The organism is Cupriavidus sp. 09_S30 (assembly GCF_056930435.1).
Map to the genome: position 1 here is coordinate 1,562,145 of NZ_JBXOWI010000001.1, position 449,155 is coordinate 2,011,299.

Here is a 449,155-nt window from a genome sequence, read left to right on the forward strand (position 1 = left end):
TCATGAATCGTGACAAGTCGTTCGAAGCGAACACGCAAACGCTTGAAGTTGTGCAGCCAGGCGATGGTTCGTTCGATGATTCAGCGAGTCTTGCCGAGGCCGTTGCCGCGCGGTTGATCTCGCCTTTTCCACCTGTCGTCCTATAGTTGGTGTAGCCCGGCGGCAGCGTCTATCCAACACGCGTCGACAAAGCGGAGAAAGCCATGATTGGAATAGTTCGAGGCATAGGCATCCCAGTCACGCTTGTCTCTGCCCTCTGCCTCATGGGATGCGCGCTCGGAACCCGACAGCCGACGCTGATTTATCCCCCCGCGAGCGACTCCGGTGAAACCTCCGTTGCTCACGCGGCGCCGAAACCTTCCTCGAAGAACATTCAAATCGTTCTCAATCCGTTTACCGACCAGCGTACAGACAAGAGGGTTGTGGGCACCGTGAGAAATACCTTCGGAATGCACACGGCTGATGTCATTCCGACAAATAGTGTTCCAGACTGGGTTCTGCAGGCCATTAAGATGGAGCTACAGAATAACGGCTACACGGTCAGCAGCGGAACATCTGAAGACAACTCGACAAGCCAGAGCGTAGTGGTTTCGGGTGAGATTTTGAACGTATATTGCGATATGTATTTCAGTTATACGGGCCAGGTTTCTCTCATTGCCAGGGTCAGCAAAGGCGGAAAAGAACTCTTCAACAAGCACTATGCAGGGGAGGGTTCGGCAGGATTAGCCATTGCGATGACTAGTGAATCCTACGCACAATCCTTGGCGCTAGCCTTATCCTCCGCTCTCAAGCACTTCGTTGCCGATTTGGACAAGAGCCTCTCAGCCGAATAGATTTGTCTAGGCTACCGTCACCTCCGATCCGGTCGCTCACCGCTTGTCTGCTGCCGCGTCCAGCGCGAAATCCTTGATCAGCATCTGCTGGCTCGCGCGCAGGATTTCTTCCGCGAGTTGGGGATCCGCGCTGGCCACGGAGCGCGACAGGATGACCGCGCCAACCATCTCGTTGTAGAACGCGATGGCCTCCCGGCGCGTTTCGTCGCCGTCGCCGTCGCCGCGCCCCGCGCGCTGTTCCGCAACGAGTGCCGTCAGGGTGTCGAACATTTCCCGCAGACCCTTCGCGAAGTGCACCTGCGCCTCATGGCCCAGCCGGCGCACGTCCGAAGTGAGGCCGGCAACGGCGCAACCATGCTCGATATCGCTGCAATGCGTTCCTGACAGGTAGTAGTCGATCTGTCGCCGCAAACGGTTGCCGTCCGGCCCGATTGGCGCGGCGATGGCTTCATTCAGGTCGTGATTGGCCTTGCTCATGGCCGTCGCCACGACTTCGGCCGCCAGCGCCTCCTTCGATTCGAAGTGGTTGTAGAAACCACCCTGGGTAAAGCCTGCCGCCTTCATCAGCGCGCTGAGGCCGACACCATCGATTCCGTGCGCGCGGAACAGCTTCTCCGACGCCGCAACGATGGCCTTGCGGTTCTCCACCGCCTGCTGCTTCGAAACGCCCATCGCCCAGTACTCCTTTGCCTTTGTGCGGTTGTCATCTCAAGTATAGCGCCTCCGATGAAAAGACAATGGTGATCGACCTTGACATTCCGGCATCGGTGGACAAAACTCAATGTTAATCACCATCGTGTTTCGACCTCACAGCGCGGGTACCTCTATGGACATCGAACGTCACCAGCCCTTGCTCAACCCGTTCCGACTCGGGGACCTGGAGTTGCCTAATCGTGTCGTCATGGCGCCGCTGACGCGGATGCGTGCGGCGAATCCTGATCTTGCCCCGACCGCTTTGCATGCCGACTACTACGCCCAACGGGCCTCGGCCGGGCTGATCGTCAGCGAAGGCGTATTTGTGAGCCCCGAGGCAGTCGGCTGGGCAGACGTGCCCGGACTCTGGAGCGACGTGCAGGTGCGTGGCTGGCGCGCGGTGACCAACGCCGTGCACCGCGCGGGCGGGCGGATCGTTGCGCAGCTCTGGCATGCCGGTTCACTGGGGCACCCGGATTTCCACCCGGGCAAGGCTCCGCTTTCGGCGTCAGCGGTCAACCCCGGGCAGCAGAGCGTGACGAAGACTGGCAAGAAGGACACCGTCGTCCCGCGGCCCATGAACAAGGACGACATCCGCCGCACGGTCGCCGATTTCGGGAGGGCAGCGCGCAACGCGATCGCGGCAGGGTTTGACGGCGTGCAGATCCAGGGTGGCTATCACTACCTGTTCAACCAGTTCCTCAATGTCCGTACCAATCTGCGCACGGACGCTTACGGTGGCTCGACGGAGAACCGGGCCCGTTTCCTGTTCGAGGTCGTGGAACGGTGGCCGAGGTTGCCGGGGCGCACCGGACCGGAATCAAGACGGGGCCGGCAACCTCAGAAACCGGGGCGTTCATCTCCACTGACGAAACGCTTGCCACCGCCGAATACGTGATTGGCCGGCTCAACGATTTCGGCCTCTCCCATCTGCTGCTGATGGGAGCGATGGCCGACGTGTCGGCAACGCCGCTGGCCTCGCTGGGCGGAGACGGAATGTTCCGCCATTTCCGCAAGCTCTATCGCGGCAACATCATCGCCAATGTCGGCATCGACCAGGAACGGGGCAACGCGCTGATCGGGGCCGGACTGGCCGATATGGTCGCCTTCGGCCGCCCGTTCATTGCCAATCCGGACCTGCCAATGCGCTTCGCCATTGACGCGCCGCTTGCCGACATCGACTGGACCAAGGTCTACGGCCCGACGGCCGAGGGCTATGTCGACTATCCCGCCATTCAGGCCGTGCCGGCATGAGCTGCCGACATGACGTGCCACCGCGCCCATACAGGCTCTCAGGAGAACCAGCATGACTACCACCGCCCAAGCCGCAAACAAGGCCCTCGTGCTCGAAGCGTTTGACACGCTGTTCAACCAACGCGACTACGCCGCCGCCGCGCAATTCTGGTCACCCGACTACATCCAGCACAGCGCGCATATCGAACCGGGCCGTGACGGCCTGTTCAACCTCATCAAGGCGTTGCCGCCGGCCTTGCGCTATGAGCCGGGCGTGATCGTGGCGGACGGCGACTACGTGATCATCCACGGCCGCTTTTCCGGCCACGGGCGTCCCGCCGCATGGATTGCCGCAGACATCCTGCGCATCGAGGACGGCGTGCTCGCCGAGCATTGGGACGTGCTGCAGGACGAGGCCACGGCGGCCGAATCGAAGAGTGGCCTGCCGATGTTCGGCAACAGTTTCCCGCACTGAGTCCCGCTGAGTCCAACCTTCATCGCCCAAGGAGGCATCATGAAACTCACAGGTAGCACCGTATTCATCACCGGCGGCGGCTCTGGCATCGGCCGCGGCCTTGCCGAAGCGCTCCACAAGCTCGGTAACCAGGTCATTATTTCCGGCCGGCGCGCGGAGCGTCTGCAGGCGACGATCGACGCGAACCCCGGCATGCAGGCGGTATCGCTCGATATTACCGATCCGGCGGACATCAAGAAGGTCGCTGGAAAACTGATCGTCGACCATCCCAGTTTGAACGTGCTGATCAACAACGCCGGCATCATGCTGCTCGATGATGCTGCCGGCCCGATCGATGATGACTTGCTGACGTCGACCGTTGAAACGAACCTGCTCGGGACGATTCGGATGACCTCGGCGCTGATCGAGCATCTGAAAACGAAAGAAAGTGCCGTCGTGGCCAACGTCAGCTCGGTGCTCGGCTTCGTACCCATGGCGTTTTCGGCGGTGTACAGCGCGACCAAGGCGGCATTGCATTCGTACACGCTTTCGCAGCGCTATCAGCTTCGCGACAGCAAGGTCTCGGTCATCGAGATCGCGCCACCCTGGGTCCGCACGGAACTGCTGAACAGCACCGAGGAACCGCGCGCGATGCCGCTTGACGAATTCATCGCCGGCGTGATCGGACAATTGAGTACCGATGCCAACGAAATACTGGTCGGCCCCGCGGTGGCCATGCGTGCCAAGCCGGGACCGAACGAGCACGCGTGGGTCAAGGAGTTCAATGACTCGCTGGTCGCTGGGTGAGCACAAGGTTGCCCGGCGGTAGCTGGGCCGATCTGCCGGAACCGTTGCGGGGGATCGTGCCGGCTGTTGCTACATTGAAGTTCTCTATCTACTGTGGTCACATGTGAGTCGTATCCGGATGGGAGATGCAATGATGACGACTAAGAAGAGAATTGCCATCCTCGACGACTACCAGGGGGTGGCCCTCAAGGTAGCCGACTGGTCGCCGGTGACCGAGCGAGCGGATGTGGTGGCTTTCAGCGATCACATCGAAGAGGAAGCGGCGCTTGTCGATCGACTCCGGGAGTTCGACGTGGTGTGCGTCATGCGGGAGCGCACGCCATTCAGGCGATCCCTGATGGAACAACTCCCCAAGCTGAAGCTCATTGCCTCGACTGGCATGAGGAACGCGGCCATTGACGTGGATGCCGCGCAGGCGCTGGGCATTGAAGTCGTTCATACGGGCTATACGTCGACGCCTACGATCGAATTCACGTGGGCCATGATTCTCGCAAGCATGCGGAATATCGCAAGTGAGAATGCGTCGTTGCGCAAAGGCGGGTGGCAAATCGGCGTGGGGGAAGACCTGAAGGGCAAGACGCTGGGTCTCGTCGGGCTTGGCAACATCGGTTCCGAGGTAGCCCGGATCGGCCTGGCGTTCGGCATGCGCGTGTTGGCATGGAGTCAGAACCTGACTTCCGAAAGAGCGGCCGCCAGCGGCGCCGAGTTTGTTTCCAAAGAGGCATTGTTCTCGTCCTCGGACATTGTCTCGATCCACTTGATCCTCAGCCACCGGACTCGCGGCCTGATCGGCGCGCACGAGCTGTCGCTGATGAAGCCGACTGCACGGCTGGTCAACACATCGCGGGGGCCAATCGTTGTGGAGACGGAACTGATCGACGCGCTCAGGCGCGGAGCGATTGCGGGTGCGGCCATTGATGTCTATGACCAGGAACCGCTGCCCGCGGATCATCCGTTCCGGATCCTGCCGAACGTTCTTGCTACCCCGCATATTGGCTACGTGAGCAGGGGGCTCTATGAAACGTTCTATCGGGATACGGTCGCAAACATCGTTGGCTGGCTCGAGGGTATTCATGCAGCGGAGAGGGCTGGCTAGCTATGACGGGGCGCAACGGATGCCTTGGAAAGCGCTCACTCAAATCGAGAACAAACGCGATACGAGATCAGGCTCTACGTCATGAAATATCGCGCTATGCCAAGTCCTCGGTCATGCCATCGAATGGACCGCGCTCTCGATGTTTGCTGCCGCGAATTTCCGAAGGTGTGAGCGCAAACCACTGGCGGCATGCGCGCGACAACGCAGATTGCGCGGGAAAGCCGAGCATCACCGAAATCTGGCCGATCGCCAGTTTGGTGTCTCGCAGGTAATGCAGCGCGAGGTTCTTGCGGACCTCTTCCTTAAGGGCCTCAAAACTTGTGTTCTCTTCCGCGAGGCGGCGTTGCAGCGTTCTTGGATGCAGCGCAAGCAGCGATGCGACACTGGCTTTGTCGCAACTCGAAGTGCTCATCGTCTGCCGCAGCACCTGGCGAACGCGATCGGAAATGCTGCCTTGGGCGGCGCCGAAATTCCGAAAATGTAATCTTCTGCGATTTGACGCAGCGTATCGTCCGATCGTCGGACGCCCCGGCGACGCGGCAGCGCTCACGAGTGCCGAGTGCTGGGAAGGCTACGCAAGCTTGCTTCCGGCGGGAGCAAAGTGGGAAAACAAGATGCTGTTCCCGAAGTGGTTTCCATCCAGAAGGTGAAATTCACCGTCCGGGAGGCGAATCGCTGCGCGATATGCCGCAGGGGCCGGCGTGACCGTGTCGCGTCGGCCGGCAACGATGAGCGGTGGCGCCTTTACGCGATGGGCGGCGCAAACCGGGCTATAGAACGGGATCTCCAGGAAGCACCTGGAAGACGAAGCAATCTGCCAGCAGAACATCGCGCTTCAGATCGCATTTTTAAGAAGGCATGTCTGCATCGACCGCTTTGTCCCGGTACGGTCTGCTCCGTTACCCCATGAGTGTCGATAGAGGCACAAAGCACCGCAACGGTAGCCCCTTATCCACTGAATTGGTCGTTCGCACGTGAGCTCACCTAGACTCAAAATCTTCGCCACGCAACATCCAAAGGAAGAGCCCATGGCCGCGATCGAAGTGAAAGTGCCTCAACTCTCTGAATCGGTTTCGGAAGCCACGCTGATTCAATGGAAAAGGAAGGCCGGTGAGACCGTCAAGCGCGACGAGATCCTGGTGGAACTGGAAACGGACAAGGTAACGCTCGAAGTGCCCTGCCCGGCAGATGGCGTGCTGGCGAAAATCGTGCAGCCAGACGGCGCCACGGTGCATGCCGACGACGTGATCGCGCTGGTCGATACCGAAGGCAAGGCCACCGCGGCGGCCCCGGCCGCTGCCGCACCTGCAGCAGCGCCTGCGCCGGCCACCGCACCGGCCACCGCGCCGGTCATCGCACCAATTGGTGGCGGCGCAACTGCTACGGCCAAGGCCGATTTCGACGTCATCGTGATCGGCTCGGGCCCGGGCGGCTATATTGCGGCGATCCGCGCGGCCCAGTTGGGCATGACCGTGGCCTGTATCGAGGAGTGGAAGAACGAAGCCGGCAAGCCACTGCTCGGCGGCACCTGCCTGAACGTCGGGTGCATCCCGAGCAAGGCGCTGCTGGCATCGTCCGAATACTTCGCGCATGCACAGCACGGGCTGGCCGAGCATGGGGTGCAGGTCAAGGGGGTGACGCTGGACCTGCCCCAGATGCTCAAGCGCAAGGCCGCCATCGTCGATAAATTCACGGGCGGCGTCGAGCTCCTGTTCCGCAAGAACAAGGTGACCTGGATCAAGGGTCACGGCAAGTTCAAGGGGCGTGGTGCCGACGGCGTCATCACCGTGGAAGCGACCGAAGGCGGCGAGGCCAAGGCATACACCGCACGCAACGTCATCATTGCCACGGGTTCCAAGGCCCGTCATCTGCCGACCGTTCCGGTCGACAACAAGATCGTGTCCGATAACGAAGGCGCACTGGCGTTCGACTCCGTGCCGAAGAAACTCGCGGTGATCGGCGCCGGCGTGATCGGCCTTGAGCTCGGTTCGGTCTGGCGGCGGCTCGGCGCCGAGGTGACTTTGCTCGAAGCGCTGCCGACCTTTCTTGGCGCCCTCGACGAAGCCGTGGCGAGGGAGGCGGCCAAGCAGTTCAAGAAACAGGGGCTGACGATCCATCTGGGCATTGATATCGGCAAGATTGATACCACGGCCACGGGCGTCAGCATCGCCTACAAGGACAAGGACGGCGCCGACCAGAAGCTTGAGGCGGACCGATTGATCGTGTCGATCGGCCGCGTGCCCAATACCGACAATCTCGGACTGGACGCCATTGGCCTCTCGCCCGATGCGCGCGGCTTCATTCCTGTCGATGACCATTGCCGCACGGCGGCGGCGGGCATCTATGCAATCGGCGATGTCGTACGCGGCCCGATGCTGGCCCACAAGGCCGAGGACGAAGGCGTCATGGCGGCTGAGATCATCGCCGGACAGAAGCCGCACATCGACTACAACTGCATTCCATGGGTGATCTACACCGAGCCCGAAATCGCCTGGGTCGGCAAATCGGAGGCCCAGTTAAAGGCCGAAGGCCGGGAGGTCCGAACGGGCCAGTTCCCGATGATGGCCAACGGCCGCGCACTCGGCATCGGCCGCCCGGACGGCTTCATCAAGATGATCGCTGATGCAAAGACCGACGAGCTGCTGGGGGTCCATATCATCTCGGCCAATGCCGCGGAGCTGATCGCCGAAGCCGTGGCTGCGCTCGAGTTCAAGGCAGCGTCGGAAGACATCGGCATGATCAGCCACCCGCACCCGTCGCTATCCGAAGTCATGCGCGAGGCTGCGCTTGCGGTGCAGAAGCGGGCGTTGAACATTTAGCGGTCCGTCGTCCGGGCGTGCGGTGATCACATAGGTGCCGCACGCGAGCGCCATCGCAAGCTTGCAGCAGGTGCCGCAATGGGGGAAGAGTGGAGCAATCGATATCAGAGGAAAGAGTGAGCAAGAAGTTGATGATCTACGGTGCGTATGGCTACACGGGCGAACTGGTCGTCCGTGAAGCGGTACGCCAGGGTATGCGGCCGATCATTGCCGGGAGAGATGGCAGGAAACTCAAGCCACTGGCCGACGCGTTCGGCCTGGAGGCGAGAGCGTTCGAGGTGACTCAGGCGAAAGGAAACCTGCAAGACATTGCGGTCGTCCTGAACTGCGCGGGGCCATTCTCCACGACCGCAACCGCCTTCGTGGCAGCCTGCATCGGTTCGGGTGTTCATTATGTGGACATCACGGGCGAAATCCCCGTCTTCCAGTTCTGTCATGCGCAGGACGCGCGCGCGGCCAAGGCGGGTGTCGTTCTCTGTCCAGGCGCGGGTTTCGACATTGTTCCCACCGACAGCCTTGCGGCCGCGCTCAAGGAGCACCTGCCTGACGCACGCCGGATCGATATCGCGTTTTCCTTCGGAACAAAGCCGAGCATCGGTACGGCGAAAACCATCCTGGAGTCCGCTGCGAGCGGGGGCCTTGTCCGACGGGATCACCATCTCGTTCAAGTCCCCAATGCCTATCGCATTCGACGCATTCCGTTTCCGGGAGGCGCGCGCTGGGGCGTCTCGATTCCGTGGGGCGATGTGTACACCGCGGGTGTGTCGACGGGCGTGCCGGACGGGCTCGTGTACTGCGCGTTGCCACTCTGGCTCGGATTGACGATGCGGGTCACCAACTTCATGCGCCGGCTCTTTGCCGTTCCATTCGTTTCCAGAGCGCTCGACCGGCTGGCGGAGCGGCTCTTCGCTGGGGGGCCGAATGCCGAAGCACGTGACACCCAGCGAACCGCGTTCTGGGCCGAGGCAGCCAATGCCCAGGGGAAGACGATCATGATGAAGTTGTCGGCACCCAATGTCTACGCGATGACGGCAGACACAGCGTTGGCAATCGCCAATCACTGCCTGACGGACCCTGGCCCCAGAGGTTACAAGACGCCTTCGATGCTGATGGGCAGCGCTTACTTTCTCGAGCGCCCGGGTTTTGATGTGTCACACGGTTGACTACAAGCGAAATCGAGCGCTTGACGTTCGACGCGCAGGTGCCTTCGTAGCCTAAGTTGCAAGCACGCGCATCGAACTCGAAAACGTGCTCGCCATCGCTGATCGCCGGCATTGCTCGGCGGACTGTAGTCGAGACCGACCAGCGGTTTGCAGGCAATGCAATCGGTCAACGTTGACCCCGACCAGTTTGCGCCCGCTCAGGCGGCTTGTTCGGTTGCGTTCGTACGACGTCGGCGAGTCCCCGCTGTCTTCGACACTACCTCGCCCGGCGCGACGGCTTTCGCCCGGCGCGCCTGATAGGACTCGCCCCATTCCCTGAGGCTAATCAGCACCGGTGCGAGCGTCTCGCCGAAGGGCGTTAGCTCGTATTCGACCTTGGGTGGGACTTGGGGGTAGACATGGCGCGCAACGATGCCGTCCGCCTCCAGTTCGCGCAATTGCAGGGTCAGCATGCGTTGCGTCGTGTTCGGCATCAGTCGTGTGAGTTCCATGAATCGCTTTTTCTCACGCAACAGATGAAAGAGGATCACCGGCTTCCATAAGCCGCCGATTACGGAGAGCGTGACTTCGACAGCGCAGCCGCTCTTGCTGTCCAGGCGCTTGGGTCGCATGGCATCTATACCTACATAATTGATAGTACCGGCTTTAATTGTACCTTCTTGCGATTATCGATGCACGATCGGACAATCACGGTGTGGTTGCGGACCTTCCGTGACCTCACGCACGGACCAATGGGCGCGATGGCGTTCGCGACGCCGATGCGACATCGCACATCATGCGTCCGTCAATCGACCATCAGGAGTTGCTTCGATGAAAGCCATCACCTTGCGCCGGCCCGCCGGATTGGAACACCTCGAACTCGTGAATCTCGCCGATCCCGGTGCGCCAGCGCCGGGCGAAATCCGCGTGCGCATCCACGCGAGCTCGCTCAACTTCCATGACTTGGGCGTCGTCATGGGACGCTTGATCACCGATGACGGTCGCATTCCGATGTCGGATGGCGCAGGCGTTGTCGAAGCGATCGGCGACGGTGTGACCGAATTCAAGGTCGGCGACGCAGTCGTATCGACGTTCTTCCCATATTGGCTCGATGGCGGCCCAACGCTCGCCGATTTTTCTACGACTCCGGGCGACGGTGTCGATGGGTACGCTCGCGAGATCGTCGTGCGCCCCGCGCAATGGTTCACGCACGCGCCGCGAGGCTACAGCCACGCAGAGGCTGCGACGTTGACCACGGCGGGCCTGACGGCGTGGCGTGCACTAGTTGTCGACGATGCGCTGAAGGCCGGCGATACCGTGCTCGTTCAGGGCACGGGTGGTGTCTCGATCTTTGCCCTGCAGTTCGCAAAGCAGATGGGTGCGACGGTGATTGCGACATCGTCGTCCGACGAGAAACTGGCGAAGGCGCGCGCGCTCGGGGCCGATCACTTGATCAACTATAAGCGCGATACCGACTGGGCCGCGAAGGTACTCGAGATCACGAACGGTCGCGGTGTCGACAACGTTGTCGAGGTCGGCGGTCCGGACACGCTCGGCCAGTCGATTCGGGCCTGCCGGATCGGTGGCCATATCGCGCTGATCGGCGTATTGACCGGCATTGCCGGGCAGGTGCCGACGGGTGAACTGATGCGTCGTCAGCAGAAACTGCAGGGGCTGATTGTCGGCAGTCGCAGGCATCAGGTTGACATGATCCGTGCGATCGACGCAAACGGGATCAAGCCTGTGATCGACCGCACGTATCCGCTTGAAGAGATTGCCGACGCGTTCCGCCACCAGGCGGCTGGCAAGCATTTCGGCAAAGTTTGCCTGTCGCTTTAAAAGGGGCGGCGTCGCGGCGATCAGACGAACGCCAGTGGATACCGCGGCCCACCGGAAAGAAGACCTGGCCGCTCCGGGGGAGCAGCACGGCGCGGGGAAAATGCGCCCACGATTCGCAGAATGAGGCGCTTCTGCTCCATCATGAGCGGCCTGGTGATCTGTTCGCGCTTTTGCGGATGGAGAGGAGAACAGAACAGTTGGCGTGCCAACTTGATCGCTCAGGAACCGTGATTCTGCTCGCGCAGCGTCTTCTTTACCAGCGTCACGAAAGCGGGATCGATGCCTCCCATCTTGTTCGTTCGGCCAACGATGCGCCCTTGCTCATCGAGCAGGATGAGCACTGTGCTGTGATTGAAATCCCCATCCGGTAACTGGCGATACTGAATTCCCAGGGACGCCGCCAGCTTTCTCACGCTGGATGCATCTGTTCGAGCGAGCGTCCAATGAGCGCCGTCCAGATTGCGCTTGTCCGCAATCCCCTTCAGTGCCGCGACGTTGTCATGTGCCGGATCGAAGGTGACCAGGAGCGTCTTCAACTGGGCGCGTTCCTCTGCCGTCAGCTTTTGGCCGATGAGCTGGACGGTTTCGATCAGCATTGGACACACGAACTGGCATGATGTGTAGAACATGCTGACGACCATCGGCTTGCCTCGCCGCGAGGCCAGGTCGAAGGTGTTGCCGTCCTGGTCAACGAAGGAGACCGGCAGATGGTAGATGGACTGGCTCGGAAGCGCATTCGCCGCGGTGGCCGGGCTGTCAGCTTTCGGGCTGGCGGCTTCGGCCGGATGCAACGAGGCAACGCCAAGGAGTGCCAGAAGAAGCGCCACCGAAGCATATCGTTTCATTGGCAACATCATTTGTTTGCTCCTGATATGGGGCGCGCGCAGCGGAACCCGAGGTTGTTGGTGGTGTCCACCGCGTTGAGCGAAGATAGCAGTGCAATGCGCATGAGCACCGCATAGTTCTCGCGGTCCTGGAGGCTGATCGCTCCTGCGCCGCAGAACTGCAGCTTGTCCGGATCGCCCTGATTGCGGCTATCTGCCGATACCATCAGGGCGTTGAAATCGTCGACCCATTCCCATACCAACCCGTGCATATCGCGCACGCCGTAGTAGTTTGCCGGGCCACCGACAGGGGGTAGCGGGGCGCTGGAGGACTGGGCGTACCAGGCGAGTATGCGAGCCCGCCATTCCGGATCCCGTCGGGCATCCGCATGGGTTTCATCAGCAGCCGCGACAAACTCCCATTCCTCCCAGGTTGGCAGACGTGCTCCTTCGCTTTCACAGAATGCCTGTGCCGCGAACCAACTGACACTGGTCACGGGCTGCTTACTGGCGAGGGCCGGTCCGGGGGAAGAGGGGGACTGCCACTGGTGAAGATAGCTGGGATCCACGAAAGCTGCCGGTGCGCGACCACGTTGCCATTCCGGATGGGCTGCGACAAAGGCACGGAATTCATCGTTGGTGACTGGCGTTTCTCGCAACGCGAATGACGCCACCCTTGTCTGCGGCAGGTTGGCGCCTTTGTCCAACACGCTGATGAACGCCCCCGCCGGAACTGGCACATAGCTGGCGGCTTGAGCATTGCCGATCGCTACGGAGAGCAGCAGCAATGCCGACGCCTTGATGCGGGGGACGTTCATATACTGGGTGCGTCCTATGTCAGTGGCCCACTGCAACCGCTGGCGCAGCCTTGGCGCGAGATGCCTTGACCTCTTCGGCCTTGATGCGGCCACCCTTGTTGTCCCAACTGTTCAGGACATAGGTCAGGATGTTGGCGACCTCGTCGTCATTGAGCTGGTTCATCGCCGGCATGACCGAGTTATATTCCGTGCCGTTGACAGCCACCTTGCCAGACAAGCCGCGCAACACGACGTCAATGGCGCGAGCGTGGTCAGCGTTCAGGAAGTCAGACTTGGCAAGTGGGGGAAATACACCCGGCAGACCTTCGCCATTGCCTTGGTGGCAGACCGAGCACGTGCCAAGGAACAGTGCCCCACCGGCCTTGACCTGTTCTGCAACTGTAAGCTCACCGGCGGCGGCAGCCTTTGCGGCGACTGCTACGGCGGCAAGGTTCGGTTGGGCGCGATCTCCCAGGTACACCGAGTCAAGCTCTTTGCCGGAATAGATCGCCTTGTCCTCCGGGCCGTCGACTTTCATGATCGCCAGTGCCCCCTTGTTGAAAGCACGGAAGATCGAGTGATCGACCAGCGGATAGCTGCCCGGCACCTTGGTCTTGAATTCGATGATGGCAGCGCCGCCGGCCGGGATGAGTGTGGTTTGCACATTCTCCTGCATATGCGTGCCGCCCTCGAAGCGCACCTTATCGAAGATGGCCCCGATCACATGGAAGCTGGATACCAGATTCGGGCCGCCATTGCCGACGAAAAGCCGGATCTTCTCATTGGTATTAGCCTTGAGGGCTTTATCGCCAGCGAGAGCGCCCTCCGCGCCATTGAAGACCACGTAGGTGGGCTTCTCATCGATCGCCTTTTCCATGTCGAACGGCTGGTTACCCTTTTCCCGGTACTTGCCCGTCGTATAGAAATCACCCTGCATGACGTAGTATTCGCGATCCACCTTTGGCAAGCCTTGCGGCGGCTCGACCAGGATCAGCCCGTACATGCCGTTGGCGACGTGCATGCCCACCGGCGCGGTGGCGCAGTGATAGACATACAGGCCCTCATTGAGCGCCTTGAAGGTGAACTGGGATTCGTGGCCAGGCGCGGTGAAGCTCGACGCGGCGCCGCCGCCCGGGCCGGTCACCCCGTGCAGGTCGATGTTGTGCGGCATCTTGCTGGTCGGATCGTTCTTCAGGTGGAACTCGACCGTATCGCCCTGACGCACCCGAATGAAGCTACCGGGTACAGTGCCGCCGAATGTCCAGAAGGTGTAGTTCACACCTTCCGATATCGGCATCACCTTTTCGACCACTTCAAGATCAACGATCACCTTCGCGGGATATTTACGGGTGATTGGGGGCGGAACGAAAGGTGGGCTGGTGAGTTGTGCCTTGATTGGTGCGCCCTGCGGCGGGCCGAGGTCACCGGCCGATTTTGCAGGCGCCCCCGCCGCGGAGAAGGCGGGCGCCGTCGGAAACGACACGCAGAGCATTAATCCAGCTACAGCCAGCAGTTTGACGGCAGCTTTGTATCTGGTTGCCATGATTGATCCTCCCGGGGTGCGATGGTGCCATTGATGCTCTGAGGATATGGTCTCGGCAAACCTTGGATTTTGTTTTGCGTCAAGTGATTGCGATGTTCGATCTGTGAAACGGTTTGGATCGGTCGGATTAGAGGACCAATATTGGGCAGCAAGCGGGACAGATTATTTAGGTCGCAACGCGCCAACGACGACCTCGCCCGGAAGGCGCTCGTCGGCCAACGTCCTGCGGCTCAAGCATCAGTGCAAACGGCGCGATGTTCTGTCGCTTCCGAGCAAGGTTGACGAAGATCTGCAGCGAATGGACAGTCTTGCTGACCTCTGCCACGCCGCTGCAGGCCATAAGCGGGGAAGTGGCTGCCGTGGTGGGCGCGCTGCAGCGGGGCAATGACAGGCATGACGTTCGTCTCAGGCACCCTGGGCTTCGCTCAGGGTCGGATAGTCTGTGTAGCCCTGCGCCGTACCGCCGTAGAAGGCGTTGCGGTCCGCCTCGTTCATCGGCGCGCTGCTCTTCAGGCGGGCGACGAAGTCCGGGTTCGCAAGGATCATCTGGCCATAGGCCTCCAGGTCGGCCAGCCCCGTCGCCAGGTCGGCCCCAACTTGCTCACGCGGGCGGCCCGGCCGGTTCAGAATCAGCGTGCCCTGCCAGAGCTTGCGGATGTCGGCCAGCAGCGCTTCGTTGCCTTGGTGCATGACGTGCAGGTAGGCCAGCCCCAGCTTGTCGAGTTCGGCGACCAGGTAGCGGTACAGGTCCGGCCCTTCGGCACCTTCGTCGATGCCCCAGATCGTCGTGCCCGGCGAGAGCCGGATTGCGGTGCGGTCCGCGCCGATCTCTTCAGCAATCGCGCTGGCGACTTCGATGGCGAAGCGGGCGCGGTTCTCGATCGAACCACCGTATTCATCGGTGCGTGCGTTCGCGCTCGGGGCGAAGAACTGATGGACCAGGTAGGCGTTGGCGCCATGGATTTCGACGCCATCGGCTCCGGCCTCGATCGCGCGGCGGGCCGCGTAGCGGAAATCCTGGACGGTCTGGCGCACCTCCTCGGTCGACAGGGCGCGTGGCGCGGGAATCTCCTGCATGCCCTTGGCCGTGAACATCGATGCGCCCGGCGCGATCGCCGACGGCGCGACGCCTTGGCGATGATGCGGTGTGTTGTCGGGGTGGAACATGCGCCCGGCATGCATGAACTGGATAAAGAGGCGGCCGCCCCTGGCATGCACGGCATCGGTAGTCTTCTTCCATCCGGCGACATGCGCGTCGGTGTAAATGCCAGGCGTGGTCAAGTAACCCTGCCCATCATCTGAGGGCTGGGCGCCTTCAGTAACAATCAGGCCAATGCTGGCGCGCTGAGCGTAGTACTCGGCGGCCAGTTCTCCCGGCGTGCCGTCGTGCTGGGCACGGCTGCGAGTCATTGGGGCCATCACCAGACGGTTCTGCAGGGTGTAGCGGCCGACGCGGATGGGATCGAACAGTTTGCTCACGATGAACTTCCTTGATTGGGAGGGACGAGAGCATCATCGCGCGATCCATGTGCGGGATAAATATGGTAATTTGGATAATATTGATCCCTTCATGGAGCAATTTGCATGGAACTGCTGAATGACATGGCCTTGTTCGTCGAGGTCGTCAAAGCCAAGGGCTTTCGCAGTGCCGCGGAGGCGATGGAAATGCCGAACTCGACACTGTCGCGTCGGATCAGCGGATTGGAGAAGGCGATCGGGCTGCGCTTGCTGCATCGCACGACACGGAAGATCGAACTGACCGAGGCGGGTCAGATTTATTTCGAGCGTTGCAAGCGCATCGTCGATGAAGCCCGGCTGGCACACGAGCAGCTCGGCGAAATGCTGGCCCAGCCGAGCGGCGTGCTGCGCGCATCGTTGCCGGTGGATTTCTCCGTGACCTACCTGGCGCCCTTGATCGCGGAGTTTGCCGGCCGCTATCCCGGCATCACCTTCGATTTCGACCTGGCGGCGCGACGGGTCGACCTGGTCAGCGAACCGTTTGACGTGGCGATCCGCATCGGGGAGTCCGACAGCTCGCAACTGATCGCACGCACGTTGGCCTCGCTCACGCCTTACCTCTATGCCTCGCCTGGCTACCTCGAACGCTCGGGCGAGCCAGCCAAGCCCTCCGACCTGGCAAGGCATGAGTGCTTGGGCATGCTGAAGGCGGGATCGTGGACGCTGCAGGACGGGAAACGGACCGTTACGGTGTCGGTGGGTGGCCGGTTCACGGCCAACAACGTTGGCATGATCCGCCGGCTGGCGACGCTCGATATGGGCGTGATCCTGATGCCTGAGGAAATCGCCGCCGATGATCTGGCCAGCGGGAAGCTGCGGCGCATCATGCCGGCATGGCACGGCACGCCGACGCCTGTCTATGCCATCACCGAAACCCGGTTGCTGCCGGCGAAAACGCAGCGCTTCATTGAGTTCCTGCGGGAGCGATTAGGGCGGTAGCTCGCATGGATGATAGGTTTGCCGGCGAGTTTGCATCGCAATGCAAACAGAGCCCACAAGGAGCTCTGTTGCAGTTTGGGGCAGGGCGCTTGTCGGTAGCCCAAGGTGCACTACTTTTCTGTGGCCGACGGTGTCCTCTTGTGGTTATGCGACGTCCCGCGTGCCTTCGGAGGGGCGCTTGTTTTTGAGCACAGGCCGAAGCACTGGAGAAAGGTCATCCCTTGGCAACGCGTGAGTATGTCGCCACTCGATGATTGATTTGCGCGGGTGCGTACGGCAACCGCAAACTAACAAGTGAGGTGTAGGATCGCATTGACATCGCGAGGTTGTTCCTCCAGCTTCGCGATGGCTTCGGCGGTCGGCAGGATGACAAGTTTGACGTGGCGATGCCGGGCTTCTTGCTTCACCTCGTCCATCACTGGCAAAGCTCCGGTACCGGTACCGATCACCAGCAGGCGGCAATCCCAAGGGATGTCCTCCTTGATCGACAGCGGTGTGTGGCCGAAGGCCTCGCGAAACGCCTTCGACGGCTTCTTCCTGCGCTTGCGGACCGTTCCGTGGTCGATTATCACGTCATGCGTATAAGTCACGCCATCAATGCAGATGTATCCAAAAGAAAAGGCTTCATAGCGCATAGGTACCTCCGCAGGAACATTGACAGCAACCTCCGAAATGTTGATTCCTGATTCATTAGAGTCAATGGACGGACATCGGTAAAGCCTCGGATCACGCCCCGCGATGTACTCGTGCAGCCACTGATGGTCGGGGTCGCGAAAGGGGCGTTCGGTCCGAAGCATCGCCGTCTCACACTTTTATACGAAGGGCGATTGAACTCCATGCTGACTGCGCACGACCCCGACTTGGCTGGCGCGTTGGAGCGTCATGTAAAGGTCCTTGCTGGAGACATCGGCGAACGCAACGTGTTTCGGCCGGACGCGCTGCATGCGGCAGCCGACTATATCGCACAGGAATGGGCCAAGCGTGGTTTTGCGGTGATGCGTCAGGAGTATCAAGTACGAGGCGTCTCCTGCGCCAATATCGAGGTTGCGCTCGCGGACTGCATTCAGGCAGACGAAATCATTGTGCTGGGCGCGCACTATGACACGGTGCGGAACAGCCCAGGGGCCGATGACAACGCCAGCGGTGTCGCCGCGCTGATCGAGATCGCGACCCTGCTTCAGGCCCTCTCGCCCCGGCACACTGTGCGCTGCGTTGCGTTCGTGAACGAGGAAGCGCCGTTTTTCTTCCACAAGGACATGGGCAGCCTGAGGTATGCAAGAGCCGCGCGGCTGCGCGGGGATCGCATTCACGTGATGCTTTCGCTTGAGATGCTGGGTTACTACCTGGACGAACCTGGCACCCAAAGCTATCCGCCGCTGCTACGCTATTTCTATCCAGGAAGTGGCAACTTTATCGCCTTCGTTTCCAATCTTCGCTCGTGGCGTCGCCTGCGATGGCTGGTCAATGCGTTCCAGGCCTCATCCAGTTTTCCGATCGAAGCAGCGGCGCTTCCGTGGTGGGTACCCGGTGTCGCCTCGAGCGATCACTCCTCCTTCTGGCGCCAAGGCTATCCGGCCATCATGGTGACGGACACCGCCTATCTGCGCAATCCGAACTACCATACCGCGCGAGATGTCCCCACCACGCTCGACTATGGTCGCATGGCCGCGGTGACGTTAGGGTTGGCCGCGAGCGTCGCGTCGCTGAGACCAAGGGGAATGAGTGCAGACAAGGCGTAGGCCGAACACATTTTCGCAACTCCGGGCAAAATGCGAAACCATTGGAGCACATGCGACCGTTCGTCCAGAAACCAGCCTGTCGTTAGGTCGGACCTTCAGGGGCGTTGCCTGTCTCCTAAAATATTATCAAGGTGTTGCGTAACCCGACTACGCTGCCAACGCGAACTTTTGGAGACCGTTAGAACCACGTCTCAATAACTGACGGGTGGTCTATGGTGCGATCACTTCGCTATTTGGGAGTCTTGGGAATCTGCGCTTTGTTCACTGCGTGCGGAGAGATTCCGACCAAGCATGCTGCGTGCAGAGTCTGATTCCTGTCGCCCTCGGCACGAGCACGAGATGTTGCAATCCGGCGAGGCGTCATGGTATTCGGCAACGTTCCAGGGGCGTCTTACCGCAAACGGAGAGCGCTACGATAGCGGCGCCTTGACTGCCGCCCATCGAACATTACCGCTCGGCAGCCATGTGCGCGTCAGATCGCTGGCTACTGGAAAGTCGGTTGTCGTTCGCATCAACGATCGCGGGCCATACGTCAAAGGTCGGATTATCGATCTCTCTTACGCTGCGGCGGAAGCCTTGGGTTTGCCAGACGCGCGGTCGATGCGCGTGCAGATTGAACGTTGATGGTCTGCTTTGGGCCGTCTTCTGCGCCAGTTGCTGCCGTTCGCTTTCGCGCCTCACCGTCATTCAAACGGCTGCTCCACTTGAAAACTGGTCACCTGCGTTTCTAGCGTGCTCGTTGGATTGCCGGCGTTCGGCGCCCCGGATTTGCTGCCTCTGAGTCCTCGTTGCAAGGAACGCCTTGCGGCAATAGTGCTAGCATCGGCATAAGCGAAAGTCATTTCGAAGTGGTCGGACCAGTGAGACATGCCATGCAAAAAGACAACCCGGAATACGCGTCGCAGGTCGCGGATATGGTCGCCGGACGCATAGAAAGCCTGATCGTCGACGGCGTCCTGAAGCCGGGGCAGCCGCTGCCTTCCGAGCGACGCCTGACCGTCAAACTGGGCGTGTCGCGGTCCGCCGTGCGGGAGGGGCTGCAGGTGTTGCGGACGCGCGGAATCATCGAAACCGCGCACGGACGCGGCTCATTCGTCGCGGCGCTTACGTCGCAACCGGCGCTCACGCCGATGATGCATCTCCTCGGCTCACAGCCGAGAACCCTATACGACATCTTCGAAGTACGCGAGATGCTCGAGGCCGAATCGGCGCGTCTTGCTGCGCTTCGGGGCACGCAGGCGGATTTCGCGCTGATTACCCGCCGCTACGAGGAGATGCTCGCCGCGAATGAAAGCGACGTCGGCGAGTCGACGCGCGCGCGGCTTGACTATGCCTTCCATCTTGCGATCTGCGAGGCATCGCACAATCCGGTGCTCGTGCATACGCTGAGTTCGCTCACCGATTTGTTGTTGAGTTCGGTCTTCGCCTCGGTCAACAACCTCTACCATCGCGAGGCGGAAAAGCGTGTGATCGACAGGCAGCACGCCCGTCTCTTCAAGGCCGTGATCGGCAAGCAGCCGGAGCAGGCGCGCAAGGCTGCCAGTACGCATATCGCCACCACGATCGCCAGTTTGAGAGAAATCGAAGCGGAGGAGCAGCGTCTGGTGCGGGCGACACTGCGGCTCAAGGGATGGGCATGACGCGAGCAGGAGCACGAGCATGCGTCCGTCCCGGACGCCCGCGTCGGCATTGATTTGCGCGGGAAACCGCGCCTGGCACGACAAAAATTACTGGTCGGACCAGTGCCATAACGTCTCGACAGTCTCCTACTGGCGCGGAACAATGCGCGCTAGCAAACTCAGTTGCGGTGGCAAGCCGCACACGAATCAGGAGACTCGCGATGACCCCGCACGACCCGACAGGCGCGTCCGCCCGGCCCGCCTCTGGCAGATCCCGTACCCACGCTCCAGTTGCAACGACCGCATTCGAAAATGCGACTTACGCGAAAGTGACTTGGCGTCTGCTGCCGTTTCTTTTCATCTGCTATGTCGCGGCCTATCTGGATCGCGTCAACGTCGGATTTGCCAAGCTGCAAATGCTCAGCGACCTGCGGTTCAGCGAGTCGGTGTATGGGCTTGGTGCGGGGATTTTCTTCATCGGCTATTTCGTTTTCGAGGTGCCGAGCAACATCTTGCTGCATCGCGTGGGTGCGCGCGTGTGGATCAGCCGCATCATGGTGACATGGGCGCTGGTGTCGGCAGCGTCGCTATTCGTGAAGACGCCGGCCATGTTCTATGCGCTGCGTTTTCTCCTCGGCGTCGCGGAGGCAGGGTTCTTTCCGGGTATTGTGCTGTATCTGACGTACTGGTATCCGTCGGCGCGCCGTGGCCGCATGAACGCGCTGTTCATGATCGGCATTCCTGTTGCGGGCGTGCTCGGCGGCCCGCTGTCAGGCTGGATCATGCAGGCATTCAACGGCGTGCGGGGTCTGTCGAACTGGCAATGGCTATTCCTGCTTGAAGCGATTCCGTCGCTGGTGCTGGGCATCGTCACGCTGTTCGTGCTGCCGAACGGCATCCGCGCCGCGGCGTGGCTCGACGAGCGGCAAAAGCAGCTTCTCGAGAACAACATCGCCCGCGACGGAGTTGTGGGCGCGGAGGCGTCGCTGCGCAGCATCGTGTCGAATGGGCGTGTCTGGCGGCTCGCGGCGATCTACTTCTGCTGCATGATGGGTCTCTACGGCGTGAGCTTCTACTTGCCCACGCTGATCAAGGCGGCGGGCGTCAAGGACACACTGGATGTCGGCTTGCTGACCGCGGTGCCTTATGCGGTCGCGATCGTGTCGATGATCCTGGTCGCGCGCAGTTCCGACCGTCGCAATGAGCGCCGCTGGCATCTCGCGATGGCGGGCGTCGTCGCCGCAGCGGGCTTTTACGCAAGCACACTCAATTCGGGGAATCTCGCGCTCGCATTGTTTACGCTGTCGCTCGGCACCGCTGGTGTGTTGTCGATGATGCCCGTCTTCTGGACGTATCCGAGCAGCGTGCTGACGGGCACGGCCGCCGCTGCCGGCATCGCGATGATTAATTCGATCGGCAATCTCGCCGGCTTCGTCAGCCCGTCGATCATCGGATGGATGAAGGACGTGACGCATAGCACGAACGCCGGTCTCGTCGTCGTCGCGGCGGCGCTGTTGGTCGGCGCGGCGCTGACGCTGACGCAGCGCGCGACGTCGGCATCGGCGGCGGCGTCGATGCCGAGCCGGGCTTGAAGCGGCGCTTGCGTTGATACGTGATCGAAGGTCGCCATGTCAGATACAGCTTATTCCGCCATTACCGCCATCCCCCTCGGGGATACGCGTAGAACGTTGCTCGCCTCACTCGGCGATATCGTTGGCGCGCGCAACGTGCTTACCAGCGATGCGAAAACGCGCCGCTACCGCACTGGCTACCGTTTCGGGGCGGGCCGCGTGCTGGCAGTCGTGCGCCCCGGCACGCTGGTCGAACAATGGCAGGTGCTCGCCGCATGCGTCGCCGCGCGCGCGATCGTCATCACACAGGCGTCGAATACCGGACTGACCGGGGGGTCGACGCCCGATGGCGACGACTACGACCGCGACGTTGTCATCGTCAGCACCACGCGCATCCGCCGCGTGCATCTGATCGGCAACGGGCATCAGGTGGTCTGCATCGGCGGCACGACGCTCGATCAACTCGAACGCACGCTGAAGCCGCTCGGACGGGAGCCGCATTCGGTGATCGGCTCGTCGTGCATCGGCGCGTCGGTACTGGGCGGCGTCAGCAACAATTCGGGCGGCTCGCTCGTGCATCGCGGACCGGCTTATACGGAGATGGCGATGTTCGCCGCCGTCGATGCATCGGGCACGCTGCGGCTCATCAACCATCTGGGTATCGAGCTCGGCAGCACGCCGGAAGAGATTCTGTCGCGCGTGGAAAACGGCACGTTCACCGACACGGACATTCGTAGCGGTGTGGCGGCTTCGGATCACGATTATGCGACCCATGTCCGCGATATCGATGCGCCCACGCCTGCGCGCTTCAACGCCGATCCACGGCGCCTGTTCGAAGCGTCCGGATGCGCCGGCAAGCTGATGGTATTCGCAGTGCGTCTCGACACGTTCGCGGCAGAGCAGGGCGCGAAGGTGTTCTACATCGGCACGAACGATTCGTCCGTGCTGACCGACATCCGACGTCACGCGCTCGCGAATTTCGCGCACCTGCCGATTGCGGGCGAATATCTGCATCGCGATGCGTTTGATGTTGCGCGCAAGTACGGCAAGGATCTGTTCGTCATCATCGACAAGTTCGGCACGAACCGGCTGCCGATGTTCTTCAATCTGAAAACGCGCTGCGATGCGTTGTTCGAGCGCCTCGGCTTCATGCCGAAGCATTTGTCCGATCGCGTACTGCAATGGATCAGCGAGCGTTTGCCGGATCATCTGCCTGCGCGGCTGAAGGCGTACCGCGATGAGTACGAGCATCATCTGATGCTGAAGGTGCCGGCGGCGGGCATCGACGAAGCGCGCGCTTTCCTGTCGAAACGTTTCGCGCAATCCGGCGGTGCGTATTTCGAATGCACCGAAGAAGAAGGCCGCAAGGCATTCCTGCACCGCTTCGCGGCAGCAAGCGCGGCCGTTCGATACCGCGCGGTCCATCATCGCGAGGTCGAGGATATCGTTGCGCTCGATATCGCGCTACGACGCAACGACCGCGACTGGTTCGAGCAGCTGCCGCACAAGATCGAACGTGCGATCGTGCTGAAGCTGTATTACGGGCACTTCCTCTGTCATGTCTTTCACCAGGACTACATCGTCGCCAAGGGCAACAACTGCCTCGCACTCGAACACGAGATGCTTGAGCTGCTCGAGACCCGCGGCGCCGAGTATCCCGCCGAGCACAACGTGGGACACCTGTACGAGGCCAAGCCGCAGCTCGCTGCGTTCTATGAGAGGCTGGACCCGTGCAATTGCTTCAATCCCGGCATCGGAAAGACTTCGAAGTTCGCTGCCTATCGCGACTTCAGCGACTGCACAGTTGAAGCATGATGGCAATCTCACCAGCAGCGCCACGCCCTCTTTGAGAAAAGTATCACCATAAATATTCATGACATCTGTGGTGAACTTTCTTTAATTGCCTTCCTGCGCGCGCCACCTAACCTTGCAGCACGTCGCGCCACTGCCGGCGCGCTGCTTTGCCTCGGGAGGGCGCCATGCAAATCAAGCTTGTGCTGTTTGGCGAGAACGTCGGCATCCCCAAGACCCCACTCACCATGGGCCTCGGTCTGGTGTCGCTGTGGGTTGACGGCCGTGGCTTCACGAGCGCCACCAACGATCTGGGCGGCCTCGGCTATGTGCTGCTCGAAACCAAGGACGTCGACATCGGCAACATCGACGCTGAGCGCCAGCAGGTCTTCACCAAGCTGCACGGCGGGCTGGTGCGCTTCCAGATCCAGACCAACAAGTTCATAAGGGATGGCGGCATCGCGCATATCCGCCTGACCGCGCAGCGCACGCAAGATGGAGGCGTGGCCGAATCGTCGCTCGAATTCATGGCCGAGAACTGCACCGGGATCTCCCTGACGGCCGGCCCGATCGAGTTCACTGCCGAGCTGCTGCAAATGGCGCAGGCGGTCGCCATGGATGCGCAGCTCGTGTCCGATTACGTAGTGCTCGCCGTGGCGGAAGCCGCCGGCGACGCGACCAACGCCTGACGCGCGCATCCGCGCGCCCTGCGGGAGGGGATCATGGCTTTACATCAGATCGAAGTGCCGTGGAAGCTGAGCTATGACGTCGGGGTCGGCGTGGACTTGGCCTCGGGCAGCCCGATGAACAAGGTCGTCGACGGGGTCGCCGATGGCGTCGACAACGCCCAAGGGGCGATGGTGGACCTGTTCGTGCAGCGCATCCAGTCCACCGAGGACCTTGAACGGTCGCTTGGCATCAGCGCGGAGGCCAGCTACGGCTGCGGCTGCTTCGGCGGCGTGTCGGCGCGCTTCAATTTCGCGCAGAGCTCCAAGATCCAGACAAACTCGCTCTTCATGACCATCACTGTCAAGGTGGAACTGGGCGCGCTGTCCATCGACAAGGTCAAGCTGGACGCGGAGGCGGACGCCACCGTCGGCAACTACGAGCTGTTTGCCACGCGCTACGGCAATATGTTCGTGCGTGGCCTGCGACGCGGGGGCCTGTTCATCGGTGTGGTCCAGATCAACACGCGCAATGAAGACGAGGCCACGCAGGTCTCGGCCGCGCTGGGCGGCAGCTATGGGCTCTTTTCCGCGCAGCTGGAGACCAGGCTCAGCGACGTCAAGAAGACCTACCAAGCCGAGGTGCGCGTGCGCATGTATCACGAGGGCGGCCCGGTGGACCTGACGCTGGACGATCCAACCGATCCGATGCAGCTGCTGCGCAATGCGAACCTGTTCCTGAAGAGCTTTCGCGACAATGGCAATGCCATGGCGGTGCCCCTCTCGGTGGCACTGGCGCCGATCTCGATCGCCAACGGCACGCCGCCGCCCAACGCCGCGCAGATCGAGCACGCGCAGGACATTCTCTTGTACTGCGCCAAGCGGCGCAGCGGCATCCTGGACCAGCTCAACCTGCTCGATTTCATCAACGACAACAAGCCCAAATACGACCTGAGCAATGGCGCCACGTGGGACGCGGTGCGCGCCGCGATCCAAGACTTCCAGGCCGATCTCGATACGGTCGCCGCGTGCGCGAGCCAGGCGATCAATCATCCGGATCAGGCCGTTATGCCGACCGACTATGCCGCGCAACACGGCAAGGTCTTCCCCAAGGCGAGCTTCCCCACGCCGATGCCGGTGCCGATCGGCGGCAAGCTGGTCGAGGTGCCCGACTTCAGCGAGTGCGCGACGGCCGATGCCTGTCGCACGCTGGCCAAGGCGAGCGGCCTCACCCTCGGGTTCGAGCAGCGCCAGCCCCCCGGGCCATTCCGCGTGCTGGACTTTCAGCCGCCCAAGGGGACCCCCTTGGCCGAGAATGGCACGGTGACCATCGCCTGCCCTGCGAGCGACCACAAGTTCGATCTCATCAAGGTCCGGGACTGGCAGTTCGCCCGCGTGGCGGACCAACTGGTCCTCAGGCCGCGCGGCTAAAACGCCGGTAAGGTTCGCGTGAGCGCGGCGCGGCCGGCGCGGCGTGGTGGCGGTCTCAGTGCGCCTCGTCCGCGTCGTCTTCGTCGTCATAGCACTCCGAGGCCCCCCGCAGCAATGTCCAGATCAGTACTCGTAGTGCCAGTTCGCCTGAGTGCCCGCTGCAGGGACCAAATCAGCCTCTCGAACTTGAGTCTTCTAAGTCAAACGTGGAAGCTGCCGTTGAGATCGCGTAGGGTCAATAGGGCCGAAGTGGGTCGCGAAGGGACAGCCGGGTAGGCAAAGCGGGCCGAGGTCTCCTACCGGCCATTTTGAGTCAGCCGGTCACGGATCGGTGAAGACCGAAACGGCCGACGGAACGGCCGCCCAAGATGATTCAGTCGCCCGTCGAGCCGGCAATTATTCCGCCAGCTTGCCGCCCGATTCCGCTTTGTCGACGAGGAAGCGAGCGGGTTCGATACCCATCGCGCGCAAGCCGATGACCACCTTTTGCAGACCTACGGTGTCGGCCCAGCACATCGGGCCACCAGTGAAGATCGGCCAGTTGTATCCCAGAATGCACGCGACGTCGATGTCACTGGCACGAAGCGCGATGCCTTCCTCGAGCAGCTTCGCGCCTTCGTTGACCACCGGGAACAACAGGCGACCAACGATTTCCTCATCGGACAGCGACGGACCGCCGCGCTTAATCCCCTTGTGTGCCGCGACCGCCGAGATGACTTCGGCTGCGACAGGACTCGGCGAGGCGTTTCGATTTTCATCATAGTCGTAGTAGCCGCCGTTCTTCTTCTGCCCCAGACGTCCCAGGGCGACCAGGTCGCCATTGACGGTCCGCTCAGTCGCACCGCGTCCGATAACATCGAGACCGACCAGGTCGACCATACGGAACGGCCCCATGGCGAACCCGTAGTCATACATGGCTCGATCAATATCCTGGGGACTCGGACCACGCAGCACGAGATCCGTTGCATGGACCCCGCGCTGCGCCATCACGCGATTGGCAATGAAGCCGTGGCAGACGCCCGCAAGGACGGGAACTTTGCCGATGGTCTTGCTAAGCGCCATCACAGTCGCGATCACCGTTTTGGAGGTCCTGGCACCCCGCACGACTTCGAGCAGGCGCATGACGTTCGCGGGCGAGAAAAAGTGCAGGCCAACGACCCACTCGGGTCGCGAGGTGGCAGAGGCAATCTCGTTCAAATCGAGGAAAGAGGTGTTGGAAGCCAGGATCGTTCCCGGTCTCGCGATCTTGTCAAGTTTGGTGAAGATATCCTTCTTGAGCGCCATCTCCTCGAACACGGCTTCGATCACCAAATCGACATTGGCCAGCGAGTTCATCTCCAGGGAGGGGGAAATCAGGCCCATGCGGTCTTCCACCTGCTGTGACGTCATGCGGCCCTTGGCTGCCGTTGCCTCGTAATTGCGGCGAATGATGCCAAGCCCGCGGTCAAGCGCTTCCTGGGAGGTCTCGACCAGCGTTACCGGGATACCGGCATTGAGGAAATTCATGGTGATGCCGCCACCCATGGTCCCCGCACCGATGACACCGACGCGCTTCAACGGCAGCGTGGCGGTAGTCGCCTCGATGTCCGGAATCTTGCTGGTCTGACGCTCTGCGAAGAAGTAGTAGCGCAAGGCTGCGCTTTGCGTTCCGCTAACCAGCTCCATAAACAGTTCGCGCTCGCGCTTGATGCCTTGATCAAAAGGCAAGTCTGCGGCAGCCTGGACTGCGCGTGCGATGTTGACCGGTGCCTTCAGGCCGCGGAACGCTTTGCCGTTGCGAGCGAGATACTCCTCGAAGAACTTAGCATTCCCGCGATGCAGTTCGACCTTGTCCTGCCGATCGCGGACCCGAACGAGCGGCTTGCCTTCCCCGACAAGCTTGAGCGCGAAGGCGATTGCGTCTTCGCGCAGTCGTCCTTCGGCTGCGATGGCATCGATCATCCCAAGTTCAAGCGCTTTGCCGGCACGCACCGGCTTACCGCCGGTCATGATGTCAAGCGCGGTCGGGACGCCAACGATTCGTGGCAGGCGTTGCGTGCCGCCCGCACCCGGCAGCAAGCCAAGATTCACTTCCGGCAAACCTACCTGGGCAGAGGGAACGGCGATCCTGTAATGGCAAACCAGAGCGAGTTCGTAACCACCGCCGAGTGCCGTTCCGTGAATGGCGGCGACCACAGGCTTTTTGATGTTTTCGATCAGGTCCAGCACCTGACGAAGGTCGGGATTCTGGGGCGGCTTGCCAAATTCGGAGATGTCCGCACCCGCAAAGAACGTGCGGCCGCCGCACATCAATACGATGCCGTTCACGTTATCGTCGATCGCAAATTTCCGAAAACCCTCGTCCAGGGCAACGCGCGCCTTGACTCCCAACGCATTCACGGGAGGGTTGTCGATGGTGATAACGCCAATGCCGTCGACGACGTCGAAAGTGCCAACTTCGTTCATTGCAGGTTCCCTTTAATTGTTGTCAGTGGTGATGGGCCGGTACACGACCGGCTGGTGTGCAGAATTTGTGCAGGCGGGCCCCAGGGAGATGCCATCGGCTATACATCCCCAGTGCCACGACCCTTAGGCGTAAGAACCGGGTACTGCCGCCGTGGCCGGGGGCGCTCGGCGGTAAGCCCATGCGAGGGTGATCCGGGAGACAAGAGCGCGCGGATTCATCCCGGTCAATGCGACAATCGGGCTTCCGTCGACGGTCATCAGTTTGGCCATCCACGTGATTCTGGAGATTTCGTCAGGGCCAGCATCGTCGGAAGCGACGAATGTGGGGCGCGACCGCGGCGCGACGATGTCATTCATGACGAGCCCCGGAGTTGCCGTGGGCGATACCTCCGAGACGGCAGCATTCCGCAAGGGGGGCAGGGAATGGCGGAAGACCAACTGCCCGGCCGCTGCTGCCGGCCACCGCCGTGGCCGAAGCTCGTCTGGTCCGCCTACCACGAGGCAGATTGCACTGGCACGTGCCGCCCGAGCTAGCGGCGCACGACGCTGCGCTGGGCCCCAAGCGCGCGGTGCAGATCGAGGTGCTGATGACGCTGCTGGGACTGAGCGCCGTGATCGGCATGGCGCCGGACCGCATCCTCTACTTCTGGCACTACGGCACGGCAGCGGCACCGCTGTGGAACGGCCCCTTCTTTCGCACCTGGCCAGCGGCCGGCTCGTAGACCTGCTCGCCGGCGTCCGAATCCGGCCAGAAGCGGCCCTTGGGGTAGTTGCCTGAATCCGTCACGCGCGCTGGCCGCTTACGTCAAGCACTCGGGTGGAAACGTAGGTGCGGGCCCCATCTGGCCATTCCACGCGTACCTCGGTCGGGCTCACGACGCGGGTAACGGTCAGGCGCTTGCCGCGAAATACCCAACTGGTGCCGGGCTTGTACAGGCTCGCGCGGCATGCCGCGCGGCGTTGTCTGCTGTTCATGGTTGGGGGTCCGGCCCGCCGTTCGGGCGGGCTGTGGTTTTCGTCAGGTGGGTGACGCGTCGGTCGCGCGCTCGACTCAGGGACGGCGCGTCACGCAGGCCAAAGCTTACACGACCCCGCCCGGGGGCCGGCCGGTGTCGGAGTCCGGCCATGAGCGGCCGTTGGCATTTCGTGAACGTAGTTGACGGCCCTGCGCTTGTGGGTTGTTCGCCCTGAAGGCGAGCACTATTATGAAAATTCTGCTTGCCGATACATCGAGAGCTGTCTTGGGAGGTGTCATGAATCCCCGACGCGTTCACGAACTTATGTGTCAACATTTTCCGCCTGTTAACGCAGCGTCAAGAGATTGGATACACATTGTTGGGCCCGAAGGCCTTCGAGAACAGGAACTACTGTCCCTACTGGACGAGTTCATTCCGGCCGAGCACGTCCTCATTGAAGTACATCGAAAGCTCGGCGACTACCTCTGCAAGAATGAAGCCGTTGCATTTTCTGCCGCGCACTGGGGCGAAGGCGAGATCCACATGGCCGATCGAGATTTTCGCGGTTTCGTTGTCATTGGTCATAATGGCGTCGCAACTGGATGGTCCAACTGATGCCTTTGCACTTGCGAAACCTACCACGAGTTGAGGCCCGCAGAAATCATCTCGCGACGATGACCCTATCTACTTTGGCTCACTTTTTCCTACCGACTTGGGCCCAGCCGACTGGCTCGGTCTCCAAATGCACTCTGCGGGTGCTACGCGGAGGCGACTTTGCGCCATCACCAGGGCTTTGCTCCGTGAATCCATTTTCGGAGATCACTCGTGATTGATCGCGAAATCCTACTCGGAAGGCTGACGGAAGGTGACATGATGTTTCCTGGCATTACCTGCTGGTAGCGGATCAAATGAAATTAAAACATCGGCCACGAAAACCAGTTTTGCTTGCTTCGCTGATGGCGTTTCTGATAGGTCTTCTTTTGTTCCTATTGCGACTATTTTTTTCACCAACCTCCCTACCCTTGGTGGAGGCGGGAGGCCTATTTTGGGTAGCGGCATATTATCTCGTTCTCGCGGATAATTATTTGAAGAAGATTCCAGTTCAGACTAGGGGCGGGCTAGTTCGATATGAGGAATGCCCGAGAAAGTATCGAAGGGTATTTATATTCATGGCCACCCTGGGTATTTTAGTTATTATTGGAATTCTGGGATCCATAATTGTGCACTGATACCTCCACCGCGGGCCGCTGCGTCGCAAAGTGCCGCCCATGCAGCCGTGCGACCTCTGCATGACCCGGACAGTGCCGAGGCGTGGCTGTTTCTGGCCGATTTCGGGCGTCGGCGGCCAGGCCCTCCGGACGTCCTAGATCGGCCATGAGGAGTCGTTCGGTCGCCCCTTTACTAGGACGTTCAGACGCCCGAAGTACACCCCAAAGCCGCCGTTTGAAGGCGACTACGCACTTCGCCTTGCGTATTAGATCACTCGCGGCATCCCACGGCCTGCATCGCCTGGTTATCTGTGTTTTCCAGCGCACGCACAAGCCGGCCGGCCATTGTTAATGTTTAGGACTATGAAGCGACGATGAACTGAGTGATTGAAGCACGATCCGTAGCTGACTGTCGCCCGATTTGTAGGCCGACCTCGCGGACGGACTAGCATACGGAATGGCTCTTGGCGCTCTTGCTCAGCTCACCCGTTTGTAATGGGTAGTCAAAATTCCCACGGATTACTCACAGGAGCCGGTGAATGGTAGAGCCAGATGAGTTGCTCGTAGGCCGAGTATATTTTGATATCTATTACGAAGACGAGAATCTTCGTTACCCTTTCATCCACACCTACGAATACTGCGGGCGCGCCGATTGCGGAAAGTACGAGTTCCGGCAGATCGGAACCAAAGACTATTGCCTCATGGGGGAAGAGGGCGTGAGGTCCATGGAGCGTGTTGATGAATTAGCGACGTCGCTCAGTGAATGGGGGCTTAAGAATCCCGATCTTTTGCCATAGGCCCGAACACGCCGAGACGCACTTACCATCAGCGTCCGCTTCGGTCGTTAGCGGACAACTGCCTCTTCAGCAGGAGGATGCGATGTATAGTAGTTCAGACATCCATAATTTTCGCTCACCATCGGCGGCCGAAAGAGACCTGATCTCCGAATTGACTGCTTCCGAGTTCCCCGGGCGAGCGGAAGTGGTCAAGCAACTTCAGCAGTGTGTCGTCCGACTGATCGATGAGGACGGTAGCCTTGAAATAGGCGTTCCTTCAGACCCGATCGCGGCACCAGTGTTACATCGTGTTCCAACTGAGTTATATGGTCCTGATGTTGATGGGGTTCAAATCAGCGTTCTCCTGCATGTCGCTGATGGAGTTTGCCGAGAAATCGAGATCTTCAAGGTAGACGGAACTACTATCCAACGAATGCCCGCAATTTGGCAGCGATTCGTCCCTGGACCAGACGAAACGGAATGACGTTATTTGGCGCATTGAATGACCGTTTTGGGAAAATGCGTCCGTCTGCTCAGGGTCGATCAGAGACTCTCACGCACCCTCGTGCCGGCCCACACGTGGGCGTGTAGGCTGCACCGCAAAGCCGCTCGGTTCAAAGTTAAGTGAACCGAGCCCCGGATGATTCAAGCTTAGAAGAACCGTGGGTTCAACGTCCGTTGAACGGGTTGCCCGCAAAGACTCAGATTGTTCGTGTGCGCTGTGCAGCGTTATTTGAACAGCGACACCTGAGCCATCGCGATGCCCTTTGCCGTGTGATGGCTCCTCGATTGCCGTGAGGCTTTCTGCACCTATACTCAGTCAGGTAATAGGCGTTTGTGCAATGAGTGGCGATGCCTTGGCCCCTGGCTTGATACGATGAGCGGTTACTCGCACGAGCGCAATGAGCCCGAGGAGGACATGATGTTCAAACATGTGCTGCTGGCGGTTGACGGCTCGCCTTTGGCCGAAGCGGCCTTTCATAAAGCGATCGCGCTTGCACGCGAGATGAATGCCCGCGTCACGGCGGTGCGGGTCTGGCCGAACTTCCACGTGGACGTGCGGGCCCGTGAAATCGAAATGCCGACCGAGAGCCGCGAGGAGTACGTGAAGGGGGCACGCGAAGAGGCGACCCGGTACCTGAGCGGGCTCGCAAGCGAGGCCAATGCCGCTGGGGTAAATTGTCAAACGACCTTCGCCGTCAACGACCACCCCTACGAAGCCATCATCAAGACGGCCGAAGACCAGGACTGCGACCTGATTGTGATGGCGTCGCACGGACGGCGCGGCGTGCAGGGGCTCCTCATCGGGAGCGAAACGCAGAAGGTCCTGACCCACAGCAAGATCCCCGTGTTGGTGTACCGGTAAAGCCATGGCATCCGTGCGGGTTCGCCGAACGCCCATCGGGAACGGCGTCTCCATCGAAAGCAACACGCCGGTGCAGGTGTCGAGGTTCACTTAACTCTGAACTTTGTTCGCTCAACTCTGAACCTGGTTCGTCAGCGATCCGGAGGGCGGGCGCCTCTTGCCGTCAAAGGCAGCGGCAATGTTGCCGCTCGCGTGGTTGTCGACCGGCTCAGTTCGGCCAGAAGCGGCCCTTGGGGTAGTTGCCTGAATCCGTCACGCGCGCTTGCCGCTTACGTCAAGCACTCGGGTGGAGACGTAGGTGCGGGCCCCGTCTGGCCATTCCACGCGTACCTCGGTCGGGCTCACGACGCGGGTAACGGTCAGGCGCTTGCCGCGAAATACCCAACTGGTGCCGGGCTTGTACAGGCTCGCGCGGCATGCCGCGCGGCGTTGTCTGCTGTTCATGGTTGGGGGTCCGGCCCGCCGTTCGGGCGGGCTGTGGTTTTCGTCAGGTGGGTGAGCGTCGGTCGCGCGCTCGATTCAGGGACGGCGCGTCAGGCAGGCCAAAGCTTACACGACCCCGCCCGGGAGCCGGCCGGTGTCGGAGTCCGGCCAGAAGCACTCATCGACACCCGCTTAAAATTCGTTGAAAATTTCCCGCTGCCGGACGGTCCGGTGCCACGGAGACGAGGGTGACGATCCCAGAGTTCGAGCAAATTGACGCAATACTTTCGGGGCGTGTGTGGAACCTAGTCCATCGTTACTGTGATGGCGCCTGGAGCCACCTGCCGACGTGTTGGACTGCTTTGTTTCCCGATATCGTTGCGGAAGCCCGGCGCCGAGGTTTGGACTGCTTTGTTACCGCAAAGCCAAGAGCTGAAGGCTATTGGTTGGTACAAACAGAATCTGGTTACGCCACCTTCTATTTGGAGCGGGGCATCCGGATGTACCACAAAGAATTCGACCAACTTGAGCAGACCTTTGAAGCATGGCTGGAGCAGGAAATGAACTCTCAGCAGCTTCCCATAAGGCGATAGCGTCCTGACGGCGTTCTAGCTAGCGCTGGCGGGAGTAGGGCGAACTGCGGTCCGCTACCCGGGCACTAGGGCCGGGTCCGGCCAGTTTGAGTCAGTCGGCCCCAGACCTTCGATGACCGCGATGGTCGATGAAAAGACTATCGCTCCTGCGTTCTGGATGGCCGCTCATGAGCGGACACCGGACCTTAGCCAATGCCGGGCTGTTCGCTCATTGGTCGACTCGGCAGTTGATCGCTCGTGGCCGGGGCGAGTGTCAGGAATTTTCCACACGGTCGCTAACCTGCGACTCTGCCACCGGGCAGCCTACTGAAGGCTCACTGGTGCGAGGATCGGCTCGCTCTTGTTCTCGCAACTCTTTAAAGGACACAAGGCGTCCGGCGATTGCACTTGCGGCGACCGTCGGCGGGCTTGCCAGCCACACTTGGCCGGGGCCGGAACGCCCCGGGAAATTGCGGTTGATGGAACTCACGGTTACCTGGCCATCGTTGGTCGATGATCCCGGTCCGCAGTTTGCGCACGCTCCGCAGGATGGCTGGAGTATCCTCGCGCCGACAGCCTCGAAGGCCGGCATATAGCCTTTCGCGATGCAATAGTCGCGCACGGCGGTCGTGCCGAACTGCAGGTAGAGTGTCACGTTCGGCGGGACCCTCATCCCGTGCTCCGCGGCCCAGCGGAGGACGGCGTGGTACTGGTCGAAATCCTCGCGCTTGCCTGCCGTGCACGAGCCGCCGTAGGCGATGTCCACGGTTGCGCGCTCGGCCAGCGCTGCCAGCGGCAGGCTGTTTCCGGGGTCGCCCGGCCGCGCGACCATCGGGCTCAGCGTGCAGCAGTCGATATCGAGCGTCAAGGCATAGCGGGCGTTGGCATCGCTTCGCATCCAGGGCTCGACCACAAAGCTGATGCCGCGCCGTTCCTTGAGGAAGCGCACCGTCTGCTCGTCCGGGGCGACAATGCCGGTAAAGCCGCCGAGTTCGGCACACATATTGGTCAGCGTCGCGCGCTCATCGATGGACATGGCGGCGATGACCGGCCCGGAGAATTCGAATACCTTGCCCACACCCGCCCCGGCGCGGATGTCATGGCGCGCGAGAATGTGCAGGACCACGTCCTTGGCCGTCACGCCCGCAGCCAGCGTGCCGTCCAGACGGACGAGGATGGACTCCGGCATCGTCATCCGCACGGCCCCCGTCACGAAGGCATTGGCCATGTCGGTGGTCCCGACGCCAAAGGCGACGCAACCCAGTGCGCCGCCATGCGGCGTATGCGAGTCGGTCCCCACCACGACCTGGCCCGGCAGTGCATAGTGCTCGGCCATCATTGCATGGGAGATGCCCGCGACGTTGCTGCCGTCATCGTTATGGGACTCTTCCTCGGTCAGGGTGCGATGAAAGCGCAGGCCATAGTCACCGACAAACTCGCGCTGGGCCCCGCGCATCGCCATCACGTTGCGCACCAGGCCACCACGCACGTGCGCCGGACTCTCAGTCACGTACGACGTGTGGTCTTCGAATACGACGATCCGGTCCGCATCCTTCAACGATACCGGCTTGCCGAACGCGGCATGCAGCATGTGGGCGCACATGCCGGTGTAGTACTCATGAATGAAGCGCCAGTCCGCACGTACGAAGATGCCGTCTCCGGCAGATGGATCTGACGGGGTCACCGGCGTGGCGAGGGTGTGGCGGGAGACGATCTTCTCGAAGATGGTGCGTGGCCGGTCGCCCAGGTCGGTGGGTGCCGCGCCGACCCCTTGCAGATGCGCCTGCCCGAACGCCAGCAGGCCGCCCGCCCGCAGGATCGACCCGGCAAGCACGTCCCGTCCGGCCATCAGCGTATCCAGAGGAATCTCCTCGCCCGCCATCAGCCGGGGGATCAGGCTGAAGTCTGTCGAGGTGAGCAGGCCGATGTTGTCCGCATTCTGCCGATAGATACGCTCGAAGCTCTTCGCGATGACCAGCCGGATGCCCGCAAGCTTTTCCGCCGCGGGGCTGTGCTCGCGGGACGAGCCCTTGCCATAGCGATTGCCGGCGACCGTGACGCTGAACCCGCCGCTGCGGATGGCATCCACGCCAATGGGCAAGTACCCATCGACCTTGAAGCCGGTGTAGGGATACTTTCCCAACGCCTCGTCATAGTGGGTCAGGATCGGCACTGGAGTGATCTCGTCGGTCGACACATCGTCCCGCAGCGGACCGGCCTCGTCCGCCTCAAGCCTTTCCCCCTTGAGCTGGCGTTCCATCAGCGCCATGGAATCGGTAAGGAACAGAATGCGGCCAGTCGGCCTGAACACGTTCATGCGCGTCTCCTGAACAATACCCCCCGACTCTATGGCCGCAAGCCGCGCCGGGCCAAGCGCTCATCCGGCAATCCGGCTATCGCCAGGCGGGATATCCGGGTATACCCCCATGCCACCAGCAGCGCTATTGTCCGGATGCAGAGTCCGGACGACACTCCGTCCATTCAGTCGACCGATACCGTCCCCCATGCCCCGCATCGATCCGATCAGTATCCAGTTGTTCCTGGCCGCAGCCCGCGAGGGATCCATCAAACGCGCCGCGGAAGTCGAGCATATCGCCCAATCCGCGTTGAGCCGGCGCATTGCGGAGCTGGAGCGCAGCCTGGGCGTGGCGCTGTTCATCCGCTCGCCGTCGGGGGTCGAGCTGACCGACGCCGGCGCCCGCGCAATGGAACTCGGCAGGAAGCTGAATGACGACATCGCCGCGTTCGCCCGTGAGGTGCAGGACTTCGGGGACAAGGTGGCCGGCGTGGTACGGCTGTCGGCGAGTCCGTCGGCCATCATCGGCTTTCTGCCGGAACGCCTGCATGCGTTTCAGAAAGCGCACCCGCGCGTGGAGATAGCGCTGTATGAACGGTCTACGGCAGAAACGCTGCGCGCGTGCCTGGACGATCGCGCCGATATCGGCATCGGCGTGGCGACACGGACGCCGGCCGGCCTGGAGTCATGGCATTTCGCCAGTGATCCGCTGAATGTCGTGCTGCCCTCGGCCCATCCGCTGGCCAGGCGCAAGCGGCTGCATTTTGCGGAAGTCCTGGCGCATCCACTGGTCGTGGTGCAATCGGGCGGCGCGCTGGACCAGGAGTTGCGCGAGCAGGCGGCGAACCTGCGGCTGCCGATCAACCAGTGCGTGGCCGTGTCCAGCTTTGAGGCCGGTTGCCGGATGGTCGAGGCAGGCCTGGGCATCGCGGTGCTGCCGGAGAGCGCGAGTGCGGCCTACGCCGGCACTCGGCGCTTCGTGCGCATCCCGCTGGACGAACCATGGCGGGAGCGCCAGCTCCTCGTCTACGCGCCGTACAAGTCGCCGCGGCTGCGGGCCATCTCGTCCTTGCTCGCCGCCTTGCGGACAAAGGAGGCTATGCCCGGCTGAGATACCGGGTCCGACGCATTAGCATGCTTCTCCGGTCGGCGGGCGGGTCTAGACTCGCTCGACAAGGCATTCGGCAGGCAATGCCCACACCAAGACTGGAGACAACGATATGCCAATCTCGCTGACCGCGCGGGCCCGGAACGCCCTGGGCGCACTGACACTCCTTGTTGCCGCCGGGGCCCTGCCCGTGCAGGCGCAGCCCATTGACGGAAGGCCGGTCCGGCTGATCGTCCCGACCCAATCAGGCTCGCAAGCCGATGCTGTCGCCCGCGTGATGAGCCAGACATTGGGCAGGAATCTCGGTCATCCCGTGGTGGTCGAGAACATCGCCGGGGCCGGCGGCGTGCCGGGCACGCAGCAGATCGTGCGGGCACCCAGGGACGGCTCCACGCTGGGCCTGATCTCGTCGAACCATGTCATCAATCCGTTCATCTACAAGCGCCTGCCGTATGACAGCCTGAAGGACATCACGCCCATCACGGTGATCGGAACCGTGCCACTCGTGCTGGTAGTGAATCCTTCGGTCCCCGCAAGCAATACGAAGGAGCTGATTGCGCTGCTCAGGAGCAAGCCAGGAGAGCTGAACTATGGCTCGTCGGGCAATGGCACGGTGCTGCACCTGGCTGGCCAGTTGTTCGTCAGCCAGGCGAAGGTGGACGTGCGGCATGTCCCGTACAAGGGCGCCGGAACCTACACGACGGACCTGCTTGGCGGGCAGGTGCAGATGGGATTCCTGACGGTCCCGGCCGTCCAGCCGCTGCTCAAGGCCGGCAAGCTCAAGGCGATTGCCGTCTCCACGCCCCAGCGTGTGCCCGGCCTGCCTGGCATCCCCACACTGGCCGAATCCGGACTGCCACAGTACAGCTTCGATGCGTGGCTGGCGATCATCGGTCCGGCGGGCATGCCCGCGCAAGACGTGGCGGACCTGCAAAAGAAGATCAAGGCCACGCTGGGAGAACCGGCGATCCGTGACAGTCTTGCCGCCCAGGGGGTGGTCATTCTCGGCAGCGGGCCGGAGGAAGCAGCGCCGTTCCTGAAGAGCGAGCTTGAAAAACATGCCCGCATCGTGAAGCAGGCCGGCGCCGCGCTGAACTGAACATCGGCTGGCGATCCACCACATTCCCCTGATCCATGATGCAAAACCGCACAAGCGATCTCGCCGACCGGCATCCTGGTCTGGTACGCGGTCATTCCAGTTCTCTCATCAGCTATGGGGGCCGCAAGGCCTTCGCCGGCGCCGTGGAAACCGTCCGTACCTTCGAAGATGCGCAGCTTATCCGGCTATGCCTGTCCCAGCCAGGCGCGGGCCGCGTCCTGGTTGTCGATGCCGGCGGATCGCGTCGCGTGGCCGTGCTGGGCGACAACATGGCGCGCCTGGGCATGCAGAACGGCTGGGCGGGCATCGTCCTGCATGGCGCGGTACGCGATTGCGACGCGCTGGCGGAACTGGATTTCGGCGTGCTTGCGCTGGGGGCTGTTCCGCTGCGCGGCAACCACGCAGGGACTGGCGAGCGGGGATGCCCGGTCGATTTTGCAGGAATGCAATTCCTCCCCGGCAACCATCTGTATTGCGATGCCGATGGCATCCTCCTGACTGACTGGCCGTTGCCGAACTAGCCGTCGCAGGCGTGAATCAGGAACTCCCGCAGTGCATCACGGTGCGGCTTTGGCCATGTGAGGCGGCCAGAGTGTACAGCGCGGCGACATGGCGCAAGGCGTTGCTGGCTCAATACCCTGAAGGCGCGCGCATGCCAGCTTCCGTCTACTGCGGATGACAGCTTCTGAGTGCTCACCCGCCGGTCGTCATGCAGAATCGAAAGACTGCAATTCGGCCAAGCCAGCCGTTCGGTCTAGTCAAGCTGCGAGATGTTGCTTCCATACCGGACGCAAAGCGGAAAATCACTTCGTGGCGCGCATCGACCCGGACAGCATAACTGTCTTGCCCGTAGCTCGAGGCACCGCAATCAGCAAAGCTTTTGCGACGTCAGCAGCCACGATTGGCTTGTAGTTCGAGGGAATGAGGAAGCCGACTGCTTTGCTGAACGCAAATCCAAGCTGCTCGCCCCGCCGATTCGGCTTCCCCACAATCGCCCGATCCCCAACAAGAAGAGATGGACGCGCAATAACCAGCCCTTCAAACGGCATTGGCGTCAACGCGTTCTCGAGATCCCCCTTCACGCGGCTATAGAAAACTTTCGAGTTGGAGTCGGCTCCCATCGCGCTCACCAAGCCCAATTTCCTGACGCCAGCGATCAATGCCGCCTTCGCCACCGCCAGATTGGCATCGTAGTCGATGGCGCGGAATTGAGCTTGGCTGCCGGCGACTTTGATTGTGGTCCCAAGCGCCAGGTACAACTCGTCTGCAGCCGGCAGGGAAGGTAGGGCGGCAAAGTCGACGACATGGGCTGTCAGTTTGGGATGTTGAATCCCTGGCGGCGTGCGGCCGAGGCTGTGTACCTTGGCCACCGTTTCGTCGGCCAACAAGCCATTAAGAATCTCTCTACCAACCAAGCCGGTGGCGCCTGCGATGATGACTGTTCGATTTGCCATGGGCAGATACTCCGTAATGATCGGAAATCCGGTCAAGCTGATGCTTGACCGGTGAGGTCGAAGGTATGTCGGACCGGCGCGTCAGGCAGGCTCTTCGGTCCGCGCACTCAGAGACGACCTTCCTTAAGCAGCATCTCTGCCTGCAGGATGATCTCCTCGACAAACCATCCATCCTCGGCCGCTTTGGCGAGCCGCTCAATTGACAAGGTGTCCTGCAGTGCGCGGTTGTCACTGCGCGTGAGGCGCACGGTAGCGCCGGACTTGTGAACTGCAGTCCGGGAGATGGGTTCGATCGTCCAATTGGACAGCCACACGGGCGGCTCGTTGCCGGTCATTGCTCGATCAGTGGTGGGATTTCTATCGCTGAGCGTGCCAAGGGCGTCGAAGACGACGGCGCGGATGGGTTGGATGACCGGTGTCATGGTTGGGTGCCGGTTGAGCCGGGTTTCTCCCTAGCGAGAGAATAATCCCACTTGTAGTGGGCGAGCTACCACCTAGGCTACCGTCCAATGTAGCAGGAGTGTCATTGCGACGCTCGGACCCATCGATGGCGGCCGCTTCCGGCCAGTTTGAGTCAATCGCCCGCAGATCCTAGATGACCAAGTTGACCGAAAAGCCGACAGCCACCTGAGCAGAACGAATGGCCGCTAGCGAGGCAAAAACCGCCTCCGCTGCGGTGGCAGCCCCCGTGCCCAGGTTCGGTCACAAGTCGTCCTACTCGCCGGCTAGAAGCGGTACGCGAGGCCGACCGAGCCGAACATGCTCGTGCGCCGCTCGACGATTGGGCTGTTCGCTGCGTCGCCCAGCAGGGAACCGACGCCGAGCGTGCTTCGCATCGACCAACTATTGTCGAAGCGGTGTTCCCAGGATGCCTTGGCGTTAATGCTGGTGAAACCTGCGGACGGGTGGTACTCGGGAAGGCCTTGCGTGCTGTTCGCGGCTTGCTGGCTGTTAATGCCGAAGTAAGTCTGCGCGGCCGACGAATTTGACCATTCGGTTCCGGCACCAATGGATACGCGATCCTTGCCCGTGTCGATGACCGCATAGGCCAGGTCCAGATGGACATGGCCGCCATAACCTCCATGCGCGGACTGCAAGAATTTGATGCTTGCGCTAGCAGGGCCTTCGTGCCAGCGCATAAAGGCTCCGTATTGGAGGTTTCTTGCGATGTCGCCTGTACCGCTCAAGCGGGCGGCATCGCCCTCCTTGCGACCGAGGCCGATCGCGATAATCGGCCCAACAGATATGTTCGACGTGAGCGGATAGGCGACACCCGCGCTGAGACCATCGACGAAGAAGATTCCCTGCGAAAGAGAGAGGTACGGTAGCGGTAGCGCTCGATACGCCTTTGCACCTCCGTACTTCGGTTGAAAGCCAGCGGCAAGACCGATGCTGTCTGCTTGGGACTGTTGGGCAGATGCCGTCGGGCCACAGATCGTAGCGGCACCTGCGACTGCCGCGGCGACGAGGAAACGACAACGGCGAATGGGACCGAAGGCTTCGGACGATGAGATTCTTTCCAGCATTTGATAATTGGCTCTATCGGTAACGCGGCGCACCGCAACGGCTTGCGCCGTTGCGCCTCTGGAGAGGACGGCCGACCAGATCAGCGGACCACCACGAAGGCGTGCCGCGGTATTGCCCTATAGCGGGCTCACATGGTCACGACGGCGGGCGGCGACGCCACGACATAAGCTGGCGGAGCGACAACGATGGGTGCTGCCACAAACGCGGGCGAGGCCACATAGGTTGGGGCTGCAGGGAGCGCGGGCACAGCCGGCGCCACGGCGACCGGAGCAGGCACGCTGACGCCAATAGCGACGCCAGCGAATGCGTTGGTTGTGGTGACGCCAAGCAGCATGCTGCTGGCGAAGCTCAAGAATAGGGACCGCAGTTTCAAGGGACGTCTCGATTGTTCGCATCACGCCGACCGTCGGAACGTGATGCGCGCAATGTAGAGGAGTGAACCGGCGCAGTCTGTTGGAAAGTTATGTCAGGTAATTTCAGCGCCCGGATCCGGCGGCGCTGGATTGCGATGACATAAGTTGAAATGAAGTGTTACAAACGGAAGGTGATCTCTCGCTTAGACTGGCGCCTCGCTGGCTCACCCGATTCGTGGCCCAGTACAGGCGCTAGAGCGCTCAGTCCAATCCTTTCCCCGCAAGTCGCTCAGTACTGGTTCATGTCGATACCCGCTCACACGCAAAAGGAAATCCAGGCGGGCCGGATCATTGTGCTCGACGATGAACCCGAAATTCGTGGAATGCTGCAGCGTTACCTTGTCGCGCAAGGTTTTGAAGTACGCGCCGTGGCGAACGGCGCACAACTCGATGCCCTCCTCGAACGCCAGCCACACGATTTGTTGATTCTCGACCTGATGATGCCCGGCGAAGACGGCTTATCGATTTGCCGGAGACTGCGCGCACACGGTCATGCAATACCGATCCTGATGCTTACCGCCCGTGGCGACGCTATCGACAAGGTGGTGGGCCTGGAAATGGGCGCGGACGACTATCTTTCCAAGCCTTTCCTGCCGAACGAGCTCGCCGCACGCGTTCGTGCAATGTTGCGTCGCCGGCAATTTCTTGTCCGTGACCAGACGTTGCGCGGTGAACTCTTGCCGCAATCGGAGGTTGGCGCGCTTCGCTTCGGCTCCTTGCGACTGGACCTGTGTCGTGAAGAATTGTCGCGAAATGGCGAGCCTGTCAGTCTCGGTTTTACGGAGATGCGGCTGCTATGCGCGCTCGCCGCGACGCCCAACCGGGCTGTCAGCCGGGCTCACCTGATAGAACGGGCGCATGGGCGGGGATACGAAGCGAATGAGCGCAGCGTTGACGTCCAGGTGCTGAGATTGAGACAGGCTGTGGAAGCAGATGCGTCAGAACCACGGCATATCCGTACCGTTTGGGGACTGGGCTATATGCTTGTCGCGGAGTTCGATCGGTGATGCGTGTGTGGCCTCGATCTCTGCTGGGACGAAACCTCGTCATATTGTTCACATTGGTAGCCGTCAGCCAGATCTGCACGATCGCGATCCTTGTGGTGTTCGTCCAAGATCCGAGGATAGAGGACGCGGCATCGCTCGAGGCAGCACAGATTATGCTCCTAGGCAACGTCCTGTCGGAACTGCCGAATTTGCAACGGCAAGAAAGGCTGACACAGATGGGGGCGATGCCGGGCGACGCGTTTCCGCCTGCAACCCATTCGGAGCTGCCGCGTAGCTATGTGGCACGCCGGTTCATGATGCGCTTGGCAGCCAAGCTGCCAGCGGACCTCCTGGTCCGTTGGGAAAAGTCGCCGCAACACCGATTCTGGGTCCGCATGAGTGTTGGCGGAGCGTATCGCTGGATAAGGCTCCCACCTATCCCAGTTGTGAATCACAGTGTCCCGTGGAGCACGATCGGGCTGCTACTGATGCTGGCGACAATCCCGGCGCTCGGGGCCTATCTCATTCACAGGAATATCGAAGGCCCGCTGCGGCGACTCACGAGAGCTGCGAGCAGCATTGAGCGTGGGGTCTGGCCGGACGCCGTATCGGTCAAAGGTCCGCTCGAGGTGGCTGTTGTCGCCGAGGCATTCAACCGGATGATCAGCGTGCTCAGCGAAATGGAGGCGACTCGGGCAGAGATGCTGGCGGGCATCTCACACGATCTCCGCACGCCGCTAACCAAGTTGCGGATGGCCATCGCCGCGCCAGAAGCATTCGACGCACCGATGATCAGCGCGGAACGTTTCGTCGAGGAAATCGACGTGATCATCCAGCAGTTTGTGGATTTTGCGCGCGGCGGCGATAGCGAAACGGCCGTCCCAGGCGACCTGAACGCACTGATCGAGCAGCTTGCCGCGGACTACGCCGGTCTTGGACATTCATTCAGTCTCTTGCTGGCTCCGTTGCCTCCGCTATCGTTTCGCCCGATCAGCATTCAGCGATTGCTGATGAATCTGATGCAGAACGCCGTGAACTATGGTCGCACTGGGTTGTCGGTGGAAACTCGGCACGAGGGTAGATGGATCGTTGTATCGGTCGAGGATCGCGGACCTGGCGTTCCGGAGGCGACTTTGCCACTGATAAAGCAGCCGTTTCGACGTGGTTCGAACGCCAAAGACAAACGGGGCACAGGCCTCGGGCTCGCAATTGCCGAGCGGATCGCGTTGCAGCATGGGGGCAGGCTCGATCTTCAGCTACGCGAGCAGGGAGGATTACGTGCATTGGTTTTCCTGCCCGCCACTTAAACAGTTCTGGCGCGTAGACGCCGCGCTTGGCACCGACAAGCCGTCCGCAACGCGCGGGCCAGACAGGTCCTTCGAGGCCGCAGTGGTGATCTGTCGTGAGGGACTGCATCCCCAAGGCGAGGAGGCACGCACCTACCGCCTCAATGCCGTACCATGGTAGAACGTGGGTGCGGCACGACGTGGTGCGCTTCGCTACGCAGAAGAGATTATCGACGGACTGGCCGCGGAGAAGTCCATAGTCCCGCTCCAGCAGCAATAGCCAGTTGTGCCAGGCCTGTCACATCTGTAGATTCCCCTCTGTGCCATCAAGGCCTCTGCGCCATCAAGGATGTGATGATCTCTCGGCTCAACGCTGCTCTGTTTGTCCTTATGCTCAAGGCCTTCGCGGCCTTCCCCTATGGATGGTCTGCACGATTCGGTGCGACACTTGGATCATTGCTCTACTGCATACCCAGCCGCAGGCGAGATATCGTGCATATCAATCTGTCCCTCTGTTTCCCGGAACTGGACGAGGTGGGCCGGCGTAATCTTGCCCGGACGCACTTCCAGCACGTGATGCGCGGCTACATCGAACGGGGCGTGCAATGGTTTGGCGATGGCCGCAAGCTCCATGATTTGACGGAGTTGGAATCCCAGATCGACCTGGCGTCCTGCGCCGAGACGCCGACCATCTTTCTAGGCTTCCATTTCGTGGCGATAGAGGCCGGATGCATGTTCTATTCTATGGGGCATCCCGTGACGTCGCTCTATACGCGGATGAAGAACCGGGCGCTCGAAGCCATCGCCAAGACGCAGCGCGAACGCTTTCATGCGGTCATGGTGCCGCGGAACAACAGTGCGAAGCAGGTTATCCAGTCTTTGCGCGGCGGCGTGCCCGTCATGTTGGCGGCTGACATGGACTTTGGCCTCAAGGACTCTGTCTTTGTACCGTTCTTCGGGACCCCGGCCTGCACACTGACGTCGGTATCGCGGCTCGCCAAGCTCACCGGGGCGCGGGTCGTGCCATTCACCACCGAAGTGCTACCCGACTACCGCGGATATAAGCTTCGCGTGTTTTCGCCCCTGCCCAGCTTCCCATCGGATTGCACGGAGACGGACGCACGGATGATGAATGCCTTCCTCGAAATGCAGATCCAGCGAATGCCCGAGCAGTACTACTGGGTACATCGCCGCTTCAAGAACCGGCCCGAGGGGGAGCCGGCGATCTACTGAGCGAGTGCGGCTGGGCGTCGGTAACCGGTTAGGATGGGCGCTCATGTTGCATCAGACATGTTCCATATCCGGCCTAGAGCGTCGGCTTTGGAGAACGGTGACCGTCTCATCTGGGCCGGGAGCGGGCGTCTGCGCCAGGCGGACTCCGTGAGGTCCTTGACGAAGCTCCGTGCCAACTCGTGACCAAGGTCGTGGCGGAAGTCGCCGCCAAGCAGCAGCGCAAGCCGTCGGAGATCTGGAACAGCCTGCTCAGGATGGAGCAGGCGCTGGCGGCCACGCGCGACTGTGGATTCAACCGGTGGATGCAACACCGGTCGACTCGCGCTAGCCCAATAGGAAAGGCAAGGCTTGCTTTAGATCCGGAAAGACAATAGCGCCACGCGCAATCAGGATGTCCGCTTTCGGAGGAGTGCCGACGCCAACGAATTCGAGACCGAGATACTCGGCGACTTCAAGGTCCCAACGCCCGTCTCCGATGGAAACCGTACGGCAAGCCGACCCAATGCCATAGCGCTGTCGCGCAAGCTTGACCGCAGCAGCGACAAGATCTGTCCGTGAAGGGTACTCCGACGCTGTAACAAGTAGATCGTCGTCGAACGGGATACTCACGGCCCGTAGTTTCCGTTCGCTGACGCGTCTCACGCCCCCAGTCCACGGATTCAAGCTTTCTGAAGTCGAGCCGGGTTGATCGTGCGAATGACACTTTCGCAAGCAGGCGCGCCCGTCTTCAGATGCGCGACGGGGTCATAAGTCGTCGATGGGCGTGTCAACATCAGGCAGGTGGCCTCCTGGTCCGCCACACGGGTCGCTTGCCGGATGTTCGGCCGCATGCATAGGCCCTTGCCGACGGGAATCTCGAACGCGCGCAACGTGTTCAGGTCCGGCTCGCCGCCTCGCGGGCGCACTCGCGCAGGAAGCCACGTACCAATGTGAACAGGCTGTCTTCGAAAGCCGCGCTGGCAAGCCATTGCTCGTCGTACGACAGCGCGCTGCCGATGGCACCCATGATGGAGCGGGTGAGCACGAAGGCCTGGATGGGGGAGAGCGCCACGACTCGCCCGCCGGCGTCGCGGATTCCTGCCGAGCTCAGGAAGGTCGACACATGCCCGGGCGTGACCAGCGGATTGCCTCCGCTCGCGATGGCCTGTTCGAGCACGATGCGGCGTACCCGGTGCCGTCCGCCGAATGCGCCAAGCAAGGTGCGGATGACCTGCCGGAGCCGTTGGTCCGGTGTCTGTACATCTGGCTCGGTCAGGACCGCCAGCAGTTCCGTCGTCAGGCGATCGCTTTCGCGCTGCGCCAGTTCATCCAGTACCTGCCGCTTGTTGGGGAAATACTGGTAGAGCGTGCCGATGCTGATGCCGGCCACCTCGGCAATACGGTTGGTCGTCAGGGCATCCAGTCCTTCCTGGTCGAGGATCTGCTGCGTCGCCTCCAAGATGAGTTCGACCTTCTCGCGCGAGCGGGCCTGGCGCGGCCGACGTCTGGCAAGTGACTGATCTGTATGGGGTTTTTCCTTCGATTGCGAGGCCATGGAACGCGAGTGGCAGGATGTGAGTAATGCTCATATTATCGGCACCAATCGAACTACAAAAGGAGGAGACCGATGTCACCCAGCCAGCGACGCCCCGCCTTGGCCAAACGCCTGCTTGCCTTCACCGCCGCATGCCTGAGCGCGAATCTTGCCGCCGCGGCCGCACCAGATTGGAGCCCGACGCCTGCCGCGCCGTCGCAGGAAGCCACGCTGCACCAGGCCTTCGACTATGCCTTTCCGCTGGTCGCCATGGGGCGCCTGCGCGCCCGCATGCTGGGCGCGGATGCCAAGCCTGGCGCCTCGCGGCTGAACACGTGGCTGCACCAACACAAGCTGTCTGGCCCGGATGACCGCTGGGTGACCACGCCCAACAACGACACGGCGTATTCCACGTTGTGGCTGGACCTGCGACAAGGGCCCGTGGCCCTGTCGGTTCCGGACATGGCCGGCCGCTACTACTCGCTCGCCTTCCTCGACATGGCGACGAACAATTTCGAGCTGCTCGGCCGGCGCGCCAACGGCACGCGCGGCGGCACCTTTGTCGTGGTCGGGCCGGACACGACGCAGCCGCTGCCGCCCAATGTTCAGGTGATCCGCGCGCCGGCCAACGACGTGCTCGTGCTGGCGCGCATTCTCGTCAACGGTGACGCCGACATGCCCGCCGTGACGGCTTTGCAAGACCAGTTCAAGGTGCAGCCGCTGGACGCGGGCAAGACGCCGCCCCTGTGGCAGGCGGCGCCGCCGGTCGAGCAGAGCCCGCAGGCCTTCGTCGACATGGCCAACCTGATGCTGGCGCGCAACCCCGCGCCGCGCTATGAAGACGCGTTGGTCCAGCGTCTGGCCTCGGTCGGCATCTGCGGTGCGGCTTGCCGTTGGGATGCGCTGTCGCCGGAGGTCAAGACGCTGTGGGCGCGGCAGTTGCCGGCCATGCTGGCCTCGCTCAAGGGCGGGCTGTCCGCCACCGGCGCCAAGAGCGAGGGCTGGTCCTATTCGAAGGACAACCTCGGCGATTTCGGCACCGACTATGCGTACCGCGCGCAAGTCGCCCTGGGCGGCCTGCTGGCGCTCAAGACCGTCGAAGCAATGTATCCGGTCAGCTTCGCCGATCAACAGCAGCAGAAGCTCTCCGGCGCCCATCGGTATCGCCTGCACCTGCCGGCGGGCGCGCTGCCGGTCAACGCGTTCTGGTCGCTGTCGATGTACGAGGTGGAGTCGGACGGCAAGCTGTTCTTCACGCCCAACCCGATCGGACGCTACGCCATCGGCGACCGCACCGCCGGCCTCAAGACCGGCCCGGATGGCGCGATCGATATCGTGATGCAGCGCGATGCGCCGGCCGACCCGGCCCAGCGCGCCAACTGGCTGCCCACCCCGGCCGGCGACTTCGCCCTGGTGCTGCGCGCCTACGAGCCCAAGGCCGAACTGCGCGATGGCCGCGCGCGCGTGCCGGCCGTCGAGCGGCTGGACTGAGCGCGCCGCCTCTCGGGCCACCACCGGCACGCCGTGCGGAACGCCGGTGGTGGAGGTTCGGGTAGCGCGGGCGCGTGTGGGCCAGGGCCGCATGCCCATGCGCATGCCCATGCGGCTTCTCACCGTGGGGCGGTGAAAGTGTGCGTCGATCCTGGCCGACGCTGAGCGACCACGCGGTGGAAATCGGAGCTGACAGCCAAGAATCCCTACGGTCGGGCACGCTCCGGCTTCATGCCTTATAGGCAATGGCCTCGATTTCTACCTTGCTCCCGACCATATTCTTCGTCTGCAGAGTCGAGCGCGATGGCTTGTGGTGAGGAAAAAAATCGCCGTAGACGCGATTGAATTCAGTGAAGTCATGGGCGTCTTCGAGCCAGACAGTTACCTTTACAACATCCTCAAGCACGCAACCTGCCAGCGCGAGCACCTGTGCGACGTTCTTCAAGGTCTGGCGGGCATGAGCCTCTATCCCCCCCGTGATGATGTGCCCGTCTTCGTCCCTGGCGACTTGACCGGACACAAACACAAAGCCGCCTGCCTTCGTTGCCAGCGAGCGCGGCAAGCCACATGTACCCGGGTTGATCTCGGCAAAGCACTCGATCGTCATTTTCGCCTCCTTCGGGAAGAGAACTTACGAGCCCGTGCAATCGACGATGATCGAGCAGGGCTCTTCACGGAAAGCATTGGTTTGTTCTACGCCTGCCACGCACAGCCGTTCAGCCACTGGGTCCGCTACGGAAACGGTCCGGCCCAGGCCAGGATCACGGCGGTCCTGTGAGATTCAGATGACTCGTTACTGTATGTTCTAGCTGTCATGGCGTGGTCCGGGTACTGCGCCGCGCGCGCTCCGAATGTGCGCCGGCCCACTGCGCGCCGCGCGGCATTTTGTAACCCCGGCTTAGGGTCACGTTATGGCGGCCGGTTTGAAGACGTCAAATCCGGCCGCCGTTCCGCACATGCTGCGCCGCGACAAATGACGCATTGCGGCGCGGCATTGTCAGATCGGTGCGCGATATGCACCTGCGCCGCCACTGCACCATCAATCCGCTGTAACAAAATTCGCTCGCCTTCCTGCCTCCATGGCGGCACACTGCGATCCAATTGCGCCGCGTCGCGGTACGGAACAGGCTCTCGGCCTCGCACGCTCCGCCTCGCCGCGCCGCGCTTCTACACTACTCGGGAAAACAACATGAAACGCTCACTGATCGCCCTTGCATTCGCCAGCGTTGGCCTCTCGCTGTCGGGCCTCGCCCATGCCGTGGACGTCAACGTGAACATCGGCGTGCCCGCGCCGGTCCTCGTCGCGCCTGCGCCCGTCGTGGTCGCACCCGCGCCGGTCGTGGTCGCGCCCGCCATCGTCATCGGCTGGCACGGCGACCGCTACTGGGACGGCCGCCGCTACTGGCAACGTCGCGAGTGGGAAGACGAGCAGCGTCATCACGGCCACGGCGGCTACCACTGCCCGCCGGGACACGCGAAGAAGGGCGAATGCTGAGCAACGCAACGCACTGACCGCCTGCCCACAGAAAGGCCGCCCCGAGACGTTTCACCGTTCGGGCGGCCTTGCCGTTCATACAAGCTGCGCGCCGGACTGGCTCCACCCGGGAAGCAGGGCGAGCGGTCTGCCCGGTCCCGCCAGCGAAGGAGCGCGCGTGGAATCCAGGGCGATGGAAGCTTGGATTCGGGTCTTCACATCGCCCGCACCTTGCGGCAACACCCCAGGCTACCGATATCAATCAGCGAGAGAACCATGAAATTCGATGAGGTGATTCAGCAACGCCGCAGTATCCGAGGCTACTTGAACAAGCCCGTTCCGAAAGAGTTGATTCGGGAGATTCTGACGTTGGCGATGCGCGCCCCCACGTCATACAACACGCAGCCTTGGAACTTCTACGTTGTCGCCGGCAATGTCCTGGACCGCATCCGCCAAGGCAATGTGGAGCGCAACCTTGCCGGCGTACCGGATTCACGGGAATTCCGCATCGGGCCGGGCTATGACAGCGTCCACAGGGAGCGTCAGATCGGCGTCGCCAAGCAACTGTTTGCTGCGATGGGCATTGCACGCGAAGATCAGGACGGGCGGCGCGAATGGGTGCTGCGTGGCTTTCGCCAGTTCGACGCGCCGGTCTCCATTATCGTGACCTATGACCGGTCTATCCACGGCAGCGATGTCGCGCCATTCGACTGCGGTGGCGTCGTCAACGCCATCGTCAATGTCGCCTGGTCCCGCGGCCTGGGGTGCGTCATCAATAGCCAGGGCATCATGCAATCCCCGGTGGTCCGCGCGGAAGCGGCCATCCCGGATGATCAAGTCATCCAGACCTGCATTGCAATGGGGTGGCCAGACGAGTCGTTTCCGGCCAATGCGGTGGTCTCGCACAGGAAATCCGTGGATGAGGCTGCGCGGTTCATGGGGTTTGATGACTGACGATTGTTCGGGCGGGACTGGGTTTCTCCACAGACTCGGCTGGCAGCAGCCATCGCCGTGAGCAACTGGCGTAGTCGAGGACGATGGGTCGGCTACGCCTCAGTTGAACGCGTCGAGGCCGGCATCAAGGCGGCCTCACCCCGGGGGGGTTATGAAGTGGCCGAGTCAACCTCGCACTGCGCCGCCAACTCCCAGCCCCATCGCAGTCCAACTTCTCCAGCGGGTTCTGCGGGATCCATTACGTCAGGGCAGCGGGGTCGTGGCAAACCACTTCGATGTTGTGCCCGTCAGGCCCAATGACGAACGCCGCATAGTAGCTCGCATGGTAGTGCGGGCGCAGACCTGGCGCACCATTGTCTATGCCGCCCGCCTCCAGGGCCGCGCGATAGAAAGCTTCGACCTGCTGGCGATTCTCAGCCCTGAACGCCAGGTGAAGATGCGCAGGCTTTTCCTTGGTTTGGAACAGGCAGAGCGAAGCCTTGCCTTTCGGGCTAAGCTCGACACCGTACGTCGGCGGCCCCTCCGAGACAAGCGCTACACCGAGCGGTTCGAGTGCCTTGAGGAAAAACGCCTTGCTCGCTGCGTAATCGCTGACTCCGAATTTGACGTGGTCAAACATGAGCGCTCCTGAAGCGTGTGGGCCTTCGGGATCCTACCTCTTGGACCTCGGGGATGTCCAAAAGCGGCCTTGGCCCGCTCGGCATGATTTACCGACGATTCCCAACCTCAGCCGAATGCGATTGACGTAGAAAGACCGGATTGCCCTTGCGACAAGCGCTCGCTGAGATGCGGAAAGCCGTACCGGCCAGCCGGCCTTGCGGCTTTGTCATCGCATCATTTTTTAGTGGAGAAGACATGACGACATTTGTTCTGGTTCATGGATCTTGGCACGATGGCTCAACATGGGACGCCGTCGTTCGCAGACTTGTAAGTCTGGGCCACACCGCACATGCGCCGACGATGGCGGGACATGGTATCGGCGTACCCAAAGACGTCAACCATGCGCAATGCACACTGTCCATGGTCGATTACGTAGTGAATAACGATCTACGCGACTTCGTGCTGGTTGGCCATAGTTTCGGCGGAACAGTCATTGCGAAGATAGCGGAAGCAATTCCCGACCGAATTCGCCGCTTAGTGTTCTGGAATGCCTTCGTTCCTCAGGACGGAAACGCACTTCTAGATGAGGCCCCTCCCAACTATAGAGACATGTTTAGCAGTCTCGCCGCAGCATCCGACGACAATACCGTTATGTTGCCGTGGCCCGTTTGGCGGGAGGCGTTTATGAACGATGCGACCGAAGAGCAAGCGCGTAGTGCATATGCGAGACTTTCCTCCGAGCCGTTCCAGCCGCTTGCCGACAAGCTGGATCTCAAGAAATTCTACGCTTTGCAAATTCCCAAGAGCTATTTGAATTGCACGGAAGATACGGCGCTACCGCACGGAGAATGGGGCTGGCATCCGCGTATGTCCAGTCGACTTGGCCTGTTCAGGTTGGTGCAAATGTCGGGCAGCCACGAAGTTATTTTCACCAATCCAGACGGACTTGCTGAGAAAATCATCGAAGCTGGTCGAGATTAGTCACAAGTTAATCAGGGCAACCCGAAGTGGCCACCTCTGGATGATCAGTCGGGTTGCTCGTCGTCCGTCGATTCGTTGAGCAAGTGCCCGTACGCGTCAATTTCCTTCTGCGTTCGCGCCTGGCTTTCCGAGATCTTTTCGGGCGTAACTTCACCGTCGATAAACTCGACCGATACCCGATACACGCGTGGATCCTTGTCCACGATCCCTTGCAAGACCTTGTCGAAGAATTTTTCACCGGCTCGCAGGCCCAGTGGCCGTGGTACCAGCACCTTAACCAGCAGGATTTCGTCGTCTCCGCTACCTTCCGCCACTTCAGCCAGGGCAGATCTCAGATAGCCCTTCAGTTTCAGGACACTCAGGTCACCGGGTATCCCAACATGCGATACGCGAATAGATTTCTTGGCCATGCCGATTGCTTGAGCGTGTTGTCGAAGAACTGAATATACCGCACGGTTGAGAAGTGCCGATTGCTGGCTGCTACGGACTCGACATGAAACAGTTCCAGGCCGTGCTCGACGCGGAACCGATGGCGAGCAATGTGTCGCGCGTGAAGGTCGGCAAGCTCGTGAGCGAGGATTTCAAGGTGCAGGCGTCGATCGTCGACGTGCTGAAGAACAACCGGCTTGCGGCCGAGGCTGCGCGCAACGCGAACCTCGCGTCGCGGCTGCTCGACGTGTGCGTAAACCTGTACACGGAGACGGTCAGGCTGGGCCACGGTAACAAGGACATGGCGGCCGTGGAGCGGGCGATAGAGGCGCGAAGCGCGCGTAGCGCCGCGCGTTGCGCGGCTCCCGCCTTATCTGGCGCGGGATCGCCGCGCCCGTGCCGGGATGGCTCCCTTCGACAAGACAGGCCGCCCGGAATCCGGGCTGCCTTCCTGAGCGTTACTTCTTCTCCGGCAAAAACCAGTTCATCACGAGCGCACAGATCCCGCCGGTCGCGACGCCCGATTCCAGCACGTTCTTCAGCGCATGCGGCAGGCTGTTGAGAATCTCCGGCACCTGCGATACGCCGAGCCCCAGCGCCAGCGACACCGCAATGATCAGCAGCGCGCGGCGGTCGAGCTGGATGCCCGAGAGAATGTTGATGCCCGACGCGGCCACCGCGCCGAACATCACCATCGCCGCGCCGCCCAGCACCGGCTCCGGCACGGCCTGCAGCGCGCCGGCCACGACCGGGAACAGGCCGAGCACCACGAGCATCCCGGCGATCCAGATGCCGACGTAGCGGCTGGCGACGCCGGTAATCTGGATCACGCCATTGTTCTGCGCGAACACGGAGCTCGGGAACGTGTTGAACACGCCGGCCAGCAGCGAGTTCGCGCCGTTGACGAGCACGCCGCCCTTGATCCGCTGCATCCACACCGGCCCTTCGACCGGCTCCTTCGAGATCTTGCTGGTGGCCGTGACGTCGCCGATCGCTTCGAGCGACGTGACGAGATAGATGATCAGCATCGGTACGAACAGCGACCACGAGAAGCCGATGCCGAAGTGCAGCGGCGTCGGAATCTGGAACAGCGCGGCCTGCTGCATGCCGGTGAAATCGAGGCGGCCGAGGAACGCGGCCGCGAGATAGCCGATCACGAGCGCAATGACGAGCGCGGTGCTGCGCACCCAGACGATCGGCACGCGATTCAGCAGGATGATCGTGCCGAGCACGAGGCATGACAGGGTCAGGTTCTCGGCGCTCGCGAACGTGTGGTTGGCCATCGCGCCAAAGCCGCCGCCCATGCTGATGAGGCCGACCTTAATCAACGTGAGGCCAATCAGCAGCACGACGATGCCGGTGACGAGCGGCGTAATCAGGCGCTTCACGAACGGCAGGATGCGCGATACGCCCATCTCGACAAACGAACCGGCGATGACGACGCCGAAGATCGCGGCCATCACGCTCTCGACCGGCGTGCCCTGCTTGACCATCAGGCTGCCGCCGGCAATCAGCGGGCCGACGAAGTTGAAGCTCGTGCCCTGAACGATCAGCAGCCCGGCGCCGAGCGGGCCGAAACGCTTGCACTGAAGGAAAGTCGCAATGCCGGAGATCACCAGCGACATCGACACAATCAGGGTCGTATCGCGGCTGGACACGCCCAGCGCCTGGCAGATCAGCAGGCCGGGCGTAACGATCGGCACGATGATAGCCAGCAGGTGTTGCAGCGCGGCGACGAAAGCGATCATCGGCGAGGGCCGGTCGTCGGGGCCGTAGACGAGGTCGCGGGACGCGTCTGCGTCATCGGCGCCGTGGGAGGCGGGTTGGGCGGGGGAGGCGAGTTGCATGGCGAGCGCGCCGGACGAGGTGGAAAGGGCGGCATTTTAGCGGAAGGGCCCACCGGTGGGCGGATGCCAGGCCGGTTTGCCCGGGGCGACGTACTAGGTTCGACGCCGTCGCTCATGGTTCCGGGTAATCCATGGCGCGTCACGCCTTCGCACGCTCGTCAGCTTGGCGAATCACTTGGCTTCGGATGTTCAAGTCAGCATGAATTTGTCCATTTTTGTCGTCTATACTTGACAAAAATGGGGGGCAAGATGAACGCAGCAACGCTCGGCGGCGTCATCCAGCGCAAGCGGGGTGATTTGGGGCTCACGCAACAGCAATTGGCGCTGATGGCCAATGTGTCGCGGCAGTCTCTAAACGGCATCGAGCATGGCCACGTCAACGCCACGCTCGATACCTTGGAGCGACTCCTGGACGTGCTTGGTCTCTCCCTGGAGATCGGTGACCCCGAAGCGGATCGGAAAGCCGAAGGTCGGCCGATACGTGCCCTGTGGATGGCTGCTAAAGGGGCCAGCGTCAGCTATGTGGGTGAATTGAAACCTGAAACGTTGGAACAGGCGCTGGTCTCGGGCGAGGCCCCGGCGGAATTCCGCCCCCATCTGGCCCAGGTCCTCGATGAGGCGCCGCTCCAGCTGGTAACCAAGGTCGTGGCCGAAGTGGCCGCCAGGCAGAACCGCAAGCCGTCTGAGATCTGGCGGAACCTGCGTAAGCTCGCGCAAACGCTGATGGCAACGCGGGGAGGGTTGTGGGCATGAAGGTGGAACTGAGGGGCGACATCTGGGAGACGAGCGTCCGCTCCACAGTCGGCATGAGACAGTGCTTTCGCTAAGGACGCGCTGCGAAATCGGCTGATCGACGCCGTGCTGGAAGTGCTTGATCGGCGTTGGCCCCGAATCCCGGCAAGCTCCTCATCTCGTGCTACGATCCGCGCCAATGAAAAAGCCCATCTACTACACCTGCCAGAACCAATCCTGTGGAACCCGCTGGGAGTCCACCGAAGTGGTTGTCGTCAACGAGGGCCAAGGCCCACTGTTCCGCTGCCCGATCTGCGGCGCGCGCAATGCGCTGGCCGCGCGCGAAGAGGACGGCGTGACCGTCTATCGTCAACGTCGGACGAAAGAATCCTGACGCAACTCCTGAACCTTGGCCTGAGCCTGCCGCCGGGCGCATAGGTTGAAGGGGGACCGACTGTTGTCGTAGGGTAAGCGCCCGGTCAACACGTCCTTGATGGCTGCAGCCGAATCCCGGCAGATGTGGGAAGGCGTTTTGGAGTCGAATTCACTGGGGCACTACAACAAGGGGCAGATCGTGCGGCACGGCTTGGAGCGGGGGTCACCGCATGAAACGGCATCAGGGTGTGGCATCCACGCCCGCTGCGCCGTCGGCGCTCTCGGGGGAGATCCGGGCGCCAGCATATATCGGCTAGCGCGGGGCGGCCGTTTCGTGGCGTTGCTGCATAGACCGACGGGGGCGAGGCAACGTCTCAAGCCTGATAAGGCACGTCCGTACTTCTTCCCATAAAATTCCGCAATCCCTTGTCCAGCAAGGCTATGTGGGAAATTTCATCTTCTTCCGGTACCCCGCAAAAGCGCGCTTTCTGGCACATATAATCGGCCGGCTCTCCCCGAGACTTCCCCCGCGGAATCCCCGCGGCCGACCATGGCATCCATCCAGAAAGTGGCGCCGACGCCGGCGAGTAGGGCGCCGTGCGAGATCTGCATCTGCTATATTTTGTGTAGGCAAAAAATGCTTGCGCTTGGCATTTAATGCCCATGCAATAATTGCATGGAAATCGAGTTCGACCCCGCCAAAGACGAGATCAACCAAGCCAAGCACGGCATGTCGTTGACGGCGGCCGAATCGTTCGAGATGGACACGGCCACAATCGTGGAGGATGACCGCTTCCCCTACGGCGAAGCGCGCTCAATCGCCACCGGCCTGATTGGCGAACGTGTCCATGTGCTGGTGTTCACAGCGAAGCGATGCGCGTCATCAGCCTGCGCAAGGCTAACCGCCGCGAGGTGCTGAAATATGTCGACGAAGCGTAAGATCCACATTCCCAACGACGACGAAGACCGGGCCCTGACCCGGGCCGCGGAGGCGGACCCTGACAATCCGCCGCTCACGGACGAGCAGTTCGCGCGGATGCGCCCGGCGCGCGACGCGCTGCCCGAGCTGGTCGGCGAGAAGGCGGCCAAGGCGTTGCTCAAGCCGCGCGGACGGCCCGCACTGCCGGCGGACCAGCGCAAGGTGACGCTCAACATGCGGGCCGACCGCGACGTGGTGGAAGCCTTCAGGGCGACCGGTGACGGCTGGCAGACGCGTATCAATGACGCGCTGCGCGCCTACGCGAAGTCTCACCGTATGCTGCCGAGGTGACCGGCTGACCTAGCCACTAGCGTGCAGCAGGACGAGCCCGGCGGCCGGCATGCCAACGTGGACGCGGAACTCTACAGAGATGGGCCGGGGGGCTAGCAGAAGAAGGCTGCACAGCGGGTACTGAGTCTGTTTGGGAAGAAGGGCCGCTCACGGCCGAGGCCGTGTGGAAACGCTCAGTGGGCCGCCGTGCGCGCGTCCATATATGTAGGTCGCGCTGGGCTTTCCACTTCTTCGGTCAATTCAGTGCCGATGCGACACCGAATGGCGGCAATGCCTTCCTAATTGGCTTTGAGGCACCCCACGCGAGCGTTAAAACATCGCCAAAAAGGCTTACGCCCCCGCTAGCTTCACCACCTTCATCATTCTGGCGATCCCGAGCACCCTAATTACCCGCTTGAGATTGTATGCAAGCACGTGCAGGCTCATTTCAGTGCTCACATGCTCTAGCTTCTTCGTCAGGAAGTGCGTCGAGCCCATCCAGTGTTTAAGCGTGCCAAACACGTGCTCAATGGTGCGTCTTCGCAGTGTCATGGCATCGGGCCTGCGGTCGAGCCGCTGCTGCATCCGCTCAAGCACCACCTCATGCTCCCATCGGCGAATGCGCCGGTAGTCCGTGATCGTGCATTGATCGCGCATTGGGCACCTGGGGCAGGCGCTGCTCCAGTACACATGCAGCTTTAGGTTGTGCTCGACCGTGGTGAACCTATGGATCGCTCTCTCGCCTGCCGGGCATTGGTATTCGTCATCCCTTGCCACGTAGATAAAGTCTGCTTTGCTAAACCGTCCGTCAGCCTTCGCGTTCGACGTCATCGGCTTCGGCACGAAGGGCGTGACGCCGGCGTCTTCACATGCTTTGATCTCCGGTCCATTGAAGTACCCACGATCAGCAAAGGCCTGCAGTCTCTTCCGGCCCATCGCTTCACGCGCAGCGTTGGCTATCTTGCTTAGTTGCGCACGGTCGCTGCCGATGTTTGTGACCTCATGCTCCACAATCAGGTGGTGCTTGGCATCAACGGCCGCCTGAACGTTGTACCCTACAACCCCCGTTCCCTTGGCTTGTGAGATCATCGAGCGCGCGTCAGGATCCGTGAGTGATAGCTGCTCATCGGGCTCACTCTTCAACTCTTCCTTGATGCGATCCAACTCCCGCATCTGCTGGCGCAGTTTCTTGATCTTTTCCTGCAGCCTCGTCGTCTTTGCTTCGACTTCAGCCGGCTGGGTTCGGTCGGCGGTCTCCAGGGCGTCGAGATAGCGCTGGATGCTCTGCTCAATTTGCTGCTGGCGCTTGTCGATCTTGCCCGACGTGAAATTGCGGTCCCGACTGTTGACTGCTTTGAACTTGCTGCTATCGATCGCCACGGTTGCCTGAGAGAACAGCTTCAAGTCCCGGCACAGTGCGACGAAGCGCCGGCAAACGTTCCGAATCCCCACGCCGTTGTCGTGACGGAAGTCCGCAATGGTTTTGAAATCCGGTGCAAGCCGTCCGGTCAACCACATCAATTCGACGTTGCGCTGAGTCTCGCGCTCCAGGCGGCGGCTCGACTGGATGCGATTGAGGTAGCCATAGATATAAATCTTCAGCAAGACCGACGGGTGATACGCCGGTCGACCGGTGGCCGCAGGAGCGGCGCCTTTAAAGCCAAGCCTATGCAGATCAAGCTCATCAACAAAGGCATCGATGACGCGAACAGGATTGTCTTCACCGATATAGTCATCAAGACACTCTGGTAGCAGAGTTACCTGCTGTCGATCTTCGCCTTCGATGAATCGCTTCATGGGCCGTCCCGCGCTGACAAGTTGCTTCAGTCTAGGCGATGCACTAGTGTTTTCACACAACCTCGGCCAGGAACGGTCGGTCGACGTGATAGATGAGCGCAGTGGTCACCTGCATTGCCGCGCTTCGTTAGAGCACGGAATTCCCTTTCATGTATTAAAAGTTTGCCACCAAGGGTCCAGGCTGGCGCCTGCTACTTTGATTTTCAGATATGGCCTTTGGAGAGGTCCCCAGGTGAGGATCTCTCCGATGCGAAGGCGAAGGCGAAGGAAGATTATTTAATCTTCACAACGGAGATAATTTCAATTTTGGTAGCGCTGCCGAAGGAGCGCTTGACCTTGTCCGCCGCCTCTGCCTCACTAAAGCACCCGGTTACGTTCTGCGTAGAGCTGCCGGAGTTGTTAATCCGATACTGGACACGATATACGGCGTTGGAGTATGCCATTTCTTAAAATTTCCTAAGCGGTTGATGGGGGCGCCGATTGATTCAATCGATCACTCTAGTACTTCGCGCATTTCTGCCAACTTCGCGGACATCTCTTTATGCTGCTTATAAAGAGCATTCACCAGATCTTGAATCTCTTTGGCATACGCGTCCTTTTCAGATTTCGAATTAGAGGCGGCCAGGCTTTTCAGCCGGTAGGTGATCTTCTTCTTGAGGCCGAGAGAACTGCCGTCCGTTTTCTCGTGGGCGGCGGAATAGATCTCGCTGTACGTGTATTTGGGGAAGTTGTCCCGTCGAATTTCCGAGATTTTCTTTCCCTCCTTTACGAGTTTTGCAATCTGTTTTTTGTCGTCAGCCGACAGTGCCATGGTTTTCTCCTGGATTTACAGCATGCCGCCACCGAGGACATGACCTCGGGAAGGGCTCTTCGAACAGCCGCCACCAGCACTAGCGGTAGCTGAGCAATAGATGCATTTCTTTGGGCCCGCGTCGACCATGTGAGTCTTGTGAGGGCTTTTTGTGCATCCTCCACCTGCGGTGGCAGTGGCGCCGCAATACACGCACTTCCCGGCCACGTAGACGACGTGCGTCTTGGTAGGGCTCTTCGAGCAACCGCCACCTGCGGTAGTGGTCGCTCCGCAGTATTTGCACTTGCCTGACATCTGAAACGCTCCCCTGTGAATGTCCGCGATCCGCATTAGGACACCTTGCCGAACGAGTTGCTGCCTCTACTACAGCGCCATTGGCTGGCAAATGCTTCGGCACCGCTACAAGCACTTACGGCATTGGTCTTGATTTGCTGTAGTCGGGTATCGAGAATGACCGTACCACGGAGAATAACATCGAATTGTGATGCTATCGTCTCCCGCGCCCACGCCGAGCTCAATTGTCGTTCCGCCCGCCATTCTGAAATGTCGGCACGGGCGTGCTTTTTGAGATGGGTGATTCTCTTGATGGGGTGCCGTAGGGCGGTGGCGTGGGCCTGTCCCGGCAGAGGCCAGCGCAGGGTGGGGGGGGTGAATCGGCCGGCATGGCGACCAAGTCCGCTTGGGGGCTCATTGCGACCGTCGCGCAACCGCCGGCGGCCAGACCGCTGCCGGACCCAAAGCGATGGTAGGCTCGTCAGTCGCCTTTCCACTCGCTCGTTTTGCGCAGCAGTTGTCTCAGCTGAACGCGTTGCGAATCCAACAAGCTCACGAGCCAGGATTCATTCTCTTTCTCGCCCTCTTCGAGCGCTCGGTCCAACTGCTGCATCAACGCAGGATCCTTCCAATGAAGCATACCGAAGGCGTAATGCTGCGCAAGCGAATCACAGCGTAGCCGTACAAGGCTCGCTCGCATTGCTTCCTGCCGCAACGGGGATGTCGCTTCGAAGTAGGTCCAGACGCCGGATCGAGACCGCTTGCGCAAACCATGCCAAGGCTTCAATGAATACGAATAGCTGTATCGGCAATCCACGTCCCGCCTCTTCGGGCTCGGGCGAAACCGCTTCCACATAGGTGCTCAGCATCGCCATAGCGTCATAGCTTCGACTATCAACCAGTTGGTCTATATACGCCTCGCTGTAGATGGCATTCATCGGCTCAATCAGAGTGTGGAACTGGGGGGATTATCGCAGCACGGACGCCTAGCGTAGCACTCGCGCTGCAGACGCTGAACAGTTGCTCCTTGTCGGGAGCGGGCCTCTGTGCCAGGCGGACTCCATGACTGCGTATGGGCCAAAGCGAACCTCGACAAGCGCGGCGCTGCGGATTCTTCGAACTCGGCGCTCTTGATCTCCAAGAGCATCGCGGCTCCGTGACTGTGCCGCCAACTCACTCGACGCCAGCACCACAAGCAACAGACCGGTGACCGGTGTGAGCACGCGGCTCAAGATCTCGGCGCTCAGGTCACAGAAGGCGCCCCACTCGGCGTGATTGCGAGCCGAGAAGGGATGCGAAGCGGGATCGGGTGGAAGGTGAGCAGTGGCTGCCTTCAGGATCGTACGTCAGCCCTTGGTGCCGGCATGCCGCTCGATGAACGCATTGGTGTGCCGTGGCTTGGTGATCTCGGTCCACTGGAGATGGGCGTACTTGGGATCATCGCGCAGGCTGGCGAACTTGAGGCGATTCTTGGCGAACGTCGTGTAGGACCACAGCAGAATCGAATCCCTGGAGCAAAATGCCATCCGCAGGGATTCGCGATTGCCATGAGAGAGTTCTGTCCGCATGACGCCGCGGCTGACCGTGCGCCAGAGCACGCGCGAGAACACCGTCCACCGGCCGAAGTTCAGCCAGACAATATGCGTTGCTCTAGACCACAGCACGTCCCGCACGGCGCTGTAGTTCCCGTCGGCCACCCAGCGGTCTCCCGCCGTGGCGGCAAGCACGGCCTTCTCGAAGTCTTCAGGCGGGACGGCCGCCCAGTTGGGGCCCCAATAGAACTGATCGAGTTCGATATACGGGCAGCCTGCAGATGCCGCCAGGGCGCTGGCGAAGCTGGATTTTCCTGATCCGCTGGTTCCGATGACGACGAAGCGCATGTGTTTTGCTGCGGTCAGAGGTTGGCAGCGCGTATTGTATGGCGCCTTGTGCTTCGCGTCGGCACCCGAAGCCGGCTGGCAAGCCAGTTGCATCTCAGTTACTAAAAAAGAAGAAAGAGCCGCATCTCAAGGCGAGAGGGCCTTGGCGATAATGTCCGACTAGGTTTCCTGGAAGTCGAGCCGCCTTAAAGAGTTGGGCGGAAAGCCTCATGGTTGTGCAGCAGGCAGTCATCAAGTACTGGAGCGCAGACGATGGAAATGGACGTCCTGGAGAGCGCCAGCGAGCGCAAGAGCGACACTTCGCGGGAAGTGCTGATTGCCCTCGGCCTTTCGACCGGGGCCGCTGTCGCCTTGGGCTTGTCCCGGTTTGCCTATGGATTGCTCCTGCCACCCATGCGCGCGGATTTGGGATGGAGCTATGTCGAAGCTGGTGCCCTGAACACCGCCAATGGCGCTGGCTATATCGCGGGCGCCTTGCTTGCGGCATGGGCCGCCAGGCAATGGCGCGCAGCACGGAGTTTCATCATCGCTTTCGCAGTGAGCGTGCTCGTACTCTTGCTTACGGCGACCACCGACCGCTTTTATCTGCTGATCGCCTTGCGTACCGTCGGCGGCGTATCGACAGCCATCACGTTCATCCTAGGCGCAGGCCTGACCTCTGCAATCTGCCCAGGCGCCACACCCAAGCGGCGCGGAGCGCTGGTCGGGATCTACGTTGCCGGCGTCAGTCTGGGCGTGTTGGTCGCAGGCGCTGCAATCCCCCTCTTGCTGGACGGAAACGTGCAGCATTGGCCAAAAGGCTGGATAGCCCTTGGCATCCTCGGCGCGGCAGGTCTGCCGGCTGCTTCGTGGGCGGCTCGCAATGTACCGGAACCTAGCGGCGCCAACTCGGCGACGCTGGATATGCGGGAACTCCGCCAATTGGCGCCGACCTTGCTGGGCTACGGCATCTTCGGGGCGGGCTACGTGGGGTACATGACCTTCATCATGGCGCTGCTTCAGAACCAGGGCGGAAGCAGCGAACAAATGATGTGGTTCTGGTTTGTCCTGGGGCTTGTGTCCACGGTGTCCAATCTGCTGTGGGGGAGAGCTCTCGGCGCATTCAGCGATGGCCGCGGCCCCGCCCTTGTGTTCGCGACGTCGATGATAGGCACGCTTCCGGTACTTCTCTATCCCGGCCCCGTATCCACGTTTCCGTCGGCGATCGTATTCGGCGGTAGTTTCATGGCCGGCCCGACCGCAATTACCATCGTGGCGCAGCGGCAGCTGAATCCGTCGTCATGGACGGCGGCCATTTCGCTCCTGACCGTGGGCTTTGCTTTCGGCCAGACAGTTGGACCGATCCTGGCAGGCGCCATTTCCGATGCGACAGGAAGTATCGCAGCCGGTTTCTGGGTATCGCCGGTTCTTCTGGGAGTCGCTGCCTGCGTCAATCTGCTTCAGCGGGCGCCAGCAAATGTCGGCTAGGGCGTGGCGGCGGTTCCGTGGCGTTGTTGCTGCGTAGGCCGCGGCCGACATTGCCCGAGCAAGGCTAACCGCCGCGAGGTGCTGAAATATGTCGGCGACGCGTAAGATCCTCATTCCCGACGACGAAGACCGGGCTCTAACCCGAGCCGCGGAGGCGGACCCTGACAATCCGCCGCTCACGGACGCTCAGCTCGCGCGGATGCGCCCGGCGCGCGAGGCGCTGCCTGAACAGGTCGGCAAGAAGGCGCCAAGGCGTTGTTCAAGCCGCGCGGCCGGCCCGCACTGCCGGCGGACCAGCGCAAGGTGACGCTCAACATGCGGGCCGACCGCGACGTGGTGGAAGCCTTCAAGGCGACCGGCGACGGCTGGCAGACGCGCATCAATGACGCGCTGCGCGCCTACGCGAGTCTCACTACATGCTGCCGAGGTGACCGGCTGAACTGGCCAGTAGCAGGTAGTAGGGCGAGCCCGGCGGCCGGCATGCCGAAGTGGACGAGGAACTCTTCAGACTTGGGCCGGGGGGGCTACAAGAAGAAAGCTGCACAGCGGTCGCTGAGTCTGTTCAGCGTCAGCTTCTTACCGTGGGCGCCCGATACGCATGGCATGTCATTTGGTAAGTCGTCGATCATAGCTGTCACCTCCTACCAACTGCCACTGACACTCTCGACGCTCTTGCAGGGTCTGCTCACCGCTAAATCACCGCGGATTGCCGCACATCCAGCAACTGCATATGGTTGCAGTCCAAATCCAGCGACCGAGCTCACGCTCATCTCGTGTGCCCTTATAGTACTGACGACGTTTTGCTTGCAACCTGGCAATCTGCGCCGGGCGATATCTCCATCCCTTTTTCATCTCAACACCTTTTTCGTAGGCCGGATGTGCTAAAGCCCGCTCTGGGCGGGCTCTTAGGCAGAGCGCAGACACCCTTCCGGGTGCCGTCTCGCTCAAGGCGGTATCAAATTGCTTACCCAATATAACGGAACACAAGGTCGCTTACAAAATCACAACTGATTCATGCCTTCATGACCGGATGGGCATACAACTTATCGAAGAATCCGTCGAGTGTCTTGCCATCTGCCATACCGTAGAAATATGAACTCAGACGATGTCCAGCGATAGCTTGCGTCGAATTCAGTTCCAATTTCGGGTCGGCTGCTCGCTTCGTTCGCAGGTGATGATGAAGACTGTTTACCAGTACATCGGCAGCCAGCGTAAGGCCGGAATCTTCGCAGGAAATGCGATAGGTGATTCCAGAAAAGTCACCCATTGCCTCCTCAGCCCCAGCGATTGACATCAGCCCCTTGAAACTTACAACTTTTTCTGCCTCCGTGTCGTAGCCACGTGACTCCAGGGCTTTAGGCTTTCCAGCATCCAAGAACTCGTCGGCGCCCGCCGAGAACTCCTTCAGTATTCCATCGTCTGTCGAGTCGGTAATGATGGTCATCGAAGTCCTACGACCAAAATAATCCACACAATACGCAGCAGACTTACCGAAAACGCCTTGGAACAGCGCTGACTGCAGCCGCTGTCGGTCCTGCCGGTAGGGGATCCTAATGCTCGAATCCCGTTCACTGTGAGCCTTTTTCGTCTGCGCATTTACCTCATCAAAGTAGTTCTTGAAGCCTTCGACGTAGATTGCTTCGTAGATGAGGCCCATCTCCCTATCATCAAAATACAAAAATATTTCGTTGCGCAATTCCTGCTGTCGATCATGCGGAAGGTCTGTGATATGAATCTTCCCTTCCACTCCGTACTTGCTGCGAATGGCGTCGAAGTCGATTCGAACCCTCTCCAGATGACGGGATCGGACAAAGTAGCCTCCCATAACGCCAAACTCGCCGGCTGACTGCTCTTGGTTGGTGGAGAATCCCTTTGCGCCGGACTCATCCAAAATCAATATGACCTCGCTCATGACTCCAAACTGCTCAGTTGTTTGGAGCAATACTACCCGATCATCAGACGTTGAGTTGCGGCGGCTGCAGTGACATTGCGCGATGGGTCTGGCCGACGCTCGCCAGCTTCGCGTGTGTCTGCGATCGACTTCAACAATCGACCGAACTCACGTTTGGCATGTGCAACTGCTCGTCGACTATATCGTGGAGCAAGTCGTGCTCGCCCGGCTCTCGGCCTTTGAATACTTCGATCTCCGGGCGGGCCAGTGGAAGCCGTCCAAGTAGGGGCTACGGCCCCTGGAACGAACAGCACTGGCTCACGCGAGCGGAAGATCAATCTGAAGAATGTTGATGGCTGCTTCGGTAGCCAGAAGCGGTCGCTTGCGATACCTGATGACATGCCTCGGGAGCGGGCGTCTGCACCAGGCGGACTCGGTGACTGCGGTATGGGCCAAAGAGAACCCAGACAAGCGCGACGCTGCGGTTTCTTCGAACTTGGCGCTCTTGATCTCCAATAGCATCGCGGCCCCGTGACTGTGCGCCAACTCACTCAACACCAGCACCAAAAGCGCCAGCCCAGCGGCCAGCGTGAGCACCGGCTCTGGATTCTCGCGTTCAGATTCCCGTAAGTGCCTGACTCCGCGCAGTCGCGGGCCAGGAAGAGCAGGGCATAGCGCTGCGCCGACTTCTCGGCGGCCAGGGTAAGCGGCGTTTCACAGCCCGAAGGCGATCTGATATGGGCCAAGATGGATGGGCATCTAGCGCCGACACAGCGTGTAATGACGTGCTATCGCCCATCACCGGCCGAACCACTCGCGCGGAATGAGCCCGTCTCCTTCGTTCTTCCACGCGGCAACCTGATTCATGTAGTCCACGCTGCCCCAAATCGACTTGTCGGCATGCTCAACGACGATAATTTGATACTTGAACTCCGCGCGTTCGATTCCACGTGCCAAGGCTCGAAAGATACGGCGCGTGTCCTCGATGTCGGCGTCTCTGGAGCCACGCAAACTCTTGGCCTGTTCGTCATGCTCGTCGAGGAGATTGTCGCCCGAGTCCGCGCTAGGGAAAAATACTTGGCTTGGCTGGTCAATCGCGAGGAAACTGAAAACAGGGCCATCTATACGCTCCGGCTTTACGAAGAATTCGTGCAATGACAGGAATGTTGATACGTGATACGCCATCCAATTGGCACCGCTGCCGATTTCCCACAGAAAGTCCTTATGCGCTCCGGCACCACTCGAAAAGCTCAAAGTCAACTCTTGCTGGTCCAATTCGACGGTTGCTCTCGACCGGAGGCCAAACCACTTTGCATATCCTCTGATGTACTCATCGAGCTTTTTGGCGACCGCCCTCTCTCGTTCCTCGCGACCGCACGTCAGGAAATATTTCTCGAGTTTTGCAAGTGCCCCCTCCGTCTCACGAATACGGTCGCCCAAGTCTCCCTCGCCTTCCAATGTCGCCAGGGCCATGAGAAGAGCCTGCAATCTTCCGAGAAGCACATACGCTCGCCCCAAGGATTCCATTGGCAGCGCCTCCTTGGACTCAAGACTCAGTCGGTACATCCGCGCCGCATGCAGCTTGTTTTGGGCTTCCGAAAGATCCTTCTCGAGTGCGGCCAGTTGCCTGTCGACAATCGGGCCTGCGAGAAGCGCATCCGATAGGCGAGTCACGTTGCCAAGCTTTTCCTCAAGACCATTTAATACATCATGGTTGTGATTGCTTGTTGAGACCGCAGACCACACATGTCTCATCTCGAACCAAGCTACGCTGGAGCCAGTCGAGGTTCACTACGCGAGTCCTCTCGCCTTCCACTGCTCCCGACAACTCTTTCGCGCGGTCTGACAGCCCCCGGTAGTCACGCAACTCCTGCACAAGGTCATCGACCTCTCTCTGGATGGCCTCCTCTTGCTCAGTCGCGTCCCTAAAGAGTCTGTTTGAAAACCCGTATTGCGGGGCTCGAAGGCGCTGCGCGAGGCGCCCTTCGATGTACGCGTTGTTCAACGCTTTCAGAGACAGAACGCAAGCTTCAAGGGACGTGCCATCATGCTCGTCGGCCAATCCCAATTCGACCGACTCGTTCCATAGTGTCCTGACCTCTGCTTGCCATGACGCGAACGCAGTCTCACGGGTTCGCCGTACTTTATGCAGCGAATCGAGAGCCTTCAGAAGACGCGTGCGCTCGCGAGAATTCTTCAGATATTCCGCATCGACAATACCGAGTGCGTACGGTAAGACGCGCTTTAGCTTGTCCTTATGTTCGTATGTGTCGGCCTTGTAGAACAGGACGTTCGGATTGGCGACGATATGCTGTGGAAGGAAGTTGAATGCAGCCAAGTCGCGATAGGATGGTCGATTCTCTGAATTTTCAGCGTCCTCATCGTCGACCAATGACATGTTGGTGACGCGTGCAATCCTGTTGAATGCGTCCTTATACTGGGTGCGTGTGTGCGTCGCTTCGACGCGGGTTGGTATGGGTGCGTCTCGTCCGTCCAATGTCAAAAAGAAGAACTCACCGCTCCCAAAACTACTTGATGGTGTACGACGCCCGATCAGAACCCATGTGCCACGGATTCGCACCTTGAGACCAAACCAATCAGTCTTCTGGCGGATTTCGCCGACGGGAATCGTGCATCGCTTGGCACCCAGACAATAGTCAATGATGGCAATAATGGACGACTTCCCCGTGCGACTTCGCCCGTGGATGACGTTGACCTTATCTTCCGCGAACTTTAGTGATTGAATCTTGAAGCGTTTATTTATAGGCCAGAGAATCAGCTCTGAAATGAAGAATTGCATATCAATGAAGGCCGAGAATTGCGAAGAGTTCTGCCGTGGTGACGTCTTTGAACCAGTTGGCTAGGCGTAGAACGGTTCCAGACATATCGCTATCGATGCTCGTTGGACGACTCCCGGTTGGCCACCTCGGAGGGCCAAATGCGAACTCTCTCTCGCCTCCATCGAAACGTTTGACGAGAAGGCCAGTTGCACACGCAATATTAAGACCTTGCGACGACACAGGCGCATGGGCTGCGACTCTTTCGGCCAAACGCTCCGTGATGCGAGGTTCATCGGCAATGACTGCGTGCATGGGCGTCGAGAAGTTTCGGTTCTCAATGCTACGACGGCTTGGGCCGTGCCAGACGAGTGGCAGGACGAGCAGCAGCTTCTCAAAGGACGGATGGCGAGTGTTCGCAGTGCGGGCCTGATATTCCTTGGTGAAGCTCGCTAGAAGGAAGCATGCCATCGCGCTATTGTGGATGAGTGAGCGGTCGGTGTAGCCTGCCATCAAGGCTTCTCCTCGTCGTCGGCGTCCTTCTCCGTGTCGTATACTGGATGCCAATATACAAAATAGCGGTCGTCTGGCTTATTCGCCATGTGATGGTAGTGCCCGTGCGTGAAGTACGAGTTGCCGGTTTCGTACCGTCCAAGCGCGGCCTTGAAATTCTCGTCCAAAGTCTTCGTGAGCGTTAGCACTCCAATTTTCTCTGGCGAGTTGTCGGCTCGCGTCATCAGTTCCATCTCTGCATTGTCGCGGCAGTCTTGCCATCGCTGGTGAAGCGTATCCTCGCGTGCCTCCCAGTCGACGTGATTAAAACCCTCCTTCTCGAGCCGTACGCGCTCGATATAGAAGGCCCAGTATTTGTCCAGATGTCTGTCGATGATTCTCGCTGGAATATCGAGGCGAGAGAGCTGCTTTAGAAAGAAAAAGTCCCGCCCACCCCGCTCAACAAGATGCTTGAAATCTATGTGTACCATCGGACGGTCGAGATACTTGTTGAGGAAACGACGGCCAAACTCTTTGTGCAAATGGTCTCTAAATGTCTGAGGCGATAGCCAGACACTTTCTCCATCAGACCACGCTTTGCGGCACGTATCGACGGCTATGCCGAGAAGGTATCGGTAGATTTCTTCGCCCTGGTCGACAAGCGCCGAAGGCAACTGGAAAATCTGGATTGTCGCTTCCTGCGGCGGCACACCTGAATCGGTCCCGCCTCGATCCAACAACTCCAGCCCACGTACGAGGTAGCTCAAATCAGCGTCATCGTGTTTGAGGACTGCTTCTGCCTCTGTCTTCGCCGAAGTTCCCTTCTTCGGAGTGGACTTCGCTTTGGTCGCGGACTTTGCCTTCGCTGCGGACTCTTCCTTTGAGGCGTTTTTTCCCTTCGCCGCGATGGCCTCAGCATGAGCGCGTAGCGCAGATACCGCGCCCTCTACTTGCTCATCCGACGTTGCATCGGCAAGCACGCGCGCCAAAGCGTTCGCGGGAACGCTCGCGTTCGTGACCAAACAAAAACGGACTTCAGCATACTTCTCTCGTAGCGCCTTGACATGGCTCAACCAGACGCGAAGCGTGTGCCACAGCTTGTAGCTGCTATCCTGAAAGGGTTGGCCTGTGGATTGGATCGTGTTCGCATCCTGCTCAAGCCGCGCATCCACTGTGCCATCGGCATTCCAAGTCAACTCCGCCACGTCGTCGAGCGTCTCGATGCCGACTTGCGTCCGTTTCGCATGGCCCGAGAACAGCGAATACAGTGCGCGTTCAAATTGGAACGTGAACGCAACGATGGTCGGTGCCGCGTTGGTATTGATTGGCTTATCTACTTCTGGTTTCTGGTCTCGCTCACTCATACGCTTCCCCGATGGGACACCATAGTCTCGCTGAAATTGGCGGGACCGGAAATACTGTATAAATCAACAGCACAACAAGTTGCTGATGCAAGCAGTTATTCGATTATGAGTGCTGGCCTCCAGAAGCCATACGAATTGCATACGACACCCAAGCAGACGCGTCGCACGGTGAGCCCGTTGGTAAGGTGCGTGACCGGATGTCGGAAAAACCCCAAAAGGCGCGAATCGAACTGCCGCCATACAGCGATCGAGCCTCTTTCGGAACGACAAATAGAAGAACGAGCTCAGAGACCACACATGTCAGCAATCAACGCCTACATCGGGGGTAACGCCGCTGTTGTTCGAAGCCGAAGAGGGGCAACGCAAGTCCAGTCTCGCTCGCCGAATTCGGTGGGTGATATCGCTAGCGAGAGGACTCTGTCGCCAATTTATGTCTCTGCGCTGAGTCATGGGCAGCATGGTAGCGGCAGCAGAGGCCGGACGACTCCGTGGCTCCATCAATCTAGAACAGTTCTTTGCGAGCAGAGAGGACATCCAGGTCTTCCGCATGCAGGTCCATGACGGTCCGAATGCCTATCAGCAGCAACAGAAGCAATGCTTCGCGAAGTGTCAGTAAGACGAAGAGTGGCCTCACACTGACCGCCAATTGGGGCAAAAAGACACGTAAGCGCGGGTCACGAAGGGTAGATCCTGGCCGGCAGCTTTCGTAGCTGCGATCAGTTGGGCTGGCTGCGAAGGATGGGTTGGTCGTGGCATTTGTGCACTGAGACCCGCCGAGGCCGGCATCAAGCCGGCCTCGCTTCGAAGGGTTACACAGTGGCCGAGTCGGTTTCGTCCTGCGCCACCAACTCACTCAAAACCAACGTATCATGCGCCAGTCCCGCGGCCAGCGTGAGCACGCGGTTCTGGATCTCCGCGTTCAAGTCGCCGAAGGTACCCGATTCCGCGCAGCCGCGGGCCAGGAAGAGCGGGGCAGAGAGCCACACCGATTTCTCGATGGCGATGTCAGCGGCGTGAGTATGGGCCTCTGGATCTCCGTGCAAGGCGCCTGGGCGCTACGGAGTCGAGTGCGAAGAAGGACCGGACATAGCCACGCGCCGATTCTGCGACGGGAGGTCACTTTGGTGTCGCATTTGACACTCGCTGAGTGTCTCGCACAAAGGATCGGACTGGTACAAATAGCGCCTTCGACCGAAACTGCCACAAAATCCCGCTTCGCTCCAATGGCAACTGCCAAGGTTCACCGATCATCCATACCTTCTCGATGGCCAGTAAGTCCTGCGCCGAAGTCGTCATTCGGATATCGGTATTGGCATGTCCGCTAGCCCTTCCGGATCATCGCTGGCCAATTCTTGCTTGATACAATGTACTCTGAGCGAAGGGTTTAATAGGGCTGCTGTCCTAATGGGTATCGGCAGGCGAGCTTGCGTGCATTTCTCCACGAGGCCAAATCGGCAATTGCACACCGCATCTGAAGTGCAGCTCCGGTGATGAATTTAGATGACGTCGCAGCCGAGTCACAAAGTACTCGTAATTACCCTCGGCCATCCCCGGAGCAAGCGTGCGAACGATGAACTCGCAAAGTTCGGGAGTCATTGAAAGGTCTTTCGCAATAGTCATGCGTATGGCACGCTTTGCTATTTGCTCGGGAAATGGATGATGGATGAGATTGATTCCCAAAACGCGCCGAGATAAATTTTCTTCGTAGTCTTGCGCTGCCGCCAAACTCCGCTCTTGCAGCCGAAAAATAGCTGCATCAAGGGAAAAAAATGTCGTTTTGCAAAGATCTTCGAGCTTGCGCCCTTGGACAATTCCTTCTCTGATTGCCCAAGTGTCAGCGAATGACCATACGTCGAAAAGCATCCCGGCTGCGGAAAAACGAAAGCCACCAAATTTGTTGCGGACGGGATCGAATGGTTTTATAAGCGCGTAGATCTCGTTCGCCGACGACATCGAAACAATATCTATATCCGAACGGAATGAGCGAGCATACCCCAATCCAAAGTCCCTAATCATGCCGCCGAAAATGGCGCTATCGGAGAGTTCGGTTGCAAGAGTTTGCAGGAACCGACGCAGCGGGGCGCGCCTCTCACCTCCATTGGTGAGATATTGCACTAGCCTGCTCCGGGTGTGAGTCACTGTCACGGTACTCTCTCAGTGCCTACTTTTGAATGAGATTAGCTCGGCGAGCAAATTGATGGCATAAGAGTCAGTCATGCCAGAAATCATGTCCGTCAATAGCAGGCACTGTCGATATCGGAGCGGAAGAGCTTTCACCTCTCTGGCTGGGTCATTATAAACCCGTCGATAGTTCTCTGAGATGCGCGTGTAGACATAGCGGTCGTATGGATTGTCCGGCAGCAACTTTCCTTCAACTGGATTGGTGTCTGCGATGGCATTCCAGAAAATATCCATTAGCCCACGAATCGTATTATAGCCTCGCAATTCGATCTCAAGTACCGAGCGATGCTGGAATGCGTATGTTCGAGCAAAACTGCCGAGCAGTTTTCGAAGAAGATGTGCGCGGGAGAGTTCGAGCAAAGCCTTCGGTTGCTCTCCAGAAATCAGCGAGGCCTGATGTTCAAAAAAAGCATCGGTTACAGCTTGCACCATGGCGCCGATCGCGAACACACGAAAACGCTGCATCGAGACGTCATTGAGCTCCGCTGGGGACAGGTTTGCTTCACGGTACTCCTTGTGCTTCTCCTCGCTTTGTTTAACCAGCTCCTTAACGACGACGTCTTCAGCCGCTTGGTGACTAAGATATGCCATCAAATCGGAGAACGATGCCAGCCCTTTCTTCACAGCATCTTCGATGTCGAGCACAGCATATGCAATATCGTCACACGCTTCCATGACGTACGCCATGGGATGGCGCGTGGCCAGGCGCAGTCCAACTTTTTTTAGAACGCTCTCTGCAATTTCTCGTTCAGATTCGAAGAAGCCATGTTTCTTTTTGCCAACGTGTGATTTAGCTTCTGTCTGCCCTGATCCGACGGGATATTTCATCATCGCGGCGAGCGTGGCATACGTCAAATCTAAGCCAAAGTTGTCATTCAGCAACTGCAAGCGTGTGACAAGACGGAAGGTCTGCGCGTTACCTTCAAACTTCAAAAAGTCTTGATATTGCGCTTTTGTAAGAATCCGATTATTTTTGTCTCCGGCGACATCTTCCTCGTTGTCTTTAAACCAACTCTGAATGGCCGCCTCGCCTTGGTGGCCGAAAGGGGGGTTACCTAGATCGTGAACAAGCCCGACAGCTGCGAGTAACGCGGGAATGTTCCGTGCAGCATCCCGTACGTCCGTCGCCACTTTGGAGCTATGCACCAAGACAACACCCAGACTCCGGGCTAGGTTTGACACTTCGTGGGAATGAGTGAGCCGGTTACGTACGCTATCGTTACGGTCGAGCGGAAAAACTTGCGTCTTGTCGGCCATGCGCCGGACTGGAGTGCAAAAAAGAATTCGGTCGTGATCTCGCTCGATCTCTGTTCGCAGTTCGCCAGTCTTGGGAGTCTTACCATCCGCATCCGTTGGCGAGACCTCTTTCGGAGCCGAAGTGCGCTCATCATGCTTTCGGCGCCCGTCGCATAGCAGCGCACCCCAACTATTGTGACTGTTAGTATTCATTTTTCCTGTCGGCGGTCGCGATCGAGCCCAACGGCTCGGAAATTGATGTCGTAGATTGTACTATCTGGCCTCGAAGGCGCCTTTCTTTCACGCTCGCAGCTGGCTGAGGTAGACACCGCGGAACGTTTGCATCTGCGAGTGGGCGACTGGCTCGGCTACGCCCCAATCAAGCCGGCCTCGCCTCAAGGGTTATGCAGTAGTCGAGTCAACTTCGTACTGCGCCGCCAACTCACTCAACACCAGCGTCTCATGCGCCAACCCAGCGGCCAACGTGAGCACGCGGGTCTGAATCTCCGCGTTCAGATCGCCGAACGTGCCCGACTCCGCGCAGTCACGGGCCAGGAAGAGCAGGGCATAGAGCTGCGCCGATTTCTCGGCGGCGAGGGTCAGCGGTGTCTCGCAGAGCGCGCGCGAGTGGAGATGGATATCCGCGTTGCGGTACTCGGCGGTGAGGCCGTAGCGGGTGTGCTGGCGGGGGTTATCCATTGGCGGCCTCCTTGTGCTTTGCGAGCGCTTGATAGCGGAGGTCAGATGGATTTGGGCGTGCTCGGCACGCCGATTGGAAGCCTGGACGGGCGAAGGCACAGAGGCGCATGACGCGGTCTCCTGTCAGATTGAGCGCCAACCGGTGGCGCGGTCCGCCTGGTTTTCGGGCTTCCAATCCCGGTTGCTGGGGTGGCAGCAACCGGAGGAGTATCGGTCGAATTCGGACTGTTCGTCTATTCCGACTGATACGAATGGCCACTTTCGAAAGCAGACCGTCAGCTCACGCAGTTGTGGCGATGTCGGATTGCTGCTCGTCGGTTCTCCATAAGCAGTTGCCGCTCAACTCTGCATTTCGTGCGCATACACAATAAACCCCTTGTGTTCCGCCACCTTGTCATACAGCGCCCGCCCAGCCGTATTCCCCACCTGCGTCTGCCAATAAACCCGCCGAGCCCCCGCCAGCTTGGCCTGCGCATAGACCCCTTCAATCAGCGCCCGCCCACAACCCCGCCCACGCGCGCCTTGATCCGTGAAGAGATCCTGCAGGTAGCAGACGGGTTCAATCCGGGTTGTGCTGCGATGGAAGAGATAGTGCACCAGGCCGATCAGCTTGCCGTCTTGCTCTGCGACCAGCGCAAATACCGGCTCGATGGGGTTGAAGAATCGTTGCCATGTCGCCTGGGTGATGTCATCAGGCAGGGCCGTGGAGCCGGAGCGCCCGTAGAAGGCGTTATAGCCGTCCCATAGGGGTTTCCACATGGCGTAGTCTTCGGGGCGGATCGGACGAATTTGCATGGCTTGTGTCGTGAAGTAGGAGATGGCCGCGGGCCGGTTTGGTGGTTGGGAGCGGCTTCGGCTGTGATGGTTTGCGGTGTCAGCGCTGCGAGGAAGCGAGCTGGTGTCTGCTGGAGTCAATCTCCGCTACGCTGATTTTGATGAGCGACGGGCGGGGGAGGCTGACTACAACCCACCCGCCCGGTCGCCTCGATTACCGCTGCGCCATCACCATATAGTCCACCGTCAAATTGGACAAAGCCCGCACCCCATTCACCAAGGCCGGCTCATCCACATAGAACTCCGGCGAATGGTTGGAGGCCGCCTTGGCCAGGTCCGTCCCCTTGGGCGTCACGCCCAGGTTGAAGAACAGCCCCGGCACCTTCTCCTGATAAAACGAGAAGTCCTCCGAAGCCGTAGCCTTCGGCACGATCATCCAGTTCCCATTGCCCGCCACGCGCATCAGCGTGGGCGCCATCTTCTCCGTCAGCGCAGGCTGGTTGACGGTGGCGTTGTACAGCTCCACCACCTTGAAGGTGGCTTCGGCCCCGGAGCTGGAGGCAATCGCTTCGGTGGTGCGCTTCATGCGGGCATGGATGTCTTTCTTCATGCCTTCGTCATAGGTGCGGATGGTGCCCATCATCTCTACCTTCTCGGGCACGATGTTCATGCGGTTGCCGCCGTGGATGGTGCCGACGGTGATGACCGAGGGTTCCAGCATGGCGTTGACCTGGCGGCTTTGGATGGTCTGCAGGCCGAGCACGATCTGGGAGGCGACGACGACGGGGTCGATGCCGGCCCAGGGGCGGGCGCCGTGGGTCTGGCGGCCTTTGACGTCGATCCAGAACTGGTCGGCGGCGGCCATGGAGGGGCCGCTACGCCAGCCGAGCTTGCCGGATTCGAGGCCGCTGCTGACGTGCAGGCCGAAGATGGCGTCTACCTTGGGGTTGTCCAGCACGCCTTCGGCGACCATCTGCTTGGCGCCCCACATATTGCTGCCGTTGGGTTCGAAGTCGGCGGGGCTTTCTTCGGCGGGCTGGAAGATGAACTTGACGCTGCCGGGGAGCTGGTCCTTCATGCCGGCCAGCACTTCGGCGGTGGCCATCAGGATGGCGACGTGGGTGTCGTGGCCGCAGGCGTGCATCACGTCCACTTCCTTGCCCAGGTATTGGCCCTTGGCCTTGGAGGCGAAGGGCACGTCCACGCGTTCCTTGACGGGCAGGGCGTCCATGTCGGCGCGCAGGGCGACAACGGGGCCGGGCTTTGCGCCCTTGAGCAGGCCGACCACGCCGGTCTTGGCCACGCCGGTCTTTACTTCCATACCGAGCTTGCGCAGGTGGTCTGCCACCAGCTTGGACGTGCGGACTTCGTAGTTGCCCAGTTCGGGGTGCTGGTGGATGTCGCGCCGCCAGGCGATCAGTTGGGCTTCGATGGCCTTGGCGCGGGTTTCGATCTGGGTGTGCAGGTCGGCGGCGGCTGGGGTGGCGGTGGCTGCTTGCGGCGCGGTGGCGGTCTGGGCCTGGGCGGCCGGTTGCATCAGCAGGCCAGCGGCCAGGGCGAGGGTGCCGAGGGCGAGGCGGGCGGAATGGTGGGAGCGTGCGGAACGGCGTGCTGCCATGGGATGGTTCTCCTCTGTTTGCGTCTTGTTGTGCCGATTGTTGTGTTGTTGGGGGGAGGCGCCCGGCACGGCGCCTTGAGAATGGATGCGGTCGGCGCTAGCGAATCCCCAACCGATCCCGCGTCCGCATCAGCGCAAACAAACTGATCACCGCACACGCGATCAAGTAAAAGCTAGGCGCCAGCTTGCTGCCAGTGGCCCCGATCAGCCACGTCAAGATAAACGGCGCAAAGCCGCCAAAGATGGTGACCGCGATGTTGTAGCTGAGCGAGAGCCCGGTGGTGCGCGTCTGCACCGGGAAGATCTCGGAGGCCAGCGCGGGCATGGCGCCGAAGTAGAGCGTCATCATCAGGCCCAGGACGATCTGCACGGCCAGCATCATGCCGAAGCTGGGGTAGGTGCTGAGCAGCCAGAACACGGGCCAGATGGTGGCCAGCAGCAGGGCGGCGGCGAGCTGCATCAGCGGGATGCGGCCGATGCGGTCGGACCAGTGGCCCACCAGCGGGGCGAACACCATCTGCACTACGCCGGTGGCGAGCGTGGCGGCGAAGGCGGCCGAGGGCGGCAGGCCGAGCTGCTTGACGGCATAGGTGGGCATGTACAGCACCAGATAGGTGGACACGGTGGCGACGATGACCACGCCCATGGCCAGCAGCAGCCGTTCTTTCTGGTGGCCGAGGGTGTCACGCAGCGGGGTCTGGGTGCCTTCGCTGTGCAGGAATTCGGGGGTTTCGTCGACGTGGCGGCGGATGTAGTAGGCCACCGGGCCGATGGCCAGGCCGAACAGGAAGGGCACGCGCCAGCCCCAGCTCTGCATCTGCTCGGGTGTGAGGGTGGCGGTGAGCACGGCGCCGAAGCCGGCGGCCAGCAACGTGGTGAGGCCCTGGCTGGCGACCTGGAAGCTGGCGTAGAAGCCGCGCCGGTGCGGTGCGTGCTCGGCCAGGAAGGCGGTGGCGCTGCCGAACTCGCCGCCGGCGGAGAAGCCCTGGATCATGCGCGCGACTACGATGCCCAGCGGTGCCAGCACGCCGATGGATGCGTAGGTGGGCAGCACGGCGATGATCAGCGTGCCGATCATCATCAGCAGGATGGACAGCGTGAGCGCGGCGCGGCGGCCGCGGCGGTCGGCGTAGACGCCGATGACGATGGCGCCAAGCGGCCGCATGAAGAAGGACACGCCGAAGGTGCCCAGCGTCAGCAGCAGCGAGGTGGTTTCGTCTTGGGTGGGGAAGAAAAGCTTGGAGATGGTGACGGCGAAGAAGCCGTAGACCACCAGGTCGAACCATTCCAGCGCGTTGCCGATGGAGGCGGAGATGACCGCGCGCCAGGGGTGGCGCGAGGCCGGGGCGATGGCGCTTGCGTGGGCCTCCGTGGCCTCGTTGGCCTGGGTATTGCCTGCCGATACTGCTGTCATGCTGTCTCCTCGTATTGTTGTGGGACATGACGCAAAGGCCGGGCCGCCGCTGGTGGCGGGCGGCCCGGGTACTACGGTAGACGGGGCTTACTGCATCGGGCTGGCGGGCCCTGCTTACTGCACGCGCAGGCTGTCGATCACCTTGCCGAGGAAGCGCTCGCATTCGGCGAGCTGCTCCAGCGTGACGAACTCGTCCGGCTTGTGGGCCTGCTGGATATCGCCGGGGCCGCAGACCACGGCGGGAATGCCTGCCCGCTGGAACAGGCCGGCCTCGGTGCCGTAGGCCACCTTGTTGACGTCGCGGTCGCCGGTGAGGGCGCGCACGAGCTGGGTGATGGCTTCCTGCTCGGCGGCGTCCAGCGAGGGCGCGGCGGCGATCTTGCTGATCACCATGTCGGCGTCCGGGTGCTCGGCGCGCATGCGCGGCAGCAGCACGTCATGGGCGTGCGACTGGATGCGCTGGAACAGGGCCTCCGGATCCACGCCGGGCAGGTTGCGGAATTCGAAGATGAATTCGCACAGCGCCGGAATGGTGTTGAGTGCGATGCCGCCCTGGATGGTGCCGGTCTGCGCGGTGGTATAGGGCACGTCGAAGGCCTGGTCGTAGGGGCCGTTGGCCTTGAACTCGTCGGCGATGTCGCGGATGAAGCAGATCAGGCGCGCCGCGTATTCGATGGCATTGACGCCGCGCGGCGTCAGCGAGGAGTGGGCGGCGAAGCCTTTGACGCAGCAGCGATAGGCGTTGATGCCCTTGTGCGCCACGATCACGCGCATGCTGGTGGGCTCGCCGACGATGCAGCCCGAGGGATGCACGCCGCGTTCGCGCAGCTCGGCCAGCAGGTAGGGCGCGCCCATGCAGCCGATCTCTTCGTCGAAGGAGAGGGCGTAGTGCACCGGCTCGCGCAGCTTGGCCTGCAGGATGGTGGGCAGCAGCGACAGGCTGGTGCCGATGAAGCCCTTCATGTCGCAGGTGCCGCGGCCGTACAGCTTGCCGTCGCGGATCACGGGCTTGAACGGGTCGGTGGTCCAGTTCTGGCCGTCCACCGGCACCACGTCGGTGTGGCCGGAGAGGACGATGCCGCCATCGGTGCTGCCGTCGGCGGCGGGCACGGTGACGAAGAGGTTGGCTTTGTCCTGCTGCGGGTTGTAGCTGAGGTGGGGGCGCAGGCCCTTGGCCAGGAAATGGTCGCGCACGGCCTCGATCAGGCCGAGATTGGAGTGGCGGCTGGTGGTGTCGTAGGAGACCAGGCGCTGGGTCCAGTCGAGCGCGCTGCCTTTGTGCGGTGCGGAATCGGCGGCGGGCTGTTTCGAGGTATCGGCTTGCATCGTTGACATGACTAACTAGTTAAGGAGCCGATGCTACACCTTAGGGGGCCGGGTGGTCCATGCGGGTGTGCTGTCGGTGGGGGCTTGGGGGGTGTCTCCTCTGCTGCCTCTTGGGGGATGCGAGGGTGATGGGTGCCTGGGGCAACGATAGCCTATTGGCGTGGCGGTGCGGTAGGGGGTTTGTGGTGGTCAAGTAATCTTGGACACTTTTTCAGGCAGCCCTTCGTTTGAAAGCCTCGTACTCGGCCGGCGGCATGTTCATCGCCGCCGAGTGCAATCGCTGCTGGTTGTAGAAGAACAGCACGTAGTCCGTGATGTCCGCCTGGGCCTGAGCATGGTCGCGGTAGGCCCGGTCCCGTATGCGTTCGCCCTTCAGTGAGCAGAAAAACCGCTCCACCACTGCGTTGACGCTCCTATGTCAAGTGGCGCAGGCTGAATCGGCTAGGTCGGCCAGAATGAGCGGGTACAGCTCCCTGACGATATAGCGTTTCAGACAGCGATGAATTTCCTTGTTCGACATGCCTTCCTTGGTCCGCCGCTCGACGTACGCCCGTGTTCGTGGATCGCTGCGCATGCGTACCATGGCAATGGTCCATAAGGCGTTGTTTGCAGCGCGGTCGCCACCACGATTCAGGCGATGCCGGACCGTTTTTCCAGAGGATGCCTGCAATGGGCTCGTGCCGCAAAGCGCCGCGAGCGCTGCCTCGCTTTTCAGGCGTTCGGGATTGTCGCCCGCAACGGCAACAAGTACTGCCGCCGTTTGAGGTCCAACGCCGAATCGGTCACGAAGCCGCCTGGCATGCTGGAGGGTTAGGCGTTCGAGCATGGTATCAAGCGTCTTGAGTTCTTCCACCAGCGCGAGATAGCGCTTTGCCAGCAAGCGCAGCGTGGTCGCCAGCGTTTGCAACATCGGTGTGTCGCCCAACGAGCGTAGCCGTGCACAGCTCGCAACGCATTCCGCCGTCTTCGTCTTCAGAAGACGTTCTCGGATGTCCTGCGGCGCGCTCACGAGCAATGCCCGCAACTGATTGATTGCCTGCGTCTTGGCTTTGACGGCGCTGCGACGAGCAACAGAGACCGCTCGCATCGCTTCGGCTGCTCCGGACTGCTCTTTGGGAATCGCCGATGCTTTCCCGGCGAGGACCGCTCGCGCGGCATTTTCCGCGTCGGTGGGATCAGACTTCCCGCGAGATCGGCGCGCCGCCCGGTCAGGACGATTGACTTCCAGTACCTCGATCTCATGATCGCGTAGCACGCGGGCCAGGCCAGCCCCATAGGTGCCGGTCCCTTCGACTCCAGCGCGGCACAAGCGTCCGAACGAGCTCGCCCAGGTGAGAAGATTGAGATAGCCATTGGTGTCGGCCGATACCGACTGCGTGCCGAGGAGCTTGCCCGTGCCGCTGATCACCGCCCCAACATGCTTATCCAAATGCGTGTCGACACCCAGAATCACTTCGTCTTGTTCCATGCGTGTTTTCCGTTGTAGTGGGCACATCGCCAACCCCACTCGCAGGACAGGACACTCACGGTGCAGGACAAGGCTCCTATCAGGTCACAAACGTTGGGCCCGGCAATGCTCGGGGAACGCCGGAACCCGATCGACAGGTCAACGCCAAGGCAGTTCGGCCAATCCCAGCACGGGTCAGATCGGTCCGACGTTCGAAGCGTATTTTGGATTGAGTATCCCAGCAGTTGCCGGCTCGGCTCATGCTGGGGGTAATGCCCTCGTCGTGCAGCATCGCCTGGAATGCGAGACTGGAGTACTGACTGCCCTGATCCGAGTGGAACATGAGCCCTTTGTCGGGGCGTCGGCTCTCCAGCGCCAGCCTCAGCGCCCGACTCACCAGGCGCGTGTCAGCCGAAGACGAAAAGGCCCAGCCCACCACGCGCCGTGAGTACAGGTCAATCACAACGGCAAGGTAGAGCCAGCCTTGCTGGGTCCAGATAAATGTCACATCCCCAGCCCAGACCCGATTGGGCCGAGCCACCTCGAACTGGCGATTGAGCCGGTTTGGCGCGATGGCCGACGATGTGCCGCCCTTGCTGTAGTAATGCCGGCGCCGAGCGCGTACGACGACCTCGGCTTCCTTCATCAGCCCGCGCGCCCGGTGCCGGCCGATGTCGTGGCCGCGTCGCCGCAGCTCCTGCGCCATCCGACGACTACCGTAGCTTTGCCCGCTGGCTTGATGGATCACCCTGACCTCGTGCACCAGCGCCTGACGCTGGGCACGCGGTCGATCCCTTCTGGCCTTCCACGCGTAGTAGCTGCTACGCGGCATTCCCAGCAGCGTGCACATCACTGCGACCGGCCACGCCTTCTCCATCAGCCAAATCACTTCGTATGGCGATCGAGTTCCTTGACGAAGAAGGCCGTGGACTTTTTTAGGATGTCACGCTCCCGCTCCAACTGCGCCACCTGCTGCTCCAACTCCCGGATGCGGCGCTGCTCCGGGGTCAGATCACTCGTGACCTGGCTCTGCGCCGGTTTGGCCTTGGCTTGCCGCTGGCCCAGCCAGCGGCGCAGTGCCGTCTCGCCAATGCCTAGCGCCTGCGCGGCCTTACTGACGCTGTAGCCCTGCTCCAAGACCAGATTGACCGCATCTGACTTGAACTCGTCCGAGAAATCTTTACGTCCCATTTACACCTCACTGGTTGACCGAAAGTCTACCTTTTGAGGTGTCCAAGATCATTGGACCACTACAGTTGCGGGTTGTGATGGTGCGTCGTGGCTGCGGATGCCGGCCCTCACCCCCGGCCCCTCTCCCGCAAGCGGGAGAGGGGAGCACACCGGCGGTGTCTTTTGGGGCAGCGCAGGGCCTTGGCACTTCAAAATGCGGAGGGTAGGGCTTGGGGGATTGACGATGCACCGCCACATGATCGACCACCGCCATGCTCCCCTCTCCCGCGTGCGGGAGAGGGGGAGAGGGCGGGCGCTTGCCAGCGGCGACGGGCTGGACATAGACCAATGGCTTCGTCTTTGCCTTGACGCGCTGGACAACACCGGTGGCTTCGTCTTTACGTGGCGCCTTGCTAGACCACCCCTCTCCCCAGCCCTCTCCCCATGAGGGGAGAGGGAGCCAAGACACTGTGCTTGGCCAACGGCATTGGCGCACCCGCCGACTTCGGCTGGCGCGACGGGTTTCGCGCCGCGCCGGTTTGCTCCCCTCTCCCACGTGCGGGAGAGGGGCTGGGGGAGAGGGCGGGCGCTTGCCAGCGGTGAAGGGCTGGACATGGACCAATGGCTTCGTTTTGCCTTGACGTGCTGGACAACACCGGCGGCTTCGTCATTGCGTGGCGCCTTGCTAGACCACCCCTCTCCCCAGCCCTCTCCCCATGAGGGGAGAGGGAGCCAAGACACTGTGCTTGGCCAACGGCATTGGCGCACCCGCCGACTTCGGCTGGCGCGACGGGTTTCGCGTCGCGCCGGTTTGCTCCCCTCTCCCGCGTGCGGGAGAGGGGACGGGGGAGAGGGCGGGCGCCCGCTGGAGCGAAGACCAGCCAAGCTGCCGCCAGCGCCCGCCCCGCCCCCCTCAAGCCCCCAATTGCCGCAACGTCTGCTTGATCTGCAACGCCCGCGCTGCCACGTCCGGCATCTTTGCCTCCACCCGCAGCTTGTCCTGCCCCGCCAGCTTGATGTGCCGGTTCTTCTGCACCAGGTCGATGATGCGCATGGCGTCAATGGGCGGGTTGGGCACGAACTGCAGCGCCAGCGAGGCTTCGCCGGCGTCGATCTTGCGCACGCCCAGCGGCACGGCGGCGATGCGCAGGCGGTGGGTTTCGATCAGGGCCAGCGCCTGCGGCGGCAGGCGGCCGAAGCGGTCGACCAGTTCTTCCTGGATGTTGTCCACGGCGTCCGCGGCTTCGCAGTTGGCCAGGCGCTTGTAGAGCGACAGCCGTTCGTGCACGTCGGCGCAGTAGTCGTTGGGCAGCAGGGCCGGGGTGCCGAGGTTGATCTCGGTGGTGGCCGACAGCGGGGCCATCAGGTCGGGCTCCTTGCCCGCCTTGAGGGATTTCACCGCGGCGTTGAGCATGTCGGTGTAGAGCTGGAAGCCGATCTCGTGGATCTCGCCCGACTGCTTGTCGCCCAGCACCTCACCCGCGCCGCGGATTTCCAGGTCGTGCATGGCCAGGTAGAAGCCCGAGCCCAGTTCCTCCATCTGCTGGATGGCTTCGAGGCGGCGGTTGGCCTGCTTGCTCAGGCCTTCCGGATCATGCACCAGCAGGTAGGCATAGGCCTGGTGGTGCGAGCGGCCGACGCGCCCGCGCAGCTGGTGCAGCTGGGCCAGGCCGAACTTGTCCGAGCGGTGGATCAGGATGGTGTTGGCGGTCGGCACGTCGATGCCGGTCTCGATGATGGTGGTGCACAGCAGGATGTTGTCGCGCCGCGCGACGAAGTCACGCATCACGCGTTCCAGCTCGCGCTCGTGCATCTGGCCGTGCGCCACCGCGATGCGCGCCTCGGGCACCAGCTCGGCCAGCTTGGCGCGCTTGTTCTCGATGGTCTCGACCTCGTTGTGCAGGAAGTAGACCTGGCCGCCGCGCTTGAGCTCTCGCAGGATGGCCTCGCGGATCACGCTGTCTTCCTCGCGCCGCACGAAGGTCTTGATGGCCAGGCGCTTCTGCGGCGCGGTGGCGATCACGGAGAAGTCGCGCAGGCCTTCCAGCGCCATGCCCAGCGTGCGCGGGATGGGGGTGGCGGTGAGCGTGAGCACGTCCACCTCGGCGCGCAGGGTCTTGAGCGCTTCCTTCTGGCGCACGCCGAAGCGGTGTTCCTCGTCGATGATGACCAGGCCCAGGCGCTGGAACTTGACGTCGTCGGACAGCATCTTGTGGGTGCCGATGACGATGTCGGCGGCGCCTTCGTTGATCTGCTTGACGGCGGCGTCGATCTCCTTCTTGGTCTTGAAGCGCGACAGCTCGACGATGCGCACCGGCCAGTCGGCGAAACGGTCCGACAGGTTCTGGAAGTGCTGCTCGGCCAAGAGCGTGGTGGGCGCCAGCATGGCCACCTGCTTGCCGCCCAGCACGGCGACGAAGGCGGCGCGCAGCGCCACCTCGGTCTTGCCGAAGCCGACGTCGCCGCAGACCAGGCGGTCCATCGGCTTGCCCGAGGTCATGTCGGCGATGACGGCGGCGATGGCCGCGGCCTGGTCGGGGGTTTCCTCGAAGCCGAAGCTCTCGGCGAAGGCCTCGTAGTCCTTGGGCGAGAGCGGGAAGGCGAAGCCTTCGCGCGCGGCGCGGCGGGCGTAGAGGTTGAGCAGCTCGGCGGCGGTGTCGCGGATCTGCTGCGCTGCCTTGCGCTTGGCGCGGTCCCACTGGCCGGAGCCAAGCTGGTGCAGCGGCGCGGTCTCCGGATCGGCGCCAGAGTAGCGCGAGATCACGTGGAGCTGGTGCACCGGCACGTAGAGCCGCGCGCCTTTCTCGTAGTCGAGGTGCAGGAATTCTTCCTCGCCGTTGCCCATGTCCATCGAGATCAGGCCCTGGTAGCGGCCGATGCCATGCTCGCTGTGCACGACCGGGTCGCCGATCTTCAGCTCGGCCAGGTCGCGCACCATGGAGTCGACGGCGCTGGCCTGTTCCTGCTTGCGCCGGCCGGCGCGGCGCGCGGTGCCGGCGTAGAGCTCGGCCTCGGTGACGAAGGCGGGCGCGCCGGCTGCGTCGGGCAGGGCGAAGCCGCTCTGCAGCGGTGCCACCACGATGGAGAAGTGGCTGTCGCCAGCCAGGAAGGCGGCGCAGTCGTCCACCGGCAGCGGGCGCAGGCCGCTTTCGGCAAAGAGTTGCAGCAGCGTCTCGCGCCGGCCGGCGGAGTCGGCGCACATCAGCACGCGGCGCTGCTTGTCCAGCAGCATCGCTTCCAGGTTGACCAGCGGGTCTTCGGCGCGGCGGTTGACCGAGACGTCGGGCAGGGCGGCGCTGAAGGCCTCGCCGCGGCCGTCGCCGGCTTGCAGCACCAGGCGCGCGTAGGGCTTGGCGGCGATGAAGAAGGCCTCGTCCGACAGGAACAGGTCGGCCGGCGGCAGCAGCGGGCGCTCGCGGTCGTGCCGCATGAAGTTGTAGCGCTGCGTGGTGTCGGCCCAGAAGCGGCGCACGGCCTCGTCGATCTCGCCGATGAAGGCGAGCTGGGAGTCGGCCGGCAGGTAGTCGAAGACGGTGGCGGTGTGCTCGAAGAACAGCGGCAGGTAGTACTCGATGCCGGCCGAGGGCACGCCGTTGCCGATGTCCTTGTAGATCGGCGACTTGGTCGGGTCGCCTTCGAAGATTTCGCGCCAGCGGCCGCGGAAGGCGGTGCGCGCGGCCTCGTCGAGCGGGAATTCGCGCCCGGGCAGCAGGCGCACGTCCTTGACCGGATAGAGGCTGCGCTGGGTGTCGGGGTCGAAGGCGCGGATGGTCTCGATCTCGTCACCGAACAGGTCGATGCGGTAGGGCAGGGCCGAACCCATCGGGTAGAGGTCGATCAGGCCGCCGCGCACGCTGTATTCGCCCGGGCGCATCACGGCGCTGACGTGCTCGTAGCCGGCCAGCGTGAACTGCGCCTTGAGCGCGGCCTCGTCCAGCCGCTCACCCTGCTTGAAGAAGAAAGTGTAGGCGGCCAGGAAGGACGGCGGCGCCAGGCGGTAGAGCGCGGTGGTGGCCGGCACGAGCATCACGTCGCACTGGCCGCCCTGGATGTCGTGCAGCGTGGCCAGGCGTTCGGAGACCAGGTCCTGGTGCGGCGAGAAGCTGTCGTAGGGCAGCGTTTCCCAGTCGGGCAGCAGGCGCACGCGCAGCTCCGGCGCGAACCAGGGGATCTCCTCGGCCAGGCGCTGGGCGTCGACCGCACTGGCGCAGACCACGGCCAGCATCGGCGCCTGCCCCCGCAACTGGCGGGCGTAGGCGGCCAGCGCCAGCGCGTCGGCGGAGCCGTGCAGGCCGGCCACGGTATGGCGCTGGCCGGGCTTGAGCAGCGGCAGGTTGACGGGGAGCGGAAGGGACGGTGCGTCGGGCATGGATGGTGGCGGAGGCGGCCGGGTCGTGGCGGGCGGCGGGCTTCGGCTGCGCGATGCGGGCGAAGGGCTGCGGCGTGACAGGAGGCGGCTAAGGTCGTTGTGACGGGCGGCGAACGGTGTGGCGCAAGGGAGACGGCGAATTCAACGCAAACACCCCGCCAACGGTCCGGGGCGGGGTGCGGCAACCGCACATGGCGTGCCACGGCGGCTTGCCAGGCGCGCGGGGCGTGCGTGGCAAGCCGGCGGGAGTCAGGCGGGTTCCGGCGCACGCCGGCGTAGCGGCAGGCAAGGGCCGTATTATAGAATGCGCGTCGACCCCGCGCTGGCCAAAGCAATCGCCGTCGTGCCGGGCCGGCAAGCCGGCGCCGCACATGCGGGGGCCGAATCCACCATCCTTTGCCACTCCGATAGCCCTGTTGTGTCCGACCGCCACTTTGCCCTGATTCCCTGTGCCGGTACCGGCAGCCGCGCCGGCGGTCCTCTGCCCAAGCAGTACCAGACCATCGCGGGTCATCCCATGCTCTGGTATGCCTTGGCCGCCTTCTCCGCCTGCGATGCCATCAGCGCTACCGCGCTGGTGCTGGCGCCGGATGATATGCCGCTGGAATCACGCTTCGGCGCCGCGGCGTTCGCCGGGCTGCGCTTCGATACCGCGTTCGTGGGCGGCGACTCGCGCCACGCCTCCGTGCTGGCGGGGCTGCACCATCTGGCCCAGCTCGGTGCCACCGACAGCGACTGGGTGCTGGTGCACGATGCGGCCCGGCCGGGGCTGACGCCCGCCATGATCCACACGCTGATCCGCGCGGTGGAGGAGGACGGCCCCACTGCGGCCATTGGCGGCATCCTGGCGGTGCCGGTGCCGGACACGCTCAAGCGGGCGGCCGACGATGCACGCATCGGCGCCACCGTGTCGCGCGAAGGCTTGTGGCAGGCACAGACGCCGCAGATGTTCCGCGTGGGTGTGCTGCGCCAGGCATTGGAGGAGGCACTGGCCGAGGGTGCGGTGGTGACCGACGAGGCCAGCGCCATCGAGCGGCTGGGGCTCAGGCCGCGGCTGGTCAATGGCTCGCTGCGCAATTTCAAAGTCACTTACCCCGAAGATTTCGCGCTGGCCGAGGTGCTGCTTGGCGGCCCGGCGGCTGGCGATTCCCGTGATTCTGATTCTCGTGATTCTCATCAAGGAGCGAGCGACGCATGACACCGTTCGACATTCGCGTAGGCCAGGGCTATGACGTGCACGCCCTGGTGCCCGGACGCAAGCTGATCCTGGGCGGCGTGGAGATTCCGCACGACCGCGGCCTGCTGGGCCATTCCGACGCCGACGCGCTGCTGCACGCCATCACCGATGCCCTGTTCGGCGCGGCCGGCCTGGGCGACATCGGCCGCCATTTCCCCGACACCGACCCGCAGTTCGCCGGCGCCGACAGCCGCGTGCTGCTGCGCGAGGCGGCGCGCCGCGTGCGTGCGGCCGGCTATGAGATCGGCAATGTGGATGCCACGGTGATTGCGCAGGCGCCCAAGCTCGCGCCGCACATCGGCGCGATGGTGGCCAACCTGGCGGCAGACCTGGACCTGGCGCCGGGGCGCTGCAACGTCAAGGCCAAGACCAACGAGAAGCTGGGCTTCGAAGGCAAGCAGGAAGGCATCGTGGCGCAGGCCGCGGTGCTGTTGTGGCGCGGCGCGCTGGCCACCGCACAGGACTGACGCCGGCACCGCAGGCAGCTTGTGCCGCCCCCGCGCGGGGCGGCCGGCCGCGTTGCTGAGCGCCTGCCGTCAGGGTGTGGCGGTGGCGGCGGATTTGGCCTGCGCCTGCTGCAGCGGATAGCTGAAATCGATCACACGCGCCAGCGCACCGCTGCGCGCGCCAGCCTCGTGGCGCCGCTCGAAGCCCATGCGCTCGCATAGCTGTATGGCCGAGCGCATCTCGGGCATGGCGCGTACCAGCAGCGACGGGGCGCCAATATCGCGTGCGCGCTGGATGCAGACCTGCATCAGCGTATGGCCGAGTCCCAGGCCGCGCGCCTCGCGGCTGACCGCCAATAAGCGTGCCTCCGGCAGGCTCAGCGTGACGGTGCTGCCGTCCAGCGCAGGCAGTGTCGCGCCCGGGTGACAGAACAGCACGGCGCCGCTGATGCCGTGGTCGGTCTCTGCCACCCACCATTCCATGTCCGCGCTCGATGCGGCCAGCACCGATTGCATGCCGCGCTGGAACGAGGCGCGGCAGTCCTCCATGATCTCTAGCTGGTATTGCGAATACGCCTGCTGCGTAATGGCCGCGATATCGCCCCAGTCCGTCACGGTGGCGAGTCGATAGCGGAAGCGGGGGGAGGTGTGTGAGGGCAGGATGCTCATGGCGGCAATCTCTATGTGGCGCCGGGCTGGCGCGGTCTCCTGCCATGGATTGTAGGCTTTCCAGTGCGCGAACGCAGGAAAGCCGTCCGCCGGCCCCCCCAGCATGTGTATGCCAGCGCGCTCCCGCAGAGGGAGCGCGCGCCAGGGACCGGCTCAGTGCGAGCGGCGCGGGCTTATTCCGCGGCGATCACATTGGCCGCCGCTGCGACCACGGCGGCGATGCGGCCGACGTCACGCAGCTGCTGGGCGGTCATGCCCTGCTCGTCCTTGAGCAGCTTGTAGTGCGACTGGATGCAGAAGTGGCACTTGCCGACGATGGAGGCGGCCAGCGCATACATCTCGAAACGGCGCTTGTCCACGCCGCCATGGGTGGCGTACGCGTTCATGCGCAGGCCGGCCGGCTGGCTCGACAGGTCCGGATCGTCAGCCATCTCGACGAAGGGGTACCAGACATTGTTCATGCCCATCAGCGCCGCGGCGGTCAGCGCGGCGTTGGTTTCCTCGGGCGACAGCACGCCGCCATTGCGGATGGCGTCCACGATGACCTTGCTCTTGGCCGCAAAGGCAGCCGCCAGCGCCACACCGGCCGCGTCGTTGCCTTCGAGCGAGGAACGGGCGATGGTGCCGTCCACGTTCAGGCGGATGTCCTTGGCGTAGTCGGGGATAAGGCTTTTGATCGTAGCGAGGAATTCCATAAAATTCTCCTATCGTTCGGGGCTCAAAAAACCCGCATTCGCGGGTTTGGCTGCGTGGGGCGGACCCCACGCAAGCGCTGCACGCAGCTGTCCGGGCCAGAGCGCCGGCAGCGTACGCGGCATCGCCGGGCTGATTACAGCGTGGCGCCGCCGACCGCGCGGTTGCACGGGCACAGCTCGTCGGTCTGCAGACCGTCCAGCAGGCGCAGGACTTCGTCCGGGTTGCGGCCGACGTTCAGGTTGTTCACCGAAACATGCTGGATGACGTTGTCGGGGTCGACGATGAAGGTGGCGCGCAGGGCAACGCCAGCAGCCTGGTCACGCACGCCCAGCTGGTCGATCAGCGAACCGGTCACGTCAGCGAACGACCACTGGTTCAGCTTGTTCAGGTCCTTGTGTTCGCGGCGCCATGCCAGCTTCACGAATTCGTTGTCGGTCGAGCCGCCCAGCACGATGGCGTCGCGGTCAGCGAAGTCTTCGTTCAGCTTGGCGAAGGCGACGATCTCGGTCGGGCACACGAAAGTGAAGTCCTTCGGGTAGAAGTAGATCACCTTCCACTTGCCTTCGAACGACTTCTCGGTGATGTCTTCGAAGGCCGACACACCATTTTCTTCATGGTTGTTGAAACCGGGCTTGACACCAACGACGTGGAAAGCTTCGAGCTTGTCACCAACGGTCTTCATAGACTTCTCCTGATTGGGTTGAAGAAACGCACGCAATGCGCAGCCTGGCGCGGACGAACCGCAGGATGCTGCATCGCAACGAAAGAACATTATCCGTCATCTGGGCTGACTGGGCTAATTGATATTCTCAACTAGGCCGATAGGCAGGCGTGTGACAGCGGGGGAATCCGGGGGAACTGCAGGGGGGAAAGCGGGCGAGGGAGCACGCAGGCCGCCGTTGAGGAGGTGAGGTGCGACAGGGGGATCTTAGCGCATTTGATGCGGTGACGTGGCTGCGGGTGCCTGCCCTCTCCCCCGGCCCCTCTCCCGCAAGCGGGAGAGGGGAGCAAACCGGCGCGGGTCGAAAGTCATGGCACTTGCCGAAGCCGACTGGATGCGCCAACGCCAATCGCCAAGCTTAGTGTCTTGGCTCCCTCTCCCCTCATGGGGAGAGGGTTGGGGAGAGGGGTGGTCTAGCAAGGCGCCACGAACAACGAAGCCGTCGGTGTTGTCCAGCACGCCAAGGCAAGACGAAACTGTCGGCGTTGTCCAGCCCGTCGCCGCCAGCAAGCGCCTGCCCTCACCCCCAGCCCCTCTCCCGCAAGCGGGAGAGTGGAGCAAACCAACGCGGCGCGAACGCTCCCATACGCGCCCCTCAGGCCGTCTGCAGCGCCGCAGGCTGGCGCCCGCGGCGGAAGATGACCACCGTGGCCACCAGCCCGCACAGCGCGGCAAACGTCAGCCACAGGCCGGGCGCGGCCTTGTTGCCGGTGGCGTGGATCAGGTAGGTCGAGATGGCCGGGGTGAAGCCGCCGAACAGCGCAGTGGCCAGGCTGTAGGCCAGCGAGAAGCCAGCGGTGCGCACGGCCGGGGGCATCACCTCGGTCAGCGTGACCACCATGGCGCCGTTATAGCTGCCGTACAGGAAGGACAGCCACAGTTGCACCATCAGCAGGTGGCTGAAGGAGGGCGCGCTGACCAGCCACGACATCGCGGGATAGGCGGTCAGCAGCGTGGCGGCCGTGAAGAAGACCAACAACGGCTTGCGGCCCACGCGGTCCGAGACCGCGCCCATCAGCGGCAGCCAGATGAAGTTGGACAGGCCCACGCACATCGTCACCAGCAGGTTGTCGACGTCGTCCAGCTTGAGCACGGTCTTGCCGAAGGTCGGCGTGTAGGCGGTGATCATGTAGAAGGACACCGTGGTCATCACCACCAGCATGCAGCCGGCCAGGATGATGCCCCAGTTCTCCATCATCGAGCGGTAGATCTCGCTCACGCTCGGACGGTGCTTGCGCTGCTTGAACTCTTCGGTTTCCTCCAGCGAGCGACGGATCAGGAAGAGGAAGGGCACGATCATGCAGCCGATCAGGAAGGGCACGCGCCAGCCCCAGTCGCTCATCTGCTCAGGCGCCAGCGTGGAATGCAGCAGCACGCCCAGCAGTCCGGCGAAGATCACCGCGACTTGCTGGCTGGCCGACTGCCAGGCCACGTAGAAGCCCTTCTGGCCCGGCTTGGCGATCTCGGACAGGTAGACCGAGACGCCGCCCAGCTCGACGCCGGCGGAGAAGCCTTGCAGCAGGCGGCCGAACAACACAAGCAGCGGCGCAGCGATGCCGATGGAGGCGTAGCCCGGCACCAGCGCGATCAGCAGCGTGCCCATGGCCATCAGCGCTAGCGTCACGATCAGGCCCTTGCGGCGGCCGTGGTGGTCGATGTAGGCGCCCAGCAGGATGGCACCCAGCGGGCGCATCAGGAAGCCGGCGCCGAAGGTGGCCAGCGACAGCATCAGCGAGGCGAACTCACTGTGGGTGGGGAAGAAGGCCTTGGCAATGGCGGCGGCATAGAAGCCGTACACCATGAAGTCGTACATTTCCAGGAAGTTGCCGCTGACGACGCGGAACACCGTGCGGAACCCGGATTGACTATGAGCGGGCGTAGCTGACATGTTTGTCTCTCTGACGCGGCCGGTGGGGTCCGGCTGCCTGTTTTGTGAGGCGCGCGGCGGGCCGCGCGAATCGTGCGGCGGGCGTGGTCAGGGCCGTTGGAGGCGTGCTTTCGGCGCCCGCTGCACAAGTGCGTCAAGTGTGCGCCGAGTCGCTGTCAAATCGCTGTCAAAGCCCTTTCAGATACCTATCATAGGCTGTCGAAAACCTGTCAGCCTGTGCGCCAAGCGATGCTTGGCGGCATGCTGCGCATTGCGGGTGCTTTCAGAGGCGCGCCGGTGCGTGCCGGCGCGTGGTGAAGGGGGAGAGGTGGTGTCGGGCCGGCAGCGCCGGATGCGCTGCCTCAGGCGCGCCGGAAGCAGGCGCTGACCACCAGCCCGGTTGCCGGCGGCGGCCGGTTCGCCAGCAGCAGCCGCCCACCGTTGCGCTGCAGGATGCGGTTGACGATGGACATGCCCAAGCCCGTTCCCTTGGCCTCGCTGCGCGCGCTGTCGAGCCGGTAGAAGGGGCGCGTTAGCAGTGCGAGCTGGGATTCGGGCACGCCGATGCCGTGGTCGGCCACGGTCAGCACGGCTTCCTTGTCATCGACGCGGGTGGTGATCTCCACCTCGGCCATGCCGCTGTCTTCGTCCTTGCCATAGCGGCGCGCGTTCTCCACCAGGTTGTCGAGAATGCGCTGGATCTCCATGCGGTTGGCCACCGCCATCACCGGTTCGTTCGCGCGCACGCGCACCCGCACGTCGTCATGCGCGGCATAGACGCTGATGGCGTCCTGCACCAGTGCCGACAGGTCGACGGGTTCGGACGTTTCCTGCGGCGGCCGCGCGTAGTTCAGGAACTGGCCGATGATGGCGTCCATCTGCTCGATGTCGGCGATCATGGCGTCGCGCGTGGCCTCGTCGGCGGGCGACAGCTCGGTCTCCAGGCGCAGTCGCGTGAGCGGCGTGCGCAGGTCGTGCGAGATGCCGGCCAGCATCACGGCGCGGTCATCGTCTAGCTGACGCAGGTCGCGCACCATCTGGTTGAAGCTGTGATTGGCCTGCGCGACCTCGCTGGCGCCGTGCTCGGGCAGCATCGGCGGGTCTCCTGCGGCGCCGATGGCGCGCGCGGCATCGGCCAGGCGCTTGAGCGGGTAGTTGACGCGCGCCGTGATGAAGGCCGCGCCGAAGATGGACAGCAGCAGCGCGGCCACGCTCCACCACAGCCACTGCACGCCGGTGACTCTCTCGAAGCGCTCGGGGCTGATGGCCACCCAGTAGTCGTCGCCCTCGATCTCGAAGCTGACCCAGATGCCGGGGATGTCGTTGACGGTGGTGGCGATGACGGTTTCCTCGCCCAGCCGGTTGCGGATCTCCTGCTGTACGAGCTGGGTCAGGAATGGGTTGGCCGTCGGCGCCTTGAAGTCATCTTCCCGCTCGCGCGGATAGACCTTGATGCCTTCGTTCTGCACCAGGTCGAGCAGCAGGAAGCGACGCCGCGCAGGGTCGGAATAGAGCAGTGCCGCGCGCGTGAGCTTGACCACGCTGACGACCTGCATGGCGACCTGCTGGGCGCGCGGTGCGCGTTCGAAGAGCCGATAGCTCTGGAACCAGATGCCCAGCGAGATCGCCAGCAGCAGGGCGATCAGCATGAAGGTCCGCCAGAACAGCGAACCGAAAAAGCGCGTGGCCGTGCGGCTGAGTGCAGTCGGCACGATCGAGGAGGCTGGGAAGGGTGCTTACTTGACGCCGTCGGGAATGAACACGTAACCCAGGCCCCAGACCGTCTGGATGAAGCGCGGGTTGCCCGGATCCGGCTCGATCAGCTTGCGCAGGCGCGAGATCTGCACGTCCAGGCTGCGGTCGAATACCTCGTACTCGCGGCCGCGCGCCATTTCCATCAGCTTCTCGCGCGACAGCGGCGCGCGCGGATGGCGGGCGAACACCTTGAGCACCGAGAACTCGCCGGTGGTCAGCGTGATTTCCTCGTCGTTCTTGGTCAGCGTGCGCGTGGCCAGGTTCAGCACGAAGTCGCCGAAGGCGAAGGTCTCCGGCGTTTCGGACGGCGCGCCCGGCACTTCGGCGGGGCCCTTGCGGCGCAGTACGGCGTGGATGCGCGCGATCAGCTCGCGCGGGTTGAACGGCTTGGGCAGGTAGTCGTCGGCGCCCATTTCCAGGCCGACGATGCGGTCGACGTCCTCGCCCTTGGCGGTCAGCATGATGATGGGCGTCTGGTCGTTGGCGCCGCGCAGGCGGCGGCAGATCGACAGGCCGTCCTCGCCCGGCATCATCAGGTCGAGCACCAGCAGGTCGAAGCGTTCGCGCAGCCAGAGCTTGTTCATGGCGGTGGCGTTTTCCGCCACCAGCACCGTGAAGCCCTGCTCGCCCAGGTAGCGGCGCAGCAGATCGCGCAGACGCGGATCGTCGTCCACGACAAGAATCTTGTGGCTGGTATTTTCCATGGCGGTATCTTAGCGACTATCGCTTTCGCTCAAAATGGCTTAACAAAACGTTACATACTTTACCCTGCGGTTTGGCAGCGTGCAGGCGCACCGCCTTTACACTGCGCATACCGCTCCCGCGCCCCTGGCGCGATGGTGCGCGCCATGCTGCATCGTGTTCACGCACCACGTGTCACTCGCGCGCAGGGGAGACGGGATTCCCGGCTTGCGGCGGCGATTATGCCTTCATTATGCCAAGCCAAAACCGCCATTATCGATGAAAGTGAACCGCATCCGGCCCGGGCATACCCTGTGTCGCGCCGCTGGCGCGCACTTGTGCCTCGTCCTGGCCGCGACGGCGCTGCTTGGCAGCCCCGCCGTGCAGGCGCAATCGGCCGGCATCGGGCGCCTGATGCACGGCGGCGAGTTCAGCGCCGAACGGTCCCGGCAGCATGACAGCAGGCGCCATGGCGACAGGGATCGGGAACGGCACCGCGCGGAGCGCGAAGGCAGCGAGCGTAGCGCGCACGGCGACCGGCTTTCGCCGGACGAGCGCCGTCGGTTGCGGCAGAGCCTCTACGACCTGGGCCGCGAGATGTACGGCGGCGGCTGAGCGCCGCCCTCCCCGCCGTTCGTCCTTACCCAGGCCACCCGCCGCCACGCCCCATGCCCCCGCAGGGCCGATCAGGCGCGCGGCTGGAAGTGGCGCAGGAAATCCACCAGCACTTCGGCAGCAAGCTGCGCGTCCTCGGCCGTGATGGTCTCCAGCGGGTTATGGCTGATGCCGCCATTGCCGCAGCGTACGAACAGCATGGCCACGTCGGTGATCCGCTGCATCATCATGGCGTCGTGGCCGGCACCCGAGGGCAGTTCGAAGGGCTCCAGCCCGCGCTTGGCCAGCACCGCGCGGAACCGGTCCATCAGCCAGCGCGCGCAAGGCGCGTTGTTGACCGGCGTCACGCGCTCGACCTGGGCCGTCACGCCGCGCCGCGCGGCGATGCGTTCGATGCCCGCCAGGATGTCGGCGATGGCCGCCTCGCGGATGCCGTCCTCGCCGGCGCGGATGTCCATCGAAAAGTTGCAGGCGCCCGGGATCACATTGCTCGACCCGTTGGGCACCTCGAGCTGGCCCACGGTGCCCACCAGCGTCGGCACCTCGCCGCAGCGCTGTTCCACCAGCAGCACCATTTCGGCGGCGGCGGCCGCGGCGTCGGTGCGCATGGTCATCGGCGTGGTACCGGCATGGCTGGCCACGCCGGTCAGGCGCACCTGGAAGCGGCTGCTGCCGGCGATCTGGGTCACCACGCCCAGCGGCAGGCCGTGGTGCAGCAGCACCGGACCCTGTTCGATGTGCACTTCGATGAAGCCCAGCAGGCTCGCGGCATCGACCGCCGCTGCGGCCAAGGCTGCTGCATCACCGCCGCCCGGCAGGCCGGAGGCGGCCAGCGCATCGCCCAGCGAGATGCCGTCGGCGTCGCGCCGTGCCAGCAGGGCGGGATCGAAGCGGCCCGCCAGGACGCTGCTGGCGAGGAAGCTGGTCTTGAAGCGCAGCCCTTCTTCCTCGGCGAAGGCGACCACGTCGAAGTGATACGGCAGGCGGATGCCGGCGCGGTTGAGCGCGTCGACCACGGCGATCGGCAGCAGGATGCCGAGGCGGCCGTCGTAGCGGCCGCCGTTGCGCACGGTGTCGAAGTGCGAGCCGGTCATCAGCACGCGCGCATCGGGGCCGGCGGCCTGCTCCGCCGCATAGCGTCCGATCACGTTGCCGATGGCATCGATGCGTACCTCCATGCCGGCCGCTTCCATCCACTGGGCAAGCTGGGCCTGGGCGGCGCGGTGGGCGGGGGTGAGGAAGGCGCAGGTGAGGCCGCCTTCCATGTCGGAGTGGCGGGCGAGATGGTCGGCGCGGTCGAGGATGGCTTGGCCCAGGGCGGGCGTGATCTGTTGCATGGCGGCTATCGCTATGTCAGGTGCGGAGGGAAGACATCAGGGCGGCTGGCCGGGGCCGGCGCGGAAGCGGCCATTTTGCCAGCGATGGCGTCCCGCGGGGCGCCATCAGCCCTGGTGGCGCAGGTTCAGCGGTTGCCCAGCCAGGTCTTCCAGGCGATCCACAGCTTGCGCAGCGGCGTCAGGCCGATGCGCTGGTTCAGCACCTGGAAGTCGCTGCCCTCGATCTCGTCGAGCAGGGTGTGGTAGATCGCCCCCATCACCAGGCCGGCGCGCTGGGCACGGCGATCGGCGTGGGGCAGCAGCTCCAGCGCCTCGCGGTACAGCGTGCGTGCGCGCTCAGTGTGGTAGCGCATCAGGGCGACGAAGCGGTCGGAGTCGGTGCCCTTCAGGATCTCGGCGGCCGGCACCTCGAAGCGCTGCAGCGTATTGACCGGCAGGTAGATGCGGCCGCGCCGCGCGTCTTCGCCCACATCGCGCAGGATATTGACGAGTTGCAGCGACTGGCCGAGCTTCTCGGCGAACTCCAGCGTGCGCGGGTCGCTGTAGCCGAAGATGCGCGCGCTCATCACGCCGACCACGCCAGCCACGCAGTGGCAATACCGCGTCAGGCCGATCTCGTCGAGGTAGCGCGTCTGCGTCAGGTCCATTTCCATGCCGTCCAGCACCTCGCCCAGCTCCGAGGCCTGCATGCCGCAGGCCGCCAGGTGCGGCTGCAGCGCCTGGGTGACGGGATGGGTGGGCTTGCCGTCGAACAGCCGTGCCAATTCCGCGCGCCACCAGTCCAGGCGCTGGTGGGCCAGGGCGGCATCATGGCTGTCATCAACCACATCGTCGACCTCGCGGCACCAGGCGTAGAGCGCGGTGATGGCGCGGCGCCGCTCGGGCGGCAGGAACAGGAAGCTGTAATAGAAGCTGGAGCCGCTCTGGGCGGCCTTGTCTTGGCAATACTGGTCGGGCGTCACGCCGTTCTCGTGTCGGTGGTGTGGGGGCGTCGGCGCAGGCCGGCGGAACGGGCGCTGGGGCAGCAGCTCCCCGCGGTGCCGGCGGCGCCTTGCGCGGGGCCGGGCCGGGCGCATGCAGCGAGCGCGCGGTGGCGCCAGCGGCGGGCCGGATTGTAGCATCGCCGGCACGCCGGCCGGGGAGGGGACGCAGGTCGCTTGGGTTGCGCTTCCGCCGCGCTTGCGTGGGCGGCGCCGCTGTGTGGCAGTCTGCCGCGCATCTGTCGTTTGACGCACCCGGCCGGGGTCGTTATATTGCTGACCAAAAAGTTATTTATGCAGGCCGGCCCCTTCGCCGGCCTTGTCCTGCGCGGCATTTGCCGTGGCCAACCGGGCCTTTGCAAGACGCCTTTGCAACACCCGTCTCGGATCTGAAGCTCACCCATGCCTGTGCCATGTCTCCGGCCGGAAGCCGCGGCCGCAGTCCAGTTTTGTCCCGATCGCCCCCTGCTGGCGGCGCCGGGCGCCGCCTCCCGCATCATCATGCGGCCATGGCCGCGGCTGGCCGCTGCGCTCGGCCTGGCGCTGCTGGCCGCCGGCTGCGGCAAGACGCCGGAGCCGGTCGAGATCGTGCGCCCGGTGCGCCTGATGCAGGTGCAGGCTGACGCGGGCGGCACGGCGCTGTCCTTCTCGGGCGAGGTACGGCCGCGTGTGGAATCCCGCCTCGGTTTCCGCGTCGGCGGCAAGATTGCGGCGAGGCTGGTCGATGCCGGCGCCACGGTGCGCCGCGGCCAGCCGCTGGCCAGGCTGGACGTGGCCGACCTGAGCCTGGCCGAGGCCGGCGCGCGGGCACAATACGACGCCGCCAAGACCGACCGCGACCTGGCCGCATCCGACATGAAGCGCTACGACGAACTGTTCGCCAAGGGCTTCATCAGCGCGGCCGAGCAGCACCGTCGCCGCGCCACCCTCGACGCGGCCGAATCCAAGCTGCGCCAGGCCGAGGCGAACCTGCGCGGCCAGGCCAACCAGACCGGCTACGGCGTGCTGCATGCCGACGCCGATGGCGTGGTCACTGCCGTCGACGCCGAGGTGGGGCAGGTGGTCAGCGCCGGCCAGTCGGTGATCCGCGTGGCGCAGACCGCCGAGAAAGAGGTGGCGATCGGCCTGCCGGAAGACCAGGTGGACGCGCTGCGCGGCATCACCGACGTCACCATCCACACCTGGGCCGAGCCGGGCCGGATCATGCCCGGCCGCGTGCGCGAGATCGCCGGCGCTGCCGATCCGGTCACGCGCACCTATGCCACCCGCGTCAGCATTCCCGCGCCGCCGCCCGGCCTGAAGATCGGCATGACGGCCGCCGTCACCTTCACGCGCGGCGGCTCGGCGCCGTCCATCCGCGTGCCCTTGAGCGCGCTGCACCAGGTGCGCGGGCGGGACCAGGTCTGGCTTTACGAGGCCGGCAAGGATGGCGCCGGCACCGTGCGGCCGGTGGCGGTGACGCTGGGCGCACCGGTGGGCAACGAGGTCGTGGTGAGCCAGGGCCTGTCGCCAGGCCAGCGCGTGGTCACGGCCGGCGTGCACCTGCTCAAGCCAGGCCAGAAGGTCAAGCCGCTGCAAGGCGCGGTGCCGGCCTCTGTGCCGGCCGCGGCCCGCGGCTGAGGGCGGCGCAATGGAACGAGCCCGCTTCAACCTGTCGCGCTGGGCGCTGGAGCACCAGCCGCTGACGCGCTACCTGCTGGTGGTGCTGCTGGTCGCCGGCGCGCTGGCCTTCTTCCGCCTGGGGCAGGACGAGGACCCGCCCTTCACCTTCCGCCTGATGGTGGTGCAAGCCTTCTGGCCGGGTGCCACCGCCGAGCAGATCGCGGTGCAGGTGACCGACAAGATCGAGCGCCAGCTGCAGGAAGTGCCCTACGCGGACAAGATTCGCAGCTTCTCCAAGCCGGGCGAGACCACCATCATCTTCCAGCTCAAGGACACCTCGCCGGCGGCCGATACCGCCCGCATCTGGTACACCGTGCGCAAGAAGGTGGGCGATATCGCCGCGACGCTGCCGGCCGGCGTGCGCGGGCCGTTCTTCAACGATGAGTTCGGCGATGTCTACGGCTCGATCTACGCGCTGTCGTCCGACGGCTTCAGCTACAAGGAGCTGCGCGAGTATGCCGACCTGGTGCGCCAGCAGCTGCTGCGCGTGCCTTCGGTGGCCAAGGTTTCCCTGTTGGGCCTGCAGGACGAGAAGGTCTACATCGAGTTCCACCAGGCGCGCATGGCGCAGCTCGGGCTGGACATCAACGCCATCGCCGACCAGATCGGCCAGCAGAACAACCTGAGCGGCAGCGGCGTGCTGGTGACGCCCACCGACAATCTGCAGGTGCGCGTCTCCGGCCAATTCGCCAACGTGGCCGACCTGGAAAAGCTGGTGCTGCGCGGCCCCGACGGCGTGGCCAACATCCGCCTGGGCGACATCGCGCGCGTCTACCGCGGCTATGTCGACCCGCCGCAGAGCAAGATGCGCTTCAACGGCAAGGAAGTCATCGGCCTGGGCATCTCGATGGCCAAGGGCGGTGACATCATCGCGCTGGGCAAGGACCTGCGCCGCACCATGGACACACTGCGCACCCAGCTGCCGGTGGGCGTGGAGATCAGCCAGGTGCAGGACCAGCCCGAGGCCGTGCAGCATTCGGTGGGCGAGTTCGTGCAGGTGCTGATCGAGGCCGTGGTGGTGGTGCTGGGCGTGAGCTTCCTGTCGCTGGGCCTGCATCGGCGCCCGCTGCGGCTGGATCCGCGCCCGGGCCTGGTGGTGGCGCTGACCATCCCGCTGGTGTTGGCCGTGACCTTCCTCTTCATGGCGATCTTCGGCATCGGCCTGCACAAGATCTCGCTCGGTGCGCTGATCGTCGCGCTGGGGCTGCTGGTGGACGACGCCATCATCGCGGTCGAGATGATGGTGCGCAAGCTGGAGGAGGGCCTGTCCAAGATGGACGCCGCCACCTATGCCTACACCTCCACCGCGATGCCGATGCTGACCGGCACGCTGATCACCGCCGCCGGCTTCCTGCCGGTGGGGCTGGCGCGTTCGACGGTAGGCGAATACACCTTCGCCATCTTCGCGGTGACCGCGCTGGCGCTGGTGCTGTCCTGGCTGGCGGCGGTGTACTTCACGCCTTACCTCGGCTATCTGCTGCTGAAAACGCGCGCGGAAGGCGCTGAAGGAGGGCAGGCGGCCGGGGGCGCGCACGAGGTCTTCGACACGCCGTTCTATGCGCGCTTCAGGCGCATGGTCGACTGGTGCGTCACCTGGCGCAAGTCGGTGATCGTGGTCACGCTGGCGCTGTTCGCACTCGGCATCTATGCCTTCCAATTCGTCGAGCGGCAGTTCTTCCCCGACTCCAGCCGGCCCGAACTGATGGTGGAGCTGTGGCTGCCCGAGGGGGCCAGCTTTGCCCAGACCGAAGCCGAGGCCAAACGCTTCGAGCGGGCGCTGCGCGGCGACGCGCAGGTGCAGAGCGTGACCACCTTCGTGGGCTCCGGCAGCCCGCGCTTCTACCTGCCGCTGGACCAGATCTTCCCGCAGAGCAATGTGGCCCAGCTGATCGTGATGCCCACCAGCCTGGCCGAGCGCGACGCCATGCGCGCGCGCCTGCAGCGCCTGCTGGCCACCGACTTTGCGCAACTGCGCGGAAGAGTCAAGCTGCTGCCCAACGGGCCGCCGGTGGCGTACCCGGTGCAGTTCCGCGTGATCGGGCCGGAAGCGGCCGGGGTGCGGCGCTTCGCCGACGAGGTACGCACGCTGATGGAGGCCAATCCCAATACGGTCGGCGTCAACGATAACTGGAACGAGAGCGTCAAGATGCTGCGCCTGGAGATCGACCAGGACAAGGCGCGCGCGCTCGGCGTGACGAGCAGCGCCATCGCGCGGGCCATGCAGACGGTGCTGACCGGCGTGCCGGTGGGGCAGTACCGCGACGGCGACAAGCTGATCGACATCGTGATGCGCGCCGCGCGCGACGAACGCGATGCCATGTCGGACCTGAACAATGCACTGGTGCCCACGGCCAGCGGGCGCGTGGTGCCGCTCACGCAACTGGCGCGCATCACGCTGCGCTCCGAGCCCGGCGTGCTGTGGCGCGAGAACCGCGACTTCGGCGTGACGGTGCAGGCCGACGTGGCGGACGGCATCCAGGGGCCGACCGTGACCGCCCAGCTCAAGGCCGGCATGGACAAGCTGCGCGCGCAGTTGCCGCCGGGCTACCGCATCGACGTGGCCGGCGCCGAGGAGGAAAGCGGCAAGGCAGTGGGCTCCATCGTTGCGCAGATGCCACTTTGCCTGTTCCTGATCTTCACGCTGCTGATGCTGCAGCTGCACAGCTTCTCGCGCGCGCTGATGGTCTTCCTGACCGGCCCGCTCGGCCTGATCGGCGCGGCCGCCACGCTGCTGATGCTGCGCGCGCCGATGGGGTTTGTGGCGCAGCTGGGCATCACCGCGCTGCTGGGCATGATCATCCGCAACTCGGTGATCCTGGTCGACCAGATCGAGCAGGATCGCAAGGCGGGCGTGCCGGCCTGGAACGCCATCGTCGAATCGGCCGTGCGCCGCTGCCGGCCCATCGTGCTGACGGCCGCCGCTGCCGTGCTGGCCATGATTCCGCTCTCGCGCTCGGGATTCTGGGGCCCGATGGCGGTGGCCATCATGGGCGGGCTGATCGTGGCCACCGTGCTGACGCTGCTGTTCCTTCCCGCGCTGTACGCGGCGTGGTTCCGCGTGAAGCGGCCGGAGGTTGAAGGCGCGCGTGCGGTGCCGGCGGCGCAGGCCGCGCGCCCGGGCGACGAGCCCGATGGGGAGCCTGCGCGGGCCTGAGGCGGATCAGGCATGAGCCTGCGCAGCAGGCGTGCCGCCCCTGAGGAGAGCAGCCGCCGCGCAGGGGCGTGGCTCAGAACGGCTTGTCGCCGATGATCGTGGCCCGCATCATGCGGCGCACCGCGGGGAAGTAGTCCTGGATGGCGTAGTGCTGCGTGGCGCGGTTGTCCCAGAAGGCGATGGTGTTTGGGCGCCAGCGCAGGCGCATCTGGTACTCGGGAATGGCCGCCTGCCGGAACAGGTACTGCAGCAGGTCCATCTCGCCGAGGCGGAAGTCGAAGCCCACGCGCACGCGGGCCTTCTCGCCGTAGTTGACCAGGTGGGTGGTGAAGGCCTCGTTCACGTAGAGAATCTTCTCGCCGCTCTCGGGGTGGGTGCGCACGACCGGATGCAGCGCGGGCGGGAACTTCCTGCGGCTTTCTTCGCGTTGTTCGGGCGTCATGCGCGAGCCGAAGGCCGGCATGATGTCGTGCGCGGCGTACAGGCCGTCGAGCAGCGTCTTCACCTCTTCAGGCAGCTGCGCATAGGCATGGGCCATGTTCACCCACAGCGTGTCGCCGCCGGCCGCGGGGCACTCCACACAGCGCAACATCGACGCCATCGAGGGAATCTCACGCCATGAGACATCGCTGTGATAGATGTTTTCGCGCGCCCGGCTGCTCTCGCTGCCGCCCAGCAGCACCAGTTCCGGATGGTCCGCGTGGTGCGGAAACACCGGATGCACTTCCAGTTCACCGAAGCGGCGTGCCAGCGCCACATGGGCCGCGGGGCTGATGTCCTGTTCGCGGAAGACCAGCACCTTGTGCCGCACCAGCGCTTCGCGCAGCGCCGTGCAGGTGGCGTCGTCCGGCGTCACGCTCAGGTCGATGTTGCCGATTTCGGCGCCGATCACCGGCGTGACCGGCGTGACGGTGAAGGAGGTCTTGAGGGCGCCTGCGCGCACGACGGACGGCGCGGTGGCCTGGGTCGGCTGCGCCAGGGGGGCTGCGTTGCTCATGGTCTGCTGGTCTCCGTGTGACGGGTTGTCCTGCTCTGCCGCCGGACTGCGGGGAGGCAGGGCTGCGGCATAAATTGGTAGTCGTCGTTATCTTTTCAATTGATAGTATGGAATACCATTTGTTCGGTCAAGACAAGATCGGGAAGGGAAAACCATGACGAAAGCGCTGACCGAGCCGGACGGCCTGGCGCCGCTCGACGGCCAGGCAGGCTTCACGCCGCCGCGCTACACGCGCGGCAGGCGCACGGCGGACGCCTTGCTGGAATCGGGGCGGCAGCTGCTGCGCACGCGCAGCCTGGACGGCATGACGGTGGAGGAGCTGTGCGCCGGCGCCCACGTCACCACCGGCGCCTTCTACCGCCGCTTCGAGAGCAAGGACGCCTTCTTCCAGGCGCTGCAGGCACTGACCATTGAGGCCTCGCAGGTGGAGCGCGGCCCCGTAGCGGAGCAGCTCGACTCTCGCGAGTGGGAACTGGACGAAGGCATCGCGCTGATTGTCCGTTCGATGCGCGGCTGGTACTGCCGGCACGAGGGCGTGGTGCGCGCCTCGCAAATGCAGCGCAGCCGTGATCCGCGCAGCTGGGATGCGATCAAGCAGCTCGGGCGCGATTACGTCGACGCCATGGTGCCCAGGGTAGCGCGCATGCGCGGCCTGCCGGCCGGGCCCGGCCGCGAACTGCGCATCCGCTTCGGCTTCCAGCTGCTGTTCGCCACGCTGAACAACGCCGTGGTCAACAATCCCGGCCCCTTGGGGCTGGAGGACGAGGCGATGGATGGGGAGCTGACGCGGGCGGTTTGCGCGTATTTGCGGGCTGAGTGAGGGAAGGTGCCCGGGCAGGTTTAGACGCTCAAGCCGCCGCGCTGGCAGAGGTCGCCAGCGTCAGAACAATGCCAGCGCTGGTGCATCGGCCAGCGTGCTCAGCGACGCTTGCATCGACGCAGCGGAAGAGGGGGCGATCCCGATATCGGCAATGGCCTCTTCGCTAACCCAGCTGACGGTCTCTCTCGCGGTGTTCACGAGCGCTCTCCCGGCAGGGCGAAGGACGACCCGCCGATCACCATCCACGTCGCTGCGCTCGACGAGGCCGATCTTTTCCAGGGCCAGCAGGCGTTTCAGGATAGCCGAGCGTTGCAGTCCAAGCGGCCGTACGCATTCCTGGAGGCTGGCCCGGCCGCCCTCGCTGCGGGCCAGCCGGTCCAGAAGCACGAAATCACTGAAGTCGATGCCGTGGCGCCTGCCCAGTTCGTCGTCGATCTTGAGGCGGAAGCTGGCATGGGCTTGCTGAATGGCCATGCATAGAGCCAGTCCGGACGTGTTCATGCCGTATGCCTCTCTTCTTCGTATCCCGATCCGCCCTCGCGCTGCGTCTCCTGGCGCCATAGTTCAACCAGTGTTTCCAGCTCCCGCGCTACATCAAAGCCAGGCTCTTCGCGAGGCTTGACCATGTCGAGCACTTCGAAGACAAAGCTCGACTCGCCGTGTTCGGCCCAGTCCTTGCGCAGCAGCGCATTGGCATGGGCGCCATGCTTCAGCTCGAATCGGTGCCGGTTGAGTGCTCCCTGCGCATTGGTGCTGCCTTTGACCAGCACCCTGCCAGTGACCAGGTTGCGGATCGCGTACACGCCCGCGCGTGTTGTGGTCTCGAGATACTGTCGCTTCAGTTCGCGTTTGTCGGTCATCGTCAATCCTTGAGTCGTTCCGCATCGTGATGGGTTGACCATCGCTCGGACGCGCGTGTGATAGCGCGTGAGGTTGAGCAGGGTGGGGCCTCGCATCCTTTGCGCCATCGCTGGCAAGTTCCGATTCCGCAATTATTACCCGGGCAAAATAACGCGTCAATAACATCCGGGTAAAATATGAGGATCGCCGTGCCGTGAAGCGCATCAGCGGGGTATCCCACGCGCCGCACGTCGGCTGCCTCCACCCCCGTTCCAGTCGATGCTCGCAACGCAAAGAACCGTGCCGCGCTTTGTGCCGCGCGCCGCCTCCTCCTGCCAGACCGGTTTCGTGCTCCGGTGGGCGAAGACGCCCCCCCAGATCGGCCTCGGTTCCGAAGCCAGCGCCACGCTGCAGGCCGTCGCCTGCATCCAGCGCGGCCGCCTAGCACAGGCGCCCCGCAGGACGGGGGGCTGGATTCGGCCGCCCGCTTGCGCTACAATCCGCTGCCTCGTTGCGCTACCAGCGCACGGCACGTCGGCCGCCCGGGCTACACACCGGGCCGCGCGAAAAGAAGGGCGGGCAGTTCCAGCCGCCTTTTTTATTTGCCACCGCCGCCACGGCCAGAAACGAGCAAGCGACGGCCCGCCCGGGCCGGCACGCATGGACCGCGAGGGTGGCGAAATTGGTAGACGCACCAGGTTTAGGTCCTGACGCCAGCAATGGTGTAGGGGTTCGAGTCCCCTCCCTCGCACCACCAGCCTTTTAAGGCACTTTCTCACTTCCCCCGACAAAACCCCGCAATCCCTTGTCCAGCAAGGCTTTGGGGAATTTTCACCTTCTTCAGGCACGCCGCAAAAGCACGCTTTGAGACACATATAATCGGTGCTCTGCCCCAGGATTCCCCCACGGAGCCCCCAAACCGGCGATACCGTGGATCTGGAGGCTCGCGTGGCTCACCTGCCGCTGACCGAGAATGGCGGCGCGCGCGACGTGCCGTTGTCGACGCGCGCGGTGGGGCTCCTGCAGATGCCGTCCTACGACGCTGACCCACCAGCCACCCGCTCCATGACCACGGCCGTCGAGCGCTGCAGGTAATGTAACGGCGCTTTTTACTCATCGACATTAGTAAGAAGGAACAGAAGTAACCTGCCCAAGTGACATTGCGAATGGCCCGCGGCGTGCGGACTATTTTCATTGGGGTCGATGATTCAAGCGTTATGCATATCTGAGATCAAAAGGTCTAAATGGCGTTGGGACTTCCCTGATGCATGCAGCGGGCCGCCCACGCTAGGCTCCCCTGGTTTCAGGGCTGCTTAGGAGCGTCACCACAGGATAGGAGGCGGGCATGGTTGACTTGGCGTTCATCTACAAGAGTCAGAAGGGCGACACGAAGGAATATGTCGTGACGAATTGGGCCGAGGTCGGGCACTACATTCGCGGCATCTGTACTAGGGCTCAAGCACCGCGGACTTTCCGAAAAGACCGCGTGATCGAGTATCTACGGAACAGCGATGCACTCTTGGTTGAGCCATACGCCGAAGGGCCTCCACCTATCCGACGCGGTTCGAACGGACCATCGGACAGGCGTGCCCAGATTCTGTTTACGGGCTTCCCATCGGTGTTGCGTGCAGAGCTTGAGGCGAAGGCAGCTGACGTCGACCTAAGGGTTTGCAAGTCTGTTACCAAGAATCTGACCTTTCTTTGTGCTGGACCGAACGCGGGGCCGACGAAGGTTGAGAGGGCCAGACGGCAACATGCGTATATCGTCTCAGAACCTCAATTTCTTTTGCTCATCGAAACCGGTCAGCTTCCTGACGATGATTCCACCGGGTACTAAGTCGCAAAAGGGGTTCCGGCGCCGCTATTGCAAGAATGGGAACCATGCCGATCCTGTACATGGCCACGCCGCGCAGAGGCGGGAGGGCATGGACAACCTGCGTTCAGACGGTCGTTTGGGCGCTGCAGCTCGCCTTAATACCTGCAGTTTGTGTATATGCCGGCCGTGATGCACCTGACCTGATTTCCGCCGGGTCGCGTCACGGGTGCAGCTGCAGGGGCTTGGTATTGCGGAATCTGTTGCAGATAATTCGGTTGTTGGACTTGCTGCGCCTGCAATTGCTGCGTGAACTGCTGCATCTGCTGGATTTCCAATTGCTGATTGTATTGATACGCCAGCAATTCTTGGTTTGTCATGGCATCCCTGTATCCTCTCTCACGCCCCCCAGAGTCTATACACATGATTCTGGTGGGCGACAGCATCCGGTATGAGGAGCAGATATCGTCTCCTCCCATAAAATACCGTCCATTTATAAAATTCGGCTTCGCCTGGCTTGCGCAGCCACTGATCATGGCGAGGATTGAGGCTGCGGCGATTATTCTAAGCATCTTATTGGAGCGGAGATCGATGGGTGTAGGGAATAATTGCAGAGGGCATCGCATTCTTGTCTCGCTTGCGTCTGCCGCTGTCTTCCCTGAGCGGTATAAAGGAGTGACCCGATTGTTGTGTCCGGCGATGCTATCGTACTTGTATGCAACTTGCATCATTGCGGAAGTTGGGGCGTCGTTGGCGAATCAGAAACTTGGCAGTGAGGGCGCGCCCACAGCGCATCAGCTTGAGGCGATGTCGCTACACAAGACTTCGTAGCCGTTGGCGCCCTATCTCGCTCTGAGCTGACGACAGGAAAAATCGCACGGCAGCGCCCGCGCTTCAATAGCTCTCTGGTAGTAAAAGGCGAGGAGTGTGTGCCATGCATTCGACACGCGACCCGGCCAACCACGCAAGCCCGCCAAGAGTGGGCTTTTCATTTCTGGGGGGGCATGTCCGAACCGATTGGCAGCGGTGCCGCAGTAGCGGCCGTCGGCGCGGCCGCATCCAGGGCCATCGGAGGCACTGCCGGCGCCGACATTCGCGCTCGGGCTGGCGAGTAACGTTGCATCCAGTCGACGCTTGGCATCCGGCTCGATGCCATCCCGAAGGGACGGAAGCATGTGTAGCCTTCGCCCGCTGACTGCCGGCCTGATGCTGGCCGGGTGCGCTTGCTCTCAAGCGCCGTCGACGTTGCCAAGCAAGCCGCCGCCGCTCGATAGCGAGTTGGCTGCGGTGCGATGTGCGGGCTGCACCTGCGGCTGCCGATGATGTGCTACCTGGCAGGCCTGGGTGATGGGGGCCGGTGCCGGGGGGAGACTGCGCGGCGCGCCAACGGAAGACAGTGGGGGCGCGGCCGAGTTAGTTTCCAGCTAGCTGGCTTTGCGCGAGCCACGAACGAACGAGAACCCCGCGAGGCCCAGGCCGGCTGCGATTCCAAACAGCGCCAGAGCATCGTCATAGGTCGGATATTTGTCCGCGACAACGAGGCTGAGCACCATGCAGACAATCAGAATCGCTGCGGCTTTGAGGTATTTCATGTACTTCCCCGAATTTGAATTTCTGGCGCATCCTACGCTAGGCGCCGCGTTCTCTAGTCGGGGAAGTGTGGCCGCATTTGGTCTCTTATTGGAAAAACAAATGTTTCGAATGGGGCATGGAGCGGTAGAGGCAATATTTGGGCGGAGCTGGTCCCGCCGGCCGCGCAGGGCGACCCTCTCTGGCCTCTGAGAGGAAAGCCCCCCAGGACGACTGGGCGGTTCGGCGAATGCTATATCTGAGCTGTATGCAGTCGATTCCGCAGCACTCGCAGTAAGTGAGGCCGGCGAAAGTCCAGTCGGCATGGCCCCATCTGCTTGGTAACCTACGTCGGGTGCTTGCCGGCTGAGCGCCGCATAGATGCGTGGGTTTGCCTAGTCTGATAAGGGTTGCGGTGTGGTCCCCGTGCTACGATTTCTGCATAGTGATCGGAGGCTGAAATGGCACGTCAAATCATCGAGCCGGTCAGGCTGCTGGCGATCATCAACGACCACCTGGCGTCGCTGGATGCCTGCCAGAATCTACATATCACAAGCATCATCCCCGATCCGCACCGTACACACGGTGCCAACTGGGCGACCAGAGGATGGCATCACTCTGGGGCGGATCATGATGAATACGCCTGCCGAGAGGAAATACTCGCCTTCATGCGCAATCTGCAGGCGCACTACGACATTTAGTCCTTCTGTCCTCCGCTCCTTGGCCTGGCGTGCCGCCAGCTGGCCAGCTCTGGCTTGCTCTCGGTCAGACATTGCTCGCGCCTGGTTGATGGGGGATGGGGTGATGTACTACACGCAGCTTGGCTACCCCATTCATACGTTCTACTGCTTCAGCCATAGCTGAAAGGGCCGCGGCAGCGTCTTGGCCGCGACGTAGAGGGGATGCTTCGGGCTGCCGTCCCGGTTCAGCCCGAGGTGGTAGAGCAGGGCGCTGCGGCCGCACATCTGGATGATCCGCAGCACTTCGGCCGCGCGCGCCGGCGCCGCCTTGTGTGCGCCCCAAGCGCAGATCACTATTGCGCAGCGGTCGATCGCATCCATGATGGCGGCGTCGTTCACGGCGGGGAGGTCGCCCAGCGGCGCCGGGTGCGCAAGCAGACCGTCTGGGTCGGTCGAGCGCAGCGGGTACAGGTTCACCACTTCGAGGCGCCCATACTTGCCGGCGATCGCGCGGTGCAGGCAGCGCGTGATGGTCGGGTCGTCGAACTGGTGGTCGGCGGTGGACGGATTGAGCATGATGAAGCCCAGTGCCGGCAGGCTGCGGTCCCACTCGCGCCAGAGGCGGTAGCGGTACTGCTCGCAGTCCGAAAAAATGGCGCCCGCCTTGCCGGCGAGGGTCTGGCCGCGCAATGTCTTCATGCTAGGATTCTTCTGACTTCGGAGGGCCTGCCATGGAATTTCGCTATCGAGGCCGTGAAATCCTGATTCATGCCAGACAGGGTGCGAACGGTCATTGGGACTGGTCGTATGTCGTTCGCGGACATGGTCATAAGCAGAACACAGGAGAGCTTGCGCCTACCGAAGCGGCGGCGATCGATGAGGCTCTCGCGGCAGCGCGGCGTGAGGTCGACCATGTTGCCGCTGATGGGGACGACTAGCATCTTCGCCTCCCAAAGGTGCACCTATGAGTTGGCTCACCGCTCGCCAGCACCGCTGATGGTGTTCCGACGATTGAAGACCGGTGGCCTTTTTGACACGCCAAAAAGTCAAGGACGGGAGCGAAACTGAGTGTAAGGAGTGTAAGAATAATCAGGCTTTCCGGGTGAATCTCCTATTGTGAAAATATCCCCTCGGGCGGGGATAGGCGCCTTCGCGTCACTTGGAGGTTCAATGGTTTGGCATACTGATCACTTTATCGTGACTTATCAGCGGCCGACCGGGGAAAGTCGCTTGGTTGAAGTGTGTGGTTCGTTTGCATGGGACTTTGGGTTTTTTGACACAATTTCTCGCTGCCGTGAGATAGCGGCGGAGTTATTCCCTCAGTTACGGCTCATTTGCCTTCCAGCGCAATCACGCGAGCCAGATGTGGAAGCCTTGCGAATTTTGGCTTCAGCACAAATTGTTAGAGACGTGACCGTCGCTATTTGACGCACGAACGAGTCTCTAATACGCCGCCTTCGGGCGGCTTTCTCATTGTGCACAACAATCAGGGTCCGATCAGAGCGCCTCGCGCGATCGATCACGTCATGTTTACGATTCGTTACATGCGGGCAGGCCGCGGTCCGATATCCTTGCCAGCAAATGAACTAATACGACAGGAAAGAACCATGCGCCGAGGACTGGCCCTCCTGATTGCCTGCAGTGCCTTGCTGGGCGGCTGTGCCGTCGTTCCCTATGACGAAGGTTACCAGGGTGGTCCCGGCTGTCCTCCCGGTCAGGCAAAGAAGGGGAATTGCCGGGTCGACCCGTACGGAAACCAGTCGTTCTGCCCGCCTGGGCAAGCGAAGAAGGGCAACTGCTGACCGTCCTGCACAGGTCGTAGTTGAGCGGGTCGGCAATGTCCCGATGGCGGACGGGGCCGCTCGCACACGCCGTCGGGGGCGGGCCTATCCGCCTAGCCCATTGGCGCCAGCGTCTCTCAGAAGCGTCAATGCCTGGGTGAGCCGGCAGCCTTGTTCCGCAAGCACAGCGGATTGAAAGCGCTCCATGGCTTCCTCCACTGTGCTGAAGTCACGTGGCGCGGAAGTGTCCTGGCTCCTCAGCAACTCATACTCGGCCTCGATCTGTTTGCCGAGCTTCGGGGCAAATTGCGGATCGATCAGGTTCTGACTGGCGGCGTGGGTGACGTGGTACAGGAGGGCGGTCAGTCCCTCCGGCGTCGTCTCGGTCCCCTGGCTGGCGAGTTGGAACTTCGCGAATGCTGCCATCTTTCTCTCCTGCTTCCCGTTCATGATTCCAGCGGTGCCGGCGGCCGTGTGTCCTTCCGGCCGCCTTGGCCGCTTACCTTGGTGTACGGCACGTCTTGACACCAAGCACGCTGTAAGCGGGGCAGACGCGTACCAGGCCCGTGACAAGTGGCAGGACGCCGATCCAGCCCCAGGCGCCGACGCGTCCCGTTGCCGCCAGCCCGATCAGCACGAGCCCAACCAGTATCCGAAGCATCCGATCGACGGTTCCAACATTTGCTTGCATGGTGTCCTCTTTCTACGTTCTGCCGCTTTTCATAAGGGTGTCAGTAGCTATTCTTGACCTTCGCTGAAAAGGGGTCATGATCCAGCGCAAGCCGATGCAAAGTTGTGCGCGTGCGGTGGTCAAGTAATCTCGGGCACTTTTTCAGGCAGCTCTCCGTTTGAGAGCTTCATGCTCGGTCGGCGGCATTCCCGAAGCGGAGGCGAAAAAAACCGGCCCACAAGGGGCCGGCTGGCGGGAAATCCGTGCTCGCATCGCACGGAAAATCAGAGCCCCCAGCATAGTGGTGGAGCTTGTTCCGCGCATTTCGACTGCGTGGGAGCTTGGTATCCGTACAGATACGTTTGGGCCTCGTCCATTACACCATCTTGCAAGGGGCAGCGTGCTGGCGGAAGGTTCTGCTTGTGTCTGCGCAAGTCGTGCCAGCCGGATACAGTTCATCGCTTTCTCTGCGCCTTGGCCGGATGCGCGCTTGCCGCCACGGCATGGCCGATCCGCGGCATCGCGCCCGCGGCGGCGCATCGGCTGCCCTGGATGGGCCGCGCGGCCTTGCCAAAGCGGCTTGCCACGCTACACTGGCGTACTGCGCACGGCGGTCGCCGGCCTGGTGCCAGGCATCAGGTGTCCGACGCTTTCCATTCCAACGCCCGGCAAGCGCACGGGCAAGTGAGGCTGCAATGTTGCTGCTGACCGTTGAGGAAGTGCTGGCGACCCGGACGGAGCCCAATGCGAGTACCTTTGTCAGCTCGCGTGCGCGGCTCGTGGCCTACGCGACGGCGCTGCCGCTCAACGACGCGCTGCATCAAATGAAAGCCTATTGCGACGTCTACCGGCAGAAGTACACGATGACGGCCCTGACGTTCCGCCTGGTCGGCGTAGCAACCATCGATGCCAACAGCGACGAAGCGCTGCTGCGCGATCTCGGCGTGGAATCGATCGATCGCAAATTCGCAGCGCGCTTGGCGGATGCGTGAAAGGCCGGCAAGCCGGACGTGACGAACCGGGCTGGCCTGTACGCGCGTGTGGGGTAGGCCGGGCGGTTTGTGTGGACAGCCTGTGGCCCGTGGCCGCGAGATGGTGGCGCTCTGCGATGGCCCGCAGACGCGGGCCGGCTGCATTTCTGGCTTGGCCTTCGTAGCGAGGCGATGGCGCGATCGCAGAGGATGGCGCACACACTGAAAAGGGGTTTCGTCCTAGGCGAAATCGCCGAAATGGTCCGGATCGTCCGGCATGGTCCAGGACTCACGCGGCGCCTTGCTCGGCACCGCTGGCGGCGCAGCTTCCTTCGGCGGCAGGGGATTCAATTGGGTTGCCAGTTCAGAGGCCGGCACATCGACTGCCGCAACATCACCGTCTTCTGACCAGTATTTGAGGATGACTGCCATGCATACCTCCGCAAAATAACTTCGGGTATCCCGCTTGCGCACGGGGCCAGCAACCACCTTAGGCTGGCCCTGGCGGATACCCCAGTCGTCTGTTGCGAAGGCCGCTGCCAGCCGCTACCGATTCCTCGCGGCACGCTGCGGCGGACTGGCTCAGCCGCGGCGGATTTCGCGGCGGGCCAGCACGACGCCGATCGCCATGCCGGCGACGACGAATCCTTGCTCGAACTGCGGGAATTGGTGGATCAGCAGGCCGGAAAGCACAATACAGACAAGCAGAATGAGGGCGGCTTTGAGATAGCGCATGGTTTTCCTGAAGAAGTGTTGCGCTATCGTACCGCAGCCCCGCCAGGCCGAAACATGACCGCTGGTCCCGACGCGGGATGCCCGGGCAAAGTTCGCGCGAGCAGCGCATATTGTGCGAGAAAAGAATCGCCGGATTTTAAGGGTTAGACCCCTACTTCTTAAGTGGGGTGTTGGCGCACCGCGGGAGGTCGTGGCCAGGCGGAAATGAAATCCAATCCGGCCGCTTTTTCTCGGTTCGGATATTTCTGATCTCTGTATGCTTCCCTTTTTCCCGGGGAGCAGATATGTCGCAATATACCGAATGGGTTGAGTCGTATCGAGAAGCCGTAGCGCAGGCACGCGAGGGGCGCCGTACCAACGGAAGGGATCTCCAGGCTGCCGCGGCCAGGCTCGTGGCTAGCCTGCGCGAATTGACGGGCGAGCCCAACGACGATGGCGCGCTGCTCGGCTTGACTGCCTCCGACAACCCTGGTGGCGATGCCGTCAACCCCGCGTCCCTCAACGACTTCCAGGGAGGTGACACGCTGCGTTTCGGCATCGGGCTGTCGGCGGTTCACAATCGGACATTGCTGGCCCGGCACGGCATCGTCGTCGCATTGACGGTGCTGCCTAACCCGCAAGTCTTCAGGATGCGGGTCGGGGACGGCGTTCACCAGGCCGATCTGCAAGGCGACTGCCGGGCCCCGGGCTCTGCGGCACGGGTTCTCTGGGAAAAGCTGACCGCCGAATTCGCCGGGTAATCCGCGGGTTTTGAGCCGCCATCAGCTTCGTCACGGTGCGCCGTGCCGACAACGGGGGCCGGCGACTGATGCAAAAGCGGCTTGCAACCCGGCGGGCCGCTCGGCCGGAGCAGCGGGCTCGATGCCCCGATCGCGGCGGCTCAGGATTGCCAGTGGCCCGCGCGCATGTAGTGGACCAGCCAGCGGCCGTGAATGCCATCGAACCAGACGTGGTCGGCCACAGCCGCGGCGGCCAGCCAGGATGCGCCCACGATCAGGATGTCACAGCGCCCGCTGTTCCAGAGATTCAGTGAATGCCTGCCGTAGATCCAGGGCACGCCCCGGGGATTGGGCCAATCGGCCAGCAGGTGCATCAGCCCGCCGCAGGCGAAGCCGAAGGCGAGGGCAGTGACGGGGTGGACGCCAAGATAGCGGTAGGCGGCGCAGAGCGCGCCGATCCAGCCGATGCCCCAGTGGGTCAGGGTACGGTGTGTGATCCATAGCCGGCGCGAGCGCGACCACCACGCAACCTCGAGCCAGTCAGGGGCGGTGCTGCCCGCAAGCGCCGCCGCAAAGGCCAGGCCGGCCCAGAGGCCGTGCGGACCGGTGGTGCCGGCGTGGGCGACCAGCGCAGCGGCAATGAGGCCGGCGGCCCATCCCGTGGCATGGTGCGCTTTGGTGGAGGCCATGGGTGTTGCGCCGCGTAGTTGGTCCGAGGGGGCGCTATGGTGGCAGATCGTCCGGCAAAAGGGAAGGCGCGGCTCTGCTGCCGTTCTATTCCATCCAGTTCAGCCGAGGCTGTTGTTCCCGCGCTGGCGGAACCATGTCCGCTGGGCGAGCGCCAGTCTGCAACCCAGCATCTTTTCCGCCTTGGTTCCAGTGCGCCCCCTGAGTCCCCGCCGGCGCGGAGACGAAGGCCAACGAGCTTCCACGCATTTTTTCAACGTTCTACCGAACGGCGCCAGGGTATCCGCCCAATTTGACGATTCCTTACAGTATCGCGCAGGGCTAGCCGATATGCTCATTCCATACCCCAAATGGGTGTCAAGACAAAGAGGGATGGGGACGCGCATGGATGAGCCTTTGCAGTGGATTTCGGAGATCTACCGGGGAACGCGTATCGACGCCTTGGCGTTCGAAGTGGTTGATGCCGGCATCGAAGGCGCGCAACAGGCGGCAAAGTGGGGCTATGTCGTCGCCATCCGGGCCGTCGAGGGCGGCGAGGCGGAGATGGAGTACGGGCCGCCCAGCGGCCGTAGCGCTTACCGCTCGCGGGAGGAAGCCGTGCACGCAGCGCAGGCCTTCGCGAGGGCGGCGATCGACGTCATCCGGGATCTGGGCTGAGCGCCGCGGTACGCATCCGGCCGGGCCGCGGGGCGTCAGGCGCCGGGCGCGCTAAGGCCGGCCATCATCGGCGAGACTTGCGGGCGGCTCGCCGCGGCCACGTCCAGCCCGGGCTTCCATGCTAGGATTTTTCCGCTTGTCCAAACGGCCGAGGCGGGCATGCCCGATGGCCGGTGGACCTCCAATGCGCGCCCGCGCACTGTGGGTGTGCCCGAATCGCCGGCTTCCCTCGGAGATTGCCATGATCCGGAAGCAGCACCAGGAATTAGCGCTCTCGGATGATGAGCGAGAGGACTTTGCCTCTGCCTGCGCCCGGCACGGTTTCGTGCCGGAGGACTTCGAAATCCGCAGCGAGCAGCTGGAGTCGGGCGGCTCTCCCGGGCCTGGCAGGAAGATCACGGTGGCGCGGGTGGCCGGGGGCGACCTGCGCACCTACGCCGCCGGCAACGGCGTGGCATGGGCTGCAGCGTTCGAGCGCGATCTGGTGCAGGACGTCTTCGGCTATCCGCTGGCGGACTGACCCGGCTGCCGGGTGGACCGGCTCGATGCGGCAACGCCTGAGGGCGCACCGCCGGCCGAACGCCGTATGGCGCTCTCAGACGCTCTAGGAGGCTCTCAAAGGATCGGGAAGCGGGCGGCCAGTGGGCCCGTGATGGCCGGGCGGGCGACGGGATAGCGGTGGCGTTCACTGCCGGCCTCGAAGGACAGGTAGTCGGGCGTCCAGGGCAGGTGCCGCAGGTCTCCCGCGCGCAGGCCGCTGACGAGGATCATGCCGCCTGCCACACTGACGGTTTCGCAGGGCAGGTGAAGGGCCTCGGCACCGCCGCCAATACAGCTGGATTCAAGAGAGATTGCCTCGACGGCGAAGTGCATCATGCTCAGCTCCGTGATGTATCCGCCGGGCCGATGCGCATCCCGTCCCGGCTGTTGAAATCGATCCGCGGCCGGTAGCCGTATTCGCGCAGGCGGCGCAGGTCGGCCCGGACGGCGCCGCCAAGGCTGGCCGCCTGGCTCAGCGCAGCATTGCCCATCTCGAAACTGCCGCAGACCGGGCAGGTATAGACGAAGCCGTTCGGAGCGCGTTTGCGCGTGCGTTCGGCGGCGGACTTGCAGAGCGGGCAGTTGGCGGGTTCGGGTCGCATGGCTTTCCTGGGTCGGGGGTCCTGCGGCGGTGGATGTGTACTGTATGGATATACAGTATATCCGGACACTGGCCGTCCGTGAAGCCGGATCGCTTCATGCTGCGATAGATGGCCGGCGCGAGGGCCGCCATCGCGCGTGTCGTTCTGAGGTGGCGTTGCCGCTACAATCGGCGGCGATCCGTTCCTCAGGAAAAGACGAATCCCGATGATCTCCGCCCTGCGCGCGCCTCGGACGTGGCGCTATCTCTTCTGGCCCGCGGTGCTGGCTGTACTGGTGTTGTCCCTGGTCCCGCCCGAGCCCTATGTGCCTACCACGGGCTGGGACAAGGCCAATCACATGCTGGCGTTCACGGTGCTGATGGTGGCAGGCTGGCGCGCCTATCCGCGCCGGCCCTGGCTGGTATGGCTGGGCCTGTTCGCCTTCGGCGGCCTGATCGAGATCCTGCAGTCTTTCACGCCCTATCGGTCGGCAGATGGGTGGGATCTGCTGGCCGATGCAAGCGGGCTGCTCGCGGGTTGCCTGCTGCACTGGCCCGTTGCGCGCGTGCTGCGGCTCGGCCGCTGAGCCGGTCAATGTGAGCCGGCCGCATGTGAGCTGGCCAGCAGGGCATGGCCAGCGTGCACGGTACGGCGCGCCAGGCGTCAGGCTTCGTGCGATTCCAGCACGTAGCCGGCGCCGTCGTCCTGCGCGAGCATGCTGCTCAACGACGGCATGGCCTCGCGCAGGGTTGCCTCGAGCCGCCAGGGCGGGTTGACGATGAACATGCCGCTGCCGTGCAGCCCCAGGCCGCCTTCCACGGGGCGCTTTACCGTCAGTGACACGTGCAGCCAGCTCTTGAGCGGTAGCTGTTTCAGCTGGACGGGCAATTGCAGCGATTCGCGCCGCTGCACCTGCGGATACCAGATCGCATAGACACCGGTGGCGAAGCGCTCCAGCCCGTCCTTCAGGGTCTGGAGGGTGCGGGCGTAGTCCTGCTTGTCCTCGTAGGACGGGTCGATCAGTACCAGTGCGCGCCGCGGCGGCGGGGGCAGGATGGCCTTGATGCCGCCGAAGCCGTCGCCGTCATAGAGCATCACGCGGCGCCCGGCGCCGCGGAAGTTGTCACGCAGTACCTGGATCTCGGTGCTGTGCAGTTCGAACAGGCGCAGCCGGTCCGCCTCGCGCACCATCTGCCATGCCAGCCAGGGCGAGCCGGGATAATGCCGCAGCTTGCCGTCGGGGTTCAGGAGGCGGACCTGCGCCAGATAGTCCTCGAGCAGTGCGGGCAGCGCTGTGCCGTCGGCCGCTGCCTGCCAGACGCGGGAAATGCCGGTTTCGTACTCGGCCTTCTTCTGGGCATAGGCGTGCTCCAGCGCGTAGAGGCCGGCGCCCGCGTGGGTGTCGATGTACCAGAAGGCCTTGTCTTTCTGGGTCAGGTGCTCGAGCAATTGCACCACGGTGGCGTGCTTGAGGACGTCGGCATGGTTGCCGGCGTGGAATGCGTGTCGGTAGCTGAGCATGGAGCGGGGCGCCTGCGCTGCTGGCGCGATGGAATGCTGGGGAAGGGCGCTATGCTACCATCCGGCCGCTTTCCGCCTATCCTTGCGTGGCCGGCATCTGCCGTCCGCCCGTCCCGCCGCTCCATGTCCCGAGCACTCGAACCCGCCGAACCCATTCTCTCGCCCGAAGGCACACCCTATTCGCCACGCTATGGCGACGTCTACCACAGCAGCCAGGGAGGGCTGGCCCAGGCGCGCCACGTCTTTCTCGGCGGGAACCGCGTGCCCCAGGCCTGGCAGGGGCGCGAGCAGTTCGTGATCGTCGAGACCGGATTCGGGCAGGGGCTGAACTTCCTCGCCACCTGGCAGGCCTGGCGCGACGATCCCGCGCGCTGCGAGCGCCTGCACTTCGTGTCGATCGAGAAGCATCCATTTGCGCGCGCGGGCCTGGCCGAACTGCACGCCGGCCTGGACGACGCGCTGCTGCCCCTGGCGCAGCAGTTGCAGGCGAGCTGGCCGCTGGCGCTGCCGGGCCTGCACCGCCTGGCCTTCGAGGGCGGCGCCGTGGTGCTGACGCTGGCGCTGGGCGATGTCGAGACACTGCTGCCCAAGCTTGCGCTGGGGGCCGATGCTTTCTACCTGGACGGTTTCTCACCGGCACGCAATGCCGACATGTGGGCGCCGGAGGTGATGAAGGGATTGGCGCGGCTGGCACGCCCGGGCGCCACGCTGGCCACCTACACCGCGGCCGGCTTCGTGCGGCGCGGGTTGCAGGCCGCGGGCTTCGAGGTGGACAAGGCGCCGGGCTTCGCCGGCAAGCGCGATATGACGGTGGCCAGCATGCGCACCGCATGGCGCAACCGGCGCCGCCCGCCCACCATGCCGGGCCATTGGCCGGAGCGCCATGCCATCGTGATCGGCGCCGGGCTGGCCGGCTGCGCTGTCAGCGAGCGGCTGGCGGCGCGCGGCTGGCGCATCACGCTGTTCGACACGCACGCCGGACCTGCACAGCAGACCTCCGCGCATCGTGCCGCAGCCATGCATGCGCATATCTCGGCCGACGACAGCTTGTTGTCGCGGCTGTCGCGCGCGGGCAACCTGTACGCGCTGCGCGCCTGGCGGGCGTTGGCGGAGGCGGGGTACCCGGTCGGCTGGCACGGCTGCGGCGTATTGCAGACGGGCGCCGATGACAAGGAGTCGGCCATGCTGCGCGGCGCGCTCGATGCGCTCGGCTTTCCCGAGGACTATGTGCGCTGGATGCTGCCGGACGAAGCGGCCTCAGCGCATGGCGCGGCCGTCGCGCGGGGCGGCTTGTGGTTTGCGCAAGGTGGATGGGTGGCGCCCCCCGATATCTGCCGTGCCCAACTCGCACGTGCCGGCGACGCCGTGCGCGCCCGCTTCGCTTGCCGCGTCGCTTCGCTCGCGCACGATGGCAGGGCCTGGCGTGCGCTGGACGCAGCCGGGGAGGTGCTGGCCGAGGCGCCGGTGCTGGTGCTGGCCAATGCGCATGAGGCGCAGCGGCTGCTGCCACAGACCTTGATGCCGCTGCGCCGTGTGCGTGGGCAGCTCACCACCTTGCCGGCGCAGGCCTTGGCCACGCTGGGCGGCTGGCCGGATTGCGTGGTCACCGGCGCGGGCTACCTGCTGCCGCGCGCCGAGGACGGGTGCACCCGCGTCGGCTCCAGCTACGAGGAGGACATCGGCCCTCTCGTCGAGCGGCCCGAAACCCATGCGGCGAACCTGGCGAAGCTGGCGGCCATGCTGCCCGGCATGGCGGGGGCGGTGCAGTCGCTCGATGCGGCCGGCTTGCAAGGCTATGTCGGCGTGCGCACCGTCTCGCACAACCGTCTGCCGCTGATCGGCCAGGTGGCCGACGAGGCGGCCGCCGCGCAGCAGTCAGAGGCGCTGCGCGGTGCCCATCTGCGCGACCTGCCGCGCAGGCCGGGCCTCTACGCGGCACTGGCCTATGCCTCGCGCGGGCTGACCTGGGCGGCGCTCGGTGCCGAGCTGCTGGCAAGCCAGATCGAGGGCGAGCCGCTGCCGCTGGAAAGCGATCTCGTGGACGCGCTGGACCCTGCACGCCTGCTGTTGCGGGCACTGCGTCACGGGCAGCTTGGGGGTGCTATGCCCCTATCAGGGTAAAAACTGCCGGAAGCGAATCAAAACCGTGCGATAATCTCCGTTTTCCGTTTGCGCGGAGAGTTTGCAGTTCGCGAGTGCTTGCCGGTGCCAGATGTTTTTGCGTGCCGGCGCGCCGTGGCTGACGCTTTTTGCCGGTGCGCCGCACGGACTGGCGCGCAAGCGGATGTGCTTACGAACAAACTCATTTCTGGATTGGATTGACGACCATGTCGAATGTCATTGAAAACCTCGGCAAACTGGACCGCAAGGTGACCCTGGCCATTCCCAAGGCCGAAGTCGAGAAGGAAAAGCAGGACCGGCTCGTTCGCCTGTCGAAGACGGTGAAGATGTCCGGCTTCCGCCCGGGCAAGGTGCCGATGAAGATGGTCGAGAAGCAGTACGGCCAACAGGTCGAGTTCGAAGTCCGCTTCGACAAGGCCGCCCGCAAGTTCTTCGACATCACCAAGGAACAGGACGTCAAGGTCGCTGGCCAGCCGAAGTTCGAGGTCAAGACCGAGGGCGTGTCTGACGACGAAGTCGCGTTCGACGCGACCTTCGAGGTGTACCCGGAAGTCAAGCTGGGCGACCTGGCTGGCGCCGAGGTTACCCGCACGAGCACCGACGTGACCGACGGCGAGATCGACAAGACCGTCGACATCCTGCGCAAGCAGCGCGTGCACTACCACGTGCGCGGCGAAGCCGGCGAGCACGGTGACGGCGGCAGCGTGGAAGCCAAGAACGGCGACCGCGTGACTGTCGATTTCGTCGGCAAGATCGAGGGCGAGGAATTCGCCGGCGGCAAGGCCGAGGACTTCGTCTTCGTGCTGGGCGAAGGCCGCATGCTGCCCGAATTCGAGCAGGCTGCGCTGGGCCTGAAGCTTGGCGAGAGCAAGGCTTTCCCGCTGGCCTTCCCGGCCGACTACCACGGCAAGGAAGTTGCCGGCAAGACCGCCGAGTTCACCATCTCGATGAAGAAGATCGAGTGGGCCCACCTGCCGGAAGTGGACGAAGCCTTCGCCAAGTCGCTGGGCATCGCCGACGGCAGCCTGGACAAGATGCGCTCGGACATCCGCGAGAACCTCGAGCGTGAAGTCAAGCGCCGCACCCACTCGATGCTGAAGGACCAGGTCATGGAAGCCCTGATCAAGGTCAGCGAGCTGGACGTGCCCAAGGCCCTGATCGAGCAGGACCAGGAGCGCCTGGTCGAGATGGCCCGCCGTGACCTGGAGCAGCGTGGCATGCCGAACGCCAAGGCCATGCCGATCCCGGCCGAGATGTTCGCGCAGCAAGCCGAGCGTCGCGTCAAGCTGGGCCTGATCCTGGCGGAAATCGTCAAGGCCAACAGCCTGGAAGCCAAGCCCGAGCAGATCAAGGCGGAAATCGAAGACTTCGCCAAGAGCTACGAGGATCCGAAGGAAGTGATGCGCTGGTACTACGGTGACCAGCAGCGCCTGGCCGAAATGGAAGCCTACGTGCTCGAAAACAACGTGGTAAATTTTGTGTGCGACAAGGCCAAGATCACCGACAAGAAGGTGACCTTCGAAGAGCTGACGGCCGAAGGCGGCCAGCAGCAGGCCTGAGTCCGGCGCAAGCCAGCCGGGTGGCGCCCCGCGGGGCGCTGTCCGGCCGGCGTCATCGGTCAGTGCTGACCGACTGACTATCACCGAATACCAGGAGAACTTGCATGACCCGCAATGATTTGCTTGATCGTCTCGCCACCACGCAGGCCTCCGCCCTGGAAACCCAGGGCCTCGGGCTGGTGCCGATGGTGGTCGAGCAGTCCGGCCGCGGCGAGCGCGCCTACGACATCTACTCGCGCCTGCTGAAGGAGCGCCTGGTGTTCATGGTCGGCGAAGTCAACGACCAGACCGCGAACCTCGTGGTGGCGCAGCTGCTGTTCCTGGAGAGCGAGAACCCGGACAAGGACATCTCGCTGTACATCAACTCGCCGGGCGGGTCGGTGTCGGCGGGCCTGGCCATCTACGACACCATGCAGTTCATCAAGCCCGATGTGGCCACGCTCTGCATGGGCATGGCGGCCAGCATGGGCGCCTTCCTGCTGGCGTCGGGTGCCAAGGGCAAGCGTTCGGCGCTGCCCAACTCGCGCATCATGATCCACCAGCCGCTGGGCGGCGCGCGCGGTCAGGCCTCGGATATCGAGATCCAGGCGCGCGAGATCCTGTACCTGCGTGAACGCCTGAACAGCATCTTGTCGGAAGTGACCGGCCAGCCGATCGAGAAGATTGCGCGCGATACGGATCGCGACAACTTCATGAGCGGCGAGCAGGCGATGGACTACGGTCTGATCGACAAGGTCATTACCCGCCGCGGCTGACCAGGCAGGCCCTGGCGGCTGCCGCGTGACGGCGGCGCCAGGCCGGCTGATCCCGAAATGGCGAAGGCTACACCGGAACGAGGCCTTGTGCCTCGTTTTTTGTGTTCGCCCCACAAGGTTGGGGTTCCAACGGCTGCGCCAAATTTTTTGGCGTATGATGCGTTTGAAGCGTATTCCCCGCGGCGGTCCGCTGCCGCGGCACGCACACTGCTAATGTGACTGATTCCTATGGCGGATAAAAAAGGTTCATCCAGCGAGAAGCTTCTCTATTGCTCGTTCTGCGGCAAGAGCCAGCACGAGGTGAAGAAGCTGATCGCGGGCCCGTCGGTGTTCATTTGCGACGAATGCATCGACCTGTGCAACGAGATCATCCGTGACGAGGCGACGGCATCCGAAAAGGAGGCCGCGGCCGCCACGCGTTCCGATCTGCCCACGCCCCACGAGATCCGCGAAAGCCTGGACCAGTACGTGATCGGGCAGGAACAGGCCAAGAAGATCCTGGCAGTGGCGGTGTACAACCACTACAAGCGTCTGAAGCACCTGGGCAAGAAGGACGACGTCGAACTCTCCAAGAGCAATATCCTGCTGATCGGGCCTACCGGCTCCGGCAAGACCTTGCTGGCGCAGACGCTGGCCCGCCTGCTCAACGTGCCGTTCGTGATTGCCGATGCAACCACGCTGACGGAAGCCGGCTATGTCGGCGAGGATGTCGAGAACATCATCCAGAAGCTGCTGCAGAACTGCAATTACGAAGTCGAGAAGGCGCAGCGCGGCATCGTCTACATCGATGAGATCGACAAGATCTCGCGCAAGTCCGACAACCCGTCGATTACGCGCGACGTCTCCGGCGAGGGTGTGCAGCAGGCGCTGCTGAAGCTGGTCGAGGGCACGATGGCCTCGGTGCCGCCGCAGGGCGGCCGCAAGCATCCGAACCAGGACTTCCTGCAGGTGGACACGACCAACATCCTGTTCATCTGCGGCGGCGCCTTCGATGGCCTGGAGAAGGTCATCATGCAGCGCTCGGACAAGACGGGCATCGGTTTCGGCGCCCAGGTGCAGAGCAAGGAAGAGCGCGAAGCCTCCGAGGTGCTGCCGCAGACCGAGCCTGAGGACCTGATCAAGTTCGGCCTGATCCCCGAGCTGATCGGCCGCCTGCCGGTCGTGGCCACGCTGGCCAAGCTGGACGAGACCGCGCTGGTGCAGATCCTGGTCGAGCCCAAGAACGCGCTGGTCAAGCAGTACCAGAAGCTGCTGGCGATGGAAGGCGTCGAGCTGGAGATCCGTCCCGGCGCGCTGACCGCCATCGCACGCAAGGCCATCCGCCGCAAGACCGGCGCGCGCGGCCTGCGCTCCATCCTGGAGCAGTCGCTGATGGACGTGATGTACGATCTGCCCAACTACAAGGGCGTGCAGAAGGTGGTGATCGATGAGAACACCATCACCGGCGATGCGCCGCCGCTGCTGATGTACGAGGAGCAGCAACCCAAGGTGGCGGGCTCCAATTGATGATGCGATGGCCGGCACGTTGCGAGAGTCCGGCCGGCCAGCGCCCAAGAGGCCGCTCGCGAGAAGCGAGCGGCTTTTTTTCTTTATTTCACCCGACAAGGGGGAGGAAACGCAGGTATGCTGTTTCAAAAGGGGGGCTAGCAAGTGCGTGGAGAAGCATTTGCGTGCAGTATCGGAAACGATACGGAATCGATTGCCCAGCATCTTGTAATCGATTCATGCGGCCCAATTTACGCCTTAAATGACTGACTGGGGATAATGATGTCCGGAACACAACTCCTCCCGGCTGAGCCGATTCGCCTGCCACTGTTGCCGCTGCGCGACGTGGTGGTGTTTCCGCACATGGTGATCCCGCTGTTCGTGGGACGCCCGAAGTCCATCAAGGCGCTTGAGACTGCGATGGAGTCGGGCAAGAGCATTATGCTCGTGGCCCAGAAGACGGCGGCGAAGGACGAGCCGACCGCGGACGACCTGTACGAGGTCGGCTGCATCGCCAACATCCTGCAGATGCTGAAGCTGCCCGACGGTACCGTGAAGGTGCTGGTCGAAGGCACGCAGCGCGCAAACATCCGCGAGGTGAGCGAGGACGAATCGCACTTCATGTGCGAAGCCGTGCCCGTGCCGCCCGCGCCGGTCGAAAGCGCCGAGACCGAGGCCCTGCGCCGCGCGATCGTGTCGCAGTTCGACCAGTACGTGAAGCTGAACAAGAAGATCCCGCCCGAGATCCTGACCTCGCTGTCGGGCATCGACGAGCCGGGCCGCCTGGCCGACACCATCGCCGCGCACCTGCCGATCAAGCTCGAGCAGAAGCAGAAGATCCTGGAGATGGTCAACGTGACCGAGCGCCTGGAGAGCCTGCTGTCGCAGCTCGAGGGCGAGATCGACATCCTGCAGGTGGAAAAGCGCATCCGTGGCCGCGTCAAGCGCCAGATGGAGAAGAGCCAGCGCGAGTACTACCTGAACGAGCAGGTCAAGGCTATCCAGAAGGAACTGGGCGAGGGCGAAGAAGGCGCCGACCTGGAAGAGCTCGACAAGCGCATCAAGGCTGCGCGCATGCCGAAGGAAGCCAAGAAGAAGGCCGACGCCGAATTCAAGAAGCTCAAGCTGATGTCGCCGATGTCGGCCGAGGCCACCGTCGTACGCAACTACATCGACACGCTGGTCAACCTGCCGTGGCGCAAGAAGAGCAAGGTCAACAACGACCTCGCCAACGCCGAGCGCGTGCTCGACGAAGACCACTATGGCCTGGAGAAGGTCAAGGAACGCATTCTCGAGTACCTCGCGGTGCAACAGCGCGTGGACAAGGTGAAGGCGCCGATCCTGTGCCTGGTCGGGCCTCCCGGCGTGGGCAAGACCTCGCTCGGCCAGTCGGTGGCGCGCGCCACGAACCGCAAGTTCGTGCGCATGGCGCTGGGTGGCGTGCGCGATGAGGCCGAGATCCGCGGCCACCGCCGTACCTATATCGGTTCGATGCCGGGCAAGATCCTGCAGAGCCTGTCCAAGGTCGGCGTGCGCAATCCGCTCTTCCTGCTCGACGAGATCGACAAGATGGGCATGGATTTCCGCGGCGATCCGTCGTCGGCGCTGCTCGAGGTGCTGGACCCAGAACAGAACCACACCTTCCAGGACCACTACGTGGAGGTCGATTTCGACCTGTCCGACGTGATGTTCGTGGCGACCTCGAACTCGCTGAACATCCCGCCGCCGCTGCTGGACCGGATGGAAGTGATTCGCCTGTCGGGCTACACCGAGGACGAGAAGGTCAACATCGCCCAGCGCTACCTGCTGCCCAAGCAGATCAAGAACAATGGCCTGAAGGTGGGCGAGATCGAGGTCGCGGAAGACGCTATCCGCGACATCATCCGCTACTTCACGCGTGAAGCCGGCGTGCGTTCGCTGGAGCGCGAGATCTCCAAGATCGCGCGCAAGGTGGTCAAGCTGCTGCTGCTGAAGAAGGAGTCGGGCACGGTCAAGGTCGAATCGGCCAACCTCGACAAGTTCCTGGGCGTGCGCAAGTACGACTTCGGCCTGGCCGGCAAGGAGAACCAGGTGGGCCAGGTGACCGGCCTGGCGTGGACCGAGGTGGGCGGCGACCTGCTGACCATCGAGGCGGCGATCATGCCTGGCAAGGGCAACATCACCCGCACCGGCTCGCTGGGCGACGTGATGAAGGAGTCGGTCGAGGCGGCCCGTTCGGTGGTGCGTTCGCGCGCACGCCGCCTGGGCATCGCGGATGAGATGTTCGAGAAGCGCGACATCCACATCCACGTGCCCGAAGGCGCCACGCCCAAGGACGGCCCGTCGGCGGGCGGTGCCATGACCACGGCCCTGGTGTCGGTGCTGACCGGCATCCCGGTGCGCGCGGATGTCGCCATGACCGGCGAGATCACGCTGCGCGGCGAGGTGCTGCCGATCGGCGGCCTGAAGGAAAAGCTGCTGGCAGCGCACCGCGGCGGTATCAAGCTGGTGCTGATTCCGGAAGAGAACGTCAAGGACCTGGCGGACATTCCGGACAACGTCAAGAACAGCATCGAGATCGTGCCGGTCCGCTGGATCGACAAGGTGCTGGAACTGGCGCTGGAGCGCAAGCCCGAGCCGCTGCCGGAAGAGGTGGCCAAGCCGGCCGAGGTGGCCGACAAGGCCGCCGCCAAGGTGGAGATGATCCATCATTGAGCCGGCGCCGGTGCATTGCGCATCGGCATTGTGCACAGGCATGAAAACGCCGCGGGCCAGCCCGCGGCGTTTTTTTTCGATGCTGCAACAATTCGGGCTTGGCAAAGCGCAAAGGTCTGTATTACACTTGCGGCCTCGCAACGCAAACAGCGGTAACTGCTCCGATATGTGCGCGGCGAAGCCAGCAGATCCACTGCTTGCAACGAACGATTGGGTGCTTAGCTCAGCTGGTAGAGCGGCGCCCTTACAAGGCGTAGGTCGGGGGTTCGAACCCCTCAGCACCCACCAGTCCTTCGTTGCGCAAAAGGATTACATTTGGGGGTATAGCTCAGCTGGGAGAGCGCTTGCATGGCATGCAAGAGGTCAGCGGTTCGATCCCGCTTATCTCCACCAAGTTTTTCCAAGGGTTGGCACCGCCGTCCTGAGTCACAGCCGCATCGCGGTAAGTGCGCGGCGAGGTCCCCGAAGGTCGTCAAGTTTTGCAGCGCTTGATCCGCAAGGATAAAATGTTGCACCGACAAGGAGCGGTAGTTCAGTCGGTTAGAATACCGGCCTGTCACGCCGGGGGTCGCGGGTTCGAGTCCCGTCCGCTCCGCCAAACAAACGAAAATGCCCGCCTTGTGCGGGCATTTTCGTTTGTGGTCTTTTTGTTGCGCCCGCTAGCGGGCGCGTAGCTGCGGAGCGGAGGAAGCCGCCTGCGCGGCTTCCGGCGGGACTCGAAGGGATGCGCGTGCACGCGCATCCGCGGCCTGCAGGATGTAGGCGAGTCCCGTCCGCTCCGCCAGATGTAAGGAAAACCCCTGAAGATGCCTGTCTTCAGGGGTTTTTTCTTTTGGGACTTCGGCTGCTGCCTCTGTCCCTTCGAAGTCGGGCCGGCGGCGCATCTGCGGTAAAATCGCTGTGCTGCAAGGACGACCTTGCAGCGGAGGCGGCAGCACCGCCATCCTTCCTTCGTGCGTGGACGACCTCGCGATCCGCCCGCGCACCCCGAGCCGGGCGACCTGCCAATGGAGTGGTCTAGTGGCTTGGTTCTACCTCTTCTTCGCCGGCCTGACGGAAGTCGGCTGGGCCGTCGGCCTCAAATATACCGAGGGCTTTTCGCGCCCCATTCCCAGTGCTCTCACCGCCTTGTCCATGATCCTCAGCCTCGTGCTGCTCGGCATGGCATTGCGCACACTGCCGCTGGGCAGCGCTTATGCGATCTGGACCGGCATCGGCACCGTCGGCACGGTGATCTTCGGCATCCTGGTGTTCGGGGAGTCGGCCAGCGTGGCCAAGCTGGCTTGCGTGGCGCTGATCGTGACCGGCATCGTTGGCCTCAAGATTGCCACATCCGCTTCCTGAGCGTTGCCGAGGCGCCCGGCATCGCCGGGCAGTACGCTCGCGAACGTGCAACGACATCCGTGCGGGGCCATTCGCGCGGGGCGCCGGAAGCACGCCGGTGGCCCTTGAATGACTTGCGGCCTGACACTCCTGATAGAATCCCAGAGTTTGTCTCTCTTGTCTCTCGAGCCAACCCTATTCCCGATATCCCCGATTGAGCATGCTTGATTTCGTACGCAACAACCGGCGCCTGATGCTTTTGCTGCTGCTGGTGCTTGTCTTCCCGTCGTTTGTCTTCTTCGGCGTGGAGAGCTATTCGCGCTTCATGGACAGCTCGCACGATGCCGCCAAGGTGGGCGGCCGCACCATCAGCGTGCAGGAGCTGGACAACGCCGTGCGCGAGCAGAGCGAGCGCATGCGGGAGGCCCTTGGCGCCAACTACGATGCGCGCATGTTCGAAGGGCCGCAGGCACGCAAGCAGGTGCTCGACCAACTGATCCTGCAGCGCGTGGTGGCTGAAGAGGTGGCGCGCGAAAACCTGACCGTCTCCAACGCGCGCCTGGTCGAGGCGATCAGCAGCATTCCCGCCATCGCGCAGCTTCCCAAGAAGGCCGACGGCTCCATGGACGACAAGGCCTATCTGCAGCTGCTGGCCATGCAGGGCATGACGCCGGACCAGTTCGATGCGCGCATGCGATTCGACCTGGCCACCCAGCAGCTCAGCGGGGCAGTGGGTGCCACGGCCTTCGTGCCGAAGTCGCTGCTCGAGCATCTGCTGGCCATCCGTGACCAGCAGCGTGAGGTGCAGGCACTGGTGCTCAAGCCGACCGACTTCACGGCCAAGGTCAACGCCGATGCCGCGGCGCTGAAGACCTACTACGAGGCGCATCAGAGCGCCTACTCGCTCCCCGAGCGTGCCAAGGTCGAGTACCTCGTGCTGTCGGCCGATGCCATGGCCGCTGCGCAGCAGGTGTCCGCGGACGAGCTGAAGTCGTATTACGAAAGCAATATCGCACGCTTCCGCACGGATGAGCAGCGCCGCGCCAGCCACATCCTGATCGCCGCACCCAAGGACGCGCCCGCCGCGCAGCGCCAGGCAGCCAAGGAGAAGGCCGACAAGCTGCTGGAAGCGCTGCGCAAGCATCCGGAGACCTTCGCCGACGTGGCGCGCAAGGAATCTCAGGATCCGGGTTCCGCGGCCAATGGCGGCGACCTCGGCTTCGTTGGCCACGGCACCATGGTCAAGCCTTTCGAAGACGCCATGTACGCGCTCAAGGACGGCGAGATCAGCAATGTGGTGGAAACCGACTACGGTTACCACATCATCAAGCTGACCGGCATCAAGCCCGCGGTGACCAAGCCGCTGGAAGCCGTCAAGCCGGAACTGGAGGCCGAACTGCGCAAGCAGCTGGCGGCGAAGAAGTATGCCGAGGTGGCCGATGCGTTCGGCAACCTGGTCTATGAACAGTCCGACAGCCTCAAGCCGGCCGCCGACAAGTTCCAGCTCACCGTCCAGACCGCTGACAACGTGACGCGCCAGCCGAACCCGGCGCTGGGTGCGGACAATCCGCTGAACAACGAGAAGCTGCTCAAGGCGCTGTTCAGCCAGGACTCGATCAAGAGCAAGCGCAATACCGAGGCGGTGCAGATCGGGCCGAACACGCTGGTGTCGGCGCGCATCGTCGACTACCAGCCGGTCACGGTGCGCAAGTTCGATGACGTGCAGGCCAAGGTGCGTGAGGACTATATCGCCCAGCAGGCCGCCGAATTGGCGCGCAAGGCCGGCGAGGCCCGCCTGGCCGAAGTGCGCAAGAGCGGCAGCGCCGACGGCTTCAGCCCGGTCAGCACGGTCTCGCGCAGCAAGTCCGACGGGATCCCGCCCAAGGCCCTGGAGGCCGTGATGCGTGCCGATGCCTCGAAGCTGCCCGCCTTCACCGGCGTGGACCTGGGAGAGCAAGGCTATGCGATCTTCCGCATCACCAAGGTTAGCGAGCCGGCCAAGCCGGATCCGGCGCAACTGCAGGCTGCCTCGCAGCAGCTCGCACAGGTGATCGGGCAGGCGGATCTGGGTGCCTACTACGAAGCGCTGAAGGCGCGCTCGAAGGTCAAGGTCCTGCATCCTGCCGGCACGCGCGATACCGACGGCGGCGACAGCGGCAACAGCGGCAACTGATGACACACCGCGCCGGCCCGGCCGGCGCGCTGCCTGACAAGAAAAAACCCCCGCTGGAGCGAGTCCGGCGGGGGTTTTTCTTTGTGGGATTGCAGTGTGCGGGGCAAGGCCGGTGCAGCATTCCGTATTGCCGCACCTGCCGCCTGCGCACGGGTATCAGCGCAGTGTGGATGCCTTCACGCCGTGCGCGCCTTGCTGCAGCAGCGGCGCAAGCTGGGGCCAGACTGTGTCGAGCAGCGCGGGCTGCGCTGCGGCGGTCGGATGCAGGCGATCCGGCTGGAACCAGTCCGGCCGGTCGACCACCTTTTCCAGCAGGAACGGCACCAGCGCCACGCGGCACTCGGTCGCCAGCTTGGGATAGACGGCATGGAAGCGTTCCGCATAGTCCGGGCCGTAGTTGGGCGGAATGCGCATGCCGACCAGCAGCACGCGGGCGCCGGCCTGCTGCGCGCTGGTGACGATGGCGCGAAGATTGGCCTCAGTGCTCTGCACCGGCAGGCCGCGCAGCGCATCGTTGGCGCCCAGCTCGACCACCACCACGGCCGGCCGTTCGCGGGCCAGCAGGGCGGGCAGGCGCGTCTTGCCACCCACCGTGGTTTCGCCGCTGACGCTGGCATTGACGACGTTATAATCGAGGCGTTCCGTCCGCAGCCTGGCTTCGAGCAGCTTTACCCAGCCGGTGCCGCGCGCAATGCCGTACTCCGCCGACAGGCTGTCTCCGAGTACCAGCAATGACGGCGTTGCCGCGGCCGCGCCGAAGGAGGCGGCCAGCGTCGCCAGTCCCACGCTTGCCGCCAGCGCGATCCAGCGCAGCCGTCTCCAGATAGAGTTGCCCATGTCCTTACCCATTCTTGCCATCGATTCGCTAGGAAAGACCGTGGCCGATGCCACGGGTTCTCTGACGATTCTGCACGACGTCACGTTTTCCGTCACGCCGGGCGAGACGCTGGCCATCGTCGGGGCCTCGGGATCGGGCAAGTCGACGCTGCTCGGCCTGCTGGCCGGGCTGGACCTGCCGAGCACGGGCTCCGTGCGCTTGCACGGCGAGGACCTGTTCGCGCTGGACGAAGACCAGCGCGCCGCGCTGCGCGGCCGCTATGTAGGCTTTGTCTTCCAGTCTTTCCAGCTCGTCGGCCACCTGACCGCGCTGGAGAACGTGATGCTGCCGCTGGAGCTGCGAGGCGAACGCGATGGAGTGCGCGAACGGGCGCGCGACATGCTGTCCAGGGTGGGCCTCTCCGCGCGCCTGAACCACTACCCGCGCACCTTGTCGGGCGGCGAGCAGCAGCGCGTGGCACTGGCGCGTGCCTTCGTGACGCGGCCGGAGATCCTGTTTGCCGACGAACCTACGGGTAGCCTCGACACCGCGACCGGCGAGGCCGTCATCGCGCTGATGTTCGAGCTGAACCGCGACGCAGGTTCCACGCTGGTGCTGGTCACGCATGACCGCTCGGTGGCAGCGCGCTGCGGTCGCATCCTGACGATCGACGCGGGGCGCGTGGCCAGCGACGAGTGGATGGCGGCCGAGGTCTAGCGGCAAGGGCGGGCGAAGGCGGCCGGGATAGGCGGCTGTTGCCGGGCCCGTGCGTCCGTCGCCCCGTGGGTACTGCCGGCTTCGCCGCTTAGGCGTCGCCCAGCGCCGCGCGCGCCCGTGCGATCAAGGCTGCTGTGGAGGCGTCGTGCGGCACGCTGTTGCCGCCGGTCAGTTCCGCCTCGATGGGGCGTGCCAGCAGCTTGCCGAGTTCCACGCCCCACTGGTCGAACGAGTTGATGTTCCAGACCACGCCCTGCACGAAGGTGCGGTGCTCATAGAGGGCGATCAGCGCGCCCAGCGTCTGCGGTGTCACCTCCTGCATCAGCAGCGTGTTGCTGGGGCGGTTGCCGTCGAACACCATATGCGCGATGCAGGCTTCGTCAGCCGTGCCGTTGGCACGCACCTCGTCGGCGCTGCGCCCGCGCATCAGCGCCTCAGCCTGCGCGAAGCAGTTCGCCAGCAGCTTGGCATGATGGCCGGGCAGGGCGCGTGGCGGCCGCAGCGGCGCGATGAAGTCCACCGGCACGATCTGCGAGCCCTGGTGGATCATCTGGAAGTAGGCGTGCTGGCCATTGGTGCCCGCGGAGCCCCACACCACCGGCGAGGTATGCGCATGCACACGCTGGCCGTCGAGCCGGATCGACTTGCCGTTGCTCTCCATCTCGAGCTGCTGCAGGAAGGCAGGGAACAGTTCTAGGGAGGTGGAATAGGGCGCGACGCAACTGGTCGGCATGCCGAAGAAGTTGCGGTTCCAGATGCCCAGCATGGCCAGCACCACCGGCATATTGGCGGCCAGCGGGGCGCTGCGGAAGTGCTCGTCCATGGCGCGGCCGCCGGCCAGCAGCGCCGAGAAGGCGTCGAAGCCGAGCGCCAGCGCGATCGACAGTCCCACCGAGGACCACAGCGAGAAGCGTCCGCCCACCCAGTCCCAGAACTCGAACATATTGGCCGGATCGATGCCGAACGCGCGCACCGCTTCCAGATTGGTCGAGACCGCGACGAAATGCCTGGCGAGCCGGTCTTCCGGCACGCCATGGTCGAGGAACCAGCGGCGCGCGCTGCCCGCGTTGGCCATGGTCTCCAGCGTGGTGAAGGTCTTGGAGCAGATGATCACCAGCGTCTGCTCGGGCGACACCCGCGCCAGCGTTTCGGCCAGCTCGGTGCCGTCCACGTTCGAGACGAAGTGCAGGCGCGGGCCGTTGCTCGGCAGGTGCGCCAGTGCGCGGCAGACCATGCGCGGGCCCAGGTCAGAGCCGCCGATGCCGATGTTGACCACATCGGTGATGCGCTTGCCGGTGGCGCCCGTCCACTGGCCGCTGCGCACGCGCTCGGAGAATTCACGCATGCGCTCGCGCACGGCTTGCACGGCGGGCATCACCGGCTTGCCGTTGACGTAGTAGGGGGCGTCGGGCAGCGCGCGCAGTGCCATGTGCAGCGCGGCGCGATGTTCGGTGGCATTGATCTGGTCGCCGGCGAACATGGATGCACGGCGCGCATCGACCCCGGCCTCGTCGGCCAGCTGCATCAGCAGCGCGAAGGTCTGCGGCGTGATGCGGTTCTTGGCGTAGTCAAGATAGAGCCCGGCAGCTTCCAGCGAGAACTGCGCAACGCGGCGGCCGGCGTCGGCTACGTCGAACCAATCGCGCATCCGTTGCTCGCGGACGTCTTCATGATGCTGTTGGAGAGCGTCCCAGGCGTGAAGATTTATGGGCATGCGTGGCATTCAATGGCTTCGGACCCGCTGCGTCCGGCTGCGACGGGTGAGAGGTAAGTATAACGTGCGCACGCTGCGCGGCGCGGCGCGGAGTGTGCCGTACCGCACCCGACGGGCGCGGGGTAGCATGCCGTTACGTTTTTCCTGATAGGCGTGCCGATACGGTCCGCAGCAGCGGTTCGCCACCCGCCACGCACAGGCCACCCGCGCAGATCACCGCGATGCCCAGCGCGGTGGTCCAGTCCGGCAGCTGTTCGAAGGCCAGATAGCCGATGGCCGTGGCCGACAGGATCTGCAAGTAGAGGAAGGGGCTCAGGAAGGACGCGTCGGCATACTGGAAGGCGCGGATCACGAAATAGTGGCCGAGCGAGCCCGTCAGCCCCGCCGACAGCAGCAGCGCGCACTGCGCGGGCGTCGGCATGTTTTCGAACCAGAAGGCCGGCACCAGCAGCGAGGTCAGGCAGGCACCGGTCACGCCGCTCCAGATCAGGGTGGTCAGCGGCGCGTCATGCGCCGCGATGCGCCGGGTCAGCATCTGCATCAGCGCGAACACCAAGGCCGAGAACAAGCCGAGCGCGATGCCGGTAGGGCTCAACTCCCCGCCGGGGCGTACCACCACCAACATGCCGGCGAAGCCCACGGCGACGCCGGCCCAGCGACTCCAGCGCGCATGCAGCCCAGGTCGCTCGCCCAGCAGCCAGGGCGACAGGGCCACCACGAAGAGCGGGGCGCAGAAGTTCAGCGCCGTCGCCTGGGCCAGCGGCATCAGCTTGAGCACGCTGAAGAAGACGATGGTCGAAACCAGCATCAGGCCGCCGCGCAGCCACTGCAGGCCGGGGCGGGCGGGCCGCCACTGGCGGCGCCAGCCGGCGGGGCCGAGCAAGAGGAAGACGGCGGCAACGTGGCCGACATAGCGTACCCAGGCCACGGCCATCACGGGCAGGCCCTGCTGTGTCAGGGTCTTGCTGGTGGCGTCGAGCAGGCTCAGCACCCACTGGCCGATGACCAGCAGCGCAATGCCGGTCAGCAGCTGGCGCCGGTCCGCTCCGCCGAGAGCGAGTTCCGCGGGCCGGCTCATGGCTGGGCGTCAGGGCGGAGCGAGTTGAGCACCGCGCGCGCCGGCAGGTAGAGCTCGCTGGCCGTCAGGCCCGCGGGACCCTCGCCGGCGGCGGTCAGTCGGTCGGCGGCGCGGCCGTGTATCCATGCGCCAGCGCAGGCCGCCTGTGCCGCTGGCATGCCCTGGGCCAGCAGGGCGCCGATCATCCCGGCCAGGACGTCGCCGGTGCCGGCGCTGGCCAGGGCCGCGCTGCCGGTGGGGTTGATGGCCGGCGCGGCGCCGTCGGCGCTGGCGATCACGCTGCCCGAACCCTTGAGCACCACCGTGGCCTGCCATTGCGCGGCCAGCGCGCGCGCCGCGGCGAGGCGGTCGCGCTGCACCATGTCCACGCTGGTGCCGAGCAGGCGCGCCGCTTCGAGCGGGTGCGGGGTCAGCACGCGAGGGGAGGCGAGCGCGCGCAGGCCGTGCGCGGCGTCGGCATCCGCGGCCAGCATATTGAGGGCGTCGGCGTCCAGCACCAGCGCGGTCTGCTTGCCCGCGAGGATTTGGAGCAGATGCACGAAATGCTTGCGCGATGCCGCGCTGGCGCCCATGCCCGGGCCGATCACCAGCGCCGACATGGCGGCCAGGTCGACCTCGGCAAGCGGGTGCAGCATCAATTCCGGGTGCACGGGGTCGAGCACCGGTGCGGAGGTGGCCAGGAAGCCGATATGGACCCGGCCGGCCCCGAGGAACTGGGCCGCGCGCGCGCCCAGCAGCGGCGCGCCCACCATGCCCAGGCTGCCGCCGATCACGGCCAGCGAGCCAAAGCTGCCCTTGTTGCTGTCATGCCGGCGCGCCGGCAGCGCAGCGCGGAAGACGGCGGGCACATTGACGCAGGCGCTCGGCGCTGCTGCCGGCGGATAGGCGAGCCCGAGCGGTGCGATATCGACCGCGCCCGCGCAATCGCGTCCGTCGAGCGTCAGCAGTCCCGGCTTGGCGCACAGGAAGGTGAGCGTGCGCACGGCCCGTACCGCCGGCTTGCCCGCGCCGGTGTCGGCAAACAGGCCGCTGGGAATGTCGAGCGAGTAGACCGGCAGGCCGGCGCCATTCAGGTGCGCGATCCATGCGCCGATGCGGCCATCGGCGGGACGATTCAGGCCGATGCCCAGCAGGCCGTCCACCAGGGCCACTGTATCGGCGGGCCAGTCGGGCAGCGTGCTCGCGGCGTCGTCGAACTGCCGCATCGGGACGCCTGCGGCGCATGCCTCTTGCCAGGCTCGCGCGGCGTCCGCGGGCAGGCGCTGCGGGTCGCCGAGCAGCCAGACCCGGACCGGCCTGCCGGCCCGGTGCAGCAGGGTGGCCGCGACCAGGGCGTCTCCGCCGTTGTTGCCCGGCCCCGCCAGGCAAAGCAGCGGACCGGGCGGCGCATGATGGGCGAGCCAGCCGGCGGCGGCCGCACCCGCGCGCGCCATCAGCGTGAAGGCCGGCAGCGCCGCCAGGGCCGCACTTTCGATGGCGCGGATGCCAGCGGTGTCGAGCAGGGGGATGCTGGTGGTGCTCGCCGCATCGAGCGCGAACCAGTCTGCACTGGCGGGCTGGCTGGACATGTCGTCTTCCCGCTCAGGCCGCCGGGCGCAGGATGGCTTCCAGCGACAGCGCGGCACCGAGCAGCCCGGCGTCGCGCATGGGGCCGTGCGACAGCATCAGCCCGACCGGCAGTTCGTCGGCCGCATGGCAGGGCAGGGAGATTGAGCAGCCGTCGAGGAAGTTGAAGGCAGAGGTGTTGCGCAGCAGCAGTGCATTGGTGCGGAAGAACAGGGCGTCGTCAGCGACCAGCGGCTGCAGCGGCGGCGCCACCATCGGCACGGTCGGGCAGGCCACCGCGTCGTAGCCCTCCAGGCGCGCCTGCACGCGCGCGATCCAGTCGAGGCGGGCGCGCGTCAGGTCGACATAGTCGGCCGCGCTCATCGCCGCGCCGCGCTCGATGCGCATGGCCACGCGCGGATCGTATTGCTCGCGCCGCCCGGCCAGCAGGTGGCGGTGGATGGACCACGCCTCGGCCGCGGTGAAGCCGCCTGCCGCATTGAGGCCCGGCAGTTCCTCCAGTTCGGGCAGGTCGATATGTTCGATGCGCACGCCCGCGGCCGAGAGCCGGCCGAGCGCGCGGTCGAAGGCGTGCGCCACCACCGGCTCCAGGTCGTCCTGCAGATACTGGCGCGCCACGGCGAGGCGCAGCCCCGCGGGGGCCTTGCCGGCCGGCGTAAGCGCGTTGTCGGCGATGACGCTATCCACCAGCATGCAGGTGCTGACGTCGCGCGCCATGGCGCAGGCGGTGTCCAGCGTGTAGGACAGCGGGAAGGCGCCGGCGAGCGGCACGCGGCGCGTGGTCGGCTTGAAGCCGGTCAGGCCGCACAGGGCGGCCGGAATGCGGATGGAGCCCCCGGTGTCGCTGCCCAGGCCGGCCACGGCCAGGCCCAGCGCCACCGACACCGCGGCACCGGAAGACGAGCCACCGGGAATGCGTGCCACGGCCGCATCGCACGGATTGTGCGGCGTGCCGAAATGCGGATTGATGCCGACGCCGGAAAAGGCGAACTCGCTCATATTGGTGCGTCCCACCAGCGCGGCGCCGACGCTGCGCAGGCGGGCGATCACGGCGGCATCCGCCGCGGCGGGCGCGGCATCGTCGCGCGCGATGGCGGCCGCGCGTGTGACTTCGCCGGCAATGTCGAATAGGTCCTTGGTGGAAACCGGCAGGCCGGCCAGCGGATGCAGCGCCTTGCCGGCGAGCGCGGCGGCGTCGGCGGCGCGCGCCACGCGCAGGGCGTCATCGAAGCTGGTCTGCAGGAACACCGAGCGCGCGGAGGCGTCGGCCGCCGCGGCCTGGGCGGCTTCGACGATGGCGGCGCGGCTGTTGGTGCCGGCGCGGAAACCGGCGTGCAGGGTATCGAGGTCGGGCAGCATCATGGCAAGGAGTGTCGGCAGACGGGTTGGCGGGGCATCCGAGGGGACCGGTCGAGTCTAGCGAGGTGCGCCAGCGTGCGCAACCGCGCGCAGGACGGGGTGCGCCGCCAGGGCCAGGCAGGAAGCGGGCGCGAGGGCGGGAGCGTGCGCCGGAGCGGTGGTCATGTGGGCAAATTGCCAATAAACTCTCAAGAAAAACCGCGCCCGCCGGGCCGCCCCCGGGGCCGCCGGCATCGACCGAGGTGCGGCCGCAGTCCCGATATTTCAGGAGTATCCCGATGGCTCGCAAGCCAGCCCAGGCCGACCCGGCCAATGCCGACGATCCCGCTGCAGATCTGCAGCCGCACGCGGCCGGTCCCACCATCGTCTCTTCGGCCCACCTGGTGTCGGCCCGCAGTCCCGAGCTCTCGGAGTTCGAGTTCGGCCTGAACACCGCGTACAACGCCTACAGCCGCTGGGTGGTGCGCTGCATGGGGGCCGCCGGCGTGCACGACCTGACCTTCCTCGACGTGCTCGTGCTGCACCACGTCAACCACCGCGGGCGCGCCAAGCGCCTGGCCGACATCTGCTTCGTGCTGAATGTGGAAGACACCCATCTCGTCACCTATGCCCTGAAGAAACTGCAAGGGCTGGGCCTGGTGGCCGGCGAGCGCGTCGGCAAGGAGGCGACCTACCTGACCACGGCCAGCGGCGCGGAAGCCTGCGCGCGCTACCGGGAGATCCGCGAGCAATGCCTGACCAGCAATATGACGCCGGGCAGTGCGGAGAATGCGGAGATCGGCGAACTGGCGCGCCTGCTGCGCGTGCTGACCGGCCTGTACGAGCAGGCAGCGCGCTCGGCCACTTCGCTGTAGCTGCCGCGCGGCACCCGTCAGCGCGCCGACGTTGCCATCCGCTGCCTTGACGGACGGCGCGCCGTGCCGCCTTGCCTTGCGCTTGATGTCCGGCGCCCGCGCGCCGGCCGAGGCGATTCCGCCTTGCTGGCGCGTCCGGCCCGCCCGATCCGGCGCTTGACCCGCGCTACGGCTCTGCCTAAAGTTAGGTAAATGCCTAAGCAATCCATCCCGCTAGACCGCATCTTCCAGGCCCTGGCCGATCCGACGCGGCGCGCCGTCGTCGAGCGCCTCAGCGGCGGCCCGGCCACGGTGAGCGAATTGGCGCACCCGTTCCAGATGGCGCTGCCGTCCTTCATCCAGCACCTCGACGTGCTGGAGCGGTGCGGCCTGGTGTCGTCCCACAAGGCCGGCCGGGTGCGCACCTACACGCTGGCGCCGCAGCCGCTGCAGGCCGCCGGGCAGTGGATGGAGGCGCAGCGCGCCAACTGGGCGCTGCGGCTGGATCAGCTTGACAGCTTTCTCGTGCAGACCAAGGAGCAGGAACCATGACACAGGACTACCAGCCCTACCAGCCCGACCCCCGGCTCGATCTCGTGATGGAGCGTGTCGTCGACGTATCGCCGGAGCGGGTCTGGGCGGCGTGGACGCAGCCCGAGCAGTTGAAGAAGTGGTTCACGCCGGCGCCGTGGGCCACTGTGGACGCCGAGATCGACCTGCGTCCCGGCGGCATTTTCCGCACCGTGATGCGCTCGCCCGAAGGCCAGGACTTCCCGAACATCGGCTGCTACCTGGAGGTGGTGCCGAACCGGCGCCTGGTTTGGACCAATGCGCTGCTGCCCGGATTCCGTCCCGCGCTCGAGGCGCCCGGCGACCACTGCGGCGCGTTCGCTTTCACCGCGGTGGTCTCGCTTGCGCCGGAGGGGCAGGGCACGCGCTATACCGCTCTCGTCATCCACGGCGACCAGGCCGGGCGCGACAAGCACGAGCAGATGGGCTTCCACGAGGGCTGGGGCAAGGCGCTCGATCAGCTGGTCGCCATGGTCAGGTCGATGTAGCCGCACTTTCCCGGCTGGCAGCACGCGGCCGCGGCCGCATGGCGGACGCCCAGCAATGTGGCCTGCGCCGTACATTGCGCCGCCGCTCGCCACGGCGCGCCGTGGCGCTGCCGGCGCGGCCGGCGGCGGGCCCGGCCATCGCCTGCCGCACTGCGGGAAACACCCCCCGCTAAGGTATAATTCCATGCTTTCGTTGCCGGACGCCCCACTCAGCGGCGCCCGCCGGCCGCAGTCCACTCCTCCTACGCCTCCCGACCGCTCAGATCATGGCGCATTTTTCGTGCTTCCCCGGCGCTTTGGCGCTTTCCGCCTTCCGCCAGCAACGCCTGCTCACGGCCCTCAAGCAAGTCGACGCCGACATCGAATCGGTGCACGGCCAGTTCCTGCACTTCGTCGACAGCACCGCGCCGCTCTCGGCCGAAGACAGCGGCCGCATCGGCGCGCTGCTCACCTACGGCGCACCGTTCGCTGCCCAGCCCGAGGGTGACCGCTTCGTCGTGATTCCGCGTTTCGGCACCATCTCGCCGTGGGCCAGCAAGGCCACCGACATCGCGCACAACTGCGGCCTGACGCACGTGCACCGCATCGAGCGCGGCATCGAGATCACCGTGGTCTGCAAGAAAGGCCTGCTGCGCGGCCGCAAGACGCTGGACGCGGGCATGCGCGCCGCCGTGGCTGCCCACCTGTTCGACCGCATGACCGAGATCGTGGTGGCCACGCGCGAGGAGGCCGCCGGCCTGTTCGAGGAGCTGCCCGAAAAGCCGCTGCGCTTTATCGACATCGCGGGCGGCCGCCCGGCGCTGGCGCAAGCCAACGTGGAGATGGGCCTGGCACTATCGGAAGACGAGATTGACTACCTGATCGACGCCTACGCCAAGCTCGGCCGCAACCCGACCGACGTCGAGTTGATGATGTTCGCGCAGGCCAACAGCGAGCACTGCCGCCACAAGATCTTCAACGCCACCTGGACCATCGACGGCGTGCAGCAGGACAAGTCGCTGTTCGCGATGATCCGCAACACGCACCAGCTCAATCCGCAGGGCTCGATCGTGGCCTACTCGGACAACTCGGCCGTGATGGAAGGCGACGTGGCCGAGCGCTGGTTCCCGCGCGGCAGCGAGCAGCAGTACGGCCGCCACCAGGCGCTGACGCACACGCTGATGAAGGTGGAGACGCACAACCACCCGACCGCCATCTCGCCCTTCCCGGGCGCCTCCACCGGCGCCGGCGGCGAGATCCGCGACGAGGGCGCGACCGGCCGCGGCGCCAAGCCCAAGGCGGGCCTGACCGGCTTCACCGTGTCCAACCTGATGCTGCCCGACGCGGTGCAAGCGTGGGAGAACGACCGCGACGCGGCCCAGCCGCTGGCGCACCGCAACCCGGACGACAAGCCGGGCGTGACCGGCAAGCCCGAGCGCATCGCCTCGCCGCTGCAGATCATGATCGACGGCCCGCTGGGCGGCGCCGCCTTCAACAATGAATTCGGCCGCGCCAACCTGGGCGGCTACTTCCGCGTCTACGAGCAGAACGTGGGCGGCACCGTGCGCGGCTACCACAAGCCCATCATGATCGCCGGCGGCATCGGCAATATCGATGCCAGCCACACGCACAAGGACGCGGTGCCGGCCGGCTCGCTGCTGATCCAGCTCGGCGGCCCCGGCATGCGCATCGGCATGGGCGGCGGCGCCGCCAGCTCGATGGCCACCGGCACCAACACCGCTGACCTGGACTTCGACTCCGTGCAGCGCGGCAACCCCGAGATGGAACGGCGCGCGCAGGAAGTCATCAACGCCTGCTGGCAGCTCGGCGACGCCAACCCCATCCTGTCCATCCATGACGTGGGCGCGGGCGGCATCTCCAATGCCTTCCCCGAGATCGTCGACGGCGCCGGCCGCGGCGCGCGCTTCGACCTGCGCCAGGTGCACCTGGAAGAGTCGGGCATGAGCCCGGCCGAGATCTGGTGCAACGAGTCGCAGGAACGCTATGTGATGGCGATCGCCCCGGAATCCTTCCCGCTGTTCCAGGCCATGTGCGAGCGCGAGCGCGCTCCCTTCGCTGTGGTCGGCGTGGCCACCGAGGAAAAGCAGCTGCAGCTGGTCGACGCCAGCGTCGACGCCGCGCTCAAGGAGCACTACACCGTCGATATGCCGATGGACGTGCTGCTGGGCAAGCCGCCGCGCATGCACCGTGACGTCACCCGCGTCGAGCAGGAACTGCCGCCGGTCGACGTGACCGGTGTCGCGCTGGAGCAGGCCGTGCGCGACGTGCTGCGCCACCCCACCGTGGCCAGCAAGTCCTTCCTGATCACCATCGGCGACCGCACCGTGGGCGGCATGAACGCGCGCGACCAGTTCGTCGGCCCCTGGCAGGTGCCGGTGGCCGACGTGGCCGTGACCACGCTCGACTACCAGGGCCGCGCCGGCGAAGCCATGACCATGGGCGAGCGCACCCCGCTGGCCGTGATCGACGCTGCCGCCTCGGGCCGCATGGCCATCGGCGAGGCGCTGACCAACCTGGCCGCCGCGCCGGTCAAGGACCTGGGCAAGGTCAAGCTGTCGGCCAACTGGATGGCCGCCTGCGGCGTGGCCGGCGAAGACGCCAAGCTGTACGACACCGTCAAGGCCGTCGGCATGGAACTGTGCCCGGAACTGGGCATCAGCATCCCGGTGGGCAAGGATTCGCTGTCCATGCGCACCAAGTGGCAGGACGAAGGCGTGGACAAGGAAGTGGTGGCGCCGGTCTCGCTGATCATCTCGGCCTTCGCCGCCGTCGACGACACCGACCGCACGCTGACCCCGCAACTGCGCACCGACCTGGGCGAGACCACGCTGATCGCGATCGACCTGGGCCGCGGCAAGAACCGCATGGGCGGCAGCATCCTGGCGCAGGTGACCCAGCAGGTGGGCGACACCGTGCCGGACGTGGACAACGCCGAGGACCTGAAGCAGTTCTTCAATGTGATCCAGCGCCTGAACCGCGAAGGCAAGCTGCTGGCCTACCATGACCGCTCCGACGGCGGCTTCCTGGCCACGCTGGCCGAGATGGCCTTCGCCGGCCACACCGGTGTGTCGCTCAACGTCGATATGCTGACGCTGGAGCCGGGCCAGGAGCAGGACTACGGCGACGCCAAGAACTGGGCGCAGCAGATCGCCGAGCGCCGCAACGACCAGACCCTGCGCGCGCTGTTCTCGGAAGAGCTGGGCGCCGTGATCCAGGTGCGCCGCGAAGAGCGCGACGCGGTCTTCGCCGTGCTGCGCGAAGTCGGCCTGTCGGCCTGCAGCCACGTGGTCGGCAAGACCAACACGAGCGACCAGTTCGAGATCTTCCGCGACGCCAAGAAGGTCTTCAGCGTGGCGCGCGGCGAGCTGCAGCGCACCTGGAGCGAGGTGAGCTGGCGCATCGCGCGCCTGCGCGACAATCCCGCCTGCGCCGACAGCGAATACGAGCGCCTGCTCGACGCGGCCGACCCCGGCATCGCGCCGGTGCTGAGCTTCGACCCGGCCGAGGACATCGCCGCGCCCTTCATCGGCACTGGCGCGCGTCCGCGCGTGGCCATCCTGCGCGAGCAGGGCGTGAACTCGCAGATCGAGATGGCGTACAGCATGGACCGTGCCGGCTTCGACGCCTACGACGTCCACATGAGCGACCTGATCGCAGGCCGCGCCAAGCTGTCGGACTTCACCGGCTTCGTCGCTTGCGGCGGCTTCAGCTACGGCGACGTGCTGGGCGCGGGTGAGGGCTGGGCCAAGACCATCCTGTTCAACGGCCAGATGGCCGAGCAGTTCGCGGCCTTCTTCAACCGCCAGGACACCTTCGCGCTGGGCGTGTGCAACGGCTGCCAGATGATGAGCAACCTGGCCCCGATCATCCCGGGCGCCGGCGCCTGGCCCAAGTTCACGCGCAACCAGTCGGAGCAGTACGAAGCGCGCTTCGTCACGGTGGAAGTGCAGTCCTCGCCGTCGATCTTCTTCGCCGGCATGGAAGGCAGCCGCATCCCCATCGTGGTCGCGCACGGCGAAGGCTTCGCCGACTTCTCGCAGCAGGGCGACAAGGCCAAGGTCGACGTGGCGCTGCGCTTCGTCGACAACCGCGGCGCGGTCACGCAGACCTATCCGCTCAACCCGAACGGCTCGCCCGACGGCATCACCTCGGTGACCACCACCGACGGCCGCTTCACCGTGCTGATGCCGCACCCGGAGCGCGTGTTCCGCGCTGCCACCATGAGCTGGGCGCCGGACGCCTGGAAGCAGGTGGCCGACGGCGGCAGCCCCTGGATGCGCATGTTCCGCAACGCGCGGAAGTGGGTGGGGTAAGCAGGCGGGAGTAGGGCGCATTCTGCCGGAGCCGGCAGGGTGCGCCAATACTGAGTGCCAAGCACGAGGTCTTGGCTCCCTCTCCCCTCATGGGGAGAGGGGTGGTCTAGCAAGGCGCCACGCAAAGACGAAGCCGTCGGTGTGATCCAGCACGACAAGGCCAATACGAAGTCGCTGGTGTGATCCAGCACGTCGCCGCTCGCCAGCGCCTGCCCTCTCCCCCGGCCCCTCTCCCGCAGGCGGGAGAGGGGAGCAAACCACCGCAGCGCTAAACCCATCGCGTCAGCCGAAGCCGGCCGGATACGCCAACGCCGCTGGCCAAGCATAGTGTCTTGACCCCCTCTCCCCGCATGGGGAGAGGGCCGGGGTGAGGGGTGGTTTAGCAAGGAGCCAGGCAAAGACGAAGCCGTCGGTGTGGTCCAGCACGACATGGCTACGACGAGGCCGACGGTGTGATCCAGCACGTCGCCGCTCGCCAGGTGGGGCAGTGACCTGCTTGGCGAGCCCAGCCTGCGCGAGGCGCAGGCCAACCACAACCCACGCACGTGGGTTATAGAGACCCCATGCGGGCCAGCACCGCAGGCAATTCCTTGGGTGGTCTCAATTTGCTCAACAGCCATTCCACAGCACTGGCCGCTTGGTGACGATCGTAGCGAGCCGAGGAACAATGCACCGCCAGGCCCTGAAGCAATAACTGCAAAGCCAGAAGTTCAGGGTCGGCGGGACCATGCGGGTCCATTCCATACAGGCGCTTGGGTACCGTGGCGAGTAGCGGCTCAATGGCTTGGCTCAAGCGGGCGTCGCCGCGCGTCGCCATCCAGACTTCGAACATTGCCAGGGGCGCGTGGCCCCGGCCATGCTGCAGCAGGGCGTGCAGCGCCACGTGAAACCTGATAGTGGCCGACATTGGCCCTAGCGCTTCCAGCCGTGCCGCTTCTCTGTCGATCAGGAGCGCCACCATGGCCGGCAGCAGGTCGTAACGCCCAGCCGGAAAGTGATAACGCAGCGCGCCCCGGCTGATTCCGGCCATTTCACATACCCGCGCTTCTCCAAACGCCGCGTAGCCCTGCTCGTTCAGCAGTGTGACTGCGGCATGGATCAGCATCTCCCGTGTGGACGCACTTCGTTCGGCTTGCGTTCGCATGGGCGCGATTGTACGCGAATCGTGCGACCTCAGCCTTTAACGCGCGGCGCGAGACCGTCTGTCACCAGGTGGGTTCTGTGCGAGCTGGCCGCAGGGCACAAGGATGGAGAGGAGGTCGGCTGAAGCGTAGCGGCGTGCTTAGTGTGGCGCCGCGGGAGCGCCTGACTAAAGAAGTCAAGGCGGTGAGGCCAAGCTGCCGTCGACGGGCCATCTGGGGGACGGAGCCCCATTTTTGAACGGGCTTCTAAGGCCGCGCAGATGACCTTCTCTTGCGTACGACAGCCATCGAAATCAGATCGAGTCCCAGGAACAATGTCAGCAACTGAATGGGAGCATTGGGGAAGATTGCCGCCAGAAAGACGGCCAGGAAGAAGGATAGTCCTGCGCTGACCAGCCCCATTACATCGATACGCATCGAACTCGCTTCGAGCGTCGAGATGATCTTTGCACATCCGTCGAGCACGAAGAAGATCATCAGCATCGGCGCGATTCCAAGCTTCGGCCGCTCGCCCAGCAGCATCAGCGCTCCGATCAACAAGGGGATGACAACTGGCGGAATCTTTCGCACGAACTCCCACGTACCCCATGGTGCTGAAAGCAGCCGCAGCAAGTTGGCAAAGCTGCAGAAGATCAGCATCCTTCCGATAAACAGCGTGCCGATCAAGGAAGTCGTGATCCATGGCACGACGATGCAGAGCACGCCTGCGACTGCCAGGAGGATCGAACTGAATGAACGCCATAGTGAGCGGGCCATATCTACGAAATCCAGTCAGGAATGCATTGTGATTGGAATGACCAGCGCCCCAAGGCGACAAGCTTGCCTGGTCGCGAGTCGCACTCTCCGGCGCGGCAGCTTACCCAGGCAATCCATTCTTCGAGAGCAGGATTGCAATCGGCCGCGTATGTTCGAACTCGGCCAGCGCGATGACGAGCGAGACGGTCAGCGGCACAGCAAGGAACGCTCCCGACATGCCCCACAGCGCCGACCATACCGCTATGCTGGCAAGGATGGCCAGCGGGCTCAGGTTAAGCGAATTTCCCATAACGTATGGATCGAGGATGTTGCCGATCACGAACTGGATCGAAATCAACGCAACCGAGAGGAACAGTACGTCACCGAAACTGCCGAACTGCAGCACCGCCATCAGCACGGGCATTGCCACACCAACCACCGATCCGACGTAGGGGATGAAGTTGGTGACACCGATCAGCAGTGCCCAAAGCTCCGCCAGCTGCAAGCCATACCACGCCATGATCGCCCAGCTGACACCCCCCAGCAGCACACTTAGAAGCGTCTTCAGGGCAAGGTATTGGCCGATGCGACCGTTCACCTCGTCCAACATGGCGCGCACGCGCAGACCCGACGCACCGCCGAACATCAGTTCGATCTTGCGATTGAGCACGCGCCGCTCCAGCAGCAGAAACGCGGCATACAGCACGACCAGAAACAGGTTGACGACGACCGACGACAGCGAATAGATCGTCGTGGTGATCAGCGACTGGAAGTTGACGGCCGCGATCACGTCGCGACGCAGAGACTCCCAGGTCGGCTCGTCCTCGAAGTGCATCCAGGTTGAGATCGCCCTGGCCAAGGCCAATGCGGCCTCCTGCAAGCGAGGCGCCACGCGCAATATGGCGTCGGCATTGAGGGCCAGCATCTCGACGGCGAATGCCAGTACCGCACCGATCAGCAGGATCGACACCAGGTAACAGGCGGGTACCGGCAACCGCCTTCGCGCAATGGACACCTTGTGCAGCAGCATGGTCAGGCCGTAGACCACATAGGCAATGCCGAATGCGCAGACGATCGGCACAATGACACCCTTGCCGACATGGAGCGCCCACCCAAGAACGATCGCGACCATGACGATGACCGCGGTAGTCAATGCCCTAAGCTCCATGACATTCCTCACTGGCGGGTGCATTGCTTTCCGGATCGTCCCCAGTCCAATGGCAGTCCGGATCAATCAAGCGTGGTGAAGCGAATGTCTACAGCATAGGCCGCGTGCAAAGGCGTGTTGGGCAGCGGAGATAGCGGGTTGCTCCATCACGCCGGCCGCTTGCCGGACAAACTTCAGCGTTTTCGCCGCCGATCCATTCGGAAGACACCTCTGTCTATGCAGACCGGCCATCAGCGCCCCGGCCAGCTCGCGCGACGGCAGGCGTCTCAGGTAGCTCTGGATTCCATTGACCCAAGCTCACGAAGGTGGGGCCTTCATTGCCGAACCGGGCATTCTCCGCCAAGGGAAACGTGCATGTTCATGCACATTTTCCGCTATTCCGTTGATGTTTCCGTTGGATTATATGTCGCTTCTACGCTGATTTTTCGATCCGCTTACCGTGTCCGCCCAGGCGCGCCAGAGCATTTGAAAGACATGGCGACAGTCCTTGTAGAAAATTTTCATCACGGCTAAGACGCCACTTAAGCAGATTCTGCCTATATATATTTGAGAGAGTTCGAACGAACCAGGGCTGGATGAGGTTCGCAACGGGGCGTCGTCCCGCCAAAGCCAAAGCCGGCACGCGTTGGGTTGGGGCGGTGCCCATTACCTGCGAGTGGACTCGCGAGACTGACGCGTTGAAGCGCACCGCTGGGTGGCAGACAAGACTGGGGACCCCGACCGCAACATCAGCGCCTACACTGAATCTCGCTGCGGTAGAAGATCAACATGCAATAGGTTAGCGGAGGATGGAAAGATGCACCGTCGAACTTTCATCAAGACCAACACTCGTATCGCGCTAGCGGCTGCCCTCGTGGGGATCAGTGGATGCACGAGCACCGGCCCGAGTGCCTCCCAGGACACGGCCGCGCGCCGCGCGGAGCTGGACGCGGGCGTGCAAGGCGCACTGAACCGGCTTTACGAGTCGGTGCCGAGCGCCCGGGAGCTGGGTTCACGCGCGCAGGGAATCCTGGTCTTCCCCCGCGTCCTTGGCGCAGGCTTTATTGTGGGCGGCGAATCGGGAGATGGCGCACTGGTGACCAAGAGCGGGACTTCGGGCTACTTCCGAACCACCTCCGCGTCGTTCGGCGCGACGGCCGGCGCCCAGTCGCGCTCGATCATCATCATGTTGATGACACAATCCGCCTATGACAGCTTCGTAGCCAGCAACACCTGGACAATCGGTGCCGACGCCAGTGTCGCGGTTGCGCGAATTGGCGCCAACGGAACCATCGATACCCTTACGATGCGTCAACCCATCATTGCGTTCTCGCAGACGAACGCCGGTTTGATGGTCGACGTATCGCTGAATGGTGCGCGCATACGACGATTGGAGCTGTGATATCGACACCCTTCATGAGGGTGGCGAAGAAAACCATGCGCTGCAACTGAGTGTCGAGGCCCTAAAGAGAAAGGGCCCACCGTTACTCAGTTGCGGCAAAACGCGGCGTGCGACGGTGCACCAGGGAAGGTTGTCAGTGGCATCCGTGCCCGCAAAAGCCCACAAGCCGAGCCGCGCGCGAATCAACACGCGCCAGTCTGGCCGTAGATGATCTACCTCGCTCTTCGCCGTGGGAGTCAGCACAGCGGCGGGCTTGCGTTGCGCGGCCGACGACAGGATGCTCCGTCGCATCAATAGCAATACGTCAATACGTACTTGCGCACGGCCAGGCCCGCACCGGGCTGCTGTTCATGGCAGAGCGGCGGAAGTCGTCGAACAGGTCGTGAGCCTCCTCGCGCTTGCCCTCCTGCCGGTCCATGGATAGTGGCGCTCTCTTCGATATTATTGGCTGTGCCCGTTTGCCGACTGCCGTTCAAAAAAGAGATTCGTATTCTCGGACCAGCCGAAGTCTATTCAGTGCGAGTGGCGCTGCGCAGGAATACTATTAAATTGTATTGCGATGGGTCCGGCTGCATTTAAATGAGTTCATTCACGCATGGGGTCGTTCGAACCCAGGGGTATCATCATTGAAATCGGAATGGAGCACGCCTACGGCGCCGTGACCGCGCAAACCATTAAATGTGCGATGAACGAGATGCCTGAGGTCATAAATACACGCACCGAAATCGCGATCGGCTTGCGGCGCGTCGGAGGTCCTTTCCGGCCAGTTTCGGTCATTCGATGACCCAAGACGTTCAGCGGCTAACATCAGCGGCAAGGTCTGCATAAAAGTCCGGAAGACAGCCACGAATAGCGTGCCCCTCCGCGCGCCCACGAATGCGTCAATTTCGCTTGCACCTGACACTACGTCAGGTTCTATGGTTGACGCCAACGACTAGGAAGGCAATGCAACTAAAAATCGGCGAGCTGGCGAAGAAGGCAGGACTGAGCGTTCGGGCACTACATCACTATGACGCAATCGGGTTGCTGTCACCGTCGAAGCGCACCGATGGTGGCGCGCGCCTGTATGGGCGCGACGATCTGGTCCGGCTGCATCGTATCGAGGCGCTGAAACGGTTCGGGTATTCGCTTCCAGACATCAAGGCCAGCCTCGATGGCCAGCTGGCCGGCGCACCGCTACAGATTCTGCAGCGCCAGATCACAGAGCTCAACGCGCAGGCATTGCGCGCGCAGCGCCTTAGTCGTCACTTGCAACACATCGTCGACATGATCGCTGCCGGCAGCGAGACCACGGCGACCGACTGGCTGAGCACTCTGGAGCTAATGAATATGTACCAAAAACACCTGAATGACGACGAACTCGATGTGCTGCTTGCATCCCGGCCGGATACTGTCGCGCCAAGGGACCCGTCGTGGGTCGAGCTCATCGACGAGGTTCACCGTGCGGTGCAGCAAGCGCTGCCGGCCGAAAGCGACGCCGCCCAGGCGCTGGCCTGGCGCTGGATCCGGCTCGTGATTCGCATGACCCGCAACGACCCGGCGCTTGCTACCAAGTTGATGAAGATGCAGCTTGGCGAGCCGCGCGCCCAGCAAATCGTCGGCATTACGGTGGAGATGTTGGCATGGATCGACGAAGCGTTCACGCACGCGCGCTGTGCGCTGTTCGCCAAGTACCTCAGCTCGGCACAGGCTGACGAGGTGCGGCGCCGCCAGTTCGCCACCGCGAATAGTCGCGCATGGCCGGCGCTGGTGGTCGAACTGAGGGCACTCATGGAGGCGGGCGTCGACGCCGGCGCCGCACCGGTGCAGGCGATCGTCAAGCGCTGGCAGCAACTATTTCGCGACAGCTTCTGCGGAGACGACGCGGTCTTGGAGGCGCGCGTGCGCGATGCCTTGATGCGCGAACCGGATCTGCAACTGGGCGTCGGCCTCGACGATTCACTGTTGGCCTATCTGCACAAGGCGCATATCGTCGGCCACGACAGGGCACCGGTCAACGCCGGGCCCAAGCCGAGCGCGTTGATGGTGGCAACGCAGCGGGCCGCTCACCAGCTGCTTGACCGGCCGCTGGTGCTTGACGATCCGATCGCACTGACCGTTCTCGGCGCGGCCGAAGCACAGGCATTGCGTGACGACATCGACAGGTTCCGCCATCCGACCTCGGTGGGCATGCGTAGCTCGGTGGTCGTGCGCAGCCGGCTCGCCGACGACGTGTGGGCCGGGGCTGTCGAACGCGGCATTCGCCAGTATGTGGTACTCGGCGCGGGACTTGATACCAGCGCGTACAGGCATCCCGATACACGGGGTCGTATCTTCGAGGTCGACCTGCCGTCTACGCAGGAGTGGAAGCTGGCACGCCTGCGTGAGAGCGGTATTGCCGCGCCGCCGTCGCTGCATTTCGTGCCGGTCGACTTTGAGAGCGTTGGCCTCGCCGAGGGCCTTGCGCGTGCCGGTTTCGATGCCAGCGCGCCCGCTATGTTCAGTTGGCTTGGCGTGACGATGTACCTCGACGAGGCCGCAGTCATCGAAACCCTGCGCTTCATCGCCGGCTGCGCCAAAGGTAGCGCAGTGCTGCTCGAATATGTGATGCCGCTGTCGAGCTTGCCCCCGATCATGCGCATCGCAATGGAGCAATTGACGGCGCAATTCGCCGAGCGTGGCGAACCGTGGAAGAGCTTCTTCGAACCGGCCGCCCTGGCCGAGATGCTGACCGCGCTGGGCTTCAGCAGCAGCAACACCTGGACTCCGGACGAGTTGAACCGACGCTATCTTGCGAACCGCGCGGATGGATTGCACATCAGTGCAACGCCAGCGCGTCTAATTCTGGCAACCGTCTAGAAGTGCTTCCCGGATTGCACGCTCTATTCCGTGATCCAGGTAACCCCGACCTTCAGTACGGTTTCACGCGCCCCCGGAAATCCTTGTCGCTACCTTCACTTCGCATATCATCCATTGGATGTTGTCCCGTTAACTGCCAGGCGTCGCGGGTTGTCGCCGAGCCGGCCAGAGGCACGATTCACCCATGACCTCCCTCGCTCTCGAAGGCTTCATCGCCCAATCCTCCGCTCGAAGCCATCTACAGTCAGAGCCGGCCGACTGCGTGCTCGCCCTGGCACCGCTGATGCTCGATCTGATCGATCATGCCGGTACTTTCCTGGAGCCTCATCATTATCGGAGCAGCGACGCGGGCTATACCCGGAACCTCATCTACGAGGCCCCGGACAAAGACCTGTCACTGTACGCGCTCGTCTGGCTTCCGGGTCAATGGACGCCAGTACACGATCATGGAAGTTGGGGCGTCGTCGGCGTTGTCGAAGGCGTCCTGGAGGAACGTAGTTATGTGAGACTGTCGTCAGATCGTGGCGCTGACGAAGAGATCGACCTGGCGCGTGGGGGCGTCGTTTTACTGCGACGCGGGTCCGTGACCAGTTTCGTACCCAATCCCGATCATATTCACATGACCGGCGTTCCAACCGAGCGGTCCCGTGCGGTCAGCTTGCACCTTTATGGCAGAGCGATGAATGACTTCAACACGTACGACGTTGCCGCCCGCACCCGTCGCCGCGTGACCGTCCCGCATAACGAAAGTTGACTTCTAACGGTAACGGATAACGGAGGCGTCGGCGATGGGATTCCTGCGTTGGTTGAATAGAAGGGGCGGACGGGGCGGAAAGGACGGACGAGGCGGGCGTGAGCGCCGCGCCGGCGACCGCAAGGCCACAGAGGCGATGGTGGAACGTGTGACGGCGCTCAGTCCACGGCTGCGGCTGGTCTCGGGCTATGTAAAGCGGCTGGCGCCGGGCGTTGGCTCGGCCAGCGAGGTGATCCGCGCCATTGTGGCAGGGGTGCCCGCAGCACGCCCGGCCAATGCGCAGGCCTGGGCGACGGATCCCTGCATCCATGCCTTCTTCGGCGCGGCCGACGATATCGAGCGCGTATTCAGCCGCTCTTCCGACCTGCGTGAATTCTTCAGTCGCACGCAGGTTGAAGAGGCCTTTGTCGTGCTCGGCATGGACATGACCGAGAAGCGGACCCTGGGGGTGGAGCTGCAAGGCGAGGTCATGCACACGGATGTCCCGCGGACCACGGTCTGTTTCAGTGACCACCGCATCCGGATCTGCGCGGAATCCGAAGCTGCATTGCGCACGGAAATCGAAGGCAGGATGCTGGACCAGCTTGCCATCGAGGGACTGGCGCTCTCTGCTTCGAGCCAGGGGCGGCGCGACGTGCTCGAACGCGAACTTGCATTGCTCAAGACGCGCGTTCTCTTGCTGGAGCGCCAGGGTGCGGGGCTGCGCTCCGTTGTCGGAGCGACCGCACCGGATGCAGCGGCGCTCGGGCGGTTGCGCGAGCAGATCGAAACGAACGATCGCGAACTCGAGGCGCTCGGGGCAGAGGGTGGCGCCCTGGATCGGCAGCTTGAATGCATGGCCCAGGTGCTCGGCGAGGCGGCCTCGCGCTTCCGGGTCGAGCGGCACCGGCTGCGCCTGAGCCGGATGAACGTGGTGCTGCCGCCGGACAGTACCACGCCGGGTGACGACATTGAGCTGCTGTGTGCGCATATTCCCGGCGATCCGCCGCTGGTGCGCTGGTTCTCGCAGGTCAGTTTCAGGCGCAGTGGCATGCTTTCGCAGATGGCGCTGTTGGAAGAAGCCGCACGGATGCTCTAGGCTCTGGCCTCGGCCTGCCTCCAGCGCCTGCCGCCTCAGCCTGCCACGCACCATCGTCTTGTAGAGGTGTCATGGCGGTGCGGAAACGACGAACACACAGGATTGAAAGCCATGAACGACAAGCGCAATGTCGCGCCAGACAGCACCGCAGCGCGGGTCGCCTTATGGCGAGCTCTGCATGTCGAGGCGGATGCAGCGCCGCACGTGCTGGAAGACGAAATCGGCCTGAAGCTGTTGGCCCCGGATGAGGGCTGGCGACGTCGCGGGGACATGGACCCGCAGTTCACACGACCCTTCCGTGCCTCGATTGTGGCTCGTGCTCGCTTCATTGAGGATCTGGTCGCGGAACAGGCTGGCCGCGGGCTCAGTCAGTATGTCATCCTCGGCGCTGGCCTTGACAGCTTCGCACAGCGGAGGCCGGAGATCGCGTCCCGCCTCAGCGTGTTCGAGATCGACCAGCCAGGCCCTCAGGCGTGGAAGCGCCAGCGCCTGATCGAGCTGGGCTTCGGCGTCCCCGGATGGCTGCGCTTTGTGCCGGTCGATTTCGAGGCGGGGGAGTCCTGGCGGGAGAGGCTCGTGACTGCTGGCTTCGACGACAGCAAGCCAGCCGTGGTGGTTTCCACGGGCGTCAGCATGTATCTGACCAAAGAGGCAAATGCCGTCACGCTGCGCGAGGTCGCGGCTCTCGCCCCAGGTTCGACGCTCGCCATGACGTTCCTGCTTCCGCTGGAGCTAGCGGATCCGGAGGTACGTCCGGCGTTTGAGATGGCAGAGAAGGGAGCGCGGGCGAGCGGGACACCTTTCCTCAGCTTTTTCACCCCGCAAGAGATCGTGAGGCTGGCACACGAAGCCGGCTTTAGAGAGGCGCGGCATGTCTCGGCGGTCGACCTTACCCGGCGCTACTTTGTGGGCAGGACAGATGATCTGCGCCCGCCACAAGGAGAGGCGCTGCTGGTAGCGAATACATAGCTGCCCGTGCATGAGGGCGTCTGGAAGCCATCGGTAGCCCTTTTGCGCCGCTTGAGGCACGTCGGGGGGCTTACCGGCTAGTTTGAGACAGTCGACCTCAGATCTGCAATGACCGAGCTGGCCGATGAACTGCCGTTCGACGCATCAAGTGGAAGGGCCGCAACCGGCGAGTTTCGGGAGTTTCGGTCACTTGTATCTCTTCCATGTTTCCACTATATTGGAAATATGGAAGAAAATGAAGTTATCCGCTCCTTAGCTGCCCTTGCCCACAACCTGCGTCTCCGGGTCTTCCGGATGCTGGTGGTCGCCGGCCAAGCGGGCCTCACGCCCGGTGCGATTGCTGAACAGCTCGACGTGCCCGGCGCGACGCTATCGTTCCACCTCAAGGAACTGATGAACGCACAGCTCGTGACGCAGGAGCGCGACGGCCGCAACCTGATCTACCGCGCCGCGTTTGATCACATGGGGGGGCTGCTAGGCTTCCTGACCGAGAACTGCTGCCAGGGCGAGCCATGCCTCGAACCTGGCGCCACCGCCTGCAAATGCTGAGGGAGAATCCCATGAAACGCTTCCACGTACATGTCCACGTTGACGATCTCGGCAAGAGCATCGCTTTCTACTCCAAGTTGTTTGCCGCCGAGCCCACGCGGGTGGAGGGCGACTATGCCAAGTGGATGCTGGACGATCCGCGCATCAACTTCGCAATTTCCACGCGCGGCAGCAAGGTCGGCGTGGACCACCTGGGCTTCCAGGTGGACGATGCCGCAGCGTTGACCGAGCTGAAGGCGCGTGCCGGGGCTGCCGACATGGCGCTGGTCGACCAGGGCGAAACCACCTGCTGCTACGCTCGCAGCGACAAGCACTGGATCATCGACCCGCAGGGCATTGCATGGGAGCACTTCCACTCGCTGGGCAACATCCCGGTGTTCAGCGAAGGCAAGCAGGAAGACGTGAAGGTCGAAGGCGCGGCCTGCTGTGCGCCGCGTGGCAAGCCGATCGGTATCGCCGTGAAGCCGTTGGGCTCTTCGTGCTGCTAGGAAGGCCGTCGTGACCATCAACGTACTGATCCTCTGCACCCACAACTCCGCGCGCAGCGTGCTGAGCGAAGGCATGCTGAACCATTGGGCTCTGCTGCTTGGCAAGGACGTGCGCGCCTACAGCGCCGGTAGTACGCCCAGCGGCCGCCTCAACCCGTTTGCATTGGAATCCCTCGCCGATGCCGGCGTTGACACTACGGGCTACCACAGCAAGAGCTGGGACGAGTTCGTCGCCGACGGCGCGCCACAGATGCGCATCGTCATCACCGTGTGCGACAGCGCCGCCGCCGAGCCTTGCCCGTACTGGCCGGGTAGTCCCGTCAAGGTACATTGGGGCTACGCCGACCCATCCAACGCTCGGGGCGGCGACGCGGGCAAGCGCCAGGCCTTCGCGCTGACGCGCCAGGCCATTGGCTACCGCATGCTGCAACTCTTGATGCTGCCGCTCGATACGCTGGGCAACGCCGAGCTGCAGAGCCATCTCGATCGCATCGCGCAAAGCTGAAAGTCATGGCTGATCTGCGAAACCGGCTCCTCGCCGAAGCGCTGGGGACCGCCATGCTGCTGGCCATTGTCATCGGCTCCGGCATCATGGCCGAGCGGCTGGCGGGCGGGAACACAGCGCTTGTGCTTCTCGCCAACACGGCGGCCACCGTGGGCGGCCTGTACATCCTGATCGAGGTCTTCGGCCCGATCAGCGGTGCGCATTTGAATCCGGCGGTCAGCGCGGTGATGGCGGCGCGGGGCGAACTGCCGGGCTCAGCGCTGGTCCCATATATCGCGGCCCAACTGGCGGGCGCGGTGTTGGGCGCGTGGCTGGCACATGCCATGTTCGACATGCCCCTCCTGCAGTTTTCCACAAAGGTCCGCACCGGCACGGGGCAATGGATTGCCGAGGCCGTGGCGACTGCGGGCCTGCTGCTGGTGATCCTTCGGGCGCCAAGCGGACGTGCTTCTTCCATGGTGGCGGCCTATATCGGCGCGGCATACTGGTTCACGGCATCCACCTCGTTCGCCAATCCGGCGGCGGCCTTTGGTCGCATGTTCAGCGACACATTTTCTGGTATCGCGCCAGCAAACGTCCCGGCCTTCGTCATCTCCCAGTGTGTCGGGGCAGCGCTCGGATTGATGCTGCATCGGCTGCTGGAGTCGCGCCCAACGCGGCGCAGTCCCCCGAGCGTCGTCGAGTCTTCGGTCGAGCATTAGATCGAGAGCTTTTTTGAAACCAGCTTGAACTTCTGCAGGCATTCCCTGAGGAAAGTTGTTCAATGATGTGCTGCTCTCGAATCGCGTTCCGCGAACGTCGGTTAGGGGCTGCAGACTCAACCGGGCAGCCGTTGGCCGAAGTCCCTCATCGGCCTGAAGCGTCGTTCGCTTGTGGCATCACTCGGCCATTCGGGCGTCCGTTGCGCTCTGATACCTGCCGCTGCGCCTCTGGCGGCACGACCGGCAGCAACGGCTCGGGAAGAAACGACTGGGTGGCTCGTTTCACGATGTCTCCACGGCCATTCATGGCGGTCCACGTCGTGATCCGTCGCGAATGCGAATCGGAATGCCGATCTTGCCGATTGGCGAGAGCGTCAGGGATGGACGCAGGCGCGGAAGCCCAGCCCAGGAGAGGTCACGGAGGCGCCGTCGCCCTGGAGCACAACTGTCGACAAGCGTCCGTGGCGGAGGGCTTGCCGAGGTGTCAAGCGGTGCAGAAACGTCCACTCGGCATGGCCACGGAATGCGGGCGCCTCTTCTCCGACGCAATGGTCATACGCCCTTGATTTCCGTCAACTGACGGCGCCTTTCAACAACTACATTGATTTCAGGCCGGGGTGTCTGGAAGGCTTCGATAGCCCTTGCGCCCGCGTTCCGCTGCTTGGTCCTCATTGCCTGCCGCGCCGAGCGGCCTTTCGCTCTCTCGCGCAAGAGCAGAGAACATAGAACACAGAGCAGGCATGGAGAACACCATGTTCAAACATCTCCTGCTGGCGGTCGACGGGTCGCCCTTGGCCGAATCGGCCTTCCACAAGGCGATTGCACTGGCGCGCGAAATGAATGCTCGTGTCACCGCGGTGCGGGTCAGTCCGAGCTACCACGTGCTGACCTATCAAGTCGAAATGCTGACGGACACCCGCGAAGAGTACGTGAAAGCGGCGTGGGAAGAGGCGACGCGATACCTGGCCGGTCTCGCGAGCGAGGCCAGTGCAGCCGGCGTGGAGTGCAAGACGGCCTACGTGGTCAACGACCACCCTTATGAGGCCATCCTCAAGACGGCCGAAGAGCAGGGCTGCGACCTGATCGTCATGGCATCGCATGGACGGCGCGGCGTGCAAGCGCTCCTGATCGGAAGCGAAACACTGAAGGTACTGACTCACTGCAAGATCCCCGTTCTCGTCTACCGTTAGAGGCATGGCATCCATGCGGGCGCGCGGGTGCAGGACCACGCATCGGGCGGCGGCGCAGCCCCCGGTGCTGCCGACCGGATGAGACAAGGGGAGTCGAACATGGATCTTCAGGTGGAGCAGGTGGAGGTGTGGGCGGCGGGCATTCCGGACAAGCCGGGCGGCCTGGCGGCGGTCTTGGCGTCACTGCGCGATGTGGGGGCCGACCTGGAACTGATCATCGCGCGGCGCAGCCCGGAGAGGCCTGGCGAAGGCGTCGTCCTGGTGACTCCATTGGAAGAGGATAGGGAAATGGTGGCGGCCGCCATGGCGGGCTTCAACGTCACGCATAAGCAGCACTGCGTCCGCGTGCTCGGCCGCAATCAGCGGGGTATCGCTGCCGCACTGGCGGAAGAGCTTGCCGAGGCGGGAATCAATCTGCGTGGCTTCTCCGCCGCGGTGATCGGCCCGCAGTTTGTCGCCTACGTGGCCTTGGACTCACAAGCAGAGGCCGACCAGGCGGAGGCCGTTCTCCAGGCTCTCATTTGATGCGACGAACTGGCGCACGTCCTGCGGGCCGGGGTGCGGTGGAGACTGCGGTGCCTCGCCATGTCGACGGTCAGGCAGGATCGAGATACGGCGCCAGTTGCTCGGCCAGCCAGTCCATGAACACGCGCACGCGCAGCGGCAAGTTGCGCCGGTTGGCATAGAGCAGGGAAACCGGCAACGGCGGGGCGGGGTAGTCGGGCAGGACCTCCACCAGCACGCCCGCCGCCGCCAGCGGCGCCAACCCCAGCGCGGGTGCCTGGATCAGGCCCAGCCCGGCGCGGCAGGCGGCTTCGTAGCTCTCGGCCGAGCTCACCGTCACGGCGCCGGCCATCGGCAGCGTGGCGGGGCCGCTCTCGTCCTGGTACTCCCAGCCCGGCACCTTGCCGCCCAGCGCTTGCACGTAGTGCACCACGCGGTGGGCGGCGAGGTCAGCGAGCGTGCGCGGCGTGCCGTGGCGGGCCACGTAGGCCGGGCTGGCGCAGTTGATCTGCCGCAGCGCGCCGAGTGGCCGCGCGATCAGGCTGCTGTCGGCCAGCGCGCCGACACGCAGCACGCAGTCGAAGCCTTCGCGCACCAGGTCGACGCGGCGGTCCGTGCTGCTCAGCTCCACCTCCAGTTGTGGATGCGCGTCGAGGAAGGCGGGCAGGGCGGGGATGACGAGGTCGCGCGCCACGCCGGCCGGCATGTCCACGCGCAGGCGGCCGCGCAGTGCCTGCGGGGTCTGGCGGAACTGGGACTGGAACTCGTCCAGGTCGGCCAGCAGGTCCTGGCAGCGCTCGTAGCAGGCCTGGCCATCCTGGGTGAGCTGCACCCGGCGCGTGGTCCGGTGCAGCAGGCGCGTGCCCAGCAGGTTCTCGAGTTGCTGCACGGCGACCGAGGCGGCGGGTTTGGCGATGCCCAGGCTCTCGGCGGCACGGGTGAAGCTGGACAGCTCCGCCACGCGCACGAAGATCCGCATGGCGTCGATCTGGTTGTTGCGGCTCAGGCTGTCGGGGCGGATCAATTGTTATTCCATGGAGAACAGATAGATTGAATTATCGACATTTATTCTCCGGTGACAAGGCAATAGCATTCCTCTTACCCATTGACTGACTGGAGAACAGCATGTCCGCATCCACCTCTACGGTTTCTACCGCCGCCGCCTCGTCCACCATCGCTGCAGCCCCCGTCGCCATCATCACCGGCGGCAACCGGGGTCTTGGCCGGAGCATGGTCCAGAAGCTGGCCGCTCGCGGCACTGACGTGATCTTTACCTATCGCGGAAACGCCGCCGAAGCGCAGGCGCTGCTTGCCGAGGTGCAGGCCACGGGCCGTCGCGCGGCCGCCTTGCAACTCGATGTGGCCGACACCGCGAGCTTTCCCGCCTTCGCCGACCGGGTGCGCGAGACGCTGGCCGGCTGGGGACGTGCGCACGTCAATGCGCTGGTCAACAACGCCGGCGTTGGCATCCATGCCAGCGTGACCGACACCACCGAGGCGCAGTTCGACACGCTGATGCAGGTTCATTTCAAGGGCATGTTCTTTCTGACGCAGGCCCTGCTGCCGCTGCTGGCCGATGGCGGGCGCATCGTCAATATCTCCACCGGCCTGACGCGCTTCGCCATCCCGGGCTGCAGCGTCTACGCCGCCATGAAGGGCGCGGTGGAAGTGCTGTCGCGCTACCTGGCCAAGGAACTGGGCCCGCGCGGCATCGCCGTCAATGTGGTGGCGCCGGGCGCCATCGAGACCGACTTCAGCGGCGGCGTGGTGCGCGACAACGCCGAAATGAATGCCCAGCTCGCCGCGCAGACCGCGCTGGGGCGGGTGGGCCAGCCGGATGATATCGGCGGCGTGGTGGCCTCGCTGCTGGCACCGGAGAACGGCTGGATCACCGCGCAGCGCATCGAGGCCTCGGGCGGCATGTTCCTCTGATGCCGAGCCGGCAAGGGCAGGGCCGATCCGGGTATCGGAGGCGGTACCTGCCGGTCGGCCGGTCGGGCACGACGACCGGCTGATGGCAACGGTCCGCCTCGCGCGCGCCGGCTTTGGTGCCGGTTTCACGGTGCCGATTGCTTGCCGATCGATGGCGCCGGGCCTCCATGTGTGCAGTGTGCATTGCCTTATCAGCGAGGAATTCTAGAATCATTAACAGAGACATCGGCGACCATGTGCGCCCCAACACCGGTTCGTGCACGGAGCGCATACGGCCTCCTTCTTCCATGCGGAGGCGGCCATGAACATAGAAGCAAGAATCGCCAGGTACCACTATCTCAGGGCCCGCACCACTGTCAGCGATCTGGTCAACCGGCGCCGTCGGCGCCTGCTCCAGGCGGCCGCCGCAACGCTGGTGACTAGCACCACGCCCTTGCTGACGCGCCCGGCACACGCCGCCAAGCGCACCCTCAAGATCCTGCAGTGGAACCACTTCGTTCCCGCCTATGACACGTGGTTCGACAATACCTACGTGAAGGAGTGGGGCGAGCGCAACGATACCCAGGTCATCGTCGACCACGTGGGCATCCCCGCCTTGGCCACGCGCGCCGCCGCCGAGGTATCGGCGCAGAAGGGGCACGACCTGTTCATGTTCCTGTCGCCGCCGCCGGTCTATGAGGAGCAGGTGATCGACCACCGTGAGGTCTATGAGGAGTGCCAGCGTCATCACGGCAAGCCGGTGGAGTTGGCGGTGCGCAGCACCTACAACCCCAAGACGAAAAAGTACTTCGCCTTCTCCGACAGCTTCGTGCCGGACCCGGTCAACTATCGCAAGGACCTGTGGGATGCGATCGGCATGGCGCCGCCGGACAGCTGGGACGATGTGCTCACCGCGGGCCGCAAGATCAAGCAGGCGCGGGGCGTGCCGGTCGGCATCGGCCTGTCGGCGGAGTTCGACACCGCGATGGCGATGCGCACCATCCTGTTCGCTTTCGGCGGCTCGGTGCAGGACGAGGAAGGGCACGTGATACTGAGTTCGCAGCACACGCTGGATGCGATCAAGTACGTCCGCGCGCTCTACCGCGACACCATGACGTCCGAGGTGCTGGCCTGGGATCCCTCCTCGAACAACCGCGCCATGCTGGCGGGCAAGATCTCGCTGTGCCTGAACGCGATTTCCATCACGCGCGAGGGCGAAGACAAGAAGATACCGGTCACCCCGAACATCTGGCTTACCGAGGCGTTGCGCGGACCGGTGCGCCGGATCTGCCTGGAGCACGTGATGGACTGCTACGTGATCTGGAAATTTGCCCAGAACATCGATGGAGCGAAGAAGTTCCTGGTGGACTATATCGACAATTTCCGCCAAGGCTTCCTCGGCAGCAAGTTCTATAACTTCCCCTGCTTCCCGAGCACCGTGCCCGACCTGAAGACGCTGATCGACCACGATGCGCAAGCCGTTCCCGCAGACAAGTACCGCGTGCTCGGCAAGCTGGTGGGGCAGGCCACCAACGTCGGATACCCCGGCAACGCGAACGCCGCGATCGACGAGATCTTCAACACCTGGGTGCTGAACACCATGTTCGCCAGGGCTGCCACCGGCGATGCCTCGCCTGAGGACGCGATGCGCGACGGCGACGCTGCCTGCAAGCGCATCTTTGCCAAATGGCACGCCCGGGGGCTGGTGTGACGGAGCACGGACGGGCGTAGCGCCGCCCCGCGGCAGCCCGCCCGCCGGTATGCCATGGCCACGTTGGAAGCCCGCTCGCTCACCAAGCGCTACGATGGAACGAGCGCGGTGGACGGTATCGACCTGGCCGTGCGCGAGAGCGAATTCATGGTGCTGCTGGGGCCGTCGGGCTCGGGCAAGACCACCTTGCTGCGGCTGATTGCCGGGCTGGAACTGCCGACCTCCGGCGATGTGCTGGTGGGCGGGCGGGTCGTCACCGGGATGCCGCCGCGCGCGCACAATATGGCCATGGTGTTCCAGAGCTACGCGCTCTATCCGCACCTGACCGTGGCCGGCAATATCGCCTTCCCGCTGGAGGCGCAGCGCATGCCGCGCGAGGCGGTCGCCGCCAAGGTGAGCTGGGCCGCCGAGCTGTTCGGCATCGGCCACCTGCTGGCACGCAAGCCGCGCCAGCTTTCCGGCGGCGAGCGGCAGCGGGTGGCGTTGGCGCGCGCCGTGGTGCGCAACCCGGTGGCCTTCCTGCTCGACGAGCCGCTGTCCAACCTCGACGCCAAGCTGCGTACCGCGGCGCGCGATGAGCTCCAGCAACTGCAGCGCCGCTTGTCCACCACCACCTTGTACGTGACCCACGACCAGGTCGAGGCGCTGGCGCTGGGCGATCGTGTGGCCGTGCTGGACCATGGGCGCGTGCACCAGGTGGGCACGCCGCTGCAGGTGTACCTGCGGCCGGCCGATCGCTTTGTCGCCACCTTCGTCGGCTCGCCGCCGATGAACCTGGTCATGGGCGAAGACGCTGAGCTGGGCTTTCGCCCCGAGCATTTCCTGCCACGCGCCGCCTTTGATGCCCGCGACGATGCGCAGGCGCTGGAATCCTTCTGGCTCAATGTCACGAGAGTCGAAGACTTGGGTGCCGAGCGCCTGGTCTACGGCGTGCTCGAGGCGCCCAGCCCGCAGGTCAAGGTGGTGTCGCGCATCCCCTGCACGCTCGACATCGCCCTGGAGGCCGGCTCGCGCCAGCAGTTCGCCGTGCGGCGCATCCATGTGCACCGCTTCGACCAGCGCTCCGGCGCGAACATGACGCCGCCAGGCGGCAGCGCTCCCGACCAGTCATGAACGCCCATCCGTCCCGCCTGCGCACCGTGCCGAGTCCCGCCGCCAAGGCCGTGCCCGAGCGCTGGCTCGGGGCGCTGATGCTGGCGCCGGCGCTGGCCTATATCGCGCTGCTGGTGGGCTTTCCCTTCGCGCTGTCGATCTGGTACAGCCTGACGGATGCCACCGTGGGCAGCCAGGCGCCGCATTTCATCGGCCTGGAGAACTACCGGCGCGTGATGCAGGATCCGGTCTTCTGGCGCTCGCTGCGCAATGCGCTGGTGTTCACGCTGGTTTCACAGGCAGCGGTGGTGGTGCTGGCCAAGATCCTGGCGCTGGCCCTGGCGCGGGAATTCCCCGGCAAGTGGCTGGTGCGGCTGCTGATCCTGCTGCCCTGGGTAGCGCCCATCTCGCTGGGGGCGATCGGCTGGCTGTGGATCTTCGACCCCGTCTACAGCGTCATCAACTGGACGCTGCGCGCGCTCGGCGTGTTCGGCCCCGATGTCTGGCCGATCTGGCTGGGCCAGCCCGACCTGGCCATGGCCTCGGTGATCGTGGTCGACGTGTGGCGGCTGCTGCCGCTGGCCACCATCATCATCCTCGCAGGCATGAACGGCATCCCGCAGGATCTGCACGATGCGGCGGCGATGGACGGCGCCGGCTTCTGGCGCCGGCTGTTGCGCATCGATATCCCGCTGCTGATGCCAGTGATGCTGGTGGCGCTGCTGTTCGGCATCGTCTTCACGCTGACCGACATGATCGTCATCTATGTGCTGACGCGCGGCGGGCCCTATGACACCACGCAGGTGCTGGCAAGCCTGGCCTTCTTCACCGGCATCCAGGGCGGCGACCTGGCCGCCGGCGCGGCCATCTCGCTGGCCCTGTTCCCGCTGCTGGTGGCGGTCGTTGCGCTGCTGCTGACGATAGCGCAGCGCGCGGAGGTGACCTGAAATGTGGCGCACGGCGGATGGAGCCTACATTCCGGCGGGCGCGCGCCGGCGCCTGGCGCAGGCCGGTGCCTTGGCCGTGCTGGCGGCCTTCGCGTCCTTCTGCGCCTTTCCCTTCGCGTGGATGCTGATCACCACCTTCAAGGACGTCCACGACCTGATCGACACCGCCAACAACCCCTTCCTGTTCAACCTGCCGCCCACGCTGGACAACCTGCGCATCTTGTTCGGCAGTACCCAGTACCTGCGCTGGCTCGGCAACACGCTGCTGGTGGGGCTGGCGGTGACGGCGGTGACGCTGGTGCTGGCAGTGCCGGCAGGCTACAGCCTGGCCCGGCTGGCGGGGCGGCGCGGCCGCGGCCTCGCCATCGCGATCTTCCTGACCTACCTGATACCGCCGACCATCCTCTTCATCCCGTTCTCGCGCATCGTCGGCACGCTCGGCCTGCAGGACTCGCTGTGGTCGCTGGTGCTCGTCTACCCCAGCTTCACCGTGCCCTTCTGCAGCTGGCTGATGATGGGCTTCTTCAAGGCGGTGCCGCCGGAGATCGAGGAAGCCGCGATGATCGACGGGCTGAGCCGCTTCGGCGCCTTTCTCAAGGTGGTGGTGCCGATCTCCTCGGCCGGCATGCTGACCGTGGTCATCTTCACCATGACGCTGGTGATGCAGGAGTTCGTCTACGCGCTGACCTTTATCACCAGCTCGTCGCAGTACACCGTCAGCGTCGGCGTGCCCACCTTCCTGGTGCGTGGCGACGTCTATTTCTGGGGCTCGCTGATGGGAGCCTGCCTGATCGTGAGCCTGCCGGTGGCGGTGCTGTACAACCTGTTTCTCGACCGCTTCGTGGCCGGCTTCACCGTGGGTGCGGTGAAGTAGGGCGGGGCGGCCTGATATTCCTCGCTCGCTCGCTCGTGCGCGGCGAAGGTATTTCAATCCACTGATGAAGCTAAGGATTAGTGAGGGCATGCCACAGAATGCGACGGACAAATGGCGCGATACGCTGTGAGTATCCATTTCAAGACCGTGCTCGTTTTCGCGCAGAGAATTCTGTCTCCGATTGCAGACGACGGAGGTATCGTGAATATCCCCAAAGCCCTGACCAAATCCACCTTTTCCGGTTATGGAACGCTCGCTATAACGAGAGGGGGAGGTATCGCCGGAATCCCTGGCCAATGACCCCGGACCGCACGCAATTCCTCACTGTCCCTGGAACTGGAGGCTCCACGGCTGGTAGATGCAGCGCAACGGGCGCTTGGCGCCGCCGCCAACGGGCGCCTCCAGCCTGCGCATCTGCAGCGCGATCCAGGCCAGGCGTGCCGTCTTGGCTTCGCCGTAGCGATCGCGTCGCGGCAGGTAGTGGTGCCAGGTCGCCATGCCCGGTGGCAGGCTGGGCGTGGCGGTGGCCAAGGCGCAATAGCCCCAGCCAGCAGATTGCAGCGACCAGATCTGCCAGGGTTCAGGTGGGGCCGTCTTGGCCTTGTCTTCCGGCTGCGCGCGTGCGGGTTCGCTCGCAGGGCCGGCCCCTGGCTTGGCGCTGTTGGTGGATTGCGTTCGCGTGAGCCATCCAAAGAGGAATTTCATAATTCAGTAGAGTCCTTTTCGCACGAAAATCTGGTGGTGTCCTCAACTCTAACGTAGACTGCCCGCTCAACACTCATTCGTGACTGTGTTGTAATAGGAAAAGGATGAATCCTGGGTCTAGTCAGATACTTCTGATAATGTCTTAGGATTCGGCCGCTTTATCTGAATGTGCTTCAGCCGAGAAAATGGGGGTCTCTTCCGAAGGGGCGTCATTTCCTCAATTTCACTGGAGCACAATATGTCCAAGCATATCCAAAAGGTTCTCGTGGCAGCGGCAATCGGCTTGATGGCCGGCTCGGCCATGGCCGCCGACGGCACCATCAACTTCACTGGCAGCATCGTCGCGGCCTCATGCACCCTCACGGGCGGCAGCGGTACCAACGTGAGCGGCAGCAAGGGTGATCAGATCGTCGACGTCAAGCTCGGCAAGGTCACCACCGACTCGCTCGACGGCACCGCCGGCGGCAGCATTGTCGGCGGCACCGCGATCAACCTGGAACTGAACTGCGACAACTCCGCCGAAGGCCTGAACAAGGTCAAGGTCCACTTCGACCCGACCTCCGGCTCGGGCATTGACCCGAACAACAACAAGCTGCTCGCAACCACCGGCCCGGAGGGCGACAAGGCCACGGGCGTGGGCATCGGCCTCTACAACGACCAGAACGTGCTGCTGAACCTGAGCGGCAACGACGTGATCCAGGGCGATCTGGTCAAGGTGGGCGATGGCGATACCGCGACGTACTCGGCCAAGCTGGCGCTGCGCGCGGGCTATGTGAAGAGTGGCAGCGCCGTCACGGCCGGCCAGGCCAACGGCCAGCTGCCCTTTACGCTGACCTACGAGTAACCCCTCCCCCCTCCGGGCTGGGCGGGGGGGCTCCGGCTCCCCGCCCGCCCGGGCACTACGGAATCCAATATGAAACGCTTCCACATTGCTGGGCTGGCCCTGGCCGGCTCGCTGCTGCTGTCTTCGGGCGCCTCGCTCGCCGCCATCACGCTCGACGGAACCCGCGTCGTGCTGGCCGCGCCGAGCAAGGAGGCGTCCGTGCTGGTGCGCAACCGCGCGCCGGCCGACATCATGGTCCAGGCCTGGATCGACGGTGCCGACGACAAGGCGGACGTGCCGTTCGCCGTCACGCCGACGCTCAGCCGCCTGGGCGCGGAGAAGCAGCAGACACTGCGCATTCTCTACTACGGGCAGGGGCTTCCCACAGACCGCGAATCAGTCTTCTGGCTCAGCGTGCAGGAGATCCCGCAGAAGCCCAAGGACGAAAACACGCTGCAGATCGCGCTGCGCCAGCGCATCAAGCTCTTCTATCGGCCTGCCGGCCTGCCCGGCGAGCCGTCGAAGGCCCCCGCGCAACTGCGCTGGCGCGTGGTCGCGCACGAGGGCAAGGCGGGACTCGAAGTGAGCAATCCCACGGCTTTCCATGTCTCGCTGGCCACGGTCAAGCTGCAGAGCGGTGGCCGGGACTACGAGGTTGCTGCCGAAATGGTACCGCCGGCCGGCGCACGCCGGCTCGAAGTGAAGGGTCTGCAGGCCGGCGCCGCCAGTGCGGGCGGCAAGGTTCACTTCGAATCAATCAACGACTACGGCGCTGTCCAGTCGCACGAAGGCTCCGCCGGCAGCTAAGGCTGCCGCCTAACACGCCGCTCCGAGTTTCGTCTTCGCCGTCCCCGCCCAAGGCCAGGGGAAGGGGGGCGCTTTGCGCCCGCCTGCGGAGCGGGCCTGGGGGCAAATCACAGGAGAAACGGCTATGGTCATCGTCAGGAAGGAAGTCATCAGGCAGTCCAGTGAACTCGGCACCGTCGCGCAGATCGGCGTGCCGTGCCTGGTCCTGCTCGGTCTGGTGCTGCCCTCGGCGGGCCATGCCGTGGAATTCAACGAGTCCTTCCTGCGCAAGGGCGATGGGCCGGTCGCGCTGCACTATTTCGAGAATGGCAGCCAGGTGCTGCCCGGTAGCTATGACGTCGACGTCTACCTGAACCAGTCGCTGGCCAAGCGCCATACGGTGCTGTTCAGCCCCGACGCCGAGGGCATCGTGCGGCCCGTCATTCCGGTCGGCTTGCTGCGTGCGATCGGCGTCGACGTGGCGCGGCTGGAGAAGGAAGGGCGCATTGCGCCCGGCACCGACGACGGCACGACCGTTGACCTGGTCGCTCTGGCCGATGGTGCCGCGGCGGACTTCGAGTCCAACACGCTGTCGCTCTACCTCAGCATTCCGCAGGCCTATGTCATGCGGACGTCGCGCGGCTATGTGGATCCGTCGCTGTGGGATGACGGCGTGCCGGCCCTCTACACGGATTACCAGGCGACCTACAGCCGCAACGACGGCAGCGGCCAACACAGCGAGTACTACTACCTCGGCCTGCGCAGCGGCTTCAATATCGGCGGCTGGCGCTTCCGCAACGAATCGGCGCTGACGGGCTCCACCGGCGCTGGGAGTCGCTTCACCAGCAACCGCAGCTACGTGGAGCGCAACTTCGCCAGCCTGCGCGGCAAGGCGTCGGCGGGCGAGCTGTACACGCCGGGCGAGATCTTCGATAGCGTGCGCTTCCTGGGCGCGCAGGTCGGCACCGATCTGGCCATGCTGCCCGACGGCGAGATGGGCTTCGCGCCGACCGTGCGCGGCATTGCCGAGAGCAATGCGGTGGTCGAGGTGCGCCAGAACGGCTACGTCATCTATTCGACGGCGGTGCCGCCCGGCGCGTTCGAGATCAAGGACATCTATCCGAGCGGCTCCAACGGCGACCTCGAAATCCGGATCACCGAGGCTGACGGACGCGTACGCCGTTTCACGCAGCCGTACTCCTTCCTGCCGGTGATGGTGCGCCACGGCAGCCTGCGCTATGCGCTGGCCGGCGGCCAGTACCGCAGCGGCAGCAATGACTCATCGCGTCCGAAGTTCCTGCAAGGCACCATGGTCTACGGCGTGTCCGACGACTTCACCGGCTATGGCGGCATCCAGGCAGCGGAAGACTACGCGGCGGCCAACCTTGGCGTCGGCATGAACACGCGCATCGGCGGCGTGTCGCTGGACGTGACGCACAGCCGCTCGCGCACGCCCAATGGCACCAAGCAAGGGCAGAGTGTCCGCTTCCTGTATTCGAAGACGGTCTATCCCACCAACACCACCTTCACCATGGCGGGCTACCGCTACTCCACGGACGGCTACCGCACCTTGAGCCAGCACGTGGACGAGAAGGATCGCCCCGATGGGTGGGGTTTCCGGCGGCAAAAGAGCCGGCTGGACGTCAATATCAACCAGCCGCTGGCGCGCGGGTCGATGTACCTGGGCCTGGGCGACACCAGCTACTGGAACAGCGGCGGCCGCAGCCAGCGCGTGCAGCTGGGCTACAGCGGCAGCTACAAGGAAATCAGCTACAGCCTGGCGGTGTCGCATACGCGGGAATCCGGCTACGGCGCCCGCCCGGAGACACAGTTCAGCGTGTCGCTCAGCATTCCGCTGGGCAAGCGTGGAACCACGCACCGCGCCTACGCCAACGCGGTGTCGTCGTCGCGCGGTGACTACAACCTGCAATCTGGTGTGTCGGGCTACCTGAACGACGCCAATACCGTCAACTACGGCGTGCAGGCCGGCTACAGCCGCGACGGCGGCGGCTCGGGCGGCGTCAGCCTCGGCTGGGATACGCCCACGGCCAAGCTGACGGGCAACTTCAACCAGAGCCGCGCCGGCAGCCACGTGGACGCCGGGGCCTCGGGTTCGGTGGTGGTGCACGGCGGCGGCGTCACGCTGGGCCAGCCGCTGGGCGAGACCTTCGCCGTGGTCGAGGTGCCGAAGGTGCCTGATGTTGCGCTGGGCGGCTCGCAGTCGATCCGCACCGACCGCCGCGGCTATGCCGTCGTGCCTTATCTGCAGCCTTACCGGCAGAACTGGCTGAACCTCGATATGTCGAGTGCCGGGGCCGATACTGAGATCACCGAAAACGCCAAGATGGTGGTGCCCACCCGCGGCGCGGTGGTCAAGGCCCGCTTCGAGGCCGAAACGGGCCGGCGCGTGCAGTTCGAGCTCAGCCTGGAGCAGGCCGGCAAGGTGCCCTTCGGCGCCCAGGCCTACGACGCGCAGGGCAAGCAGGTGGGCATGGTGGACAACCAGTCGCGCCTGCTGGTGTTCGGCATCCCGGAGCAGGGCCGCATCGACGTGCGCTGGGGCAACGATAGCTGCGCGGTCAGCTACTGGCTGCCGCCGCAGAACAAGGAGCTGACGTACGAGCGCGTGCCGCTGACTTGCCACAAGCCGGCGGCCTGATATCAGGGCCGATTCCCACATGCATGGCGCAATGCCCGAAGAGGCAAGGCCGAGGCGTTGCCGACGGGAATCACAAGACAACTATTGATTAGGGGATTGAGATGAATCACTTGATAAATGGAAGCCGCCGCTGGACGCGGGCGGTTCTTGCGCTCTTGCCGTTGATCTGGTCGGGAGCCGCGTTCGGCTATTGCGAGCCTACCAACTGGAACCAGCGCACCTTCAATGTGAACTTTCCCGCGGCGCTGAATGTCTCGGGCGCCCCCGTAGGCGGCGTGATGGCTCGTGCCGAGTTCAAGTTCGCCGACGATCTAAGCGACGCGGTATGCCGGAAGGGTACCGTGCCCACGTTCTCGATCACCGTTCCTGGCGGGGAACTGGTTCCCGGCTACAAAGGTGTGTACAAGACCAACCTGCAGGGTATCGGCGTGCGATTCGTATTCCTCGACCAATATGACTACCTCAAGTACACCCCGCCATGGACCGGCATCGATATGGACGGCCTCCACAACCGTGTACCCGTCAAGGCGGTTGTGGAGTTGGTCAGAACCGAGAAGAGCGTGGCAACAGCCGGCACCGTCTCGGTGGCCTTTGCCGCCATCTTCGATGCGGACAAGGACTATAAGGGCAATGTCAACCGCTACCAGATCAGCTCCGAGGGCACGACTGAGATCATCAACGACGTCTACTACGGCGGCTGCTCGACGACGACGCCAGCCATCAACGTGCGGATGGGCAAGGAACTCATCGAACGGATCCGGTGGGTCGAGGCGCCGAGGCATGCCTTCTCGCTTGAAGTCGTCTGCGGCACCAACAAGCCGGGCAATCCGCTGCCGGTGAAGGTGTATTTCGAGGGCGACAGCGAGAGGGATGGCAAGTTGCGTCTAGCCGGGCACGGGACGGAGGGCGTGGCGTCCAACATCGGCATTATGCTGCAAAGTGACAAGGGCGCCTGGCTGCCGTTCACGCCGGGCAGGGCGCTGGCGATGGACTGGAGCCGCTCCAGCGCGGAGGGGGAGGTCTACCGCTTCTCGGCCACGGCCACGTATATACCCATGTCGCTTACCTCCCCAATGAAGCCTGGGCGGGCCGATGCGACGATGAACTTCATCATTGAGTACAACTGAGCGTCGCGGCGTTGCGCCTTGACCTTGGAATGGGAGTCAGGCCGATTGCGAACTTGATGCAAGGAGTTTTCGTGCAGTCCGATATCCTCCGCAATCCTCCGAAGCCACTCGCCAAGCGGCGCGCCACAGGCAGCCGGGCGAGGCCGGTCAACGCCTCGCTACTGCTGCTGGGAGCGAGCTTGCCGCTGGCTGCCTGAGGGGCCGACGACCAATGCAGTCCGATGGCCGGGACCAAGTGGCTGACCACCTTTGAAATTCCCAGCTATACCGCACCGATCGACCCTGACGCTCCGCTCGGAGCGGTGCTGCATAGCCAGGTTTCCACTCTCACTGGCGAATCGGTGAGTTTCAACTGCAATCACCTCGCCGCGTCGGGTTAAATCGGCAACGGGAGTGCGGACATTGCTCCTGCCGCGATAGGTCCAGGCGCAGCCCGGTTCAGGGGCGGCTCGGTGGACGTGTGGCGATCATGCCCATGCGCTATCGCTAGTGCCCCGCAGGAGGGCCGCGCCTTGGCGTGGCGGCTACAATCCTGCTGTCGGCGGCGTCGGACCGGGGGCGCGGGGCGCCTGGGGGCGCACCGGCGCAACCAGCGCGACGTACGCGCTTGCACCCCCTGCCCATGGAACAAGGTCGAGGATCGAACGTCCAAAAACTGGCGCGCAGCGCGCTGCAGCTGAACGTGGGCCTGCTGGCCGCCGTCACCCTTGCGGGCATGCTGCTCGGCACCACCTACTGGGGTTTGTCCCGCCTGGTGCATTTCGAGCAGCAGAAGGTCAATCTGCATTTCGCGCGGCTGGTGGGCAATGTCCACGAATACGAGAGCTTTCTACTGGAGTTCATCCACGCCACCGAGCCGGCGTCGCAATTTTACTCGCGGACCGCGCCGCCGCGACTGCACGTGGACCTGGCCAGGCTGCGCGTGATGCCGCGCGGCGATGTGGACATCTACGAAGGTCAGCAGTTTTCCTTCTCCCCGCTGTTCTCGCTCGCCTTGCCCGGGCAGCGCCTGGGCCCGCTCACAGCCGAGGCGCGCGAGCGGCAGCTCGGCCTGGGCATCATCGCCTCGAGCTTCTACAGCAGCTATTGGAGCCGGGCGCGCTATCCGGCGCCGCAGATAGTGCTGGTCGACCTGGACAGTACGGCCGGCGTGGCCGTGCCGTCGATCGACGCGCGCACTGGCGTGGGCACGCAGGGCCGCGAGGGTTTCCTGCGCGTGCTCCAGGCCATGCGCGAGCGGATTCGGGCCAATCCGCCGTCGCCCGGCGTGCTGAAAGTACAGTGGCTGAGCGGCGCCGGCCTCGCCAGCGGGGCGCAGCCCGAGTTGCTGGCCTTTATCTCGGACAATGTGCCTGATGAACTCTGGTGGGCCGGCGCCGCGCCGCGTCGCATGGTGGCCGCGGCGGTGCTGGACCTGGGCGACACCGATCGGGTGGTGTACATGCCGCCCCCCGGGTCGGTGGACCTGGTCGGTCCTGACGGCCAGGTCTTGAGCGGCACCGGCAACTGGGTCAAGCAATACGACGAGGGTGTCCACCTGACCCCGCAAGGCGTGCTGATCCGGCGCGGCGAGGCAGGCGGCCGAGGCTGGCAGGCCGCCTATCTGGTCGACTACGGGCAGGTGTTCCGCGACGGGCGCGGGACCATCCTGACGTGGCTGCTGTGGCTTGGGGGGATGCTGGCCGCCGGCTGGATGCTGATGCGCTGGTACCGGCGCAGGGTGGTGGCGCCGGCGAGCGAGACCCATCGCGCGCTGCAGGAGAGCCATGCCTTCAACCGCGCCATCATCCAGACGGCGCCGGTGGCGCTGTGCGTCCTGGGCAAGGGCGGGCGCGAGGTGGTCACCCAGAACGCGCTGGCGCAAGCGTGGCTGGGCGGGCCCGAGGCAATCATGGCGCTGATGCGCGATTGGCACCTGTTCGACGATGATCGGCCGGCGGCCGGCGAGGCCTGCGTGGTGGCCGGCCCGCTGTCCCTGCACGCACGCTATGCGCCCGCGCAGTATCAGGGCGAGAACGTGCTGCTGTGCGCCTTCAACGACATCACCGCCCACCGCGAGGCCGAGTCGGCGCTGCGGGGGGCGCGCGCCGCCGCCGACGCGGCCAATGACGCCAAGAGCCGCTTCCTGGCCACCATGAGCCATGAGATCCGCACCCCGCTGTATGGCGTGGTCAGCACGCTCGAACTGCTCGGGCTGACGCCGCTCGATGCCCGGCAGCAGGGCTATGTGCAGACCATCCACAGCTCTTCCGACATCCTCTTGCAGCTGATCAGCGACATCCTGGATGTCTCCAAGATCGAGGCGGGCCAGATGCCGCTCGAAATTGAGTCGTTCAGCCCGTTGGACGTGAGCGAGGAGATCCTGCGCAGCTATGCGGCGCGGGCACAGGAAAAGGGGCTGCAACTCTATGGCTGCATCGACACCGACGTGCCCGCATGGGCGGTCGGCGACGGCATGCGTATCCGCCAGGTGCTGGGCAATCTCGTCAACAACGCGATCAAGTTCACCGACGCCGGCCACGTGGTGCTGCGCCTGTCTGCCGTCCGGCAGGCGGCACAGCCGGAGCAGGTGGCGCTGCGCTGGGAGGTGGCCGACACCGGCGCCGGCATGACCCGGGAGCAGCAGGAGCGCTTGTTCGAGCCCTTCTACCAGGTCGAAGAGGGCCGCCCGCCCGTTGGTGGAACCGGGCTGGGGCTCTCGATCTGCTGGCGCCTGTGCCAGATGATGGACGGCAGCCTCGATGTGGCCAGCGTGCCGGGCCTGGGCAGCCAGTTCACCTTTGGCGTGACGCTCGGCCTGCCGCCGCAGGAGACGGTGGCACCGCAGGCGGCAGCGCTGCTGGAGCGCCACACCGTGCACGTTCGTGCGCCTGTGCCCGAGCTGGCCGACAGTGTCTGCCGCTGGCTGGAGGCAATGGGCGCCGAGGCGGTCGCGCTCGCGGCGGGACTGGCCGAGGGCGCGGCGCAGCGGGCAGCGCAGGCGAACCCTGCCGGCGTGCTGCTGGAACTGCTGCCGGCGTGGCTGCCGCCGCTGGACTGGGCCGGCGTGCGCGTGCAGGCCAGGCAAGATGCCCCGCTCGAGCCGCAGCCCGGTAGCGGGGGCTGGCAGGTGAGTCTGTACAACCGCGCGGGGATCGCCCAGGCATTGGCCGCGGCCGCGGGCGGGCTCGCGGGTGGGCTGGTAGCGGCCGGCGACGACGAAGCGCCGGCGCCGGCATGGCGGGCCCTCGGCCTGCGCGTGCTGGTGGCCGAGGACAATCCGGTCAATCGCATGCTGCTGCAGGCGCAACTTGAGGAACTGGGCTGCACGGTGGCGGTGGCGGCCAACGGCGAGGAAGCCTTGCGCCGGTGGCAGGCGGATGCCTGCGACGTGGTGCTGACCGATGTCAACATGCCCGTGATGGACGGCTACGCGCTGGCCCGCGCCCTGCGTGCGCGCGCTGCGGCGCTGCCCATCATCGGCGTGACCGCCAATGCCATGCGGGACGAAGGCGAGCGCTGCCTTGCCGCGGGCATGAATGCCTGGCTGACCAAGCCCATGAGCCTGCAGACGCTGTACGCCCGGTTGCGCCAGGCGGCCGGGGGGCGTGGCGCGCCAGGCAGGGAGACGGCCGCAGGTCCCGGGCAGGCCGAAGGCGCCGGCGGTGGGGCGAAGGCAGCGGCGGGAGCCGATGGAGTGGCAGCCGGCCTGACGCCGGATGCCGATATGCTGGAAGTGCCGGCAAGCCTGCGCGCGCTCTTCGTGTCCACGATGCGTGAGGATCTCGAAGCGATCCAGGCTGCTATCGGCCGCGACGATGCGGCGCAGGTGCGGCAGCTCCTGCATCGCATGCGCGGCGCATTGGCGGTGGCGCGAGGCGACGCCTTGGTGGTCGCCTGCCGCGAGCTGGAGCGGGCGCTGCCGGATGGCACGCTGCTGGCCGCGGATGCGCCGCTGCAAGCGCTGGTCGCGCGGATCGCGGCGGCGGTGGCCCGTGTCTAGGCTCGTGCGAGCATGTGTGGGGATGTGCAGGGAGAGGCGTGTGCTAAGCTTCGTCGGTGAAATTCCGGGGGAATTTCGGTGATCGTCTGAGGACTCTTCCTAAGCCGTGCCGCCATTCCCGCCGGCCCGAGGAACAGGAAGCCAAGAACATGAGCCGAATCATCGTCGTGGACGATCATCCGCTGATCCTCCTCGCCGTGCGCACGATGCTGGAGAAGGAAGGCCACGAGATCGTGGCGGAGTGCGAAAGCGGCACGGAGTGCATCCAGGCCGTGCGTGACCTGGCGCCCGACCTGCTCATCCTGGACCTGTCCATTCCCAAGCTGGACGGGTTCGCCGTGATCGCCCACCTGAAGGCCTCCGGCATCCGGGTCAAGACCCTGGTGCTGACCTCCAGCGACGCGCGCAATTTCGGCGCGCGCTGCCTGCAGGCCGGCGCCTCCGGCTACATCAGCAAGGACGACAATCTCGACGAGCTGGTGAGCGCGGTGCGCGCCGTGCTGTCCGGCTACACCTTTTTCCCCGAGAGCGCGCTGGTCGCCTTGCAGGACATCGGGCAGCCCGCCGGCGAAGAGGAGACGCCGATGGCCAGCCTGACCGATCGCGAACTCTCCGTGCTCAGGCTGCTGGTGCGCGGCATGGGCAATCAGGAAATCGCCGCGGACCTGCTGATCAGCCACAAGACCGTCAGTACTTACCGCATCCGGCTGATGCGCAAGCTCGGCGTGGCCAACCTGGTGGCGCTGGTCGAGCTAGCCAAGCGCCATGGGGTGAGCTAGCCGGCTGCGTCAGACAGAGCGCACGCCAGTTCTGGGGCAATGCTGCCTGCGCAGGAGATGATGGTGGCTCCTGCGGCGTCGCCGCGAAAACAGCCAAAACTCAACTATCTGCCGCCACAGCCGCGGCCTCGCCGCTCTCGGCGGCGGGCAGGGCTGCGCGGTGGCGGCGCAGCGTGTCATCCAGGGTGGCGAGCGCGGCCGCTACCGTCTCGACCGCCTCGCGCAGCCGCGCCACCCCTGTGGCGGGATCCTGGCCGAGCACCTGCAGCTGTGCGCAGGCTTGCACCAGTGCGTCGGCCTTCAGCAATTGGGCCGCGCCCTTGATGTGATGGGCGCACGATGCCAGGGCGGCGGCATCCTGCGTCTGCATGCCACGCTCCAATACCAGGCGGTCTTCGGCATTGGCATGCAGCATGGTATCGATGAGCAGGCGGGCCAGGGCCGGGCTGCCGTTGGCGAGTTGCATCAGCGCGGACAGCGTGACTTCCTCGTCCGCTGCTCCGGCCGGTGCAGGGGCGGGGGCGGGCGCAAAAACAGGCGTGGGGGTGGGCACGGCGCCCGCCGCCGTCGCCAGCAGAGACTGCAGCGCATCCAGGCCGACCGGCTTGATCAGGCAATCGTTCATGCCGGCGGCCAGGCAGTCGGCAATGGCTTCCTTGCGCGCGTCGGCCGTCAAGCCGAGGATCAGGCAGGGCGCCAGGCTACGCCGGGCTTCTTCGCTGCGGATCGCGCGCGCCAGTTCCTCGCCGTTCATGGCCGGCATGTGCCGGTCGGTGATGATCACGTCGAAGGCCTGGTCGCGCCAGCGCTGCAGCGCCTGGGCGCCGTCTTCAGCAGCAGTGGCGCGGTGGCCGAGGAAGTCGACCTGCTGGCACAGCAGCAGGCGATTGACCGGGTTGTCGTCGACCACCAGCACCTGCAGTTGCCGCGCGGGGGAGGGCAAGGCGGCGCCGTCCGCGTTCGGCGCGGCAGAGGCGGGCGCGCTGGCCGGGGCGTCGCCATTGCGGGGCGCGTGCTCCGCCGGCATGACGTTGAGCCTGAGCGTCACGTCCACCTGGGTGCCGACACCTTCGGTACTGTGCAGTGCCAGGGTGCCGCCCATCATCTCGCATAGCGAGCGGCAGATGGCCAGGCCCAGGCCGGTGCCGCCCTGGCCCGCCTGCTGCCCCTCGCGTCCCTGGGAGAAGGGGCGGAACAGTTGCGGCTGGTCTGCCGCGGAGATGCCGGCGCCGCTGTCCTGCACCGACAGCGCGACCTCCACCTGATCCTTGCCGACGGGCGTGCAGCCGAGCCGGATCCGGACGAAGCCGCGCTCGGTGAACTTGATGGCATTGCTGACGAGGTTGGACAGGATCTGCTTGAAGCGCATCGGATCGACCAGGACGTCGACGTTGACGCTGGAATCCATCTCCAGCGTCAGCGCCAGCCCCTTCTGCCGGGCCGGGCCGTCGAACACGCGGCTCACCGACTCGGCCAGCTCGCGCAGCCCGGCGCGCGTGGGGGCGAGGCTCAGGTGGCCGGACTCGATGCGCACGATGTCCAGGATGTCGCCGATCAGGGCCAGCAGGCTGTTGGCCGAGGTATAGGCGGTCTCGATGGCGGCGTGCTCGAACACGCCCGCCTCGGCGCGCCGCAGGGCGAGCTCGAGGGTGCCGATCACGGCGTTCATCGGCGTACGGATTTCATGGCTCATGGTGGCGAGGAAGGTGGTCTTGGCGCGGCTGGCCTGGTCGGCCAGGTTCTTGGCCTGCTCCAGTTCTTCGATCAGGCGGTGCTCGTCGGTGATGTCGCGCCAGCCGCAGATCACGCCCTTGGTCTTGCCGGAGGCATCGCAGAAGGGCTGGACCCAGTGGTCGATCCAGCGCGCCTCGCCGCGGATGTTCACCTGCTGCTGGTGCCGCACCGGCTTGCCGTCGGCGAGCGCGCGCAGGTAGCACTTGTGGAAGGCGGGGGCGGACTTGAACAGCTCAGGTGGCAGCTCGCACGCGGTCTTGCCCAGGGCCTGGCCGGCGTCGATGCCGAGCAGTTCCTGGTAGCGCCGGTTGCAGGACAGCATGCGGCCCTCGCCGTCGCGCACGTAGACCGGGTCGGGAAGGCCGTCGGTGAAGGTGCGCATGAACTGGAGCTGGTCGCCCAGGGCGCGCTCGGCGCGCATGCGCTGCCGGATCTGGCGGCGCAGGTGGAAGATCCAGGCGGCGAACAGCGCCAGCAGGGCCACCGCGGTGCCGACGATGAGGCCGATGGTCTGGCGGTAGTCGCGCCAGGTCTGGCCCGTCATGGCCGCATTGGGACGCCAGCGGTTGACGATGGCGCGCAGCTCGAGCGGGCTGGACGCCTGGATCGCCTTGTTCAGGATCGATTGCAGCTCGGTGTCGCCGCGGCGCATGGCGAAGCCGAGCGACACGCTGTTGTTGCCGATCATGCCGCTGACGGCCAGCTTGTCCCCATAGAGACGCGCGATGTAATAGCGCGCGGTGGTCAGGGAGGCCACGGCAACGTCGGCCTCGCCGTCAGCCACCATGCGCAAGGCATCGAGCGCGGTGGAGGGCGTGACCACCTGTGCCAGCGGGTACTCGGCGCTGACTCTCCACGCGGCGGCATGGCCGCGGGCAATGGCCACGCGCTTGGCGGGCGTCTGCTGCAGGTCTTGGGGCGTGACCGGCGCGCCCTTGCGCGCCACCAGCACGAAATAGCTCGACACGAAGGGCCGCGTGAAGCGCAGCTTGTCTTCGCGCTCGGGGCTGGGCACCAGCATGGTGAGATCGGCCTTGCCGCTGACCACGTCCTGCTGGAGATTGCCGAAGCTGCCGGTGCGCTGTACCTCGAAGCGCAGGCCGGTGCGCTGGGTGATGCGCTGGAGCAGATCGGCGGCGATGCCGTTGAAGTTGCCGGCGGCATCGAAGAAGGCAATGGGTGCCGAGTCGTCGTTGATGGTCAGCTTGACCACCGGGTGCCGCGCGATCCAGCGCCGTTCCTGGGCGTCCAGGTCGAGCCGCTCGTCGGGCAGCATCAGGTTTTCGCTGGCCCAGCGCTTGGCGATGCGATCGAGTTTGCCCTGGCCGAGCGAGGCGAGGGCGGTGTCGATGATGTGCGGCAGCGGCGTGCCGTCGCGGCGCATGGCAAAGCCGAAGCCATCCGAGGCGAGCGGCAGGAAGCGCTCGAAGCGGACGAAGCCGAAGAAGCTCTGGTTGAGCAGCAGGGAGGCGGAGAGCGTATCGCCAAGGTAGGCGTCGGCCTGGCCGAAGGCGAGCGCTGCCATGGCCTGCGCGTTCGAGCGGTAGCGCACGAAGCGGGCGCGCGGATAGCGTTGCTGCAGCGCCGCGCCCGGCAGGTAGTCTTGAGGGATAGCGACGGTCACGCCGTCCAGGTCGTCCGGCTGGCTGCGCGCGTCGCCCTGGCGCCGGAACAGTGATGGCTGGTCGTCCGCATAGGGGCGGCTGAGGGCGAGCGGCCGCCTGTTGCCCTCGAAGCTGTTGGCGCTGGCCAGCAGGTCGATGCCGCCGTTCTCGAGCGCGCGGATGGCCTGGGCGCGGTCCGGGTAGTAGCGCACCTCGATGTCGATGCCGAGCTGCTGCTGCAGCAAGGCCGTGACGTCGGCGGTGATGCCTTCGAAGCCGCCGTCGAAGACGACATCCACCGGCGGCAGGCCGGGCGCAGGCACGCCGAGCAGGAGTGTGCGCTTGTCGCGCAGCCAGGCCCAGTCCTCCTCGGACAGGGGCACCACCCGGCTTTCCACAGGCAGGTGGCTCAGCAGTTGCAGGCGCGCGGAGGTTCCGCCGGCCTGCGCCCAGGCGCTGGTCGCGAGCGCCGCGAGGGCGCAGGCCACCAGCGCACGGCGCAGCAGTGCGCAGAGATCTCGCATGGCTCGGATCCTATGGAGTTGGCCGGACGGCGCGGGGCGGCCGTCTGGCGGGATGGGAAGGGCGGAAGGCGGGGGGCGGGGTCAGCAGGGCGCGGCGGCCATGCCGTCTTCCGTCATTCGGCGCAGCAGGTCCGCCTGATTCAGGGGCGGCGACAAGCCGAAGCCCTGGCCGATCTGGCAGCCCATGGCGATCAGGCGGCGGCGCTGCGAGGGGGTTTCCACCCCTTCGGCGACCAGGTCGGCGCCAAGTTCCTGCGCCAGCGCGAGCGCGGCGGTGGCGACGGCGCGGCTGGCCCGGCAATGATCGAGCCCGCGCACGAAGGCCCCGTCCAGCTTGATCTGGCTGAACGGAAACTGGCACAGGCGCGCCAGCGACGAATGCCCCTGGCCGAAATCGTCCATGGCCACGCCGCAGCCCATCATGCGCAGCCGCAGGATGGTATCGAGGATGCGGTCCATGCGCGGATCGTCGATGCCGCCGCGCTCGGTGAGCTCGAAGGTGAGCCCTTCGGCGGGCAGGCCGGCATCGGCCACCGCCCGGCCGATGCGGGTAGCGAAATCGGGCGCTGCGAGCAAGGTCGGCGGGCCGTTGAAAGCCAGTTCGAGCCGCAGCGAACGGCTTGCCAGTTCACGCTGCAGGGACAGGCCCTGGGCCAGCATCAGATCGAGCAATTGCCCGCACAGCAAGTCTGCGTCGTGGCTGGCTTCCATGGCGGGCAGGAAGCGGTCGGGCGCGAGCACGCCCCATTGCGGATGGTTCCAGCGCGCCAGGACTTCGGCAGCGAACAGGCTGCCGTCCTGCAGGCGGAACTGGGGCTGGTAGTAGGCTTCGAACTCAGCGGCGGCGAGTCCGCGCTGGATATCGTCGAGGTCGGGGTGCGGACCGGGTCCGCCGGCATGCCATCCGGTGGCGCGGCTTCCGACCGGGGAAGTCGTGGTGTTTTGCATGCTGAAAGGGGGCCAGTGAATATACGCTTATATTCCCTGGAATGACCTGCCCTTTCTATTGGACGGTTCCGATCCAGATGGTGATATTTCTACGGTCTTGGACAGATAAATCTGATCAGGGGCTGGGCGGCCAGGCTGCGCGACCGTTGCCGCCAGGGGCATGACGCCGCGCCTGTGCGGAAGAGCGGGATAACAAAAAAGGGTGCGCATGCACCCTTTCGATTGCGCCGCGGCGCCGTGGCAGCCACCGCCGCGCGGAGGCGGCGGCCGGCAAGCCGCCGCTTACTGGATCTTGGCCTTGTCGCGCAGCGACTTCATCATGGCCTGGAACTGCTCGCGCTGCCAGTTCTGGTCGCCCATCAGCATCTGTTCGAGCTGGGGCTTCACTTCCTCGTAGGTCGGGACCTTGGCGTCGCGCGTATCCAGCAGCTCGATGACGTGCCAGCCGAACTGGGTCTTCACCGGGGTGTCGGTCATCTGGCCCTTCTTCAGGCTGGTCATCGCGGCCGAGAACTCGGGCACGTAGCTGTTGCTGTTGGCCCAGTCGAGATCGCCGCCGTTGGCCGCCGAGCCCGGGTCCTTGGACGAGGCCTTGGCCAGGTCTTCGAACTTGGCGCCGGCCTTGATCTTGGCAATGATGGCCTTGGCGTCCGCCTCGCTGCCCACCAGGATGTGGCGCACGTGGTATTCCTTGCCGTTGCCAAACTGCGACTTGATCTTGTCGTATTGCTTGCGCAGCTCGGTGTCGCTCGCACCGTGGGTCTTCACGTAGTCCTCGAACACGGCGCCGGCCAGCACGTTGAGCTTGGCCTGTTCCAGCTGTTCCTGCACGTCGTCGCGCTGGGTCACGCCACGCTTGTTGGCTTCCTGCAGCAGCAGTTCCCGGTCGATCAGCATATTGCGGGCGCGGTCGCGCAGTTCGGCGCTGGCCGGCTGGCCGGTGCTGGAGATCAGCTTGTCCACCTTGGCCGAGGGGATGGCCTTGCCATTCACGACGGCGGCGTTCTGGGCAACGGCGGGCAGGCTGCCAGCGGCAAGCACAGCCGCCAGGCTGAACGAGAGGACGGAGGTCTTCATGGAATCAGGTCGGAGAGTTGCGAGAAGGATCGCGGGAAGATTCGCGGGATCGGTATTCTTGTTCGGTGTATGCGGTCACGGCCAGCGCGTGGATCTGCGCCGGGAACAGACTGCGCAGCGCATCATACACCATGCGGTGTCGCGCTACGCGGTTCTGGCCGGTAAAGCATTCGCTGACGATAGTGACGTGGTAGTGGCCCCCGCCCGAGGCGGCGCCGGCGTGGCCGGCGTGCAGGGCGCTGTCGTCGCGCACGGCGACTTCGGTGGGGGCGAGGGCGGCGCGCAGCAGCGCGTCGATGGTAGCGGGATCGGCTGCCATGGTCGGGATTCCTTGCGGCCGGTCAGTCCGGCGCTTTGTCCTGGTTGTTTTCCTGGATGTGGCGCGACAGCCAGATGCTTTGCAGCACGATGAACACCAGCATCAGCCCCATGCTGCCGAACAGCTTGAAGTTGACCCAGGTATCGGTGGAGAAGGTATAGGCCACGTAGAGGTTGAGCACGCCCATGGCGGCGAAGAATCCGGCCCAGGCGGCGTTGAGACGGGCCCACATGGCCTCGGGCAGCGTCACCTGCTTTTCCATCATGGCGCGGATCAGGTTCTTGCGCCAGCCGATCACCGAGCCCAGCAGGGCCACGGCGAACAGCCAGTAGAGCACGGTCGGCTTCCACTTGATGAAGGTCTCGTTGTGCAGCAGCAGGGTGGCACCGCCGAATACCGCGATGATCAGCAGGCTGATCCACTGCATCGGCTCGACCTTGCGATGGCGCGCGAAGGTCCAGGCGATCTGCACCACGGTGGCGGCGATCGCCACGCCGGTGGCTGCGTAGATGCCCTGGAACTTGAAGGCGATGAAGAACAGGATGACCGGGAACAGGTCGAACAGGAATTTCATGCAGGCTGGCTTGGGTTGAGAATGGGCACCGGCCGGGGTCATGCCCCGGCGGCGGGCTCAGCGTGAGGCGTCCGGCAGCGTGGACGTGGCCTTATCGGTCTTTGGCCCCATCGGCCTTATTGGCCTCATCGGCCGCGCGCTCTGCCGGATCGCGATCGTCGAATTTTAACGCAGCCGAGTTGATGCAGTAGCGCAGCCCCGTCGGCGCCGGGCCATCCTCGAAGACATGGCCGAGGTGGCTGCCGCATTCCTTGCATCGCACTTCCACCCGCACCATGCCGTGGGAATGATCCGTGTGCTCGGCGATCACCTCGCCATTGATGGGGCGGAAGTAGCTCGGCCAGCCACAGCCGGCGTCGAACTTGGTGCCCGACTCGAACAGCGGCGTGCCGCAGGCGACACAGTTGTAGATGCCGGATTCCCAGTGGTCCCAGTAGCGGCCGGTGAAGGGGCGCTCGGTGGCGGCCTCGCGCGTCACGCGGTATTCGATCTCGGAGAGCTGCTGGCGCCATTCGGCGTCGGTTTTCTTGACTGTCATGATCCTTTCTCCTGGAGGGCCGGCGGGGCCGCTCCGTTCTTGCCTGGTGGATTGGGGGAGCGCATTGGTCGTGCAGCGGACGCCGGCCTTACAGTGCCGGCGAACGTGTCGGCGAGTGCCCGCGCAAGCGATCCCGCGCGGGCACGGCGGTGGTGCCCTGCGCTCAGGAGGAACAGCTTACCTCCAGTCCGGCCGCCCAGTCGGGCGGCAGCGCCGCGTAGCCTTGCGCCTCGGGCTGCTCGTCGAAGGGGCGGGACAGCACCGCCAGCAGTCGCTCGACTTCGCTGAAGTCCTTGTCGCGGGCGCGCTGGATGGCGGTCTCGGCCAGGTGATTGCGCAGCACATACTTGGGATTGACGGCCGCCATGGCGATGGCACGCGCGGCATCGTCCGACTGCTCGGCGCGCAGGCGCGCGCGATACTGCTCAGCCCAGGCATCCCAGGCGGCGCGGTCCAGGAAGAGGTCGCACACCGGGGCGTCGAGGCTGCCGTCCGCCGAGGCGATGCGGCCGAGATTGCGCCAGAACAGGGTGTAGTCGACCCGCTGTTCGTGCAGCAGCTGGAACAGGCTGGTCAGCAGCGGCTCGTCGTCCTCGTCGCGCTCGCCGAGCTTGCGCAGCCCCAGCTTGTCGCGGTAGAGGCGGAAGAAGGCGCTGGCGTAGCGCGCGCGGAAGGGGTCCAGGGCCGCCCGCGCGGCCGCGATGGCGGTGTCCTTGCCGGCCTCGCCGCCTTCGGCATCGCGCCACAGTGGCAGCAGCGCCTGGGCCAGGCAGTGCAGGTTCCAGAAGGCCACCTGCGGCTGCTGGCTGTAGGCATAGCGGCCCTGGGTGTCGGAGTGGTTGCAGATGTGGTTGGCGTCGAAGGCGTCCAGGAAGCCGAAGGGACCGTAGTCGATGGTCAGCCCGAGGATGGACATATTGTCAGTGTTCATCACGCCGTGGCAGAAGCCCACCGCCTGCCACTGGGCGACCAGGTCGGCGGTGCGCAGCGAGACCTCGCGCAGCAGCGCCTGGTAGGGCTGGGCGTCGTCGCGGCATTCCGGCAGGAAGCGGTCGATCACGAAGTCGGCAAGTTGCCGCAGCGCAGCAACGTCGTCGTGCGCGGCGAAGTGCTCGAAATGGCCGAAGCGGATAAAGCTGGGCGACATCCGCGTCACCACGGCCGCCGTCTCGATGGTCTCGCGGCGCACCGGGGCGTCGGAGCCGATGATGGTGAGCGCGCGCGTGGTCGGGATGCCCAGCGCCGCCATGGCCTCCGAGCACAGGTATTCGCGGATCGACGAACGCAGCACCGCGCGGCCGTCGGCCATGCGCGAATAGGGCGTCATGCCGGCGCCCTTGATCTGGATCTCCCACGGGCCGCTGTCGGTGACCGCCTCGGCCAGCCGGATGGCGCGGCCGTCGCCGAGCTGGCCGGCCCAGACCCCGAACTGGTGTCCCGAATACACGGTGGCCAGCGGGTCGGCCCAGTCCGGCACGCGGTTGCCGACGAAGGTCTCGATGAAGCCGGGCTGCTTCGCCACGGCCGGATCCCAGCCGAGCAGTGCCGCGGCGGCCGGCGCTACCCCTACCAGGTAGGGCGAGGGCAGCGGGGTGGGGGCGAGCCGCGTGAAGAAGCGCGGGCCCAGTGCGGCAAAGCCTGCCTCGGTGCGCAGTGGCGGAAGGTCGCAGCCGGCGGTGTCGATGGAAGGGGCGCTCAGGTCTTGGGCCATGGTCTCTCTTGGGGGCGGCGCAGCGGTATGAGGCCGCCGGATGTCCGAAATTGCGCTTGCAGGCTAGGGAAAACGACATGTTGAGGCGCAACATGCCTCGCAGTATTGTACTTGCACGCCGACAACCGGTTTTTGTCTGACAGCTTGTTCCGATCGGCTCGCTCTCTCGTCCCGGCAGCAAGGGACGCGCGGCGAATCACCATCGGAGCGGCAGGGTCGCAAGGGCGCGGTCGCCGGCCGAAGTTGCCAACGCAAGTTGGGAGCGCACATTGGTATCCCGTTGACGTTCAGTTGATGTTCAGCAACGGATGGGAAGAATCGCAAAAAAATAGCACGATTGTTCGCTTTTTTGACGGGTGCCCCGGCAAACACTATGACAAGACAGGAGACGATTTCATGGCATTGATGGGTCAAATGATGAATGCGCCGCTGCTCATTTCCTCCATCATCAAGCACGCTGCACGGTATTACGGTGACACCGAAATCGTCTCGCGGCGCACCGAGGGCGATATCCATCGCTACAACTATCGTGAGTGCGAGCTGCGCGCCCGCAAGCTCGCGCAAGCCCTGGCCGCGCTCGGCGTGCAACAGAGCGACCGCGTCGGCACGCTGGCCTGGAACGGCTACCGCCACCTGGAAATCTATTATGGCGTGTCGGGCATGGGGGCGGTCTGCCACACCATCAACCCGCGCCTGTTCCCCGAGCAGATCGCCTACATCATCAACCATGCCGAAGACGGCTACGTCTTCTTCGACCTGACCTTCCTGCCGCTGGTGGAGGGCGTGGCGGCGCATTGCCCCAAGGTCAAGGGCTGGGTGCTGATGAGCGACCGCGCGCACATGCCGGCTGAATCCAAGGCGCCGCTGCTGTGCTACGAAGACCTGATCGACGGCCAGGACGGCAACTACACCTGGCCGGAGTTCGACGAGAACACCGCTTCCAGCCTGTGCTACACCTCGGGCACCACCGGCAACCCGAAGGGGGCACTCTATTCGCACCGCTCCACGGTGCTGCACTCCTACGGCTCGGCGCTGCCCGACGTGCTGAACTGCTCGGCGCGCGACGTGATCCTGCCGGTCGTGCCCATGTTCCACGTCAACGCCTGGGGCCTGCCGTACTCGGTGCCACTGGTGGGCGCCAAGCTGGTGTTCCCCGGCGCGAAGCTGGACGGCGCCTCGCTCTATGAGCTGTTCGAGCAGGAGCAGGTCACCTTCTCGGCCGGCGTGCCGACGGTGTGGCTGGGCCTGCTGCAGCACGTGCAGGCCAACAAGCTGAAGTTCTCCAGCTTTCGCCGCACCGTGATCGGCGGCTCGGCCGCGCCGCCGGCGATGATCCGCGCGCTGGAGGCGCTCGATGTCGACGTGGTGCACGCCTGGGGCATGACCGAGATGTCGCCGCTGGGCACCGCCGGCCGGCTGATGGCCAAGCATGACGCGCTGCCCGATGAGGAAAAGCACAAGATCCTGGAGAAGCAGGGCCGCGTGGTGTTCGGCGTTGACATGAAGATCGTGGACGGCGAGGGCAAGGAACTGCCCTGGGACGGCCAGGCCTTCGGCGACCTGTACGTGCGCGGGCCCTGGGTCATCGACCACTACTTCCGCGTCGACGCCCCGGCGCTGGTGGATGGCTGGTTCCCGACCGGCGACGTCGCCACCATCGATGCGGACGGCTATATGCAGATCACCGACCGCAGCAAGGACGTGATCAAGTCCGGCGGCGAGTGGATCTCATCGATCGACATCGAGAACGTGGCGGCGGCCCATCCGGCCGTGCACATGGCGGCCTGCATCTCGGCCCACCATCCGAAGTGGGACGAGCGCCCGCTGCTGGTGGTGGTCAGGAAGCCCGGCACCGAAGTCAGCCGCGAGGAACTGCTGGGCTTCTTCGAGGGCAAGGTGGCCAAATGGTGGGTTCCGGACGACGTGGTGTTCGCCACCGAGATCCCGCTCACGGCCACCGGCAAGATGCAGAAGCTGAAGCTGCGCGAACAGTACAAGGACTACCGCCTGCCCACCGCCTGAGGCGGGGCGCGGAAGCCCGTCCGAGCCGTCAGGCCCGCGCAGCGGGCCGGCGCCGGCGAGGGCGGCAGGCATGTGCCAGCGGATGCACGCTTGCCGCCCGGACCAACAAAGCCAACGAAAAAAAGACTTAGGAGACCAAGATGATCAAGATGCGTCCGCTCGTGGCCGCCAGTGCCCTCTTTGCCGCCCTGGGGGCCGGCGCGGCGAGTGCCGACACGGTGAAGATTGCCTTCATCGATCCGCTTTCGGGGCTGATGGCGCCGGTCGGCCAGAACCAGCTCAAGAGCTGGCAGTACATCGCCGATGTCGCCAACCAGAGGGGCTGGGGCGGTGCGCACAAGTTCGAGGTGGTTGGCTTCGACAACAAGCTGTCTCCGCAGGAAAGCCTGACCATCCTCAACCAGGCCGTCGACCAGGGCATCCGCTACATCGTGCAGGGCAACGGTTCGTCCGTCGGCATGGCGCTGGAGGAGGCCGTATCCAAGCACAACGCGCGCAATCCGGGCAAGGAGATCATCTACCTGAACTACGCCGCGGTGGATCCGGACATGACCAACAGCAAGTGCAACTACTGGCATTTCCGGCTCGACGCCAACTCCGACATGAAGATGGAGGCGCTGACCACGTACCTGGCGAAGAATCCGAATGTCAAGAAGGTCTATCTGATCAACCAGGACTATTCCTTCGGCCACCAGGTGGAGCGTGCCGCCAAGGACTACCTGAAGCGCAAGCGCCCGGACATCCAGATCGTCGGCGATGACTTCCATCCGCTGGCCCAGGTCAAGGACTTCGCTCCCTATGCGGCCAAGATCAAGGCCTCGGGTGCCGATACCGTGATCACCGGCAACTGGGGCAGCGACCTGGCCCTGCTGATCAAGGCGGGCAAGGACGCCGGCCTGAACGCCAACTACTACACCTACTACGCCGCCACCACCGGCGTGCCGACGGCAATGGGGGCGGCGGGCGCCGAGCGCGTCAAGTACGTCGGCTACTACAACGCCAACAACCCCGGCTTCAAGGGCGGTGACTTGATCGAGGGCTTCAAGAAGAAGTACAACGACGATCTCTACGTGATGGCTGCCTACACCGGCATCAGCATGCTGGGCAAGGCGTTCAAGGACACGGGCTCGACCGATCCGGTCAAGGTGGCCAAGGCGCTGGAAGGCATGAAGGTCGACACGCCGGTCGGCATGGTCGAAATGCGTGCCGCCGACCACCAGGCCCAGCAGCCGCTGGTGGTCGCCACCTGGACCAAGGTCAACGGCAAGGACATCAAGTTCGACCAGGAGAACACGGGCTACGGCTGGAAGACGGATGCCGCGCTCGACCAGTTCGTCGCGGCCCAACCGACCTCCTGCCAGATGAAGCGCCCGTAACGACGGCGCAAGGGGGCGGCGCCATCTTGCCGGCCGCCCCCATCCTGCATACTGTGGACCTTGCAACGCGGGCCGGCCGGGCATCGGCTGCCCGCGCGGGGCGGCGCTCGCCCGCTCGTTTCCCATCGCCAGCCGGCCGCTTGCGCGCCGCTGGCGCAAGAAGGAAGGACTGGTTGTGGAATTCTTCATCATCTCCCTGTTGAACGGCATCAGCTACGGGCTGCTGCTGTTCATGCTGTCGTCAGGGCTGACCCTGATCTTCAGCATGATGGGCGTGCTCAATTTCGCGCACGCCAGCTTCTACATGCTCGGCGCCTATTTCGCCTACACCGTCGCGAGCAAGGTGGGCTTCTGGCCGGCGCTGATCTTCGCGCCGCTGCTGGTGGCAGGTGCCGGCGCGCTGGTGGAGCGCTTCGGCCTGCGCACGGTGCACAAGTACGGGCACGTGGCCGAGCTGCTGTTCACCTTCGGCCTGGCCTACCTGATCGAGGAGGGCGTCAAGCTGGTCTGGGGCCTGGCGGCCGTGCCGTACCGCATTCCGGCCGAGCTGGACGGGCCGCTGTTCACGGTGTTCACCTCGTCCTTCCCGAAGTACCGCGCATTCATGATGCTGGTGTCGCTGTCGATGCTGGTGGCGATCTACCTGGTGCTCACGCGCACCCGCATCGGCCTGGTGATCCAGGCCGCGCTGACCCATCCGGAGATGGTGGAGGCGCTGGGCCACAATGTGCCGCGGGTGTTCATGATGGTGTTCGGCGGCGGTGCCGCGCTGGCCGGGCTGGCCGGCGTGATCGGCGGCAATGCCTTCGTCACCGAGCCGTCAATGGCCGCGGCGGTAGGCTCGATCGTGTTCGTGGTGGCCGTGGTGGGGGGCATGGGTTCCCTTGTCGGGGCCTTTATCGCGTCGATCCTGATCGGGCTGCTGCAGACCTTCGCGGTCACCATCGACGCCTCGCTGGCCGGCCTGTTCGGCTCGTTCGGCCTGGAGGTGACGAGCAGCACGCCGTTCTATTCCTTGTGGAAGCTCACGGTGTCGCAAGTGGCGCCGGTGCTGCCTTATGTCTTGCTGGTGGTGATGCTGATCGTCCGCCCGCGTGGTCTGATGGGAACCCGGGAGAGCTGAGCCATGGAGTCGACGATGCAACAACGCCGTGAGCCGGCCAAGACCGGCCGCACCCTGCGCTACCGTCCCCTCAACCTGGCGCGGTGGATCCTCTGGAGCCTGACCGCGCTGGTGATGGCGGTGATGCCGCTGATCTTTCCCGGCGGCTTCGCTATCACGCTGCTGTCGCAGATGGGGATCATGATCATCTTCGCGCTGTCGTACAACATGCTGCTGGGCCAGTGCGGCATGCTGTCCTTCGGCCACGCAGTCTATGCGGGCCTGGGCGCCTTCATCGCCGTGCACGTGCTCAATATGGTCGGCGACGGCAGGCTGTGGCTGCCGGTCTCGCTGCTGCCGCTGGTGGGCGGTGTGGCGGGCGCCTTCTTCGGCGTGCTGTTCGGCTACGTGATCACGAAGAAGTCCGGCACCACCTTCGCCATGATCACCATGGGCATCGGCGAGATGGTGTTCGCCAGCTCGCTGATGTTCCCCGAATTCTTCGGCGGCGAGGGCGGCGTGTCGACCAACCGCGTGGTGGGCGAGGCGGTGCTCGGCATCACCTACGGCCCCGGGCGCCAGGTCTACTACCTGATCGCGGTGTGGTGCCTGCTGTCGATGGCGGCCATGTACGCGTGGACGCAGACGCCGCTGGGCCGCATCGCCAACGCGGTGCGCGACAACCCCGAGCGGGCCGAGTTCATCGGCTACAACACGCAGCGGGTGCGTTACCTGGTGGTGATCCTGTCTGCCTTCTTTGCCGGCATCGCGGGTGGGCTGTCGGTGATCAACTTCGAGATCGTGTCGGCGGAGAACGTCAGCGCGGTGCGCTCGGGCGGCGTGCTCCTGGCCACCTTCATCGGCGGCGCGGGCGTGTTCTTCGGGCCCATCATCGGCGCCATCGCCTTCGTGCTGTTCGCGGTGGCGCTGTCGGACCTGACCAAGGCCTGGCTGCTTTACCTCGGCCTGTTCTTCGTGCTGATGGTGATGTTCGTGCCGGGCGGCATCGCCAGCCTGCTGGCGATGCAGATGCCGCTGCTGGCCAAGGGCAAGCTGCGCCGCATGCTGCCGTCCTATGCGGCGGCCGCCGGCGCCGGCGCGGTGCTGCTGGTGGCGCTGATCCTGACCGTGGAACTGGTCTACAAGCTGCAGGTGGACAGCGCCAACGGCACCGACATGACGCTGGCCGGCATCGGCTTCGACGCGGCGTCGTTCGCGCCCTGGGTGGCGGCGGCGGCGATCTGGCTGGTGGGCGCGCTGTCCTGGCGGGTAGCTACGGCCAAGGTGCGCCGCGCCTGGGACAAGGTACAGATGGAAATCGCAGGGGGCAAGGCATGACGGCGGCACTCGAGTTGCGCGATGTGCGCAAGAAGTTCGGCCAGACGGAGATCATCCGCGGCGTCAACCTGAGTATCCCGAAGGGCGAGCGCCATGCGCTGATCGGGCCCAATGGTGCGGGCAAGTCGACCACCTTCAACCTGATCTCGGGGCGGTTCGCGCCGAACTCCGGCTCGGTCAAGCTCAACGGCCAGGAGATCGGCGGGCTGCAGCCTTTCGTCATCAACCGCATGGGGCTGTCGCGCAGCTTCCAGATCACGAACATCTTCCATCGGCTGTCGGTGTTCGAGAACCTGCGCTGCGCCGTGCTGTGGGCGCTGGGCTACAAATACTCGTTCTGGCACCGGCTGTCAGAACTGCGCGACGCGCGCCAGCGCGCGGAAGAGGTGCTGGAGCTGATCGGCCTGCATCACCGGCGCGATTCGCAGGCCGGCATGCTGACCTACGCCGAGCAGCGCGCGCTGGAGATCGGCATCACCATCGCCGGTGGCGCCGAGGTGATCCTGCTGGACGAACCCACGGCCGGCATGAGCCGCTCGGAATCGGACCACGCTGTGGAGCTGATCCGCAAGGTCACGGTGGGCAAGACGCTGGTGATGGTCGAGCACGACATGAGCGTCGTGTTCGGCCTGGCCGACCGCATTTCGGTGCTGGTGTACGGCGAGGTGATCGCCACCGACACGCCCGAGGCCATCCGCAACAACCGCAAGGTCAAGGAAGCCTACCTGGGCACCACGCTCGATGAGCACGCCACCGAAGGAGCGCACTGATGGCCAAGCGCATGCTGAACGTGCAGGGCCTGCACGCCTACTACGGCAAGAGCCATATCCTGCATGGCGTCGACGTGCACGTCGACGAAGGCGAGATCGTGGCGCTGCTGGGCCGCAACGGGGTGGGGCGCTCCACCTTGGCCAAGGCCATCCTGGGCATGGTCAGGGCCGAGGGCTCGGTGCGCTTTCGCGATGAAGAGATCCTGGGCAAGCGCACCTTCGAGATCGCCCACCTGGGCGTCGGCTACGTGCCGGAGAACCGCGACATCTTCCCCACGCTGACGGTGCGGCAGAACCTGCTGCTGGGCGAGAAGCGCAATCCGCGCCAGCCGAAGCCGCGCTGGTCGATCGACGATATGTACCGGCTGTTTCCCCGCCTCAAGGAGCGCGAGAACACCGCGGCCGGCGTGCTGTCGGGCGGCGAGCAGCAGATGCTGACGCTGTGCCGCACCTTGATGGGCGACCCGGACCTGGTGCTGATCGACGAGCCCACGGAAGGCCTGGCGCCGATGATCGTGACGCTGGTGGGCGAGTACCTGAAGGCACTCAAGGAGCGCGGCGTGTCGGTGCTGCTGATCGAGCAGAAGCTGGCCATCGCGCTGGACATCTCGCAGAGAGTCTACGTGATGGGGCACGGGCACATCGTGTTCGAGGGATCGCCCGCCGAGTTGAAGGCCAATGTGCAGGTGCGTAAGGAGTGGCTGGAGGTGTGAGGGCGGCCGGCGGTTTGCTCCCCTCTCCCGCTTGCGGGAGAGGGGCCGGGGGAGAGGGCGGGCGCTGGCAAGCGGCGACGTGCTGGACAACACCATCGGCTTCGTTTTAGCTTGGCGTGCTGGACCACACCGACGGCTTCGCCTGTACGTGGCGCCTTGCTAGACCACCCCTCACCCCGGTCCATACACCCATGAGGGGAGAGGGGGTCAAGACACTATGCTTGGCCAACGGTGTTGGCGCATCTTGTGGCCTTCGGCTGGTGTTTGCTCCCCTCTCCCGCTTGCGGGAGAGGGGCCGGGGGAGAGGGCAGGCGCTAGCAAGCGGCGACGCGCTGGATTACACCATCGGCTTCGTTTTGGCTTTGACGTGTTGGACCACCCCGACGGCTTCGTCTGTGCGTGGCGCCTTGCTAGACCACCCCTCTCCCCAACCCTCTCCCCATGAGGGGAGAGGGAGCCAAGACCTCGTGCTTGGGCGGCGGTGTTGGCGTACCCCGCCTTACTTCGCCTTCAGGAACTCCCCGACCTCCAGCAGCACCAGCTCATTGTCGTCCGCCTTGTTGGGCTCGCGGCTGGTGGAGAAGGGCAGGTTGTTGTCGTTGCCCACCACGATGTGGCTGGCGTCGACCACGTCCACGTTCTCGATGGTGAAGAAGGGGAACTTCAGCACGCCGTCGTTCAGCGGCTTGCGCGCCAGCTTGTGCGGATCGGCGATGTTGAGCAGGTCGATGTAGCCGATCTTGCGCACCGCACCGCCGGCATTGCTGTCGTCCAGCGCGATCTTGTAGACGCGCTTGAAGCGGGCGATGTCGGAGAAGCAGTCATTGCGCTTCTGGCCCTCCGGGCAGGCCTTGTCGGCCGTGCCTTCGCCGTTGTCGCGCTCGATGATCAGGCCGGTGCCAGCATCGATCATATTGAAGTCGCCGATGGCGTGGCCGTTGGCCTCCAGCGGATACAGCCAGGAGCGGCCGGTCCACTTGCGCGCCTGGGTGTCGAACTCCAGGATGCGCAGGGCCTCCTTGCCGTCGAGGCGTTCGTAGTCCTTGGCCTCGGCCTTCCACAGCGGGCCTTCCAGCAGCGCGTACAGGCGGCTGCCGTCCGGCGACGAGGCCATGCCCTCAAAGCCCTTTGAGCGCTTGACCTGGAAGTCCACCGTGCCGCCGGGCGCGCCCGGCGTGGTCAGGGCGGGATGGTCTGGCGAGCGCACCGGCTTGCCGTCGACCAGGGTGTCGTAGACGGCCAGCACCTTGCCCTGCATGTCGGCCTGGATCAGGAAGGGGCCGAACTCGTCGCCGATCCACAGCGAGCCGCCGGCGAACTGGAAGCTCTCGGTGTCGAAGTCCGAGCCGGTCAGGTAGCGCTGCTTGCTGCCTTCGTGGACGATGCGGAAGGGCACCTTCTTGTCCGGGTCATGCAGGAAGACGGTGGCAAGCCGCTGCAACTTGCCGCTCTGGAAGTCCACCTTGTAGTGGTTCAGGTAGAGCATGAAGTCCGGCGAGTTGGCCTTGCTGCCAGCGCCGTTGTCGGTCAGCACCCAGAAGCTGCCGTCGGGCATGTGCTTGATGCCGGAGTGGCCTTGCAGGGGCTGGCCCTTGAAGGGCAGGAAGACGCCGGTGGGGCGGCCGTTGGACTGGCCCTCAACGCTGCCGACCTTCTCCACGCGGGCGCCGGTGGTGAACTTGCCACTGACCTGCAGGTCGGCGGGCGCATCCTTGGGCGCCGGGACATAGCTCTGGGCCGGCAGCACGGCGTGGCCGGCGAGCGTGGCGGGATAGGCTGGGGCGGGAGTCTGCGCCGGGGCGGCCACGGACCAGGCCGTGGCGGTCAGCGCGATGACGGCGGCGGAAAGCGAAAGCAGGCGCATGGTGGCATCGAAGCAGTGGAAAGACCGCTACGATGCCCGTTATATGTGACGCGTGCGTGACATTTTATGCGCTTCACGCGCCATCTGCGAATGCGCGAAACCGCCGCCGGCGCTATTGTCAACGGCGACCTGTCCGGTCCTGTGTCCGGACAGCGGCAGGTCATGCGTGGGGATCGCTGCCAGTTGGCGAAGGCTTGCGGGTGAAGTCAGTCCGCCGGCGCTTTGGCCCGCTTCGTTCGGTAGCGCATTTTTCCGTTGATCAGCCGACCGGTGGTCGTTTCCAGCCAATTGCCATCCGCTGACAGGCTTTCATCCCAGCTGGCGACCATCGTCAGCTTCTTGCCGATGAACTTATAGGTTTGCGATGAGTGACTGCAGCAACTATTGCGTTGCGCGGCGGTGATCGTCTTGTTCCGAGGGTTGATCGATAACTGGGACAATTCCGACAACTCGCTGTTGAACACGAATTGGCGAGAAACCGGATCGAACAGGAAGATATTCTCGGTGCTGTTCGGTCCGGCGCCACCGGAATTTCCAAAAATGGAAATATCGGGGTGGCCATCGAAGTTGGCGTCGACGACTTGCAGCGCGGAATCGCTGGCGCCACGCATATCGGAAGGGAAATCGCGGATGACCTGGGTACGCTTTCCGGTCTTGCGGTCAAGGACATCGATCGCGACCGCCCACGCGGCATCCTGGTCATCGTCGTCCTTGTGAAAGGCGACGCGAAAGCGGTGGTCCTTTGTCGCGGCCTGCTGCATGACCCATTCGACATCGACCATATCGTCGCGATCGATCCAGCCGTGGGTCCACGTTCCATCCGTTGAGAAGCGGTCGACCTCGTACCACGCAGGATCGGTCGTCAAGACGGCCACGTAAGATCCCGCCTCGATATCTGCGTGGGCAGATCCATGGTCGGCCTGCGCATACAGCGGCACCGCCTTCGTCAGGTAGACGATGTCCTGGTAAGGCCGTTGCGTCTTCAGTGTAAAGCGATCGCTCCGATGGGTGAGCGTGTAATGATTGATGCCGTAACCGTATGCCTCCGGGTTACAAACGCCCATTGCGCAGGCGCCGACATCCGCCGCGGTCGGCTTGCGCTGCGGCTTGACGAATTCGTAGCGAAGCGGTGTCTTGGTCGCCGAGAAACTGGTGGTGAACGCCGTTTCCGTCCATTTGATCACGGCCTCGAAACGACTATCGCCTATGCCGGTCCGGCAGAATGGCTGGGTATCGGACTGGAAATTCCAGCCAGGGAACGCATAGGCCTGGCATAGCCGGTTTGCGGTATTGGCGTCGTATCGGTACTCCTTGTCCACGAGAAAGAGAAGCTTGTGCTCCGGGACGTCATAGGGCAAGGGCGGCGTTGCGCGCGATACCACCGCATAAGTAAGCTTCGCTGCTTGAGGGACGGCGTGCTCGAAATTCTCCACGTACTTTTCGTCTGGGCGCTCGCGTATTGTCGCGGCAGCCGATCGGTAGGCGTCGCCATCGATCTGATAAATGCCAGGCGTAAGTGCCTCGGTGGCGACAGCGCTATTGGTCAAGGCGAACGCGATGGCAAAGGCAGAGATTCTGTTCGCGGGGGAAGGTGGGGAGCCGAGGGCGCGAGGCACGGCTAAGCCGCTGCGGCCCGGCTGGGGTGGGGCAGAAACACTTCTGGGCAGATTCAAAGCCGGATCCCTCCATTTCTCGCATCTCGCGCTGATCGAGGCAGGCTCTCACCCCGTCCATATTCACTCTCAGGCCAGGATCATGCCCCTGCACCGGAGCGCGAGGAGTAGGAACATTCGTTGAGAGGAAAGCAAAACGCTGAAAGGCGGCGCGTCTGGGAAGGCAGAGCCGGCCCCACGCTTCGCATTAGCGAGAGGCCTGTTCCTGCTCTCCCTGGCGGTGGGCAGCGCGTCAACTACGTGCTGCGGCCATGCCGGCGACGCGAGACACCGGTCAGCCGGCGCCGATCCGCGCCGCAAAGCGCGGCATGCTGGGCTGCTAGGCGGCCGCGCCTTCGGCCGGCTGTCGGCCGGCCGCTGCCTGCTGCGCGCCGCGCGGCGGCGGCAGATGGAAGACCATGTCCTCGTAGGGCACCAGCCGCGTCTTGCGCAGCATGCGGTAGCCCAGCCACAGCGCCAGGAAGATGGGCACGCCGATATAGGTGGCCACGATCTCGCCCCAGTGCGCGCGCACGTCGGCGAAGGCCTGGTAATTCTGCCCCAGCACGATGACCAGGCAGAGCGCGCCGGCGAACAGCGGGCCGAAGGGGAAGAGCGGTGAGCGGTAGGCGAGCTGGCCCAGCTCATAGCCCTGGCGCACCAGGCCGCGGCGGAAGCGGTAGTGGCTGACGGCAATGCCCAGCCACGCAAAGAAGCCCGTCATGCCCGAGGTATTCAGCAGCCACATATAGACGACCTTGTCGCCGAACAGCGAACTCAGGAAGCACAGGGCGCCCACTGCGGTGGTGGCCAGCAGCGCATTGCGCGGCACGCCGTTCGCGGTGAGCCGGGCCAGGGCCCGCGGGGCGCGGCCGCTGATGGCCAGGCCGTACAGGATGCGGGTGGAGGCGTACATGCTGGACGTACCCGACGACAGCAGCGCCGTCAGCACCACCGCGTTCATCACGCCGGCGGCAAAGGCCAGGCCGGCGCGGCCGAACACCAGCGCGAAGGGGCTGACGCCGATGTCGGTCACGTCGTTGCGCAGCAGGCTGGGATCGGTGTAGGGGATCAGCACGCCGATGATCAGGATGGCGAGCACGTAGAACAACAGGATGCGCCAGAAGGTCTGGCGGATCGCGCGCGGGATGGTGCGCGCCGGGTCGGTCGCTTCGCCTGCCGCCACGGCCACCGTTTCGGTGCCCTGGAAGGAGAAGCCGGCAATCATCGCCACGCCGAACATGGCTGGCATGCCACCGACGAAGGGGGCGTCGCCCATGGTGAAGTTGTGCCAGCCCGATTGCGGGCCGCCCTGCATGATGCCGAAGATCATCAACGTGCCGATGGCCAGGAAGATCACCACGGTCGCCACCTTGATGAGCGCGAACCAGTACTCGGCCTCACCGAAGTTGCGCGCGGAGAAGGCGTTGAGCACCAGCATCAGCACCAGGAAGCCGGCGCTCCACGCTATGCCTGGGACGTTGGGGAACCAGTACTGCATCACCAACTGGGCCGCGGCCAGTTCCACCGCGATGGTCACCGCGAGGTTGAACCAGTAGTTCCAGCCCAGCGCAAAGCCGAAGCCCTCTTCGACATAGAGCGCGCTGTAGGTGACGAAGGAACCAGCCACCGGCATGTGCACCGCCATCTCGCCCAGGCTGGTCATCAGGCAATAGACCATCAGGCCGATCAGGCCGTACATCAGCAGCGCGCCGCCCGGGCCGGCCTGGGCGATGGAGGCGCCGGAGGCGACGAACAGGCCGGTGCCGATGGCGCCGCCCAGGGCGATCATGGTGAGGTGGCGGGCCTTCAGGGTGCGCTGGAGGTGGTCTTCTGGGCCGTGCGAGGCCGCGTTGGTGGGTGTGGTGCTGGAGGAACTGCTGGAAAGCATCGGGTGGCTGCCGCTGCACGGCGGGCAGGCTTCGTGGGCCGGGCGCGGGCAGGTCGAAAGTTCGCAAAGGCGCGAGTCTACATTGTCCGCGGCCGCCTGGGCTGGCTATCGGTGCCGGTGGCGGCAAATATCGGGGCGAGTGTTGTATAGGCCGCCGTCCCGTGCCGTGCCGATGCCCGGCGGGTGCCCGACTGGCACAGCCGGCAGTGGTGCCGCAGCGGACGCTGTAAGAAATGCGGATGCCGTTACCAGCATGTTCGACGAGCAGGTCGGGCGCCTGCTTGCCGATATGGCGCAGTCTCACTGCGTCCTTGCATGGGCTTCTGGATTTGTCTTGTAAGTTTTGTACAATATGTACAGGTGATATTGGGGGTGAGGATATGCGTACCGTGACAGCGAGCGAAGCCCGGCAGGGCCTGTCGGAAATCATCGAGGCCGCCCGCCGTGAGCCTGTGGTAATCCAGCGCCAGAAGCGGAACGTGGCGGTGGTGATGTCGATGGATGAGTACGAACGGCTGGTCAACCTGAACGTCGCTGAATTCCAGCGCTTCAGCGATCGCGTAGGCGCCAAGGCCCAGGAAGCTGGCATGACGGAAGAGGTACTGCAGGGAATGCTGAACCGTGAGGGCTGACCGCAAGCTGGTGCTCGACACCAATCTGTGGGTCAGCCGCCTGCTGATGCCCGGCGGAGTGGCGGCCCGGGCTGTCGACCACGGACTCGCTTGGGGCATCCCCTTGATGTCTGAGCAGACGCTCGCGGAGTTGAGCGACGTTCTTGCCCGGCCCAAGTTCGACTGCTATGTCTCGCGCGAGGACCGGCAGCACTTCTTGCGCCTGCTCGGCGGCATCGTTCGGGTGGTTCCCATCACCCAGCGGATCGCGGCGTGTCGAGACCCGAAAGACGACAAGTTTCTCGATGTGGCCCTCAGCGGCGAGGCGCAGCTCATCCTGACCGGGGACCAGGACCTGCTGGAACTGCACCCCTTTCATGGGGTCGAGATACTCAGTCCGGCCGACTTCCTGCTCAAGCCGTTCGATTGAGAGGATGCCGCGGGCGAACTTGGGGAGCCTTCCCAGACCGCTCAAGCAGTGCGTGCCCCAGCATCGATATCCGTCTTGGATTGGAGAAATCAGGGGATGACATCGAAGTGGAGCCCATCGATCTTGCTGCGCCTGGCCTTGGCTGCGTCGGCGGTATTGGCATCCGTCAGCGTCGCCGCGGCGCCGCCTCAGGTGCAACACCTGGACCGGCGCGATGGTTCCAGCATCGGCTATTACCTGCGCCAGGCCGATGCTGAGCGCCCGTCGGACAGCTTATTGGTGGTGGTGCAGGGTTCGGACTGCAACAGCGTCACCAAGATCGACAGGATTGAGCAAGTTGCCCGTGCCCTGCCGCAGTCGGACCTGCTCACCGTGGAGAAGTACGGTATCGACGCGGGCTTGCCCTACAACACCGATGTCGACCGTACGGATTGTCCGGCAGCCTATCTGCAGCATGATCGCCTGAGCCAGCGCGTGGCCGATCTGAAGGCGGTGATCTCCCACCTGTCGCAGGCGAATGGTTATCGGAAGGTGGCGGTGATCGGCGGCAGCGAAGGCGCCGTGGTCGCCAATATGCTGGCGGACAGCGGCGGACCCATCCACGCGGTCATTGCCTTCAATGGCGGCGGGAGGTTCTTTCTGGACGATGCGCTGCACAGCATCCGGCTTGACCCGTCGCTGAGCCCGGCCGCCCGGGAGGAATCCGTCCAGGGCTTCAGGGCATTCGCAAAACACATCATGACGGCACCTGAGGCCGCACCTGAGGCGGATCTGGTGGTCAGCGGGCATGGCGCACCCTGGTGGCAGGAAGTGATTCGGCTCGATCAACTGGCCGTGTTGCGCAAGGCCAAGGTTCCGGTACTGATCATGCAGGGCGAGGCCGACGCGTCGGTGTCGCCCGCTGCAGTGACAGGCATGATCACGCAACTGCGGCGGAGCGGGCGCAGCAACGTCCACTACAAGGCCTATCCGGGCCTGGACCATGGCATGCAAAGCGAGGACGGCGCCAGCCAGTTGGCGCGCGTGGTCGACGACATGCGCGACTGGCTCGGGGCGATGGATCCGTCGCGGTGAACGGGCCGAGGCGTGGCGGGTGGAAGTAGGGGCCGGCGCGGCGCGTCAGCGGCGGCGGAATTGTGGCGAACGCGTTAGAGGCCGGCTTCAAATTTCATTCCGGTTCCCGGTAGGTGCCTGATCGGGCATTCGCGGGGCCGTGCCAGGCGGGTTTGCCGGCCCGCTATGCATGGGGGCGCGGGCGGCTATGAGCCCAGCGAATAGCGGCTTCCCACCTGCCGGAAAATGAAATTGAACGACCGTGCTATTTTGTGTATGCTTGTCTCGCCCGCCGTCCTGAGGGACGATGGGAGGCCACCCGGCAGCGGACTTGCGAGGCATGCGCGCAGCGCGCCGGCACGGGCGGCAGGCAGCAAAACAATAATTCGAGAATTCGAATCCCGAGACAACCTTCAAGACACCAAAGGAACCAGCATGACAGCGCAGTATCAGGTTCAGGACGGCGTAGCCGTCATCACGCTCGACAATCCCCCCGTCAACGGCCTGGGCTACAGCACCCGGCTCGGTATCGTGGAAGGCATGACCCGTGCGCTGGATGATGCGGCCGTCAAGGCCATCGTCATCACTGGCGCCGGCAAGGCCTTCTCGGGCGGCGCGGACATCCGCGAGTTCAATACGCCGAAGGCGACGCAGGAGCCGACCCTGCACTCCGTGATCAAGGTTATCGAAGGCTCGTCCAAGCCGGTGGTCGCCGCGGTCCACTCCGTCGCCATGGGCGGCGGCCTGGAACTGGCCCTGGGCTGTAACTACCGCGTGGCCTCGAAGGGCGCCCAGATCGCGCTGCCGGAAGTGAAGCTGGGCCTGCTGCCCGGCGCTGGCGGCACGCAGCGCCTGCCGCGTGTGATCGGCCTGGAGGCTGCGGCCAATATGATCGTCTCCGGCACCGCCGTGCCCAGCGAGAAGTTCGCCGGCACCAAGCTGTTCGATGAGATCGTCGATGGCGATGTGCTGCCCGCTGCCGTCCAGTTCGCCAAGAACGCGGCTGCCGCTCCCGGTCCGTACCCGAAGGTGCGCGACCTGAAGGTCCGCCACGAGAACGCCGAAGGCTACCTGGGCTTCGCCCGCAACACCGTGGCCGCGATGGCCAAGAACTTCCCAGCGCCGCTGAAGTGCCTGGAAGCGGTGGCGGCCTCGCTCAAGCCCTTCGATGCCGGCCTGAAGGCCGAGCGCGAAGGCTTCATGTTCCTGGTCGGCACGCCCGAGTCGCGCGCGTTGCGCCATGCCTTCTTCGGCGAGCGCGCCGCCAGCAAGATTCCCGACGTGGCTGCGGACACCCCGGTGCGCAAGATTGAGAAGGTCGCGGTGATCGGCGCCGGCACCATGGGCGGCGGCATCACCATGAACTTCCTGAACGCCGGCGTTCCCGTGATCATGCTGGAGATGAAGCCGGACGCGCTGGAGCGCGGCGTGGCCACCATCCGCCGCAACTACGAGAACAGCGCCAAGAAGGGCAAGCTGACGCAAGAGAAGGTCGAGCAGCGCATGGGCCTGCTGACCACCACGCTGTCCTATGACGACATCAAGGACGCCGACCTCGTGATCGAGGCCGTGTTCGAGGAAATGGGCGTCAAGGAGACGGTATTCAAGAAGCTGGACGAGGTCGTCAAGCAGGGCGCCATCCTGGCCTCCAACACCTCCACGCTGGACGTCAACAAGATCGCTTCCTTCACCAAGCGTCCGCAGGACGTGGTCGGCATGCACTTCTTCAGCCCGGCCAACGTGATGAAGCTGCTGGAAGTGGTGCGCGGCGAGAAGACCGGCAAGGACGTGCTGGCCACGGTGATGCAGATCGCCAAGAAGATCAAGAAGACCGCGGTGGTCTCCGGCGTGTGCGACGGCTTCATCGGCAACCGCATGATCGAGCAGTACAGCCGCCAGGCCGGCTACCTGCTGGACGAAGGTGCGCTGCCTGAGCAGGTGGACAAGGCCATCGAGAAGTTCGGCTTCGCCATGGGCCCGTTCCGCATGGGCGACCTGGCCGGCAACGATATCGGCTGGGCCATCCGCAAGCGCCGCGCGGTGGACAAGCCGGACATCCAGTACTCCAAGACCGCCGACCTGCTGTGCGAGATGGGCCGCTACGGCCAGAAGACCGGCGCGGGCTGGTACGACTACAAGGCGGGCGACCGCAAGCCGTACCCGAACCAGCAGGTCAACGACATGATCGTGCAGCATTCCAAGGACATCGGTGTCACGCGCCGCAAGATCTCGGATGAGGAGATCGTCGAGCGCCTGGTGTTCGCGCTGGTCAACGAAGGCGCCAAGATCCTGGAAGAGGGCATCGCCTCCAAGGCCTCCGACATCGACATGGTCTACCTGACCGGCTACGGCTTCCCGCTGTTCCGCGGCGGCCCGATGCTGTACGCCGACCAGGTCGGCCTGTACAACGTCGCGCTGGCGATGGCCCGCTACGCCAAGGGTTACCACGGCGAAGCGTGGGAAGCGGCACCGCTGCTGAAGAAGCTGGCGGCCGAAGGCAAGGGCTTCAACGACTAACGCGGCTGGCGCGTCCGGCCGCGCGCGGATGACCCGCGCGCGCCGGGCAGCAGGCGGCAAGGAAGGGCAGCGAAATGGATACCGCGACGGGCTTCGAATACGGCCCCGAGGATTGCCTGCTGGTGATCGACGTGCAGAATGACTTCATGCCGGGCGGCGCGCTCGCCGTGCCGCATGGCGATGAGGTCGTGCCCGGGATCAACCGGCTGGCGCGCCGTTTCGCGCATGTGGTGCTGACGCAGGACTGGCATCCGGCCGACCACGTGTCGTTCGCGGCCAACCACGCCGGCACGCAGCCGTTCCAGACGCTGGCGCTGCCGTATGGCGAGCAGGTGATGTGGCCGGTGCACTGCGTGCAGGACACGCCGGGCGCCGCGCTGCATGCAGGACTGGCGATACCGCACGCGCGGCTGGTGATCCGCAAAGGTCACCACCGCGAGGTGGACAGCTACTCCGCCTTCCTGGAGGCGGACCGCGCCACCCACACCGGCCTGGCCGGCTACCTGCGCGAGCAGGGCGTGCGGCGCGTGTTCTGCGTGGGACTGGCCACCGACTACTGCGTGGGATGGAGCGCGCTCGACGCGCGTGCCGCCGGCTTCGAGGCGGCCGTCGTCGAGGACGCCTGCCGCGCCATCGACCTGCAGGGATCGCTGGCGCACGCCTGGCAGCAGATGTCCGCTGCCGGCGTTGTACGCGTGCAGTCCGACGCCTTGCCGCAGCCCGCCTAGCCCCGCCTGGACGCCCATCGCCGCCGCCGACGCGCTACCACCGATACCGCAAGACACCAAGAGATACCGAGGAGCAAGACATGAACGAGGCAGTGATCGTTTCGACCGCACGGACCGCCCTGGCCAAGAGCTGGAAAGGCGCCTTCAACATGACCCACGGCGCCACCCTGGGCGGCCACGCTGTCCAGCACGCCATCGCGCGCGCCAAGATCGAGGCCGGCGAGGTGGAAGACGTGCTGATGGGCTGCGCCAACCCGGAAGGTGCCACCGGCGCCAACATCGCCCGCCAGATCGCACTGCGCGCCGGCTGCCCAGTGACCGTGCCGGGTGCCACCGTCAACCGCTTCTGCTCGTCCGGCCTGCAGACCATCGCCATGGCCGCGCAGCGCGTGATCGCCGATGAAGGCGACATCTACGTCGCCGGTGGCGTGGAGAGCATCTCCTGCGTGCAGCAGGAAATGAACCGCCACATGGTTCAGGAAAGCTGGCTGACCAAGAACAAGCCGGAAATCTACTGGAACATGCTGCAGACCGCCGAGAACGTGGCCAAGCGCTACAACATCTCGAAGGAGCGCCAGGACGAATACGGCGTGCGCAGCCAGCAGCGTGCTTTCGCAGCGCTGGAGGCCGGCAAGTTCAACGATGAGATCGTGCCGATGACCGTGCTCGCCGGCGTGGCCGACAAGGCCACCGGCCAGCTGGTCACCAAGGAAGTCACCATCTCGGCCGACGAGGGCATCCGCGGCGATACCACGCTGGAAGGCGTGGCCAAGATCCGCACCGCCGTGCCCGGTGGTGTGGTCACCGCCGGCAACGCTTCGCAGTTCTCGGACGGCGCCTCGGCGGTCGTGGTGATGAACGCCAAGGTGGCGGCGGCCAAGGGCCTGCAGCCGCTGGGCGTGTTCCGCGGCTTTGCCGTGGCCGGCTGCGAGCCCGATGAAATGGGCATCGGCCCGGTCTTCGCGGTGCCCAAGCTGCTGAAGAAGGCAGGCCTGAAGGTCGAGGACATCGGCCTGTGGGAGCTGAACGAAGCCTTCGCCGTGCAGGTGCTGTACTGCGCCGACAAGCTGGGCATCCCGATGGACCGCCTGAACGTCAACGGCGGCGCCATCGCGGTGGGCCACCCCTACGGTGTGTCGGGCGCCCGCCTGGTCGGCCATGCGCTGATCGAAGGCAAGCGCCGCGGCGTCAAGTACGTGGTGGTGACCATGTGCATCGGCGGCGGCCAGGGCGCGGCCGGCCTGTTCGAAGTGCTCTGATGCCGTCCGGCGCCGCAGATCGGATGCTGGCCTGGGGCCGGGAAGTGCTGGCAGGCCAGCCCTTCTCGGTGCTGCTCGGCGCCGAACTGGCGGCGCTGTCGCCGGAACGGGCCGAGCTGCGCCTGCCGCTGCGCGAGGCGATGCGCCAGCAGGACGGCTTCGCCCACGGCGGCGTGGTCAGCTACCTGGCCGACAACGCGCTGACCTACGCGGGCGGCGCGGCCATGGCGGCCCCGGTGGTGACCTCGGAGTACAAGATCAACTACGTACGTCCCGCGATCGGCGAGCTGCTGATCGCACGGGCCGAATGCGTCAGCCATGGCCGCCAGCAGGCGGTGGTGCGCTGTGACGTGTTCGTCGTCAAGGATGGCGAGGAAAAGCTCTGCGCGGTCGCGCAGGGCACCATCGCCAGGCTGGGCGAGGCGGCTTGATCGAGACGGAAGAAGGGCGCGCGAGCGCCTTTTTTCCACTGCAGCACCCCCGAACGCAGAACAAGAGAAACAACAGAGAACAGAGAACCGGTGCGCCAGCGCGGCACGCCGGTCCGGAGACTTGCGCGGCGCGCTGGGGCGCGACGCGTTCGCCATTCCCAACCCATCTGTCTGGGAGCCGTATCCTGCCATGTCGCTGATCCTATCCCGCCGAGACCTGAACTTCCTGCTGTACGAGTGGCTGCGGGTCGAGGAACTGAATCGCATTCGGCGCTATGCCGAGCACAGCCGCGAGACCTTCGATGCCGCGCTGGACACCTGCGAGAAGATCGCCACCGACCTGTTCGCGCCGCACAACAAGAAGAACGACCAGCAGGAGCCCGAATTCGATGGCGACAAGGTCACCATCATCCCCGAGGTGTCCACCGCGCTGAAGGCCTTCTGCGAGGCCGGCCTGATGGCCGCCGGCCAGGACTTCGAGCTGGGCGGCATGCAGCTGCCCGTGGTGGTGGAGAAGGCCGGCTTCGCCTATTTCAAGGGCGCCAACGTCGGCACCAGTTCCTATCCCTTCCTGACCATCGGCAATGCCAACCTGCTGCTGGCGCATGGTACGCCGGCCCAGGTCGACACCTTCGTCAAGCCCGAGCTGGAAGGGCGCTTCTTCGGCACCATGTGCCTGTCCGAGCCGCAGGCCGGCTCTTCGCTGTCGGACATCACCACGCGTGCTGACTACGAGGGCGAGTCGCCGCTGGGCGCGCAGTACCGGCTGCGCGGCAACAAGATGTGGATCTCGGCCGGCGAGCACGAGCTCTCCGACAATATCGTGCACCTGGTGCTGGCCAAGATCCCCGGCCCGGACGGCAAGCTGGTCCCAGGCGTGAAGGGCATCTCGCTGTTCATCGTGCCGAAGTACCTGGTCAATGAAGACGGCTCGCTGGGCGAGCACAACGACGTGGCGCTGGCCGGCCTGAACCACAAGATGGGCTACCGCGGCACCACCAACTGCCTGCTCAACTTCGGCGAGGGCACCAAGTACCGCCCGGGCGGCAAGGCCGGCGCCATCGGCTACCTGGTCGGCGAGGCGCACAAGGGCCTGGCCTGCATGTTCCACATGATGAACGAGGCCCGCATCGGCGTGGGCCTGGGCGCGGTGATGCTCGGCTACACCGGCTACCTGCACGCACTGGACTATGCGCGCAACCGCCCGCAAGGCCGTCCGGTCGGCCCCGGCGGCAAGGATCCGGCCAGCCCGCAGGTCAGGCTGGTCGAGCATGCCGACATCCGACGCATGCTGCTGGCGCAGAAGAGTTATGTCGAGGGCGGGCTGGCGCTGAACCTGTACTGCGCCCAGCTGGTCGACCGCGAGCGTGCCGCGGCGGCCGCGGGCGATGCCGCCGCGCATGAACGCGTGGCGCTGCTGCTGGACATCCTGACCCCGATCGCCAAGAGCTGGCCCTCGCAGTGGTGCCTGGAGGCGAACAGCCTCGCCATCCAGGTGCACGGCGGCTACGGCTACACGCGCGAATACAACGTCGAGCAGTTCTACCGCGACAACCGCCTCAACCCCATCCATGAGGGCACGCACGGCATCCAGGGCCTGGACCTGCTGGGCCGCAAGGTGGTGATGAAGGACGGTGCAGCGCTGCGGGCGCTCGGCGAGGAACTGCACGCGACCATCGGCCGTGCGCTGGCCAGCGGCGATGCCGCGCTGGCGGCCCAGGGCAAGGCGCTCGGCAAGGCCGCGGCGCGGCTGGCCGAGGTGACCCAGGTGCTGTGGGCCGCGGGCGATCCCAATGTGACGCTGGCCAATGCCTCGATCTACCTGGAAGCCTTCGGGCACGTGGTGATGGCCTGGATCTGGCTGGAGCAGGCGCTGATCGCACAGGCGGCCCTGTCTGCCGGCGCCAGCGCGCAGGAGCTGGATTTCTACCGTGGCAAGCTGGCCGCGGCCACCTACTTTTCCCAGTGGGAACTGCCCAAGGTGGAGCCGCAGTTCGACCTGCTGGCTTCGCTGGACCGTACCACGCTGGACATGCAGGACGCCTGGTTCTGACGCCGCGGCGCACGGACCGACGCAGACCGAACGACACCGCGCACGCGAGCGTGCGCACATGCAACGACTGGAGACAAGATCATGAGTACCGTCAAGGAACTGTTCGACCTGAGCGGCCGCACCGCCCTGATCACCGGCGGCTCGCGCGGCCTCGGGCTGCAGATCGCCGAGGCGCTGGGCGAGCAGGGCGCACGCCTGGTGCTGTCGGCGCGCAAGACCGACGAGCTGCAGGCTGCGCAGGCCCACCTGAAGGCGCGTGGCATCGAGGCTGACTGGATTGCGGCAGACGGCGCGCAGGAAGCCGATATCGCACGTCTGGCCGACGAGACGCTGGCGCGGCTGGGCCACGTCGACATCCTGGTCAACAACGCTGGCGCCACCTGGGGCGCGCCTGCGGAAGACCACCCCATCGAGGCCTGGGACAAGGTGATGAACCTGAACATTCGCGGCCTGTTCCTGCTGACCCAGCGCATCGGCAAGCTGTCGATGATCCCGCGCCGCCACGGCCGCATCATCAACGTGGCGTCCATCGCCGGCCTGGCCGGCAACCCGCCGGGCTCGATGGAGACCATCGCCTACAACACCTCCAAGGGGGCGGTGGTCAACTTCACCCGCACCCTGGCCGGAGAATGGGGCGAGCACAACATCACGGTCAATGCGCTGGCACCGGGCTTCTTCCCGTCCAAGATGACCAAGGGCTCGCTGGAGCGCCTGGGCGTGGACGCCATGTGCGCGGGCGTGCCGCTGCACCGGTTCGGCGACGACGACGACCTGAAGGGTGCGGCCCTGCTGTTCGCCAGCCAGGCCGGCAAGCACATCACCGGGCAGATCCTGGCGGTAGACGGCGGCGTCAGCGCCGTTTGAATTCCGCGCAAGCGGATTCCGGTGGTCTAATGGCGGTGCGCCTCGGCGCACCCCTGTTTTTTGCAATTTGTCAGACCATGACCCAGAAGAACGGTTTTCCCATCCAGATTCCCTTCCTTGCCTCGCTCGGTGTGCTGTGCAACCAGTTCGGCGAGGGACGCAGTGAAATCGAGCTCGACCTGCGTCCGCACCACGAGAACAGCCTGGAAATGGCACACGGCGGCGTGCTGATGACGCTGCTCGACGTGGCCATGGCGATGGCCGGGCGCTCCGCCGATACCGAGGACCGCGGCGTGGTGACCATCGAAATGAAGACCAGCTTCATGGCGCCGGGGCGCGGCAGGCTGATCGCACGCGGCCTGTGCGTGCACCGCACCGCGACGATGGCCTTCTGCGAGGCCGAGATCGTCGATGGCGAGGGCAAGACCGTCGCGCGCGGCTCCGGCACCTTCAAGTACATCAAGCGCAAGCCGCCCCAGCGGCCGCGCGCCGAGGAGCCGGGCGGCGACGGCTGACGCGGGCCGGGCAAGACCATCCAGGCAGCGCGGACGGGCAGGGAAGAAAGGAAAGCAGAACAAAAAGCAGAACAAGAAGCAGAACAACCCACGCAAGAAGGAGACAGCATGCCGAAGAACCGCCACAACGGTCGTACCATTTCAAAGCTGAGCGCGCTGGCCCTGGCCGGCGCGGGAGTGATTGCCATGAACCAGCCGGTGCAGGCGCAGAATGCCGCCCAGGGCGCCAGCCAACCCGCCGCGGCACCGAGCTTCGCCAGCGCGGCCGATTCCGACCCCCTCAAGCTGGGCTGGATGCAGGGCTTCCCGCCGCCGCCCGACAAGATCGTGCGCTTCGATGCGGCCAGTAACCGCTTTCCGGTCAACCGCTGGAGCTTCTCGCACATCCGGCAACTGGTGCCGACCGCGGCGGTCTGGCGCGGCCGCGGCGCGGCCAGCGCACTGCCGGCCGCGCCGCGCGATATCGCCGAGGTCCCGTACACCGATGCTACGGGCCAGCGCCGCACCTTCGCCGACATGCTGGCGCTGACCTATACCGACGGCATCCTGGTGATGCACAAAGGCAAGGTGGTCTACGAGAAGTACTTCGGCGTACTGAATGACCACACGCCGCACATCGCGATGTCGGTCACCAAGTCCTTCGTCGGCACGCTGGCGGCCATGCTGGCGGCCGAGGGCAAGCTCGATCCGGCGTCGCCGGTCACGCGCTACCTGCCGGAGATGGCCGGCACGGCCTACGGCGACGCCACTGTGCGCCAGGTCATGGATATGACGATAGGCGTCAAGTATTCCGAGAACTACGCGGATCCCAAGGCGGAGATCTGGGACTATGCCCGCGCCGGCGGCATGGCCGCGCGGCCGGCCGGCTATGCCGGGCCGCAGGACTTCTACGCCTTCCTGAAGACGCTGCAGAAGGAAGGCGAGCATGACACCGCTTTCGCCTACAAGACGGTCAATGCCGAGCTGCTGGCCTGGATCGTCAAGCGGGTGACCGGGCAGAGCCTGTCCACCGCGCTGTCGGAGCGGATCTGGCAGCCGATGGGCGCCGAGCAGGACGCCTACTTCACCGTCGACAGCATCGGCAACGAGTCCGGCGGCGGCGGCCTGAACACCGCCCTGCGTGACCTCGCCCGCTTCGGCGAGACCATGCGCAACGATGGCCGTTTCAACGGCAAGCAGGTCATTCCGGCCGCGGTGGTGGCGGATATCCGCCGCGGTGGTGACCCGGCCAAGTTCGCCAAGGCGGGCTATGCGACGCTGCCGGGCTGGAGCTACCGCAATATGTGGTGGGTGGCCAATGACGATCACGGCGTGTTCGAGGCGCGTGGCATCCACGGCCAGGCGATCTATGTCGATCCCAAGGCCGAGATGACCGTTGTGCGCTATGCCTCGCACCCGATCGCGGCGAACGGCGCCAATGACCCCGTGACCTTGCCCGCGTTCCGCGCCCTGGCGCAGGAACTGATGAAACAGCAGTGAATTGCCGGCAGGAGCGGGGCTCGGCGGCCTGCCGGTGTCCTATCCTGTCTATTCCCTTGAAAGAAGGAAATGACCATGTCGCAGACTTTCCAACGCATCGTGCTGGCTTCCCGTCCGAGCGGCCCCGTGACGCCGGACAACTTCCGCCTGGAGACGGTGCCGGTCCCCGAACTGGCCGATGGCCAGGTGCTGGTGCGCAACCACTACCTGTCGCTCGACCCGTATATGCGCGGACGCATGAACGAGAGCAAGTCCTACGCGGTGCCGCAGCCGCTAAACGAAGTGATGATCGGCGGCACGGTGGGCGAGGTGGTGGCCAGCAAGAACCCGAAGTTCGCCGTGGGCGACAAGGTGGTCGGCATGTTCGGCTGGCAGGAGATGGGCGTCAGCGACGGCACCGGCATACAGAAGGTCGACACCACCCACATCCCGCTGTCGGCCTACCTGGGCTCGGTAGGCATGCCGGGCGTGACGGGCTGGTACGGGCTGAACCAGATCATCAAGCCCAAGGCCGGCCAGACCGTGGTGGTCAGCGCCGCCTCGGGCGCGGTCGGCAGCGTGGTGGGCCAGCTTGCCAAGCTCAAGGGCTGCCGCGCGGTCGGCGTGGCGGGCGGCAAGGACAAGTGCGACTACGTGGTCAATGAGCTGGGCTTCGATGCCTGCATCGACTACAAGGCGGCCAAGGACGCCAAGGAACTGTACGCGATGCTGAAGGAGGCCACGCCCGACGGCATCGACGGCTACTTCGAGAACGTCGGCGGCGACGTGCTCGACGCGGTGCTGTCGCGCATGAACGCGTTCGGACGCATCGCCGTATGCGGCATGATCGCCGGCTACGACGGCCAGCCGCTGCCGCTGAAGAATCCGCAGCTGATCCTGGTCTCGCGGCTGACGGTGGAAGGCTTCATCGTTTCGGAGCACATGGAGTTCTGGCCGCAGGCACTGCAGGAACTGGGCGCGGCCGTGGCGCAAGGCAAGATCAAGTTCCGCGAGAGCGTGGCGCAGGGCCTGGCCAGCGCGCCCGAGGCCTTCATGGGCCTGCTCAAGGGCAAGAACTTCGGCAAGCAACTGGTCAAGCTGGTCTAAGCCGGTAGCGGGGCGGCGCGGCCGCCCCGTTATTTTCGGGCAAGCGAGGCCGCGCACGCGGCCCGGACAAAAGGAGGAGACACCCCATGAATGCACCAGCAATGCCCGCAGCGCAAGACGACGAGATGGCCGCCGGCCTGCCGGAGGAAATCAAGGCGCGCTATCGCGTGCTGCCGCGTCCGCCGCAGTTCGCCACCCCGGCCGAGGAGCGCCTGCACCGCAAGCAGCGCCTGGCTGCGGCCTTCCGCCTGTTTTCCCGCTTCGGCTTCGACGAGGGCGTGGCGGGCCATATCACCGCGCGCGATCCCGAATTCCCGGACACCTTCTGGGTCAACCCCTTCGGCGTGCATTTCAGCCAGGTCAAGGTGTCCAACCTGATCCGCTGCGATCACAACGGCAATGTGGTTGAAGGCGATTACCCGGTCAATGCCGCCGCCTTCGCCATCCACTCGCGCGTGCACCAGACCCGCCCCGACGCGGTGGCCGCCGCGCACTCGCACAGCACCTACGGCCGCGCCTGGTCGACGCTGGGCAGGCCGCTCGATGCGCTGACGCAGGACGTATGCGCCTTCTATAACGACCATGCTGTCTACGACGACTTCGGCGGCGTGGTGGTGGAACTGGACGAAGGCCAGCGCATCGCCAACGCGCTGGGCGCCAACAAGGCCGCCATCCTGCAGAACCATGGCCTGCTGACCGTGGGCAAGACGGTGGACGAGGCGGCCTGGTGGTTTATCACCATGGAGCGCTCCTGCCAGGTGCAGCTGCTGGCCGAAGCCGCCGCCGCGCGCACCAATGCGCCGCTGAAGATCATCTCCGATGCGGCCGCACGCCAGGCCTATTCCATCGTGGGCACGGCGCAGGCCGGCTGGTTCCAGTTCCAGCCGCTGTACGCGCGCATCGTCAAGGAACAGCCGGACCTGCTGGACTGAGCCGTGGCGCCCTTTACCGGGAAGGTGGTGCTGATCACCGGCGCCTCGGACGGCATCGGCGCGGAACTGGCCCTGCTGCTGGCGCAGCAGGGCGCGCGCCTGGCGCTGGCGGCGCGCCGGCTGGAGCGGCTGGACGACCTGGTGGCGCGCATCCGCCGCGAGCATCCCGCGGCCGACGCGGTGGCGTGGCGTGCCGACGTTTCCAGCGAGGAAGCCTGCCGCCAGCTGGTGGCCGACGTGGCAGCGCATTTCGGCGGGCTCGACGTGCTGGTCAACAACGCGGGCGTGTCGGCTCACGGCTATTTCGAGCAGGTGACCGACTTCAGCTACTACGAGACCGTGATGCGCGTGAACTACTTCGGCGCGATGTGGTGCACGCGGGAGGCGCTGCCTCATCTGCGGCAACGCGGCGGACTGGTCGTGGCGGTATCGAGCCTGGCCGGCAAGATGGGCGTGCCCGGCCGCACCGCCTACTCGGCCAGCAAGTTCGCGCTGGCGGGCTTCTGCGAGGCGCTGCGCTGCGAGCTGCAGGGCAGCGGCGTCGATGTCTGCGTGGTCTTCCCCGGCGTGGTGGCCACCGCCACCCGCGTGGCCGGTTTCGGCCCCGACGGCAAGCCCCTGGGCGAGAGCCGGCTGCGTGAGGACGATGCGATGAGCGCGCAGGAATGCGCCCGGCAGATGCTGGCCGCCATGGCCGCGCGCAAGCGCGAGCTGGTGATGACCGCCAAGGGGCGGCTCGGGCTCTGGATCAAGCTGTTGGCGCCGGGGCTGGTCGACCGCATGGCCTTGCGCGCGCTCAAGCAAGCAGGGCGGTAAGCGGCGCAGGCGGCCCGCGCACAATGTGCGGCTGGCGGCCTGCGCCTTGGTTGGCGGCGGACGCGACGGCAAGTCCGTCGCCGCACTGGATTGCGAAACGAGGAAAGACGGCATGGCTGAGCTGATCCTGCATCAATACGCGACATCCCCGTTCTCCGAGAAAGTCCGGCTGCTGCTGGGCGCCAAGGGCCTGTCCTGGCAGGCGGTGGAGATCCCCGCGATCCTGCCCAAGCCCGATGTGATGGCCCTGACGGGCGGCTACCGCCGCACGCCGGTGCTGCAGATCGGGGCCGACATCTATTGCGACACGGCGCTGGTCTGCGACGTGATCGACGAACTGGCGCCGTCTCCGGCGCTGTACCCCGCCGCGCAGGCGGGCTCGGCGCGCATCGCTGCAAGCTGGTTCGACACGGTGCTGTTCGGCGCGGTGGCGTCCTACCTGTTCCAGACCGCCGCCGCGCAGGAGATTCTGGGCCGCATGTCGGCGGAACAGGTGCAGGCATTCCGCGCGGACCGCAAGGCCATGCGTGGCGACAGCAATGCGCTGGGCATGCCGCTGGGCGAGGCCAGCGCGCTGCTGCGCGACACCTGCGCCAGGCTGGAGCCGCAGCTTGCCGGCGGCGCATCGCACGTGGCCGGCTCCGAGCTGTCGCTGGCGGATTTCTCGCTGTACCACAACCTCTGGTTCCTCAAGCGCGCCCCCATCCAGACGGCCTGGCTGGACGGCTACCCGGCCCTCGCGTCGTGGTATGCGCGGATGCGGGCCCTGGGCCACGGCAGCGCGAGCGTGATCGACAGCGGCGCGGCCATCGCCGCCGCCCAGGCAGCGGTGCCGCGGGCGGTGTCAGCCGAAGTCTCGGCGGACAGCGGGTTTGCGGCAGGCGACGGGGTCACTGTCACGCCCACCGACTACGCGCGCGACCCGGTAGCCGGCACCCTGGTTGCGCTCAATGACCGTACGGTGACGCTGCGTCGGCAGGATCCGCGCGCCGGCGCGCTCAACGTGCATTTCCCGCGCATGGGCTTCCACGTCCAGCGCGCGGGCTGAGGCCGCAGGCGGCCGGCGGGCAGCATCCACTCACATCACCCCGCCCGTGCGGGCCTGACAGGCAGGCGGCCGGAGGCCGCTGCGCCAACGATCCACCGATATTCAGCAACGGGAGACAAAGATGAATCAATTCGAAGGCAAGGTCGCGGTCATCACGGGCGGCGGCTCGGGTTTCGGCCGGGAATTCGCCAGGATCGGCACGGCGCTAGGCATGAAGCTGGTGCTGGCCGACGTTCAGCAAGAGGCGCTGGACGCCGCCGTGGCCGAGTGCAAGGCGCAGGGCGCGCAGGCGATCGGCGTGCGCACCGACGTGTCCAAGGCCGAGCAGGTGCAGGCGCTGGCCGATGCCGCGATGGCGGCCTTCGGCGAGGTCAACCTGCTGTTCAACAACGCCGGCGTGGGAGCAGGCGGATTGCTCTGGGAGAACACCGAGCGCGACTGGGAATGGGTGCTGGGCGTCAACCTGTATGGCGTGATCCACGGCGTGCGCATCTTCACGCCGCTGATGCTGGCCAGCGCCGCGCGTGATCCGTCCTACCGCGGCCACATCGTCAATACCGCCTCGATGGCCGGCCTGCTGAACCCGCCGGCGATGGGGGTCTACAACGTGTCCAAGCACGCCGTGGTGTCCTTGAGCGAGTCGCTGTACCAGGACCTCAGCCTGGTCTCGGAACAGGTGCATTGCTCGGTGCTGTGCCCGTACTTCGTGCCCACCGGCATCTCGCAGTCGCAGCGCAACCGGCCCGCCGATCTGGCCAACGATGCGCCGCCCACGCGCTCGCAGCTGGTGTCGCAGGCGTTGTCGGACAAGGCCGTCAGCTCGGGCAAGGTCAGCGCCCAGCAGGTGGCCGAGATGACCTTCGACGCCATCCGCGAGGACCGCTTCTACATCTACTCGCATCCGCAGTCGCTGGCGCCTGTCCAGCAGCGCTTCGAGGCCCTGATCGCGCAACGCAACCCGGGCGACCCGTTTGCCGACAAGCCGGGCATGCGCGAGGAGCTGTCCAAGGCCATGCGCGGCTGATCCGGCAGGCCGCCTAACAAATCCAACCGATCCACCACCAGGGAGAACGTCATGACCACTGCCGCCGTGATCCGTCACCTGCAGTTCGCCGACCTGCCCAACGGCACCCGCCTGCACTACGCCAGCGCCGGGGAGCCCGGCAAGCCGTTGATGCTGTTCGTGCACGGCTTTCCGGAGTTCTGGTACGAGTGGGAGTCGCAGCTGGCCGAGTTCGGGCAGACGCATTACGCCGTGGCGCCCGACCTGCGCGGCTTCAACCTGTCGAGCAAGCCGGCCGAGGTGGATGCCTACAAGCCGCGCCATATCGTCGAGGACCTGGTGCAGCTGATCGGCGCGCTCGGCTACGAGCGTGCCGTGGTGGTGGCGCATGACTGGGGCGGCGCGATCTGCTGGAACCTGGCCCTGCAGCATCCCGGCCTGATCGAGCGGCTGGTGATCATCAACGCGCCGCACCCCTATCTGTTCGCCCAGGCGCTGGCTCGCGACCCGGCCCAGCAGGCCGCCTCGGCCTATATGAACTGGCTGCGCAAGCCGGGCTCGGAGCAGGCGCTGGCGGCCGACGACTTCGCGCTGCTCGACGGCATGCTGGCTGGCAAGGGCGAGCAGCGTGCAACATGGTTCACCGACGATACCCGCGCCAGGTACCATGCAGCCTGGTCGCAGCCGGGCGCCGATGGCTCGCATCCGCTCACCGGCGGCGTCAACTACTATCGCGCTTCGCCGATGCACCCGCCGGCGCCGGGCGAAGCCGTGCCCGATGTGTCCCGGTTGGACCCGAAGGACTTCATGGTGCGTGTACCCACGCTGGTGATTTGGGGCGAGCGCGACACCGCGCTGCCCAAGTCGCTCGTGGAAGGACTGGACCAGTTCGTGCCAGGCATGCGGCTGGAGCGCATTCCCGAGGGCACGCATTGGGTGGTGCACGAGCAGCCCGAGCGGGTCAATCTGTTGATCCGCGGCTTCCTGGGCTGAAGCCGGGCCCGCTTCCCGTGATGACCGTACCGGCCGCCGCCGGCGGCCCGCCACGGCGGGCACGCCCTGGCTGGCCGGGCGCGATTGCGCGCAACTGTCCCTGGCCGCGCGTCGCCGCCGCGGCTAGATTCTCCGGCTGGCCCCGCAAGGGCGGGGCGTCATGAACGGAGGGAAGACATGAAGACCATCGGCCTGATCGGCGGGATGAGCTGGGAGTCCTCGGCGGAGTACTACCGCCTGGTCAACCAGGGCATGAAGACACGGCTGGGCGGCCACGCCAATGCCCGCAGCGTGATGGTCACGGTTTGCTTCGAGGAGATCCAGGCGCTTCAGCACGCGGGCCGCTGGGACGAACTGGCCGCGCGCATGCAGCAGGCGGCGCGCCAGGTCGAGCAGGGTGGCGCCGACTTCGTGCTGCTGTGTACCAACACCATGCACCGCGTGGCGCCGGCCATCGAGGCCGCCTTGTCCATTCCTCTGCTGCACATCGTCGATCCCACGGCCCATGCGTTGCGTGCAGCCGGCATCGGTCGCGTGGGCCTGTTGGGCACCCGTTTCACGATGGAGCAGGACTTCTATCGCGCCCGCATGGCCGAACGCCACGGCATCGACACACTGGTGCCGGACGAGGCAGGCCGCCGGCGCGTGCACGAGATCATCTACGACGAGCTTTGCCACGGTGTCATCAGCGAGGCGTCGCGCGACGTCTACCGGCAGGTGATCGCCGAACTGGCCGAGCGGGGCGCCGGCGGCGTGATCCTGGGCTGCACCGAGATCACGCTGCTGATCGGCCCGGATGATGTGGCGCTACCCACGTTCGACACCACGCGGCTGCACGCGTTGGCAGCGGTGGAGGCCGCGCTGGCCGGCGGCGCGGGTGCGGGTGATTTGTCCACCGAATCACTTAATCACTGAAACTAGACTAGCCGCTCGCGGTACAGCCGGTAGTTCTCATCGTCGAAGCAGACGAAGGTGACCTGTTCGATCGATGGCGCGGTGCGCAGCGCCTCGCGTACCGCCGCGATGGCGATGTCCACCGCGCGCTCGCGCGGGAAGCCGTAGATGCCGGTGCTGATATTGGGGAAGGCGAGGGTGCGCAGCCCTTTCTCGGCGGCAAGCCGGACGCTGTTGCGGTAGGCCGAGGCGAGCAGGGCGTCCTCGTTGTCGCCGCCGCCGCGCCAGACCGGACCGACCGCGTGGATCACATAGGGGGCCGGCAGCAAGCCGCCCGTGGTGATCACGGCTTCGCCGGTCGGGCAACCGCCCTGAGAATCGCGAATTGCGCGGCAGGCCGCCATGATGGCCGGTCCGCCCGCGCCGTGGATGGCGCCATCGACGCCGCCGCCGCCCAGCAGGCCGCTGTTCGCGGCATTGACGATGGCGTCCACCTCCATCCGGGTGATGTCGCCGTGCACGACCTGCAAGTGTTCACCAGGCATCTCGCTGTCTCCGTGTCTGTCCGTCTAGGTCGGTAGGTCGGGCGCCGGCGGCCGCGTCGCGTCGGCGCACTGCGGCGATGTGCGCGGGACCGCGCTACATCGACGCCTCCAGCATACGCCGATAATCGTCGGCGCTGGCTTCTTTCGGATTGGTCTTGTGGCAGTGGTCGGCCAGCGCGCCGGCGATCACCTTGTCGAACATGGCCTCGGTCACGCCCATCTGGCCCAGCCCGGTCGGCAGGCCCAGGCGCGCCGTCATTTCGTGCACCGCCTGGGCCACGTCGGCTCCGTCGGACAGATGCATGGCGCGGCGCAGGCGGGCGAAGCGGTGTTCGCGCACCACGCTGGGCGCGTCGGCATTGAAGCGCAGCACGGCGGGCATCACCACGGCGTTGAGCGTGCCGTGGTGCAGGCCGGTCCTGCCGTCGATCTTCAGGCCACCGAGCGGGTGCGACAGCGAATGCACGCAGCCCAGGCCCTTCTGGAATGCCATCGCGCCCTGCATGGAGGCGCTCATCATGTTCAGCCGCGCCTCGCGGTCCAGGCCGTCCTGCGTGGCCCGTTCGATATGGGCCCAGCCGCGTTCCAGGCCATCGAGCGCGATGCCGTCGGCGGGCGGGTTGAAGGCAGGCGCGAGGAAGGTCTCGATGCAGTGGGCGATGGCGTCCATGCCGGTGGCGGCGGTCAGCGCCGAGGGCAGGCCCAGCGTGAGACCCGGGTCGCAGATGGCGGACTTGGGCAGCAGGTGCCAGGAGTGGAAACCCAGCTTGCGGCCGTCTTCCAGGATGATGATGGCGCCGCGTGCCACCTCGCTGCCGGTGCCCGCGGTGGTGGGCACGGCGATCAGCGGCGCTGCGCCTTCGGTGATCTTCGCGCTGCCGCCTTCGATGGTGGCGTAGGTGGTCAGTTCGCCTGGGTGGGTGGCCAGGATGGCGATGCCCTTGGCCAGGTCGATCGACGAGCCGCCGCCCACCGCGACCAGGCCATCGCAGCCGGCCGCGCGGTATTGCTCGGTCGCCTTGCGCACCATGGCTTCGGTGGGGTTGGACGGCGTTTCGTCGAACACCGCCACCGGCAGCCCGGCCAGCGCGTCGAGGGCCTGGCCGGCCACGCCGGCCGCCATCACGCCCTTGTCGGTGACCAGCAGCGGCCGCCGGATGCCGACCCGCTCGCATTCGGACTTGAGCAGGCTGACTGCGCCGAATTCGAGGTGGATGTGGGTCAGGTAGTAGATGAAGGCCATGTGCGCTGTCTCCTTTTCTGCGTTGCGGGGCAACGTGAGGAGCCGGGTCTCCGCAGCGGGGTGCCGGATCCCGGCCGGTGCTCTGCAGTCTAGCAAGTCGCGGCGGTGCGCGGCTTGCATCGGGGGACGACGTCGATGTGCTTCGTGTGAGCGCAGGAGGGGCGCGCGGAGACAGGCCAGCACACCCGAATTCGAGCGGGGCGGCGGCCCGACCGCTCACACTGGCGGCCACCGCGCCCTTGATCGTGACGAAGCCGGCGCGCGCCAATCCCGACTTGAGCGGGGTGCCTGTGCCGCCACCCAGCGGGATGCGCGTCAGGTACTATATGCCTTCAATGTGCGCTTTTCTCCCTTTTTGCGCCGCTGGGCAATGTGGCGAGCCGGATTTTCGCGGCAGGGAGCGGAGCCCCGGGGCCTTGACATCGGTGTCCGCGCGGCCTGACGGCAGGGACCCATTCGCAACGACACTCCGGATTGAAAATGAAGAAAAACCTCCTTGCAGTGACGGCCGTGACTTGCGCCGCTTCGGGTGCAGCGTTTGCTCAATCGTCCAGCGTGACGCTCTATGGTGTCGCCGACGCGGGCATCAGCTATCAGAGCCACGTGCAGAGCGCATCCGGCCAGGGCGGTTCCGTCTATGCCGTGAGTTCCGGTGGCCTTTCCGGTTCCCGCTGGGGGCTGCGCGGGGTGGAGGACCTCGGCAACAACCTGAAGGGCGTCGTCGTGCTGGAAAGCGGCTTCGACATCGATACGGGCAATTCCGGCCAGGGTAACCGGCTGTTCGGCCGCCAGGCCTACGTCGGCCTGCAGAGCCAGTATGGTGCCGTCACGTTCGGCCGCCAGCAGAATTCGCTGTATGACCTGTTCGCCGCCTACGATCCGATGGCCGTCGGCCCCAGCTATTCGCTCAACGCGGTAGACAACCAGTTCAACGGCCGGGCCGACAACGCGATCAAGTACACCGGCAACTTCAGCGGCCTGACCGCGACGGCCTTCTACAGCTTCGGCCGCGACGTCACTTCCGGGCTCGGCGGCGAAGTGCCTGGCGCCTTCAAGGTCGGCAAGAACTTTGGTGGCGGCCTGGCCTACGCAAATGGCCCCTTCTCGGTGGGCGTGGCCTATGACCAGTATCAGGGAAGCACGCTGGCGTCGGCCGATCTGACCGCCAAGCGCGCCGCCATTGGTACGTCCTATGCCTTCGGTCCGGCAAAGCTGTTTGCCGGCTATCGCTGGATGCGCGATGAAGTCACGACGGGCAAGGGCCGGCAAGAGAATCTGTACTGGGCGGGTGCTCAGTACAGCGTCACGCCGGCGCTCAGCGTGACTGGCGCGGGCTATTTCACGGATGCCCGCACCGACGACAAGGACTCGCTGTTGATCGTACTCAATGCCGACTATGCCTTGTCCAAGCGCACCGATGCCTACCTGCTGGTCGGCTACGTGATCAACCGTAGCACTGCCACCTTCGGCGTGACCGGCACGGCCAATACCCTGCCGGGCCAAAACCAGACCGGCGCCATGGTCGGTGTGCGTCACCGCTTCTGAGCCACCTCGTCGCGGCACGCGGCACGCCTGGATTGCGTGCCGGTCGCAGCGCATATCGACCTTGACTTGTCACTGGGTCAAGGAAGCTCGGCCGACAGCCATGTCGGCCGATTTTTTTGGAAGCGCCGCCGATTGCCGCGCAGACGGGCCGGGTGCGCGGCAAGAACACGACTACATGCGGCCGTAGGCGCAAGGCTGTCTGTCCAGCGCTTCCCGGGTGAAGCCGTAGGCGACGCGCAGTTGGTGCTCCGCGTCATCCACCGCATCCAGGCACGCGAACATCAGATCATCCTTGAACTTCTGCGACTTGCCCTTGAGGCTGCGCGCCTCGTACGAGGTCTGCCTCGCCCGGCAGCGAAGCGAGAGCAGGGCTTCCTTGGAGGCTGCGCTGAGTTGCGCCTGGTCGAGGCGCTTGCACTCGACGTAAGACTGGGCGAAGAGGGCCTGGCTCGCCAGCAGCACCGGAAGCAGGAGGGCGAAGCGAGAGAACTGGCGCATATACGTCATGATAGTCGGGGACATGGGGCGGGCCGATGCGATTCGTGTCAGGCCCTGCTGCGGCGTCGCGGGTCGGCGATCCAGGCTGGGACAGACGAAGGACGCGGCGCGCGATGCGTGCCTCGCATAGGCCGCACACGCCGTGCCGGCTTGCCGCCGGGCTATCGGCAAAAGGCGTGATCAGATCACGTTACCGAGGGAAAGCCAAGGAAACTTTGCCGTCTGGCCTGGTGCGCGAGCGGACCGGCAAAGCGTGTGTCGCGCCATGTCGGCGCAGGATGCGCGATCATGGTGCAAGAAGGCGGCTTCAGCAGGGTAGATGGGGATAATTCTGCGATGCCCGCGCTGCCGATCGCGGGCATCGCTGACGGCCGAGGTGCTCCAGTGGTTCTTCTCACAATACCTGGATTGCGAGGCCAGCCGCGATGACTGGCGATTCGCGCCGCTCGACGACGGCGGCAGCGGGCGTGCTATGGCGCCGTCGCGCCCGATGCCCGCACCGCATCGGCCCACTGCGCGCGCTCATCGCGCATGAAGCCCTCGAAGGCCGCGGGTGGCAGTCCGCCCGGCCGCCCGCCTAGCTGGCTGAAACGCTCGACCACGTCCGGCCGCTTCAGCGCGGTCGACAGCGCCTTGTAGACGGCATCGATCACGGCCGGCGGCGTGCCGGCGCGCGCCACCAGGCCGAACCAGCCAGTCACGACGAAGCGATCGACGCCGGCCTGCGCCATGGTCGGCGTGCCCGGCAGTGCCGGCACTCGCGCGTTGCCGGTCACGGCAAGCGCGCGCACCGTGCCCGCGCTGATCTGGCCCTGCGCTGCGGGCAGGTTGTCGAACATGAAATCGACCTCGCCCGACATGACCGCCGACAGGCCCAGGTTCGCGCCCTTGTAGGGAACGTGCAGGGCATCGATGCCGGTGCGCAGCTTGAACAGCTCACCCGACAGATGCGTGGTCTGCCCGATCCCCGAGGAGCTGAACGACAGGTGTCCCGGATGCGCTTTCGCCTGGCGCACCAGATCGCCGACAGAGTGCAGCGGCGAGTCGCCCTTCACTACGAGGACATTGGAGAACACCAGCACATCGGTGATGCCCACGAAGTCCGCCGCCTGGTAAGGCAGGTTGCGGTAGAGGCTGTAGTTGATCGCATTGACGCCCGTATTGCCCATCATCAGCGTATAGCCGTCGGCGGGCGCCTTCAGCAGGAACTGCGCGCCGACGATGCCGCCGCCCCCCGCCCGGTTTTCCACCACGACCGGCTGCGACCACGCCGTGCTCAGCAGATTGGCAACGATGCGCGCGGTGATGTCGCCGCTGCCGCCGGGCGGGCCGGGCACGATCAAGGTGACCGGTCGTTCGGGAAAGCTGCCCGCATACGCGCTGCCCAGGCAGGTGGCCAGCGCCAGGGCAACCACGCGCCATGCCCATCTTGAGTTCATCTTCGTCTCCCGCTTGCTTGGATGGAGGGGTTAGTCCACTGAATCACTGAAATCGGTCGGTGCCTGCCACGCCATGCGGGCCGGGTTGACGCAGCGGCGTCGTTGCAATTGCTCGCAATAGCCGTGCTATTGCTGCGCTTTGCCCTTGCAGGGCGCGCACGCGCTGGCAAGCGCGTGCCGCTGCGCATTCGGATTGCTATGCCATCCGAATGCACTGCTTCGCCCTAGCGCTGTATCCCGCACGGCATGTCCTTCACCTCCCATTTCAATGATTCAGCGGACTAGTGCTTGACCAGCGGGCAGCCGGCGGCCGCCAAGGGTTTGAAGGCCTGGTCGCCGGGGATGGTGGCGAGCAGCTTGTAGTAGTCCCACGGATACTTCGATTCATCGGGGCGCTTGACCTGGAAGAGGTACATGTCATGCACCATCAGGCCGTCCTCGCGAATCCTGCCGTGCCTGGCGAAGAAGTCCTCGACCGGCAGTTCGCGCATCTTCCGCATCACGGCGGCGGTCTCGGTGGTGTTCGCCGCCTGCACCGCCTTCAGGTAGTGCAGCACCGAGGAGTAGACGGCGGCCTGGCTCATATTCGGCATGGCCTTGACCCGCTCGAAGTAGCGCCTGGAGAAGGCCCGGGTCTGCGCATCCATGTCCCAGTAGAAGGCCTCGGAAAGCACCATGCCCTGGGCCACGCCGAGGCCGATCGCATGCACGTCGTTGATGTACATCAGCAGGCTCGCCAGCCGTTGCGGCCCGCCGGCGTGGATGCCGAACTCGCGCGCGGACTTGATCACGTTGACCAGGTCGCCGCCGAAGCTGGCGAGCCCGATCACCGAGGCGCCGCTGCCCTGGGCCCGCACCACTACCGAGGAGAAATCCGTGGCGCTGAGCGGATGCCGCACTTCGCCGACCACGGTGCCGCCTTCTTGCGCCAGCGCCGCACGCGCGGCATCGACGATGTCGCGTCCGCCCGCGTAGTCGGCCGTGATGAAGTACCACTTCTTGCCGCCCTGGCGCACCACGGCGCGGGCCACGGTGTTGGCCAGCGAGTAGGAGTCGTAGGCGTAGTGGACCGAGACGGGCGAGCACAGGTCGCCCGTCAGCCGGTCCGAGGCGGGGCCGCTCAGCACCAGGATCTTGTCCTTCTCGCGCGCCACGTTCAGCACCGCGAGGGCAGTCGCCGAGCCGGTCACGTCGTGGATGGCGTCGACCTTCTGCACATCGAACCATTCACGAGCGCGCGTCGCGGCGAGGTCGGCGCGGCCCTGGTGGTCGGCGACCAGCAGCTCGACCTTGCGGCCCAGCACCTTGCCGCCGAAATCGTCGATTGCCAGCTGGGCCGCGGTCGCGCTGCCCTTGCCGGAGATATCGGCGTAGACGCCGCTCATGTCGAGGATCAGGCCGATCTTGACCGAATCCGGCGCCGCGTTGGCTACGCCCATCCAGCAGGCGCCCGCGAACGCTGCCGCACGCAGGCCGCGCAGCAGGCGCGCGGCTTTGCTCATTCCATGCATCATGCTTGTCTCCTTGCCGCCCCGGAGGAGCGGGCTCTGTCCGGACGTGGCTTCCGGGTTCTCTTCGTGTTTTCTTCGGGTTTTCTCAGGTTCGCCTACCCGTGCCCAAGGCCGGTTGCGCGGACCATCGTGACCCAGCGCCGCCGCTCGGCTTCGAGGAAGGCTTCATACGCGGCCAGCGAGCCGCCGGTCGGGGTCACGCCGAGGTCGTGCATGCGCTTGCGCAGCGCGGGGTCGGACACGGCGCCGGCCGCGGCCTGGTGCAGCTTGTCGATGGCGCCGGCGGGCGTGCCGGCCGGCACGAACAGGCCGTTCCAGATCGGGATCGCGTAGCCCGGATAGCCGAGCTCGGCGACGGTCGGCACCTCCGGCATGCTGGCCACGCGCTCGCCGCTGATGGTGGCCAGCGTGCGCAGCTTGCCCTGCTGCACCAGCGGCTTGGTGAACGGCACCGTCATCACGGCGACATCGATACGCCCTTCGAGCAGGTCGCCCAGTGCCGGGCTTTCCCCCTTGTACGGTACGTGCACCATGGAGACCCCGGCGCGCTGGCTCAGGTACTCGAGCGCGACGTGCAAGGGGCCGAGCGCCCCGGTCGACATGTAGGAGACGGCGCGCGGGCGCCGCCGCGCGGCGGCGATCAGGTCGTCCAGCGTGCGGTACGGGCTGCCGGCCGCCACAGTCAGCACGTAGTCGACATTGCAGAGGTAGGCGACCGGGGTCAGGTCGCGCACCGGGTCATAGGGCAGGGCGGGCTGGGTGTAGGCCAGCACGATGTTCGTGCCGACGCCACCGAGCAGCACGCCATAGCCATCGGCCGCTCCCTTGGCCACCACGGTGGCGCCGATCGCGCCGGCGGCGCCCACGCGGTTCTCCACGACCATGGTCTGCCCCAGCGCAGGCTCCATGGCACGGCCGAGCAGGCGTCCGAGGATATCGGTGGCGCCACCGGCCGCGAAGGGCACGACCAGGCGCAAGGGCCGGTCCGGATAGTCCGTGCCCGCGGCAGCGCGGGCCAGGCCCGGCAGCAGCAGGCCTGCGGCGAGCTGCCGCAGCGCCGCACGGCGGCCATGAGCGCTCATGCGCGCACCGCATGCCGGGTGCTTCGACCAAGCGAGCTTCTTCATTTTTGTCTCCTCCTTTCCCATCCTGCCGTGGTTGCGGGCGCGCCGCAGTCAGATGCGCACGGCGCTGATCGTGAGGCCGCCGTCGATATGCAGCGTCTGCCCGGTCATGAAGCCGGCGCGCGCATCGAGCAGGAAGGCCACCGCATGCGCGATCTCCTCCGGCGCGCCGACCCGTTGCAAGGGCACGGCCGCCATCAGCGCGCGCGTGCGCGGGTCGTCCGGTGGGCTGGCGGTGCGAAACAGCTCGGTGGCGATCGGCCCCGGCGCGATCACGTTGACGGTGATGGCGGATGCGGCGAGCTCCAGCGCCCAGGTACGGCTCATGCCGATCACCGCGGCCTTGGTCGCGCTGTAGGCGGTACGGTTGATCTTGCCCAGCGCCGCGCGCGAGGACAGGTTGACGATGCGGCCCGCACCCAGCGCGCGCATGCCGGGCAGCAGTGCCTGTGTGCACACCAGCGTGGCGTTGAGGTTGAGCCGCACCGCGGCGTCCATGTCGGCGAGCGAGGTGTCGTCAAGCGAGGTGGTCGGCGCCATTGCCGCGTTGTTGACCAGCGCGTAGAAGGGCGCTTGCGCGGCCAGCTCCTCGAGCAGCTTGCGCGTGGCGTTGAGGTCGTTGAGATCGCAGCAGTGGAATTCCTCGCCGGGGGCGAGGTCGCGCGGACGCGTTCTTGCCACGCCGGTGGCGCGATAGCCGTCCTCGTGCAAGCGGCGCAGCACGGCCCGCCCGATGCCCTTGCTGGCACCGGTCACCAGCACGCGTTTCTTCTCTTCCTTGCTTGTCATGTCGCTCCTGTCCTTTCCTGGTTGCGGGCAGCACGCCTGCGCCGTGCCGGCCGTGCCGGCACGTTGCGGTGGGGGCGGTGCGGCCGGTACTTGCGCGGATTGCGCTTCAGGCCGGCGTGCCGGCCAGCACCTTGCGGCCGATGATCAGCTTCTGGATCTCGGAGGCGCCCTCGTAGATGCGCATCGGGCGCACGTCGCGGAACAGCCGTTCGATCACGCAGCCCTGTGTCACACCCAGGGCGCCGAACAGTTGCACCGCGCTGTCGACGACGCGAAAGGCCGCCTCGGTGCCGCCCAGCTTGGCCATGGCCGCTTCGCGGGTGATGGTGGCGCCGCGCACGTCACGCAGCCATGCCGCACGGTAGACCAGCAAGGCGGCGGCCTCGATGTCCAGCGCCATGTCGGCGACGCGGCTGCGCACCGTGTCCATCTCCGCCATCGCCTTGCCGAAGAGCACGCGGGCGTTCATGCGCGTGACGGTCTCGTCCAGCGCGCGCCGCGACAGTCCCACGGCCCCGCCGCCGACGGACGAGCGGAAGATGTCGAGCACCGACATGGCGACCTTGAAGCCCTCGCCGGGCTTGCCCAGCAGATTGGCGGCAGGGATCCGGCAGTCCTCGAAATGCAGGACGGCCAGCGGATGCGGTGCGACGATGTCGACGTTGGCGCTGGCGTGCAGGCCCGGCGTCCCGGCGTCGACGAGGAAGGCGGACAGGCCCTTGGCGCCCGGCGCGGTTTCCGAGCGCGCCACGACCACGTAGTAGTCCGCGATGCCGCCATTGGAGATATAGGCCTTGGCACCGTTCAGCACATAGGTGTCGCCCTGGCGCTCCGCCCGTGTCGCGATCGACGCGACATCCGAGCCGCCGTCCGGCTCGGTCAGGGCCAGGGCGGCGATGGCCCGCCCGGCCCGGCAAGCATCCAGATAGCGCGCCTGCATCGCATCGCTGCCATAGAGCCAGAGCGGCGCCGTGCCGATGCCCTGCATCGAAAAGACGAAATCCGCCAGCGCCGAGCGATAGGAGAGGGCCTCCCGGATCAGGCAGACCGAGCGCAGGTCGACCGCCTGCGCCTGCGCGGTACCTGATGGCGGCACGGCGGGCGGCACGGCGAACTGCAGCAGGCCGGATGCGCCCAGGTCATGCAGCAGCGCGCGGCATTGCTCGGCCAGCGGCAAGGCCTCGAGCTCGGCCTCGCGCCGTTCGTATGCGGCCTGCCAGGCTTGCAGCCTTTCGGCCAGCGCCGCATGGCGCGGCTCGAAGAAGGGCAGGTCCCAGTGACTCCACGCGTGCGTCTTCATGCGTTCTCCTCATCCAGCAGTTGCTGCGCCAGCTCGCGCAGCGTGTTCTTCTTGACCTTCTCGCCGTTCGGGCTGGCGGTGACCGGAAAGGACTCGACCGCGAACACCCGCAGCGGCAGCTTGAATACCGCCAGCTGCGCGCGGCAGGCCCGCAGGATCGCCGCCTCGTCGTGCACGTAGGCGCCATCCCCGACCACGAAGGCAACCGGCCGGGCGCTGCCCTGCGCCTCCACGGCCACCACCTGGCTGGCGCGCGCGCCCGAGGCCTGCAGCACCACCTCCTCGATCTCCAGGGGATTGACCAGGTAGCCGCCGATGCGCAGCACGTCGCCGATGCGCGACAGGTGCGTGAAGCCACCGTCGCCGTTCAGGTAGGCAAGGTCGCCGGTGCGCAGATAGCCGTCCGCGGTGAAGGCGCGTGCGGTGGCCTCGTCATCGCCGAGGTAGCCGAGCATCACGTCGGGCGTCAGGATCTCGAGTTCGCCGCTGGCGTCGGGGGGCAGGCACTGGCCCGTGTCCAGGCTGCGCACGCGGACCCGCGCCGCCGGCGCCAGCGGTATGCCGCCAGACTGCTGGCGCCGTTCCAGGGGCGCGTCGGCGCGCTGGCTGGCGAACAGGGCCAGGGTCTCGCTCAGCCCGTAGCAGCCGCGCATGCGGATCCCTCGCTGTCCGGCGCGGGCGGGCAGGTCGGCCAATCCGGGCGTGAAATTGGCATGCCCGAACATCTGCAAGGCCGGTGCCGTCCAGTCAGGGGTCGCCGCGTCCAGCATCTTGTCGACCATGTCGTTGGTGCCGAACATGTGGGTGATGCCCTGCGTGGCGAGCAAGTGGGCGGCCTGGGCCGGCTCGAAATTCTCCATCACGGTCAAGGGTGCCTGTGCGCACAGCGCCGTCATGGCCACCGTGTAGCCGAAGGCGCCGCAGAAGGGGATGGCCAGCAGCATGCGCGCGCTGTCGCGGGTGATGTCGAAGGCCGCGGCGACATCGGCGCAATGGCGCGCCACACGCAGTTGCCCGTGGACGATCAGCTTCGGCCGGCTGGTGGTGCCGGAGGAGGACAGGATGATGCAGGGATCCTCAGGGCCGCCCAGCGCCGGCGCTACGGGTGGCGCCTCGGCCAGCGCCTCCAGCGATTGCTGCGTCAGGCCGGGAACGGCTGCTGCCTCGGCGCCGGCATGGATCGCCAGGCGCAGTGCCGGCAGCCCCCCGGCAGCGACCTGCTGCAGCAGGTCGTCGTAGCGGCGGCCGCGATACGCCGGCACGTAGACCAGGGCCTTGCAGTCCGACCTGGCCATGAAGTCGGCCACCTCCTTCGGCCCATAGCGCAGGTTCAGGCTCAGCACGCAGGCGCCGAGGCGAGCGCAGGCGAAGGCAACGCAGATCCAGTCCGGGGTGTTGGGCAGCCAGAGCGCCACCACGTCGCCGCGGCCGATGCCTTGGCGCTGCAGTCCGGCAGCAATGCGCAAGGCACGTTCGCGCACCGCCCCGAAGGTCATGGTCCGGCCCTCGAAGACGAGGCAGGCCGATCCGCGCGGCGCCTGCTCCAGCAAGGAAAACAAGGGGCTATCCGCCATGGCGAGTTCCCTTCAGACCGTGCCGATCGGCGTGACCGGGGAGCCCACCGCGCCGGGCAGGCGCAGCGGCGGTGCGGTCAGCAGGAAGCGCGAACGGCCATGTTCGCGCAGCCACTGCGCCAGCGGCGTCAGGTACCACAGCTCGCCGAAGGGCATGCCGAGCTTGAACAGGCACAGCTCATGCAGCGGCAGGAAGGCGCAGGGGCCGGCCTGCGCACGCGCCGGCACGGACTCCACCCCATAGTTGTCGGCCACGATGGCGGCAATGCCGCTATCGATGATCCATTGGTGGAGTTCGGCATCACGCCCGTCCAGCGCGGCGCCGAAGCGCTCGGCCATATCGGGCTCGGGCTGCTTGTTGCGCTCGAGCAAGAGCTGCGCGAAGCGCGTATGCAGGCAGAGGATGTCTCCCGGCTCCACGCTGACCTTGTCCGCGCGCATGATCTCCATCAGCTCGCGATAGCCGATCAGGCGGTGCGCATCGCCCACGTGCGCGTGCAGATCGACCATCACCGCGCGACCCTGCACGCCGTGCTCGGCGATCTTCTCGATGCCCAACGCCAGCGCGCGCGACTGGCCTTGCAGCGCAGGATCGTCGTCCGGTGCCAGCACGTCGGTGCCCGCTCGATAGCCGTTGTAGTAGACCATCTCCTTGACGCCGTCGCCGTCCACGTCGAAGTGTCCGCCGACGTGCGACAGCGCGTCCCACTGCGTGGAGTACTGCAGGAAGAGTTGCACGTAGTCGTCGCAGACCACGTCGGTGAAGTCGGGATTCTCGCGTGCCAGCGCGAAGTTCATCCCCGCGCCGAGCGGGCGCGGCGTCGGCTTGATCACCGGAGGATGCCGGCGCGGATTGAGCGCATTGCCGCCGGGAAAGTCCAGTGGCAGGCTCAGGCAAAAGCGCAATCCTTCCCTGACCTCGGCAGCGCCCTGGCGGACCTTCTCGGCGGTGATCAGGTTCAGCCGCCCGAGCTGGTCGTCGGCGCCAAAATCGCCCCAGTTCGACTGCGCTGGCCGGAAGCGCCAGCGTTGCTTGCCCTCACCCTCGCCCTCCACCGGCCGCGCGTGTGGCGCGTGCACGTACTTGTATTCGCTCATCTCATCGTCTCCTCTCTGCTGACCCGGCTTCGCCCAGCCGCCACGCGCTATCCGGCGTGCGGCGGTGCCGTATGCGTTTGGATTTCATCGGATGGCTGATTACAATACAAGCGCTTTAGATTGAGATGATCACAATATGAACAACGCAAGCGGGGAAGTGGCTGGGACCCAGAGCCTGTCGCGCGCGCTCAGGCTGCTCAAGCTGATCGCGGCCGCACATGCGCGAGGGATAGAACTGGCGGAACTGCTCGAAGAGACCGGGCTGGATCGCAGCACGGCGTATCGCCTGATCTCGGGCCTGGTGCAGGCCGGCTTCGTCGAACGGGAGACCGACGGCAGGAAGTACCGGCTCGGCATCGAGTCCATGCAGCTCGGCCTGACCGCAATGAGCCGCTCACCGCTGCTCGAGCGCTGCCGTCCGATGCTGCATTCACTGGCTCGGCTTACCGAGGACACCGTTTTCCTGGTGATCCGGAACGGCGACTACGGACACTGCCTGCATATGGAAGAGGGCAGCTATCCGATCAAGGCGCACACGCTGATGGTGGGCAATCTGCGCCTGCTCGGCGTGGGCACGGCCGGCCTGGCCTTGCTGGCCACGCTGCCGGACGCGGACATCGATGCGCTCTACAAGCGCCACCGTGCCGACTACGACGCGATGGGGCTGACGCGGCTGCAACTCGGTGAGCTGGTCGGGCGGACGCGCCGCAGCGGCTATTCGGAGAGCGAGAACCTGGTCACGGCCGGGGCGGGCGGCGTCGGTGCCGCCTTCGAGATCACCCAGGGCAACTACGCGGCGCTGAGTGTGGCCACAGTGCTGGCCCGCATGAGCAAGACCAGGCGGACATGGGTAGCAGGCCTCGTGCTGGAGGAGATTGCCAAGGCAGGATTCAGGACGCCCGGGCCCGCGCGGCGAGGCGGCTAGGCTCCCTGCTCCGACTGCCTGAGTCCGTTCCGGCAGGGCTGGAGGCCGGGGCGCGTGGCCGGGCGGGCGCGCGTGGCGGCGCGGTCCTTGCTGGCGTGGGGAGGGAAGTCCCGCACGAAGACCGGCGCGCGGGCGAGGCAATCGCTTCCCGATGTGCCGGCTGTTGAGCCGGTTGCCGTGCCGCTTGTGCGATCATCGCGCAGTATTTCGTGGCCGCGCGGCCGCATGGGGTTATCTCGCGATGCCCCTGAGGCCAATCGCTGGCATCATGCAAAAAAAGAACGATCGTTCATAATTTGATCTTTCGTTTGCCATCCGCCCGGGGCGTGCCTTGGGCGTGCGTTATCCTCTGCCTCATGTCCATCGCACCACCTGTTTCCTCCGCATCGTCCCAACCGCCCGCCGGCTCGCCGCAGACCCCGTCCGGCAGGCCGGCGACCGCGCTGGACCCGCAGGTGGCCGCGCTGCTGGAACTGATCGCACGCGCCAAGCGCCCGCCCATCAATGCGCTGGATCCGCTCGACGCGAAGATCGCCTATGAGAAGAGCGCGCCGATCCTCGACATTGCGCCGATGCCGGTGCACAGCGTGCAGGCGCTGACCGTGCCGGCGCGCGACGGCCATGCCATCGGCGCGCGGCTGTATGCCCCGCGCGAGGCGAGCTGGGCCGAGCCGCTGCCGCTGCTGGTCTATTTCCACGGCGGCGGCTTCACCGTCGGCAGCCCGGCTTCGCACGATCCGCTGTGCCGGCTGCTGAGCGTGCGCGCCGAGTGCATGGTGCTGTCGGTGGACTACCGGCTGGGCCCGCAATGGCGCTTTCCCACCGCCGCCAACGATGCCTTCGACGTGCTCGACTGGGTCTTTGCCGAGGCCGCCATGCTGGGCGCCGATCCCGCGCGCATCGCGCTGGGCGGCGACAGCGCCGGCGGCACGCTGGCCACGGCCTGCGCCATCGAGGCGCGCCGCCTGGGGCTGGCGCCGGTGCTGCAGATGCTGATCTATCCCGGCACCTGCGCGCGGCAGGACACGCCCTCGCACCGCGCGCTGGCCGAGGGCTATCTGCTGACCGCCGAGATGATCCAGTGGTTCTTCTCGCAATACCTGGACAGCGAGGCCAGCCGTGATGACTGGCGCTTTGCGCCGCTCGACGGCGGTGGCGGCGGCGCGGATGTGGCCGGCTGCTGCCCCGCCTGGATCGCCGTGGCCGGCTACGATCCGCTGCACGACGAGGGCGTGGCCTACGCGTCCAAGTTGCGCGCGGCTGGCGTGCCCGCCGTGCTGGCCGAGTACCCGGACATGATCCACGATTTCTTCAAGCTCGGCCGTTTCGTGCCGGCCGTGGGCAAGGCCCACGACGACGCGGTGGCCGCCCTGCGCGGCGCCTTCGGCAGCGACTGAGCGGCCAGCCCCAGCAAGCCCCATCGAGCCACATCGAGCCCGCAGGCAAGACGGGCCGATCCGGAATTTTTTCGCAGCCCGTAGTACAAGGAGACAGAAGCAATGCAACGCCGCCATTTCATCGTCCGCGCCAGCGCACTCGCCGCCGCCACCGCCTTCGGCTTCGCCGCCGTGCCGGCCCAGGCGCAGTCCGCCGCAGACAAGTTCCCGCAACGTCCGATCCGTCTGGTGATCGGCTACACGGCAGGCGGCTCCACCGACATCCCGTTCCGCGTGCTCGCCGAGAACGCCGCCAAGATCCTGGGGCAGCCGGTGATCGTCGAGAACAAGCCCGGCGCGGGCGGCGTGTTGCCCGCGCAGATGATGCAGGCCACCGCGCCCGACGGCTACACGCTGGCCCAGGTGGCAATGCCGGTCTACCGCCTGCCGTACACCACCAAGATCAACTGGGATCCGGTCAAGGACCTGAGCTACGTGATCAACCTGGCCGGCTATTCCTTCGGCGTGGTGGTGCCGGTGGATTCGCCGATCAAGACCATGCAGGAGTACATCGCCTACGCGCGGGCCAATCCGGGCAAGCTGACCTACGGCTCGCCGGGCTCGATGACCACGCTGCACCTGACCATGGAGGAGTTGGCGATGAAGCAGAACGTGCAGTTCACCCACGTGCCCTACAAGGGCAACGCGGAATCGCTGCAGGCGCTGCTGGGCGGCCACGTGATGTCGGTGGCCGACACGCCGGGCTGGGCGCAGTACGTGGAAAGCGGCAAGCTGCGCCTGCTGTCGACCTGGGGCGACAAGCGCTCCACGCGCTTCCCCAACGCGCCGACGCTGAAGGAACTGGGCTACGGCATCGTGCAGACCTCGCCGTTCGGGCTGGTCGCGCCCAAGGGCACCGACCCGAAGATCGTCAAGAAGCTGCATGACGCCTTCAAGAAGGCGATGGAAATGCCGAACTACCGCCAGGAACTGGCCAAGTTCGACATGGAGCCGTACTACATGAGCAGCGAGCAGTACGCCCAGTTCGCCGCCGAGACGGTGAAGAAGGAAAAGGCCATTATCGAGAAGCTCGGGCTGAACAAGCCCCAGTAAGCCGGTAAGCGAGCAGTCCACAGAGCCGGGCATCCATCCCGGCACGCGGCCGCCGCTGGCGGCCGCGCCACACAGGAGAAAGCCGGCAATGGCAAAGACCGATTTCCGCCACAGCGTGCCGCTGCGCGTGCGCTGGGCCGAGGTGGATCCGCAGTCCATCGTCTTCAACGCGCACTACCTGACCTACTGCGATATCTGCGTGACCGAGTACTGGCGCACGCTCGGCATCCGCTACCCGGAGGACGTGCTCGGGGCGCACGGCGTCGACATCTTCGTCGCCAAGTCCACGCTGGAGTACCACGCTTCGGCGCGCTTCGACGACGAGCTCGATGTGCGCGGCCGCATGGCCCGGCTGGGCCGCTCCAGCATGCTGTTCCGCGTGGAGATCTTCCGCGGCGAAGAGCACCTCATCACCGGCGAGATCGTCTATGTCTGTGCCGACCCGTCGACGCAGAAGTCGACGTCCATCCCGGGCCCGGTGCGCGAGATCATTGAAGCCTACGAGGTGGTGAAGCCGGCGGCCTGACGCTGGCCGGCCGGCCGCCCGGGCCGGGGCAGGCGAGGCGCGCAGCGTCCGAGGTAGGGTTGCAGCCAGCCGAGGCCGGCGGAGGTGCCGGCGCGCGGCCGGTACTCGCAGCCGATCCAGCCCGCGTAGCCGAGAGAGTCGATGACGTCGAACAGATAGGCGTAGTGCAGCTCGCCGGTATCCGGCTCGTGCCGCTCCGGCACGCCGGCAATCTGGATGTGCCCGATGCCTGCCATGTCGCGCCGCAGCTTCATGGCGACGTCGCCTTCCACGATCTGGCAGTGGTAGCAGTCGAACTGCACCTTCAGGTTGGCGGCGCCCACCTCGCGGCAGATGGCCTGTGCCTCGTCCTGGCGGTTCAGGAAGTAGCCGGGCATGTCGCGCGTGTTGATCGGCTCGATCAGCACGGTCAGGCCCTGCGAGGCAGCTGCCTGGGCCGCGTGGGCGAGATTTTCCAGATAGGTGGCGCGGCAGCGCGTGCGCTCGGTGCCGGCCGGCTGCAGGCCGGCCATCACGTGCACGCGGTCGTTGCCGAGCACCGCGGCATATTCCAGCGCGCGGCCGAAGGCGCCGCGGAACTCTGCCTCGCGCCCCGGCAGGGCGGCCAGGCCGCGCTCGCCGCCGGCCCAGTCGCCGGGCGGCGCGTTGAACAGGGCCTGCGCCAGGCCGTTGGCGTCGAGCCGCGCCCGCAGCTCGGCGGCCGGATAGTCATAGGGGAAGAGGAATTCCACGGCACGGAAGCCGTCCGCCGCCGCGGCGGCGAAGCGGTCCGGGAACGCATGCTCCTGGTACATCAGCGAGAGATTGGCGGCAAAGCGCGGCATCTGGGTTGTCTCCGTTTGCGTTTCCCGGCGCCGCGCCGGCCCGGGCTGGCACCGCGCCGGCCCAGGCCGGCACCGGCCTGCGGCGGGGCAGGCCGTCATGATGCCATGCGCCGCTCAGGCCTTGGTGCACTGCTGGTCGACATAGCGCAGCGCATCGGGCAGCGCGTCGCGGAACAGCATCCACTCATGGTCGCCATCCATGATGCGCAATTCCACCTGCTTGGGCTGGATCTGGTGCAGGCGCCAGTACATCATCGAGGAGACCACGGCGATGCCCAGGCGGTCATGGTCGCCCGAGGCGATCCACATCGGCACACGGATCTTGCCGGCCTTGTAGGCATCGAGCTGGCCGGTGTAGTTCAGCGCCTTCCAGGCTTGCTCGTCGAACTGGCCATTGCGCACGAACTGCGGCGCACGGCGTGCTGCCGAGGTTTCCGGCGGCAGCGGATCGTAGGAGGCGGGGCTGATGATGGCCGCGCCGCAGAACATCTCGGGATGGCGCAGCGACAGATTGATCGCGCCGTAGCCGCCCATCGACAGGCCGGCTACCGAGCGGGCGCGGCGTTCCTTCTGCACCCGGTAGTGCGCTTCCACGTACGGCAGCAGGTCCTTCATCAGCGCCGTGTCGCCTTTCTCGGCGACGCCGTCCGTCCACCAGGAGGCGGGCCCCTCGCTCGGCATGATCACGATCGAGGGGCGCAACTGGCCGCGGGCGATCAGGCCGTCCATGGTTTCGATGGCGCCACCCTTGATGCGCCAGGTATTTTCGTCTTCGTCGGCGCCGTGCAGCAGGTAGATCACAGGGTAGGCGGCCGTGCCCGACTGGTAGCCATCCGGCAGGTAGACGGTGAACTTCACGTTGCGGCCGAGCGCGGGCGAGGGGGCGGCATCGGCGAATACCTGCCCGGCGGCAGCGGCGGGGCCTGCGGCGGCCAGCGCCAGCCCGAAGGCAGCAGCCAGGCGGCCGAGCATGCTGCGCAGCGTGCGGGAAGGGAAGCGGGAAAGGCTCATGACTTCTCCAAGTCTTGTGGTTTTTTCGGTTTTTTTCGCGGACCGACCGGTCACGCGCATTGGCCACCTGCTATCTCGATGCCACGGGCGGTGGCCAAGCCATTGCAGGGCAAGCGAGGGAAGCCGGCGGCGCAGGCGGGATTGTCGGGGATTCCGGTCATGTCCGCAGCAGCATTCCGGTCTTGTTTTGCGCCGCTGCGCCGTTCGCTGCCCACCCAGATCCAATCGGCTCTCCCAATTCGCCGGATGAGCCCCTATCATGGCGCCTGTGCCCGCATACGGGCGCTGCACGCAATTAACGCCGATCCCTGCCTTCCTGCCGCACCATCATGACTGTCACCATCCAGCTCTGCACCTGGGCCGAAGCGCGCGAACGCGCACGTGCCATCCGCTACACCGTTTTCGTCGAGGAACAGGGCGTGCCGGTCGAGCTGGAATGGGACGAATGGGATGAGCCGAGCTGGCATGCGCTGGCACTGGCCGCAGACGGCACGCCGCTGGCGACCGGCCGGCTGCTGCCGGATGGCCATATCGGCCGCATGGCGGTGTTGCCGGCCGCACGCGGCACCGGCGTGGGCGCGCGCGTGCTCGCCGCGCTGATGGACAAGGCGGCTGAACTCGGCTATCCCGAGCTGGTGCTTAACGCGCAGACACATGCTGCGCCGTTCTACGCGCGTGCCGGCTTCGTCCAGGCGGGCGAGGAATTCGAGGAGGCCGGCATCCCCCACGTGGAGATGCGCAAGCGCCTGCAGGGGTGAGCGCCGGCCGGCGGCGCGGCTTTGCCGCGCCCCTGAGCCGTCAGCGCGGTGCCGGTTCCGTGCCGGCGTCGTGGGGCAGCATCATGCGGCCCTGGTAGGCCACTTCACCGATGCAGCCGCTGGCGTCGAAGCTGCGCTCGCACAGGTCGAAACGGCCGTCATGGCGCACGCGCAGCACGGTGCTGGCACGCGTGCCGTAGGCGGGTGAGCGGATGAACGCCGAGGAGAGCAGCTTCTCCCATTCCGGCGACACGCCGGTCTGCGGCAGTTCGAAGTCGGCTGCCTGCCGCTCGTCCGCCAGCAGATCCAGGTATGGTGTGATACTGGTGCCCGGCAGGCCACGGTCGGCCGCCAGGGCTTCGGCGAGCGCGCCGACGCGGCTGCGCAGCTTGGGCCAGGGCGTGTCCAGCAAGGCGTTGGACACGCCATAGAGCCCGGGAGCGAGCCGTTGCGGGCGGCGCGCGCTGCCGCGGTTGCTGTACCACCACAATTCGCGCAGGTCGCAGGCCAGCAGGTTGAAGCCGTTATACGCGCCTTGGTCGCGTGAAACGGTATCCAGGTAGTCGTGCGGCGTGGCATCGCCGCGCAGGAAGCCGGCCACCAGTTCGCCCCGCGAGCGGGCGTCCGTGCGCTTTTCGGAAGGGGCGCGGTAATTCGTCAGCGCCGCGAAGCGGGCGCCTGCGGTCATGCCCATCCAGGTGCCGGACTCGCCGATCACCTCGGCGAGGTCGCGCCCGGCCAGCAGCTGGGGCGCGTCCTTCCACCACTGCGCGGGGGCGGCGGGGCGTGCATAGAATTCGTCACGGTTGCCGGCCACCACCAGGGCATAGTCGGGATGGGATTGCCAGGCCACCACTATCAGGCACATATCACTTCCTTTCTGCTCGGCGCGCGCGCGCCACGCGCGTCAGAGCCGGTCCAGATCGATGAAATGCTCGACCTGGCGCTCGCCGCTTAGCCACTGCTGCAGGCCGCTTTGCTGCCACAACCCGGCCAGCGTCTCGCCGAAGGCGGGCGGCACGTCGGCATAGTATTCCATCCAGGTCTGCAGGCCGGCGCGGGTTTCCGGCCTGCGCATCAGCGTACCACCAATCCCGGTCGCCTCCGCAACGGTTTCCATCCAGCGGTGCCAGTGCGGCAGGGCGGCGGCGGCCTGCTCGTCGGCGACGCGGAAGTAGACGTAAAGATGGTCGCTCATGGCGGGCTCCCTGTTGCGTGCCTCAACTGGCGCATTCACTGATGCATGCACCGGCGCATGCAGCGGCGCAATCCGTCCTCAGCCCGCAGCCTGCTCCGCGCCGGACAGCGGCACGGCATACGGCAGGGGCTGGACCGCCAGCGCCGGGCCATCCACCTGGCCGGCGTGCAGCGCCGCGCTAGCCGCGTCGATCTTCAGTTCGGCCAACGCGTCCCAGCCGCCCTCGGGCGAGGCTGCCGCGTTGACGATCATGCCGCAGGGCTGCTCGGGGTCTTCGGGGCGGAACACTTCGGTGCCGGCGGCAGCCGGTTCGCCGTCGCCGTGCACCAGCCACATGCGGCGCTTGAGCGTGCCGCGGTACTGGCTGCGCGCGACGATCTCCTGGCCCGGATAGCAGCCTTTGCGGAAGTTGACGCCGCCGATCAGTTCCAGATTGACCATCTGCGGCACGAACTGTTCCTGGGTGGCTGCCGCAATGCGCGGCACCCCCGCGCGGACGTCGAGCCAGTCCCACAGCGCGGCGCCGGCCGGGGCCAGCTTCTCGGCCAGCCTGGCGTGCACGGCCTCGGCCTGGGCGGCAGCCGCCGCCACTTGCCAGCGTGGCTGGCCGGCGGCGTCGGGCAGGCGGATCACGGTGGCGCCGTCGGCACCCGCCGCCGTCGCCCATTCGCCCGCCGGCACGGGCAGGCCGGCGCCAGCCAGCGCGGCCGCCGCATCAGGACCGGCCACGCCGAAGACAGCCAGGGCCTGGCCGGCATCGCCGAGCTTGGCCTTGGCGCGCAGTACGAACATCGACAGCCGCTTCAGGACGGGCGCGGCAATGTCGCTGGCGAGCTGAAGCACGATGCCTTCGGCGTCGCGCCACATCAGCATGGTCGCCAGCAGGCGGCCCTTGGGCGAACAGTAGCCAGCCAGGCGCGCCTCGCCGGCCGCGAGGTCCTCCACCGCATTGGTGAGCTGGGTGTGCAGGAAGGCGGCGGCATCGTCGCCCGTGGCACGGATCAGGCCCAGGCCGGCCGGTGCACAGACGATGCCGCGCTGGCGCAGTGCGTCGTACTGGTGGGCGAGGTCGGCGATGTCCAGGGTAGGAGTTTGCATGAGACGTAGGCGTGGCCCGGGCGGCAGACGGTGCGGCCGCGCGCGGGTGTGGAATCAGGGGCTGGTCCGCTTGAGCGGGCCGGTACGCATGCCAGCGCGGAGGCAGACGGCGGACTGCCGGTCAGGCTCCCCGCCGCACGGACGGAAACCGGCCGGACTCGTGGCGGAGCAGGGCACCCGGTATTATATGAGGCTGTCGCCATTTTGGCCGGTACCCCTCCAGCGGATGGGGCGGCCGGCCGTGCGGCCTCGGCGCCGCCTGTTTTCCTCACATGAAACGTCTTCTTGTACGCCTGGTCCTGGCCGGCGTGGTCTTTGCGCTCGCCGCCACCGGCGCCTTCGCCTGGTGGGCCAGGCACCCGCTCGGCTTGAGCAGTTCGCCGCTGGAAGTGGTCATCCAGCCCAATTCCAGCGTGGCCAGCGTGGGCCGGCAGATCGCGCGCGGCGGCGTGGGCATCGACCCGCGCCTGTTCGTCCTGCTGGCCCGGCTGACGGGCCGTGCCGCCGAGCTGAAGGCGGGCGGCTATACCTTCGAGCAGGGGGCGACGCCATTGTCCGTGCTCGACAAGATCGCGCGCGGCGAGGTCACGCACTACGTGGTCACGGTGATCGAGGGCTGGGAGTTCCGCAAGATGCGCGCGGCCATCGATGCCAGTCCCGCCCTCAAGCACGATACGCGCGGCATGTCGGACGCCGATCTGATGCGCGCGATCGGGGCGACGGAAAGCGCGCCCGAGGGCCTGTTCTTTCCCGACACCTACCTGTTCACGCGCGGCAGCAGCGACCTCGAACTGTACAAGCATGCCTACCGGGTCATGCAGCGGCGGCTGAACGATGCCTGGGTCGCGCGTGCGCCGGGGCTGCCCTACAAGACACCCTATGAGGCGCTGATCATGGCCTCCATCGTGGAAAAGGAAACCGGCCAGTCGGTCGATCGCCCGATGATCGCCGCCGTCTTCATCAACCGCCTGCGCAAGAATATGCTGCTGCAGACCGACCCGACCGTGATCTACGGCATCGGCGAAGGCTTCGACGGCAACCTGCACAAGCGCGATCTGCAGGCCGACACCCCTTACAATACGTACACGCGGAGCGGCCTGCCGCCCACGCCGATCTCCTTGCCCAGCCTTGCCTCGCTGGCAGCGGCGACGACGCCGGCGCAATCGGACGCGCTCTACTTCGTCGCCCGCGGCGACGGCAGCAGCCAGTTCTCCAGCTCGCTTCCCGAACACAACCGCGCGGTCGACAAGTACCAGCGCGGCAAGAATCGCTGAACATCGCAGACATGCGCGGAAAATTCATTACCTTCGAAGGCATCGATGGTGCCGGCAAGAGCACCCATATCCCCTGGCTGGCCGAGCGCATCGCCGCCCGCCTGCCCGCCGGCGCGAAGGTGGTCGCCACCCGCGAGCCGGGCGGCACCCCGCTGGGCGAGGATCTGCGCCAGTTGCTGCTGCACCGCAAGATGCACCTGGAAACCGAGGCCCTGCTGATGTTCGCGGCGCGCCGCGAGCACATCGCCGAGGTCATCGAACCGGCACTGGCGCGCGGCGACTGGGTGCTGTCGGACCGCTTCACCGACGCCACCTTCGCCTACCAGGGGGGCGGCCGCGGCATGCCGGCCGAGCGGCTGGAGGTGCTGGAGCAATGGGTGCAGGGCAGCCTGCAGCCCGACCTGACCCTGCTGTTCGACGTACCGCTGGAAACCGCGGCCGAGCGGCTGGCAGGCGCGCGCGAGCCCGACAAGTTCGAGGCCGAGTCGCGCGCCTTCTTCGCACGCACCCGCGACGCCTACTTGCGCCGGGCGAGCCAGTCGCCCGGGCGCTTCCGCGTGATCGACTCCACCCGCAGCATCGACGAGATTCGCGTGGAGTTCGAGCAGATCATCGCAACGCTTTGATCGGCAAGGAATATAAGCATCCGTGATATGGTTGCCCGCCACGACCGCCGCCGTCATTGCCGCCATTGCATGTTGCAGGGCGGAGAATCCACTTGAGCTTTACCTTCCAAGGGTTTGATCTTCATGCTTTATCCCTGGCAGACCGATGACTGGAAGCAACTGGCCGCGCTGCGCGGCCAGTTGCCGCAGGCCCTGCTGATCCACGGCCAGCAAGGCATCGGCAAGCGCGACCTGGCCCTGCATTTCGCCCAGGGCCTGTTGTGCGAGACCCCGAAGGCGGATGGCCAGCCCTGCGGCACCTGCGCGGCCTGCCATTGGTTCAGCCAGGGCAACCACCCGGACTTCAGTGTCGTGCGGCCGGAGGCGCTGGAAGGCGGCGCCGAGGGCGAGGCCGAGGAAGGTGGGCGCAAGAAGGCACCCAGCAAGATCATCCGCATGGAACAGGTGCGCGCCCTGATCGACGCGGTCGGCGTCGGCACGCACCGTGCTGGCATGCGGGTAGCGCTGATCTATCCGCTCGACGCCTTGCAGACCGAGGGCGCCAACGCCCTGCTCAAGACGCTGGAAGAGCCGCCTCCGTCCACCTTGTTCCTGCTGGTCACAGACCGCCTGGACCGGGTGCTGCCGACCATCCTGTCGCGCTGCCGCCAGTTCGCCGCGCAGCGGCCGAAGCCTGCCGAGGCGCTGGCCTGGCTGGGCGCCCAGGGTGTGCCCGATGCGCAGGCGCAACTGGCGCTGTCGGGCGGTGCGCCGCTCACCGCGCTGCACGCGGCCGAGTCGGAGGATATGCCGCTGCAACGCTGGCTGGTCAGCCAGCTTGCGGCCGGCGCCGCCTTCGACGCGCTCGGTGCCGCCGACCACCTGCAGAAGCTGCCGGTGCCGGCCATGCTTGGCATCGTGCAGCGCTGGACGTACGATCTGCTCAGTCAGCGGCTGGCACAGGGCGGCGCACGCTACTTCCCCAAGGAGGCGGCGGCGCTCGCACGCTGCGCGGCGGCGACCGACGCGCAGCGGCTGCAGGGATTCGTGGCGCGCCTGGCCAGCCATCGCCGCAGCGAAAACCATCCGCTGGCCACCAGGCTGGTGATGGAGGCGGTATTTCTCGACTATCGCCAGCTATTCCAATAAGGCCCCGGAGAAAAAGGGGCCAGCATGAACAAGGGGTCAATCATGAACATGGCTGCCGCGGCGGCCACGCCGGAGGGCGTGTCCACCGGAGTCGGGGCGTCGACACGCCCCAATGTGCTGTCGTTGTCGATCAAGGACCAGGCGGGGCTGCATGCCGCCTACATGCCGTTCCTGGCACGTGGCGGCATCTTCGTGCCGAGCAGCAAGCCGTTCCGGCTGGAGGAAACGGTGTTCCTGGTCCTGTCGCTGCTCGATCGGCCGCAGCGCTACCAGATCGCCGGCCAAGTGGCATGGCTCACGCCGCCGGGCACGCCGCTGAAGACACCCGGGGTCGGTATTCATTTCCCCGACGACGACAACGGGCGCAACCTGCGGCGCGCGATCGAGGAAATCCTGGGCAAGGCGATTGCCGCCGGGCGCCCCACGCAGACCTTATGAACCAAATGAGGGTTGCGGCTTAACTGTCTGTCATATATGGAAAAAACTGAATTCAAGCTGCGCGTGGCGCGACAGGAAGACCTGCCGGCCATCGTCGAGATCTACAACAGCACCGTGCCGTCGCGCATGGTCACCGCCGATACCGAACCGGTCAGCGTGGCTTCGCGCCAGGCCTGGTTCGAGGCGCACCAGCCCGAGCGCCGTCCGCTCTGGGTGGCCGAGGACGCCGATGGCCGCATGGCCGGCTGGCTCAGCTATTCCGATTTCTATGGCCGGCCCGCCTATGGCGCCACCGCCGAGATCTCGATCTACCTCGACGCCGGCCGCCGCGGCCAGGGCCTGGGGCGCTGGCTGCTGGAGCAGGCGATCGCACGCGCACCGGAGATCGGCGTGAACACGCTGCTGGGCTTCATCTTCGGCCACAACGCGCCCAGCCTGGGCCTGTTCGCCGCCCTCGGCTTCGAGCGCTGGGGCAATCTGCCGAGAGTCGCCGTGCTCGATGGCGTCGAGCGCGACCTGGTCATCCTGGGCCGCCGCCTGCAGGCTGACTGATCTGCTGTCATCTATCATGTTTGTCGATTCCCACTGCCATATCGATTTTCCCGACCTGGCCGCCCGCCTGCCCGAACTGCTGGACAATATGCGGGCCAACCAGGTCTCGCATGCCCTGTGCATTTCCGTCACGCTGGAGGATTTTCCCCGGGTGCTCGCGCTGGCGGAGCAGCATCCCAACCTCTATGCCTCGGTCGGCGTGCACCCCGACTACGAGGAAGGCGAGGAGCCGACGCTGGAGCGGTTGGTCACGCTGTCGGCCCATCCGCGCGTGGTCGGCACCGGCGAGACCGGCCTCGACTACTACCGGCTCAACGGCCGCAGCATCGCCGACATGGAATGGCAGCGCGAGCGCTTCCGCACCCATATCCGCGCGGCGCGCCAGACCGGCAAGCCGCTGATCATCCATACCCGCTCGTCGGCCGACGACACCTTGCGCCTGATGCGCGAGGAAGACGCCGGCGCGGTCGGGGGCGTGATGCACTGCTTCACGGAATCCTGGGACATCGCCCGCCAGGCGCTGGATCAAGGCTTCCATATCTCGTTCTCGGGCATCGTCACCTTCAAGAGCGCGGCCGATCTGCAGGAGACCGCGCGCAAGGTGCCGCTGGACCGCATGCTGATCGAGACCGACTCTCCCTACCTGGCCCCGGTGCCGTATCGCGGCAAGACCAATGAGCCGGCCTGGGTGCGCCATGTGGGCGAGTTCATCGCCAAGCTGCGCGGCGTGCCGGTGGAGCAGGTGGCGGAGCAGACGACCGAGAACTTCTTCCGCTTATTCAAGCATATAGAGAGGAAAGTTGATGCCTGACATGAAGATTTTCCGGCGCGCCGCCGCGGTGGCCCTGCTGGCCGGCTCGGCCCTGGCCTGGGCCGGCACCGTCGACGATATGCGCAAGGCCGTGGTCTTCGACGACGGCAACACCGTGCAGAAGATGCTGGCGCGCGGCACCGATCCCAACCTCGTCGACAGCAAGGGCGACCCCATGCTGCTGGTGGCGGTGCGCGAGAAATCGGCCAAGGTGATCAAGGTCCTGTCCGCGGACAAGAACATCGATTTCGACAAGACGAACGCTGCCGGCGAGACGCCGCTGATGATGGCCTGCCTGCTCAACGAGCCGGACGTGGTCAAGCTGATGGTCGAGAAGTACGAGGTGGAGATCAACAAGACCGGCTGGACGCCGCTGCACTACGCGGCCACCAACGGCAACATTGAGATCGTCAAGTACCTGCTGGACCATTCCGCGTATGTCGATGCGGAAAGCCCGAACGCCACCACGCCGCTGATGATGGCCGCGCGCGGCGGCCATATCGATACAGTCAAGCTGCTGCTCGACGAGGGCGCCGATATGCGCCTGCGTAACCAGCAAAACATGACCGTGATCGATTTCGCCGAGCGCTATCACCAGGACGAGATCGCCACGGGGTTGAAAGCCCGCTGGAAGAAGCTTTATCCGGACCTGCCGATGACGGCGCCGGCCAAGGCCGGCGCCGCGGCGGGCGGCCAGAAGTAAGGGCCAAGGGCCATCCAGCGGGAGGCGGCCACGTCGGCCCGCTTCCTGCGCCGGCTCCTGCGCCGCCCTTGGCAGGGGCTCAGGCGTCGTCCGCCAGCCGCAAGCCGGTGAACTGCCAGCGCTGGTGGGGATAGAAGTAATTGCGGTAGCTGGCGCGGATATGCGATTCGGGCGTGACGCAGGATCCGCCGCGCAGCACCATCTGGCTGCTCATGAACTTGCCGTTGTACTCACCCAGCGCGCCCGGCTGCGGGCGATAGCCCGGATAAGGCAGGAAGGCGCTGGCGGTCCACTCCCAGACATCGCCGAACATCTGGCGCAAGGCGCCCGCGGTGTTCTGGCGGTCGGGCAGCGGGCGCAGCGCCTGCCCCTCGACGAAGTTGCCGGTGGCCGGCAGCTTCTGCGCCGCATGTTCCCACTCCGCCTCGGTCGGCAGCCGTCGCTCGGCCCAGCGCGCGAAGGCATCCGCCTCGTAGAAGCTGATGTGGGTGACCGGGCTGTCCGGGTCGACCGGATGCATGCCCCGCAGGCTCATCTGCCACCAGGCGCCATCGCGCTCCTCCCAGTACAGCGGCGCCTGCACGCCTTGCTCGCTGACCCAGCGCCAGCCATCGGACAGCCACAGCCCCGCGCTCTGGTAGCCGCCATCGTCGATGAACTCGCACCATTGCTGGTTACTGACCGGATGCGAGCAGAGCAGATAGGGTTGCAGCAGCACCTCGTGGCGCGGCTCCTCGCAGTCGAAGGCGAAGTCGTCGCCGGCGTGCCCGATGGCAGCCACGCCGCCGGCAAAGGCGACCCACTCCGGAACGGGGCGCGGGTCGGTCATCACGGCCGCGACCAACTCATGCGCGTAGGCGGGGCGCAGCGGGTTCTGCGCGAACAGGTGCAGGATGTCGGTCAGCAGCAGTTCCTGGTGCTGCTGTTCATGGTTCAGCCCCAGTTCGATCAGTGCCGCCTCGGCATCGGTCTGTGCCGCGGCCAGCAGCGGCGCCATGGCGTCGTCCACCGCCTCGCGGTAGGCCAGCACCTCGTCCAGCGACGGCCGCGTCAGCAGGCCCCGGCGCGGGCGCGGGTGGCGTGGGCCGACCGATTCGTAGTAGGAATTGAACAGGTAGCGGAAACGTTCGTCGTAGGGTTCGTAACCGGGCACGCGCGCGGCCAGCACGAACTCCTCGAAGTACCAGGCGGTATGGGCCAGATGCCATTTGGCCGGGCTGGCGTCCTCCATGGACTGCACCGTTGCGTCGGCATCGCTCAGGTCGGCTGCCAGCGCTTCGGTGGCGGCCCGCACGTGGCGGTAGCGCGTGAGCAGCGTTGCCTCGTGCGGCGGATGGACGACGTTGGCGGGCAACAGGGCTGAAGACATGCGGGCTCCCGGAGTCGGACAGGGCAAACGGCACAAGCGAAAGCCAAGCGCGCGATGGCGCCGCGAAAGGGCAGCCGGCGCTTGCACCCGCGGGGGTGGCGCGCCTGAAATGGAAAAGAACTGGATTGCCTGGGCGGGGCGGGGCTTCCTGGTCCCGGCGCGCGAGGCTGGCGCCGGAAGGGGGGCGGACCGCGCCGCTGTCTCACGGCTCCATCATAGACGCGATCCCCCGCGACCGCGAGGCGCGGCGGCGGGGGGATCGGAGCGGCGCCTGGCGGCGCAGAGGGGATGCGGGTCAGGCGGCCAGCGCGCCGGCGTCGTTCAGTGCCGCCAGTTCGCTGCGCGCGGCGGCGATGCTGGCCTCGCGCTTTTCCGGGCCGAAGGCCAGGCCGTGGGCACGCACATAGGTGATGTCGGTGATGCCGAGGAAGCGCAGCACGACGTCGACGGTCTGCTCATGCAGGTCGAGTTGCGCGGCGTCCTGGCGCACGCCGCCACGCGACGACACCACGATCACGCGCTTGCCGCCGGCCAGGCCGACCGGGCCGTTCTCGGTGTAGCGGAAGGTGCGGCCCGCTTGTGCGATGCGGTCAATCCAGGCCTTGAGCTGGCTGGGAATGCTGAAGTTGTACTGCGGCACGCCGATCACCAGCACGTCGGCGGCAAGGAACTCGGCCAGCCAGGCTTCGGTGCGGGCCAGTTCGGCTTGCTGCACCGCATTCAGGCCGTCCTTGGGGCCACCCAGCACGGGCAGCAGGGCGCCGGACAGGTGGGCGGGCGCGTCCTGGTCCAGGTCACGCACCGTGACCTTGGCGTCCGGGTGGCGTGCACGCAGGTCGGCCACCACCTTGGCGGTCAGGCTGCGCGAAACGGAGTTGTCGCCAAGGACGCTGGTATCGATTTGCAGGATGTTCATCATGTTGCTCCGGAAGGTGATCGGGTTTCGATGTGTGAAAGATAGCGGTTGACCATTGATGCCGGTAGTGAGGCAAAATGGGAATTATTGTTCTACACATGGAACGCGCTGGCGGATGCTCCGCCGGCGGGACCAGGAGCCGACCGATGCAGGACCTGAACGATCTCTCGTTGTTTGCCCAGGTGGTGCGCCACGGCAGCTTTTCCGCGGCCAGCCGGGCCACGGGCGTGCCGAAGTCGCGTTTGAGCCGGCGCATCGCCCAGCTCGAGCGCGAGCTCGGGGTGCAGCTGCTGCGCCGCACCACGCGCCAGGTACGGGTCACGCCCGTGGGAGAGGCCTACTATGAGCGCTGCAGTGCGATGCTCAGGGAGGCGGAAGCGGCAAGCGAAGTCATCGAACTCGCGCGCGACCAGCCCGGCGGCACGTTGCGCGTCAGCTGTCCCGTAGGCGTGGCGCAGAGTCTGCTGGCGCCCGCCATCGGGCGCTTCATGCAGGCCAACCCGGCAGTGCGCATCGAGCTGGAGACCACCAACCGGCGCGTCGACGTGATCGGCGAGGGCTTCGATCTGTCCTTGCGGGTGCGCGAGGTCATCGAGGATTCCAGCCTGGTGGTGCGCACCTTCGGCGAAAGCCCGGTGGTGCTGGTGGCCAATCCCCGGCTGCTCGACGCCATCGGGCGGCCGCGCACGCCCGAGGCGCTGAATGGCGTGCCAGGCGTGGCGCAGCAGCCGCACGATGGCAAGCATGTCTGGACCCTGGCCTGCCAAGGCGCCCAGCCGATCCATATCAGCTACGACCCGCGCCTGGTTACCGACGAGTTCGCCGTGCTGCTGGAGGCGGCCATTGCCGGCGTGGGCGTCGCCATGCTCCCGCGCATGTACTGCCGCGACGCGATCGACAAGGGCGAGCTGGAACTACTGCTGCCGCAGTGGGCGATGCCGGTGGGCACGCTGCACGCGGTCTTCCCGTCGCGCAAGGGGATGACGCCCGCCCTGCGGCGATTCCTGGATTTTCTTACCGAGGTCTTGCCGGAAACAGCGCGCCGGGTGGGTATGCAGCCGGTGAGCGAGCCCGGCATGCACCGGCCGGTAGGCCGCTGAGGTGTCTCGCGGGAGCCACGGCCCGGCAAGCGCCGCGGCTGTCTGCGCCTTTACCTTCACGCCCGGCCGCACTAAGGTACAAAAGCGCCGGCAGTGTGTCGCCCGGGGCGCATTCCGGCGCGGCCCATCCCGGCCCATCGCCGCCTAGCGCGGACAAGGAGAGATGGCCATGAGCGGTTCCCAAGTTTCCCAGGACCTTGGCAAGGCGGTGCTGCGCATCGTGCTGGGGGCGCTGGTCCTGTGCCACGGCATCAGCAAGCTGATCCACGGACCGGGTTTCGTCGCGCAGATGGTGCAGCAGGCGGACCTGCCGCAGTCGCTTACCTACCTGGTCTACATCGGTGAGGTGGTGGCGCCGGTGCTGCTGATCCTGGGTATCTGGGCACGGCTGGCGGGCCTGATCGTGGTCATCAACATGCTGTTCGCGCTCGGCCTGGTCCACCTCCATCAATTCGGCGAGATGTCTTCCACCGGCGGCTGGGCGCTTGAGCTGCAGGGCATGTACCTGGCCGGCGCGCTGGCGGTGGCCTTGCTGGGCGCGGGCCGCCTCAGCATCGGCGGGGCGGCCGGCCGCTGGAACTAGCTCGGCCGGCGGGCCAGCACGTAGTCGATGAACTCGTCTTCCGACATCGGCTTGGACCACAGATAGCCTTGGCCCAGGGTGCAACCCAGCGTCAGCAGGACCTCGCGCTGGGCCTCGGTTTCCACGCCTTCCGCGACGCATTCCAGCTTCAGGTCGCGTGCCAGTCCGATCATGCTGCGGCAGATCAGCCCGCGCTGGTTGTTGCCATCCACGCTGGCAACGAAGGAGCGGTCCAGCTTCACCTGCGTGACCGGCAGGTCGGCCAGCAGCTTAAGCGTGGCGATGCCGACACCGAAGTCGTCCATGGCCACGCCATAGCCCATCAGCCGCAGGCGGTTGAGCGCGACCGACAGGGAAACGGGATCGGCGACCGGAAACGACTCGGTCAGCTCGATCGTGAACAGGCCGCGCGGGATGCCGCTGGCTGCCACCAAAGAGTCAAAGCGCTCCAGCACGCCTGCGCGGCACAGGGTCTGCGCCGACGCATTGATGCTCAGCGGGACGCTGGCCGACGCGGCCTGCAGCCGCTGCAGCACCGCCAGGCAGCGCTGGGCGACCAGGAAGAAGATGGCGTCGGCCTCGCCCAAGGCCTCCAGCCGGGCGATGAAGTGCTCGGGCGAGATCAGGCCTTGCGCGGGATCTCGCCAGCGGCACAGGGCCTCGGCCCCGGCCACCGTGCCGCTGTCGATGCGCATCTGGGGCTGCAGCTCGACGAAGAACTCGTCGCCAGCCTCCAGTGCGGCGAGCAGCCGCTGGTCGTCGGGCAACGGCGCCACGGGCCGCGCGGCACCCTGGTGGTGAAGCGCCATCGCATCGCGCAGGATCGTCTCCAGCGCCTCGGCGCACAGGGGTTTGTGCAAGGCATGCACCTGCGGCAGTCCGATCGCATCGGCCAGGTCGAGATGCGACGCCAGGATGGCCTCGTCCAGCGCGCTCACCCACAACCAGGCCGGCGGCGGGCCGGCGAAGGCCTGGGCGCCACGCTGGCTCAGCTCGCTCATCAGCTGGGGCCCGTTGAGGCCCGGCATGTCGATGTCGCACAACACCAGATCGAAGGGCGTGGCGGCAAGCAGTTGCGCGGCCTCGTGGCCGTCGGCCGCGCAGCGGACCTTGCTTACGCCCAGACGGTGCAGCAGTTGCTCGGCGGCCGCGCGCTGGAAGGGATGGTCGTCGACCACCAGGACGGTGAGGGCAGCGTAGCGAGCGGATGGCGCGGAAGGAACGGATGGGGCGGGCAGGGTCGGCATGATTGGGCGAGCGTTCGATATGCGATGGCGCGGAGAAAACCGGGCAGGCAAGTGCGGACCAAGGGCGGGCCAAGGCCGGGGCACCCGCCGTATGTCTGACATTCTGCAGTATTTCACCGTTAGCATTTGCAACCACCGAGATACCGTTCGGCCATACCCGCTACAATCGCTGCCCGTGGTTCAGATGAATACAAGGCAACAATGTTTTTCGGCTGGTTCGGATTTTCCACCCTGTGGCTGCTGCCGCTGCTCTGGCGCCTGGCGGCACGGGCGCTGGCGGGCGAACGGCGCGTCTTCGGTCCTGGTACGGTGCGCGTCTTGCTGGGTACGCTTGTCGTTCTGTGCGCCGGCGCTTCGCTCGAAGCCCTGACGGCAGCCGAGGGCAGCACGACGGCGGGCGGCTCCGCCGGGCGCGCACTGGCGGCATTGGCCAGCCACGCCATCGGCTGGACCGGTTCGCTGCTGCTGATGCTCGGCGTGCTCGCGCTGGCGGCACCGATGGTGTTCGGCGAAAGCTGGCGCGGCCTCTTCCTGCGCCAGCCCAAGCCGGCCAGGCCGGACGCCCCCGAACGCGCAGCACCGCCGGCACGCGAGCCGGAAGCCCGTGAATCCGCTGGTGTTGGCACATTTACGCCGTCCGCGGGCGACCGCGCGCCCGGCTGGAACGAGCCGACGCCACGCCACAAGAGCTTCGATGCCGTGTCGGCGAGTCGTCAGCCAGCCTGGCAACCGCCGCCGCGCACGCGCAACTCGCCGCCACAGCCAGGCGAAATCTGGCTGCACCAAGCACCGCCGCCCGGACCGGCCCAGCCCACCGGGGCACGCGCCGCGGCCACGTCTGCCGCTGCCGCAGGCGCGGCGAGCCCGGTGGGGGCCGCGCCGGTCCGTACCGCCACGCGGCTGAAGCCTGCTACGCCTGCTGCTCCCACCACGCCCATCACGCCCACCACGCCGCCGCAGCGCGGCATGCCGTCCGGTAGGGGAACGGTGCCGCAGGCCCAGGCACGCGCGGCACGCCCATCCCCCCAGTCCGCGCAAGCGGCCCCGCAGACCCAGCCGGCGCAAGCCGCCCGGCCCGCCACGGTCGCCGCACGGGGCGCGGTAGCCAGCAGCCCGATCCGCCAGCCACAGCCTGGCCTGCAGCGCCGCGCCACCACCTTGCCGGGCGCCAACGGAAACACGAACGCGGCCGGCAAGCCGGCCAATGCGACGGCGGGGACGGCTGACACGGGTGCTGCCAAGCCGGCGGCAGTGGCAGCGATATCCGCAGGAGCGGCCGGGCTTGCCATGACTACCGCGCAGGCAGCGCCGGTTCCAGCGGAACTGCCGGCTGCTTCCATGCCGTCGGCGCAGTCGGATGCCACCGCGAGCATGCCTGCTGCCGAGGCCACGCAGGCAACGCCGGTCGCCGAGACATCGGTCGAGGCAGCTAGCGCCGCGCCTGCGGCATCTGTCAATGAGCCAGGCAGTCCCGCGCCTGGCGCGATGCCGGCCCCAGCGGAAGGCCCCGCGCTGCCGGCGGCTGGCGGTGTCGATGCTGCGGGTCCGGCCGATATGGCCGGGGCGGCCGACGTGGCCGACGTGGCCGAAGCGGTCAGCGCGCCGGAAGCGGCCGAACCGGTCGAAGCGGCCGCGGCCGACCTTGCCGATGCCACGGGGGATCACGAGGCTCTCGAATCGATCCGGCAGGAAGCGCATGCCCTGCTGGCGGAGCTGCGTTCGCTGGCGGCAAGCGGCCGGCAGGCCGCTGCGGCCTTGGTACCGCCGACCGCCGCAGCGGCCTCGGCAGCCCTGGGCGAGCCAGACCGTGCGTCAGACCCGCAGGCGCCCGCCGCTGCGCCGATCGCGCCGCCGGCCGTCAGCGACGTGCCGTCGCTCGTCGCGGAAGGTGAGGGGCAGCAGGAGGCCGGACAGGGACTGGCACAGGCCGGCGCAGGTGAGGTGGCTGAAGTGGCCGAGGTGGCTGAAGCGACTGAGGTAGCCGAGGTGGCCGAAGCAGCTGAGGTAGCTGAAATAGCCGAGGTGGTTGAAGTAGCCGAGGTGGCCGAAACAGCTGAAGTGGCCGCGGTAGCCGAGGTGGCTGAAGTAGCCAAGGTAGCTGAAGTAGCCAGGGTGGCTGAAGTGGCTGAAGTAGCTGAAGTAGCTGAAGTAGCTGAAGTGGCTGAAGTGGCTGAAGTGGCTGAAGTAGCTGAAGTGGCTGAAGTGGCTGAAGTGGCTGAGGCGCCTGCATCCGACCAGTCTGAAGCGGCCGCCCCGGCGAGTGTGGCAACGGCTTCGGCTGGCGCACAGGACGAGTCCGTGGTGCCGGCGGACGGCGTGTCCGGTATCCCGCAGGAAGCGTCTGCCGGGGATGTCGTGATCGAAGACAGCGGAACGACGGACCCGGCTGAACCAGGTAAGCCTGGCGCCCCCTTTGCCGAGGTCGATCTGGCCTCAGCAGCAGTGGAAGCTATCGAGACTGCCGAGACTGCCGAGGCGGCCGAGCCTAGCGCAACGCTGTCAGTGGCAGAGAATCAAGGCCCGGCGCCCGCGGAGGCTGTCGCGCTCCCGGACGATGGTATCGAGCCGCAGGCTGCTGCAACCGGACCGACATGCGAAGCGGAGGAAGCAGGCGCGGCGCAGTGGGCGCCCGAATTTGCGATCGAGGACCTGTCCGAAGACGTGGCGGAGCGCGCGGCCGATACGGCAGACGCCGCGTCGCCGCTGACGGAAGCTGGCACAGCGGTGCCTGCGGCGGATGGCAGCGATATCGCGCCGCAGGATTCCACGGCCGGTAACCAGGCTGGACAAGCGCCGGAAACAGAGCCGGCCGTGTTCGTGGACGCGGCCACCGAGGCAGCGGGCGATGAGGCCGACGTGCCCGAAGAAGATGCCGAGCCGGTGGACGCCAATGCCTTGCTCGAACAAAGCAGTGCGCCGGCCCCCAAACCGCGCATCGTGTTGCAGGCGGTGGTGGGACGCGTGGTGTCGCTGCAGCCGCCGCCCGCACCACCGGCTCCCGCCGCGCCGCCGCGCATCGTCGATTACCGCCTGCCTGGCACCGAGCTGCTCGAAGCCGCCGGCGACGACGTCGAGCACGTTCCCCAGCAGCGCCTGGACGAGACCGGAAGTCTGATCGAACAGCGCCTGGCCGAGTTCAAGGTGCCGGTGGCGGTGGTGGGCGCTTCGGCGGGCCCGGTCATCACGCGCTTCGAGGTGGAACCGGCGCTGGGCGTGCGCGGCGCGCAGGTGGTCGGCCTGATGAAGGACCTGGCGCGCGCGCTGGGCGTGACTTCGATCCGCGTGGTGGAGACCATTCCCGGCAAGACCTGCATGGGTCTGGAGCTGCCCAACGCCAAGCGGCAGATGATCCGGCTGTCGGAGGTCGTGCGCGCCGCTTCCTTCCAGTCGCATGCTTCGCGCCTGGTGCTGGCCATGGGCAAGGACATCACCGGCAACCCGGTGGTGACCGACCTGGCGCGCGCGCCCCACCTGCTGGTGGCGGGCACCACGGGCTCGGGCAAGTCGGTGGCGGTCAACGCCATGATCCTGTCGATGCTGTACAAGGCCACGCCGGAAGATGTGCGCCTGATCATGATCGACCCGAAGATGCTGGAGCTGTCGGTCTACGAAGGCATCCCGCATCTGCTGGCGCCGGTGGTCACCGACATGAAGCAGGCTGCGCACGCGCTCAACTGGTGCGTGGGCGAGATGGAAAAGCGCTACCGGCTGATGTCGGCGCTGGGCGTGCGCAACCTGGCCGGCTACAACCAGAAGATCCGTGCGGCCGCCGCCGCCGGCGAGAAGGTGCCCAATCCCTTCTCGCTGACGCCCGACGCGCCGGAGCCGCTCAATCCGCTGCCGCTGATCGTGGTGGTGATCGACGAGCTGGCCGACCTGATGATGGTGGCGGGCAAGAAGATCGAGGAACTGATCGCACGGCTGGCACAGAAGGCGCGCGCGGCCGGCATCCACCTGATCCTGGCCACCCAGCGTCCCTCGGTGGACGTGATCACCGGCCTGATCAAGGCCAATATCCCGACGCGCGTGGCCTTCCAGGTGTCGTCCAAGATCGATTCGCGCACCATCCTCGACCAGATGGGGGCCGAGACGCTGCTGGGCCAGGGCGACATGCTGTTCCTGCCGCCCGGCACCGGCTACCCGCAGCGCGTGCATGGCGCCTTCGTTGCCGACGACGAGGTGCACCGCGTGGTGGAGCACTGGAAGCAGTTCGGCGAGCCGGACTACGACGAGAGCATCCTCGCAGGCGATGCGCCCGAGGGCGCGGCCGACCTGTTCGGCGAGGGCGGGCAGGGCGGCGACGGCGAGAGCGATCCGCTCTATGACGAGGCCGCATCCTTCGTGCTGACCTCGCGCCGCGCATCGATCTCGGCGGTGCAGCGGCAGCTGCGCATCGGCTACAACCGCGCGGCGCGCCTGATCGAGCAGATGGAAGTGGCGGGCCTGGTCTCGCCGATGGGCCGCAACGGCGCGCGCGACGTGATCGCACCGGGCGGCGGCGATTGAGCAGTGATTGAGCGCCGGCCACCGCGGCGGTGCATGGGAGGCAAGCGATGGATGAGAACCAGGGCAACCTGTTCGCCGGCGTGCCTGCCGGCGCCGCCGAGGAGGTCTTCACCGCGCTGCTGGAGCGCCCTGGGCTGAAGATCGAGCGCATCGTCTCCAACGGGCAGTCCAGCCCGCCCGGCTTCTGGTACGACAGCGCCCAGGAGGAGTGGGTGCTGCTGCTGGAAGGCAGCGCGGCGGTGCAGATCGAAGGGGAAGCCGCGCCGCGCCTGCTGCAGCCGGGCGCCTGGCTGCACCTCCCCGCGCACTGCCGGCACCGGGTGGCGTGGACCGATGCCGGCCGGCCGACGGTCTGGCTGGCGGTGCACTACGGCGCCGGCTGAGCGGGCGGGAACTGCGCGGCCTGGCCGGCCGGGTCGATGAAGGCAAGACCGGCCACGTCGGCCGGCCCGCGCGGCGCGGTGACCCAGCCTGTCGCTGCGCCCGCCTCAGTTCGCCGGCGCCGGGAACACCGGCTCGCCCAGGTTCAGCATCAGCCGGTTGGCCCAGGCGAAGATGGCGATGGAATGGACCAGGTCGAGCATCTCCGCCTCGCTGACGCCGGCCTGGTGCAGCGGCAGCAGGTCCTCGGCGGTGATGCGCTCAGGCTTCTCGGTCAGCGCGACCGAGAAGGCGCAGATGGCCTGTTCGCGCGCATTGGTGCCCGCGTTGCGCGGATTCTCGAAGACCTGGATGATGGCGTCGTTGCGCTTGGCGAGTTGCTCGAAACGCTGGGCGTGGACCGAGGCGCAGTACACGCAGCCGTTCAGGCGTGACACCACAGTGCTGGCCAGCTCGCGCTCGGCGCGCGGCATGCCGCCCGGTGCGTACATGATGGCGTTGAAGGCGGTCGAGCGCTGGCGCAGGATCTCGGGCTGGTGGACCAGGAACAGGTAGTAGTCGGAGACCTTGGCCTTGGGATGGCTTTCCTCCAGCACCGCGAGCTGCTCGGGCGTGGCGCGATCCAGCGCCACTACATCCAACCAGGCCTTCCAGTCCAGCACCTCGTTGGTGAAGCCGTGCAGTTTGATGATCTGGCCGGGAACGCTGGCGGGGGCCGGTGCCGCCGCGGCGGATGCGGCGGCCGGCGCCAGCTCGCGGCCATCCAGGCCCTGCAGCGCCTTCAAAGCCTTCAGACCGGCCACCAGGCGCACCTGGTAGGACAGGAAGGCGACCAACTGAGCCAGCGTGACCACCTCGGGCGTGGACAGGCCCGCGGCCGGCAGGGTGCGCAGCGCGGCGGCATCGCCCTCGACCGGGTCTTCGATCAGCTTGCGCGTGAAGGCCAGCATGGCGGCCAGCCGGCCGTCCGCCGCCGCGGAGGCATCGCCCTCGGCCACGGCCTGTACCAGCGCGGCATCGGCGCCGGCCTGCTGCAGCCGTGCGCGATAGTGGGCGACGAGTTCGGCGTTGGGCGTCAGCCGCGCCGCGTACAGCGCCACCAGCAGGCGCTCGGCTAGAGTCAGGCCGGGCAGGGCCGGATCGAACAGGCCGGCGTAGCTGCCCTGGGTGGCGTCCACCACCTTGGCGCGCGCGTGGCGCAGGGTGTGCGTAGCGCTGCCCGGCGCAAGGCCGGCCAGCTGGTCGACGACGTCGGCGGATTCGGGAAGTTGGCTCATGGTCGGGTCTCGTTGGTCCGGTGCGGATCTTGGTATGGGCGGGCGCGGGGCCGGGCCCGGTGTCGGGGTCAGGGTGCGGCAGCGGCCATTGCGGTCCTTGCCGCCACGGCGCGCTCCAGGAATGCGCGCACGCCGGCCCAGGATTGCTCGTCCGCTATGGCGTTGGCCGTCGGCGTGCCCCCGGTCGTGCTGATGCGTCCCGATACCGGGTGTGCGTACACCATCTGGGTGGTCGGCACATAGGGGAACAGGATGGCGTGGCCGGCCGCCTCGAAGTCGAGATGGGCCACCTCATGCGGATGGCCGCATTCGGCCAGCTTGTCCGCCACCATGCGCGAATAGAGGCTGGAGGGCCAGGAACCGTCGTCGCTGCCGGACAGCAGCATCACCGGCCCGCGGATGCGCTCGACCAGGATGCGGGCGCGCGCGACCGCGTCGGGGTCCTGCAGCGCGGTCAGGATGGCGCGCTCATGCCGGTGCGGCGCCGGGCCTTCGTCGAAGGGCGCCCAGCTTGCCGTGCGATTGTTCTCCCACACGTGCGGCAGCGGCTTGCCGCCCAGCAGCCAGGCCGGCCCCTCGCGGCCGATGGCCGGGTCGGCGGCGTTCTGCGCGCTGTGCACCACCGCACCGGGGACGTAGCCGATCACGGCCGATACCAGTTCGGGGAAGGTCGCGCCCAGCAGCAACACCAGCTCGCCACCGCGCGACTGTCCGGACAGGGCCACGAAGCCGTGTGCCGGTTGCAGGTTCGCATGCATCCAGCGCAGGCCGCGCTCGAAATACTCCAGCGGGGTATTGGAGATGTAGTCCGACAGGCCGGGCGCCTTGAAATAGCCCAGTGCCAGCGCCGCGAAGCCGCGCGAGGCGTAGAGGGCGGCGCGCGCTTCGTTGATGCCGCCGCCGGAGCCGTTGAGCACCATCACCGCGGGGTGCGGGCCTGGGCCGGGCGGCAGGTAGAGCGTGCCCACCAGGCCGTCCTCGCGCAGCTCGCGCCGCGTCACGCCGGGCGCGGCCAGGCGCTGCACCAGCTCGGCCCTGGCTTCGCCGCCGCCGGCTTCCACCACCACTTGCGTGCGCAATGGCTGGGTGGCATCGGCGTGGAACAGCTCGCGGCTGGGCACGTCGACCGGGCACTGCGACCACAGCAGGCCCATCGGCGAGGCGCCTTCATAGCTGCCCGAGACGGGAGAGTCGCGGCCCAGGTCCACCGTGCCGTCGGCATCGGCGGCGAAGGCCGCCTGGCTGGCCCACAGCACGCCGCGGCCGCGCGGCGTCTGCGTGGTCAGCGTAACGATCTCGCCGGGGCGCAGTCCCCGCACGGTGATGCGGCGCGCCTCGTCGATCAGCGCGTCGGCCGGCGCAATGTCCAGCACCGGTTCGTGCATGCCTCCGCTTCTCATTTGCCTGTGCCTCCGCTGCGGGTGACCATCATGGCCACGGTGCGGTCGCTGGTCATCGGCGCCACCTTCAGGCCCTTCTTGGCAGCCCAGATGTTCTGGTAGTGGTAGAGCGGCAGCACGCCGGCATCGTCGCTGACCACCTTGGCCGCGCCGCGCAGGATGGCCTCGCGCTTCGCCGCGTCGAATTCGGCGGTGGACGCCTCCAGCGCCTTGTCCACGGCGGCGTTGCTGTAGTGGCCCCAGTTGGATGCGCCCAGGCCCTTGGCGGCGTCCACGGTGGCCAGCACATTGACCATGGCGTAGCTGGCCTCGCCGGTGCCGTTGCCCCAGGCCAGCATGCTGACGGCGTACTCGTTCTTGTTGGCGCGGCCAGAGTAGACCGACCAGGGCACCACTTCCACCTGCGTCTTGACGCCGATGCGGGTCCAGAACTGCGCGACCGCCTGCGCGGTCTCGGGGCCCTGCGGATAGCGGTCGTTGGGGGCGTGGATGGTCAGCTTGAAGCCGTCCTTGAAGCCGGCCTCGGCCAGCAGCGCCTTGGCCCGCGCCGGATCGTAGGCGATGTCCTTGATCTCGGGGTTGTAGCCGAAGGTACTGGCCGGCATCCACTGGTTGGCCACCGTGGCGGTGCCCTGCAGGATGCGGTCCACCACGGCCTTGCGGTTGATGGCGAGCGACAGCGCCTGGCGCACGCGCGCGTCGGTCAGCGGGTTCTTGTCCAGCGGCTTGCCGGCGTTGTCGGTGATATAAGGGTTGGGGCCGGGCCGGAAGCTGGGCTGCAGCAGCATCACGCGCAGGCCCGGGTAGGCGTAGACGCTGACGTTGGGCGACTGCTTCAGCTTGGCCAGGTCGGCCACGGAAACCTTGTCGATTACGTCGACGTCGCCCGACAGCAGGGCCGCGGTGCGCGCCGCGCCGTTGTTGATATAGCGGTAGTTGACCTGTTGCCACAGCGGCTTGGCGCCCCAGTAGCCGTCGTTGCGCACCATCATGACACGCTCGCCGGGCACGTAGGACATGTACTTGTACGGGCCCGAGCCGACCATGGCGCGGCCGGCATTGTAGTCCTCAGTAGCGGCCTTTTCGCCCCCGTGCTTGCTGACGATGTGTACCGAGGCCAGGTTCAGCGGCAGATCGGGATTGGGCGTGCGGGTGCGGATGCGCAGCGTGTACGGATCGGCGGCGCTGACCGATTCGACCGTGCGCAGGTAGCCCGCGAAGGGGGCCACGCTGCCGGGCACACTGCGCGCGCGCTGGTAGGAGAAGACCACGTCCTCGGCGGTGAAGGGCTTGCCGTCCTGCCACTTCACGTCGCGGCGCAGCTTGAATTCCCAGGTCTTGTCGTCCAGCGCCTTCCACGACTGGGCCAGGCCAGGCTGCAGCTTGTTGTCGCGGTTCTCGATCAGCAGGTCCCAGAAATGCAGGTCGACCGAGCGGTCGCCCGCGTGGTTGTTCAGTTGAGGGTCAAGCGAGGATAGCGGATCGGCAAAGCCGATCGACAGCGACTGGGCACCGGCGGCGCCGGCACAGAGCAGGGCGGCCACGGTGGCAAACGCGGAAGTGGCGCGCAGCAGGCGGTTCATGGGCAGGCTCCTTATATCGGGTCTACTGGGTCTATCGAGACTAGCGGGGGCGAGGGGCGCCGTCGGCGCCGGGCGGGATGTCGGCATCAGGCGGCGTCGTTGAGATGGCAGGCGGACAGGTGCTGCACGGCGATGCCGCGCAGGCGCGGCACCTCCTCCCGGCAGCGCGGCATCGCGTGCGGGCAGCGCGGATGGAAATGGCAGCCCGAGGGCGGCGCGAGCGGGCTCGGGATCTCGCCGCGGATGGCGGCGAAGGTCTTGCGGCGCGCGTCCAGCCGCGGCACCTCGGCCAGCAGGGCCTGCGTGTACGGGTGGTTGGCGCGCGCAAAGATCTCGCGCGCCGGCGCGCTCTCCACCACCCGGCCCAGGTACATGATGACCACGCGGTCCGACATATGCTCGACCACGCCGAGGTCGTGGCTGATGAACAGGTAGGTCAGGCCGAGCTGCTCACGCAGGTCGAGGAAGAGGTTCAGGATCTGCGCCTGGATGGAGACGTCCAGCGCCGCCACGGCCTCGTCGCAGACCAGCAGCTCGGGCTGCACCGCCAGCGCGCGGGCGATGCCGATGCGTTGGCGCTGGCCGCCGCTGAACTGGTGCGGGTAGCGCTGGCGCAGCGCGGGGTCCAGCCCCGCGCGTTCGAGCTGGGCGCTGACGTAGTCGTCGAAGCCGGCCGCATCGACCAGGCCGTGCAGGCGCGCGCCCTCGCCGACGATGCGGTCCACGCGCAGGCGCGGATTGAGGCTGGCATAGGGGTCCTGGAAGATCATCTGCACCTTGAGGCGCAGCGCGCGCCGCGCAGCGGCGTCGAGCGACGCCACCGGCCGGCCCTGGTAGCGGATCTCGCCGGTGGAGGGCGGCAGCAGGCCTGCCGCCATGCGGCCCAGCGTCGACTTGCCGCAGCCGGACTCGCCGACCAGGCCGACCACCTCGCCGCGCCGGATCATCAGGTCTACGCCGTCGACGGCATGGGTCACCGGTGCCGGCGTGGACCAGCCCGCGCGCTGCAGCCAGCGTTCGAGCGGACCGGCGCGGCGCTCGCCGAAGCGCTTGCCGATGCCGTTCATCTGCAGCAGCGCGTCGCCGTCCGGCTGCACTGCGCCGTCGGCCGGCGCGTTCCGCCCGGCTTGTGCGGTGTCGGCAGACCTCGTTGTTTCCATGCGGGTTTCCATTGCTGCGCTCATGCGAACTCCACCGGCGCGGGTTGCCCTGCGTGGAAACAGCGCACCTGGCGCGCCTCCTCGGCGGTGCCGGCAGCCTCCAGCGCCGGCATGCGGCTGCAGGCGGCCGATACCCGCGGGCAGCGTGCGGCGAAGGCGCAGCCAGGCGGCAGCGCCAGCAGGTCGGGCGTCATGCCGGGGATCTGGCGCAGGCGCCGGCGCTCCCGGTTCAGGCTGGGCAGGCTGCCGATCAGGCCGGCCGTGTAGGGATGCAGCGGCCGGTCAAGCACGGCATCCACAGGGCCGTGCTCGACGATGCGGCCGGCATACATCACCGCCACTTCGTCGGCCAGTCCCGCCACCACCGACAGGTCATGCGTGATCCAGATCAGCGAGGTGCCGTGCTGGCGCACCAGACGCTGCACCTCGGACAGGATCTGGGCCTGGATGGTGACGTCCAGCGCGGTGGTGGGCTCGTCGGCGATGATCAGGTCGGGGCGGTGCAGCAGCGCGATGGCGATGGCCACGCGCTGGCGCATGCCGCCGGACAGCTGGTGCGGATAGGCGCGCAGCCGCTCCTCGGGGCTGGGAATGCCCATCAGCCCGAGCGTGTCGCGCGCCAGCTCGCGCGCCTGGGCGCGGCTGGCCTTGCTGTGCGCACGTACCGCCTCGATCATCTGCGCATCGACCCGCATCACCGGGTTCAGCGTCATCATCGGGTCCTGGAAGATCATGGCGATGCGCTTGCCTTGCAGGCGGCGCAGCTCGGCCGCCGGCATGCCCACCAGCTCGCGGCCCTGGAAGCGGATCTGGCCGCCGACCACGCGGCCGGGCGCATCCACCAGGCCCATGATGGAGAAGCCCGTCACCGACTTGCCCGAGCCGGACTCGCCGACCAGGCCGAGGATGCGCCCGCGCCCGAGCGTGAAGGACACGCCGTTGACCGCCGGCACCACGCCGGCGCGCGTCTCGAAATGGGTGCACAGCCCGCGCACCTCCAGGGTGGGGGCGGAAGGCGCGGCGGCCGTGGTCTGCAGGGTTGCGGCGCTCATTTCTGCCACCTCGGGTTGAGCACCTCGCGCAGGCGGTCGGCCACCAGGTTGATGGCCACCACCGTCAGCAGCAGCGCGATGCCGGGGAAGAAGCTGATCCAGTAGGCATCGGACAGCATGAACTGGTAGCCGTTGGCGATCAACAGGCCGAGCGAGGGCTCGGTCACCGGCACGCCCAGGCCGAGGAAGGACAGGGTGGCTTCCAGCGTGATGGCGCGCGCCACCTGCAGCGAGCCGATCACGATCAGCGGCGGCAGGCAGTTGGGCAGGATGTGGCCGGTGACGATGCGCCAGCCCGGGATGCCCTGGCCGCGCGCCGCCTCCACGTACTCGCGCCGGCTTTCCACCAGCGCCTGGCCGCGTGCGGTGCGCGCATAATAGGCCCATTCCAGCACCACCAGGGTCAGCACCACATTGCCCACGCCCTTGCCGAGGAAGGCCAGCATCATCATGGCCACCAGGATGGCGGGGAAGGACAGCAGCAGGTCAACGGTGCGCATGATCAGGCTGTCGACTCTGCCACCCGCATAGGCCGCCAGCAGGCCGAGCAGGGTGCCGAGCACGCCGGCGATGGCGGCCGAGCCCACGCCCACGATCAGGCTGATGCGCAGGCCGTAGAGGATGCCCGACCACAGGTCGCGGCCCTGGCCGTCGGTGCCGAGCCAGTAGGTATAGGTGCCCGCGCCGTTCGGCGTGCCGGGCGCCAGGCGGGCGTCGAGCACGTCGAGCTGCAGCAGGTCGTAGGGGTTCTGCGGCGACAGCAGCGGCGCGGCCAGCGCGGCCAGCAGCAGCGCGGCCAGCAGCACCAGGCCCGCCACCGCCAGGCGCGAGCCGAAGAAGTCCGCGGCCACGCGGCGCCAGGGCGATTGCCGCTGCGCGGGCGCCACCGCACGCACGGTGGGCGCGGTGGCGGCGGGTGAGGTCAGGGGCTTGGGCGCGCTCATGGCGTAGGCTCCAGCCGCACGCGCGGGTCGAGCAGCTTGTAGAGGATGTCGACGATCAGGTTGAGCGCCACGAACAGGCACACCACCACCATCAGGTAGGAAACGATCACGGGGCGGTCCAGGGCATTGATGCTGTCCAGGATCAGCTTGCCGGCGCCGGGCCAGGCGAAGATGTTCTCGGTGACCACGGCGAAGGCGATGGTGGAGCCGAACTCCAGCCCCAGCACCGTCACCAGCGGGATCAGGGTGTTGCGCAGCACGTGGCCCAGCACCACGCGCAGCGGCGACAGGCCCTTGGCGCGGGCGAAGCGCACCCATTCCTGCGGCAGCACTTCGCGCACGCCGGCGCAGGTCAGGCGCAGCACCAGCGAGACCTTGAACAGCGCCAGGTTCAGCGCCGGCAGCAACAGGTGGCGCAGGCCGTCGGCGGTCAGCCAGGACCACTGCACCCCCAGCCACTGCGCGGTCTCGCCGCGCCCGCCCGAAGGCAGCCAGCCCAGCTTGACGCTGAAGGCCATGATCAGCATCAGCCCGACCCAGAAGGTGGGCAGCGAGAAGCCGACGATGCTGCCCGCCATCAGCAGCCGCGACAGCGGGTGCTGCGGGTACAGGCCGGCGAAGAGGCCGAGCGGCACGCCCACCACCACCGCCAGCAGCAGCGCCGCCACCGCCAGCTCGAAGGTGGCCGGAAGCCGCTGCAGGATCAGCTCCACCGCCGGCACGCTATAGACGAAGCTGTTGCCCAGGTTGCCGTGCAGCGCGCCCCAGAGGAAGGCCAGGTACTGGCGCCACAGCGGCTGGTCCAGCCCGAGCTGGGCGATGATGCGGGCACGGTCGGCCTGGTCGGCATCCTGGCCGATCAGGATGTCGACCGGATTGCCGATGGCATGCAGCCCGGCGAAGACGATCACCGTCATCGCCAGCACCACCAGCACGGCCTGCACCAGCCGGCGCGCGAGCCAGCGGCTCACGAGACCTGCTCCGCGGCGCCCGGCGCGGGCGCCGGCGTCCATTCATCGCCGAACACCTCGGGCTCGGCGAAGGCCTCCATCGCGGCGTAGTGCGTCTCGATGTCTTCCTGGTAGAGCAGGGCGGCGATGCCCTGGCCGAGCCGGCGCGCGCCCTCGCTGATGGCCGGGATGTCGCCCGAGACGGTGCCGTGCGACAGCGCCGCCGGGTAGCAGAAGCAATGGATGCGCGACAGGCCGGGGCAGGCGCCCGGCGTCTTCTCCAGGAATTCGAAGGCCGGGCCCAGGTCGGGCGAGTCGGACAGTTCCTGGTCTTCCTGGCCGGGGCGGGGCGTGTAGCGGTCGCGCCAGAAGCGGATGTGCGGCGCGATCGCGGCGAACTCGGGGCGTGTTTCCAGCGCGATGCGGAAGCCCGTGGAGAACACCAGGAAGTCGAGCGCGAAGCTGCCCTTGGGCGTCTGCACGCGCAGGCCGTCATCGCTCGCGTCGATGCGCTCGATCGGGCAGCTAAGGTTGAAGCGGGCGTTCGCGTGGCGCGACACGCGCAAGGTGCTGCCGCGCGGCGGCGGCACCTGCTGGGCGTTGATGTAATGGCGGATGCGCCATTTCCATTCGTCGGACAGGCCGGGATGACCGTGCGTCAGGCCGGGATTGCCCGCGCCCTTGCCTTTGTTGATGCGCGGGATGTCGGTGCGGCGGATCAGCAGGTCGACGCTGGCGGCGCCGGCTTCCAGCGCGGTCGCCGCGCTGTCCATGGCCGAGGCGCCCGCGCCCACCACGCCGACGCGCTTGCCGCGCAGCCTGCCGTAGTCCATTTCATCGGACGAGTGCGCCCAGCGCGCGCGCGGCAGCGCCTGGACGAAGGGCGGCACATGGGCGCCGCCCAGGCCGTCGCGGCCGGTGGCCAGCACCACCCGGCGCGCCAGCACCGTGGTCTCGCCCTGCGGGGTGCGCATCGGCAGCGCCACCAGCCCGTCCCGGCGCGGCTGCACCGCCAGCACCTCGTGCCGGTTGCGCACCTCGAGCGCCAGCACGTCGCGGTACCAGCGCAGGTAGTCCATCCATTGCAGGCGCGGGATCTTGTCCAGCGCTTCCCAGGCGGCGCTGCCGAACTGCGCCTCGTACCAGGCGCGGAAGGTCAGCGCCGGCAGCCCCAGCGCGGGGCCGGTGAGCTGCTTGGGCGAGCGCAGGGTCTCCATGCGCGCCGTGGTGGCCCAGGGGCCTTCAAAGCCCTCGGGCGAGCGGTCGAAGATGCGTGCCGTCATGCCGAGGTGCTTGAGCGTCGTCGCCGCCGCCAACCCGGCCATTCCGCCGCCGATCACGGCGACGTCGAGCACTTCCGCCCCGTCCTGCAGGCGCGGCACAGTCCAGCGCTTGGCGGGCAGTTCCAGCCAGGACAGGTCCTGGCGCAGCCTGGCTTCCAGGGCGGCCAGGCCGGTGGCGTCCGCGGCCTGCGGAAAATCGTCGGCGCTTGTCTGGGTCATGGGTCGGTCGGTTCCGAGTCAGATGGATTGGGGGTGGCGTCGCCGGACGTGCCGCCGTCGCCGTAGAGGCTTTGCAGCAGCGCGCCATGCTGTTCCGGGCCGCGCAGGATGAAGTCGGGCAACAGCCTGTGCGCCGCCTCCGCCAGCCGCGCGATCAGCGCTTGCGCGGCGGCGTCGGCAGGTCGGGCCTGCGGCGTGATGACGCCGAAGTAGAAGGGGATGGCGGCATCGATGGGGCGCACCACGATGTCCGCCAGCGGCACGCCGCGCGCGGTCACCGGTTCCAGCACGGCAATGCCCAGGCCGGCGCGCACCGCGCTGAGCGCGTTGAGCGAGGAATTGGTGTCGATCAGCGCGGCCGGCACCACGCCGGCGCGCGCGAAGGCTTCGTCGAGCCGGCGGCGCAGCCGGTAGGGGTTGTGCATGGTGACGATGCGCCGCCCCGAGCAGGCTGCCAGTGGCACGGTGTCGAGCGCCGCAAGCGGGTCGTCGGCCCGCAGCGCGAGCACGCAGGCGGCCTCGCCAATCCAGTGCACGGTCACGCCGCGGTGTTCCAGCGGCAGGCTGGTGACGCCGACCTCGGCGGCGCCGGTCAGCACCGCGTGCACCACCTTTTCCGGCGAGACACTGCGCAGGTGCACCTGGCCCGGCGCTTCGCCCTCGGCCAGCGCGGCCGGCAGCAGGCCGGCGGCCAGCGCCGGTGTAGCCGCCACCCGCAGCGAACGGCGCGCCTCCAGGGCCAGTTCCGCCGCGCGGGCGCGCACCTGCTGCAGGCCGGTCAGCGCCTGCTCGACTTCCTCATAGAGCAGGAAGCCCCGCTCGGTGGGGCTGACTCTCGGTCCGCTGCGGGCGAACAGGGCGAAGCCAAGCTCGCCCTCCAGTTCCTGGATCAGGCGGGTGATGGCCGGCTGGGAGCGGCCCAGCAGGCGGCCGGCCGCGGTCACGCTGCCGGTCGTCATCACTGCCGCAAACGCCTCCAGTTGCCGGATCTCCATCCCGTCGCCTTGTCTTATCCCGTTTCGCCGGGCGCGCTCCTGCCTGCTGGGGCCTGCCGGACTGTTATATTCGTTTTACGGATTCTGTACCTGCTAGCATGCGTAATGCAAATACTATTTCGGCATGTACTCATGCGATCCGCACGACTCCCGGTGCACATGCCGGTCCGTGGCGGCATATCATCCACAAGATGGGCGGCAAGCGCGCTGTCAGCGCGCAAAAGAGGCAGCGTGGCGGCCCGCCCGGTTCTGGAGATACCTTGCTTGAACTTCCGATCGCGAAGTCCGGCGCCCAGCGTGGGTGACCGGTTCCGCCGCATGCGCCGGGCGACCTTCGCCGCCTGGCTGTGCGGGCTGCTGCTGTGCACGGGGGCCATGGCGGAGACGCTGCGCGTCGGCTCCAAGCGCTTCACCGAGTCCTACATCCTCGGCGAGATCCTGGCGCAGACTGCCGCCGCGCACGGTCCCGCCGAACACGTGGCCGGGCTGGGCAATACCGCCATCGTCTTCGCCGCGCTGGCATCCGGGCGCATCGACCTCTATCCCGACTACACCGGCACGGTCGCCGTGGAGATCCTCGGACTGCCGCCGGATGCCAGCCTCGACCAGATCAACCAGGCGCTGGCACCGCGCGGCCTGGGCGCGGCCATTCCCCTGGGCTTCGAGGACGGCTACGCGCTGGCGGTGCGCGAGCCGGTGGCCGAGCGCCTGGGCCTGCGCCAGCTCGGCGACCTGGCGCGCCAGCCCGCGCTGCGGCTCGGGCTCACGCACGAGTTCCTGGGCCGGGCCGATGGCTGGCCAGGGCTCGCACGGCGCTACGGCCTGCCGCAGAAGCCGGTCGGCCTGGACCATGGCGTGGCCTACGAAGCGCTGGCGAGCGGGCAGGTCGACGTCATCGACATCTACTCGACCGACGCCAAGATCCGCAAGTACGGCCTGCGCGTGCTGCGCGACGAGCTTGGCTACTTTCCGCGCTATGAGGCCGTGGTGCTGTACCGCCTCGATGTGCCGCGCCGCTTCCCGCAGGCGTGGCAGGCCCTGCAAGGACTGGCGGGGCGCATCGACTCTCAGCGGATGATCGCCATGAACGCGGAGGCGGAGCTGGACGGCCAGTCCTTCGCCGCCATCGCGCATGGTTTCCTGGCGGCAGCGCCCGGCCAGGCCACCGCACCGTCCGGCCCACCCACGCGCGACGGGCTGGCGGGCACGCTGCTGGGCGCCGACACCCTGCGGCTCACGCAACGCCATCTGGCGCTGGTCGCCGGTGCCGTGGGCGCCGCGGTGGCGCTGGGCGTGCCGCTGGGCATCGTGGCGGCGCGGCGCAGGCGCCTGGGGCAGGCAGTGCTGGCGGCCGTGGGCATGCTGCAGACGGTGCCCTCGCTCGCCTTGCTGGCCATGCTGATCCCGCTGCTGGGCCGCATCGGCCTGTGGCCAGCGCTGGTCGCGCTTTTCCTCTATGCGCTGCTGCCCATCGTGCGCAATACCTGCACCGGCCTGCAGCAGGTGCCGGCCGGCATGTCGGAGGCCGCAATGGCGCTGGGCTTCACGCCCGCGCAGCGGCTGCGCTATGTGGAGTTGCCGCTGGCGATGCCGGTGCTGCTGGCGGGCGTCAAGACCGCCGCCATCATCAGCGTGGGCACGGCCACCATCGCTGCCTTCGTGGGTGCCGGCGGCTACGGCGAGCGCATCGTCACCGGGCTGGCGCTCAACGACCCGGTTCTGCTGCTGGCCGGCGCGATTCCCGCCGCGGTGCTGGCGCTGGTCCTGCAAGGCGCCTTCGAATGGGTGGAGCGGCGGCTTCAGCGCAGGATGCCGGCGAGGCGGGGGTAGACCACGGCGTCATGGGTGGCGCAGCGGATTGGCCGTGGGATACCCCTGTTCCACGGGCCCTGCAGTCCCGCGCCCCAAATGGTCTCAAGAGGCCCGCGCTTAGAATTCCTGCTGCGTCGGGCGCAGGACGATCTCGTTAATGTCAACGTCATCCGGCTGTTCGATGGCGTAGGCAATAGCGCGGGCGACAGCTTCAGGTGAGATGGCAAGCTTGTAGAATTCCTTCACGAATGCAGCGCTCTCGTCATGGCTGCTGCCGAACTTCAGCTCAGAGTCGACCGCGCCAGGTTCAATCGTCGTGGTGCGGATCGCGCCACCGACTTCATGGCGCAGCCCTTCGGATATCGCTCGAACTGCGAACTTGGTGCCGCTGTAGACGGTGCCGCCCGGGCTGAACACTTTAAGGCCGGCGACCGAGGCAATGTTGATGAAGTGGCCGCTGCCTTGTTGCTGAAAGACAGGAAGTGCCGCGGCGATGCCGTAGAGAACGCCCTTGATGTTGATGTCGATCATGCGATCCCATTCATCAACCTTGGTCTCGCTAAGCGGGGCGATCGACATCAAGCCGGCATTATTGACGAGCACATCGATCCTGCCGAACGCGTGCACGGCGCTCTCGATCAATTTGCGCACGTCATCTCGTTTGGTCACGTCGGTCTGGACCACCGCAACCCTGCCACCTGCCGCGCGTATCTCCTCCGCAATGGCATTCAATCTATCCTCGCGGCGCGCAGCCAAAACGATCGTGGCTCCCCGTGCCGCCAAATGCCGTGCCGTGGCCTCGCCAAGCCCACTGCTGGCACCGGTGATCACAACGACTTTCCCTTCGATATGTGCGCTCATGTCATCTCCTTTGCGATAAAAAGCTGAGGCGGTAGAGGAAGTATCGGTGGGGCCTGTATTTCAGAAAATGGAAAAGATAAGATTTCACAATTCCAAAAACAGGAATCGTGGAGATGTTGAATCGATTGGAAATGCTGCGCATCTTCGTGGCTGCCGCGGACGCTGGCAGTTTCAAGGATGCGGCAATTCGTCTAGGGATCTCGCCGCAGGCCGTGACACGGGCGATCCAGGAGTTGGAGCGCCTGCAGGGGGATCTGCTTTTTCACAGAACCACCCGCCAGATCCGCATCACGGCGTTTGGTGAACAGCTTGCCGAGACGGCGCGAGAACGTCTGGCGTTGATCGACGCGATGTTCACCCCGAGCGAAGCCGGCAAGGAGGAGGACTACGCTGGCATCGTCCGCATTACCGCGCCGAAAGCATTGGGACGAATCGGATTGCTGCCCACGCTTTCGAAGCTGGCCATCGCACACTCGGGTCTGCGCATCGACCTGAGCCTGAGCGACACACCCGCCGACGTCGTTGACGAACGAATCGATATTGGCGTGCGATTCGGGCCGGTGCGAGACAACCGTTTTATTGCCCGCAAGGTAAACACCCATGCATTCTATGTCGTCGCCGCTCCGAGCCTGATCGCCCGCAAGGGGATACCAACGCAGATCCATGATCTTGAGGCGTTGCCGACCACGGTGATGTACGACCCATTGACTGGCCGCCCTTGGCCTTGGTTCTTTGCCCAAGGCCACAAATACACGCCTTCGACACCAACATTTTCCAGCAACGATTCCGAAGCAGAACTCGATGCAGTGCTATCCGGACTGGCGTTTGGTCAAATTGCCGGCTTTTTGGCCGAAGGCCACGTTACGGCCGGCAGGCTGGTGCGGGTGCTGCAGCATATCGAGCCGAATCCATGGGATCTCTATGTCTACCGGCCGCAACGAGGGCCTGTTGCGCCCCGAGTGCGGCTGATATTCGATGAACTGATTCACTCGCTTGCCAAGCTTGACCGAGATCGGTCTTGAAGTTGGACGGGCTGAAGCTGGTTGTCGCCGCAACTAGATTAGGTGCTCTCGCCGGCGGCGAACTTCAGGCCAATGACACCGCACAGAATGAGGACAATGCAGGCAATTCTGCTGGGAGACGCAGACTCTCCGAGAAACAGCATCCCCACAACTGCGGTGCCTGCAGCGCCAATCCCTGTCCACACTGCATAGGCGGTACCAACCGGCAGTGCTCGCAATGAAATTGTCAGCAGCACAATGCTGGACAAGCCGGTCGCAACCGCATAGACGCTTGGCCAGAGGCGGCTGAAGCCAGCAGACCATTTCATACCGAATGCGAAAGCAATCTCCAGGAAGCCAGCGATTGCGAGTAGGGTCCAGGACAACATCCATCTCCAGTAAGGATGGGCGACTAACGACCGCCACGTCCTTCGGAGTAGCTTGAAGCGGTAAGGCGCCCAAGGTCAAAGCAAGGTATGCGAACGTGAGAGGCAGCCTTGATGGCGCTCGCGTTTGCCAAATTGTCGATCATTGGTGACTCGACATCAAAGAGTGCGTACGTGCAAAACGCGCCAACATCCGGCACTTCTCTGCCATCCCAGCCGGGTGCGAGGTGGTTCCCTATCCCTGCGCTGGCTCCAGAAGTGCGGAGAACACGATCTGGGGTGCTGGCTGTCGGTGGCGCCGAGCAGCAGAGTCGGCCATTTTGGCTACGTTCTCTGCCAAGACGATGGCACAAATTCGCGGATTGCCTAAACTTCGGCCAGGTTTCCCCAGACGTGATGTGCCATGAAAGTCGCCGTGCTCGTGTTCCCCAACGTCCAGATGCTCGACGTTGCCGGACCTATCGACGTGTTTCACGAAGCCGCCAGGCAAGCCGGCAGTCCGGATGCATACAAGTTCGAGATTGTGTCGGAGACCAGGGGGCCGCTTACAGCATCTAACGGGATGAAAATCACACCCGATGCGACGCTCGAAACAAGTAGCCCCGATATCGACACCCTGCTGATTGCGGGAAGCCCGAGGGTCAACCTCGTCGAGAATGACGTGGCCATCAAGGATTGGATTCTCAAGTACGCGAAGACGGTACGCCGAATGGGTTCAGTTTGCACTGGCGCACTGCTTCTCGCTCATACCGGACTGTTGGATGGCAGAAGAGTGACGACGCACTGGAACTCGACGGCGCGGCTGTCCAGGATGTTCCCAAACGTCACAGTCGAGCCCGACATGATTTACGTGAAGGATGGAAACATCTATACATCCGCCGGCGTCACGGCGGGGCTGGACCTGGCGTTGGCAATGGTCGAAGAGGATTTCGGGCGTGCGACGGCCCTGAAGGTAGCTCGAGAGTTCGTCATGTTCCTGAAGCGCCCGGGAGGGCAGTCCCAGTTCAGCGCCCATCTCGCTGCCCAGACCGCGGAGAAGAGCGCGATTCGGGACGTCCAGAACTGGGTACTCGAGAATCTGAACAAGCGGCTCTCAGTAGACGCTTTAGCGGCTCACGCCGGCATGAGCACGCGCAACTTTGCCAGGCTCTTCAAGCGGGAATGCACCATGACGCCGGCCGACTTCGTGGAAGGGGCGCGTCTCGATGCTGCACGGCGCCTCCTCGAGGAGACCCGGAATCCGCTGAAGCGAGTTGCCGCCATGTCAGGTTTTGGAGACCCCAATAGCCTCAGGCGCGCATTCATGCGCCGACTTGGCGTGTCGCCCACCGACTATCGCAGTCGGTTCCGCACCGCAGCCTGAGCCTGTCCATGTGGTTCGTCGGCAAGGCCGTTGTGTTCAATTGGTGCAGGCGCCGCCCTCGGCCGCTTTCTTTGAGGCGAGGGTCTCGTCCAGGTTGATAAGGAGTTGAGGATTGAACGACGGGTTCTCGACTACGCCGCCGCGTGCATAACCACGGGGGTTGCAAACAATGCGGGTCTGCCCAATCACATAGTCAAAACTGTCATGAGTATGGCCATGCAACCAAAGTTCTGGTTGCCAGTGTTGGATGCGTTCCTCCAGGGCAGAGACGAAGCAGGCGTTCAGCGGCGAGCCTTTGAACTTGTGACTAATGCTCTTGCGGTTCGGTGCGAAATGCGTGACCACAACAGTTGGACCTTCATGCGGTTCGCGGAAGCGTTGGTCGAGCCAGGCCACGCTCGAATCGAAGAGCATCTGTGAGACAGCAGGAGTGAACCTGTCTGCAAAATCCGGGGAGATGCGAATGCGGGAGAAGTCGCGCACCATCTCTTGGGCCTCGGCCAATCCGTCCAGGCGTTGTTCCTCCGAGTCGAACAAGCGATAGTCTGACCATAAGGTGCATCCCAGGAACCGAACACCTTGATAGTGCCATTCGTCCTGTTCAAGAACACGGATGCTGCTTTCTCGTGCTAAGCCTCGTAGGTCCTTCATTGTCGAAACCAGGTCGCCGCCATAGAACTCGTGGTTTCCGGCCACATAGATGGACGGAATCGCACTTTGCTTCGCCCACGCAATTGCTTCGGCTGGTCGCCAGATGTCCCCCGCAAGTACTAGAACATCAGCGTTCGTGTCCGGCATTGGCATGGGATGCACGGATAGATGAAGGTCGGAGAGCAGTGCCAGTTTCATGTTGGGGCGCCAGAGGTCGGTAAGTCCTAGTCGATGTGGCTACCCACGGCAAAAGTAGCCTCTATGCCCAGCATACCGACACGCCGACCCGCTGTCAGCGCAGGATTGAGCCAAAGTTGGTCAAAATTCAGCCTGCGCCGTTAGAAGCAAAGGGGAACCGCTGACTGGACCTTCTTACCGTTGGCTCGGGTAATACTCGTCGGCCAAAAGGAGGTCCTCGTAGAAAGCACCGAAGGGCTTCTGAGGGTGACGGATGTGGATTTCAAGAATCCAGCGCATCGGAGATGGCGTGAAATCCGCGTCTGCCAGGGCGCCGGTGTGGATTGCCGCGTGCGGGAAATCAGAGACGCGATGGCCAGGAAGGTCAAAGTTGAGTTCCCACCCCATTTCCCGGGCGCGCTTCTCTGCATAGGCATACAAGGCTCGGCCTGTTGCCTTTGTCGCTTCCCAGTAGCGGCGGACGTCGTGGAAGAGGGACTCGGCGTCCCTTGCACAGCGCGCATGCTCTTCGTTGTTGCCGACCGTAAAAGTTGCGCCACCGTCGCCCTCCCATGCGTCGAAGCGCGGAGCCATGTCGATGAAGAAGATATCGTTCTCGTCGAGAACGATGCCTGCTTCCGACTGCTGTTTCATCGCCCGAGTCGTATTTGTTCCGAAGCGAACGCGAGTCGGGTGCCAAGTCAAGGAGAGGCCCGAATCGGTGAGCACCTGCTTGGCCATAGCCACGGCGTCCTCTTCAACCATACCAGGTCGAATTCGAGCGGAGATTTCTCGAATCGCCTGCCGCGCTCTTGCTCGTGCTTGCAGCATCCCATCGACAGAGAAGGATGGGCCGACTCGTTCCGCTTCCGTTGCCTGTACTGCTGTCATCTGTGTTCTCCACGCATGGTGCGCAGCCCCATGGCAACGCATTCATGGCAGGGAATTATGGGAAGACGATGCCTTCCGTACCAGCAGTCATTGCGGCCAATTCCAGACAAGATAAGTGGGGATGCTGCCAACTGTGCTCCGGCAGTCGCGTCCGGGCCGGGAAGTGCCGTCAGCCCGGAGTTCCACGCGCCCGTCCGGGTATTCGGCCACCTCGATGTAGGGTCCCCTTATTGCGCGCTGGCCAGACGGCCTAGCGTGGCGATCGCCGCCTCGCTTTCCGCCGTCCACATCTGGCCGTAGTTCAGCCGCACGCAATGGCGGTGGCCCTGGCGCGCGGAGAAGATCGGCCCCGGCGCGATGCCGATGCCGTGCTCCAGCGCGGCGCGGTGCAAGGCCAGCGCATCGAAGCCGGGGGCGAACTCCACCCACAGGAAATAGCCGCCATCCGGCCGCGAGACGCGCACCGAGGCCGGGAAATGGCGTGCGATGGCCTGGCGCAGCTGGCCCTGCTGCATTTCCATCACGTGCCGCAGCCGGCGCAGGTGCTTGTCATAGCCGCCGTGCTGCAGGTATTCGGCCAGTGCCGCCTGGGCTGGCACGGCCGCCGACAGGGTGGTCATCAGTTTCATGCGCTGGATGGCCTCGCCGAAACGCCCGGGCGCGACCCAGCCGATGCGGAAGCCCGGCGCCAGTGTCTTGGAGAAGGAGCTGCAGTGCATCACCAGGCCCTGGCGGTCGAACGCCTTGGCCGGCAGCGGGCAGCGGCTGCCGTAGTAGAGCTCGCCGTAGACGTCGTCCTCGATCAGCGGCACCTTGTGGCGCGCCAGCAGTTCGACCAGCTCGCGCTTGCGCGCCTCGTCCATGCTGGCGCCCATCGGATTCTGGAACTGCGTCATGAACCAGCAGGCGCGGATCGGATGGCGCCGCAGCGCGGCATCCAGCGCGGCCAGGTCGATGCCTTCCTGCGGGTGCACGGGAATCTCCACCGCCTTCAGGCGCAGCCGCTCCAGCGCCTGCAGGGCGGCATAGAAGCCGGGCGACTCGATGGCGACGACGTCGCCGGGGCTGGTCACCGCCATCAGGCAGAGGTTGAGCGCCTCCAGCGCACCGTTGGTGACAATGATGTCCTCGGCCGCCTGCGGCACGCCGGCGCCCAGGTAGCGCAGCGCGATCTGCTGGCGCAGCGCCGCGTTGCCGGGCGGCAGGTCGTCGACCGACTGCCAGGGATCGAGTTCGCGTCCGGCACGCGTCAGCGACTTGCCGAGGCGGTCCCAGGGAAACAGCTCGGGCGCGGGGAAGGCCGAGCCGAACTGCACCAGGCGCTGGTCCCGCGCGGCCTCGAGCACGGAAAACACCAGCTTGGAGATGTCGACCTCGGTCGAGACCTGGCGCGTGCGCCGCGCCGCCGGCCGGGGCAGCGGCAGGCCGGCGGCGCCGGCCACGTAATAGCCGGAGCGCTCGCGCGCGCGCACCAGGCCGCGTTCCTCCAGCCGGTAGTAGGCCTGGAAGGCGGTGGACGGGCTCACGCCATAGTGGGCCACGGTCTTGCGGATCGACGGCATCCGCGTGCCGGGCGGCAGGTTGCCGGAGCGGATGTCGCGGGCGAGAATCTCGGCCAGTTCCTCGTATCGCTTCATGGTTTGCGCGCTGTGTCGATTCGGTTCGGGCGAAAGGCAGGAAAGGGTAGCGCATGCGTGCGCTTTCTGCGCCATTTGCCTAACGGAGACCGGGGGAGACCGCGCCCGCCGGCCGGCCTTCAAACTGATACGGAAAATTATGGCAGAACTGATGCTGTTCCCCGCGGCCGTATGCCGGCAGAATGGCGCGAGGCGGGCAGGGCCGGCCGTTTCGGAAGGAGAAGTGCGATGCATCCACTGAGACTGATGAGCGCGGTATTGTGGGGATTCTTCGGCTTGCGGCGTGGCGACGAGCATATGCGCGACCTGCAGAACCTCAAGCCGGTGCAGTTGATCGTGACCGGCGTCCTGCTGGCCGCCGTCCTGGTGCTGTGCCTGCTGATGGCGGCGCGCTGGGCCGTGACGCATGCCTGAGCCCCGCGGGGCGCACGGCAAGACAATAAGATAAAAAGACAAGAACGATAAGACGGAGAGAGACAAGCCCATGCCTCATCGATCGCGGCGCTGGCCGCCGCTCGGGGCGTTCGTGCGGGCACGCCTGCCGGACGCACTGCTGGTGCTGTTGCTCGCGCTGTTGCTGGCCGCCCCGCAGGCGCAGGCGGCGCAGGACGCCGGCAGCAATGGCAAGGCGGATACCGTGGCGCGCGGCCGCTACCTCGCCCGCATCGCCAACTGCGCGGCCTGCCATACCGCGCCGGGCGGCGCAGCGTTCGCCGGCGGCGTGCCGATCCGCACCGCGGTGGGCACCATCCATTCGACCAATATCACGCCTGAGCCGGACAGCGGCATCGGCGCCTACACGCTGGCGGAATTCGACCGCGCGCTGCGCCAGGGCGTGGCGCGCGGCGGCAAGCGGCTTTACCCGGCCATGCCGTACCCCTCCTATGCGCGCATGACGGCGGAGGACGTGGCCGCGCTCTACGCCTACCTGCGCGCCGAGGTGAAGCCGGTGCGCCAGCGCCAACCGGAGCCGCAGATGCGCTGGCCTTTCGGCATGCGCCCGCTGCTATCCGTGTGGAACCTGTTCTTCCTCGACGCGCCGGCTGGTGCGCCGTCACGCGCCGACCCTAGCGGCGATGCGCAATGGCGGCGCGGCGCCTACCTCGTGCAGGCCGTGGGGCACTGCGGCGCCTGCCACACGCCGCGCAGCGCGCTGTTCGCCGAGAGGGCTAGCGACGAGCGCAGTCCGCTCTTCCTCTCGGGGGCCAATGTGGAGGGCTGGTCGGCCGGCAATCTCAGCGGCGACAAGCTCACCGGGCTGGGCAACTGGTCGCGTGCCGAGGTGGCGGAGTACCTGCGCACCGGCCGCAACGTGCATGCGACGTCCTTCGGCCCGATGTCGGGCGTGATCGCCGCCTCCACGCAATTCATGACCCCGCAGGACCTGGACGCGGTGGCGGCCTATCTGAAGAGCCTGGCGCCCGCGCGCGGCGAGGCCTCGGCGTTCCGCTACGACGCAGCCACGGCGCAGCAATTGCAGCTGGGTCGCTTCGACGCGGTGGGTGCGCGGCTCTACGCGCAGTACTGCATGCCGTGCCATGGCGCGGGCGGCAAGGGCTTTGCCCGTGTGTTCCCGCCGCTGGCGGGCAACCCCGCGGTGCTTGACCCCGATCCGGCCTCGCTGATCAACCTGCTGCTGGGCGGCGCCGTGACTGCGGCTGTCGACACCGCGGCGACCGACTATCACATGCCCGGCTACGGCTGGGCCCTGAACGACCAGGAACTGGCGGACGTCTTGAGCTTCGTGCGCGGCGGCTGGGGCAACCGCGCCGCCGCCGTGCGCGACAGCGATGTCGCGGCGCGCCGCGCGGCGATGGGCATCCGCCTGGAAGCCGAGGCCAGTCGCTGAACCGGGCGCCGATCCATGACCATTACACGAAGAGACTTCCTCAACGGCGCCGCGCTCGCGGTGGGCGCGAGCCTGACCCCCGGCTGGCTGCGCGCGGCGGAGGCAGGACAGGCGACGGCCGGCGCCATCTACCCACCGGCGCTGACCGGGCTGCGCGGCAACCAGCCAGGCAGCTACACGCTGGCGCACAGCCTGGCCCGCGAAGGCGTGCAATATCCCAGCGTGATGGCGCGCGAGGCGTTCGACCTGGTGGTGGTAGGCAGCGGCATCAGCGGACTGGCCGCGGCGTGGTTCTACCAGCGCCGCTACGGCCGCGAGGCGCGCATCCTCATCCTCGACAACCACGACGACTTCGGCGGCCACGCCCGTCGCAATGAATTCACCGTGCGTGGCCGCAAGCTCGTCACCTACGGCGGCAGCGCCGAGATGCCGGCCGGGGCGGCGGACAGCGCGCCGCTGCGCACGCTGCTGGACGGCATCGGGCTGGCGGAGCGCGGCTCGCCGGCCGCGCCCTCCCATGGCGCCCCCGGGCTCGGACGGGCAGTCTTCTTCGACCGCGAGCATTTCGGCACCGACCGCCTCGTCCCTGGCGACCCCTTCGGGGAGTCCCTCGGTGGATCCCTGGGCGCCGGGCGCGCGCCGTCGCCCGAGGCCGTGCGCCGCTTCCTGGCCGCGGCTCCGCTGCCCGCCGCCGAACGCGAGGCGCTGGCGAAGCTGGCCCAGGGCAACACGGACTACCTGGCGGGCATGGACGCGCAGGCGCGCGCCGCCTACCTGCGGCGCACCCGCTATGCGGTGTTCCTGCGCGACAAGGCCGGCCTGGGGCTGGCGGGCGTGCGCTTCCTGCGCAGCCGCAGCAATGACAGCTATGCGCTGGACGCCGACGGCATTTCGGTATGGGACGCCATCGCCATCGGGCTGCCGGCCGGCGCAGGCATGCCGCCCGTCCCGCTCGATCCACGCCTGGGCAAGTCGCCGGCCTCGTTGCTGCGCTTCGCCGATGGCAATGCCACCCTCGCGCGGCGGCTGGTGCAGATGCTGATCCCGGCCGTGGATCGGGCGGGGCAGTCGGCAACGCCCGCCGGCGCAGGCGGGCAGGCCCGCTTCGACTACGCCCAGCTCGACCGCGACGGCGCCCGCGTGCGGCTGCGCCTGAACAGCACGGCGGTTGCCGTCGAGCCCGGCCCGCACATCGCGCGGGTTACCTACGGCTGGCGCGGCAACCTGCACCGCGTGGAGGCCCGCCACGTCGTGCTGGCCGGCTACAACATGATGGTGCCGTTCCTGATGCCGGGCCTGCCGCAGGCCCAGCGGCAGGCGCTGCGCGACGAGGTGAAGGCGCCGCTGATCTACACCAAGGTGGCGCTGGACAACTGGCGCGCCTTCGAGACCCTGGGCGCCGGCCGCATCCACGCGCCGACCATGGCCTACAGCGACCTGTGGCTGGAAGCCGGCGAGGGCGCGCGCGCCGACGACCCGGTGGTGTTGCACATGCTGTATGTGCCCACCGTGCCCGATAGCGGCATGCATGCACGCGAGCGCTTCCGCGCGGGCCGGGCGCTGCTGCTGGGCACGCCGTTCGCCGAACTGGAGCGCGGCATCCGCACGCAGCTCGACCGCCTGCTCGCGCCGGCCGGTGCCGACTCAGAGCGGCTGATCCGCGCCATTACCGTCAACCGCTGGTCGCATGGCTACAGCTACCGGTCCTCGGACATCGACGATGACGCCGCAGGCGCGGCAGCGGCGCTGGCCGCGGCGCGCGCCAGCGCTGGCAATGTCGCCATCGCCGGGGCGGACAGTGCCGGCAGTCCGTCGCTGGTGGCGGCCGTCGAACAGGCCCTGCGCGCGGTGGAATCGCTGCCGGGCTGAATGGCAGCGCCCGGCTGGCACTCAGTGGGCCGGGCGTTCGTGGCTATTGAGGATCAGGCGGATGCGGGCCAGATAGCGGTCGCCCACGGCACGGTCCGCGCGGCGCGCCTCGGCGCGCATGGCCACGCGGGAGGGCGGGCGGATGGAGAGCGCGCGGCAGATGCTGGACAGATAGGGCTTGGGCTTGCCTTCGCCCGCCAGCCGCCGCGCTGCGTCCGCCAGCGCGGCGTCACCGATGCGCTGGCGCAGCCAGGCCAGGACTTGACGGTCGTACTCGTTCTGCACGCGGACCAGGTGTTCCATGACAGCCTCGCACATGTATATCCATACAGTACCTGTAAATATATACAGTACGCGGCGGATTTCAAGGCCCCTGTTGTCGAGTGACACAATTCCTGCGACTGGCGACAGAATTCGTGAAAAGTCGTGACACAAATAGCGAATATTTCCGCTCAGGATGGTCAGCGGCACGATGGTCCCGACAATGATTCCGGCGCGCCAGCCCAGGAGCACCACCACCACCGTCATGACGCCGATACGTTTATCGAGCGAATCTGACAGCGCGAGCCCAAGCGAGCGGCTGATCGTCTTGATGTCATCGCCGTTCGCAAGTCTGTCCACTAGTTCAGCTGCTTGCTCGCTAGCCATGTAGGCGGTGACGCGAATGACCTGTGCGCGGCAGTTGGCTACCGCCTCGAATTTTTGGTCGCTGGAGGTGTTCCACTGCCCGGAGGAAAAGCTGTACGGCAAGAGGCGGCCGTAGACAAATCGATTCTCCAACCAGGAAAGCCATGGACGGCCGTATTCTCGGGCGCATAGTGGCCAATTGATGCCATTTGAGCAATGGTGTTCAGTTGAGGGCTTCACACGAAGGATTTCAGCCATGGAGCCACTCTTACGATCAATTCCCGCGTCCAGCGGGCCGCATTTGAGTTGTTCGCCGAGACGGGTAAGAGGCAGGCGCTTGCGCAGGCGGCCAACATCGCGCGCGAAACGGTCTATAACAACGTCCCATCGCCCGAGGCGCTATTTGAGAGCGTCGCTGCACGGATGACAGAAGAAATTCATGGGCGCGTAGTCGCGAGCTTCGCAAATGTAACTGACCCCGCACAGCGCCTGGCCAACGGCATCCGCGCCCATGACGAGCCCCACTGGGAGGCGCTTCCTCTGCCCCTTTGCCATCAGCCACCAGGCGTTGCATGACATGTGGACGGGCCCGACCATGCGTGACGTGCGTGGCGGCCTTGCGCAGAATCAGTGCCGTCCGAGCCCTCGGCGATCGCCCTCATCGCGGGCGCCGTACAGGCTTCGACCTTCTTGGTGCTAGGAGGGCATCGGACCTGGCGGGACGGGCAGCGATACCGCCGAGCCGGTGCTGCGCGGAATCGGCGTCGAAGCCGACGCTGCCCGGCGTTACGCGACGGCCGAGCGGCCACCGCTGGCGGTGTGTCCGTAACCCGATGCACTGGCTTCTTCTTCCCCATTCGAACATTCGGAAGAATCGTCGTGAGGACGGATGCCTCGGATACACGCGCGTCCACGGATCGCATCGTATGCCGCTCCCCCTCGATGCGCTTTCGGCCCGCACGCCCCGCAATCTATCGATCATCGAGCTCGGGCACTGACAACGGATGCATATCGTCGCACACCTGCACCCGGGCTCATGATGAAGGCGTAAGGGATAGCCACGCTGGTTTCACCATGGCCCCTTCATCACAAAAGTCAAAAGCGACTCGGACAGGCACCGGAAGTCGGAACATTCGGCTCTCAGCGTCGAGACGTATCAGAAGATATGGCGAATCCCTGCTGCAACGCCGACCATCGACGTCTGCCCGACCCCTGGCGCGTAACTATTATTCAGAAAAAGGCTTGCCGCAAAGCCAGACGCCGCTGATTCGAGCATCAATCCGGCGTTCCGCGCATAAGCCGTGGACAGATACAGATCCGTCCTCTTGCCCAAGCTATATCTCGTCATGAAAATCAGTTGCCATGGATTCGCGACGGCAGCATTGCCGTTCAGGGTCCGGACTTTCTCGTAGTCATACTCAAGCGTCAGCTCGACGACTGGAGTCAATTGGTAATTTGCGCCCAACCAGTAGTAGTCATCGCGCAGGACTGTCAAGCCATTCTGATCCTTGTTTTGCCCCCAACGATACCCACCCATTACCTTAGCCTTGCCATCGAACGTATAGCTGGCCGCGGCCGCTGCGCGCTTATTGGTACCACTGCCCTGAGCGATCGACGGGTTGTACTGATCGTAGTCCACAGTGAAGCCGAAAGCGCCAGGCATATATATCAGTGCTGCACCATACCCAGTGTCATCGCGGAACCGCCCCGGCATCTCGCCATTGCCACCGACCATGACTTGCTGTGCAAACGGACTCGTAGGAGGCAAAGATAAGCCAACACCGAAGGACCAATGAGCAATCGCTGTCAATGGTCCTGCTGCGGCCGCGTACTGGACTGTATTGTTCTCCCGGAAGTTCGGACCGGCTATGACTGCGATCGGTTCATACTGAACTGCGTAGCCCGCAGGCATGAAATTAGCCAATCCCAAGAAGAGGGACGTGTACTGTCGCCCGAAGGTTAGTTGGCCGAAACGATTGCTGCGCAGCCCGACGTAGGCCTGTCGATCAAAGAGTGTGCTCGGCAACTCCAAGGCGCCGGTATCGGCCTGGAACCCGCTCTCTAGTACGAAAAGCGACTTCAGCCCCCCACCCAGATCTTCCTCCCCCCGTAGCCCCCAACGTGAGCCAGCAACGCCGCCAGAGTTCATGCGGACAACGCTATGTCCTTGCCCTGAGTTGTAAAGGTTCGTCGGCAACGGCACCGTGCCGACCCGATTGACATACTCGACGTTGGTATCAACTACACCGTATAGCGTAACACTGGACTGCGCCGATGCGGGTACTGCGCCTAGCGCGAGTACCGCGGACATGACTGAACGAATTCTCACTTTCTTGTCTCCCAATGTAGTAGTTGTAATGCGTTGATAGTCGGAGCCCGGAGTGATCCGGCAAGTTGATGTCAGCCGGAGGTGTCCAACGCCGGACGCAAGCCTTCTGGCAGCTGGCTGCCCACTCCCAGTAGCGCAAGCGACTCGCGCACGATGTCGTCAAGCGCTTCGAGGGGGCCATCGTGAAGCACGGTGCGATCAGGGCGTACGACCGCAATCCAGCCGACAGGCGCGGCGCCCGGCACAAGTTGATCGGACATGTCTTCCCACGAATGTCCACCTTGCCCTTCGTTCGCCTCCTGAGGTCGGTGCGCGGCTTGCCCGCAATGGCGCAGTTGAATGATGTCGCCGCCGGCCTGCCGCCAAGCCGCGAGAAGGCCGCGGCCGAGCAGTGGCGACGGATCACAGCCGAATCCCGCGAGCACCAGTCGCGCACCCAGCGCCTCGTCGCTGGGCACGATGGGCGCGCCTGGGGCGCGGCGCACCAGGCCTTGCGGCAATGCACCGCCGCGCACCAGCCTGGCACGCGTCTTGCCGAGCTGGAATAGGCCGCGCTTGAAGCGAGCAGGCGGCTTAATCTTCAGGTCCTCAAAGAAGGCTCGGGCCCAGGGCATGCGTTGCATCAACGCCATGGCGCCATGGACACCGAGCGCGGTCAGCCGGTTCCGCGGCATCACCAGCTTCCCCATCATCAGTGCGAGGTTGACAATTGAACGGGCATGCGGACGCCGCTCAGTGTCGTAGCTGTCGAGAATGGCCGGCGCCGCCCTTTCCTGCACGACCCAGGCAAGCTTCCAGCACAGGTTTGCTACATCGCGCAGCCCAGCAACGAGTCCTTGGCCAACGAATGGCGGCGTGATATGCGCCGCGTCGCCCACCAGGAAGGCCCGCCCCTTGGAGAAGCGATCCACGATACGTGCGTGGAAACGGTAGACGGCCGTGCGCTCGATCGAAATGTCTTCCGGCTTGCACCAGGGGGCGAGCAGATCGCGAATCTTCTCCGGCGTTTCCATCTGTTCGCGCGTCTCGCCGGGCTGTAGCATGAACTCCCATCGTTGCCTACCGCCCGGGGCAACCATGTGCGGCGTGGGCCGTCTCGGGTTGCACAGGAATTCGACATGGTCGATCGGGTTCGGCACATTCAGGGCGTCGATGATCAGCCAATCCTGCGTAAAGGTCTTTCCTTCGAAGCCAAGACCGGCGTGGCGCCGCACAAAGGAATTGGCGCCGTCCGCGCCGACGATGTAACGCGCGCGCACGGTGGCCGCATCACCATCGGGTCGGTGCACAGTGGCCCGCACCGCCTCGCCGTCGTCAGTGAAACCCGTGAGTTCGGCGCCTAGTGCGATGCTCACGCAGGGATAGCGGCTCAAGCGGGACCGTAAGGCACGTTCAAGATCGGGCTGGTAAAACGTGACCAGGCGCGGGTGACCATCGATGGTGCCCGCGGTGTTGGCGCGCGCATATCTGCCAAACAGCGGCGAATGCATCTGAACCTTGGCAATCGCCAGCGTTTCGAACGCGCCGTCCTCAAGTCCCGCTAGCTGCAGAATGCGCAACGCTTCGTTATCGAGCGCGATGGCTCGGGGGGCCGTGAAGATATCCGCAGCCTTGTCAATGACCAGGGTGCGGACGCCATAGCGTCCCAGCAGGTTGGCGGCGGTGGCACCGACCGGACCGAGGCCCACCAGCAGGACATCGACCTGCTCGGGTAATGTTGTGTTCATCAATGTGGTATTCATGAGCGTCTTCCTCCACTGGAGGGGCGCCCCGCTTTACGCCGGGCGTCTAAAGTCGAGGGGGAACGGGAACCGTCCAAGCAGGTCTTGCACGCGCGCCTCGTCCGCGGCGGCGCACTGAACGACGGCGATGGTCCCGCGCCGGAGATCCGGCCCCACACGCACGCTGGCGGCCATGCCGGCCTGGGTCAGAAGCTCGCAAAACACTTTCTCGGTCGCGCGCATGCGCAGCTCCGCCCGGGCCACCTTACCGATCGAGGTAAGCGGCATCTCCTTTAGGATGTCGATGCGCACCGGCATGGCGGCGCGTTCCGGCATGAGATCGCGCGCCGCCGCAAGGAGTTCGGCGGTAGCGAGGTCGCATCCCGCCTTGAGCGTGACATAAGCGACGGGCAATTCTCCCGCGTGCGCATCCGGCTGGCCGACTGCGGCGGCCATCGCCACGGCCGGATGCCGCAGCAACGCGTCCTCGATCATTGCCGGATCGATGTTGTGGCCTCCGCGGATGATCAGCTCCTTGGCACGGCCGGTCAGATGCAAGTAGCCGTCCGTATCGAGGTGACCGAGATCACCGGTATCGAGCCAACCCGGCTTGAGCCAGATGTCGCGATTGTCCGGCTCGCGCAGGTAGCCGGGAAACACATTGGGACCGCTGATGCCGATGACGCCGTTTTCGCCCGGCGCGCACGGCTCCGTAGCATGGCCGGTGCCGTCGACCTTCCAAACGCCGATCGCCTGGTGGGGCAGACGCAGGCCAACCGTGCCGAGGCGGCGTTCGCCCTGCGGCGGGTTGAGGGCCGAGACGCACGCGCCTTCGGTAAGCCCGTAGCCCTCGTACAGGGGGATGCCAGCGGCGGCTTCGAAGCGCCGCGCGACCTCCGCCGGCAGCGGTGCAGCGCCGCAGAAGGCGAAGCGCAGCGAGGCAATGTCAGCGCCGTCACGCGGCAGATCGGCCAGAGCGGCATAGATCGTCGGCACGCCGCTGAAACTGGTGGCGCGGAACCGCTCGACCAGTTTCCAAAAGTTCGGCATCACACCCTGGCCGCGATATCCGGCGGGCGTGAGCATCACGACCTCCCCGCCACTCGTGAACGCGGCCAAGCCGGTGACCATCGCGCCATTCACGTGGAACAGCGGGAGCCCGCACAGGATCGTGTTGGGCGATGGGATCAGCGCATCGAGCATCGACGCGACGAAGGCTTCGTTGAGATGCGAGTGCGTCGCGACTTTCGGCAGGCCGGTGGTGCCGCCGGTGTGGAAGTACGAGCAGATGTCGGTCGCCAGGATGCGGCGCTGCGACACCAGCGTGTCCGAAGGCTCGGCCGCCAGCGCCTGGTCGAAGTCGACGATGTTCACGTCCCGGCGGCATGGCCTTGACGCGGCGTCGAAGACTGCGTCGAGCTGCGCGCGCTCTGCCGCGGGAAGGTACGGCGCGGCACTGACAGCGAACAGCGTTCGCACCGACTGGCAACGGTCTGCCACGGCGACGGCCTTGTCCCAGAGCGCGCTGTCCGCGAGAGGGGCGAAGGCGACCAGCGCCTGCGCCCCGGTCTCGTTGACAATGGAGACGATATGGTCCACCTCCAGCATCGGATTGATGGGGCTTGCGATGCCTGCAGCCTGCGCGCCGAGCAGGGAGTAGTGGGTCTGTGGCAGATTGGGCAACAGCAGCGTCACCGCGGTGCCGGCGGTGACGCCGGCGCGGTGGAAGGTGTTGGCCGCCTGCGTCACGCGCGCCTTGAGGGTCGCGTAGTCAACCGCGAACGCGGGCGCGCCCGGTTCCCCGGTCATGATGAAGCGCAGCGCGGTTCTGTCCGGATGGCGGTCGCAGGCACGGCACAGCAGTTCGTAAGTATTCTGGGCGGGCAACTTGTCCTGCCAGGGCGTGCGTTCGAAGGCATCGATATCGGCCTGGGTCTGGATGCCGCCGGGATACGTCCCGGGGCCGTAGGTCGAATCGGGCATGCTTGTCTCCATATGTGGCCTTGTTTTTGTCAGAGTTGTCCGGGCAGCAGGACGGCCCGCCCGGGCCGCCGCTGTCTGACGTGCAGGTACGCTTGCTCGGCCTGCGCGAGCGCGAAGGTCTTCACCGAGGGCGGCGTCAGCGCGGCTGCGCAATGGGGCAGCGCCCGCAATGCCGAAGGATTCGGGCGGAATGTCGTCCACGCATAGCGCGCACTGTTCGGTGTCATGCGGCGTTTGCCACGCTTGCCAATCAACGTGGCCACGGCGCCTGCCAGCAGGCCCAGCCGGTCAAAATTGCTGAGCAGCGGATGAACCGTGGTTGCGTGGCCGGCTGCATCGGGTGCGAGCAGCCGCAGCAGGTCCGCTTCATCATCCCAGCTGGCGAAATTCAAGGTGGCGGCGAAATGCCGCGGCAGGGTCGCCAGCGATTGACGTTGTCGATCGACCAACTCCGCGGCACCCCCGACCCGACAAGCCTCAAGCCCATCGCATCCGCCAACGGCGGTAACAATCGCGCCCAGCCCGTGCAGCAACCGGACTGCAACCTGGCCCAGGCCGCCGGTCTCGCCATGTACGAGTACGTGACGTCCCTTTACGGTATCGCGGGAGATGCCGGCGTCGGCTAGCGCGCGCGTCACGGTCAGGAAGTTGTACGGCAGCGTCGCCAGGGCTGCGGCCGGAACGGCCGGCGGGCTGAGGCAGACATGCTCTGCGCGCACCGTCACATGGGTGGCATGCGTACCCGCGCTCGACGGTGGCTTGGCGCCGAACACTGCATCGCCTTCGCGCAGCCCAGTCACGCCCGGCCCCACTGCGCATACCGTGCCGGCAAAATCGTTGCCGAGCACGAGTGGCATGCGTGCCGCGCCCATCAGCGAGAAAAGCGTCCTGCCGTAACCATCGCGGCGGCGCACGTCGATGGGATTGATCGCTGCAGCCTCCACCTGCACTACGATCTCGCCAGAACCAGGCGCTGGGCAAGGTGCCGGGCGCAGCGCCAGCGCGAAGGTATCGCCAAAGCGGTTGATGGTGGCGAGACAGGCGGTACTCATGCTGCCGCCACCTGGTTGCGCTGCTCACCAAGGTCGATGGCGCCGTCGTCGGTACGGATTGAGGCCGTCATGATGTCGCCCGGCTGCAGGTAAGCCGGGTTCGACAGGCCCTTCTTGATGAAGGCGCGCCATTTCGCGGTCTCGGACATCACATGCCGAGACACCCACATGGCCAACTTGCCCGGTGCCCGGGAGGCGCAGCCAGCCGGCGTGCCGGTTGCAATCAGGTCGCCGGGTTGCAGATTGTGCAAGTCGGACAGCTCGGTGAGCGTCTGGTGCGGCTTGAAGATCATGTCGCCGCAATAGGCGTCCTGGCGTGGCTGTCCGTTGACATGGAGTCGCATGTGAAGCTCGGGCCAGCGCCGCCATTCTTCGGCGTTCAGCAGCACCAGGTAAGGGCCCACCGGGCCAAAGCTGCGGTAGCTCTTGCCCTTGTAGAACTGGGCCTGCGGCAGCTGGATGTCGCGAGCGGAAATGTCGTTGACGATGGTTACGCCGGCGAGGAACTCGTGCAGTTGGTCCGGCCCGACGCGGACCGAATCGGTCAGCGGCCTCCGCACCACCAGTCCCAGCTCGATCTCGTAGTCAAGCAGGCGCACATGCGCTGGTCGCACCACCTCCGAGTCGGCGGGGGCAAGGCAGGACGGAGCCTTGGTAAACAGCATGTTGAAGCCGATCTTGTCCGGGTCCATGCCGGATTCGCGCACATGGCTGGCGTAGTTGATGCCCTGACACAGGAACTGGCGGTCGGGCGTGATCGTCGGCAAGAGCGTGACGCTCTCGAGCGGCAGCGTGGCCTGATCGGGCGAGCTGCGCCACGCGGCTTCGAGGCCGCTCGTGACGAAGTCAGCGGTACTGTCGGCGCCGCAGGACAGGGGCGCGATGCGACGGTCGTGGACCACGCCCCATCGGGGCTCGCCGCCGTGGAAATATCGAACGACTTTGATAGCCATTTGCTCTCCTTGAGGTGTGAAATTCGTACGGGATAGGGAGCCCGGACTTAGAGCCAGGGACGTGCCTGGGTCATCGCGCGTCCGAGCAGCTTCAGCCGCGCGGCGGACAGCAGGCCGTAGCGCAGGAGTCGGATGATTCGAAGCACAGTGGTGAGATTGCGCTTGACGCCCATGCTGGCGGGCACGTCGTTGCCCCACGCCCAGATGCCAGACATTTCCAGGGGCACGTAGTGGGTTTCATGGTCAGCAGTGAAGACATCGCCGTCGGTGTAATGCTCGAATTCCATGCCGTCGGGATCGAACCAGTAATCGAACAGTTGGCTGCCGAGTACATGGCGGCCAATGCCCCACATATGGCGGTGACCGTTCGCGCGCAGTACGTTATGGCCCTGCCCGAGCGCATCGAGGTCGAGCACTTCATATGCGCTGTGCTCGTACTTCTCCTCGATGCCACCGGCGAGAACAAAGGCGTGATGATCCGAAGGTGTGCTGCCAAGGTCCAGGCGGAAAAAGCAGAGATTGGGCGACCCGTCTTCCAGATACTGAACATCGGTCGGGATCAAGCCGAGATGGCGCATATACCAGCGCGCCATTCGGGGAAAATCGATGGTCTGGAGTACCACGTGGCCGAGCTTGACCACTGCGGCGGGCTCCAGCGGAGGCCGAACGGTTGCGTTCACGCGCCGGAGTTTTCCCGGGCCGTTGGTGAGCGCATGCAACGAATCCCGCAACGGCCGCGGGTCGACCGGCTGCTGACCGGTCACCAACCATAGAAGGTTCCCGGCAGGGTCGATCAGTTCGACGCCGGCTCCGCCGCCTGGAATCGAGTCGGGCGGCAGTCGACGCGCGTTGGCCGTAGCCTCAAGGCGGGCCAGATCATTCTCGCTGCCCACTGTAAAGGCCGCGCCAAGGTAGCGCGGACGCCGGCCTTGCCGCACCATTAGCAAGCAAGGCTGGGAGCCGGTGCCGCGCATGAGCAGTTGACCGTCGGTGCGCAACACGCAGCGCATGCCGAAATCCGTCAGGAACGTCTCTGTTGCAAACAGGTCGCGCTTCTCGAACATCAGAAAGGCAAGCGCTTGGGCCTTAACCAAGGCCTCGGGTCGTTCGAGTTTTTGGACGAAGGCAGGCAGCGCGCTTTCGGGAAAGGCCGGCGGTGTGCGTAGCACGCTGCGGGACGGACGGGTCATGGCGTCTCCTGGCATGAGGTCTCCAACCGCTATGCGGTCCATTTGTCATTGTTTTGGATTGGCGTCGTGTCTGGTGCCGCCGGAGAGGGGCCACGGCGCTTGCGACGTCGGCATGTGGGGGCAGGCCACGTCGTTCACGGATCTAATAATAGTATATGTGTCAGGATGACGGATATGTCGTTAACACCTAGACGGTGCGAAAAAAAAGCGGGCTGGTCGCCCGCTTCGCCGTGCACAATGTGCGAGGTGTTTCACGTCTAGCGGTCAAGGGACTGCAGACCAGCTGCGATGTCGGCCGCGGTTGCGGCGAGGATCTGCCGATATGCATTCACCACGCCATCCACCTGCCCCGGTGCCGGCACTTCTGTTTCAGTGCGGCCGCTCAGGACCTTGCCGTCCGGCAGGCGCCGTACGGACCAAGTGATGGTCGCCGCGGCCCGCTTGCCTACATCGGCGTCGAGACTTACCACCTCGGTCGTCACGCGGAACGCCGGCTGCGTCGGCGACAGGCCGTTCTGGTAGAGATCCACGGCGTCTAGATTCGATTGCAGTTGCTGCGACAGCGCATCGCGTAGTTCGTCGGGCAATGGAGACGTCCAGCGCGATGTATCGAACACCTTGACGCCACCGCTGGCCCCGTCACGCACCACCAACTGAGTACGATTCAGGCGTTCCGGCACACGCACCGGCGTGACCTCGATCCATAGCGGCCCCCCGGTCCGGCTGGCTCGTCCGGCCACGGCCTTCGCGGCGTCTGCGGGACTGGAAGCCAGCGTGTAGTAGCGCGGCTCGGGCGACGCGCAGCCGTTCATCAACGCCGTGGCCGCGACGGCCAGCGGAAACAGTATCGTCAGTGGTTTCATCATTCCTCTTCCCTTTTGCCGCGAAGAAGGGCTTCCGGGTGTCGCTCGAGATAGTCGGTGAGCGTGCGTAGCGAAGCGGCCGTTCGTGTGAGCTCCTGCATCATCCGCCTTGTGTCCTGCTGCAGTGATGCGTCGGGCGCCAGCGCGCCATTGGCCGTTGCGAGCGTGCGGCGTGCATCCTGCAGCGCCGCCACCACCTCTGGTGCCACGTCGCCATTGACCTGTGCTACTAACTTGTCCGCGTTGACGAGCATCTTGTTCATCGACACCATCGCCGTGCGCGCATCCTGCCCGATCTGGTCGAACGGGACTTTGCCGATCTTGGTCACGATGTCACCGAGCTTGGCTTGCAGTTCGTCGAAGGTGCCCGGCGTGGTCGGAAGTTGTGGAGGCGACGCGTTCAGGTCCAGATCAGCCGGCAGAGGCGCCTTGGGAAAGAAATCGAGTGCCACATACAGCTGGCCGGTCAGCAGGTTTCCGGTGCGCAACTGCGCACGCATGCCGCGCTGTACCATGCTATGCACGATGGCGAGCTTGCGCGTGTCATCAGCCACGTCCTTCTCGAGCAGCCCCATGCGGGACGGATAAAGCTCCACCACCACGGGCATGCGGAAGGCCTTCTTGTCGCGTTGGTATTCGATACCGATTGAGCGCACCTGCCCAACAGTCACGCCGCGGAAATCGACCGGCGCACCTGGAGACAGGCCGCGTACCGACTGATCGAAGTTCAGCACTGCCAGTGCGGGGGCGAGCTCCTCCGGTTCCTTCATCGCTTCGGACTGGTCCGCCGCCAGCAGGAACTCGGTGTTCTCGGCGGCCGTGGCTTGTGCGACGGAGTGCTCCGGGGCCTGGAAGGCTACGCCGCCAAGCATCACGGTGACCAGCGACTGCGTGGACAATTTCAGCCCGTTGGCGTCGAGCTTGAGGTCGACGCCGCTGGCGTGCCAGAAGCGCGTATCGGGGGTGACGAGCTTGTCGTAGGGCTTGTTGACAAAGACCCGCAGCGTGATGTCTCGGCCGTTCGGTTCGAGTTGGTAGGCCACAACATGGCCAACCTGCACGCGGCGATAATAGACCGGTGACCCGATGTCGAGCGAGCCCAGGTCTTGCGCACGAAGCACGAACTGCCTGCCCGAGGCATCGGTGGTGATGGCGGGCGGGACTTCGAGCCCGGTGAAGCTGTGTGTCGTCTCCGCGGATTTTCCTGCATCCACGCCGATATATGCACCAGATAGCAGCGTCTCCAGCCCCGACACGCCGCTCATGGCGAAGCGTGGCCTTACCACCCAGAAGCGTGTGTCGGCCACTGCGAAGCCCGCGGCATCCTTTGTCAGCGCGATCGTCGCGATCACATGCGAACGGTCCGCCGCCAGTCGTGCCGTCTTGACCAGTCCGATATCGACGTCCTTGTAGCGTACGGGAGTCTTCCCCGGCGTCAGGCCTTCGGCGGTGCGGAATGTAACGGTGATCTCGGGCCCGCGGGACGCAAGCGTGTTGATCAGCAGCGAGAGTCCCACCACCGCCGCAACGATAGGAATCAGCCAGACGAGCGAGGGTAGCCAGCGCGCGGGAGGCTTGCGTTCAGGCTGCGGTAGCCCGTGAGGCGGGAGATGGTCAATGAGTTCTGGCATGGTCGGAGTGCGGAAATTCGATGGAGGAAGGCGAAGTCTCGAGCGCATCCCACAGCAGGCGGGGATCAAAGCTCCTTGACGCGAGCATGGTTAGTACGACAACGGAGGCAAAGGCCAGGGCCCCGGCCCCTGGCGTGATCGTGGCCAGCGCACCGACCCGCACCAGCGAAGCCAGCATTGCCACTACAAAGATATCGAGCATGGACCATCGGCCGATGACTTCGACCAGCGCGTAGAGCCGGGTCCGCTCGCGGATGCGCCAGGTCGACCTGCGGCGCACCGATAGCAGCAACAATGTCAGGATCATCATCTTCAGCAGCGGCACGACGATGCTGGCGATCAGCACGACGAGGGAGAGCATGTGCGAGCCGGACAGCCACAGATAGACCACGCCGGACATGATGGTGTCGCGCTGCGCGCCGAAGATTGACTGCGTCACCATAATCGGCAGCAGATTGGCCGGGATATACAGGAGGTAGGCTGCCAGCAGAAAGGCCCAGGCGCGCGTCACGCTGGCCGGCTTGCGATGATGCAGTACGGCGCCGCAGCGCGGACACGGTTCGGCCTCGGCCGTCATCGGACTGAGCAGGTCGCAAGCGTGGCATGACAGCAGCCCGCGCGACGTGGCCGTAGCGTAAGGCGATCGAGCCGTGGTCACGATGCGGCATCCGGAGAACAAGGCGGTAAGTCACCGATTCCGTACGCGTCCAGGTAGTGCCACAGTTCACGCGGATCGAAGGACAGGATGCTGGCAAGTACGACCACAAGGGCGCCGAACGACCAGAGGGCGGCGCCGGGCAGCACCTGCGCGATGGTGGACAGCTTCACCACCGTGACCAGCACGCCGATCATGAACACTTCGATCATGCCCCACGGCCGCGTCTGGCGAATGCCGCGCACGATGCGGTCGAACCCGGGTGGTATGCGGTGCTGCGCCATCGGCACGAGCAGATAGCACATCATGAGTAACTCCACCACCGGAAGCAGGATCGTTGTGGCGAACACAAGCATCGCAACCAGCGCCATGTCGTCCGCCCAGAGTGCCTGTACAGCGCCCCATAGCGTGGTCTCCATACGCGATCCCTTGAGTTCCATAGCGACTATTGGGTACGCGTTGGAGATCAAAAACAGGATCAGGGCGGTCACCACGAGCGGCAGCAGGCGACGATAGGCACGCGAACTGTCGCGATAAAGCGCGCCGCCGCAGCGCAGGCAGGCAGCACGTTCGGCTGGAATCAGTGCCACGCGCGTATGGAGTGCGTCGCAATACTCGCATGCGACCAGCCGGTGCGAATCCTGTGGCTGAGCTGGCGGCGGGAAGTTGTTCTGATACACGAAGTGTCCTGGGATGATCGTCGGCCTCGCTGCGGGAGGCAGGCAGTGCATGAGCGCACCGGAATCTTTCAAGATTCCGGCATTCTGCATCATATTGACTTGTATGTCATCATGACAATATGTATCTTATAATGACTGCGACGGGCACCGCTGCCACGAAGCGCCTGCTTTGCCGCTACGCCGTGCCGCATGCGGCATGCGGCATGCGGGACTTTTCTCCGCAAAACGCAATCCATGAAAGGAGTCTGCGAAGTCGAAATTCGCGAAGGCCTGCCCCATGGCGTCCTCGGAGCGGACCGAACGCCTGCTTGTCGTGGCGGGGACACTGCGCGACGCTGAGCACTCAATGCCGGTTACGGACGGCGCGGAGCTTGTCCGTATCAAGGAGGGCGCGATGTTTATGGCCTATGCCATGTTGTCGGCGCTGTAGCGGCGGATTGATATAATCGCCTCGTCACCTAAGGTTCTCTAGTTAAAGATGCCTGCCGATACTGATCCCAAAGACCACCGCCCTCGCGTTGCCGCTGAACGGCGTGCACGAATGCGCATGCGCCTCATTGAAAGCGCGATGATCGTCTTTGCGCAAAGGGGTATCGGCGTCAGCGTGATCCCTGAAGTCATCGCGGCAGCTGGCGTCTCACAAGGTTCCTTCTACAACTACTTCCGTACTAACGACGACCTGCTGGCGGCTGTCAGCGAAGCGCTCAGTCACGACATGGTGCAAATGATCGAGAGCGTGGTCGGAGATATCGAAGACCCGGCGTTGCGTGTTGCGACGGGTATTCGCTTGTACCTGCACCTTGCACGATCCTATCCTGTGGTGGCGCAGTTTCTTTCCGGTACGGGCCTGAGCCTGGTCGGCAAGAGGAGTGCCGTGTACGAGTACCTGCCCACGGATATCAAGGAAGGCCTGAAGACGGGCACGTTTGACGAGGCTTCGGCCGATGTTGCATTGGACCTGGTGACTGGCGCTGGTTTAATTGCCGTTCACCGTATGGCCATGGGAAGAACGACGAAGGACTACCCCGAACGGATCGTCCGAGCGTTGTTGCGGTCGCTCGGCGTGTCTGAATCGCGTGCCACAAAGTTGACCTCTTCGCCTTTGCCAAAGCTGGTAGCTTCGCCTGAATCACTGCTCGAAAAGGCACAGGAGAAGCTCGCCGCCAGGGCCGAGCCCTCCTGAGCTTCGGTAACGCTACGGCAGATCTCCGATCACTTCGGCGAGCAAATCGTCGAACAGCATTTCGCTCGCATCCAGCGGCGACCTGGATATCGCATCGGCCGCCGCCTCCTCTACGCCCAAGGCGCGCAAAGCCACGGCAGCGGCGAGCTCCGAAAAATCATCGCGACATTCGGTTTCAAGCATGCGGTGCATTGCACTCATTGCGGCGCCGGCAACGATATTGAACCCTAGGGCGATCGGCATGCGCTTGAAGCGATTGCGTCGAACGCCTTCCTCTATGTCCCTGCGGACAAATTCCAGCATATTGGGTGCCTGGTAGCCAGCCCAGCCAAGCCGACCAAGAATTCCAGCCACGGCGGGCTGGTGTATCGCAAGTATCGATGCCAGCCGGATCCCCCTGGCGATGTGCTCGGCCGGATCGGCATGGCCACACACAATAGGGTCAGCCACCTGCACCCACTGTTCAGCAATCTTCTCAACAAGCTCCCTCAGAATCGCGTCAGACGATGGGAAGTACTTGTAGAACGTGCCCCGTGACACCCGCGCAGCCGAAATGATGTCGTCGATGGAAGGCGAGGCGGCGCTATTCTCGACCAACAAACGCAGCGCGCTGTTCAGCAACAGCGAACGCATACGCTGCCGCCGCTTTGCCGCAACGCGCTGACGGTGGTCAATAGCTTCCCACGGTTCCTTTTCAATTGCGAACCTCCTCTGTTTCGGGGTCATTGATCTGCTCTCTCCTCATGGTCATCAGTTCGACGTAGCGCGCACGCCGGCCTCCCTGCGTCTTCGATCCACATCACTCCGCGTATAGCGCTTGTTCTTGCGCGTTCCGACTCGCGGTCGCACGCCTTATTAGCCTCATTCGGTGTCCAACGCATCACAGTCCGATCGCGCTTAGAATAAATTATACGTCATCATGACACATACGTCAGTATGATGTATATTCCGGCCTATTGGGAAGGGCAAAAGCCCGACCAGGCCTGCCGTCACTGATGCCGCACGAGTCCGTGGAGCTGACTCTGTAGCGTCACCTGCTGATGACTCGCAGGCGAGCGACGGAACTTACTGGAGGGCAGAAATTGAACGGGAATCATCGAGCGGCGGCTCTTACCATCATCGCAGCGCACCTGCTTGCCGCGTGTACACCAGGCCCCGCATCCAAACACGAGGACGTAAGGCCAGTGCGGACAGTGGTCGCGGGACATACCCCCGGGTCGGTCGGCGCGGCCTACTCAGGCGAGATTCGTGCGCGTTACGAAAGTCAGCTGGGATTCCGTACAGCTGGCAAGATCGTCGCGCGCATGGTGGAAGTGGGTAGCCATGTCAAGCGCGGCCAGTCGCTGTTCCAGCTCGATCCGACCCAGGAAACGCTGCAAGTCGCCGCGGCGGGTGCGGAGGCTGATGCTGCAAGGAGCCGGGTAGCTCAGGCGCGAGTGGACGTTCAGCGTACCGAGCAACTCCTCGCGCAGAACTTCGCCTCGCAAGCCGAGCTAGACCAGCAGCGGCTTGCACTCAACCAGGCGGAAGCACAACTGCGTTCTGCCCAGGCACGCCAGCAACTGAATGCCAACCTGCGCGGATTTACCACGCTTGTGGCCGACCGCGATGGCGTGGTCAGCGCAATCAACGCGGAAGCCGGGCAGGTGGTCGCGGCCGGGCAGTCGATCGCTACCGTTGCGGCTGACGGTGAACGCGAGGTCTCGATCAGTATTCCCGAGTCGCGAGTCGACGAACTGCGCAAAGCGCAGACGCTGACGATCACGGTGTGGGCGCATCCAGGCAAATCCTGGACGGGCAAGCTCCGGGAGCTTGCGCCAGACGCGGACAGCGTCACCCGCACCTACTCCGCACGCATTTCCATCCAGGACGCTGATCCGGACCTCCTGCGATTAGGCATGACAGCGTCTGTCGTCGCACCCGACGTGGACGGTAGTGGCGTGGTCCGGGTGCCACTGACTGCCATTGTCGATCATGAACGCAGTCGGCAGGTGTGGGTGGTTGACCCGAAGACGTCGCGGGTGATTGCGCGTGAGGTCAAGCTGGGTGCCGCACAGAACGACAGCGTCATCGTGATTGGGGGGCTGATGGGCGGCGAGACCGTGGTGAGTGCCGGCGTGCATATGTTGCAGGCTGGCCAGCAGGTGAAAGTGGCTGAGGCGGTGTCCGTCGCCAAGGCGGGAGGTGTGAAGTGAAGAGCATCAACCTGTCCGAATGGGCGTTGAAGCATCAGCAGATGATCGCATTCCTGCTGTTGCTGCTGTCCGTGGCCGGCGTGCTGGCCTACAGCAGCCTGGGTCAGAAGGAAGACCCCGAGTTCACGATCAAGACCATGGTCGTGCAGGCGTACTGGCCGGGAAGTTCCGCGCAGCAGATGGCCGATCAAGTCACCGACAAGATCGAGCGCAAGCTGCAAGAGGTGGCGGAGATCGACTATACGTCCACCTATGTGAAGCCGGGTGAAACGCAGGTCAAGGTCAACCTGCGCGAGGACGTACCTCCACGCGCCGTGCCGGATGTGTGGTACCAGGTCCGCAAGAAGATGGGGGACATCAAGCAGACCCTGCCACAGGGCACGCAGGGCCCGTTCTTCAATGACGAGTTCGGGGACACCTTCGGTAACCTCTACGCCATTACAGGCGACGGCTTTGACTATGACGATCTGCGACGAATTGCGGACGCTGCACGTAACGAGTTTCTGCGTGTCGATGACGTCAACAAGGTCGATCTGGTGGGCAAGCAGGAACAGAAGATCTATGTGGAAGTTTCCACCGCCAAGCTCGCCTCGCTGGGGATCGACCCGGCACTGATCGCGTCGACGCTCGCGCAAACCAATGTCGTGACATCGGGCGGGACGGTGCAAACCACCGCGGAACAGGTGCGGTTGGCTGTCAGTGGTGAATTTGACTCAGTCGAAGGAATTCGCGCCATCGGCATCCGCGCCGGCCAGCGTACCTTCCGTCTTGGCGATATCGCAGACGTTCGTCGCGGCTTTGTGGAGCCGGCTATCTCGAGGATGCGCTTCAACGGCAATGAGGCGATTGGATTGGCAGTGAGCATGCGCAAGGGCGGTGACGTGATCCGGCTTGGCACAAAGCTGGACGAAACGCTCAAGCGCATCGAGTCCAACTTGCCGGTGGGCGTACAGATCCACGCGGTCAGCGACCAGCCGCATGTCGTCGAGCACTCCGTATTCGAGTTCAAGAAGAGTCTGGCCGAGGCAGTGATCATTGTGCTCGTTGTCAGCTTCCTGTCGCTGGGCTTGCGGACCGGACTGGTCGTCGCGCTCAGTATCCCGCTCGTGCTGGCGATGACGTTCCTGGCCATGTACGTGATGGGCATCGACTTGCAGCGCATCTCACTGGGTGCGCTGATCATTGCGCTCGGACTGTTGGTGGACGACGCCATTATTGCCGTCGAGATGATGGCACTGAAGCTGGAGCAGGGCTGGGACAAGTTCCGCGCCGCCACCTACGCCTACACGGCCACCGCCTTTCCGATGCTCACCGGCACGTTGATCACGGCGGCGGGATTTCTTCCGGTCGGCTTTGCCAAGTCAGGTACGGGCGAGTATGTGTACTCGCTATTCGAGGTGGTGGGCATTTCGCTGATTTTGTCATGGATCGTGGCCGTCCTCTTTACGCCTTACATCGGCTTCAAGCTATTGAAGGAGCATGCGCACGCGTCGCATGACGAGGAAGCGGTCTACCAACGCGGCTTCTATGTCAAGTTCCGCCACTTCATCGACTTCTGCCTGAAGCAGCGCGTGTGGGTGATCGGCATCACGCTCGCCGCGTTCGTGGGAGCACTGGTGCTGTTCAAGGCAGTACCCCAGCAGTTCTTTCCGGCATCTGACCGGGCCGAACTGATTGTTGACCTGTGGATGCCGAAGGCCTCAACCTTCGAAGCGAGTCAGCGCGAGGTCCAGGAGTTGGAGCGTCTGCTCAAGGGCGATCCGGACATTGCAGCGGTGACCAGCTTTGTTGGCAACGGTGCGCCACGCTTCTATCTGCCGCTCGATGTGCAGACGCCCAATCTGAACCTGGGTGAGATGCTGGTGATGACGAAGGGCGGTGAGGCACGGGAGCGGGCGAAGGAAAAGCTCGAGAAGCTGTTCGACGAAAAATTCCCGAATGTGCGTGGCCGCGTCAATCGACTGGAGAACGGTCCGCCTGTCGGTTACCCGGTGCAGTTCCGTGTGTACGGGCAGGACAACGCCAAAGTTCGTGCAATCGGGCAGCAGGTGGCGGACATCATGCGTGGAGAGCCGCACGTTCGCCAGGTCAACCAGGATTGGGGCGAGCGCATCAAGCGGGTGCAGGTCGACGTCGATCAGGACAAGGCGCGTGCACTGGGCATTAGCTCAGGCCAGATCAAGGAAACCCTTGAGGCTTCGCTGTCGGGCACGCCAATCACGCAGTTCCGCGAGGAAGACCAGGGCATCGACGTGGTCTCTCGCCTCGTCGCGGCGGAACGGACGGACCTGAACAACCTGAAGGACGCCAAGATCTATGTGCGCGACGGCAAGTCCGTGCCGGTCTCGCAGGTGGCCCGGCTCACGCTTGACAGTGAGGACAGTGAACTGTGGCGGCGCAACCGCGTGCCAACGCTGACCGTTCGTGCCGATATCGCGGGGGCGCAGGCGCCTGATGTCACACGTGTGCTGCAGCCGAAGATCGACGCGCTGGAGAAGGACCTCCCGCTCGGCTATGGCATCGAAATCGGCGGCGCTTACGAATCGAGTGCGAAGGCCCAGCGTTCCGTTTTTGCTGTGATGCCTGTGACGATCATCGCGGTGCTCGTGCTGCTGATGATTCAGCTGCAGGACATGAAGAAGATGGCGATGGTTCTGATGACCGCGCCGCTCGGGCTGATCGGTGTGAGCGCGATCATGGCCGCGTTCCAGATTCCGTTCGGTTTTGTCGCCATGTTGGGCGTCATCGCCCTCGCTGGAATGATTATCCGCAACTCGGTGATCCTGGTCGTACAGATCGATCAGGACGTGGGCGCTGGCGTCCCACTGTGGACGGCTATCGTCGAGGCGGCAGTGCGGCGGCTGCGTCCGATCGCACTGACTGCCCTGGCGGCGATTCTGGCGATGGTGCCTCTTACCCATTCCGTGTTCTGGGGCCCCATGGCGTGGGCAATTATGGGAGGGCTCGCCGTTGCCACGGTGCTGACGCTCGTCTTCCTTCCCGCTCTGTATGCGACCTGGTACCGGGCCAAGCGCCCCGCGACCGTCTGATCGCAAATGTGACGTTAAGAGTAATTTCGATGAAAAGATTGAGTATGGCCCTGCGGGCCGGGCAGGTGGCCTTGGGCTGCATGCTTCTTCTGAGCGCTGGAGAGTCAGGCGCTATCGATCTCGTGGGGGCCTATCAGCAGGCATTGGCGCATGATCCGACGAGCCTTGCCGCAAATGATGCGCTCACGGCGGGACGCGAGAAGGCCGTGCAGGGCGACGCCTTGCTGCGTCCGCGTGTAAGCATGCAGGCAGCACTGAACCGGATCAACAATCGCTCTTCCGGCAACCCACCTGCCGAGCTCGCGCCGTTGGTCTCGGCCGATAGTTCGGGCACTGCGCGGCAAGCCGGTGTGATGCTCGTGCAGCCGCTGTACGACAAGGGTGCGGTGGCTACGAGGAAGCAGCTGCACGAGCAATCTAACCTGGCGCAAACGCAGTTCGACCAGTCTCGCCAGGATCTGGCCTTGCGGGTGGCCGAGGCATACTTCGGCGTGGTGTTGGGCGAGGAAACGCTGCGCGTGGTGCAGGCCGAGAAAGCGGCATTGCGCCAGCAACGCGACCGCGCGAAAGCGCGCTTCGACATCGGCCAAGGCAAGATCACCGATCTTCATGAAGCCCAGGCGCGGCTGGATGGGGTAGAGAGTCGCGAAGTCACGGCGCAATCTGCACTCGAACAGCGACGCACGCGATTCCAGGAGACCGTCGGCATGCCGCCCGATCAGCTCAGCGGGCTGGCGCCCAACTTTACGCCGCGACCGCCGGAACCGGACAATCTCATGTCGTGGCAGGCAAAGGGCGAGAATCAGAGCTACCTCGTCAAGACCAAGCAATCTGAGCTAGACATTGCTGGCGCGGAGATCGACAAGTACCGCGTCAGCAGTCGCCCGACCGTCGCGCTCGTCGCGGGTTATGGCGCGCAAGGGCAAACCGGCAACCTGGCGCCCTGGATTGCGGCCAGCAACACTAGAAGCGCGACAATTGGCTTGCAGCTCAACATACCGCTGTACGCGGGCGGCGGACTGGATTCGCGCGAGCGGGAGTCCGTTGCGAGAAAGAGCCAGGCGGAGCAGGAGCTTGCTGCCGCCCGGCGAGACGTGCGCTTGAATGTGCAGGACGGATTCCTGTCGGTGAAAACGGGCGTCTCACGCGTCGCCGCACTTGAGCAGTCGCTGACTTCGGCGCGTAGCGCGCTCGCGGCGACGACGCTTGGCCGGGACGTTGGCACCCGTACTGAACCCGACGTGCTCGACGCGCAGCAGCGCGTCTTCGCCGCCGAGCTCGACCTCGTTCAGGCACGCCTGGATTACCTCCTTGGCCGTCTGCGGCTCGCCGCCGCCACGGGAGAATTGAGCGAGGAAACCCTGCGTTCGCTGAATGCCTGGCTGGCATCCTAATCACGAAACCCTATGCTCGGAGATCTGCAGCACTATTGGAGCGGTCCCTTTCTTGCCGCCAACGCGTTCATCGGGTTGAACCTGGTGGGCGCGCTGCTGCTCGGCATGGTGGTTGGCTATGAACGCTCATACAACGGCCGTGCCGCCGGCATGCGCACCTACGGCCTCGTGTGCATGGCGTCGACGGCGCTGACGGTGTTCGTTGGTCACGCGTCGCTCTGGTACGGCGGCGCCACAGTGAACGTCCAGGCAGACCCGACCCATACCATCCAAGGCGTGGTCACCGGCATCGGCTTCCTTTGCGCCGGGGTCATCATGAAGGACGGCATGAGCATCCGCGGCCTCACGACTGCGGCATCCATCTGGGCTGCCTCGGCCATAGGCGTCTTACTCGGCGTTGGCTTCTATGCTGCCGCCTTGCTGCTCGCCGTGTTGAGCGTGGGGTCGATGTCCCTGTTGCACCGTCTGGAGTCCAGGCTTCCGGGGCGCATGACGCTTGATTTGTCGCTGACGTTCCAACGCGGCGAAGCGCCTGACTTCGACTTGCTGATCGACAGGGCAAAGTCTCGCGGCTATCGCGTGCTGCACGACAGCCTGACCATCACGTATGCTGACCACCAGGCCGTGTGGAGAGTCGGCCTGGTCGCACCGGACAAGGCGCGCGCGCTATCGCCGGCAGGACTGGCGGCCGAGATGGCTGCAACGGAGGGGGTCTCCCGGTTCAGCATCGTACCGGTGCGCAGTTGATTTGTGGAATGGCTATGATCCATTGTTAGCCTGCTCGTAAGCTGGCGTGCCAGCTTGAGATACAGGTGCTGGGACGTGACACCCGCTCCATCAGCGAACCCATAGTGAACAGGACCGGTCGTTCCAAGCAATTTCCGTTCAACGTCATCAAGCAGATTTCGCTGCGCGCCGACAGCCCGGCGACGTTGCGTGGCCCCTACGGCCGCCTGGCAGGTGCAGGCGCCACCGACATCCAGCCGATCACCCACGGCAACGCCGTCTCGGTCTACACGCGCGACCCGGAGGACATTCGCCTGGAACGGTTCGTGGACACGCCGTGGTACGTTAGCCAGCCGATGCGGGTGCCGCTGGACTTCGCCGTGCCGGACGACACTCTGATGCGCCGGATCGAGGAGCACGCGCGCGCTGCCTGGCTTCGAGCCGCGCAGAGTGTGGCAGGCGCGGATGGCAGAAGAGATGGGAATCTCGTTGGGATCTGCAGAGCCGGGAGCCGGCCCGTCGGTCGAGGGCTCAGAACATGGGTAGCCGGCGACGTGCATGATACACAGTCGCGTCTGCATCGCCACGGCCTTTGAGCGTCACGCCGCGGGTCCAGAAGCCCAGCACCTGGCCGGGCAGGGCAGCGGCCTTGTTGTGGTTGCCAGCGGCTTGGATTCGCGATAGCCTCTCCGGCGGACCAGCCCGCTCGGTCCGCAAGCCCGCTTCAGCCTCTGCAGCGATTGCACCCGGAAGCATGATGTGCATTGCCAAATGACTGCCACCATCGTAGGGATCTTTCTGGTTGTCTACCTGGGGATGATTCTCGGCGGGCTGCCGTTCTTGCAACTGGATCGGACGGGCGTGGCAATGCTTGGCGCGATTGCCTTGATCAGCGTCGACGCAGTGCCCCTGGAGGCGGCAGCGGGCTCCATTCATCTGCCGACCATCATTTTGCTTTTCTCCTTTATGGTGGTGTCCGCCCAGATGCGCCTCGGTGGCTTTTACGACTGGGCCACGCACCGATTCGCTTCGTGGCCTTATCGGCCAGCCGGTTTGCTCGCAGCGCTGATGCTCGGTGTCGCGGCACTATCTGCGGTATTCAGCAACGATATCGTTTGCCTGGCGGTTACGCCGGTACTCATTGAAGCCTGTCAACGGCGGCGCCTGGATCCGGTGCCCTATCTCCTGGGTCTGGCCTGCTCGGCCAATATCGGCTCCGCGGCCACCTTGATCGGCAATCCGCAGAACATGCTGATTGGACAGACCTTGCGTCTGCCATTCTTCGGCTATATGGGATCCTGCCAAGATACGGCCAATCCGCGACCATAAGCCCTGCGGTTATTGTGGTGGCGTCAGTTAGATCGGATTTGATATAAAGAATAGCGAAATCACCAGCACTTCCCCTGAACGGCCGAACAAGTGCTCAGGAACTAAACGCGGCGCCGATCTGCCGCGCCCGTTTGACCTCGTCGCCGTGCAGGTAGATCGAGGTGGTCGCGATCGAGGCGTGCCGCAGGTTGTCGCGTACTGTCGTCAGTTCCGCGCCGCGCGCCAGGGCGTGCGTGGCATGAGTGTGCCGCATCCAGTGCGGGCTGGCTTGCCGCAGCTTCTCGGCCGCCGCTGGACTATCGGCCTGGATCAAGTCTGCAGCTTGGGTGAAGAACCGCCGCAGCACGCCCCACAGCCGCATGCTGGTGATGCCGTTGGCCGGCTCCTGACCGAGGCCACCAATCAGGGGCGTCTTCGGGTTCCAGCGTGCCGGCGTGACCGGTAGGCCGCGCTCCACCAGATATCGATCAAGGGCGGTGCGTGCCAGCGGGGGCAATGCCACCTTGCCCGCCTTGGCGCCTTTGCCCACCAGCTTGAGCCACTGGTCGCCATGGGGATCAACTTCGATACCGCCGAGCGTGGCGCCGACCAGCTCACTGGCGCGCAGTCCAGTGGCGTAAGCGAAGTCGAGCACGAAGCGCAAACGCTGCGCAGCCGGTGCCTCCCAGCCATGGGACCATTCCAGCCCGTTGGCCAGGGTGCGGATCAGCAGCCATTCCCCCTCCGTGAAGGCGTGCGACGTGTCCAGCGGCGCGGCCCGCGCGCTGCCGCGCACCTTGATGCCGGCGAATGGGTTCGTGGGGGCAATTTCGCGCTTACCTTCTAACCAACATCGTACTGGCGTGGAACACGTACCGCATGAACGAAGTCGTCGAGCGACTTCGCAAACGGGGCACGAACATCGAGGACGCTTGGCTGCGCCACATGGGCCGGGGCACTTCGGCCACATCAACTTCCGCGGGATCCTAAGCTTCGGTGTCGAGCGCTACATGGACACGCTACTCCAAAGCCGCCGCCAAGCAGGCCGAGAGGCTACAGCATGACTGAAGCGTTAAACGCCGCAGAGCAAAATCTGCCACAGATTGGCACGCCGGGGCACCAGGCGTACCAATCTGCATAGAAAGGACTATGTGCGGCACGGAGCGGATCGCTCCAAGTCATTGTTGTCGCAGAGGGCTTTTTTGAGCCTTGCCGTATCATTTTGCACGCAAAAAGACGATTACCCCATGTACGCCGATAGCCACTGGAGGTGCGGACAGTCCTGAAGCTCCGACAGGGGGCGGTTGACTCGCGGGGCTCTCCTTGTTTGGAGCAGGTCTTCTGATTACTTGCCATCCGCGACTTTGTATCGCCTGAATTTCACCGCTCGTCTCTCACTGCGACACAGCTTGCGCGCGTCCCCGGTACTTGAGGCGGTAATCGAGCTGGGCGCGTGTCAGGCCAAGCAAGGTTGCAGCTCTCGAGACATTGCCGCCGGTTTCAGCCATGGCGGCTTCGATCAGCGCGTTTTCGACCTCGGTAAGCCTCGCCGTCTGCTGCTGAATCGCGCTGCGGGCCCACTGGTTGAGGTCGGGTGGTGGTCTGAAGGCTTCCACCGGATCGGCACGCAGCGATTCGTCACCCGCATTTAATGCCTGCCGTCCGGCCAGGTGACCGAGCTCGGTCAGCCGCATCAGGCTGGCATTGCCGAGGCTGGTATCAACGCTGAACAGATGCCGCAGATCGAGTGATTCGCCATCGTTCGCGACGATGATTCCGCGCTCGATCACGTTCTCGAACTCACGGATATTGCCCGGCCACTGATAGTTCAGCACTGCCTGAAGTGCGCGCGGCGTGATGCCCGGAATGCGACGGCCATGCAACGTTGACAGCCGCTTGATGAAATGCTCGAGCAGCAGAGGCAAGTCGTCGCGCCGATCGCGCAGGGGCGGAATGCGAATTGGAAACACGTTGATCCGGTAAAACAGGTCTTCGCGAAACCGTCCTTCCTTGACGGCTTGGGGCAGATTCTCGTTGGTGGCGGCCACCACGCGCACGTCGAGCTTGATCGTCTTGTTGGAACCGAGTCGTTCGAACTCGCCGCTTTGTAGAACGCGTAACAGTTTGCCTTGCGCGCTGAAACTCAGAATGCCAATTTCATCCAGAAACAGGGTGCCGCCGTTGGCAGCTTCGAAGCGCCCTGGCCGGGATTCGGCCGCACCTGAATAAGCACCGCGCTCCACGCCGAACAATTCCGACTCGAGTAACAATTCGGGAATCGCCGCGCAGTTGACCTCCACGAAGGGTGCGTTGGCGCGCTTACTCCAACGGTGGGTTTCCCGCGCGACCTCGCTTTTCCCGACGCCGCTTTCTCCGAGCAGCAGCACGGTGGCCTGCGTGCTCGCCACACGATGCACCTTGTGCAGCGCCGAAGTGAAGCTGACGGACGAGCCCACCAGCCGATCGGGCTCGCGGGTGCCGCCGTCTTGCGCTGCCTCGCTGGTGGGTTCGGCGCCGAATTGAGGCGCAATGGACGTGCGCGTCGCGCGATTGGGCTCGGCGCTCAGGTAATGCAGATCTTCCTCGGAGTTATCCCAGTTTTCCGCCGGCTGCGCAATGATGCGGCACTTGCTCTGACCCATCGCGCGGCATTCGACTTCACGGGCGAGGATGCGCTTGCCCATGATCTTGCTGAGGAATCCAGACGTATAGCCAATGCTCATCCAGCAGGCTGGCTCGTGGTCCTGACCATAATTGGCCAGGTGGATTTCGTCCTCGACGCTGTCGCTCCAGAAGAACTCCGAATAGCAATAGCCCCCCGTGCTGTCGACCTCAACATGAACGGGTTCCGCCTTCACATAGCCTTCCAGCGCATGTAACTGCACGCCGGCGGAGATGATGTCCCGCTGGGACAAATGATTGCGCACCTTCCAGGCGAGTTCGGCATCGCGCGAGCCGGTGGCATAGCCCAGCCGCGTGAGCAAGTGTCGGGCGGCCTTCTGACCGAGGACGTCGATCAGCTCTCGCCGCAGCACACCGAGACTCTCGGTCGGAAGCAGGAGCATTCTGCGGTCGCGCAGCCAGATGCGGCCTTCCACCGGATTGAAGTGCAGGTGCTCGAGGATGTCGGTGAAGTCCATCGCATCGAGCGGTTGCAGTTCGGGTGATGACCTGCTGCTGGTCTGGCTGTCGGCGGGGGAGGCAGTCATTGAATGTCGGTTAAAGCGTAATCGTGGCAATTCCCCTCACTATACAAAAAGAGATGGGGACGCGGAAGTTCATGAAATCCCGACCCGATGGCGACATTCGCGTGCGCCGAATCATGAATTTCTGAATTGCGGACGCGTGACATGCTCCGTCGAGTCTCCGGGGTATTCCGGATAGGAAAACTGGAAAGCGCCTTGGATTCGGCAAATGTCGGCACTGTCGCGACGCCTGGCACGCACTTTGCCTATAGGAAGTGCCATGCACGAAAACATGGATGTGCCCGCAACGAATGGCACTGATGGATCTGCTGCATGGCTTTCGGATAAGCGGAGACGTGTGATGGGAATGCCTTACTCGGATTATCAGTTGAAGACAACTGGCGATGCTGTCGAATGTGTCGATCCGTCGTTGTTTCGCGCGGGCATGCGCCGACTGGCCGGCGCATGCACGGTAATTGCCTCGCGCGGAGCGTCGGGCAAGGCGGGCTTGACCGCAACCGCAGTCTGTTCCGTTAGTGCTGAGCCGGCACGGCTCCTCGTGTGCGTGAACAAATCGGTGTCGGCGCACACGGTCATCGTTGAATCCGGCCGGTTGAGCGTGAACATCCTGGCTGCGCATCAGGTAGACGTCGCACGGCGCTTTGCGGGCATGGTCACCAATGTCGGCGGCGAGGATCGCTTTCGTGGCGCGGGCAATTGGCGCGAGGGCAAATTCGGGATTCCGATCCTCGATGGCACGCTCGTTTCGTTTGGCTGCAAGGTGGTGGAGCAGATCGAGGCGACATCGCACACGGTGTTCCTGTGCGATGTCGTCGAAGTCCGCTGCGAGGCGGAGAGTACCTTTCCGCTGGTGTATTTCGACGGGAATTTCTCTCGGCTAGAGCAGGCAAAAATCAAGAATTCCTAATATCGAGGAGATAGATGTGAGTACAGCGATCAAGCAGGACACCCAGAAGGACATCCCGACCGAAGAGACTCTGGTCGAACGCGCGAAAGCATTCGTGCCGATGCTGCGTGAACGTGCGGCAGAGATTGAAAAGAACCGCGCGGTGCCTGCCGACATCATCGCGTCTTTCAGGGAGGCGGGTTTCTTCCGCATCCTTCAGCCGGCGCGCTGGGGCGGGTATGAGATGAACCCGTCGGTGTTCTACAAGGTGCTGATGGAACTGGGCCGGGGCTGCAGCAGCAGTGCGTGGAACGCGATGATTCTCGGGGTCCACACCTGGGAGTTTGGCCTGCTCGATCCGCGTGCGTGCGAGGACGTATGGGGCAAGGACGATTCCGTGATCGTGGCGTCCTCGTATCCGCCAGTCGGTACCTATCGCAAGGTGGACGGAGGCTACATCGTCAGTGGCCGCTGGCCGACCTCGAGCGGTACGGATCACGGCCAGTGGGCGTTCCTGGGGATGACGTTGAAGGCTGAGGACGGCACGCAGATCGATCGGATTGCGATGCTGGTGCCGCGCTCCGACTACAAGATCATCGACGACTGGCACGTGTTTGGCCTAGCCGGCACAGGCAGCAAGAGTGTGGAAGTGAAGGACGCGTTCGTTCCGGAATACCGGACCCACAGCACGCCCGATTACCGGCTGAGCGATCGGGGCGACATGTACCTGTATTCGTTCCAGCAGGTTTTTTATTCCGCGGTGTCGTCGGCCATCATCGGCATGGCCCAGGGTGCGGTGGATGAGTTCATCCGCCAGATGCGCACCCGCGTCAACTCCAGCAACGGCGTCAGGGCGGCACTGAGCCCGTATGTGAAGGACCGCCTCGGCAATGCGCAAGCGCGCGTGCGCTCGTCGCGGGCCAGGATCCTGCACATCACGCAGGAGACGACTCGCTATGTTGAATCCCGGCAACTGGTGCCGCTCAGCGAACGCGTCGCCATCAGTCTTGATATTGCCCGCGTAGGCCGCGAGTGCGAAGAGGCTGTCATGCTGCTGTTCAAGGCCACGTCGGCCCGAGGCATCTATCTCGACAATCCGCTGCAGCGTATTCTGCGCGACGTCATCGCGGCCTCAAATCACATTACGCAGAACGCTGACGACACCGCCGGCATCCTCGGGGGTTATCTGCTCGGCGAGCTGCTGCCACCGATGCTGTTCTCGCGTGATCCCTCGCCACAATAAGGCACGCGGCAAGATGGGACGCGTGTGCCCATCTTGCCGCGTGCAAAGGTTGTTCATCTGCAAGAACACAAAAAATATCGGAGACGAATCACCATGCGAACAAACAATTCTGGCGAAAACTGGGATTTGAAGTACGAAATTAAGGCTGTGCTTCTACTGGCCTTGGGCTTTGCCCTGGTCACGCTGGACCGGAATCTCATCTATCCGCTGTTTCCTACGATCGCAAAGGATCTAGGTCTGAAGTATCGCGATCTCGGGATGATTTCCGCGAGTCTGTCTCTATGCTGGGGCATATCGGCGATGTCGTCGGGTCGTCTGGCCGACAAGTTCGGTACCAAGCGGGTGCTTGTGCCGGCCGTGGTCCTGTTTTCGCTGCTGGTCGGTTTCGGCGGTTTCGCTAGTGGAATGGTGAGCCTAGCAGTGATGCGCGGCCTGCTCGGCGTTGCCGAAGGGGCTTATCAGACCGCCGGCGTCGCCGCCACGGTGGAGGCGTCGAAGCCAGGCCGGCTTGGCCGGAACGTGGGCCTCCAGCAGATGTCGGGACCGCTCATCGGCATGGCGTTCTGCCCGGTGTTCGTTGTCTGGGCGCTCAAAGTGTTGCCGAGTTGGCACTGGGTCTTTGTGGCCGTCGTCCCGCCGGGCCTGATCGTCGCGGCGCTGCTCGTGAAGGTACTGCGCTCCCCCCAGCCTGGTCAGACCGTCGGACACGCAACGAAATATACGTGGCGAGACGTGATGCGCCACGGCAACGTGCTGCCCGCCATGCTGCTCCAGTGCTGTTCCATGTCGGGTCTCGTGGTGCTGTCTGCATTCCTGCCGCACTATCTGACCGATTATCTGAAGCTGGATCGCGATTCGATGGGGACAGTGCTGGCTGGCCTCGGCGTCGGCGCTAGCATCGGCCTTGTTGCACTGCCGGCGCTGTCCGACCGGCTGGGCCGCAGGCCGGTGATCGTGGGGGCGCTGCTGGGCGAGTGTATTGCAATCTGGGTGTTCATGAATATCGGCGCCGCTCCGCTTCCGCTGTTCTTCGCACTGACCGCGATCGCGCTGTTCGTCGCGGGCGTCATCGGCACCACGATCGGACCTCTGGCGTCCGAGTCGGTGCCGCACGGGCTTGGCGCGACTGCGACCGGTGTCATCGTCGGTGTTGCGGAACTGATTGGCGGCGTGGTGACGCCGGTCGTGACGGGCGGTCTTGCTGTGAACGCGGGGATTTCTGTGATCGTGAAGATAGCTCTGGGCACCGCCCTGCTGGGACTGATCGTGGCCGCGCTGTGGATCAGGGAACCGCGCCGCCGCGAGTTGCCCGCTCAAGGTATGGCTGCGCAATAAGGAGCGGGAAATGTCGAGAAGAAATCGTCCGATCGATGGCCTCATGGTGCTGGATCTGGGGCAGGTCTATCAGGGGCCGTACGCGACGTACCTGATGGCCAAAGCCGGTGCGACCGTCATCAAGGTCGAGCCGCCGGGTGGTGAGCCGGTACGGCAACGTGAAGCGGTCAGCAAGGGCTCCGGGGTTCCATTTGCACTCCTGAACGGACATAAGCAGTGCATCACGCTCGATCTCAAACATGAGCAGGGCAGGGCCATACTGAAGCGCCTGGCAGAAAAGGCCGACGTGCTGCTCGAAAACTTTGCGCCGGGCGTCATGGACAGGCTCGGGGTGGGATGGTCGGTGCTGCACGAGATCAATCCGCGTCTCGTGTACGCGTCGGGTTCGGGTTACGGCCTGTCTGGCCCGGACCGGCACAAACAGGCCATGGACATCACCATCCAGGCGGCGTCCGGCATGATGAGCGTGACGGGCTTTCCGGATGGTCCACCGGTCAAGGCAGGACCGGCAATGGTCGATTTCCTGAGCGGTATCCACCTGTATGCGGGTGTGCTGACCGCTTTGTACGAACGGCATTTCACCGGTGAAGGGCGTCTGGTCGAAGTCGCCATGCAGGAGACGGTCTACCCCACGCTGGCGTCGAATCTGAGCTTTTACTATGACTTCGGTGAGATTCCGCCCCGCACCGGCAATGAGCACGGCGGACGTTCGGCTGCGCCTTATAACGTGTATGCAGCCCAGGATGGCCACGTCGCCATCATTGGCGTGACTGAAGGGCACTGGAGCAGTCTGCGCAAGGCGATGGGCCTCGAGCATCTGGCCGGGGATTCGCGCTTTGCCAGCAATGTCGAGCGCGTGCGCCATATGGAGGAGACCGATGCGCTCGTTTCGGCCTGGGTCGGCACGCTCACGCGAGACGAAGCCTGCGCCGTGCTTGAGGCACACAAGGTGCCGCATGCGCCGGTGCGCAATGCGGTCGAAGTCACCAACGACCCGCATATGCATGAACGTGGTTTCCTTGAATGGATCGACCACCCGCAATATGGCCGGGTCGCCGTCGCGGACAGCCCGTTGCGCCTGCACGGGGCCGACCATTTGCCGGCCGCAGCTTCCGCGCGCCTTGGCGCGCACACGCGCGAAGTCATGACTTCGGTGCTGGGCGTCGGTGCGGACGAGTTCCTTGCGTGGCAGGCGGCAGGGGTGTTCGGCCCCCAGTCCGAACTGGCTGCCGCTGGCACGGCTTGCGCAACTGCAGAGAATTGAATGAACGACGTTCCCTTGGCAGAAGAAAACGCCCTGGTACTGAACGCGGCCGAACGCATCTTTGCGGATCTGGCGGAACCGCAGACCATCCTTCGGATCGGTTCGGATGACTGGAAAGCTCCGTTGTGGCAGGCACTGAATGAGATGGGTCTGCCGCAGGCGTGGCTGCCGGAAACGTCCGGCGGATATGGTCTTCCCCTGGCAGAGGGTTTTGCCGTAGTACGAGCCGCAGGCCGGGCCGCGCTGGCCATTCCGCTCGTGGACACGATGGCGGCCGGTTGGATTGCCGGTCAGGCTGGTTTGTCCTTGCCATCGGGCGCCGCCGTGGTGATCGTGGCGGGCAGCCGCGCGTCGGTCCAACTGGACGGCACAGGAAAACTCGCGTTGCATGCAACGCATGTTCCGTTTGCACGCGAGGCGCAGTCTTTCGTCGTGGTCGTTGACGACGGCGAGGCCGCTCGCGTCGCGGTGGTGCCCGCGAGCGCGTGCGAGATCGTTGCTGGAACGAATCTCGCGGGGGACGCCGCAGATGAGGTGCGAATCGTCTCCGACTCCAATGCCAGTGCGTGGGTACCCGGTCTTTCGGCGGAGCAGTCCTTGTCCCTGATCGCGACGTGTCGCGCATTGCAGATCGCGGGCGCGTTGCAGGCGGTGCTCGATATCAGTGTGGCCTATGCGAAGGAACGCGTGGCGTTTGAGAAAAACATCGCGAAGTTCCAGGCCGTACAGCAAAACCTGGCTCGGCTCAGTGATGAAGTCGCAGCGGCGGTGGCCGTGTCGGAATCGGCTGCGGATGCGCTGACGCAGTCCGGCCTGTCAGCGGCGGAGCGCCTGCTCGAGGTCGCCTCGGCCAGGGTGCGCTGCGCAGAAGCCGCCGAGACTGGCAGCCGCATCGCACATCAGGTGCTGGGCGCGATCGGCTTTACGGAAGAGCACATCCTGCATCGTTTTACCTTGCGAGCCCTGTCGTGGCGTGACGATTACGGGAGTGAGCCGGTCTGGGCGAGGCGCCTCGGCGCACTCGTGAGCTGCGGCACGGGTACCGATCTGTGGCGCCTGCTTGCGGCCCGGTGAGAATGAGGAGACAGACATGACCTTGCGATTCGATCCCGTACGTTTGCCTGCGCACTGCCAGGCGCTGCGCGAGGAAGTTCGCACGTTTCTGGCCGAAGAAATCGAGGCGGGCACTTTCGATCCGGAAAATCCTGGTGTCGACGAAACCAACAGTGCGCTCTTCGCGAAGAAGGTGGCTGCGAGAGGCTGGATCGGCATGACCTGGCCGAAGGCCTATGGTGGACAGGAGCGCAGCTTTCTCGAGCGCTACGTGGTGACCGAGGAAATGCTCGTGGCGAGAGCGCCAACGCGCCACTTTTTCGTGGCCGATCGTCAAAGCGGCCCGACCCTGATCCGGTATGCGAGCGAATCCATCAAACAGGACATCCTGCCGCGCATCGTGCGGGGCGAGTTGTGTTTCTGTATCGGTATGAGCGAACCAGATTCCGGATCGGATCTCTTTGCCGCGAAGGCGAGAGCAACCCCGGTCGAGGGCGGCAGGCTGCTGAACGGGACGAAGATCTGGACCACTTTGGCGCATCAGGCCGACTACATGATCGGCCTGTTCCGGACCGCTGCGCCCACCAGGGAAAACCGGCGTCACGGTCTGACCTCGTTGCTCATCGACATGAAGACCGCAGGCATTACCTGCAACCCCATTGCCCAGATCGGTGGAGCGAAGGAGTTCAATGAGGTGGTGTTTGAGGATGTCTTCGTTCCGGCTTCGCATCTGATCGGCGAAATCGACGGCGCATGGAAGCAGGCCACGAGCGAACTGGCCTATGAGCGCAGTGGACCAGAGCGTTTCCTGGATACTTTCGGTGCACTCGATGCTCTCGTGGATGCCGTCGACGATGCCGAAGGCGATGCGCGTCTCGCCGTGGGCGTGGGACGACTCGTGAGCCAGCTGCATACCTTGCGCCGCATGTCGGTGTCGGTGGCCGGCATGCTGGAGTCTGGCAGGGAGCCCGTCGTCGAGGCCGCGATCGTCAAGGACCTCGGGACGGTCTGGGAGCAGGAGCTGCCGCATCGCGTGCGCGATCTGGCGGCGTTCCTCGATGAAACACGGCCGGGGGTGCAAGCTCTGCAGCGACAGCTGTCGCACGAGCTGCATATTGCGCCCAAGCTGACCATCCAGGGCGGTACGACCGAGATCCTGCGCGGCATCATCGCGCGGGGTCTGGATCTGCGCTAACGATTTTCCTCGCAGGAGCTAACACTCATGAGCGACATCACAGTTACTCGCTCGGATCATGTCGGCATGATCGTGATTCAGTGTCCGCCGCATAACTTCTTCGACATCGAGCTAATCCGCGATATAGCCGACGCACTCGAGCAATTCGATCAGGATGCACAGGTACGCAGCGTTGTCCTGGCTTCCGATGGAAAAGCCTTCTGTGCCGGTGTGAAGTTTTTCGGGTCGCAATCCGGTGCATCCGGGAGTGCCGAAGGGAGGTGCCTTTACGAACAGGCGCTGCGCATCTTTGACTGCCGCAAACCGATCGTGGCGGCGATTCAGGGACCTGCTATCGGCGGCAGACTGGGTGTCGCGGCTGACTTCCGGGTCTCCTGTCCGGAGGCACGGTTTTCTGTAAATTTCACGCGCCTTGCTATCCATCCTGGTTTTGGTCTTTCGGTGACCTTCCTGGAACTCATTGGGGGCAATCGGGCCGAGCTGTTGCTCTATACCAGTCGTCGCATCGATGGCGAGGAGGCTTTTGCGATTGGCCTCGTCAACGAACTGGTAGAGCAGGCTAATGTGCGCGAGCGAGCTGTGGCGCTGGCTGAGGAAATTGCCGCGTGTGGGCCACTGGGTGTGCTTGCCACCCGGGAAACCTTGCGCTCGGGGCTCGCCGGGCGTGTGCGCGCGGCAGTCAGCCGCGAACAGGCGGAGCAGGAGCGCCTCATGGCCACGCAAGATTTCACCGAGGGCGTGAAGTCCACCGCCGAGCGGCGGCCTGCCAGCTTTATCGGCCAATGACGTTTCGTGATCGTTAGCCGGCATGCCTCGCGTCCGCTAAGACTGCTGTTCAACCGCAAGCCATCGCTGAGATGGCAGGAGATTCTTGATGTCGATTCTTGTTGAATGTTTGTCTCATACCCCGCTGCAGGGCCATTTCGATCCTACGCCAGAAATCGTGGCCGAAGTTCGAGATGTGACGGCCGCAGCATGCGAGCGCGTGCGTGCCTTCAATCCGGAACTGGTGGTGGTGTTCGCACCGGACCACTACAACGGCTTCTTTTACGACCTGATGCCACCGTTCTGCGTTGGCGCCGCGGCGAGCGCGATCGGTGATTACGGGACCCCGGCCGGCGACTTGCCAGTGCCGGCCAATGTCGCGAGGAGGATGGTCGAAAGCGTGCTGGCGGCCGACGTCGACGTATCGATCTCCTATCGCATGCAGGTAGACCACGGTGCGGCCCAGGCGCTGGAACTGCTCATAGGCGGGCTCGATACCTACCCCGTGGTGCCGGTCTTTATCAATGCTGCCGCGCCGCCGATGGGGACGCTGCGCCGATCGCGTCTCTTTGGTGAGGCAATCGGGCATTTCCTCCGGCAGACGGGCAAGCGTGTGCTGGTGATCGGTTCGGGCGGCATCTCGCATGAACCGCCGGTGCCGGAACTGGTCGGTGCACCGAAGGAAGTCGCGGAACTCCTGATCGCCGGCCGCAACCTGACGCCCGAGGCCCGTGCGCTGCGTCAGGAGCGCGTGATCAGCGCTGCCAGGGCTTTTACGGCCGGAGAGGCCCCCAATATGCGAGCGCTGAATCCTGAATGGGACCAGGCGTTCCTCGCGCGCCTGCAGAACGATTTGCTGTCGGTCGATGAGATGAACAACGACGAGATCGCGCGAGACGGTGGCAAGTCGGCGCATGAAATCCGCACCTGGGTCGCTGCATTCGGCGCACTTTCCGCGTTCGGTAAATACGATGCGCATGTGGATTACTACCGCGCGATTCCCGAATGGATTGCCGGGTTCGCGTTCATGCATGCGCAGACAGCGGCTTGAGTAGGGAGGATCTCCGTCGCGGCGACGGAGTTTCGGACTTCAGAAAGACGATTTACACCGAGGATACGCAGATATGAGCATTGGTAAAGGTATGTACACCGAAGCAGATACGAGCCGGTTCGCGAAGGTGCGCGACGGCGACACCGAATTCAATGTGCACTACAACGACGCCGGTCCGGCCGACGGCCAGGTCGTCGTGATGTTGCACGGTTCGGGTCCGGGCGCTACGGGTTGGGCGAATTTTCACCGCAACGTCGGCCCGTTCACTGCGGCAGGCTACCGGCTCATCCTGGTCGACTTCCCGGGATGGGGCAAGAGTGATGCGGTCCTGATCACCAGCGGGTCGCGTGGGGAATTCAACGCCCGGATTGTCAAAGGGGTGCTCGACCACCTGGGCGTCGAGCGCGCACATGTGATCGGCAACTCGATGGGTGCCCACAGCACTACGGCTTTCGCTCTCGCGAACCCGGATCGTGTTAAAAAGCTAGTGCTGATGGGGGGCGGTACCGCCGGCATAAGCCAGTCTGTGCCGCTGCCGACCGAGGGCATCAAGATGATGAACCAGGTGTATCGTGAGCCGACGCTTGAGAACGTCAAGCGCATGATGAGCGTCTTCGTTTTCGATCCAGCCGCACTTACGGACGACCTGCTGCAAATGCGCGTGAACAACATGCTGGCGCGTCCTGATCACCTCGAGAACTGGACCAACAGCCTCGCAGCGAACCCCAGGCCATTCAACGATTACGGTCCGCGCCTGTCGGAGGTGACGGCACCGACGCTGTTGATCTGGGGCCGCGACGACCGCTTCGTGCCGTTCGACGCGGGCCTGCGTTTGCTGTGGAACCTGCCGAATGCCGAACTGCACGCCTTCAGCCGTTGTGGTCACTGGGCCCAATGGGAGCACGCGGAAAAGTTCAACCGCATAGCGCTGGATTTCCTGGCGGACTAATCGCTTCGCGTAGGCGCTGACAAACGGGTTTCGATCCGCGCCCTCCCGGCCCGAAGATCGTCTCCAGCCGGGGGGGCAACCTTGGACGCGTTCGGTGCGCAACCGTGCGGTGGTGAGATCTACACTTTCTGGCGTGCCGTTCGGGACAAAACTGTACGACAAGTGCTCGGATGGCCGCAATATGGTCAAGCGAATGGGCTGCAACCCACATCAACAAAGGACTCGGGGCTGATTAATAACCGTATCAATCTGAAGGAAAGGACGATTACCCCCTTAGGGCGAGGACCAGGGGGCGCGCCTGGATGCCGGCCTGGCACACTACAACGCGAATCTCGAGCTCCTGCGCGATTTCATTTACGTCGGTGGCGACCGGGCAGCGGCCCGAATACCCCAGGTCAGCACCACGGGGCGACGAGCGCAGCGTGGTGGCACTGGCACGGCACGGACCCGTGCCGGCCGCGTCGCGCTGATACCTGGATCTGCTGTCCGACTCGATGTGCGTCCTGGCTCGGTGCCTCAACCGGGCGTAGGGATGTCTTCTGGCACAGCAGGTGCGCGCGCCCGGCGGACCGAGCCGGACCTGCGCGCCCGCTCAGTCCGAAAGCGTAACGCCGGCATCTTGGATGACCTTGCCCCAGCGGGCATAGTCGCCGACTAGGCGCTTCTGGAAATCGGCAGGCTTATCCATGATCGAGGGCGTGAGCGCGGTGGCTTCGAGCAGGCCCTTGACCTTGGCGCTGGCGACGACCTTGTGCAGGGCCTGGTCCAGCTTGGCAACGACATCGGCCGGAACCTTGGCCGGTGCGAAGATGCCGACCCAGTTCACCACGTCGAAGCCGGGTAGGACTTCCTGGGCGGTGGGCAGTTGCGGGAGAAACTCCACGCGCTTGGCGCTGGTGACTGCCAGGCCGGTAAGGCGGTTTTCCTTGATGAGGCTGTAGAGCGGCGGCAGGTCCATCACGATGCCGTCGACGTGGCCGCCTACGGTGTCGGTAAGCGCCGGGCCCGCGCCGCGATAAGGCACGTGCGCGATGTTGGGCCGCACCTTCTTGAGCAACTCAATGGTCAGGTGTGGCAGCCCGCCGGTGCCCGAGGACGAGAGCGTCACCTGGCGCGTCTTGGCCAGGTCGAGCAGGTCCTGCAGGTTCTTCACATTCTTGAGCCGCGGGCCCACGGCAATGGCTTCGGGGGTCATGGCTACGGTGTTGATCGCCGCGAAGTCCGTGGGCGTGTGGAAGGGCGGTTTCTTCAAGGTTTGCGGCGAAAGCACTACGGGGCTCATGCTGCGACAGCAGCAGTGTGTAGCCGTCGGGATCGGTCTTGGCCACAAAGCCCGCGCCGATGATGCCGTCGGCGCCGGGGCGGTTGTCGACGATGACTGAGGTGCCCAGGACTTGGCCGAGCTCGGGGGCGATGATGCGCGCCGCGATGTCATTGGAGCCGCCGGGCGGATAACCCACGATCAGGTGGATGGGCTTTTCGGGGTAGCCGCCGGCCATGGCGGGCAAGGCGACGGTCATGGGAAGCAGGGCTAAGGATGCGGCCAGTTTGCGCAAGGTATTGCGCCTGGGGGCTTGTTGCGTGCGCATAGTGTTGTCTCCGTCTCGTTATAGGTGCGTGTGATCCATCTAGCGGCCGCCGGCGATTCAGGAGCCTGGCGTGTTGACTGGTCTCTTCCCCGTCTTTTCCCCGCGTTCCTGAGCCTTGGCGGACCGCCTACCGCGTCAGCGGCGTTTCGCGGCTCGTTTTAGTCAGATAATCGGATTTATCTTGTTTCCCTTGTCGTCCAATGCCTCGATCAGGGCCGGCACCAGGGCTTGCCACTCTGCCACGGCGCCTGCTTGGGCAACATTGAAAATATTGGCTTCGGCGTCTTTGTTGATCGCAACAATGGGGTCGCCTTGATTCCCTTGCAATTTACCGGGGTAGCAACCCCTAGGTCCCGTGCGGGTTTCCGGGTGTCGCCCCACTGAAACCACAATGAAATCAGTCACTTCCACGTTTTGTTTGCCATTCTAACGTTAGCAACGTATGTTAGATTGGTCTGAATTCCGCTCTGGATGCCACGATGCCCCGTCCTGCCGCCACGCCCGAACAGATCCGCGCCACCGTGCTGACCATGCTGGCCGAGGCGGGCGACGCGGAGCCGCCCACCGCGGCGCGCTTCCGCCGCGCGGTGTCGGTGCGAAAGCTGCGCGCACGGCTCGGTGGCGGCGACCCGGGCACGCTCTCGCGCACGCTCAACGCGATCGAGGCCGAGGTGGTGCGCGCAGGCCTCGCGGACTTGGCGCTGCCGGAGCTCCCGCCCGAGATCGCCGAACAAATGCGCGCGCTGTGGCACGCCGCGGTCGCGGTGCAGCTCGACGACGTGGTGCGCCTCAAGCGCGACGGCCAAGCCAGGATCGAGGCGGCCGAGGCCGCACGCGCCGAGGCCGAGCTGCGGGTCGAACTGTTGCGTGACGAACTGACCGAAGTCCGTGCGCAATTGACGGCGCGCGACACGGAGCTGGCAGAGGCCCGCGCGACTCTGGCCACCGAACATGCCCGCGCCGCACAGCTGGCCGCGCAACTCGGCGAACGAGAAGCGGGGCTGGCCGCCGCGCAGGAACGCCTCGCGGCCGGCGAGCGCGCGCAGGCTGAGGCCGTCGCCATCGCGCAGGCACGTTACGAGGCCCTGTCCAAGCAGCTGCTGCAGGAAACCGCGCACCAGCGCGACGCGCTGTCGGCCGAGCGCGGCCAGCACGCCTCGCAGCTCAAGTTCGCCGAGCGGCGCGGCGCGGCGCTCGAGCAGGAGCGCAGCCGGCTCGAGGCGGAACTCGCCGGCGAGCGTGCCGCGCGCCAGACCGCTGTCGGCGAGGCGAGCGCGCTCAAGGCGGTCAATGCCAGCCAGCGCGCTCAGCTCGATGAGCTGCTGCGCGCGACGCTGGCGGCCGCGGCACCCCCGACGAAGACGCACCGGGCTAAACCCACGACCAAGCGCGGGAGCCGGGCATGAACCCCGCCGAGTGGGTCGACACGGCGACCGTGCCGCCGCCACACCTGCCACCGACCGTCGACGCGGCGTTGGCTTACCTGGCTGAAGCGCTCGGCCACCCGGCCTACATCCACTGGACGCTTGCGCGCGTCAAGCGCCGCTACGGGTCGCTGGCCGAAGCCAAGGCCGCACAGCCGGCGGTGCTGAAGCTGCTGCTCGCGCACGACGCCGCAGTCGAATACTGGGAGCGCGGCCGCCTGCGCACGGTCCCCGCCGAAGAGGCACCGGGCCCGGATACGGTACTGGCGCGGCTGCTGCACACCCACCGGCGCCGCTTCCAACAGACCTCGGCCTCGACTGCGCCATGCACTGTGACCTCCTCGCCGGCCGCGGCCAGCCTGTGGCTCGCGACCGAGGACGCGCGCACGCGAGCGTGGCTGGCGCGCGCGGGACGCTTTGCACAGCCGCACGCCGCCACCAACACGCTGGGCGCCAGCGACGACGCGCAGGCGCTGGCGCTCTTCCTGCGCGACCGGGCCGGGCGTTCCGCGCATACGCGGCGTGCCTATGGTGCGGAGTTGCGCCGCGTGATCGGCTGGTGCGAGGCGCGCGGGCTCGGGCCGCTGTCCGACCTGACTCGCCAGCAGTTGCTCGCCTACCGCCACGCGTTGCAGCAGCCCGCGCCGACTTCGCGCCGACCCGGCTGTTGCCGCCAGCGCTGCTGGCCGCCTGCGATGCGTGGTGCGCGTCGCCTGTGACGGACGCGGACGACGCGCTGGCTGCGCGGCGCCAGCGGGCCATCTGGGCGTTGTTCCGCTATGCCGGCGTCCGCCTGGCGGAGTTGACGTGGTCGGCCGACACGGGGCTGCCGCGCCTGGCGGCCGAGGCGCTGGACCCTCTACGTGCGCGGCAAGGGCGACAAGACGCGCGCCATTCCGTTGCCGTCGACCTGCGTCGCCACCGTGCGCGCCTACCGGCTCGCGCGCGGTCTGCCGGCTGAGCCCCCGGCGCACGAGGTGCTGCCGCTCATTCATGGCAACAAGGGCGAGGCGCTGCAGGCCGCAGGGCTGTACCGCGAGATCAAGGCGTTGCTGGCTGGTGTGGCAGTCGGCCTGCCGGACAACGATCCCTTGCAGATGTTGCTGCGTAAGGCCTCGCCTCACTGGCTGCGTCACGCATACGCACGCACGCTGGTGGTCGATCACCAAGTGCCGCTGCCCGCCGCGCAGGCGCTGCTCGGCCACGCCTCGGTGCAGACCACGGCCGCGTACGCCCGGACCGATCTGAGCCAGCTGCGAGAGTTTGTCGAGCAGACCTTTGCAAATCCTCCGGGCAGTGGCCCCAGCACTGTCAGGCCTTGACGATTGCGGCGAGCCCGGGCTCGTGCCGGGTCATCGTCCGTTCCACGATTGGCTTACGTAATCTTCGTTTTGGACTGTTGCCACGTGTCGATCTGTGGAAACGTTTGGCCGTCCAACGAGACGCCGGGGCCTGACCTGCGCAACCCCGGGGCCGAAAGACTGCGGCATGACCTCAGCCCAGTTCCAATCCGATGTCGACCGCCAATCGTGCGTAGTGGAGTGCCGCCTGCTCGGCTGCACCGGACGTGAAATAGTCGCACCCATCACCGGCTGGCCCGCACGCGAGAGCCTGTCCAGGGTCCGCGCTGCGAGTCTCCGTGACGGCGATCAGGTATCCCCACTTCTGCCCAGGTGGGCGGATTTCTTCACCCATTTCGATAAGCGGAAATGCGATGACATGGATGTACGTGCCTCGGTACATCCTGCTGATCCAACTGGCGGATCCCCATCGCCGACGTTGGCTCCCAGCTGCAGCGTATCGTTGGCGTGGGCGGTTGGGGGGCGCCGAGCGACATTAAATGTGTCACCACGCGCCACCACTGGCGAACCGCCTCCTTCGCCACCTCCTTCGCCACCACCGCGCCCACCACGGCCGAAGCGATCGGCAAAGTGCTCGATGAAACGCTCTGCATGACACATGCGCTCGTTGAATTCGCGACGCGGATCGAAGGACAAATATACAAATCAGGAATGATTCGTTGCCGAAGCGGCGCTCAAAACGCACCATGAATCAATCAGAACCAGCCAACCAACCCAACGGAGCTCACGCATGAATACCCGCCTCAACCCCCTCAAGGCTTCTCGTTCAGCAGCTGTCAAGGCACGTCTTGATCACCCCGTGATCGACACCGATGTGCACGTGAATGATTACCAGCCGGTGCTTGAAGACTACATCGCGCAATACGGTGGCAACAAGCTCGTCGATGCCTTGCGCAAGGCACTCGGTGGTCGCTTTGTGACGCGTGATGGCGGTGGCAAGGACTGGTATCAGCAGACGCCCGCAGAGCGCGCGCACAACCGCACGCTGCGTGCGCCATGGTGGGCGCGCGTCACGCGCAATACCTACGATCTGGCGACCTACACCATCCCCTCGCTGCTGCATGAGCGCCTTGAGGAGCAGGGCTCCGACTACTCCATCCTGTTCCCCAACGATGTGCTGTCGCCCGCCGCTGCGGGCTCGGAATTCCGCCAGCCGCTGCATCGCGCGCTGAATCACTTCCACGCCGACCAGTACCGCAAATACGCGGACCGTCTCACGCCCGTGGCGGGTATTCCCATGCACACGCCGCAAGAGGCGATTGAGGAGCTGGACTTTGCCATCAACACGCTGGGGCTCAAGGTCATCAACATCCCCGGCGGCGTGCGTCGCCCGATTCCTGCGATTGCCGAGAAGTACCCACGCGAGCAGCATCCCGAGATCGCCAAGCACGTGGGCTACATCGACTTCTACGGCATCGACAGCCCCTATGACTACGACCCCTTCTGGGCCAAGGTGGTGGAGCTGGGCGTGCCGATCACCACGCACTACGGCAGCCAGGGCTGGACGGGCCGCAGCTCGATTTCCAACTACATGAACAACCACATCGGCCACTTTGCCGATGGCTCGCAGGCCTTCGCCAAGGCGCTGTTCTTTGGTGGCGTGACGCGGCGTTTTCCAAACCTGCGCGTGGGCTTGCTGGAGGGCGGCGCTGATTGGGGATCGCACGTCTACACGCATCTGGTGGACCGCTGGGAAAAGCGCAACCGCGACGCGGTGCAGAACTACAACCCGGCAGAGGTCGATGTCGACCTGCTCGCTGCGCTGTTCGAGCAGCATGGCGGTGAACTGCTGCAGGGCCGCAGCGTCGATAAAAGCTCGCTGGTGCGCGACAGCCTTGGCATCTCGGCACTCGCGCACAGCCGAGAGCCGAATGCGGATGAGATCGACGATTTCGCGCTCGCAGGCATCGAGAAGGCGGAAGACATCCGTGCGCGCTGGGTCGATCCGTTCTTCTTCGGCTCCGAGGCCGATGACCGCACCGTGGCCGCTGCATTCAACGATCGCGTCAACCCCGGCAAGGTGAAGATCAACGCGATCTGGTCTTCCGACGTGGGCCACTGGGACGTGCCGGAATTCACCGAGCCGCTCGCAGAAACATGGGACCTCGTGGAGCAGGGCGTGATCTCGCAGCAGGACTTCAAGGCACTGGTGTTCAGCAACCCGCACAAGTTCTACACCGAAGCCAATCCGCGCTTCTTTGAAGGCACGCAGGTGGGCGCAAAGCTCGCGGCCAAGGCCGCTGCGGCGTAACCGGGCAGACATCGAGGGGCACGCGTTATGAAGCAGACATTCACATCCACAATTCGACGCTGGCGCGCAGCGTTGGCACTCTCAGTGCTGGGCATTGCGTTGGCAGCGCACGCCGCGCCGCCGGAGACCATCCGCATCGGCGTGGCGCAGGCCGGTGGTGGCGATCCCATCACCTGGGGTGGCTCGCCCGGTGGCGTGGTGCGCAATCAGCACTGGCTGGAAGACGCGCTCAAATCCAGCGGCGTGAAGGTGGAGTGGCTGTTCTTCAAAGGCGCGGGCCCGGCGGTGAACGAGGCGCTGTCCAACAAGCAGATCGACTTTGCGTATCAGGGCGACCTGCCATCGCTCGTGGGCCGCGCGAATGGTCTCGACACCAAATTGCTGCTCGCCAGCGGCACGCGCAGCAACCTCTATCTGGTGACGCCGCCCAAGTCCGACATTCACTCCATCGCCGATCTCAAGGGCCGCAAGGTATCGATCTTTCGCGGCACCAACGGCCATATCGTGGTGATCAATCTGCTCGCGGCTAATGGGCTCACGGAGCGCGATGTGAAGGGCGTGAATCTCGACTCCGGCAGTTCGCAGGCTGCGCTTGTGTCGAACGGTGTGGACGCTGCGTTTGGCGGGCTTGAATGGTTCAAGGTGCGCGATCAGGGCCTCGCCAAGATCGTGTACTCCACGCAAGGCAAAGACTCCGCCTTCACGCGACAAGCGGGCCTCGTGGTGCGCACGGAGTTCGAGCAGGCGCATCCGCAGGAAGTGCAGCGCGTGGTCGACGTGTTCGTGCGCGCCGCGCAGTGGGCATCGGACGAAAGGAACCGCAGCGCGTTGTTTGAGACATGGGCCAAGGGCGGCATCCCCGTTGCCTCGTGGGCGGCGGACTTTGAAGGGCAGTCGCTTGCCGTGCGCAATTCGCCGTTGCTCGATGAGTTTGTGGTGAGTCGTTACAAGGCGGTTCTCGGCGACGCACTCAAGCTCAAGCTGATCCGCAAGAGCGTGGCGGTGAATGACTGGATCGAGCCCAAGTACCTGCGCGCTGCCCTCAAGAGCCAGGGCCTTGAAGGACACTGGGCGCCGTATGACGCGGCTGGCAAGCCCGTGGCTGCGGGCGCGTCGGTCGCATCGCGCTGAGGGCGCACAAGGAGCAAGCGAGCATGCAATCCAAATCAAGCCTTACGTTGTCACAGCGCGCGACAACTTTGAATGCGCCGACGCTGAACACCTCGACGGTGAGGGTACCGGTGTGCGCGCCCGCGCCGCGCGCTCAAGCACGCAATCAAAGCATTGCATCCAGCATCGCCCCCAAACTGCGGCGGGTTGCATGGATCGCCGCGCCTTGGTTGCTGCCGCTGGTGCTTCTCGCGTTGTGGAGCTTGGGCGCAGAACAAGGCTGGATCGCGCCGCAAGTGCTTCCCGCGCCCGCGCAGGTATGGGACACGTTGCGCGACCTCGCCACCAGCGGCGAACTGTGGATGCACGTGAGCGCAAGCCTGCAACGCGTGCTCGTCGGCTTTGCAGTGGGCTCGCTGATTGGCCTGGCACTCGGCACGGCCATGGGCCTCTCGCGGCGTGTGGAGGCTTATCTGCTGCCCACATTCAATGCTCTCGTGCAGATACCGGTGCTCGGCTGGCTGCCGTTCATGCTGCTGCTCGTGGGTATTGGCGAGCCGCTCAAATACATCCTCATCGCCAAGGCCGCGCTGGTGCCTGCGGCCATCAACACCTTGCAGGGCTTCAGGCAGACGCCGCAGTCGTTGCGCGAAGTGGGCGCGGTGTATGGCTACACGCCGCGCCAGCAGGTGCTGGAGATCGTGCTGCCGCATGCGATCCCCACGCTCTTCACCGGGCTGCGTCTGGGCTTTACCAAGGCGTGGCTGTCGTTGGTGGTGGTGGAGCTGGTGGCATCGAGCGAAGGGCTGGGCTACCTCATCGTCTATGGGCGCCAGTTGTTCCAGCTTGATCAGGTGATGGCCGCAGTGCTGGTGGTGGGCGCCATCGGCTATGCAATCGACAAACTGTTGGACGTGGCCGAGCGCCGCGTGAGGCGTGTGCGATGAGTACCGTTGCAGCAACTCCTTCATCCGCACGCGTTGACAGCGCGGAGGTGACCACACTGCAACCGCTGCGCACGCGAAGTACGGGTCGCTGGCGGGGCTGGGTACTTCCGTTGGCCGCCGTCGCGCTATGGTGGATTGCTTCGCGCTTGAATCTGGTGAATTCCGCACTACTGGTGTCGCCAGAAAAAGTGCTCGCCACCGCGTGGGAGCAGATCGAGAGCGGGCGACTTGTGCGCTCGCTCAGCGCAAGCCTTGCGCGTGAATTCACCGGCTTTGTGATTGGCACGCTGGGTGGCCTGGTGCTGGGCGCATTCCTTGGCCTCTCCACATGGTTCAACCGTCTGGTGGGGCCGAGCTTCAATACCTTCAAGCAGATCTCGCTGTTTGCATGGATTCCGCTCATCTCGGTGTGGTTTGGCTTGGGTGATATGGCGAAGGTGGTGTTTCTTTCGCTCGCCGCACTGGTGCCCGTGGTGGTGAACACCTGCGACGGCATACGCACCACACCGCCCACGCTGCTGGAAGTGGCACGCGTGTTCGGCTTCACGCGCTGGCAGGCGATCACGCAAGTTGTGTTGCCTGCCGCGTTGCCCAGCATCTTCACGGGCATCTATCTGGCGCTGATCTACTCATGGCTTGCAACGATTGGTGCGGAGTATCTGCTGGTGGCGGGTGTTGGCATCGGCAATACGCTGATCGAAGGAAGCGAGCATTTCCGCATGGATCTGGTGCTCTTCGGCATGTTGGTGATCGGTCTGGTGGGGTGGGTGCTCAATGCATCCGCACGGTGGGTTGAACGCCGGTTGATGCGCTGGTCAGGCCGCGCGTAAACGCACAATTTGTGGAGTGACTTATGACGAATCCGGTTCATTCAAACAACGATCTGCGCATCCAGCAACTTGGCAAACGCTATGCGAGCACACAAGCCGCAGGCGGCCAGCTGGAGGTGCTTCGCAATATCAATCTGCATGTGGAGGCTGGCAGTTTTGTGTCCATCGTGGGCGCGAGTGGCTGCGGTAAATCCACGCTGCTGCGACTGGTGCTGGGACTTGATGATGAATACGACGGGCGCATCGAACTGGGCGGCCAAGCCATCCACGGCACTGGGCCGGAACGCGGCATTGTGTTTCAGGATCACCGCCTGTTTCCTTGGCTCACCGTAGAGCAGAACATCGCCGTGGGCCTGCGCAACGCGCCGCTCTCTCTTGCTGAAAAGCGCGAACGCGTGGCGGAGCATGTGGCGCTCGTGGGTCTGCGGGGCTTTGAGCAATCGTGGCCCAATCAGATCTCTGGTGGCATGGCGCAGCGCGTAGCCATTGCACGCGGCCTTGTGAATCGCCCGCGCGTGCTGCTGCTCGATGAGCCCTTTGGCGCGCTCGATGCACTCACCCGTGCACGCCTGCAGAACGAGTTGCAACGCATCTGGCAGAAAGAGCGCATCACCATGCTGCTCGTCACGCACGATGTTGAAGAAGCCGTCTTCCTTGGCGATCAGGTGGTGGTGATGGAGCCGCACCCGGGGCGCATTCGCCGCATCATCAACATCGATCTGCCGCGCCCACGCCACCGCAGCGATCCGCGTTTCATTGCATTGCGTGATGACGTGCTGGATGACTTCATGGAGCCCGAAGTGCTCGCCAATCGCGCGTGAAATTGCAGTGATCTATGCGCGTGCCAGCGCCCGGCGATATCGGGTTACGCCAAGATACGGGCAATCAACTATCATAATTCTTCTGGTTATATAGACGGAAAGAGCCATTCCTGTCTGTTATAACGCTAGTCTGGAATTTTGCCAGCGTCCTCGGCTAGACTGGCTGGCCCTTCAGCGATTGCCGAGATCCTGTATGGCCACCGTCGAGCGTACCGCTTACCCGCGTTTCCCGAAGGTTTTCTCCGCCAAGGAGCTACAGGCGTGCTACACGCCGGGTGCCGAGGAATTGGAGTGGGCCACCCGTTCGACCCGTGGACAAGGTCCGCGACTTGGCTTGTTGGTGCTGCTGAAGGTCTTCCAGCAATTGCATTACTTTCCTAACCTGGGCAGTATTCCCCTCATCGTGATCGACCACGTGCGCGCCAGCGCTGGTCTGGCGCCAGATGCCGCGTTTGGCTATGACCGCACAACGACGCCCTCAGCAATCAGGTCGGCGGACAAGCGCTGACGAGCACTTCCTGGACGGCCCGTCGTTCAACCTGGAGCCGCTGCAGCACATCAACAGCCTGCTCCCGCGTATGCCCCAGATTCAATGGCAGCGAGGGCTGGCGGCCGGTGGAAGAGAAGTGGAGTCTGAACACGGTCGGACCTACGCCAGTTGGCCCATTTCCTAGAATGAGAGATGGAAGCAGCCGCACGTGCAGGACGGCGTTATGAAACTCCACAGGCATTCGCACCACTTAGCGCGGTGAATGCCGGATTGGCGTGCCGCAATTCGCCGTCGGAGTGGTCTTTCTGGTCGTCGAACTGGCCGCTATGGCTGATGGGTCGTGCGGATGGTCGCCGCGACTGTCATCGGCCGCGACGTGCTGTCGCAGGCAGTGGCTTGATTGCTGCCCCTCGCTAAGGAGAGGGCGCTATGTCCCAAAATCCATCATTGTCGTCGCCGACCGAGTTCCAGCGCCTCCAGCGCCGCGAGCAGGGAACTTCGGACGATCAGCGTGAGGCCAGCTGTACCCAGGAGCATGCGCCGCTGACTGACTTTCGGTACGGTAGCCATTGCGGCGTGGAACGGGGCACGGACGTAGTGAATTATCTTCAAACCGGGCTGTCACACACAAACACTTTGTTGCACCCATATCACGTACAGTTCGGCGGCAAGCAGCCCGACGGGGTAGAGCGCTATGGCATGTACGGCATGGGCCCAAGCAGCAGAGTTCGGGCACCGGAATATGAGGGACTGTCGGCGCCGGGGCCGGCGGCCTTGGGGCAGAATGTGGGGAACGACTTCAGCAGCACGGTGCCTCCTCGGTCCGACACACAGCTCGTTGCAGTGATCGAAGAGCGCTTCGCGCAGACGGTCGACCCGGGTACCGTGTGTGTCGAAGCACATGAAGGCGTCGTGACATTGCGAGGCACGGTGAACGACGCCGCAACGCGCGAGGTCCTGGAAACGGAGGCTCGCAACTGCCCCGGTATCAAGGCCGTCCACAGCGAACTGTTGACACGAACCCAGACAAAGAAACCAGGGTAGCTCGGCGCGGAGCATGCCTCATCATGGCCGTCTGGGTACACGCAGCGACGACGAGGAGGCCGAGAACGCCCGCACAACATGGATCACGCAGATACGTTCCCAGCCGGAAACACGGCCCAATGTGGCAAGTCACTGGGGACCACTCCCAGACCTGAACGCTATTGGAACAAAGTGTGCTTCGCAGCCTTGGCGCATTCGCGCTAGCGCGACGTTTGCCCCTCGAATGCGGTGGAGCAGACGCTACATCTTTAGTACTGGCTTGAAAGTCTGCCGGCATAACCGAAGTCGCGTCCAGCGTAGCCATTCGTGTCCTCGAATCAGGATCAGGTTACTCGCGTGTGCTTGAGGGGTACGCCGATCGGCGGAGCAGTGACCCCGGGGCATGGCAAACTTCCAGGCTCGCCGGCGGGCCAAATGCGATGGGCCGGGGTCAGCCGCGACTACGATTGCAACCAAGGGGGAGGGAGCATGAACACCCTTACCTACACTCTGGTCACGTACCGTCCCGATGGCGCTACCAATAGGAGTGAGCACAGCATCTTCGTCAGCCGCGACTGGCAAGAGGTGGTGCACCGCACCGCAATCCTGCTCAATCAAAACGCCAGGTGCGAGACCGACCAGCCTTGGAATTTTCACCTCCTGGTGGACGGGCAGTTTGCCGGCCCCAACACACGGGAACGGCTGGTGAAGGCCGCGACCACGTGCGGGCATGACTAGTCCTTGGCGCCGCCATCGGGGACGAACCGCCGAGGCCAAACGCCATCTGTGCACGATCTGTTCTGTCGTCCCGACGCGAGCGAAAAGTGGCCCACACAGTGGGCCCGCCCGAACGAGCAAAACCACGCCTGCAGTCACCGATCGCCGTCCTTATGTCCCCTATTCAGGCATCGGTGGTGCGCACTCCTCCTTCGGCGACTCCGCGACGGTTGCGCCGGCGGTGAGAACCGGCGCGGCAATCTGACGTGCTGTACAAGACACGTTTATCGGGTCAATAACGACTCGAACAGGTCGCAATACTCGCCGATCCCGGGTTGGAGTCCCGGACCGGCGCAATCTCCGTACGCGACGTGGCTGGCAGCAAGATGAGCGACGACCTGTTCCAACGCGCCGCCAGCCAGGACCCGACCTTACGCGTCATGACTGCGTGGCGTATCTCCACAGAAAGGGCAGCGCCTATTCGACCAGCTCGCCCGGCGCTCGATGATTGCCCTCACTGATATGCAGCGGCGGAGACCTTGTGCAAATCCAGCTCCACATGCCGCAGAAGTATGTCGAGCAGCTCCGGCCGAGCGACGTCGAGGCTGTCCTTGATTGCTGCGTCGGTCCGATTCGTGACCTAAAGTGGCCGGCCGGGGTTCTCGCGCAAATGGGTACTGGCTATCGCCCTTGAAATTTGGCCGCCAGATTGCTATCTTATTTTCGCTCAGGCAGTCGCGACGTTGCGCGCTGCGTGTTTCTGTTTGTTTGCCAGCGGCTTGGCAGGTGAATGGGAGCGCGTTGCCCCTTCGCCTCCTTGCTGCATCGAAGGAGGATACGACCATGAGTGATCTCTTTTTCGGAACCGACCTGTTCAGTGAGTTCGATCGTCTGCAGCGGCAGATGGCGAGCTTGTTCGGCGGCTTCCCGTCCAGTATCCGCTCCGGCCGCTTCGGTGCGTTCCCAGCCCTCAACATTGGCACCACAGACGATTCGATCGAAATCGTCGCGTTCGCACCCGGGATCAAACAAGACAAGCTCGACGTGTCGATCGATAAGGGCCTGCTGACGATCAGCGGCGAGCGCGACGCGGCTCAGTCGGCGGATGACCCGGATGTCCGGCCATACGCGCAGGAGCGTTTCGTCGGCACTTTCCGACGGGTCGTTGAGCTGCCGCAGAACGCTGACCCCGACAAGGTGCAGGCGCGCTATGCCAACGGCTGCCTGTCGATCAGCGTCGGCAAACATGAATCGTCGAAGCCTCGCGCGATCACCGTCCAGTAACGTGAGGAGAGAACCATGAGCGAAACTACCCAAATGGTTGAGCGCGACCAAGGTGCGGTGGCGCAACGCCAGGAAGACAGCCCATCGACCAGGCTCACATTGCTGCCTGCGGTCGACATCTTCGAGGACAGCAACGGCGTCACCCTCTGGGCAGACCTGCCGGGCGTCACCAAGGACAACCTCAATGTCAATGTCCATGATGGCAACCTCCATATCGAGGCGCAGGCCGTCGTACCGACGCCGGCGAACCTGCGGGTGCAGCACGCGGAAGTCCGCGAGCCGCACTTCGCCCGTGCATTTGCGTTGAGTCCGGAGTTCGATACGTCGAAGATTGACGCGCATTTGGAAGATGGCGTGCTAAAACTCACGATCCCGCGCCGCGATGAAGCGAGGCCGCGTCGCATTGCCGTGACGACCGGGTAACGTGTCGCGCCTACTGGGGCACGCACTCGAAAAGGCATGGTGGCGTCCGGCTGGGCGCCACGATTGCCTCCCGAAATGGGGGGCGACTGACAGACCCATCGTCTTGGTGAGCTTTTTTCATGGCGTTCCCTGGCATCGAATGATGCGTCGTCACCATCAGGAGGACAAGATGAAAACAGACCTGGGAAAATGGAACCCTTTCAAGTTCCTACGCAAATCGACAGAGGACAGGCAACCGACTGCCGAGTCGTCGAACGTTCCCGCGCCAAGGCACTGGACACCGGACTGGCCGGACGTTTCGCGGCTGTTTTCAAGCGATCCCTGGCGTGCGATGGGCGAGTTTCTGCACGAACCCTTCGGCGGCTTCGGGGGATTGGATCGATGGTTCGGCGACTTCAGTTCTTCGCGCTTTCAGCCACGAATCGATGTGGTCGATGATGGCACGGCCCTGAGGATTACGGCGGAGCTGCCCGGCATGGATCGCGAGGACCTGCAGACCACCATCGAGGATGGCGCGCTGGTATTGCGGGGTGAGAAGAAGCAGGACATTCGGACCGAGGAAAACGGCTGCTACCGTCTGGAGCGGGCATACGGCGCATTCATGCGCAGTATTCCGCTGCCGGATGGCGTCGACCTCGATCACGTCGATGCGAAATTCGATCGAGGCGTATTGACGTTGCGTCTACCCAAGACCGGCTCTTCGCAATCCCCGGTGAGGAAGATCGAGGTAAAGTGAGTTGAAGATGACGCGCTTGAGCCTGTTGCCCTCAGGGGGGATATTCCCGCTGGCAATGCAAGGTGGCGTGTCTTCCGGCATAGGTGGCGCCCGGAGTGCGCGGTGCTGGCTTGCGGCCCAGCAGCGACTCCACGTGCGATGCTGAGGTCTTCAAGTCGCCGGGCTGGCCTCTATTTCGGCAGCAAACACTTTCGAGATGGAAACTTCAATGGAATTCGATTCTGAGTGGGTGACACTAGGCAGGCATCGGGTCCGGCTCAAGTGCACGCGCGGCTTTCCTACCGAGCGGACGCGTCGTGTGGCGGAGTTGGCCACAGTCGCGATTGATAACAACCTCAGCACGCAGGCCCGCTTGGTGGACGTCACGGCGCAAGGCGATTCTTACGTGATTAGCATCGGCACGACGTTCGAAAAGGACGGAGCGGCGGCCCCCCTACTGGAAGTGGCGCTGGCCGCGATGTTCGGATTGCCGCCCGAGCAGGTCACGATTGACGTTGTCGTCGTCAGTCAGGCTGAAGTGGATGTGCATATTGGCGTATATGAGCGGATGCTGGCAGAGAAGTTCGGCACCGTGCCGCCCATTCAGTGAAGCGCCAGGATCGGGCTTCCTGGGCAATAGCGCTTGTGCTTTGAATCCAGATACCGGCGTTGACACGTGAATGCCCTGAACGGCGACCCGGACTCGTCGGCCGGACAAACTCATGATCACAGTGATTGGATGAGGAGCAAGGCAATGAACATCCGTCCACTACATGATCGCGTTATCGTCAGACGCCTTAACGCAGAACACAAGACGGCCGGCGGTATTGTCATCCCCGATACCGCCGCCGAAAAGCCGGACCAGGGCGAAGTCTTGGCTGTCGGCCCCGGGAAGCGTCTTGGCGATGGCCGTGTCAGTGCGCCGAGCGTGAAGATCGGCGAGCGCGTGCTCTTTGGCAAGTATACGGGCACCACCGTCAAGCTCGAGGGAAAGGAGGTGCTGGTCATGCGTGACGAGGACATTCTGTGCGTCGTCGAGTAGAGCAAGGAACAGAAGGCTAGAGTCTCGCAAGGAGTCTCATCATGGCAGCCAAGGAGATCCAGTTTCAGGAGTCCGCGCGCCGCCGCATCGTGGCGGGAGTCAACTTGCTGGCCAACGCGGTCAAGGTCACGCTCGGTCCCAAGGGGCGCAATGTGATCCTCGAGCGATCGTTCGGGGCCCCACTGATCACCAAGGATGGGGTGTCGGTCGCCAAGGAAATCGAGCTGCGCGACAAGTTCGAGAACATGGGGGCCCAGTTGCTCAAGCAGGTTGCGGCCAAGACTTCCGACGTGGCCGGTGACGGCACCACAACCGCCACCGTGCTGGCTCAGGCGATGGTTCAGGAAGGCATGAAGGACGTGGTGGCGGGCCTCAACCCGATCGATCTGAAGCGCGGCATGGACCTGGCCGTGGGCGCGGTCGTCGAGGCGCTACGCAAGCTGAGTCGGCCCTGCACCACGAGCAAGGAGATCGGCCAGATCGGCGCAATCTCAGCCAACGCCGATGAGGCGATCGGCAAGATCATTGCTGATGCGATGGCTAAGGTCGGCAAGGACGGGGCCATCACGATTGAAGACGGCAAGTCACTGGAGAGCGAACTGGAGGTGGTGGAAGGCATGCAGTTCGATCGCGGCTATCTTTCCTCATACTTCATCAACCAGCCCGAGAAGCAAACCGTCATGCTCGAAGAGCCGTATATCCTGCTGCATGACAAGAAAATTGCGGCGATTCACGATCTGCTGCCACTGCTTGAGGCCGTGGCCAAGACCGGCAAGCCGTTGCTCGTCGTGGCCGAAGACGTGGAAGGCGAGGCGCTCGCGACCCTGGTCGTCAACACTCTGCGCGGCACCTTCAAGGCCGCCGCGGTGAAGGCGCCAGGCTTCGGCGACCGGCGCAAGGCTATGCTGGAAGACATTGCCATCCTGACCGGCGGCACGCTGATCGAGGAACAGACGGGCAAGCAGCTCAAGAGTGTCGTGCTGGAGGATCTGGGGCACGCCAAGCGCGTGGAAATTGAGAAAGAGAATACGACTCTTGTCGGCGGCGCGGGCGAGCGCACGGCAGTCGAATCTCGTATCAAGGCCATCCGGCGGCAGATCGACGAGGCCACCAGCGACTACGACAAGGAGAAGTTGCAGGAGCGGATCGCCAAGCTGTCAGGTGGCGTGGCGGTGATTCGGGTTGGCGCCGCCACTGAGGTGGAAATGAAGGAGAAGAAGGCGCGCGTCGAAGACGCTCTGCACGCCACGCGGGCCGCAGTCGAAGAAGGCATCGTGGCGGGCGGCGGCGTCGCACTGCTGCGCGCCCGCGCGCAGCTTGCGCCGCTCCTTGGCGCTAACGCCGACCAGGAAGCCGGCATCCGAATCGTGCTGCGTGCCCTGGAGGAGCCGCTGCGGCAGATCGCCGCCAATGCTGGCGAGGAAGCGTCGGTGGTGCTTAGCCGGGTACTCGGACATGACGGCAACTTCGGCTGGAATGCGGCCACCGGTGAATACGGCGATCAGTTCGAGATGGGCGTGATTGACCCGACCAAGGTGACTCGCACCGCACTACAGAACGCTGCATCGGTCGCTGGGCTGATTCTGACCACGGACGCGACCGTGGTGGACTTGCCGAAAGACCATGGCAAAGCCGCTGCGCTGTCACCGGAGCTGGCGTATTGACGAAACACGCAAGGCGTGCGGCCGGTCGCAGACGGCTTTCGCGTAACAGGGAGCACCAAACCAGGACAGCGCCAGGCGCTTGAACATCATGAGCAAGATCATCGGGATTGACCTCGGCACCACGAACTCGTGTGTGGCGCTGATGGAAGGTAACCAGGTCAAAGTGATCGAGAACTCCGAAGGCTCGCGCACGACCCCGTCGATCGTCGCCTATATGAATGACGGCGAGATCCTCGTCGGTGCACCCGCCAAGCGGCAGGCCGTCACGAATCCAAAGAACACGCTGTTTGCCGTCAAGCGGCTGATCGGCCGCCGCTACGAGGAAAAGGAAGTGCAGAAGGACATTGGCCTGATGCCCTTCACGATCTTGAAGGCTGACAACGACGACGCATGGGTCGAAGCGCAAGGCCAGAAGCTCGCCCCGCCGCAAGTCTCGGCCGAAGTACTACGCAAGATGAAGAAGACCGCCGAAGACTATCTCGGTGAGTCCGTCACCGAAGCCGTCATTACAGTCCCCGCCTACTTCAACGACAGCCAGCGCCAGGCGACGAAGGATGCCGGCCGCATTGCCGGCCTAGATGTCAAGCGGATCATTAACGAGCCGACCGCGGCCGCGCTCGCGTTCGGCCTGGATAAGAAGGAAAGCCGCGACCGCAAGATCGCCGTGTTCGACCTCGGCGGCGGCACCTTCGACATCTCCATCATCGAGATCGCTGACGTGCAAGGCGAGAAGCAATTCGAAGTGCTGTCGACGAACGGCGACACCTTCCTTGGCGGGGAAGACTTCGATCAGCGCATCATCGACTACATGATTGGCGAATTCAAGAAAGATCAGGGGGTCGATTTGTCGCGGGACGTGCTGGCGCTGCAACGTCTGAAGGAATCCGCAGAGAAGGCCAAGATCGAACTCTCGTCGAGTCTGCAGACGGAGATCAGCCTACCGTACATCACGGCCGACGCCGGCGGGCCGCGGCATCTGAACCTGAAGCTTACGCGTGCCAAGCTCGAAGCCCTGGTCGAAGACTTGGTCGAGCGCACGATGGAGCCGTGCCACATCGCGATCAAGGACGCCGGTGTATCGGTGGAAAAGATCGACGACGTCATTCTGGTGGGTGGCATGACCCGTATGCCCAGAGTACAGGAGAAGGTCAGAGCGTTCTTCGGCCGCGAGCCGCGCAAGGATGTCAACCCCGATGAAGCGGTGGCGGTGGGGGCGGCGATCCAGGGCGCGGTGCTCGCCGGTGACCGCAAGGACGTGCTGCTGCTTGACGTCACCCCGCTGTCGCTGGGCATCGAGACCCTAGGTGGTGTGATGAGCAAGATGATCACCAAGAACACCACCATTCCGACCAAGTTCGCACAGTTCTTCTCCACAGCCGATGACAACCAGGCGGCGGTGACCATCAAGGTCTACCAAGGCGAGCGAGAGATCGTCGCTGGCAACAAGCTGCTCGGCGAGTTCAACTTGGAGGGCATTGCGCCGGCGCCGCGTGGCATGCCGCAGATCGAGGTGACGTTCGACATTGATGCCAATGGCATCCTGCACGTCTCGGCAAAGGACAAGGCCACCGGCAAGGAAAACCGGATCACCATCAAGGCCAACTCCGGACTGTCTGAAGGTGAGATCCAGCGCATGGTGAAGGACGCCGAGGCTCATGCTGACGAAGACCGCCGGCAAAGGGAACTGGTCGATGCCCGCAATAGCGGTGACGCCCTGCTGCACACCACGCGTAAGGCGCTGGCCGAGTATGGCGAGAAGTTGACACCAGCTGAGAAGGCGAGGATCGAATCCGCAATCAAGGATCTCGAGGCCGCCCTGAAAACCTCCGATAAAGCCGAAATGGACGCCAAGGCGCAGGCGCTGAGCTCGGCCTCTCTAGCACTTGGTGAAAAGATCTACGCGGACGTGCAGGCCGCAGGAGCCACCGGCTCGGACCCTTCATCGAGCGCACAAGAGGCGGGCAACGAGAGGGAAAGCGAAGACGTGACGGATGTTGAGTTCAAAGATGTGAACCCCAAACGGTGAGCCAGCCGACGGCTCACTCGTACTGGACCTCTGGGTGTCCTAAACACGGGAGGACTTCCGTAGGCTCTAGGCACACAGTTGGAGGCAATGCCATGCGCAATACCATAATCGCTTCGCGGCGTGCGAGCGCGAGTCAGATTCGCGAGATTATCGGCCCAACTGATGACGAGTTGATCGCACGGATTCTCGAGATCGAGCCGACCATTGAGGATGTGCAACGCGCCTACCAATGGTTGCGGTCCGACGATCAGCCATATCGCAGCTTTGAACGTACCCTGGGGGGAAAGGCGGAGGAGGTATTCGAAGTACTTGACGACGAGTTTCCTGATTTCGATTCGCCAGGCCATCCACGGTAGCCCCCTTAGCAGATATTGCAGTAGATCCGTGGTAAGCAGGCTGGCACCGGTTCGATCATTCATACGGGCTTCATAGCCCACACACATGCTGGCTTCGCCCGTTCGAGTCGACAGCACCGATGGTGTGGCGATGATGAATTCGTTAAGACGCGGCCAATTTTAGGCCAACGTTTGATATCGGCAATAATGACTGCCGCACCGGCACAGGGGCGTCGCGAACGCTCATGCCGGCATTCGGCATTCGAACCTGGAGGGCGCCATGCGCGACATCATCGACGGCTTCTTGCGCTTTCAGCGCGAAGTCTATCCGCAACGCGTCGAGCTATTCAAGCAGCTCGCGACGACACAAAACCCGAAGGCGCTGTTTGTCACTTGCTCTGACAGCCGCGTTGTGCCCGAGCTCCTCACCCAGCGCGAGCCGGGTGAACTGTTCGTGATTCGCAACGCAGGCAACATCGTGCCATCGTACGGCCCAGAACCTGGCGGCGTATCGGCCACAGTCGAATATGCGGTCGCGGTCCTGGGCGTGCAGGACATCGTGATCTGCGGGCACTCGGACTGTGGCGCGATGGGCGCGATTTCGCGTTGCACGTGTCTTGATCACCTGCCTGCGGTCGCAAACTGGTTGCGCCATGCGGATGCTGCGAAAGCGATAAATGCGGTGCATCAGTTCGATACGCCTCGCGCCAAGCTCGACGGCCTCGTGCGTGAAAACGTGATCGCGCAACTCGCGAACCTGCGCACGCATCCGTCGGTGGCACTCGCGCTCGAACAGGGACGCATGACTCTGCACGGTTGGGTCTATGACATCGAGACGGGCAGCATCGATGCGCTCGACGGAGCGACACGACGCTTCGTGCCGCTCGCCGAGTTCCCGACAACTGTTGCAGTAGCTTCGCGCGACCGCAGACAAGTATGAAGGGTGGATGACGTGGCTGAACCTTACCCATGTGGCCCTGACCGCTTGCAGATTGCTGCTGGGCTCTACCACCGGATATCTGGAGCTTCTTACTCTGGCAATTCGACTGCCCGCCTCCAGTTGCGGGTTAGATTTGCCGGTTGACTCCCAACGGCCGCGTTTTGCGCGGGCCGTGCTTTTGGTTGCGTATCGACATGGAAGAACAGAAGCAGACACCATCCCCGACGACGCCAGCCGGCGAAGACACGAGCAAGGCGGCACCGGCCCAGGCCGAAACCGACGCCGTGGAGGATGTGGCAGCCCAGATCGCCGCACTCGAGACCAAGGCACGCGAGTACTATGACCTGTTCCTGCGCGCCACAGCCGAGGGCGAGAACATTCTCCGCCGCGCCCAGGAAGACGTGGCCAAGACCCACAAGTTCGCGATCGAGAACTTCGCCGGTCACCTGTTGCCCGTCATGGATAGCCTGCAGGCGGCGCTGGCAGATGATTCCGGTGACATCGCCAAGCTGCGCGAAGGCGTGGAACTGACGGCCCGCCAGCTCAGCAGCGCCTTCGAGAAGGGCAAGATCCTCGAGCTGAATCCGGTGGGTGAGAAGTTCGACCCGCATCGCCACCAGGCGATCTCGATGGTGCCCTCCGAGCAGGAGGCCAATACGGTGGTGGCCGTGCTGCAGCGCGGCTACCTGATTGCCGACCGCGTGCTGCGCCCGGCACTCGTGACCGTGGCGGCACCGAAGTGAGGCCGTCCGCGGTCAGCCGGCCGATGTGCCATGCGGCGCAGGTTTGCGCCGAACCGCGGCCGGTGCCGGCAGGCCCGGGCAGTACGCTGCAATCACTGCGCAACGCCGCTATCGCTCTCCTGCTTGCCAGAACAAGGAAGCGATCTGCAGATATGCCAAGCTCACGTTCGATGACGTCGACTGGGACACCAATCCCTCAGCATTGGGGGCGTCGATTTGGCACCCTCAAGTTCAACTCGGGTCTTAGCGAAGAGGAGACCCAACGGATGGTGAACGCTGCCGCGGCCCCCTGCCAGGCGGTGGAGCAGTCTCTGGCAACCGGAATCCAACACGCACTGCAGGGTTCACCGAGTTCAGGAGATCCATTATGAGCAAGCTTACAGTGCAGGAACTCGCTTCGGTAGCGGCCCAGCTTGACGCGGAAGAAGCGCAAGTACGCGCCGTCGGCTCCTCCAACACCCCAATGGCCCCAGTGGCGCAGTACGAGCCGAGGGACGAGGGTGATCTGGCCAACGAAGAGGTCATGCAGCGGAAGGATGACGCGATGCGGGACCATTACCGCATGCGTCTCGCCGACATCGACGCCGCCCGGGCGCGGATGCAGCATGGCGAGTATGGCACCTGCGTCGATTGCGGGGAGGACATCCCATTCTCACGCCTGCAGGCATACTCGACCGCCAAGCGTTGTGCAGACTGCCAGAGGCGGCGCGAGCGTCTGTATGCGCGACAGGCGGAGCGCGTATTTCGGGGCGTGTGATCAGCGATCTCCGCTTGCGCAGTGGAACAACAGCAGGCTAAGCATCCGCGGCGGGCACGACAGTGCGTTCGCGAGAGTCTGCCTAGTACCGCGCGGGCGCATCCCAAGGGCGTATGCCCCTTCGATATGCTGCATGCCAGAAGCTGCTCCACTCTAGTAAGGCCTGTAAGCACGTGTAACGCAGTACGGCTTAGCTGGAACTCAATACGTAAGGGTGGGCGGATGCGGCGAGCAGGTGGCCCGAGAGCTACCGTGTTGCGCATTGACGGTCCGTTAGAGGAGACCGAGATGAAACCAGTCCAAAGACTGCTGAATGACACCGCGATTACCATGAAGGTAAGAGCTGAGCTTCTCGCAGCGAAGGGCCTCAATTCCACTGGCATCATGGTCAGCACCAACAATGGTGTGGTGCATCTTGGCGGCAAAGTGAAGAGTGATAGCGATCACCTGACGGCACTCAAGGCGGCCATATCGGTGACGGGGGTCAGCACAGTGGAAGATGAGTTGCAGGTTGGCGAGTAGGCGGCAGAACCGCCTACAACCATCATCCCCAATAGTTGCGGTGATGAGGCAGACTGGCCCGGCGCGCGCTATGCGTCCCGTTTCCAGCCAGGTTCTCGCTTGTTCAGACACTGACAGAGTGGGCCGCAGACCTGGGCGACAGAAATCGCGCTATATTGCGCTATAGGGGGCATGCCGGGATAAAGCCGGAAATGACACACGTCGTTACCTCCTGGTCTTTCCCGCGCAGGTGTGCCCGGGCTCAGCTGAGCTTGCCGTGGCACTGCTTGAACTTCTTGCCCGAGCCGCACGGGCAGGGGTCGTTCCGGCCCACCTTGGGCAGGCCCGCCGCAGCCGCGGCGCCGGCGGCGATCGCCGTGCGCGCCGGCTGCACCTCCTCCATTGGCTCGCCGCCCTCATCCAGCTCGTCGTGCTTGTACTGCACGTTCTCCAGGTGCGACAGACCTTCCTCGATCTGCTCGGATGCCTGCTCCAGCTCTTCCGACGTCTGGATCTGCACGTTGAAGATGACGCGCGTGACCTCGTTCTTGATCACGTCCAGCAGGCGCGCGAACAGCTCGAACGATTCGCGCTTGTATTCCTGCTTGGGATCCTTCTGCGCATAGCCGCGCAGGTGGATGCCCTGGCGCAGGTGGTCGAGCGCGGCCAGGTGCTCGCGCCAGTGCGTGTCGATGCTCTGCAGCATGACCGAGCGCTCGAAGCCCGAGAACGACTCGCGCCCGACCTGGGCGACCTTGCCGTCGTAGCGCTCGTTGGCGGCGCCCATGATCATGGTCAGCAGCTGCTCGTCCTCGATGCTCTGCGCCGCCTCGATGGTCGAAGCCAGCGGCAACGGCAGGCCCCATTCGTCGCGCAGCTTGGCCTCCAGGCCGCCGATGTCCCACTGCTCTTCCATGGTGTCGGCCGGCACGTGCTCGCGGAACATCTCTTCCAGCACGCTCTCGCGCAGGTTCTTCACCATTTCGCCGACGTCATTGGCCTCGAGCACCTCGTTGCGCAGCTTGTAGATTTCCTTGCGCTGGTCGTTGGCGACGTCGTCGTACTGCAGCAGTTGCTTGCGGATGTCGAAGTTGCGGCCTTCCACCTTGCGCTGCGCCGACTCGATCGAGCGGGTCACGATGCCGGCCTCGATGGGCTCGCCCTCGGGCATCTTCAGGCGCTCCATGATCGCGCGCACGCGGTCGCCGGCGAAGATGCGCAGCAGCTGGTCGTCCAGCGACAGGTAGAAGCGCGAGGAGCCCGGGTCGCCCTGGCGGCCGGCACGGCCGCGCAGCTGGTTGTCGATGCGGCGCGACTCATGGCGCTCGGTACCCACGATGTGCAGGCCGCCGGAGGCCTTGACCTGCTCGTGCAGCGACTTCCATTCGTCCTTCAGCGTGGTGATGCGCGCCGACTTCGCGGCATCGGACAGGCTCTCGTCGGCCTCGATGAAGCCGGCCTGCTTCTCCACGTTGCCGCCCAGCACGATGTCGGTGCCGCGGCCCGCCATATTGGTGGCGATGGTGATCATCTTGGGTCGGCCGGCCTGCGCGACGATCTCGGCCTCGCGCGCGTGCTGCTTGGCGTTGAGCACCTGGTGCGGCAGCTTTTCCTTGTTCAGCAGGTCGGACAGGTATTCCGAGGTCTCGATCGAGGTGGTGCCCACCAGCACCGGCTGGCCGCGCTCGTGGCAGTCGCGGATGTCGCGCACCACGGCGTCGTAGCGCTCCTTGGACGTCTTGTAGATCTGGTCCTGCAGGTCCTTGCGCTGAGCCGGGCGGTTGGTCGGGATCACCACCACTTCCAGGCCGTAGATCTCCTGGAATTCATAGGCTTCCGTGTCGGCCGTGCCGGTCATGCCGGCCAGCTTCTCGTACATGCGGAAGTAATTCTGGAAGGTGATGGTGGCCAGCGTCTGGTTTTCCTGCTGGACGGTCACGCCTTCCTTGGCCTCGACCGCCTGGTGCAGGCCGTCGGACCAGCGGCGGCCCGTCATCAGGCGGCCGGTGAATTCGTCGACGATGATGACCTCGTCGTTCTGCACCACGTAGTGCTGGTCGCGGTGGAACAGGCTGTAGGCGCGCAGGGCAGCGTACAGGTGGTGCATCAGCGTGATGTTCTGCGGCGCGTAGAGCGACTCGCCCTCGCCGATCAGGCCCATCTCGGACAAGACGACCTCGGCCTTCTCGTGGCCGGACTCGGTCAGGTAGACCTGGTGGCCCTTCTCGTCGACGTAGTAGTCACCGGGCTTCTCCACGCCGGTGCCGTCGGCCTTCTCTTCGCCGATCTGGCGCTCCAGCAGCTTGGGAATGCCGTTCATGCGCTGGTACAGGTCGGTCTGGTTCTCCGCCTGGCCCGAGATGATCAGCGGCGTGCGCGCCTCATCGATCAGGATGGAGTCCACTTCGTCGACGATAGCGTAGTGCAGCGGGCGCTGCACGCGCTGCGACGGGTCATAGACCATGTTGTCGCGCAGGTAGTCGAAGCCGAACTCGTTGTTCGTGCCGTAGGTGATGTCGGCGTTGTACGCAGCCTGCTTCTGGTCGTGCGCCATCTGCGACAGGTTCACGCCCACCGACAGGCCCAGGAAGTTGTACAGACGCCCCATCCACTCGGCATCGCGCTGGGCCAGGTAGTCGTTGACCGTGACCACGTGCACGCCCTTGCCGGTGATGGCGTTCAGGTAGACCGCCAGCGTGGCGGTCAGCGTCTTGCCCTCGCCGGTGCGCATTTCGGCGATCTTGTTGTCGTTGAGCACCATGCCGCCGATCAGCTGCACGTCGAAGTGGCGCATCTTCATCACGCGCTTGCTGGCCTCGCGGCACACCGCGAAGGCTTCGGGCAGCAAGGCTTCCAACGACTCGCCGGCCGCGTGGCGCTGGCGGAAAGTCTCGGTCATGCCCCGCAACTCATCGTCCGTCAGCTTCTCGAACTGGGGCTCCAGCGCATTAATCTGCGCGACGGCCCGGCGATATTGTTTGATCAGCCGCTCATTGCGGCTGCCGAAGACTTTCTTCAGAAGGCCCGTGATCATCGATTGCTTTCACCTGCGCGGAACCAGACTGGAGGCTAAGCGAGCAAGACGCCGAGCGCCGGGGTCGCGGTCAGCTTACCGGCAGGCTTTGACAAAACTGCATTCCTCAACGTAGATCGAGCCGACGCGGGAAGGTTCAATCCTCCACCGGCCCCGCGGCAACAGCCGTCGCCGGTAGCAGCGGCAGCTTCTAGGGGCCAGTTCGGATTGCGTGGCACACCGTTCACATGCGCCTCGAAATGCGGGTGCGCCGGTGGAGCGGCCAGCGCAACCCACTGGGCGATCGGCTAGCCGGCCTGAACCAACCGAAGACTCAGCTCGTGGACGTCTCCCCCGTGAGCGACGCATGGTGCGAGCGACAGTTTATCGAAACCCAGGAGCTCGTTAAGCAGTTAGCCATTCAGTGCCATTGCGATAACTCTTCTTATCATAATAGCAGTGTTGATGCGCTAAACTGGCGGCATGAAAAGCTGTCCCGCCCTGAACGCCGAAACGCCGCCCCCACCGTCCGCCTTCCCGGATGCCGCCTCGCTGGCCGCATTGCGCGCCTGGCATGCCGGGCTGGCGACCCGGGAGGCCGTCGCCCGGTACCTGGGCGAGGAGCGAGCGCAGGGGCAGTCGTCGCGCGGCATCCTCGGGCGCATCCGCCGCCAGCTTGCCGCGTACGCGCGCACGCGCCAGCGCGAAGACCTAGCCCAGCTGTTTGAAATCTCCGCGGCCGAGCGGGCCGGGAAGGGCAGGGCCGCAGACCAAGCCATCGAATGGTTGCGCGCGCTGCCGGCACCGATGCCAGCAATCAGCGACGACATCGCGCTGTGGCTGGCGCCGCGGACGGTTGCCGCACTGCGGGCACAGGGCATTGACACACTAGCCGCGCTGACGGTGCGTGTGCCGCGCCGGCGCCGCTGGTGGGCCGTCATTCCTGGCCTTGGCTCCGCCGGCGCCCGGCAGGTCGAAGCCTTCTTCGCCCGGCATCCGCAACTCACCGAACGCGCCCGAGCGCTGATCGCGGAACAAGCCCGTGGCGTGGTGGTGCCATGGGAGCAGTTGCGCCTGCCGCATGAAGTCGACGGCTCGCAAGGGCAGTTTCGTGCGCCACGTGACAGCTGCGTCCTCACGGCCGACAACGACTACGAGGCGGTGCAGGCTTGGCTATCGCTGCACGAATCGTCCGCAACGCAGCGGGCCTACCGCAAGGAAGCGGAGCGCCTGATCCTGTGGGCAATCATCGAGCGCGGCCGCCCGCTGTCTTCTTTGACTACCGAGGACGCCGTCGCCTACCGGGGCTTCCTGCGCAGACCGACGCCCCGCGAGCGCTGGGTCGGTCCGGCACGCTCGCGCACGTCCGTCGAATGGCGTCCGTTCACGGGCGGCCTGTCGGCGCGCTCGACTGCCCATGCGCTGTCGATATTGGGGGCGATGTTCCGCTGGCTGATCCAGCAACGCTATGTGCTGGCCAATCCGTTCGCCGGGATCAAAGTCCGGGGAGGTGGGCGGACGGTTGCCCTGGACAGCTCCCACGCGTTCACCGAAGGCGAATGGGAGTTGGCCCGCACCATTGCCGACGGCCTGGAGTGGTCGTATGGCTGGGACGCGTCGGCGGCGCAGCGGCTGCGATTCTTGCTCGACTTCGGCTATGCGACCGGGCTGCGGGCCAGCGAACTCGTTTCCGCGAAGCTGGGTGACATCGAGACCGACGGGCAGGGCGACCATTGGCTCAGGCTGGTAGGCAAGGGCGGTCGCGCCGGTAAGGTCGCGCTGCCACCACTGGCCCGGGCCGCACTCGATCGTTATCTGGTCGAGCGGGGGTTACCCGTGACGCGGGGACGCTGGAATCCCAACACGCTGCTGATTGGTGGGCTTGGGCTGGATGCGCACAGTGGCATCACGGGGACGCGGCTGTGGGGAGTGGTCAGGAGGTTTTTCTGGACGACCGCTGGCACTATCGAGGGCGATCATCCCACGCTGGCTGACAAGCTGCGAAAGGCCAGTCCACACTGGATGCGTCACACCCATGCGAGCCACGCGCTAGCGCGTGGCGTGGAACTGACCACGGTGCGCGATAACCTGCGACACGCCTCTATCTCAACCACGTCGATCTATCTCCATGGCGATGACGTCAAGCGTGCGCGGCAGCTGAGCGGCGCCTTTGCCGCGCGTTGACGCCTCAAGTCGTTAGAACTAGCCCAACTGAGCACATTTTCCTGCTTACCAAAACAAGTACAAAACAGCAGTGAGGTGACCTTGTCAGAGAAGATGAATTTCAGATGCAGGTTAGTCAGTCGAGCATTACTTTGTTGTCTATGAATGCCCACAATTGTTGGATGACAGAAACGTGAGCAGGGGCTAGGCTCAATTGGGTCGAGGCCGACAGTAAATGCTGCAAAGAATCTTTGGTGCATTGCTGGCGAAGTTTGGGTCGACGCCTGCTATGTCCGAGCTCGGTGACTTTGTCCGGCGGCATCGTGTAGGGAAAGCGATGACCCAATCACAACTGGCTTGTCGTGTGGGAGTCGACGCGACCTATATCAGCGCGATTGAGGTCGGTAAGAAGATCCCAAATGGGTCGGTATTGCTCGGCGCGCTTGCGATTGCGCTTGATTTGTCAGCAGACGAAGTTCGGGCCCTACGGTTGGCGGCCGACCTTTCCCAGCGGACGTTTCGGCTCGCGCATGCGATTTCGCCCGCCAAGATTGTGGTCATACGCAAGCTGCTGGAGGAAGTTCCGCAACTGACTGATCGCGAAGCCCAGATGTTGCTGTCCATTGTGGACACTTGGAACGACGCGCGTCGGGCAAGTCGTCCAACGCCAGCCCAGCTGTCCGCGGCAGAAGGAGGCGCCATGTAACAAAAAAGCGCCACAGGCCGGAGGCTTGCGGCGCTTGGGTCGAGATTTACGTTGAAACCTCGAGTTTCGGCAACTCCAGTCTGAACGTGTCCCACCCGGGCGTCAAGCCCTCCCCCCGTTTACCGTTAGAGATCGTCTGCACGCTAGACCAAAAAGGGTCGTGGTGAGGTCTTCGTTCGCCTTTCGTGGAGCGAAGTACGACATCCATCGGTCGGCGCAAGCAGGCCTCGATTTGCATCCGTCGCTCGTTGTCGGTGATGCGTCGTACTCCTTTGATTCGACGATGTCCGCTGACACCCAGATCGGACATGCAATGGAGGACATCATGGCTGGATTCTCAATTCGGAAGGGCACAGTGTTTGAGCGAGAACAAGCTCCGGTCAGGATCGTGCGAATTGCCACAGACGGTGCGGTTGTCTTAGAAGACCTACGGACCGGCCGCGCCTACACATGTAGCACAGAGGACCTGCTGGATCAGTACTTGACGGGGAAGCTTGTTGGATGCGATGTGGCCCCAGCGCATTCTGTGAAACCGGTCAGATACGAGCGGCCTCTTGACGACTTGCCTGACGCGGTCAAGGCGGAAGCATTCAAGCGAAAGCGGTATCTGGACTATCTCGCTGAAGCGGGAGGGGTTCCCTGGAGTAGCGCGCAGATGGGCGAGCTGATCCGGGCTGCCGCCGAGGTGTTTCGGGATAGCAAGCCGCCCGCTGTCAGCACGCTTTACCGCTGGCACCGCCGCCTTTTGCTCGCCAATGACGTACGCGCGCTGGTCCCGCAATACCACCGACGTGGGCCCACCAAGCCGCATACCAGCGCCGAGGTCCTCGCACTGTTTGCGCAGGCGCTTGATCAAACGTCCAAGACTATGCAGCGCAGCAGCATGGCAGATGTCGAGGCGGAACTGCGTGTGCTAATCGAACAAGAGAACTACGGGCGGCCGGTACAACAGCAGCTGAAGATGCCGACTCGTCGCACGCTGTATCGAATCGCGCCTCGTCTTGAGGAATATGGTTTGACCAGCAGCGAGGCAGGCGCCGGCCATGGGCGTCGCAAGATCAAACTGACCAGTCATAGCGTGAGGACGAAGGGAATACTAGAACGGGTGGAGATTGACCATACGCCGATGGACGTATTCGTTGTTGACGACAAGACCCTTCTGCCCTGGGGAAGGCCGCTGTTGACAATGCTCATTGATCACTACAGCCGCATGCCGACAGGCTACTACTTGAGTTTCGGTGGACCATCGACGAACGCGGTGCTGAAAGCACTTCGACATGCGATTCTCCCAAAGCGACCTGCAGCGAGTGTCATTCCGGGTCTGCATGTGAATCATCAGTGGCCTTGCTATGGCTTGATCCACCGCCTGGTAGTGGACAATGGCTTGGAGTTTCATAGCGACGCGCTGGAAAGAGCGGGCTTCGAATTGAATATGGATGTGTCGTATTGCCCAGTACGACAGCCTCGTTTCAAGGGGACCATCGAGCGCTTTCTCAAAACGTTGAACTATGGCTTCGCGCATTGTCTGCCCGGCACAAGCCTGGCTCATTTCACGCAGCGAGGGGACTACGATCCCCTTAAACACGCCATCCTGACGCTAGGCGAACTTAAGCACGTCTTGGAGAAGTGGCTGCTCGACGTGTACGCGCAAACGCCGCATAGGAGTCTTGACGCGGCTCCGTACCAAGTCTGGGAGGCGTCGGCGGCAGCAAATCCTCCTCGCTTGCCGCAGGAAGCCATCCACTTGATGCCTGCGCTTGGAATTCCCACGACACGCCATGTCCGACATGACGGCGTTACGCTGGCAGGTCTCCGGTACAGCGCTGACGCGTTGATTTCGATCATGCAGCGCTTCCGTGAAGGCGTCAGTGTTCGCGTGGTGTATGACCCAGAGGATCTCGGCAAGATTCTGGTATGGGCGCCCGGCGAAAACGCCCCGTTCGTTGCACCTGCAGTTTGGGTCGACTACGCCGACGGCCTCACGTTGATCCAACACAGGTTGATTCGCGCGATTGTCAGGGAGCACCGGATGGACGAACAGCGCGAGTCGTCGCTCTTGTATGCCAAGTCGGAATTGGCTCAAGCAATGCGCGATCTCATGAGCAACCGAAGCCTACGCTCACGCAAGAAGTTTGCGCGCATTCATGGTGCCAATAGTGCTCAGACCGGCCAAGAGACTCCTTCCAGATGAAGCACATACCAATGGCCGGGAATCTCAACGGCGGGGGGTGAGCAAAAACCCCACGCTGTGCGGGATCAAACCTTTTCCAAGAATGCGGATTCGTTAGCTACGGAGACGAACCATGGGAAAAATATTGCCGCAGGAATTTTTGAAGGCGATCGCCTCCATGAAGAGTAATGTATTCATGTTCCCGCGCTTCAAAAATGCATACGACCAGATTTGTCAGGCAATTGAGCTTTATCGGACTGTCGGGATTGCAGAAAACCATCTTGTCCTGGGTTCGTCGGGTTGTGGGAAGTCTACCTTGTGCAAGCTGATCGTCTCGACAAATAAAGGTAGAAGGGAGCGTGAGCGCAACATTGTTCCGATCCTATATATGGAAATTCCCGCTCTTGCGACAATTAGCGCGCTAGTCGAGGGGTTGCTGAATATTCTTGGGGATCCTGGGCCTAGGGTCGGAACAGTTATCGAAAAAACAGATCGATTGGGTTGTTTGGCGAGGGGGTGTGGTGTGTTGCTGATTATTCTGGACGAGATGCAGCATGTTCATGATCGCGGAAAAATCCTGACCATTTCGAAGGTTGCGGACTGGATTAAATCCTTAACTAATATAGTCGGATGTCCGATAATGTTGGTCGGGTTGCCACGTACTCAGCATCTAGTCAATGCTAATGAGCAGTTACGGAGGCGATTTAGCGCAACTTTGTACCTGGGGCGGTTCGATCTTGATGAAGAAGCCGAAGCCGATGTCAATGAATTTGCCGGGGTTGTTGTGTCATTCCTTGATAGTATGCCGCTGCGTTGCGCATTGCGGCCGGATGCATCCGCGGACGACCTGAGGAAGTTCTATTACGCGACAGATGGAAGGGTAGGGTATCTCGCGAGTCTGCTAGCCCGTGCGCTGCTATTGGCTCACAAGAATGATCTTTGTGTCATCGATAACACCCTTCTGGAGCAAGCTTTCAAAGTGGAGATCTGGTATGAGGGTGTCGCTGAAAACAATCCCTTCTCGAAGAATTTCTGTGGGCGAATGCTAAATAGCTACGGGGAGCCATTCTACGAACCACCCATTGCCAAGAAGGTTTCGGCGCCAAGTCTTATCGACCGTTTATAAGGGACGGGTGATATGAAGACGCGCACAGGATTCGCACTATGCGATTTCCCACTCAGACCACCAGCGAGGCTTGACGAAAGCGTACGGATGTACATCCATCGCGTGTATTGTGCGAACGGTCATCGGCCGCGAATTCCATTCTTTGAGCGCTGGCGTATCCGCCAATGGTTTGGTGTCATGGGTAGGTTGAATGATTTGGCGTACCATGAAGTTCCGTTCATCGAAACAGATAAATATCAACGCGCTCCGGGAAGAAAATTTGAGAATCGCTATGTTAAATATTGTTGTGGGTGCGCTAAGGAGTTTGGCTACCAATTGTGGATAGTAGATTATTATGAATGCCTTATATGCCCAGTTCATTTGGAGCCATTGCTTCATAAATGCCATGCTTGTGGCCGACTAGTACAGCCAGCTATGGTTCTTTGTCACCAATGTGCTTGTGGATTTGATGTTAGGGAAACACCGGTGATAAGCGTTCGCGCAGATTCCGCGGTATGGGAGTTGATACTCGGATCCTATTTCAAGAGCGTTACAATTAGACGGAAAGTCGAGAGCAATCGGCGGTCATTGCCGCTTTGGATTCGGTCTTTAGGTATCGTCGACGCGATAGAGATGGTCGTGGATCTCCATTCGCTGCTTGGCGAGCCTCCGAATCCCTTTATTAGTAGCGTGGTCAGAGACGCGCTTATCGATTGGCCAAAGCGATTTCGAAAACACCTCGCCGAAGCAGCGCTAACCTACCCATGGGTTGTTGAAAAAGATAGGCCGGCGACCACATTGAGCACCATTAGTTTTCACTCCTTCCTGGTGGCAGCGTCAAAATGCCTGACGCCAGAGATTGCAAGGCAGGTGAATCTTCTGATCGACGAAACGGAGGTGGGCAACAGGCATGATAGAGAAAGTCCTGCAGTCTAGATTCCGAGAAATTCCGACAATTGTGTCTCAGCTGCTAGATTTGAGCTGGAATTCTGTCGCGTCACCTCGACTCAAGCGACATAAAAAGATAAAAATCGCCAATTGATCAGTAACGTGTAATTCAATATTTATGTCTTCCGACACCTGTTGTCGAGTGACAGCATTAGTGCGACTGGTAGATTTTTCGCGACTCCTGCTCCTAGGCTACTGGCGTGGCGCCGCATAGGGCCCGCGAGGTTGCCTCGCATGCTGCCTGGTATTCATCGCATGTGCGTGCGACGAGCCCGCGCACCGTCTCTATCCGGTCTACCCCTGAAACGGAATGACCTGCGCTCCAGATATCGCGCCAGCGCTTGATCCCCTCCGTGCCTTGGCTGCCGTAAAGCGCGTCGGCTCGCTCTTTCGTCATATCAGAAGGCAAATTTTTCGGATCCAATCCGCTGGCGATGATGGATGGCTTCAGGGTATTGGTCTCGAGGCCGGTGAACGCTCGAGAAAGCAGCACATCGTCGAGCTCGCTTGATACCAACATCTCCTTGTATCCCTCCACTGCCATACTTTCCCGCGTGGCGATGAACTTGGTACCCATATAGGCCAAGTCGCAGCCAAGTACTTGAGCGGAGAGCAAACCGACGCCGTCCGAGATTCCGCCAGCCAGTACGACGGGCCCATCGAAGAAGCTGCGCACGGCGCGCAAAAAGGCGAAGCCATTGGCCCAGCCGGTCTGCCCACCCGCGCCGGCGGTCAGCAGGATGAGTCCGTCCGCGCCGGCCGCCACGGCCTTGCGGGCATGGCGTACCGACGCGACGTCGGCGAATACCAGGCAGCCGATTTCATGGAGGGGCCCGATGACAGGGTCGGGCGCGCCGACGCTAGTGATCACCATCTCAACCCGGTGCCGCAGCAGGCAATCCAGTTCATCGTGTAGCGACTCCCGTCGCATGATCAAGTTTGGGCAGAACGGAGCGTCACTGGGCTGCAGCGCCTCATTGAAATGTTCTAGCCATGCGTCGAGTTCCGCCGTCGAACGGCAATTGGCGGTCGGAAAGGCGCCAATTACCCCGGCGCGGCACGCTGCCGTGACGAGATCCGGTCCCGAAACGCGAAACATCGGGGCAGCGATCAATGGCAGTGCAAGCCGACGGGTAATGGCATCCGGCAGGCGGGAGGGAAAGGAGGGCAAGTTGCGCATGGAATATCTTGATTGAGTCATGAGACAGGTGTCATCCGACATTGCGGGACTGGCCTTGCCAGTGCTTGGCACGAATCGCCTTCTTGTCCAGTTTGCCGAGCGCAGTGAGCGGCAAGTTCTCCACGAACTCGATATGCTTCGGCGCGTTGATACTGCCTTTGAGCGCTTTTACATGGCGGATCAGCTCTTCCTCTGTTGCGGTCCTTCCGGCACGCAACACGATGTAGGCGGTGACTGCCTCCCCCCATTTCGGATCGGGCACGCCAATGACGGCGCCCATGCGGACGGCGGGATGAGTCTCTAGCGCATCCTCAACTTCGCGCGGATAAACGTTGAATCCCCCGCTGACGATCATGTCCTTTTTGCGATCGACGATATACAACAGGCCCGTCTCGTCGGCCCGCGCAATATCCCCGGTGCGTAGCCAGCCACCAGCGAAGGCCTGCGCAGTAAGTTCAGGCTGGCGCCAATAGCCGCTCATGGCTGCTGGGCTGCGCACGCAAATCTCGCCTGGCTCGCAAGGCGGAACCTCGCGATTGTCGTCGTCGAGCAAACGTACCTCGGTACCCGTCACGGGAAAGCCGCATGCCTCGAGTCGCTCTGGCTTGCCCAGGTCGTGATCGCCTTTGCGGAGGGCCGCGATAGGAGAGCATTCGGATTGCCCATAGAGCTGGCAAAACACTGGCCCGAGCCGCTCCAGGCCCTCTTGCAGGCGCGGTTGGGAAATGGGGGCACCGGCATATAGCAGGAGTTCCAGTGACGACAAGTCGAACGCGTCGAAACTCGGATGATCCAACAGACCATAGATCATCGTCGGTACCATCATCATCGTATTGATGCGTTCGCGGACAATAGTCGCTAGAACCTCATCAACATCGAAGCTGGCCAGCAGATGCACAGTACCGCCCCGCAATAAGGTCGGCACCACATTGGTTCCCGTTACGTGGCTGATTGGTGCCACAGCCAGGTAACGCGGGGCGGTGGGCATGTCGAAGCAACCCTGCAGTTGCAGGGCGACATGTGTTCCCGCTGCACCGGTCTTGGCTACGCCTTTTTGCCGCCCCGTGGTGCCTCCGGTGTAGGAAAGCGTTGCGATATCCGCTGCAACGGAAAGGTCGATGGGCTCGGGCGACGTGCCGTCCAACGACGACAGCAATTCGGCGCTGCCATCTGCTTTGGCCATCGTCAGCACAAGCACATCGGGAACGCGCGAGGCGAATTCGCTGCAGCGTTGACCGTAATGGTCAGCATCGACAATCACGGCTGCAACTTCGGCATCCTCCAACTGGTAACAGTGCGCCTCCAGCGAGCCCTTCGGGTGCAGCCAGGATGCGGTGGCCCCCAGCCCTTGCACAGCGATGCCCGCACACCACATATCGGCCCGATTGGACGACAGCAATCCCACGCGCATGCCCGATCCGATGCCGTGCCGATGCAACGACGCCTGCACCCGACCAATGTGCCAAAGTGCCTGGCGGTAAGTCATCTCGCCTCCAGCCCATTTAAACGCAATGCGATCGGGGTAACGCCGCAAGGCGGCGAGAGTCAGCGTGAAGAAAGAACAAGTTTGCTGGATCGTCATAGTGCAGGTTTTATAGTATGTGGCACCATCGTCTGGCTTACTCAGCCTGAATCGACGCCTGGGTAATGATCTTTCTCCATTTGGCCTCGTCTCGGCGCAGCTTGGCCTCAAACGCATCGGGACCACTTGCCACGACCGTTACGCCGAGGTCTTCGAGCTTTCGCATGACGTCCGGGTCGCGAATGGCTTTGGCGGCGTCCTGGCCTATCTTCTGCACGAGGCGCGCATCAGTCTTGCGTGGTGCAAGGATGCCGAACCAGCCTTCGAGATCCAGTCCTTGGATGCCAAGTTCGCTGAATGTTGGCGTCGATTTGAAATAGGGTGAGCGTTCGCTGCTGGTGATCGCGAGCAGCTTGAGGCGTCCGTTTCCGGCAGCCGTGCGCGCGCTGGCGAAGTCGAAGAATCCCACTGGAACGTGCCCCGCCTGCAGGTCTGCCAGCAAAGGCCCGCCGCCCTTGTAAGGGACATGGAGCATGTTGATGCCGGTCGTCTGTTTGAAGAGCTCAGCCAGAATATGCGATGAAGTCCCGGTGCCATAGGAACCATAGCTGAGCCCGCCGGGACGTTGTTTCGCCAGCGCAACGAGTTCCTTGGCGTTGTTGGCCGGAAGCGAACTGGTTGCCATCAGGACGAAGCTCGAACGTGCCACCTCGCAAACCGGTGCAAGGTCAACAAAAACATCGTAAGGCGGGCGGGTCTTTTGCACCGCCGATTGAATCAGGGCGGTCCACGTGAACAAAAGCGTGTATCCGTCAGGCTGAGAACGCACCACCGCCGTTGTTCCAATCACACTGCTAGCACCGGGTTTGTTCTCCACGACGACCGGCTGTCCCCATAGCTTGCTGAGCTTGTCGGCGACGAGCCGGGCAATGTAATCGGCACCCGCGCCAGGAGCACTTGGCACGATCAAATGAACGGGCTTTCGGGGAAAGGTGCCGACAGTGTCTTCAGCCGCCGATGCTCGCATGTAGGGCAGCATAAGACACATGACGGAACTCGCGATACCAAGTACTCGATGCAATCTCTTCACGGCTGTCTCCTTTTCGTTCGGCGTGCAATTCACTACGTCGCAACCGATGTGCGAAGAATATTATTTGTTTGTACGGGAACAAATAAGTGTATTCCCGAGGATTGGCTTGCGATGTGCCCAGTACGTCGCTGGTATCATTTCGCCCAGTTCAGGAGTTTTTTGGGATGGCCATCGAAGACACCGCCTCGACCGAAATGCCGCAGCCTCGTGCCAGGCGCACACAGAAGGAACGCCGCGAGGAAGCGGCGCGCCGCATCATGGACAGCGCCATGGCGCTCCTGTGCGAAAAGGGCGTGGCCGGCCTAACCTTGACCGACGCGGGGGAGCGCGCTGGTTACAGTCGAGGACTTGCCGCACACCGCTTTGGTGACAAGGAAGGGCTGTTGGTCGCCATAGTCGAGCAGATCGGCATGGATATGCGGTATGCAAGAAATGCCATCGCGCAAGAGCAGCCGGGATTGGACACCGTAGTGAACATCGTCGGCTTCTATCTCGGGCGAGATCCCTCCTACGACACCACCTTGCGCGCCTTCCATGTGCTGCTGTCGGAACGTCTTGCATCGCCCGGTCCCGTCACGGAAGCATTGGAGCGTCTCAACGCGGAGTCGGTCCGTATTGTGGAGGACCATCTCCGCCGGGGTATCGCGGACGGCACCATTCGTCCTGACATTGACCCTTGCGCTGAAGCCGCAGCCATCATTGGGGCCATGCGTGGAGTTTCTGCTCAGTTTCTCTTTCCGACGGGAAATACAACGATCGATGGCATTAGGCGAACTCTGACAGACATGATCGGGCGAGGATTGCGTACGTGACAGCGTGGGATGGTGGAATGCCTCCGCTTAGGCGGGCAGGCCCTTGTGGCGCGCCTTCGGGTCGATGACCGGGCCGGTGCGGCAGATCACCAGGATGAAGTCGGGCTGGTCGGCAGGTGCACCAGTACTTGCTGGCGGTGATGACCCGGTCGCTGCCGTCGCGCACGGCGCGGCACGAGATATTGGCGACCGACCGAAGATGCGCCGAGCATAGGGGTGGGGCGACGCCCATCGCGCGCCCCGACCCGCACCAAGCTTAATCGTCTTCGAAGAACTGCTCGTCTTCGGTCGAGCCCTTCAGTGCCGTTGTCGACGACATCCCACCTTCGATGGTCTGGGTGACGGCGTCGAAATAGCCTGTGCCGACTTCACGTTGGTGCTTCACAGCGGTGAAGCCTTTCTCGGCGGCCTTGAACTCGGCCTCCTGCAGTTCCACGAACGCGCGCATCTGGTTACGGGCATAGCCGTAGGCCAGGTTGAACATCGAGTAGTTCAGCGAGTGGAAGCCGGCCAGCGTGATGAACTGGAACTTGTAGCCCATGGCGCCCAGTTCCTTTTGGAACTTGGCGATGGTGTCGTCGTCGAGGTTCTTCTTCCAGTTGAATGAGGGCGAGCAGTTGTAGGCCAGCATCTTGCCCGGGAACTTGGCGTGCACGGCTTCGGCAAACTTCTTGGCGAACTCGAGGTCCGGCTTGCCGGTTTCGCACCACACCAGGTCAGCCACTTCCGCGTAGGCCAGGGCGCGCGAGATCGACTGCTCCAGGCCAATGCGCACGCGGTAGAAGCCTTCCACGGTACGCTCGCCGGTGCAGAACGGCTTATCGTTGTCGTCCACGTCGGAGGTCAGCAGGTCGGCGGCCTCAGCGTCGGTACGGGCGATCACCAGGGTCGGCACGCCCGAGACGTCGGCGGCCAGGCGGGCTGCGGTCAGCTTGGCGACGGCTTCGCGGGTCGGCACCAGCACCTTGCCGCCCATGTGGCCGCACTTCTTCACCGAAGCGAGCTGGTCTTCGAAGTGCACGCCAGCGGCGCCCGCTTCGATCATGGACTTCATCAGTTCGAAGGCGTTCAGCACGCCGCCGAAGCCGGCTTCGGCGTCGGCCACGATGGGTGCGAAGAAGTCGGTGTCGCCCTTGCCTTCGCTCCACTGGATCTGGTCGGCGCGCTGGAAGGTGTTGTTGATGCGCTTGACCACCATCGGCACCGAGTTGGCCGGATACAGCGACTGGTCGGGATACATTTCACCGGCCAGGTTGGCGTCGCCGGCAACTTGCCAGCCGGACAGGTAGATGGCCTTCAGGCCGGCCTTGACCTGCTGCATGGCCTGGTTGCCGGTCAGCGCGCCGAGCGAGTTGACGAAAGGCTCGGTGTTCAGCAGGTTCCACAGCTTCTCGGAGCCACGGCGGGCCAGCGTATGCTCGACCTGGACCGAACCGCGCAGGCGCACCACGTCTTCCGCGGTGTAGTTGCGCTTGATGCCCTTCCAGCGGGGATTGGTGTCCCAATCCTTTTGCAGAGCCTGGATCTGTTGATCGCGGTTCATTTCACTCTCCTTGGGGATGGCAATGGGGTCTGCAATGCCTAGGCGAGGCGACGGCACAGGGCAAATCGGCGCAGGCAAAGGCCTGGCGTCATCTCATCGAAGCGGGCATTTCCGCCTGGAAGCATTCAGTTAGCCGCGCGATTCCAAGTTCCGAATCTCCGACCCTCATCGCGGAAAGAGGACGGACGCCGTGGCGACCACAATTGGCCCAAGACGTCTTCCTACATTATGAAACAGCCATGGAGGGCCGCAGGAATAGTTGGCGCGATCGGTTTCCAGGCCAGGCCAGCGCACTTGGCGCAGCGACATCACCTTGCATAGCCGTGCCTTGCTCGCTGCCAGCCGAGCTCTCACCCGTGCATATTAAGAAACAAGAAAGCTCTGCTTGCTTAAACCTGTGCCTGTTTGGTGGTGAATGAGCTACTTCTGGTGGTCCCTTGCTGAAGTCGGCATGACCGTGGCGTCGCCCTCGATGACGACTTTGCCGTTGACCGTGCACACTGTGTTCAGCAAGACGCGGCGCTTTTCGGGGAACATCTCCCTGACTGTCACGGTCGCGCGCACCGTGTCGCCGGGCTTGACCGGCGCCTTGAAGCGCACGTTCTGCCCCAGGTAGACCGTTCCCGGACCCGGCAAGCGCCCGGCGAGGTCTCCTGTGCGGGGCAGCTTTCTGTTGGAGGCGCCGCCGGTATTCGGGGTATTGCAATCACGACAGGCGTCGGCCAAGGGTCTCAGGCACCATGGCGAGCCCGAGCAGCGAAACTAGTCCACAGCCCATCAGGTAGAACGCCGGTGCATTGGGGCTGCCCGTCAGGTGGATCAGCACGGTAGAGAACAGCTGGGCGAAGCCGCCGAATACCGCGATGGCCACGTAGTAAGTCACGGCCATGCCGGTGGCGCGCAGGCGCTGCGGCAGCACCTCGCTCACCAGCACCAGCGTAGCGGGAGACGTCATCCCCATCGGAATGGCGAGGCAGGCGACCACCACCAGCAGGCAGGGCAGGGAGGGGAAGGCGTTGAGCAGCGCAAACGCCGGGTAGGCCATCAGCAGCAGCGCGATACGCGTCCACCACACCATCTTGCGGCGGCCAATCCGGTCGCTCATCCAGCCGGCGATGGGGCCGAACACCACCATCATCGCAGCGGCCACGAAGCCGGCCCAGACCGCGTCACCGCGCGGGATTCCCAACTGGAACGAAGCATAGTTGGGCAGGTAGTAGGCAATCAGGTGCACGGCCGCGGCCAGGCCGGTCATCAGCAGCACGCTGGCGGCCAGCTCGCGCCGGTGCTGACGCATCAGCTGCCATCCTGCTGACGCCGCCTTCTTGCCACGCGGGGCCGGGGTCAGGGTTTCCTCCAGGCGGCGACGGATGATCTGCCCGATGGGGATCACCAGGATGCCGATCAGGAAGGCAATGCGCCAGCCCCAGGACTCGAGCGCGGAAGGGGAAAGCGAATGGCTGAGCGCAAGCGCCACCAGTGCCGCGAATACCGCGGCGACGCCCTGGCTGGCCGTCTGCCAGCTGGTGTAGAAGCCGCGCGACCGCTCATCGGCGTATTCCAGCAGCATGGCGCTGGCAGAGCCCATCTCGCCGCCGATCGCAAAGCCCTGGACCAGGCGCGCCACGATCATCAGCACGGGCGCGACGATGCCAAGCTGCGCATACGGCGGCGTGACCACCAGGATCAGCGCACTGAGGGCCATCAGCCACATCGAGAGCAGCACAGCCGGCTTGCGGCCGCGGCGGTCAGCATACGCGCCGATCACCAGCCCGCCGAGCGGGCGCATCAGATAACCCGCGCCGAAGGTGCCGAAGGATAGCAACAGCTGGCCGAGCGGATTCCCCACGGGGAAGTACAGCGGAATGATCAGGGTGGCAAAGAAGTTGTACACCCCTGAGTCATACAACTCCAGGGCGCCGCCGATGGTGATGGCCGTGATGGCGGACGCCTTGGACATAGGCTTGGCCTGGCGATCGGCCGGCGCTGGCGCCTGTGGCGGTGCGACCATGGTGGTGGGTTCGATGGGCATTGCTGTCTCCTGGCGCGGCGATGTTGTAGGTGGAGTGCACGGCCGCCGCGCGTATTGGTCCAAGTCTGACTGGGGCTGCGGGCGCCGTCCGTGTCATGCGGGTCGGCACCGGAAGCTGTGCGCCTTTACAGATGGTCTCGTCTTGCTTGTATCGCCTCCGGAATCGGGGTGGGCATGGCTTTTCTGTTCTGCTATTCGGGCTTGAGCCCTGCCTGCCTCACCACGTCAGGCCACTTGCGCTGTTCAACCTCGATCAGGGCGGCAAACTCCTGGGGTGTGCTTCCAGTTGGTTCAAAGCCCCGGCTCGCCAGGGACTGGCGAACACCCGGCGCCTTCATGACCTTCACGATTTCTTCGTTCAGCCTGGCTACGACGTTCGCAGGCGTGCCTCTGGGCGCCACCAGCCCATACCAGTCGGTTTCTTCAATGCCCGGGACGCCGGCTTCGTCCAGCGTCGGGACATCCGGCAGCAGGGCCAGCCGATGCTTGCTTACTACCGCCAATGCCTTGACATGGCCCGACTTGATGAGAGGCTCAACCACCGGAAGGCCCGGGAACATCATCTGGACGTGGCCTCCGATCACATCTGCCAGCGCCGGCGGTGCGCCCTTGTAGGGTGTGTGCACGATGTTGACGCCGGCCTGCCTTTTGAAGGCTTCGCCGATCAGATGGAGTGGCGTGCCGGGACCCGAGGACGCATAGCTCATCTGTCCGGGCCTTGCCTTGGCCTTCGCGACCAGATCCTGGACCGAACTGGCCACGGATGGATTCGCCACCAGGACATAGCTGACATTGACCAGCATGCTGACCGGCACGAAATCCTTCTGCAGGTCGAACGGCAGGCTGCTGTAAAGGCTGCGATTGACGATCATCGGCGGGGTGGCCACCAGCAGCGTGTACCCATCCGGGGTCGCCTTTGCGGCAGCCGCCGCGCCGATATTGCCGGATGCGCCGGGGCGGTTCTCCACCACCACAGGCTGCCCCAGCCTGGCAGACAACTGCTCGGCAACGACACGCGTGGCAATGTCCACGCTGCCGCCTCCTGGCCAGGGGACGATGATGCGGATGGGGTGGTTCGGGTATGCGCCCTGGGCGAGTGCGCCAGCAGCGCACATTGCGAGCGTAATGGCGCCCACGGCCTGCCCAACGCGGTGCAGTACGGATTTCATCTTGTGTCTCCTTGCGTTCCCCGGTGGATGCCCCGGGGTCTTCGCTACGCCGTCTGCTTCCTGTACTTCAAGCCGCCACGTTTGGCTTCCGGGCGTCGCACTGCACTTCCTGCCTGCGCCATTGCGACATCAGCCGTTCCCACCTGGTGCGCGTGGCGGCCAGGTTGCGCGCCCTGACGTGGCCGAAGCCGCGGATTTCCTGCGGAAGCCTGGCGATCTCCAGGGCCTGGTCCAGGTTCTGCTTTGAGACAGAGCGCAGCAGTTCCTCGACGCAGCGGCGGTATTCGCCGATGAGCGCGCGCTCTTCCTTGCGCTCGGCGGTGTAGCCGAACGGGTCGAACGCCGTGCCGCGCAGGCCCTTGAACCTGGCCAGCACGCCGAAGGCAGTGCGCATCCACGGGCCATACGTTCCCTTGACGAGTTCGCCCTTCTCGTTCTTCTTCGCGAACAGCGGCGGCGCAAGGTGATGCACCAGGCGAACATTGCCTTCGAACATCTCTTCAATCTGCTTGCGGAAGGCGGCGCCGGTATGCAGGCGCGCGACCTCGTACTCATCCTTGTATGCCATCAGCTTGAACAAGGAGCGGGCCACCGCTTCCGTGAGCCGGCTGCCGCCGATGGCTTTCTCAGCCGTCTTGACCTTGCCGACAAACGCCTCGTACTGCGCGGCGTAGGCGCGGTTCTGGTAGCCGGTCAGGAACTCCGCGTGCTTGCGCATGAGATCCTCCACCGACGGCTTGCGGGCGAACTGGATCACCTGGGCGTCGGCAGAGCGCACCGGCACCTGGCTCAGGTCGTGCGCGCACAGGCGCCCCCATTCGAACGCAGCCTTGTTGCTTTCCACCTGCACGCCGTTGAGTTCAATAGCGCGCATCAGTGCCTCGTGCGACAGCGGCACCGTGCCCTTCTGCCAGGCGTAGCCAAGCATCAGCAGGTTGGCGAAGATCGACTGGCCGAGCAACTGCGTCGCCACCTTCTCGGCATCGAAGGTGCCGAGCTGGTCAGTCCCGATGGCCTGCGTGATCCGGCCCACGGCCTGCTCGGCCTCGGGCTGCCAGTCCGGGTTGTTCACGAAGGCGGCGGTCGGCGTGAGGTGGCTGTTCAGCACCACGTAGGTCCGCTCTGGCGACATCGTCGCCAGCGTCGTCTTGCTGGCGGCCACCACCGTATCGCAGGCGATCACCAGGTCCGCCATGGCAATATCGACGCGGCTGGCGTGCAGTGCCTCGGGGCTCGCCGCGATCTGGATGTGGCTCCAGGTGGCGCCGCCCATCTGCGCCATGCCGGTCGCATCCTGGGTGATCACGCCCTTGCCTTCCAGGTGCGCGGCCATGCCGAGCACGCCGCCGATGGTGACGATGCCCGTGCCGCCGATGCCGGCCACCACGATGCGCCGCGGCGTGCCGGCATCAGGCAGCGTCGGCGCAGGAATGGCCCCGGGAGCGGGAAGCTGGCCCTTGCCGGAGGCGGCAGGCTTCTTCAGTTGGCCGCCCTCGACGGTGACAAAGCTCGGGCAGAAGCCCTTGGTGCAGGAGAAGTCCTTGTTGCAGGTGTTCTGGTTGACCGTGCGCTTGCGCCCGAACTCGGTCTCCACCGGCTGCACCGCCAGGCAGTTGCTCTCTACAGAACAGTCGCCGCAGCCTTCGCAGACCAGCTCGTTGATGACCACGCGCTTGTCCGGATCGGCCATGGTGCCGCGCTTGCGCTCGCGGCGCTTCTTGGTGGCGCAGGTCTGGTCGTAGATGATGACGGTGACGCCGGCCACTTCGCGCAGCTCGCGCTGCACGGTATCGAGTTCGTCGCGATGGCGCACCGTGACCCCCTGGGCCAGGTTGTTGACCGCCGCGTACTTGCCCGGCTCGTCGGTCACCACCACGATCTGCCTGGCGCCTTCGGCGGCAAGCTCACGCGTCATGGCGGGCACGTCGAGCTGCCCGTCCACCGGCTGGCCGCCGGTCATGGCCACGGCGCTGTTGAACAGGATCTTGTAGGTGAGGTTGACGCCGGCGTGGATCGACTGGCGCACGGCCAGCAGGCCGGAGTGGTTGTAGGTGCCGTCGCCGAGGTTGGCGAACATGTGGGAGCGCTTGCTGAACGACGACTGTCCCATCCAGTGCACGCCTTCGCCACCCATCTGCGACCACGACGTGGTCGAACGGTCCATCCACGTCACCATGCCGTGGCAGCCGATGCCGGCCATGGCAATCGAGCCTTCCGGCACCTTGGTGCTGGTGTTGTGCGGGCAGCCGGGGCAGAACCACGGCAGGCGGTCGGTGCCGCGCGCATCGCCCTGGGCGGTCGCACGCTCCTTCGCCTCGATCTCCTTCAAGCGCACATCCATGCGCGCGGCCACCTCCGGCGGCACGCCCAGCACCTTGAGCCGGCGCGCGATTGCCTTGGCCACCAGGGCCGGCGACAGGTCCGCCTTGGCGCGCAGCAGCCAGTCTGCGGCGGGCTTGGCGTGGCTCCATTCGCCGCCGGCGCCCTCGCTGTGGTCGTACTTGCCGAACACAGCCGGCCGTGCCTCGGGGCGACAGTGGTACAGCTCGTCCTTGAGTTGCTGCTCGATGATGGGGCGCTTTTCCTCGACCACCAGCACTTCGCGCAGACCCTGCGCGAACTCGCGCACGCTGGCCGGCTCCAGCGGCCACACCACGCTGACCTTGTGCACGCGGATGCCCAGGCTGCGGCACATGGCGTCGTCCAGGCCCAGGTCGAGCAGCGCCTGGCGCGTGTCGGCGTACGCCTTGCCGCTGGCAATGATGCCCAGGCGGTCGTTCGGGCCTTCCACCACGTTCCGGTTGAGCCGGTTGGCGCGCACATACGCCAGCGCCGCCGGCCACTTGTACTCCATCATGCGTGCCTCGGCCCCCAACGGGTCATCGGGCCAGCGGATATGCAGGCCGCCTTCCGGCATGGCGAAGTCCTCGGGCAGCACGATGCGCACGCGGTCGGCGTCGGTCACCACCGAAGCGCCTGATTCGACCACTTCCTGCACCGTCTTCATGCCGGCCCACAGCCCGCTGAAGCGGCTCATGGCGAAGGCATGCACGCCCAGGTCCAGGATGTCCTGGACACTGGAGGGAATGAATACCGGCAGCCCGCACGCCATGAAGGTATGGTCGCTCTGGTGCGCCAGCGTGCTGCTCTTGGAAACATGGTCGTCGCCGGCCAGCGCGATCACGCCGCCCAGCGGCGCGGTGCCGGCCAGGTTGGCGTGCTTGAGCGCGTCACCGCTGCGGTCCACGCCCGGGCCCTTGCCATACCAGATGCCGAACACGCCGTCGTACTTCTTGCTGGCGGCATCGAACTCCAGTTGCTGCGACCCCCACACCGCCGTCACGCCCAGTTCCTCGTTGACGCCGGGCTTGAAGACCACATGGTTGTCGGCCAGGTACTTCTTGGCCTGCCACATCGCCTGGTCATAGCTGCCCAGCGGCGAGCCGCGGTAGCCGGAGATGAACGCAGCGGTGTTGTGGCCGGCCATGGCATCGCGCTTGCGTTGGAGCAAAGGCAGGCGGACCAGCGCCTGAACGCCGCTCATGAAGGCACGGCCGGACTCCAGCGCGTACTTGTCATCGATCGAGACGGCTTCCATCGCCTTCCGGGCGTCGTCGGGGAGAAGAGGGGCGTTCATAGGACGGAGTTAGCCTTTAGGTCTGTAGGCGGGGCGGTCGGTACCAGCCGGGCACCCGGGTTATCTGTTCGCCCCAGCGCTTTGCGCCGGGGTCGGGAATGGGATGTCCAACTGCCGGCCGAGTGCGCTCAGTTCCTGCGCGATGGCGTCCGGCAGGGCGATGCCGTGCTCGCGGCCTTCCTGCTCGAGGGCATCGCCGCGGTGGCCGGGCAGCCGTGCCGCTTCGCCGCCCGCGGCAAGATAGGTGTCGGTCCACTGCGCCATGTAGCCGGCAAAGAGGTCCTGGCCGGCGAAGGCCTGTGGTTTGACCAGCCAGACAAAGCCGCCCTGCCTGCCGACCGCGCCGCCGCTCTTGACATCATTGCGCTGCGGCTCAAGGGCGTCAGCCGTCGCCGCCAGCGCACCGGCCAGGCACTCGACCATCATGGCGATGCCAATGCCCTTGTGCCCGCCGGTGGGCAGCAGCGCGCCACCGAGCGCGCGTTGCGCGTCCGTGGTCGGCACGCCGTCGGCGTCCAGCGCCCAGCCGGCCGGGATCGGCTTGCCCTCGCGCGCGGCCAGCAGGATGTGGCCGCGCGCGGCGACGCTGCAAGCGACGTCGAAGACGATCGGGGCGCCACCCGGCAAGGGGCAGCCGAAGGCGATCGGGTTGTGCCCGATCGCCGGGCCCGAGAATCCTTCCATGGCCAGCACCGGCGGCGTGCGCTGCCCGACCATGCAGAAGGCGCCCGCTTCCGCGGCCAGCAGGGCATGGATGCCGAGCGCGCCGAGATGGCCGCACGACTGCACGGCGATCAGCACGGAGGCGCTCGATTCCAGCGCTTCCAGCCCGAGCCGCACAGCATGCGGGCCGGCGACCTGGCCCATGGCGCCATCGGCATCGAGCACGATGCCACCGGGAAAGCTGCGGTGCGTCATGGCCGCGTGCGGGTTGAAGTCACCCGCGCGCAGGCGCTCGACGTAAGACGGCACGCGCGTCATGCCATGCGTTTTGTAGCCGCGCAGCTCGCTGCGCATCAGCACCGCGGCAGCTTCCGCCGCGCAGTCCTGCGCAACGCCACAGGATTCGAAGACCTGTGCGGTCCAACGCTCGAGCGCCTGGGGACTCCAGCGGATACCCATGCTATTTCTCCCGCACGATCATCAGCCGTTCCGAGAACGGGGCGGCGTAGACCGACTGGTAGTAGAGCGGCTGGTCACGCAAGGTGTAGCCGCGCAATTCCATGATGAACGCCGGTGCTTCGGGCTCCAGGCCCAGCTCGCGCGCGGCTGCCGCGGGCGCAGGGCCGAAGCGGATCCACTGGTCCACGCGCAGCGTAGGCAGCGACAGCCGCTGGCCGATCAGTTCACGCAGGTTCTTTTCCAGGGCCTCGCGATCCAGGCCACCCAGCTGGGCGAAGTCCTCTTCGCGCAGCCAGAACTCGCTGTACAGGTCAAAGCGGCCGCCGACCGTGATCACACGTTCGATGCGCACGTAGCCGTCGCCGGCAAGAAACTCCGACCACGGCCCCTTGCGCTTGATGCGCTTGACCGAACGCGCGTGCACATAGGACGGCAGTTCGTTACCCGCTTCATCGCGGAAGCGCAGGTAGCGCACGTCAGCGGGCGCCACGCGGGTGCCCGAGACAAAGGTGCCACGTCCCTGTTCGCGCGTGATCAGTCCGGAGTGCGTCAGGTGGGTGAGCGCCTTCTGGATGGTGCCCACGCTCACGCCGTGCAGGGTGGCCAGCTCGCCCTCGGAGGGCAGGCGGTCGCCTTCGCGCAGTGCGCCGGATTCGATGGAACGGATGATCGCGTCGGAGACGCTGCGAAGTTTTGTCATGGTTGCTCAGGAGCTCAGAGGCTCAGTGCGAAGCGACTGATCGCAGTCTCCCGGATATCGAGCACCTCGCTGGTCAGCCGCGTGCCGGACGCCACGTCCATGGCGTAGGCAAACAGCCGCTCGCCGACATCGGAGATCTTCTCTCCGTGCTCCAGGATTCCGCTCACGTCGAAATCGATGTTGTCGGCCATGGTCTGCAGCGTATTGACGTTGCCGCATACCTTGACCGTCGGTGCCACCATGCTGCCGATCGGATTGCCCACTCCGGTACCGAAGAAGGTGAGCTGGCACCCGCCGGCAGCAAGCGCGGTCAGATTTTCCACTGCCGCGGCCGGTGCGTCCATGAAATGCAGGCCCTTCTGCTGCGGCGCTTCGCCATAGCGCAGCACGCCCACCAGCGGGCTCTTGCCGGCCTTGGCCATGGCGCCCAGCGCCTTTTCTTCCACCGTGGTCAGGCCGCCGCGCTTGTTGTCGGGCGAGGGCTGGTCCTCACGCATGTCGACGCCGCGCGCGATGGCCAGGTTCTCCATATTGCGCACGGCGGTGACGAAGGCCTCGCGCACGCGGGCGTCCGTGGCGCGCTCGGCAAAGAGGTGGTCTGCGCCGATGAATTCGGAGGTCTCGGAAATGATGACGGTGCCGCCCTCGGCCACCACCAGGTCGGCCATGCGGCCGATGGCCGGGTTGCAGCTCAGGCCCGAGGTGGTATCCGAGCCGCCGCATTCCACGCCAATCACCAGCGAGGAGACCGGGCAGGGCACGCGGCGCGCACGCGATGCGGCCAGCGACAGGCGCGCGGCCTTGCGCGTGCCGTCGGCGATGCACTGCACCGTGCCGTGCGGCTGGAGATGGACGCGCTCCACGGGCTTGCCGGTGGCCTGGATGCGGCGCGCCACTTCTTCCGTGGACGACGGCTCCAGGCCGACCAGCAGCACGGCGCCGATATTGGGGTTGCGCCCCAGGCCGGCCAGCGACTCGAAGGCGAAATCGAGATCCGCGCCGAACTGTCCGCGCACGAACAGCGTGGTCACCGGAATGCAGCCGTTCACGGTGCGGGCGATGGTGCGCGTCACCGGGTTGCAGTTATCCATGACGGAGATCACCGCGACCCAGTTGCGCACGCCGACGGTGCCGTTCTCACGCGGGTAGCCAAGGAAGGTGGTTGCCATCTGTCTTACCTCTTTTGCAGGTCGCCGCGAGCGCGCGCCGACTCGATGTTGTGGACATGCATGTGTTCACCAGCGCTGACCGGCTGGCTGGCGCGGCCGATGATCTGGCCGTACTTCAGGATGTCGGCGCCCTGGGAGGTGTGTGCGATGCAGACCTTGTGCCCGAACGGCACGTCTTGCAGCAGCACCAGCTGCCCCGACGCCTCTCCTTGCAGCTCGCAGGCTTCGCCGGCACGGCCGGCGTCCAGCAGGGTGGCCACGTTGTCGGCCGGGTTGAGTACGATGGCTCTGAGCATTTGATCAACTCCTGTATAGGTGTTGAATGCAATGTAGGGAATCGACGGGCTACTAGTCAAGATGAATTGAGGTAACCCTAGAGAAAACCACTACTCCTTCCATGAAAGTCCTATATAGAAGTTTGTTGACATCGCCGTACGCCATGTCTATCGTCATCACAACGGCGCTGCGAGTTGCGGCGGATGAGAGAGGAGAAACTGGCATGAAGGCGGTGTCCCATCTGGAGAAGATCGCGAAGCTGCAGGCCCTGCGGGCGCGGCTCGATCCTCTCGAGGACTTTGAGCTGTGGTTCTGGGCCGGCATGACTGCCGGCACGCACGCGGTCAATGCAGCGCTGCACCAGGCCGGCGTCACTGCGGATGATGATGTGTTCCCGACGCAACCCGGTGTCTATCTCGTGCCGCAGCAGGACGGCGGGCTGCAGCCGGCCTTCCGGTCGCTTGGGGACGTGCTGCACGTGGGCCGCCCCAAGGTGGAGGCGCCGGTTCCCGCCGATATCGCGGACATGATGGAAGAGATGGAGCGCATCGAGCACTACCGGGACCCCTGCCTGCGCGAGGGCCTGGCGCCGACTGCCGAGATTGCGCAGACCTGCGACGACGCGCTGCGCCGTTGCCTGGACCAGCTTGAGCGCCGCACCAAGGAAGCATCACATGGAAATTGACCAGCACATCGCCATTGCGCGGCGCATCGAGGCTTCGCTGCAGAAGTGCACGGCATCCGACTACGAGATGAAGATCGAGGCCGCCATGCTGGCCGGCACGCACTGGCTGAACGTATTGCTGCACCGGCTGGCAACCACCCCTTCGCGGCAGGACGTGTTCCATACCTACCTTTTGACCGTGAACGAATTCCGGCGGCTGGCCGTGGCCGCTGAAAAGCCGCTGCAGGCGCTGGCGGCCATCGAGGATGCGCGCCCGCCGTTCGTGCGGGGCAACCATCCGGGTGGCGAACACGCCGCCGAACGCGCGCTCGCGCTGCTCTCGCAGATCCGGGCGGCGGCACTGGCCAGCGCTTGAACGACAGACAGACATCGCAACAGACCAGGAGGCAACAGTGAAAGCAGTGCGAGTGATTCCGGGCCCGGAAGGCGGCACGGTAGAAGTGCAGGATATTCCGGCGCCCGTGGCGGGACCCGGGCAGGTGCTGGTAAGGGTCCACGCAACGGGCCTGAACCGCGGAGAAATCAATCAGGCGAAGGAGCTGCGCACGGGGAACACCATCACCGCGGGTGTCGAGTTCGCGGGCGAGGTCGCAGCGGTCGGCGAAGGCGTGAGCGGCTGGCGCAAGGGTGACCGGGTCATGGGGCATGGCAAAGGCTGCCAGGCCGAGTATGTGGTCTCTGACCCCATGGCGCTGATCGCGGTGCCTGACGGGCTGTCGTGGATCGACGCCGCGGCCTTCCCCAATGTGTTCATCACGGCCCACGACGCGCTGGTGACCAACGGCCAGCTCAAGGCCGGGGAATCGGTGCTGATCAACGGCGCGTCGGGCGGTGTGGCCATGGCAGCCATCCAGATTGCCTCGCTGATGGGGGCCAAGCCGGTCATCGCCACCTCGCGCTCGGCGGCCAAGCTGGACAAGATCAGCCAGTACGGCGTCGACGTCGGAATCGACGCGTCGAAGGACGACCAGGTCGCGGCGGTGATGGCCGCCACCGACAACCGTGGCGTCGACATCATCATCGATACCGTCGGCGGCCCCGTGTTCGAGGCGAATATGAAGAGCCTCGCGGTCAAGGGACGCCTGGTGAATATCGCGCGCCTCGGTTCGGCCACCGCGCAGATCGACCTGACGCAGCTGTGGCTCAAGCGCCTGCATCTGATCGGCGTGACCTTCCGCACCCGCACCGAGCAGGAGCGCCTGGAGTGCATCCAGGCGTGCGCGCGCGACATGCTGCCCTTCCTGCGGGCCGGCCGCGTGCGCCTGCCGATCGACCGCACCTTTGCCATGACGGACATCCACACCGCGCATGCCTATATGAAGCAGGATCAGCACGTCGGCAAGATCGTGCTGACCGTCGACTGAAAACCAGGGCAATCACGAGGAGACAAAGATGACGATTCAAATCAGGCCGCTGACCGGTTCGGTCGGCGCATCCGTGACCGGCGTCGACCTGAACGCGCCGATCAATGCTGCCACCTTCGAGGTCCTGCACCAGGCCTTCCTCGAGCACGGCGTGCTCGTCTTCCGCGGCCAGTTCCTGCAGCCGGCTGCCCAGGTTGCCTTCGCCCGCCTGTGGGGCACGCCGGTGCAGGGCAACCCCCTGCTCAAAGGGCTGGCGGAGTTCCCGGAATTGTTCCAGGTCACCAAGATTCCGAAGGAGACCGCCTCGACCGAGGCCTGGCACTCCGACTCCATCTATACCGCGGTGCCGCCCAAGATCTCGATCCTGTCGGCCGTCACGATCCCGGTCGGCGGCGACACCATGTGGTGCAACCAGTACCTGTCGTACGAGCGCCTGTCGCCGGCCATGCAGCGCATGATCGAGGGCCTGCGTGCTCGCTTCAGCGGCGGCCGCCTGGCCAGGATGACCGGCTCCGACAAGGTGCCTTCAGCAGTGCACCCGATCGTACGCACGCACCCTGAGACCGGCCGCAAGGCGCTGTACGTCGGCCATCCGGACACCGCGCAATGCATCGAGGGCATGACCGAAGCCGAAAGCCGGCCGCTGCTCGACTTCCTGTACGAGCACTCGACCACGCCCGACAACGTATACCGCCACATGTGGCAGGAAGGCGATGTCCTGATGTGGGACAACCGCTGCACCATGCACTACGCCGTGCATGACTATGGCACCGCCGAGCGCGTGCTGAACCGCGTGACGCTGGAAGGCGAAGTGCCCTGCTAAGCGGCAACACCATGGCACTGGCACCGCATCCCCGCCCAGGCGGAGCATGGGGCGCCCGGTGCGCCGGCAGCGCAAGGCGCGAGGGTTCAAAGGAGACTGAACAATGCAGATAGGGATCCCGACTGAGACTCGGGCGGGGGAGGCGCGTGTCGCCGCTACGCCGGAGACCGTCAAGAAGTATGTGGCGCAGGGCCACCAGGTGCTCGTGCAGGCCGGTGCCGGCGTGCGCGCCAGCCAGCCCGATGCCGCCTATGAGGCAGCGGGCGCACGGATCGGCACCGCCGCCGAAGCGCTGGGCGCCGCGCTGGTGCTGAAGGTGCGCGCACCGGATGCTGCCGAACTCGCGCTGATGAAACCGGGCGCGGTCCTGGTCGGCATGCTCAATCCTTTTGACGCCGAGAACAACGCGCGCATGACGGCGGCCGGCATCATCGCCTTCGCGCTCGAAGCCGCGCCGCGCACCACGCGGGCGCAGAGCATGGACGTGCTTTCCTCGCAGGCCAATATCGCAGGCTACAAGGCCGTGCTGGAGGCCGCGCACCACTACCAGCGCTTCATGCCGATGCTGATGACGGCGGCTGGCACCGTGAAGGCGGCACGCATACTGATCCTCGGCGCCGGCGTGGCGGGCCTGCAGGCCATCGCCACCGCCAAGCGGTTGGGCGCGGTGATCGAAGCCTCTGACGTGCGCCCCGCGGTCAAGGAACAGATCGAATCGCTGGGCGCCAAGTTCCTGGATGTGCCGTTCCTGACCGACGAGGAGCGCGAGATTGCCCAGGGCGTGGGCGGCTATGCGCGGCCGATGCCGCCGGACTGGATGAAGCGGCAGGCCGAACTCGTGCACCAGCGCGCCATTCAGGCCGACATCGTCATCACCACCGCGTTGATTCCGGGCCGCAAGGCGCCGGTGCTGCTGTCCGAAGCCACCGTGCAGCAGATGAAGCCGGGCTCGGTGGTGGTGGACCTGGCGGCCGCGCAGGGCGGCAACTGCCCGCTGACGGTGGCCGACGAGGTGGTCGAGCGCCATGGCGTGACCCTGGTCGGCCACACCAACCTGGCCAGCATGGTGGCGGCGGACGCCTCGGCGCTCTACGCGCGCAATGTGCTGGATTTCCTCAAGCTGGTCATCGACAAGGAAGGCAAGCTCGTGATCGACCAGGAAGACGACATTGTCGTGGCGTGCCTGATGACACGGCGCGAAGAACTGGCCAAGGCCGGTTGACACGGCAATCAGACACGGCAATCAAGGAGACAACCATGGAAATGGTGAACCACACGGTGATCAACCTGATCATCTTCGTGCTGGCGATCTACGTGGGCTACCACGTGGTCTGGACGGTAACCCCTGCGCTGCACACCCCGCTGATGGCGGTGACCAATGCGATCTCGGCCATCATCATCGTCGGCGCCATGCTGGCCGCCGGCCTGACCGAAGGCGGTGTCGGACGCGCGATGGGTACGCTGGCCGTGGCGCTGGCGGCCGTGAACGTGTTCGGCGGCTTCCTGGTCACCCAGCGCATGCTGGAGATGTTCAGGAAGAAGGCGCCGAAGGCTGCGCCTGCGGCCAAGGCGCAGGCGCCCGCTGAAGGTCCCATTGACGGCGTTCTGGTCGGAGGTCCGCAATGAACGGTCTGTCCATGAACACAGTGACCCTGGCCTACCTGGGCGCCTCGGTCTGCTTCATCCAGGCGCTCAAGGGCCTGTCGCACCCGGCTTCGGCGCGCAAGGGCAATGCCTTCGGCATCATCGGCATGGCGCTCGCGGCGCTCACCACCGTGGCGCTGATCGCCAAGCTCAAGAGCGAGTTCCTGGCCGCCGGCGCGGTGCAGTCGTCAGTCGGCACCGGAGTGGCGCTGATCCTGGCCGCGCTGGTGGTCGGCGGCGGTATCGGCGCCTACGTGGCGAAGAAGGTCGAGATGACCAAGATGCCAGAACTGGTGGCGGCAATGCACTCGCTGATCGGCCTGGCCGCGGTCTTTATCGCGGTGGCGGCGGTGGCCGAGCCGGCCGCCTTCGGCATCGCGCCGGCGGGCTCGCACGAGATCCCGCTGGGCAACCGGGTCGAGCTGTTTATCGGCTGCTTCGTCGGTGCCATCACCTTCTCCGGTTCCGTGATCGCCTTCGGGAAGCTGGCCGGGCGCTACAAGTTCCGCCTGTTCCAGGGCGCGCCAGTGGCGTTTGCGGGCCAGCACCTGCTGAACCTGCTGCTGGCCGTCGCCATGATCGGTTTTGGCATTGCCTTCTTCCTGACCCAGGCCTGGCTGCCGTTCCTGGTCATGCTGGCGATTGCCTTCGTGCTGGGCGTGCTGATCATCATCCCCATCGGTGGCGCCGACATGCCGGTGGTGGTGTCGATGCTGAACTCCTACTCGGGCTGGGCGGCGGCAGGCATCGGCTTCTCGTTGAACAATCCGATGCTGATCATCGCCGGCTCGCTGGTGGGTTCCAGCGGCGCCATCCTCTCGTACATCATGTGCCGCGCGATGAACCGCTCCTTCTTCAACGTGATCCTGGGCGGCTTCGGCGGGGATACTGCCTCTGCCGGCGTCACAGGCGCGCAGGCCCAGCGCAACGTGAAGTCCGGCTCCGCCGATGACGCCGCGTTCGTAATGGGCAATGCCGAGACCGTGGTCATCGTGCCGGGCTACGGCCTGGCCGTGGCGCGCGCCCAGCATGCGCTCAAGGAACTGACCGAGAAGCTCACCGAGAAGGGCGTGACCGTGAAGTATGCGATCCACCCGGTGGCCGGCCGCATGCCGGGCCACATGAACGTGCTGCTGGCCGAGGCGGAGGTACCCTACGACCAGGTCTTCGAGATGGAAGACATCAACAGCGAGTTCGGCCAGGCCGATGTGGTGCTGGTGCTGGGCGCCAACGACGTGGTGAACCCGGCGGCCAAGACCGATCCGAAATCGCCGATCGCCGGCATGCCGATCCTGGAGGCCTACAAGGCCAAGACCATCATCGTCAACAAGCGTTCGATGGCCTCCGGCTATGCCGGCCTGGACAACGAACTGTTCTATATGGACAAGACCATGATGGTGTTCGGCGACGCCAAGAAGGTGGTCGAAGACATGGTCAAGGCCGCCTGAGCGGCGCCGCAAGACCTGAAGGGAGAGATGGCAATGAAGCAAGGCCTTAGCGACTCCAACCCCGCCCCCAACCTCGCCCCCAACCCCTTGTCTCTGGCGAAGGTGAACAGGCGCTGGACCCTGAACAACGAGGCGAGCCATGGCTAGCGGACACGACTTCGCCGGTACGGTGCCGGTGCGCGAGCAGCACCGGTTCGACCAGGCGGCCCTGGAGCGCTGGATGGCGCAGAACGTGGAGGGATATGCCGGACCGTTGACGATCGACCAGTTCAAGGGCGGCCAGTCCAATCCCACCTATCGCTTGCATACGCCCGGACGCAGCTATGTGCTGCGGCGAAAGCCTCCTGGCGAGCTGCTCAAGGGCGCCCATGCCGTGGAACGCGAAGCACGGGTGATGGCGGCGCTGGGGCGGGTGGGATTTCCCGTACCCCGGATTCATGGGCTTTGTACCGATGACTCTGTGATCGGCAGCTGGTTCTTCGTCATGGACCTCGTCGAGGGGCGGATCTTCTGGGATGCCAGTTTCTCCGATGTGGCACATGACGAGCGCGCGGCCTACATGGACGCGATGAACGCGACGCTGGCCAGGCTGCATACGATCGATCCCGCGGCGATCGGCCTGGGCGATTACGGCAAGGCGGGCGGCTATGTCGCTCGTCAGGTGGCGCGCTGGTCGGGGCAGTACCTGAGCGACGAGCTGGCCGGCCGGCATCCGTCGATGGACCGGCTGGTCGACTGGTTGCCACGGCATCTGCCCTCCGCCGATGAGGTTGCCATCACCCACGGCGACTTCCGGGCTGACAACGTGATCTTCCACCCCACCGAAGCGCGGGTGCTGGCCGTGCTGGACTGGGAACTGTCGACATTGGGCGATCCGCTTGCCGACTTTGCCTACCACGCGATGATGTTCCGCATGCCGCCCGATATCCTGGGTGGCATCGCAGGGCGGGATCTGGCGGCAGCGGGATTGCCGGACGAGGCCGTGTATGTCGATGCCTATTGCCGCCGAACCGGCCGCGCCGGTATCGGCAACCTGGACTTCTATATCGCCTTCAACATGTTCCGCTTCGCTGCGATCCTCCATGGCATCAAGGGCCGGGCGGCGCGCGGCACGGCATCCAGCGCCGACGCGCACGCCATGGGCGAGCGGTTTGCGCGGGTGGCTGACCTCGCCTGGACGCAGGCGCAGCGCGTGGGTTGACGTCGCGCGTGCCAGATAGGAAGTCCGCGTCAGGTCCTCAGGACACCGACCCGTATTGACCGTACTTGTTCATCTGCGCAGTCAGTCGTTGCAGCAGCCGGGGAGAGCTGGCGGCCACCACGCGTTACCAGCTCGAGTTCCGCGCCACCGTGCTGGCCGAGGCTGGAGACGCGGAGCCGCCCCCCGCGACGCGCTTCCGGCGCGCGGTCTCAGTGCGCAAGCGGCGCGCACTTGGGCGGCGGCGACCCGGGCACGCTGTCGCGTACGCTTAACGCAATCGAGGCCGAGGTGGTATGCGCGGGCCTATCGGAGCTGGAAATCCCGGATGAGACCTGCAAGTTCAACAGACTGGTACCTACTGGCTCGATCCGGGCGGCGGGCGCACGCCTCCCACAGGAGCCAATCCATGCCGGTGCTCGGCAACGTAGTCGTCTGGATAGTGCTCACGCCAGTTCTGCTGATCACCCAAGATCCCTAGAGTCGACCGGCATTCACGTCAAGAGGAAGGGTGGCGTTGTGATGCTGAGGGGTACCGCGCACCGGCGTGCTGCTGTGCTGCCGCTATTGCGGCTCCACGGGCAGCCGTTACCGTAAAAATCGGCTGACAGGGGCTTCAGTAGGCCGTCGGTGCCTGCGGGCGGTTTTGCTTTCTAACATGATCTTATGAGATCTGGGTGGTCAGTGGCGGGAACTCGCAAAGTAGGGACCACTTACGGCGTCCTGCTTCGAACGCATACGTTCCGTTGCGAACACATTCCAGGGAGATTGGTCATGCTGCACTATGCACTCATATTTTTTATCATCGCCCTGATCGCCGCGGTCTTGGGCTTTGGGGGCATTGCTGCCAGCGCGCTGGAAATCGCGAAGATCCTGTTCTTTATCTTCCTGATCGTCGCCGTGGTCACGGCAGTGATGGGATTGATTGGGGGATGACCGTTGCCCCACTCGGCGACGACCGGTTGCACTGGATACAAACTCACTTTGGTCGATACGGTGGAAACTTTTGCCACTGGCTCCAATATCCAGGCCAACTTACAAATGCTCACAGGGACGTGAGTCGCCCTCTTCTAAGATCAAAATGAAAACTCTATTGATGCAGTCGCATCGAGAAGGCTTCACTTGCATGCCGAAGGTGGGGTAAATGTGAAGCGAATGCAATTGAGTCAAAGGAGCGCAGTATCGGGGCACGCAGACGAATTCATCGCGATGTCGGCGCTGCGGGTCTGCGGGCAGCATTTACCGCTCACTGATTGCATCGCTGCGAAGGGGACAAGTGTGTCACGGAGTAAAGGTGTTACGGGCAGACGTGTTGGAACGTAAGCCCATATCCATCTCCAACCCAACTGCGGCTTAGCTTTAATTCGATGCGTGAGGGTGGTCTGTCTTAGAGGCCAAGGGGCGCGGATGTGGAGCGACTGCACATTCGCGATTCGTTAGCCCAATACGATAAGGAGACTGTGATGAAATCCGCCGAAAGGCTAAACAGGAGAGCAAGATGAACGACATCCAGGCCAATCATTTGATGCATAGGGACGCACTGACGCGCGACGTCGATACACTGATCGCGGACGTGCGCGCGCTGCTGCGGGACGTCGCGAATGAAGCCGGCACGGAGGCTGAGCAAACGGGCACGGATGTCGGCACCAGACTACGCGAGCTCCGGATGCGGCTGGACTCGCTACGCGAGGCGGGTCTGGAGCGCGTTTCCAGATGGGCTGATACTACCGATCACTACGTCCACGAGAATCCGTGGCAATGCATGGGCACCGTTGCCGCCATTGCGGCGGCCACTGGTGCAATCGTCACACTGTCGCTCGATGGGCGGTAGTCGGTGCGGTTTTCCTGCCACAAGGCGAATCATGATTGGCAGCCACATGGTAAGCCAGCATGGCGCCTGACGGCGGGACCCGTACCTTGGCGTCCTGGTCCGCGTCGGCAGGCACCTTGGCTAAGGCCTCTCAGAATACGTTATCGAGGACCGGCAGCCGGCAACAGGACAAGGTGTGCCTCGCCTCGGAAACGCGGCGACATCCGGCAATGCAAGCTCGGTGAGCAACTTAGCGTAAAGCGCAAAGGCGCCTCTAGCGCTCGCTTGCTATTGTGAAATTGTTCATTGATTTTATCGCTTCAAGCAGGGCGAGCGGTTCATTGCACGGCCGCACCTTGGCTGTGACGGCATGCAGGATGGGAAGACCTCAAAGGAAGACCTCCGCAGGACCACGCCGGCCCGGCGTCTGTCGCAGCTCATATCACCGCCAACCGATGCGGTGACGTTGCTCGGTCGCCTCGTGGCGTGCGTCGTCCTCCGTGTGCAGGTAGGCGTTGGTCACGGCGATCGAGGTATGGCCGAGGTTGTCGCGGACGAAGCGCAGATCGACTTGCCGGTCGCTCATATGAGAGCCGGCCGTGTGCCGCAGCCAGTGTGCCGAGGCGCCTGCCAGCAGGTCGGCACGCGCTTCCCATTCCGGTCCCCGCGCGCGCAGGCGCGTGGCGGCGGCGCGGAAGATCTCCTTCAGGATCAGGTGCAGCGCCCCGCGCGACAGCGGGCGGTCCTGGCCGATCACCGGTAGCACCAGCGGGCGCTCGTCGCCCGGCACCGGCAGCGCCGGCAGGCCGTTGGCCAGCCGGTAGCGTGCCAGTTCATCCATCAGTTCACCGGTGGCCGGCACCAGCCGCGTCCGCGCACCCTTGCCGGTGACCTCCAGCCACCAGCGCTCGATACCAGTGGCATCGCGGCGGCAGAAGAAGGCATCCATCCGTGTGCCGGTGGCCTCGGCCGCCCGCAACCCGCCCAGGTAGAGCAGGGACACGAGCCAGCGGCAGCGGGCCGCGTGCAGGCCGGCGCGTTCGGTATCGCGCGGCATGTCTTCGATCGCCTCCTTGACCGCGTCCCACAGTTCGTGGCTGAGGTAGCGCGTGATGCGCGGCGCCTGCGCGGGCCGGCGCCGGCGCGCCAGCGCAAGCGGATTGCCGGCCAGGTAGCCGGCTTCCACCAGCCAGGAAAACAGCGCGTTCAGCACGACCATGGCGTGCCGCGTGCTGCTGGCCGACAACGGCCCGGCAAAGGGCCGCCACTGCGGATCGTGACGGGCCAGCTTCTTGCGCGAGGCCATCACCCAGCGCCAGGCTGGCTGCGGATCGGCCAGGAAGCGCTGGTAGGCGAGCAGGTCTTCGTGGCCCAGCGAAGACAGCGGCTTGCCGCACTGCAGCGCGGCCCACAGCAGCAGTCGTTCTGCCTCGCGGCGGTAGGTCTGCAGCGTGGCGGGCGTGTCGGCATAGCGCGCCAGCCATGCGGTGACGGCGCTCAGGTCGTCATTGGCGGCGATGCGCGAGCGGCCGCCCCGGACCCGGTTGCTGCCGAGCTTGCCGGACAAGGCATCAGGCAGGTGCAGTCGTTCGATGGGTAGCGCGGGCAGGGTGGGTGCGAGAGCAAGCCTGGGCATTCCCGCGATGGACGGGCTTGCCGCCATCTCACCATCTTCCATATGCCGATCCGTCATTGCGGTCTCAAATCTAGACATAAGCACAATTATGTCTAAACTTTGTGTTGTGATTCAAGTTTTATTACGTATTACGTAGTAATATTTTGGAATACGCACCGCCACGAGCCATCCAGATGTCCGCTGACCCCGAAATCCTGCTTTCCCAGCAAGCGCTGCAGGCCGATATTGCCGCGCTGCGCGAACGCTTCCCCGAGACTCGCACGCTCTACCGCGAGGTTTGCGGCCTGCTGTTCTTCCGCTACGGGGTCACGCCCACCGCCAACAAGCTCTACGGCCTGGTGCGCAAAGGCAGCATGGGGACGCCGGCGGAAGTGCTGCAGCAGTTCTGGCAGGAACTGCGCGACAAGAGCCGCGTCCGGATCGAGCACCCCGGGCTGCCCGAGCCGCTCAGGCAATTGGCCGCCGAATCCATCTTCGGGATCTGGGAAGCGGCCACCGCGACGGCAGCGGGGCAACTCGCCACGCAACAGGAAGCGGCCCGACAGCAGGTGGAAGCCGCCAGGGCACGGTTGCAGCAGGCCGAGGCTTTCGGCGAAGCCGCGCGCGCAGAGGCCGCCACGGTGCGGGCGGAGCTGGCACAGACGCGGCGCGCTCTGGCCGAAGCGCAGGAGGCCGCGGCGCGTGAACGCGAGGTGCATGCCGCCACTGAGGCCCGCTTGCAGGAGGCCCGCGCGCAAGTGCAGGCCGGGGAGCGCCAGCTCGCGGAAGGGCGTGAGCGCTTCTCGGCGGACCTGGAAAGCGTCAGGCAGCAACTGGTGGTGGCCGAAGAACGCATGGCCGCGAGCGAGCGGCGCGCGCTGCGCGAAGTCGACCAGGAGCGGACCCTGCGGCAGAAGGCCGAGCGGCAGCTCGAGGCGCAGCGCGGGGAGCTGCTGGCCGCACAGGCGTCGATGCGCGAAATCCAGGCCCGTCACGAGGACGCAACAGCGCGCCACGCGGCCGAGACGCAGCAACTCAACGACCGCTGCCGCGCGGCAGAGCAGGAGCGCAGCCGGCTGGATGGAGAACTGGCCGCCGCCCGGCAGGCGCTGGATGCCATCGTGCGGCGCGTCGAGAAGGCGGAGGCGGAGGCTGCGGTGACACGCAGGCTGGTGCAGCAGTTCAGGCGCGCTCCGGCACGGCGGCCTGCGCGTGGCGGTCCCCGGCGCAGCGAGGGGCCGGGCGGCAAGTCCGGGGCGGCATAGGCGGCCGGCCCTTCCAACGGCTCGGGATGAAAGCGGTGGCGGCCTCAGCCCTCAGTAGGGTTGGCCGCTATTCGTAAAGATCTGCCACATCTCCGCTAAGCCGCTGATTTGAATAGGAAGTCGATCGTCGGATCGAGTGGCCGATCCCATCTTTGGAGGTCCACCAGATGGTCCCCCAGCCGGTTGATTTGCTCGCGCCGGTGAGGCAGAGCGCCTCCAGCACCTCGGCATCAACGGGATGTCCCTTCTCATGCAGTTCCTTGACCGAGCGAGACGTCCACTGAACGATGGTCGACGGCGTCATTTTGGCGAGCCTGATCGATACCGTCGCCAGGGAGATACGCGGCCTCCTACTGGGATTCCTTCGGCGAAATCTGATGCACGCGGAAGTCATCAAAGCGAATCGCTGCCTTCGACGTAGAGGCCGCCGGAATTCATCCCCCTGCCTCAACTGGTGGAACACGCACAGCTCGAAGTACTGACCACGCATTACGTAGAACAACCCCGATCGACTCACAGAATGTCCGCCACTTGCCGGCCAACATCGTGATGGCCTGGAAGTGCCGGACAGCGTGCGGCCGCGGCGTACAGGATCCGCAACGGGCGAAAGTAGCAGGCGCGTTGTCGCCATCGGTCCACAACGATTGCACTGTAGGTGACCAAGGCGAATGCCATAGTCGGACGGCTCGAGTCATTTGCGGCTAGCGCCATGCCACCTGTCACCTACCAGAGACGGCTCGCAAGACCTCCAAAACTCAGAATCATCATCGCTGATGCGATTAATTTTTATCCCAAATTTAAAACTTTCCCGGGATTTTAATAGGATTTTTCTGGGATTTTACAAGGACATTTCTAGCAAGCGGGTTGAGTCAAGGGTTTAACCTAACTTGAAACAGACTTACACCCAATCTATTAATAACTTGTCATGCGCTATTTTCTGAAACCGGTTGCCTCAATGCCGGTGGTGCGCCAGCATTGCAGCAAATACTGGTGAGGGTGGAAACATGAAGGATGTTCATTTTGCCTTGGGTCGCAAACCGGAATTTTGGCCGGTTCCGAACACGCAACTCACACAGCAATCATCAGTTGAAGGAAGGAACAGCGCTAGGCGACGCCTCGTGTTTCTGTTTGCCGGCAGTGGCGTCCAGTACCCCGGCATGGGCCGTGAATTGTATTTGCATGAGCCCGCATTCAGAAATGCCGTCGAAAGCTGCCGATTAATTCTAGATAGTTTGTGTGCGTTCGACGTTCGCGATGTATTCCTCGCGCCGACGAATGACAAGAACATCTCAGTGACGCTGCACGCGCCAAGTCGCGGCAATGTCTGCATATTCGTCTATCAGTATGCAATATTGCAATTGCTTGCGAGTGAGAACATCTTCCCGGATGAAGTCCTGGGATACAGCATGGGCGAATATGCAGCGGCGGTCGCGGCAGACGCTCTGACGCTTGCGGATGCGCTGAAGCTGGTATACCTGCGCGGCACGCTGATGGAGAGCTTGGAAGTGCCCGGCGCCATGCTATTGATCGCTGAGCCTTATGCGGAAGTCGCCCATTACTTACCCAGGGAAGTGGCTGTATCCGCACTCAACGGTCCCAAATCCTTTGGTGTCGCAGGCCCGCTCAAGACGATCAATGAGTTGGCGCAATGTCTGGAAGCGGAAGCCATATCATTTCGTCGAATCCGTTTCAATGTCGCCTCACATAGCAGTTTAATCGAGCCTATATTGCCAAGATTTGAAGCCTTCCTAAAAGAGCTGTCACTGCGGGCGCCGAAAATTCCCTGGATGTCGACCTTCACCGCGTGCTGGCAACCGCTAGATAGGGTCGTCGATGCGTCCTACTGGTGCAACCACACACGTAATCCCGTCCGATTCGAAGAGGCCGTGCGCGAGATGACGCGGGAAACGAATCCGTTGTTTATCGACATCGGCCCACAGAACGGACTGGGGAGCTTAGTCAAGTCAAATCTCTCAGCCGTGACCGTCGTGCAGCTCAGCCAGCATGCGAATGATATGCGGGATGCCCGAAGTTCGACACTGGAAGCGATGTGGGAAGTAAGGCAATTGGTTGAAAATCCTGTCAAAGGGGTCGAGCACGAAACCGAGACTATCGCTGTTGGAGCATCTTCGCAGCGCCCCGCCACTGACGTCGAGTTCATCATTCAAGCCATATGGTGTGAAATGCTGGACCTCGATCACGTTGGGTTGGAGGAAAATTTCTTCGATCTGGGTGGTCATTCTCTGTTGGCCGTGCGCATCAACTCAGAAATCAAGGCACTTTTGCAAATCGAGGTTCCGATCAATGTTCATTTCGAAAATCCAACCATTTTAAAAATAGCAAAAGCCTTGATCGCAGTCGCACAAAAAAGCGAAGTAAGGATCGAAGAGATTGCAGCGGTAATACGTGAAGTGATCGAGATGCCCGACGCAGAATTTACTTCACCGACCAACACGGACGAGGCAGGGCAGCGCTAAATCTAAGTTAACCGTGGGGGCAAGGCGATGTTATCTATTTTTGAAGATCCTGAAACGAATTTTTCCGTGGTCGTGAATCAAATCGGGCAGTACTCAGTCTGGCCTATGGATTTCCAGATCCCAAACGGCTGGAGTCGGTTGAATATGAGCGGGCCGTTGACCGATTGCCTGGAATACATCGATTCCGCGTGGCTCGACATGCAGCCAGGCTCATCCTCCTTGAAGGCTCATGAAGCCAATTTCCCGGAATGAGGTCGTCTATGGAAAAACTTTTTATGTCTCAAGAGAGACAACAGTTGGCTCTTAGCCTCCTGCAAAAGCGAGGTCTTGCAACCAAAAACCACAAGACCATTCCACGATCTAACGACGACGGGAGTGCGCCGTTGTCATTTGTCCAATGGCGTCTTTGGTATCACGAACAACTGCATCCCAACAGCGCACTCTACAACACACCCATAGTCGTCGAAATCAATGGCGACCTCCAGACATCCACGTTGAACCAGGCTATTAATCAAATAGTAGAGCGCCATGACATTCTTCGCACGGTTTTTCGTATCATTGATGGCGAGCCTTCCCAGATAACGATACCGTTTCACGCCATACCATTGCCAATCGAGGACTTGACATATCTACCCTTCGAAGAGCGTCATCAAGTAGCACGGGCATCGACGGAAAAAGCTGTGCGGACCCCGATGAATCTATCGGATGGGCCGATTTTTCATGCAAGCCTGATAAAGCTCGACGAACAATGCTGGCGGCTTGTCGTACTTGTTCACCACATTGTATTTGACGGCGTTTCCCGAACGATCTTCCTGAGAGAGCTGGCTGCATGGTATGCGGCCAATACTGGTCAAGGAACACCCCCTCTGCCCCTGGCCATTCAGTACGCAGACTATGCCAGGTGGCAGCGTTCGAGGGACACGGAGCAGAAGCTGAACGAGGAACTCAAGTGGTGGGTGCGAAACCTTCTAGACGCTCCCACCTTTCTTGCACTGCCAACCGATCGCCCTCGGCCCCCCGTCCAGAGTTTTCGTGGCAAAACGAGCTACTTTATGCTGGACAGCCAGGTGGCTTCCGAGCTCAATGATTTCGCCCGGCGAATGGGGGTCACTACCTTTGTCGTCATGGCATCGGCCTTGTTCATCATGTTGCATCGATTGACCCGGCAACCAGACATCATTCTGGGGAATGGCATTGCGACACGAAATCACAAGGAAATCGAGAACCTGCTGGGTTGCTTCGTCAACGTTCTGCTGCTTCGCGCGAGATTCTCGAAATCCCTCACTTGCGGGGATCTAGTACGCCAAGTCAGTGAAGCCTCTTCCGATGCCTTCGCTCATCAGGACCTGCCCTTCGAACGCCTGGTGACGGCCATGTCTCCCGAGCGTGACTTGAGCTACAACCCGCTGGCGCAAGTCATGATCGTCTACCACAACGAGGGTCAGGACGACTACTCGTTATCGGGTCTACAGATGCGGCAATTGATGGCCGACAAATTGATTGCGCAGTATGACCTGCTATTGCGCTTGAACCCCATAGACCACGAAATCCAGGGCAGACTGGAGTACAGCGTCGACCTCTTCGATGACTCGACGGCAAAGCGCTTGTGCGAACAATTTGTCCATGTGCTGAGCGTGCTTTTGAAACAGCCAGAGGCACTGATCGACGATCTATCGTTCCTGCCTCCCGTCCAGGTTGACGCCATCCTCGACCTCAATTGCACGCCTTCCGCTTTCCCCGCCGAGCGTTGTGTGCAACGACTGATCGAAGACTGGGTAGCCGAGCAACCGGATGCCCCCGCTGTCGAGACCGATGATACGGTGCTGTCCTATGGGGATTTGAACAGGGACGCCAACAGACTTGCGCGACGATTGCAGGAACTGGGCATTCGCCGAGGCGATGTCGTTGGTATTTGCCTTGAACGTACACCCTCGATGGTGGTCGCCCTTGTGGCCATCGTGAAGTGCGGAGCGGCCTATGTGCCGATCGATACGAACTATCCGTTGGATCGGACGCGCTTCATCGTATCCGATTCGCAAGCGCGCCTTGTGGTCACGCAAAGCAGTCAATCTCATAAATTCGAGGACTGCGGAAGTTCCGTCGATCTGCTTTGTGTGGATCAGGCGGCGGATAAGCTCGTTGCATACCCGGCGACGAACCTCGAAACCGAAGCATCGCCAGAAGATCTCTTCTATCTGATCTATACGTCCGGATCCACGGGGGTGCCCAAGGGAGTGATGCTGGACCAACGCGGGCGTCTGAACAATTTCCACGACTTTAATCAGCGCTTCAGCATTGGTCCAGGTGACCACTTATTGGCGGTCGCGTCTCTCAGCTTCGACATGTGTGCCTACGATGTGTTCGGCACCCTAATGTCCGGTGGCTCGATCGTACTGGCATCAAGGACCGATCCGCATGATTGGGCTGTGCTCATCTGCGAGTGCAAGGTGACCATCTGGCACTCCCCGCCCGCGTTGCTCGACAAATTACTAGAACAGTTCCTGCAGGGCCGTATCGAGCACGCTCCTTCCTTGAGGCTCGCGCTACTGGGAGGGGACTGGATTCCGCTTTCCATGCCTGACGATCTACGACGCTACGCCGGGCCGCGGGTCACTGTGGTCAGCCTGGGCGGTGCCACCGAGGTTTCGATGGATTCGACCATCCACATCGTGGGGGAGCGTAACCCGGACTGGAATAGCATTCCGTACGGCGTCGCCATGGCCAATCAAACGGCTTTCGTGCTGGACGAACGGATGCATCTGGCTCCCGTGGGCGTGGCCGGCGAGCTTTACCTAGGCGGCGTCGGTGTTGGGTGGGGCTATTTCCGTCGGCCTGGTCTGACGGCGACAAGGTTCGTGCCAAATCCCTACGCTCGCACCCCTGGAGAGCGGATATACCGTACCGGCGACATCGCACGCTGGACCAACGCGGGAACTCTGGAGCTATTGGGACGTGCAGACTTCCAAGTGAAGATCAACGGCGTTCGCATCGAACTGGGTGAAATCGACTCGACGCTTTCGACCTTCGAGGAAGTGAAAGCCTGCGTGACGACGCTGTATCGCCCTACGGATGCCCCGCCGAGATTGGTCAGCTACATCGTTGCACAAGAGGGCGGATTCGATTGGGAACAGATACGCAGCAGACTATTCGAACGATTGCCAGCCTACATGGTCCCTCGTCAGCATATGCTTCTAGATCGACTGCCATTGTCGCCAAACGGCAAAGTATTGCGCACCGGGCTGCCTGCTCCTGGTGCCGACTCGATGGAAGAAGTCGCATGGGTCGAGCCAAAAACCATCATGGAGCGTACGTTGCATACGCTCTGGGCATCTGCGCTCGGTATAGAAGGTTTTGGTATTGATCACGATTTTTTCGATCTGGGTGGCACGTCTTTGCAGGCGGCGCTCATCGTGAACAAGATTCCGCGCAAACTGTCGTTAGTCGAGTTTATGCGCTACAGCACCATACGCCGACAGGCCGATCTCTTAGCCCAAGAGGATCGACCGGTGGAGTCACGGATCTTTCGCTTCCCACCCAGGGCGGGTGGGAACCCTCGGATCACGCTGCTCTGCGTACCCTATGCAGGCGGCAGTCCAATCATCTTCATCGGTCTCACGAAATACTTGCCGGATGACGTGGCACTTGCCGTGGTCTGCATGCCATCGCCGCAGGAGTGCGTGGATTCCCGCATCACGCTCGAGAGTATCGCGGAGCAGTGTCTGCATGAGTTATCAGAGCACGAAATTGCCAGCCTTGCCTTGTACGGACATTGCGCTGGCACGGCCTTGGCCACCGCGCTGGCCTATCTGTTGGAACAGCGTGGCCGCAGTGTTCGCAGGCTTTACCTGGCGGCAGCCATGCCTCCAGGCGTGCCCACGCCCTTCAAGAAGCCGCGTGAGACGGCGCAGGAGATCGTCGAGTTCGTCGCAGTGCTGGGCGGAACCGAGGAAAGTGGCAATGCCGCCGACTGGCAGATCATGGTGGCGGATTTTCAGCGAGACAGCAGGCTCGTGCGCGAGCATCTTTCGCGGATCCTGAGTTACCCACGGCTTCCATTATCCACGGCACTCGTGATTCTGATGGGAGATGACGATCCCCTGACTGAAGGACATATGCAACATTCTGAAATCTGGGGCGGATTATCCCACGATGTGCATATTCATAGTATCCCTGGTGGTCACTATTTCATCAGCACGGCACCGGCTTCAGTCGCGCAAATCGTAGCCGAAGGACTTTCTGGGTAATGCAGTTGGCTCGGGTGAGCTCGCTCCATCGCAGCTTCATCCCTAGGTAATCAAAATCGGTATATCAGTGGCATAGTCCTTCGAACTCCGTTTTTCATGCACTTTTTTTATACCTCACGATGCGGGGACGATTTTCCTCGACCAGCGAGCCATGACCATGAACTTTCTCGAGAGCATCTCAGTTGCCGCGCAGTCGAATCTTCGGAGTACCGATCCGGAACTTCACGCGTTGTTGACGGAAGAGTTGCACAGGCAACATCGGACTCTAGCATTGGTGGCCTCTTGCAGTATCTCCGACATCAGCGTATTGGCTTGCGAAGGACTGTTTCTGGACAATGTCACGGCTGAGGGATATCCCGGCGCACGCTACCACGCCGGTTGCGAGGTAATCGACAAGGTCGAGCGCCTGGCGATTCAACGTGCGCGCGAGGCTTTCGGCGCGCGCTATGCGAATGTACAACCACTCTCCGCGAGCATTGCCAACCAGGTCGTGATCGCCTCGCTGATCCAACCTGGAGACACGCTTCTCGGCATGGATCTCGACGCTGGAGGTCACCTGAGTCATGGATCGCGGGTGAATATTTCAGGAAAGCACTTCAATGCGATTGCATACGGTCTGACGGCAGACGGGCATATCGACTTCGACGCCGTGCACGACCTCGCAAAGCGACATGGCCCAAAGTTGATCATCGCGGGCACTACCGCCTACCCGCGAACTCTGGATTTTGCCCGTTTTCGCGCGATTGCCGATGAGGCAGGAGCTTACCTACTCGCAGACATCACGCATATCGCGGGTCTTGTCGCCGCTGGTGAGCACCCTTCGCCGATCAATATCGCGCATGTCACTACGATGTGTACGCATAAACAATTGTACGGTCCGCGGGGCGGCCTGATCTTGTGTGGCAGGGATCATGATCTCGTTGTTGACACTAGGACAGAAACTACTCTTTCCCAGAAACTGGACCGTGGAATATTCCCTCTGTACCAAGGTGCCCCCAGCCCAAACAAGATTGCAGCCAAGGCTCGCGCACTTGCGAACGCTTCCACCCAGGAATTCCGAAGCGTCGTGGCAAATGTCAAATCGCTCGCGCGATCGGCGGCCTCGAAGTTTCAATCGCTAGGTGTAAAGGTCCAGTTCGGTGGAACGGACAATCACATTGTAATCCTTGATGTATTAAGTACGTTCGGTATTACCGGTATCGTGGCCCAGCGGGCTCTGGAAGAGTGCGACATCATCGTCAACAAGAACAGGATCGTCAATGACTGCAAGGCGGTAACCGTCGCCAGTGGAGTCAGATTGGGAACAAACAGCGCCGCCGCTCGACGCATGACCGTAGATGGCATCGAGGAGACTTGTCTTGCGATAGTCAGAGTATTGGAAAATATCAAGATCAAGAATGACCGAGAATATACGTTGGATCCCATCGTTAAGGTCGACGTGAGAAATCAGGTGCATCGACTCTGCGAAAAATATCCAATGCCGGGATATATGCCATGGTCAAATGACGCAGACTTCTCCGCATTGCGCTAGTTGGCATTCCCAGCAAGGTCGTCGCTCAACACCGTAGGGCAGAACATGACAAGCAGTCAAATTTCCAAAAATGCCGACGCTTCCGCAATTGCAGAGAGGACAGTACCTCTCTCAAAAGCACTCACGACAGGGTTCGTGCTCGCAATCGTCGGTGCGACTACGTTCAGTGGCAAAGGCATCATCGTCAAACTTGGATACCGCTATGGAGCCGATGCGGTAATCCTACTGATGCTAAGAATGTTGTTCGCACTTCCCATTTTCATGGCAATGGCGTGGTGGGCGGGGAGAAGCCGCCCGGCACTGACAGGGCATGACTGGCTCAGTGTAATAGGGCTGGGATTTACCGGTTTTTATCTGGCGAGCGCGTTGGATTTTGCTGGTCTTGCGTATATCAGTGCCAGTTTGGAGAGGCTGATATTATGTCTGCAGCCCACCTTGGTGCTGCTGCTCAGCTGGCTGATATTCAAGCGTCCCATCTTGCGTAGCCATGTAATTGGCATTGCAGTGAGTTACTGTGGTGTCCTCGTCGCCTTCGGACAGGAGGCGCTGCAAGGCCGTATCAAATCGGTGCCTCTGGGCGGCGGCCTGGTCTTTTTGAGTACTGTCAGCTATGCCACATATCTGTTATGGAGTGGCGATTTCGTCAAGCGCTTAGGATCACTGCGGCTGGTTGGCCTGGCTGCGAGCGTGGCTTGCATTTTCGCGATTGCACAATTCATCGCTCTCAGACCGCTGCATGATGCTTTGACGGTGGCTCCGCAAGTCATTTTGTTATCGATCCTGAACGCAACACTGTGTACGGCGGTCCCCGTCCTGTCCGTCATGATGGCTATTGAGCGAATCGGTCCAGCCATGTCTTCTCAGATTGGCATGATCGGCCCGGTCGCAACCATATTACTAGGTGTTTTCATTTTGAATGAGCCATTCACCATCTGGATCGCGATTGGTGCAACTCTGGTCGTGACAGGAGTAATAGTATTTACTCGCGCGGAACGTAAAAAACCCCAGAACGAGCCGAATAAATGAGGCGAGTCTTTTGCCTCACTAGACTGCAGTAAAGACATTTCATCTCGAATGTTTTTGTTCGCGCGACATTGCTCGGCCCGGATCCATGTGCTCGATAGCAGACAATTGCCAGGGGTTGTCATCGATGCTTGCCTGACGATATTAAGCAGGGAGGAAATGCAGAAATTCGAAAGATTCGTCCAATCCCGTGACAAGTGCACCTATGCGGCCGCTCATGGGTTGTTGCGCTCCCTCCTGAGCAGCCAGTATGAAATGCATCCGTCGCAATGGCGCTTCGAAAAAGGGCAACTTGGCAAGCCTTGCTTGGCTGCTGTCGCACCTGCGCAGCGATGCTCATTCAATATCTCGCATTCGAAGCATTTCGCCGTAGTTGCTCTTTGCCCGCCGCAAATTCAAATTGGGGTTGACATCGAGGAACAAGATGCTCGGCTGGCTTCATTTCCTGCGGCTCGTTCATTCTGCTCGGAGGCAGAGTTGCGCATTCTGCAGTCAAAAATCGCAGAAAATGAATTCGTAGAACATTTCTATGCCCTATGGACGCTAAAGGAAAGCTATGTTAAGGCGGTCGGTTGTGGATTCACTATCGATGCACGAAGTATTCAATGCAATTCGATTGCGGACGTTATTCTCAGCACTCCAATCGATCAAGCCCGAACTTGTATCAAGTCTTGTCGCTTTGGAGCAAGGGGGGAATACGTGGGCGCCGCTAGCGCACTTATCCCCGAAGATACGTCAGTGTCTTTCACCATTCACACATGGACATCGGAGGACTTTCTAGCAATCCTGAAGTCAATCCCGGCGCGCTCCGCTGTTCTTCCCCGAAGTTTCAATCCTTGATGCCACTAGGCTTGAAGGCGTTTTTTCCGAGACGGCAACCTCCATCCATTCTTCTGACGGAAAGTGCATGCCATGCGACAGGATAACCAGAAATTCGAAGCTGACTATATTGTGGTGGGTGCAGGTAGTGCTGGCTGCATCGTAGCATCACGGCTTACGGAAAATTCAGACACTTCTGTGTTGCTGATCGAATCAGGGAAGAAGGACCGGCTTGGAATTACGCGGATACCTGCATCCCAACTCTACACGATTGGTAGAAGCCAATATGATTGGTGCTACAAATCGGAACCGGACCCTTCCAGAGAGGGACTATCCGAGTTGTGGCCTCGTGGACGCATGCTGGGGGGATCATCCGGAATAAACGGAATGGTTTTTGTCCGCGGTGCCCCCGCCGACTATGATGCCTGGGCCGAACTTGGGAATACAGGATGGGATTGGAACTCGGTTTTACCGCTGTTTCAACGCATGGAAGACGCCGATTCGATATGTGGCCCTATGCGGGGGCGCCAAGGACCATTACGGGTCTCCTTTCCCCGCTGGAGCCATCCGTTGTCCAAGATGTTCATTGACTCCGCCGTCGCGGCCGGCATCCCGTTCAATGATGATTTGAACGGCGCCAGTCACGAGGGCATCGGCTGGGTCCAGGGAAACATCCTCAATGGTCGCCGCCACTCGACTTATGATGCTTACATCGCCCCCAATCTGCACAGGTCAAATTTGATGGTACGTGAAGATTTATTCGTGGAGCGCGTGGTTTTCGAAGACAATCGAGCAACTGGTGTTGTCGTCCGCGACAATGGTGCGAATGGCACTCGAATTAAGCTGCGCGCTCGCTCAGGTGTCATTTTGTGTGCAGGGGCGATCAATTCGCCGCATTTGCTCATGCTTTCGGGGATAGGTCCCAGAGCGGAGTTGGCGCGCGTGGGGATCGATCAGATTGCGGAAAGCCCAGAGGTAGGACGCAATCTCATGGAGCACGCCGGCGTGCGGATTCACGCCGAGATGAATATTCCGACGATCAATTATTACGTAACCCCGTGGCAGATTCCTGTTCAGGTACTTCGTTACCTATTTTTTCGAACTGGGCCCCTAAGTGCGGCGACTGCTCAAGTGGCTGCATTTTGCAGGTCTCGCCACAACCATCCCCTGCCCGATCTTCAGATTCTATTTTTTGCATTTGGGAACAGGTGGGGTAGCCAAGCTCTCGGAACACGCAGTGTCATCCCCCGCAAGAATCTGATCACGATGTTACTGACGGCAAACTATCCTGCCAGCAAAGGTTATCTATCATTGTGCGATGCGGAACCGACGACCCCCATCGCCATTCACCCCAGAATGCTGTCGCATGAGGACGATTTGGCCTCCTTGCGACATGGATTAAGCTGGATCCGCCGTATAGCCAGCACTCCGCCTTTCTGTAAAAATATCCTTAAAGTGTTCGATTTGCCTGCAGCGGATGCGGGTGAAGAAGTAGAAATCAAATACCTACGCAACAACACGCGCCCATTTTATCATCCCGCGGGCACTTGCAGAATGGGGGCTGACTCCTCGGCTGTCGTGTCACCGGATTTGCGTGTGCGCGGCGTCAAACGGCTGTGGGTCGCTGACGCCTCCATTTTTCCGCGCATGATTGCGGGGAATATTCATGCAACGACATTGATGATCGGCGAGAAAGCTGCTGAACTCATAGAATCCACGATGAGCAAAGAATAGAATATTCAATTCTGAATTTTTTCGACCGCGCAGCCTTTCTCTTGCGGGATTTTCATACGCACGCTGCAGCGGCTTAGCGGTGATCAGTGCATGCCCGGTGAGCAGGCCGCTCGGCAAAGACGGGAATAGGTGCTCGATTAGGCGGTCGGTATAGGGCGGTCCGCAGAATAGGGCGGCCCGAATAGATCGACTTCGACACATGGCGGAAATACGCCGCACACAGGCCGGGACTAGACTCAAAGCATCAAGACATTGGAGACGAGCATGTCGATCGACGACAGCGCACGGTTCTCGCGCCAGCGGCGCCATGTGCTGGCGGCAGGACTCGGTGGCGCCGGGCTGGCCGGCCTGGGCGAAGCGAAGCCGCTGCACGCCGCCACGGCCGGACAGGCCTTGCTGCCGCTGACGGCCCAGACCACCGAGGGACCTTACTACTTCGATGCCCGGCGCGAGCGGTCGGATATCACCGAGGGGCAGGCAGGCGTGCCGCTCGATGTCCGCCTCACGGTGTGCGACGTGCAAGGCAAGCCCCTCCCGGGGATGCGCGTGGACATCTGGCACTGCAATGCCGCCGGCACGTATTCCGGCTACGCGGGCCAGGGCGACGAGCGGGACATCTCCGCGAAGGGCAAGACTTTCCTGCGTGGCAGCCAGACGACGGGGGAGAGCGGTGCCGTCGTCTTCCGCACCATCTATCCAGGCTGGTATGCGGGGCGCACGACCCATATCCACGTCAAGGTCCTCAGCGGCGCGCGCGCCATCCTGACCTCGCAGTTCTTCCTGCCCGACGCGCTCAGCGAGTATCTCTACACGCAATTGCCGGCTTATGCACGCCGGCTGACGCGCGACACGCTGAACAGCAGCGATGGCATCGCGTTGACGGCCGGCGACACCGTGCTTGGCGCGGTGCGCCAGCAGGCCGACCGCTACCAGGCCGGCCTGGCGCTGGTGGTGGACCCGTCGGCCAGCCCGGCAATCGATCGTCCGCCGGTCCCGGGCGAGGGACCGCCGCCGCCCGGTGGTCGCCCGCCTGCTGGACCGGGTGGCCCGGGCGGGCCGGGGCCGCGCGGCGCGCTGCACGGCGCAGCACGGGTCGCCGCCATCGTGCCGGGGCAGGGCGCGCGCTAGGACCGGTCCGCCTGACCCGTTCGCGACAACCGACCAGAATCGGCACACACGGCTATCATACGGGCTCCCATCGGGGCTCCCCATCAGGGCTCCCCATCGCTACCAATCCGCCACCCATCTGCTGCCCGCAGTTCGAAGTCATGTCCGACCAACGCCCCGCAAGCCAAGCCCACGCCCTGGAAAATCCCTACCTCGAATCGCTCGACGTCGCCATCGTCGACTGGCAGCCGGACATGGTCCGCATGTCGTTCACGCCGCAGGCGAGCCACATCAACAATACCGGGGTGGTGCAGGGCGGCATCCTGGCGACGCTGCTGGATGCAGCGGCCGGCTACGCGGGCCTGTACCCGGAGAACGGACAGCGCCGCGCGGCCACCACGATCTCGCTGAACGTCAACTATGTGGCATCCGCGCATGTCGAGCCGATGCAGGTAGTCGGCCGGCGCATCGGCGGTGGCCGACGGGTCTTCTTTTCGAATGCGGAGCTGACCGACGGGCAGGGCCGGCTGATCGCCACGGCGCAGGCCTCGTTCCGTCGCAAGGATGCCGTGCCGGCGGCCTGATCACGCCTGATCACGTACTGCGCGGCTGAACACGGCCGGGGTCGGGCAAGGGTTTCCGGCAAGCGCAGCCAGCACGTCACCGCCGGCCCTTGCTGCGCTGCGTCGCGCAGACGGCATGCCCTCCGAGCCGGCCAGACCCCGCCCGCCCACGCACTGCAAAAGCTTCAACTCGCCGTCACGGAAACTTTCAATTCCGCATCGCCGCCCGTTCTGCAACGATGAAGAACATGGGCGGATATCGCCCGACCTGGTGCGTCCGCTGCCAGACTCATGGAGCGCGAATCATGATGCCCCCGTCCCCGATCGCGCGCAGCCTCGCCCGTTTTTCTGCCGCCGCCGCGGCAATCGCGCTGGCCATGATGCTGGCCGCCGCCGGCCTGGGCGGCTGTGCGGCCCCGCCCAGCGGCGGCGCGGCATCGCAGAATGTGCCGAAGTCCGTGCCGCCGTCGGCCGCCGCCGCAGTCGACTGGCTGCCTTCCTGGCGCGACGGCCCCGCCCGCCAGGCCATCGTAAAGTTTGTGGCGGCCGTGACGCAGGTGGGATCGCCGGACTTCGTGCCGCCGCAAGACCGCGTTGCCGTGTTCGACAACGACGGCACGCTGTGGGGTGAGCAGCCTCTGTACACCCAGTACTTCTTCCTGTTCGAGCAGATCAAGGCCGCCGCGCCGCAGCATCCGGAATGGGCGAACAACCCTGCATTCCAGGCGGTGGCGGCCAATGACATGACGGCCCTGGCCGAGCACGAAATGGAATTGGCTCCGCTGCTGCTCGCGGCCAACAGCGGCATGTCCGTCGAGGACTACGACAAGACCATTCGCGCCTGGCTGGCCACGGCGCGGCATCCGAAGTTCAACCGCCCGTTCACCGAGCTGGTCTACCAGCCCCAGCTGGAACTGCTCAGCTATCTGCGCGCCAACGGCTTCCGCATCTATATTGTCTCGGGCGGCAGCCTCGAGTTCATGCGGACGTGGACGGAGCAGGTCTACGGCATCCCGCCGGAGAACGTGATCGGTTCCAGCCAGGCCGTGCGCTACGTCGTGCACGACGGCAAGCCCGAACTGGTGCGCGAACCGAGAATGGATTTCGTCGACGTCGGCCCGGGCAAGCCGATCGGCATCTACCGGCAGATCGGCCGCCGCCCCATCCTGGCCGTGGGCAACTCTGACGGCGATCTGCAGATGCTGGAGTACACCACCGGCGGGGCGGGGCCGCGGCTGGGCATGCTGGTGCATCACGACGATGCCGAACGCGAGTTCGCCTACGATCGCCAGTCGAAGGTGGGCAAGCTCGACAAGGCACTGGACGCCGCCGGATCCCGGGGCTGGGTGGTGATCAGCATGAAGCAGGACTGGGACCGGATCTACCCCGATTCGAAGAAGCGTTAGCCGACCGGGAAGGGCGATTTCCCTCGTGCCGACCGGGCCGCCGCCACAGGCGCCCGAACCGCTTTGTGCCGCATGGATCTCCTGCGCGCAAAACAATCCGGCCGGATGGTATGATCGCGCCCATGACCAATGCCCACCGCAGAAAGAAGCAGCCGGATGTGCTGCGCCCGCAACTGCTGCAGTCCGCCGCGCAACTGGCTCTGGAGGCTGGGCTGCGTGCCGTCACCCTCGATGCCGTGGCGGCGCACGCCGGCGTCAGCAAGGGCGGCCTGCAGCACCACTTCCGCAGCAAGCAAGCATTGCTGGACGCGCTGTTCGACGCCGCCGTCGATACCTTCAACCAGGATGTCGCCGCTGCTGCCGCCGCCGATCCGCTGGAGGAAGGGCGCGCGGCCCGCGCCTATATCCATGCCACCCTGCGCGACCAGAAGAAGGAAGGTACCGCCAGCTATCTTCACCTGCTGCTCGCGCTGATGCTGACCGATGCGGACACGCGCGAGCGCTGGAGTCCGCGGATTGCGGAGATCACACAGCCTGACCCGCTGCCCGAGGCGGAGGCGGCGCGGCTGATGATCTGCCGCCTCGCGGCCGACGGCCTGTGGCTTTCCGACCTGCTCGGCAACCAGTCGATGTCGCCCGCATTGCGGGCGGAAGTCCTGCGCCAGCTCGACCTGATGACGCGGGGAGGGGCCCAATGAACGCGGCGCTCGAATCGACGACGGCCCTGGCGCCGGAACGGCCGCACGCGGCGCCACATCCCGCGCCGCAGCCCGCGCGCGACACCGCCGCGCCACGTGCCGACGCCAGGCTCGATGCGGCCATCGACGCCGCGCGCGAGGCCCTGCTGCGCCAGCAGCATCCAGACGGCCATTGGTGCTTCGAGCTGGAATCGGACGCGACCATCACGGCCGAGTACATCCTGATGATGCATTTCGCCGACGAGATCGACCCTTCGCTGCAGGCGTCGATGGCCGCCTACCTGCGCAGCATCCAGCGGCGCGACCGCCACGGTGGCTGGGACCAGTACCACGGCGGCGCGCTCGACGTTTCGTGCAGCGTCAAGGCCTACTTCGCCCTGAAGGCCGCCGGCGACAGTGCCGACGCGCCGCATATGGTGCAGGCGCGCCAGGCCATCCTGGCCGCGGGCGGCGCGGCCAAGTCCAATGTCTTCACCCGCATCCTGCTCGCGACCTTCGAGCAGGTGCCGTGGCGTGCCACGCCCTTCGTGCCGGTCGAACTCATCCTGTTCCCGCGCTGGGCGCCGGTGCACCTGGACAAGATGGCCTACTGGGCGCGCTCGACGCTGGTGCCGCTGATGGTGCTGTGCTCGCTGCGGGCCAAGGCGGTCAATCCGCATCGCGTCAGCATCCGCGAGCTGTTCGTCACGCCGCCCGAACAGGAGCGCCACTACTTTTCCAGCCAGGGCCTGCTGCGCAAGGCCTTCCTGGCGGTGGACAAGGTCGCGCGCTGCCTCGAGCCGCTGATTCCGGCGTCGCTGCGGCAGCGGGCCATCGACCGCGCGCAGGCCTGGTGCGCCGAGCGCATGAACGGCGAGGACGGCCTGGGCGGCATCTTCCCGCCCATGGTGTACTGGTACGAGATGATGGTCTTGCTGGGCTTCCCCAAGACCCACCCGATGCGTGAGACGTGCCTGGCCGCGCTGCGCAAGCTGGTGGTGCACCGCCCCGACGGCATGACGTACTGCCAGCCCTGCCTGTCGCCGGTGTGGGATACGGCCTGGAGCATCATGGCCCTGCAGCATGCCGGCACCGATGCGCGCACGCAGCAGGCGGTGCAGCGCGCCTACGACTGGCTCGAGCCGCGGCAGGTGCTGGACCTGCGCGGCGACTGGGCCGAGCACGTGCCGGCCACCGTGCCGCCGGGCGGCTGGGCCTTCCAGTATGCCAACGCGTACTACCCGGACATCGACGACAGCGCGGTCGTGGCGGCCATGCTGGCGGTGCACGGGCGGCGCCTCGGCCAGCCGCAGCGCTACGAGAAGACAGTCAGCCGGGCAATGCAGTGGATGCTGGGCCTGCAATCGCGCAACGGCGGCTTTGCAGCCTTCGACGCCAACTGCGACCGCGAGTACCTGAACCGCATCCCCTTCGCCGACCACGGTGCCTTGCTGGACCCGCCAACCGAGGACGTTTCCGGCCGCGTGCTGCTCGCCATCGGACTGAGCGGCAAGCGCGAAGCGTACGCGGATGCCGTCGCGCGCTGCGTGGCCTATCTGCGCAAGACCCAGTGCGCCGATGGCGCCTGGTGGGGCCGCTGGGGCACCAACTATATCTACGGCACCTGGAGCGTGCTGGCGGGCCTTGCGCTGGTGGGGGAGGACGTGCGCCAGCCCTATATCCGCAAGGCGGTCGACTGGCTGCTGCGCGTCCAGAACCCCGATGGTGGATGGGGCGAGACCAACGACACGTATTTCGATCCGTCGCTGGCCGGCACCTTTGGTGGCGAAAGCACGCCGAACTGTACCGCTTGGGCGCTGCTGGCGCTGTACGCGGTGGGCGAGGCGGGCTCTCCCGCCGCGCGCCGGGGCATCGACTACCTGCTCGGTTGCCAGGAGGAAGCCGGGCTCTGGTGGCACCCGTCGCACAACGCGCCGGGCTTCCCGCGCATCTACTACCTGAAGTACCACGGCTACACCGGCTACTTCCCGCTGTGGGCGTTGACGCGCTACCGCCAGCTGACCATGCCGCGCCCGCTGGCGCCGCCGCCCGCGGCAAGCTGAGCCGGTGCCCCGGCACGGGACGGGGTGCTACAACGCGGGCTCTGCTGGCAGAATAGGGACGCCCCGGCCATGGCGGCCGGGGGCGATTTCCCCCGATCCCTCGCGCCTCTTTCCTGGAGCCGTCCCGTCATCATGCAAGCCCGTGCCCGCCTGCCTGCCTTCCTGATCCACGTCCTGCCTGCCGCGCCCGCCGTGCTCGCCGCGCTGGCGCTGGCCAGCCCGGTCCAAGCGCAGACCATTGCGCTGGCGCCGGTATCGCCCGCGGTGGACCACGCCTACACCAGTCTGGCGTCATCCCCGCTGCTCAAGACGCTGCTGGCCGACGTGAAGGCCGATGATGCGCGCACGCTGCGCGAGCTGACCACCATGACCGAGATCCCGGCGCCGCCGTTCAAGGAGCACGCGCGCGCCGAGTACTTTCTGGGACAGTTCAAGGCGCTCGGACTGGCCGATGCCCGCATCGATGCCGAGGGCAATGTGATCGGCGTGCGCAAGGGCAGCGGCAAGGGCCCGAAGCTGCTGGTCTCGGCCCACCTCGACACGGTCTTCCCCGCCGGCACCGACGTCACCGTCAAGCCGCGCGACGGCAAGCTGTATGCGCCCGGCATCTCGGACGACACCCGCGGGCTGGCGGTACTGCTGTCCTGGCTCAAGGTCCTCAACGACAACCATGTCCACACCGTGGGCGACCTGATCTTCGTGGGCAACGTGGGCGAGGAAGAGCTAGGCAATCTGCGCGGCATGAAGGCCGTGTTCCGCGAGCACCGGGACATCGACGGCATGGTCGGCCTGGAGCCGGGCGAGGGCGACCGGGTGCTCACGCTGGGCACGGGCAGCCACCGCTACGAGGTGACCTTCCGCGGCCCCGGCGGCCACAGCTTCGGCGCGTTCGGCCTGCCGAGCGCCATCCACGCCATGGGCCGGGCGATTGCCAAGATCGACGACGTGCGGCCACCCGCCGACCCCAAGACCACCTTCACGGTCGGTACCGTCAGCGGGGGCACCTCGGTCAACGCCATTGCCGGCGACGCGCGCATGAATATCGACATCCGCTCGAACGCGATGCCCACGCTGCTGGAAACCGAGAAGCAGATCATGGCTGCCATCGCCGCCGGCGTCGCCGAGGAAAACCAGCGTTGGAACTCGGACAAGATCACCTACCAGGTGCGGCTCATCGGCGACCGGCCCGCTGGCCACACGCCGGCCGATGCCGTCATCGTCCAGGCCGCGGTGCGCGCGATCCTGGGCCACGGCAAGTCGCAGCCCAGCCTGCGCGGCGCCAGCACCGACGCCAACGTGCCGATGTCGCTCGGCATCCCGGCCATCATCCTGGGCAGCGGCGGCAAGAGCGGCGGCGCCCATTCGCGCGACGAGTGGTTCGATCCGGCCAACGCCTGGGAAGGCGCCCAGATCGGCCTGACCACCGTGCTCTCGCTGGTGGGTGTGCAGGGTGTCAGCGAGCCGTTGCTGGCAAGGCGCGCGGCAAAGTAGCCATCCTCGGCTAGGCCCGGCGGATGGTCGGAGGCGGCCCGCTGCCGCGGCCTGGCCGTGGCACGCGCCACGTTCACCATGCCTGGGCATCCTCCAGATGGAGCCCTGAAGGCGCCCGGAAGGGAAAAAGTGCAGATCAGGTCAAAGGAAAATTCAATTCGTGGGACTTCACGGCAGTAGCAGAATGGCGGCTGGAAATGCAGGGGGCCTTGCGCACCCCACGCCGGCGATCCGGCGCCGCTCGCGCTATGCCCGGTATTTCCCATGCAGTCCAATTGTCTAATCGATGCGTGCCCCTCGCCCGCCCGCCGCTTGCGGCGGGCATCGACCGGAACGGCCCCACCACGGAAGTGTTCAAGGAGACGGAAATGACCCTGCGTATGTTGCCCGCTGCTGGCCTGGTACTCGTGGCGGCGCTCGCTTGTGCGAGTGCCGGCGCGCAGCAGCCACAAGACGCGCCAGCCCAGCCGCAAGACGCGCAAGCCCAGCCTCAAGCGCAAGCTCCGCAAACGCAACAGCCGATGAACGCGAAGGAAGCCAAGGCGAAGGCCATCGAACGCTTCAAGGCGGCCGACACCAACCATGACGGCAAGCTGACCCGCGAGGAAGCCAAGGCCGGCTGGCCGGAAGTCTACAAGCACTTCGATCAGATGGATACCAAGAAGAAGGGCTATGTCACTCAGCGGCAGATCGGCGGCTACTGGGCCTTGATGACCAAGGAGAAAGCCAAGCAGAAGGACCCGAGCAGCCTCAATTGAGCCGGGGGGGCGGCCCGACGCGGTAGTTGCGCGGCCGGGCTACCTGCCGGGTCCGTCGCGCATGGCGCCGATGGACCCGGTGGCCAGTGCCAGCGTGGCGGCCGCCGACAAGGCACCGCTATAGGCGTCGGCCGACGCGTTCCGCGCAATGATCAGCTGGTTCTGCGCCAGCATGGTGTCAGTGATCGAGCCGACGCCACGCCGGTAAGCGGCGAAGGCCGCGTCGTACGTGGTCTGCGCGGCGGCCGCCAGCGCCTTCGCCGCGTCATGGGCCGCCAGGCTCGACGCCAGCGCATTCTGGCTGACCACGATCTGGCGCACCGCCTCTTCCTTTGCCCGCGTCAGCCTGGCTGACGCACTGTCGGCATTGTTGCGGGCCTGCGCCAGCACGGCCGAACGCAGGCCGCCATCGTAGAGCGGGATCGTGACCCCAAGGAAGACACTGCCACCATAGCGGTTGTTGCTGAGGTTGACAGTCGGCGCTTGCTGCCCCACGGCCGGGATGGCAGTGATGGTGGTGCTGCCGGACGCGTACGAGGTAAAGGCCGACAGGAAGACCTTGGGCAGGAACTCCGCCTCGGCCGCCCTGATCCTGGCCTGGCTGGCCTTTTCGAGCGCATAGGCGCCCAGCACGTCGGGTCGGCTGGCGATGGCCGTGTCGACAATCTGCTCAACAGGGGTTTGCAGTGCCGCCGACAGCGGGCGAAGCGGCATCTCGGCGATCTTCGGCTTGGCCAGTGGCGAGATCCCGATCGCCGTGACCAGGCCCAGGTAGGTATCCTTTTCCGCGCCGTCGGCCTGCACCAGCACCAGATTGGCCTGCGCACGGTTCTGCGTGGCCTGTGCCACCTCCACGACGGTACCAATGCCCCGGCGGAAGCGGGACTGTGCCGCCACCAGAACGGCATCGGCATTGTCCAGCGCCTGCTGCGCCGTGGCGGCGCGCGCGCGTGCGGCCTGGTAGGCGTAGAAGGCCACGCTCACCTCGTGGATGACACGCTGATGGACCGCCGTGAAACCGATATTGGCCACCACGGAATCCTGCTCGGCAGCCTCCACCAGCCCGGAACGCTCGCCGAAGTCGAACAGCAGCCACTGCAGCGCCAGCACTGACACCGCGCCCTGCCCCGACCCGCTGCCCGATGCCTGTCCCAGGGGAGTGGAGAGCGTGCCATGGCCGGACTGGTAGCCGCCCAGGGCGCTGGCGGAAATATGGGGAAGATACGAGGTCTTGGCGATGCCGGCAGCCAGCGCCGCATTGCGCGCGTCGTTCCAGGCAATGCGCGTGAGCGGGTTGGTGGATTCCGCCAGGTCGATCAGTTCCGGCAAGGTGTAGTCGTGGGCGGCATCCAGTTCCGGTGCCGGGGCGATGGTGGCCAGCGCCGTATTCGCGGGGAGCACGTGGCCGGCCGCAGCCGCAGCGGCGGCGCCTTTCGGCGGGCCCGGCACGATTTCGCCGGTCGCCGTCGTCTCCGGCTGCCAGGGACGATCCGGGCTCGGGGGCGCCATGTCCAGCGACGAGGTTGCGCATCCGCTCGCTCCCGCCACGGCCAGGATCACGGACGCAGCCGGCAGGCTAAGTTGGCGCATGGACGGACGATTCTCCTGAGTTGGTGTGCGGTGCCGGCGGGCCGATGCCGGCCAGGCGCTCGTCGATCAATCCAAGCAGGCTCGTGCGTACGACGGCATCCCGCCCATCGGCTGTGGGCGCGGGCGCGACTGCGAGGTCCGGCGTCGCGTCGGCGGCACCGAAGACCCCGTCATCCGACGCGCGCCGCAACTGTTTGCGGGCCTCGGGGTCGCCGGGCCAGCGTTCGGTCAGCAGGAACAGCGGCCCCGCCATCGCACCCAGCCGGGCCAGGGCAAGGTGGCGCGCGGCGAGCCACGCGGGTGCGGGTCGGATCCTGGCAGGCTCGTAGTGCGCAAGGGCCAGGTTCTGTGCGATGGCATCCTGCTCTGCCAGGGCGGCGCCTGCCTGCGCGCGGCGCGAAGCGGTGTCGGGCGCCCGCACCAGGCCTTCCCACCGGCGCCGCAGGTCCGCCAGCGCCGCGTCGATCGCGCCGGCGATGCTCACCGGCCAGATCCGCGTGAACACGAGATAGACGGCTACGTTGCCAAGCAGGATCCCGATCGTGCGGTCGCGCGCGATGGTCAGGTCGAAGCCCGGTGCCGGGCCCTGCAGCACGCACAGGAAGAAGGCGAAGGCGACCTGGAATCCTGCATAGGAGATCCGGGGCGAGCCTTGTGCAATCCAGGCCGATGCCCAGGCGCCGGCGAACACCAGTGCCATCAGGCCGGCGATCGAAGTGAGCGAGGGGGTGACGAACACGATCGCCGCCGTACCGAGCAGAGCGCCGATGGCGCAGCCGGCGATGCGCAGCGTCAGCTTTTCCACCGTCTCGGCGGTCGTGCCCAGGGAAACGATATAGCAGGTGATGAAGCAGGTGTGGATGCCGGTCCAGTCGAGCTGAATGTAAAGGAAGTAGCAGAACATCGCAGCGGCAGTCGTCTTCAGCGCGTAGCGGATGTGACCCGGATTCGAAAAGGCATCCGGCAGGAAAAAGCCACCGCCTTCAGCGCCTTCAGCACCTTCGGCCGCCTCGCCGGAGGCCGCGGGTTGCGCCGCAGGTCCGGCCTCCGCGAACCCGACGATGGCCGACTGCAGTTCCGTGGCAACCACCCGGGCCAGCGGCGCCAGCCCTTCAATCTCGTCAACGGCCGGCAGGGGCGGCGCGATCTCGACCGGATAGCCGCCGTCCTCCAGCATGCGCGCCATGCGATCCAGCGTGTCGGCGACCGGCACCGCGAGCGCCGCCGGCAGGCGCGCCGCCGGTTCGCGGCAGGCAAGTTCCACGGCCAGCAGGATCGACGTGACGGAGGACAAGGCTTGACCCAGCGCTGCCAGGTCGGCGGCCGATGCGCTGGCCTCGATCTTCGACAGCTTCAGCCAGGCCGGGACGGTCTCGACAGTTTCCCGCAGGCTGGTGGCCAGCGCGGACGGGGCGGCCGGAGGCGCCCGCAGCGCCTGCGCGGCGAGCCGCAGGCATGCCCCGAGCCGCTGGCCGGCCAGGCGGCGCGGGGAGGGGGCCAGCAGCAGGTTGACCACCACGTTCACGCCGATGGGGATGGCCACCATCAGCCACGCGTAGAGCAGACCCCTCGTCGCCAGCTCCCCGATGGGAACGAGGCCGAGTACGTCGAGTCCGTATCCGGTGATCATGGCCACGATGGCGCCCACCGGTCGCAGCTTGCTGGCCGACGTCAAGAACAGCAGGGCGACCGACAGCACCACCATCCACACCACCCGCCATAGCGGTACGTCGATGCTGGCGATGGCGACGAGCAGGACCAGCCCGATGACCAGCGTGATGATCACCAGCATGGCGATGCTGATCAGCACACTGCTGGTGCGGTCGGCGCGGTTCAGGAAAAAGATGACGTAGGCAGAAATGGCGGCCTCGGGCGTCTGGTACATGGAGGTCACCAGCACCGTCAGCGCGCAGGCCAGCGCGATGCGCGCGGCCACCTGCGCACGACCCGGAAAGGGTGCGAGCAGGCGCAGGATGTCGCCCGTTGCGGGCCAGGCGCGGTCAGCGGCAAGCCGCGCCATGCCGGATCTCCACGGTGGCGCTGGCGCCGATCCTGACCAGCTTGTCGGGCGGGGACGCGAGCTGGAGCCGTACTGGGAAGCGCTGGGCAACGCGCACCCAGTTCACTGACTGCTGCACGTACGGCAGCGAGCGCGGCAGGTTCACCCGATCAGTGTCGAGCACGCCCGCGCCGATGCCGGTCACGGTGCCGCGGATGGCCTGGCTGCGGTCGATCATCGAATGGACCGTGGCGCAATCGCCGACGTTGATGTTGGCCAGCGCCGTCTCGCGGAAGTTGGCCACCGCGAACCATTCGCCAGTGTGGATGAGCACGAAGAGCGACTGGTTGGGAATGACGACTTCACCGGACAGCACGGTCAGGCCGGTGACCCGCCCCTCGTGCGGGGCGCGCACCAGGGTATCGTCCAGCGCGCGCTGCGCGATGGCGAGCGCGGCTTCGCGCGCATGCACCGCCGCGATGGCATCGGCATCGTTGCCGACCGCCTGGGCCGTCGCGGCCCGCTGCACGTGTGCCTGCTTGAGCGAGATCGCCGCGTCGCGCTGCGCCACCTGAGCCTGGTCGAGTTGCTGGGTGGGAACATAGCCGTCGGCCGCAAGGGGACGCAGGCGCTCCACCGTGCGCGCGGTCAAGGCATAGTTCTGCGCGGCCCGGCTGGTCTGCTCCGAGGCGACTGAGGCCACCGCCTGCTCGCTGGTGATCGTCCTGCGCCGCGTGCCCAGGGCTGCCTGCGCCAGCTCGAGGTCCGCCCGCGCCTGTGCGAGGGCCAGCCGGTAGGGCACGGGGTCGATCTCGAACAGGGGATCGCCCTTGGCGACCTGCTGGTTGTCCGTGACCCAGATCCTGGCGATCCGCCCGCCCACCGGCGACGCCACGTGCACCACGTCGGCGTCGAGCGTGGCATCGTCCGTGGACGGAAAGCGCACGCTGAAGCGATACGCGTAGAAGGCCAGCAGCATGGCCACCACGATGATCGCCCCCGCGATCAGCTTGCCACCCAGGGAGCGTTTGCGCACGCCGGCCATTTTCATAGAATCTGCCCCGTTCCCAGCATCCAGACGAGCACGGCGATCGCCACGCCGATTGCCGTGTTGACGAACAACTGGAATGGCACCGCCTCCGCCCATCCGGTGGCGACGAACACGCGATGGGCGACGATGGCACTGAGGATGCCGATCAGCCCGCTCAGCAGCCAGAGCGGAAAATAGGCGCCGAACAGCTCATAGGAGGGCGCACCGCGCAGGGCACAGCCCTGGAGAGAAGCGCCCAGCGCGGCCATGACCGGCACGCGGGAGGAAAGACGCGGGGTCGATCGATCTGCCATGTCGCGGCGCTCAGGGGAAGTCCGCTGCCTGCTCGGGGCGGCCGCTGCAGGGCGGTACGACGGAATCGGGCAGGGAAATGCCGACACCGCAGCCGACACCGCGGCCGACACCGCGCGAGCCGATCCGGCCTGGACGAGGCACATCGGCGCGCAGCGCGTGCTCGGTGCGGGGCCTCGGCAGTGCAGGGATCATGGGTAGCTCGCCTTCGTACCACGGGTTCGGAACCGGTGCTCGGAATATAACAGGACGGTACGCGCCTTGTCCAAATCGGATCGGCCGCGCTGGCCTAGCCGCCGAGGGCGATGACCGCCATGGTGAGAAGCACCCCGACGGAAACCATGCCGAGCCCGGCCTTCCAGGCGCTGACGCCTGCATGGCGCCCGAGCGCGACACCGGCGCCGAACAGCATCGCCAGGCTCAAGACGCGCGAAACAATCAGAGCCGCGTGCATGTCGTCCAGCACAACGAAGGGCAGGGCCACAGGAAACGTCGAGAGGACGACGATCAGGAAGATCCCCAGCGCGCCGACGAAATCGCTCCGGGCGAGCCCCGGCTGCAGCGGCAGGCGGTGCGCCGCGACGAGTCGGGCGCGGATCTGCTCCAGCTCGGCATCCGCCACCAGCGTCCGCATGGCCCTGGAGAGCGCACCACGGAGTCTGCCCACGGCCAGTGCGGGATCGGTGTCCTGCTGCACCGCGAGCGCGAGCGTGTGCCGCTCGCCCCGGGTGATCACCGCGCGCACCAGGTACATGACCGCATCGACCAGGCCCCAGGCCAGGTTACAGCCAAGGGCTGCGTACATCATCTTCCTGCCTGCGTCCTCGCCGGCAGTCGCGGCCGACACGGCGCCGACGAAGGTCAGCGCCATGAAGAGGCCGAAGCACATCTCCGAGACGCGCTCCACGGTATCCAGCACGGGCTCTCGGGGCTCTGCATCCGAATCGCGTTTGTCATTCTGGACGGGCATGGTGCCGCTGGACAGGTAAAGGAATCCAGAAAATGGCGGTCGCTACTTGCGCAGCGTCTCGATGGCGCGGGTGCGGGCAGCGTTCACCTCCTCGATCAGCCGGTAGGCAACATAGTACTTATAGATGTTGCGCACATAGGTGGTGGTCTCGATCCCGATCTTCTCCGCCACCACGATCTCCACGTTATTGAACCATTTGTCCGGATCGAGCCCGCGCTTCTTCGCCTCGGCTCGCATCTTGGCGATGTTTGCGGGACCAGCGTTATAGCTCGCGAAGGCGAACAGCGAGCGATCCGTGTCGGAAAAATGCGCTTGCCCGAAGTACTTCGACATCAGCCGATCCAGGTACTTCGCGCCGGCATGGATATTCGACTCGGCGATGGCGATGTCGCCCACGTTGAGCTCCTTGCCGGTGGCCGGCATGAGCTGCATGATGCCGATGGCGCCGACGTGGCTGCGGGCCTTCTGGTCCAGCCTCGATTCCTGGAATCCTTGCGCCGCCAGCATCAGCGGGTCGAAGCGATACTGCGTGCCATACTTCTCGAAGAGGGCCACTGTCTGCTGGAAGCGCTTGATGTCGGCCGAGTCCGTGTTGTCGTGGATCTGCTTGATGCGCACGCTATATTGCTTGAGCCGGTACGCGGCAATGCCTTGCTTCTTGATGAAGTTCACGTAGAAATCCGTCAGCACCGCCTGCAACTCCGGGCTCCCCTTGCGGAAGGCCCACCCGACACGCCCGCCCTCGCGCACGGCGATATCCTCGTGCACCTTGATGTTCGGCAGGACCTGGGCCCAGATGCGTGCCTTCCAGTCGTCCACCACCAGGATCTGGAGGAGGCCGGCATTGAGCATCTCGAGTGCGTCTTCGTCTTCCAGGGCGTCCGGCAGGAGCACCACCCGGATCTCCGGCTTTCCCTGCTGCCGGAAGCGCTGGTTGAGGCTGGTCAGGCTGCTGTAGTAGCTGCTGTTGCGCCGCACATGCACGGTCTTGCCGCTGAGGTCGTCAACCTTCGCAAGCGCAGGCGACTTGGGCCCGGTGATGACCAGTTCCCGCGTGGGCTTGGCGTCTTTCGCCACCACGAAGTCGGCCTCTTTCAGCCGCTCGTCGGTCACGGTCAGGTTGCCTGCCGCGATATCGCCCAGGCCGGCCTCCAGGTCGGGCAGCAGCCGGTCACGGGTGACTGGAATGATCACGACGGTCAGCGGCCGCTTACCGAGGCGGTCCCTGTACATCTTGTTGACGTAGCGTTCGAAGTCGCGAACCGTATCGGCGGTGACCCCGCGCTCGTGGCCGCGGTCGTTGAAGTACAAGGTGCGGCTGTACGGGACGAGCACGCGGATCGCCCGGCGTTCCATCATCGCGTTGAAATCGCCGCGCCATGGCTTGTTGCTCAGGTTGAGTTGGCGGACCCCTGCCGCGGCAGGCGCCGCCGGCGTGGATGCGGCGGGCATGGAAGCGGCGGGCGGGGAGGGAGGCGCGGGCGGAGCGCCCAGCGCTGGATGGCAGGCCACGAGGAGGGCCATCCAGGTCAAGAGCAAACGAACGATCGACATGGCATACCTTACACGCTGGGCCGGATCGCTCCCCTGGACGCCTTTGCGCAAGCTTCTGCAACGCGCGGGAACGGGCCCCTTCTTACCTGCTTCTTACCTGCTTCCTGACTGACTTGCTGACTTGCGCCCCACTTCCCCCTTTTCCTTTCAGGCGCATCGAAGGCAAGCGGCGCGGCACCGTGAATCGCGTCGGGCTTTCGCGCCGCAGCATAGCCTCGCATCGCTTGTTGGCCAGATGGCCGATCGCACTGCGGCGTACTAGTCGCCGACAGCGTCGCGCCGGGCGCGCGGCGATTCTCTCTGCATTCAAGCTAGTGCAATTCAACAAAATTCAATAGGACAGCCAGCAGGGTCGAATCTGCGCGGCGTCGAATCCGGGCCCGGCCGAGGGCGGGGCGGGGTGTCCTAACAGGCAGGTCGATCTCTCTGGATGTTGCGACAAGGCCGCTCCGGTTTTTGCTGACCGCACGGGTCGCCAGCATCGCTGCGGCGGCGGCCACGCACGCAATGCCTGCCAGGGATTGCGTCAAAAACTGGCGATACCCGGAGAATTGGCGATACTCAGAGAAATCAACGGGAGAATCGCCATGATCGCTGGCCATCGCTTCTTGGTTCCCTGCATTGCCGCGTGTCTCGCCGGATGTGCAATCGGTCCCGACTACAAGCGGCCCGAAACACCCGATGTACCGCAGTACCGCGTCGACGCAGGGGCGCTGACGATCGCGGCGGACAGTGCGTGGTGGGATGGCTTTGGCGATCCGGTGCTGGATGCCCTGGTTTATGCCGCGTTACGCAATAACTACGATGTACGGATTGCGGCGGAGCGCATCGAGCAATTCCGGGGGCAACTGGCCGTCGCGCGCGCCGGCTTCTTCCCACAGGTCAACCTGTCGGCCTCGGCGGCCCGCCAGCGCATCGGTACGTTCAATGGCACGCCGCTGGCGTCCTTGGATACGCCGCGCAACATCTATCAGTGGCAATTCAGTGCGAACTGGGAACTCGACCTGTGGGGTCGCATCCGTCGCCAGGCGGAAGCGGCCGAAGCCAATCTGTGGAACGCCGAGTATGCCCGGCGCGGGGTCGTGCTGGCCTTGGCGGCGTCGGTGGTGCAGGGCTATGCCACCTTGCGCGGGCTGGATGCGCAGCTCGACGTGGCCACCCAGACGCTGGCGGCCAGGGCAAGCAGCCTGGATATCTTCCGGCAACGCTATGAGGGCGGGGTCATATCGCAGGTCGAACTGTCGCAAGCCGAGAACGATTATTACTCCGCCGAGGCAACCATTCCCCCGCTGCGGACCGCCATCGCCCAGGCCGAGAATGCGCTATCGGTGCTGCTGGCGCGCGAGCCGGGCCCGATCGAGCGCGGCAAGCCGATCAACGAACTGCAGCCGCCGCCCGTCGGGGCGGACCTGCCGGCTGCCTTGCTGTCGCGCCGGCCCGACGTACTGCAGGCCGAGCAGGCGGCCGTCTCCGCCAATGCCCTGTTCGGCGCGTCGGAGGCCCTCTACCTGCCCGCAGTCAACCTGAGCGGGCTGTTCGGCGCCGTCGCCACCACGCCCGGCGCACTGTGGCACAGCGCATCGCAGGCGTGGAGTTTCGGTGCCGGCATCACGCAGCCGATCTTCCAGGGCGGGGCCATCCGCGGCCAGGTGAAGACGGCGTCAGCGCAGCGCAACGAAGCAATGCTGGCCTACCAAGGGGTCGTCCTGGCAGCGCTCGCCGATGTCAACACTGCCTTGTCGAACGGCGTGGAGACACGCAACCGGCTGCGCAGCCTGGTACAGCAGGAGAAGAGCCTGACGGTTTACGCCGACCAGGCGAGCGCGCGCTATGAGGGGGGCTATACCAGCTACCTCGAGGTGACGGATGCCAAGGAGAAGCTGTTCACCGCCCAGCTGGCGGCGATCCAGGGACAGGTGGACGTCTTGACCGGCACGGCTGCGCTTTACAAATCGCTGGGTGGCGGCTGGCCTGCCGTGCCGGAAGAGGTGCAGGCCGCCGGCATGCAGGGGGAGGCGCGCGCGGTGGCGCAGTGAGCCGGCAGTCCGGCCGGTCGAACTGCAGCTCGCCAGGATTCCGGGCGATCCGCCACGCGACCGCGCCTTTCTTCTGGTGCAGCTCCAGCGTGGGGACGCACCGCCCCCGCGCAACGCGCTAGAAACGGCCGAGCGGTACCTGTGAGCGAAAGGTCTGCGCCAAGGGCCGGCACGCCTCACTCACCCTCGTCGTCCAACGTATCGGACCAATCGACCGCATGGTCGACTAGGTAGGCGTCCACGGCGGCACTGACGGTCGGCTGAAAGCTCTGCTCGCCTAGCAGTGGCATCAGCTCGAAGCGCTTGAGCTTGTCCCGGACCGGATCCTTCATCTCGGCGAAATGCAGTTCGATGCCGCGTTCGCGCAGGTTCTGGCATAGCTCGCTCAGCATGTCGGCGGAGGTGACGTCGACACTCGTCACCGGTTCGGCGGCCACCACCACGCGGCGGATGGCTGTCGGTGCCTGCTCGATCGATTCCAGCACGCGCTGCTGGAAAAGCTCCGCATTGGCGAAGAACAGTGGCGCATCCCAGCGGAACAGTAGCAGGCCCGGCACGCGCCTGGCTTGCGGATAGCGTCGCACGTCGTGGTAGCCCCTGACGCCCGCCACGCGCCCGAGGATGGCGAAATGGGGGCGCCAGCCGTCCCACAGGAATTCGATGATGGCGGCCCCGACGGCCAGGAGGATGCCCGGGATCGCGCCGAACACCGCGACACCCGCGAAACAGCCGAACGATAGCCAGAACTCCCATTGCTGGATCCGATAGATCCGCTTCAAGTCGGTCAGCTCGAACAGCCCGATCGCTGCCGCGATCACCACCGCGGCCAGCGCGCTGCTGGGCATGAGGCGCATCAAGTCGGGGGCGAACAGCAGCAGCAAGGACACCGCCAGCGCGCCGAACACGCCGGTGAGCTGGGTGCGGGAGCCAGCGGCTTCGGCCACCGGCGTGCGCGACGAACTGCTGCTGATCGGAAAGCCCTGGAACAGCCCGGCCGCCAGGTTGGCGACGCCCAGCCCCACCATTTCCTGGTTCGGGTCGACCGGGCTGCGACTGCGTGCGGCGTAGGTCCGGGACAGCACGCTCGTGTCGGCAAAGGCGACCAGCGCCACGGCGACGCCGCCGAGAATGACTTTCGTCAGGTCCAAGCCGCTCATCCAGGGCAGGGAGAAGGCGGGCAAGCCCTGGGGCAGCTTGCCCAACACCTTCACGCCGAGGGTGTCCAGCTCGAACACGCGGACGCACAGGGTGGCCAGGACGACGGCGAGCAGGATGACGGGAACCCGTTTAAAACGCCGGAAGAGCAGGATCACCGCCAGACTGGCGCCGCCTACGGCAAAGCTGTACCAGTTCGCCTGGCCGTCGAGGATGGCGCGCACAAGGTTCACGATTTCGCGCAAGGGCCCGGTGTCCTCGATCTTGATGCCGAACAGCTTGGGCAACTGGCTGGTCAGCACAGTCAGCGCGATGCCGTTCATATAGCCGTAGCGGATCGGCTTGGACAGCAGTTCGGTGACGAAGCCCAGACGGAACAGGCCCGCGCCGATACAGACGAGCCCCGAAACCACCGCCATCATGCCGGCGACGACCACGGCGCGCGCCGGATCGCCTGCCGCCGTCTGCACGACGACGGCGAGTATCGGCGCCGCGAGCGAGGAGTCTGGCCCGATCACCAGTATCCGGCTGGGCCCGAACACGGCGTAGGCCAGCAAGGGGACGATCGTGGCATACAAGCCGTAGATGCCCGGAACGCCGGAAGCCTGCGCATAGGCGATGCCGACGGGCACCAGCATGGTGGTGAGCACAAGGCCGGCCGCCAGGTCGTTCGGCAGCCAGGCTGCGCGGTACTGTTTCAGCATCAGGAGACCCGGCACCCAGCGTAACCAATCCCCCGGCTCGCTTGCGGCATTGCCAGCGCCGGATGTCGGGTCGTCGCGTTGCATCGAGGCTCTCCTTACTGGGCCGAATGGACCGAGACAGAGGCAGGGCCTGCGGCGGCCGGATCTGCCGCTCGCGCGCCCACGCAGCTTCGCGGCCCGCGATCAGGCTCCCTGCGTTCCCCCTGGCACGCCGCTCTCCGCCATCTCCTTGCCTTGCCTGCCAAGATCGAGGGTGACCAGGCGCAAGGCGGGATCGTCCGGATCGCGCACGTCCCGGAAGCCGAGCCGGCGCGCCAGGCCGCGCATCGCACTATTCGAGGCGAGGACGTAGCCTAGCATGCGTCGATAGCCATGCGCGCCGGCTATGGCGATCAGTTCCTGCATCAGATGCCGGGCAAGGCCGGCGCCGCGCCAGCCGTCAACGATCGCGACGGCGAATTCGCATTCGTCGCTGCCGGGCGCGGCAGCGTAACGGGCACCGCCTACGATCGTTTCGGCTATCGATTCACCTTCACTGTCCTCCGCGACGGCCACCAGCGCAAATTCGCGTCCCGGTATCGGGTGCGTCGCCGCATCGAGCATGCCCTCCGGGAGTTCGTGCATGAAGGCCATGAAGCGCGCGTAGCGTGCCTCGGGGGAGAGCCTGTCGAATGCCGAGCGCAAGGCGTCCTTGTCCTCCGCGCGGATCTCGCGCAGCATCACACGGCGATCGCCGCGCAGTTGCTTGCGGACAGGCAGCCCGTGTTGGGACGGTTCCGGTGCTGGCATGGTTTCTGGCTTCGTCGCGCGATATCGGGGGAGGGGGCGGCCCACATCTGGCACGGCAGCTCGCGCCGCCTGCAGGCCAGGCGCCCGTTGCTAGAACCGTGCCGCGATGTATCGGCGCGGGCGGTCCGGTTCTTCGTAGCCGCCGGCCTTCTGCCGCGCCGGCAGCGTCACCTTCTTGTGCGGGATGACTTCATACGGAATCCTGGCGAGCAGATCGCTGATCACGTTGAGGCGGGCGCGGCGCTTGTCATTGGAGTCGACCACGAGCCATGGCGCCTTGTCCGTGTCCGTCGCGAGGAACATCGCATCGCGCGCGCGTGAGTAGTCATACCATCGGCTGTACGACTTGAGATCCATCGCGGAGAGCTTCCACGTCTTGCGGCCGTCGTCGATGCGCGCTTTCAGGCGGCGGGTCTGTTCCTCCTGGCTGACCTCCAGCCAGTACTTGAGCAGGATCACGCCGGAGTCGATGATGGCCTTCTCGACCGGCGGCACATCGCGCAGGAAGGCATCAGCCTGCTCGCTCGTGCAGAACCCCATCACGCGCTCCACGCCGGCCCGGTTGTACCAGCTACGGTCGAAGATCACGATCTCGCCTGCCGCTGGCAGGTGCCGTATGTACCGCTGGACGTACATCTGGGACTTCTCGCGTTCGGTTGGCGCCGGCAGCGCCACCACGCGGAACACGCGCGGGCTGACCCGTTCGGTGATGGCCTTGATGGTGCCGCCCTTGCCGGCACCGTCCCGGCCCTCGAAGACGATGCAGATCTTGCTGCCAGTGGCTTGCACCCAGTCCTGCAGCTTGACCAGTTCGACATGCAGCCCGAACAGGGCCTCCAGGTACTCCTTGTTGCGCATGCGGCCCTTTCCCTCGGCGCCTTCCGTTTCCAGCCGGGCCTGATCGTCCTGGACGCCAGGCGCCTTCTTTGTCTTCTTCGCCTTCTTTGCCATTTGCCTTCCTCCTGGCGGCATGCCGGCAGCTTGCCGTTCGGCCACGGGCCGACGCCACGGCAATGCGTGACGCCGGACGTCAGCAGTCAGGCATCACGCCGGATCGCGTGCACGAACATCACTTCCGAAAGCGGAAAGACAAGCTTGCGCGAGCGGCCTGCCCCGATTGAATATGCCCCGCTTTACAGGCGTGTGCAATGGATCTTTAGTCCAATATCGCCGCACTCGCCGCGGCACTAGTCTGGATGGACGTGTCCCCCTTGAGAGCGGCCCCATGAATGTCGCGGCGACTTCAAGCTGGAGACAGCCTCAAGCGCGGCGCGGCACCGGAGAGGGGGCGTCGCCCTGGCGCAGCCTTGCCGCCTACATGCGGACGCGGCTGCTGGCGTGGCTGCTGGCGATGGCGGCATTGGCGGCCATGCTTCCCCTGCATGCGCTCGCGCAACCCGACGAGCCGGTCCCGGCCGCGCCGACTGCACCCCTTGCACCAGCCGCCGTGGCAACGCCAGCGGAAGAGGCGGGCGGGACCGCCCCACGCGCGGCACCGGCGGCACCGGCAGCCCCAGTGGGCCGGCCACGCATCTGCCTGGTGCTCTCCGGCGGCGGTGCGCGCGGGGCAGCCCATATCGGCGTGCTGAAGGTTCTGGAGGAACTGCGCGTGCCGGTCGACTGCATTGCGGGAACCAGCATGGGATCGCTGGTGGGCGCCGCCTATGCGACGGGCATTCAACCAGACGAGATGGAGAGGCTGGTCGCCGGCTTGTCGACGCGTGCACTGTTCAACGAGCGTCCCCCCCGGCAGGACCTGGCAATCCGCCGGAAGCTGGAGGACCGGACCAACCTGTTCACCCCCGAGATCGGCCTCAAGGATGGAAAGCTCATCCCGCCAAAGGGCGCCGTGACCGGGGTGCAGCTCGAAAAGGTCTTGCGCACCCTGGCCCGCGCGCCAGGCTACCAGGACTTCGACCACCTCCCGATACCGTACCGCGCGGTGGCCACCGACCTGGTGACCGGCGCCCCCGTCGTCTTCAGCCGGGGCGAACTGGCGAACGTCATGCGCGCCAGCATGTCCGTTCCCGGCGTGGTGGCGCCAACGGAATATCAAGGACACCTGCTCGTCGATGGCGGCTTGACGAACAATCTGCCCGTCGACGTGGCCCTCTCCATGGGCGCGGACATCATCATCGCCGTCAACCTCGGCACCCCGCTGATGCGCCGTGAAGAATTGACCTCGCTGATCGGCGTGGCGGGCCAGATGCTGAATATTCTGACCGAGCAGAACGTACGCAGGTCCTTGGGGCAACTCCGGCCGCAGGACATCCTGATCGAGCCCGAGCTGGGTGGTTTCTCCGCGGGGGATTTCGACAACTTGCCGAAGACCATCCCGATCGGGGAGGCGGCCGCGCGCAAGGTGGAGGATCGGCTGAAGCCGCTTGCCCTGTCGCCGCAGGAGTACGCGGCGCTGCGGCAACGCCAGGAGACCTTGCCCCCACCGGAAAACCGTCCGATCGACGAGATCCGCCTGGCACCGCTTGAGCGGGTGAATCCTGAGTTCGCCATGGCCAACCTGGAGACCAAGCCGGGACAAGCGATCGATCAGGCGAAGCTGGATGAGGACATGAGCCGGCTCTTCGGCACCGGTGACTTCGAGCACGTCAACTACTCGCTTCTCGAAGAGCCGGGCAAGCGCATCCTGGCGATCGACGCCGTCGAGAAGTCCTACGGCCCCAGCTACCTGCGCTTCGGCTTCGGCCTGAGCAGCGATTTCAAGGGTGATGCCCTGTTCAATCTGCTGGCGAGCTATCGACGGACCTGGATCAATTCGTTCGGGGCCGAATGGCGCACCGACCTCCAGGCAGGGCAGACCAGCAGCCTGGTGAGCGAGTTCTACCAGCCGCTGAACACGCGGCAGTCCATCTTCGTCGCGCCAAGAGTCGAGCTGGAACGCAGGCCCATCAATGTCTTCCAAGGATCCAACCGGATCGCGACCTACGACCTGCGGCGCGTCGATTTCGAGCTCGACTTCGGCAGCCGCTTCACCAAGTACGGCGAGGCACGGATCGGCTTGCTGACCGGCCACGAGAACATTTCGCTCAGCACCGGCCCCGCCTTCCTCGCCCCCCCGCTGGAGAGCTTCCAGCGCGGCGCTGTCACTGCGCGGCTGCTGTTCGACCAGCTCGACAGCGCCAGCTTCCCGCGCTCCGGCTATGCCGCAACCATGCGCGTCTACGCCTCCGAGCCGGGGCTGGGCGCCGACCAGAGCTATGTCAAGGCCGATGCCGATGGCACCTATGCCTGGTCGAGCGGCAGGCATACCCTCAACCTGGGATTCAAGGCCGGCACCAATGTCGGCGGCAATCCGCTGCCGCGCAACGATCTGTTCCAATGGGGCGGCTTCCTGCAGCAGTCCGGCTACAGCACGGGGCAACTGCTCGGGGGCAACCTGCAATTCGTGCGCGCGGTCTATTACAACAAGCTGGCCAGGCAATCGCTGCTGGAAGGCATTTATGGCGGGTTCTCGCTGGAAGCGGGACGCATGGGCGCACCGCTCGTGCCGGGAAGCCCGACCGGCCTGCTCAAGTCAGCTTCCGTGTTCCTCGCGCTGGATACGCCGGTTGGGCCGTTCTACCTGGGCTACGGGCGGGCGGCCGGGGGCAGCTACAGCTTCTATCTGTTTCTTGGCAAGCCGTAGCCGTCCACGTACAACGACAAGACAGGCGAGACAGCGGAGGCGGTGCCGCCCTGGCGCTGCGGTGATCGCAGAACGCACAGCTAGCATCGGCGAATGAAAGCGGGCGGTCGCGACAACGACGGGCAGGCTGATCCGCGGGCAAAGCAGCGGAATTCGATTCATTGGCGTTCGCATTCCGCTGCGCAGGGCCTGCCTGGGACGCTCGGCGCGCATGCGCTTGCGCGCGGCATCGCGACCCGCAAATGGGTGAATTGCCTGCGAGGCTGCTCATATGGCGCGCCGCCCGATGCCTCATGAACATTGCATGGTGCGTTGGCGCTCAGTGCGGGCCGTGATTGCCAGGCCAAGCAGGCAGGCCGCGCCGCCACGTTACGGTCAAGGGAAATCGGCCCCGCAGGGAAAACCAGCTTGTCACTTACTCGCACGGCTTATTGGAGAACCGCGCGCGCATGCACTATATCCATTAGTGGATAAAACCAATAATCCAGATGCCGGCCAGGCGGCCCCTGCAATGCGGTCGCCTGGCCGGCGAGGGAACACCATGACGCTCGTCACGGCAATTCCGGTCGGGCCGGGGGGGATCGCCTCGGCGTTGCTCCTGGTCCTTGGCGTTTTCTGGTATGGCGTATGCAGGCTGGCGAAGCGGCGGCCAGCGCGCGCCGGCCTTGGCGTGCCCGGCGGAGCGACGTCTGACGCAAGTGCGGACTCTCCCGCCTTGTGCGTTGCCCCGAGCGCCAGTGCCATGCAAAGTGATCGGGTAGCGCCCGCGGCTCCGCGCTTCGAAGCCTCTCCGGGAGCACACCTCGCGCTCGAGGAGGCACCATCACATGCGATCGAACCCGGCGCGGGCTTGCGGGATCCGCAGGATGGCGCGCTGGCCCTGTTGCGCCAGGTGCTTTCGCCGTTGCCCATGGCCATCCTGATCGCCGACGGCAGACCGGCGCATCGTCTTCGCGAACGCGGCGGCGGAATCGCGCTTCGGCAACCCCGCCGGCACGCTGGCCGGCACTTCGGCCGATGCGCTTTGCCCGGACTTGGCTCGCCTCGCAGTTCCGAGCCATCCCGCGCGTCGGGCGCAAGGTAGCCAGGAATCCGCCGTGGCGTACAGCGTACATGCGCTGCCAGCCGGACGGCATCTGTGGTATCTCGTCTACTTCCAGGATGCCGCCCAGGACCGGCAGCGTGAAGAGGACAGGGAGACGCTGCTTCACCTGGCGCGTGTATCCAGCCTGGGCGAACTCGCGGGATCGCTGGCGCATGAACTGAACCAGCCGCTGACCGCGATCGTCAGCAACACCCAGGCGGCGAGCAGGTATCTGCGCGCAACACCGCCGGACCTGCAGGAGTTGCGCGAGATCCTCATCGACGTGGCCAAGGACGCTTGCCGGGCAAGTGCCACCGTGCGTCGGATACGTGCCTTGATCCGGCGGGAACCCACGTGCTACGCGCCCATCGATCTGCGCGAAGCCATGGAGGAAGCCATGGCGATCATGGGCACGAAGGCCATGACGCAAGGCATTCGGTTGATTTGCCAGATAGACGAGGGCATGCCGGCGGTCACCGGAGACAGGGTGCAAGTGCAGCAGGTGCTGCTGAACCTGCTGCTGAATGCCATCGATGCAACGAGCGCGGCTGGCAGGGCGAATGCGCCCGCGGCGCGCCTGCCGAACGACCGCCGGATCGTCGTGCATGCTTGCGAGCACGCCGGGATGGCCTGGATCGCGGTGCGCGACTGGGGCTGTGGCATCCCAGAGGCGGATCTTGCGAGTGTCTTCGAGCCGTTCATGACATCCAAGCCGAACGGCCTCGGGCTCGGGCTTTCGATCTGCAGGACGATCGTCGCGCAGCACGGCGGGACCCTGGAAGCGCGCCGGAATGCGGATGCCGGCATGACCTTCGTGTTCAGCTTGCCTTATGCGGCGCAGGAAATGGGGCAGGCGAGCCCGGCGGCCACATCGAAAGGGGAGGGCGTTGGATGAGCGCACCCGAGCCGACGGTGTACGTGCTGGACGACGACGCAGCGGTACGCAAGGCACTGGCTCGCCTGATCGCCGCAGGGGGACATCACGTTGCCGTGTTCGATTCGGCCGCGGCATTCCTGCACCAAGCCGACCTGGACGGCGCCCCGGCTTGTCTCGTCCTGGATCTCTGCATACCGGACACCGACGGCATCGCGGTACAGCGCGAACTCAAGGGGGAAATCCCCATCGTCTTCCTGACCGGGCATGCCGACGTACTCAGCACGGTAACGGCGATGAAGGCGGGCGCCGTCGATTTCCTCGAGAAGCCCGTGCTCGACGATGTGCTGCTGGCAGCCATCGACCGCGCTTGCGAGATTGCCGTGCTGGCCCACCAGCAACGCCGCGAGATGGCCATCCTGCGGGACCACCTGGCGCGGCTGACCCCGCGTGAGCGCGAGGTCATGGCCTGGGTCGTCACCGGGCGCCTCAACAAGCAGGTGGCAAGCGAGCTCGGGACCGTCGAGAAGACGATCAAGGCCCACCGCGCCCGCGTGATGCAGAAGATGGAGGTTTCATCACTGGCGGACCTGGTGCGGATTGCCGACAAGGTCGGCATGCTGCCGGACATAAGCGGCCACCACGTCTCCCCCAGCACGCCGCAGGACTCCGCGCGCCAGCCCGACTCCCTCTGACGGATAGGACCATGGTCCAATCGCGCGAAGGCACAGGCTCGGCCTAGGCTACATGTGTGAAGTGAGAACGCTTTCCGCGGGGATCGCTGGAACATGGTGCCGCCAAATGAAGAAGAGGAAGCCTTTCGTCGTTGTCGTGGACGACGATGCGTCGGTAACCCGCTCGATCACGCGGCTGCTGCGCGCGGCCGGCATGATCGTCGAGGCATATACCAATGCCACTGACTTCCTGGCCCGCCTGCATGCGGACGCAGCGTATCGGCCGGACTGCGTGGTGACCGACATCTTCATGCCGGAGATCGACGGCTTCGAACTCCAGCGGCGCCTGGCCGGCCGAAACCTGCCCATCCTGTTCATCACAGCGAGCGATGCGCCGCAACTGGGAGAAGAGGCCAGGGCCGCAGGCGCGCTGGCATGCCTGCGCAAGCCGTTCCAAGAGGCGCATCTGCTGGAACAGATTCAGGCCGCAGTGGGCTCGACCAGGCCTGCGCCGAGGCCGTGATGCCAGCCACCGCGCGGGAGCAGGGGCATGCGTCCGGTGCTGGCAGGCTCCCGCCTGCTCGCCGCCCTGCGAGAGCCCACGTCAATTGGACCATGGCCCAATTGTCTTTCCTTGCAAGAGAACACAATCTAGCCTCAATGACGATGTCTACCATCGGGGCAGAGCGCGCGCCCGCTCCGATCGAGGTGCGTTCCACGAGAGGTCCGGGAAGCATCCCTGAGTCACGATCATGGCTTCTGGAAAACGGATCGAGCAGCTTACCACCAGCTTGCCGCAGTACTCGCGCCTATCGTTCCGGCAGGTGGGAGCCTGCTCGTTCGCCCTCCGCACCCTTCAACGCGGCCGGCCTCCGTTTCCGGACGGGGGCGACGGCATGCGCGCTGCCAACGGGAATGCGCCACCCAGGGGCAAGCCCGGAATTGCGGGCTGCCTCGCGTTGCGGCTACGGCTCGCGCTTCCCGCCGGCCGACAGCCCGGCTTCACCGCGAAGGCCGGGAAAATCGGCAAGCGGACCATGCCGCCGTACCGCAATCCGGTCGCCGCAGACTACTCTGGATGGAACATGACAACGGTGCCGTGAATCGTTCAAGGGAGGTCGCGGTCGGCATACGATCGGGTGGCGCCGGATCGCCGGGCTGCGTGGGCAGGACAAGACGCGGGATATTCATTGGCACGAGCGAGGGGGTGTCGTGATGCGAATCAAGCGCTGGGGTCTACGATCAGGTGTACCTTCCCTCATGCTTGTGGCGCTTCTCGCCGCCGGGTGCCAGCGCGAAAAGCCTGCGCCGCCGGCGGCGCGGGCCGCCGAGGTCGGGGTGATCACCGTCGCCTTGCGCGATGTGCCGATCGTCTTCGAGTTCGTCGGCGAGACGGAAAGCTCGCAGCAGGTCGAGATCCGGTCGAGAGTCAATGGCTTCCTCGAGCAGCGGGTCTATACCGAGGGGTCTGTGGTCAAGGCCGGCGAGGTCCTGTTCCGGATGGACCCGAAACCGTTCCGTGCGGCCCTGGAGGCAGCGAATGCAGCGCTAGCGCTGCAGCAGGCAAGGCTCTCCACGGCCCAGGCCAACCTCAATCGCGTGCGGCCCCTGGCGGCGAGAAACGCCCTGAGCCAGAAGGACCTCGACGACTCGATCGGGCAGGAGAAGGCGGCCGCCGCCGCGGTGGAGGAGGCGAAGGCCAATGTGATCACCGCCAAGCTGAACCTGGGCTACACGACCATCACCACCCCGGTGAGCGGCTTGTCGAGCTTCGCCAAGAGGCAGGTCGGCACCTACATCGACACGACCAACAGCCTGCTGACCTATGTGGCCAAGCTGGACCCGATGTGGGTCAATTTCAGCCTGTCGGAGAACGAGGTGCTCCAGTCGCGGTCACAGCAGGAAGCGGGCACCTTGAAGCTGCCGCCGCGCGGCGCGCTCGAGGTGGAGATCATCCTGGCGGACGGCACGGTGTACCCCAGCCGAGGCAGGATCGCATTCGCCGATGCCTCCTTCAACTCGCAGACCGGAACCTATCTCGTCCGGGCTGAGATGAAGAATCCGGACAGCGTGCTGCGCCCCGGACAGTTCGTCCGGGTCAAGCTGATCGGCGCGATGCGGACCAACGCCGTGGCCGTGCCGCAGGAGGCCGTGGTGCAGGGCCAGCGCGGCGAGACGGTATGGACGGTCGACAAGGATGGCAAGGCACAGCCAAGGGTGATCGAGGTCGGGGAATGGACCGGCGGAGAGTGGGTCGTGCGATCTGGGCTGCGCCCGGGCGATCAGGTCATCGTCAGCGGCGCCCTCCGGCTCGCTCCCGGCGCCCCCGTGAAGCCCATCCCGGCCGCGAGCGGGGCGGCGTCGGGCGCGCAGGCGGCAGGCCCGGCCAGCAGGCCCGAGGCCAGTCCGACCAGCAATATACGCGCTGCCGTCTCTGATGCAGCCGCAGCCCGCGAGGACCGGAAGCCATGAAGATATCCCACTTCTTCATCGACCGGCCGATCTTCGCATCGGTCCTCTCGATCATCCTGGTCGTGGCCGGCCTGGTGGCCATGTTCAACTTGCCGGTGGCGCAGTTCCCGGATATCACACCGCCAACCATCACGGTGTCCACCACTTACCCCGGCGCGAACTCCGAGGTGGTCGGGCAGAACGTGGCAGCGCCGATCGAGCAGCAGGTCAACGGCGCGGACCGGATGATCTATATGTCGTCTGCCAGTTCTTCCACCGGCAACATGAACCTGACGATCTACTTCGAGATCGGGACCGATCCGTCGCTGGCGCAGGTCGATGTGCAGAACCGCGTGAACCTGGCGCTGCCCACCCTCCCGGATGCCGTGACGAAGCAGGGCGTTTCCGTGCAGAAGCGCTCGGCGGCCTTCATGATGGTGATTGCGGTCTACTCACCGGACAATAGCTATCCGCAGACCTTCGTCGACAACTACACGAACATCTACGTCCTCGATGCCCTGAAGCGCATCCCCGGCGCCAACCAGGCATCGATCTTCGGCACGCCGGACTATGCGATGCGGATCTGGCTGCGGCCGGACAAGATGGCGCGGCTCGGCATCACGGCCGAGGACGTGAAGAACGCCGTTTCCGCGCAGAACGAGCAATTCTCCGCCGGGCGGATCGGCCAGGCGCCCACGGCGGGGCCGGTCAAGCAGACCTTTCCGATCGCCACGAAGGGCCGCATGACCGAGCCCGAGGAGTTCGAAAACATCATCCTGCGCGCGGCTTCGGAAGGCGCGCAGATCGTCCGCCTGAAGGATATCGGCCGGGCCGAACTGGGATCCAAGGACTACTCCCTGCGCAGCCGCTTCAAGGGGAAGACCGCCACCTTGCTGGCCGTGTACCAGCAGCCCGGCGCGAATGCGCTGGCCGTCTCGGCGGCCGTGCGCAAGACGCTGGAGGAGGCAAAGAAGAGCTTCCCCGGCATCCAGTACGAAATCGCCCTGGATACGACTGAGTTCGTCCAAGAGTCGATCAACGAAGTCATCCATACGCTAAGGGATGCCGTGATCCTCGTGATCCTCGTGGTCTACCTGTTCCTGCAGAGCTTCCGCGCCACGCTGGTTCCGATCCTGGCGGTACCCGTCTCCATCATCGGGGCCTTTTCGGCCATGTCGGCGTTCGGGTTCTCCGTCAATATGCTCACCCTGTTCGGGATGGTGCTGGCGATCGGTATCGTGGTGGACGATGCGATCGTCGTGATCGAAAACGTCGAACGCAATATGGTGGAGCACAAGATGCCGCCGAGGGAGGCGGCAAAGGCCGCCATGGATGAAGTCGGCGGGCCGGTGATCGCAATCGTGCTGGTGCTGCTCGCCGTGTTCGTCCCGGTGGCGTTCCTCTCGGGCATCACCGGCCAGCTCTACAAGCAGTTTGCCATTACGCTGGCCATCTCCGTATTGCTGTCCGGCGTGGTGGCGCTGACGCTTTCGCCGGCGCTGGCAGCCCTGCTGCTGAAGCCAGGCGAGCACGAAAAGAACCGCTTCTTCCGCTGGTTCAATGCCACCTTCGATCGTACGGTACAAGGCTATGGCCGATCCGTGCAGATATTGATCAAGCGAGTGGTGGTCTCCCTGGGCCTGGTAGCCGCGATGCTGGTGGTGAGCGTGCTGATGTTCGCGCGGGTGCCGAACTCGTTCCTGCCGGTAGAAGACCAGGGCTATTTGTTCGGCGCGGTGATCCTGCCGGATGCGGCGAGCCTCGACAGGACCACGGCGCTGTCCAAGCGGGCCGAAGCGTGGCTCGAGCAGCAGCCCGAGGTGAAGTCCGTGGCCGCACCCGATGGCTACAGCCTGATCGACTCGCAGAACAAGACAAACGCCGGCACGCTGTTTATCACGCTGAAGGGGTTCCACGAGCGGAAGAAGGGGGAAAGCGCGGAAAACCTGATCGCGAAGGCGACCAAGGAATTCTCGACGTTCCAGGAGGGACTGGTGGTTCCGGTCAATCCACCGTCCATCCCGGGCCTGGGAACCACGGGCGGCTTTGAATTCTGGCTGCAGAGCACCGGCGACGGGACCTATCAGCAGCTCGAGGACAGGGTCCGCGCCTTCATCGCCAAGGCACGGCAGCGGCCCGAGTTGCGCGGGGTCACTTCCACCATCAATACGCGATCCCGGCAACTGCTGGTGGATGTGGACCGGGAACGCGCGGAAACCCAGGGCGTTCCGGTCCAGGACATCTATTCGGCGCTGCAGACGATGTTCGGCTCCTTGTATGTCAGCCAGTTCCCGAAGAACAGCCGGCTGTTCCAGGTCATCCTGCAGGCCGAGCCGGAATTCCGCTCGCGCCCGGAGGACCTGGACAAGGTCTATGTGCGCAACGTCAAGGGCGACATGGTCCCGATCAAGGCGGTAACCACCTCGCGCTACGTTCCTGGCGCCGACATCGTGACGCGGTTCAACAACTTCCCTGCCGCCAAGATCACCGGCGACGCCGCGCCGGGATACAGCTCCGGACAAGCACTCGCCGCGATGGAGGACGTGGCCAAGGAGGTCTTGGGGGAGGGCTACAGCTACGCATGGAGCGGACAAGCGTTCGAGGAGAAGAAGGCGGGCTCGACGGCCGTGCTGGTGTTCGCCTTCGCCTTGCTGATGGTCTTTCTCATCCTGGCCGCGCAGTATGAGCGCTGGTCGCTGCCGTTCGGCGTCCTGCTGGCTGTGCCGTTCGCGCTGTTCGGTGCGCTGCTCGCCATCGTCATGCGCGGCATGGAGAACGATGTCTACTTCCAGATCGGCTTGACCGTGCTGATCGCGCTGGCCGCGAAGAACGCAATCCTGATCTTCGAGTTCGCCGTCGAACTGCGCCATAAGCAGCATCTCAGTGCATACGATGCCGCCATCGAGGCCTCCAAGCTGCGCCTGCGCCCGATCGTGATGACGTCGCTGGCCTTTATCCTGGGTTGCGTACCCTTGGCGATCGCAAGCGGCGCTTCCGCTGCCAGCCGACAGTCCTTGGGCACCGGGGTCATCGGCGGCATGCTCGGCGCAACGGTCATAGCGATCTTCTTCATCCCGCTGTTCTACTGGGGTCTTGAGGTGCTTTCGCAGCGCAAGGAGCCAGGCAAGGCGGAGGGGGGTGCGACACCACCCGGTGCGGCAGGCCCGCAGCCATCGCCCCCCGAGGGCGGGTAGCCATGAGAACACACACATGAGGAAAAGCCGGGGAGGCGGGTTCGCGCAACAGGGTAGGGCGGGTGCCCCTGGCGGGAAAGGTGGCAGACCAACCGGACTAGCGAGGGAGAGCATGATGAGACGCATCGAGGTTCTTGCCGTGGCGGCGATCCTGGCGATGGGGCAAGCGGCAATGGCGCAACCGGCGCAACCCTCAGAGAAGGTCGAGGTGACGACCGCGCCCGGCCAGGCCATGGCGACGGGCACCGTCACGGTGCGCGCGACCGTTGTCGCGATCGACGCGCCGAACAGGACAGTGACCCTGAAGAACCCGAAGGGCAAGGTCATGCAATTGACGGTCGGCGAAGAAGCCCGGAACTTTGACCAGCTCAAGGTCGGAGACGTGGTTGTCGCACATTACAAGGAAGCGCTCTCCCTGAGCCTCAAGAAAGAAGGCGGCCCCCCGTCGGTGAATGAGCGAGAAACGATCAGCCGCTCCGATCCGGGCGCCAAGCCAGGCGGCACGATCGGCCGCGAGGTGACTGTCATGGCGGACGTCGTTGGTGTGAACAGCAAGTCCAAGAAAGTCACGTTGAAGGGACCGAAAGGGAATACCATCGACCTGACGGTCGAAGACCCGGATCAGCTCAAGGGGATCAAGAAGGGTGACAAGGTCCAGGCTGTGTACACGGAAGCACTGGCGATTTCCGTCGAGCCGGGCGTAAAGCAGTAGCGCGGGCACGCTGCATGAGCGGGGACCGGCCACCGCATCCGGGCCAGGCCCCGCTTGATGCACTACGGCATCCGATATGCCATGGAACCTCAGCGATTCCACGGGGATGCAGCTGACACGCGACCGCAGAGGGAATTGCCATGAAACGCACCACAAGTCTCGCGAGCGCGGCGAGAGCAGCGGCGGCGGCAGTGACAGTGCTGGCCGCCATGACGCCGGCGCACGCCTACTTCGACTACTACCTGCATGGAACGATCATCGGTTCGCTGAGTAAGGAACAGTCGTCGGCCTTTGCCAAGACCTTCAGGGATACGCTGGCACACGCGCCGGACGGCGAGAGCGTTGCCTTCTCGCTGCCAGCCGACAAGCGGGGCAAGGCGACGGAAGGAACCTTGACGGTCGTGCAATCCAAGATGGATGGAAGCCAGCAGTGCCGGAAGATGCGCAGCGAGATGCGGCAAGAACAGCGCAGCGAGAAATGGGAGGGCTGGTACTGCAAGCAGGCGAGCGGGCAATGGAAGGGAAGACCGGTCAAGGAGTAGGCCCCCGTCAGCCCCCCGTCCGGGACATCGAACGCCGCGTCTGGCGGGCAATGGGCAACCCGGCACCATTCACCGCAATGCTGCGGTGGAAGGAGTAGAGCATGATCCGTCTATGGTTGGTGAACTTCGAGCCTGGAACGTCGGATGACGAAATCCAGGCATTCCTCGTCAAATATGGATTTCCGGCCTTCGATGCCATCGAGCAGGTTCCCGGCGACGGGACCCGGCCGGGAGCCACGATCACGTTCAACACGCTCGATGAAGAGGCGCTGCGTCGGTTGCTGCCGCGAGTCCACAACATCTATTGGAAGAACCGGAAGCTTAATGCCGTCATTTTCTCGGAGCGTTTTACGTAGCTTGACGCGGCGGCGCTTCACTGTCCGTGCAGGGAGCCGGCAAGGCTCTCCAGATTCTGTGCGGACACGTGGATCAGCCCGCCACGCGGGCTGTCGATATCCGCGATCAGCATCATCGAGATCGCGACGACCAGGGGCAGCATCGGATTGAGCGCCACGCCCAGTCTGGTGCCATGCGCGCCATAGCCGATCAGCAGGCTGCCGCATACGGCGATGGCAGCCATCATGGCCCACGCTGCCAGCGGTATCCTGTTGCGCCATGACGCTTGCGTATAGCCCTGGGTGTTCAGCACATCGTTCATGCCGGCAACCACCAAGGCCACGACGGGCGTGGGGTGCACGGCGGCAGGGGTGCGCACCGCGGCCCAGAGCTCGGCTTGCAGCCGTGCAGTATCGTCATCAACCTGCTGGAGCCGCTGGCCGTCGCGAACCTCATAAAAGAGGATGCGCTGCTCAAGGTACTTGACCAGGAGCAACCGCACCCTTTCCGCATCGTCGGCTGGCAACAGATCGGCCCGGACATATTCCGTGCCGATCGCGTTTGCCTCTTCCTCTTCGTAATTCTTGCGCTGGTCGTAGCGGCTGATGGCCATCGAGAAACTGAAGCCGATAATCAGGCCAAGCAAGGTAAGGGTGGCGCCCTGGACAATGGCAAAGTCCTGATGCTCACCCTCGCTCAGTGCCACACGCCTGCCGGCAATGGCGAGCCCGGCCCGCGTTGCCAGCCATAGAATGGCAAACGAAAGCACGAAAACCACGGCCGGATAATCGGTTATCACACGCATTGGCAATCGATCCGCAGCATCTCAGCACAGCACAGCACAGCACAGCACAGCACAGCACAGTAGGACTCATTATTTGTCGGCCATCTTGGTCAGAGCAATTGCTGCATTGCAATATGCGTTAGCCAGAGCACGATCGATGCGAATCGCCCGACGTGACTGGACGCGGCCTTACATCTGCCCAAGTTCCCGCGCGCAATCTTCCCTATAGTCCAAGAGTGGGCAGCGAATATTGCGTTTCCTGCGGATTGCGCTGGGGCTGTGGGCAATTCGGGAGTCAGAGGCCGACAAGACTGCAGTTGACGATTGGCCGGGGAAGCGAGCACGCTATGGAAGACTGGGCCATCCGGATGGAAGGGAATCCGGAGCTACCCGCTTGAAGAGGAAGAGCCTGAAGGGAGAAAGCAGGCGATGGTATTTTGGAAGATCGCGATCGGCCGGTTCTGCGCGCTGTGCCTGGCGTGTCTGGCGGGATTCTCCGTTCCGCCGCTTGCGCTGGCACGGGATGCAGCCTGGTTCCCGGGGGACGATCCTGGCTTTTCGCAATCGATCGAGCGCGCTTCGGCTCGCAGCAAGCACGGCCACGGCGCCGCAGCGCCGACGCGCCGTGGCGCGCCCGTGGTGCGGGTCGTCAGTGGTTCCTGGCGTACTTGTGGCTTCCCGACCTCCTTGGCCCGGGAAACCCCCGCGCTCCCCGTGGCCGGGCCGGGGGAAGGTGACGCGAGAAGCGGCCGGCCGGGCGGGCTCGAGGGCCCGGTGGCAAGACGCTATGGCGACGTCTGGTACCTGACCGTCGGCACCGACAAGGAGGACCGCGCGGCGCTCGTGGGCGCGGCGCGCGGCTACAGCCTCTGCCTGGCCTATCTCAACCGTGCAGGCGCCGGGCTTGCCGGCGTGGACACGCGCATATACAGGCCGAACGGCCGCCTTGTCTTCCACGTCGTGTCCGACGGGCCGCTGCTGCTTGTCCGCCTGCAGCCTGGCCGCTATCGCATCGTTGCAAGTTCCGATGGCGACGCTGTGGTGATGCCGCTCACGGTCCGTTCCCGTGGACAGGTAGCAATGAAGTTGCGCTGGCTTGGCGCCGCCAGATTGCGGGTGTAGGGGCGCGAAACGAACCGGCTTCGAACCGGCTTCGAACCGCGCATTCCCTGGAGACGGACTGATTGGAGGCGCTGCACACGGTCGCGTGGCGCAGCGCGTCCGCGCCTCTGGCGACACTCGCTTGCTAGTCCTGGTCCACCCGCAGTTCGTCGATCACGTTCACCACACCCGGCGCCGACCAGGCAGCCCCTACGGTCGCCTTGCGTTCGGCCAGGGAGTCGACGTGCCCGCTCAGCGTGACCACGCCCCGTTCGATGCGCACGTCGATACGATGCGCTTCGCGCTTCGCATGGCGGCACAAGGCCGCCTCGATGCGCTGGATGACATCGGGCGGTGCCGTCCGTGACTTGATGGTGAGATAGTTGTGCACGCCCGCGATCCCCCGCAAATTGCCTACTGCGTGTTCGGCGAGGGTGCGCTGGTAGCTCCACTCGACTTCGCCGGACAGCGTCACCCAGCCTTTCTCGACGCGCACCTTGACTGCGGCCGCCGCCAGGCTGGCATTCCAGCGCAGCGCCGAATACGCCGCCTCGGCGATGGCCTCGTCGCCGACGGCCTCGTCGGGCCGCACGTCGAGCGCTATCACCACGCCGCGCACGCCCGACACGCGCTCGGCCGCGCGCTCGGCAACCAGCTTCTCCGCGTGGCTGCGCAGATGGCCGCTCAGCGTCACAATGCCCTTGTTGACCTCGACGCCGACCGCCGCGGCATTGAGCGCCGGTTCCCACTCCAGTTCGGCCAGCACATGCTGCCTGATCTCAAGATCGGTCTTCATTTGCTTTCCTCACGTTCCTGCATGCCTCCAGTCCGCTGAATCATTGAAATAGGAGGTGAAGGACATGGCATGACAGGCACCGACCGATTTCAGTGATTCAGTGGACTAGGGGGCTCACCCGAGGGTGACAACGCCCCTGAACGGCAATATAGACGCCGTCGCGACACGCGGCTTGACGTAACGCAAGGGGGCCTAGACGGCCAGATCCAAAACGAAAGGGGAACGCCGGCAGACTGATGCTCCTAACGCCTCGCGGCCCGACCGGAAAGCGCGTCAGCGACTCTTGCAAGCTCCATCAGTGCCGCGCTTACCGTCACCGGATACGGCGGTGCCGGATCGAGCGCGCGCAGGGCGCTCGGCAGCGCCGTCAGCTGTACAGCGGCGTTGGTGCGCGCGTCGTCGAGTCCTACCGGAGGGCCAAGGCGCTGGCCCGCGGTCATGACGGGCTGCATCAGTGGCGTGCCGTCCTGGCGGTCGCCCTCGATGGTGAGGGTGTCGCCGCAGATGACGCCGGCGGCATCATGGCGCCGGTACCACTGCTTGCGTCCCGGCCAGGTGGCCTTTCCCTCCGAGCGCTTGCGCTGCGGTAGGCCGGCGTACTCGGTCAGCTTGTAGGCGCAATCGAAGTAGGGGGCGTCCGCGGAAGTGTTCATCCGCGTGCCCACGCCGAATCCGTCGATGGGGGCGCCCCCGGCCAGCAGGTCGCGTATGCGGTACTCGTCCAGATTGCCGCTGGCGAAGATGCCGATCTCCCGCAGCCCCGCGCCGTCAAGGATGGCACGGACCCGGCGCGCATGCTCGCCGAGGTCGCCGCTGTCGATCCGCACAGCCTTGATGACGATGCCCTTGGCACGCAACCGGGGCGCCAGGGCGGCCACCTTGCGCGCAGCGGTTTCGGTATCGTAGGTATCGATCAGCAGGGTGGCATTGCCGGGTTGCGAGTGGGCGAAGGCCTCGAAGGCTTCTTCTTCGCTCCGGTGCGCCTGCACGTAGGAGTGCGCCATCGTGCCATAGACCGGGATGCCGTATTGCAGCCCGGCCAGCAGCGTGGCGGTGCCGGAGAAGCCGGCCAGGTACGAAGCGCGGGCCGACAGCATGCCGGCCTCGGCGCCGTGCGCCCGCCGCAGGCCGAAATCGACCAGCAGCAGCCCCGACGCCGCAAGCGCCACCCGGGCGGCCTTGCTTGCCACCAGCGATTCGTAATGCAGCAGGTTCATCACCCGGCTCTCCACCAGTTGCGCCTCGGGCAATGGCGCGGTGATCCGCAGGATGGGTTCGTCGGCGAAGAACACTGTGCCTTCTGGCACGGCATGCACATCGCCCGAGAAGTGAAAGGTCTTCAGGGATTGCAGGAATGCGCCGCTGAAGCGACCATCGCGGGCAAGCAGGTCGAGGTCAGCACGACTGAAGCGCAAGGATTCGAGGTAGGCCAGTACCTGCTCCAGGCCGGCGGCCACCAGGAAATTCCTTCCCGGCGGCAGCTTGCGCACGAAAAACTCGAAGCTGGCCAGATCGTTCATGCCGAGGTCGAAGTACGCCTGCATCATGGTCAGTTCGTACATGTCCGTCAGCAGAGGACTGTCGGCAAGGTCATGGGTGTCCATACTTCGCGCTCCTGATGCGGCGCCGCGTCCTGGCTTCCGTCTCCACGATAGGTGCGGGGGCAGCCGGGGGCTCGGTTCCGCGCAAGCTTCTCGGGCCGGGTGCTAATCCAGGCGATCTTGATCCAGGCCAAGGCCCGCCGCCATCCATTGCCTAGTCTCGTAGGCAGCAAGGCGGAACATTCAAGATCCTGCGGCGCGTGTCCGCGGCGCAGCTACTTTCATTATCGTTCTCAACAAGGAAAGCCCGAGGAGAGCCCGAGGAGAGCCCGAGGAGAGCCCGAGGAGAGCCTTATGGGCGTAACCTCATTCGCACCAGGCCTGTTGTGCGCGGTGGGGCTGGCAGCCTCCACGCCACGCCGGAAGCGGCGGCTGCGCCCCAAGTTCGACGCCAGTGCCGCTCCCGCCAGGACGTCGGCACAGTCTTGATCGCGTCCTCGGCAGGGAGCCGTGAACGAAGAGGAGAAAACGATGCCATTCGCCGACAGAAAGGAAGCGGGCAGGCAGCTTGCCAAGGCGCTTGAACAGTACAAGGGAATGCATGCGCTGGTTCTGGCGCTGCCGCGCGGCGGCGTCCCCATTGGACGCGTGCTGGCCGATGCCTTGGACGCCGACCTCGACGTGGTGCTGGTGCGCAAGATCGGCGCCCCCGGAAATCCCGAGTTCGCCATCGGCGCCGTTGCGGAAGATGGCTGGACCTACGTTGCCCCCTATGCGGAAGCGGTTGCCGCCGACAGCCCCTACGTCGAGAGCGTAAGGGAAGAGGAACTGGAACGGATCCAGGAGCGGCGCAGCATGTACACGCCCGGGCGGACCTCTGCCTCGGCCGCCGGCCGCCTGACCATTGTCGTCGACGACGGCCTGGCAACCGGCGCCACGATGCTCACCGCCTTGCACGCGGTGCGCGAGCAAGCGCCCAGCCGGCTGGTATGCGCGTTGCCGGTCGCCTCGCCAGAAGGCCTGCAGCTGATACACACGCATGCCGACGAGGTCGTCTGCCTGCTAGCGCCCCCCGGCTTTCATGCGGTGGGGGCGTACTACGTTTCGTTCCTGCAGGTCAGCGACGAAAGCGTGGTCGCCGCTCTCGCGGGCAAGCAATGACGGCTGGCCGCCCGGTGAAGGCGCGGGCGCTCCGTGCCGATGGCACGTCCATTTCTTGATCTGGTCCAACCTACGATGCCGGGCGGCTTCTACAGCGGTTCTATGGTCGTTCATGGCCGAACGTTTCGAGCCGGCAGGAAAAGGTGAGCGACATGCGCAAGACAGAGTCGGGAACGGTGAGCGAGATGGTCAGCATCGACACCGGGGAAGCAATCTTGGCGGGAGAGCGCATCTGTCCGGCCGAGGCATGCGGCCTGGTGCTCTTCGCCCACGGCAGCGGCAGTTCGCACCGGAGCCCGCGCAACCGCTATGTGGCCAGCGTGCTGCATGAGGCGGGCATCGCGACCCTGTTGTTCGACCTGCTGGCCCCGCAGGAAGACGTGGGCATGTCGAACCGCTTCAATATCGTCCTGCTGGCTGCGCGGCTGCTGGCGGCCACGCGCTGGGTAGAGGATTATGCGCGTCTGCGTGGGCTGCGGATCGGGTACTTTGGCGCCAGCACCGGTGCCGCCGCCGCCATCCGTGCGGCCGCGGATCCGCAGTTGTCATCTCCGATCGAGGCGCTGGTGTGCCGTGGCGGACGTGTCGACCTCGCGGGGCTCGAGGCTTTGCAGCGGCTGGCCGCACCGACGCTGATGATCGTCGGTGCGGACGATGTCCAGGTGGTGAAACTCAACCAGCTTGCATCCGGCTACATGCAATGTGACTGCCGGCTCGATCTGGTGCCGGGGGCTTCGCATCTGTTCGAAGAGCCGGGCGCATTGGAAGACGTGGCGGGGCGGGCGGCCCTCTGGTTCTCGCAGCACCTGGGTACGCCGCAGAAGAAATGACGGAGGGCGCATTGCGCCGAGGAGGGCGCGGCGGGCTTCGGGCAACGGCCAGCAGTCCAAGGCCGCCTCGGTTGCCGGTACAGGCCGGGCAACACCGGCAACCGCTATTTTGGTACCCCGGTTTTCGACGGGCCGGCACCGATGGCGGCCTGCGGCGAATCGGGGGCCTCCCGTGCAAACAGGTGCTCGTGACGACCCTGGCATGCCGTGCAACGCTTGGCCGTCGGGTGCGCCTGCAGCCGGGGGAAGGCAATGGGCTGCCTGCAGTCGAAGCAGACGCCGTACTTCCCGCTAGACATTCGTGTGCGGGCCGCGGCGATATCGGCCAGCTCCATCCGATAGTGCTCGAGTACCGCATCGTCCACGCGCTGCATGATTTCCTCGTCCGCCTGATCGACTTCGTCCTGCGCCTCGCGCTGAACGGGCGCTGCCAGCGGGGTATCGGCCGAGCCGGCCACCGCATGAATGCGCCTTTCGTCCGCATCGAGTTGAGCGGAGAGCTGTGCCATTTCCCGCCGTGTCAGTCCTTCCATGAGCTCTCTCCTGAAGTCAGCTCCAACACGAGCTGTCCCTTGGCTGGCTGCACCATCCACGCTTGCGCATCAGCGGCGCCTGGCTGCCCACCCCACGATCACCCCCGCGAGCGCAGCGATGGCGGCTACGGTAGCCAGGCAAGACCAGGGGTGCTGCTGGACGTAGTGTTCGGTTCCCTCGGCCCAGCGCGAAATGCGATGCCTTGCCGCTCCGCGCAGCAACTCCAGGCGCGTGCGAAGCGCCCGTGCACGCGCCACCAGTTCTGCCTGTGCATCGTCACCTTCCGCGCCCGCTTGCGCCGCGATTCTGGTCAGCAATGCCTGAACATCGGCAAGCAGCATGCTGGTATCGCGGATCAAAGCATCTTTCTGTGCCCTTCGCTCGGATTCCTGATCGTCCATGTCGCCCCCTCTGTTGGAGATCCGGCAACAGCGTATGCCGTTGCACCGGTCGCACTCTCACTATAGGGAGGTGCCGGCAGCCAGGCATGACTCGGGTCAAATGACGGCGCCCCACCCGGACGCTTGCGCGGGCCGCGCCACCATGCTCCGGGTGCCGAAGACGATGCAGGCGCGGCGCCTTCCGCTGGCACCGTTACATTTATTGGCTACGATGGGAGCATGGCATGCCTGGGCGAGTCGAGCATTTGCCGTGAGGCGGCTCCTGCGAAATTCTGCCATCTACTCCTTCCCCGTTCGGATTGCGCCTTTCCCCGCCATGCGCGGGTGCCGGCTGTCGCGCAAGGCGTAACGGCGGCGCGGGCGGACAAGCCGGGGACGCTGTTGATTCTGGCCAGGATCGACGCGCGCATGTACCCGCTTAGCGCGCAATAGCAACTGGGTTTCGGGGCACGGCATCGCTGCCGTGCGGGCTGCCACGGTGGGATAGGGCGGACGCATCTCGCGCGTGCCGTCCATGGCCCGTACGGAGAGCCAGGCTGGGAGGATCGAAGCGATAGGCAGTATGGTGGCGCATTGCAATCCGCTGGGGCCCGGTCTGGCAGCCACCCGGCTGGCGCACTATCCACCGAGCGTGCCGGCAGGCTCAACCACCGGGCTGCTGCGTCAGCGCCGCAGGAGAGGCAGATGAATGGCAGGCAAGATCCAGCGCGCCGTGGGGCAGGGGAGCCGGTGCTGTCCGACGAGCCAGCCCTGCTGGCCATCGTGCGCGAGCTGGCAGCCGAGCTGCGGCCCGGCACGCCGGAGCTCGGCACGCTGGGCCTCGATCACTCGCTCGAGCGCGATTTCGGCCTCGACAGCCTCGCGCGTACGGAGCTGCTGGTGCGCATCGAGCAAGCCTGCGGCGCCAGGGTCGATGAACAGGCACTGATGGCTGCCGAGACCCCGCGCGAACTGTTACGACTGGCGGGCCAAGAGGCAGTGCCCGCCATGGCCGCCGTGGCGGCGGCGCTTGCCACCCCCGGCGCGGCAAGGACGGCGGCAGCCAACCGGCCGCCGGACAGCGTGGCCACGCTGACGGATCTGATCGACTGGCACGTAGCGGCGCATGGCGACCAGAGCTACGCCATCTTCCCAGGGGCCGGCGAGCTCAGCTACCGGTCGATGCACGCAGGCGCGCTCGCGGTGGCCGCCGGCCTCGCGCGGCTGGGGCTTGCCGCGGGCGAGCGGGTCGCATTGATGCTGCCGACCGGGCGTGAGTTCTTCGACGTCTTCTACGGCGCACTCTACGCGGGCTGCATTCCCGTGCCGCTGTACCCGCCCGCGCGCCTCTCACAGATCGAGGATCACATGCGGCGCAGCGCCGGCATCCTGGCCAATGCCGAGGCGGCGATCCTGGTGACCGTGCCGCCGGCCAAGCCGTTGCTGCGCCTGCTGCGCGCGCAATGCGTCTCGCTGCGCCAGATCCTGACACCCGCGGAGCTCCATGCCGACGGCGCTCCGGCCAGCCCCGCAATGCGCGGACCGAACGATATCGCCTTCCTGCAGTACACCTCGGGCAGTACCGGCAATCCCAAGGGGGTGGTGCTGACGCACGCCAATCTGCTCGCCAACCTGCGCGTGATGGAGCGCACCGCGCGGGTCACCGCGGCCGACGTCTTCGTGTCGTGGCTCCCGCTGTATCACGACATGGGGCTGATCGGCGCGTGCATGGGGAGCCTGTCGGTAGGATTCCGCCTCGTGCTGCTGTCGCCAACCGACTTCCTGGCGCGCCCCGCGGCATGGCTGCGGGCTATCCACCAGCATCGCGGCACGCTGTCGGCGGCACCGAACTTTGCCTATGAGCTGTGCGCGAGCCGGATCGCCGAGGCGGCCCTGGCCGGGCTGGACCTCCGCACCTGGCGGCTGGCCTACAACGGCGCCGAGCCTGTCAGCCCCGAGACCCTGGAGAAATTCTCCGCGCGCTTTGCCCGCTTCGGCTTCGACCGCGCCGCCATGACCCCGGTCTACGGGCTGGCCGAATGCTCGCTCGGGCTGGCCTTCCCGCCGCCCGGGCGCGGGCCACGCATCGACGAGATCGACCGGGATGCATTGGCGCGGCAGGGCATCGCCCGTCCGCCCGCACAGGCGGGGCGCAGCGCGCTGCGGGTGGTCTCCGGCGGCCTGCCGCTGCCGGGCCACCAGATCCGCATCGCCGATGCCGCGGGTCGTGAACTGCCCGAGCGCTCGCTCGGACATGTGGAGTTCCGCGGACCGTCGGCCACGGCCGGCTATTTCCGCAATCCCGAGGCGACGGCTGGCCTGTTCGACGGCCCCTGGCTCAAGACCGGTGACATGGGCTATATGGCCGAGGGCGAGCTGTACCTCACGGGGCGGCTGAAGGACATCATCATTCGTGCCGGCCAGCACTTTTTCCCGCAGGAACTGGAAGAAGCGATCAGCCACGTAGGGGGCGTGCGCAAGGGCGGCGTTGCCGTGTTCCCGGCCTCCGACGTGCGCAGTGGCACCGAGCGCCTGGTCGTACTGGCGGAGACGCGCGAGCAGAACGAGGCGGCGCGCGAGCGGATACGCGCCGACATCGGCCATTTGGCCAGCGACCTGATGGGCATGCCGGCCGATGAAATCCTGCTGGTGCCGCCACGCACGGTGCTCAAGACCTCCAGCGGCAAACTGCGCCGCGCCGCTTGCCGCGAGTTGTACGAGCGGGGCGAGATGGGGAGCGGACCGCTTGCGCCATGGCGCCAGTTGCTGCGGCTCACGCTCGCGGGGGCGCGCATCCGGCTCGCGCGCCGCCTGCACCAGGCGGGCTCCTGGGTCTGGGGCGCCTGGGCATGGCTGGTGTTCAGCCTGATCGCCTTGCCGGCCTGCACGCTGATCCTGCTGTCGCCGTGGCGCCCCCTGTGCCGGGGCATCGCGCGCGGCGGTGCCCGCCTGGGCCTGGCGCTCACGGGCCTCTTTCCGCGCATCGAATCGCTGCCGATGCTCGATCGCCGCAGCCCGGTGGTGGTCGTCGCCAATCACGCCAGCTACACCGACGTGGTGGTGATGACGGCAGTGCTCCCAGCCCATTTCACCTTCGTGGCCAAGCAGGAACTGCTGCGAAACCCGCCGCTGGCCTTGCTGCTGCGCCGCCTCGACTGTGCCTTCGTCGAGCGCTTCGATGCCGCGCGCGGAGTGGAAGACACCGGTGTCCTGGAGCAGCGCGTGCGGGCCGGCGAGTCGCTCGTCTTCTTTCCGGAAGGGACCCTCCGGCGCGAGCCAGGCCTGATGCCGTTCCGCCTGGGCGCCTTCCTGTGCGCCGCCCGCGCGCATGTGCCGGTGGTGCCCATCGCCCTGATCGGCACCCGCTCCTTGCTCAGGGACGGGCGCTGGTGGCCAAGCAGGGCGCCGCTGGCGGTGGTGGCAGGAAACGCTGTGAGCGCCGCCGGCGACGACTGGCAGTCGCTGCTGAGGCTGCGCGACACGGCCCGGCAAGAGATCCGCGCCCGGGTGCCGGAGCCGGATGCAGCGGTGTGACCGGGTTTCTCCCACGTCGGACCGGCTACGCAAAACCGTTCAGGAATCGAAGCGCGGCGACACCATGAACGCGCGGCGTCCGCAAAGGAGTTCGCGATCAGGCTACGCGTCAGGGTGCGCCCTTCGGCCGCCATGCCCTGCTGGGGCAGGCGGCGGGATCAGCTCGCGAGCCGTCGTTCTTCGCGTGGCCAGCAGCCTATGAGATCTGCCACCAGGTGAACGCTTTGCCGCAGGCTGTTGCCGCAAGTGGCTGGTGGGACGATTCCTTGCTCGATGCGCATCGTGTCTGGCGATTGCAGCGATAGGGTCTTCGTGAGTCGCCTGCTTTCGAGTCACTGCTCTCAGGCCGAGTGGTTCTGCTTTGGGCTGCGTGGCAGTACCGGTAGCGCCTTTCCGGTCCGCGATGCTTCGACTTTTTTCCGTGGATCTCCCCCTCAGTTGCTCAGCTTGTTGCGGGCTGAGCCACTCCTCCCGGTATGAGGCAGATGCGGCAGTAAGAGGTTGCAGCATGAGCGCTGAAACCCAACAAAAAAGGAATATTCGAGGCATGACTTAGTAAATCCCCCTTACCTTGGGGAATCGGGCAGTTGGGCAGTTGATCAGTTCTGGTCGGTCGGTCATCGACTGGCCAGCCGCGGATGATACCTGCCACCAGTCGAACGCGGGGCCTGCAGGCGCTGGCTGGACGGGCAGTTCGGCTGCCTACCCTGCTATGGCCTTGGCTGCGAGCGCGTGCATCTGCTGACGCGCAACCTGGGGACAGGGCAGAGCCTGGCGAACGTGCGCACCAGGCTGTTGCGCAATATCGAGCGGGCGATGCGCTACTTCGAGCCTTACGGCATCACCGTGCTGCTCGAGCCATTGGCGCGCGCCATGCTGCCTGACTACTCGCTCACGCGTGTTGAAGAGGCCGTGGCGCTGATGGAGGAAATCGGCTTACCGAACCTGCGCCTGCAACTCGACCGGTATCACACGCAGATGGAGCAGGGGAATCCTCGCGGCCTGGATGGAGCGTTGCTTCCCCTGCTATATATAGAGAGATGCGCCGTTATAGAAACCACAATTGATGGAGAGCGAAAATGCTATTTCAAGAAGGATTTTCATTCACCAACTTTGTAGTCGATGTCTTTTGCGTCTTTCTGTTCATATTGTGGTTCTGGCTGCTCATCACCGTATCCGGCGACCTGTTCCGGCGCCACGACGTATCTGGTTTTGCCAAGGTGTTATGGGTGATTCTGCTGATTGTGCTGCCTTACATTGGTGTATTCGTCTATATCCTCACGCAGGGCCTCGGCATGGCTGAGCGCAATCAAGAACGTGCAAGGCAGGCTCGCAACGAACTTCGTCAGGTCGTCGGCTTCAGCGTTGCTGACGAGCTTGAGAAACTGAGTCGCCTGAGGTCAACAGGAGCCATTACGGAGGAGGAACATAACCGGCTGCGGGCGAAGCTCCTTGCATAGGCTGCGCACCGTTACGACCAAAATTACCCCTGTAGGGGTCTCTTTTGATTTCACTGCAATTTACCGGGGTAGCCACCCCTAGACCCCATGCGGTTTTCGGGTGGCGCCCTGCGGAAATCACAATGAAATCAGTCACTGGCTGACTGGTCTCTTCACCGCGGCTTCGGAGGCCGCAGCGACGGCCAGCCGGTACAAGCGGCTGCGCCGCGCGTCGATTAGCGCCCGTTCCTTAAGTGAAGCGTGGTCGGCGGCGGTTCGAGCTGTAGCCGACGCCCAGCTTGCCTCGCTCAGAACTGAATGGAAGCGTGGCCAATGCCATCGAATTTCACCGTTACCAGGTCGCCTGCCGAGGCGGGCAGGATTCCGACCCAGGTGCCCGTCGTGACAACCGAGCCGGCCTCCACGCGCCCGCCGTTGCGTGTGGCGTGACGCAGCCAAGCCACCAGTCCATAGGCAGGGTCGCCCAAGGCATGGGTGCCTCGGTGCTCGAAGCTCTGCGTGCCAATCTGAACATGGCAGCGTTGCGCAGCCCAGTCGCGAGGCTGGTAGGGCTGCCACTCACCGAGCACGAGCGCGCCATGAGCCTGCAGGTCGGCAAGCTTCAACAGCGAAGGCGTTTCAATGTATTGCTGCCAGCGCGAATCGACAACCTCGATCGAGATCGCCATGCCATCCACCAATGAGGCGGCATTGTCGCCAACGAGTGCGGCGGCTTCTTCGGCATTCACCGAGCGCCCAAGCCGCAAGGCGATCTCGGCCTCGATACCGCGCCAGGTGAAATTCCAGCTCCCGGCTTGCGCCGGGCTTTGCCAGACGCCCTCCGCAGGCAATTGCGCGTGCGTCATCGGCGCCTGCCGTGAAGGCCCGCCGGACTTCCAGTAGCTCGCGCCGGGTGCATGCCAGTCCATCGAAGCGGCGACCGCCGCTTGCACGGCATAGGCCTCCTCAGGGGTTGCAAGCGCCGTGGCAAAAGGCTGCGCATCTGCGCAGCGGCGGGCGCGCCGTGCCTGGATCAGGGACTGCGCGACTGCATCAATCTGGTTCGTGTTCATGTCTGGGGTAAATCCTTGATAGCGAATAGGGGGTGTAGATTCCTGACCGGCATTCAGTGGCCGGCAAGGGCGCGCAGGATGGCTCGGCAGGCCGCCGGTATGGGACCCACGACCGGGATTCCGAAGCGCGAGCCAAGCGCCTGCGCTGCGTTTCCAAGCGGTCCACCGCCGATCACCACGACTTGAGCGCCATCCCTCTCGATGCATGCCTGGACAGCCGCGGCCAACGCAGCCTCCAGGGCCTCAGGATCCAGTCCAAGCTGCCAAGGGTCGCCGGGCGTGAAGCGAACACCGGTAAAGGCCGCTTCCAGCCCGAGCTCGCGGACTTTCATTCTGATCGAGGAGTCCAGCGCAGGCGTGGTGGTGGCGATGCCGAACCGGCCATGCTGCGCTGCCTCGCGCATGGCCGCCTCCCCAATGCCCACCACTGGCACCGTCAGCCTGCGCCGAAGCATCTCGGCCCCAGGATCGCCAAAGGCTCCGACGATGACACCGTGGACGTTGCCCACGTCCAGTGCGCCGACCACGCTTGCCGCCGCGCGGAGATCGCTCTCCTCGACGATCATTGGCACGCCGGCTTCCATGGTCAGGCCCCGGATTTCCGCTCGCCCGTCAAGACTGGACCGCGCAATCCCCAGCATCATCTGCGTGGTCGCCTGCGATGTATTCGGGTTGATCAGCAGGATTGAGTTCATTTCACTTCGGGAATCAGGATCGGCTGACGCTGGCCGCACCCGTGCCGACTGCCGGCTCCGGCGCGTCCTCGACTTCGGGTTCACCCATGGGCCGGCCAAACGTCTCTGGTGCGAACTGTACGCTGAGCGCGAACACGGCGTACATCGCGGCCAGCATGCTGAACATGCCGCCGACGCCGTAGACCTCGAACACGCGGCCGCTCACCAGCGGTGTCAGCGCGCCAGCCAAGGTGCCGAGCGCAAGAATCAGGGACGTGCCGAACGCGCGGACATCGGTTGGATACTGCTCGGGGGCAAAGATCCAGATCGAGGTGTTCAACAGCACGACGCAGAAGGTGAAGCAGGCGCCGAACAGCAGCACCAGGCCGACGTTGAACGTCAGGAAGCCAAAACTCAGCCCCGCTGCGCAGGCCAGCCCGGCGCCGAAGGTCAACACGCGCTTGCGCGGGAAGTGATAACCGCAGTACGACGCTGCCAGCGCTCCGAACAGGCTGCCGCTCTGCATCACCATCGTGAACAGCAGGCTCTTGGAGATCGTGTAACCCTGTGAAATCAGGATGGTCGGCATCAGCGTCAGCACCGATATCTGCGCACCGTACGTCATCGACACCGCGACGCCCAACGCCACTGTTCGCCGGCCCAGCCGGCCCCGGAAGACATCCCGCAGCCGCACCTTGGCACGGGGCGATTCGTCCTGGATGGCCTCCTTGATGTAAGGCGTCGGCTCTCCACGCAGCGCACCCAGGCGTCCGGAAGCAAGACCGGAGAGCACGCGGTTCGCCTCGTCCACGCGCCCCTTGGACAGCAGGAAGCGGGGCGTCTCCGGAATATAGCGACGGTAGAACACCACGAAGATGGCAGGTATCACCAGGCAGCCGAATAACCAGCGCCAGCTGTCCGGTCCGGGAAACATGGCGAACACGGCCAGTCCGAAGGCAGGCGCCAGCATGTTGCCCAGGCCGCCACTGCCTACGCTGACCATGCCAACCGCGGTGCCGCGGAAGCGGGTGGAGCACAGCTCGGCAAGGATCGTCACGGCGACGGAGATTTCGCCGCCCAACCCGATGCCGACGATGAAACGGCCTGCCGACAGCACCGTGTAGTCGGGGGCGAGCGCGCAGATGATGGCACCCAGCGTGAACAGCAGCAGATTCGCGTTCAGCATGGCCCGACGACCGTAGCGGTCGGCGATATAGCCCGATCCAACCCGTCCCAGCGCGGCTGCGCTGAAGGTCAAGGTATTAAGAAAGCCAATGTGCGCGATCGATATGCCCCATTGCTCGCGCAGGATGGGGCCCACCAGGCCGACGGCGTTCTGCTCGAAGACATCGAACATCACGCCCAGCATGATCAGAAAGATGATCTTCTTGTGTGCAGCGGTAACACCTATGCCATCCATTGCCTCGTCGAGTTCGTGCTGCTGGGGGGAACGCGACGTTTGAACATTCACTTCTGCGCCCATATTGTCTCCTCCTCGGAATGAGGTCAGTCACGGTGGATCCGCAAACTTTTCGCCGGCATCGTCGGCCGGCTCTTGGTAGAGCAGCAAAGAAAGTGCGTCTGCGACGCGGCGCTACGTCAGCGCCGGTGCGGTGAGAGGCGGCCGGCGCGCGCGCAGCGCTTGCTCGGCCGCATAGGCCAGCCGCAACAACGTCGCTTCCGAAAACGGCCGGCCAAAAAACTCCAGGCCGACAGGCACGCCCAGTGGGGCGTTAGCGTCCGGTTCGGAAAAGCCAGCCGGGATGACAATGGCCGGGAAGCCCGTTGCAGATGCCAGGACGCCATTGCGTTCGGCCTGGGCTTCGCCCACGGGCACGACCAGGCGGCGCTGGTGCGGGAACGCCAGGGCATCGAGACGGTGCATCGCCATCAGCGCCAGGATGCGCTCGCGCAGGGCCTGCTGACGTTGCAGCCGTTCGCGGTATTCCCCCTCGTTGTCCGCCAGCGCGATGGCGCGGCGCAGCGTCCCGGCAACGCCAGGATGCACGCTTGCCGAAGCAATGATGTCCTCCAGCGAGCGCACTGGGACGCCTGATGGCACGCTGGCAAGGTAGGCGTCGAGATCGGCCTTCATTTCGTAGAGATGCACCAGTGTGTCTTCTAGGAGGGCGTCCGGGCGGATCTGTTCGTCGATCTCGACCAGTTCTGCTCCCTGTGCCTGGATGGCGGCGAGCGCGTGTCGCATGACGGCGTTGACGGCGTGATTCTCATCCGCGTCACCGAAGAATGTGCTCAGCACGCCGATGCGTGCGCCCCTGAGACCGTCGGGGTCCAGTCCGTCCGTGTAGCTGGGCGGGATATGCGAAGCTCCCTGGCTGGTCACCGGATCGGCCGGGTCATAGCCGGCCATCACGTCGAGGAGCATCGCGGCATCCGCCACGGTTCGCGTGATAGGCCCGATGGTGTCCTGCGTCAGCCCACAGGGGACCAGCCCGGCACGGCTTACCAGTCCCATGGTGGGGCGCAGGCCAACGAGGTTGTTCGCCGAAGCCGGGGAACGGATCGAGTTGATGCCATCGGTGCCGATTCCCAACAGGCCGAAGTTGGCCGCGATGCCGGCGCCGGTACCGCCACTGGACCCCCCCGGCGTACGGGTCAGGTCATAGGGGTTCAGTGTCTGCCCCCCAAGGGTGCTGACGGTTTCGCCGCCCGAGGCAAGTTCGTGCAGGTTGGTCTTGGCCAGTACGATGGCGCCTGCCTCGCGCAGCTTGCGCACAATGAAGGCATCCTCCACGGCCAGATTGTCCTGGAGGCAACGCGCGCCTGCGGTGGTCTCGATGCCGGCGCACGCGATGTTGTCCTTGATCAGCACGGGGATGCCGTGCAATGGCGCCAGGGCGGAGGAGGGGCTTGCGGCTGCGCGTGCATCGAGCCGGTCGGCCTCCGCCAGGGCTTCGGCATTGAAGCGTAAAACGCTGTTGATGCGGGGGCCGTGCTGGTCGAAGGCCGCAATCCGGTCCAGGTAGCATTGGACCAGTTGACGCGCAGTCAGCCGGCCTTCACGCATGGCGGCATGCACGCCGGACACGGTGGCTTCCATGACGTCGAGGCCGGTTTCGTTGGAATGTTCCATGAGTATCTGCCATGCGCCCCGTGGTGGAGCGCTGAGGGATTGAAGCTGGACGAATCTTCGAGGAGCGGGGCGCCGCTCCCCACTGGCATTACCGGTTGACCAGCTTTGCCGGCAAGGTCCAGATGGCGAATGCGCCGATCACGAGCATGCCCGCGATCATGTAGTACGCGCTGCTTCCGCTCTGGGTCACATCTCGGAGGTATCCGATCATGTAGCCGCTGGTAAAGCCGGCGAGGTTGCCAATCGAGTTGCTCATGGCAATGGCCGTGGCTGCCGCGGCGCCACTGAGGAATGCCGTGGGAAGCGACCAGAACAGCGGGGTACAGGTGAGGATGCCGGCAGCGGCAATCGACAGGAAGACCAGCGACAGCGCCGTACTGTGCATGATCCAGGGCAGGGCCAGGAAACCGACGGCCCCCATCATGCAGGGCACGATCAGGTGCCAGCGCCGTTCGCGATGCTTGTCGGCGCTCTTGCCGAAGACGTACATGGTGAAAATCGCGGCCACGTACGGGATCGCGCTCAGCAGGCCGATGTGCAGCGGGTCGGAAACGCCTGTCGACTTGATGAACGTCGGCAGCCAGAGTGTGATGCCATACTGGCCGGTGACGTAGCAAAAGCAGATCAGGCTGATCAGCCATACGCGCGGGTCGGTGAAGACCTTGCCTGCGTGGGCCTCGGGGCCAGCGGCCTGGTTGTCCGACGCCTTGGCCGATTCAAGTACCCGCTTCTCGTCGTCGCTGAGCCATTTGGCCTTGCCGATTGAGTTGTCGAGGTAAAAGAAGCAGATGATGCCCAACAGCACAGCGGGCACGGCTTCGATGAAGAACATCCATTGCCAGCCCGCCCAGCCCGCGATGCCGCCCATGCTGCCCATCAGGAACCCGGACAGCGGATTGCCGATGATGCCGGACAGTGGGGAACCCATGCAGTAGATCGCCATGATCTTGGCGCGCCGGTGAGACGGATACCAGCAGGAAAGGTAGTAGACGATGCCAGGCGTGAAGCCCGCTTCGGCCAAGCCCAGCAGGAATCGCAGCGTGTAGAAGCTGGCAGGGGTTTCAACAAACGCGAAACAGGCGGATAGCAGGCCCCACGTCACCATGATGCGGCCGATCCAGATCTTGGCGCCGAACCGATGGAGCGCAAGGTTGCTGGGCACCTCGAACAGAAAGTATCCGATGAAGAAAATGCCGGCGCCAAGGCCGTAGACGGTCTCGCTGAAGCCAAGGTCCTGGGACATCTGGAGCTTGGCAAAGCCGACGTTGACTCGGTCGAGATAGGCAATGAGGAAGCAAAGCATCAGGAACGGCACGAGGCGCCAGCTTACCTTGCGATAAACCGCGTCCTCATACGAACTCACCTTTGCCCCGGCCTGCAGGGTAGTTTCCACGGCGTCTCCTTTGTGTTGTCAGCTACGGCTGTGCTGCTGTGCGGATCCTGATTGCGATCAGTGCTGCGTGGAGCGGGCCTGGGCCGTCCGAGCCTGTGAAGCGCGCTTGCCCTGGTGGGGCGGCCAGTTCGCGGCAAGGCCCTCCCCAGCCTTGCTGATCGAACTGGCACGCCCGGCGCGCTCGCAGTAGCCCGGCGGCCTCTCGTCAGGCGGCAGCCCGGAGGGGCAGGGGGATAGCGTGGGCCGCGAGGTAGTCCATGGCCGCGGCGGTTCCGCTGGAGGCGACGGGAACGCCCGAGATCTTCAGTCCCATCTCGCATCCGGAAAGCGTGGCCATCAGCGTAAGGTCGTTGCAGTCGCCGAGATGGCCGATGCGGAACATCCGGCCCTTCATCTTGCCGAGGGCCGCGCCGAGCGACATGTTGAAGCGTTCGTAGATGACCCGGCGCACGGCGTCCGCATCGATGCCTTCGGGCACCATCACGCCCGTCAGCACCGGGCTGTAGACGGCCGGGTCCGCGCACTGGATCTCGAGGCCCCAGGCTCGCACCGCGCGGCGGCAAGCCTCGGCCAGGCGCTGGTGGCGTGCAAAGACGTTATCGAGCCCTTCCTCGAAGATCATGTCCAGCGCCTCCGACAGGCCATAGAGCAGGTTCGTGCTGGGCGTGTAGGGCCAGTAGCCGGTCTTGTTCATCGCAATGATCTCTTCCCAGTCCCAGAAGCTGCGTGGTAGCCGGGCGGTGCGGGAGGCTTCGATGGCCTTGGGAGAGACGGCGTTGAAACTGATGCCCGGCGGCAACATCAGGCCCTTCTGCGAGCCGGAGACCGTCACGTCCACTCCCCACTCGTCGTGGCGATAGTCAGCGGACCCCAGACCGGAAATCGTATCGACCATCAGCACGGCCGGATGTCGTGCCGCATCGATGGCCTTTCGCACCGCGGCGATGTCCGAGGTGACTCCGGTCGAGGTTTCGTTGTGCACCACGCAGACCGCCTTGATGGCATGGCCGGTGTCCTGGCGCAGGCGAGCCTCGATCATGTCGGCCTGGACACCGCGGCGCCAGCCCTCGATGCCCGGCAGACCGAGGAATTCCGGACGCAGGCCAAGTTTCTCGGCCATCTTCTTCCAGAGGGTGGCGAAGTGGCCGGTTTCGAACATCAGCACCGCGTCGCCAGGACTCAGCGTGTTCGATAACGCGGCCTCCCATGCGCCGGTTCCGGATGCCGGATAAATCACAACAGGGTGCTCGGTCTTGAAGATCTTGCCGATGCCGGCTAACACCTTCAGGCCCAGGGCACCGAATTCGGGGCCGCGATGGTCAATGGTCGGATAGCTGATGGCTCGCAGAATGCGGTCCGGAACCGGGCTGGGTCCAGGGATCTGCAGGAAATGTCGGCCGGCGGGATGGAAGTCGAGTTTCAGCATGTTCTCCTCCTGTTGAATTTTGCATTCAAAATACTTTATCAAATCGGAGCGGTAAGGGAAGAGGGCGGGACAGGAAGAATGTGCGGTGTTTACCCCAAGCGGAAGGCTTCTTGCGTATTGACGGTCATGTGCTACGTGTCTGCTAGAATTTGCGGAAACCACCGTCGTTGGACTTTGTATGCAAGATTCCATCTCTTCAGGTGAGAACTCCCCCACATCCGCCCTCCCAAAGCTTGAGCGGCAACGCCTGCATGACACGGTGGTGGACCATCTGCGCAACTTCATCGTGGAGGGCGTACTGCCGTCCGGCACAAAGCTCAACGAGCGGGAGCTGTGCGAAACGCTTGGCATCTCGCGCACACCACTACGTGAGGCGCTGAAGGTACTCGCGGCGGAAGGGCTGATTGACATCTCGCCCAATCGAGGGGCCACGGTCGCCAGCCTGTCGGCAACGGAGATCCGGGATGTCTTCGAGTTGATGAGCGGCCTGGAAGCGTTCTCGGGCGAACTGGCCTGCGAGCGCATCACGGCCGTGGAGTTCGCCGAGATCAAGGCCTTGCACTACGCGATGCTGGCCTGCCGCGCCCAGGAGGATCTTTCCGGCTACTACAACTACAACCGGCAGATTCATGACCGCATCAACCAGGCCGCACGGAACACCGCGCTTCGCCAGACCTACCTGGCGGTGAACCGCAAGCTACAGGCCCTGCGATTCCGCTCGAACTTCCAGAAGGTAAAGTGGGACAGTGCCATCCGAGACCACGACGAAATGCTCGTGGCGCTGGAAGCAAGGGACGGCAAACGCCTGGCGGCGATTCTTCGCCAACACTTGCTGGACAAGCGCGACGCGGTGCTGCTCATGGAGGCGGGGCAAGCAGGCGCGGCGTCCGTGGCATCAACGGCATGATCGCGGGCCATCGGGGACTGGATCGGCTTCCTACTAGGATAGCCAGCGGTCTGCATGGCGCGGAACTACATCCGTTGGGCGTGAAAGTGGGGCAGCGTCAGCCGACGAGGATCCCAGATGCATGGTGGCCAGCCCCCGGGGTCGCACGCCGGCGCCAATCCGAGGACAGGGCCAAGCTCGGTAGCGAGCGCCACCTCGCTACTGACCGGAGGAGCATCAGTGCTTCGGCACAACTGAGTGCAGGAATTGATGTCCGGGCTGGCTTCGCACCACAGTGTCTGGGAATTTCTGCTCGATTTTCCCCGTTGTAATCCCATACTGCTCGAGTCACCGAAACTCGCGGTGATGCCCTAAGGGCACGCCCAGTTCCGCGGCCGACGCAAAGTTCACGATTTGCTGTCGCTGGCAGGGGCTGCGCATCCAGCCCTCGAACAGAAGGCCGAGTGCTTCCTCGTAGCTGGTACTTCCGCTTTGCACCACACCGACCCTCATCGCGGAAAGAGGACGGACGCCGTGGCGACCACAATTGGCCCAAGACGTCTTCCTACATTATGAAACAGCCATGGAGGGCCGCAGGAATAGTTGGCGCGATCGTTTCCGGGCCAGGCCAGCGCACTTGGCGCAGCGACATCACCTTGTGTAGCGGTGCCTCGCTCGCTGCCAGCCGAGCTCTCACCCGCGCATATTAAGAAACAAGAAAGCTCTGCTTGCTTAAACCCGTGCCTGTTTGGTGATGAATGAGCTACTTCTGGTGCTCCCTTGCTGAAGTCGGCATGACCGTGGCGTCGCCCTCGATGACGACTTTGCCGTTGACCGTGCACACAGTGTTCAGCAAAACGCGCCGCCTTTCCGGAAGCATCTCCCTGACCGTCACGGTCGCGTGCACCGTGTCGCCCGGCTTGACGGGTGCCTTGAAGCGAAGGTTCTGCCCCAGGTAGATTGTGCCTGGGCCCGGCAAGCGCCCGGCGATCGCCGCGGAGATCACGCTGGCGGTCAGCATGCCGTGGGCAATGCGCCCGTTGAACTGGGTGCTGCGCGCGAACTCCTCGTTGATATGGATGGCGTTGTTGTCGCCCGAGGCGGCAGCGAACAGCATGATGTCGGCTTCGGTGATGGTCTTCGCGAAGGAAGCGCTCATGCCGGGTTCGAGGTCTTCGTAGTCATAACCGTTGAGTTGGTTCATCTGGTTGTCTCATGTGTGTTTCGATTGTGTTGGACGACGTCCTCTAGGCCCTCAGTGCTGCTGCCAGTGCGCTCACTTTTAATCAACAAAGGCCTTTTCCAGAACAAAATGGCCGGGATGGCTCATATTGCCTTCGATAAAGCCGCGCGCTTCGAGCATGGTGCGGACTTCCTTGAGCATGTCTGGGCTGCCGCACAGCATGACTCGGTCGTTTTCCGTCGAGAACTCGGGAACATCCAGCCGCTCGAACAGTTCGCGGGTCTCGATCAGCTCTGTAATACGGCCGCGGGTATGGAAGTCCTCGCGGGTGACCGTGGGGAAATAGACTAGCTTCTCTCGCACCAGTTCGCCCAGGTGTTCGTGCTGCGGCAGGTGTTCCAAAATCAGTTCGCGGTAGGCCAGTTCTTCCACAAAGCGGCAGGTATGGGTTAGCACGATCTTGTCGTAGCGCTCATACACTTCGGGATCGCGGATAATCGACAGGAACGGCGCGAGACCGGTGCCGGTGGCGAGCAGCCACAGGGTTTTGCCGGGCAGCAGGTTGTCGACTAGCAGCGTGCCGGTCGGCTTCTTGCCGACAAAAATCTGGTCGCCTTCGCGCAGATGCTGCAGGCGTGAGGTCAGCGGGCCGTCCGGCACCTTGATGCTGAAGAACTCCAGAGTTTCTTCGTAGTTGGCGCTGGCAATGCTGTACGCTCGCAGTAGCGGGCGGCCGTTGACTTCCAGGCCGACCATGGCGAACTGGCCATTCTCGAAGCGGAAGCCCGGATCGCGCGTGCAGGTGAAGCTGAACAGCGTGTCAGTCCAGTGGTGGACGGAAAGTACGGATTGCTGGTTGAGGTTGCTCATGGAAAAACGCCGCAGGGATGACCTCCGGCTGTGAAGAAGCTGAATCGGAAGGTGTTAGCACGAATCAACGGCGGGCGCTGAGCCGCAGCACGCGCCTCGCAGCCCTCACCAATGTTTCTGTTGGCGCGAAGCTGCGCCATTGAACAGCTGGCGCGGACGGCCGATCTTGTACTCCGGATCGGTGATCATCTCTTCCCACTGCGAGATCCAGCCCGGGGTACGCGCCAGGGCGAAGATGCAGGTGAACAGCGAGGTCGGGATGCCCAGCGCGCGCTGCACGATGCCCGAGTAGAAGTCGACGTTCGGGTACAGCTTGCGGCTGACGAAGTATTCGTCTTCCAGCGCGATCTTTTCCAGCTCCATGGCCAGCTTGAACAGCGGGTCATTGTGCAGGCCCAGCTCTTCCAGCACCTCGTGGCAGGTCTCGCGCATCAGCTTGGCGCGCGGGTCGTAGTTCTTGTACACGCGGTGGCCGAAGCCCATCAGGCGCACGCCCGAGTTCTTGTCCTTGACCTGCTTGATGAACTCGCCGATGTTGTCGACGCTGCCGATCTCTTCCAGCATCTTCAGCGCGGCCTCGTTGGCGCCGCCGTGAGCCGGACCCCACAGGCAGGCCACGCCGGCGGCGATGGCGGCGAACGGGTTGGTACCCGACGAGCCGGCCAGGCGCACGGTCGAGGTGGAGGCGTTCTGCTCGTGGTCGGCGTGCAGGATGAAGATACGGTCCAGCGCGCGCTCCAGCACCGGATTGACCTTGTACGGCGCGCACGGCGTGGCGAACATCATCTGCATGAAGTTGCCCGAGTAGGACAGGTCGTTCTGCGGGTAGATGTACGGCTGGCCGATGTTGTACTTGTATGCCATCGCGACCAGGGTCGGCATCTTGGCGATCAGGCGGATCGCGGAGATTTCGCGCTGGTGCGGGTCATCGATGTCCATGGCGTCGTGGTAGAACGCGCTCATGGCGCCCACCAGGCCCGTCAGCACGGCCATCGGGTGGGCATCGCGGCGGAAGCCGCGAAGGAAGAACTGCATCTGCTCGTGAACCATGGTGTGGTTCATCACCGAGTTGACGAACTCTTCCTTCTGCTTGGCGTTGGGCAGCTCGCCCTTCAGCAGCAGGTAGCAGGTCTCGAGGTGGTCGCACTTGGTGGCCAGTTGCTCGATCGGGTAGCCACGGTACAGGAGCTCGCCCTTGTCGCCGTCGATGTAGGTGATCTTCGAATTGCACGAAGCCGTCGACATGAAACCGGGGTCGTAAGTGAACTTGCCGGTCTGGCCGTACAGTTTGCGAATATCGATCACGTCCGGGCCTACGGTGCCCTTGTAGATCGGCAGCTCGACGCTGGGGGAACCATCGGAGAACGATAGCGTGGCTGTCACTTCGGATGGGGTCATCTCTATTCCTCTACAGAAAGCTGGTCATTGCAGGAAGACAGTACCGGACACATCGGACGCTACTAATGGTCCAGGAGATACTTCGGGGATACTTCGGGGATGCGGCCACTACGATAGTTTCCGGCCAAGCGTTTCAGGCACCATCGCCAGCCCGAGCAGCGAAACCAGTCCACAGCCCATCAGGTAGAACGCCGGTGCATTGGGGCTGCCCGTCAGGTGGATCAGCACGGTAGAGAACAGCTGGGCGAAGCCGCCGAATACCGCGATGGCCACGTAGTAAGTCACGGCCATGCCGGTGGCGCGCAGGCGCTGCGGCAGCACCTCGCTCACCAGCACCAGCGTAGCGGGAGACGTCATCCCCATCGGAATGGCGAGGCAGGCGACCACCACCAGCAGGCAGGGCAGGGAGGGGAAGGCGTTGAGCAGCGCAAACGCCGGGTAGGCCATCAGCAGCAGCGCGATACGCGTCCACCACACCATCTTGCGGCGGCCAATCCGGTCGCTCATCCAGCCGGCGATGGGGCCGAACACCACCATCATCGCAGCGGCCACGAAGCCGGCCCAGACCGCGTCACCGCGCGGGATTCCCAACTGGAACGAAGCATAGTTGGGCAGGTAGTAGGCGATCAGGTGCACGGCCGCGGCCAGGCCGGTCATCAGCAGCACGCTGGCGGCCAGCTCGCGCCGGTGCTGGCGCATCAGCTGCCATCCTGCTGATGCCGCCTTCTTGCCACGCGGGGCCGGGGTCAGGGTTTCCTCCAGGCGGCGACGGATGATCTGCCCGATGGGGATCACCAGGATGCCGATCAGGAAGGCAATGCGCCAGCCCCAGGACTCGAGCGCGGAAGGGGAAAGCGAATGGCTGAGCGCAAGCGCCACCAGTGCCGCGAATACCGCGGCGACGCCCTGGCTGGCCGTCTGCCAGCTGGTGTAGAAGCCGCGCGACCGCTCATCGGCGTATTCCAGCAGCATGGCGCTGGCAGAGCCCATCTCGCCGCCGATCGCAAAGCCCTGGACCAGGCGCGCCACGATCATCAGCACGGGCGCGATGATGCCAAGCTGCGCATACGGCGGCGTGACCACCAGGATCAGCGCACTGAGGGCCATCAGCCACATCGAGAGCAGCACAGCCGGCTTGCGGCCGCGGCGGTCGGCATAGGCACCGATCACCAGCCCGCCGAGCGGGCGCATCAGGTAGCCCGCGCCGAAGGTGCCGAAGGACAGCAACAGCTGGCCGAGCGGATTCCCCACGGGGAAGTACAGCGGAATGATCAGGGTGGCAAAGAAGTTGTACACCCCTGAGTCATACAGCTCCAGGGCGCCGCCGATGGTGATGGCCGTGATCGCGGATGCCTTGGACATTGGCTTGGCCTTGTCCTTGGTTTGCGCGGGCACGTTGGGTGGCGCGACCATGGTCGTGGGATCGATGGGCATGTTTGTCTCCTGGCGCCGCGGACTCCTTCTGGTATTCCGCTTTGCCATCTATGTATTTATAGATCTGCTACGGGGCCGGGCACATCCATATGGCGGCCCGGTCGTTCATGTGGCATTCATGCCGCCACGCTCGGCTTACTCTCCTCGCACTGTTCCTGCGGGTTGCGCCACTGCGCCACCAGTCGTTCCCACCTGGTGCGCGTGGCGGCCAGGTTGCGGGCCCGGACGTGGCCGAAGCCGCGGATTTCCTGCGGGAGCTTGGCGATTTCCAGGGCCAGGTCCAGCTTCTGCTTCGACAGCGCATGCAGCAGTTCCTCGACGCAGCGGCGGTATTCGCCGATGAGCGCGCGCTCTTCCTTGCGCTCGGCGGTGTAGCCGAACGGGTCGAACGCCGTGCCGCGCAGGCCCTTGAACCTGGCCAGCACGCCGAAGGCAGTGCGCATCCACGGGCCATACGTTCCCTTGACGAGTTCGCCCTTCTCGTTCTTCTTGGCGAACAGCGGCGGCGCAAGGTGATGCACCAGGCGAACATTGCCTTCGAACATCTCTTCAATCTGCTTGCGGAAGGCGGCGCCGGTATGCAGGCGCGCGACTTCGTACTCATCCTTGTAGGCCATCAGCTTGAACAAGGAGCGGGCCACCGCTTCCGTGAGCCGGCTGCCGCCGATGGCTTGCTCGGCCGTCTTGACCTTGCCGACAAACGCCTCGTACTGCGCGGCGTAGGCGCGGTTCTGGTAGCCGGTCAGGAACTCCGCGTGCTTGCGCATGAGATCCTCCACCGACGGCTTGCGGGCGAACTGGATCACCTGGGCGTCGGCAGAGCGCACCGGCACCTGGCTCAGGTCGTGCGCGCACAGGCGCCCCCATTCGAACGCAGCCTTGTTGCTTTCCACCTGCACGCCGTTGAGTTCGATGGCGCGCATCAGTGCCTCGTGCGACAGCGGCACCGTGCCCTTCTGCCAGGCGTAGCCAAGCATCAGCAGGTTGGCGAAGATCGACTGGCCGAGCAGTTGCGTGGCCACCTTCTCGGCATCGAAGGTGCCGAGCTGGCCCGGCCCGATGGCCTGCGTGATCCGGCCCACGGCCTGCTCGGCCTCGGGCTGCCAGTCCGGGTTGTTCACGAAGGCGGCGGTCGGCGTGAGGTGGCTGTTCAGCACCACGTAGGTCCGCTCGGGCGACATCGTCGCCAGCGTCGTCTTGCTGGCGGCCACCACCGTATCGCAGGCGATCACCAGGTCCGCCATGGCAATATCGACGCGGCTCGCGTGCAGTGCCTCGGGGCTCGCCGCGATCTGGATATGGCTCCAGGTGGCGCCGCCCATCTGCGCCATGCCGGTCGCATCCTGGGTGATCACGCCCTTGCCTTCCAGGTGCGCGGCCATGCCGAGCACGCCGCCGATGGTGACGATGCCCGTGCCGCCGATGCCGGCCACCACGATGCGCCGCGGCGTGCCGGCATCAGGCAGCGTCGGCGCAGGAATGGCCCCGGGAGCGGGAAGCTGGCCCTTGCCGGAGGCGGCAGGCTTCTTCAGTTGGCCGCCCTCGACGGTGACAAAGCTCGGGCAGAAGCCCTTGGTGCAGGAGAAATCCTTGTTGCAGGTGTTCTGGTTGACCGTGCGCTTGCGCCCGAACTCGGTCTCGACCGGCTGCACCGCCAGGCAGTTGCTCTCTACGGAACAGTCGCCGCAGCCTTCGCAGACCAGCTCGTTGATGACCACGCGCTTGTCCGGATCGGCCATGGTGCCGCGCTTGCGCTCGCGGCGCTTCTTGGTGGCGCAGGTCTGGTCGTAGATGATGACGGTGACGCCGGCCACTTCGCGCAGCTCGCGCTGCACGGTATCGAGTTCGTCGCGATGGCGCACCGTGACCCCCTGGGCCAGGTTGTTGACCGCCGCGTACTTGCCCGGCTCGTCGGTCACCACCACGATCTGCCTGGCGCCTTCGGCGGCAAGCTCACGCGTCATGGCGGGCACGTCGAGCTGCCCGTCCACCGGCTGGCCGCCGGTCATGGCCACGGCGCTGTTGAACAGGATCTTGTAGGTGAGGTTGACGCCGGCGTGGATCGACTGGCGCACGGCCAGCAGGCCGGAGTGGTTGTAGGTGCCGTCGCCGAGGTTGGCGAACATGTGGGAGCGCTTGCTGAACGACGACTGTCCCATCCAGTGCACGCCTTCGCCACCCATCTGCGACCACGACGTGGTCGAACGGTCCATCCACGTCACCATGCCGTGGCAGCCGATGCCGGCCATGGCAATCGAGCCTTCCGGCACCTTGGTGCTGGTGTTGTGCGGGCAGCCGGGGCAGAACCACGGCAGGCGGTCGGTGCCGCGCGCATCGCCCTGGGCGGTCGCACGCTCCTTCGCCTCGATCTCCTTCAAGCGCACATCCATGCGAGCGGCCACGTCGGCCGGCACGCCCAGCACCTTGAGCCGGCGCGCGATTGCCTTGGCCACCAGGGCCGGCGACAGGTCCGCCTTGGCGCGCAGCAGCCAGTCCTCGCGGGGCTGGCCGTGGCTCCATTCGCCGCCGGCGCCCTCGCTGTGGTCGTACTTGCCGAACACAGCCGGCCGTGCCTCGGGGCGACAGTGGTACAGCTCGTCCTTGAGCTGCTGCTCGATGATGGGGCGCTTTTCCTCGACCACCAGCACTTCGCGCAGACCCTGCGCGAACTCGCGCACGCCGGCCGGCTCCAGCGGCCACACCACGCTGACCTTGTGCACGCGGATGCCCAGGCTGCGGCACATGGCGTCGTCCAGGCCCAGGTCGAGCAGCGCCTGGCGTGTGTCCGCGTAGGCCTTGCCGCTGGCAATGATGCCCAGGCGGTCGTTCGGGCCTTCCACCACGTTCCGGTTGAGCCGGTTGGCGCGCACATAGGCCAGCGCCGCCGGCCACTTGTACTCCATCATGCGCGCCTCGGCCCCCAGCGGGTCATCCGGCCAGCGGATATGCAGGCCGCCTTCGGGCATGGCGAAGTCCTCGGGCAGCACGATGCGCACGCGGTCGGCGTCGGTCACCACCGAGGATCCGGATTCGACCACTTCCTGCACCGTCTTCATGCCGGCCCACAGACCGCTGAAGCGGCTCATGGCGAAGGCATGCACGCCCAGGTCCAGGATGTCCTGGACACTGGAAGGAAAGAACTCCGGCAGCCCGCACGCCATGAAGGTATGGTCGCTCTGGTGCGCCAAGGTGCTGCTCTTGGAGACATGGTCGTCGCCGGCCAGCGCGATCACGCCGCCCAGCGGCGCGGTGCCGGCCAGGTTGGCGTGCTTGAGCGCGTCGCCGCTGCGGTCCACGCCCGGGCCCTTGCCATACCAGATGCCGAACACGCCGTCGTACTTCTTGCTGGCGGCATCGAACTCCAGCTGCTGTGATCCCCACACCGCGGTCACGCCCAGTTCCTCGTTGACGCCGGGCTTGAAGACCACATGGTTGTCGGCCAGGTACTTCTTGGCTTGCCACATGGCCTGGTCATAGCTGCCCAGCGGCGAGCCGCGGTAGCCGGAGATGAACGCGGCGGTGTTGTGGCCGGCCATGGCATCGCGCTTGCGCTGCAGCAACGGCAGGCGCACCAGCGCCTGCACGCCGCTCATGAAGGCTCGGCCGGATTCCAGCGCGTACTTGTCGTCGATCGAGACGGCTTCCATGGCCTTGCGGGCGTCGTTGGGGAGAAGAGGGGCGTTCATAGGACGGAATTAGCCAGTGGTATCTGAAGGCGGGGCGACGGCACCTGCCGGGCCTCGGGTTCTCTGGCGGCGTGTTCGCCACCCGGATGGTTGTCGCGCACGAACAGCGAGTGATCCGCAATCTTCTCCAGGGGGGCGCGACCTTTACGTAGTCCCTCCTTGATCACTCGGCGCAATTTGCGACAAGCACCGTTGTGAAGACGATAGACACTGCCCACGACGATGTCAACGAACTTCTATATAGGACTTTCATGGGGGGAGTAGTGGTTTTCTCGGGGGTTGCCTTGATTTTCCTTGACTATCTGCCTGTCGATTCCATACATTGCACTCAACACCTATACAGGAGTTGATCAAATGCTCAGAGCCATCGTACTCAACCCGGCCGACAACGTGGCCACCCTGCTGGGCGCCGGCCGTGCCGGCGAATCCTGCGAGCTGCAAGGAGAGGCGTCGGGGCAACTGGTGCTGCTGCAAGACGTCCCGTTCGGGCACAAGGTCTGCATCGCACCCACCTCGCAAGGCGTCGAAATCCTGAAGTACGGCCAGATCATCGGCCGCGCGAGCCAGCCGGTCAGCGCTGGTGAACACATGCATGTCCACAACATCGAGTCGGCGCGCGCTCGCGGCGACCTGCAAAAGAGGTAAGACAGATGGCAACCACCTTCCTTGGCTACCCGCGCGAAAACGGCACCGTCGGCGTGCGCAACTGGGTCGCGGTGATCTCCGTGATGGACAACTGCAACCCGGTGACGCGGACCATCGCCCGCACCGTGAACGGCTGCATTCCGGTGACCACGCTGTTCGTGCGCGGACAGTTCGGCGCGGATCTCGATTTCGCCTTCGAGTCGCTGGCGGGCCTCGGGCGCAATCCCAATATCGGTGCGGTGCTGTTGGTTGGCCTGGAGCCGTCGTCCACGGCGGAAGTCGCGCGTCGCATCGAGGCCACCGGCAAGCCCGTGGAGCGGGTCCACTTGCAGCCGCACGGCACGGTGCAGTGCATCGCCGACGGCACGCGTAAGGCCGCGCGCCTGTCGCTGGCCGCATCGCGTGCGCGCCGCGTGCCCTGTCCGGTCTCCTCGCTGGTGATCGGCGTGGAATGCGGTGGCTCGGATACCACCTCGGGCCTGAGCTGCAACCCGGCCATCGGCCGCATGGCTGACCAGATCATTGCCGAGGGCGGCACCGTCATCATTTCCGAGACTTCGGAGTTCATCGGCGCTGACCACCTGTTTGCCGAGCGCGCCGTGGATGCCCGCGTGCGCGAGGCCTTTGTCACCGCTGTGCGCAATATGGAGAACCTGGCCATCGCACGCGGCGTCGACATGCGTGAGGACCAGCCCTCGCCTGACAACAAGCGTGGCGGCCTGACCACGGTGGAAGAAAAAGCGCTGGGCGCCATGGCCAAGGCCGGCAAGAGCCCGCTGGTGGGTGTGCTGCGCTATGGCGAGGCACCGCAGCAGAAGGGCCTGCATTTCATGGATGCCCCGGCGGCAGCCGTGGAAAACCTCACTGCGCTGGCCGCCGGCGGGTGCCAGCTCACCTTCTTCGGTACCGGAGTGGGTAATCCGATCGGCAGCATGGTGGCACCGACGGTCAAGGTGTGCGGCAACGTCAACACGCTCGACACCATGGCCGACAACATCGATTTCGACGTGAGCGGAATCCTGGAGCGCGGAGAGAAGATCTCCGATGTTGGCGAGCGGCTGTTTGCCTACGCCATGGACGTGGCGTCCGGCACGCGGCTGACCAGCGAGGTGCTCGATATCCGTGAGACCGCGATCAGTCGCTTCGCACTGAGCCTCTGAGCCCCTGAGCCCCTGAGCAACCATGACAAAGCTCAACAGCGTCTCCGACGCGATCATTCATTCGATCGAATCCGGCACACTGCGCGAAGGCGACCGCCTGCCCTCCGAGGGCGAGCTGGCCACCCTGCACGGTGTGAGCGTGGGCACCATCCAGAAGGCGCTCACTCGGCTGACGCACTCCGGACTGATCACACGCGAGCAGGGACGTGGCACCTTCGTCTCGGGCACGCGAGTGGCGCCCGCTGACGTGCGCTACCTGCGCTTCCGCGACGAAGAGGGCAACGAGCTGCCGTCCTATGTCCATGCGCGCTCGGTCAAGCGCATCAAGCGCAAGGGGCCGTGGTCGGAGTTTCTTGCCGGCGACGGCTACGTGCGCATCGAGCGCGTGATCACGGTCGGCGGCCGCTTTGACCTGTACAGCGAGTTCTGGCTGCGCGAGGAAGACTTC

The 449,155-nt window shown here is 64.6% G+C and carries 396 protein-coding genes, 4 tRNA genes and 14 pseudogenes (2 of these 414 only partly in view); 235 read left to right on the forward strand and 179 right to left on the reverse strand.

Annotation, left to right across the window (positions count from 1 at the left end):
• Nucleotides 1-128 (reverse strand): annotated as a pseudogene (locus tag AC1Z3O_RS07520) (IS5/IS1182 family transposase) (its annotated part extends 64 nt beyond the left edge of the window); the annotation flags it as partial.
• Between the two features lie 75 nt (nucleotides 129-203).
• Between AC1Z3O_RS07520 and AC1Z3O_RS07525 the strand changes: the two are divergent.
• Entirely contained in the window at nucleotides 204-833 is a 630-nt protein-coding gene (locus AC1Z3O_RS07525) for a YajG family lipoprotein (protein ID WP_483514831.1), read from the forward strand.
• 36 nt (nucleotides 834-869) lie between these two features.
• On the opposite strand, the gene AC1Z3O_RS07530 is transcribed toward AC1Z3O_RS07525, so the two are convergent.
• Nucleotides 870-1,505 (reverse strand): TetR/AcrR family transcriptional regulator, encoded by a 636-nt coding sequence (locus AC1Z3O_RS07530; RefSeq protein ID WP_483514833.1) that lies wholly within the window; start codon nucleotides 1,503-1,505, stop codon nucleotides 870-872.
• 109 nt (nucleotides 1,506-1,614) lie between these two features.
• On the opposite strand from AC1Z3O_RS07530, the gene AC1Z3O_RS07535 reads away from it, so the two are divergent.
• The 5 genes from AC1Z3O_RS07535 to AC1Z3O_RS07555 all read left to right on the forward strand — a co-directional run bounded on the left by AC1Z3O_RS07535 (nucleotide 1,615) and on the right by AC1Z3O_RS07555 (nucleotide 5,116).
• A complete protein-coding gene (locus tag AC1Z3O_RS07535) occupies nucleotides 1,615-2,424 on the forward strand; it encodes an oxidoreductase (RefSeq protein WP_483514835.1) in 810 nt (269 codons plus the stop codon).
• On the forward strand, nucleotides 2,421-2,780 hold the full coding sequence (locus AC1Z3O_RS07540; protein WP_483514837.1) for a hypothetical protein: 360 nt from the start codon (nucleotides 2,421-2,423) through the stop codon (nucleotides 2,778-2,780). The genes AC1Z3O_RS07535 and AC1Z3O_RS07540 overlap by 4 nt, the downstream gene beginning before the upstream one ends.
• Nucleotides 2,781-2,832: 52 nt before the next feature.
• Nucleotides 2,833-3,234: a nuclear transport factor 2 family protein gene (locus tag AC1Z3O_RS07545; protein WP_483514839.1), complete on the forward strand. Its 402-nt coding sequence runs from the start codon at nucleotides 2,833-2,835 to the stop codon at nucleotides 3,232-3,234.
• Nucleotides 3,235-3,273: 39 nt separating this feature from the next.
• Nucleotides 3,274-4,020, forward strand: coding sequence for an SDR family oxidoreductase (locus AC1Z3O_RS07550; RefSeq protein WP_483514841.1), 747 nt, complete (start codon nucleotides 3,274-3,276; stop codon nucleotides 4,018-4,020).
• A gap of 130 nt (nucleotides 4,021-4,150) precedes the next feature.
• Nucleotides 4,151-5,116, forward strand: coding sequence for a D-2-hydroxyacid dehydrogenase family protein (locus AC1Z3O_RS07555; RefSeq protein WP_483514843.1), 966 nt, complete (start codon nucleotides 4,151-4,153; stop codon nucleotides 5,114-5,116).
• Between the two features lie 94 nt (nucleotides 5,117-5,210).
• Here AC1Z3O_RS07555 and AC1Z3O_RS07560 read toward each other — a convergent pair whose 3' ends face one another.
• On the reverse strand, nucleotides 5,211-5,666 hold the full coding sequence (locus AC1Z3O_RS07560) for a helix-turn-helix transcriptional regulator (protein WP_483514845.1): 456 nt from the start codon (nucleotides 5,664-5,666) through the stop codon (nucleotides 5,211-5,213).
• 478 nt (nucleotides 5,667-6,144) lie between these two features.
• On the opposite strand from AC1Z3O_RS07560, the gene lpdA reads away from it, so the two are divergent.
• Together lpdA and AC1Z3O_RS07570 are read left to right on the forward strand one after the other, a co-directional pair.
• Entirely contained in the window at nucleotides 6,145-7,935 is a 1,791-nt protein-coding gene (gene lpdA / locus AC1Z3O_RS07565) for a dihydrolipoyl dehydrogenase (protein WP_483514847.1), read from the forward strand.
• A gap of 116 nt (nucleotides 7,936-8,051) precedes the next feature.
• Nucleotides 8,052-9,098 (forward strand): saccharopine dehydrogenase family protein, encoded by a 1,047-nt coding sequence (locus tag AC1Z3O_RS07570; protein WP_483514849.1) that lies wholly within the window; start codon nucleotides 8,052-8,054, stop codon nucleotides 9,096-9,098.
• Nucleotides 9,099-9,295: 197 nt separating this feature from the next.
• Here the strand turns inward: AC1Z3O_RS07570 and AC1Z3O_RS07575 are convergent, their stop codons facing one another.
• The gene (locus tag AC1Z3O_RS07575; protein WP_483514851.1) at nucleotides 9,296-9,709 is read right to left on the reverse strand and encodes a winged helix-turn-helix transcriptional regulator; all 414 of its coding nucleotides are present in this window, start codon (nucleotides 9,707-9,709) and stop codon (nucleotides 9,296-9,298) included.
• Between the two features lie 199 nt (nucleotides 9,710-9,908).
• Here AC1Z3O_RS07575 and AC1Z3O_RS07580 point away from each other — a divergent pair, with 199 nt between their 5' ends.
• Complete coding sequence (locus tag AC1Z3O_RS07580) at nucleotides 9,909-10,916, forward strand: zinc-dependent alcohol dehydrogenase family protein (protein ID WP_483514853.1); 1,008 nt, start codon at nucleotides 9,909-9,911, stop codon at nucleotides 10,914-10,916.
• A 218-nt stretch (nucleotides 10,917-11,134) separates the two neighbouring features.
• Here the strand turns inward: AC1Z3O_RS07580 and AC1Z3O_RS07585 are convergent, their stop codons facing one another.
• The 4 genes from AC1Z3O_RS07585 to AC1Z3O_RS07600 form a co-directional block, all read right to left on the reverse strand.
• Nucleotides 11,135-11,773: an SCO family protein gene (locus AC1Z3O_RS07585; RefSeq protein ID WP_483514855.1), complete on the reverse strand. Its 639-nt coding sequence runs from the start codon at nucleotides 11,771-11,773 to the stop codon at nucleotides 11,135-11,137.
• On the reverse strand, nucleotides 11,770-12,558 hold the full coding sequence (locus AC1Z3O_RS07590) for a formylglycine-generating enzyme family protein (protein WP_483514857.1): 789 nt from the start codon (nucleotides 12,556-12,558) through the stop codon (nucleotides 11,770-11,772). Before AC1Z3O_RS07590 ends, AC1Z3O_RS07585 begins: the two co-directional genes overlap by 4 nt.
• Nucleotides 12,559-12,577: 19 nt before the next feature.
• Complete coding sequence (gene nirK, locus AC1Z3O_RS07595; protein ID WP_483517541.1) at nucleotides 12,578-14,029, reverse strand: copper-containing nitrite reductase; 1,452 nt, start codon at nucleotides 14,027-14,029, stop codon at nucleotides 12,578-12,580.
• Between the two features lie 456 nt (nucleotides 14,030-14,485).
• Entirely contained in the window at nucleotides 14,486-15,559 is a 1,074-nt protein-coding gene (locus tag AC1Z3O_RS07600) for an alkene reductase (protein WP_483514859.1), read from the reverse strand.
• Between the two features lie 105 nt (nucleotides 15,560-15,664).
• Between AC1Z3O_RS07600 and AC1Z3O_RS07605 the strand changes: the two genes are divergently transcribed.
• A complete protein-coding gene (locus tag AC1Z3O_RS07605; protein WP_483514861.1) occupies nucleotides 15,665-16,537 on the forward strand; it encodes a LysR family transcriptional regulator in 873 nt (290 codons plus the stop codon).
• Between the two features lie 287 nt (nucleotides 16,538-16,824).
• Here the strand turns inward: AC1Z3O_RS07605 and AC1Z3O_RS07610 are convergent, their stop codons facing one another.
• Nucleotides 16,825-17,334 (reverse strand): MTH938/NDUFAF3 family protein, encoded by a 510-nt coding sequence (locus AC1Z3O_RS07610; protein ID WP_483514863.1) that lies wholly within the window; start codon nucleotides 17,332-17,334, stop codon nucleotides 16,825-16,827.
• Nucleotides 17,335-17,373: 39 nt separating this feature from the next.
• On the opposite strand from AC1Z3O_RS07610, the gene AC1Z3O_RS07615 reads away from it, so the two are divergent.
• The 7 genes from AC1Z3O_RS07615 (at nucleotide 17,374) to AC1Z3O_RS07645 (ending at nucleotide 25,353) form a co-directional block, all read left to right on the forward strand.
• On the forward strand, nucleotides 17,374-18,276 hold the full coding sequence (locus AC1Z3O_RS07615) for a M28 family peptidase (RefSeq protein WP_483517542.1): 903 nt from the start codon (nucleotides 17,374-17,376) through the stop codon (nucleotides 18,274-18,276).
• A gap of 339 nt (nucleotides 18,277-18,615) precedes the next feature.
• Complete coding sequence (locus tag AC1Z3O_RS07620; protein WP_483514865.1) at nucleotides 18,616-18,900, forward strand: septal ring lytic transglycosylase RlpA family protein; 285 nt, start codon at nucleotides 18,616-18,618, stop codon at nucleotides 18,898-18,900.
• 248 nt (nucleotides 18,901-19,148) lie between these two features.
• Complete coding sequence (glcC, locus tag AC1Z3O_RS07625; RefSeq protein ID WP_483514866.1) at nucleotides 19,149-19,916, forward strand: transcriptional regulator GlcC; 768 nt, start codon at nucleotides 19,149-19,151, stop codon at nucleotides 19,914-19,916.
• 200 nt (nucleotides 19,917-20,116) lie between these two features.
• Nucleotides 20,117-21,487, forward strand: a complete 1,371-nt coding sequence (locus tag AC1Z3O_RS07630; RefSeq protein WP_483514868.1) for an MFS transporter — start codon at nucleotides 20,117-20,119, stop codon at nucleotides 21,485-21,487.
• Nucleotides 21,488-21,523: 36 nt separating this feature from the next.
• Nucleotides 21,524-23,281, forward strand: coding sequence for a D-lactate dehydrogenase (gene dld, locus AC1Z3O_RS07635; protein WP_483514869.1), 1,758 nt, complete (start codon nucleotides 21,524-21,526; stop codon nucleotides 23,279-23,281).
• Between the two features lie 164 nt (nucleotides 23,282-23,445).
• Nucleotides 23,446-23,946, forward strand: a complete 501-nt coding sequence (locus tag AC1Z3O_RS07640; protein ID WP_483514871.1) for a hypothetical protein — start codon at nucleotides 23,446-23,448, stop codon at nucleotides 23,944-23,946.
• Nucleotides 23,947-23,979: 33 nt separating this feature from the next.
• On the forward strand, nucleotides 23,980-25,353 hold the full coding sequence (locus tag AC1Z3O_RS07645; protein ID WP_483514873.1) for a hypothetical protein: 1,374 nt from the start codon (nucleotides 23,980-23,982) through the stop codon (nucleotides 25,351-25,353).
• A gap of 396 nt (nucleotides 25,354-25,749) precedes the next feature.
• On the opposite strand, the gene AC1Z3O_RS07650 is transcribed toward AC1Z3O_RS07645, so the two are convergent.
• Nucleotides 25,750-27,798 (reverse strand): 3-hydroxyacyl-CoA dehydrogenase NAD-binding domain-containing protein, encoded by a 2,049-nt coding sequence (locus AC1Z3O_RS07650; protein ID WP_483514875.1) that lies wholly within the window; start codon nucleotides 27,796-27,798, stop codon nucleotides 25,750-25,752.
• Nucleotides 27,799-28,304: 506 nt separating this feature from the next.
• On the opposite strand from AC1Z3O_RS07650, the gene AC1Z3O_RS07655 reads away from it, so the two are divergent.
• On the forward strand, nucleotides 28,305-28,520 hold the full coding sequence (locus AC1Z3O_RS07655) for a hypothetical protein (RefSeq protein WP_483514877.1): 216 nt from the start codon (nucleotides 28,305-28,307) through the stop codon (nucleotides 28,518-28,520).
• 61 nt (nucleotides 28,521-28,581) lie between these two features.
• On the opposite strand, the gene AC1Z3O_RS07660 is transcribed toward AC1Z3O_RS07655, so the two are convergent.
• Together AC1Z3O_RS07660 and AC1Z3O_RS07665 are read right to left on the reverse strand one after the other, a co-directional pair.
• Entirely contained in the window at nucleotides 28,582-28,773 is a 192-nt protein-coding gene (locus AC1Z3O_RS07660) for a hypothetical protein (RefSeq protein ID WP_483514879.1), read from the reverse strand.
• A gap of 398 nt (nucleotides 28,774-29,171) precedes the next feature.
• A complete protein-coding gene (locus AC1Z3O_RS07665; RefSeq protein WP_483514881.1) occupies nucleotides 29,172-29,339 on the reverse strand; it encodes a hypothetical protein in 168 nt (55 codons plus the stop codon).
• Nucleotides 29,340-30,501: 1,162 nt separating this feature from the next.
• Here AC1Z3O_RS07665 and AC1Z3O_RS07670 point away from each other — a divergent pair.
• From AC1Z3O_RS07670 to AC1Z3O_RS07680, 3 genes are all read left to right on the forward strand, one after another.
• A complete protein-coding gene (locus AC1Z3O_RS07670; RefSeq protein WP_483514883.1) occupies nucleotides 30,502-30,759 on the forward strand; it encodes a hypothetical protein in 258 nt (85 codons plus the stop codon).
• 82 nt (nucleotides 30,760-30,841) lie between these two features.
• Complete coding sequence (locus AC1Z3O_RS07675) at nucleotides 30,842-31,222, forward strand: DUF6984 family protein (protein ID WP_483514885.1); 381 nt, start codon at nucleotides 30,842-30,844, stop codon at nucleotides 31,220-31,222.
• A gap of 438 nt (nucleotides 31,223-31,660) precedes the next feature.
• Complete coding sequence (locus AC1Z3O_RS07680; RefSeq protein ID WP_483517543.1) at nucleotides 31,661-32,104, forward strand: universal stress protein; 444 nt, start codon at nucleotides 31,661-31,663, stop codon at nucleotides 32,102-32,104.
• A 252-nt stretch (nucleotides 32,105-32,356) separates the two neighbouring features.
• On the opposite strand, the gene AC1Z3O_RS07685 is transcribed toward AC1Z3O_RS07680, so the two are convergent.
• Nucleotides 32,357-32,548 carry a hypothetical protein gene (locus AC1Z3O_RS07685; RefSeq protein WP_483514887.1) on the reverse strand — a complete coding sequence of 64 codons (192 nt, stop codon included), beginning with the start codon at nucleotides 32,546-32,548 and terminating at the stop codon, nucleotides 32,357-32,359.
• A gap of 227 nt (nucleotides 32,549-32,775) precedes the next feature.
• On the opposite strand from AC1Z3O_RS07685, the gene AC1Z3O_RS07690 reads away from it, so the two are divergent.
• The gene (locus AC1Z3O_RS07690) at nucleotides 32,776-33,120 is read left to right on the forward strand and encodes a hypothetical protein (protein ID WP_483514889.1); all 345 of its coding nucleotides are present in this window, start codon (nucleotides 32,776-32,778) and stop codon (nucleotides 33,118-33,120) included.
• A 253-nt stretch (nucleotides 33,121-33,373) separates the two neighbouring features.
• On the opposite strand, the gene AC1Z3O_RS07695 is transcribed toward AC1Z3O_RS07690, so the two are convergent.
• The gene (locus AC1Z3O_RS07695) at nucleotides 33,374-35,416 is read right to left on the reverse strand and encodes an aconitase family protein (RefSeq protein WP_483514891.1); all 2,043 of its coding nucleotides are present in this window, start codon (nucleotides 35,414-35,416) and stop codon (nucleotides 33,374-33,376) included.
• Between the two features lie 187 nt (nucleotides 35,417-35,603).
• On the opposite strand from AC1Z3O_RS07695, the gene AC1Z3O_RS07700 reads away from it, so the two are divergent.
• The 3 genes from AC1Z3O_RS07700 (at nucleotide 35,604) to rraA (ending at nucleotide 38,123) form a co-directional block, all read left to right on the forward strand.
• Complete coding sequence (locus AC1Z3O_RS07700; protein WP_483514893.1) at nucleotides 35,604-36,506, forward strand: LysR family transcriptional regulator; 903 nt, start codon at nucleotides 35,604-35,606, stop codon at nucleotides 36,504-36,506.
• Nucleotides 36,507-36,615: 109 nt separating this feature from the next.
• Nucleotides 36,616-37,602, forward strand: coding sequence for a Bug family tripartite tricarboxylate transporter substrate binding protein (locus tag AC1Z3O_RS07705; RefSeq protein WP_483514895.1), 987 nt, complete (start codon nucleotides 36,616-36,618; stop codon nucleotides 37,600-37,602).
• A 35-nt stretch (nucleotides 37,603-37,637) separates the two neighbouring features.
• Nucleotides 37,638-38,123, forward strand: a complete 486-nt coding sequence (gene rraA / locus AC1Z3O_RS07710) for a ribonuclease E activity regulator RraA (protein ID WP_483514897.1) — start codon at nucleotides 37,638-37,640, stop codon at nucleotides 38,121-38,123.
• A gap of 282 nt (nucleotides 38,124-38,405) precedes the next feature.
• On the opposite strand, the gene AC1Z3O_RS07715 is transcribed toward rraA, so the two are convergent.
• The 3 genes from AC1Z3O_RS07715 to AC1Z3O_RS07725 all read right to left on the reverse strand — a co-directional run bounded on the left by AC1Z3O_RS07715 (nucleotide 38,406) and on the right by AC1Z3O_RS07725 (nucleotide 40,582).
• Complete coding sequence (locus AC1Z3O_RS07715; protein WP_483514899.1) at nucleotides 38,406-39,056, reverse strand: NAD(P)H-binding protein; 651 nt, start codon at nucleotides 39,054-39,056, stop codon at nucleotides 38,406-38,408.
• A 107-nt stretch (nucleotides 39,057-39,163) separates the two neighbouring features.
• Entirely contained in the window at nucleotides 39,164-39,478 is a 315-nt protein-coding gene (locus tag AC1Z3O_RS07720) for a hypothetical protein (protein WP_483514901.1), read from the reverse strand.
• Nucleotides 39,479-39,781: 303 nt separating this feature from the next.
• Nucleotides 39,782-40,582, reverse strand: a complete 801-nt coding sequence (locus AC1Z3O_RS07725) for a MipA/OmpV family protein (protein ID WP_483514902.1) — start codon at nucleotides 40,580-40,582, stop codon at nucleotides 39,782-39,784.
• A gap of 656 nt (nucleotides 40,583-41,238) precedes the next feature.
• Here AC1Z3O_RS07725 and AC1Z3O_RS07730 point away from each other — a divergent pair.
• The 4 genes and pseudogenes from AC1Z3O_RS07730 (at nucleotide 41,239) to AC1Z3O_RS07745 (ending at nucleotide 44,501) form a co-directional block, all read left to right on the forward strand.
• Nucleotides 41,239-42,003 (forward strand): response regulator, encoded by a 765-nt coding sequence (locus AC1Z3O_RS07730; RefSeq protein WP_483514904.1) that lies wholly within the window; start codon nucleotides 41,239-41,241, stop codon nucleotides 42,001-42,003.
• A gap of 44 nt (nucleotides 42,004-42,047) precedes the next feature.
• Nucleotides 42,048-43,289 carry an ATP-binding protein gene (locus AC1Z3O_RS07735; protein WP_483514906.1) on the forward strand — a complete coding sequence of 414 codons (1,242 nt, stop codon included), beginning with the start codon at nucleotides 42,048-42,050 and terminating at the stop codon, nucleotides 43,287-43,289.
• Nucleotides 43,290-43,347: 58 nt separating this feature from the next.
• Nucleotides 43,348-43,548 (forward strand): annotated as a pseudogene (locus AC1Z3O_RS07740) (hypothetical protein); the annotation flags it as partial.
• A 74-nt stretch (nucleotides 43,549-43,622) separates the two neighbouring features.
• Entirely contained in the window at nucleotides 43,623-44,501 is an 879-nt protein-coding gene (locus AC1Z3O_RS07745) for a lipid A biosynthesis lauroyl acyltransferase (RefSeq protein ID WP_483514908.1), read from the forward strand.
• A gap of 324 nt (nucleotides 44,502-44,825) precedes the next feature.
• Here the strand turns inward: AC1Z3O_RS07745 and AC1Z3O_RS07750 are convergent, their stop codons facing one another.
• Together AC1Z3O_RS07750 and AC1Z3O_RS07755 are read right to left on the reverse strand one after the other, a co-directional pair.
• Nucleotides 44,826-45,110 carry a hypothetical protein gene (locus AC1Z3O_RS07750; protein ID WP_483514909.1) on the reverse strand — a complete coding sequence of 95 codons (285 nt, stop codon included), beginning with the start codon at nucleotides 45,108-45,110 and terminating at the stop codon, nucleotides 44,826-44,828.
• A gap of 265 nt (nucleotides 45,111-45,375) precedes the next feature.
• The gene (locus tag AC1Z3O_RS07755) at nucleotides 45,376-46,035 is read right to left on the reverse strand and encodes a TetR/AcrR family transcriptional regulator (protein WP_483514910.1); all 660 of its coding nucleotides are present in this window, start codon (nucleotides 46,033-46,035) and stop codon (nucleotides 45,376-45,378) included.
• 72 nt (nucleotides 46,036-46,107) lie between these two features.
• Here AC1Z3O_RS07755 and AC1Z3O_RS07760 point away from each other — a divergent pair, with 72 nt between their 5' ends.
• A complete protein-coding gene (locus AC1Z3O_RS07760; RefSeq protein ID WP_483514912.1) occupies nucleotides 46,108-47,505 on the forward strand; it encodes a DUF1254 domain-containing protein in 1,398 nt (465 codons plus the stop codon).
• Nucleotides 47,506-47,734: 229 nt separating this feature from the next.
• On the opposite strand, the gene AC1Z3O_RS07765 is transcribed toward AC1Z3O_RS07760, so the two are convergent.
• Complete coding sequence (locus tag AC1Z3O_RS07765) at nucleotides 47,735-48,112, reverse strand: RidA family protein (RefSeq protein ID WP_483514913.1); 378 nt, start codon at nucleotides 48,110-48,112, stop codon at nucleotides 47,735-47,737.
• A gap of 582 nt (nucleotides 48,113-48,694) precedes the next feature.
• On the opposite strand from AC1Z3O_RS07765, the gene AC1Z3O_RS07770 reads away from it, so the two are divergent.
• Both AC1Z3O_RS07770 and AC1Z3O_RS07775 read left to right on the forward strand, forming a co-directional pair.
• Nucleotides 48,695-49,000, forward strand: coding sequence for a hypothetical protein (locus AC1Z3O_RS07770; RefSeq protein ID WP_483514915.1), 306 nt, complete (start codon nucleotides 48,695-48,697; stop codon nucleotides 48,998-49,000).
• A 255-nt stretch (nucleotides 49,001-49,255) separates the two neighbouring features.
• Nucleotides 49,256-49,933, forward strand: a complete 678-nt coding sequence (locus tag AC1Z3O_RS07775) for a nitroreductase (protein WP_483514917.1) — start codon at nucleotides 49,256-49,258, stop codon at nucleotides 49,931-49,933.
• 238 nt (nucleotides 49,934-50,171) lie between these two features.
• Here AC1Z3O_RS07775 and AC1Z3O_RS07780 read toward each other — a convergent pair whose 3' ends face one another.
• Nucleotides 50,172-50,552, reverse strand: coding sequence for a VOC family protein (locus AC1Z3O_RS07780; protein ID WP_483514919.1), 381 nt, complete (start codon nucleotides 50,550-50,552; stop codon nucleotides 50,172-50,174).
• A 236-nt stretch (nucleotides 50,553-50,788) separates the two neighbouring features.
• On the opposite strand from AC1Z3O_RS07780, the gene AC1Z3O_RS07785 reads away from it, so the two are divergent.
• Nucleotides 50,789-51,514 carry an alpha/beta fold hydrolase gene (locus AC1Z3O_RS07785; protein WP_483514921.1) on the forward strand — a complete coding sequence of 242 codons (726 nt, stop codon included), beginning with the start codon at nucleotides 50,789-50,791 and terminating at the stop codon, nucleotides 51,512-51,514.
• A gap of 44 nt (nucleotides 51,515-51,558) precedes the next feature.
• Here the strand turns inward: AC1Z3O_RS07785 and AC1Z3O_RS07790 are convergent, their stop codons facing one another.
• On the reverse strand, nucleotides 51,559-51,924 hold the full coding sequence (locus AC1Z3O_RS07790) for a hypothetical protein (RefSeq protein ID WP_483514922.1): 366 nt from the start codon (nucleotides 51,922-51,924) through the stop codon (nucleotides 51,559-51,561).
• A 71-nt stretch (nucleotides 51,925-51,995) separates the two neighbouring features.
• Between AC1Z3O_RS07790 and AC1Z3O_RS07795 the strand changes: the two are divergent.
• Nucleotides 51,996-52,280 (forward strand): annotated as a pseudogene (locus tag AC1Z3O_RS07795) (NAD-binding protein); the annotation flags it as partial.
• A 121-nt stretch (nucleotides 52,281-52,401) separates the two neighbouring features.
• On the opposite strand, the gene AC1Z3O_RS07800 reads toward AC1Z3O_RS07795, so the two are convergent.
• A complete protein-coding gene (locus tag AC1Z3O_RS07800; RefSeq protein ID WP_483514924.1) occupies nucleotides 52,402-53,790 on the reverse strand; it encodes a uracil-xanthine permease family protein in 1,389 nt (462 codons plus the stop codon).
• 249 nt (nucleotides 53,791-54,039) lie between these two features.
• Here AC1Z3O_RS07800 and AC1Z3O_RS07805 point away from each other — a divergent pair, with 249 nt between their 5' ends.
• The 4 genes from AC1Z3O_RS07805 (at nucleotide 54,040) to AC1Z3O_RS07820 (ending at nucleotide 56,167) form a co-directional block, all read left to right on the forward strand.
• Nucleotides 54,040-54,543 carry a helix-turn-helix domain-containing protein gene (locus tag AC1Z3O_RS07805; protein ID WP_483514926.1) on the forward strand — a complete coding sequence of 168 codons (504 nt, stop codon included), beginning with the start codon at nucleotides 54,040-54,042 and terminating at the stop codon, nucleotides 54,541-54,543.
• Nucleotides 54,544-54,721: 178 nt separating this feature from the next.
• Entirely contained in the window at nucleotides 54,722-54,916 is a 195-nt protein-coding gene (locus tag AC1Z3O_RS07810; protein WP_483514927.1) for a hypothetical protein, read from the forward strand.
• 657 nt (nucleotides 54,917-55,573) lie between these two features.
• Nucleotides 55,574-55,816, forward strand: coding sequence for a BrnT family toxin (locus AC1Z3O_RS07815; protein WP_483514929.1), 243 nt, complete (start codon nucleotides 55,574-55,576; stop codon nucleotides 55,814-55,816).
• A 3-nt stretch (nucleotides 55,817-55,819) separates the two neighbouring features.
• Complete coding sequence (locus AC1Z3O_RS07820; protein WP_483514931.1) at nucleotides 55,820-56,167, forward strand: BrnA antitoxin family protein; 348 nt, start codon at nucleotides 55,820-55,822, stop codon at nucleotides 56,165-56,167.
• A gap of 330 nt (nucleotides 56,168-56,497) precedes the next feature.
• Here AC1Z3O_RS07820 and AC1Z3O_RS07825 read toward each other — a convergent pair whose 3' ends face one another.
• From AC1Z3O_RS07825 to AC1Z3O_RS07845, 5 genes are all read right to left on the reverse strand, one after another.
• Nucleotides 56,498-57,943 (reverse strand): IS1182 family transposase, encoded by a 1,446-nt coding sequence (locus AC1Z3O_RS07825; protein ID WP_483514932.1) that lies wholly within the window; start codon nucleotides 57,941-57,943, stop codon nucleotides 56,498-56,500.
• Between the two features lie 493 nt (nucleotides 57,944-58,436).
• Entirely contained in the window at nucleotides 58,437-58,754 is a 318-nt protein-coding gene (locus AC1Z3O_RS07830) for a hypothetical protein (protein ID WP_483514934.1), read from the reverse strand.
• Between the two features lie 754 nt (nucleotides 58,755-59,508).
• A complete protein-coding gene (locus tag AC1Z3O_RS07835) occupies nucleotides 59,509-59,640 on the reverse strand; it encodes a hypothetical protein (RefSeq protein ID WP_483514935.1) in 132 nt (43 codons plus the stop codon).
• Nucleotides 59,641-59,695: 55 nt separating this feature from the next.
• Complete coding sequence (locus AC1Z3O_RS07840; RefSeq protein ID WP_483514936.1) at nucleotides 59,696-59,965, reverse strand: hypothetical protein; 270 nt, start codon at nucleotides 59,963-59,965, stop codon at nucleotides 59,696-59,698.
• 408 nt (nucleotides 59,966-60,373) lie between these two features.
• Nucleotides 60,374-60,907, reverse strand: a complete 534-nt coding sequence (locus AC1Z3O_RS07845; RefSeq protein WP_483514938.1) for a P-loop NTPase family protein — start codon at nucleotides 60,905-60,907, stop codon at nucleotides 60,374-60,376.
• A 252-nt stretch (nucleotides 60,908-61,159) separates the two neighbouring features.
• Here AC1Z3O_RS07845 and AC1Z3O_RS07850 point away from each other — a divergent pair, with 252 nt between their 5' ends.
• On the forward strand, nucleotides 61,160-62,374 hold the full coding sequence (locus tag AC1Z3O_RS07850) for a YbfB/YjiJ family MFS transporter (RefSeq protein WP_483514940.1): 1,215 nt from the start codon (nucleotides 61,160-61,162) through the stop codon (nucleotides 62,372-62,374).
• Between the two features lie 88 nt (nucleotides 62,375-62,462).
• A pseudogene (locus AC1Z3O_RS07855) lies at nucleotides 62,463-62,805 on the forward strand (BrnA antitoxin family protein).
• 581 nt (nucleotides 62,806-63,386) lie between these two features.
• Here AC1Z3O_RS07855 and AC1Z3O_RS07860 read toward each other — a convergent pair.
• The 19 genes and pseudogenes from AC1Z3O_RS07860 to mfd form a co-directional block, all read right to left on the reverse strand.
• Nucleotides 63,387-64,286: a hypothetical protein gene (locus AC1Z3O_RS07860; RefSeq protein ID WP_483514942.1), complete on the reverse strand. Its 900-nt coding sequence runs from the start codon at nucleotides 64,284-64,286 to the stop codon at nucleotides 63,387-63,389.
• 297 nt (nucleotides 64,287-64,583) lie between these two features.
• Nucleotides 64,584-64,862: a hypothetical protein gene (locus tag AC1Z3O_RS07865; protein ID WP_483514943.1), complete on the reverse strand. Its 279-nt coding sequence runs from the start codon at nucleotides 64,860-64,862 to the stop codon at nucleotides 64,584-64,586.
• Nucleotides 64,863-65,063: 201 nt separating this feature from the next.
• Nucleotides 65,064-66,011, reverse strand: a complete 948-nt coding sequence (locus AC1Z3O_RS07870; RefSeq protein WP_483514944.1) for a DUF3732 domain-containing protein — start codon at nucleotides 66,009-66,011, stop codon at nucleotides 65,064-65,066.
• Nucleotides 65,974-67,065 carry a hypothetical protein gene (locus AC1Z3O_RS07875; RefSeq protein WP_483514945.1) on the reverse strand — a complete coding sequence of 364 codons (1,092 nt, stop codon included), beginning with the start codon at nucleotides 67,063-67,065 and terminating at the stop codon, nucleotides 65,974-65,976. The genes AC1Z3O_RS07870 and AC1Z3O_RS07875 overlap by 38 nt, the downstream gene beginning before the upstream one ends.
• 1 nt (nucleotide 67,066) lies before the next feature.
• Nucleotides 67,067-67,555, reverse strand: a complete 489-nt coding sequence (locus AC1Z3O_RS07880; RefSeq protein ID WP_483514947.1) for a three component ABC system middle component — start codon at nucleotides 67,553-67,555, stop codon at nucleotides 67,067-67,069.
• The gene (locus AC1Z3O_RS07885; RefSeq protein WP_483514949.1) at nucleotides 67,555-68,898 is read right to left on the reverse strand and encodes an ABC-three component system protein; all 1,344 of its coding nucleotides are present in this window, start codon (nucleotides 68,896-68,898) and stop codon (nucleotides 67,555-67,557) included. Before AC1Z3O_RS07885 ends, AC1Z3O_RS07880 begins: the two co-directional genes overlap by 1 nt.
• Nucleotides 68,899-69,707: 809 nt before the next feature.
• Complete coding sequence (locus AC1Z3O_RS07890) at nucleotides 69,708-69,884, reverse strand: hypothetical protein (RefSeq protein WP_483514951.1); 177 nt, start codon at nucleotides 69,882-69,884, stop codon at nucleotides 69,708-69,710.
• Nucleotides 69,885-70,299: 415 nt separating this feature from the next.
• Nucleotides 70,300-71,013 carry a hypothetical protein gene (locus tag AC1Z3O_RS07895; protein WP_483514952.1) on the reverse strand — a complete coding sequence of 238 codons (714 nt, stop codon included), beginning with the start codon at nucleotides 71,011-71,013 and terminating at the stop codon, nucleotides 70,300-70,302.
• Nucleotides 71,014-71,052: 39 nt separating this feature from the next.
• A complete protein-coding gene (gene dgt, locus AC1Z3O_RS07900; RefSeq protein ID WP_483514953.1) occupies nucleotides 71,053-72,528 on the reverse strand; it encodes a dGTP triphosphohydrolase in 1,476 nt (491 codons plus the stop codon).
• Nucleotides 72,529-72,717: 189 nt separating this feature from the next.
• Complete coding sequence (locus AC1Z3O_RS07905; protein WP_483514954.1) at nucleotides 72,718-73,014, reverse strand: hypothetical protein; 297 nt, start codon at nucleotides 73,012-73,014, stop codon at nucleotides 72,718-72,720.
• A 339-nt stretch (nucleotides 73,015-73,353) separates the two neighbouring features.
• Nucleotides 73,354-73,809, reverse strand: coding sequence for an N-acetyltransferase family protein (locus AC1Z3O_RS07910; RefSeq protein ID WP_483514956.1), 456 nt, complete (start codon nucleotides 73,807-73,809; stop codon nucleotides 73,354-73,356).
• 193 nt (nucleotides 73,810-74,002) lie between these two features.
• On the reverse strand, nucleotides 74,003-75,406 hold the full coding sequence (locus AC1Z3O_RS07915; protein ID WP_483514957.1) for an amidohydrolase: 1,404 nt from the start codon (nucleotides 75,404-75,406) through the stop codon (nucleotides 74,003-74,005).
• A 97-nt stretch (nucleotides 75,407-75,503) separates the two neighbouring features.
• The gene (locus tag AC1Z3O_RS07920; protein WP_483514959.1) at nucleotides 75,504-76,820 is read right to left on the reverse strand and encodes an MFS transporter; all 1,317 of its coding nucleotides are present in this window, start codon (nucleotides 76,818-76,820) and stop codon (nucleotides 75,504-75,506) included.
• A 114-nt stretch (nucleotides 76,821-76,934) separates the two neighbouring features.
• Entirely contained in the window at nucleotides 76,935-78,146 is a 1,212-nt protein-coding gene (argE, locus tag AC1Z3O_RS07925; protein ID WP_483517544.1) for an acetylornithine deacetylase, read from the reverse strand.
• A 211-nt stretch (nucleotides 78,147-78,357) separates the two neighbouring features.
• Nucleotides 78,358-78,552, reverse strand: a pseudogene (locus AC1Z3O_RS07930) (IS3 family transposase); the annotation flags it as partial.
• 12 nt (nucleotides 78,553-78,564) lie between these two features.
• A complete protein-coding gene (locus AC1Z3O_RS07935; RefSeq protein WP_483514960.1) occupies nucleotides 78,565-79,614 on the reverse strand; it encodes an IS110 family RNA-guided transposase in 1,050 nt (349 codons plus the stop codon).
• Between the two features lie 79 nt (nucleotides 79,615-79,693).
• The gene (locus tag AC1Z3O_RS07940; protein WP_483514962.1) at nucleotides 79,694-80,470 is read right to left on the reverse strand and encodes an IS3 family transposase; all 777 of its coding nucleotides are present in this window, start codon (nucleotides 80,468-80,470) and stop codon (nucleotides 79,694-79,696) included.
• Nucleotides 80,471-80,478: 8 nt separating this feature from the next.
• Nucleotides 80,479-80,784 carry a transposase gene (locus tag AC1Z3O_RS07945; protein ID WP_483514964.1) on the reverse strand — a complete coding sequence of 102 codons (306 nt, stop codon included), beginning with the start codon at nucleotides 80,782-80,784 and terminating at the stop codon, nucleotides 80,479-80,481.
• 892 nt (nucleotides 80,785-81,676) lie between these two features.
• Nucleotides 81,677-85,132 (reverse strand): transcription-repair coupling factor, encoded by a 3,456-nt coding sequence (mfd, locus tag AC1Z3O_RS07950; protein ID WP_483514965.1) that lies wholly within the window; start codon nucleotides 85,130-85,132, stop codon nucleotides 81,677-81,679.
• A 418-nt stretch (nucleotides 85,133-85,550) separates the two neighbouring features.
• Between mfd and ispD the strand changes: the two genes are divergently transcribed.
• Both ispD and ispF read left to right on the forward strand, forming a co-directional pair.
• The gene (ispD, locus tag AC1Z3O_RS07955; RefSeq protein WP_483517545.1) at nucleotides 85,551-86,330 is read left to right on the forward strand and encodes a 2-C-methyl-D-erythritol 4-phosphate cytidylyltransferase; all 780 of its coding nucleotides are present in this window, start codon (nucleotides 85,551-85,553) and stop codon (nucleotides 86,328-86,330) included.
• The gene (ispF, locus tag AC1Z3O_RS07960; protein ID WP_483514966.1) at nucleotides 86,327-86,836 is read left to right on the forward strand and encodes a 2-C-methyl-D-erythritol 2,4-cyclodiphosphate synthase; all 510 of its coding nucleotides are present in this window, start codon (nucleotides 86,327-86,329) and stop codon (nucleotides 86,834-86,836) included. Before ispD ends, ispF begins: the two co-directional genes overlap by 4 nt.
• 69 nt (nucleotides 86,837-86,905) lie before the next feature.
• Here ispF and AC1Z3O_RS07965 read toward each other — a convergent pair whose 3' ends face one another.
• The 6 genes from AC1Z3O_RS07965 to ompR form a co-directional block, all read right to left on the reverse strand.
• Entirely contained in the window at nucleotides 86,906-87,484 is a 579-nt protein-coding gene (locus tag AC1Z3O_RS07965) for an N-acetyltransferase family protein (protein WP_483514968.1), read from the reverse strand.
• Nucleotides 87,485-87,657: 173 nt separating this feature from the next.
• Nucleotides 87,658-88,179 (reverse strand): carboxymuconolactone decarboxylase family protein, encoded by a 522-nt coding sequence (locus tag AC1Z3O_RS07970; RefSeq protein ID WP_483514969.1) that lies wholly within the window; start codon nucleotides 88,177-88,179, stop codon nucleotides 87,658-87,660.
• A gap of 134 nt (nucleotides 88,180-88,313) precedes the next feature.
• Nucleotides 88,314-88,862, reverse strand: coding sequence for a peroxiredoxin (locus AC1Z3O_RS07975; protein ID WP_483514971.1), 549 nt, complete (start codon nucleotides 88,860-88,862; stop codon nucleotides 88,314-88,316).
• Between the two features lie 634 nt (nucleotides 88,863-89,496).
• A complete protein-coding gene (gene tcuC / locus AC1Z3O_RS07980; RefSeq protein WP_483514973.1) occupies nucleotides 89,497-90,789 on the reverse strand; it encodes a tricarballylate/proton symporter TcuC in 1,293 nt (430 codons plus the stop codon).
• A gap of 341 nt (nucleotides 90,790-91,130) precedes the next feature.
• The gene (locus tag AC1Z3O_RS07985; protein WP_483517546.1) at nucleotides 91,131-92,417 is read right to left on the reverse strand and encodes an ATP-binding protein; all 1,287 of its coding nucleotides are present in this window, start codon (nucleotides 92,415-92,417) and stop codon (nucleotides 91,131-91,133) included.
• Between the two features lie 87 nt (nucleotides 92,418-92,504).
• Nucleotides 92,505-93,227 (reverse strand): osmolarity response regulator transcription factor OmpR, encoded by a 723-nt coding sequence (ompR, locus tag AC1Z3O_RS07990; protein ID WP_483514975.1) that lies wholly within the window; start codon nucleotides 93,225-93,227, stop codon nucleotides 92,505-92,507.
• A gap of 256 nt (nucleotides 93,228-93,483) precedes the next feature.
• Between ompR and AC1Z3O_RS07995 the strand changes: the two genes are divergently transcribed.
• Nucleotides 93,484-93,819 carry a hypothetical protein gene (locus AC1Z3O_RS07995; RefSeq protein WP_483514976.1) on the forward strand — a complete coding sequence of 112 codons (336 nt, stop codon included), beginning with the start codon at nucleotides 93,484-93,486 and terminating at the stop codon, nucleotides 93,817-93,819.
• Between the two features lie 71 nt (nucleotides 93,820-93,890).
• Here AC1Z3O_RS07995 and AC1Z3O_RS08000 read toward each other — a convergent pair whose 3' ends face one another.
• Both AC1Z3O_RS08000 and hpnD read right to left on the reverse strand, forming a co-directional pair.
• A complete protein-coding gene (locus AC1Z3O_RS08000; RefSeq protein ID WP_483514978.1) occupies nucleotides 93,891-95,156 on the reverse strand; it encodes a Zn-dependent hydrolase in 1,266 nt (421 codons plus the stop codon).
• A 125-nt stretch (nucleotides 95,157-95,281) separates the two neighbouring features.
• Entirely contained in the window at nucleotides 95,282-96,118 is an 837-nt protein-coding gene (gene hpnD, locus AC1Z3O_RS08005) for a presqualene diphosphate synthase HpnD (RefSeq protein WP_483514980.1), read from the reverse strand.
• Between the two features lie 519 nt (nucleotides 96,119-96,637).
• Between hpnD and AC1Z3O_RS08010 the strand changes: the two genes are divergently transcribed.
• A complete protein-coding gene (locus AC1Z3O_RS08010; protein ID WP_483514981.1) occupies nucleotides 96,638-97,756 on the forward strand; it encodes an efflux RND transporter periplasmic adaptor subunit in 1,119 nt (372 codons plus the stop codon).
• Nucleotides 97,757-97,766: 10 nt separating this feature from the next.
• Nucleotides 97,767-100,952 carry an efflux RND transporter permease subunit gene (locus tag AC1Z3O_RS08015; RefSeq protein WP_483514983.1) on the forward strand — a complete coding sequence of 1,062 codons (3,186 nt, stop codon included), beginning with the start codon at nucleotides 97,767-97,769 and terminating at the stop codon, nucleotides 100,950-100,952.
• Nucleotides 100,953-101,025: 73 nt separating this feature from the next.
• On the opposite strand, the gene AC1Z3O_RS08020 is transcribed toward AC1Z3O_RS08015, so the two are convergent.
• Entirely contained in the window at nucleotides 101,026-101,949 is a 924-nt protein-coding gene (locus AC1Z3O_RS08020) for a TauD/TfdA dioxygenase family protein (protein WP_483514984.1), read from the reverse strand.
• 154 nt (nucleotides 101,950-102,103) lie between these two features.
• Here AC1Z3O_RS08020 and AC1Z3O_RS08025 point away from each other — a divergent pair, with 154 nt between their 5' ends.
• Nucleotides 102,104-102,769, forward strand: a complete 666-nt coding sequence (locus AC1Z3O_RS08025; RefSeq protein WP_483514986.1) for a TetR/AcrR family transcriptional regulator — start codon at nucleotides 102,104-102,106, stop codon at nucleotides 102,767-102,769.
• Between the two features lie 60 nt (nucleotides 102,770-102,829).
• On the opposite strand, the gene AC1Z3O_RS08030 is transcribed toward AC1Z3O_RS08025, so the two are convergent.
• Both AC1Z3O_RS08030 and AC1Z3O_RS08035 read right to left on the reverse strand, forming a co-directional pair.
• The gene (locus AC1Z3O_RS08030) at nucleotides 102,830-103,270 is read right to left on the reverse strand and encodes a MarR family winged helix-turn-helix transcriptional regulator (protein WP_483514988.1); all 441 of its coding nucleotides are present in this window, start codon (nucleotides 103,268-103,270) and stop codon (nucleotides 102,830-102,832) included.
• A complete protein-coding gene (locus AC1Z3O_RS08035) occupies nucleotides 103,267-103,629 on the reverse strand; it encodes a GIY-YIG nuclease family protein (RefSeq protein ID WP_483514989.1) in 363 nt (120 codons plus the stop codon). Before AC1Z3O_RS08035 ends, AC1Z3O_RS08030 begins: the two co-directional genes overlap by 4 nt.
• Before the next feature lie 647 nt (nucleotides 103,630-104,276).
• Here AC1Z3O_RS08035 and AC1Z3O_RS08040 point away from each other — a divergent pair.
• Both AC1Z3O_RS08040 and AC1Z3O_RS08045 read left to right on the forward strand, forming a co-directional pair.
• Nucleotides 104,277-104,363, forward strand: a tRNA-Leu gene (locus AC1Z3O_RS08040).
• Nucleotides 104,364-104,539: 176 nt separating this feature from the next.
• Nucleotides 104,540-104,704, forward strand: a complete 165-nt coding sequence (locus AC1Z3O_RS08045; protein ID WP_483514990.1) for a hypothetical protein — start codon at nucleotides 104,540-104,542, stop codon at nucleotides 104,702-104,704.
• An 876-nt stretch (nucleotides 104,705-105,580) separates the two neighbouring features.
• On the opposite strand, the gene AC1Z3O_RS08050 is transcribed toward AC1Z3O_RS08045, so the two are convergent.
• Together AC1Z3O_RS08050 and AC1Z3O_RS08055 are read right to left on the reverse strand one after the other, a co-directional pair.
• The gene (locus AC1Z3O_RS08050) at nucleotides 105,581-105,802 is read right to left on the reverse strand and encodes a hypothetical protein (protein WP_483514992.1); all 222 of its coding nucleotides are present in this window, start codon (nucleotides 105,800-105,802) and stop codon (nucleotides 105,581-105,583) included.
• A gap of 1,044 nt (nucleotides 105,803-106,846) precedes the next feature.
• Nucleotides 106,847-107,014, reverse strand: a complete 168-nt coding sequence (locus AC1Z3O_RS08055; RefSeq protein WP_483514993.1) for a hypothetical protein — start codon at nucleotides 107,012-107,014, stop codon at nucleotides 106,847-106,849.
• A gap of 438 nt (nucleotides 107,015-107,452) precedes the next feature.
• Between AC1Z3O_RS08055 and AC1Z3O_RS08060 the strand changes: the two genes are divergently transcribed.
• Nucleotides 107,453-107,692, forward strand: a complete 240-nt coding sequence (locus tag AC1Z3O_RS08060) for a hypothetical protein (protein ID WP_483514995.1) — start codon at nucleotides 107,453-107,455, stop codon at nucleotides 107,690-107,692.
• A 141-nt stretch (nucleotides 107,693-107,833) separates the two neighbouring features.
• On the opposite strand, the gene AC1Z3O_RS08065 is transcribed toward AC1Z3O_RS08060, so the two are convergent.
• Nucleotides 107,834-108,370 carry a DUF1643 domain-containing protein gene (locus tag AC1Z3O_RS08065; protein ID WP_483514997.1) on the reverse strand — a complete coding sequence of 179 codons (537 nt, stop codon included), beginning with the start codon at nucleotides 108,368-108,370 and terminating at the stop codon, nucleotides 107,834-107,836.
• A gap of 32 nt (nucleotides 108,371-108,402) precedes the next feature.
• On the opposite strand from AC1Z3O_RS08065, the gene AC1Z3O_RS08070 reads away from it, so the two are divergent.
• Nucleotides 108,403-108,609, forward strand: a complete 207-nt coding sequence (locus tag AC1Z3O_RS08070) for a hypothetical protein (protein WP_483514999.1) — start codon at nucleotides 108,403-108,405, stop codon at nucleotides 108,607-108,609.
• A 669-nt stretch (nucleotides 108,610-109,278) separates the two neighbouring features.
• Nucleotides 109,279-109,473 carry a hypothetical protein gene (locus AC1Z3O_RS08075; protein WP_483515001.1) on the forward strand — a complete coding sequence of 65 codons (195 nt, stop codon included), beginning with the start codon at nucleotides 109,279-109,281 and terminating at the stop codon, nucleotides 109,471-109,473.
• 84 nt (nucleotides 109,474-109,557) lie between these two features.
• Here AC1Z3O_RS08075 and AC1Z3O_RS08080 read toward each other — a convergent pair whose 3' ends face one another.
• Nucleotides 109,558-109,878 carry a hypothetical protein gene (locus tag AC1Z3O_RS08080; protein WP_483515003.1) on the reverse strand — a complete coding sequence of 107 codons (321 nt, stop codon included), beginning with the start codon at nucleotides 109,876-109,878 and terminating at the stop codon, nucleotides 109,558-109,560.
• A 73-nt stretch (nucleotides 109,879-109,951) separates the two neighbouring features.
• Nucleotides 109,952-110,143 (reverse strand): YgaP family membrane protein, encoded by a 192-nt coding sequence (locus AC1Z3O_RS08085; protein ID WP_483515004.1) that lies wholly within the window; start codon nucleotides 110,141-110,143, stop codon nucleotides 109,952-109,954.
• 674 nt (nucleotides 110,144-110,817) lie between these two features.
• Here AC1Z3O_RS08085 and AC1Z3O_RS08090 point away from each other — a divergent pair.
• Nucleotides 110,818-111,114 (forward strand): hypothetical protein, encoded by a 297-nt coding sequence (locus AC1Z3O_RS08090; RefSeq protein ID WP_483515006.1) that lies wholly within the window; start codon nucleotides 110,818-110,820, stop codon nucleotides 111,112-111,114.
• Between the two features lie 219 nt (nucleotides 111,115-111,333).
• Here the strand turns inward: AC1Z3O_RS08090 and AC1Z3O_RS08095 are convergent, their stop codons facing one another.
• Together AC1Z3O_RS08095 and AC1Z3O_RS08100 are read right to left on the reverse strand one after the other, a co-directional pair.
• Complete coding sequence (locus AC1Z3O_RS08095; RefSeq protein ID WP_483515008.1) at nucleotides 111,334-111,525, reverse strand: hypothetical protein; 192 nt, start codon at nucleotides 111,523-111,525, stop codon at nucleotides 111,334-111,336.
• A 150-nt stretch (nucleotides 111,526-111,675) separates the two neighbouring features.
• Entirely contained in the window at nucleotides 111,676-111,828 is a 153-nt protein-coding gene (locus tag AC1Z3O_RS08100) for a hypothetical protein (protein ID WP_483515010.1), read from the reverse strand.
• A 284-nt stretch (nucleotides 111,829-112,112) separates the two neighbouring features.
• Here AC1Z3O_RS08100 and AC1Z3O_RS08105 point away from each other — a divergent pair, with 284 nt between their 5' ends.
• On the forward strand, nucleotides 112,113-112,568 hold the full coding sequence (locus AC1Z3O_RS08105; RefSeq protein ID WP_483515011.1) for a hypothetical protein: 456 nt from the start codon (nucleotides 112,113-112,115) through the stop codon (nucleotides 112,566-112,568).
• Nucleotides 112,569-112,708: 140 nt separating this feature from the next.
• On the opposite strand, the gene AC1Z3O_RS08110 is transcribed toward AC1Z3O_RS08105, so the two are convergent.
• A complete protein-coding gene (locus AC1Z3O_RS08110; RefSeq protein WP_483515012.1) occupies nucleotides 112,709-113,236 on the reverse strand; it encodes a metal-dependent hydrolase in 528 nt (175 codons plus the stop codon).
• 382 nt (nucleotides 113,237-113,618) lie between these two features.
• On the opposite strand from AC1Z3O_RS08110, the gene AC1Z3O_RS08115 reads away from it, so the two are divergent.
• Together AC1Z3O_RS08115 and AC1Z3O_RS08120 are read left to right on the forward strand one after the other, a co-directional pair.
• On the forward strand, nucleotides 113,619-113,891 hold the full coding sequence (locus tag AC1Z3O_RS08115) for a hypothetical protein (RefSeq protein WP_483515013.1): 273 nt from the start codon (nucleotides 113,619-113,621) through the stop codon (nucleotides 113,889-113,891).
• A 241-nt stretch (nucleotides 113,892-114,132) separates the two neighbouring features.
• Nucleotides 114,133-114,411, forward strand: coding sequence for a hypothetical protein (locus AC1Z3O_RS08120; RefSeq protein ID WP_483515014.1), 279 nt, complete (start codon nucleotides 114,133-114,135; stop codon nucleotides 114,409-114,411).
• A 95-nt stretch (nucleotides 114,412-114,506) separates the two neighbouring features.
• On the opposite strand, the gene AC1Z3O_RS08125 is transcribed toward AC1Z3O_RS08120, so the two are convergent.
• Nucleotides 114,507-114,767: a hypothetical protein gene (locus AC1Z3O_RS08125; protein WP_483515016.1), complete on the reverse strand. Its 261-nt coding sequence runs from the start codon at nucleotides 114,765-114,767 to the stop codon at nucleotides 114,507-114,509.
• Nucleotides 114,768-114,769: 2 nt separating this feature from the next.
• The gene (locus AC1Z3O_RS08130; protein ID WP_483515017.1) at nucleotides 114,770-115,033 is read right to left on the reverse strand and encodes a hypothetical protein; all 264 of its coding nucleotides are present in this window, start codon (nucleotides 115,031-115,033) and stop codon (nucleotides 114,770-114,772) included.
• 205 nt (nucleotides 115,034-115,238) lie between these two features.
• Here AC1Z3O_RS08130 and AC1Z3O_RS08135 point away from each other — a divergent pair, with 205 nt between their 5' ends.
• Nucleotides 115,239-115,598 (forward strand): VanZ family protein, encoded by a 360-nt coding sequence (locus AC1Z3O_RS08135; RefSeq protein ID WP_483515019.1) that lies wholly within the window; start codon nucleotides 115,239-115,241, stop codon nucleotides 115,596-115,598.
• Between the two features lie 77 nt (nucleotides 115,599-115,675).
• Here AC1Z3O_RS08135 and AC1Z3O_RS08140 read toward each other — a convergent pair whose 3' ends face one another.
• Nucleotides 115,676-116,533 carry a 23S rRNA (adenine(2030)-N(6))-methyltransferase RlmJ gene (locus tag AC1Z3O_RS08140; protein WP_483515020.1) on the reverse strand — a complete coding sequence of 286 codons (858 nt, stop codon included), beginning with the start codon at nucleotides 116,531-116,533 and terminating at the stop codon, nucleotides 115,676-115,678.
• Between the two features lie 123 nt (nucleotides 116,534-116,656).
• Here AC1Z3O_RS08140 and mnmC point away from each other — a divergent pair, with 123 nt between their 5' ends.
• The 10 genes from mnmC to AC1Z3O_RS08190 all read left to right on the forward strand — a co-directional run bounded on the left by mnmC (nucleotide 116,657) and on the right by AC1Z3O_RS08190 (nucleotide 128,643).
• Nucleotides 116,657-118,654 (forward strand): bifunctional tRNA (5-methylaminomethyl-2-thiouridine)(34)-methyltransferase MnmC2/FAD-dependent 5-carboxymethylaminomethyl-2-thiouridine(34) oxidoreductase MnmC1, encoded by a 1,998-nt coding sequence (mnmC, locus tag AC1Z3O_RS08145; protein WP_483515022.1) that lies wholly within the window; start codon nucleotides 116,657-116,659, stop codon nucleotides 118,652-118,654.
• Between the two features lie 206 nt (nucleotides 118,655-118,860).
• Complete coding sequence (tig, locus tag AC1Z3O_RS08150) at nucleotides 118,861-120,213, forward strand: trigger factor (RefSeq protein ID WP_483515024.1); 1,353 nt, start codon at nucleotides 118,861-118,863, stop codon at nucleotides 120,211-120,213.
• Nucleotides 120,214-120,317: 104 nt separating this feature from the next.
• The gene (gene clpP, locus AC1Z3O_RS08155; protein WP_483515026.1) at nucleotides 120,318-120,968 is read left to right on the forward strand and encodes an ATP-dependent Clp endopeptidase proteolytic subunit ClpP; all 651 of its coding nucleotides are present in this window, start codon (nucleotides 120,318-120,320) and stop codon (nucleotides 120,966-120,968) included.
• A 228-nt stretch (nucleotides 120,969-121,196) separates the two neighbouring features.
• Complete coding sequence (clpX, locus tag AC1Z3O_RS08160; protein WP_483515027.1) at nucleotides 121,197-122,474, forward strand: ATP-dependent Clp protease ATP-binding subunit ClpX; 1,278 nt, start codon at nucleotides 121,197-121,199, stop codon at nucleotides 122,472-122,474.
• 261 nt (nucleotides 122,475-122,735) lie between these two features.
• Nucleotides 122,736-125,147 carry an endopeptidase La gene (lon, locus tag AC1Z3O_RS08165; RefSeq protein WP_483515028.1) on the forward strand — a complete coding sequence of 804 codons (2,412 nt, stop codon included), beginning with the start codon at nucleotides 122,736-122,738 and terminating at the stop codon, nucleotides 125,145-125,147.
• Nucleotides 125,148-125,359: 212 nt separating this feature from the next.
• Nucleotides 125,360-125,435, forward strand: a tRNA-Val gene (locus tag AC1Z3O_RS08170).
• A 29-nt stretch (nucleotides 125,436-125,464) separates the two neighbouring features.
• A tRNA-Ala gene (locus AC1Z3O_RS08175) sits at nucleotides 125,465-125,540 on the forward strand.
• Nucleotides 125,541-125,668: 128 nt separating this feature from the next.
• Nucleotides 125,669-125,745 (forward strand) — tRNA-Asp (locus tag AC1Z3O_RS08180).
• Between the two features lie 422 nt (nucleotides 125,746-126,167).
• Complete coding sequence (gene sugE, locus AC1Z3O_RS08185; RefSeq protein WP_483515030.1) at nucleotides 126,168-126,491, forward strand: quaternary ammonium compound efflux SMR transporter SugE; 324 nt, start codon at nucleotides 126,168-126,170, stop codon at nucleotides 126,489-126,491.
• A 199-nt stretch (nucleotides 126,492-126,690) separates the two neighbouring features.
• Nucleotides 126,691-128,643: a SurA N-terminal domain-containing protein gene (locus tag AC1Z3O_RS08190; RefSeq protein WP_483515032.1), complete on the forward strand. Its 1,953-nt coding sequence runs from the start codon at nucleotides 126,691-126,693 to the stop codon at nucleotides 128,641-128,643.
• A gap of 156 nt (nucleotides 128,644-128,799) precedes the next feature.
• Here the strand turns inward: AC1Z3O_RS08190 and AC1Z3O_RS08195 are convergent, their stop codons facing one another.
• Nucleotides 128,800-129,480: an arylesterase gene (locus tag AC1Z3O_RS08195; protein WP_483515034.1), complete on the reverse strand. Its 681-nt coding sequence runs from the start codon at nucleotides 129,478-129,480 to the stop codon at nucleotides 128,800-128,802.
• Between AC1Z3O_RS08195 and AC1Z3O_RS08200 the strand changes: the two genes are divergently transcribed.
• Nucleotides 129,479-130,177: an ABC transporter ATP-binding protein gene (locus AC1Z3O_RS08200; protein WP_483515035.1), complete on the forward strand. Its 699-nt coding sequence runs from the start codon at nucleotides 129,479-129,481 to the stop codon at nucleotides 130,175-130,177. The two genes, AC1Z3O_RS08195 and AC1Z3O_RS08200, sit on opposite strands and share 2 nt — an antisense overlap.
• An 88-nt stretch (nucleotides 130,178-130,265) precedes the next feature.
• Here AC1Z3O_RS08200 and pgi read toward each other — a convergent pair whose 3' ends face one another.
• The 4 genes from pgi to AC1Z3O_RS08220 form a co-directional block, all read right to left on the reverse strand.
• On the reverse strand, nucleotides 130,266-131,891 hold the full coding sequence (pgi, locus tag AC1Z3O_RS08205) for a glucose-6-phosphate isomerase (RefSeq protein WP_483515036.1): 1,626 nt from the start codon (nucleotides 131,889-131,891) through the stop codon (nucleotides 130,266-130,268).
• Nucleotides 131,892-132,024: 133 nt separating this feature from the next.
• Nucleotides 132,025-132,969 (reverse strand): DMT family transporter, encoded by a 945-nt coding sequence (locus AC1Z3O_RS08210; RefSeq protein WP_483515037.1) that lies wholly within the window; start codon nucleotides 132,967-132,969, stop codon nucleotides 132,025-132,027.
• Nucleotides 132,966-134,537, reverse strand: a complete 1,572-nt coding sequence (locus AC1Z3O_RS08215) for an NAD(P)H-hydrate dehydratase (RefSeq protein ID WP_483515039.1) — start codon at nucleotides 134,535-134,537, stop codon at nucleotides 132,966-132,968. The genes AC1Z3O_RS08210 and AC1Z3O_RS08215 overlap by 4 nt, the downstream gene beginning before the upstream one ends.
• A gap of 13 nt (nucleotides 134,538-134,550) precedes the next feature.
• Nucleotides 134,551-135,894, reverse strand: coding sequence for an amidase (locus AC1Z3O_RS08220; protein WP_483517547.1), 1,344 nt, complete (start codon nucleotides 135,892-135,894; stop codon nucleotides 134,551-134,553).
• 278 nt (nucleotides 135,895-136,172) lie between these two features.
• Between AC1Z3O_RS08220 and AC1Z3O_RS08225 the strand changes: the two genes are divergently transcribed.
• The 4 genes from AC1Z3O_RS08225 to purL all read left to right on the forward strand — a co-directional run bounded on the left by AC1Z3O_RS08225 (nucleotide 136,173) and on the right by purL (nucleotide 142,098).
• Entirely contained in the window at nucleotides 136,173-136,748 is a 576-nt protein-coding gene (locus tag AC1Z3O_RS08225) for a winged helix DNA-binding protein (RefSeq protein WP_483515041.1), read from the forward strand.
• A 192-nt stretch (nucleotides 136,749-136,940) separates the two neighbouring features.
• Complete coding sequence (locus AC1Z3O_RS08230; protein WP_483515042.1) at nucleotides 136,941-137,279, forward strand: ArsR/SmtB family transcription factor; 339 nt, start codon at nucleotides 136,941-136,943, stop codon at nucleotides 137,277-137,279.
• On the forward strand, nucleotides 137,276-137,785 hold the full coding sequence (locus AC1Z3O_RS08235) for an SRPBCC family protein (RefSeq protein WP_483515043.1): 510 nt from the start codon (nucleotides 137,276-137,278) through the stop codon (nucleotides 137,783-137,785). The genes AC1Z3O_RS08230 and AC1Z3O_RS08235 overlap by 4 nt, the downstream gene beginning before the upstream one ends.
• 266 nt (nucleotides 137,786-138,051) lie before the next feature.
• Nucleotides 138,052-142,098 (forward strand): phosphoribosylformylglycinamidine synthase, encoded by a 4,047-nt coding sequence (gene purL, locus AC1Z3O_RS08240; protein WP_483515044.1) that lies wholly within the window; start codon nucleotides 138,052-138,054, stop codon nucleotides 142,096-142,098.
• Between the two features lie 550 nt (nucleotides 142,099-142,648).
• On the opposite strand, the gene AC1Z3O_RS08245 is transcribed toward purL, so the two are convergent.
• The 3 genes from AC1Z3O_RS08245 to AC1Z3O_RS08255 all read right to left on the reverse strand — a co-directional run bounded on the left by AC1Z3O_RS08245 (nucleotide 142,649) and on the right by AC1Z3O_RS08255 (nucleotide 145,128).
• Nucleotides 142,649-143,203: a TetR/AcrR family transcriptional regulator gene (locus AC1Z3O_RS08245; protein WP_483515045.1), complete on the reverse strand. Its 555-nt coding sequence runs from the start codon at nucleotides 143,201-143,203 to the stop codon at nucleotides 142,649-142,651.
• Between the two features lie 283 nt (nucleotides 143,204-143,486).
• Nucleotides 143,487-143,996 (reverse strand): hypothetical protein, encoded by a 510-nt coding sequence (locus tag AC1Z3O_RS08250; RefSeq protein ID WP_483515046.1) that lies wholly within the window; start codon nucleotides 143,994-143,996, stop codon nucleotides 143,487-143,489.
• A 100-nt stretch (nucleotides 143,997-144,096) separates the two neighbouring features.
• Nucleotides 144,097-145,128, reverse strand: a complete 1,032-nt coding sequence (locus tag AC1Z3O_RS08255) for an AI-2E family transporter (RefSeq protein ID WP_483515048.1) — start codon at nucleotides 145,126-145,128, stop codon at nucleotides 144,097-144,099.
• A gap of 811 nt (nucleotides 145,129-145,939) precedes the next feature.
• On the opposite strand from AC1Z3O_RS08255, the gene AC1Z3O_RS08260 reads away from it, so the two are divergent.
• The 11 genes from AC1Z3O_RS08260 (at nucleotide 145,940) to AC1Z3O_RS08310 (ending at nucleotide 156,121) form a co-directional block, all read left to right on the forward strand.
• Nucleotides 145,940-146,524 carry a BPSL1445 family SYLF domain-containing lipoprotein gene (locus tag AC1Z3O_RS08260; protein ID WP_483515049.1) on the forward strand — a complete coding sequence of 195 codons (585 nt, stop codon included), beginning with the start codon at nucleotides 145,940-145,942 and terminating at the stop codon, nucleotides 146,522-146,524.
• 945 nt (nucleotides 146,525-147,469) lie between these two features.
• Nucleotides 147,470-149,362 carry an SAM-dependent methyltransferase gene (locus AC1Z3O_RS08265; protein WP_483515051.1) on the forward strand — a complete coding sequence of 631 codons (1,893 nt, stop codon included), beginning with the start codon at nucleotides 147,470-147,472 and terminating at the stop codon, nucleotides 149,360-149,362.
• A gap of 184 nt (nucleotides 149,363-149,546) precedes the next feature.
• The gene (locus tag AC1Z3O_RS08270; protein WP_483515053.1) at nucleotides 149,547-150,116 is read left to right on the forward strand and encodes a cysteine dioxygenase family protein; all 570 of its coding nucleotides are present in this window, start codon (nucleotides 149,547-149,549) and stop codon (nucleotides 150,114-150,116) included.
• Nucleotides 150,117-150,150: 34 nt separating this feature from the next.
• On the forward strand, nucleotides 150,151-151,194 hold the full coding sequence (locus tag AC1Z3O_RS08275; protein WP_483515055.1) for a hypothetical protein: 1,044 nt from the start codon (nucleotides 150,151-150,153) through the stop codon (nucleotides 151,192-151,194).
• Between the two features lie 111 nt (nucleotides 151,195-151,305).
• Nucleotides 151,306-152,163, forward strand: a complete 858-nt coding sequence (locus AC1Z3O_RS08280; RefSeq protein WP_483515057.1) for a class I SAM-dependent methyltransferase — start codon at nucleotides 151,306-151,308, stop codon at nucleotides 152,161-152,163.
• A gap of 225 nt (nucleotides 152,164-152,388) precedes the next feature.
• Entirely contained in the window at nucleotides 152,389-152,712 is a 324-nt protein-coding gene (locus AC1Z3O_RS08285; RefSeq protein ID WP_483517548.1) for an ArsR/SmtB family transcription factor, read from the forward strand.
• A gap of 11 nt (nucleotides 152,713-152,723) precedes the next feature.
• Complete coding sequence (locus tag AC1Z3O_RS08290) at nucleotides 152,724-153,200, forward strand: ArsI/CadI family heavy metal resistance metalloenzyme (protein WP_483515060.1); 477 nt, start codon at nucleotides 152,724-152,726, stop codon at nucleotides 153,198-153,200.
• A gap of 10 nt (nucleotides 153,201-153,210) precedes the next feature.
• Entirely contained in the window at nucleotides 153,211-153,705 is a 495-nt protein-coding gene (locus AC1Z3O_RS08295) for an arsenate reductase ArsC (RefSeq protein ID WP_483515062.1), read from the forward strand.
• Between the two features lie 5 nt (nucleotides 153,706-153,710).
• A complete protein-coding gene (locus AC1Z3O_RS08300; RefSeq protein WP_483515064.1) occupies nucleotides 153,711-154,406 on the forward strand; it encodes an aquaporin in 696 nt (231 codons plus the stop codon).
• A gap of 752 nt (nucleotides 154,407-155,158) precedes the next feature.
• Nucleotides 155,159-155,596 (forward strand): universal stress protein, encoded by a 438-nt coding sequence (locus tag AC1Z3O_RS08305; RefSeq protein WP_483515066.1) that lies wholly within the window; start codon nucleotides 155,159-155,161, stop codon nucleotides 155,594-155,596.
• 99 nt (nucleotides 155,597-155,695) lie between these two features.
• Nucleotides 155,696-156,121: an ACT domain-containing protein gene (locus AC1Z3O_RS08310; protein WP_483515068.1), complete on the forward strand. Its 426-nt coding sequence runs from the start codon at nucleotides 155,696-155,698 to the stop codon at nucleotides 156,119-156,121.
• A 70-nt stretch (nucleotides 156,122-156,191) separates the two neighbouring features.
• On the opposite strand, the gene AC1Z3O_RS08315 is transcribed toward AC1Z3O_RS08310, so the two are convergent.
• Nucleotides 156,192-157,079 (reverse strand): LysR family transcriptional regulator, encoded by an 888-nt coding sequence (locus tag AC1Z3O_RS08315; protein WP_483517549.1) that lies wholly within the window; start codon nucleotides 157,077-157,079, stop codon nucleotides 156,192-156,194.
• Between the two features lie 146 nt (nucleotides 157,080-157,225).
• Between AC1Z3O_RS08315 and AC1Z3O_RS08320 the strand changes: the two genes are divergently transcribed.
• The 5 genes from AC1Z3O_RS08320 to AC1Z3O_RS08340 all read left to right on the forward strand — a co-directional run bounded on the left by AC1Z3O_RS08320 (nucleotide 157,226) and on the right by AC1Z3O_RS08340 (nucleotide 162,635).
• A complete protein-coding gene (locus AC1Z3O_RS08320; RefSeq protein WP_483515070.1) occupies nucleotides 157,226-158,032 on the forward strand; it encodes an SDR family NAD(P)-dependent oxidoreductase in 807 nt (268 codons plus the stop codon).
• A 301-nt stretch (nucleotides 158,033-158,333) separates the two neighbouring features.
• Entirely contained in the window at nucleotides 158,334-159,722 is a 1,389-nt protein-coding gene (locus AC1Z3O_RS08325; protein WP_483515072.1) for an ABC transporter substrate-binding protein, read from the forward strand.
• A gap of 54 nt (nucleotides 159,723-159,776) precedes the next feature.
• Nucleotides 159,777-160,835 carry an ABC transporter ATP-binding protein gene (locus tag AC1Z3O_RS08330; protein ID WP_483515074.1) on the forward strand — a complete coding sequence of 353 codons (1,059 nt, stop codon included), beginning with the start codon at nucleotides 159,777-159,779 and terminating at the stop codon, nucleotides 160,833-160,835.
• Complete coding sequence (locus AC1Z3O_RS08335) at nucleotides 160,832-161,761, forward strand: carbohydrate ABC transporter permease (protein ID WP_483515076.1); 930 nt, start codon at nucleotides 160,832-160,834, stop codon at nucleotides 161,759-161,761. The genes AC1Z3O_RS08330 and AC1Z3O_RS08335 overlap by 4 nt, the downstream gene beginning before the upstream one ends.
• A 1-nt stretch (nucleotide 161,762) precedes the next feature.
• Nucleotides 161,763-162,635 (forward strand): carbohydrate ABC transporter permease, encoded by an 873-nt coding sequence (locus AC1Z3O_RS08340; protein WP_483515078.1) that lies wholly within the window; start codon nucleotides 161,763-161,765, stop codon nucleotides 162,633-162,635.
• Nucleotides 162,636-162,956: 321 nt separating this feature from the next.
• Here the strand turns inward: AC1Z3O_RS08340 and AC1Z3O_RS08345 are convergent, their stop codons facing one another.
• Nucleotides 162,957-163,340: a hypothetical protein gene (locus tag AC1Z3O_RS08345; protein ID WP_483515080.1), complete on the reverse strand. Its 384-nt coding sequence runs from the start codon at nucleotides 163,338-163,340 to the stop codon at nucleotides 162,957-162,959.
• Nucleotides 163,341-163,578: 238 nt separating this feature from the next.
• Between AC1Z3O_RS08345 and AC1Z3O_RS08350 the strand changes: the two genes are divergently transcribed.
• The 6 genes from AC1Z3O_RS08350 (at nucleotide 163,579) to AC1Z3O_RS08375 (ending at nucleotide 173,496) form a co-directional block, all read left to right on the forward strand.
• On the forward strand, nucleotides 163,579-164,184 hold the full coding sequence (locus AC1Z3O_RS08350; protein WP_483515082.1) for a fimbrial protein: 606 nt from the start codon (nucleotides 163,579-163,581) through the stop codon (nucleotides 164,182-164,184).
• 69 nt (nucleotides 164,185-164,253) lie between these two features.
• Entirely contained in the window at nucleotides 164,254-164,970 is a 717-nt protein-coding gene (locus tag AC1Z3O_RS08355) for a fimbria/pilus periplasmic chaperone (protein WP_483515083.1), read from the forward strand.
• A gap of 124 nt (nucleotides 164,971-165,094) precedes the next feature.
• Nucleotides 165,095-167,608, forward strand: a complete 2,514-nt coding sequence (locus tag AC1Z3O_RS08360) for a fimbria/pilus outer membrane usher protein (protein WP_483515085.1) — start codon at nucleotides 165,095-165,097, stop codon at nucleotides 167,606-167,608.
• 101 nt (nucleotides 167,609-167,709) lie between these two features.
• Nucleotides 167,710-168,735, forward strand: coding sequence for a fimbrial protein (locus AC1Z3O_RS08365; protein WP_483515086.1), 1,026 nt, complete (start codon nucleotides 167,710-167,712; stop codon nucleotides 168,733-168,735).
• A gap of 622 nt (nucleotides 168,736-169,357) precedes the next feature.
• Nucleotides 169,358-172,717: a hybrid sensor histidine kinase/response regulator gene (locus tag AC1Z3O_RS08370; RefSeq protein WP_483515087.1), complete on the forward strand. Its 3,360-nt coding sequence runs from the start codon at nucleotides 169,358-169,360 to the stop codon at nucleotides 172,715-172,717.
• Nucleotides 172,718-172,866: 149 nt separating this feature from the next.
• Nucleotides 172,867-173,496, forward strand: coding sequence for a response regulator (locus AC1Z3O_RS08375; RefSeq protein ID WP_483515089.1), 630 nt, complete (start codon nucleotides 172,867-172,869; stop codon nucleotides 173,494-173,496).
• A gap of 100 nt (nucleotides 173,497-173,596) precedes the next feature.
• Here AC1Z3O_RS08375 and AC1Z3O_RS08380 read toward each other — a convergent pair whose 3' ends face one another.
• The 7 genes from AC1Z3O_RS08380 to AC1Z3O_RS08410 form a co-directional block, all read right to left on the reverse strand.
• Nucleotides 173,597-177,358, reverse strand: a complete 3,762-nt coding sequence (locus AC1Z3O_RS08380) for a transporter substrate-binding domain-containing protein (RefSeq protein WP_483515091.1) — start codon at nucleotides 177,356-177,358, stop codon at nucleotides 173,597-173,599.
• Nucleotides 177,359-177,439: 81 nt separating this feature from the next.
• On the reverse strand, nucleotides 177,440-178,306 hold the full coding sequence (locus tag AC1Z3O_RS08385) for an EAL domain-containing protein (RefSeq protein ID WP_483515093.1): 867 nt from the start codon (nucleotides 178,304-178,306) through the stop codon (nucleotides 177,440-177,442).
• A 282-nt stretch (nucleotides 178,307-178,588) separates the two neighbouring features.
• The gene (locus AC1Z3O_RS08390; RefSeq protein WP_483515095.1) at nucleotides 178,589-179,383 is read right to left on the reverse strand and encodes a peptidylprolyl isomerase; all 795 of its coding nucleotides are present in this window, start codon (nucleotides 179,381-179,383) and stop codon (nucleotides 178,589-178,591) included.
• Between the two features lie 4 nt (nucleotides 179,384-179,387).
• Entirely contained in the window at nucleotides 179,388-179,702 is a 315-nt protein-coding gene (locus AC1Z3O_RS08395) for a BolA family protein (RefSeq protein WP_483515097.1), read from the reverse strand.
• Nucleotides 179,703-179,724: 22 nt separating this feature from the next.
• Nucleotides 179,725-180,276 carry a septation protein A gene (locus AC1Z3O_RS08400; protein ID WP_483515099.1) on the reverse strand — a complete coding sequence of 184 codons (552 nt, stop codon included), beginning with the start codon at nucleotides 180,274-180,276 and terminating at the stop codon, nucleotides 179,725-179,727.
• Nucleotides 180,277-180,367: 91 nt separating this feature from the next.
• Nucleotides 180,368-180,814, reverse strand: a complete 447-nt coding sequence (msrB, locus tag AC1Z3O_RS08405) for a peptide-methionine (R)-S-oxide reductase MsrB (protein ID WP_483515100.1) — start codon at nucleotides 180,812-180,814, stop codon at nucleotides 180,368-180,370.
• A 163-nt stretch (nucleotides 180,815-180,977) separates the two neighbouring features.
• A complete protein-coding gene (locus AC1Z3O_RS08410; protein ID WP_483515102.1) occupies nucleotides 180,978-182,525 on the reverse strand; it encodes a protein adenylyltransferase SelO in 1,548 nt (515 codons plus the stop codon).
• A gap of 396 nt (nucleotides 182,526-182,921) precedes the next feature.
• Here AC1Z3O_RS08410 and AC1Z3O_RS08415 point away from each other — a divergent pair, with 396 nt between their 5' ends.
• From AC1Z3O_RS08415 to AC1Z3O_RS08440, 6 genes are all read left to right on the forward strand, one after another.
• Nucleotides 182,922-184,547 (forward strand): 3-(methylthio)propionyl-CoA ligase, encoded by a 1,626-nt coding sequence (locus AC1Z3O_RS08415; protein WP_483515103.1) that lies wholly within the window; start codon nucleotides 182,922-182,924, stop codon nucleotides 184,545-184,547.
• A 140-nt stretch (nucleotides 184,548-184,687) separates the two neighbouring features.
• A complete protein-coding gene (locus tag AC1Z3O_RS08420; RefSeq protein WP_483515104.1) occupies nucleotides 184,688-185,923 on the forward strand; it encodes a branched-chain amino acid ABC transporter substrate-binding protein in 1,236 nt (411 codons plus the stop codon).
• A 175-nt stretch (nucleotides 185,924-186,098) separates the two neighbouring features.
• Complete coding sequence (locus tag AC1Z3O_RS08425; RefSeq protein ID WP_483515106.1) at nucleotides 186,099-187,046, forward strand: branched-chain amino acid ABC transporter permease; 948 nt, start codon at nucleotides 186,099-186,101, stop codon at nucleotides 187,044-187,046.
• 3 nt (nucleotides 187,047-187,049) lie between these two features.
• On the forward strand, nucleotides 187,050-188,363 hold the full coding sequence (locus tag AC1Z3O_RS08430) for a branched-chain amino acid ABC transporter permease (protein ID WP_483515108.1): 1,314 nt from the start codon (nucleotides 187,050-187,052) through the stop codon (nucleotides 188,361-188,363).
• Nucleotides 188,360-189,133, forward strand: a complete 774-nt coding sequence (locus tag AC1Z3O_RS08435) for an ABC transporter ATP-binding protein (protein ID WP_483515110.1) — start codon at nucleotides 188,360-188,362, stop codon at nucleotides 189,131-189,133. The genes AC1Z3O_RS08430 and AC1Z3O_RS08435 overlap by 4 nt, the downstream gene beginning before the upstream one ends.
• On the forward strand, nucleotides 189,133-189,846 hold the full coding sequence (locus tag AC1Z3O_RS08440; RefSeq protein ID WP_483515112.1) for an ABC transporter ATP-binding protein: 714 nt from the start codon (nucleotides 189,133-189,135) through the stop codon (nucleotides 189,844-189,846). Before AC1Z3O_RS08435 ends, AC1Z3O_RS08440 begins: the two co-directional genes overlap by 1 nt.
• Nucleotides 189,847-190,345: 499 nt before the next feature.
• Here AC1Z3O_RS08440 and AC1Z3O_RS08445 read toward each other — a convergent pair whose 3' ends face one another.
• The 3 genes from AC1Z3O_RS08445 to AC1Z3O_RS08455 all read right to left on the reverse strand — a co-directional run bounded on the left by AC1Z3O_RS08445 (nucleotide 190,346) and on the right by AC1Z3O_RS08455 (nucleotide 195,253).
• On the reverse strand, nucleotides 190,346-191,710 hold the full coding sequence (locus AC1Z3O_RS08445) for an esterase-like activity of phytase family protein (RefSeq protein WP_483515114.1): 1,365 nt from the start codon (nucleotides 191,708-191,710) through the stop codon (nucleotides 190,346-190,348).
• A gap of 206 nt (nucleotides 191,711-191,916) precedes the next feature.
• Nucleotides 191,917-193,257 (reverse strand): XAC2610-related protein, encoded by a 1,341-nt coding sequence (locus AC1Z3O_RS08450; RefSeq protein WP_483515116.1) that lies wholly within the window; start codon nucleotides 193,255-193,257, stop codon nucleotides 191,917-191,919.
• Nucleotides 193,258-193,702: 445 nt separating this feature from the next.
• Nucleotides 193,703-195,253: an amino acid permease gene (locus AC1Z3O_RS08455; protein ID WP_483515118.1), complete on the reverse strand. Its 1,551-nt coding sequence runs from the start codon at nucleotides 195,251-195,253 to the stop codon at nucleotides 193,703-193,705.
• A gap of 389 nt (nucleotides 195,254-195,642) precedes the next feature.
• Between AC1Z3O_RS08455 and AC1Z3O_RS08460 the strand changes: the two genes are divergently transcribed.
• The 18 genes from AC1Z3O_RS08460 (at nucleotide 195,643) to AC1Z3O_RS08545 (ending at nucleotide 213,986) form a co-directional block, all read left to right on the forward strand.
• A complete protein-coding gene (locus AC1Z3O_RS08460; RefSeq protein WP_483515120.1) occupies nucleotides 195,643-195,885 on the forward strand; it encodes a type II toxin-antitoxin system Phd/YefM family antitoxin in 243 nt (80 codons plus the stop codon).
• Nucleotides 195,875-196,294, forward strand: a complete 420-nt coding sequence (locus tag AC1Z3O_RS08465; RefSeq protein ID WP_483515122.1) for a putative toxin-antitoxin system toxin component, PIN family — start codon at nucleotides 195,875-195,877, stop codon at nucleotides 196,292-196,294. Before AC1Z3O_RS08460 ends, AC1Z3O_RS08465 begins: the two co-directional genes overlap by 11 nt.
• A gap of 123 nt (nucleotides 196,295-196,417) precedes the next feature.
• Nucleotides 196,418-197,368, forward strand: coding sequence for an alpha/beta hydrolase family protein (locus AC1Z3O_RS08470; RefSeq protein ID WP_483515124.1), 951 nt, complete (start codon nucleotides 196,418-196,420; stop codon nucleotides 197,366-197,368).
• A gap of 414 nt (nucleotides 197,369-197,782) precedes the next feature.
• Nucleotides 197,783-199,864, forward strand: coding sequence for a 3-hydroxyacyl-CoA dehydrogenase NAD-binding domain-containing protein (locus AC1Z3O_RS08475; RefSeq protein ID WP_483515126.1), 2,082 nt, complete (start codon nucleotides 197,783-197,785; stop codon nucleotides 199,862-199,864).
• A 74-nt stretch (nucleotides 199,865-199,938) separates the two neighbouring features.
• Complete coding sequence (gene pncA, locus AC1Z3O_RS08480) at nucleotides 199,939-200,592, forward strand: bifunctional nicotinamidase/pyrazinamidase (protein WP_483515128.1); 654 nt, start codon at nucleotides 199,939-199,941, stop codon at nucleotides 200,590-200,592.
• An 80-nt stretch (nucleotides 200,593-200,672) separates the two neighbouring features.
• On the forward strand, nucleotides 200,673-201,851 hold the full coding sequence (locus AC1Z3O_RS08485) for an acetyl-CoA C-acyltransferase (RefSeq protein ID WP_483515130.1): 1,179 nt from the start codon (nucleotides 200,673-200,675) through the stop codon (nucleotides 201,849-201,851).
• Complete coding sequence (locus AC1Z3O_RS08490) at nucleotides 201,851-202,282, forward strand: PaaI family thioesterase (RefSeq protein WP_483515131.1); 432 nt, start codon at nucleotides 201,851-201,853, stop codon at nucleotides 202,280-202,282. Before AC1Z3O_RS08485 ends, AC1Z3O_RS08490 begins: the two co-directional genes overlap by 1 nt.
• Nucleotides 202,283-202,472: 190 nt before the next feature.
• Nucleotides 202,473-204,335: an acyl-CoA dehydrogenase gene (locus AC1Z3O_RS08495; protein WP_483515133.1), complete on the forward strand. Its 1,863-nt coding sequence runs from the start codon at nucleotides 202,473-202,475 to the stop codon at nucleotides 204,333-204,335.
• An 81-nt stretch (nucleotides 204,336-204,416) separates the two neighbouring features.
• Nucleotides 204,417-205,199: an SDR family oxidoreductase gene (locus AC1Z3O_RS08500; RefSeq protein WP_483515135.1), complete on the forward strand. Its 783-nt coding sequence runs from the start codon at nucleotides 204,417-204,419 to the stop codon at nucleotides 205,197-205,199.
• Nucleotides 205,200-205,276: 77 nt separating this feature from the next.
• Nucleotides 205,277-205,714, forward strand: coding sequence for a PaaI family thioesterase (locus AC1Z3O_RS08505; protein WP_483515137.1), 438 nt, complete (start codon nucleotides 205,277-205,279; stop codon nucleotides 205,712-205,714).
• 108 nt (nucleotides 205,715-205,822) lie between these two features.
• The gene (locus AC1Z3O_RS08510) at nucleotides 205,823-207,193 is read left to right on the forward strand and encodes a serine hydrolase domain-containing protein (protein WP_483515139.1); all 1,371 of its coding nucleotides are present in this window, start codon (nucleotides 205,823-205,825) and stop codon (nucleotides 207,191-207,193) included.
• Between the two features lie 75 nt (nucleotides 207,194-207,268).
• Entirely contained in the window at nucleotides 207,269-208,279 is a 1,011-nt protein-coding gene (locus tag AC1Z3O_RS08515) for an NADP-dependent oxidoreductase (protein ID WP_483515141.1), read from the forward strand.
• A gap of 86 nt (nucleotides 208,280-208,365) precedes the next feature.
• Nucleotides 208,366-209,211 (forward strand): class II aldolase/adducin family protein, encoded by an 846-nt coding sequence (locus tag AC1Z3O_RS08520; RefSeq protein ID WP_483515142.1) that lies wholly within the window; start codon nucleotides 208,366-208,368, stop codon nucleotides 209,209-209,211.
• 3 nt (nucleotides 209,212-209,214) lie between these two features.
• Complete coding sequence (locus AC1Z3O_RS08525) at nucleotides 209,215-210,027, forward strand: SDR family oxidoreductase (protein ID WP_483515143.1); 813 nt, start codon at nucleotides 209,215-209,217, stop codon at nucleotides 210,025-210,027.
• A gap of 112 nt (nucleotides 210,028-210,139) precedes the next feature.
• A complete protein-coding gene (locus AC1Z3O_RS08530) occupies nucleotides 210,140-211,075 on the forward strand; it encodes a glutathione S-transferase family protein (protein WP_483515145.1) in 936 nt (311 codons plus the stop codon).
• Between the two features lie 121 nt (nucleotides 211,076-211,196).
• Nucleotides 211,197-212,099: an SDR family oxidoreductase gene (locus AC1Z3O_RS08535; protein WP_483515146.1), complete on the forward strand. Its 903-nt coding sequence runs from the start codon at nucleotides 211,197-211,199 to the stop codon at nucleotides 212,097-212,099.
• Between the two features lie 51 nt (nucleotides 212,100-212,150).
• Nucleotides 212,151-213,071 carry an alpha/beta fold hydrolase gene (locus AC1Z3O_RS08540; RefSeq protein WP_483515147.1) on the forward strand — a complete coding sequence of 307 codons (921 nt, stop codon included), beginning with the start codon at nucleotides 212,151-212,153 and terminating at the stop codon, nucleotides 213,069-213,071.
• A 177-nt stretch (nucleotides 213,072-213,248) separates the two neighbouring features.
• Nucleotides 213,249-213,986, forward strand: a complete 738-nt coding sequence (locus AC1Z3O_RS08545) for an aspartate/glutamate racemase family protein (RefSeq protein WP_483515149.1) — start codon at nucleotides 213,249-213,251, stop codon at nucleotides 213,984-213,986.
• 2 nt (nucleotides 213,987-213,988) lie between these two features.
• Here AC1Z3O_RS08545 and AC1Z3O_RS08550 read toward each other — a convergent pair whose 3' ends face one another.
• Nucleotides 213,989-214,510, reverse strand: a complete 522-nt coding sequence (locus tag AC1Z3O_RS08550) for an O-acetyl-ADP-ribose deacetylase (RefSeq protein WP_483515151.1) — start codon at nucleotides 214,508-214,510, stop codon at nucleotides 213,989-213,991.
• 94 nt (nucleotides 214,511-214,604) lie between these two features.
• Complete coding sequence (locus tag AC1Z3O_RS08555) at nucleotides 214,605-215,753, reverse strand: iron-containing alcohol dehydrogenase (protein WP_483515152.1); 1,149 nt, start codon at nucleotides 215,751-215,753, stop codon at nucleotides 214,605-214,607.
• Between the two features lie 480 nt (nucleotides 215,754-216,233).
• Between AC1Z3O_RS08555 and AC1Z3O_RS08560 the strand changes: the two genes are divergently transcribed.
• Entirely contained in the window at nucleotides 216,234-217,298 is a 1,065-nt protein-coding gene (locus AC1Z3O_RS08560; RefSeq protein WP_483515153.1) for a porin, read from the forward strand.
• A gap of 171 nt (nucleotides 217,299-217,469) precedes the next feature.
• On the opposite strand, the gene AC1Z3O_RS08565 is transcribed toward AC1Z3O_RS08560, so the two are convergent.
• Entirely contained in the window at nucleotides 217,470-217,820 is a 351-nt protein-coding gene (locus tag AC1Z3O_RS08565; RefSeq protein ID WP_483515154.1) for a hypothetical protein, read from the reverse strand.
• Nucleotides 217,821-218,160: 340 nt separating this feature from the next.
• On the opposite strand from AC1Z3O_RS08565, the pseudogene AC1Z3O_RS08570 reads away from it, so the two are divergent.
• A pseudogene (locus AC1Z3O_RS08570) lies at nucleotides 218,161-218,262 on the forward strand (alpha/beta hydrolase); the annotation flags it as partial.
• Nucleotides 218,263-218,266: 4 nt separating this feature from the next.
• Here the strand turns inward: AC1Z3O_RS08570 and AC1Z3O_RS08575 are convergent.
• The 7 genes from AC1Z3O_RS08575 to AC1Z3O_RS08605 form a co-directional block, all read right to left on the reverse strand.
• Complete coding sequence (locus AC1Z3O_RS08575; protein ID WP_483515155.1) at nucleotides 218,267-219,235, reverse strand: Bug family tripartite tricarboxylate transporter substrate binding protein; 969 nt, start codon at nucleotides 219,233-219,235, stop codon at nucleotides 218,267-218,269.
• Nucleotides 219,236-219,516: 281 nt separating this feature from the next.
• Nucleotides 219,517-220,749 (reverse strand): ABC transporter substrate-binding protein, encoded by a 1,233-nt coding sequence (locus AC1Z3O_RS08580; RefSeq protein WP_483515157.1) that lies wholly within the window; start codon nucleotides 220,747-220,749, stop codon nucleotides 219,517-219,519.
• A gap of 92 nt (nucleotides 220,750-220,841) precedes the next feature.
• On the reverse strand, nucleotides 220,842-221,873 hold the full coding sequence (locus tag AC1Z3O_RS08585; protein WP_483515159.1) for a Bug family tripartite tricarboxylate transporter substrate binding protein: 1,032 nt from the start codon (nucleotides 221,871-221,873) through the stop codon (nucleotides 220,842-220,844).
• A gap of 48 nt (nucleotides 221,874-221,921) precedes the next feature.
• Entirely contained in the window at nucleotides 221,922-222,659 is a 738-nt protein-coding gene (locus AC1Z3O_RS08590) for an SDR family oxidoreductase (protein WP_483515161.1), read from the reverse strand.
• Nucleotides 222,660-222,765: 106 nt separating this feature from the next.
• Nucleotides 222,766-223,959, reverse strand: coding sequence for an acyl-CoA dehydrogenase family protein (locus AC1Z3O_RS08595; RefSeq protein ID WP_483515163.1), 1,194 nt, complete (start codon nucleotides 223,957-223,959; stop codon nucleotides 222,766-222,768).
• The gene (locus AC1Z3O_RS08600; RefSeq protein WP_483515165.1) at nucleotides 223,956-225,533 is read right to left on the reverse strand and encodes an AMP-binding protein; all 1,578 of its coding nucleotides are present in this window, start codon (nucleotides 225,531-225,533) and stop codon (nucleotides 223,956-223,958) included. The genes AC1Z3O_RS08595 and AC1Z3O_RS08600 overlap by 4 nt, the downstream gene beginning before the upstream one ends.
• Before the next feature lie 12 nt (nucleotides 225,534-225,545).
• Entirely contained in the window at nucleotides 225,546-226,631 is a 1,086-nt protein-coding gene (locus AC1Z3O_RS08605; protein WP_483515167.1) for a cyclase family protein, read from the reverse strand.
• 136 nt (nucleotides 226,632-226,767) lie between these two features.
• On the opposite strand from AC1Z3O_RS08605, the gene AC1Z3O_RS08610 reads away from it, so the two are divergent.
• The 4 genes from AC1Z3O_RS08610 (at nucleotide 226,768) to AC1Z3O_RS08625 (ending at nucleotide 230,571) form a co-directional block, all read left to right on the forward strand.
• A complete protein-coding gene (locus tag AC1Z3O_RS08610; RefSeq protein ID WP_483515169.1) occupies nucleotides 226,768-227,556 on the forward strand; it encodes an IclR family transcriptional regulator in 789 nt (262 codons plus the stop codon).
• A gap of 356 nt (nucleotides 227,557-227,912) precedes the next feature.
• A complete protein-coding gene (locus tag AC1Z3O_RS08615; RefSeq protein ID WP_483515171.1) occupies nucleotides 227,913-228,953 on the forward strand; it encodes an alpha/beta hydrolase in 1,041 nt (346 codons plus the stop codon).
• A 102-nt stretch (nucleotides 228,954-229,055) separates the two neighbouring features.
• Nucleotides 229,056-230,045, forward strand: a complete 990-nt coding sequence (locus AC1Z3O_RS08620; RefSeq protein WP_483515173.1) for a tripartite tricarboxylate transporter substrate binding protein — start codon at nucleotides 229,056-229,058, stop codon at nucleotides 230,043-230,045.
• 88 nt (nucleotides 230,046-230,133) lie between these two features.
• Nucleotides 230,134-230,571, forward strand: a complete 438-nt coding sequence (locus tag AC1Z3O_RS08625) for a YbgC/FadM family acyl-CoA thioesterase (protein WP_483515175.1) — start codon at nucleotides 230,134-230,136, stop codon at nucleotides 230,569-230,571.
• On the opposite strand, the gene otnI is transcribed toward AC1Z3O_RS08625, so the two are convergent.
• Both otnI and AC1Z3O_RS08635 read right to left on the reverse strand, forming a co-directional pair.
• Nucleotides 230,544-231,395, reverse strand: coding sequence for a 2-oxo-tetronate isomerase (gene otnI, locus AC1Z3O_RS08630; RefSeq protein WP_483515176.1), 852 nt, complete (start codon nucleotides 231,393-231,395; stop codon nucleotides 230,544-230,546). The genes AC1Z3O_RS08625 and otnI overlap by 28 nt on opposite strands.
• 114 nt (nucleotides 231,396-231,509) lie before the next feature.
• On the reverse strand, nucleotides 231,510-232,406 hold the full coding sequence (locus AC1Z3O_RS08635; protein WP_483515178.1) for an alpha/beta hydrolase: 897 nt from the start codon (nucleotides 232,404-232,406) through the stop codon (nucleotides 231,510-231,512).
• A 329-nt stretch (nucleotides 232,407-232,735) separates the two neighbouring features.
• Between AC1Z3O_RS08635 and AC1Z3O_RS08640 the strand changes: the two genes are divergently transcribed.
• Nucleotides 232,736-233,164 (forward strand): GNAT family N-acetyltransferase, encoded by a 429-nt coding sequence (locus AC1Z3O_RS08640; RefSeq protein ID WP_483515180.1) that lies wholly within the window; start codon nucleotides 232,736-232,738, stop codon nucleotides 233,162-233,164.
• A gap of 40 nt (nucleotides 233,165-233,204) precedes the next feature.
• Here AC1Z3O_RS08640 and AC1Z3O_RS08645 read toward each other — a convergent pair whose 3' ends face one another.
• From AC1Z3O_RS08645 to ygfZ, 3 genes are all read right to left on the reverse strand, one after another.
• A complete protein-coding gene (locus tag AC1Z3O_RS08645; RefSeq protein ID WP_483515182.1) occupies nucleotides 233,205-234,032 on the reverse strand; it encodes an NRDE family protein in 828 nt (275 codons plus the stop codon).
• Nucleotides 234,033-234,071: 39 nt separating this feature from the next.
• On the reverse strand, nucleotides 234,072-234,362 hold the full coding sequence (locus AC1Z3O_RS08650) for a DUF4936 family protein (RefSeq protein ID WP_483515184.1): 291 nt from the start codon (nucleotides 234,360-234,362) through the stop codon (nucleotides 234,072-234,074).
• A gap of 78 nt (nucleotides 234,363-234,440) precedes the next feature.
• A complete protein-coding gene (gene ygfZ / locus AC1Z3O_RS08655; protein ID WP_483515185.1) occupies nucleotides 234,441-235,460 on the reverse strand; it encodes a CAF17-like 4Fe-4S cluster assembly/insertion protein YgfZ in 1,020 nt (339 codons plus the stop codon).
• A 272-nt stretch (nucleotides 235,461-235,732) separates the two neighbouring features.
• Between ygfZ and mltG the strand changes: the two genes are divergently transcribed.
• From mltG to AC1Z3O_RS08690, 7 genes are all read left to right on the forward strand, one after another.
• Nucleotides 235,733-236,734, forward strand: a complete 1,002-nt coding sequence (gene mltG, locus AC1Z3O_RS08660; RefSeq protein WP_483515187.1) for an endolytic transglycosylase MltG — start codon at nucleotides 235,733-235,735, stop codon at nucleotides 236,732-236,734.
• A gap of 11 nt (nucleotides 236,735-236,745) precedes the next feature.
• Nucleotides 236,746-237,360: a dTMP kinase gene (gene tmk / locus AC1Z3O_RS08665; protein ID WP_483515188.1), complete on the forward strand. Its 615-nt coding sequence runs from the start codon at nucleotides 236,746-236,748 to the stop codon at nucleotides 237,358-237,360.
• 123 nt (nucleotides 237,361-237,483) lie between these two features.
• Entirely contained in the window at nucleotides 237,484-238,488 is a 1,005-nt protein-coding gene (locus tag AC1Z3O_RS08670; protein WP_483515190.1) for a DNA polymerase III subunit delta', read from the forward strand.
• Between the two features lie 42 nt (nucleotides 238,489-238,530).
• Complete coding sequence (locus AC1Z3O_RS08675) at nucleotides 238,531-238,926, forward strand: PilZ domain-containing protein (RefSeq protein WP_483517550.1); 396 nt, start codon at nucleotides 238,531-238,533, stop codon at nucleotides 238,924-238,926.
• A 36-nt stretch (nucleotides 238,927-238,962) separates the two neighbouring features.
• Nucleotides 238,963-239,478, forward strand: coding sequence for an N-acetyltransferase family protein (locus AC1Z3O_RS08680; protein ID WP_483515191.1), 516 nt, complete (start codon nucleotides 238,963-238,965; stop codon nucleotides 239,476-239,478).
• 16 nt (nucleotides 239,479-239,494) lie between these two features.
• The gene (locus AC1Z3O_RS08685; RefSeq protein ID WP_483515193.1) at nucleotides 239,495-240,289 is read left to right on the forward strand and encodes a TatD family hydrolase; all 795 of its coding nucleotides are present in this window, start codon (nucleotides 239,495-239,497) and stop codon (nucleotides 240,287-240,289) included.
• Nucleotides 240,282-240,992, forward strand: a complete 711-nt coding sequence (locus AC1Z3O_RS08690) for an ankyrin repeat domain-containing protein (RefSeq protein ID WP_483515194.1) — start codon at nucleotides 240,282-240,284, stop codon at nucleotides 240,990-240,992. The genes AC1Z3O_RS08685 and AC1Z3O_RS08690 overlap by 8 nt, the downstream gene beginning before the upstream one ends.
• A 79-nt stretch (nucleotides 240,993-241,071) precedes the next feature.
• Here AC1Z3O_RS08690 and egtB read toward each other — a convergent pair whose 3' ends face one another.
• Together egtB and AC1Z3O_RS08700 are read right to left on the reverse strand one after the other, a co-directional pair.
• Complete coding sequence (gene egtB, locus AC1Z3O_RS08695; RefSeq protein ID WP_483515195.1) at nucleotides 241,072-242,361, reverse strand: ergothioneine biosynthesis protein EgtB; 1,290 nt, start codon at nucleotides 242,359-242,361, stop codon at nucleotides 241,072-241,074.
• Between the two features lie 295 nt (nucleotides 242,362-242,656).
• Entirely contained in the window at nucleotides 242,657-243,277 is a 621-nt protein-coding gene (locus tag AC1Z3O_RS08700) for an FMN-dependent NADH-azoreductase (RefSeq protein ID WP_483515196.1), read from the reverse strand.
• Nucleotides 243,278-243,423: 146 nt separating this feature from the next.
• Between AC1Z3O_RS08700 and AC1Z3O_RS08705 the strand changes: the two genes are divergently transcribed.
• Nucleotides 243,424-244,377, forward strand: a complete 954-nt coding sequence (locus AC1Z3O_RS08705; RefSeq protein WP_483515198.1) for a LysR substrate-binding domain-containing protein — start codon at nucleotides 243,424-243,426, stop codon at nucleotides 244,375-244,377.
• Between the two features lie 169 nt (nucleotides 244,378-244,546).
• A complete protein-coding gene (locus AC1Z3O_RS08710) occupies nucleotides 244,547-244,960 on the forward strand; it encodes a DoxX family protein (protein ID WP_483515199.1) in 414 nt (137 codons plus the stop codon).
• Here the strand turns inward: AC1Z3O_RS08710 and AC1Z3O_RS08715 are convergent.
• Nucleotides 244,957-246,207, reverse strand: coding sequence for an EAL domain-containing response regulator (locus AC1Z3O_RS08715; RefSeq protein ID WP_483515201.1), 1,251 nt, complete (start codon nucleotides 246,205-246,207; stop codon nucleotides 244,957-244,959). The genes AC1Z3O_RS08710 and AC1Z3O_RS08715 overlap by 4 nt on opposite strands.
• Before the next feature lie 201 nt (nucleotides 246,208-246,408).
• Between AC1Z3O_RS08715 and AC1Z3O_RS08720 the strand changes: the two genes are divergently transcribed.
• A complete protein-coding gene (locus AC1Z3O_RS08720) occupies nucleotides 246,409-250,713 on the forward strand; it encodes a DNA translocase FtsK (RefSeq protein ID WP_483515202.1) in 4,305 nt (1,434 codons plus the stop codon).
• Between the two features lie 47 nt (nucleotides 250,714-250,760).
• On the forward strand, nucleotides 250,761-251,096 hold the full coding sequence (locus AC1Z3O_RS08725) for a cupin domain-containing protein (RefSeq protein WP_483515204.1): 336 nt from the start codon (nucleotides 250,761-250,763) through the stop codon (nucleotides 251,094-251,096).
• Nucleotides 251,097-251,201: 105 nt separating this feature from the next.
• Here AC1Z3O_RS08725 and AC1Z3O_RS08730 read toward each other — a convergent pair whose 3' ends face one another.
• The 9 genes from AC1Z3O_RS08730 to AC1Z3O_RS08770 form a co-directional block, all read right to left on the reverse strand.
• A complete protein-coding gene (locus AC1Z3O_RS08730) occupies nucleotides 251,202-252,371 on the reverse strand; it encodes a CMD domain protein (protein WP_483515206.1) in 1,170 nt (389 codons plus the stop codon).
• 68 nt (nucleotides 252,372-252,439) lie between these two features.
• The gene (locus tag AC1Z3O_RS08735) at nucleotides 252,440-253,756 is read right to left on the reverse strand and encodes an acyl-CoA thioesterase/bile acid-CoA:amino acid N-acyltransferase family protein (RefSeq protein ID WP_483515208.1); all 1,317 of its coding nucleotides are present in this window, start codon (nucleotides 253,754-253,756) and stop codon (nucleotides 252,440-252,442) included.
• Nucleotides 253,757-253,767: 11 nt separating this feature from the next.
• Entirely contained in the window at nucleotides 253,768-255,354 is a 1,587-nt protein-coding gene (locus AC1Z3O_RS08740) for an ABC transporter substrate-binding protein (protein WP_483515209.1), read from the reverse strand.
• 86 nt (nucleotides 255,355-255,440) lie between these two features.
• Complete coding sequence (locus AC1Z3O_RS08745; protein ID WP_483517551.1) at nucleotides 255,441-256,421, reverse strand: ABC transporter ATP-binding protein; 981 nt, start codon at nucleotides 256,419-256,421, stop codon at nucleotides 255,441-255,443.
• Between the two features lie 113 nt (nucleotides 256,422-256,534).
• Nucleotides 256,535-257,566 carry an ABC transporter ATP-binding protein gene (locus AC1Z3O_RS08750; protein WP_483515210.1) on the reverse strand — a complete coding sequence of 344 codons (1,032 nt, stop codon included), beginning with the start codon at nucleotides 257,564-257,566 and terminating at the stop codon, nucleotides 256,535-256,537.
• Nucleotides 257,563-258,510, reverse strand: coding sequence for an ABC transporter permease (locus AC1Z3O_RS08755; RefSeq protein WP_483515212.1), 948 nt, complete (start codon nucleotides 258,508-258,510; stop codon nucleotides 257,563-257,565). Before AC1Z3O_RS08755 ends, AC1Z3O_RS08750 begins: the two co-directional genes overlap by 4 nt.
• Nucleotides 258,507-259,481: an ABC transporter permease gene (locus AC1Z3O_RS08760; RefSeq protein WP_483515214.1), complete on the reverse strand. Its 975-nt coding sequence runs from the start codon at nucleotides 259,479-259,481 to the stop codon at nucleotides 258,507-258,509. The genes AC1Z3O_RS08755 and AC1Z3O_RS08760 overlap by 4 nt, the downstream gene beginning before the upstream one ends.
• Entirely contained in the window at nucleotides 259,478-260,962 is a 1,485-nt protein-coding gene (locus AC1Z3O_RS08765; protein WP_483515216.1) for an NAD(P)-binding domain-containing protein, read from the reverse strand. Before AC1Z3O_RS08765 ends, AC1Z3O_RS08760 begins: the two co-directional genes overlap by 4 nt.
• Nucleotides 260,959-261,957, reverse strand: a complete 999-nt coding sequence (locus AC1Z3O_RS08770) for a LysR family transcriptional regulator (protein WP_483515218.1) — start codon at nucleotides 261,955-261,957, stop codon at nucleotides 260,959-260,961. Before AC1Z3O_RS08770 ends, AC1Z3O_RS08765 begins: the two co-directional genes overlap by 4 nt.
• Nucleotides 261,958-262,275: 318 nt before the next feature.
• Here AC1Z3O_RS08770 and AC1Z3O_RS08775 point away from each other — a divergent pair, with 318 nt between their 5' ends.
• Complete coding sequence (locus AC1Z3O_RS08775) at nucleotides 262,276-263,787, forward strand: ABC transporter permease/substrate-binding protein (protein WP_483517552.1); 1,512 nt, start codon at nucleotides 262,276-262,278, stop codon at nucleotides 263,785-263,787.
• A 99-nt stretch (nucleotides 263,788-263,886) separates the two neighbouring features.
• Here AC1Z3O_RS08775 and AC1Z3O_RS08780 read toward each other — a convergent pair whose 3' ends face one another.
• The gene (locus AC1Z3O_RS08780) at nucleotides 263,887-264,630 is read right to left on the reverse strand and encodes an SDR family oxidoreductase (RefSeq protein WP_483515220.1); all 744 of its coding nucleotides are present in this window, start codon (nucleotides 264,628-264,630) and stop codon (nucleotides 263,887-263,889) included.
• Nucleotides 264,631-264,743: 113 nt separating this feature from the next.
• Here AC1Z3O_RS08780 and AC1Z3O_RS08785 point away from each other — a divergent pair, with 113 nt between their 5' ends.
• Nucleotides 264,744-265,652, forward strand: a complete 909-nt coding sequence (locus AC1Z3O_RS08785; protein ID WP_483515222.1) for a LysR family transcriptional regulator — start codon at nucleotides 264,744-264,746, stop codon at nucleotides 265,650-265,652.
• A gap of 38 nt (nucleotides 265,653-265,690) precedes the next feature.
• Here the strand turns inward: AC1Z3O_RS08785 and AC1Z3O_RS08790 are convergent, their stop codons facing one another.
• The gene (locus AC1Z3O_RS08790) at nucleotides 265,691-266,017 is read right to left on the reverse strand and encodes a DMT family transporter (RefSeq protein ID WP_483517553.1); all 327 of its coding nucleotides are present in this window, start codon (nucleotides 266,015-266,017) and stop codon (nucleotides 265,691-265,693) included.
• A gap of 403 nt (nucleotides 266,018-266,420) precedes the next feature.
• Here AC1Z3O_RS08790 and AC1Z3O_RS08795 point away from each other — a divergent pair, with 403 nt between their 5' ends.
• Nucleotides 266,421-267,380 carry a GlxA family transcriptional regulator gene (locus tag AC1Z3O_RS08795; protein WP_483515224.1) on the forward strand — a complete coding sequence of 320 codons (960 nt, stop codon included), beginning with the start codon at nucleotides 266,421-266,423 and terminating at the stop codon, nucleotides 267,378-267,380.
• Between the two features lie 36 nt (nucleotides 267,381-267,416).
• Here the strand turns inward: AC1Z3O_RS08795 and AC1Z3O_RS08800 are convergent, their stop codons facing one another.
• From AC1Z3O_RS08800 to AC1Z3O_RS08810, 3 genes are all read right to left on the reverse strand, one after another.
• The gene (locus tag AC1Z3O_RS08800) at nucleotides 267,417-268,229 is read right to left on the reverse strand and encodes a metallophosphoesterase (RefSeq protein WP_483515225.1); all 813 of its coding nucleotides are present in this window, start codon (nucleotides 268,227-268,229) and stop codon (nucleotides 267,417-267,419) included.
• 174 nt (nucleotides 268,230-268,403) lie between these two features.
• A complete protein-coding gene (locus AC1Z3O_RS08805; protein WP_483515227.1) occupies nucleotides 268,404-269,099 on the reverse strand; it encodes a M24 family metallopeptidase in 696 nt (231 codons plus the stop codon).
• Between the two features lie 227 nt (nucleotides 269,100-269,326).
• Complete coding sequence (locus AC1Z3O_RS08810; RefSeq protein ID WP_483515228.1) at nucleotides 269,327-270,736, reverse strand: aminotransferase-like domain-containing protein; 1,410 nt, start codon at nucleotides 270,734-270,736, stop codon at nucleotides 269,327-269,329.
• Nucleotides 270,737-270,964: 228 nt separating this feature from the next.
• Between AC1Z3O_RS08810 and AC1Z3O_RS08815 the strand changes: the two genes are divergently transcribed.
• From AC1Z3O_RS08815 to AC1Z3O_RS08825, 3 genes are all read left to right on the forward strand, one after another.
• A complete protein-coding gene (locus AC1Z3O_RS08815; RefSeq protein ID WP_483515230.1) occupies nucleotides 270,965-271,150 on the forward strand; it encodes a DUF2970 domain-containing protein in 186 nt (61 codons plus the stop codon).
• A gap of 70 nt (nucleotides 271,151-271,220) precedes the next feature.
• Nucleotides 271,221-272,585, forward strand: a complete 1,365-nt coding sequence (locus tag AC1Z3O_RS08820) for a cytochrome c (protein WP_483515231.1) — start codon at nucleotides 271,221-271,223, stop codon at nucleotides 272,583-272,585.
• Nucleotides 272,586-272,600: 15 nt separating this feature from the next.
• Complete coding sequence (locus AC1Z3O_RS08825; protein ID WP_483515233.1) at nucleotides 272,601-274,454, forward strand: NAD(P)-binding protein; 1,854 nt, start codon at nucleotides 272,601-272,603, stop codon at nucleotides 274,452-274,454.
• Nucleotides 274,455-274,475: 21 nt separating this feature from the next.
• Here the strand turns inward: AC1Z3O_RS08825 and AC1Z3O_RS08830 are convergent, their stop codons facing one another.
• The gene (locus AC1Z3O_RS08830; RefSeq protein WP_483517554.1) at nucleotides 274,476-274,757 is read right to left on the reverse strand and encodes a CppA family protein; all 282 of its coding nucleotides are present in this window, start codon (nucleotides 274,755-274,757) and stop codon (nucleotides 274,476-274,478) included.
• 630 nt (nucleotides 274,758-275,387) lie between these two features.
• On the opposite strand from AC1Z3O_RS08830, the gene AC1Z3O_RS08835 reads away from it, so the two are divergent.
• Entirely contained in the window at nucleotides 275,388-275,657 is a 270-nt protein-coding gene (locus AC1Z3O_RS08835) for a TetR/AcrR family transcriptional regulator (RefSeq protein ID WP_483515235.1), read from the forward strand.
• Between the two features lie 580 nt (nucleotides 275,658-276,237).
• Here AC1Z3O_RS08835 and AC1Z3O_RS08840 read toward each other — a convergent pair.
• The 10 genes from AC1Z3O_RS08840 to AC1Z3O_RS08885 form a co-directional block, all read right to left on the reverse strand.
• Complete coding sequence (locus tag AC1Z3O_RS08840; protein ID WP_483515237.1) at nucleotides 276,238-277,392, reverse strand: porin; 1,155 nt, start codon at nucleotides 277,390-277,392, stop codon at nucleotides 276,238-276,240.
• Between the two features lie 89 nt (nucleotides 277,393-277,481).
• Nucleotides 277,482-279,152 carry a bifunctional 3-(3-hydroxy-phenyl)propionate/3-hydroxycinnamic acid hydroxylase gene (locus AC1Z3O_RS08845; RefSeq protein WP_483515239.1) on the reverse strand — a complete coding sequence of 557 codons (1,671 nt, stop codon included), beginning with the start codon at nucleotides 279,150-279,152 and terminating at the stop codon, nucleotides 277,482-277,484.
• A 33-nt stretch (nucleotides 279,153-279,185) separates the two neighbouring features.
• Nucleotides 279,186-281,114, reverse strand: coding sequence for an acyl-CoA synthetase (locus tag AC1Z3O_RS08850; RefSeq protein WP_483515241.1), 1,929 nt, complete (start codon nucleotides 281,112-281,114; stop codon nucleotides 279,186-279,188).
• A gap of 29 nt (nucleotides 281,115-281,143) precedes the next feature.
• Nucleotides 281,144-282,166 (reverse strand): alcohol dehydrogenase catalytic domain-containing protein, encoded by a 1,023-nt coding sequence (locus AC1Z3O_RS08855; protein ID WP_483515243.1) that lies wholly within the window; start codon nucleotides 282,164-282,166, stop codon nucleotides 281,144-281,146.
• A complete protein-coding gene (locus AC1Z3O_RS08860; protein ID WP_483515244.1) occupies nucleotides 282,163-283,119 on the reverse strand; it encodes a fumarylacetoacetate hydrolase family protein in 957 nt (318 codons plus the stop codon). The genes AC1Z3O_RS08855 and AC1Z3O_RS08860 overlap by 4 nt, the downstream gene beginning before the upstream one ends.
• A gap of 47 nt (nucleotides 283,120-283,166) precedes the next feature.
• The gene (locus AC1Z3O_RS08865) at nucleotides 283,167-284,309 is read right to left on the reverse strand and encodes a VOC family protein (RefSeq protein WP_483515245.1); all 1,143 of its coding nucleotides are present in this window, start codon (nucleotides 284,307-284,309) and stop codon (nucleotides 283,167-283,169) included.
• Between the two features lie 257 nt (nucleotides 284,310-284,566).
• Complete coding sequence (locus tag AC1Z3O_RS08870) at nucleotides 284,567-285,175, reverse strand: PqiC family protein (protein ID WP_483515247.1); 609 nt, start codon at nucleotides 285,173-285,175, stop codon at nucleotides 284,567-284,569.
• Nucleotides 285,172-286,803, reverse strand: a complete 1,632-nt coding sequence (locus tag AC1Z3O_RS08875; protein WP_483515248.1) for a PqiB family protein — start codon at nucleotides 286,801-286,803, stop codon at nucleotides 285,172-285,174. Before AC1Z3O_RS08875 ends, AC1Z3O_RS08870 begins: the two co-directional genes overlap by 4 nt.
• Nucleotides 286,787-287,461 (reverse strand): paraquat-inducible protein A, encoded by a 675-nt coding sequence (locus tag AC1Z3O_RS08880; RefSeq protein WP_483515250.1) that lies wholly within the window; start codon nucleotides 287,459-287,461, stop codon nucleotides 286,787-286,789. Before AC1Z3O_RS08880 ends, AC1Z3O_RS08875 begins: the two co-directional genes overlap by 17 nt.
• On the reverse strand, nucleotides 287,458-288,231 hold the full coding sequence (locus AC1Z3O_RS08885) for a paraquat-inducible protein A (protein ID WP_483515252.1): 774 nt from the start codon (nucleotides 288,229-288,231) through the stop codon (nucleotides 287,458-287,460). The genes AC1Z3O_RS08880 and AC1Z3O_RS08885 overlap by 4 nt, the downstream gene beginning before the upstream one ends.
• A gap of 184 nt (nucleotides 288,232-288,415) precedes the next feature.
• Between AC1Z3O_RS08885 and AC1Z3O_RS08890 the strand changes: the two genes are divergently transcribed.
• Together AC1Z3O_RS08890 and AC1Z3O_RS08895 are read left to right on the forward strand one after the other, a co-directional pair.
• Nucleotides 288,416-288,568, forward strand: coding sequence for a hypothetical protein (locus AC1Z3O_RS08890; RefSeq protein WP_483515254.1), 153 nt, complete (start codon nucleotides 288,416-288,418; stop codon nucleotides 288,566-288,568).
• Between the two features lie 117 nt (nucleotides 288,569-288,685).
• A complete protein-coding gene (locus AC1Z3O_RS08895; RefSeq protein WP_483515255.1) occupies nucleotides 288,686-289,321 on the forward strand; it encodes a TetR/AcrR family transcriptional regulator in 636 nt (211 codons plus the stop codon).
• A gap of 12 nt (nucleotides 289,322-289,333) precedes the next feature.
• On the opposite strand, the gene AC1Z3O_RS08900 is transcribed toward AC1Z3O_RS08895, so the two are convergent.
• Nucleotides 289,334-290,047: a TetR/AcrR family transcriptional regulator gene (locus AC1Z3O_RS08900; RefSeq protein WP_483515257.1), complete on the reverse strand. Its 714-nt coding sequence runs from the start codon at nucleotides 290,045-290,047 to the stop codon at nucleotides 289,334-289,336.
• A 458-nt stretch (nucleotides 290,048-290,505) separates the two neighbouring features.
• Between AC1Z3O_RS08900 and AC1Z3O_RS08905 the strand changes: the two genes are divergently transcribed.
• The 6 genes from AC1Z3O_RS08905 (at nucleotide 290,506) to AC1Z3O_RS08930 (ending at nucleotide 298,015) form a co-directional block, all read left to right on the forward strand.
• Nucleotides 290,506-291,516: an efflux RND transporter periplasmic adaptor subunit gene (locus AC1Z3O_RS08905; RefSeq protein WP_483515258.1), complete on the forward strand. Its 1,011-nt coding sequence runs from the start codon at nucleotides 290,506-290,508 to the stop codon at nucleotides 291,514-291,516.
• Nucleotides 291,513-294,566: an efflux RND transporter permease subunit gene (locus AC1Z3O_RS08910; RefSeq protein WP_483515259.1), complete on the forward strand. Its 3,054-nt coding sequence runs from the start codon at nucleotides 291,513-291,515 to the stop codon at nucleotides 294,564-294,566. Before AC1Z3O_RS08905 ends, AC1Z3O_RS08910 begins: the two co-directional genes overlap by 4 nt.
• A 29-nt stretch (nucleotides 294,567-294,595) precedes the next feature.
• Nucleotides 294,596-295,960 carry a TolC family outer membrane protein gene (locus tag AC1Z3O_RS08915; RefSeq protein ID WP_483515261.1) on the forward strand — a complete coding sequence of 455 codons (1,365 nt, stop codon included), beginning with the start codon at nucleotides 294,596-294,598 and terminating at the stop codon, nucleotides 295,958-295,960.
• Between the two features lie 12 nt (nucleotides 295,961-295,972).
• Complete coding sequence (locus AC1Z3O_RS08920) at nucleotides 295,973-296,707, forward strand: MgtC/SapB family protein (RefSeq protein ID WP_483515263.1); 735 nt, start codon at nucleotides 295,973-295,975, stop codon at nucleotides 296,705-296,707.
• Between the two features lie 65 nt (nucleotides 296,708-296,772).
• On the forward strand, nucleotides 296,773-297,282 hold the full coding sequence (locus AC1Z3O_RS08925; RefSeq protein WP_483515265.1) for a VOC family protein: 510 nt from the start codon (nucleotides 296,773-296,775) through the stop codon (nucleotides 297,280-297,282).
• Nucleotides 297,283-297,457: 175 nt separating this feature from the next.
• Nucleotides 297,458-298,015 (forward strand): SLC13 family permease, encoded by a 558-nt coding sequence (locus AC1Z3O_RS08930; RefSeq protein WP_483515267.1) that lies wholly within the window; start codon nucleotides 297,458-297,460, stop codon nucleotides 298,013-298,015.
• A gap of 94 nt (nucleotides 298,016-298,109) precedes the next feature.
• Here AC1Z3O_RS08930 and AC1Z3O_RS08935 read toward each other — a convergent pair.
• Nucleotides 298,110-298,844 (reverse strand): annotated as a pseudogene (locus tag AC1Z3O_RS08935) (tyrosine-type recombinase/integrase); the annotation flags it as partial.
• On the opposite strand from AC1Z3O_RS08935, the pseudogene AC1Z3O_RS08940 reads away from it, so the two are divergent.
• Nucleotides 298,835-299,058 (forward strand): annotated as a pseudogene (locus AC1Z3O_RS08940) (Tn3 family transposase); the annotation flags it as partial. The pseudogenes AC1Z3O_RS08935 and AC1Z3O_RS08940 sit on opposite strands and share 10 nt — an antisense overlap.
• Before the next feature lie 330 nt (nucleotides 299,059-299,388).
• On the opposite strand, the gene AC1Z3O_RS08945 reads toward AC1Z3O_RS08940, so the two are convergent.
• Nucleotides 299,389-301,203: a sigma 54-interacting transcriptional regulator gene (locus AC1Z3O_RS08945; RefSeq protein ID WP_483515268.1), complete on the reverse strand. Its 1,815-nt coding sequence runs from the start codon at nucleotides 301,201-301,203 to the stop codon at nucleotides 299,389-299,391.
• 256 nt (nucleotides 301,204-301,459) lie between these two features.
• Here AC1Z3O_RS08945 and AC1Z3O_RS08950 point away from each other — a divergent pair, with 256 nt between their 5' ends.
• The 9 genes from AC1Z3O_RS08950 to AC1Z3O_RS08990 all read left to right on the forward strand — a co-directional run bounded on the left by AC1Z3O_RS08950 (nucleotide 301,460) and on the right by AC1Z3O_RS08990 (nucleotide 310,941).
• Nucleotides 301,460-302,107, forward strand: coding sequence for a flavin reductase family protein (locus AC1Z3O_RS08950; RefSeq protein WP_483515270.1), 648 nt, complete (start codon nucleotides 301,460-301,462; stop codon nucleotides 302,105-302,107).
• Nucleotides 302,108-302,123: 16 nt separating this feature from the next.
• Nucleotides 302,124-303,329, forward strand: coding sequence for an acyl-CoA dehydrogenase family protein (locus AC1Z3O_RS08955; RefSeq protein ID WP_483515271.1), 1,206 nt, complete (start codon nucleotides 302,124-302,126; stop codon nucleotides 303,327-303,329).
• A 93-nt stretch (nucleotides 303,330-303,422) separates the two neighbouring features.
• Complete coding sequence (locus tag AC1Z3O_RS08960; RefSeq protein WP_483515272.1) at nucleotides 303,423-304,664, forward strand: MFS transporter; 1,242 nt, start codon at nucleotides 303,423-303,425, stop codon at nucleotides 304,662-304,664.
• Between the two features lie 10 nt (nucleotides 304,665-304,674).
• The gene (locus AC1Z3O_RS08965; RefSeq protein ID WP_483515274.1) at nucleotides 304,675-305,928 is read left to right on the forward strand and encodes a CaiB/BaiF CoA transferase family protein; all 1,254 of its coding nucleotides are present in this window, start codon (nucleotides 304,675-304,677) and stop codon (nucleotides 305,926-305,928) included.
• On the forward strand, nucleotides 305,929-307,002 hold the full coding sequence (locus tag AC1Z3O_RS08970; protein WP_483515276.1) for an acyl-CoA dehydrogenase family protein: 1,074 nt from the start codon (nucleotides 305,929-305,931) through the stop codon (nucleotides 307,000-307,002). It abuts the gene before it with no gap.
• Between the two features lie 16 nt (nucleotides 307,003-307,018).
• Nucleotides 307,019-308,176: an acyl-CoA dehydrogenase family protein gene (locus AC1Z3O_RS08975; RefSeq protein ID WP_483515278.1), complete on the forward strand. Its 1,158-nt coding sequence runs from the start codon at nucleotides 307,019-307,021 to the stop codon at nucleotides 308,174-308,176.
• Nucleotides 308,177-308,203: 27 nt separating this feature from the next.
• Nucleotides 308,204-308,962 carry an enoyl-CoA hydratase/isomerase family protein gene (locus AC1Z3O_RS08980; RefSeq protein WP_483515280.1) on the forward strand — a complete coding sequence of 253 codons (759 nt, stop codon included), beginning with the start codon at nucleotides 308,204-308,206 and terminating at the stop codon, nucleotides 308,960-308,962.
• 88 nt (nucleotides 308,963-309,050) lie between these two features.
• On the forward strand, nucleotides 309,051-309,992 hold the full coding sequence (locus AC1Z3O_RS08985) for a 3-carboxyethylcatechol 2,3-dioxygenase (RefSeq protein WP_483515282.1): 942 nt from the start codon (nucleotides 309,051-309,053) through the stop codon (nucleotides 309,990-309,992).
• 73 nt (nucleotides 309,993-310,065) lie between these two features.
• Nucleotides 310,066-310,941 (forward strand): alpha/beta fold hydrolase, encoded by an 876-nt coding sequence (locus AC1Z3O_RS08990; protein ID WP_483515284.1) that lies wholly within the window; start codon nucleotides 310,066-310,068, stop codon nucleotides 310,939-310,941.
• A 592-nt stretch (nucleotides 310,942-311,533) separates the two neighbouring features.
• Here the strand turns inward: AC1Z3O_RS08990 and AC1Z3O_RS08995 are convergent.
• The 3 genes and pseudogenes from AC1Z3O_RS08995 to AC1Z3O_RS09005 form a co-directional block, all read right to left on the reverse strand.
• Nucleotides 311,534-312,223, reverse strand: coding sequence for a Bug family tripartite tricarboxylate transporter substrate binding protein (locus AC1Z3O_RS08995; protein ID WP_483515286.1), 690 nt, complete (start codon nucleotides 312,221-312,223; stop codon nucleotides 311,534-311,536).
• A 13-nt stretch (nucleotides 312,224-312,236) separates the two neighbouring features.
• Nucleotides 312,237-312,530: pseudogene (locus tag AC1Z3O_RS09000) on the reverse strand (Bug family tripartite tricarboxylate transporter substrate binding protein); the annotation flags it as partial.
• A 162-nt stretch (nucleotides 312,531-312,692) separates the two neighbouring features.
• Entirely contained in the window at nucleotides 312,693-312,941 is a 249-nt protein-coding gene (locus AC1Z3O_RS09005; RefSeq protein WP_483517670.1) for a hypothetical protein, read from the reverse strand.
• A gap of 68 nt (nucleotides 312,942-313,009) precedes the next feature.
• Here AC1Z3O_RS09005 and AC1Z3O_RS09010 point away from each other — a divergent pair, with 68 nt between their 5' ends.
• From AC1Z3O_RS09010 to AC1Z3O_RS09115, 22 genes and pseudogenes are all read left to right on the forward strand, one after another.
• Entirely contained in the window at nucleotides 313,010-313,936 is a 927-nt protein-coding gene (locus AC1Z3O_RS09010) for a DNA-binding protein (RefSeq protein WP_483515288.1), read from the forward strand.
• Nucleotides 313,933-315,276: pseudogene (locus AC1Z3O_RS09015) on the forward strand (tyrosine-type recombinase/integrase). The gene AC1Z3O_RS09010 and the pseudogene AC1Z3O_RS09015 overlap by 4 nt, the downstream one beginning before the upstream one ends.
• A gap of 769 nt (nucleotides 315,277-316,045) precedes the next feature.
• Nucleotides 316,046-317,566, forward strand: coding sequence for an amidohydrolase family protein (locus AC1Z3O_RS09020; RefSeq protein WP_483515290.1), 1,521 nt, complete (start codon nucleotides 316,046-316,048; stop codon nucleotides 317,564-317,566).
• 27 nt (nucleotides 317,567-317,593) lie between these two features.
• Nucleotides 317,594-318,697: an ABC transporter substrate-binding protein gene (locus tag AC1Z3O_RS09025; RefSeq protein ID WP_483515292.1), complete on the forward strand. Its 1,104-nt coding sequence runs from the start codon at nucleotides 317,594-317,596 to the stop codon at nucleotides 318,695-318,697.
• Nucleotides 318,698-318,720: 23 nt separating this feature from the next.
• The gene (locus AC1Z3O_RS09030) at nucleotides 318,721-319,623 is read left to right on the forward strand and encodes an ABC transporter permease (protein ID WP_483515294.1); all 903 of its coding nucleotides are present in this window, start codon (nucleotides 318,721-318,723) and stop codon (nucleotides 319,621-319,623) included.
• A complete protein-coding gene (locus AC1Z3O_RS09035; RefSeq protein WP_483515296.1) occupies nucleotides 319,620-320,453 on the forward strand; it encodes an ABC transporter permease in 834 nt (277 codons plus the stop codon). The genes AC1Z3O_RS09030 and AC1Z3O_RS09035 overlap by 4 nt, the downstream gene beginning before the upstream one ends.
• Before the next feature lie 23 nt (nucleotides 320,454-320,476).
• Entirely contained in the window at nucleotides 320,477-321,274 is a 798-nt protein-coding gene (locus AC1Z3O_RS09040; RefSeq protein WP_483515298.1) for an ABC transporter ATP-binding protein, read from the forward strand.
• Nucleotides 321,275-321,467: 193 nt separating this feature from the next.
• Nucleotides 321,468-321,764, forward strand: a pseudogene (locus tag AC1Z3O_RS09045) (DUF4158 domain-containing protein); the annotation flags it as partial.
• Nucleotides 321,765-322,193: 429 nt separating this feature from the next.
• Complete coding sequence (locus AC1Z3O_RS09050; RefSeq protein WP_483515300.1) at nucleotides 322,194-322,808, forward strand: BON domain-containing protein; 615 nt, start codon at nucleotides 322,194-322,196, stop codon at nucleotides 322,806-322,808.
• Nucleotides 322,809-323,276: 468 nt separating this feature from the next.
• Nucleotides 323,277-323,525, forward strand: coding sequence for a hypothetical protein (locus tag AC1Z3O_RS09055; protein ID WP_483515301.1), 249 nt, complete (start codon nucleotides 323,277-323,279; stop codon nucleotides 323,523-323,525).
• Between the two features lie 822 nt (nucleotides 323,526-324,347).
• The gene (locus AC1Z3O_RS09060) at nucleotides 324,348-324,788 is read left to right on the forward strand and encodes an Hsp20/alpha crystallin family protein (protein WP_483515303.1); all 441 of its coding nucleotides are present in this window, start codon (nucleotides 324,348-324,350) and stop codon (nucleotides 324,786-324,788) included.
• 15 nt (nucleotides 324,789-324,803) lie between these two features.
• On the forward strand, nucleotides 324,804-325,211 hold the full coding sequence (locus AC1Z3O_RS09065; protein WP_483515305.1) for an Hsp20/alpha crystallin family protein: 408 nt from the start codon (nucleotides 324,804-324,806) through the stop codon (nucleotides 325,209-325,211).
• A gap of 169 nt (nucleotides 325,212-325,380) precedes the next feature.
• Nucleotides 325,381-325,947, forward strand: coding sequence for an Hsp20/alpha crystallin family protein (locus tag AC1Z3O_RS09070; protein WP_483515307.1), 567 nt, complete (start codon nucleotides 325,381-325,383; stop codon nucleotides 325,945-325,947).
• A 208-nt stretch (nucleotides 325,948-326,155) separates the two neighbouring features.
• Nucleotides 326,156-326,536 carry a hypothetical protein gene (locus tag AC1Z3O_RS09075; protein ID WP_483515309.1) on the forward strand — a complete coding sequence of 127 codons (381 nt, stop codon included), beginning with the start codon at nucleotides 326,156-326,158 and terminating at the stop codon, nucleotides 326,534-326,536.
• A 144-nt stretch (nucleotides 326,537-326,680) separates the two neighbouring features.
• A complete protein-coding gene (locus tag AC1Z3O_RS09080) occupies nucleotides 326,681-326,968 on the forward strand; it encodes a co-chaperone GroES (protein WP_483515311.1) in 288 nt (95 codons plus the stop codon).
• Nucleotides 326,969-327,009: 41 nt separating this feature from the next.
• Entirely contained in the window at nucleotides 327,010-328,632 is a 1,623-nt protein-coding gene (gene groL, locus AC1Z3O_RS09085; RefSeq protein ID WP_483515313.1) for a chaperonin GroEL, read from the forward strand.
• Between the two features lie 88 nt (nucleotides 328,633-328,720).
• Nucleotides 328,721-330,658, forward strand: a complete 1,938-nt coding sequence (gene dnaK, locus AC1Z3O_RS09090; protein WP_483515315.1) for a molecular chaperone DnaK — start codon at nucleotides 328,721-328,723, stop codon at nucleotides 330,656-330,658.
• Between the two features lie 92 nt (nucleotides 330,659-330,750).
• On the forward strand, nucleotides 330,751-331,014 hold the full coding sequence (locus AC1Z3O_RS09095; RefSeq protein ID WP_483515316.1) for a hypothetical protein: 264 nt from the start codon (nucleotides 330,751-330,753) through the stop codon (nucleotides 331,012-331,014).
• Nucleotides 331,015-331,273: 259 nt separating this feature from the next.
• The gene (locus tag AC1Z3O_RS09100; protein WP_483515318.1) at nucleotides 331,274-331,933 is read left to right on the forward strand and encodes a carbonic anhydrase; all 660 of its coding nucleotides are present in this window, start codon (nucleotides 331,274-331,276) and stop codon (nucleotides 331,931-331,933) included.
• A 194-nt stretch (nucleotides 331,934-332,127) separates the two neighbouring features.
• Nucleotides 332,128-332,676 (forward strand): nucleotide exchange factor GrpE, encoded by a 549-nt coding sequence (gene grpE, locus AC1Z3O_RS09105; protein WP_483515320.1) that lies wholly within the window; start codon nucleotides 332,128-332,130, stop codon nucleotides 332,674-332,676.
• Nucleotides 332,677-333,043: 367 nt separating this feature from the next.
• Nucleotides 333,044-333,433: a TraR/DksA family transcriptional regulator gene (locus AC1Z3O_RS09110; protein WP_483515321.1), complete on the forward strand. Its 390-nt coding sequence runs from the start codon at nucleotides 333,044-333,046 to the stop codon at nucleotides 333,431-333,433.
• A 288-nt stretch (nucleotides 333,434-333,721) separates the two neighbouring features.
• Nucleotides 333,722-333,955, forward strand: a complete 234-nt coding sequence (locus AC1Z3O_RS09115) for a BON domain-containing protein (protein ID WP_483515323.1) — start codon at nucleotides 333,722-333,724, stop codon at nucleotides 333,953-333,955.
• Nucleotides 333,956-334,196: 241 nt separating this feature from the next.
• On the opposite strand, the gene secA is transcribed toward AC1Z3O_RS09115, so the two are convergent.
• Entirely contained in the window at nucleotides 334,197-336,968 is a 2,772-nt protein-coding gene (gene secA, locus AC1Z3O_RS09120; protein ID WP_483515324.1) for a preprotein translocase subunit SecA, read from the reverse strand.
• Between the two features lie 462 nt (nucleotides 336,969-337,430).
• Here secA and AC1Z3O_RS09125 point away from each other — a divergent pair, with 462 nt between their 5' ends.
• The 5 genes from AC1Z3O_RS09125 to AC1Z3O_RS09145 all read left to right on the forward strand — a co-directional run bounded on the left by AC1Z3O_RS09125 (nucleotide 337,431) and on the right by AC1Z3O_RS09145 (nucleotide 344,027).
• Nucleotides 337,431-339,131: a phage integrase family protein gene (locus tag AC1Z3O_RS09125; RefSeq protein ID WP_483515326.1), complete on the forward strand. Its 1,701-nt coding sequence runs from the start codon at nucleotides 337,431-337,433 to the stop codon at nucleotides 339,129-339,131.
• Between the two features lie 214 nt (nucleotides 339,132-339,345).
• A complete protein-coding gene (locus AC1Z3O_RS09130) occupies nucleotides 339,346-339,816 on the forward strand; it encodes a helix-turn-helix domain-containing protein (RefSeq protein WP_483515327.1) in 471 nt (156 codons plus the stop codon).
• A gap of 655 nt (nucleotides 339,817-340,471) precedes the next feature.
• Nucleotides 340,472-342,007 carry a transposase gene (locus AC1Z3O_RS09135; RefSeq protein WP_483515329.1) on the forward strand — a complete coding sequence of 512 codons (1,536 nt, stop codon included), beginning with the start codon at nucleotides 340,472-340,474 and terminating at the stop codon, nucleotides 342,005-342,007.
• A 112-nt stretch (nucleotides 342,008-342,119) separates the two neighbouring features.
• Nucleotides 342,120-343,112, forward strand: a complete 993-nt coding sequence (locus AC1Z3O_RS09140) for a TniB family NTP-binding protein (protein WP_483515331.1) — start codon at nucleotides 342,120-342,122, stop codon at nucleotides 343,110-343,112.
• Nucleotides 343,113-343,724: 612 nt separating this feature from the next.
• A complete protein-coding gene (locus AC1Z3O_RS09145; protein WP_483515333.1) occupies nucleotides 343,725-344,027 on the forward strand; it encodes a hypothetical protein in 303 nt (100 codons plus the stop codon).
• A gap of 199 nt (nucleotides 344,028-344,226) precedes the next feature.
• Here the strand turns inward: AC1Z3O_RS09145 and AC1Z3O_RS09150 are convergent, their stop codons facing one another.
• From AC1Z3O_RS09150 to AC1Z3O_RS09160, 3 genes are read right to left on the reverse strand one after another with little or no spacing between them, the layout of a single operon-like run.
• The gene (locus AC1Z3O_RS09150; protein ID WP_483515335.1) at nucleotides 344,227-345,219 is read right to left on the reverse strand and encodes an NAD(P)H-dependent flavin oxidoreductase; all 993 of its coding nucleotides are present in this window, start codon (nucleotides 345,217-345,219) and stop codon (nucleotides 344,227-344,229) included.
• A gap of 31 nt (nucleotides 345,220-345,250) precedes the next feature.
• Nucleotides 345,251-346,801 carry an AMP-binding protein gene (locus AC1Z3O_RS09155; protein WP_483515337.1) on the reverse strand — a complete coding sequence of 517 codons (1,551 nt, stop codon included), beginning with the start codon at nucleotides 346,799-346,801 and terminating at the stop codon, nucleotides 345,251-345,253.
• Nucleotides 346,802-346,838: 37 nt separating this feature from the next.
• Nucleotides 346,839-347,831 (reverse strand): Bug family tripartite tricarboxylate transporter substrate binding protein, encoded by a 993-nt coding sequence (locus AC1Z3O_RS09160; RefSeq protein WP_483515338.1) that lies wholly within the window; start codon nucleotides 347,829-347,831, stop codon nucleotides 346,839-346,841.
• A gap of 164 nt (nucleotides 347,832-347,995) precedes the next feature.
• On the opposite strand from AC1Z3O_RS09160, the gene AC1Z3O_RS09165 reads away from it, so the two are divergent.
• Entirely contained in the window at nucleotides 347,996-348,643 is a 648-nt protein-coding gene (locus tag AC1Z3O_RS09165) for a TetR/AcrR family transcriptional regulator (RefSeq protein ID WP_483515340.1), read from the forward strand.
• Between the two features lie 256 nt (nucleotides 348,644-348,899).
• Here the strand turns inward: AC1Z3O_RS09165 and aceA are convergent, their stop codons facing one another.
• From aceA to AC1Z3O_RS09210, 9 genes and pseudogenes are all read right to left on the reverse strand, one after another.
• Nucleotides 348,900-350,186, reverse strand: coding sequence for an isocitrate lyase (gene aceA, locus AC1Z3O_RS09170; protein WP_483515342.1), 1,287 nt, complete (start codon nucleotides 350,184-350,186; stop codon nucleotides 348,900-348,902).
• 420 nt (nucleotides 350,187-350,606) lie between these two features.
• A pseudogene (locus AC1Z3O_RS09175) lies at nucleotides 350,607-350,834 on the reverse strand (hotdog family protein); the annotation flags it as partial.
• Between the two features lie 58 nt (nucleotides 350,835-350,892).
• A complete protein-coding gene (locus tag AC1Z3O_RS09180; RefSeq protein WP_483515344.1) occupies nucleotides 350,893-352,218 on the reverse strand; it encodes an MFS transporter in 1,326 nt (441 codons plus the stop codon).
• Nucleotides 352,219-352,409: 191 nt separating this feature from the next.
• Nucleotides 352,410-353,387, reverse strand: coding sequence for a Bug family tripartite tricarboxylate transporter substrate binding protein (locus AC1Z3O_RS09185; protein WP_483515346.1), 978 nt, complete (start codon nucleotides 353,385-353,387; stop codon nucleotides 352,410-352,412).
• A gap of 67 nt (nucleotides 353,388-353,454) precedes the next feature.
• Nucleotides 353,455-357,024, reverse strand: a complete 3,570-nt coding sequence (locus AC1Z3O_RS09190) for an indolepyruvate ferredoxin oxidoreductase family protein (RefSeq protein WP_483515348.1) — start codon at nucleotides 357,022-357,024, stop codon at nucleotides 353,455-353,457.
• A gap of 60 nt (nucleotides 357,025-357,084) precedes the next feature.
• Nucleotides 357,085-358,146, reverse strand: a complete 1,062-nt coding sequence (locus AC1Z3O_RS09195) for an Ldh family oxidoreductase (RefSeq protein ID WP_483515350.1) — start codon at nucleotides 358,144-358,146, stop codon at nucleotides 357,085-357,087.
• Nucleotide 358,147: 1 nt separating this feature from the next.
• Nucleotides 358,148-358,846 (reverse strand): GntR family transcriptional regulator, encoded by a 699-nt coding sequence (locus tag AC1Z3O_RS09200; protein WP_483515352.1) that lies wholly within the window; start codon nucleotides 358,844-358,846, stop codon nucleotides 358,148-358,150.
• Between the two features lie 14 nt (nucleotides 358,847-358,860).
• Nucleotides 358,861-360,015, reverse strand: a complete 1,155-nt coding sequence (locus AC1Z3O_RS09205; protein WP_483515353.1) for a UxaA family hydrolase — start codon at nucleotides 360,013-360,015, stop codon at nucleotides 358,861-358,863.
• Nucleotides 360,016-360,020: 5 nt separating this feature from the next.
• Nucleotides 360,021-360,311, reverse strand: coding sequence for a UxaA family hydrolase (locus tag AC1Z3O_RS09210; protein WP_483515355.1), 291 nt, complete (start codon nucleotides 360,309-360,311; stop codon nucleotides 360,021-360,023).
• 203 nt (nucleotides 360,312-360,514) lie between these two features.
• Here AC1Z3O_RS09210 and AC1Z3O_RS09215 point away from each other — a divergent pair, with 203 nt between their 5' ends.
• From AC1Z3O_RS09215 to AC1Z3O_RS09265, 11 genes and pseudogenes are all read left to right on the forward strand, one after another.
• On the forward strand, nucleotides 360,515-360,976 hold the full coding sequence (locus AC1Z3O_RS09215) for a hypothetical protein (RefSeq protein WP_483515357.1): 462 nt from the start codon (nucleotides 360,515-360,517) through the stop codon (nucleotides 360,974-360,976).
• The gene (locus AC1Z3O_RS09220; RefSeq protein WP_483515359.1) at nucleotides 360,966-361,331 is read left to right on the forward strand and encodes a hypothetical protein; all 366 of its coding nucleotides are present in this window, start codon (nucleotides 360,966-360,968) and stop codon (nucleotides 361,329-361,331) included. Before AC1Z3O_RS09215 ends, AC1Z3O_RS09220 begins: the two co-directional genes overlap by 11 nt.
• A gap of 37 nt (nucleotides 361,332-361,368) precedes the next feature.
• Nucleotides 361,369-362,340, forward strand: a complete 972-nt coding sequence (locus tag AC1Z3O_RS09225) for a zinc-binding dehydrogenase (protein ID WP_483515361.1) — start codon at nucleotides 361,369-361,371, stop codon at nucleotides 362,338-362,340.
• A 28-nt stretch (nucleotides 362,341-362,368) separates the two neighbouring features.
• Nucleotides 362,369-363,163, forward strand: coding sequence for a TauD/TfdA dioxygenase family protein (locus AC1Z3O_RS09230; protein WP_483515363.1), 795 nt, complete (start codon nucleotides 362,369-362,371; stop codon nucleotides 363,161-363,163).
• A gap of 103 nt (nucleotides 363,164-363,266) precedes the next feature.
• Nucleotides 363,267-364,385 carry a Re/Si-specific NAD(P)(+) transhydrogenase subunit alpha gene (locus AC1Z3O_RS09235; RefSeq protein ID WP_483515364.1) on the forward strand — a complete coding sequence of 373 codons (1,119 nt, stop codon included), beginning with the start codon at nucleotides 363,267-363,269 and terminating at the stop codon, nucleotides 364,383-364,385.
• Nucleotides 364,386-364,420: 35 nt separating this feature from the next.
• Complete coding sequence (locus tag AC1Z3O_RS09240) at nucleotides 364,421-364,789, forward strand: NAD(P) transhydrogenase subunit alpha part 2 (protein WP_483515366.1); 369 nt, start codon at nucleotides 364,421-364,423, stop codon at nucleotides 364,787-364,789.
• Nucleotides 364,786-366,255 (forward strand): NAD(P)(+) transhydrogenase (Re/Si-specific) subunit beta, encoded by a 1,470-nt coding sequence (locus AC1Z3O_RS09245; RefSeq protein ID WP_483515367.1) that lies wholly within the window; start codon nucleotides 364,786-364,788, stop codon nucleotides 366,253-366,255. Before AC1Z3O_RS09240 ends, AC1Z3O_RS09245 begins: the two co-directional genes overlap by 4 nt.
• A 139-nt stretch (nucleotides 366,256-366,394) precedes the next feature.
• Entirely contained in the window at nucleotides 366,395-367,456 is a 1,062-nt protein-coding gene (locus AC1Z3O_RS09250; RefSeq protein ID WP_483515369.1) for a phosphotransferase, read from the forward strand.
• Between the two features lie 107 nt (nucleotides 367,457-367,563).
• A pseudogene (locus tag AC1Z3O_RS09255) lies at nucleotides 367,564-367,783 on the forward strand (DNA-binding protein); the annotation flags it as partial.
• Nucleotides 367,784-368,227: 444 nt separating this feature from the next.
• Nucleotides 368,228-368,389, forward strand: coding sequence for a DUF1328 domain-containing protein (locus AC1Z3O_RS09260; protein WP_483515371.1), 162 nt, complete (start codon nucleotides 368,228-368,230; stop codon nucleotides 368,387-368,389).
• Between the two features lie 562 nt (nucleotides 368,390-368,951).
• On the forward strand, nucleotides 368,952-369,284 hold the full coding sequence (locus tag AC1Z3O_RS09265; protein ID WP_483515373.1) for an ElaB/YgaM/YqjD family protein: 333 nt from the start codon (nucleotides 368,952-368,954) through the stop codon (nucleotides 369,282-369,284).
• Nucleotides 369,285-369,705: 421 nt separating this feature from the next.
• Here AC1Z3O_RS09265 and AC1Z3O_RS09270 read toward each other — a convergent pair whose 3' ends face one another.
• On the reverse strand, nucleotides 369,706-370,899 hold the full coding sequence (locus tag AC1Z3O_RS09270) for a tyrosine-type recombinase/integrase (RefSeq protein ID WP_483517555.1): 1,194 nt from the start codon (nucleotides 370,897-370,899) through the stop codon (nucleotides 369,706-369,708).
• Nucleotides 370,900-371,072: 173 nt separating this feature from the next.
• Between AC1Z3O_RS09270 and AC1Z3O_RS09275 the strand changes: the two genes are divergently transcribed.
• Entirely contained in the window at nucleotides 371,073-372,143 is a 1,071-nt protein-coding gene (locus tag AC1Z3O_RS09275; protein WP_483515375.1) for a DNA-binding protein, read from the forward strand.
• A 95-nt stretch (nucleotides 372,144-372,238) separates the two neighbouring features.
• Here the strand turns inward: AC1Z3O_RS09275 and AC1Z3O_RS09280 are convergent.
• Nucleotides 372,239-372,429: pseudogene (locus tag AC1Z3O_RS09280) on the reverse strand (hypothetical protein); the annotation flags it as partial.
• 718 nt (nucleotides 372,430-373,147) lie between these two features.
• Between AC1Z3O_RS09280 and AC1Z3O_RS09285 the strand changes: the two are divergent.
• From AC1Z3O_RS09285 to AC1Z3O_RS09350, 14 genes are all read left to right on the forward strand, one after another.
• Entirely contained in the window at nucleotides 373,148-374,620 is a 1,473-nt protein-coding gene (locus AC1Z3O_RS09285; RefSeq protein ID WP_483515376.1) for an acyltransferase domain-containing protein, read from the forward strand.
• A 27-nt stretch (nucleotides 374,621-374,647) separates the two neighbouring features.
• Nucleotides 374,648-374,872 (forward strand): MbtH family protein, encoded by a 225-nt coding sequence (locus tag AC1Z3O_RS09290; RefSeq protein ID WP_483515377.1) that lies wholly within the window; start codon nucleotides 374,648-374,650, stop codon nucleotides 374,870-374,872.
• A gap of 8 nt (nucleotides 374,873-374,880) precedes the next feature.
• Nucleotides 374,881-378,864, forward strand: coding sequence for an amino acid adenylation domain-containing protein (locus AC1Z3O_RS09295; protein ID WP_483515379.1), 3,984 nt, complete (start codon nucleotides 374,881-374,883; stop codon nucleotides 378,862-378,864).
• A 151-nt stretch (nucleotides 378,865-379,015) separates the two neighbouring features.
• A complete protein-coding gene (locus AC1Z3O_RS09300) occupies nucleotides 379,016-380,395 on the forward strand; it encodes a serine hydroxymethyltransferase (RefSeq protein WP_483515381.1) in 1,380 nt (459 codons plus the stop codon).
• A gap of 45 nt (nucleotides 380,396-380,440) precedes the next feature.
• Nucleotides 380,441-381,421, forward strand: a complete 981-nt coding sequence (locus AC1Z3O_RS09305; RefSeq protein ID WP_483515383.1) for a DMT family transporter — start codon at nucleotides 380,441-380,443, stop codon at nucleotides 381,419-381,421.
• Between the two features lie 48 nt (nucleotides 381,422-381,469).
• Nucleotides 381,470-382,258, forward strand: a complete 789-nt coding sequence (locus AC1Z3O_RS09310) for a 4'-phosphopantetheinyl transferase family protein (protein WP_483515385.1) — start codon at nucleotides 381,470-381,472, stop codon at nucleotides 382,256-382,258.
• Between the two features lie 72 nt (nucleotides 382,259-382,330).
• The gene (locus tag AC1Z3O_RS09315; protein ID WP_483515387.1) at nucleotides 382,331-383,971 is read left to right on the forward strand and encodes a GMC family oxidoreductase; all 1,641 of its coding nucleotides are present in this window, start codon (nucleotides 382,331-382,333) and stop codon (nucleotides 383,969-383,971) included.
• A 264-nt stretch (nucleotides 383,972-384,235) separates the two neighbouring features.
• Nucleotides 384,236-385,099: an intradiol ring-cleavage dioxygenase gene (locus AC1Z3O_RS09320; RefSeq protein ID WP_483515389.1), complete on the forward strand. Its 864-nt coding sequence runs from the start codon at nucleotides 384,236-384,238 to the stop codon at nucleotides 385,097-385,099.
• 140 nt (nucleotides 385,100-385,239) lie between these two features.
• Entirely contained in the window at nucleotides 385,240-385,662 is a 423-nt protein-coding gene (locus AC1Z3O_RS09325; protein ID WP_483515391.1) for a PaaI family thioesterase, read from the forward strand.
• Nucleotides 385,663-385,949: 287 nt separating this feature from the next.
• On the forward strand, nucleotides 385,950-387,047 hold the full coding sequence (locus AC1Z3O_RS09330) for an HAD family hydrolase (RefSeq protein WP_483517556.1): 1,098 nt from the start codon (nucleotides 385,950-385,952) through the stop codon (nucleotides 387,045-387,047).
• A 122-nt stretch (nucleotides 387,048-387,169) separates the two neighbouring features.
• Entirely contained in the window at nucleotides 387,170-387,745 is a 576-nt protein-coding gene (locus AC1Z3O_RS09335; protein ID WP_483515393.1) for a TetR/AcrR family transcriptional regulator, read from the forward strand.
• Nucleotides 387,742-389,787, forward strand: coding sequence for a squalene--hopene cyclase (shc, locus tag AC1Z3O_RS09340; RefSeq protein ID WP_483515395.1), 2,046 nt, complete (start codon nucleotides 387,742-387,744; stop codon nucleotides 389,785-389,787). The genes AC1Z3O_RS09335 and shc overlap by 4 nt, the downstream gene beginning before the upstream one ends.
• 132 nt (nucleotides 389,788-389,919) lie before the next feature.
• Nucleotides 389,920-391,278: a M20/M25/M40 family metallo-hydrolase gene (locus AC1Z3O_RS09345; protein ID WP_483515397.1), complete on the forward strand. Its 1,359-nt coding sequence runs from the start codon at nucleotides 389,920-389,922 to the stop codon at nucleotides 391,276-391,278.
• A gap of 368 nt (nucleotides 391,279-391,646) precedes the next feature.
• Nucleotides 391,647-392,036, forward strand: coding sequence for an EF-hand domain-containing protein (locus tag AC1Z3O_RS09350; RefSeq protein ID WP_483517557.1), 390 nt, complete (start codon nucleotides 391,647-391,649; stop codon nucleotides 392,034-392,036).
• A gap of 39 nt (nucleotides 392,037-392,075) precedes the next feature.
• Here AC1Z3O_RS09350 and AC1Z3O_RS09355 read toward each other — a convergent pair whose 3' ends face one another.
• The 7 genes from AC1Z3O_RS09355 to AC1Z3O_RS09385 all read right to left on the reverse strand — a co-directional run bounded on the left by AC1Z3O_RS09355 (nucleotide 392,076) and on the right by AC1Z3O_RS09385 (nucleotide 399,461).
• Nucleotides 392,076-393,626 (reverse strand): TolC family protein, encoded by a 1,551-nt coding sequence (locus AC1Z3O_RS09355; protein ID WP_483515398.1) that lies wholly within the window; start codon nucleotides 393,624-393,626, stop codon nucleotides 392,076-392,078.
• Nucleotides 393,613-395,646 (reverse strand): FUSC family protein, encoded by a 2,034-nt coding sequence (locus AC1Z3O_RS09360; RefSeq protein WP_483515400.1) that lies wholly within the window; start codon nucleotides 395,644-395,646, stop codon nucleotides 393,613-393,615. The genes AC1Z3O_RS09355 and AC1Z3O_RS09360 overlap by 14 nt, the downstream gene beginning before the upstream one ends.
• Nucleotides 395,627-396,676: a multidrug transporter subunit MdtN gene (gene mdtN / locus AC1Z3O_RS09365; RefSeq protein ID WP_483515402.1), complete on the reverse strand. Its 1,050-nt coding sequence runs from the start codon at nucleotides 396,674-396,676 to the stop codon at nucleotides 395,627-395,629. The genes AC1Z3O_RS09360 and mdtN overlap by 20 nt, the downstream gene beginning before the upstream one ends.
• Nucleotides 396,673-396,969, reverse strand: coding sequence for a YtcA family lipoprotein (locus tag AC1Z3O_RS09370; protein WP_483515404.1), 297 nt, complete (start codon nucleotides 396,967-396,969; stop codon nucleotides 396,673-396,675). Before AC1Z3O_RS09370 ends, mdtN begins: the two co-directional genes overlap by 4 nt.
• 10 nt (nucleotides 396,970-396,979) lie before the next feature.
• Complete coding sequence (locus AC1Z3O_RS09375; protein ID WP_483515406.1) at nucleotides 396,980-397,162, reverse strand: hypothetical protein; 183 nt, start codon at nucleotides 397,160-397,162, stop codon at nucleotides 396,980-396,982.
• A 94-nt stretch (nucleotides 397,163-397,256) separates the two neighbouring features.
• Nucleotides 397,257-397,937, reverse strand: a complete 681-nt coding sequence (locus AC1Z3O_RS09380) for a VIT1/CCC1 transporter family protein (RefSeq protein ID WP_483515408.1) — start codon at nucleotides 397,935-397,937, stop codon at nucleotides 397,257-397,259.
• A gap of 42 nt (nucleotides 397,938-397,979) precedes the next feature.
• Complete coding sequence (locus AC1Z3O_RS09385) at nucleotides 397,980-399,461, reverse strand: MltF family protein (protein ID WP_483517558.1); 1,482 nt, start codon at nucleotides 399,459-399,461, stop codon at nucleotides 397,980-397,982.
• Between the two features lie 617 nt (nucleotides 399,462-400,078).
• Here AC1Z3O_RS09385 and AC1Z3O_RS09390 point away from each other — a divergent pair.
• Nucleotides 400,079-401,527: an efflux transporter outer membrane subunit gene (locus tag AC1Z3O_RS09390; protein WP_483515410.1), complete on the forward strand. Its 1,449-nt coding sequence runs from the start codon at nucleotides 400,079-400,081 to the stop codon at nucleotides 401,525-401,527.
• Nucleotides 401,528-401,703: 176 nt separating this feature from the next.
• Here the strand turns inward: AC1Z3O_RS09390 and AC1Z3O_RS09395 are convergent, their stop codons facing one another.
• The 3 genes from AC1Z3O_RS09395 to ppk2 all read right to left on the reverse strand — a co-directional run bounded on the left by AC1Z3O_RS09395 (nucleotide 401,704) and on the right by ppk2 (nucleotide 405,126).
• The gene (locus AC1Z3O_RS09395) at nucleotides 401,704-403,470 is read right to left on the reverse strand and encodes a SulP family inorganic anion transporter (RefSeq protein ID WP_483515412.1); all 1,767 of its coding nucleotides are present in this window, start codon (nucleotides 403,468-403,470) and stop codon (nucleotides 401,704-401,706) included.
• 99 nt (nucleotides 403,471-403,569) lie between these two features.
• Complete coding sequence (locus tag AC1Z3O_RS09400; RefSeq protein WP_483515414.1) at nucleotides 403,570-404,106, reverse strand: N-acetyltransferase family protein; 537 nt, start codon at nucleotides 404,104-404,106, stop codon at nucleotides 403,570-403,572.
• A 159-nt stretch (nucleotides 404,107-404,265) separates the two neighbouring features.
• Nucleotides 404,266-405,126, reverse strand: a complete 861-nt coding sequence (gene ppk2 / locus AC1Z3O_RS09405) for a polyphosphate kinase 2 (protein WP_483515415.1) — start codon at nucleotides 405,124-405,126, stop codon at nucleotides 404,266-404,268.
• Between the two features lie 367 nt (nucleotides 405,127-405,493).
• On the opposite strand from ppk2, the gene AC1Z3O_RS09410 reads away from it, so the two are divergent.
• The 10 genes from AC1Z3O_RS09410 (at nucleotide 405,494) to AC1Z3O_RS09455 (ending at nucleotide 417,705) form a co-directional block, all read left to right on the forward strand.
• A complete protein-coding gene (locus tag AC1Z3O_RS09410; protein WP_483517559.1) occupies nucleotides 405,494-407,818 on the forward strand; it encodes a patatin-like phospholipase family protein in 2,325 nt (774 codons plus the stop codon).
• 1,097 nt (nucleotides 407,819-408,915) lie between these two features.
• Entirely contained in the window at nucleotides 408,916-409,797 is an 882-nt protein-coding gene (locus AC1Z3O_RS09415; RefSeq protein WP_483515416.1) for a sensor histidine kinase, read from the forward strand.
• Nucleotides 409,794-410,471, forward strand: a complete 678-nt coding sequence (locus AC1Z3O_RS09420; protein WP_483515417.1) for a response regulator transcription factor — start codon at nucleotides 409,794-409,796, stop codon at nucleotides 410,469-410,471. The genes AC1Z3O_RS09415 and AC1Z3O_RS09420 overlap by 4 nt, the downstream gene beginning before the upstream one ends.
• A 106-nt stretch (nucleotides 410,472-410,577) precedes the next feature.
• Nucleotides 410,578-410,973 (forward strand): response regulator, encoded by a 396-nt coding sequence (locus AC1Z3O_RS09425; protein WP_483515418.1) that lies wholly within the window; start codon nucleotides 410,578-410,580, stop codon nucleotides 410,971-410,973.
• 229 nt (nucleotides 410,974-411,202) lie between these two features.
• Nucleotides 411,203-411,553 carry a hypothetical protein gene (locus AC1Z3O_RS09430; RefSeq protein ID WP_483515420.1) on the forward strand — a complete coding sequence of 117 codons (351 nt, stop codon included), beginning with the start codon at nucleotides 411,203-411,205 and terminating at the stop codon, nucleotides 411,551-411,553.
• Nucleotides 411,554-411,665: 112 nt separating this feature from the next.
• Complete coding sequence (locus AC1Z3O_RS09435; RefSeq protein WP_483515421.1) at nucleotides 411,666-412,922, forward strand: efflux RND transporter periplasmic adaptor subunit; 1,257 nt, start codon at nucleotides 411,666-411,668, stop codon at nucleotides 412,920-412,922.
• Nucleotides 412,919-416,095, forward strand: a complete 3,177-nt coding sequence (locus tag AC1Z3O_RS09440; protein WP_483515423.1) for an efflux RND transporter permease subunit — start codon at nucleotides 412,919-412,921, stop codon at nucleotides 416,093-416,095. The genes AC1Z3O_RS09435 and AC1Z3O_RS09440 overlap by 4 nt, the downstream gene beginning before the upstream one ends.
• A gap of 115 nt (nucleotides 416,096-416,210) precedes the next feature.
• On the forward strand, nucleotides 416,211-416,807 hold the full coding sequence (locus AC1Z3O_RS09445) for a hypothetical protein (protein ID WP_483517560.1): 597 nt from the start codon (nucleotides 416,211-416,213) through the stop codon (nucleotides 416,805-416,807).
• A gap of 140 nt (nucleotides 416,808-416,947) precedes the next feature.
• A complete protein-coding gene (locus AC1Z3O_RS09450) occupies nucleotides 416,948-417,349 on the forward strand; it encodes a hypothetical protein (protein ID WP_483515425.1) in 402 nt (133 codons plus the stop codon).
• A 101-nt stretch (nucleotides 417,350-417,450) separates the two neighbouring features.
• Nucleotides 417,451-417,705 carry an RNA-binding protein gene (locus tag AC1Z3O_RS09455; protein ID WP_483515426.1) on the forward strand — a complete coding sequence of 85 codons (255 nt, stop codon included), beginning with the start codon at nucleotides 417,451-417,453 and terminating at the stop codon, nucleotides 417,703-417,705.
• A gap of 17 nt (nucleotides 417,706-417,722) precedes the next feature.
• On the opposite strand, the gene AC1Z3O_RS09460 is transcribed toward AC1Z3O_RS09455, so the two are convergent.
• Nucleotides 417,723-418,490, reverse strand: coding sequence for a bestrophin-like domain (locus tag AC1Z3O_RS09460; protein WP_483515428.1), 768 nt, complete (start codon nucleotides 418,488-418,490; stop codon nucleotides 417,723-417,725).
• Between the two features lie 303 nt (nucleotides 418,491-418,793).
• Here AC1Z3O_RS09460 and AC1Z3O_RS09465 point away from each other — a divergent pair, with 303 nt between their 5' ends.
• On the forward strand, nucleotides 418,794-419,591 hold the full coding sequence (locus AC1Z3O_RS09465; RefSeq protein WP_483515430.1) for a hypothetical protein: 798 nt from the start codon (nucleotides 418,794-418,796) through the stop codon (nucleotides 419,589-419,591).
• Between the two features lie 124 nt (nucleotides 419,592-419,715).
• Here the strand turns inward: AC1Z3O_RS09465 and AC1Z3O_RS09470 are convergent, their stop codons facing one another.
• Both AC1Z3O_RS09470 and AC1Z3O_RS09475 read right to left on the reverse strand, forming a co-directional pair.
• Nucleotides 419,716-420,366, reverse strand: a complete 651-nt coding sequence (locus AC1Z3O_RS09470; RefSeq protein WP_483515432.1) for a BON domain-containing protein — start codon at nucleotides 420,364-420,366, stop codon at nucleotides 419,716-419,718.
• Nucleotides 420,367-420,608: 242 nt separating this feature from the next.
• Entirely contained in the window at nucleotides 420,609-421,970 is a 1,362-nt protein-coding gene (locus AC1Z3O_RS09475; protein WP_483515434.1) for a nicotinate phosphoribosyltransferase, read from the reverse strand.
• Nucleotides 421,971-422,438: 468 nt separating this feature from the next.
• Between AC1Z3O_RS09475 and AC1Z3O_RS09480 the strand changes: the two genes are divergently transcribed.
• Nucleotides 422,439-423,068: a phosphoribosyltransferase gene (locus tag AC1Z3O_RS09480; RefSeq protein ID WP_483515437.1), complete on the forward strand. Its 630-nt coding sequence runs from the start codon at nucleotides 422,439-422,441 to the stop codon at nucleotides 423,066-423,068.
• Between the two features lie 152 nt (nucleotides 423,069-423,220).
• Nucleotides 423,221-423,898 carry a dienelactone hydrolase family protein gene (locus AC1Z3O_RS09485; RefSeq protein ID WP_483517561.1) on the forward strand — a complete coding sequence of 226 codons (678 nt, stop codon included), beginning with the start codon at nucleotides 423,221-423,223 and terminating at the stop codon, nucleotides 423,896-423,898.
• Nucleotides 423,899-424,002: 104 nt separating this feature from the next.
• On the opposite strand, the gene AC1Z3O_RS09490 is transcribed toward AC1Z3O_RS09485, so the two are convergent.
• A complete protein-coding gene (locus AC1Z3O_RS09490; RefSeq protein ID WP_483515439.1) occupies nucleotides 424,003-424,431 on the reverse strand; it encodes a TraR/DksA family transcriptional regulator in 429 nt (142 codons plus the stop codon).
• A 69-nt stretch (nucleotides 424,432-424,500) separates the two neighbouring features.
• The gene (locus AC1Z3O_RS09495) at nucleotides 424,501-424,833 is read right to left on the reverse strand and encodes a glycine zipper domain-containing protein (RefSeq protein ID WP_483515441.1); all 333 of its coding nucleotides are present in this window, start codon (nucleotides 424,831-424,833) and stop codon (nucleotides 424,501-424,503) included.
• A gap of 684 nt (nucleotides 424,834-425,517) precedes the next feature.
• On the opposite strand from AC1Z3O_RS09495, the gene AC1Z3O_RS09500 reads away from it, so the two are divergent.
• From AC1Z3O_RS09500 to AC1Z3O_RS09510, 3 genes are all read left to right on the forward strand, one after another.
• The gene (locus AC1Z3O_RS09500; protein WP_483515443.1) at nucleotides 425,518-428,346 is read left to right on the forward strand and encodes an AMP-binding protein; all 2,829 of its coding nucleotides are present in this window, start codon (nucleotides 425,518-425,520) and stop codon (nucleotides 428,344-428,346) included.
• 681 nt (nucleotides 428,347-429,027) lie between these two features.
• Entirely contained in the window at nucleotides 429,028-429,465 is a 438-nt protein-coding gene (locus AC1Z3O_RS09505) for a TIM barrel protein (RefSeq protein ID WP_483517562.1), read from the forward strand.
• Complete coding sequence (locus tag AC1Z3O_RS09510) at nucleotides 429,426-429,806, forward strand: SHOCT domain-containing protein (RefSeq protein ID WP_483515445.1); 381 nt, start codon at nucleotides 429,426-429,428, stop codon at nucleotides 429,804-429,806. The genes AC1Z3O_RS09505 and AC1Z3O_RS09510 overlap by 40 nt, the downstream gene beginning before the upstream one ends.
• Nucleotides 429,807-430,093: 287 nt before the next feature.
• Here the strand turns inward: AC1Z3O_RS09510 and AC1Z3O_RS09515 are convergent, their stop codons facing one another.
• From AC1Z3O_RS09515 to AC1Z3O_RS09540, 6 genes are all read right to left on the reverse strand, one after another.
• A complete protein-coding gene (locus AC1Z3O_RS09515) occupies nucleotides 430,094-430,858 on the reverse strand; it encodes a fumarylacetoacetate hydrolase family protein (protein ID WP_483515447.1) in 765 nt (254 codons plus the stop codon).
• 53 nt (nucleotides 430,859-430,911) lie between these two features.
• Nucleotides 430,912-431,553: an aspartate/glutamate racemase family protein gene (locus AC1Z3O_RS09520; RefSeq protein ID WP_483515449.1), complete on the reverse strand. Its 642-nt coding sequence runs from the start codon at nucleotides 431,551-431,553 to the stop codon at nucleotides 430,912-430,914.
• A 13-nt stretch (nucleotides 431,554-431,566) separates the two neighbouring features.
• Nucleotides 431,567-433,015, reverse strand: a complete 1,449-nt coding sequence (locus AC1Z3O_RS09525; protein WP_483515451.1) for an MFS transporter — start codon at nucleotides 433,013-433,015, stop codon at nucleotides 431,567-431,569.
• A gap of 111 nt (nucleotides 433,016-433,126) precedes the next feature.
• Nucleotides 433,127-434,626, reverse strand: coding sequence for an amidase family protein (locus AC1Z3O_RS09530; protein ID WP_483515453.1), 1,500 nt, complete (start codon nucleotides 434,624-434,626; stop codon nucleotides 433,127-433,129).
• Between the two features lie 88 nt (nucleotides 434,627-434,714).
• Nucleotides 434,715-436,019 carry an MFS transporter gene (locus AC1Z3O_RS09535; RefSeq protein ID WP_483515455.1) on the reverse strand — a complete coding sequence of 435 codons (1,305 nt, stop codon included), beginning with the start codon at nucleotides 436,017-436,019 and terminating at the stop codon, nucleotides 434,715-434,717.
• A 205-nt stretch (nucleotides 436,020-436,224) separates the two neighbouring features.
• A complete protein-coding gene (locus tag AC1Z3O_RS09540) occupies nucleotides 436,225-437,445 on the reverse strand; it encodes a pyridoxal-phosphate-dependent aminotransferase family protein (protein WP_483515457.1) in 1,221 nt (406 codons plus the stop codon).
• Between the two features lie 178 nt (nucleotides 437,446-437,623).
• On the opposite strand from AC1Z3O_RS09540, the gene AC1Z3O_RS09545 reads away from it, so the two are divergent.
• Entirely contained in the window at nucleotides 437,624-438,352 is a 729-nt protein-coding gene (locus AC1Z3O_RS09545; RefSeq protein WP_483515459.1) for a GntR family transcriptional regulator, read from the forward strand.
• A 742-nt stretch (nucleotides 438,353-439,094) separates the two neighbouring features.
• Here the strand turns inward: AC1Z3O_RS09545 and AC1Z3O_RS09550 are convergent.
• The 5 genes from AC1Z3O_RS09550 to AC1Z3O_RS09570 all read right to left on the reverse strand — a co-directional run bounded on the left by AC1Z3O_RS09550 (nucleotide 439,095) and on the right by AC1Z3O_RS09570 (nucleotide 446,902).
• Complete coding sequence (locus tag AC1Z3O_RS09550) at nucleotides 439,095-439,535, reverse strand: MaoC family dehydratase (protein WP_483515460.1); 441 nt, start codon at nucleotides 439,533-439,535, stop codon at nucleotides 439,095-439,097.
• Nucleotides 439,536-439,613: 78 nt separating this feature from the next.
• Nucleotides 439,614-440,384 (reverse strand): ferredoxin--NADP reductase, encoded by a 771-nt coding sequence (locus tag AC1Z3O_RS09555; protein WP_483515462.1) that lies wholly within the window; start codon nucleotides 440,382-440,384, stop codon nucleotides 439,614-439,616.
• A 105-nt stretch (nucleotides 440,385-440,489) separates the two neighbouring features.
• The gene (gene gltA, locus AC1Z3O_RS09560; protein ID WP_483515464.1) at nucleotides 440,490-441,782 is read right to left on the reverse strand and encodes a citrate synthase; all 1,293 of its coding nucleotides are present in this window, start codon (nucleotides 441,780-441,782) and stop codon (nucleotides 440,490-440,492) included.
• A gap of 108 nt (nucleotides 441,783-441,890) precedes the next feature.
• Complete coding sequence (locus tag AC1Z3O_RS09565; RefSeq protein ID WP_483515466.1) at nucleotides 441,891-443,216, reverse strand: MFS transporter; 1,326 nt, start codon at nucleotides 443,214-443,216, stop codon at nucleotides 441,891-441,893.
• A gap of 116 nt (nucleotides 443,217-443,332) precedes the next feature.
• Nucleotides 443,333-446,902: an indolepyruvate ferredoxin oxidoreductase family protein gene (locus tag AC1Z3O_RS09570; RefSeq protein WP_483515468.1), complete on the reverse strand. Its 3,570-nt coding sequence runs from the start codon at nucleotides 446,900-446,902 to the stop codon at nucleotides 443,333-443,335.
• A gap of 354 nt (nucleotides 446,903-447,256) precedes the next feature.
• Between AC1Z3O_RS09570 and AC1Z3O_RS09575 the strand changes: the two genes are divergently transcribed.
• The 3 genes in view from AC1Z3O_RS09575 to AC1Z3O_RS09585 are tightly spaced (at most 22 nt apart) and all read left to right on the forward strand, a layout consistent with a single transcriptional unit that may run on beyond the window.
• Entirely contained in the window at nucleotides 447,257-447,547 is a 291-nt protein-coding gene (locus AC1Z3O_RS09575) for a UxaA family hydrolase (RefSeq protein WP_483515470.1), read from the forward strand.
• Nucleotides 447,548-447,552: 5 nt separating this feature from the next.
• Nucleotides 447,553-448,707 (forward strand): UxaA family hydrolase, encoded by a 1,155-nt coding sequence (locus tag AC1Z3O_RS09580; protein WP_483515472.1) that lies wholly within the window; start codon nucleotides 447,553-447,555, stop codon nucleotides 448,705-448,707.
• A gap of 22 nt (nucleotides 448,708-448,729) precedes the next feature.
• On the forward strand, nucleotides 448,730-449,155 hold the 5' portion of the coding sequence (locus AC1Z3O_RS09585; protein ID WP_483515474.1) for a GntR family transcriptional regulator. It continues 273 nt past the right edge of the window; the window shows 426 of its 699 coding nt (coding positions 1-426); its start codon is at nucleotides 448,730-448,732; the stop codon falls past the right edge of the window.

What these genes read in the sequence shown, in the direction of transcription:
- AC1Z3O_RS08720 (WP_483515202.1), top strand. Translation starts at nt 246,409, where the DNA reads ATGTTTTTCGGCTGGTTCGGATTTTCCACCCTGTGGCTGCTGCCGCTG.
- AC1Z3O_RS08590 (WP_483515161.1), bottom strand. Translation starts at nt 222,659, where the DNA reads ATGACAAGCAAGGAAGAGAAGAAACGCGTGCTGGTGACCGGTGCCAGC.
- AC1Z3O_RS08810 (WP_483515228.1), bottom strand. Translation starts at nt 270,736, where the DNA reads ATGAAGCGATACGAGGAACTGGCCGAGATTCTCGCCCGCGACATCCGC.
- AC1Z3O_RS07770 (WP_483514915.1), top strand. Translation starts at nt 48,695, where the DNA reads ATGAAACGCTCACTGATCGCCCTTGCATTCGCCAGCGTTGGCCTCTCG.
- AC1Z3O_RS07525 (WP_483514831.1), top strand. Translation starts at nt 204, where the DNA reads ATGATTGGAATAGTTCGAGGCATAGGCATCCCAGTCACGCTTGTCTCT.
- AC1Z3O_RS08640 (WP_483515180.1), top strand. Translation starts at nt 232,736, where the DNA reads ATGACTGTCACCATCCAGCTCTGCACCTGGGCCGAAGCGCGCGAACGC.
- msrB (WP_483515100.1), bottom strand. Translation starts at nt 180,814, where the DNA reads ATGACAGTCAAGAAAACCGACGCCGAATGGCGCCAGCAGCTCTCCGAG.
- AC1Z3O_RS09330 (WP_483517556.1), top strand. Translation starts at nt 385,950, where the DNA reads ATGCCCCCGTCCCCGATCGCGCGCAGCCTCGCCCGTTTTTCTGCCGCC.
- AC1Z3O_RS08140 (WP_483515020.1), bottom strand. Translation starts at nt 116,533, where the DNA reads ATGCTCAGCTACCGACACGCATTCCACGCCGGCAACCATGCCGACGTC.
- aceA (WP_483515342.1), bottom strand. Translation starts at nt 350,186, where the DNA reads ATGAACCGCGATCAACAGATCCAGGCTCTGCAAAAGGATTGGGACACC.
- AC1Z3O_RS08080 (WP_483515003.1), bottom strand. Translation starts at nt 109,878, where the DNA reads ATGGCAGCATTCGCGAAGTTCCAACTCGCCAGCCAGGGGACCGAGACG.
- AC1Z3O_RS08805 (WP_483515227.1), bottom strand. Translation starts at nt 269,099, where the DNA reads ATGACAGCAGTACAGGCAACGGAAGCGGAACGAGTCGGCCCATCCTTC.
- AC1Z3O_RS08315 (WP_483517549.1), bottom strand. Translation starts at nt 157,079, where the DNA reads ATGCGGATCTTCGTGCGCGTGGCGGAGCTGTCCAGCTTCACCCGTGCC.
- AC1Z3O_RS08985 (WP_483515282.1), top strand. Translation starts at nt 309,051, where the DNA reads ATGTCGATTCTTGTTGAATGTTTGTCTCATACCCCGCTGCAGGGCCAT.
- AC1Z3O_RS07630 (WP_483514868.1), top strand. Translation starts at nt 20,117, where the DNA reads ATGACCCCGCACGACCCGACAGGCGCGTCCGCCCGGCCCGCCTCTGGC.
- mltG (WP_483515187.1), top strand. Translation starts at nt 235,733, where the DNA reads ATGAAACGTCTTCTTGTACGCCTGGTCCTGGCCGGCGTGGTCTTTGCG.
- AC1Z3O_RS09265 (WP_483515373.1), top strand. Translation starts at nt 368,952, where the DNA reads ATGAACGACATCCAGGCCAATCATTTGATGCATAGGGACGCACTGACG.
- AC1Z3O_RS08715 (WP_483515201.1), bottom strand. Translation starts at nt 246,207, where the DNA reads ATGCCGACCCTGCCCGCCCCATCCGTTCCTTCCGCGCCATCCGCTCGC.
- AC1Z3O_RS09520 (WP_483515449.1), bottom strand. Translation starts at nt 431,553, where the DNA reads ATGAACTCAATCCTGCTGATCAACCCGAATACATCGCAGGCGACCACG.
- argE (WP_483517544.1), bottom strand. Translation starts at nt 78,146, where the DNA reads ATGCAAGCCGATACCTCGAAACAGCCCGCCGCCGATTCCGCACCGCAC.
- AC1Z3O_RS08685 (WP_483515193.1), top strand. Translation starts at nt 239,495, where the DNA reads ATGTTTGTCGATTCCCACTGCCATATCGATTTTCCCGACCTGGCCGCC.
- AC1Z3O_RS07725 (WP_483514902.1), bottom strand. Translation starts at nt 40,582, where the DNA reads ATGCTGGAAAGAATCTCATCGTCCGAAGCCTTCGGTCCCATTCGCCGT.
- tmk (WP_483515188.1), top strand. Translation starts at nt 236,746, where the DNA reads ATGCGCGGAAAATTCATTACCTTCGAAGGCATCGATGGTGCCGGCAAG.
- AC1Z3O_RS09010 (WP_483515288.1), top strand. Translation starts at nt 313,010, where the DNA reads ATGCCCCGTCCTGCCGCCACGCCCGAACAGATCCGCGCCACCGTGCTG.
- AC1Z3O_RS07965 (WP_483514968.1), bottom strand. Translation starts at nt 87,484, where the DNA reads ATGAGCATCCTGCCCTCACACACCTCCCCCCGCTTCCGCTATCGACTC.
- dgt (WP_483514953.1), bottom strand. Translation starts at nt 72,528, where the DNA reads ATGAATACTAACAGTCACAATAGTTGGGGTGCGCTGCTATGCGACGGG.
- AC1Z3O_RS08755 (WP_483515212.1), bottom strand. Translation starts at nt 258,510, where the DNA reads ATGAGCGCGCCCAAGCCCCTGACCTCACCCGCCGCCACCGCGCCCACC.
- secA (WP_483515324.1), bottom strand. Translation starts at nt 336,968, where the DNA reads ATGATCACGGGCCTTCTGAAGAAAGTCTTCGGCAGCCGCAATGAGCGG.
- AC1Z3O_RS07645 (WP_483514873.1), top strand. Translation starts at nt 23,980, where the DNA reads ATGGCTTTACATCAGATCGAAGTGCCGTGGAAGCTGAGCTATGACGTC.
- AC1Z3O_RS07580 (WP_483514853.1), top strand. Translation starts at nt 9,909, where the DNA reads ATGAAAGCCATCACCTTGCGCCGGCCCGCCGGATTGGAACACCTCGAA.
- AC1Z3O_RS08580 (WP_483515157.1), bottom strand. Translation starts at nt 220,749, where the DNA reads ATGATGCATGGAATGAGCAAAGCCGCGCGCCTGCTGCGCGGCCTGCGT.
- AC1Z3O_RS07835 (WP_483514935.1), bottom strand. Translation starts at nt 59,640, where the DNA reads ATGCAGCAGTTGGACCGAGCGCTCGAAGAGGGCGAGAAAGAGAATGAA.
- AC1Z3O_RS08280 (WP_483515057.1), top strand. Translation starts at nt 151,306, where the DNA reads ATGAACGACAAGCGCAATGTCGCGCCAGACAGCACCGCAGCGCGGGTC.
- AC1Z3O_RS08420 (WP_483515104.1), top strand. Translation starts at nt 184,688, where the DNA reads ATGATCAAGATGCGTCCGCTCGTGGCCGCCAGTGCCCTCTTTGCCGCC.
- AC1Z3O_RS07785 (WP_483514921.1), top strand. Translation starts at nt 50,789, where the DNA reads ATGACGACATTTGTTCTGGTTCATGGATCTTGGCACGATGGCTCAACA.
- AC1Z3O_RS09110 (WP_483515321.1), top strand. Translation starts at nt 333,044, where the DNA reads ATGAGCAAGCTTACAGTGCAGGAACTCGCTTCGGTAGCGGCCCAGCTT.
- AC1Z3O_RS07720 (WP_483514901.1), bottom strand. Translation starts at nt 39,478, where the DNA reads ATGACACCGGTCATCCAACCCATCCGCGCCGTCGTCTTCGACGCCCTT.
- AC1Z3O_RS07915 (WP_483514957.1), bottom strand. Translation starts at nt 75,406, where the DNA reads ATGGCAGCACGCCGTTCCGCACGCTCCCACCATTCCGCCCGCCTCGCC.
- AC1Z3O_RS08895 (WP_483515255.1), top strand. Translation starts at nt 288,686, where the DNA reads ATGCGCCTCATTGAAAGCGCGATGATCGTCTTTGCGCAAAGGGGTATC.
- AC1Z3O_RS08285 (WP_483517548.1), top strand. Translation starts at nt 152,389, where the DNA reads ATGGAAGAAAATGAAGTTATCCGCTCCTTAGCTGCCCTTGCCCACAAC.
- AC1Z3O_RS09095 (WP_483515316.1), top strand. Translation starts at nt 330,751, where the DNA reads ATGCGCAATACCATAATCGCTTCGCGGCGTGCGAGCGCGAGTCAGATT.
- AC1Z3O_RS08920 (WP_483515263.1), top strand. Translation starts at nt 295,973, where the DNA reads ATGCTCGGAGATCTGCAGCACTATTGGAGCGGTCCCTTTCTTGCCGCC.
- AC1Z3O_RS09485 (WP_483517561.1), top strand. Translation starts at nt 423,221, where the DNA reads ATGCGCAAGACAGAGTCGGGAACGGTGAGCGAGATGGTCAGCATCGAC.
- AC1Z3O_RS08545 (WP_483515149.1), top strand. Translation starts at nt 213,249, where the DNA reads ATGAAGACCATCGGCCTGATCGGCGGGATGAGCTGGGAGTCCTCGGCG.
- AC1Z3O_RS09570 (WP_483515468.1), bottom strand. Translation starts at nt 446,902, where the DNA reads ATGAACGCCCCTCTTCTCCCCAACGACGCCCGCAAGGCCATGGAAGCC.
- AC1Z3O_RS08680 (WP_483515191.1), top strand. Translation starts at nt 238,963, where the DNA reads ATGGAAAAAACTGAATTCAAGCTGCGCGTGGCGCGACAGGAAGACCTG.
- AC1Z3O_RS09375 (WP_483515406.1), bottom strand. Translation starts at nt 397,162, where the DNA reads ATGATCCCTGCACTGCCGAGGCCCCGCACCGAGCACGCGCTGCGCGCC.
- pgi (WP_483515036.1), bottom strand. Translation starts at nt 131,891, where the DNA reads ATGCCCATAAATCTTCACGCCTGGGACGCTCTCCAACAGCATCATGAA.
- grpE (WP_483515320.1), top strand. Translation starts at nt 332,128, where the DNA reads ATGGAAGAACAGAAGCAGACACCATCCCCGACGACGCCAGCCGGCGAA.
- AC1Z3O_RS08850 (WP_483515241.1), bottom strand. Translation starts at nt 281,114, where the DNA reads ATGCCCGATTCGACCTACGGCCCCGGGACGTATCCCGGCGGCATCCAG.
- AC1Z3O_RS08575 (WP_483515155.1), bottom strand. Translation starts at nt 219,235, where the DNA reads ATGAACTCAAGATGGGCATGGCGCGTGGTTGCCCTGGCGCTGGCCACC.
- AC1Z3O_RS07820 (WP_483514931.1), top strand. Translation starts at nt 55,820, where the DNA reads ATGTCGACGAAGCGTAAGATCCACATTCCCAACGACGACGAAGACCGG.
- AC1Z3O_RS07760 (WP_483514912.1), top strand. Translation starts at nt 46,108, where the DNA reads ATGTCACCCAGCCAGCGACGCCCCGCCTTGGCCAAACGCCTGCTTGCC.
- AC1Z3O_RS08445 (WP_483515114.1), bottom strand. Translation starts at nt 191,710, where the DNA reads ATGCGCCTGCTTTCGCTTTCCGCCGCCGTCATCGCGCTGACCGCCACG.
- AC1Z3O_RS07975 (WP_483514971.1), bottom strand. Translation starts at nt 88,862, where the DNA reads ATGAAGACCGTTGGTGACAAGCTCGAAGCTTTCCACGTCGTTGGTGTC.
- AC1Z3O_RS08675 (WP_483517550.1), top strand. Translation starts at nt 238,531, where the DNA reads ATGAACATGGCTGCCGCGGCGGCCACGCCGGAGGGCGTGTCCACCGGA.
- AC1Z3O_RS08740 (WP_483515209.1), bottom strand. Translation starts at nt 255,354, where the DNA reads ATGAACCGCCTGCTGCGCGCCACTTCCGCGTTTGCCACCGTGGCCGCC.
- AC1Z3O_RS09290 (WP_483515377.1), top strand. Translation starts at nt 374,648, where the DNA reads ATGTTATCTATTTTTGAAGATCCTGAAACGAATTTTTCCGTGGTCGTG.
- AC1Z3O_RS09430 (WP_483515420.1), top strand. Translation starts at nt 411,203, where the DNA reads ATGGCTTCTGGAAAACGGATCGAGCAGCTTACCACCAGCTTGCCGCAG.
- AC1Z3O_RS09325 (WP_483515391.1), top strand. Translation starts at nt 385,240, where the DNA reads ATGTCCGACCAACGCCCCGCAAGCCAAGCCCACGCCCTGGAAAATCCC.
- AC1Z3O_RS07970 (WP_483514969.1), bottom strand. Translation starts at nt 88,179, where the DNA reads ATGGAATTCCTCGCTACGATCAAAAGCCTTATCCCCGACTACGCCAAG.
- AC1Z3O_RS09315 (WP_483515387.1), top strand. Translation starts at nt 382,331, where the DNA reads ATGCGACAGGATAACCAGAAATTCGAAGCTGACTATATTGTGGTGGGT.
- AC1Z3O_RS09400 (WP_483515414.1), bottom strand. Translation starts at nt 404,106, where the DNA reads ATGCTGCGCGAGATCCGCGCGGAGGACAAGGACGCCTTGCGCTCGGCA.
- AC1Z3O_RS07910 (WP_483514956.1), bottom strand. Translation starts at nt 73,809, where the DNA reads ATGCAAATTCGTCCGATCCGCCCCGAAGACTACGCCATGTGGAAACCC.
- AC1Z3O_RS07575 (WP_483514851.1), bottom strand. Translation starts at nt 9,709, where the DNA reads ATGCGACCCAAGCGCCTGGACAGCAAGAGCGGCTGCGCTGTCGAAGTC.
- AC1Z3O_RS08070 (WP_483514999.1), top strand. Translation starts at nt 108,403, where the DNA reads ATGGAATTTCGCTATCGAGGCCGTGAAATCCTGATTCATGCCAGACAG.
- AC1Z3O_RS08215 (WP_483515039.1), bottom strand. Translation starts at nt 134,537, where the DNA reads ATGTCCAGCCAGCCCGCCAGTGCAGACTGGTTCGCGCTCGATGCGGCG.
- AC1Z3O_RS08785 (WP_483515222.1), top strand. Translation starts at nt 264,744, where the DNA reads ATGTTGAATCGATTGGAAATGCTGCGCATCTTCGTGGCTGCCGCGGAC.
- AC1Z3O_RS07585 (WP_483514855.1), bottom strand. Translation starts at nt 11,773, where the DNA reads ATGATGTTGCCAATGAAACGATATGCTTCGGTGGCGCTTCTTCTGGCA.
- AC1Z3O_RS08585 (WP_483515159.1), bottom strand. Translation starts at nt 221,873, where the DNA reads ATGAAGAAGCTCGCTTGGTCGAAGCACCCGGCATGCGGTGCGCGCATG.
- AC1Z3O_RS08990 (WP_483515284.1), top strand. Translation starts at nt 310,066, where the DNA reads ATGAGCATTGGTAAAGGTATGTACACCGAAGCAGATACGAGCCGGTTC.
- AC1Z3O_RS08830 (WP_483517554.1), bottom strand. Translation starts at nt 274,757, where the DNA reads ATGGAACACCTGGTCCGCGTGCAGAACGAGTACGACCGTCAAGTCCTG.
- AC1Z3O_RS08710 (WP_483515199.1), top strand. Translation starts at nt 244,547, where the DNA reads ATGAGCGGTTCCCAAGTTTCCCAGGACCTTGGCAAGGCGGTGCTGCGC.
- AC1Z3O_RS08235 (WP_483515043.1), top strand. Translation starts at nt 137,276, where the DNA reads ATGACACAGGACTACCAGCCCTACCAGCCCGACCCCCGGCTCGATCTC.
- AC1Z3O_RS08520 (WP_483515142.1), top strand. Translation starts at nt 208,366, where the DNA reads ATGAATGCACCAGCAATGCCCGCAGCGCAAGACGACGAGATGGCCGCC.
- AC1Z3O_RS09070 (WP_483515307.1), top strand. Translation starts at nt 325,381, where the DNA reads ATGAAAACAGACCTGGGAAAATGGAACCCTTTCAAGTTCCTACGCAAA.
- AC1Z3O_RS09425 (WP_483515418.1), top strand. Translation starts at nt 410,578, where the DNA reads ATGAAGAAGAGGAAGCCTTTCGTCGTTGTCGTGGACGACGATGCGTCG.
- AC1Z3O_RS08010 (WP_483514981.1), top strand. Translation starts at nt 96,638, where the DNA reads ATGCGGCCATGGCCGCGGCTGGCCGCTGCGCTCGGCCTGGCGCTGCTG.
- clpP (WP_483515026.1), top strand. Translation starts at nt 120,318, where the DNA reads ATGACCCGCAATGATTTGCTTGATCGTCTCGCCACCACGCAGGCCTCC.
- AC1Z3O_RS08300 (WP_483515064.1), top strand. Translation starts at nt 153,711, where the DNA reads ATGGCTGATCTGCGAAACCGGCTCCTCGCCGAAGCGCTGGGGACCGCC.
- mdtN (WP_483515402.1), bottom strand. Translation starts at nt 396,676, where the DNA reads ATGAAAATGGCCGGCGTGCGCAAACGCTCCCTGGGTGGCAAGCTGATC.
- AC1Z3O_RS08125 (WP_483515016.1), bottom strand. Translation starts at nt 114,767, where the DNA reads ATGATGCACTTCGCCGTCGAGGCAATCTCTCTTGAATCCAGCTGTATT.
- AC1Z3O_RS09515 (WP_483515447.1), bottom strand. Translation starts at nt 430,858, where the DNA reads ATGAACACGAACCAGATTGATGCAGTCGCGCAGTCCCTGATCCAGGCA.
- mfd (WP_483514965.1), bottom strand. Translation starts at nt 85,132, where the DNA reads ATGCCCGACGCACCGTCCCTTCCGCTCCCCGTCAACCTGCCGCTGCTC.
- tig (WP_483515024.1), top strand. Translation starts at nt 118,861, where the DNA reads ATGTCGAATGTCATTGAAAACCTCGGCAAACTGGACCGCAAGGTGACC.
- AC1Z3O_RS09080 (WP_483515311.1), top strand. Translation starts at nt 326,681, where the DNA reads ATGAACATCCGTCCACTACATGATCGCGTTATCGTCAGACGCCTTAAC.
- AC1Z3O_RS08230 (WP_483515042.1), top strand. Translation starts at nt 136,941, where the DNA reads ATGCCTAAGCAATCCATCCCGCTAGACCGCATCTTCCAGGCCCTGGCC.
- AC1Z3O_RS09205 (WP_483515353.1), bottom strand. Translation starts at nt 360,015, where the DNA reads ATGGCAACCACCTTCCTTGGCTACCCGCGTGAGAACGGCACCGTCGGC.
- AC1Z3O_RS07800 (WP_483514924.1), bottom strand. Translation starts at nt 53,790, where the DNA reads ATGCAACTCGCCTCCCCCGCCCAACCCGCCTCCCACGGCGCCGATGAC.
- AC1Z3O_RS09230 (WP_483515363.1), top strand. Translation starts at nt 362,369, where the DNA reads ATGACGATTCAAATCAGGCCGCTGACCGGTTCGGTCGGCGCATCCGTG.
- AC1Z3O_RS09540 (WP_483515457.1), bottom strand. Translation starts at nt 437,445, where the DNA reads ATGCTGAAACTCGACTTCCATCCCGCCGGCCGACATTTCCTGCAGATC.
- AC1Z3O_RS09310 (WP_483515385.1), top strand. Translation starts at nt 381,470, where the DNA reads ATGTTTTTGTTCGCGCGACATTGCTCGGCCCGGATCCATGTGCTCGAT.
- AC1Z3O_RS08305 (WP_483515066.1), top strand. Translation starts at nt 155,159, where the DNA reads ATGTTCAAACATCTCCTGCTGGCGGTCGACGGGTCGCCCTTGGCCGAA.
- AC1Z3O_RS08605 (WP_483515167.1), bottom strand. Translation starts at nt 226,631, where the DNA reads ATGAGCGAATACAAGTACGTGCACGCGCCACACGCGCGGCCGGTGGAG.
- AC1Z3O_RS08375 (WP_483515089.1), top strand. Translation starts at nt 172,867, where the DNA reads ATGAGCCGAATCATCGTCGTGGACGATCATCCGCTGATCCTCCTCGCC.
- AC1Z3O_RS09240 (WP_483515366.1), top strand. Translation starts at nt 364,421, where the DNA reads ATGGAAATGGTGAACCACACGGTGATCAACCTGATCATCTTCGTGCTG.
- egtB (WP_483515195.1), bottom strand. Translation starts at nt 242,361, where the DNA reads ATGTCTTCAGCCCTGTTGCCCGCCAACGTCGTCCATCCGCCGCACGAG.
- AC1Z3O_RS08515 (WP_483515141.1), top strand. Translation starts at nt 207,269, where the DNA reads ATGTCGCAGACTTTCCAACGCATCGTGCTGGCTTCCCGTCCGAGCGGC.
- AC1Z3O_RS09300 (WP_483515381.1), top strand. Translation starts at nt 379,016, where the DNA reads ATGACCATGAACTTTCTCGAGAGCATCTCAGTTGCCGCGCAGTCGAAT.
- AC1Z3O_RS08060 (WP_483514995.1), top strand. Translation starts at nt 107,453, where the DNA reads ATGGCACGTCAAATCATCGAGCCGGTCAGGCTGCTGGCGATCATCAAC.
- AC1Z3O_RS08265 (WP_483515051.1), top strand. Translation starts at nt 147,470, where the DNA reads ATGCAACTAAAAATCGGCGAGCTGGCGAAGAAGGCAGGACTGAGCGTT.
- AC1Z3O_RS09555 (WP_483515462.1), bottom strand. Translation starts at nt 440,384, where the DNA reads ATGAGCAACCTCAACCAGCAATCCGTACTTTCCGTCCACCACTGGACT.
- AC1Z3O_RS07615 (WP_483517542.1), top strand. Translation starts at nt 17,374, where the DNA reads ATGCTGACTGCGCACGACCCCGACTTGGCTGGCGCGTTGGAGCGTCAT.
- AC1Z3O_RS08030 (WP_483514988.1), bottom strand. Translation starts at nt 103,270, where the DNA reads ATGAACACGTCCGGACTGGCTCTATGCATGGCCATTCAGCAAGCCCAT.
- AC1Z3O_RS07700 (WP_483514893.1), top strand. Translation starts at nt 35,604, where the DNA reads ATGCCCCGCATCGATCCGATCAGTATCCAGTTGTTCCTGGCCGCAGCC.
- AC1Z3O_RS07695 (WP_483514891.1), bottom strand. Translation starts at nt 35,416, where the DNA reads ATGAACGTGTTCAGGCCGACTGGCCGCATTCTGTTCCTTACCGATTCC.
- shc (WP_483515395.1), top strand. Translation starts at nt 387,742, where the DNA reads ATGAACGCGGCGCTCGAATCGACGACGGCCCTGGCGCCGGAACGGCCG.
- AC1Z3O_RS07920 (WP_483514959.1), bottom strand. Translation starts at nt 76,820, where the DNA reads ATGACAGCAGTATCGGCAGGCAATACCCAGGCCAACGAGGCCACGGAG.
- AC1Z3O_RS09190 (WP_483515348.1), bottom strand. Translation starts at nt 357,024, where the DNA reads ATGAACGCCCCTCTTCTCCCCGACGACGCCCGGAAGGCGATGGAAGCC.
- AC1Z3O_RS08540 (WP_483515147.1), top strand. Translation starts at nt 212,151, where the DNA reads ATGACCACTGCCGCCGTGATCCGTCACCTGCAGTTCGCCGACCTGCCC.
- AC1Z3O_RS08435 (WP_483515110.1), top strand. Translation starts at nt 188,360, where the DNA reads ATGACGGCGGCACTCGAGTTGCGCGATGTGCGCAAGAAGTTCGGCCAG.
- AC1Z3O_RS07780 (WP_483514919.1), bottom strand. Translation starts at nt 50,552, where the DNA reads ATGTTTGACCACGTCAAATTCGGAGTCAGCGATTACGCAGCGAGCAAG.
- AC1Z3O_RS09050 (WP_483515300.1), top strand. Translation starts at nt 322,194, where the DNA reads ATGTCCCAAAATCCATCATTGTCGTCGCCGACCGAGTTCCAGCGCCTC.
- AC1Z3O_RS08995 (WP_483515286.1), bottom strand. Translation starts at nt 312,223, where the DNA reads ATGAGCCCCGTAGTGCTTTCGCCGCAAACCTTGAAGAAACCGCCCTTC.
- groL (WP_483515313.1), top strand. Translation starts at nt 327,010, where the DNA reads ATGGCAGCCAAGGAGATCCAGTTTCAGGAGTCCGCGCGCCGCCGCATC.
- AC1Z3O_RS08355 (WP_483515083.1), top strand. Translation starts at nt 164,254, where the DNA reads ATGAAACGCTTCCACATTGCTGGGCTGGCCCTGGCCGGCTCGCTGCTG.
- AC1Z3O_RS09150 (WP_483515335.1), bottom strand. Translation starts at nt 345,219, where the DNA reads ATGCGCAACTTGCCCTCCTTTCCCTCCCGCCTGCCGGATGCCATTACC.
- otnI (WP_483515176.1), bottom strand. Translation starts at nt 231,395, where the DNA reads ATGCCGCGCTTTGCCGCCAATCTCTCGCTGATGTACCAGGAGCATGCG.
- AC1Z3O_RS07805 (WP_483514926.1), top strand. Translation starts at nt 54,040, where the DNA reads ATGAACGCAGCAACGCTCGGCGGCGTCATCCAGCGCAAGCGGGGTGAT.
- AC1Z3O_RS08745 (WP_483517551.1), bottom strand. Translation starts at nt 256,421, where the DNA reads ATGAACGGCATCGGCAAGCGCTTCGGCGAGCGCCGCGCCGGTCCGCTC.
- AC1Z3O_RS08555 (WP_483515152.1), bottom strand. Translation starts at nt 215,753, where the DNA reads ATGGCCTTCATCTACTACCTGACCCACATCCACCTCGAATTCGGCGCA.
- AC1Z3O_RS08475 (WP_483515126.1), top strand. Translation starts at nt 197,783, where the DNA reads ATGACAGCGCAGTATCAGGTTCAGGACGGCGTAGCCGTCATCACGCTC.
- AC1Z3O_RS09035 (WP_483515296.1), top strand. Translation starts at nt 319,620, where the DNA reads ATGAGTACCGTTGCAGCAACTCCTTCATCCGCACGCGTTGACAGCGCG.
- AC1Z3O_RS08105 (WP_483515011.1), top strand. Translation starts at nt 112,113, where the DNA reads ATGTCGCAATATACCGAATGGGTTGAGTCGTATCGAGAAGCCGTAGCG.
- AC1Z3O_RS07715 (WP_483514899.1), bottom strand. Translation starts at nt 39,056, where the DNA reads ATGGCAAATCGAACAGTCATCATCGCAGGCGCCACCGGCTTGGTTGGT.
- AC1Z3O_RS09320 (WP_483515389.1), top strand. Translation starts at nt 384,236, where the DNA reads ATGTCGATCGACGACAGCGCACGGTTCTCGCGCCAGCGGCGCCATGTG.
- AC1Z3O_RS09055 (WP_483515301.1), top strand. Translation starts at nt 323,277, where the DNA reads ATGAACACCCTTACCTACACTCTGGTCACGTACCGTCCCGATGGCGCT.
- AC1Z3O_RS08610 (WP_483515169.1), top strand. Translation starts at nt 226,768, where the DNA reads ATGAACAACGCAAGCGGGGAAGTGGCTGGGACCCAGAGCCTGTCGCGC.
- AC1Z3O_RS08865 (WP_483515245.1), bottom strand. Translation starts at nt 284,309, where the DNA reads ATGACCCGTCCGTCCCGCAGCGTGCTACGCACACCGCCGGCCTTTCCC.
- AC1Z3O_RS09350 (WP_483517557.1), top strand. Translation starts at nt 391,647, where the DNA reads ATGACCCTGCGTATGTTGCCCGCTGCTGGCCTGGTACTCGTGGCGGCG.
- AC1Z3O_RS08900 (WP_483515257.1), bottom strand. Translation starts at nt 290,047, where the DNA reads ATGACCCCGAAACAGAGGAGGTTCGCAATTGAAAAGGAACCGTGGGAA.
- AC1Z3O_RS09455 (WP_483515426.1), top strand. Translation starts at nt 417,451, where the DNA reads ATGATCCGTCTATGGTTGGTGAACTTCGAGCCTGGAACGTCGGATGAC.
- AC1Z3O_RS08620 (WP_483515173.1), top strand. Translation starts at nt 229,056, where the DNA reads ATGCAACGCCGCCATTTCATCGTCCGCGCCAGCGCACTCGCCGCCGCC.
- AC1Z3O_RS08275 (WP_483515055.1), top strand. Translation starts at nt 150,151, where the DNA reads ATGGGATTCCTGCGTTGGTTGAATAGAAGGGGCGGACGGGGCGGAAAG.
- AC1Z3O_RS08535 (WP_483515146.1), top strand. Translation starts at nt 211,197, where the DNA reads ATGAATCAATTCGAAGGCAAGGTCGCGGTCATCACGGGCGGCGGCTCG.
- AC1Z3O_RS09575 (WP_483515470.1), top strand. Translation starts at nt 447,257, where the DNA reads ATGCTCAGAGCCATCGTACTCAACCCGGCCGACAACGTGGCCACCCTG.
- AC1Z3O_RS08020 (WP_483514984.1), bottom strand. Translation starts at nt 101,949, where the DNA reads ATGAGCAACGCAGCCCCCCTGGCGCAGCCGACCCAGGCCACCGCGCCG.
- AC1Z3O_RS09040 (WP_483515298.1), top strand. Translation starts at nt 320,477, where the DNA reads ATGACGAATCCGGTTCATTCAAACAACGATCTGCGCATCCAGCAACTT.
- AC1Z3O_RS08050 (WP_483514992.1), bottom strand. Translation starts at nt 105,802, where the DNA reads ATGACAAACCAAGAATTGCTGGCGTATCAATACAATCAGCAATTGGAA.
- AC1Z3O_RS08095 (WP_483515008.1), bottom strand. Translation starts at nt 111,525, where the DNA reads ATGGCAGTCATCCTCAAATACTGGTCAGAAGACGGTGATGTTGCGGCA.
- AC1Z3O_RS08885 (WP_483515252.1), bottom strand. Translation starts at nt 288,231, where the DNA reads ATGATGCAGAATGCCGGAATCTTGAAAGATTCCGGTGCGCTCATGCAC.
- AC1Z3O_RS07850 (WP_483514940.1), top strand. Translation starts at nt 61,160, where the DNA reads ATGGAAATGGACGTCCTGGAGAGCGCCAGCGAGCGCAAGAGCGACACT.
- AC1Z3O_RS08270 (WP_483515053.1), top strand. Translation starts at nt 149,547, where the DNA reads ATGACCTCCCTCGCTCTCGAAGGCTTCATCGCCCAATCCTCCGCTCGA.
- AC1Z3O_RS09380 (WP_483515408.1), bottom strand. Translation starts at nt 397,937, where the DNA reads ATGCCCGTCCAGAATGACAAACGCGATTCGGATGCAGAGCCCCGAGAG.
- AC1Z3O_RS08415 (WP_483515103.1), top strand. Translation starts at nt 182,922, where the DNA reads ATGGCATTGATGGGTCAAATGATGAATGCGCCGCTGCTCATTTCCTCC.
- AC1Z3O_RS08795 (WP_483515224.1), top strand. Translation starts at nt 266,421, where the DNA reads ATGAAAGTCGCCGTGCTCGTGTTCCCCAACGTCCAGATGCTCGACGTT.
- AC1Z3O_RS08310 (WP_483515068.1), top strand. Translation starts at nt 155,696, where the DNA reads ATGGATCTTCAGGTGGAGCAGGTGGAGGTGTGGGCGGCGGGCATTCCG.
- AC1Z3O_RS09490 (WP_483515439.1), bottom strand. Translation starts at nt 424,431, where the DNA reads ATGGAAGGACTGACACGGCGGGAAATGGCACAGCTCTCCGCTCAACTC.
- AC1Z3O_RS09130 (WP_483515327.1), top strand. Translation starts at nt 339,346, where the DNA reads ATGCTGCAAAGAATCTTTGGTGCATTGCTGGCGAAGTTTGGGTCGACG.
- ygfZ (WP_483515185.1), bottom strand. Translation starts at nt 235,460, where the DNA reads ATGCAAACTCCTACCCTGGACATCGCCGACCTCGCCCACCAGTACGAC.
- AC1Z3O_RS08690 (WP_483515194.1), top strand. Translation starts at nt 240,282, where the DNA reads ATGCCTGACATGAAGATTTTCCGGCGCGCCGCCGCGGTGGCCCTGCTG.
- dnaK (WP_483515315.1), top strand. Translation starts at nt 328,721, where the DNA reads ATGAGCAAGATCATCGGGATTGACCTCGGCACCACGAACTCGTGTGTG.
- AC1Z3O_RS09495 (WP_483515441.1), bottom strand. Translation starts at nt 424,833, where the DNA reads ATGGACGATCAGGAATCCGAGCGAAGGGCACAGAAAGATGCTTTGATC.
- AC1Z3O_RS09480 (WP_483515437.1), top strand. Translation starts at nt 422,439, where the DNA reads ATGCCATTCGCCGACAGAAAGGAAGCGGGCAGGCAGCTTGCCAAGGCG.
- AC1Z3O_RS09440 (WP_483515423.1), top strand. Translation starts at nt 412,919, where the DNA reads ATGAAGATATCCCACTTCTTCATCGACCGGCCGATCTTCGCATCGGTC.
- AC1Z3O_RS07765 (WP_483514913.1), bottom strand. Translation starts at nt 48,112, where the DNA reads ATGACGATCGAGTGCTTTGCCGAGATCAACCCGGGTACATGTGGCTTG.
- AC1Z3O_RS08210 (WP_483515037.1), bottom strand. Translation starts at nt 132,969, where the DNA reads ATGAGCCGGCCCGCGGAACTCGCTCTCGGCGGAGCGGACCGGCGCCAG.
- AC1Z3O_RS09140 (WP_483515331.1), top strand. Translation starts at nt 342,120, where the DNA reads ATGGGAAAAATATTGCCGCAGGAATTTTTGAAGGCGATCGCCTCCATG.
- AC1Z3O_RS08440 (WP_483515112.1), top strand. Translation starts at nt 189,133, where the DNA reads ATGGCCAAGCGCATGCTGAACGTGCAGGGCCTGCACGCCTACTACGGC.
- AC1Z3O_RS08260 (WP_483515049.1), top strand. Translation starts at nt 145,940, where the DNA reads ATGCACCGTCGAACTTTCATCAAGACCAACACTCGTATCGCGCTAGCG.
- clpX (WP_483515027.1), top strand. Translation starts at nt 121,197, where the DNA reads ATGGCGGATAAAAAAGGTTCATCCAGCGAGAAGCTTCTCTATTGCTCG.
- AC1Z3O_RS08345 (WP_483515080.1), bottom strand. Translation starts at nt 163,340, where the DNA reads ATGAAATTCCTCTTTGGATGGCTCACGCGAACGCAATCCACCAACAGC.
- AC1Z3O_RS09210 (WP_483515355.1), bottom strand. Translation starts at nt 360,311, where the DNA reads ATGCTCAGAGCCATCGTACTCAACCCGGCCGACAACGTGGCCACCCTG.
- pncA (WP_483515128.1), top strand. Translation starts at nt 199,939, where the DNA reads ATGGATACCGCGACGGGCTTCGAATACGGCCCCGAGGATTGCCTGCTG.
- AC1Z3O_RS08890 (WP_483515254.1), top strand. Translation starts at nt 288,416, where the DNA reads ATGGCGTCCTCGGAGCGGACCGAACGCCTGCTTGTCGTGGCGGGGACA.
- AC1Z3O_RS08730 (WP_483515206.1), bottom strand. Translation starts at nt 252,371, where the DNA reads ATGAGCCAACTTCCCGAATCCGCCGACGTCGTCGACCAGCTGGCCGGC.
- AC1Z3O_RS07620 (WP_483514865.1), top strand. Translation starts at nt 18,616, where the DNA reads ATGTTGCAATCCGGCGAGGCGTCATGGTATTCGGCAACGTTCCAGGGG.
- AC1Z3O_RS08400 (WP_483515099.1), bottom strand. Translation starts at nt 180,276, where the DNA reads ATGAAATTCCTGTTCGACCTGTTCCCGGTCATCCTGTTCTTCATCGCC.
- AC1Z3O_RS08705 (WP_483515198.1), top strand. Translation starts at nt 243,424, where the DNA reads ATGCAGGACCTGAACGATCTCTCGTTGTTTGCCCAGGTGGTGCGCCAC.
- AC1Z3O_RS09065 (WP_483515305.1), top strand. Translation starts at nt 324,804, where the DNA reads ATGAGCGAAACTACCCAAATGGTTGAGCGCGACCAAGGTGCGGTGGCG.
- AC1Z3O_RS09220 (WP_483515359.1), top strand. Translation starts at nt 360,966, where the DNA reads ATGGAAATTGACCAGCACATCGCCATTGCGCGGCGCATCGAGGCTTCG.
- AC1Z3O_RS07880 (WP_483514947.1), bottom strand. Translation starts at nt 67,555, where the DNA reads ATGGCAGGCTACACCGACCGCTCACTCATCCACAATAGCGCGATGGCA.
- AC1Z3O_RS07705 (WP_483514895.1), top strand. Translation starts at nt 36,616, where the DNA reads ATGCCAATCTCGCTGACCGCGCGGGCCCGGAACGCCCTGGGCGCACTG.
- AC1Z3O_RS08370 (WP_483515087.1), top strand. Translation starts at nt 169,358, where the DNA reads ATGGAACAAGGTCGAGGATCGAACGTCCAAAAACTGGCGCGCAGCGCG.
- AC1Z3O_RS07660 (WP_483514879.1), bottom strand. Translation starts at nt 28,773, where the DNA reads ATGAACAGCAGACAACGCCGCGCGGCATGCCGCGCGAGCCTGTACAAG.
- AC1Z3O_RS08065 (WP_483514997.1), bottom strand. Translation starts at nt 108,370, where the DNA reads ATGAAGACATTGCGCGGCCAGACCCTCGCCGGCAAGGCGGGCGCCATT.
- AC1Z3O_RS09200 (WP_483515352.1), bottom strand. Translation starts at nt 358,846, where the DNA reads ATGACAAAACTTCGCAGCGTCTCCGACGCGATCATCCGTTCCATCGAA.
- AC1Z3O_RS08100 (WP_483515010.1), bottom strand. Translation starts at nt 111,828, where the DNA reads ATGCGCTATCTCAAAGCCGCCCTCATTCTGCTTGTCTGTATTGTGCTT.
- AC1Z3O_RS07830 (WP_483514934.1), bottom strand. Translation starts at nt 58,754, where the DNA reads ATGGCACTGTCGGCTGACGACAAAAAACAGATTGCAAAACTCGTAAAG.
- AC1Z3O_RS09145 (WP_483515333.1), top strand. Translation starts at nt 343,725, where the DNA reads ATGGTCGTGGATCTCCATTCGCTGCTTGGCGAGCCTCCGAATCCCTTT.
- AC1Z3O_RS07905 (WP_483514954.1), bottom strand. Translation starts at nt 73,014, where the DNA reads ATGGATAACCCCCGCCAGCACACCCGCTACGGCCTCACCGCCGAGTAC.
- AC1Z3O_RS08135 (WP_483515019.1), top strand. Translation starts at nt 115,239, where the DNA reads ATGATCTCCGCCCTGCGCGCGCCTCGGACGTGGCGCTATCTCTTCTGG.
- AC1Z3O_RS08510 (WP_483515139.1), top strand. Translation starts at nt 205,823, where the DNA reads ATGCCGAAGAACCGCCACAACGGTCGTACCATTTCAAAGCTGAGCGCG.
- AC1Z3O_RS09525 (WP_483515451.1), bottom strand. Translation starts at nt 433,015, where the DNA reads ATGGGCGCAGAAGTGAATGTTCAAACGTCGCGTTCCCCCCAGCAGCAC.
- AC1Z3O_RS07825 (WP_483514932.1), bottom strand. Translation starts at nt 57,943, where the DNA reads ATGAAGCGATTCATCGAAGGCGAAGATCGACAGCAGGTAACTCTGCTA.
- AC1Z3O_RS09185 (WP_483515346.1), bottom strand. Translation starts at nt 353,387, where the DNA reads ATGAAATCCGTACTGCACCGCGTTGGGCAGGCCGTGGGCGCCATTACG.
- AC1Z3O_RS07840 (WP_483514936.1), bottom strand. Translation starts at nt 59,965, where the DNA reads ATGAATGCCATCTACAGCGAGGCGTATATAGACCAACTGGTTGATAGT.
- AC1Z3O_RS08340 (WP_483515078.1), top strand. Translation starts at nt 161,763, where the DNA reads ATGTGGCGCACGGCGGATGGAGCCTACATTCCGGCGGGCGCGCGCCGG.
- AC1Z3O_RS08110 (WP_483515012.1), bottom strand. Translation starts at nt 113,236, where the DNA reads ATGGCCTCCACCAAAGCGCACCATGCCACGGGATGGGCCGCCGGCCTC.
- AC1Z3O_RS09235 (WP_483515364.1), top strand. Translation starts at nt 363,267, where the DNA reads ATGCAGATAGGGATCCCGACTGAGACTCGGGCGGGGGAGGCGCGTGTC.
- AC1Z3O_RS09305 (WP_483515383.1), top strand. Translation starts at nt 380,441, where the DNA reads ATGACAAGCAGTCAAATTTCCAAAAATGCCGACGCTTCCGCAATTGCA.
- AC1Z3O_RS09135 (WP_483515329.1), top strand. Translation starts at nt 340,472, where the DNA reads ATGGGCGAGCTGATCCGGGCTGCCGCCGAGGTGTTTCGGGATAGCAAG.
- AC1Z3O_RS09245 (WP_483515367.1), top strand. Translation starts at nt 364,786, where the DNA reads ATGAACGGTCTGTCCATGAACACAGTGACCCTGGCCTACCTGGGCGCC.
- AC1Z3O_RS08975 (WP_483515278.1), top strand. Translation starts at nt 307,019, where the DNA reads ATGACCTTGCGATTCGATCCCGTACGTTTGCCTGCGCACTGCCAGGCG.
- AC1Z3O_RS09550 (WP_483515460.1), bottom strand. Translation starts at nt 439,535, where the DNA reads ATGAACCAACTCAACGGTTATGACTACGAAGACCTCGAACCCGGCATG.
- AC1Z3O_RS08820 (WP_483515231.1), top strand. Translation starts at nt 271,221, where the DNA reads ATGCCTCATCGATCGCGGCGCTGGCCGCCGCTCGGGGCGTTCGTGCGG.
- AC1Z3O_RS09420 (WP_483515417.1), top strand. Translation starts at nt 409,794, where the DNA reads ATGAGCGCACCCGAGCCGACGGTGTACGTGCTGGACGACGACGCAGCG.
- AC1Z3O_RS09390 (WP_483515410.1), top strand. Translation starts at nt 400,079, where the DNA reads ATGATCGCTGGCCATCGCTTCTTGGTTCCCTGCATTGCCGCGTGTCTC.
- AC1Z3O_RS08565 (WP_483515154.1), bottom strand. Translation starts at nt 217,820, where the DNA reads ATGTCCCCGACTATCATGACGTATATGCGCCAGTTCTCTCGCTTCGCC.
- AC1Z3O_RS09075 (WP_483515309.1), top strand. Translation starts at nt 326,156, where the DNA reads ATGGAATTCGATTCTGAGTGGGTGACACTAGGCAGGCATCGGGTCCGG.
- AC1Z3O_RS08735 (WP_483515208.1), bottom strand. Translation starts at nt 253,756, where the DNA reads ATGCACGAACCGGTGCTGGACATTGCGCCGGCCGACGCGCTGATCGAC.
- AC1Z3O_RS07535 (WP_483514835.1), top strand. Translation starts at nt 1,615, where the DNA reads ATGTTAATCACCATCGTGTTTCGACCTCACAGCGCGGGTACCTCTATG.
- AC1Z3O_RS08320 (WP_483515070.1), top strand. Translation starts at nt 157,226, where the DNA reads ATGTCCGCATCCACCTCTACGGTTTCTACCGCCGCCGCCTCGTCCACC.
- AC1Z3O_RS07665 (WP_483514881.1), bottom strand. Translation starts at nt 29,339, where the DNA reads ATGACCAATGACAACGAAACCGCGAAAATCTCGATCGGCCATGTGGAT.
- AC1Z3O_RS08085 (WP_483515004.1), bottom strand. Translation starts at nt 110,143, where the DNA reads ATGCAAGCAAATGTTGGAACCGTCGATCGGATGCTTCGGATACTGGTT.
- AC1Z3O_RS08290 (WP_483515060.1), top strand. Translation starts at nt 152,724, where the DNA reads ATGAAACGCTTCCACGTACATGTCCACGTTGACGATCTCGGCAAGAGC.
- AC1Z3O_RS08000 (WP_483514978.1), bottom strand. Translation starts at nt 95,156, where the DNA reads ATGCAACAGATCACGCCCGCCCTGGGCCAAGCCATCCTCGACCGCGCC.
- AC1Z3O_RS09285 (WP_483515376.1), top strand. Translation starts at nt 373,148, where the DNA reads ATGAAGGATGTTCATTTTGCCTTGGGTCGCAAACCGGAATTTTGGCCG.
- AC1Z3O_RS09260 (WP_483515371.1), top strand. Translation starts at nt 368,228, where the DNA reads ATGCTGCACTATGCACTCATATTTTTTATCATCGCCCTGATCGCCGCG.
- AC1Z3O_RS07610 (WP_483514863.1), bottom strand. Translation starts at nt 17,334, where the DNA reads ATGCTTCGGACCGAACGCCCCTTTCGCGACCCCGACCATCAGTGGCTG.
- AC1Z3O_RS07590 (WP_483514857.1), bottom strand. Translation starts at nt 12,558, where the DNA reads ATGAACGTCCCCCGCATCAAGGCGTCGGCATTGCTGCTGCTCTCCGTA.
- AC1Z3O_RS08560 (WP_483515153.1), top strand. Translation starts at nt 216,234, where the DNA reads ATGAAGAAAAACCTCCTTGCAGTGACGGCCGTGACTTGCGCCGCTTCG.
- AC1Z3O_RS07545 (WP_483514839.1), top strand. Translation starts at nt 2,833, where the DNA reads ATGACTACCACCGCCCAAGCCGCAAACAAGGCCCTCGTGCTCGAAGCG.
- AC1Z3O_RS07555 (WP_483514843.1), top strand. Translation starts at nt 4,151, where the DNA reads ATGATGACGACTAAGAAGAGAATTGCCATCCTCGACGACTACCAGGGG.
- AC1Z3O_RS07945 (WP_483514964.1), bottom strand. Translation starts at nt 80,784, where the DNA reads ATGGGACGTAAAGATTTCTCGGACGAGTTCAAGTCAGATGCGGTCAAT.
- AC1Z3O_RS08190 (WP_483515032.1), top strand. Translation starts at nt 126,691, where the DNA reads ATGCTTGATTTCGTACGCAACAACCGGCGCCTGATGCTTTTGCTGCTG.
- AC1Z3O_RS08130 (WP_483515017.1), bottom strand. Translation starts at nt 115,033, where the DNA reads ATGCGACCCGAACCCGCCAACTGCCCGCTCTGCAAGTCCGCCGCCGAA.
- AC1Z3O_RS08960 (WP_483515272.1), top strand. Translation starts at nt 303,423, where the DNA reads ATGCGAACAAACAATTCTGGCGAAAACTGGGATTTGAAGTACGAAATT.
- AC1Z3O_RS07995 (WP_483514976.1), top strand. Translation starts at nt 93,484, where the DNA reads ATGAAAGTGAACCGCATCCGGCCCGGGCATACCCTGTGTCGCGCCGCT.
- dld (WP_483514869.1), top strand. Translation starts at nt 21,524, where the DNA reads ATGTCAGATACAGCTTATTCCGCCATTACCGCCATCCCCCTCGGGGAT.
- AC1Z3O_RS09435 (WP_483515421.1), top strand. Translation starts at nt 411,666, where the DNA reads ATGCGAATCAAGCGCTGGGGTCTACGATCAGGTGTACCTTCCCTCATG.
- AC1Z3O_RS09470 (WP_483515432.1), bottom strand. Translation starts at nt 420,366, where the DNA reads ATGAAGACCGATCTTGAGATCAGGCAGCATGTGCTGGCCGAACTGGAG.
- AC1Z3O_RS08870 (WP_483515247.1), bottom strand. Translation starts at nt 285,175, where the DNA reads ATGATGAAACCACTGACGATACTGTTTCCGCTGGCCGTCGCGGCCACG.
- AC1Z3O_RS09025 (WP_483515292.1), top strand. Translation starts at nt 317,594, where the DNA reads ATGAAGCAGACATTCACATCCACAATTCGACGCTGGCGCGCAGCGTTG.
- AC1Z3O_RS08980 (WP_483515280.1), top strand. Translation starts at nt 308,204, where the DNA reads ATGAGCGACATCACAGTTACTCGCTCGGATCATGTCGGCATGATCGTG.
- AC1Z3O_RS07640 (WP_483514871.1), top strand. Translation starts at nt 23,446, where the DNA reads ATGCAAATCAAGCTTGTGCTGTTTGGCGAGAACGTCGGCATCCCCAAG.
- AC1Z3O_RS08815 (WP_483515230.1), top strand. Translation starts at nt 270,965, where the DNA reads ATGCATCCACTGAGACTGATGAGCGCGGTATTGTGGGGATTCTTCGGC.
- AC1Z3O_RS08430 (WP_483515108.1), top strand. Translation starts at nt 187,050, where the DNA reads ATGGAGTCGACGATGCAACAACGCCGTGAGCCGGCCAAGACCGGCCGC.
- AC1Z3O_RS08635 (WP_483515178.1), bottom strand. Translation starts at nt 232,406, where the DNA reads ATGAGCCTTTCCCGCTTCCCTTCCCGCACGCTGCGCAGCATGCTCGGC.
- AC1Z3O_RS08035 (WP_483514989.1), bottom strand. Translation starts at nt 103,629, where the DNA reads ATGACCGACAAACGCGAACTGAAGCGACAGTATCTCGAGACCACAACA.
- AC1Z3O_RS08845 (WP_483515239.1), bottom strand. Translation starts at nt 279,152, where the DNA reads ATGAATACCACATTGATGAACACAACATTACCCGAGCAGGTCGATGTC.
- glcC (WP_483514866.1), top strand. Translation starts at nt 19,149, where the DNA reads ATGCAAAAAGACAACCCGGAATACGCGTCGCAGGTCGCGGATATGGTC.
- ompR (WP_483514975.1), bottom strand. Translation starts at nt 93,227, where the DNA reads ATGGAAAATACCAGCCACAAGATTCTTGTCGTGGACGACGATCCGCGT.
- AC1Z3O_RS08390 (WP_483515095.1), bottom strand. Translation starts at nt 179,383, where the DNA reads ATGAAGACCTCCGTCCTCTCGTTCAGCCTGGCGGCTGTGCTTGCCGCT.
- AC1Z3O_RS08330 (WP_483515074.1), top strand. Translation starts at nt 159,777, where the DNA reads ATGGCCACGTTGGAAGCCCGCTCGCTCACCAAGCGCTACGATGGAACG.
- AC1Z3O_RS08860 (WP_483515244.1), bottom strand. Translation starts at nt 283,119, where the DNA reads ATGGCTATCAAAGTCGTTCGATATTTCCACGGCGGCGAGCCCCGATGG.
- AC1Z3O_RS08250 (WP_483515046.1), bottom strand. Translation starts at nt 143,996, where the DNA reads ATGGCCCGCTCACTATGGCGTTCATTCAGTTCGATCCTCCTGGCAGTC.
- mnmC (WP_483515022.1), top strand. Translation starts at nt 116,657, where the DNA reads ATGTCCCGAGCACTCGAACCCGCCGAACCCATTCTCTCGCCCGAAGGC.
- tcuC (WP_483514973.1), bottom strand. Translation starts at nt 90,789, where the DNA reads ATGTCAGCTACGCCCGCTCATAGTCAATCCGGGTTCCGCACGGTGTTC.
- AC1Z3O_RS08490 (WP_483515131.1), top strand. Translation starts at nt 201,851, where the DNA reads ATGCCGTCCGGCGCCGCAGATCGGATGCTGGCCTGGGGCCGGGAAGTG.
- AC1Z3O_RS09475 (WP_483515434.1), bottom strand. Translation starts at nt 421,970, where the DNA reads ATGGACACCCATGACCTTGCCGACAGTCCTCTGCTGACGGACATGTAC.
- AC1Z3O_RS08800 (WP_483515225.1), bottom strand. Translation starts at nt 268,229, where the DNA reads ATGAAACTGGCACTGCTCTCCGACCTTCATCTATCCGTGCATCCCATG.
- AC1Z3O_RS08840 (WP_483515237.1), bottom strand. Translation starts at nt 277,392, where the DNA reads ATGTCCGCGGTACTCGCGCTAGGCGCAGTACCCGCATCGGCGCAGTCC.
- AC1Z3O_RS08915 (WP_483515261.1), top strand. Translation starts at nt 294,596, where the DNA reads ATGAAAAGATTGAGTATGGCCCTGCGGGCCGGGCAGGTGGCCTTGGGC.
- AC1Z3O_RS08650 (WP_483515184.1), bottom strand. Translation starts at nt 234,362, where the DNA reads ATGAGCGACCATCTTTACGTCTACTTCCGCGTCGCCGACGAGCAGGCC.
- AC1Z3O_RS09345 (WP_483515397.1), top strand. Translation starts at nt 389,920, where the DNA reads ATGCAAGCCCGTGCCCGCCTGCCTGCCTTCCTGATCCACGTCCTGCCT.
- AC1Z3O_RS09370 (WP_483515404.1), bottom strand. Translation starts at nt 396,969, where the DNA reads ATGGCAGATCGATCGACCCCGCGTCTTTCCTCCCGCGTGCCGGTCATG.
- AC1Z3O_RS07680 (WP_483517543.1), top strand. Translation starts at nt 31,661, where the DNA reads ATGTTCAAACATGTGCTGCTGGCGGTTGACGGCTCGCCTTTGGCCGAA.
- AC1Z3O_RS08780 (WP_483515220.1), bottom strand. Translation starts at nt 264,630, where the DNA reads ATGAGCGCACATATCGAAGGGAAAGTCGTTGTGATCACCGGTGCCAGC.
- AC1Z3O_RS08700 (WP_483515196.1), bottom strand. Translation starts at nt 243,277, where the DNA reads ATGAACATCCTGCAAATCGATACCAGCGTCCTTGGCGACAACTCCGTT.
- AC1Z3O_RS09030 (WP_483515294.1), top strand. Translation starts at nt 318,721, where the DNA reads ATGCAATCCAAATCAAGCCTTACGTTGTCACAGCGCGCGACAACTTTG.
- AC1Z3O_RS08090 (WP_483515006.1), top strand. Translation starts at nt 110,818, where the DNA reads ATGTTGCTGCTGACCGTTGAGGAAGTGCTGGCGACCCGGACGGAGCCC.
- AC1Z3O_RS08930 (WP_483515267.1), top strand. Translation starts at nt 297,458, where the DNA reads ATGACTGCCACCATCGTAGGGATCTTTCTGGTTGTCTACCTGGGGATG.
- AC1Z3O_RS08335 (WP_483515076.1), top strand. Translation starts at nt 160,832, where the DNA reads ATGAACGCCCATCCGTCCCGCCTGCGCACCGTGCCGAGTCCCGCCGCC.
- AC1Z3O_RS08395 (WP_483515097.1), bottom strand. Translation starts at nt 179,702, where the DNA reads ATGGCAGCCGATCCCGCTACCATCGACGCGCTGCTGCGCGCCGCCCTC.
- AC1Z3O_RS07815 (WP_483514929.1), top strand. Translation starts at nt 55,574, where the DNA reads ATGGAAATCGAGTTCGACCCCGCCAAAGACGAGATCAACCAAGCCAAG.
- AC1Z3O_RS08200 (WP_483515035.1), top strand. Translation starts at nt 129,479, where the DNA reads ATGTCCTTACCCATTCTTGCCATCGATTCGCTAGGAAAGACCGTGGCC.
- AC1Z3O_RS08505 (WP_483515137.1), top strand. Translation starts at nt 205,277, where the DNA reads ATGACCCAGAAGAACGGTTTTCCCATCCAGATTCCCTTCCTTGCCTCG.
- AC1Z3O_RS07670 (WP_483514883.1), top strand. Translation starts at nt 30,502, where the DNA reads ATGGTAGAGCCAGATGAGTTGCTCGTAGGCCGAGTATATTTTGATATC.
- AC1Z3O_RS08225 (WP_483515041.1), top strand. Translation starts at nt 136,173, where the DNA reads ATGGCTCGCAAGCCAGCCCAGGCCGACCCGGCCAATGCCGACGATCCC.
- AC1Z3O_RS09215 (WP_483515357.1), top strand. Translation starts at nt 360,515, where the DNA reads ATGAAGGCGGTGTCCCATCTGGAGAAGATCGCGAAGCTGCAGGCCCTG.
- ppk2 (WP_483515415.1), bottom strand. Translation starts at nt 405,126, where the DNA reads ATGGCAAAGAAGGCGAAGAAGACAAAGAAGGCGCCTGGCGTCCAGGAC.
- AC1Z3O_RS09125 (WP_483515326.1), top strand. Translation starts at nt 337,431, where the DNA reads ATGAAAAGCTGTCCCGCCCTGAACGCCGAAACGCCGCCCCCACCGTCC.
- AC1Z3O_RS08970 (WP_483515276.1), top strand. Translation starts at nt 305,929, where the DNA reads ATGAACGACGTTCCCTTGGCAGAAGAAAACGCCCTGGTACTGAACGCG.
- AC1Z3O_RS09530 (WP_483515453.1), bottom strand. Translation starts at nt 434,626, where the DNA reads ATGGAACATTCCAACGAAACCGGCCTCGACGTCATGGAAGCCACCGTG.
- AC1Z3O_RS09360 (WP_483515400.1), bottom strand. Translation starts at nt 395,646, where the DNA reads ATGGCGCGGCTTGCCGCTGACCGCGCCTGGCCCGCAACGGGCGACATC.
- AC1Z3O_RS09510 (WP_483515445.1), top strand. Translation starts at nt 429,426, where the DNA reads ATGCTATTTCAAGAAGGATTTTCATTCACCAACTTTGTAGTCGATGTC.
- AC1Z3O_RS08325 (WP_483515072.1), top strand. Translation starts at nt 158,334, where the DNA reads ATGAACATAGAAGCAAGAATCGCCAGGTACCACTATCTCAGGGCCCGC.
- AC1Z3O_RS09100 (WP_483515318.1), top strand. Translation starts at nt 331,274, where the DNA reads ATGCGCGACATCATCGACGGCTTCTTGCGCTTTCAGCGCGAAGTCTAT.
- AC1Z3O_RS08770 (WP_483515218.1), bottom strand. Translation starts at nt 261,957, where the DNA reads ATGGAGATCCGGCAACTGGAGGCGTTTGCGGCAGTGATGACGACCGGC.
- AC1Z3O_RS09195 (WP_483515350.1), bottom strand. Translation starts at nt 358,146, where the DNA reads ATGGGTATCCGCTGGAGTCCCCAGGCGCTCGAGCGTTGGACCGCACAG.
- AC1Z3O_RS08025 (WP_483514986.1), top strand. Translation starts at nt 102,104, where the DNA reads ATGACGAAAGCGCTGACCGAGCCGGACGGCCTGGCGCCGCTCGACGGC.
- AC1Z3O_RS08455 (WP_483515118.1), bottom strand. Translation starts at nt 195,253, where the DNA reads ATGCTTTCCAGCAGTTCCTCCAGCACCACACCCACCAACGCGGCCTCG.
- AC1Z3O_RS08195 (WP_483515034.1), bottom strand. Translation starts at nt 129,480, where the DNA reads ATGGGCAACTCTATCTGGAGACGGCTGCGCTGGATCGCGCTGGCGGCA.
- AC1Z3O_RS08365 (WP_483515086.1), top strand. Translation starts at nt 167,710, where the DNA reads ATGAATCACTTGATAAATGGAAGCCGCCGCTGGACGCGGGCGGTTCTT.
- AC1Z3O_RS08495 (WP_483515133.1), top strand. Translation starts at nt 202,473, where the DNA reads ATGTCGCTGATCCTATCCCGCCGAGACCTGAACTTCCTGCTGTACGAG.
- AC1Z3O_RS08855 (WP_483515243.1), bottom strand. Translation starts at nt 282,166, where the DNA reads ATGAGTACCGCCTGTCTCGCCACCATCAACCGCTTTGGCGATACCTTC.
- AC1Z3O_RS09385 (WP_483517558.1), bottom strand. Translation starts at nt 399,461, where the DNA reads ATGGCCCTCCTCGTGGCCTGCCATCCAGCGCTGGGCGCTCCGCCCGCG.
- AC1Z3O_RS09500 (WP_483515443.1), top strand. Translation starts at nt 425,518, where the DNA reads ATGAATGGCAGGCAAGATCCAGCGCGCCGTGGGGCAGGGGAGCCGGTG.
- AC1Z3O_RS08600 (WP_483515165.1), bottom strand. Translation starts at nt 225,533, where the DNA reads ATGGCGGATAGCCCCTTGTTTTCCTTGCTGGAGCAGGCGCCGCGCGGA.
- AC1Z3O_RS09295 (WP_483515379.1), top strand. Translation starts at nt 374,881, where the DNA reads ATGGAAAAACTTTTTATGTCTCAAGAGAGACAACAGTTGGCTCTTAGC.
- AC1Z3O_RS08765 (WP_483515216.1), bottom strand. Translation starts at nt 260,962, where the DNA reads ATGACCCAGACAAGCGCCGACGATTTTCCGCAGGCCGCGGACGCCACC.
- AC1Z3O_RS08075 (WP_483515001.1), top strand. Translation starts at nt 109,279, where the DNA reads ATGCGCCGAGGACTGGCCCTCCTGATTGCCTGCAGTGCCTTGCTGGGC.
- AC1Z3O_RS08120 (WP_483515014.1), top strand. Translation starts at nt 114,133, where the DNA reads ATGATCCGGAAGCAGCACCAGGAATTAGCGCTCTCGGATGATGAGCGA.
- AC1Z3O_RS08945 (WP_483515268.1), bottom strand. Translation starts at nt 301,203, where the DNA reads ATGACTGCCTCCCCCGCCGACAGCCAGACCAGCAGCAGGTCATCACCC.
- AC1Z3O_RS07860 (WP_483514942.1), bottom strand. Translation starts at nt 64,286, where the DNA reads ATGAGCGAGGTCATATTGATTTTGGATGAGTCCGGCGCAAAGGGATTC.
- AC1Z3O_RS08750 (WP_483515210.1), bottom strand. Translation starts at nt 257,566, where the DNA reads ATGAGCGCCGCAACCCTGCAGACCACGGCCGCCGCGCCTTCCGCCCCC.
- AC1Z3O_RS07775 (WP_483514917.1), top strand. Translation starts at nt 49,256, where the DNA reads ATGAAATTCGATGAGGTGATTCAGCAACGCCGCAGTATCCGAGGCTAC.
- AC1Z3O_RS09460 (WP_483515428.1), bottom strand. Translation starts at nt 418,490, where the DNA reads ATGCGTGTGATAACCGATTATCCGGCCGTGGTTTTCGTGCTTTCGTTT.
- AC1Z3O_RS09155 (WP_483515337.1), bottom strand. Translation starts at nt 346,801, where the DNA reads ATGACGATCCAGCAAACTTGTTCTTTCTTCACGCTGACTCTCGCCGCC.
- AC1Z3O_RS08625 (WP_483515175.1), top strand. Translation starts at nt 230,134, where the DNA reads ATGGCAAAGACCGATTTCCGCCACAGCGTGCCGCTGCGCGTGCGCTGG.
- AC1Z3O_RS07730 (WP_483514904.1), top strand. Translation starts at nt 41,239, where the DNA reads ATGTCGATACCCGCTCACACGCAAAAGGAAATCCAGGCGGGCCGGATC.
- AC1Z3O_RS09335 (WP_483515393.1), top strand. Translation starts at nt 387,170, where the DNA reads ATGACCAATGCCCACCGCAGAAAGAAGCAGCCGGATGTGCTGCGCCCG.
- AC1Z3O_RS08220 (WP_483517547.1), bottom strand. Translation starts at nt 135,894, where the DNA reads ATGCTGCCCGACCTCGATACCCTGCACGCCGGTTTCCGCGCCGGCACC.
- AC1Z3O_RS08595 (WP_483515163.1), bottom strand. Translation starts at nt 223,959, where the DNA reads ATGAAGACGCACGCGTGGAGTCACTGGGACCTGCCCTTCTTCGAGCCG.
- AC1Z3O_RS07845 (WP_483514938.1), bottom strand. Translation starts at nt 60,907, where the DNA reads ATGCGCTTCGTCGTCATCGGAACCAGCGGATCAGGAAAATCCAGCTTC.
- AC1Z3O_RS08055 (WP_483514993.1), bottom strand. Translation starts at nt 107,014, where the DNA reads ATGAAATACCTCAAAGCCGCAGCGATTCTGATTGTCTGCATGGTGCTC.
- AC1Z3O_RS09020 (WP_483515290.1), top strand. Translation starts at nt 316,046, where the DNA reads ATGAATACCCGCCTCAACCCCCTCAAGGCTTCTCGTTCAGCAGCTGTC.
- AC1Z3O_RS09410 (WP_483517559.1), top strand. Translation starts at nt 405,494, where the DNA reads ATGCGGACGCGGCTGCTGGCGTGGCTGCTGGCGATGGCGGCATTGGCG.
- AC1Z3O_RS08380 (WP_483515091.1), bottom strand. Translation starts at nt 177,358, where the DNA reads ATGCGAGATCTCTGCGCACTGCTGCGCCGTGCGCTGGTGGCCTGCGCC.
- AC1Z3O_RS09270 (WP_483517555.1), bottom strand. Translation starts at nt 370,899, where the DNA reads ATGCCCAGGCTTGCTCTCGCACCCACCCTGCCCGCGCTACCCATCGAA.
- ispF (WP_483514966.1), top strand. Translation starts at nt 86,327, where the DNA reads ATGACACCGTTCGACATTCGCGTAGGCCAGGGCTATGACGTGCACGCC.
- AC1Z3O_RS08410 (WP_483515102.1), bottom strand. Translation starts at nt 182,525, where the DNA reads ATGGCCCAAGACCTGAGCGCCCCTTCCATCGACACCGCCGGCTGCGAC.
- AC1Z3O_RS08725 (WP_483515204.1), top strand. Translation starts at nt 250,761, where the DNA reads ATGGATGAGAACCAGGGCAACCTGTTCGCCGGCGTGCCTGCCGGCGCC.
- AC1Z3O_RS09545 (WP_483515459.1), top strand. Translation starts at nt 437,624, where the DNA reads ATGCAAGATTCCATCTCTTCAGGTGAGAACTCCCCCACATCCGCCCTC.
- AC1Z3O_RS07755 (WP_483514910.1), bottom strand. Translation starts at nt 46,035, where the DNA reads ATGGCCTCGCAATCGAAGGAAAAACCCCATACAGATCAGTCACTTGCC.
- AC1Z3O_RS09250 (WP_483515369.1), top strand. Translation starts at nt 366,395, where the DNA reads ATGGCTAGCGGACACGACTTCGCCGGTACGGTGCCGGTGCGCGAGCAG.
- AC1Z3O_RS08015 (WP_483514983.1), top strand. Translation starts at nt 97,767, where the DNA reads ATGGAACGAGCCCGCTTCAACCTGTCGCGCTGGGCGCTGGAGCACCAG.
- gltA (WP_483515464.1), bottom strand. Translation starts at nt 441,782, where the DNA reads ATGACCCCATCCGAAGTGACAGCCACGCTATCGTTCTCCGATGGTTCC.
- lon (WP_483515028.1), top strand. Translation starts at nt 122,736, where the DNA reads ATGTCCGGAACACAACTCCTCCCGGCTGAGCCGATTCGCCTGCCACTG.
- AC1Z3O_RS08670 (WP_483515190.1), top strand. Translation starts at nt 237,484, where the DNA reads ATGCTTTATCCCTGGCAGACCGATGACTGGAAGCAACTGGCCGCGCTG.
- nirK (WP_483517541.1), bottom strand. Translation starts at nt 14,029, where the DNA reads ATGCTCTGCGTGTCGTTTCCGACGGCGCCCGCCTTCTCCGCGGCGGGG.
- rraA (WP_483514897.1), top strand. Translation starts at nt 37,638, where the DNA reads ATGATGCAAAACCGCACAAGCGATCTCGCCGACCGGCATCCTGGTCTG.
- AC1Z3O_RS07875 (WP_483514945.1), bottom strand. Translation starts at nt 67,065, where the DNA reads ATGCAATTCTTCATTTCAGAGCTGATTCTCTGGCCTATAAATAAACGC.
- AC1Z3O_RS08965 (WP_483515274.1), top strand. Translation starts at nt 304,675, where the DNA reads ATGTCGAGAAGAAATCGTCCGATCGATGGCCTCATGGTGCTGGATCTG.
- AC1Z3O_RS08775 (WP_483517552.1), top strand. Translation starts at nt 262,276, where the DNA reads ATGCGCCGGGCGACCTTCGCCGCCTGGCTGTGCGGGCTGCTGCTGTGC.
- AC1Z3O_RS08950 (WP_483515270.1), top strand. Translation starts at nt 301,460, where the DNA reads ATGCACGAAAACATGGATGTGCCCGCAACGAATGGCACTGATGGATCT.
- AC1Z3O_RS07550 (WP_483514841.1), top strand. Translation starts at nt 3,274, where the DNA reads ATGAAACTCACAGGTAGCACCGTATTCATCACCGGCGGCGGCTCTGGC.
- AC1Z3O_RS09580 (WP_483515472.1), top strand. Translation starts at nt 447,553, where the DNA reads ATGGCAACCACCTTCCTTGGCTACCCGCGCGAAAACGGCACCGTCGGC.
- AC1Z3O_RS08350 (WP_483515082.1), top strand. Translation starts at nt 163,579, where the DNA reads ATGTCCAAGCATATCCAAAAGGTTCTCGTGGCAGCGGCAATCGGCTTG.
- AC1Z3O_RS09115 (WP_483515323.1), top strand. Translation starts at nt 333,722, where the DNA reads ATGAAACCAGTCCAAAGACTGCTGAATGACACCGCGATTACCATGAAG.
- AC1Z3O_RS08530 (WP_483515145.1), top strand. Translation starts at nt 210,140, where the DNA reads ATGGCTGAGCTGATCCTGCATCAATACGCGACATCCCCGTTCTCCGAG.
- purL (WP_483515044.1), top strand. Translation starts at nt 138,052, where the DNA reads ATGGCGCATTTTTCGTGCTTCCCCGGCGCTTTGGCGCTTTCCGCCTTC.
- AC1Z3O_RS08615 (WP_483515171.1), top strand. Translation starts at nt 227,913, where the DNA reads ATGTCCATCGCACCACCTGTTTCCTCCGCATCGTCCCAACCGCCCGCC.
- AC1Z3O_RS08550 (WP_483515151.1), bottom strand. Translation starts at nt 214,510, where the DNA reads ATGCCTGGTGAACACTTGCAGGTCGTGCACGGCGACATCACCCGGATG.
- AC1Z3O_RS09450 (WP_483515425.1), top strand. Translation starts at nt 416,948, where the DNA reads ATGAAACGCACCACAAGTCTCGCGAGCGCGGCGAGAGCAGCGGCGGCG.
- AC1Z3O_RS07935 (WP_483514960.1), bottom strand. Translation starts at nt 79,614, where the DNA reads ATGGAACAAGACGAAGTGATTCTGGGTGTCGACACGCATTTGGATAAG.
- AC1Z3O_RS09355 (WP_483515398.1), bottom strand. Translation starts at nt 393,626, where the DNA reads ATGCGCCAACTTAGCCTGCCGGCTGCGTCCGTGATCCTGGCCGTGGCG.
- AC1Z3O_RS07650 (WP_483514875.1), bottom strand. Translation starts at nt 27,798, where the DNA reads ATGAACGAAGTTGGCACTTTCGACGTCGTCGACGGCATTGGCGTTATC.
- AC1Z3O_RS07745 (WP_483514908.1), top strand. Translation starts at nt 43,623, where the DNA reads ATGATCTCTCGGCTCAACGCTGCTCTGTTTGTCCTTATGCTCAAGGCC.
- AC1Z3O_RS09180 (WP_483515344.1), bottom strand. Translation starts at nt 352,218, where the DNA reads ATGCCCATCGAACCCACCACCATGGTCGCACCGCCACAGGCGCCAGCG.
- AC1Z3O_RS08485 (WP_483515130.1), top strand. Translation starts at nt 200,673, where the DNA reads ATGAACGAGGCAGTGATCGTTTCGACCGCACGGACCGCCCTGGCCAAG.
- AC1Z3O_RS07605 (WP_483514861.1), top strand. Translation starts at nt 15,665, where the DNA reads ATGGAACTGCTGAATGACATGGCCTTGTTCGTCGAGGTCGTCAAAGCC.
- AC1Z3O_RS08115 (WP_483515013.1), top strand. Translation starts at nt 113,619, where the DNA reads ATGGATGAGCCTTTGCAGTGGATTTCGGAGATCTACCGGGGAACGCGT.
- AC1Z3O_RS08825 (WP_483515233.1), top strand. Translation starts at nt 272,601, where the DNA reads ATGACCATTACACGAAGAGACTTCCTCAACGGCGCCGCGCTCGCGGTG.
- AC1Z3O_RS09275 (WP_483515375.1), top strand. Translation starts at nt 371,073, where the DNA reads ATGTCCGCTGACCCCGAAATCCTGCTTTCCCAGCAAGCGCTGCAGGCC.
- AC1Z3O_RS08360 (WP_483515085.1), top strand. Translation starts at nt 165,095, where the DNA reads ATGGTCATCGTCAGGAAGGAAGTCATCAGGCAGTCCAGTGAACTCGGC.
- lpdA (WP_483514847.1), top strand. Translation starts at nt 6,145, where the DNA reads ATGGCCGCGATCGAAGTGAAAGTGCCTCAACTCTCTGAATCGGTTTCG.
- AC1Z3O_RS07940 (WP_483514962.1), bottom strand. Translation starts at nt 80,470, where the DNA reads ATGGAGAAGGCGTGGCCGGTCGCAGTGATGTGCACGCTGCTGGGAATG.
- AC1Z3O_RS07985 (WP_483517546.1), bottom strand. Translation starts at nt 92,417, where the DNA reads ATGCTGATCGCCCTGCTGCTGGCGATCTCGCTGGGCATCTGGTTCCAG.
- AC1Z3O_RS08245 (WP_483515045.1), bottom strand. Translation starts at nt 143,203, where the DNA reads ATGCTGATCCATGCCGCAGTCACACTGCTGAACGAGCAGGGCTACGCG.
- AC1Z3O_RS07685 (WP_483514887.1), bottom strand. Translation starts at nt 32,548, where the DNA reads ATGAACAGCAGACAACGCCGCGCGGCATGCCGCGCGAGCCTGTACAAG.
- AC1Z3O_RS09565 (WP_483515466.1), bottom strand. Translation starts at nt 443,216, where the DNA reads ATGCCCATCGATCCCACGACCATGGTCGCGCCACCCAACGTGCCCGCG.
- AC1Z3O_RS07790 (WP_483514922.1), bottom strand. Translation starts at nt 51,924, where the DNA reads ATGGCCAAGAAATCTATTCGCGTATCGCATGTTGGGATACCCGGTGAC.
- AC1Z3O_RS07530 (WP_483514833.1), bottom strand. Translation starts at nt 1,505, where the DNA reads ATGGGCGTTTCGAAGCAGCAGGCGGTGGAGAACCGCAAGGCCATCGTT.
- AC1Z3O_RS09395 (WP_483515412.1), bottom strand. Translation starts at nt 403,470, where the DNA reads ATGCAACGCGACGACCCGACATCCGGCGCTGGCAATGCCGCAAGCGAG.
- AC1Z3O_RS09060 (WP_483515303.1), top strand. Translation starts at nt 324,348, where the DNA reads ATGAGTGATCTCTTTTTCGGAACCGACCTGTTCAGTGAGTTCGATCGT.
- AC1Z3O_RS07885 (WP_483514949.1), bottom strand. Translation starts at nt 68,898, where the DNA reads ATGAGTGAGCGAGACCAGAAACCAGAAGTAGATAAGCCAATCAATACC.
- AC1Z3O_RS09445 (WP_483517560.1), top strand. Translation starts at nt 416,211, where the DNA reads ATGAGACGCATCGAGGTTCTTGCCGTGGCGGCGATCCTGGCGATGGGG.
- AC1Z3O_RS09165 (WP_483515340.1), top strand. Translation starts at nt 347,996, where the DNA reads ATGGCCATCGAAGACACCGCCTCGACCGAAATGCCGCAGCCTCGTGCC.
- AC1Z3O_RS08645 (WP_483515182.1), bottom strand. Translation starts at nt 234,032, where the DNA reads ATGTGCCTGATAGTGGTGGCCTGGCAATCCCATCCCGACTATGCCCTG.
- AC1Z3O_RS08500 (WP_483515135.1), top strand. Translation starts at nt 204,417, where the DNA reads ATGAGTACCGTCAAGGAACTGTTCGACCTGAGCGGCCGCACCGCCCTG.
- AC1Z3O_RS08385 (WP_483515093.1), bottom strand. Translation starts at nt 178,306, where the DNA reads ATGCAAAACACCACGACTTCCCCGGTCGGAAGCCGCGCCACCGGATGG.
- AC1Z3O_RS08875 (WP_483515248.1), bottom strand. Translation starts at nt 286,803, where the DNA reads ATGCCAGAACTCATTGACCATCTCCCGCCTCACGGGCTACCGCAGCCT.
- AC1Z3O_RS07675 (WP_483514885.1), top strand. Translation starts at nt 30,842, where the DNA reads ATGTATAGTAGTTCAGACATCCATAATTTTCGCTCACCATCGGCGGCC.
- AC1Z3O_RS07810 (WP_483514927.1), top strand. Translation starts at nt 54,722, where the DNA reads ATGAAAAAGCCCATCTACTACACCTGCCAGAACCAATCCTGTGGAACC.